Source organism: Wolbachia endosymbiont (group A) of Conops quadrifasciatus (genome assembly GCF_964027015.1).
Lineage (GTDB): Bacteria > Pseudomonadota > Alphaproteobacteria > Rickettsiales > Anaplasmataceae > Wolbachia.
This window is the reverse complement of sequence record NZ_OZ034722.1, coordinates 692,055-1,153,427: the sequence shown is the minus strand read 5'-3', so window position 1 is coordinate 1,153,427 and position 461,373 is coordinate 692,055. Positions and strand designations below refer to the sequence as shown.

General features: G+C 34.9%; 412 protein-coding genes, 14 tRNA genes, 2 other RNA genes, 49 pseudogenes and 1 riboswitch (1 of these 478 cut by a window edge). Of the genes and pseudogenes, 249 read left to right on the top strand and 228 right to left on the bottom strand.

Translation table 11 applies throughout. The features are described 5' to 3' along the window. The 7 genes and pseudogenes from AAGD69_RS06010 to AAGD69_RS05980 all read left to right on the top strand — a co-directional run. Window positions 1-185, top strand: partial view of an SPFH domain-containing protein gene (locus tag AAGD69_RS06010; protein WP_341812655.1) — the final stretch only. Its footprint begins 661 nt before the window's first position; only the last 185 of its 846 coding nucleotides appear in the window; its start codon lies off the left edge, out of view; it ends in the stop codon at window positions 183-185. Between the two features lie 76 nt (window positions 186-261). After that, a riboswitch (TPP riboswitch) is annotated at window positions 262-364 on the top strand. Next, a complete protein-coding gene (locus AAGD69_RS06005; RefSeq protein WP_006280002.1) occupies window positions 353-628 on the top strand; it encodes a SemiSWEET family sugar transporter in 276 nt (91 codons plus the stop codon). It overlaps the preceding riboswitch by 12 nt. Continuing rightward, on the top strand, window positions 609-1,301 hold the full coding sequence (locus tag AAGD69_RS06000; protein ID WP_341812005.1) for a thiamine diphosphokinase: 693 nt from the start codon (window positions 609-611) through the stop codon (window positions 1,299-1,301). The genes AAGD69_RS06005 and AAGD69_RS06000 overlap by 20 nt, the downstream gene beginning before the upstream one ends. 905 nt (window positions 1,302-2,206) lie before the next feature. Further along, window positions 2,207-3,610, top strand: a complete 1,404-nt coding sequence (locus AAGD69_RS05995) for a malonyl-CoA decarboxylase (protein WP_341812004.1) — start codon at window positions 2,207-2,209, stop codon at window positions 3,608-3,610. A 79-nt stretch (window positions 3,611-3,689) separates the two neighbouring features. After that, window positions 3,690-5,486: a translation elongation factor 4 gene (lepA, locus tag AAGD69_RS05990; RefSeq protein ID WP_341812003.1), complete on the top strand. Its 1,797-nt coding sequence runs from the start codon at window positions 3,690-3,692 to the stop codon at window positions 5,484-5,486. Window positions 5,487-6,182: 696 nt separating this feature from the next. Further along, a pseudogene (locus tag AAGD69_RS05985) lies at window positions 6,183-6,734 on the top strand (transposase family protein); the annotation flags it as partial. 517 nt (window positions 6,735-7,251) lie between these two features. Then, window positions 7,252-7,608 (top strand): TrbC/VirB2 family protein, encoded by a 357-nt coding sequence (locus tag AAGD69_RS05980; RefSeq protein ID WP_341812002.1) that lies wholly within the window; start codon window positions 7,252-7,254, stop codon window positions 7,606-7,608. 2 nt (window positions 7,609-7,610) lie between these two features. Here AAGD69_RS05980 and AAGD69_RS05975 read toward each other — a convergent pair whose 3' ends face one another. The 3 genes and pseudogenes from AAGD69_RS05975 to AAGD69_RS05965 all read right to left on the bottom strand — a co-directional run bounded on the left by AAGD69_RS05975 (window position 7,611) and on the right by AAGD69_RS05965 (window position 10,042). Continuing rightward, window positions 7,611-8,609, bottom strand: coding sequence for a pyruvate dehydrogenase complex E1 component subunit beta (locus tag AAGD69_RS05975; RefSeq protein ID WP_341812001.1), 999 nt, complete (start codon window positions 8,607-8,609; stop codon window positions 7,611-7,613). A 262-nt stretch (window positions 8,610-8,871) separates the two neighbouring features. Beyond that, a complete protein-coding gene (locus tag AAGD69_RS05970) occupies window positions 8,872-9,057 on the bottom strand; it encodes an IS630 transposase-related protein (protein ID WP_341812000.1) in 186 nt (61 codons plus the stop codon). Window positions 9,058-9,207: 150 nt separating this feature from the next. Then, window positions 9,208-10,042 (bottom strand): annotated as a pseudogene (locus tag AAGD69_RS05965) (transposase). Between the two features lie 399 nt (window positions 10,043-10,441). Here AAGD69_RS05965 and rnpB point away from each other — a divergent pair. Beyond that, window positions 10,442-10,788, top strand: an RNA gene (gene rnpB, locus AAGD69_RS05960) — RNase P RNA component class A. A gap of 49 nt (window positions 10,789-10,837) precedes the next feature. On the opposite strand, the gene AAGD69_RS05955 is transcribed toward rnpB, so the two are convergent. Further along, on the bottom strand, window positions 10,838-11,608 hold the full coding sequence (locus AAGD69_RS05955) for a response regulator transcription factor (protein WP_096616586.1): 771 nt from the start codon (window positions 11,606-11,608) through the stop codon (window positions 10,838-10,840). Between the two features lie 325 nt (window positions 11,609-11,933). On the opposite strand from AAGD69_RS05955, the gene AAGD69_RS05950 reads away from it, so the two are divergent. From AAGD69_RS05950 to AAGD69_RS05935, 4 genes and pseudogenes are all read left to right on the top strand, one after another. Continuing rightward, the gene (locus AAGD69_RS05950; RefSeq protein WP_341811999.1) at window positions 11,934-12,917 is read left to right on the top strand and encodes an NAD(P)H-dependent glycerol-3-phosphate dehydrogenase; all 984 of its coding nucleotides are present in this window, start codon (window positions 11,934-11,936) and stop codon (window positions 12,915-12,917) included. Between the two features lie 19 nt (window positions 12,918-12,936). Further along, window positions 12,937-13,418: pseudogene (locus AAGD69_RS05945) on the top strand (phosphatidylglycerophosphatase A). Further along, window positions 13,408-14,187: a GNAT family N-acetyltransferase gene (locus AAGD69_RS05940; RefSeq protein ID WP_341811998.1), complete on the top strand. Its 780-nt coding sequence runs from the start codon at window positions 13,408-13,410 to the stop codon at window positions 14,185-14,187. The pseudogene AAGD69_RS05945 and the gene AAGD69_RS05940 overlap by 11 nt, the downstream one beginning before the upstream one ends. A gap of 42 nt (window positions 14,188-14,229) precedes the next feature. Further along, a complete protein-coding gene (locus tag AAGD69_RS05935) occupies window positions 14,230-15,366 on the top strand; it encodes a hypothetical protein (RefSeq protein ID WP_341811997.1) in 1,137 nt (378 codons plus the stop codon). Window positions 15,367-15,369: 3 nt separating this feature from the next. Here AAGD69_RS05935 and AAGD69_RS05930 read toward each other — a convergent pair whose 3' ends face one another. From AAGD69_RS05930 to AAGD69_RS05905, 6 genes are all read right to left on the bottom strand, one after another. Continuing rightward, window positions 15,370-16,158: a succinate dehydrogenase iron-sulfur subunit gene (locus AAGD69_RS05930; protein WP_341811996.1), complete on the bottom strand. Its 789-nt coding sequence runs from the start codon at window positions 16,156-16,158 to the stop codon at window positions 15,370-15,372. Window positions 16,159-16,244: 86 nt separating this feature from the next. Then, a complete protein-coding gene (gene ybeY, locus AAGD69_RS05925; RefSeq protein WP_341811995.1) occupies window positions 16,245-16,697 on the bottom strand; it encodes an rRNA maturation RNase YbeY in 453 nt (150 codons plus the stop codon). Window positions 16,698-16,865: 168 nt separating this feature from the next. Then, window positions 16,866-17,264 (bottom strand): EVE domain-containing protein, encoded by a 399-nt coding sequence (locus tag AAGD69_RS05920; protein WP_164224443.1) that lies wholly within the window; start codon window positions 17,262-17,264, stop codon window positions 16,866-16,868. Next, window positions 17,264-18,460 (bottom strand): cell division protein FtsZ, encoded by a 1,197-nt coding sequence (ftsZ, locus tag AAGD69_RS05915; RefSeq protein WP_341811994.1) that lies wholly within the window; start codon window positions 18,458-18,460, stop codon window positions 17,264-17,266. The genes AAGD69_RS05920 and ftsZ overlap by 1 nt, the downstream gene beginning before the upstream one ends. 238 nt (window positions 18,461-18,698) lie before the next feature. Continuing rightward, window positions 18,699-19,151 (bottom strand): hypothetical protein, encoded by a 453-nt coding sequence (locus AAGD69_RS05910; RefSeq protein ID WP_341811993.1) that lies wholly within the window; start codon window positions 19,149-19,151, stop codon window positions 18,699-18,701. 84 nt (window positions 19,152-19,235) lie between these two features. After that, entirely contained in the window at window positions 19,236-20,066 is an 831-nt protein-coding gene (locus AAGD69_RS05905; RefSeq protein WP_341811992.1) for a YifB family Mg chelatase-like AAA ATPase, read from the bottom strand. An 80-nt stretch (window positions 20,067-20,146) separates the two neighbouring features. Between AAGD69_RS05905 and AAGD69_RS05900 the strand changes: the two are divergent. The 4 genes and pseudogenes from AAGD69_RS05900 to pnp all read left to right on the top strand — a co-directional run bounded on the left by AAGD69_RS05900 (window position 20,147) and on the right by pnp (window position 24,657). Next, window positions 20,147-20,981: pseudogene (locus tag AAGD69_RS05900) on the top strand (transposase). Between the two features lie 167 nt (window positions 20,982-21,148). Beyond that, complete coding sequence (gene truB / locus AAGD69_RS05895; protein WP_341812654.1) at window positions 21,149-22,096, top strand: tRNA pseudouridine(55) synthase TruB; 948 nt, start codon at window positions 21,149-21,151, stop codon at window positions 22,094-22,096. Continuing rightward, window positions 22,097-22,369, top strand: coding sequence for a 30S ribosomal protein S15 (gene rpsO / locus AAGD69_RS05890; RefSeq protein ID WP_006279944.1), 273 nt, complete (start codon window positions 22,097-22,099; stop codon window positions 22,367-22,369). It abuts the gene before it with no gap. A gap of 14 nt (window positions 22,370-22,383) precedes the next feature. Next, window positions 22,384-24,657: a polyribonucleotide nucleotidyltransferase gene (gene pnp / locus AAGD69_RS05885; protein ID WP_341811991.1), complete on the top strand. Its 2,274-nt coding sequence runs from the start codon at window positions 22,384-22,386 to the stop codon at window positions 24,655-24,657. A gap of 192 nt (window positions 24,658-24,849) precedes the next feature. Here the strand turns inward: pnp and rpe are convergent, their stop codons facing one another. Together rpe and AAGD69_RS05875 are read right to left on the bottom strand one after the other, a co-directional pair. Continuing rightward, a complete protein-coding gene (rpe, locus tag AAGD69_RS05880; protein ID WP_341811990.1) occupies window positions 24,850-25,539 on the bottom strand; it encodes a ribulose-phosphate 3-epimerase in 690 nt (229 codons plus the stop codon). Between the two features lie 117 nt (window positions 25,540-25,656). Then, window positions 25,657-26,085: a zinc-ribbon domain-containing protein gene (locus tag AAGD69_RS05875; RefSeq protein WP_264731275.1), complete on the bottom strand. Its 429-nt coding sequence runs from the start codon at window positions 26,083-26,085 to the stop codon at window positions 25,657-25,659. A gap of 73 nt (window positions 26,086-26,158) precedes the next feature. Here AAGD69_RS05875 and dapD point away from each other — a divergent pair, with 73 nt between their 5' ends. From dapD to AAGD69_RS05860, 3 genes and pseudogenes are all read left to right on the top strand, one after another. Beyond that, window positions 26,159-26,995 carry a 2,3,4,5-tetrahydropyridine-2,6-dicarboxylate N-succinyltransferase gene (dapD, locus tag AAGD69_RS05870; protein ID WP_341811989.1) on the top strand — a complete coding sequence of 279 codons (837 nt, stop codon included), beginning with the start codon at window positions 26,159-26,161 and terminating at the stop codon, window positions 26,993-26,995. Window positions 26,996-27,615: 620 nt separating this feature from the next. Further along, window positions 27,616-28,566: pseudogene (locus AAGD69_RS05865) on the top strand (IS481 family transposase). Between the two features lie 95 nt (window positions 28,567-28,661). Further along, entirely contained in the window at window positions 28,662-29,591 is a 930-nt protein-coding gene (locus AAGD69_RS05860; protein ID WP_341811988.1) for an IS110 family transposase, read from the top strand. Between the two features lie 265 nt (window positions 29,592-29,856). Here AAGD69_RS05860 and AAGD69_RS05855 read toward each other — a convergent pair. The 5 genes and pseudogenes from AAGD69_RS05855 to AAGD69_RS05835 all read right to left on the bottom strand — a co-directional run bounded on the left by AAGD69_RS05855 (window position 29,857) and on the right by AAGD69_RS05835 (window position 32,873). After that, a pseudogene (locus tag AAGD69_RS05855) lies at window positions 29,857-30,691 on the bottom strand (transposase). 128 nt (window positions 30,692-30,819) lie between these two features. Then, complete coding sequence (gene fmt, locus AAGD69_RS05850) at window positions 30,820-31,719, bottom strand: methionyl-tRNA formyltransferase (RefSeq protein WP_341811987.1); 900 nt, start codon at window positions 31,717-31,719, stop codon at window positions 30,820-30,822. 19 nt (window positions 31,720-31,738) lie between these two features. After that, entirely contained in the window at window positions 31,739-32,104 is a 366-nt protein-coding gene (rplT, locus tag AAGD69_RS05845; RefSeq protein ID WP_064125369.1) for a 50S ribosomal protein L20, read from the bottom strand. Window positions 32,105-32,124: 20 nt separating this feature from the next. Beyond that, window positions 32,125-32,331: a 50S ribosomal protein L35 gene (rpmI, locus tag AAGD69_RS05840; RefSeq protein ID WP_064125368.1), complete on the bottom strand. Its 207-nt coding sequence runs from the start codon at window positions 32,329-32,331 to the stop codon at window positions 32,125-32,127. A gap of 98 nt (window positions 32,332-32,429) precedes the next feature. Then, window positions 32,430-32,873: a PAS domain-containing protein gene (locus tag AAGD69_RS05835; protein WP_341811986.1), complete on the bottom strand. Its 444-nt coding sequence runs from the start codon at window positions 32,871-32,873 to the stop codon at window positions 32,430-32,432. A gap of 174 nt (window positions 32,874-33,047) precedes the next feature. Here AAGD69_RS05835 and alaS point away from each other — a divergent pair, with 174 nt between their 5' ends. After that, window positions 33,048-35,711 carry an alanine--tRNA ligase gene (gene alaS, locus AAGD69_RS05830; RefSeq protein ID WP_341811985.1) on the top strand — a complete coding sequence of 888 codons (2,664 nt, stop codon included), beginning with the start codon at window positions 33,048-33,050 and terminating at the stop codon, window positions 35,709-35,711. An 868-nt stretch (window positions 35,712-36,579) separates the two neighbouring features. On the opposite strand, the gene gatA is transcribed toward alaS, so the two are convergent. Next, complete coding sequence (gatA, locus tag AAGD69_RS05825; RefSeq protein ID WP_341811984.1) at window positions 36,580-38,049, bottom strand: Asp-tRNA(Asn)/Glu-tRNA(Gln) amidotransferase subunit GatA; 1,470 nt, start codon at window positions 38,047-38,049, stop codon at window positions 36,580-36,582. Between the two features lie 150 nt (window positions 38,050-38,199). Between gatA and AAGD69_RS05820 the strand changes: the two are divergent. The 3 genes and pseudogenes from AAGD69_RS05820 (at window position 38,200) to gpmI (ending at window position 40,640) form a co-directional block, all read left to right on the top strand. Beyond that, window positions 38,200-38,967 (top strand): annotated as a pseudogene (locus tag AAGD69_RS05820) (IS5 family transposase). A gap of 71 nt (window positions 38,968-39,038) precedes the next feature. Then, a tRNA-Asn gene (locus AAGD69_RS05815) sits at window positions 39,039-39,110 on the top strand. Between the two features lie 33 nt (window positions 39,111-39,143). Further along, window positions 39,144-40,640: a 2,3-bisphosphoglycerate-independent phosphoglycerate mutase gene (gene gpmI, locus AAGD69_RS05810; protein ID WP_341811983.1), complete on the top strand. Its 1,497-nt coding sequence runs from the start codon at window positions 39,144-39,146 to the stop codon at window positions 40,638-40,640. Window positions 40,641-40,654: 14 nt separating this feature from the next. Here the strand turns inward: gpmI and AAGD69_RS05805 are convergent, their stop codons facing one another. The 3 genes from AAGD69_RS05805 to fabD are packed head-to-tail and all read right to left on the bottom strand — an operon-like array spanning window position 40,655 to window position 42,446. Then, window positions 40,655-41,155, bottom strand: coding sequence for a hypothetical protein (locus AAGD69_RS05805; protein ID WP_341811982.1), 501 nt, complete (start codon window positions 41,153-41,155; stop codon window positions 40,655-40,657). A 33-nt stretch (window positions 41,156-41,188) separates the two neighbouring features. Continuing rightward, window positions 41,189-41,410 (bottom strand): hypothetical protein, encoded by a 222-nt coding sequence (locus AAGD69_RS05800; protein WP_341811981.1) that lies wholly within the window; start codon window positions 41,408-41,410, stop codon window positions 41,189-41,191. A gap of 52 nt (window positions 41,411-41,462) precedes the next feature. Further along, complete coding sequence (fabD, locus tag AAGD69_RS05795) at window positions 41,463-42,446, bottom strand: ACP S-malonyltransferase (protein ID WP_341811980.1); 984 nt, start codon at window positions 42,444-42,446, stop codon at window positions 41,463-41,465. A 128-nt stretch (window positions 42,447-42,574) separates the two neighbouring features. Here fabD and rpmE point away from each other — a divergent pair, with 128 nt between their 5' ends. The 3 genes from rpmE to AAGD69_RS05780 all read left to right on the top strand — a co-directional run bounded on the left by rpmE (window position 42,575) and on the right by AAGD69_RS05780 (window position 45,163). After that, on the top strand, window positions 42,575-42,787 hold the full coding sequence (gene rpmE, locus AAGD69_RS05790) for a 50S ribosomal protein L31 (protein WP_341811979.1): 213 nt from the start codon (window positions 42,575-42,577) through the stop codon (window positions 42,785-42,787). A 38-nt stretch (window positions 42,788-42,825) separates the two neighbouring features. After that, window positions 42,826-43,620, top strand: a complete 795-nt coding sequence (locus AAGD69_RS05785; protein ID WP_341811978.1) for an NAD kinase — start codon at window positions 42,826-42,828, stop codon at window positions 43,618-43,620. Window positions 43,621-43,711: 91 nt separating this feature from the next. Then, window positions 43,712-45,163 carry a hypothetical protein gene (locus AAGD69_RS05780; protein WP_341811977.1) on the top strand — a complete coding sequence of 484 codons (1,452 nt, stop codon included), beginning with the start codon at window positions 43,712-43,714 and terminating at the stop codon, window positions 45,161-45,163. Between the two features lie 285 nt (window positions 45,164-45,448). Here AAGD69_RS05780 and AAGD69_RS05775 read toward each other — a convergent pair. From AAGD69_RS05775 to AAGD69_RS05765, 3 genes and pseudogenes are all read right to left on the bottom strand, one after another. Continuing rightward, window positions 45,449-46,795 (bottom strand): annotated as a pseudogene (locus AAGD69_RS05775) (IS110 family transposase). Window positions 46,796-47,447: 652 nt separating this feature from the next. Then, complete coding sequence (gene dapF, locus AAGD69_RS05770; RefSeq protein WP_341811976.1) at window positions 47,448-48,236, bottom strand: diaminopimelate epimerase; 789 nt, start codon at window positions 48,234-48,236, stop codon at window positions 47,448-47,450. Then, window positions 48,217-48,804 carry a nitroreductase family protein gene (locus tag AAGD69_RS05765; RefSeq protein WP_253309888.1) on the bottom strand — a complete coding sequence of 196 codons (588 nt, stop codon included), beginning with the start codon at window positions 48,802-48,804 and terminating at the stop codon, window positions 48,217-48,219. The genes dapF and AAGD69_RS05765 overlap by 20 nt, the downstream gene beginning before the upstream one ends. A gap of 85 nt (window positions 48,805-48,889) precedes the next feature. Between AAGD69_RS05765 and AAGD69_RS05760 the strand changes: the two genes are divergently transcribed. The 6 genes from AAGD69_RS05760 to petA all read left to right on the top strand — a co-directional run bounded on the left by AAGD69_RS05760 (window position 48,890) and on the right by petA (window position 55,550). Next, window positions 48,890-49,417, top strand: a complete 528-nt coding sequence (locus AAGD69_RS05760; protein ID WP_341811975.1) for a biotin transporter BioY — start codon at window positions 48,890-48,892, stop codon at window positions 49,415-49,417. After that, window positions 49,414-49,824 carry a DUF1284 domain-containing protein gene (locus AAGD69_RS05755; protein WP_341811974.1) on the top strand — a complete coding sequence of 137 codons (411 nt, stop codon included), beginning with the start codon at window positions 49,414-49,416 and terminating at the stop codon, window positions 49,822-49,824. The genes AAGD69_RS05760 and AAGD69_RS05755 overlap by 4 nt, the downstream gene beginning before the upstream one ends. 1,249 nt (window positions 49,825-51,073) lie before the next feature. After that, complete coding sequence (locus AAGD69_RS05750) at window positions 51,074-51,949, top strand: tetratricopeptide repeat protein (RefSeq protein WP_341811973.1); 876 nt, start codon at window positions 51,074-51,076, stop codon at window positions 51,947-51,949. Between the two features lie 81 nt (window positions 51,950-52,030). Next, window positions 52,031-52,103, top strand: a tRNA-Val gene (locus tag AAGD69_RS05745). Window positions 52,104-52,155: 52 nt separating this feature from the next. Next, window positions 52,156-54,864, top strand: a complete 2,709-nt coding sequence (gyrA, locus tag AAGD69_RS05740) for a DNA gyrase subunit A (protein WP_341811972.1) — start codon at window positions 52,156-52,158, stop codon at window positions 54,862-54,864. Window positions 54,865-54,950: 86 nt separating this feature from the next. Continuing rightward, window positions 54,951-55,550, top strand: a complete 600-nt coding sequence (gene petA, locus AAGD69_RS05735) for a ubiquinol-cytochrome c reductase iron-sulfur subunit (protein ID WP_341811971.1) — start codon at window positions 54,951-54,953, stop codon at window positions 55,548-55,550. Window positions 55,551-55,567: 17 nt separating this feature from the next. On the opposite strand, the gene priA is transcribed toward petA, so the two are convergent. Further along, window positions 55,568-57,571 carry a primosomal protein N' gene (gene priA, locus AAGD69_RS05730; protein ID WP_341811970.1) on the bottom strand — a complete coding sequence of 668 codons (2,004 nt, stop codon included), beginning with the start codon at window positions 57,569-57,571 and terminating at the stop codon, window positions 55,568-55,570. A 108-nt stretch (window positions 57,572-57,679) separates the two neighbouring features. On the opposite strand from priA, the gene AAGD69_RS05725 reads away from it, so the two are divergent. Next, entirely contained in the window at window positions 57,680-59,107 is a 1,428-nt protein-coding gene (locus AAGD69_RS05725) for an ankyrin repeat domain-containing protein (RefSeq protein ID WP_341811969.1), read from the top strand. Window positions 59,108-59,172: 65 nt separating this feature from the next. On the opposite strand, the gene AAGD69_RS05720 is transcribed toward AAGD69_RS05725, so the two are convergent. From AAGD69_RS05720 to AAGD69_RS05680, 10 genes and pseudogenes are all read right to left on the bottom strand, one after another. Next, entirely contained in the window at window positions 59,173-59,574 is a 402-nt protein-coding gene (locus AAGD69_RS05720; protein ID WP_341811968.1) for a transposase, read from the bottom strand. Window positions 59,575-59,670: 96 nt separating this feature from the next. After that, window positions 59,671-59,859: pseudogene (locus AAGD69_RS07020) on the bottom strand (IS630 transposase-related protein); the annotation flags it as partial. 49 nt (window positions 59,860-59,908) lie between these two features. Further along, the gene (locus tag AAGD69_RS05715) at window positions 59,909-60,010 is read right to left on the bottom strand and encodes an IS630 transposase-related protein (RefSeq protein WP_213863610.1); all 102 of its coding nucleotides are present in this window, start codon (window positions 60,008-60,010) and stop codon (window positions 59,909-59,911) included. A 138-nt stretch (window positions 60,011-60,148) separates the two neighbouring features. Continuing rightward, window positions 60,149-60,961 (bottom strand): transposase family protein, encoded by an 813-nt coding sequence (locus AAGD69_RS05710; protein WP_410529842.1) that lies wholly within the window; start codon window positions 60,959-60,961, stop codon window positions 60,149-60,151. 224 nt (window positions 60,962-61,185) lie between these two features. Beyond that, on the bottom strand, window positions 61,186-63,636 hold the full coding sequence (gene leuS, locus AAGD69_RS05705; RefSeq protein ID WP_341811966.1) for a leucine--tRNA ligase: 2,451 nt from the start codon (window positions 63,634-63,636) through the stop codon (window positions 61,186-61,188). A 12-nt stretch (window positions 63,637-63,648) separates the two neighbouring features. Then, window positions 63,649-64,254 (bottom strand): M23 family metallopeptidase, encoded by a 606-nt coding sequence (locus tag AAGD69_RS05700; protein WP_341812653.1) that lies wholly within the window; start codon window positions 64,252-64,254, stop codon window positions 63,649-63,651. A gap of 53 nt (window positions 64,255-64,307) precedes the next feature. Beyond that, the gene (locus tag AAGD69_RS05695; protein ID WP_341811965.1) at window positions 64,308-64,634 is read right to left on the bottom strand and encodes a MerR family transcriptional regulator; all 327 of its coding nucleotides are present in this window, start codon (window positions 64,632-64,634) and stop codon (window positions 64,308-64,310) included. Continuing rightward, window positions 64,634-64,939, bottom strand: coding sequence for an integration host factor subunit alpha (locus AAGD69_RS05690; RefSeq protein ID WP_341811964.1), 306 nt, complete (start codon window positions 64,937-64,939; stop codon window positions 64,634-64,636). Before AAGD69_RS05690 ends, AAGD69_RS05695 begins: the two co-directional genes overlap by 1 nt. Before the next feature lie 60 nt (window positions 64,940-64,999). Beyond that, entirely contained in the window at window positions 65,000-66,094 is a 1,095-nt protein-coding gene (locus AAGD69_RS05685) for an MFS transporter (RefSeq protein ID WP_341811963.1), read from the bottom strand. 562 nt (window positions 66,095-66,656) lie between these two features. After that, window positions 66,657-67,237: pseudogene (locus AAGD69_RS05680) on the bottom strand (winged helix-turn-helix domain-containing protein); the annotation flags it as partial. Between the two features lie 186 nt (window positions 67,238-67,423). Between AAGD69_RS05680 and AAGD69_RS05675 the strand changes: the two are divergent. From AAGD69_RS05675 to AAGD69_RS05665, 3 genes are all read left to right on the top strand, one after another. Then, window positions 67,424-67,600: a hypothetical protein gene (locus AAGD69_RS05675; RefSeq protein ID WP_341811962.1), complete on the top strand. Its 177-nt coding sequence runs from the start codon at window positions 67,424-67,426 to the stop codon at window positions 67,598-67,600. Window positions 67,601-67,676: 76 nt separating this feature from the next. Beyond that, on the top strand, window positions 67,677-68,489 hold the full coding sequence (locus AAGD69_RS05670) for a transposase family protein (protein ID WP_410529841.1): 813 nt from the start codon (window positions 67,677-67,679) through the stop codon (window positions 68,487-68,489). Window positions 68,490-68,532: 43 nt separating this feature from the next. Continuing rightward, window positions 68,533-68,793 carry a hypothetical protein gene (locus AAGD69_RS05665; RefSeq protein WP_341811960.1) on the top strand — a complete coding sequence of 87 codons (261 nt, stop codon included), beginning with the start codon at window positions 68,533-68,535 and terminating at the stop codon, window positions 68,791-68,793. 178 nt (window positions 68,794-68,971) lie between these two features. Here AAGD69_RS05665 and AAGD69_RS05660 read toward each other — a convergent pair whose 3' ends face one another. After that, complete coding sequence (locus AAGD69_RS05660; protein ID WP_341811959.1) at window positions 68,972-69,160, bottom strand: hypothetical protein; 189 nt, start codon at window positions 69,158-69,160, stop codon at window positions 68,972-68,974. Window positions 69,161-69,492: 332 nt separating this feature from the next. Here AAGD69_RS05660 and AAGD69_RS05655 point away from each other — a divergent pair, with 332 nt between their 5' ends. The 4 genes from AAGD69_RS05655 (at window position 69,493) to AAGD69_RS05640 (ending at window position 71,284) form a co-directional block, all read left to right on the top strand. Further along, window positions 69,493-69,729 (top strand): hypothetical protein, encoded by a 237-nt coding sequence (locus AAGD69_RS05655; RefSeq protein ID WP_341811958.1) that lies wholly within the window; start codon window positions 69,493-69,495, stop codon window positions 69,727-69,729. 62 nt (window positions 69,730-69,791) lie between these two features. After that, entirely contained in the window at window positions 69,792-70,043 is a 252-nt protein-coding gene (locus tag AAGD69_RS05650; RefSeq protein ID WP_341811957.1) for a hypothetical protein, read from the top strand. 76 nt (window positions 70,044-70,119) lie between these two features. Beyond that, window positions 70,120-70,932 (top strand): transposase family protein, encoded by an 813-nt coding sequence (locus AAGD69_RS05645; RefSeq protein WP_410529840.1) that lies wholly within the window; start codon window positions 70,120-70,122, stop codon window positions 70,930-70,932. A 43-nt stretch (window positions 70,933-70,975) separates the two neighbouring features. Beyond that, entirely contained in the window at window positions 70,976-71,284 is a 309-nt protein-coding gene (locus AAGD69_RS05640; RefSeq protein WP_341811955.1) for a hypothetical protein, read from the top strand. A 68-nt stretch (window positions 71,285-71,352) separates the two neighbouring features. Here the strand turns inward: AAGD69_RS05640 and AAGD69_RS05635 are convergent. Then, window positions 71,353-72,375, bottom strand: a pseudogene (locus AAGD69_RS05635) (IS110 family transposase). Window positions 72,376-72,566: 191 nt separating this feature from the next. Continuing rightward, window positions 72,567-72,790 (bottom strand): annotated as a pseudogene (locus AAGD69_RS05630) (magnesium chelatase domain-containing protein). A gap of 194 nt (window positions 72,791-72,984) precedes the next feature. On the opposite strand from AAGD69_RS05630, the gene AAGD69_RS05625 reads away from it, so the two are divergent. Together AAGD69_RS05625 and AAGD69_RS05620 are read left to right on the top strand one after the other, a co-directional pair. Beyond that, window positions 72,985-73,824 (top strand): polysaccharide deacetylase family protein, encoded by an 840-nt coding sequence (locus AAGD69_RS05625; RefSeq protein WP_341811954.1) that lies wholly within the window; start codon window positions 72,985-72,987, stop codon window positions 73,822-73,824. Beyond that, complete coding sequence (locus tag AAGD69_RS05620; RefSeq protein WP_341811953.1) at window positions 73,779-75,335, top strand: penicillin-binding transpeptidase domain-containing protein; 1,557 nt, start codon at window positions 73,779-73,781, stop codon at window positions 75,333-75,335. Before AAGD69_RS05625 ends, AAGD69_RS05620 begins: the two co-directional genes overlap by 46 nt. 110 nt (window positions 75,336-75,445) lie before the next feature. Here AAGD69_RS05620 and AAGD69_RS05615 read toward each other — a convergent pair whose 3' ends face one another. The 3 genes from AAGD69_RS05615 to AAGD69_RS05605 all read right to left on the bottom strand — a co-directional run bounded on the left by AAGD69_RS05615 (window position 75,446) and on the right by AAGD69_RS05605 (window position 77,770). Further along, entirely contained in the window at window positions 75,446-76,192 is a 747-nt protein-coding gene (locus AAGD69_RS05615) for a cytochrome c1 (RefSeq protein ID WP_410529839.1), read from the bottom strand. A gap of 14 nt (window positions 76,193-76,206) precedes the next feature. Continuing rightward, on the bottom strand, window positions 76,207-77,430 hold the full coding sequence (locus AAGD69_RS05610) for a cytochrome b/b6 (RefSeq protein WP_341811951.1): 1,224 nt from the start codon (window positions 77,428-77,430) through the stop codon (window positions 76,207-76,209). Window positions 77,431-77,518: 88 nt separating this feature from the next. Further along, window positions 77,519-77,770 (bottom strand): DnaJ domain-containing protein, encoded by a 252-nt coding sequence (locus AAGD69_RS05605; protein WP_264329184.1) that lies wholly within the window; start codon window positions 77,768-77,770, stop codon window positions 77,519-77,521. Between the two features lie 169 nt (window positions 77,771-77,939). Between AAGD69_RS05605 and AAGD69_RS05600 the strand changes: the two genes are divergently transcribed. Both AAGD69_RS05600 and hisS read left to right on the top strand, forming a co-directional pair. Then, a complete protein-coding gene (locus tag AAGD69_RS05600) occupies window positions 77,940-78,512 on the top strand; it encodes a NifU family protein (RefSeq protein ID WP_341811950.1) in 573 nt (190 codons plus the stop codon). After that, window positions 78,509-79,735, top strand: a complete 1,227-nt coding sequence (hisS, locus tag AAGD69_RS05595; protein ID WP_341811949.1) for a histidine--tRNA ligase — start codon at window positions 78,509-78,511, stop codon at window positions 79,733-79,735. Before AAGD69_RS05600 ends, hisS begins: the two co-directional genes overlap by 4 nt. Window positions 79,736-79,755: 20 nt before the next feature. Here the strand turns inward: hisS and surE are convergent, their stop codons facing one another. The 8 genes from surE to rseP form a co-directional block, all read right to left on the bottom strand. Continuing rightward, complete coding sequence (gene surE, locus AAGD69_RS05590) at window positions 79,756-80,508, bottom strand: 5'/3'-nucleotidase SurE (RefSeq protein ID WP_341811948.1); 753 nt, start codon at window positions 80,506-80,508, stop codon at window positions 79,756-79,758. Between the two features lie 1,076 nt (window positions 80,509-81,584). Then, window positions 81,585-82,928 carry a signal recognition particle protein gene (gene ffh / locus AAGD69_RS05585; protein WP_341811947.1) on the bottom strand — a complete coding sequence of 448 codons (1,344 nt, stop codon included), beginning with the start codon at window positions 82,926-82,928 and terminating at the stop codon, window positions 81,585-81,587. Next, the gene (locus AAGD69_RS05580) at window positions 82,913-84,472 is read right to left on the bottom strand and encodes a proton-conducting transporter membrane subunit (protein WP_341811946.1); all 1,560 of its coding nucleotides are present in this window, start codon (window positions 84,470-84,472) and stop codon (window positions 82,913-82,915) included. Before AAGD69_RS05580 ends, ffh begins: the two co-directional genes overlap by 16 nt. Window positions 84,473-84,775: 303 nt before the next feature. After that, complete coding sequence (locus tag AAGD69_RS05575; protein WP_341811945.1) at window positions 84,776-87,745, bottom strand: WPE palindromic element domain-containing protein; 2,970 nt, start codon at window positions 87,743-87,745, stop codon at window positions 84,776-84,778. Between the two features lie 29 nt (window positions 87,746-87,774). Then, window positions 87,775-88,215 carry a 3-hydroxyacyl-ACP dehydratase FabZ gene (gene fabZ, locus AAGD69_RS05570; RefSeq protein WP_253309601.1) on the bottom strand — a complete coding sequence of 147 codons (441 nt, stop codon included), beginning with the start codon at window positions 88,213-88,215 and terminating at the stop codon, window positions 87,775-87,777. 4 nt (window positions 88,216-88,219) lie between these two features. Beyond that, window positions 88,220-88,771, bottom strand: coding sequence for an OmpH family outer membrane protein (locus tag AAGD69_RS05565; RefSeq protein WP_265032882.1), 552 nt, complete (start codon window positions 88,769-88,771; stop codon window positions 88,220-88,222). Then, window positions 88,772-91,108, bottom strand: a complete 2,337-nt coding sequence (gene bamA, locus AAGD69_RS05560; protein WP_341811944.1) for an outer membrane protein assembly factor BamA — start codon at window positions 91,106-91,108, stop codon at window positions 88,772-88,774. Window positions 91,109-91,115: 7 nt separating this feature from the next. After that, on the bottom strand, window positions 91,116-92,234 hold the full coding sequence (gene rseP / locus AAGD69_RS05555) for an RIP metalloprotease RseP (RefSeq protein WP_341811943.1): 1,119 nt from the start codon (window positions 92,232-92,234) through the stop codon (window positions 91,116-91,118). Between the two features lie 100 nt (window positions 92,235-92,334). On the opposite strand from rseP, the gene AAGD69_RS05550 reads away from it, so the two are divergent. Next, a complete protein-coding gene (locus tag AAGD69_RS05550; protein WP_182158663.1) occupies window positions 92,335-92,613 on the top strand; it encodes a succinate dehydrogenase assembly factor 2 in 279 nt (92 codons plus the stop codon). On the opposite strand, the gene AAGD69_RS05545 is transcribed toward AAGD69_RS05550, so the two are convergent. From AAGD69_RS05545 to AAGD69_RS05535, 3 genes are all read right to left on the bottom strand, one after another. Then, a complete protein-coding gene (locus tag AAGD69_RS05545; RefSeq protein ID WP_341811942.1) occupies window positions 92,588-92,914 on the bottom strand; it encodes a cell division protein ZapA in 327 nt (108 codons plus the stop codon). The two genes, AAGD69_RS05550 and AAGD69_RS05545, sit on opposite strands and share 26 nt — an antisense overlap. 72 nt (window positions 92,915-92,986) lie before the next feature. Beyond that, complete coding sequence (locus AAGD69_RS05540; protein ID WP_010963035.1) at window positions 92,987-93,265, bottom strand: HU family DNA-binding protein; 279 nt, start codon at window positions 93,263-93,265, stop codon at window positions 92,987-92,989. A gap of 29 nt (window positions 93,266-93,294) precedes the next feature. Next, the gene (locus AAGD69_RS05535) at window positions 93,295-94,947 is read right to left on the bottom strand and encodes a 30S ribosomal protein S1 (protein WP_341811941.1); all 1,653 of its coding nucleotides are present in this window, start codon (window positions 94,945-94,947) and stop codon (window positions 93,295-93,297) included. A gap of 147 nt (window positions 94,948-95,094) precedes the next feature. Here AAGD69_RS05535 and trmB point away from each other — a divergent pair, with 147 nt between their 5' ends. Together trmB and AAGD69_RS05525 are read left to right on the top strand one after the other, a co-directional pair. Further along, window positions 95,095-95,760 (top strand): tRNA (guanosine(46)-N7)-methyltransferase TrmB, encoded by a 666-nt coding sequence (gene trmB, locus AAGD69_RS05530; RefSeq protein WP_341811940.1) that lies wholly within the window; start codon window positions 95,095-95,097, stop codon window positions 95,758-95,760. 274 nt (window positions 95,761-96,034) lie between these two features. Next, window positions 96,035-96,847: a transposase family protein gene (locus AAGD69_RS05525; RefSeq protein WP_410529838.1), complete on the top strand. Its 813-nt coding sequence runs from the start codon at window positions 96,035-96,037 to the stop codon at window positions 96,845-96,847. 36 nt (window positions 96,848-96,883) lie between these two features. On the opposite strand, the gene AAGD69_RS05520 is transcribed toward AAGD69_RS05525, so the two are convergent. The 8 genes from AAGD69_RS05520 to AAGD69_RS05485 all read right to left on the bottom strand — a co-directional run bounded on the left by AAGD69_RS05520 (window position 96,884) and on the right by AAGD69_RS05485 (window position 101,719). Next, window positions 96,884-97,591: a putative folate metabolism gamma-glutamate ligase gene (locus AAGD69_RS05520; RefSeq protein WP_341811938.1), complete on the bottom strand. Its 708-nt coding sequence runs from the start codon at window positions 97,589-97,591 to the stop codon at window positions 96,884-96,886. A gap of 1 nt (window position 97,592) precedes the next feature. After that, window positions 97,593-98,072, bottom strand: a complete 480-nt coding sequence (locus AAGD69_RS05515; protein ID WP_341811937.1) for a dihydrofolate reductase — start codon at window positions 98,070-98,072, stop codon at window positions 97,593-97,595. Beyond that, on the bottom strand, window positions 98,069-99,367 hold the full coding sequence (folP, locus tag AAGD69_RS05510; protein WP_341811936.1) for a dihydropteroate synthase: 1,299 nt from the start codon (window positions 99,365-99,367) through the stop codon (window positions 98,069-98,071). Before folP ends, AAGD69_RS05515 begins: the two co-directional genes overlap by 4 nt. Then, complete coding sequence (locus tag AAGD69_RS05505) at window positions 99,367-99,597, bottom strand: dihydroneopterin aldolase (protein ID WP_341811935.1); 231 nt, start codon at window positions 99,595-99,597, stop codon at window positions 99,367-99,369. The genes folP and AAGD69_RS05505 overlap by 1 nt, the downstream gene beginning before the upstream one ends. A gap of 195 nt (window positions 99,598-99,792) precedes the next feature. Next, window positions 99,793-100,452, bottom strand: coding sequence for a CADD family putative folate metabolism protein (locus AAGD69_RS05500; protein ID WP_341811934.1), 660 nt, complete (start codon window positions 100,450-100,452; stop codon window positions 99,793-99,795). Window positions 100,453-100,530: 78 nt separating this feature from the next. Beyond that, window positions 100,531-100,607: transfer RNA gene (locus tag AAGD69_RS05495), tRNA-Ile, on the bottom strand. 42 nt (window positions 100,608-100,649) lie between these two features. Continuing rightward, complete coding sequence (trxA, locus tag AAGD69_RS05490) at window positions 100,650-100,973, bottom strand: thioredoxin (RefSeq protein WP_253309585.1); 324 nt, start codon at window positions 100,971-100,973, stop codon at window positions 100,650-100,652. Window positions 100,974-101,098: 125 nt separating this feature from the next. Beyond that, window positions 101,099-101,719 carry a ribonuclease D gene (locus tag AAGD69_RS05485; protein WP_264736005.1) on the bottom strand — a complete coding sequence of 207 codons (621 nt, stop codon included), beginning with the start codon at window positions 101,717-101,719 and terminating at the stop codon, window positions 101,099-101,101. Window positions 101,720-101,899: 180 nt separating this feature from the next. Between AAGD69_RS05485 and AAGD69_RS05480 the strand changes: the two genes are divergently transcribed. Beyond that, window positions 101,900-101,972: transfer RNA gene (locus tag AAGD69_RS05480), tRNA-Gly, on the top strand. Window positions 101,973-101,986: 14 nt separating this feature from the next. Here the strand turns inward: AAGD69_RS05480 and AAGD69_RS05475 are convergent. Beyond that, window positions 101,987-103,000 (bottom strand): annotated as a pseudogene (locus tag AAGD69_RS05475) (IS481 family transposase). A 265-nt stretch (window positions 103,001-103,265) separates the two neighbouring features. Between AAGD69_RS05475 and era the strand changes: the two are divergent. Both era and AAGD69_RS05465 read left to right on the top strand, forming a co-directional pair. Then, a complete protein-coding gene (gene era / locus AAGD69_RS05470; protein WP_341811933.1) occupies window positions 103,266-104,150 on the top strand; it encodes a GTPase Era in 885 nt (294 codons plus the stop codon). Next, on the top strand, window positions 104,143-104,970 hold the full coding sequence (locus tag AAGD69_RS05465) for a 3'-5' exonuclease (RefSeq protein WP_341811932.1): 828 nt from the start codon (window positions 104,143-104,145) through the stop codon (window positions 104,968-104,970). Before era ends, AAGD69_RS05465 begins: the two co-directional genes overlap by 8 nt. 43 nt (window positions 104,971-105,013) lie before the next feature. On the opposite strand, the gene AAGD69_RS05460 is transcribed toward AAGD69_RS05465, so the two are convergent. The 3 genes from AAGD69_RS05460 to AAGD69_RS05450 all read right to left on the bottom strand — a co-directional run bounded on the left by AAGD69_RS05460 (window position 105,014) and on the right by AAGD69_RS05450 (window position 106,159). Then, window positions 105,014-105,343 (bottom strand): hypothetical protein, encoded by a 330-nt coding sequence (locus AAGD69_RS05460; protein WP_341811931.1) that lies wholly within the window; start codon window positions 105,341-105,343, stop codon window positions 105,014-105,016. A 77-nt stretch (window positions 105,344-105,420) separates the two neighbouring features. Next, window positions 105,421-105,867, bottom strand: coding sequence for a lipase family protein (locus AAGD69_RS05455; protein ID WP_341811930.1), 447 nt, complete (start codon window positions 105,865-105,867; stop codon window positions 105,421-105,423). Further along, window positions 105,827-106,159 carry a hypothetical protein gene (locus AAGD69_RS05450; RefSeq protein WP_341811929.1) on the bottom strand — a complete coding sequence of 111 codons (333 nt, stop codon included), beginning with the start codon at window positions 106,157-106,159 and terminating at the stop codon, window positions 105,827-105,829. Before AAGD69_RS05450 ends, AAGD69_RS05455 begins: the two co-directional genes overlap by 41 nt. 609 nt (window positions 106,160-106,768) lie before the next feature. On the opposite strand from AAGD69_RS05450, the gene AAGD69_RS05445 reads away from it, so the two are divergent. The 4 genes from AAGD69_RS05445 (at window position 106,769) to AAGD69_RS05430 (ending at window position 110,231) form a co-directional block, all read left to right on the top strand. Further along, window positions 106,769-108,709: a porin gene (locus AAGD69_RS05445; RefSeq protein ID WP_341811928.1), complete on the top strand. Its 1,941-nt coding sequence runs from the start codon at window positions 106,769-106,771 to the stop codon at window positions 108,707-108,709. A gap of 5 nt (window positions 108,710-108,714) precedes the next feature. Further along, entirely contained in the window at window positions 108,715-109,131 is a 417-nt protein-coding gene (locus AAGD69_RS05440) for a GIY-YIG nuclease family protein (protein ID WP_410529835.1), read from the top strand. A gap of 175 nt (window positions 109,132-109,306) precedes the next feature. Further along, a complete protein-coding gene (locus AAGD69_RS05435) occupies window positions 109,307-110,113 on the top strand; it encodes a DUF2163 domain-containing protein (protein WP_341811927.1) in 807 nt (268 codons plus the stop codon). Window positions 110,114-110,144: 31 nt separating this feature from the next. Beyond that, window positions 110,145-110,231 (top strand) — tRNA-Ser (locus AAGD69_RS05430). Window positions 110,232-110,339: 108 nt separating this feature from the next. Here the strand turns inward: AAGD69_RS05430 and AAGD69_RS05425 are convergent. Then, window positions 110,340-111,596, bottom strand: coding sequence for an SAM-dependent methyltransferase (locus AAGD69_RS05425; RefSeq protein WP_341811926.1), 1,257 nt, complete (start codon window positions 111,594-111,596; stop codon window positions 110,340-110,342). A gap of 101 nt (window positions 111,597-111,697) precedes the next feature. On the opposite strand from AAGD69_RS05425, the gene AAGD69_RS05420 reads away from it, so the two are divergent. Together AAGD69_RS05420 and AAGD69_RS05415 are read left to right on the top strand one after the other, a co-directional pair. Beyond that, window positions 111,698-112,069, top strand: a complete 372-nt coding sequence (locus tag AAGD69_RS05420) for a hypothetical protein (RefSeq protein ID WP_410529834.1) — start codon at window positions 111,698-111,700, stop codon at window positions 112,067-112,069. Further along, window positions 112,070-112,354 carry a DUF2610 domain-containing protein gene (locus tag AAGD69_RS05415; RefSeq protein WP_064125056.1) on the top strand — a complete coding sequence of 95 codons (285 nt, stop codon included), beginning with the start codon at window positions 112,070-112,072 and terminating at the stop codon, window positions 112,352-112,354. A gap of 137 nt (window positions 112,355-112,491) precedes the next feature. Here AAGD69_RS05415 and AAGD69_RS05410 read toward each other — a convergent pair whose 3' ends face one another. Then, complete coding sequence (locus AAGD69_RS05410) at window positions 112,492-112,845, bottom strand: hypothetical protein (protein WP_341811924.1); 354 nt, start codon at window positions 112,843-112,845, stop codon at window positions 112,492-112,494. Here AAGD69_RS05410 and AAGD69_RS05405 point away from each other — a divergent pair. Further along, window positions 112,813-113,647, top strand: a pseudogene (locus tag AAGD69_RS05405) (transposase). The gene AAGD69_RS05410 and the pseudogene AAGD69_RS05405 sit on opposite strands and share 33 nt — an antisense overlap. Window positions 113,648-113,810: 163 nt before the next feature. Continuing rightward, window positions 113,811-114,111 (top strand): annotated as a pseudogene (locus tag AAGD69_RS05400) (IS4 family transposase); the annotation flags it as partial. Window positions 114,112-114,192: 81 nt separating this feature from the next. Here the strand turns inward: AAGD69_RS05400 and fumC are convergent. Then, entirely contained in the window at window positions 114,193-115,587 is a 1,395-nt protein-coding gene (fumC, locus tag AAGD69_RS05395) for a class II fumarate hydratase (RefSeq protein ID WP_341811923.1), read from the bottom strand. Window positions 115,588-115,973: 386 nt separating this feature from the next. Next, window positions 115,974-116,786: a transposase family protein gene (locus tag AAGD69_RS05390; RefSeq protein WP_410529833.1), complete on the bottom strand. Its 813-nt coding sequence runs from the start codon at window positions 116,784-116,786 to the stop codon at window positions 115,974-115,976. Here AAGD69_RS05390 and AAGD69_RS05385 point away from each other — a divergent pair. The 3 genes from AAGD69_RS05385 (at window position 116,775) to AAGD69_RS07015 (ending at window position 117,732) form a co-directional block, all read left to right on the top strand. Next, complete coding sequence (locus AAGD69_RS05385; protein WP_341812672.1) at window positions 116,775-116,978, top strand: hypothetical protein; 204 nt, start codon at window positions 116,775-116,777, stop codon at window positions 116,976-116,978. The two genes, AAGD69_RS05390 and AAGD69_RS05385, sit on opposite strands and share 12 nt — an antisense overlap. Window positions 116,979-117,066: 88 nt before the next feature. Then, on the top strand, window positions 117,067-117,444 hold the full coding sequence (locus AAGD69_RS05380) for an IS3 family transposase (RefSeq protein WP_341811921.1): 378 nt from the start codon (window positions 117,067-117,069) through the stop codon (window positions 117,442-117,444). A 3-nt stretch (window positions 117,445-117,447) separates the two neighbouring features. Continuing rightward, entirely contained in the window at window positions 117,448-117,732 is a 285-nt protein-coding gene (locus AAGD69_RS07015) for a DDE-type integrase/transposase/recombinase (RefSeq protein ID WP_410529831.1), read from the top strand. A 75-nt stretch (window positions 117,733-117,807) separates the two neighbouring features. Here AAGD69_RS07015 and AAGD69_RS05375 read toward each other — a convergent pair whose 3' ends face one another. From AAGD69_RS05375 to ssrA, 10 genes are all read right to left on the bottom strand, one after another. Then, complete coding sequence (locus tag AAGD69_RS05375) at window positions 117,808-118,164, bottom strand: hypothetical protein (protein WP_341811920.1); 357 nt, start codon at window positions 118,162-118,164, stop codon at window positions 117,808-117,810. 111 nt (window positions 118,165-118,275) lie between these two features. Further along, window positions 118,276-119,559 carry a flavodoxin-dependent (E)-4-hydroxy-3-methylbut-2-enyl-diphosphate synthase gene (gene ispG / locus AAGD69_RS05370; protein WP_341811919.1) on the bottom strand — a complete coding sequence of 428 codons (1,284 nt, stop codon included), beginning with the start codon at window positions 119,557-119,559 and terminating at the stop codon, window positions 118,276-118,278. A 25-nt stretch (window positions 119,560-119,584) separates the two neighbouring features. After that, window positions 119,585-120,196 carry a TRP75-related protein gene (locus tag AAGD69_RS05365; RefSeq protein ID WP_341811918.1) on the bottom strand — a complete coding sequence of 204 codons (612 nt, stop codon included), beginning with the start codon at window positions 120,194-120,196 and terminating at the stop codon, window positions 119,585-119,587. 205 nt (window positions 120,197-120,401) lie between these two features. Beyond that, window positions 120,402-120,917 carry a hypothetical protein gene (locus AAGD69_RS05360; RefSeq protein WP_341811917.1) on the bottom strand — a complete coding sequence of 172 codons (516 nt, stop codon included), beginning with the start codon at window positions 120,915-120,917 and terminating at the stop codon, window positions 120,402-120,404. Between the two features lie 148 nt (window positions 120,918-121,065). Beyond that, on the bottom strand, window positions 121,066-123,189 hold the full coding sequence (locus AAGD69_RS05355; RefSeq protein ID WP_341811916.1) for an FtsK/SpoIIIE family DNA translocase: 2,124 nt from the start codon (window positions 123,187-123,189) through the stop codon (window positions 121,066-121,068). After that, window positions 123,190-123,468, bottom strand: a complete 279-nt coding sequence (locus tag AAGD69_RS05350; protein WP_006279515.1) for a YggT family protein — start codon at window positions 123,466-123,468, stop codon at window positions 123,190-123,192. 157 nt (window positions 123,469-123,625) lie between these two features. Beyond that, a complete protein-coding gene (locus AAGD69_RS05345; protein WP_341812651.1) occupies window positions 123,626-123,796 on the bottom strand; it encodes a type II toxin-antitoxin system mRNA interferase toxin, RelE/StbE family in 171 nt (56 codons plus the stop codon). A 94-nt stretch (window positions 123,797-123,890) separates the two neighbouring features. After that, window positions 123,891-124,121 carry a hypothetical protein gene (locus AAGD69_RS05340; RefSeq protein ID WP_341811915.1) on the bottom strand — a complete coding sequence of 77 codons (231 nt, stop codon included), beginning with the start codon at window positions 124,119-124,121 and terminating at the stop codon, window positions 123,891-123,893. Window positions 124,122-124,338: 217 nt separating this feature from the next. Beyond that, a complete protein-coding gene (locus tag AAGD69_RS05335; RefSeq protein ID WP_341811914.1) occupies window positions 124,339-124,764 on the bottom strand; it encodes a ClpXP protease specificity-enhancing factor SspB in 426 nt (141 codons plus the stop codon). A 22-nt stretch (window positions 124,765-124,786) separates the two neighbouring features. Beyond that, window positions 124,787-125,122, bottom strand: a transfer-messenger RNA (tmRNA) gene (gene ssrA / locus AAGD69_RS05330). A gap of 291 nt (window positions 125,123-125,413) precedes the next feature. Here ssrA and AAGD69_RS07010 point away from each other — a divergent pair. Next, a pseudogene (locus AAGD69_RS07010) lies at window positions 125,414-125,556 on the top strand (IS481 family transposase); the annotation flags it as partial. Between the two features lie 206 nt (window positions 125,557-125,762). On the opposite strand, the pseudogene AAGD69_RS05325 reads toward AAGD69_RS07010, so the two are convergent. Further along, window positions 125,763-126,404, bottom strand: a pseudogene (locus tag AAGD69_RS05325) (hypothetical protein). 482 nt (window positions 126,405-126,886) lie between these two features. On the opposite strand from AAGD69_RS05325, the gene AAGD69_RS05320 reads away from it, so the two are divergent. The 6 genes and pseudogenes from AAGD69_RS05320 (at window position 126,887) to AAGD69_RS05300 (ending at window position 129,154) form a co-directional block, all read left to right on the top strand. Then, window positions 126,887-127,054, top strand: a complete 168-nt coding sequence (locus AAGD69_RS05320) for a hypothetical protein (protein ID WP_341811913.1) — start codon at window positions 126,887-126,889, stop codon at window positions 127,052-127,054. Window positions 127,055-127,070: 16 nt separating this feature from the next. Further along, a complete protein-coding gene (locus tag AAGD69_RS05315) occupies window positions 127,071-127,340 on the top strand; it encodes a hypothetical protein (protein ID WP_341811912.1) in 270 nt (89 codons plus the stop codon). Further along, window positions 127,304-127,609 (top strand): hypothetical protein, encoded by a 306-nt coding sequence (locus AAGD69_RS05310; RefSeq protein ID WP_341811911.1) that lies wholly within the window; start codon window positions 127,304-127,306, stop codon window positions 127,607-127,609. Before AAGD69_RS05315 ends, AAGD69_RS05310 begins: the two co-directional genes overlap by 37 nt. A 49-nt stretch (window positions 127,610-127,658) precedes the next feature. After that, a pseudogene (locus AAGD69_RS07005) lies at window positions 127,659-127,847 on the top strand (IS630 transposase-related protein); the annotation flags it as partial. Between the two features lie 96 nt (window positions 127,848-127,943). Continuing rightward, window positions 127,944-128,261 (top strand): transposase, encoded by a 318-nt coding sequence (locus AAGD69_RS05305; RefSeq protein ID WP_341811910.1) that lies wholly within the window; start codon window positions 127,944-127,946, stop codon window positions 128,259-128,261. A gap of 80 nt (window positions 128,262-128,341) precedes the next feature. Beyond that, window positions 128,342-129,154, top strand: a complete 813-nt coding sequence (locus tag AAGD69_RS05300) for a transposase family protein (protein ID WP_410529829.1) — start codon at window positions 128,342-128,344, stop codon at window positions 129,152-129,154. A gap of 90 nt (window positions 129,155-129,244) precedes the next feature. On the opposite strand, the gene hemH is transcribed toward AAGD69_RS05300, so the two are convergent. Both hemH and AAGD69_RS05290 read right to left on the bottom strand, forming a co-directional pair. Next, window positions 129,245-130,192 carry a ferrochelatase gene (gene hemH / locus AAGD69_RS05295; RefSeq protein WP_341811908.1) on the bottom strand — a complete coding sequence of 316 codons (948 nt, stop codon included), beginning with the start codon at window positions 130,190-130,192 and terminating at the stop codon, window positions 129,245-129,247. A gap of 7 nt (window positions 130,193-130,199) precedes the next feature. Continuing rightward, window positions 130,200-131,026, bottom strand: a pseudogene (locus tag AAGD69_RS05290) (hypothetical protein). 113 nt (window positions 131,027-131,139) lie between these two features. Here AAGD69_RS05290 and ndk point away from each other — a divergent pair. Then, window positions 131,140-131,559, top strand: a complete 420-nt coding sequence (gene ndk / locus AAGD69_RS05285; protein WP_341811907.1) for a nucleoside-diphosphate kinase — start codon at window positions 131,140-131,142, stop codon at window positions 131,557-131,559. 179 nt (window positions 131,560-131,738) lie between these two features. Here ndk and AAGD69_RS05280 read toward each other — a convergent pair. The 4 genes and pseudogenes from AAGD69_RS05280 to AAGD69_RS05265 form a co-directional block, all read right to left on the bottom strand. Continuing rightward, a pseudogene (locus AAGD69_RS05280) lies at window positions 131,739-131,876 on the bottom strand (IS5/IS1182 family transposase); the annotation flags it as partial. Window position 131,877: 1 nt separating this feature from the next. After that, window positions 131,878-133,224: pseudogene (locus tag AAGD69_RS05275) on the bottom strand (IS110 family transposase). Window positions 133,225-133,940: 716 nt separating this feature from the next. Continuing rightward, window positions 133,941-134,417, bottom strand: a complete 477-nt coding sequence (locus AAGD69_RS05270) for an RDD family protein (protein ID WP_341811906.1) — start codon at window positions 134,415-134,417, stop codon at window positions 133,941-133,943. Between the two features lie 22 nt (window positions 134,418-134,439). Next, on the bottom strand, window positions 134,440-134,937 hold the full coding sequence (locus tag AAGD69_RS05265; protein WP_341811905.1) for an RDD family protein: 498 nt from the start codon (window positions 134,935-134,937) through the stop codon (window positions 134,440-134,442). A 145-nt stretch (window positions 134,938-135,082) separates the two neighbouring features. Between AAGD69_RS05265 and icd the strand changes: the two genes are divergently transcribed. The 5 genes and pseudogenes from icd to AAGD69_RS05245 all read left to right on the top strand — a co-directional run bounded on the left by icd (window position 135,083) and on the right by AAGD69_RS05245 (window position 138,100). Beyond that, on the top strand, window positions 135,083-136,501 hold the full coding sequence (icd, locus tag AAGD69_RS05260) for an isocitrate dehydrogenase (RefSeq protein ID WP_341811904.1): 1,419 nt from the start codon (window positions 135,083-135,085) through the stop codon (window positions 136,499-136,501). 27 nt (window positions 136,502-136,528) lie between these two features. Continuing rightward, a complete protein-coding gene (nth, locus tag AAGD69_RS05255) occupies window positions 136,529-137,167 on the top strand; it encodes an endonuclease III (RefSeq protein WP_341811903.1) in 639 nt (212 codons plus the stop codon). A 152-nt stretch (window positions 137,168-137,319) separates the two neighbouring features. Next, the gene (locus AAGD69_RS05250; RefSeq protein ID WP_213863610.1) at window positions 137,320-137,421 is read left to right on the top strand and encodes an IS630 transposase-related protein; all 102 of its coding nucleotides are present in this window, start codon (window positions 137,320-137,322) and stop codon (window positions 137,419-137,421) included. Window positions 137,422-137,470: 49 nt separating this feature from the next. Next, window positions 137,471-137,659 (top strand): annotated as a pseudogene (locus AAGD69_RS07000) (IS630 transposase-related protein); the annotation flags it as partial. 96 nt (window positions 137,660-137,755) lie between these two features. Then, a complete protein-coding gene (locus AAGD69_RS05245; protein WP_341811902.1) occupies window positions 137,756-138,100 on the top strand; it encodes a transposase in 345 nt (114 codons plus the stop codon). A 59-nt stretch (window positions 138,101-138,159) separates the two neighbouring features. On the opposite strand, the gene AAGD69_RS05240 is transcribed toward AAGD69_RS05245, so the two are convergent. The 3 genes and pseudogenes from AAGD69_RS05240 to AAGD69_RS05230 form a co-directional block, all read right to left on the bottom strand. Then, a complete protein-coding gene (locus AAGD69_RS05240) occupies window positions 138,160-138,972 on the bottom strand; it encodes a transposase family protein (protein WP_410529824.1) in 813 nt (270 codons plus the stop codon). Window positions 138,973-139,141: 169 nt separating this feature from the next. Next, window positions 139,142-139,604: pseudogene (locus tag AAGD69_RS05235) on the bottom strand (winged helix-turn-helix domain-containing protein); the annotation flags it as partial. Window positions 139,605-139,884: 280 nt separating this feature from the next. Then, a complete protein-coding gene (locus AAGD69_RS05230; RefSeq protein ID WP_341811901.1) occupies window positions 139,885-141,312 on the bottom strand; it encodes a HAMP domain-containing sensor histidine kinase in 1,428 nt (475 codons plus the stop codon). Between the two features lie 65 nt (window positions 141,313-141,377). Here AAGD69_RS05230 and AAGD69_RS05225 point away from each other — a divergent pair, with 65 nt between their 5' ends. Then, window positions 141,378-142,574, top strand: coding sequence for an aspartate aminotransferase family protein (locus AAGD69_RS05225; protein ID WP_341811900.1), 1,197 nt, complete (start codon window positions 141,378-141,380; stop codon window positions 142,572-142,574). Here the strand turns inward: AAGD69_RS05225 and AAGD69_RS05220 are convergent. After that, window positions 142,555-146,253: a DEAD/DEAH box helicase family protein gene (locus AAGD69_RS05220; RefSeq protein ID WP_341811899.1), complete on the bottom strand. Its 3,699-nt coding sequence runs from the start codon at window positions 146,251-146,253 to the stop codon at window positions 142,555-142,557. The two genes, AAGD69_RS05225 and AAGD69_RS05220, sit on opposite strands and share 20 nt — an antisense overlap. 120 nt (window positions 146,254-146,373) lie before the next feature. Here AAGD69_RS05220 and rimM point away from each other — a divergent pair, with 120 nt between their 5' ends. From rimM to AAGD69_RS05205, 3 genes are all read left to right on the top strand, one after another. Then, window positions 146,374-146,880, top strand: a complete 507-nt coding sequence (rimM, locus tag AAGD69_RS05215; protein ID WP_341811898.1) for a ribosome maturation factor RimM — start codon at window positions 146,374-146,376, stop codon at window positions 146,878-146,880. 62 nt (window positions 146,881-146,942) lie between these two features. After that, entirely contained in the window at window positions 146,943-147,509 is a 567-nt protein-coding gene (efp, locus tag AAGD69_RS05210) for an elongation factor P (protein ID WP_341811897.1), read from the top strand. An 8-nt stretch (window positions 147,510-147,517) separates the two neighbouring features. Continuing rightward, on the top strand, window positions 147,518-148,216 hold the full coding sequence (locus AAGD69_RS05205; protein WP_341811896.1) for an inositol monophosphatase family protein: 699 nt from the start codon (window positions 147,518-147,520) through the stop codon (window positions 148,214-148,216). Here AAGD69_RS05205 and hemA read toward each other — a convergent pair. The 3 genes from hemA to htpG all read right to left on the bottom strand — a co-directional run bounded on the left by hemA (window position 148,208) and on the right by htpG (window position 153,869). Then, on the bottom strand, window positions 148,208-149,410 hold the full coding sequence (gene hemA, locus AAGD69_RS05200; RefSeq protein ID WP_341811895.1) for a 5-aminolevulinate synthase: 1,203 nt from the start codon (window positions 149,408-149,410) through the stop codon (window positions 148,208-148,210). The two genes, AAGD69_RS05205 and hemA, sit on opposite strands and share 9 nt — an antisense overlap. 73 nt (window positions 149,411-149,483) lie before the next feature. After that, window positions 149,484-151,925 (bottom strand): hypothetical protein, encoded by a 2,442-nt coding sequence (locus AAGD69_RS05195; protein ID WP_341811894.1) that lies wholly within the window; start codon window positions 151,923-151,925, stop codon window positions 149,484-149,486. Window positions 151,926-151,964: 39 nt separating this feature from the next. Continuing rightward, window positions 151,965-153,869: a molecular chaperone HtpG gene (htpG, locus tag AAGD69_RS05190; protein WP_341811893.1), complete on the bottom strand. Its 1,905-nt coding sequence runs from the start codon at window positions 153,867-153,869 to the stop codon at window positions 151,965-151,967. Window positions 153,870-154,631: 762 nt separating this feature from the next. On the opposite strand from htpG, the pseudogene AAGD69_RS05185 reads away from it, so the two are divergent. From AAGD69_RS05185 to AAGD69_RS05175, 3 pseudogenes are all read left to right on the top strand, one after another. Further along, window positions 154,632-155,978, top strand: a pseudogene (locus AAGD69_RS05185) (IS110 family transposase). A 1-nt stretch (window position 155,979) separates the two neighbouring features. Continuing rightward, window positions 155,980-156,117 (top strand): annotated as a pseudogene (locus tag AAGD69_RS05180) (IS5/IS1182 family transposase); the annotation flags it as partial. Between the two features lie 62 nt (window positions 156,118-156,179). Beyond that, window positions 156,180-156,341 (top strand): annotated as a pseudogene (locus AAGD69_RS05175) (ABC transporter ATP-binding protein); the annotation flags it as partial. A gap of 12 nt (window positions 156,342-156,353) precedes the next feature. On the opposite strand, the gene lon reads toward AAGD69_RS05175, so the two are convergent. The 5 genes from lon to AAGD69_RS05150 form a co-directional block, all read right to left on the bottom strand. Next, on the bottom strand, window positions 156,354-158,807 hold the full coding sequence (gene lon / locus AAGD69_RS05170) for an endopeptidase La (protein WP_341811892.1): 2,454 nt from the start codon (window positions 158,805-158,807) through the stop codon (window positions 156,354-156,356). 15 nt (window positions 158,808-158,822) lie between these two features. After that, on the bottom strand, window positions 158,823-160,100 hold the full coding sequence (clpX, locus tag AAGD69_RS05165) for an ATP-dependent Clp protease ATP-binding subunit ClpX (protein ID WP_341811891.1): 1,278 nt from the start codon (window positions 160,098-160,100) through the stop codon (window positions 158,823-158,825). Further along, window positions 160,100-160,726 (bottom strand): ATP-dependent Clp endopeptidase proteolytic subunit ClpP, encoded by a 627-nt coding sequence (clpP, locus tag AAGD69_RS05160; protein ID WP_341811890.1) that lies wholly within the window; start codon window positions 160,724-160,726, stop codon window positions 160,100-160,102. Before clpP ends, clpX begins: the two co-directional genes overlap by 1 nt. A gap of 11 nt (window positions 160,727-160,737) precedes the next feature. Further along, window positions 160,738-162,072 (bottom strand): trigger factor, encoded by a 1,335-nt coding sequence (gene tig, locus AAGD69_RS05155; RefSeq protein ID WP_341811889.1) that lies wholly within the window; start codon window positions 162,070-162,072, stop codon window positions 160,738-160,740. 158 nt (window positions 162,073-162,230) lie between these two features. Continuing rightward, window positions 162,231-162,312 (bottom strand) — tRNA-Leu (locus AAGD69_RS05150). 140 nt (window positions 162,313-162,452) lie between these two features. Between AAGD69_RS05150 and AAGD69_RS05145 the strand changes: the two genes are divergently transcribed. Together AAGD69_RS05145 and gshB are read left to right on the top strand one after the other, a co-directional pair. Continuing rightward, the gene (locus tag AAGD69_RS05145; RefSeq protein ID WP_341811888.1) at window positions 162,453-163,043 is read left to right on the top strand and encodes a BON domain-containing protein; all 591 of its coding nucleotides are present in this window, start codon (window positions 162,453-162,455) and stop codon (window positions 163,041-163,043) included. 60 nt (window positions 163,044-163,103) lie between these two features. Further along, a complete protein-coding gene (gene gshB / locus AAGD69_RS05140) occupies window positions 163,104-164,033 on the top strand; it encodes a glutathione synthase (RefSeq protein WP_341811887.1) in 930 nt (309 codons plus the stop codon). Here gshB and murG read toward each other — a convergent pair. Further along, window positions 164,018-165,049 carry an undecaprenyldiphospho-muramoylpentapeptide beta-N-acetylglucosaminyltransferase gene (gene murG / locus AAGD69_RS05135; RefSeq protein WP_341811886.1) on the bottom strand — a complete coding sequence of 344 codons (1,032 nt, stop codon included), beginning with the start codon at window positions 165,047-165,049 and terminating at the stop codon, window positions 164,018-164,020. The two genes, gshB and murG, sit on opposite strands and share 16 nt — an antisense overlap. Window positions 165,050-165,118: 69 nt before the next feature. On the opposite strand from murG, the gene AAGD69_RS05130 reads away from it, so the two are divergent. Beyond that, window positions 165,119-165,511 carry a hypothetical protein gene (locus AAGD69_RS05130; RefSeq protein ID WP_341811885.1) on the top strand — a complete coding sequence of 131 codons (393 nt, stop codon included), beginning with the start codon at window positions 165,119-165,121 and terminating at the stop codon, window positions 165,509-165,511. Window position 165,512: 1 nt separating this feature from the next. Here the strand turns inward: AAGD69_RS05130 and lpdA (AAGD69_RS05125) are convergent, their stop codons facing one another. Next, on the bottom strand, window positions 165,513-166,898 hold the full coding sequence (lpdA, locus tag AAGD69_RS05125) for a dihydrolipoyl dehydrogenase (protein ID WP_341811884.1): 1,386 nt from the start codon (window positions 166,896-166,898) through the stop codon (window positions 165,513-165,515). Window positions 166,899-167,423: 525 nt separating this feature from the next. Continuing rightward, window positions 167,424-168,236 (bottom strand): transposase family protein, encoded by an 813-nt coding sequence (locus tag AAGD69_RS05120; protein WP_410529828.1) that lies wholly within the window; start codon window positions 168,234-168,236, stop codon window positions 167,424-167,426. Between the two features lie 104 nt (window positions 168,237-168,340). Between AAGD69_RS05120 and AAGD69_RS05115 the strand changes: the two are divergent. The 14 genes and pseudogenes from AAGD69_RS05115 to AAGD69_RS05050 form a co-directional block, all read left to right on the top strand. Further along, window positions 168,341-168,766 (top strand): annotated as a pseudogene (locus AAGD69_RS05115) (ankyrin repeat domain-containing protein); the annotation flags it as partial. A 59-nt stretch (window positions 168,767-168,825) separates the two neighbouring features. Next, the gene (locus tag AAGD69_RS05110) at window positions 168,826-169,200 is read left to right on the top strand and encodes an ankyrin repeat domain-containing protein (RefSeq protein WP_341811882.1); all 375 of its coding nucleotides are present in this window, start codon (window positions 168,826-168,828) and stop codon (window positions 169,198-169,200) included. Between the two features lie 387 nt (window positions 169,201-169,587). Then, entirely contained in the window at window positions 169,588-170,073 is a 486-nt protein-coding gene (locus AAGD69_RS05105; protein WP_341811881.1) for an ankyrin repeat domain-containing protein, read from the top strand. A 106-nt stretch (window positions 170,074-170,179) separates the two neighbouring features. Next, window positions 170,180-170,992 carry a transposase family protein gene (locus AAGD69_RS05100; protein ID WP_410529827.1) on the top strand — a complete coding sequence of 271 codons (813 nt, stop codon included), beginning with the start codon at window positions 170,180-170,182 and terminating at the stop codon, window positions 170,990-170,992. A 360-nt stretch (window positions 170,993-171,352) separates the two neighbouring features. Continuing rightward, complete coding sequence (locus AAGD69_RS05095; protein ID WP_341811879.1) at window positions 171,353-171,595, top strand: hypothetical protein; 243 nt, start codon at window positions 171,353-171,355, stop codon at window positions 171,593-171,595. After that, window positions 171,504-171,893: pseudogene (locus tag AAGD69_RS05090) on the top strand (recombinase family protein); the annotation flags it as partial. The gene AAGD69_RS05095 and the pseudogene AAGD69_RS05090, both read left to right, overlap by 92 nt. After that, the gene (locus AAGD69_RS05085) at window positions 171,870-173,192 is read left to right on the top strand and encodes a recombinase family protein (RefSeq protein ID WP_341812650.1); all 1,323 of its coding nucleotides are present in this window, start codon (window positions 171,870-171,872) and stop codon (window positions 173,190-173,192) included. The pseudogene AAGD69_RS05090 and the gene AAGD69_RS05085, both read left to right, overlap by 24 nt. A 58-nt stretch (window positions 173,193-173,250) precedes the next feature. Next, the gene (gene dnaE / locus AAGD69_RS05080) at window positions 173,251-176,580 is read left to right on the top strand and encodes a DNA polymerase III subunit alpha (protein WP_341811878.1); all 3,330 of its coding nucleotides are present in this window, start codon (window positions 173,251-173,253) and stop codon (window positions 176,578-176,580) included. A 48-nt stretch (window positions 176,581-176,628) separates the two neighbouring features. Then, window positions 176,629-177,411: a 30S ribosomal protein S6 gene (gene rpsF, locus AAGD69_RS05075; protein ID WP_341811877.1), complete on the top strand. Its 783-nt coding sequence runs from the start codon at window positions 176,629-176,631 to the stop codon at window positions 177,409-177,411. Continuing rightward, window positions 177,411-177,686 (top strand): 30S ribosomal protein S18, encoded by a 276-nt coding sequence (gene rpsR, locus AAGD69_RS05070; RefSeq protein ID WP_250294995.1) that lies wholly within the window; start codon window positions 177,411-177,413, stop codon window positions 177,684-177,686. Before rpsF ends, rpsR begins: the two co-directional genes overlap by 1 nt. Window positions 177,687-177,693: 7 nt before the next feature. After that, window positions 177,694-178,239 (top strand): 50S ribosomal protein L9, encoded by a 546-nt coding sequence (rplI, locus tag AAGD69_RS05065; RefSeq protein WP_341811876.1) that lies wholly within the window; start codon window positions 177,694-177,696, stop codon window positions 178,237-178,239. Between the two features lie 112 nt (window positions 178,240-178,351). Further along, window positions 178,352-179,644 carry an adenylosuccinate lyase gene (gene purB, locus AAGD69_RS05060; protein WP_341811875.1) on the top strand — a complete coding sequence of 431 codons (1,293 nt, stop codon included), beginning with the start codon at window positions 178,352-178,354 and terminating at the stop codon, window positions 179,642-179,644. Further along, window positions 179,644-179,716, top strand: a tRNA-Met gene (locus AAGD69_RS05055). Before purB ends, AAGD69_RS05055 begins: the two co-directional genes overlap by 1 nt. 384 nt (window positions 179,717-180,100) lie before the next feature. After that, window positions 180,101-181,447 (top strand): annotated as a pseudogene (locus AAGD69_RS05050) (IS110 family transposase). 329 nt (window positions 181,448-181,776) lie between these two features. Here the strand turns inward: AAGD69_RS05050 and AAGD69_RS05045 are convergent. Together AAGD69_RS05045 and AAGD69_RS05040 are read right to left on the bottom strand one after the other, a co-directional pair. Then, window positions 181,777-182,652: a hypothetical protein gene (locus AAGD69_RS05045; protein WP_341811874.1), complete on the bottom strand. Its 876-nt coding sequence runs from the start codon at window positions 182,650-182,652 to the stop codon at window positions 181,777-181,779. Between the two features lie 159 nt (window positions 182,653-182,811). Further along, window positions 182,812-183,645, bottom strand: coding sequence for a transposase family protein (locus AAGD69_RS05040; RefSeq protein ID WP_341811873.1), 834 nt, complete (start codon window positions 183,643-183,645; stop codon window positions 182,812-182,814). Window positions 183,646-183,795: 150 nt separating this feature from the next. Here AAGD69_RS05040 and AAGD69_RS05035 point away from each other — a divergent pair. The 4 genes and pseudogenes from AAGD69_RS05035 to AAGD69_RS05020 all read left to right on the top strand — a co-directional run bounded on the left by AAGD69_RS05035 (window position 183,796) and on the right by AAGD69_RS05020 (window position 186,082). Further along, a pseudogene (locus AAGD69_RS05035) lies at window positions 183,796-184,433 on the top strand (HAD family hydrolase). Next, window positions 184,433-184,927: an RDD family protein gene (locus AAGD69_RS05030; RefSeq protein WP_341811872.1), complete on the top strand. Its 495-nt coding sequence runs from the start codon at window positions 184,433-184,435 to the stop codon at window positions 184,925-184,927. Before AAGD69_RS05035 ends, AAGD69_RS05030 begins: the two are co-directional and overlap by 1 nt. A 59-nt stretch (window positions 184,928-184,986) precedes the next feature. Continuing rightward, the gene (bfr, locus tag AAGD69_RS05025; protein ID WP_341811871.1) at window positions 184,987-185,463 is read left to right on the top strand and encodes a bacterioferritin; all 477 of its coding nucleotides are present in this window, start codon (window positions 184,987-184,989) and stop codon (window positions 185,461-185,463) included. A gap of 1 nt (window position 185,464) precedes the next feature. Continuing rightward, window positions 185,465-186,082, top strand: a complete 618-nt coding sequence (locus AAGD69_RS05020) for an SURF1 family protein (protein WP_341811870.1) — start codon at window positions 185,465-185,467, stop codon at window positions 186,080-186,082. A gap of 30 nt (window positions 186,083-186,112) precedes the next feature. On the opposite strand, the gene AAGD69_RS05015 is transcribed toward AAGD69_RS05020, so the two are convergent. Both AAGD69_RS05015 and AAGD69_RS05010 read right to left on the bottom strand, forming a co-directional pair. Beyond that, window positions 186,113-187,831, bottom strand: a complete 1,719-nt coding sequence (locus AAGD69_RS05015; RefSeq protein ID WP_341811869.1) for a monovalent cation:proton antiporter-2 (CPA2) family protein — start codon at window positions 187,829-187,831, stop codon at window positions 186,113-186,115. Between the two features lie 5 nt (window positions 187,832-187,836). Next, entirely contained in the window at window positions 187,837-188,409 is a 573-nt protein-coding gene (locus tag AAGD69_RS05010; protein ID WP_341811868.1) for a thioredoxin family protein, read from the bottom strand. Window positions 188,410-188,511: 102 nt separating this feature from the next. On the opposite strand from AAGD69_RS05010, the gene tmk reads away from it, so the two are divergent. Next, entirely contained in the window at window positions 188,512-189,114 is a 603-nt protein-coding gene (gene tmk / locus AAGD69_RS05005) for a dTMP kinase (RefSeq protein WP_275020069.1), read from the top strand. 25 nt (window positions 189,115-189,139) lie between these two features. On the opposite strand, the gene AAGD69_RS05000 is transcribed toward tmk, so the two are convergent. The 8 genes and pseudogenes from AAGD69_RS05000 to AAGD69_RS04965 form a co-directional block, all read right to left on the bottom strand. Then, window positions 189,140-189,817, bottom strand: a complete 678-nt coding sequence (locus tag AAGD69_RS05000; RefSeq protein ID WP_341811867.1) for a hypothetical protein — start codon at window positions 189,815-189,817, stop codon at window positions 189,140-189,142. Between the two features lie 159 nt (window positions 189,818-189,976). Further along, window positions 189,977-191,809, bottom strand: a complete 1,833-nt coding sequence (gene ftsH, locus AAGD69_RS04995) for an ATP-dependent zinc metalloprotease FtsH (protein ID WP_341811866.1) — start codon at window positions 191,807-191,809, stop codon at window positions 189,977-189,979. A 12-nt stretch (window positions 191,810-191,821) separates the two neighbouring features. Next, window positions 191,822-191,993 (bottom strand): annotated as a pseudogene (locus AAGD69_RS04990) (tRNA(Ile)-lysidine synthetase); the annotation flags it as partial. Between the two features lie 116 nt (window positions 191,994-192,109). Beyond that, window positions 192,110-192,367: a hypothetical protein gene (locus tag AAGD69_RS04985; RefSeq protein WP_341812649.1), complete on the bottom strand. Its 258-nt coding sequence runs from the start codon at window positions 192,365-192,367 to the stop codon at window positions 192,110-192,112. Between the two features lie 90 nt (window positions 192,368-192,457). Continuing rightward, window positions 192,458-192,744, bottom strand: a pseudogene (locus AAGD69_RS04980) (AAA family ATPase); the annotation flags it as partial. A 75-nt stretch (window positions 192,745-192,819) separates the two neighbouring features. After that, window positions 192,820-193,341 (bottom strand): ATP-dependent metallopeptidase FtsH/Yme1/Tma family protein, encoded by a 522-nt coding sequence (locus AAGD69_RS04975; protein ID WP_341811865.1) that lies wholly within the window; start codon window positions 193,339-193,341, stop codon window positions 192,820-192,822. After that, window positions 193,342-194,646, bottom strand: a complete 1,305-nt coding sequence (tilS, locus tag AAGD69_RS04970; protein ID WP_341811864.1) for a tRNA lysidine(34) synthetase TilS — start codon at window positions 194,644-194,646, stop codon at window positions 193,342-193,344. A gap of 142 nt (window positions 194,647-194,788) precedes the next feature. After that, window positions 194,789-195,268, bottom strand: a complete 480-nt coding sequence (locus AAGD69_RS04965; RefSeq protein WP_341812648.1) for an OmpA family protein — start codon at window positions 195,266-195,268, stop codon at window positions 194,789-194,791. A gap of 278 nt (window positions 195,269-195,546) precedes the next feature. Between AAGD69_RS04965 and AAGD69_RS04960 the strand changes: the two genes are divergently transcribed. From AAGD69_RS04960 to AAGD69_RS04915, 9 genes are all read left to right on the top strand, one after another. Beyond that, window positions 195,547-196,986: a carboxypeptidase gene (locus AAGD69_RS04960; RefSeq protein ID WP_341811863.1), complete on the top strand. Its 1,440-nt coding sequence runs from the start codon at window positions 195,547-195,549 to the stop codon at window positions 196,984-196,986. Further along, the gene (locus AAGD69_RS04955) at window positions 196,983-198,059 is read left to right on the top strand and encodes a rod shape-determining protein (RefSeq protein ID WP_253309829.1); all 1,077 of its coding nucleotides are present in this window, start codon (window positions 196,983-196,985) and stop codon (window positions 198,057-198,059) included. Before AAGD69_RS04960 ends, AAGD69_RS04955 begins: the two co-directional genes overlap by 4 nt. Before the next feature lie 318 nt (window positions 198,060-198,377). Next, window positions 198,378-199,490, top strand: a complete 1,113-nt coding sequence (mnmA, locus tag AAGD69_RS04945; protein WP_341811862.1) for a tRNA 2-thiouridine(34) synthase MnmA — start codon at window positions 198,378-198,380, stop codon at window positions 199,488-199,490. Then, window positions 199,481-200,815 carry a hypothetical protein gene (locus tag AAGD69_RS04940; RefSeq protein WP_341811861.1) on the top strand — a complete coding sequence of 445 codons (1,335 nt, stop codon included), beginning with the start codon at window positions 199,481-199,483 and terminating at the stop codon, window positions 200,813-200,815. The genes mnmA and AAGD69_RS04940 overlap by 10 nt, the downstream gene beginning before the upstream one ends. Before the next feature lie 70 nt (window positions 200,816-200,885). Next, on the top strand, window positions 200,886-201,392 hold the full coding sequence (gene ppa / locus AAGD69_RS04935) for an inorganic diphosphatase (RefSeq protein ID WP_341811860.1): 507 nt from the start codon (window positions 200,886-200,888) through the stop codon (window positions 201,390-201,392). Between the two features lie 133 nt (window positions 201,393-201,525). Further along, window positions 201,526-201,616 (top strand) — tRNA-Ser (locus AAGD69_RS04930). A gap of 175 nt (window positions 201,617-201,791) precedes the next feature. After that, a complete protein-coding gene (locus AAGD69_RS04925; protein WP_341811859.1) occupies window positions 201,792-202,937 on the top strand; it encodes a SurA N-terminal domain-containing protein in 1,146 nt (381 codons plus the stop codon). A 95-nt stretch (window positions 202,938-203,032) separates the two neighbouring features. Further along, window positions 203,033-203,653 (top strand): oxidoreductase, encoded by a 621-nt coding sequence (locus tag AAGD69_RS04920; protein WP_341811858.1) that lies wholly within the window; start codon window positions 203,033-203,035, stop codon window positions 203,651-203,653. Then, window positions 203,637-204,188, top strand: a complete 552-nt coding sequence (locus AAGD69_RS04915; protein WP_341811857.1) for a 5-formyltetrahydrofolate cyclo-ligase — start codon at window positions 203,637-203,639, stop codon at window positions 204,186-204,188. Before AAGD69_RS04920 ends, AAGD69_RS04915 begins: the two co-directional genes overlap by 17 nt. 32 nt (window positions 204,189-204,220) lie before the next feature. Here the strand turns inward: AAGD69_RS04915 and AAGD69_RS04910 are convergent, their stop codons facing one another. After that, window positions 204,221-205,225, bottom strand: coding sequence for a hypothetical protein (locus AAGD69_RS04910; protein ID WP_341811856.1), 1,005 nt, complete (start codon window positions 205,223-205,225; stop codon window positions 204,221-204,223). 149 nt (window positions 205,226-205,374) lie between these two features. On the opposite strand from AAGD69_RS04910, the gene elbB reads away from it, so the two are divergent. Further along, the gene (elbB, locus tag AAGD69_RS04905; RefSeq protein ID WP_341811855.1) at window positions 205,375-206,070 is read left to right on the top strand and encodes an isoprenoid biosynthesis glyoxalase ElbB; all 696 of its coding nucleotides are present in this window, start codon (window positions 205,375-205,377) and stop codon (window positions 206,068-206,070) included. A gap of 190 nt (window positions 206,071-206,260) precedes the next feature. Then, window positions 206,261-206,569 (top strand): hypothetical protein, encoded by a 309-nt coding sequence (locus tag AAGD69_RS04900; protein WP_064125016.1) that lies wholly within the window; start codon window positions 206,261-206,263, stop codon window positions 206,567-206,569. A 2-nt stretch (window positions 206,570-206,571) separates the two neighbouring features. Here AAGD69_RS04900 and AAGD69_RS04895 read toward each other — a convergent pair whose 3' ends face one another. Next, the gene (locus AAGD69_RS04895; RefSeq protein WP_341811854.1) at window positions 206,572-208,197 is read right to left on the bottom strand and encodes a penicillin-binding protein 2; all 1,626 of its coding nucleotides are present in this window, start codon (window positions 208,195-208,197) and stop codon (window positions 206,572-206,574) included. A 20-nt stretch (window positions 208,198-208,217) separates the two neighbouring features. Between AAGD69_RS04895 and ispH the strand changes: the two genes are divergently transcribed. Next, the gene (ispH, locus tag AAGD69_RS04890; protein WP_341812646.1) at window positions 208,218-209,147 is read left to right on the top strand and encodes a 4-hydroxy-3-methylbut-2-enyl diphosphate reductase; all 930 of its coding nucleotides are present in this window, start codon (window positions 208,218-208,220) and stop codon (window positions 209,145-209,147) included. Window positions 209,148-209,376: 229 nt separating this feature from the next. Here ispH and AAGD69_RS04885 read toward each other — a convergent pair whose 3' ends face one another. Further along, complete coding sequence (locus tag AAGD69_RS04885; RefSeq protein ID WP_341811853.1) at window positions 209,377-210,354, bottom strand: quinone oxidoreductase; 978 nt, start codon at window positions 210,352-210,354, stop codon at window positions 209,377-209,379. 146 nt (window positions 210,355-210,500) lie between these two features. Here AAGD69_RS04885 and AAGD69_RS04880 point away from each other — a divergent pair, with 146 nt between their 5' ends. Continuing rightward, window positions 210,501-210,893, top strand: a complete 393-nt coding sequence (locus AAGD69_RS04880) for a hypothetical protein (RefSeq protein WP_341811852.1) — start codon at window positions 210,501-210,503, stop codon at window positions 210,891-210,893. A 6-nt stretch (window positions 210,894-210,899) separates the two neighbouring features. Then, a complete protein-coding gene (locus tag AAGD69_RS04875; RefSeq protein ID WP_341811851.1) occupies window positions 210,900-211,241 on the top strand; it encodes a hypothetical protein in 342 nt (113 codons plus the stop codon). A gap of 195 nt (window positions 211,242-211,436) precedes the next feature. On the opposite strand, the gene AAGD69_RS04870 is transcribed toward AAGD69_RS04875, so the two are convergent. From AAGD69_RS04870 to rlmB, 3 genes are all read right to left on the bottom strand, one after another. Beyond that, window positions 211,437-211,973 (bottom strand): cytochrome c oxidase assembly protein, encoded by a 537-nt coding sequence (locus AAGD69_RS04870; protein WP_341811850.1) that lies wholly within the window; start codon window positions 211,971-211,973, stop codon window positions 211,437-211,439. Further along, complete coding sequence (locus AAGD69_RS04865; protein WP_341811849.1) at window positions 211,974-212,696, bottom strand: Bax inhibitor-1/YccA family protein; 723 nt, start codon at window positions 212,694-212,696, stop codon at window positions 211,974-211,976. It abuts the gene before it with no gap. An 80-nt stretch (window positions 212,697-212,776) separates the two neighbouring features. Then, complete coding sequence (rlmB, locus tag AAGD69_RS04860; RefSeq protein ID WP_341811848.1) at window positions 212,777-213,541, bottom strand: 23S rRNA (guanosine(2251)-2'-O)-methyltransferase RlmB; 765 nt, start codon at window positions 213,539-213,541, stop codon at window positions 212,777-212,779. 92 nt (window positions 213,542-213,633) lie between these two features. Here rlmB and AAGD69_RS04855 point away from each other — a divergent pair, with 92 nt between their 5' ends. Both AAGD69_RS04855 and ltrA (AAGD69_RS04850) read left to right on the top strand, forming a co-directional pair. Continuing rightward, window positions 213,634-214,128 carry a Smr/MutS family protein gene (locus tag AAGD69_RS04855; RefSeq protein ID WP_341812645.1) on the top strand — a complete coding sequence of 165 codons (495 nt, stop codon included), beginning with the start codon at window positions 213,634-213,636 and terminating at the stop codon, window positions 214,126-214,128. Between the two features lie 1,499 nt (window positions 214,129-215,627). Continuing rightward, the gene (ltrA, locus tag AAGD69_RS04850; RefSeq protein ID WP_341811720.1) at window positions 215,628-216,929 is read left to right on the top strand and encodes a group II intron reverse transcriptase/maturase; all 1,302 of its coding nucleotides are present in this window, start codon (window positions 215,628-215,630) and stop codon (window positions 216,927-216,929) included. Between the two features lie 324 nt (window positions 216,930-217,253). Here the strand turns inward: ltrA (AAGD69_RS04850) and AAGD69_RS04845 are convergent, their stop codons facing one another. Continuing rightward, window positions 217,254-219,167: an ATP-dependent helicase gene (locus AAGD69_RS04845; protein ID WP_341811847.1), complete on the bottom strand. Its 1,914-nt coding sequence runs from the start codon at window positions 219,165-219,167 to the stop codon at window positions 217,254-217,256. Between the two features lie 337 nt (window positions 219,168-219,504). Between AAGD69_RS04845 and AAGD69_RS04840 the strand changes: the two genes are divergently transcribed. Together AAGD69_RS04840 and AAGD69_RS04835 are read left to right on the top strand one after the other, a co-directional pair. Next, on the top strand, window positions 219,505-220,317 hold the full coding sequence (locus tag AAGD69_RS04840; protein WP_410529825.1) for a transposase family protein: 813 nt from the start codon (window positions 219,505-219,507) through the stop codon (window positions 220,315-220,317). 46 nt (window positions 220,318-220,363) lie between these two features. Beyond that, window positions 220,364-220,861: pseudogene (locus tag AAGD69_RS04835) on the top strand (hypothetical protein); the annotation flags it as partial. 3 nt (window positions 220,862-220,864) lie between these two features. Here the strand turns inward: AAGD69_RS04835 and gshA are convergent. Beyond that, window positions 220,865-222,025 carry a glutamate--cysteine ligase gene (gshA, locus tag AAGD69_RS04830; protein WP_341811845.1) on the bottom strand — a complete coding sequence of 387 codons (1,161 nt, stop codon included), beginning with the start codon at window positions 222,023-222,025 and terminating at the stop codon, window positions 220,865-220,867. A 115-nt stretch (window positions 222,026-222,140) separates the two neighbouring features. Here gshA and hslV point away from each other — a divergent pair, with 115 nt between their 5' ends. After that, window positions 222,141-222,695 (top strand): ATP-dependent protease subunit HslV, encoded by a 555-nt coding sequence (hslV, locus tag AAGD69_RS04825; protein WP_096617344.1) that lies wholly within the window; start codon window positions 222,141-222,143, stop codon window positions 222,693-222,695. 1 nt (window position 222,696) lies between these two features. Continuing rightward, window positions 222,697-224,187: an ATP-dependent protease ATPase subunit HslU gene (gene hslU / locus AAGD69_RS04820; protein ID WP_341811844.1), complete on the top strand. Its 1,491-nt coding sequence runs from the start codon at window positions 222,697-222,699 to the stop codon at window positions 224,185-224,187. 68 nt (window positions 224,188-224,255) lie between these two features. On the opposite strand, the gene AAGD69_RS04815 is transcribed toward hslU, so the two are convergent. Further along, entirely contained in the window at window positions 224,256-225,197 is a 942-nt protein-coding gene (locus AAGD69_RS04815) for an FKBP-type peptidyl-prolyl cis-trans isomerase (RefSeq protein ID WP_341811843.1), read from the bottom strand. Beyond that, complete coding sequence (locus AAGD69_RS04810) at window positions 225,190-225,981, bottom strand: polyprenyl synthetase family protein (protein WP_341811842.1); 792 nt, start codon at window positions 225,979-225,981, stop codon at window positions 225,190-225,192. Before AAGD69_RS04810 ends, AAGD69_RS04815 begins: the two co-directional genes overlap by 8 nt. A 145-nt stretch (window positions 225,982-226,126) precedes the next feature. Here AAGD69_RS04810 and acpP point away from each other — a divergent pair, with 145 nt between their 5' ends. The 4 genes from acpP (at window position 226,127) to thyX (ending at window position 229,933) form a co-directional block, all read left to right on the top strand. Beyond that, window positions 226,127-226,387: an acyl carrier protein gene (gene acpP / locus AAGD69_RS04805; protein ID WP_341811841.1), complete on the top strand. Its 261-nt coding sequence runs from the start codon at window positions 226,127-226,129 to the stop codon at window positions 226,385-226,387. Between the two features lie 13 nt (window positions 226,388-226,400). Further along, complete coding sequence (gene fabF / locus AAGD69_RS04800) at window positions 226,401-227,669, top strand: beta-ketoacyl-ACP synthase II (protein ID WP_341811840.1); 1,269 nt, start codon at window positions 226,401-226,403, stop codon at window positions 227,667-227,669. Between the two features lie 122 nt (window positions 227,670-227,791). Further along, window positions 227,792-229,069: a UDP-N-acetylglucosamine 1-carboxyvinyltransferase gene (gene murA / locus AAGD69_RS04795; RefSeq protein WP_341811839.1), complete on the top strand. Its 1,278-nt coding sequence runs from the start codon at window positions 227,792-227,794 to the stop codon at window positions 229,067-229,069. Between the two features lie 9 nt (window positions 229,070-229,078). Further along, window positions 229,079-229,933 carry an FAD-dependent thymidylate synthase gene (thyX, locus tag AAGD69_RS04790; protein ID WP_341811838.1) on the top strand — a complete coding sequence of 285 codons (855 nt, stop codon included), beginning with the start codon at window positions 229,079-229,081 and terminating at the stop codon, window positions 229,931-229,933. 72 nt (window positions 229,934-230,005) lie between these two features. Here thyX and AAGD69_RS04785 read toward each other — a convergent pair whose 3' ends face one another. Next, window positions 230,006-232,852: an ankyrin repeat domain-containing protein gene (locus AAGD69_RS04785; RefSeq protein WP_341811837.1), complete on the bottom strand. Its 2,847-nt coding sequence runs from the start codon at window positions 232,850-232,852 to the stop codon at window positions 230,006-230,008. A gap of 943 nt (window positions 232,853-233,795) precedes the next feature. On the opposite strand from AAGD69_RS04785, the gene AAGD69_RS04780 reads away from it, so the two are divergent. Further along, entirely contained in the window at window positions 233,796-234,608 is an 813-nt protein-coding gene (locus tag AAGD69_RS04780) for a transposase family protein (protein ID WP_410529824.1), read from the top strand. Between the two features lie 280 nt (window positions 234,609-234,888). Here the strand turns inward: AAGD69_RS04780 and AAGD69_RS04775 are convergent, their stop codons facing one another. The 3 genes from AAGD69_RS04775 to pheS all read right to left on the bottom strand — a co-directional run bounded on the left by AAGD69_RS04775 (window position 234,889) and on the right by pheS (window position 237,761). Continuing rightward, window positions 234,889-235,353 carry a hypothetical protein gene (locus AAGD69_RS04775; RefSeq protein WP_341811835.1) on the bottom strand — a complete coding sequence of 155 codons (465 nt, stop codon included), beginning with the start codon at window positions 235,351-235,353 and terminating at the stop codon, window positions 234,889-234,891. Window positions 235,354-235,424: 71 nt separating this feature from the next. Next, on the bottom strand, window positions 235,425-236,663 hold the full coding sequence (gene glmU, locus AAGD69_RS04770; RefSeq protein ID WP_410529875.1) for a bifunctional UDP-N-acetylglucosamine diphosphorylase/glucosamine-1-phosphate N-acetyltransferase GlmU: 1,239 nt from the start codon (window positions 236,661-236,663) through the stop codon (window positions 235,425-235,427). A gap of 54 nt (window positions 236,664-236,717) precedes the next feature. Next, complete coding sequence (gene pheS / locus AAGD69_RS04765; RefSeq protein ID WP_341811833.1) at window positions 236,718-237,761, bottom strand: phenylalanine--tRNA ligase subunit alpha; 1,044 nt, start codon at window positions 237,759-237,761, stop codon at window positions 236,718-236,720. A 145-nt stretch (window positions 237,762-237,906) separates the two neighbouring features. Between pheS and AAGD69_RS04760 the strand changes: the two are divergent. From AAGD69_RS04760 to AAGD69_RS04750, 3 genes and pseudogenes are all read left to right on the top strand, one after another. Then, window positions 237,907-239,708: pseudogene (locus AAGD69_RS04760) on the top strand (hypothetical protein). Between the two features lie 240 nt (window positions 239,709-239,948). Beyond that, window positions 239,949-240,545 (top strand): riboflavin synthase, encoded by a 597-nt coding sequence (locus tag AAGD69_RS04755; RefSeq protein WP_341811832.1) that lies wholly within the window; start codon window positions 239,949-239,951, stop codon window positions 240,543-240,545. Window positions 240,546-240,602: 57 nt separating this feature from the next. Next, the gene (locus tag AAGD69_RS04750) at window positions 240,603-241,208 is read left to right on the top strand and encodes a CvpA family protein (protein ID WP_341811831.1); all 606 of its coding nucleotides are present in this window, start codon (window positions 240,603-240,605) and stop codon (window positions 241,206-241,208) included. Window positions 241,209-241,258: 50 nt separating this feature from the next. Here AAGD69_RS04750 and uvrC read toward each other — a convergent pair whose 3' ends face one another. From uvrC to secB, 13 genes are all read right to left on the bottom strand, one after another. Continuing rightward, the gene (gene uvrC / locus AAGD69_RS04745; protein WP_341811830.1) at window positions 241,259-243,079 is read right to left on the bottom strand and encodes an excinuclease ABC subunit UvrC; all 1,821 of its coding nucleotides are present in this window, start codon (window positions 243,077-243,079) and stop codon (window positions 241,259-241,261) included. 7 nt (window positions 243,080-243,086) lie between these two features. Beyond that, window positions 243,087-245,180, bottom strand: a complete 2,094-nt coding sequence (glyS, locus tag AAGD69_RS04740; RefSeq protein ID WP_341811829.1) for a glycine--tRNA ligase subunit beta — start codon at window positions 245,178-245,180, stop codon at window positions 243,087-243,089. Between the two features lie 3 nt (window positions 245,181-245,183). Beyond that, window positions 245,184-246,023: a glycine--tRNA ligase subunit alpha gene (locus AAGD69_RS04735; protein WP_341811828.1), complete on the bottom strand. Its 840-nt coding sequence runs from the start codon at window positions 246,021-246,023 to the stop codon at window positions 245,184-245,186. A gap of 44 nt (window positions 246,024-246,067) precedes the next feature. Beyond that, entirely contained in the window at window positions 246,068-246,826 is a 759-nt protein-coding gene (locus tag AAGD69_RS04730) for a phosphatidylglycerophosphatase (RefSeq protein WP_341811827.1), read from the bottom strand. Between the two features lie 137 nt (window positions 246,827-246,963). Beyond that, a complete protein-coding gene (gene hemB, locus AAGD69_RS04725) occupies window positions 246,964-247,968 on the bottom strand; it encodes a porphobilinogen synthase (protein WP_341811826.1) in 1,005 nt (334 codons plus the stop codon). Then, complete coding sequence (gene nuoH / locus AAGD69_RS04720; RefSeq protein WP_341811825.1) at window positions 247,961-248,986, bottom strand: NADH-quinone oxidoreductase subunit NuoH; 1,026 nt, start codon at window positions 248,984-248,986, stop codon at window positions 247,961-247,963. The genes hemB and nuoH overlap by 8 nt, the downstream gene beginning before the upstream one ends. Then, a complete protein-coding gene (nuoG, locus tag AAGD69_RS04715) occupies window positions 248,970-251,018 on the bottom strand; it encodes an NADH-quinone oxidoreductase subunit NuoG (protein ID WP_341811824.1) in 2,049 nt (682 codons plus the stop codon). Before nuoG ends, nuoH begins: the two co-directional genes overlap by 17 nt. A gap of 5 nt (window positions 251,019-251,023) precedes the next feature. Next, the gene (locus AAGD69_RS04710) at window positions 251,024-251,236 is read right to left on the bottom strand and encodes a hypothetical protein (RefSeq protein WP_006279675.1); all 213 of its coding nucleotides are present in this window, start codon (window positions 251,234-251,236) and stop codon (window positions 251,024-251,026) included. 253 nt (window positions 251,237-251,489) lie between these two features. Beyond that, complete coding sequence (locus AAGD69_RS04705) at window positions 251,490-252,953, bottom strand: leucyl aminopeptidase (RefSeq protein ID WP_341811823.1); 1,464 nt, start codon at window positions 252,951-252,953, stop codon at window positions 251,490-251,492. Between the two features lie 136 nt (window positions 252,954-253,089). After that, window positions 253,090-253,740 carry a protocatechuate 3,4-dioxygenase gene (locus AAGD69_RS04700; protein ID WP_341811822.1) on the bottom strand — a complete coding sequence of 217 codons (651 nt, stop codon included), beginning with the start codon at window positions 253,738-253,740 and terminating at the stop codon, window positions 253,090-253,092. Window positions 253,741-253,923: 183 nt separating this feature from the next. Continuing rightward, window positions 253,924-257,064, bottom strand: coding sequence for a bifunctional proline dehydrogenase/L-glutamate gamma-semialdehyde dehydrogenase PutA (gene putA, locus AAGD69_RS04695; protein ID WP_341811821.1), 3,141 nt, complete (start codon window positions 257,062-257,064; stop codon window positions 253,924-253,926). 125 nt (window positions 257,065-257,189) lie between these two features. After that, window positions 257,190-259,781, bottom strand: a complete 2,592-nt coding sequence (gene acnA / locus AAGD69_RS04690) for an aconitate hydratase AcnA (RefSeq protein WP_341811820.1) — start codon at window positions 259,779-259,781, stop codon at window positions 257,190-257,192. 14 nt (window positions 259,782-259,795) lie between these two features. After that, window positions 259,796-260,299, bottom strand: coding sequence for a protein-export chaperone SecB (gene secB, locus AAGD69_RS04685; protein ID WP_341811819.1), 504 nt, complete (start codon window positions 260,297-260,299; stop codon window positions 259,796-259,798). Window positions 260,300-260,463: 164 nt separating this feature from the next. Here secB and AAGD69_RS04680 point away from each other — a divergent pair, with 164 nt between their 5' ends. The 6 genes and pseudogenes from AAGD69_RS04680 to AAGD69_RS04655 all read left to right on the top strand — a co-directional run. After that, entirely contained in the window at window positions 260,464-261,114 is a 651-nt protein-coding gene (locus AAGD69_RS04680) for a Tim44/TimA family putative adaptor protein (protein ID WP_341811818.1), read from the top strand. A gap of 24 nt (window positions 261,115-261,138) precedes the next feature. Beyond that, on the top strand, window positions 261,139-261,834 hold the full coding sequence (gene dnaQ / locus AAGD69_RS04675) for a DNA polymerase III subunit epsilon (RefSeq protein ID WP_253309507.1): 696 nt from the start codon (window positions 261,139-261,141) through the stop codon (window positions 261,832-261,834). A gap of 44 nt (window positions 261,835-261,878) precedes the next feature. After that, the gene (locus tag AAGD69_RS04670) at window positions 261,879-262,487 is read left to right on the top strand and encodes an SCO family protein (RefSeq protein WP_341811817.1); all 609 of its coding nucleotides are present in this window, start codon (window positions 261,879-261,881) and stop codon (window positions 262,485-262,487) included. A gap of 216 nt (window positions 262,488-262,703) precedes the next feature. After that, window positions 262,704-265,091 carry a DNA topoisomerase (ATP-hydrolyzing) subunit B gene (gyrB, locus tag AAGD69_RS04665; RefSeq protein ID WP_341811816.1) on the top strand — a complete coding sequence of 796 codons (2,388 nt, stop codon included), beginning with the start codon at window positions 262,704-262,706 and terminating at the stop codon, window positions 265,089-265,091. A 702-nt stretch (window positions 265,092-265,793) separates the two neighbouring features. Continuing rightward, window positions 265,794-266,606, top strand: coding sequence for a transposase family protein (locus AAGD69_RS04660; RefSeq protein ID WP_410529814.1), 813 nt, complete (start codon window positions 265,794-265,796; stop codon window positions 266,604-266,606). Between the two features lie 61 nt (window positions 266,607-266,667). Next, window positions 266,668-267,227, top strand: a pseudogene (locus tag AAGD69_RS04655) (Rpn family recombination-promoting nuclease/putative transposase); the annotation flags it as partial. 4 nt (window positions 267,228-267,231) lie between these two features. Here AAGD69_RS04655 and AAGD69_RS04650 read toward each other — a convergent pair. The 4 genes from AAGD69_RS04650 to dapE form a co-directional block, all read right to left on the bottom strand. Continuing rightward, window positions 267,232-267,981 carry an alpha/beta hydrolase gene (locus tag AAGD69_RS04650; RefSeq protein ID WP_264735522.1) on the bottom strand — a complete coding sequence of 250 codons (750 nt, stop codon included), beginning with the start codon at window positions 267,979-267,981 and terminating at the stop codon, window positions 267,232-267,234. Window position 267,982: 1 nt separating this feature from the next. Further along, the gene (locus AAGD69_RS04645; RefSeq protein ID WP_341811815.1) at window positions 267,983-268,510 is read right to left on the bottom strand and encodes a cytochrome c family protein; all 528 of its coding nucleotides are present in this window, start codon (window positions 268,508-268,510) and stop codon (window positions 267,983-267,985) included. A 147-nt stretch (window positions 268,511-268,657) separates the two neighbouring features. After that, window positions 268,658-269,470 (bottom strand): transposase family protein, encoded by an 813-nt coding sequence (locus AAGD69_RS04640; protein WP_410529823.1) that lies wholly within the window; start codon window positions 269,468-269,470, stop codon window positions 268,658-268,660. A 672-nt stretch (window positions 269,471-270,142) separates the two neighbouring features. Beyond that, window positions 270,143-271,348 carry a succinyl-diaminopimelate desuccinylase gene (dapE, locus tag AAGD69_RS04635; RefSeq protein WP_341811813.1) on the bottom strand — a complete coding sequence of 402 codons (1,206 nt, stop codon included), beginning with the start codon at window positions 271,346-271,348 and terminating at the stop codon, window positions 270,143-270,145. A gap of 42 nt (window positions 271,349-271,390) precedes the next feature. Here dapE and AAGD69_RS04630 point away from each other — a divergent pair, with 42 nt between their 5' ends. Continuing rightward, complete coding sequence (locus AAGD69_RS04630) at window positions 271,391-272,728, top strand: iron-containing alcohol dehydrogenase (RefSeq protein WP_341811812.1); 1,338 nt, start codon at window positions 271,391-271,393, stop codon at window positions 272,726-272,728. Between the two features lie 84 nt (window positions 272,729-272,812). On the opposite strand, the pseudogene AAGD69_RS04625 reads toward AAGD69_RS04630, so the two are convergent. Further along, window positions 272,813-274,159 (bottom strand): annotated as a pseudogene (locus AAGD69_RS04625) (IS110 family transposase). A 736-nt stretch (window positions 274,160-274,895) separates the two neighbouring features. Between AAGD69_RS04625 and rpsL the strand changes: the two are divergent. The 12 genes from rpsL (at window position 274,896) to AAGD69_RS04565 (ending at window position 290,797) form a co-directional block, all read left to right on the top strand. Further along, complete coding sequence (gene rpsL, locus AAGD69_RS04620; protein WP_006279787.1) at window positions 274,896-275,270, top strand: 30S ribosomal protein S12; 375 nt, start codon at window positions 274,896-274,898, stop codon at window positions 275,268-275,270. A 5-nt stretch (window positions 275,271-275,275) separates the two neighbouring features. Continuing rightward, a complete protein-coding gene (gene rpsG, locus AAGD69_RS04615; protein ID WP_341811811.1) occupies window positions 275,276-275,755 on the top strand; it encodes a 30S ribosomal protein S7 in 480 nt (159 codons plus the stop codon). Between the two features lie 21 nt (window positions 275,756-275,776). Beyond that, window positions 275,777-277,843: an elongation factor G gene (fusA, locus tag AAGD69_RS04610; protein ID WP_341811810.1), complete on the top strand. Its 2,067-nt coding sequence runs from the start codon at window positions 275,777-275,779 to the stop codon at window positions 277,841-277,843. A gap of 11 nt (window positions 277,844-277,854) precedes the next feature. Then, the gene (tuf, locus tag AAGD69_RS04605; protein ID WP_264329094.1) at window positions 277,855-279,027 is read left to right on the top strand and encodes an elongation factor Tu; all 1,173 of its coding nucleotides are present in this window, start codon (window positions 277,855-277,857) and stop codon (window positions 279,025-279,027) included. 13 nt (window positions 279,028-279,040) lie between these two features. Beyond that, window positions 279,041-279,113 (top strand) — tRNA-Trp (locus AAGD69_RS04600). Window positions 279,114-279,132: 19 nt separating this feature from the next. Then, complete coding sequence (gene secE / locus AAGD69_RS04595; RefSeq protein ID WP_205517846.1) at window positions 279,133-279,333, top strand: preprotein translocase subunit SecE; 201 nt, start codon at window positions 279,133-279,135, stop codon at window positions 279,331-279,333. Further along, entirely contained in the window at window positions 279,323-280,159 is an 837-nt protein-coding gene (nusG, locus tag AAGD69_RS04590; protein ID WP_309166466.1) for a transcription termination/antitermination protein NusG, read from the top strand. Before secE ends, nusG begins: the two co-directional genes overlap by 11 nt. A gap of 2 nt (window positions 280,160-280,161) precedes the next feature. Then, a complete protein-coding gene (locus AAGD69_RS04585) occupies window positions 280,162-280,602 on the top strand; it encodes a 50S ribosomal protein L11 (RefSeq protein WP_341811809.1) in 441 nt (146 codons plus the stop codon). Between the two features lie 4 nt (window positions 280,603-280,606). Further along, a complete protein-coding gene (gene rplA, locus AAGD69_RS04580) occupies window positions 280,607-281,260 on the top strand; it encodes a 50S ribosomal protein L1 (RefSeq protein WP_341811808.1) in 654 nt (217 codons plus the stop codon). A gap of 12 nt (window positions 281,261-281,272) precedes the next feature. After that, complete coding sequence (gene rplJ, locus AAGD69_RS04575) at window positions 281,273-281,791, top strand: 50S ribosomal protein L10 (protein ID WP_341811807.1); 519 nt, start codon at window positions 281,273-281,275, stop codon at window positions 281,789-281,791. Window positions 281,792-281,817: 26 nt separating this feature from the next. Then, a complete protein-coding gene (gene rplL / locus AAGD69_RS04570; RefSeq protein WP_341811806.1) occupies window positions 281,818-282,219 on the top strand; it encodes a 50S ribosomal protein L7/L12 in 402 nt (133 codons plus the stop codon). A gap of 58 nt (window positions 282,220-282,277) precedes the next feature. After that, window positions 282,278-290,797 (top strand): DNA-directed RNA polymerase subunit beta/beta', encoded by an 8,520-nt coding sequence (locus AAGD69_RS04565; RefSeq protein WP_341811805.1) that lies wholly within the window; start codon window positions 282,278-282,280, stop codon window positions 290,795-290,797. 6 nt (window positions 290,798-290,803) lie between these two features. On the opposite strand, the gene dusB is transcribed toward AAGD69_RS04565, so the two are convergent. Both dusB and AAGD69_RS04555 read right to left on the bottom strand, forming a co-directional pair. After that, on the bottom strand, window positions 290,804-291,766 hold the full coding sequence (dusB, locus tag AAGD69_RS04560) for a tRNA dihydrouridine synthase DusB (protein ID WP_341811804.1): 963 nt from the start codon (window positions 291,764-291,766) through the stop codon (window positions 290,804-290,806). Window positions 291,767-291,784: 18 nt separating this feature from the next. Continuing rightward, on the bottom strand, window positions 291,785-292,915 hold the full coding sequence (locus tag AAGD69_RS04555) for a Ulp1 family isopeptidase (protein WP_341811803.1): 1,131 nt from the start codon (window positions 292,913-292,915) through the stop codon (window positions 291,785-291,787). A gap of 143 nt (window positions 292,916-293,058) precedes the next feature. Between AAGD69_RS04555 and serS the strand changes: the two genes are divergently transcribed. The 6 genes from serS (at window position 293,059) to AAGD69_RS04525 (ending at window position 299,686) form a co-directional block, all read left to right on the top strand. Beyond that, complete coding sequence (serS, locus tag AAGD69_RS04550; protein WP_341811802.1) at window positions 293,059-294,336, top strand: serine--tRNA ligase; 1,278 nt, start codon at window positions 293,059-293,061, stop codon at window positions 294,334-294,336. Window positions 294,337-294,370: 34 nt separating this feature from the next. Next, on the top strand, window positions 294,371-295,642 hold the full coding sequence (purD, locus tag AAGD69_RS04545; protein ID WP_341811801.1) for a phosphoribosylamine--glycine ligase: 1,272 nt from the start codon (window positions 294,371-294,373) through the stop codon (window positions 295,640-295,642). 756 nt (window positions 295,643-296,398) lie between these two features. Next, window positions 296,399-296,998, top strand: coding sequence for a peroxiredoxin (locus AAGD69_RS04540; protein ID WP_341811800.1), 600 nt, complete (start codon window positions 296,399-296,401; stop codon window positions 296,996-296,998). Further along, window positions 296,985-297,923, top strand: a complete 939-nt coding sequence (gene trxB, locus AAGD69_RS04535; RefSeq protein WP_341811799.1) for a thioredoxin-disulfide reductase — start codon at window positions 296,985-296,987, stop codon at window positions 297,921-297,923. Before AAGD69_RS04540 ends, trxB begins: the two co-directional genes overlap by 14 nt. Window positions 297,924-298,035: 112 nt before the next feature. Further along, window positions 298,036-299,178 (top strand): ankyrin repeat domain-containing protein, encoded by a 1,143-nt coding sequence (locus tag AAGD69_RS04530; RefSeq protein ID WP_341811798.1) that lies wholly within the window; start codon window positions 298,036-298,038, stop codon window positions 299,176-299,178. A gap of 181 nt (window positions 299,179-299,359) precedes the next feature. Then, window positions 299,360-299,686: a hypothetical protein gene (locus AAGD69_RS04525; protein ID WP_341811797.1), complete on the top strand. Its 327-nt coding sequence runs from the start codon at window positions 299,360-299,362 to the stop codon at window positions 299,684-299,686. Here the strand turns inward: AAGD69_RS04525 and AAGD69_RS04520 are convergent. From AAGD69_RS04520 to AAGD69_RS04505, 4 genes are all read right to left on the bottom strand, one after another. Beyond that, window positions 299,683-300,612: a tyrosine recombinase XerC gene (locus tag AAGD69_RS04520; RefSeq protein ID WP_341811796.1), complete on the bottom strand. Its 930-nt coding sequence runs from the start codon at window positions 300,610-300,612 to the stop codon at window positions 299,683-299,685. The genes AAGD69_RS04525 and AAGD69_RS04520 overlap by 4 nt on opposite strands. A 2-nt stretch (window positions 300,613-300,614) precedes the next feature. Beyond that, entirely contained in the window at window positions 300,615-302,003 is a 1,389-nt protein-coding gene (lpdA, locus tag AAGD69_RS04515) for a dihydrolipoyl dehydrogenase (protein WP_341811795.1), read from the bottom strand. Beyond that, window positions 301,996-303,105 carry a PQQ-binding-like beta-propeller repeat protein gene (locus AAGD69_RS04510; protein ID WP_341811794.1) on the bottom strand — a complete coding sequence of 370 codons (1,110 nt, stop codon included), beginning with the start codon at window positions 303,103-303,105 and terminating at the stop codon, window positions 301,996-301,998. The genes lpdA (AAGD69_RS04515) and AAGD69_RS04510 overlap by 8 nt, the downstream gene beginning before the upstream one ends. A 232-nt stretch (window positions 303,106-303,337) precedes the next feature. Further along, window positions 303,338-303,826 carry a transposase gene (locus AAGD69_RS04505; RefSeq protein ID WP_264328448.1) on the bottom strand — a complete coding sequence of 163 codons (489 nt, stop codon included), beginning with the start codon at window positions 303,824-303,826 and terminating at the stop codon, window positions 303,338-303,340. 331 nt (window positions 303,827-304,157) lie between these two features. Between AAGD69_RS04505 and AAGD69_RS04500 the strand changes: the two genes are divergently transcribed. Further along, entirely contained in the window at window positions 304,158-304,970 is an 813-nt protein-coding gene (locus tag AAGD69_RS04500; RefSeq protein ID WP_410529822.1) for a transposase family protein, read from the top strand. 181 nt (window positions 304,971-305,151) lie between these two features. Here the strand turns inward: AAGD69_RS04500 and AAGD69_RS04495 are convergent. Next, window positions 305,152-305,853: pseudogene (locus AAGD69_RS04495) on the bottom strand (transposase family protein); the annotation flags it as partial. Between the two features lie 211 nt (window positions 305,854-306,064). On the opposite strand from AAGD69_RS04495, the gene AAGD69_RS04490 reads away from it, so the two are divergent. The 3 genes from AAGD69_RS04490 to dxr all read left to right on the top strand — a co-directional run bounded on the left by AAGD69_RS04490 (window position 306,065) and on the right by dxr (window position 309,364). Beyond that, on the top strand, window positions 306,065-307,381 hold the full coding sequence (locus tag AAGD69_RS04490; protein ID WP_341811792.1) for a hypothetical protein: 1,317 nt from the start codon (window positions 306,065-306,067) through the stop codon (window positions 307,379-307,381). A 248-nt stretch (window positions 307,382-307,629) separates the two neighbouring features. Beyond that, window positions 307,630-308,127, top strand: coding sequence for a hypothetical protein (locus AAGD69_RS04485; RefSeq protein WP_341811791.1), 498 nt, complete (start codon window positions 307,630-307,632; stop codon window positions 308,125-308,127). Between the two features lie 73 nt (window positions 308,128-308,200). Beyond that, window positions 308,201-309,364, top strand: coding sequence for a 1-deoxy-D-xylulose-5-phosphate reductoisomerase (gene dxr, locus AAGD69_RS04480; protein WP_341811790.1), 1,164 nt, complete (start codon window positions 308,201-308,203; stop codon window positions 309,362-309,364). Window positions 309,365-309,535: 171 nt separating this feature from the next. On the opposite strand, the gene AAGD69_RS06995 is transcribed toward dxr, so the two are convergent. The 5 genes from AAGD69_RS06995 to AAGD69_RS04460 form a co-directional block, all read right to left on the bottom strand. After that, on the bottom strand, window positions 309,536-309,718 hold the full coding sequence (locus AAGD69_RS06995; protein WP_410529874.1) for a transposase: 183 nt from the start codon (window positions 309,716-309,718) through the stop codon (window positions 309,536-309,538). Window positions 309,719-309,850: 132 nt separating this feature from the next. Continuing rightward, on the bottom strand, window positions 309,851-310,156 hold the full coding sequence (locus AAGD69_RS04475; protein ID WP_341811789.1) for a hypothetical protein: 306 nt from the start codon (window positions 310,154-310,156) through the stop codon (window positions 309,851-309,853). A 190-nt stretch (window positions 310,157-310,346) separates the two neighbouring features. Next, window positions 310,347-310,631, bottom strand: coding sequence for a hypothetical protein (locus AAGD69_RS04470; protein WP_341811788.1), 285 nt, complete (start codon window positions 310,629-310,631; stop codon window positions 310,347-310,349). A gap of 6 nt (window positions 310,632-310,637) precedes the next feature. Then, window positions 310,638-311,450 (bottom strand): transposase family protein, encoded by an 813-nt coding sequence (locus AAGD69_RS04465; RefSeq protein ID WP_410529821.1) that lies wholly within the window; start codon window positions 311,448-311,450, stop codon window positions 310,638-310,640. A gap of 63 nt (window positions 311,451-311,513) precedes the next feature. After that, the gene (locus AAGD69_RS04460; RefSeq protein WP_341811786.1) at window positions 311,514-311,795 is read right to left on the bottom strand and encodes a transposase family protein; all 282 of its coding nucleotides are present in this window, start codon (window positions 311,793-311,795) and stop codon (window positions 311,514-311,516) included. A 19-nt stretch (window positions 311,796-311,814) separates the two neighbouring features. Between AAGD69_RS04460 and AAGD69_RS06990 the strand changes: the two genes are divergently transcribed. After that, the gene (locus tag AAGD69_RS06990) at window positions 311,815-312,096 is read left to right on the top strand and encodes a hypothetical protein (protein ID WP_410529873.1); all 282 of its coding nucleotides are present in this window, start codon (window positions 311,815-311,817) and stop codon (window positions 312,094-312,096) included. A gap of 444 nt (window positions 312,097-312,540) precedes the next feature. On the opposite strand, the gene pdxH is transcribed toward AAGD69_RS06990, so the two are convergent. Beyond that, window positions 312,541-313,125 (bottom strand): pyridoxamine 5'-phosphate oxidase, encoded by a 585-nt coding sequence (gene pdxH / locus AAGD69_RS04455; RefSeq protein ID WP_341812644.1) that lies wholly within the window; start codon window positions 313,123-313,125, stop codon window positions 312,541-312,543. 16 nt (window positions 313,126-313,141) lie between these two features. Further along, entirely contained in the window at window positions 313,142-313,957 is an 816-nt protein-coding gene (gene mutM / locus AAGD69_RS04450; protein ID WP_341811785.1) for a bifunctional DNA-formamidopyrimidine glycosylase/DNA-(apurinic or apyrimidinic site) lyase, read from the bottom strand. A gap of 128 nt (window positions 313,958-314,085) precedes the next feature. Here mutM and AAGD69_RS04445 point away from each other — a divergent pair. Then, window positions 314,086-314,158: transfer RNA gene (locus AAGD69_RS04445), tRNA-Thr, on the top strand. A 53-nt stretch (window positions 314,159-314,211) separates the two neighbouring features. Here the strand turns inward: AAGD69_RS04445 and AAGD69_RS04440 are convergent. Together AAGD69_RS04440 and AAGD69_RS04435 are read right to left on the bottom strand one after the other, a co-directional pair. Further along, window positions 314,212-315,738, bottom strand: a complete 1,527-nt coding sequence (locus tag AAGD69_RS04440) for an acyl-CoA carboxylase subunit beta (RefSeq protein WP_341811784.1) — start codon at window positions 315,736-315,738, stop codon at window positions 314,212-314,214. 122 nt (window positions 315,739-315,860) lie between these two features. After that, window positions 315,861-316,736 carry a hypothetical protein gene (locus AAGD69_RS04435; protein WP_341811783.1) on the bottom strand — a complete coding sequence of 292 codons (876 nt, stop codon included), beginning with the start codon at window positions 316,734-316,736 and terminating at the stop codon, window positions 315,861-315,863. 365 nt (window positions 316,737-317,101) lie between these two features. Here AAGD69_RS04435 and der point away from each other — a divergent pair, with 365 nt between their 5' ends. The 8 genes from der (at window position 317,102) to AAGD69_RS04395 (ending at window position 323,295) form a co-directional block, all read left to right on the top strand. Further along, entirely contained in the window at window positions 317,102-318,427 is a 1,326-nt protein-coding gene (gene der, locus AAGD69_RS04430; RefSeq protein ID WP_341811782.1) for a ribosome biogenesis GTPase Der, read from the top strand. Then, the gene (locus AAGD69_RS04425; protein WP_341811781.1) at window positions 318,424-318,954 is read left to right on the top strand and encodes a disulfide bond formation protein B; all 531 of its coding nucleotides are present in this window, start codon (window positions 318,424-318,426) and stop codon (window positions 318,952-318,954) included. Before der ends, AAGD69_RS04425 begins: the two co-directional genes overlap by 4 nt. After that, window positions 318,929-319,471 (top strand): demethoxyubiquinone hydroxylase family protein, encoded by a 543-nt coding sequence (locus AAGD69_RS04420; protein WP_341811780.1) that lies wholly within the window; start codon window positions 318,929-318,931, stop codon window positions 319,469-319,471. The genes AAGD69_RS04425 and AAGD69_RS04420 overlap by 26 nt, the downstream gene beginning before the upstream one ends. Window positions 319,472-319,641: 170 nt before the next feature. Further along, entirely contained in the window at window positions 319,642-320,568 is a 927-nt protein-coding gene (locus AAGD69_RS04415; RefSeq protein ID WP_341811779.1) for a hypothetical protein, read from the top strand. A gap of 29 nt (window positions 320,569-320,597) precedes the next feature. Next, complete coding sequence (locus AAGD69_RS04410; protein ID WP_341811778.1) at window positions 320,598-320,756, top strand: hypothetical protein; 159 nt, start codon at window positions 320,598-320,600, stop codon at window positions 320,754-320,756. 113 nt (window positions 320,757-320,869) lie between these two features. After that, window positions 320,870-322,249, top strand: a complete 1,380-nt coding sequence (locus AAGD69_RS04405) for a hypothetical protein (protein WP_341811777.1) — start codon at window positions 320,870-320,872, stop codon at window positions 322,247-322,249. A 158-nt stretch (window positions 322,250-322,407) separates the two neighbouring features. Next, entirely contained in the window at window positions 322,408-322,566 is a 159-nt protein-coding gene (locus AAGD69_RS04400) for a hypothetical protein (RefSeq protein ID WP_341811776.1), read from the top strand. Between the two features lie 126 nt (window positions 322,567-322,692). Continuing rightward, complete coding sequence (locus AAGD69_RS04395; RefSeq protein ID WP_341811775.1) at window positions 322,693-323,295, top strand: hypothetical protein; 603 nt, start codon at window positions 322,693-322,695, stop codon at window positions 323,293-323,295. A gap of 16 nt (window positions 323,296-323,311) precedes the next feature. Here AAGD69_RS04395 and AAGD69_RS04390 read toward each other — a convergent pair whose 3' ends face one another. The 10 genes and pseudogenes from AAGD69_RS04390 to AAGD69_RS04345 form a co-directional block, all read right to left on the bottom strand. After that, a complete protein-coding gene (locus AAGD69_RS04390) occupies window positions 323,312-324,124 on the bottom strand; it encodes a transposase family protein (protein WP_410529820.1) in 813 nt (270 codons plus the stop codon). 100 nt (window positions 324,125-324,224) lie between these two features. After that, window positions 324,225-324,320 (bottom strand): annotated as a pseudogene (locus tag AAGD69_RS04385) (DUF3168 domain-containing protein); the annotation flags it as partial. Between the two features lie 157 nt (window positions 324,321-324,477). After that, window positions 324,478-325,026, bottom strand: a complete 549-nt coding sequence (locus tag AAGD69_RS04380) for a head-tail connector protein (RefSeq protein ID WP_341811773.1) — start codon at window positions 325,024-325,026, stop codon at window positions 324,478-324,480. A gap of 142 nt (window positions 325,027-325,168) precedes the next feature. After that, window positions 325,169-326,192, bottom strand: a pseudogene (locus tag AAGD69_RS04375) (IS110 family transposase). Between the two features lie 515 nt (window positions 326,193-326,707). Then, window positions 326,708-327,019: a hypothetical protein gene (locus AAGD69_RS04370; protein ID WP_007548422.1), complete on the bottom strand. Its 312-nt coding sequence runs from the start codon at window positions 327,017-327,019 to the stop codon at window positions 326,708-326,710. A 353-nt stretch (window positions 327,020-327,372) separates the two neighbouring features. Then, entirely contained in the window at window positions 327,373-329,055 is a 1,683-nt protein-coding gene (locus AAGD69_RS04365) for an ankyrin repeat domain-containing protein (RefSeq protein ID WP_341811772.1), read from the bottom strand. Between the two features lie 352 nt (window positions 329,056-329,407). Continuing rightward, window positions 329,408-330,754, bottom strand: a pseudogene (locus AAGD69_RS04360) (IS110 family transposase). A 323-nt stretch (window positions 330,755-331,077) separates the two neighbouring features. Further along, on the bottom strand, window positions 331,078-331,590 hold the full coding sequence (locus AAGD69_RS04355; protein WP_341811771.1) for a hypothetical protein: 513 nt from the start codon (window positions 331,588-331,590) through the stop codon (window positions 331,078-331,080). Then, window positions 331,559-332,161 carry a hypothetical protein gene (locus AAGD69_RS04350; RefSeq protein ID WP_341811770.1) on the bottom strand — a complete coding sequence of 201 codons (603 nt, stop codon included), beginning with the start codon at window positions 332,159-332,161 and terminating at the stop codon, window positions 331,559-331,561. The genes AAGD69_RS04355 and AAGD69_RS04350 overlap by 32 nt, the downstream gene beginning before the upstream one ends. Before the next feature lie 45 nt (window positions 332,162-332,206). Then, on the bottom strand, window positions 332,207-332,899 hold the full coding sequence (locus tag AAGD69_RS04345; RefSeq protein WP_341811769.1) for a hypothetical protein: 693 nt from the start codon (window positions 332,897-332,899) through the stop codon (window positions 332,207-332,209). A gap of 357 nt (window positions 332,900-333,256) precedes the next feature. Between AAGD69_RS04345 and AAGD69_RS04340 the strand changes: the two are divergent. Continuing rightward, window positions 333,257-334,603: pseudogene (locus AAGD69_RS04340) on the top strand (IS110 family transposase). 148 nt (window positions 334,604-334,751) lie between these two features. Here the strand turns inward: AAGD69_RS04340 and AAGD69_RS04335 are convergent. Both AAGD69_RS04335 and AAGD69_RS04330 read right to left on the bottom strand, forming a co-directional pair. Further along, window positions 334,752-335,564, bottom strand: coding sequence for a transposase family protein (locus AAGD69_RS04335; protein WP_410529819.1), 813 nt, complete (start codon window positions 335,562-335,564; stop codon window positions 334,752-334,754). Between the two features lie 233 nt (window positions 335,565-335,797). Next, window positions 335,798-335,874, bottom strand: a tRNA-Arg gene (locus AAGD69_RS04330). Window positions 335,875-336,022: 148 nt separating this feature from the next. On the opposite strand from AAGD69_RS04330, the gene AAGD69_RS04325 reads away from it, so the two are divergent. The 5 genes from AAGD69_RS04325 (at window position 336,023) to AAGD69_RS04305 (ending at window position 339,707) form a co-directional block, all read left to right on the top strand. Further along, window positions 336,023-336,751, top strand: a complete 729-nt coding sequence (locus AAGD69_RS04325) for an ABC transporter ATP-binding protein (RefSeq protein WP_341811767.1) — start codon at window positions 336,023-336,025, stop codon at window positions 336,749-336,751. 173 nt (window positions 336,752-336,924) lie between these two features. Next, complete coding sequence (locus AAGD69_RS04320; protein ID WP_006013840.1) at window positions 336,925-337,092, top strand: twin-arginine translocase TatA/TatE family subunit; 168 nt, start codon at window positions 336,925-336,927, stop codon at window positions 337,090-337,092. Window positions 337,093-337,258: 166 nt separating this feature from the next. Then, window positions 337,259-337,915, top strand: coding sequence for an exopolysaccharide biosynthesis protein (locus tag AAGD69_RS04315; protein WP_341811766.1), 657 nt, complete (start codon window positions 337,259-337,261; stop codon window positions 337,913-337,915). Next, entirely contained in the window at window positions 337,908-339,281 is a 1,374-nt protein-coding gene (gene cysS / locus AAGD69_RS04310; protein ID WP_341811765.1) for a cysteine--tRNA ligase, read from the top strand. Before AAGD69_RS04315 ends, cysS begins: the two co-directional genes overlap by 8 nt. A 6-nt stretch (window positions 339,282-339,287) precedes the next feature. Further along, entirely contained in the window at window positions 339,288-339,707 is a 420-nt protein-coding gene (locus tag AAGD69_RS04305) for a DedA family protein (RefSeq protein ID WP_341811764.1), read from the top strand. A gap of 84 nt (window positions 339,708-339,791) precedes the next feature. On the opposite strand, the gene AAGD69_RS04300 is transcribed toward AAGD69_RS04305, so the two are convergent. Then, on the bottom strand, window positions 339,792-341,909 hold the full coding sequence (locus tag AAGD69_RS04300; RefSeq protein WP_341811763.1) for an ankyrin repeat domain-containing protein: 2,118 nt from the start codon (window positions 341,907-341,909) through the stop codon (window positions 339,792-339,794). Between the two features lie 136 nt (window positions 341,910-342,045). Between AAGD69_RS04300 and AAGD69_RS04295 the strand changes: the two genes are divergently transcribed. The 5 genes from AAGD69_RS04295 (at window position 342,046) to ruvC (ending at window position 345,275) form a co-directional block, all read left to right on the top strand. Continuing rightward, window positions 342,046-342,858, top strand: a complete 813-nt coding sequence (locus tag AAGD69_RS04295; RefSeq protein ID WP_410529818.1) for a transposase family protein — start codon at window positions 342,046-342,048, stop codon at window positions 342,856-342,858. A 77-nt stretch (window positions 342,859-342,935) separates the two neighbouring features. Continuing rightward, window positions 342,936-343,088, top strand: a complete 153-nt coding sequence (locus AAGD69_RS04290) for a hypothetical protein (RefSeq protein ID WP_410529817.1) — start codon at window positions 342,936-342,938, stop codon at window positions 343,086-343,088. A gap of 163 nt (window positions 343,089-343,251) precedes the next feature. Next, complete coding sequence (locus AAGD69_RS04285; RefSeq protein WP_341811761.1) at window positions 343,252-343,911, top strand: TenA family transcriptional regulator; 660 nt, start codon at window positions 343,252-343,254, stop codon at window positions 343,909-343,911. A 47-nt stretch (window positions 343,912-343,958) separates the two neighbouring features. Next, window positions 343,959-344,786, top strand: coding sequence for a cytochrome c oxidase subunit 3 (locus AAGD69_RS04280; RefSeq protein WP_341811760.1), 828 nt, complete (start codon window positions 343,959-343,961; stop codon window positions 344,784-344,786). Then, window positions 344,787-345,275: a crossover junction endodeoxyribonuclease RuvC gene (ruvC, locus tag AAGD69_RS04275; protein ID WP_341811759.1), complete on the top strand. Its 489-nt coding sequence runs from the start codon at window positions 344,787-344,789 to the stop codon at window positions 345,273-345,275. 44 nt (window positions 345,276-345,319) lie between these two features. On the opposite strand, the gene ruvX is transcribed toward ruvC, so the two are convergent. Further along, the gene (ruvX, locus tag AAGD69_RS04270; protein WP_253309368.1) at window positions 345,320-345,787 is read right to left on the bottom strand and encodes a Holliday junction resolvase RuvX; all 468 of its coding nucleotides are present in this window, start codon (window positions 345,785-345,787) and stop codon (window positions 345,320-345,322) included. A gap of 374 nt (window positions 345,788-346,161) precedes the next feature. Between ruvX and gatB the strand changes: the two genes are divergently transcribed. The 3 genes from gatB (at window position 346,162) to AAGD69_RS04255 (ending at window position 348,962) form a co-directional block, all read left to right on the top strand. Next, the gene (gene gatB, locus AAGD69_RS04265) at window positions 346,162-347,586 is read left to right on the top strand and encodes an Asp-tRNA(Asn)/Glu-tRNA(Gln) amidotransferase subunit GatB (RefSeq protein ID WP_341811758.1); all 1,425 of its coding nucleotides are present in this window, start codon (window positions 346,162-346,164) and stop codon (window positions 347,584-347,586) included. A 261-nt stretch (window positions 347,587-347,847) separates the two neighbouring features. Beyond that, window positions 347,848-348,582: a hypothetical protein gene (locus AAGD69_RS04260; protein ID WP_341811757.1), complete on the top strand. Its 735-nt coding sequence runs from the start codon at window positions 347,848-347,850 to the stop codon at window positions 348,580-348,582. A gap of 14 nt (window positions 348,583-348,596) precedes the next feature. Then, entirely contained in the window at window positions 348,597-348,962 is a 366-nt protein-coding gene (locus AAGD69_RS04255; protein ID WP_341811756.1) for a hypothetical protein, read from the top strand. Here the strand turns inward: AAGD69_RS04255 and AAGD69_RS04250 are convergent. After that, the gene (locus AAGD69_RS04250) at window positions 348,946-349,758 is read right to left on the bottom strand and encodes a transposase family protein (RefSeq protein WP_410529816.1); all 813 of its coding nucleotides are present in this window, start codon (window positions 349,756-349,758) and stop codon (window positions 348,946-348,948) included. The genes AAGD69_RS04255 and AAGD69_RS04250 overlap by 17 nt on opposite strands. A 209-nt stretch (window positions 349,759-349,967) precedes the next feature. Here AAGD69_RS04250 and rplU point away from each other — a divergent pair, with 209 nt between their 5' ends. The 6 genes and pseudogenes from rplU to AAGD69_RS04220 all read left to right on the top strand — a co-directional run bounded on the left by rplU (window position 349,968) and on the right by AAGD69_RS04220 (window position 354,171). Then, entirely contained in the window at window positions 349,968-350,270 is a 303-nt protein-coding gene (gene rplU, locus AAGD69_RS04245; RefSeq protein ID WP_096617066.1) for a 50S ribosomal protein L21, read from the top strand. A 10-nt stretch (window positions 350,271-350,280) separates the two neighbouring features. After that, complete coding sequence (gene rpmA / locus AAGD69_RS04240; protein ID WP_096617064.1) at window positions 350,281-350,550, top strand: 50S ribosomal protein L27; 270 nt, start codon at window positions 350,281-350,283, stop codon at window positions 350,548-350,550. Window positions 350,551-350,559: 9 nt separating this feature from the next. After that, window positions 350,560-350,636 (top strand) — tRNA-Ile (locus AAGD69_RS04235). Window positions 350,637-350,700: 64 nt separating this feature from the next. Next, the gene (gene metK, locus AAGD69_RS04230; RefSeq protein ID WP_265016733.1) at window positions 350,701-351,873 is read left to right on the top strand and encodes a methionine adenosyltransferase; all 1,173 of its coding nucleotides are present in this window, start codon (window positions 350,701-350,703) and stop codon (window positions 351,871-351,873) included. A 125-nt stretch (window positions 351,874-351,998) separates the two neighbouring features. Beyond that, window positions 351,999-352,604 carry a TenA family transcriptional regulator gene (locus AAGD69_RS04225; RefSeq protein ID WP_341811754.1) on the top strand — a complete coding sequence of 202 codons (606 nt, stop codon included), beginning with the start codon at window positions 351,999-352,001 and terminating at the stop codon, window positions 352,602-352,604. A gap of 220 nt (window positions 352,605-352,824) precedes the next feature. Beyond that, window positions 352,825-354,171, top strand: a pseudogene (locus tag AAGD69_RS04220) (IS110 family transposase). 148 nt (window positions 354,172-354,319) lie between these two features. Here AAGD69_RS04220 and AAGD69_RS04215 read toward each other — a convergent pair. After that, entirely contained in the window at window positions 354,320-355,132 is an 813-nt protein-coding gene (locus tag AAGD69_RS04215) for a transposase family protein (protein WP_410529815.1), read from the bottom strand. 196 nt (window positions 355,133-355,328) lie between these two features. On the opposite strand from AAGD69_RS04215, the gene AAGD69_RS04210 reads away from it, so the two are divergent. Both AAGD69_RS04210 and AAGD69_RS04205 read left to right on the top strand, forming a co-directional pair. Further along, complete coding sequence (locus AAGD69_RS04210; RefSeq protein ID WP_341811752.1) at window positions 355,329-355,622, top strand: hypothetical protein; 294 nt, start codon at window positions 355,329-355,331, stop codon at window positions 355,620-355,622. Between the two features lie 78 nt (window positions 355,623-355,700). Then, on the top strand, window positions 355,701-358,346 hold the full coding sequence (locus tag AAGD69_RS04205; RefSeq protein WP_341811751.1) for a 2-oxoglutarate dehydrogenase E1 component: 2,646 nt from the start codon (window positions 355,701-355,703) through the stop codon (window positions 358,344-358,346). Here AAGD69_RS04205 and AAGD69_RS04200 read toward each other — a convergent pair. The 5 genes from AAGD69_RS04200 to purE form a co-directional block, all read right to left on the bottom strand. Next, complete coding sequence (locus AAGD69_RS04200; protein WP_341811750.1) at window positions 358,339-358,938, bottom strand: TIGR02217 family protein; 600 nt, start codon at window positions 358,936-358,938, stop codon at window positions 358,339-358,341. The genes AAGD69_RS04205 and AAGD69_RS04200 overlap by 8 nt on opposite strands. Before the next feature lie 209 nt (window positions 358,939-359,147). Further along, on the bottom strand, window positions 359,148-359,897 hold the full coding sequence (locus tag AAGD69_RS04195) for a hypothetical protein (protein ID WP_341811749.1): 750 nt from the start codon (window positions 359,895-359,897) through the stop codon (window positions 359,148-359,150). 43 nt (window positions 359,898-359,940) lie between these two features. Beyond that, window positions 359,941-360,753, bottom strand: coding sequence for a transposase family protein (locus AAGD69_RS04190; protein WP_410529809.1), 813 nt, complete (start codon window positions 360,751-360,753; stop codon window positions 359,941-359,943). A 182-nt stretch (window positions 360,754-360,935) separates the two neighbouring features. Next, on the bottom strand, window positions 360,936-362,795 hold the full coding sequence (gene mutL, locus AAGD69_RS04185; RefSeq protein WP_341811748.1) for a DNA mismatch repair endonuclease MutL: 1,860 nt from the start codon (window positions 362,793-362,795) through the stop codon (window positions 360,936-360,938). 7 nt (window positions 362,796-362,802) lie between these two features. After that, a complete protein-coding gene (gene purE, locus AAGD69_RS04180; RefSeq protein ID WP_341811747.1) occupies window positions 362,803-363,294 on the bottom strand; it encodes a 5-(carboxyamino)imidazole ribonucleotide mutase in 492 nt (163 codons plus the stop codon). A gap of 435 nt (window positions 363,295-363,729) precedes the next feature. On the opposite strand from purE, the gene AAGD69_RS04175 reads away from it, so the two are divergent. The 11 genes from AAGD69_RS04175 (at window position 363,730) to AAGD69_RS04125 (ending at window position 370,660) form a co-directional block, all read left to right on the top strand. Beyond that, a complete protein-coding gene (locus AAGD69_RS04175; protein ID WP_253310011.1) occupies window positions 363,730-364,026 on the top strand; it encodes a helix-turn-helix domain-containing protein in 297 nt (98 codons plus the stop codon). A 60-nt stretch (window positions 364,027-364,086) separates the two neighbouring features. Continuing rightward, complete coding sequence (gene rpoZ, locus AAGD69_RS04170) at window positions 364,087-364,503, top strand: DNA-directed RNA polymerase subunit omega (protein WP_253307286.1); 417 nt, start codon at window positions 364,087-364,089, stop codon at window positions 364,501-364,503. A gap of 28 nt (window positions 364,504-364,531) precedes the next feature. Beyond that, window positions 364,532-364,777 (top strand): monovalent cation/H+ antiporter complex subunit F, encoded by a 246-nt coding sequence (locus tag AAGD69_RS04165; protein WP_164224944.1) that lies wholly within the window; start codon window positions 364,532-364,534, stop codon window positions 364,775-364,777. Between the two features lie 6 nt (window positions 364,778-364,783). After that, the gene (mnhG, locus tag AAGD69_RS04160; protein WP_096617042.1) at window positions 364,784-365,071 is read left to right on the top strand and encodes a monovalent cation/H(+) antiporter subunit G; all 288 of its coding nucleotides are present in this window, start codon (window positions 364,784-364,786) and stop codon (window positions 365,069-365,071) included. Window position 365,072: 1 nt separating this feature from the next. After that, complete coding sequence (locus AAGD69_RS04155; RefSeq protein WP_341811746.1) at window positions 365,073-365,600, top strand: DUF4040 domain-containing protein; 528 nt, start codon at window positions 365,073-365,075, stop codon at window positions 365,598-365,600. Then, window positions 365,593-366,012 carry a Na(+)/H(+) antiporter subunit B gene (locus AAGD69_RS04150; protein WP_341811745.1) on the top strand — a complete coding sequence of 140 codons (420 nt, stop codon included), beginning with the start codon at window positions 365,593-365,595 and terminating at the stop codon, window positions 366,010-366,012. The genes AAGD69_RS04155 and AAGD69_RS04150 overlap by 8 nt, the downstream gene beginning before the upstream one ends. Continuing rightward, entirely contained in the window at window positions 366,009-366,335 is a 327-nt protein-coding gene (locus tag AAGD69_RS04145; protein ID WP_253307288.1) for a cation:proton antiporter subunit C, read from the top strand. Before AAGD69_RS04150 ends, AAGD69_RS04145 begins: the two co-directional genes overlap by 4 nt. A 123-nt stretch (window positions 366,336-366,458) precedes the next feature. After that, window positions 366,459-368,375, top strand: coding sequence for an RNA polymerase sigma factor RpoD (gene rpoD / locus AAGD69_RS04140; protein WP_341811744.1), 1,917 nt, complete (start codon window positions 366,459-366,461; stop codon window positions 368,373-368,375). A 207-nt stretch (window positions 368,376-368,582) separates the two neighbouring features. Beyond that, a complete protein-coding gene (locus AAGD69_RS04135) occupies window positions 368,583-368,789 on the top strand; it encodes a hypothetical protein (RefSeq protein ID WP_341811743.1) in 207 nt (68 codons plus the stop codon). A gap of 96 nt (window positions 368,790-368,885) precedes the next feature. Further along, window positions 368,886-369,563, top strand: coding sequence for an SGNH/GDSL hydrolase family protein (locus AAGD69_RS04130; protein WP_341812643.1), 678 nt, complete (start codon window positions 368,886-368,888; stop codon window positions 369,561-369,563). Window positions 369,564-369,847: 284 nt separating this feature from the next. Further along, a complete protein-coding gene (locus AAGD69_RS04125; RefSeq protein WP_410529814.1) occupies window positions 369,848-370,660 on the top strand; it encodes a transposase family protein in 813 nt (270 codons plus the stop codon). A 199-nt stretch (window positions 370,661-370,859) separates the two neighbouring features. Here the strand turns inward: AAGD69_RS04125 and AAGD69_RS04120 are convergent, their stop codons facing one another. Next, on the bottom strand, window positions 370,860-372,260 hold the full coding sequence (locus AAGD69_RS04120; protein ID WP_341811741.1) for a hypothetical protein: 1,401 nt from the start codon (window positions 372,258-372,260) through the stop codon (window positions 370,860-370,862). Window positions 372,261-373,062: 802 nt separating this feature from the next. Between AAGD69_RS04120 and AAGD69_RS04115 the strand changes: the two genes are divergently transcribed. The 3 genes and pseudogenes from AAGD69_RS04115 to AAGD69_RS04105 form a co-directional block, all read left to right on the top strand. Continuing rightward, a complete protein-coding gene (locus AAGD69_RS04115) occupies window positions 373,063-374,088 on the top strand; it encodes an extracellular solute-binding protein (protein ID WP_341811740.1) in 1,026 nt (341 codons plus the stop codon). Between the two features lie 203 nt (window positions 374,089-374,291). Next, window positions 374,292-375,188 (top strand): aspartate carbamoyltransferase catalytic subunit, encoded by an 897-nt coding sequence (locus AAGD69_RS04110; protein WP_341811739.1) that lies wholly within the window; start codon window positions 374,292-374,294, stop codon window positions 375,186-375,188. A gap of 332 nt (window positions 375,189-375,520) precedes the next feature. Next, a pseudogene (locus tag AAGD69_RS04105) lies at window positions 375,521-375,673 on the top strand (IS4 family transposase); the annotation flags it as partial. A 129-nt stretch (window positions 375,674-375,802) separates the two neighbouring features. Here AAGD69_RS04105 and rho read toward each other — a convergent pair. Together rho and AAGD69_RS04095 are read right to left on the bottom strand one after the other, a co-directional pair. After that, on the bottom strand, window positions 375,803-377,206 hold the full coding sequence (gene rho, locus AAGD69_RS04100) for a transcription termination factor Rho (protein ID WP_264328936.1): 1,404 nt from the start codon (window positions 377,204-377,206) through the stop codon (window positions 375,803-375,805). 192 nt (window positions 377,207-377,398) lie between these two features. Next, window positions 377,399-378,007 carry a cell cycle transcriptional regulator TrcR gene (locus AAGD69_RS04095; protein ID WP_341811738.1) on the bottom strand — a complete coding sequence of 203 codons (609 nt, stop codon included), beginning with the start codon at window positions 378,005-378,007 and terminating at the stop codon, window positions 377,399-377,401. 337 nt (window positions 378,008-378,344) lie between these two features. Between AAGD69_RS04095 and AAGD69_RS04090 the strand changes: the two genes are divergently transcribed. From AAGD69_RS04090 to trpS, 5 genes are all read left to right on the top strand, one after another. Next, window positions 378,345-380,153 (top strand): peptidylprolyl isomerase, encoded by a 1,809-nt coding sequence (locus tag AAGD69_RS04090; protein ID WP_341811737.1) that lies wholly within the window; start codon window positions 378,345-378,347, stop codon window positions 380,151-380,153. Between the two features lie 233 nt (window positions 380,154-380,386). Next, window positions 380,387-380,707, top strand: a complete 321-nt coding sequence (gene rpsP, locus AAGD69_RS04085; RefSeq protein ID WP_341811736.1) for a 30S ribosomal protein S16 — start codon at window positions 380,387-380,389, stop codon at window positions 380,705-380,707. Between the two features lie 11 nt (window positions 380,708-380,718). Next, window positions 380,719-381,705: a polyprenyl synthetase family protein gene (locus AAGD69_RS04080; RefSeq protein WP_341811735.1), complete on the top strand. Its 987-nt coding sequence runs from the start codon at window positions 380,719-380,721 to the stop codon at window positions 381,703-381,705. A gap of 61 nt (window positions 381,706-381,766) precedes the next feature. Beyond that, window positions 381,767-382,336: a nucleotide exchange factor GrpE gene (locus AAGD69_RS04075; RefSeq protein ID WP_341811734.1), complete on the top strand. Its 570-nt coding sequence runs from the start codon at window positions 381,767-381,769 to the stop codon at window positions 382,334-382,336. A 17-nt stretch (window positions 382,337-382,353) separates the two neighbouring features. Further along, complete coding sequence (trpS, locus tag AAGD69_RS04070) at window positions 382,354-383,352, top strand: tryptophan--tRNA ligase (RefSeq protein ID WP_341811733.1); 999 nt, start codon at window positions 382,354-382,356, stop codon at window positions 383,350-383,352. A gap of 86 nt (window positions 383,353-383,438) precedes the next feature. Here trpS and AAGD69_RS04065 read toward each other — a convergent pair. Both AAGD69_RS04065 and AAGD69_RS04060 read right to left on the bottom strand, forming a co-directional pair. Continuing rightward, a pseudogene (locus AAGD69_RS04065) lies at window positions 383,439-383,647 on the bottom strand (IS256 family transposase); the annotation flags it as partial. A gap of 10 nt (window positions 383,648-383,657) precedes the next feature. Beyond that, the gene (locus AAGD69_RS04060; RefSeq protein WP_341811732.1) at window positions 383,658-384,173 is read right to left on the bottom strand and encodes a gamma carbonic anhydrase family protein; all 516 of its coding nucleotides are present in this window, start codon (window positions 384,171-384,173) and stop codon (window positions 383,658-383,660) included. A 144-nt stretch (window positions 384,174-384,317) separates the two neighbouring features. Between AAGD69_RS04060 and secG the strand changes: the two genes are divergently transcribed. The 3 genes from secG to AAGD69_RS04045 are packed head-to-tail and all read left to right on the top strand — an operon-like array spanning window position 384,318 to window position 386,700. Next, the gene (secG, locus tag AAGD69_RS04055; protein ID WP_341811731.1) at window positions 384,318-384,638 is read left to right on the top strand and encodes a preprotein translocase subunit SecG; all 321 of its coding nucleotides are present in this window, start codon (window positions 384,318-384,320) and stop codon (window positions 384,636-384,638) included. Further along, window positions 384,638-386,242, top strand: a complete 1,605-nt coding sequence (locus AAGD69_RS04050; RefSeq protein ID WP_341811730.1) for a CTP synthase — start codon at window positions 384,638-384,640, stop codon at window positions 386,240-386,242. Before secG ends, AAGD69_RS04050 begins: the two co-directional genes overlap by 1 nt. A 41-nt stretch (window positions 386,243-386,283) precedes the next feature. Continuing rightward, complete coding sequence (locus AAGD69_RS04045; protein WP_264329048.1) at window positions 386,284-386,700, top strand: nucleoside deaminase; 417 nt, start codon at window positions 386,284-386,286, stop codon at window positions 386,698-386,700. Window positions 386,701-386,730: 30 nt separating this feature from the next. Here AAGD69_RS04045 and AAGD69_RS04040 read toward each other — a convergent pair whose 3' ends face one another. Next, on the bottom strand, window positions 386,731-387,936 hold the full coding sequence (locus AAGD69_RS04040) for an MFS transporter (RefSeq protein WP_410529872.1): 1,206 nt from the start codon (window positions 387,934-387,936) through the stop codon (window positions 386,731-386,733). A 504-nt stretch (window positions 387,937-388,440) separates the two neighbouring features. Next, a complete protein-coding gene (locus tag AAGD69_RS04035; RefSeq protein ID WP_341811728.1) occupies window positions 388,441-389,172 on the bottom strand; it encodes a hypothetical protein in 732 nt (243 codons plus the stop codon). A gap of 273 nt (window positions 389,173-389,445) precedes the next feature. On the opposite strand from AAGD69_RS04035, the gene AAGD69_RS04030 reads away from it, so the two are divergent. From AAGD69_RS04030 to AAGD69_RS04005, 6 genes and pseudogenes are all read left to right on the top strand, one after another. After that, window positions 389,446-392,025 (top strand): valine--tRNA ligase, encoded by a 2,580-nt coding sequence (locus AAGD69_RS04030; protein ID WP_341811727.1) that lies wholly within the window; start codon window positions 389,446-389,448, stop codon window positions 392,023-392,025. A 68-nt stretch (window positions 392,026-392,093) separates the two neighbouring features. Beyond that, window positions 392,094-392,918 carry a hypothetical protein gene (locus AAGD69_RS04025; RefSeq protein ID WP_341811726.1) on the top strand — a complete coding sequence of 275 codons (825 nt, stop codon included), beginning with the start codon at window positions 392,094-392,096 and terminating at the stop codon, window positions 392,916-392,918. Continuing rightward, on the top strand, window positions 392,906-393,469 hold the full coding sequence (locus tag AAGD69_RS04020) for a hypothetical protein (RefSeq protein ID WP_341811725.1): 564 nt from the start codon (window positions 392,906-392,908) through the stop codon (window positions 393,467-393,469). The genes AAGD69_RS04025 and AAGD69_RS04020 overlap by 13 nt, the downstream gene beginning before the upstream one ends. 184 nt (window positions 393,470-393,653) lie before the next feature. Continuing rightward, on the top strand, window positions 393,654-394,919 hold the full coding sequence (locus AAGD69_RS04015; RefSeq protein ID WP_341811724.1) for a hypothetical protein: 1,266 nt from the start codon (window positions 393,654-393,656) through the stop codon (window positions 394,917-394,919). A gap of 74 nt (window positions 394,920-394,993) precedes the next feature. After that, a complete protein-coding gene (pyrF, locus tag AAGD69_RS04010) occupies window positions 394,994-395,665 on the top strand; it encodes an orotidine-5'-phosphate decarboxylase (RefSeq protein WP_341811723.1) in 672 nt (223 codons plus the stop codon). Window positions 395,666-396,172: 507 nt separating this feature from the next. Further along, window positions 396,173-396,484 (top strand): annotated as a pseudogene (locus tag AAGD69_RS04005) (phage major capsid protein); the annotation flags it as partial. Window positions 396,485-396,545: 61 nt separating this feature from the next. Here the strand turns inward: AAGD69_RS04005 and AAGD69_RS04000 are convergent. Beyond that, on the bottom strand, window positions 396,546-397,358 hold the full coding sequence (locus AAGD69_RS04000; RefSeq protein ID WP_410529813.1) for a transposase family protein: 813 nt from the start codon (window positions 397,356-397,358) through the stop codon (window positions 396,546-396,548). Window positions 397,359-397,532: 174 nt separating this feature from the next. Between AAGD69_RS04000 and AAGD69_RS03995 the strand changes: the two are divergent. The 5 genes and pseudogenes from AAGD69_RS03995 to rmuC all read left to right on the top strand — a co-directional run bounded on the left by AAGD69_RS03995 (window position 397,533) and on the right by rmuC (window position 402,879). Next, window positions 397,533-398,348, top strand: a pseudogene (locus AAGD69_RS03995) (phage major capsid protein). Between the two features lie 100 nt (window positions 398,349-398,448). Continuing rightward, entirely contained in the window at window positions 398,449-399,021 is a 573-nt protein-coding gene (locus AAGD69_RS03990) for a hypothetical protein (RefSeq protein ID WP_341811721.1), read from the top strand. Between the two features lie 495 nt (window positions 399,022-399,516). Then, the gene (ltrA, locus tag AAGD69_RS03985; protein WP_341811720.1) at window positions 399,517-400,818 is read left to right on the top strand and encodes a group II intron reverse transcriptase/maturase; all 1,302 of its coding nucleotides are present in this window, start codon (window positions 399,517-399,519) and stop codon (window positions 400,816-400,818) included. 109 nt (window positions 400,819-400,927) lie between these two features. Then, window positions 400,928-401,443 (top strand): hypothetical protein, encoded by a 516-nt coding sequence (locus tag AAGD69_RS03980; RefSeq protein ID WP_341811719.1) that lies wholly within the window; start codon window positions 400,928-400,930, stop codon window positions 401,441-401,443. A 104-nt stretch (window positions 401,444-401,547) separates the two neighbouring features. Continuing rightward, window positions 401,548-402,879 carry a DNA recombination protein RmuC gene (gene rmuC / locus AAGD69_RS03975; protein WP_341811718.1) on the top strand — a complete coding sequence of 444 codons (1,332 nt, stop codon included), beginning with the start codon at window positions 401,548-401,550 and terminating at the stop codon, window positions 402,877-402,879. A gap of 396 nt (window positions 402,880-403,275) precedes the next feature. Here the strand turns inward: rmuC and pstB are convergent, their stop codons facing one another. The 4 genes from pstB to AAGD69_RS03955 are packed head-to-tail and all read right to left on the bottom strand — an operon-like array spanning window position 403,276 to window position 405,842. Further along, window positions 403,276-404,034 carry a phosphate ABC transporter ATP-binding protein PstB gene (pstB, locus tag AAGD69_RS03970; protein WP_341811717.1) on the bottom strand — a complete coding sequence of 253 codons (759 nt, stop codon included), beginning with the start codon at window positions 404,032-404,034 and terminating at the stop codon, window positions 403,276-403,278. Then, a complete protein-coding gene (gene dapB, locus AAGD69_RS03965) occupies window positions 404,031-404,825 on the bottom strand; it encodes a 4-hydroxy-tetrahydrodipicolinate reductase (protein ID WP_341811716.1) in 795 nt (264 codons plus the stop codon). Before dapB ends, pstB begins: the two co-directional genes overlap by 4 nt. Beyond that, a complete protein-coding gene (locus AAGD69_RS03960) occupies window positions 404,822-404,986 on the bottom strand; it encodes a hypothetical protein (protein ID WP_341811715.1) in 165 nt (54 codons plus the stop codon). Before AAGD69_RS03960 ends, dapB begins: the two co-directional genes overlap by 4 nt. Window positions 404,987-405,029: 43 nt before the next feature. Further along, window positions 405,030-405,842, bottom strand: coding sequence for a transposase family protein (locus tag AAGD69_RS03955; protein ID WP_410529809.1), 813 nt, complete (start codon window positions 405,840-405,842; stop codon window positions 405,030-405,032). Between the two features lie 163 nt (window positions 405,843-406,005). On the opposite strand from AAGD69_RS03955, the gene AAGD69_RS03950 reads away from it, so the two are divergent. The 3 genes from AAGD69_RS03950 to AAGD69_RS03940 all read left to right on the top strand — a co-directional run bounded on the left by AAGD69_RS03950 (window position 406,006) and on the right by AAGD69_RS03940 (window position 408,279). After that, complete coding sequence (locus AAGD69_RS03950; protein ID WP_341811714.1) at window positions 406,006-406,572, top strand: hypothetical protein; 567 nt, start codon at window positions 406,006-406,008, stop codon at window positions 406,570-406,572. A 123-nt stretch (window positions 406,573-406,695) separates the two neighbouring features. Then, complete coding sequence (mraY, locus tag AAGD69_RS03945; RefSeq protein ID WP_341811713.1) at window positions 406,696-407,676, top strand: phospho-N-acetylmuramoyl-pentapeptide-transferase; 981 nt, start codon at window positions 406,696-406,698, stop codon at window positions 407,674-407,676. A 6-nt stretch (window positions 407,677-407,682) separates the two neighbouring features. Then, a complete protein-coding gene (locus AAGD69_RS03940) occupies window positions 407,683-408,279 on the top strand; it encodes a ribonuclease HII (RefSeq protein WP_341811712.1) in 597 nt (198 codons plus the stop codon). A gap of 14 nt (window positions 408,280-408,293) precedes the next feature. On the opposite strand, the gene virB9 is transcribed toward AAGD69_RS03940, so the two are convergent. From virB9 to AAGD69_RS03925, 3 genes are all read right to left on the bottom strand, one after another. After that, window positions 408,294-409,079 carry a P-type conjugative transfer protein VirB9 gene (gene virB9, locus AAGD69_RS03935; RefSeq protein WP_341811711.1) on the bottom strand — a complete coding sequence of 262 codons (786 nt, stop codon included), beginning with the start codon at window positions 409,077-409,079 and terminating at the stop codon, window positions 408,294-408,296. 187 nt (window positions 409,080-409,266) lie between these two features. After that, the gene (gene mlaD, locus AAGD69_RS03930; protein WP_341811710.1) at window positions 409,267-409,722 is read right to left on the bottom strand and encodes an outer membrane lipid asymmetry maintenance protein MlaD; all 456 of its coding nucleotides are present in this window, start codon (window positions 409,720-409,722) and stop codon (window positions 409,267-409,269) included. Between the two features lie 2 nt (window positions 409,723-409,724). Next, window positions 409,725-410,039 carry an NADH-ubiquinone oxidoreductase subunit NDUFA12 family protein gene (locus tag AAGD69_RS03925; RefSeq protein ID WP_007548590.1) on the bottom strand — a complete coding sequence of 105 codons (315 nt, stop codon included), beginning with the start codon at window positions 410,037-410,039 and terminating at the stop codon, window positions 409,725-409,727. Window positions 410,040-410,103: 64 nt separating this feature from the next. Here AAGD69_RS03925 and AAGD69_RS03920 point away from each other — a divergent pair, with 64 nt between their 5' ends. Genes AAGD69_RS03920 through purF form a run of 3 tightly spaced genes read left to right on the top strand, consistent with a single transcriptional unit; the run spans window position 410,104 to window position 414,130 of the window. Further along, window positions 410,104-411,570, top strand: a complete 1,467-nt coding sequence (locus tag AAGD69_RS03920; protein ID WP_341811709.1) for a proton-conducting transporter membrane subunit — start codon at window positions 410,104-410,106, stop codon at window positions 411,568-411,570. Window positions 411,571-411,615: 45 nt separating this feature from the next. Next, window positions 411,616-412,719: a rod shape-determining protein RodA gene (gene rodA / locus AAGD69_RS03915; protein WP_341811708.1), complete on the top strand. Its 1,104-nt coding sequence runs from the start codon at window positions 411,616-411,618 to the stop codon at window positions 412,717-412,719. A gap of 25 nt (window positions 412,720-412,744) precedes the next feature. After that, window positions 412,745-414,130, top strand: a complete 1,386-nt coding sequence (purF, locus tag AAGD69_RS03910) for an amidophosphoribosyltransferase (RefSeq protein WP_341811707.1) — start codon at window positions 412,745-412,747, stop codon at window positions 414,128-414,130. Between the two features lie 19 nt (window positions 414,131-414,149). Here the strand turns inward: purF and AAGD69_RS03905 are convergent, their stop codons facing one another. The 6 genes from AAGD69_RS03905 to smpB all read right to left on the bottom strand — a co-directional run bounded on the left by AAGD69_RS03905 (window position 414,150) and on the right by smpB (window position 419,707). After that, window positions 414,150-414,659, bottom strand: a complete 510-nt coding sequence (locus AAGD69_RS03905) for a DNA-3-methyladenine glycosylase (RefSeq protein ID WP_341811706.1) — start codon at window positions 414,657-414,659, stop codon at window positions 414,150-414,152. 56 nt (window positions 414,660-414,715) lie between these two features. Next, window positions 414,716-415,516 carry a hypothetical protein gene (locus AAGD69_RS03900; RefSeq protein ID WP_341811705.1) on the bottom strand — a complete coding sequence of 267 codons (801 nt, stop codon included), beginning with the start codon at window positions 415,514-415,516 and terminating at the stop codon, window positions 414,716-414,718. A gap of 298 nt (window positions 415,517-415,814) precedes the next feature. After that, entirely contained in the window at window positions 415,815-416,795 is a 981-nt protein-coding gene (gene ruvB / locus AAGD69_RS03895; RefSeq protein WP_341811704.1) for a Holliday junction branch migration DNA helicase RuvB, read from the bottom strand. Next, entirely contained in the window at window positions 416,792-417,373 is a 582-nt protein-coding gene (gene ruvA, locus AAGD69_RS03890) for a Holliday junction branch migration protein RuvA (RefSeq protein ID WP_341811703.1), read from the bottom strand. The genes ruvB and ruvA overlap by 4 nt, the downstream gene beginning before the upstream one ends. A gap of 1,086 nt (window positions 417,374-418,459) precedes the next feature. After that, the gene (lgt, locus tag AAGD69_RS03885; protein WP_341811702.1) at window positions 418,460-419,251 is read right to left on the bottom strand and encodes a prolipoprotein diacylglyceryl transferase; all 792 of its coding nucleotides are present in this window, start codon (window positions 419,249-419,251) and stop codon (window positions 418,460-418,462) included. Between the two features lie 6 nt (window positions 419,252-419,257). Beyond that, window positions 419,258-419,707, bottom strand: coding sequence for an SsrA-binding protein SmpB (smpB, locus tag AAGD69_RS03880; protein ID WP_341811701.1), 450 nt, complete (start codon window positions 419,705-419,707; stop codon window positions 419,258-419,260). Window positions 419,708-419,805: 98 nt separating this feature from the next. Between smpB and AAGD69_RS03875 the strand changes: the two genes are divergently transcribed. After that, the gene (locus AAGD69_RS03875; protein ID WP_341811700.1) at window positions 419,806-420,327 is read left to right on the top strand and encodes a Na+/H+ antiporter subunit E; all 522 of its coding nucleotides are present in this window, start codon (window positions 419,806-419,808) and stop codon (window positions 420,325-420,327) included. Here AAGD69_RS03875 and AAGD69_RS03870 read toward each other — a convergent pair. Then, the gene (locus tag AAGD69_RS03870) at window positions 420,320-420,736 is read right to left on the bottom strand and encodes a hypothetical protein (RefSeq protein ID WP_341811699.1); all 417 of its coding nucleotides are present in this window, start codon (window positions 420,734-420,736) and stop codon (window positions 420,320-420,322) included. The genes AAGD69_RS03875 and AAGD69_RS03870 overlap by 8 nt on opposite strands. A 363-nt stretch (window positions 420,737-421,099) precedes the next feature. Next, complete coding sequence (locus AAGD69_RS03865; protein ID WP_410529812.1) at window positions 421,100-421,912, bottom strand: transposase family protein; 813 nt, start codon at window positions 421,910-421,912, stop codon at window positions 421,100-421,102. 239 nt (window positions 421,913-422,151) lie between these two features. On the opposite strand from AAGD69_RS03865, the gene purN reads away from it, so the two are divergent. Next, window positions 422,152-422,718 (top strand): phosphoribosylglycinamide formyltransferase, encoded by a 567-nt coding sequence (purN, locus tag AAGD69_RS03860; protein ID WP_341812642.1) that lies wholly within the window; start codon window positions 422,152-422,154, stop codon window positions 422,716-422,718. Here purN and AAGD69_RS03855 read toward each other — a convergent pair. From AAGD69_RS03855 to ribF, 4 genes are read right to left on the bottom strand one after another with little or no spacing between them, the layout of a single operon-like run. Further along, a complete protein-coding gene (locus tag AAGD69_RS03855; RefSeq protein ID WP_341811698.1) occupies window positions 422,712-424,031 on the bottom strand; it encodes a pitrilysin family protein in 1,320 nt (439 codons plus the stop codon). The genes purN and AAGD69_RS03855 overlap by 7 nt on opposite strands. Then, complete coding sequence (locus AAGD69_RS03850) at window positions 424,018-425,358, bottom strand: pitrilysin family protein (RefSeq protein WP_341811697.1); 1,341 nt, start codon at window positions 425,356-425,358, stop codon at window positions 424,018-424,020. The genes AAGD69_RS03855 and AAGD69_RS03850 overlap by 14 nt, the downstream gene beginning before the upstream one ends. A gap of 29 nt (window positions 425,359-425,387) precedes the next feature. Beyond that, entirely contained in the window at window positions 425,388-425,864 is a 477-nt protein-coding gene (gene lspA / locus AAGD69_RS03845) for a signal peptidase II (RefSeq protein ID WP_341811696.1), read from the bottom strand. Then, entirely contained in the window at window positions 425,861-426,793 is a 933-nt protein-coding gene (gene ribF, locus AAGD69_RS03840) for a riboflavin biosynthesis protein RibF (protein WP_341811695.1), read from the bottom strand. Before ribF ends, lspA begins: the two co-directional genes overlap by 4 nt. 68 nt (window positions 426,794-426,861) lie before the next feature. On the opposite strand from ribF, the gene grxC reads away from it, so the two are divergent. From grxC to AAGD69_RS03825, 3 genes and pseudogenes are all read left to right on the top strand, one after another. Further along, window positions 426,862-427,212 carry a glutaredoxin 3 gene (gene grxC, locus AAGD69_RS03835; protein WP_164224674.1) on the top strand — a complete coding sequence of 117 codons (351 nt, stop codon included), beginning with the start codon at window positions 426,862-426,864 and terminating at the stop codon, window positions 427,210-427,212. Window positions 427,213-427,326: 114 nt separating this feature from the next. Next, entirely contained in the window at window positions 427,327-428,199 is an 873-nt protein-coding gene (locus AAGD69_RS03830; protein WP_341811694.1) for a hypothetical protein, read from the top strand. 175 nt (window positions 428,200-428,374) lie between these two features. Beyond that, window positions 428,375-429,209: pseudogene (locus tag AAGD69_RS03825) on the top strand (transposase family protein). Window positions 429,210-429,959: 750 nt separating this feature from the next. Here AAGD69_RS03825 and AAGD69_RS03820 read toward each other — a convergent pair. From AAGD69_RS03820 to rsfS, 5 genes are all read right to left on the bottom strand, one after another. Continuing rightward, window positions 429,960-430,436 (bottom strand): SWIM zinc finger domain-containing protein, encoded by a 477-nt coding sequence (locus AAGD69_RS03820; protein ID WP_341811693.1) that lies wholly within the window; start codon window positions 430,434-430,436, stop codon window positions 429,960-429,962. 241 nt (window positions 430,437-430,677) lie between these two features. Continuing rightward, window positions 430,678-431,490: a transposase family protein gene (locus AAGD69_RS03815; protein ID WP_410529812.1), complete on the bottom strand. Its 813-nt coding sequence runs from the start codon at window positions 431,488-431,490 to the stop codon at window positions 430,678-430,680. Between the two features lie 202 nt (window positions 431,491-431,692). Beyond that, entirely contained in the window at window positions 431,693-432,253 is a 561-nt protein-coding gene (locus tag AAGD69_RS03810; protein WP_341811691.1) for a hypothetical protein, read from the bottom strand. 54 nt (window positions 432,254-432,307) lie between these two features. Next, window positions 432,308-433,558: a tyrosine--tRNA ligase gene (tyrS, locus tag AAGD69_RS03805; protein WP_341811690.1), complete on the bottom strand. Its 1,251-nt coding sequence runs from the start codon at window positions 433,556-433,558 to the stop codon at window positions 432,308-432,310. Between the two features lie 237 nt (window positions 433,559-433,795). Further along, entirely contained in the window at window positions 433,796-434,122 is a 327-nt protein-coding gene (gene rsfS / locus AAGD69_RS03800; RefSeq protein ID WP_253309997.1) for a ribosome silencing factor, read from the bottom strand. A gap of 181 nt (window positions 434,123-434,303) precedes the next feature. Between rsfS and AAGD69_RS03795 the strand changes: the two genes are divergently transcribed. From AAGD69_RS03795 to AAGD69_RS03785, 3 genes are read left to right on the top strand one after another with little or no spacing between them, the layout of a single operon-like run. Next, a complete protein-coding gene (locus tag AAGD69_RS03795; RefSeq protein WP_341811689.1) occupies window positions 434,304-434,921 on the top strand; it encodes an AAA family ATPase in 618 nt (205 codons plus the stop codon). Between the two features lie 34 nt (window positions 434,922-434,955). Beyond that, window positions 434,956-435,399, top strand: coding sequence for an RNA pyrophosphohydrolase (locus AAGD69_RS03790; protein WP_410529871.1), 444 nt, complete (start codon window positions 434,956-434,958; stop codon window positions 435,397-435,399). A gap of 16 nt (window positions 435,400-435,415) precedes the next feature. Then, window positions 435,416-436,225 (top strand): TatD family hydrolase, encoded by an 810-nt coding sequence (locus tag AAGD69_RS03785; RefSeq protein WP_341812641.1) that lies wholly within the window; start codon window positions 435,416-435,418, stop codon window positions 436,223-436,225. Here the strand turns inward: AAGD69_RS03785 and mdh are convergent. The 6 genes from mdh to AAGD69_RS03755 are packed head-to-tail and all read right to left on the bottom strand — an operon-like array spanning window position 436,200 to window position 439,959. Beyond that, the gene (gene mdh, locus AAGD69_RS03780; RefSeq protein WP_341811687.1) at window positions 436,200-437,162 is read right to left on the bottom strand and encodes a malate dehydrogenase; all 963 of its coding nucleotides are present in this window, start codon (window positions 437,160-437,162) and stop codon (window positions 436,200-436,202) included. The two genes, AAGD69_RS03785 and mdh, sit on opposite strands and share 26 nt — an antisense overlap. A 3-nt stretch (window positions 437,163-437,165) precedes the next feature. Next, a complete protein-coding gene (locus tag AAGD69_RS03775) occupies window positions 437,166-437,738 on the bottom strand; it encodes an NADH-quinone oxidoreductase subunit C (protein ID WP_341811686.1) in 573 nt (190 codons plus the stop codon). After that, entirely contained in the window at window positions 437,731-438,246 is a 516-nt protein-coding gene (locus tag AAGD69_RS03770) for a NuoB/complex I 20 kDa subunit family protein (protein WP_164224545.1), read from the bottom strand. Before AAGD69_RS03770 ends, AAGD69_RS03775 begins: the two co-directional genes overlap by 8 nt. Before the next feature lie 3 nt (window positions 438,247-438,249). Then, window positions 438,250-438,603 (bottom strand): NADH-quinone oxidoreductase subunit A, encoded by a 354-nt coding sequence (locus tag AAGD69_RS03765; protein ID WP_006279576.1) that lies wholly within the window; start codon window positions 438,601-438,603, stop codon window positions 438,250-438,252. 18 nt (window positions 438,604-438,621) lie between these two features. Further along, window positions 438,622-438,990: an HIT domain-containing protein gene (locus AAGD69_RS03760; RefSeq protein WP_341811685.1), complete on the bottom strand. Its 369-nt coding sequence runs from the start codon at window positions 438,988-438,990 to the stop codon at window positions 438,622-438,624. A gap of 3 nt (window positions 438,991-438,993) precedes the next feature. Next, a complete protein-coding gene (locus tag AAGD69_RS03755; protein WP_341811684.1) occupies window positions 438,994-439,959 on the bottom strand; it encodes a hypothetical protein in 966 nt (321 codons plus the stop codon). 179 nt (window positions 439,960-440,138) lie between these two features. Between AAGD69_RS03755 and AAGD69_RS03750 the strand changes: the two genes are divergently transcribed. Together AAGD69_RS03750 and AAGD69_RS03745 are read left to right on the top strand one after the other, a co-directional pair. Further along, window positions 440,139-441,515 carry a UDP-N-acetylmuramoyl-tripeptide--D-alanyl-D-alanine ligase gene (locus tag AAGD69_RS03750; protein ID WP_341811683.1) on the top strand — a complete coding sequence of 459 codons (1,377 nt, stop codon included), beginning with the start codon at window positions 440,139-440,141 and terminating at the stop codon, window positions 441,513-441,515. A gap of 50 nt (window positions 441,516-441,565) precedes the next feature. Then, window positions 441,566-442,516, top strand: a complete 951-nt coding sequence (locus AAGD69_RS03745; protein WP_341811682.1) for a complex I NDUFA9 subunit family protein — start codon at window positions 441,566-441,568, stop codon at window positions 442,514-442,516. Between the two features lie 8 nt (window positions 442,517-442,524). On the opposite strand, the gene AAGD69_RS03740 is transcribed toward AAGD69_RS03745, so the two are convergent. Then, window positions 442,525-442,598 (bottom strand) — tRNA-Arg (locus AAGD69_RS03740). Between the two features lie 823 nt (window positions 442,599-443,421). Here AAGD69_RS03740 and AAGD69_RS03735 point away from each other — a divergent pair. The 5 genes and pseudogenes from AAGD69_RS03735 to AAGD69_RS03715 form a co-directional block, all read left to right on the top strand. Beyond that, a pseudogene (locus tag AAGD69_RS03735) lies at window positions 443,422-443,577 on the top strand (transposase); the annotation flags it as partial. Between the two features lie 119 nt (window positions 443,578-443,696). Then, window positions 443,697-446,360: an ATP-dependent Clp protease ATP-binding subunit gene (locus AAGD69_RS03730; protein ID WP_341811681.1), complete on the top strand. Its 2,664-nt coding sequence runs from the start codon at window positions 443,697-443,699 to the stop codon at window positions 446,358-446,360. A gap of 26 nt (window positions 446,361-446,386) precedes the next feature. Further along, window positions 446,387-451,093, top strand: coding sequence for an NAD-glutamate dehydrogenase (locus AAGD69_RS03725; RefSeq protein ID WP_341811680.1), 4,707 nt, complete (start codon window positions 446,387-446,389; stop codon window positions 451,091-451,093). A 5-nt stretch (window positions 451,094-451,098) separates the two neighbouring features. Further along, window positions 451,099-451,395: a hypothetical protein gene (locus AAGD69_RS03720; protein ID WP_341811679.1), complete on the top strand. Its 297-nt coding sequence runs from the start codon at window positions 451,099-451,101 to the stop codon at window positions 451,393-451,395. Then, complete coding sequence (locus AAGD69_RS03715; RefSeq protein ID WP_341811678.1) at window positions 451,367-452,749, top strand: PleD family two-component system response regulator; 1,383 nt, start codon at window positions 451,367-451,369, stop codon at window positions 452,747-452,749. The genes AAGD69_RS03720 and AAGD69_RS03715 overlap by 29 nt, the downstream gene beginning before the upstream one ends. 144 nt (window positions 452,750-452,893) lie before the next feature. On the opposite strand, the gene recO is transcribed toward AAGD69_RS03715, so the two are convergent. Continuing rightward, a complete protein-coding gene (recO, locus tag AAGD69_RS03710; protein ID WP_341811677.1) occupies window positions 452,894-453,616 on the bottom strand; it encodes a DNA repair protein RecO in 723 nt (240 codons plus the stop codon). A 214-nt stretch (window positions 453,617-453,830) separates the two neighbouring features. Beyond that, window positions 453,831-454,862, bottom strand: a complete 1,032-nt coding sequence (locus tag AAGD69_RS03705) for a YhcG family protein (RefSeq protein ID WP_341811676.1) — start codon at window positions 454,860-454,862, stop codon at window positions 453,831-453,833. A gap of 172 nt (window positions 454,863-455,034) precedes the next feature. Here AAGD69_RS03705 and AAGD69_RS03700 point away from each other — a divergent pair, with 172 nt between their 5' ends. Beyond that, on the top strand, window positions 455,035-455,655 hold the full coding sequence (locus AAGD69_RS03700; RefSeq protein ID WP_341811675.1) for a hypothetical protein: 621 nt from the start codon (window positions 455,035-455,037) through the stop codon (window positions 455,653-455,655). Window positions 455,656-455,754: 99 nt separating this feature from the next. Continuing rightward, complete coding sequence (locus AAGD69_RS03695) at window positions 455,755-456,567, top strand: transposase family protein (protein ID WP_410529811.1); 813 nt, start codon at window positions 455,755-455,757, stop codon at window positions 456,565-456,567. 457 nt (window positions 456,568-457,024) lie between these two features. Here AAGD69_RS03695 and iscX read toward each other — a convergent pair whose 3' ends face one another. The 3 genes from iscX to rpsD form a co-directional block, all read right to left on the bottom strand. Next, entirely contained in the window at window positions 457,025-457,225 is a 201-nt protein-coding gene (gene iscX / locus AAGD69_RS03690) for a Fe-S cluster assembly protein IscX (RefSeq protein WP_341811673.1), read from the bottom strand. 30 nt (window positions 457,226-457,255) lie between these two features. Beyond that, window positions 457,256-457,342 (bottom strand) — tRNA-Leu (locus AAGD69_RS03685). 9 nt (window positions 457,343-457,351) lie between these two features. Then, a complete protein-coding gene (gene rpsD, locus AAGD69_RS03680) occupies window positions 457,352-457,966 on the bottom strand; it encodes a 30S ribosomal protein S4 (protein WP_341811672.1) in 615 nt (204 codons plus the stop codon). Window positions 457,967-458,071: 105 nt separating this feature from the next. Here rpsD and tkt point away from each other — a divergent pair, with 105 nt between their 5' ends. Next, entirely contained in the window at window positions 458,072-460,048 is a 1,977-nt protein-coding gene (gene tkt, locus AAGD69_RS03675) for a transketolase (RefSeq protein WP_341811671.1), read from the top strand. 15 nt (window positions 460,049-460,063) lie between these two features. On the opposite strand, the gene AAGD69_RS03670 is transcribed toward tkt, so the two are convergent. From AAGD69_RS03670 to AAGD69_RS06985, 3 genes and pseudogenes are all read right to left on the bottom strand, one after another. Beyond that, window positions 460,064-460,192, bottom strand: a complete 129-nt coding sequence (locus AAGD69_RS03670; protein ID WP_341811670.1) for a hypothetical protein — start codon at window positions 460,190-460,192, stop codon at window positions 460,064-460,066. Between the two features lie 65 nt (window positions 460,193-460,257). Then, window positions 460,258-461,070, bottom strand: a complete 813-nt coding sequence (locus AAGD69_RS03665) for a transposase family protein (protein WP_410529810.1) — start codon at window positions 461,068-461,070, stop codon at window positions 460,258-460,260. A 101-nt stretch (window positions 461,071-461,171) separates the two neighbouring features. After that, window positions 461,172-461,285 (bottom strand): annotated as a pseudogene (locus tag AAGD69_RS06985) (transposase); the annotation flags it as partial. Window positions 461,286-461,373: the final 88 nt, after the last annotated feature.

The following is a 461,373-nucleotide window of genomic DNA, read 5'->3' as shown; positions in this document are numbered from 1 at the left end:
CTTCGGCAAGAAGGCATATAGTGCAAAATGCAATAGGAATTGTCGAGGAAGTAATAGCTCATTTTGAAAAAAACAAAAGCTTACAATTAGATGGCAAGCAAAAGGTTCAATTGATAAATAATTTGTTTGTTGCCCTAATCTCTGAGCAAGATGCACAACCAACGATTAGTTTGGATAATAATTAGCATAGAAGCCGATTGGGTTTCATGAATGCAAGTCACTGTTAATTTCTTGATTAATAGACTAAATGATGTTATAAATTACACGCATTAGGGGTGCTCTAGAAAAGCTGAGAGTATATAAGGTACAACCCTTTGAACCTGATATTGTTAAAGCAAGCGTAGGAAAATGTATGTATATAAATATTGAAGAATGCTTCGGCTTCATTGCGTTAATTGCATCTCTAATTGGATTATCACCTCAAGTATATAAAGCATATATCACTAAAGTTACTCGTGATGTATCGATGCTAATGTTAGTAAACTATCTTATTTGTTCATTGTCTTGGATTGGCTATGGTCTTTACCAGAGCTCAATTTTTGTGGTGCTTAGCAATATTGCTGGATTAGTGATTAGCATAATATCAATTATTCAAAAATGTTACTACGATGCAAAACCTGCACCATGATCATGTGCTACACTGCAGTACACAACAACAATATCGTTCTATTGTAGTGCTAAATGGAGAAATACCGAGCTCATCGTTTTTTAAACGAGATATACCTATTATTGCTGTAGATGGAGGAGCAAACAAGCTTCTATCAATTGGCGTAAAACCTGATCTTGTAGTAGGAGATTTGGATAGCGTAAATCTGGATTTACGTGCTAATTTGAATACGATATATCTACCTGATCAAGATTATTGCGACTTTTCTAAAGCAATGGCTCACTTAAAAACAGTAAAGTTATTGCCATCAATAGTAACGGGTATTACTGGAGGAGCAATTGATCACATACTACAGAATATTAACATTTTTCTAAGTACGGGCAGTATCTTTTACACACCTTCACCTCCCATGGTAGGTTACACTTTACAAAAAGGTATTACCCATTTTTTTTCTTTGCCAAAAAATACTAAAATATCTTTACTTGGTATACCGAGAGCTCAAATATCAACCAAAGGATTAAAATGGGAACTGCATCTTAGCAACCTTGCTTTTCCAGGAAAGAATTCTTGCTTTAATCGAAGTTTAGGCAATAAGTTATCTATAGAAGTACACAGTGGTATATGTTTGGCGATGGTTTATTTAGAAGCAGTAGATGATGCTGCAAGACATCATGTGCGTCAAGTTAAGAAGTAAATAGACTTCTTGCATAACCCAAACTAAGTAGAAAAAAGGTATCATCCGAGTAGCTGACACTGGTTCCTTTATGACGTGTCATTCCAGTGTCAAGCACTGGAATGACAAGTTCTCGGCAACCCCTACGTCATACCGCCGCGGTATCTCATCCGCTAACACGTAGAGGGATGACGATTCTTCAAATCGTCAAGGTGTCATCCCAGTGCCCTGACTACTTGGATCCAGAAAACTTAACTTTAAATAAGTGGCTGCATAATAAAGACTAGATTCCAGCGTCACGCGCTGGAATGACACCATTTTCGGTCTCTTAAATTGCTTTAGCTACAAACATTAAGAAATTTACCAAACGGAAAAAAAGGCAAAAGAAGCCCCGTGGTGCGAGTTTTGACCCTATAATAATTTAAACTGGCGCTGTAATAATGTGCTAACGCTTAAAATAAGCTCGATTTGGCTGAATGTAGAAAAAATTTAAAAGACATGCAGCCGCTATAATTTTATGTAATCCGCCAAAAAATACCCTGAGTTTTTTACTGAATTTTGTCATTGAGCCTGCAGGTCAAAAACAAGTTTTGAGTCATAAATACCCTTATTATCATAATAAGGGGGCTGGCGGAGTTTGTTAAGGAAGTTTTTTGTTTCTACTGAATGACAGTTGTGGCTTGGGAGGTAGTGCAAGAAGTCTATTGTATTAATGAATTATTAATAATTCATTAATAGTACCTGCTATGTAGCTAAAATTTTCATTTAACTTAAGCTATATGTAGCTAAAATAACTTGGGTTTACCGACGATTTGACAAACGACAAATTCGTCATCACGCTGCTTGTTAGCGGGATCTAGAGATACCGCGGCGGTATGACGTAGGAAAACCTGACTTGCATTAGCCATGTATAATAAAGGAAATCTATGACAAAAGAATCATTGGTAAAAACTGATATAGTGAAAGTTGAAGACAAAAAAGCGGTAAAAAGCTTTTTTAAAATACTAGGTGAAGTGGCAGATGCTGTAAGATCGTGGATTGGTAACATCGGTCCTGATTTAAGCAACAGTCGCGATATCGATAGTTTAGTCTTGAAGATGAACGAGTGCTTAAATCCAAAGGGAGGGAAGGTTTCAGCACGTAAGAATGCTGTATCTCTTGGTAATTTGTACTTAAGCTTATCAGAGAAAGGTAAAATAAAATTTCTGCAAACCCTGGCAGAAAAATTTAGTCTACATAAAGAAGAAATAGATGAGAAAATAAAAGAGTACAAGGAAAATCAAGATCCCAAGTTAAACTATAAATTTGAACAGGATTTAATAAAAATTCTTGAATCACCGCGTTCTAAAATATTGAAGCAATTTATTTCTCTACCAGAAGGCCTCAAGTTTATTGTTGATATGCGTTCTGATATGCTTAAGCTAAAGAACCAATATAGAAGCTTGAATCCACTAGAGAATGAATTAAAAAATATACTCTATACTTGGGTTGATGTTGATCTACTCGATCTTCGTCAAATCACCTGGGATTCACCTGCATCATTGCTAGAAAAACTTATAAAATATGAAGCTGTGCATAAAATTTCCTCTTGGGATGACTTAAAAAATAGACTAGATTCTGATCGTCTCTGTTTTGCTTTCTTTCATTACAAAATACCAAACGAACCTCTAATTTTTGTAGAGGTTGCATTGGTGAATAAGATTGCAGATAGCATTCAACACCTTTTAGATGAATCAGTACCTTCAAGTGATCCAAGTAGTGCAAACACTGCTATATTCTACTCAATATCAAATACTCAAGCAGGGTTATCTGGAATCAGCCTTGGTAATTTTTTGATCAAAAGGGTTGTAGAAAAGCTATCGCAAGAGTTTAAAAGTATAAAAACATACGCAACTCTTTCTCCAATACCTGGCTTTACGAAATGGCTAAAAAACAATCTAAACCAAGATGTCACTTTATTGGGCAAACTAAATATAAAACAATCTAGTGCAGAAATTTTAGAAAGTGCAGAGCAATTAAAAACTAACGTTGAATGTACAAATGAAACTAAACAATGCATGCTTAAACTGTGTACATATTATTTACTAAAAGTGAATAATAGTAATGGAAATGCTTATGATCCGGTGGCACATTTTCATTTAAGCAATGGCGCATCAATAAAACAATTAAACTGGATGGCGGATACTTCTGAAAAGGGTATTAGTCAGTCGGCTGGAATGATGGTGAATTATCTGTATGAGTTGCCTAAAATAGATAACAATCATGAAAACTATATGGTTAATAAAGTGATTTCCTGCTCGAAAAAAGTGTCGTCTATGTTGAAGGAGTAAATAGTCTCTTAATAAATAATTGCCCTCACAACACTTAAAATGTAAAATAGTTTTACTAATTAAGTATAGTAGGCCATAAATGAACAACATAAGAAATTTTGCAATAATAGCACATATAGACCACGGTAAGTCAACGCTTGCTGACCGTTTAATAGAGAAATGTAACGGCCTTGAAGCAAGAGAAATGATCAATCAAATACTCGATTCAATGGATATAGAGCGTGAACGTGGCATTACAATTAAAGCACAGACGGTAAAACTCAATTATAAGGCAAACGACGGTAATCAATATTGCCTAAATCTCATGGACACCCCAGGTCACGTTGACTTTTCTTACGAGGTAAGTCGAAGTCTAGCAGCATGTGAAGGTTCACTTTTAGTGGTAGATAGCAGTCAAGGTGTTGAAGCTCAGACTCTTGCAAATGTATACAAGGCAATTGACAACAATCATGAAATAATAGTTGTACTCAATAAAGTTGATCTCCCTGCTGCAGATCCAGAAAAGGTAAAACTCCAGGTTGAGGAAGTAATTGGCATTGACGCAAGTGAGTCAGTTTTAATATCAGCCAAGACTGGTCTTGGAATAAGGGATGTATTAGAAGCTATAGTGACAAAACTTCCAGCTCCTCAAGGTGATGTGAATGCTCCACTACAGGCAATTTTAGTTGATAGTTGGTATGACACTTATTTGGGAGTAGTAATTTTAGTACGAATTAAAAATGGAGTGCTAAAAAAGGGCATGAAGATTGTTATGATGTCTAATAACTCTACATACCAAGTGGACAATATCGGTATTTTTACTCCTAAAAAAGTAATGACAGGTGAACTCTCAGCAGGTGAAGTTGGTTTTATCACTGCTTCAATGAAGGAAGTTGCAGACTGTAGAGTGGGAGACACTATTACTGAAGAGAAAAGACCGTGCAGCGAGGCATTGCCTGGTTTTAAAGAAGTGCACCCTGTGGTATTTTGTAGTATTTTTCCTAATAAAACGGACGACTTTAAATATTTAAGAGAAGCACTGGAAAAATTGCATTTGAATGATGCAAGTTTTACTTTTGAAGCAGAAACTTCAAATGCGCTAGGCTATGGATTTCGTTGTGGTTTTTTGGGAATGTTGCATCTTGAAGTTATTCAAGAAAGGCTCGAGAGAGAATTTGATTTAGATCTAACAGCAACTGCACCGAGTGTTATATATAAGGTTACAACGCAAGGTGGTGAAGTTCTTAGCATTCATAATCCTAGTGACATGCCAGATCCAACAAAGATTGAAATGGTAGAAGAGCCGTGGATTACTGCAACCATAATGGTTCCTGACCAATATTTAGGTGAGATTCTATCATTATGTGAAGAGAGGAGGGGAGAACAGGAAGATTTATCTTACATTGGTAACACAACAACAGCATTGTTAAGATATAAGTTACCACTGTCTGAAGTTGTTTTTGACTTTTATGATCGATTAAAATCAATTTCCAAGGGGTATGCAAGTTTGGATTGGGAAATTTCCAGCTATCTGGTAAGCCAAATAGATAAATTAAGCTTTTTAATTAATGGAGAGCCCGTAGATGCACTGGCTTGTATCGCTCACAAAAGCAGAGCAGAAAAAAGGGGGCGTGAAATATGCGCACGCTTGAAGGATCTAATACCACGTCAGCAATATAAAATCGCGATTCAAGCGGCAGTGGGAGGGAAAATTATTGCCAGAGAAACGATTAATCCATATAGAAAAGATGTAACAGCTAAACTCTATGGTGGAGATGTAACGCGAAGAATGAAACTACTTGAAAAGCAAAAGAAGGGTAAAAAAAGGTTGCATTCTATAGGGAACGTAAATATTCCACAGAATGCTTTTATTCAAGCTTTGAAGATAAGTAATTGATCTTAAAAGACTTCTTGTATAGTTTTTGGCAACAACCGTTAGAAACGAAAAAACTTACTTGACACCCTCCGCCAGCCCCCTTATTATGATAATAAGGGTATTTATGACTCAAAACTTGTTTTTGACCTGCAGGCTCAATGACAAAATTCAGTAAAAAACTTAGGGTATTTTTTGGCGGATTACATAAAATTATAGCGGCTGCATGTCTTTTAAATTTTTTTTACATTCAGCCAAACCGCGCTTAAACTAAGCGTCAGCACATTATTACAGCGCCAATTTAAAGTATTAGAGAGTCAAAACTTGCACCACGGGAGTTCTTTGCCTTTTTTTTCTCCCTGGTAAATTTCTTAATGTTTGTAGCTAAAGCAATTTAAGAGACCGAAAATGGTGTCATTCCAGCGCGTGACGCTGGAATCTAGTCTTTATTATGCAGCCACTTATTTAAAGTTAAGTTTTCTGGATCCAAGTAGTCAGGGCACTGGGATGACACCTTGACGATTTGAAGAATCGTCATCCCGCTACGTGTTAGCGGATGAGATACCGCGGCGGTATGACGGTTCGCGGCGGGATGACGATAAGCTCGTCATCCCGCTGCTTGTTAGCGGGATCTATAGACCTGCTGCAAAAGGTGATTGAAAAAATAATGTGAGAGAAGTAGAAGAAGAATAAGCAGATTGAGTAAGGTAAAAAAATGAGCAGCCATTACTTGCCAAAAAAGTTACTATAACAAAAGATAGAAGTATAACACCAGAAAAAATACTGAAGATTCTGGCTGATGTTACAGAACAGCAAATACAGAGACCAGAAGATAGTAAAAAACGGAAGAAATCATATTCAGGAAAAAAAAGAACCAACACTATGAAAACTGAGATTGTTATCGAAGAAGGTGGAAGAATTTTATCAGTGTCAAAGTCATATCGTGGTAGAATTAATGATTTTCGCATAAGGAAACAAGAAAAATATTTACCAATCGATAGCATAAAATATGCCGATTCTGGATATCAAGGTTGGCAAAAATTGCAAAGCAATGTTATAATTCCATATAAAAAGTATCGTAAAAAGCCATTAACTCCAGAGCAGAAAGAGCATAATAGAAGATTAGCATCATTTAGAATGAGAGTAGAAAATAAGATCCGTGAGATAAAGATATTTAAGATTATGTCTCATGTTTACCGCAATTTTCAGAAAAAATACAACCTGAGGTTCAATATTATTGCTGGTATTGTGAATCTTAAGCACGCCTTTTAGTTAACCTTGATTTTAGTCACCCTCCTTTCCTTCTTTTTATTGCTTGATTCTCAGCAGGTCTTATGCTAAGAGATACCGCGAATGAATCGCGGTATGACGTAGAGTCAGCGTTAGCCATAACACAACACTTTTATACTCACCAACTCAGTATCCAATCTGGATTCCAGCGTCAAGCACTGGAATGACACCGAAGGGGCTACTCGGATGACACCGTCTTGGATGGAAACCAGTGCCAGCTATTTGCATAACACCCTCCTTTTTCCTGGATCCAAGTAGTCAAGCTACTCGGATGACATCTTTTTTCTTGGTACAATTACTCTTATATCTCAATGTTCGTACAGTTATGTGTCAGCTACTTTCATGACATCGTTGTAACGTTGTACCATATTACAATGTTCGTGCAGTTGTGTGTCAACTACTTTTGTGGCACTGTTTGTTATTCAATCTTTATGCTAGTTTTACTAAAAAATTATAGTATTTTAGGTATAATTGCAATATCTAAATTTAAGGTATAGGGATGAACCCTAGGAAAGTTTTTAATATTCTTTTTATAGTATTATTTATTTCTTTTTCTCATGTTGGGAGTACTGCCGCTGACACTAATGCTGATACAACTGCTCAAGTAATATTTAATATTATTGGCTACGTTTGGGGAATAGGCGGACCGCTTATGACCGTAGTGATAATAGGTGCAGCTTTGCTTGCGATATTTGGTAGAATGCCATGGACAGCTCTTTTTGCACTCGGTATATTTTGTGCTGTATTTTTCGGTGCTAAAACTATTGTGACAAAAGTAATGGGTGGTCTAGGCAGAACTGGAAATACTTCCTTGATGGACCAATGTGGGACAGGAGACACAAAAAAGAACCAATAGGGTTATTTTTTTCTAAAGCAGACCTGATGCACGGCTTCAACTATATCTTCCACTTGCGGTAATGCTTTTTTTTCTAGGTTTGCAGCGTAAGGTAAGGGGATGTCCTTGCCAGTTACGCGCATAACTGGAGCATCAAGGTAGTCAAATCCTTGTTCCATAACAACGGCTGACAGCTCTGCTCCTATTCCTGCAAATGGCCATCCTTCTTCTACACTAACTAACCTATTAGTCTTCTGAATAGAGTTAATAACAGTTTGAGTGTCAAGTGGTCTTAAGGTTCTGAGGTCAATAACTTCAGCTTCTATACCTTTACCTGAAAGTAAATCTGCTGCGTTTAAAGCATCCATTAATTTCAGTGAGAAAGCAGTGATAGTTACATCCTTTCCTTCCCGTATAACAGCAGCCTTGCCTATCTCAAGTAGATAATCTTTATTTGACAGCTCAGAGTCAGAAACTTCATGTTCATGTCCGTAAGCTATTTCGTTTTCTAGAAATATTACCGGACTCAGGTCACGAATTGCAGCTTTAAGCAGACCTCTGCAATCGGAGGCAAAGTAAGGTGCTATCACTTTTAATCCCGGTATATGCGAATACCAAGATGCAAAGCATTGAGAGTGTTGTGCAGCAACTCTTGCTGCAGCACCATTTGGCCCACGAAATACTATGGGGCATCCAAGTTGTCCACCTGACATATAATTTGTTTTTGCTGCAGAATTCACGATTTGGTCGATAGCCTGCATAGAAAAATTAAAAGTCATAAATTCGACAATTGGCTTTAATCCAGCGAATGCTGCTCCAACAGCAAGGCCAGCAAATCCATGTTCGGTAATAGGCGTATCAACCACTCTATTTTCTCCAAACTCTTTCAGTAATCCTTTTGTTACTTTATAGGCACCATCATACTCTGCAACTTCTTCACCGATGATCAACACGTCAGGGTCGTTTTGCATTTCTTCTCTGATCGCTGTGCATAAAGCTTCTCTTACACTTAAGGTTGCCATTTATAAACTTTTATAGACTTTAACTAAGGTAACTATATCAGAATTACTAGGGGTGAGTAAAGCGTACAAATTAAGTTTTATAAACTGACCTTACCCAGATGATATGAATAAGTATTACTTGGTTGAAAGCAAGAGAAGATAATAACTTCTCAGAGTGGATAGGTGGCAGGTTGGTACTTCTTTGAGGCACTTTCTGCTCTTACATGGAGTGTAGGAAGAAGACCTCGTGACCCAGATTAACCACCCCTGCCACCGGTGAGGCTCAGTCACCTTTTTGATAGCCTGAAGATGGCTTTATGTTTCCTGTTTCTTTTTTCCTTTTCCTCCATAAATATATTGTTTTTATATTCAGTTTAAATATTTCACTAATTCTTTTTATCGTCATTGTTTTTTCATCAACTGCTTTGAGAACTCGTTCTCTGAGGTCTTCACTATATGGGCTTGGCATTTTTCATCTCTTTAATATGCCATTATAACCTATTCTATCCTTCAGGTAAACCTTTCTTGGGTTAGGTGTGCCGTAGAGACACAAAGATAAGACCTGCTGCGAATCAAGCAATAAAAAGAAGGAAAGGAGGGTGACTAAAATCAAGATTAACTAAAAGGCGTGCTTAAGATTCACAATACCAGCAATAATATTGAACCTCAGGTTGTATTTTTTCTGAAAATTGCGGTAAACATGAAACATAATCTTAAATATCTTTATCTCACGGATCTTATTTTCTACTCTCATTCTAAATGATGCTAATCTTCTATTATGCTCTTTCTGCTCTGGAGTTAATGGCTTTTTACGATACTTTTTATATGGAATTATAACATTGCTTTGCAATTTTTGCCAACCTTGATATCCAGAATCGGCATATTTTATGCTATCGATTGGTAAATATTTTTCTTGTTTCCTTATGCGAAAATCATTAATTCTACCACGATATGACTTTGACACTGATAAAATTCTTCCACCTTCTTCGATAACAATCTCAGTTTTCATAGTGTTGGTTCTTTTTTTTTCCTGAATATGATTTCTTCCGTTTTTTACTATCTTCTGGTCTCTGTATTTGCTGTTCTGTAACATCAGCCAGAATCTTCAGTATTTTTTCTGGTGTCATACTTCTATCTTTTGTTATAGTAACTTTTTTAGCAAGTAATGGCTCTATTTTCTTCAGTAACCTACATACATTTGCGTTGTGCACATTGAACAGGCACCCTAAAAATCTATGTGTTATGTAAGTGCGATAGTACAAAATTACGCAAAATAACTTATCTTCTAGAGTTGGTAGTTGTGATCTTCTACCATGGCACTTTTTCTGTTTTTCAACTCTTTCCCACCCAGACCTCACTTTTTCCACTACCTTTTCGAACTCCTCTATAGTTAAACCTGTTATACTACGAAAGTTTCTTGGGTGTTTCTTCATGTTATAGTAACTAAAGCTCATTTTTTTACCTTACTCAATCTGCTTATTCTTCTTCTACTTCTCTCACATTATTTTTTCAATCACCTTTTGCAGCAGGTCTAAGGAAGAAATTTTTTTCACCCATAGCAGAACAAGCAGTGATAATAACATATCTATACAAACTACGTATCAATCTGAAACAATGCTAAACAGTATATCAGTAGAAAGTAGTAGTCGAGCAAGAAGTAGCTCGTCGTCTTCAAGCGGTGGACCAGGCTCTTGACTAACTGAAGCGGAGTCTAAAAGTGAAAAAAGCTTATCTTGGGATAGCGATGATGTGCCGGAATATCAACTTTAGCTATTTGTCTGAATGTTTTTAATATGTAGACTGTTAGGAAATTATCTTTTGCTTTTGTGATTTTCATGTTAAAGTATAATTCCTGGGTGAAATAAGTAGCTGCTGTTGTGTGATAAACATAGCAGAGGAAAGTCCGGGCTCCAAGGAAAAATAGTGACGGGTAACGCCCGCCGGAGGCAACTCCAGTTATAGGGCTACAGAAAATTACCGCCTAAAATATTTTAGGTAAGGGTGAAAAGGTGTGGTAAGAGCACACCATGGCAATGGCAATATTGGTAGTCAAGTAACCAACACTAGGAGCAAGATTAAATAGAAGTAGATTTTATGTTTTTCTCATATCTACTCGGGTAAATCGCATGAGGTAAATGGTAACATTTACTCCAGATAAATAGCTACATAAACAGAACCCGGCTTATATTTCACCTAGGCGTCACATGATACGTGCGATATAAGCCATGCTATATTTAAGTGTAGGCATTTCATGCGTTGTCCTTCACTTGTTCTGCTTGATAGCCATCACTACTTTCGCCTACATTAACATTAGAATATTCTTCATCATCAATATACTCTTTCAGAACATACCCTCTGCCCCAAACGGTTTCTATGTGGCTTTTTCCATCATTTGCACTTTCAAGTTTCTTACGTAATTTGCACATGAAAACATCAACTATCTTGTTATCTGAAGGTTCATCCAAGCCATTGTAAAGATGATTTAAGAACATTTCTTTTGTTAGTACTGTTCCTTTACGCAGTGCTAGCAATTCTATCATAGAATACTCTTTATTAGTAAGGTGAACCGTTTTACCTTTCACCTCAACAATCCTGTGATCAAAATTGATATTTATATTACCAATCTTTATCACCGATTCAGGATGGCCTTTAGTACGACGTACTATGGCCTTAATTCGAGCTAATAACTCGCTTTTATGAAATGGCTTGGTTAAGTAATCATCGGCACCATACCCAAGCCCTTTAGCTTTGTGATTGACAGCGGATATACATGAAAGTATTAAGACAGGAACTTTGATTTTTGCACTTCTTAGTCTTAACAATATATCATATCCGTCAATATCACCAGGCAAGTGTATATCTAAAATAACTAGGTCATAGTAATCTCCGTTTGAGGAAACCATATTATTGTTATAATCTTGTGCAGAAGTAACAACGTCACAGAAGTGTCCATCAGAAGTTAAGGCATTAACCACAGTCTTTGCACTTACTTGATCATCTTCGATTAATAATATACGCATATTTTACACCCCATAAATAATTTATAATTTTAGTAATATATATAACTAAGGAAAGTAATAAATCAAATTTTTATTAACAAATGATCAAAATTACACTTATTAATTAATAGTAAATATATTGTTCCAAAGTTATATAAATAGATCTAAAATATAATAGATATACCATGGTAGTAATAATATTTTTAGTAAATATTGAATTAAAGTTACTATTATTAAAAGAATACTTCGGTTAATAAATATTTAACTATTCTATATGTCTGTGTTATATTTTTAATTTACTTATCCTACTGTTTTAAAGTATAAGTAATACTTTCAGGAATATTGTGTGGCAATATCAATTTTAGGTGCTGGTGCATGGGGTACAGCAATCGCAATTTCATTAGGTAGTAAGAAAGATGTGATTTTGTGGACTCGCAATGAAACTACATTTGAATCAATCAACGGAAAAAGAGAAAGTGACAAGCTACCCGGTTGTCGAATTTCTGATAATGTGTCAGTAAAATTGGCTATTGAAGACACAATTAATGCTTCAGTAACAATCCTCGCTGTTCCCACTCAATCTCTGAGGGAGGTATGTCAGCAATTGCATAATTGTAATCTGAAAAAAGATGTAGCAATAATTTTAGCTTGTAAGGGAATAGAAAAGTCTACATTAAAATTACCTAGTGAAATAGTAAATGAAGTTTTACCTAACAATCCTATTGCTATTTTTTCAGGCCCTAGTTTTGCTGTAGAAGTTGCAAGAAAATTACCCTATTCAATGGTTCTTGCATGCCGAAATAACATATTGGGTTCAAAGCTAGTATCAGAACTACAGCAAGAAAATGTTAAATTACGCCTTAGTAGCGATGTTATAGGGATACAGGTTTGTGCAGCGTTAAAGAATGTTTTTGCTATAGCGTGTGGGATTGTTCTGGGTAGTAAACTTGGGTTTAATGCTCATGCAGAATTGATTACGAAAAGTGTAAGCGAAATTAAGGCTTTATACTCAGCAAAAGTTGGTAACGGTAATGTGGATATAAATACACTACTTGGACCGGCATGTCTGGGTGACCTAATTATGACATGCACATCCTTGAATTCAAGAAACCTATCTTTTGGGTTTAAAATAGGTAATAGTGACAATGGCTTTAATGTTCAGCAGATTTTGTCAGAAGGCAAGTTAGTGATTGAAGGTTTTAGCACTGCTGAGCCCATATTTAATTTAGCAAGAAAGCTAAAGATAAAAATGCCTATATGTGAAGCGGTCTATAGATTATTGTATGAAAGCGCCTCTATAGAGGATACTATTTCTGTTCTTGTAAATTAGTTTTGTACTTTGGTGTATTGTGAAATTTTTATATAAATTGATATCAACATGGTGGCTGTCTGGCACAGTAAAAAAAATGCCAGGTACCGTAGGCAGCTTAGCTTCTTATCCAATTGTTCCTGTGATACTGAGTGACAGAATTTTAGGTGCAGCAATTATTTTTTTTTATTTTTGATTGGGCTATGGTCTATAGGCAATTATATAAAACACTACAAGACTTCATGTGATCCAAAAGAGGTAGTAATTGACGAAGTAGTTGGTCAATTGCTGACAATACTTTTAGTTTCGATATTGTTAAGCCAAGAGATGAATTGCTCTTTATTGTTGTTGTGCTTTTTTTCTTTTAGGTTTTTTGATATAATAAAAACGTGGCCTATAAATTTGATCGATAAAAATACCAAAGGTCCTTTAGGTGTTATGCTAGATGACATTATAGCTGCAATTTTAGCCTGTGTTCTTATAGGAGCCTTTTATTGTTTATTGTTGATGTATGCAGGATAAAAAAATTTATTATTCAAGCTTAATTGTTCAAAATTTAAAGGATTATATACTGTACACAGCGAATTTATCTGAGTGGGAAGTACACGATGAATTTGATAACGTTACATTTACAATAAATGGTACTAGTGAGTCATTATTTAATTTTGTGTTCTGTGGAGATCAATGTACCGAGCTTTCTATACAAAAAACTCTAGATTATCTCAGAACAAGAGATATAGAAGCAACATGGGTAATAAATTCACATATGAAAATAAGAGATATTTTAGAAAAGTGTGAAATAAAACACGTTAGCACACTAAAAAAAGCTTTACTTAATATGGAAAATTACTTTTTACCTGCTGATGTTATTCCAAACTTGAGGTTAAATGCTGTAAATGGTAGCGACCTCTTAGAACAGTTAGATTTACACACTTCTAAAATTTTTTATCATGGCGTCGGAATTGTCAGCACATTTTTTTGCGGATTATCAAATTATGATAATAAAAACTCAAGATTAAGATTTTTTCTTGTAACACTAAATAGTGAAATTATTGGGACATGCGGTCTTTATGTTCAAGACAGTGTAGCTGGTTTTTATAGTGATGGAGTTTTACCAATTTACAGGAATCGTGGAATAGGTACCCAAATGGTTTTAGAAAGAATAAAGATAGCTAAACAGCTTGAATGCAAATATATGGTAGCACATTGTATGAAACCTTCTGTAAACCTTTATAAGAGATTGGGCTTTCAGATGTTAGGCAATCTTTACTTATATAACTCTTCAGCATAATTCTGAGCGGTTACAAGTTTTTACATCTGTTTTAGAAGTGCTATGTTTTTTTTGTATGAAGTGGTTTTAATATTGATTCTAATATTATTCTTTCTCTCTTATTCTAAATTAAAAATTAGTAATAAGATTAAGAACTTACAACATCGAAATGTTATCATAAATAATTTAATTGATACTGTGAATGATGGGTTTTATATTTGGGATGCAAAAAAGCGTATAGAAAAGTTCTCTCCCAACTTACTAATTTTGCTTAATACTGTTTTTTACTCATTTAATGAATTTGTGAATTTTTTTGAGCAATCAGAAAGTTTAATTAAAAATTTTGCTGAGGCAAAGGAAATAAATAAATCTTTTACTCTAGATTTAAAGTCAAAAGACAGTGAGGTTTATTGCATATGTTATGGTAGAAGCATAATAGATGATTCTAACAATGTGATTGGTGTGCTGTTATGGATAAGGAATGTCTCAGACTGTAAAATAAAAGCTCACGGACTTGAGCTAGAAAATAGTAAGCTTACACAAGAAGTGGAGAGCTATAAAAATGTTTTCAACTCTTTACCATTTCCAATACTAAAATATAACAAGAATAGAAAGGTAGAATTTTATAATTTGTTTTATGATAAATATGTAGATGGCTCTAAGAAATTTGCTATTACCAGTAGCGCTCATAGAACAAAACCAGGAAGGCATGTCATAACTTACAAGAACGAACCTAAGGTTTTCGATTTTGTTAAAATTCCAATACAAGGTTCTGGTAGCATAGTAATGTATGGGAAAGATGTTAGTGATGCAGAGAAATTATATACTGAATTAAACAGTTATTTAGCTACACAGAAAAATTTGCTTGAGAGGTTGCCGGTTGCTATAGTAATATATAGTAAGAATCAAAAGCTAAAATTTTATAATAATGCTTTCATAAAAACCTTTCAATTTGACCCAAAATTTTTGGCATCTTACCCAACTTATCATGAAGTTATGCTTTACCTCTTCGAATCTAAAAAGCTTTTAGAAAAAGAGGATTTTCAAACTATTAGTAACCAAAGACATGAGTTATTCAAAAAATTATTTGCATCGTATGATGATACGATGCATTTCACGAATGGAAAAGCGTTCAGGGTATTAACAATACCCTACGCTTCGGAAGGTTTGCTGTTCTCTTACGAAGAATGCAAAAGATGATACTTAAACTCCTTCTTTCTCTACCATGAGCTGTTTTACTTTCGCTATTGCTCTTGCTGGATTAAGTCCTTTAGGACAAGTTTTTGTGCAATTCATTATTGTATGACAACGATACAACTTGAATGGGTCGTTTAAAACATCAAGTCTTTCACCTGTCTTATTATCACGGCTGTCAGCAATCCATCTGTAGGCTTGTAATAGTATTGCTGGTCCTAAAAATTTATCACTATTCCACCAGTAGCTTGGGCAACCAGTCGAACAGCAAGCACATAATATACAGTCGGACAAGCCATCTAATTTTTTTCTATCTTCAGGAGATTGAGAGTATTCTTTATTTGGTAGGGCAGGCTTATCTGCTTGTAACCAAGGTTTAATTGATTTGTATTGCTCATAAAATTGGCTCAAGTCCGAGACTAGGTCCTTTATCACATACATGTGAGGTAATGGATATATTTTTACATCACCTTTTATATCGTGTATAGATCTAGTACATGCAAGAGTATTGGTTCCGTCAATATTCATGGCACAAGATCCACATATGCCTTCTCTACAAGAACGTCTGAAAGTTAAAGTCGAATCTATTTCATCCTTTATTTTTATTAATGCATCAAGTACCATAGGGCCACAACTATCCATATCAATAAAAAATGTGTCTATTCTAGGGTTTTTCTCGTAATCAGCAGACCAACGGTAAATTTGAAATCTTCTGATGTTTTTTGCTCTAGCAGGAATAGGATAAATTTTGCCCTTTTGATTAATTTTAGAATTCTTTGGCAAAGAAAACTGAACCATATCACTTACCTTTTATTGTTTATAGCTAAAACCCTTTGTAGATAACATATTTTATTATCATCTACTATATTTTTATTAAATTCCTTTTAAATCGCGCACATATTGTAGCCAAGCGAAGCTAAAATCTCTCTTTCTAGATTTTGCATTATAATTTCTTCATCTTTTTTTTGGTGATCATAACCAAGTAAATGCAATAATCCATGCACTAACATGTGTGCAATGTGAGCAAGAATGGGTATACAATGCTCATGCGATTCTCTTTTTATTGTGTCTATTGAAATTGCTATGTCTCCTAAATCGCACTCATTAGACAATTGTTCACACGGAAATGATAGTACGTTAGTTGGCTTATCCATTTCTCTAAATTTTAAATTAAGTTGATGTAGCAAGTCATCATCAGCCAGAGCTATTGATATATTTGGTTTATAGTGGTCTATTTTTAATTCTTTTAGAGAAGTGTTTATAATATTTAATACAAAACCCTCTGGATCATCTGTAATGCTGCGCCATCTCTCATCAAGAACATTTACTTCTAACATGAGTAACGCACCAGTAAGGGTGTCATGCAAGTAGCTGACACTGGAATCCAGTTTTTATTATCCTTCCTAGCAGAGACTACTTTCAAATCGCAACATTTGTACAGTTGTGTGCGTGACCAGAAAAGGAGAACTATAGATTCCAGTGTCAAGCACTGGGATGACAGGGTATTACACATCACTCATACTTATTATTTCATTCCATTCAATTTCCGAAACTGGGGCAATTGATAAACGTGGTTGTTTTAATATAGCCATATTTTTCAAAAGTGGGTTTTGTTTTATATTATTTAACGTTACTTGGTTATTTAAAGGTTTCAAAAACTTTACATTCACTAATCCGAACTTGGGATCATTAACATGATAATACTCTTTAAATACTTCAACGATTCCAAGTATTGCTTTCTCTTTACCTGTATGATAAAAAAACGCAAGATCGCTTACTTTCATAATTTTCATGTAATTTTGAGCTTGATAATTGCGCACGCCATCCCACTCAACTACCTGCTCCTTTTCCATTTTTTGCCATGAATATTCACTTGGCTCTGACTTGAGTAGCCAAAGTTGCATTATTTTTTTCTTCTTAAATAAGCCGGTATATCATAAACATTGCTGCCCCATTTAGCTCCTTCGCTTACCTGTTCAGCTGGTTTTGTTTCCAGTGTTTTGTCTTGCGTACTTTCACTGTGACTATAGGGCCACTTAAATTTCTCTTTCTCTGAGTCTTCGCTCTGACTTATAGGTGAAGTTTCTGATTTATTATTGCGACCATCAATGCCAGTTGCAAGAACAGAAACTCTAACTCTTCCCTCCATCGCTTGATCAAAAGTAGCACCAAATATTATATTTGCATTTTCATCTACTTCTTCACGAACTCTATTGGCTGCAGCATCAACTTCAAACAGAGTCATATCTCCGCCACCAGTAATGTTAATTAATATTCCTTGCGCACCTTTCATTGATACATTGTCAAGCAATGGATTGGATATTGCAGCTTCCGCAGCACTAATTGCTCTATCTTCTCCTTCTGCCTCTCCGGTGCCAATCATCGCTTTGCCCATCTCGCTCATTACTGTTTCTATATCAGCGAAGTCAAGATTAATAAGCCCTGGCATAACCATCAAGTCAGTTACTCCTCTGATGCCAATATGCAGAACATTATCAGCAAGTTTAAATGCATCAGAAAATGTAGTTTTTTCATTTGCAATTCTAAATAAATTCTGATTTGGAATGACAATAAGTGTATCCACGTATTTTTGCAGTTCTTCAAGTCCAAGCTCTGCAATGCGCATACGGCGCACACCTTCAAAACCGAACGGTTTAGTTACAACTCCAACAGTCAATATCTTTTTTTCTTTTGGCGCTCTATCCTTAACTGCGGCTCTTGCTTCTCTGGCTGCTTTTGCAATTACCGGTGCTGCACCGGTTCCAGTACCACCGCCCATTCCTGCTGTGATGAAAAGCATATGACTATCTTTTATATGCTCCATAATTTCATCGATTGATTCTTCTGCTGCACCTTTGCCAACATCAGGCAAAGCACCAGCACCAAGACCCTTAGTTAAATTAATGCCAAGCTGAATTTTTTTATCACATAACGACTTTTCTAGTGCTTGAGCGTCGGTATTTGCGACAACAAAATTCACTCCTTGCAAATTAGATTGGATCATGTTATTCACAGCATTTCCACCAGCACCACCCACTCCTACAACGGTAATCCTTGGGTGTAATATAGGTAACTCCGGCAGACTAAGATCAATAGACATTTAAATTACTCAAATTTAGCGAATTCACTTGATAGTAAGTTACCGCTTTTTTAATAATATGCAAATACTTTTCACTTCTATAGGTGTAAACAGTAAACGGGATTTGCTTATTCTTAATATTTATACTAATAAGTGCTATTTTATAATTACTAGATTTTTGGATGATATTACTTCAAAAAAATAAAAAATGTTTATAAAAAGGGACAGAAACCTATCCCTTTTTGTTTTGTTGAAGTTATTATATAGTTTTTCCTTCTCCTTTCCATGCTTCAACCGCAACATCTTTTAATTTTAAGGCAACTTGATATGTTCCATAAAGAACAGCAGCTGCAGCAATTGCCATTATGGCACCTGCAACTATCTGACCAGCAACACCTGTTCCGATAAATCCAGGTAATGAAGCAGCTATTGCTTGATTTGTCCCAACAAAGTAGCTGGCAGTCTTAGCAAGAAACCCAGAAGCTTCTGCTGCACTAACAAAGCCTGCTTTCATATGCATTGCTGTAAAGACAACACTTGCCACTGCAACCGGAAATAATGCTGTTCTTAACTTATTATCCTTAATATACTTACCAAACCCACCAGCAGCATCTTTAACTCCCCAGTGTTCATTACCAGCTTGTTTATATCCCCCTGAAATAGCATGAAAAACGCCATCCCCATCTTTATATTCATAATTCGTTAATGTCATAACTCTACTCCTTAAATAGAATATTAAAATTTCATTAAGGCGAGTATACAGTGAAATAAATTATCTGTCAAGTAAACTAATTTTTTAATATACCCTTATTCTGTAATTCAGTGCTTCAGCAATGTGTGCTCTTTTCACTTCTTCACTTTTTGCAAGATCTGCAATGGTTCTTGCAACTTTTAATACACGTGTGTAGCCTCGATTGGAAATATAATTTTCTTTCAGTACGTATTTTAGCAATTCTAACCCTGTCTGATCTGGTTCAGTAAATTTATTAAATGCTTCACCGCTTACTTCTGAATTGCAACGAATATTTAATTCACTATAGCGCTCAGTTTGAACTTTTCTTGCTGCTATCACTCTTTCTCTTATGATTTTAGTACTTTCTCCCTCCACAGAGATTTCAGGAGAGAGTATGCTAACGTTTGGCATTTCAATGCATATGTCTATTCTATCAAGCAATGGTCCTGATATTTTGTTTTTGTAATCTGTGCCACACTTTGGAGCTTTGTTGCACGATCTACTTGCATCACCTAAATAACCGCACCTGCAGGGATTCATTGCAGCTATAAGTTGAAAATTGGCAGGGTAGGTTATGTGAGCATTTGCCCTTGCAACGGTAACTTTTCTATCTTCAAGTGGTTGGCACAGAGAATCAAGCACAAGTCTTGGAAATTCAGGTAGCTCATCAAGGAATAACACGCCATTGTGAGCCATAGTGATTTCTCCAGGTTTTGCATTCTTTCCTCCCCCTATCATTGCTGGCATAGAGCATGAATGATGAGGTTCACGAAAGGGACGAGTTACTTTGAATATTTCATTACCAGTTTTTGTTATGCTGGAAATAATATTAACATCAATCATCTCCTGTTCGGTCAAATCAGGCAGCAATCCTATAAAGCGCTTAGCAAGCATAAGACCTGCTGCAAAAGGTGATTGAAAAAATAATGTGAGAGAAGTAGAAGAAGAATAAGCAGATTGAGTAAGGTAAAAAAATGAGCTTTAGTTACTATAACATGAAGAAACACCCAAGAAACTTTCGTAATATAACAGGTTTAACTATAGAGGAGTTCGAAAAGGTAGTGGAAAAAGTGAGGTCTGGGTGGGAAAGAGTTGAAAAACAGAAAAAGTGCCATGGTAGAAGATCACAACTACCAACTCTAGAAGATAAGTTATTTTGCGTAATTTTGTACTATCGCACTTACATAACACATAGATTTTTAGGGTGCCTGTTCAATGTGCACAACGCAAATGTATGTAGGTTACTGAAGAAAATAGAGCCATTACTTGCTAAAAAAGTTACTATAACAAAAGATAGAAGTATGACACCAGAAAAAATACTGAAGATTCTGGCTGATGTTACAGAACAGCAAATACAGAGACCAGAAGATAGTAAAAAACGGAAGAAATCATATTCAGGAAAAAAAAAGAACCAACACTATGAAAACTGAGATTGTTATCGAAGAAGGTGGAAGAATTTTATCAGTGTCAAAGTCATATCGTGGTAGAATTAATGATTTTCGCATAAGGAAACAAGAAAAATATTTACCAATCGATAGCATAAAATATGCCGATTCTGGATATCAAGGTTGGCAAAAATTGCAAAGCAATGTTATAATTCCATATAAAAAGTATCGTAAAAAGCCATTAACTCCAGAGCAGAAAGAGCATAATAGAAGATTAGCATCATTTAGAATGAGAGTAGAAAATAAGATCCGTGAGATAAAGATATTTAAGATTATGTTTCATGTTTACCGCAATTTTCAGAAAAAATACAACCTGAGGTTCAATATTATTGCTGGTATTGTGAATCTTAAGCACGCCTTTTAGTTAATCTTGATTTTAGTCACCCTCCTTTCCTTCTTTTTATTGCTTGATTCGCAGCAGGTCTTATGTTAATAATGCATGTTGGTCAAGCCATTTTTTACATTATCATTTGAAGTATATATTTCAAGCTGCTTCCTAAACTGTCATCAGCTGTATATAATTCACATATGATACACGGCTGGCTGAATCTTGATAAACCAATAGGAATTAGTTCTGCACAAGCTGTAACCCAAGTTAAAAAGATCTTTGGAATTAAGAAAGCTGGTCATCTGGGAACACTTGATCCTTTAGCTTCAGGTGTGTTGCCAATTGCTCTTGGCGAGGCAACAAAAACTATACCGTATTTATCTTGTGACTTAAAGGCATACGATTTTACAATAAAATGGGGCGAACAAAGAACAACGGATGATTTGGGTGGTGATATCATTAGAACTAGCGATATAAAACCCGAATATAATCAAATAAATTGTGCAATTGAAAATTTTATTGGTGAGATCAAGCAGACTCCTCCTCAATTTTCAGCAATAAAAATCAAAGGAGCAAGGGCGTATAAATTGGCAAGAAGTGGGCAAAAGGTAAATATAAAACCCCGACAAGTCAAAATACATGAGCTGAAATTGATATCTGTGGACACCATAAATAATAGTGCAGATTTTTCTATGATGTGCGGTAGTGGTGTATATGTGAGATCAATTGCTCGGGATCTTGGCATTGCATTAAATTGTTTTGGACACATTACGAAATTAAGAAGAACTATGGTAGGTGACTTTAGAGAAAACGAATCAGTGACAATTGAACAGCTCGCTGAAAGAAACACAATAACTTACTCTCCGATAACAAAAGGTGATACTGGAGTAATAGAAGGTACAGGGAGTAATGCAAAAAGTTTCATCATTCCCATTGAATCGGCTTTAAGATCGATGTTCAAAGTTGAAATTTCCCCAGAAGATGCGGGGAAAATCAGAAAAGGTCAGGAAATTGTATTAAATAACTTGCGTAATTTAAAGAATTATGATATTTGTTGTACGATAGTGGGTAGTGTACCTATTGCAATCTGCAGTTTTATTTATGGTTGTGTGAAACCTATTCGTGTTTTTAATATTTTAAATGAGGTTTAGATGTCGATAACATCCGAAAAGAAAAAGAGTTTGATAAATATATATGCAATTAAAGAAGATGATACAGGTTCATCTTTTGTACAATGTGCAATTTTGACCGAGAGGATCAGTAACTTAACTGAGCATTTTAAAGTGCACAAGCATGACCATCACTCTAAGCGTGGTTTACTTATATTGATAGGTAGAAGACGCAAGCACTTAAATTATATAAAGCGTAAATTTGGTAATGAAGCCTACCAGGAATTAATAGAGAAGTTAGGCATTAGAAAATAATCGAGGAATTTAGTATGTTTAAAATTATAAAAAAATCTATAGAGTGTGGTGGTCGTGCCTTATCTTTAGAAACAGGAAAAATAGCACGCCAAGCTCATGGTTCAGTAGTTGTAAATTACGGTGATACTTCTGTTTTAGTAACTGTTGTAAGTAAAAAGAAGGAAGAAAGCGTTGATTTCCTACCTTTAAATGTGCAGTTTATCGCAAAAAGCTATGCCATGGGTAAGATCCCTGGTGGTTTTTTTAAAAGAGAAGGCAAGCCATCTGATAGAGAAACTTTAATCTCAAGAGTAATAGATAGGAGTGTAAGGCCACTCTTTCCAGAAGGATTTCATGATGAAATTAGTGTGGTGTGTAATCTATTAACTTATGATACAGTCAATCCTCCTGAAGTGCCAGCATTGATTGGTGCTGTTGCAGCTCTTGCGATTTCTGGTGTTCCTTTTCACTTTACTATAGCTGGAGTGATAGTTGGTTGTGATGAAAATAATAACTATATACTCAACCCTTCTGTTCAAGAGATGAAAGCAAGCAGCTTGGATCTGTTTTTGTCTGGTGATGAAAATTCGATTTTAATGGTTGAGTCAGAAGTGAAAGAGCTCTCTGAAGAAAATGTTTTTAATGCAATAAAATTTGGCCATGAACACCTTAAACCTGTCATTAAGCTCATAAAAGAGTTTGCTGATACAGTTAGCAATAAGCCTGAAAGCTTTGCTCCTGTTGATACATCAGATATAACACAAGAGCTCGAAAAATACGGTAAAGATTTTGAAAAAGCATATTCGCAAACAGTAAAACAAGAGCGAGTTCAAGCTCTAGAAGCGGTCAGAGAGAATATATTGAATACTCTTAAAGAGACTGGAAAAGATGAAAAGTTAATTACGTATGCAGTAAAAAACTTTGAAAGATCTTTAGTACGTGAAATAATTAGGAAGAAAGGTGTAAGGATAGACGGTCGTAAGCATGATGAGATACGTCAGATAGAAGTTGAAGTTGATATTCTGTCCAGAACTCACGGTTCTGCGCTGTTTACAAGAGGCAACACTCAGGCATTGGTTGTTACTGCTCTTGGTACTACTCAAGATGAGCAAATTGTGGATGATATTGAAGGAGATAGACGTGAGCATTTCATGCTGCATTATAATTTCCCTCCATTTGCTGTTGGAGAGGCTTCTGCTATACGTGCACCAGGAAGGAGAGAAATCGGTCATGGTAAACTTGCTTGGAAAGCAATTCACCCTGTTTTACCTGATAAATCTGAATTCCCTTATACAATAAGAGTAGTATCTGAAATTATGGAATCTGATGGTTCTTCTTCTATGGCAACAGTTTGCGGGACTTCTCTTGCTTTAATGGATACGGGTGTACCAATAAAGGCCCCTGTTGCTGGAATTGCTATGGGCCTTATTAAAGATAAAGACGAGTATGTAATACTTTCCGATATATTAGGTGATGAAGATTATCTTGGTGATATGGACTTTAAAGTAGCAGGAACTAGTGAAGGAATTACGGCACTGCAAATGGACATGAAAATTCCTGGTATAAGCTTTGAAATTGTTGAAAAATCTTTAGAACAGGCAAAAGCTGGAAGATTACATATTTTAGAAAAAATGAATGCAGTGATTTCAGAACACAGTGATGACGTCAAAGACCATGCACCAAGGATGTTATCATTTTACATAGATAAAGACAAAATTTCTGCAGCTATTGGTGCTAAAGGAAAAAATATACGCAGTGTGTGTGAAAGAAGTAATGCAAAAATTGAAATAAGAGATGATGGTAAAGTTTCTGTTTTTGCCACGAGTGGCACTGAAGCTGAGATTGCAAAGAGTATGATGATTGATTCAATAACAGAACTAGAACAAGGTTCTATAGTTGATGTCAAAGTTGTAAAAATAGAGAAGTCTATTGTAGAGCTTGAATTTCTTAATGGCAGAAAAGGAAAAATGCACATAAGTGAAGTAGCTAATGAACACATAGATTCTATAGAGAGCATACTTAAACAAGATGATACTTTCAAAGCACTAGTAATTGACTTCGAAAAAGGTGGATGTCCAAAGTTGTCAAGACGTCGAGTTGATCAAGAGACGGGAGAGTTTTTTGAAGGTGAGCTTTACAACGAGGAAAGGAAAGATGGTCCAAATGACAGGGATAATTATTACAATAATTCATTTAATAGAAAACCTGGAGGAAGTTACCATAAGAAGCCTTCTCGTCCTCGTTCTGGTTTCAGCAACAGAAATAGGCCGAAATTTGGTAATAATGATTCATCATCAGGCTTTTATTAAGAGTAAACTTCTTGCGTTACCTCTTGTCATCCAAGTAGCTTGACTACTTGGACCAGAGACTTTTTCAAATTGGTAGATAATAGAAATAATTTGTGTTAACTAGCTAAAGATCTTAGGTTTGCCAACATTCCGCTACGTGTTAGCGGCTGAGATACCGCGAATGAATCGCGGTATGACGTATGGCTGCACTAGCTATATAGGATTACCACGATGGATTTTAAGATCATTTACGGCCTTCTTAATATCTTCAGCCTTGAATATCGCCGATCCCGCAACTAAAATATCAGCACCTGCTTTTATTATATCAGCTGCGTTAGAAAAGTTAATTCCACCATCTACTGAAATTTGTGTTTTAAGATTACGCTCCTGTATCATTTTTTTTATAGTAGATATCTTGTTCAACTGTGAATGAATAAATTCCTGCCCTCCAAAGCCAGGGTTGACTGTCATAATCAGCACAATATCTAGCTCATGTATTATGTATTCAAGCACACTTGGGGAAGTTGAAGGAACAATTGAGACTCCAGCTTGAATCGGTTTTTTTGCGTCGTTTACATTTTTGTATGACTTTATCCTTCTTATCAACCTCTCAAGGTGTATCTCTGCTTCTGCATGTACAGTGATAATATCAGCACCAGCATTTATAAAGCTTTCAATGTGGTTACCAGGAGATTTGACCATTAAATGCACATCAAAAGGAAGATTGCTATATTTACGTATTGCAGAGACAACGCTAGGACCAATTGTAATATTTGGAACGAAATTCCCATCCATAACGTCTATGTGTATGTAATCTACACCTAAATCGCTAATTTTTCTTACTTCTTCTCCTAATTTTGCAAAGTCTGCTGAAAGTATAGAAGGTGCAATTTTAATACTCATGAGCTGTTTTTTACTAAAAAATAACTTATTTTTAAAACTCTGTCACCCTAATACTATTTGCATCATTTGAGTAGCTATAGGAACTGGATACCGATATCGGCGATGGTTTATGCCTATTTAACTAGATCTTAAATTAGATAAAAAAAGGTAGTCTTGATAAAACTTATTTACAACAAGTTTTTTTACATTTGGATTTTCTGTTTGTTCTTTTTTGTACCCTAATTTATAGCTTATTGAATCCTTATATGAACTGATCGTTTTGTATGCTTTGTTCATCTCTCTAGGAAAGATGCCATTAGCAATTACGACGCATAACCCTGTAGCTGTTGCAAAAGCTAGAGTGGTAAATGCTAGATTTTGTAAAAAATTCCTTCCACTAATTTTTTTTTCCTGTATATTAGCAGAGTGCGATTTGTTTGACGCTTCTTCTAGATGTTCATGCCATATATGATTGCAGTTCGTACACTTTACCTTTCTTCCAAATGCACCAATTTGCTCAGAAGATACTAAGTAAGTTTTAGTACAACTATTACATTGTATTTTCATAGCACTTATATATAAAGTAGTAACAAGCTCAAATGATACAGAGCTATAAATTTAATATTAATATATATAACAAATGGAAGGTTTGCAACTAAAAAAAACACAAAGTGAGATAGAAAATATTTGGAAAAATAGAGAAAAATTTAATGACTGTAACCTAAAGGAAACAGCAAGAATAGCAATTAAAGAGGTAATTGAGCTCCTTGATAGTGGCAAAATTAGAGTAGCAGAAAAGCTATCAAATGGAGAATGGGTAGTACATAAGTGGATAAAGCAGGCAATATTATTACATTTTCTCACTGAAGAAAACAAAATAATAGACAATACCAATTGCTGGTTTGACAAGATCGGTAACAAATTTAGTGAATGGAATGAGGAGAAATTTCGCCAGTTAAAAATTAGAGCAGTTCCTGGGTGTTTTGTCCGCCGATCCGCTTATATAGGTACAAATGTTGTTCTAATGCCAAGTTTTATCAACGTTGGTGCATATGTTGATTCAGGAACAATGATAGATACCTGGTCAACGATTGGTAGCTGTGCGCAAATAGGAAAAAACTGCCATATTTCCGGTGGAGTAGGAATAGGTGGAGTCCTTGAGCCTATTCAAGCTTCACCTGTCATTATAGAAGATAATTGCTTTATTGGAGCACGTAGCGAGGTAGCCGAGGGTGTGGTAGTGAGAGAAGGATCAGTCCTTGGCATGGGTGTGTTTATTGGAGCATCAACAAAGATTATTGATAGAGAAACTAGCGAGGTATTTTATGGCGAAGTGCCACCTTATTCTGTAGTGGTACCAGGGTCTATTCCATCTAAAAATAACATTTCAACCTATTGTGCAGTTATAGTAAAAAAAGTGGATGAAAAGACGAGATCGAAAACCTCTATAAATGAAATATTGAGATTAATTGTGTGATTAATAGACATTGTCTACGAATCACACAATTTACACAAGACCATATGTCACTTTGACTCTAAGCACTTTGTCAATCTTTATTAACGATATGCTTGATTTATTTACAAATATATGTAATAATCAAATTATATCTTTAACAATCTAAGAAGTAAATATGTCAGGAAACTCAAATGAGAAAAGAAACAAAATATGCGATTTACTACAGTCTGTCTCAGAGAAGTCAATCAGGGAAAGTTGTGATGAGTTTTACTTTTGCCATAATAAGCGTCATTGGTATGATCAGTCCTAATTTTGTGGATCTTTGTACCCTCTATTAGGAGAAAAGTCACCTAATAAGCCCATAATGCTTATTTCAGGTAGTCCAAACTTATCCGATGAACTTAAAGATATGAATGAAGGGATGAGAGATCATGATTGCTGTGAAAAAAGCATAATCTACATTCATAACAGTGGATTGTATATTAAATCAAAGCCGCAAGGCTATAATGAGCAAGGAGTGATACTGTCAATTGGATTGATTGATAGAAATCGTAGGCATCTAAGTACACTCCTAGCTGTACAGTCCCAGAGTGTGATAGTATGATAAAATGTGAGAAAAAAATACCATCAAAGGAGGAATTATGGGACAAGTATTACATGGGTGTGCCAAAACAACAGAGACGATTCGTAGAGCAATACAAAATAGTAAAGAGAGCATAGCAAAACTCTCAAAGTATTATAACCTTAATCCAAAAACTATTATTAAGTGGAGAAAACGCTCATTCACTAAAGACGCTGATATGGGTCCAAAACATCCAAGATCAACTGTTCTAACTTTAGAAGAAGAAGCAATAATCGTCGCATTTCGGAAGCATACACTTCTACCATTAGATGATTGCCTTTATGCCTTGCAGTCTACAATTCCGCACTTAACTCGTTCTAGCCTGCATCGCTGTTTACAAAGACATAACATTAGCAAACTGCCAGATGTTGATGGTGAAGCTAAACCAAAAAAGAAATTTAAGAAATATCCTATAGGCTATTTCCATATTGATATTGCAGAAGTCAGAACAGAGGAGGGAAAACTATATCTATTTGTTGCTATAGATAGAACATCCAAATTCACCTATATTGAGTTACATAAAAGTGCTACAAAACCCATAGCTGCTGAGTTTTTACGTAATTTGATTAAAATTCTACCGTATAAAATCCACACTGTTTTGACAGACAACGGTATACAATTTACCAACCAGAAACGCCATAAATACGCTTTCCAACACATATTTGATAGAGTTTGTGAAGAACATAATATTGAACATCGTCTAACAAAAATCAGCCATCCTTAGACAAATGGGCAAGTTGAACGTATGAACAAAACTTTAAAAAATGCTACTGTTAAAAAATACTACTACCAATCACATCAGCAACTCACAAAGCATCTTTATGACTTTGTCATGGCTTACAATTATGCAAAGAGACTCAAAACTCTTAATGGTCTTACTCCTTTTGAATTTACATGTTCTCAGTGGACAAAATCTCCTGAATTGTTTATACTAAATCCTTACCATCACACTCTGGGACCATACATCTAAAAAATGGAGTACGAACGGTAGGGGGATCTAAAAGATCGAATCACAATCCTGTACAGCATTTACATTATTATTTGATTATATTTATAGGTACAAAAATGGCTAGAACAGTTTTCATTGGTATTGATGTTTCAAAAGAAACACTTGATATCTCAATCGACAATAAACATCAGCGTATAGAAAATGTAGAAAGAGCTATATCTGAGTTTATAAAGTCAAAAATAGTTAACATATTTGTTAGGTTGTGTGTAGTAGAATCAACAGGTGGTTATGAAAAACTTGTCATAAAGTTGTTACGGGAACATAACATAGCTGTTCACAGAGCTCACCCAAATCGGGTATATGCATTTGCAAAAGCCTGCAACCACTTTGCAAAAACAGATAAATTAGATGCAAAATTACTAGAAAAATATGCTGAATTTATCACAAAAAATGACGAGGTAATAGAATACATAGTTTCACAAAAGCAAGAAGAACTAAAAGAGCTAAGAGCAGTTGAGCGCAATCTAAACGATGAAGTTCACGCAAATAAGTGTCGTTTGCATAAGGTTACAGGAAAAGCCAGGGAATATATAGAAAAACAGATAGAATTTGCAAAAAAACAATTAGAGCAAATTAGGCAAGACATAGAAGATATAATAAACTCTGATCCTGATTTGAAGGAAAAAAGCAAACTGCTAACTAGCTATAAAGGTGTTGGACGGAAAACCGCAAGTATCCTACTCATAGAGGTACCTGAACTTGGTAGGTTAGATAATAAGGAAATAGCTTGTCTAGTTGGAGTTGCACCAAAAACTAGTGAAAGTGGAAGGAAAGTGAGCAAGGCCCAAGTCATAGGTGGCAGATTTTATGCTCGAAAAGCATTATACATGTCTGCTGTGGTTGCAATGCGTCATAATAAAAAAATGAAAGTATTTTACCAGCGTTTAGTTGACTCTGGCAAAGTCGCTTTAGTTGCTGTAATGAGAAAAATCATCATTTGTTTAAATGCTATGATAAAAAACAATAATTTTTATCTTGATGTTTAAGACGGTAGATGCCATTTTACTGTTCTCTATCTTTTCCAGAAGGAGAAGAAAATATTATTCATAAATCCTATGGGTGCAACAGGAAAACCTGATCTAAAAAATGAAGGTTACACCTTATACGTTTCGAATACCAAAATTCAAGAAGATTGCTATTCATGCTGACCTATAGCATCTGAAATAGCTAGAATGCTATACTCTAACTATAGACCTGCTGCGAATCAAGCAATAAAAAGAAGGAAAGGAGGGTGACTAAAATCAAGATTAACTAAAAGGCGTGCTTAAGATTCACAATACCAGCAATAATATTGAACCTCAGGTTGTATTTTTTCTGAAAATTGCGGTAAACATGAAACATAATCTTAAATATCTTTATCTCACGGATCTTATTTTCTACTCTCATTCTAAATGATGCTAATCTTCTATTATGCTCTTTCTGCTCTGGAGTTAATGGCTTTTTACGATACTTTTTATATGGAATTATAACATTGCTTTGCAATTTTTGCCAACCTTGATATCCAGAATCGGCATATTTTATGCTATCGATTGGTAAATATTTTTCTTGTTTCCTTATGCGAAAATCATTAATTCTACCACGATATGACTTTGACACTGATAAAATTCTTCCACCTTCTTCGATAACAATCTCAGTTTTCATAGTGTTGGTTCTTTTTTTTTCCTGAATATGATTTCTTCCGTTTTTTACTATCTTCTGGTCTCTGTATTTGCTGTTCTGTAACATCAGCCAGAATCTTCAGTATTTTTTCTGGTGTCATACTTCTATCTTTTGTTATAGTAACTTTTTTAGCAAGTAATGGCTCTATTTTCTTCAGTAACCTACATACATTTGCGTTGTGCACATTGAACAGGCACCCTAAAAATCTATGTGTTATGTAAGTGCGATAGTACAAAATTACGCAAAATAACTTATCTTCTAGAGTTGGTAGTTGTGATCTTCTACCATGGCACTTTTTCTGTTTTTCAACTCTTTCCCACCCAGACCTCACTTTTTCCACTACCTTTTCGAACTCCTCTATAGTTAAACCTGTTATATTACGAAAGTTTCTTGGGTGTTTCTTCATGTTATAGTAACTAAAGCTCATTTTTTTACCTTACTCAATCTGCTTATTCTTCTTCTACTTCTCTCACATTATTTTTTCAATCACCTTTTGCAGCAGGTCTTATGAAAAGGAAATTTAGCTATTACATTTCTACACTAATTTAAAGCAGTCTATTCTATAAATTTTTTTACCATGCTTGATTTTAAGCCACGAATAAAATCTTCAATACTGCAAGGATTTCTCCCTTCCATTTGTACAACTTTAGGAATTAAAGTGCCACCTTTTAAACTTATGTGCATATTATCGTTAACAATCTTACCTTGTTCTGAAGCGAGAGCTTCAAAGTCAGCATCAAGTATCCTGATACGTTTATTCTCTATCTTGATGAACGCTTTTGGGTAAAACGCTTTAACCTTTCTATAAGCAACCTCACAAGCATCACTTGCATAAATTTTATAGTCTTCCACTTTGTCAGCGTAACATGCATCATTATCGTTCTGTTTTAAGGGAACCTGTTTTTCAATTTCGTTTAGCACTTTCAGCAGTAAATCACTGCCTAATTCAGACAATTTATCATGCAATGTCTTGTAGTTATCGTTCTTTTCGATAAGAAATTTTTTTTGTTTTAAAATAGGGCCGGAATCTAATCCTTCATCCAATTGCATAATGCTAACCCCGGTTTCTTGATCTCCTGCTAAAATTGTGTGCTGTATCGGAGCTGCACCACGCCACCTTGGTAGTAATGAAGGATGAATATTAATACAACCATATTTAGGAATATTCAAAATTTTTCTTGGAAGTATCAATCCATACGCAGCAACAACTGCAACGTCTGGTTTGAAATTTCTAAATTTTTCTTGCTCTGCCAAAAACTTTAGAGAGATAGAAGTACATACCTCTATGTTACTTTCTTCAGCGATAACATGTACTGGAGATTTCGTTGGCTTCTGTCCACGTCCTGAAGGTTTTGGAGCCTTGGTGTATACTGCTACCACTTTGCTCTTTGATTTCAGTAACAAGCTCAGAGAATTAACAGCAAATCCTGGTGATCCCATGAAAATAATTCTCATGTTTTCAAGTGTTTTTGCTTTAAGAATTCTCCGCTAATTTACCACTTACAGCTTCTACTAATTTGGCAAAATCATCCTTATAATTAACGGCCATCTCAGCAAGAATTTTTCTATTTAAATCAATGCCGGCAAGTGTAAGACCATGCATAAACCTACCATAAGTAAGCCCATGCTCTCTTGCTGCTGCATTAATACGTATTATCCATAAGCTACGAAAATCACGTTTACGGGTTCTTCTGTCTCTGTAAGCATATTGCAGTGCTTTTTCAACTCTTTGTAATGCAATTCTATAACAGCTTTTTGCACGTCCTCTATAACCCTTTGCCAGTTTCAATATTTTTTTATGACGAGCGTGAGTAGTGACTCCACGTTTTACCCGAGCCATTTTATTTTACCTCCATTTTGTTAAATACCATAAGGCATATAAAGCTTAACTATACGCGAGTCAGATTTACCAAGAATCGTTGTACCGCGCTGATTACGAATATTAGATTTACTTCTCTTTACCATGCCATGCCTTTTGCCTGACTGAGTAGAAATGACTTTACCCTTAGCTGTAAGGTGAAAGCGCTTTTTAACAGAAGATTTGGTTTTTAATTTTATTCTCTTCATATTCCAAATAAATTTACAAACACTACTATTGAGTTCTTTAATAGTAATTAAGCATTAGTATAAATAATTTTATTAAAGAATCAAATTAAAATTGTATATTAAAGGAGTTTAAAAGTAATTACGCCCAATATGTGTGTTATACCTTCTTTATTCCCAAGTGGCAACAATACTTGCCTCATTTTAACACTTTCACTTTCTTCCTCTTCATTGATTGGGCATTTACTCTCTATTACAGCATCAAGTTTATCAATAACTGCATCTATTTTATATAGTCGCAAAAATGGTGCATCAATTGCATACTTATTATCAATGCGCGTCTTTTTCTCAAAACCATAGAATTCAACAGCCTTTTCTCCTGCATTTTCACAAATATAACCTTGATCCTTGACTTCAATGATAAAACAATGCTGCCATGACTCCATTATTTCTGCAGTGTCTATTTCGTGCCTTTCTGGCCAATCTCTGTCTGGTCCTTTTATGTCACTCCAGTGTTGAGTTACCACATTTGCTATTCTTTTTTCTTTGCCTACATAAATTTCCATTCTAATTTCCACATATAAAACACAGATATGAGGTGAATTTATCGTGAATATATTGATTTTTCCTTACCACAAGGTGCATATCACTAGAAGTTCTGAGATCTAGAGAGTGGTGATATTGTAATTGATTTTATTTCCATTGCAGCTTATTATTCATGAATAATCTCAATAAAAATAATGAAGTTAAGTGAAATCAGAGAAAGATTTATAAAATTTTTTTTAAGTAATGACCACGAGCAGGTTTCTTCTTCTCCTTTGATTCCAGAACATGACCCAACGCTCATGTTCACAAATGCTGGTATGGTGCAGTTTAAAAATATTTTTACTGGTGCTCAAAAAACTGAAATGAAACGTGCTGTTTCAAGTCAAAAGTGCCTAAGAGCAGGCGGTAAACACAACGATCTTGAAAATGTTGGCTATACAACTCGGCATCACACATTTTTTGAAATGCTCGGAAATTTTAGCTTCGGTGATTACTTTAAGGAAACTGCGATAGAATTTGCGTGGAAATTTATCACTAAGGAGTTATCTCTTGATAAAAACAGACTATCCATAACCGTCTACCATACTGATGATGAGACGTACGAGATTTGGCGTAAGATAAGTGGCTTTTCAAGTGATAAAATCATAAGAATTACAACGGATGATAACTTTTGGAGTACGGGAAGCACTGGTCCATGCGGTCCATGTTCTGAAATTTTTTATGACCATGGGAGTCCTAATTTACAAGACGACGATAGAATTGTTGAAATCTGGAATCTGGTATTCATGGAGTTTAACAAAGATGAAGAAGGTAATTTACACAAATTGCCAAAAAAATGCATCGATACTGGAATGGGTCTTGAGAGAATAGCTACTGTAATGCAAAATGTCCATAATAACTATGATATTGATCTATTTTCTGCTCTGATCAATAAATCTCAAGAGTACTGTGGAAGAACGGAAAATAAAATAGCGCATAAGATCGTAGCAGATCATCTTCGCGCGGCTGCATTTCTCATCGCAGAAGGAGTGCTTCCTGGAAATGAGGGCAGGAATTACGTATTACGCAGATTAATTAGGAGAGCCGCGCGTTATATCCACCTGCTTGGATATAATGATTCTCTACTCCATCGCATTTTTCCGGCGCTGATAGATAGCACGAGTTCGGCTTATATGGGAGATGTTTATCCTGAATTAGTCAGAGCCAAAAGCTTAATAGAAACGACGTTAAAATCAGAGGAAGAAAACTTTAAAGATACTTTGATGAAAGGTATCAATCTTCTGGAGAAATTCACTACAGATTTAAAATCGGGCGATACTTTACCTGGAGAATCAGCATTTAAGCTATATGACACCTATGGGTTTCCTTTGGATATTACACTTGATGTTTTAAAAGAGAAAAAAATAAATTTTGACCAGAAGGGTTTTGATGATGCAATGGGAGAACAAAAAGAGAGAGCACGTGCTAAATGGGCTGGATCTGGTGAAAAATCTGTTGAGCAAGTATGGTTTGATTTGATCAATAAATTTGGCAAAACAAAATTTGTTGGTTATGAGTTCAATGAAGTAAGTGATGCGAAAATACTAGCTATAGTTTCCTCTAAAAATGAAGTAATTGATTCTGCAAAGGAGGGAGAAAAGATAACCATTATACTTGATAAAACACCTTTTTATGGCGAGTCAGGTGGACAGGTGGGGGATACTGGAAGTTTCATTGTCCCTTCTGTCATCCAAGTAGCGGACACTGGGATCGAGAAAGAAGAAAACACGTGGTCACGCGCTGGAATGACGACAGATCGCATTGCTGGAAGTATGGTTATAGTGGAAAATACCAATAAGATTAATGACCTATGTTTGCACAGATGCATAGTTAAATTCGGCTCAATTTGTAAAGGTGATGTAGTTACAGCAAGCATCGACAAGGAAAGAAGGCAAACCTTAAGAAGAAATCATTCTGCTACGCATCTTCTGCACTTTGCATTGAGGAAAATCTTGGGTGATCATGTCACTCAAAAAGGTTCCCTAGTTGCACCAGATAGACTAAGATTCGACTTCAGCCATAACACTCAAGTGACTCAAGATCAGTTATTCTGGGTAGAGGATATGGTAAACTCTCTAATCAGAGAAAATCTTTCTGCATCTACAAAAATTCAAAGCATGAATCAGGCAATAGACGAAGGAGCCATGGCGTTGTTTGGTGAAAAATATGGTGATCAGGTTAGAGTTGTAAATATTGGAGATTCGAAAGAGCTATGTGGTGGAACGCACGTTGAACATACTGGAGAAATCGGTTTATTTAAGATAGTAACAGAAAGTTCTGTTGCTTTTGGAGTGAGGAGAATTGAAGCTTTAACTGGTCAGGAAGCAATCAATTATGTACGTGATAATGAAATTAACTTAAAAAAAGTTGCAGAATTCGTAAAAGTGCCAGTAAGTGAAATAACAAGCAGATTAAGTGTTTTAAGTCAAGAACACAAAAAATCCGAAACCAAAATAAGAAACCTATATAAAAAGCTTGTGAGTGCAGAGAATATAAAAAGCACTGAAATAAATGGAATAAATTTTATAAGCCACACTTTCACTGATATTCCAGCAAATGTAATAAGAGAGTTTGTTTTGCAGCAACAAAAACCAAAAACGGTAATAGCTTTCACGGCAACAGAAAAAGATAAAACAGTCTTGATTATTAAAGTAAGTAAAGACTTAATCAATAAGATTAGCGCAAAAGAACTAATATCAATAGCAGTTGAAAAGAACTGTGGTGGGAATGCTGAACTTGCACAAACAGGCTATGATAGCAATAAAATAGATGATGCCATTACAGCAATTTATAGCAAAATAACCGCTTCTAAGGACTAATACACTCTACGTCATACCGCCGCGGTATCTCTTAGCCGCTAACAAGTAGCGGTATGACGAGGTTATCGTCATACCGCCACGAACCGTCATACTGCTGCGGTATCTCATCCGCTAACAAGCAGCGGAATGACGGTTGTCATGGTGTCATGAAAGTAGCTGACACTGGTTTCCATCCAAGAGGGTGTCATCCCAGTGTCCAGACTACTTGGATCCAGAAAACTTAACTTTAAATAAGTGGCTGCATAATAAAGACTAGATTCCAGCGTCACGCGCTGGAATGACACCATTTTCGGTCTCTTAAATTGCTTTAGCTACAAACATTAAGAAATCTACCAAACGAAAAAAAAGGCAAAAGAAGCCCCGTGGTGCGAGTTTTGACCCTATAATAATTTAAACTGGTGCTGTAATAATATGCTGACGCTTAGTTTAAGCGCGTTTTGGCTGAATGTAGAAAAAATTTAAAAGACATGCAGCCGCTATAATTTTATGTAATCTGCCAATAAATACCCTGAGTTTTTTACTGAATTTTGTCATTGAGCCTGCAGGTCAAAAACAAGTTTTGAGTCATAAATACCCTTATTGTCATAATAAGGGGGCTGGCGAAGGATGTCAAGCAAGTTTTTTCGTTTAAGCCGTTTCTATAAATCCAGATTTCAGCGTTATGCGCTGGAATGACAACGTAAGGTAAATTTTTCAACATTCCAAAATTACAGAATTTAGTTTGTTTAATTAAGTGTGAACTGTTACACGAAAATTTTGTAAACAGATTAATATGCCCTGTTTTTGCTATTCATCTAAAAATGGAACCATAGAGTACGTTGATGAGCATAAGCAAATTTTAATGCAAAAATTACTATCAGAAAATAGATTATGCAAGAGGTCTAATTATTCTGCCGCAATTTTGCTCTATCACACTTGCCACATTTAATATTCCAGCTTCGTCATAATAATTTCCAATCACTTGCAAGGCAAGTGGTAAACCCTCATTGGAAAGCCCAACAGGAACAGAAATAGCAGGCAATCCTGCAAGACTTGCTGGCACGGTAAACACATCATTGATGCACATAATTAGCGGATCTGGCTTTTCATTTAAGCCAAAAGCTTCTGTTGGAGCAGATGGCACAAGTATGTAATCTATTTTTTCAAACGCTTTTATAAAATCATTTCTGATTAATGCTCTAATGCACTGCGCTTTTTCGTAATATTCATTATAATGACCTGAAGAAAGCGCATAAGCGCCAATTAAAATTCTTCTTTTCACCTCTTTACCAAAACCTTCTGCTCTTGTTAGTGAATACATTTCTTCAAGGGTATCAGCATCAACCCTTAATCCATAACGCACACCATCGTAACGAGCAAGATTGGATGAAGTTTCAGCAGAACAGATTAAATAATAGACCGGTATTGCATATTTAGTATGTGGCAGAGTAATGTCAACAACTTCAGCGCCATTTTCTTTTAAATAGGAAGCAACTCTTTCCCAATTATGAACTATTTCCTCTGAAATTCCATCCATCCTATATTCTTTTGGTATACCAATACACTTACCCTTGACATCACCATTTATAAAGCTAGAAAATTTAGGCACTGGCTTTTCGCTCGATATTGAATCTTTTTTATCATAGCCACAAATTGCTTCCAGCATTAATGCTGAATCAGAGACAGAACGAGTAATGACTCCTGCTTGATCCAGAGAACTCGCAAATGCAATCATACCAAAACGCGAGCATCTTCCATAAGTTGGCTTTATTCCAACTACTCCACAATAAGCTGCTGGTTGGCGTACAGATCCACCGGTGTCGCTTCCTAACGCTCCAGCGCATAAAAATCCAGCAACCGATGCTGCAGATCCACCAGATGATCCACCAGGAACAACTTTTTCCCCATCACTTTTTCTAATCCACACATTTTCAACAGGGCCAAAATAGCTGTTTGTGTTCGCAGAACCCATAGCAAATTCATCCATATTAAGCTTACCGAGCATGGCTGCTCCACTTTTTAAAAGCAAGTCAGACACCGTAGATTCGTAAGTCGGAACGAAATTTTCCAGCATTTTTGAGCATGCTGTTGTTTTTATTCCTTTTGTACAGAATAGATCTTTGATACCAACTGGTATACCCATGAGCGGCGAGATTAAATCATCTTTTTGCCTAGAGAAATGTTCATCTGCAGCTTTAGCAGCTTTCATTGCTATCTCTGGGGTTTTTGTTATAAATGCATTTAATTTCTCATTTTCAACCGCACTGATGTGCGCCTCCACGAGTTCAACAGCGGAAAAACTCCTTTTTTTGAGCCCGTCATGCATTTGTGTAATACTTAACTTTTTTAGTTCATTCATCAATATTTAATTTTTAGCAAGACGTTAATTATAACATGGCACGATAAAAAATCCATACATTTATAGTTACAGCTAGAAATATAGCTAAGAACCTGTACATAATCTCAAGAAAGGAATAAACTAAGAGATAATGTATATAAATTAGGATATATGAGGAGTTTATACCCAAGTAACATAAGTCGGGAAAGATTTGAGATTATTTTACCAGATCTAGAGTCCTGTAGAAAAAAAACAAAACCAAGAAAACTTGATTTGTATGATGTGTTTTGTGGAGTATTATACATCCTGAAAAGCGGTTGTCAGTGGAGGATGCTACCAAAAGAGTTTCCAAAATGGCGCAATTGTTATGATTATTTTAAAAAATGGAGTGAAAAACCAAACGGAAGTAAAGAAAGTGTTTTGGAGCGCGTGTTAAAAAAAATAGTTGCGACAAAACAATGGTCGGAAACAGCTTTTGCATAATTGATGCTCAGAGTGTAAAGAACGCAGATACTGCTGAAGAAAAAGGCTATGACGCTGGTAAAAAAATCTCAGGGCCATATCGCAGTTGATACTCAAGGTTTACCACATGCAATTTATGTAACAACTGCAGGAACAACTGACCGCAGCAGTGCTGTGAGAATGGTCAACAATGCAAAAGAAAACCTTTCTGGAGTTAAAAATATACTGGTTGATGCGGGCTATACAGGAGAGAATTTTGCAACTCAAATAAAAGATATTATTGGTGCAACTGTTGAAGTAATAAAGCGAAGTGAATTGCATTCCTTTGCTGTATTGCCAAAAAGATGGGTTGTTGAGAAATCTTTTGCTTGGTTAGAAAAATGTGGAAGATTGTGGAAAAATTGTGAGCGAAAACTCAATACTAGCCTAAAAATGGTCGTTCTGGCTTTCACTACTTTGCTTCTGAAAAGATTATGAACAGGCTCTTACAAAGTATACAAAAAACGTTTACAATCAACGTTCAACGTGATAAATTAAAGACGGTTTATTCCTCGGTAGCTCAGTGGTAGAGCAGTTGGCTGTTAACCAATTGGTCGCTGGTTCGAATCCGGCCCGGGGAGCTCTTCTCTGTGAAATTCTAGTGTTAATCTTATATGGGCATTAAATTAGTTGTTTTATGCATACTAGATGGCTGGGGAAATGGAGTAGAAAGCAGTAAATATAATGCTATTAGCAACGCAAATCCACCCTGTTGGCAATATATTAGCTCTAATTATCCAAAATGCAGTTTGTCCGCCTGTGGAAATGATGTTGGGTTACCTGGTGGTCAAATAGGTAATTCAGAAGTTGGCCATATGAATATTGGCAGTGGTAGAGTAGTAATGCAAAGCCTTCAGCGCATTAATCAAGAGATTGGAACAATAGAAAACAATGTAAATCTACAAAGTTTTATTAGTAATCTAAAAAGTAAGAACGGAGTATGCCATATAATGGGATTAGTGTCAGATGGCGGTGTTCATTCGCATCAAAAGCATATTTCGACTTTAGCAAATAAAATATCACAGCATGGAATCAAAGTGGTGATACATGCATTTTTAGATGGCAGAGACACATTACCAAATTCAGGAAAAAAATGCATTCAAGAATTTATAAAGAGTATAAAGGGAAATGACATAAGAATTGCTACTGTTTCTGGGCGTTACTATGCTATGGACCGTGATAACAGGTGGGAGAGAACAATTGAAGCTTATGAGGCTATCGCATTTGCAAAGGCACCTCGTCATGATAATGCAGTATCGTTGATTGATGAAAATTATCAAAATAACATAACTGATGAGTTTGTCAGGCCCGCAGTAATAGGTGACTATCAAGGTATAAAACCAGAAGATGGAGTGCTGTTGGCTAACTTTCGTGCTGATCGAATGATACAATTAGCAAGTATTTTGCTTAGTAAAACAAACCATACTGAAATAGTAAAACTCTCTTCAATTTTAAGCATGATGAAATATAAAGAAGATCTCAAAATTCCTTATATTTTTCCTCCTATATCTTTTGCTAACACTTTAGGACAAACAATAGAAGACAATAAATTGCAACAATTACGCATCGCCGAAACCGAAAAATACGCTCATGTGACTTTCTTTTTCAATTGTGGAAAAGAAGAACCTTTCTCTGGTGAAGAAAGAATACTAATTCCCTCACCAAAAGTTCAAACTTATGATTTGCAGCCCGAAATGTCAGCCTTCAAGCTCACAGAAAAGCTTGTAGAAAAAATTCACTCCCAAGAATTCGCACTGATAGTTGTAAATTATGCTAATCCTGATATGGTAGGGCATACAGGTAATATAAAAGCAGCCGAGAAAGCTGTGCTAGCTGTAGATGATTGTCTTGCGAAAGTGCTGAGTGCTGTTAAAAAGTCAAGCAACACTGCATTAATTGTTACTGCAGACCATGGTAATGTGGAATGTATGTTCGATGAAAAAAATAATACACCTCATACAGCACACACTCTAAATAAAGTGCCATTTATTGTGTCTTGCAATAATCTAAAACTAAGAGACGGAAGGTTATCTGATATTGCCCCTACTATTTTACAGCTACTTGGAATTAAGAAACCTGATGAAATGACAGGTAGTTCGTTGATTGTATAGTACACCTTATGCTACTATAACTCTACTGTTAAGGGTTGGTTCGCATTAGGAAACAAAACACTGTGCATAGCAGATAGCATATCTATTTGCTGCTCTAAATGATTATGTTCAGCTTCTACATTAGAGTATCGAATATTGTTTTCTCCTGCATATACAGATAAAGAACCATCATCTTCAACTGCTTTGTTATTTTGCAATACTATATTAAAAATTTCTTTCTGTTTTAAAGCATCAAACCAATTTTCAACTGTCGTATAGAAAAACTCACCCGTTCCGCTTTTTGGACATACTTCTGGATAAATCTTTAGTACATCATGAGAAAGTGGTGGAGAAAAATAGCTTTTGAATGAATAACTAGGAGAGTTATAGTTATTATGTAGAGCAATAATATGATCCTGATTAGGAAGCAAAAAGTCTAAAATTTTTTCCGCAAAGTTTCTAATGATTCTCAAAGCATCTTCTGAAAAATTGCCAAACTCTCTTAAGCTAGCTTCTGCACCTACATCATCAAACATGCGATTGGGATCGAATTCATACCGCTCACCATTTCAGTAAAATTCTACATTGCGTGGGGTACCATCACCATGGGTAATGTACAGCATTCTTCCACCAAACTGCTGGATTATATGCTCGCCAGCTTCTTTTGAAGTCACTTCATTTTGATGCACATTGATAAAATTGATTCCACTTGTATCGCTACTTTTAATAAAAAGCTTAACTGTGGTATCACCTAACGTTAGATCATATTCTTTAGTGTCGATGTTTGACATTTTGCTGCTATCAATAATAAAAGCAAATAAATAGCCCAATTTTTACTTTATGCTAGCTATACGCTTTTACTTTTAAATTCTTTGCTGTCAATATTAATGATTCATTAAAGAAGCCGTCAATATCACCAATATTACCTATACTTTTTGTACTGATAGATTGGTCAATTCTTTTAACTAGATTAGATAAAACTTTATTAGGGCCAATTTCAACAAATTTGTTAATGCCACGGCTTGCCATATACAAAACCATTTCTCTCCATTTCACTCTGCTTATGACTTGTTTAGCAAGTAAAGCTTTTATAACTTTGGGATCATTCTCCTCTTTAGCTGTAACATTTGATATCAAAGGAACTATAGGATGGGTTATTTTAATACCCTCCAAAAATTCCAAAACTTTTTCATCAGCAGGTTTCATAAGAGATGAGTGAAAAGGTCCACTAACCTGTAACTTAACTAATCTCTTGATGTTCAAGTTCTTGAGCAAATCGGGTAATATTTCAAGACCCTCTCTAGTACCACTTATAACTATTTGCCCACCACCGTTATCATTTGCAATTTCACAAACTCTATCAATCTGGACTGATTTTAAAACATCTTCCACTTCGTTTAGCTCCGCTCCAAGCAATGCAACCATTCCCCCTTCACATTTCAAAGAAGCTTCATGCATTGCTTCGCTGCGAACTTTCAGCAGCTTGATTGCAGAATCAAGAGTCAATGCCCCTGCAGCACATAGCGCTGTATATTCACCGACTGAATGCCCACAAACATATTTAACATTATGACCAGAAAAAAGAGATTCACCAAACACATGCTCGATAACACGTAGCGTCGCGATTGACACTGCCATTATAGCTGGCTGAGCGTTTTCTGTAATGGTTAATTCTTCAATAGGACCGTTGAAGATTAAATGAGACAGCTTTCTACCCAATATGCTATCCACTTCATTAAATACTTGTCTTGCAACGGAAAACTCACTATATAAGCTCTTTCCCATTCCTACAAACTGAGAGCCCTGACCAGGGAAAGCAAAAATCATGATAGTTATTATTTATCCCTTATTAAATATACTACTTTATTTATTTTTTGTCAATATTTTAGAATAATGATTGACTTAGCGAATTAAGTTCACTAGAATATTAACTGACTAAAAGTTTATAAGCAACAATGGCAGAAATTGATTATCATAAGGTTACTATAGTCATGACAGATGGTCAAGAGTTTGAAACTCGTTCCACTTATGGAAAGGAAGGTGATAAGATAAAACTTGATAGGGATCCTCTCACTCACCCTGCATGGACTGGAAGTTTGAAAAGCGGGTCAGCAAGTAAAACTAGCAAATTAGCTAAGTTTAACGATAAATATGGAAGCATTTTCTAATTTTCCTCCTCTTTAAGTTTTAGAGAGTTTACTGAAGCATGCATAAATACAAAAATATAGGCTATGTTGCTTCTCAATCACCAAAATCGCAGGAAGTATCTAAACTATTAAAGAAACTTAATTTTATCAATATAACAGAAGAAAATAAGTCCGAAATCGATCTATTGATAGTTGTTGGCGGTGATGGCTTTATGCTACGCACCTTGCATAATTACGTTATAGAAAACAAAGACACACACGTATACGGAGTAAACACTGGCAATGTTGGGTTTTTGATGAATAAATGCTTTAGCCGCAGTGAAGATTTAATTGATCATATAGAGCACGCAACTTCAACTCAGTTAACTTTGCTAAAAATGGAAGCCACAGATACAAGTGGCGAGAGGTATCATTACATAGCAGTAAACGAAGTATACGTTTTTAGAAAAGCAAACCAAATAGTAGAAATGAATATTACTATTAATGATAAGCTAAAAGTAGAAAAATTCAGAGGAGATGGAATAATATTGTCCACCCCTACAGGCAGCACTGCATATAACTTCTCTGCCGGCGGTCCAATTTTACCACTCAATTCAAACTTACTTGCATTAACCTCTATTAATAGCTATGACCCAAGGCATTGGAATGGAGCGTTAATTTCAAATGATAGGGTAGTGCAAATTGACATTAACGACACAAAAAATCGTCCAGCGCTTGTAGTATCAGATTACAAAGAGTTTCATAATATATCACAGATAAAAATACAAAAAGACCATGAGAACACAACCACTCTGCTTTTTGACAAAGACGACTCACTCAATGAAAGAATCTTTGATAGGCAATTTCTATACTAAATTTTTCATAATTATCCGTAAACTGGTATTTACTACATCTTAATAACTATAGCGTAATCAACACAACATAGTAATTAATTTTGGAGCAAATATGCATGGATCAGTAAACACAGATAAGGGTAAAGTCACATTAACTTCCTATATACCAATAGATGAAGATGGCAAAAAAGCTCCACCATCGCCTGGGGAAGCAGAAAAAACTATCTCAGATATGCTGAATATAGCACCACCGATTTTGCCAAAAGCTCCAGGTTTACAAGACAAAGAAGACGAAAATTTGTTTGATCTTAGTACTGAAGTACCACCTCCTTCCCTAGAAGAAACAAAAGGTGAGACTCATGATTGGGCATCACAAACAGCAAGTTTAGGTTTAGGAGGATCATCTGGTAATGAACCAGAAGAACCTATTTGTGCAACTATAAACCCAGATACAAAATCTTCGAAAAAGAGTTTAGATAGTGGAATAGATGATCAAAGCCCAGGAATGAAAAGATCAGTTTCTGAAGGAACAGTATTTGATCCACCTTGGGATAAGAAAGAAAGTGAGAAAAATTTTTATGAAAAATCAAGTCAACACAGCAATAGTTTAGATACGTCTTCAACTACTTTACCATCATATAATAGCCGACAGCCATTAATTCCTGATGAAAAAAGTGATAACAGTACAATAGGTGAAAAAACAAACAGATTCTTGCCAAGAGCAAAATATGCCATGCAGCAGAAGGGCTTTATAATTTTTACTGCCACTGCTATTATACTCAGCACATCTGCAGCTTTAGTATATTTACAAGATAAAGCAAAATTTATTGCATTTTTTACAAACAGCCCAAAATATATCACTATACCAGTTATTGCACTTGCTGCGTTGCTCGCAATTAGTCCAATATTTTTTGCAATAAAACAGTTTAGAAATACTGAAGAACATCATATTCAAAAAGAAGATGCGAATGAAATTTTAGCTGATGTGTTGGAGCATCAGCCAAAAAATAAAGCTATAAAATCTGTAAGACTGGAATATAGCAATGGCACTCATTCAAATTTTGTACTTAATGCTTGGGAAGCTAAAAACAACTTCATTAACATTGACGAAAAAGTAGTTAGTAGAACTAATAAAATAGAATCAGTAATTAACAATAGGCCACTATTTACTGCATTACTGACCGGTGTAGTTGCTGCAAATATAACACTTCCTTTATTGCTGTATGCGGAAGGTGGTGTTAATAATATACAAAAATTTTACCAAAACCCTTTGACTAATAACATAGGATTATCATTACTTATAGGTTCTGGTATACTTGCATTATCAATTATATGTCTTGGCGTGCATTATTATAGAAAAACAAATTGCACTAACCTTATATATTCTCAGGAAAAGATTGACACTGAAAGCGTTAACAAGAAATTCATTGAAGAAATAAAACAAGAAAGAACAGAGGTTCTTGGAGAAAACCACAGTAAAGACGCTAAACGCAACAGCTTAACGCTTGAGCAAGTTGTAGTCCAATCTCATAATTGTAAGGATGTTGTTTATAGTGTCGGTTAATAAAATGCACAACGTAAAACACAATGCCTTATGCTCTTTCTTTGTCATCCCAGCGCGTGACACTTTATAATGATGTCATGAAAGTAGCTGACACTAGAATGACAGCAGTCCTACGTCATACCGTGATTTATTCACGGTATCTCATCCGCTAACAAGCAGCGGGATGACGGTTGTCGTTTAGCTACAAACATTAAGAAATTTACCAAATGAAAAAAAGGTAAAAGAAGCCCCGTAGTTGGCTAGTTACTTACATTATACTTTCAAGTATGGCGTTTTTTTATTCTCCTAAGAAACTCCCTTAACTAGCGCTTCTTGTTGAACTAATATGTAGCCAAATTCCTGTGCTTTTTTGATTAAATTTTTTACAACTCTCTCTTTGTAACGTGTTTCGTAATAGCTCATTCCTTTTTCCACATACTCTTGTCCATATTTCAACATTTGGTAAAAGATGCATGCTAATTTTCTTGCTGTAGAAGTAATTGCTTTTATTGCTCCTAGCCGTTTTTTTAATCTCCTACAATATGCACCCAATGCACTTTTACTATTTCCCACAGCATAAGCAGCCATTCGCAAGGCATTCGTAGCACGATTAATAACTTTACGAGTTTTTGTTCAAAATACTTTTTCTCCTGTAATCTTATTAGCAGGGCTAAGCCCTAACCATGAGGTAAAATGCCTTTCTGATCGCCATTTATTATGATTAATGCCAACTTCCGCAATAATGGTTTGTACAGTTAGTACATCAAATCCAGGAATTTTAGTGAAATCTATACCAGTTACACGATACAATTCCTCACGCAGGGTGAAATTTGGTCTGCCTCTTCTAGACTTATTTTTTTCCTTACCTAACTCTTTACTCTCATCGGACTTCGTCTCTAATGCTTTGTAATAGTTCTCTATACTTTTATCACATTCAATTATTTTTTCTTGAAAAAAATTATATGCTTCATATTCTTGCTTTAATACAAATAAATGTTCTTCTCTATAATCGCCTGTTAATGCTTTTGCTATAGTAGCCTTATCATTCTTCATATTCACACTTCTGAATTCAGCTAGTTTTTTAGGATTCCTTTCACCTTCTACTATTGCTTTAATAATTTGCATTCCTGTGACGCCAGCAATATCGCTTGTCACTTTATGTAAATGAATATTCATTTGTACTAACACCTTTTGCATGCGATTAATATGTTTAGCAGCGTTTTCAATTAAGTTTTTACGTTGCCGAACATAACCACGCAATACACACATTTGATCATCTGGCCTAAATGATCCTTGGATTAACCCATAACTATGTAGTTGTTGAAGCCATTGACAATCCTGAACATCTGACTTTCTTCCAGGTACATTTTTTACATGTCTTGCATTTGCAAGCTTTACTTCAAGTCCATATGATTCAAGTACTTGGAACAAAGTAATCCAGTATACTCCTGTTGACTCCATGGCTACTGTAGTAACTTTACATTTCTTCAGCCATTTTGCTATGTTATGGAGATCCTCTGTAAAGCAGCTAAATTTTTGTATACGCTGTTCATCACTTCCTTCTGGTACACATACATAATGTACATCTGAACCAACATCTATTCCTGCTGCATCAGGATTCATGATCTCTAATTTACTTTTTGCTTTTTTCATAGTAACTCCCTTATTATAATTTGTAATAGGGAAACGCTTCAGCTTGGAACGGTTAGATAATACAATCTCCTAACCGAGGTAGCCTAAAAAACTCCATCAATGATTTGACCGTTCCTCCCAAAACCATGCTAAACGACGGGCACTTATGGCACCAGTGAAAATTTCGGTTATAACTTCAGAGGCGCTTCCTATACAACTATACTTAAAAACTACTAAAAACTTAAATTGAGGAGTTTCTTCCTGGTTTGACAGATTTCTTCTGTTCAGTGCTATACGCTTAATAACCGCGATTCAGCTGCTTTTAAGCCGCAACTAATCTAAATTATAAACGTTAAGAAATTTACTGAGCGGAAAAAAAGGCAAAGAAACCCCAGGGTAGCTAGTATTCAAATTCTCCCTTGTCTATTTGACGTCTTTTACTGTCTTAAACGCTTTATAAGCGCGTTTCGGCTTGTATAGGTAGAAACCTAAAGTTTTATAAAGACATGAGGTGCACATAGTGCAAAAAATTAAGGATGATTTACGCCAAATACATTAAGTTTTTTTGTCATTAATCCACTGCAGAGATTGCGAAGATAAATAAATAGCTTCAGTTTCATGATAAGGGGGCTGGCGGAGTTTGTAAAGTAGTTTTGCATTGTGAAAACAATTATCACAAAAATCCTATATCACCGGTCATGAATACGTTATTTGCCCATTCGATTAATAACTTACCTCCTGGTAAATCTACTGAAGTCTGTTGGGCAGTCAGATATCCACGTAGTGTGGATGCAACAAGTGCTGCACAGGCTGCACTACCGCATGATGCAGTAATGCCTGTACCTCTTTCCCAAACTCTTAAAGCTATTTCTCCAGACTTTTCAACTTGTGCAATACTAATATTAATTTTCTGAGGAAATAGTACGTGATTTTCTAGCTTTGGTCCTAAATTTCGCAATGGTATTTCACTTATGTTATCAACAAAAAAAACTATATGAGGGTTACCAATATTTACTGCAACAGGATCTTTTAGCATTTCAAGCTCTATAGGTAAGTGAAGAGTGTCACACTCAGTAGACAAGGGAATTTCATGCCATTTTAGCAAAGGTTTACCCATGTTAACCTTTATGGATTTATCACCAACTTTAAAACACTCTAAAATGCGTTTGTTTACCAGCTCAATAGTGATATACTCAGTACCTTTTTCTGACATTATCAAATATCCAACACAGCGTGCTGCGTTTCCGCACATTTCAGCTTGACTACCATCAGCATTATAGATATGTATAAAGCAGTCTGCAGCATTAGACATTGTTATAATTATCACTTGATCACAACTGCTTTGATCAGCAATTTGTCTATAGTTCCAGTCTAAATTGTTTGTTGAACGTGAGTCTATGATAACAAAATTATTGCCAGTACCGTGCATCTTGATAAAATTTTTAGGACCTTGGCCACTCATCATAAAAAAATATTTCTTCTATTGGTCTTCTTTTTTTCTTACTTGTTTCAGCGCCCTCTTCTTCGTAACCAACCGCTATCACTGACATTACATTAAAATCATCGGATATGTTGAATCTTTCTACTATTTTATCTCTATCAAATCCACCCATTTGATGAGCCATTAAGTTCACAGATGCAGCCTGTAGCATAAGTGCATAATTTGCTGCACCAGTATCATGACTAGCCCAAAGATTTTCTCCTTTACCTCGTTTACGGAAGTTTTTAGCACTTAAAGATATGATTAACACTTGTGCATCTTTTGCCCATTTTTGATTAGATTCATCAAGACAATTTAGCAGCTTTTCCCATGCGCTTTGATTGTTCTGTTTGTTGCATATCACATATCTCCAAGGTTCATCACCAAAACATGAGGGAGTCAGCCTTACAGCTTCCATTAAAATATCCATGTCTTCCTGAGATATTGCTCTTGTAGTATCGTATGAACGTCCGCTGTGTCTTGCTTTCATCAACGATAATAGATCTTGTTTACTCATCATTTTTAATTTAATAGTGCATAAATAATTCATTGTAGCACAATATGAGCAAAATTTAAATTGCAAAACCTCTTATACACATATATTACATTTAATAAGTTATTTTTATTGGGAAGGTATGTTTATAACACAATCTAGCAGCAGATCAACACTGGCTGAAATATTGTCTTGCGTTTTACTTTTATTCTTGATGGCTCAAATAAGCGTACCATTGCAGCCTGTGCCTATCACATTGCAAACTTTAGGAGTAATGCTTATTGGGCTTAAATTTAACCGCAGAACAGCATTCTATTCTCTGCTTACATATCTATCACTTGGTGCAGCAGGATTTCCTGTTTTTGCGAATTTTTCTGGTGGTTATCACATTTTTCTCGGACCCACAGGTGGATATTTAATTGGCTGTTTAGCTGCTGTTATGGTAATGAGCAAAGTAAATGAATTACTGAACTCTAAATATAAATCATTTGTTTGTAATTCTTTAAGTTGTCTGGCTGGTACAGTTGTAATCTTTATTTGTGGTGTTAGTTGGCTTGCTGTTTACTTGGTTCTGGGACAAGCAATAATGGTGGGTGTTTTACCATTTATCCTTCCTGGTTTGGTAAAAATTTTTCTACTTGTAGCAGCTTTGCAATATTTGAAAAAATGATAAAATTCCGCCCTCATCATTTCATGTGCACCCTCGCGTTTCGGGGATATAGGTATTCTCAGGGTTTTGTAGAAAATTATAAAAAGATAGCAAGCAAAGTAATTAGTGATCCTAATACTCAAATCGAAGTAGTCGGCAATCTTGATAGTATTTGTAGTGCTTGCCCAAACCAGATTAAACAAGGTAAATGCACCACAAAAGCTAAAGTTTTAGAGCTAGATAGAAGGCATATGGGAATTTTAGGAATAAAAATTGGCGAGACTTTAACTTGGAATGAGGCGGTAAAAAAGATTAGAGAGAAAATGTCTTTAAAGAAATTTGATTACGTATGTGAGGGGTGCAACTGGCAGCCATATGGAATATGTAAAAATGCCCTTTTAAATTGTCATTCCTATAAAGGTAGTTGACAAAATGTTAAGATAAATTGAAGCATTTTTGTGGAAATAGACTTCTTGCACTACCTCCCAAGCCACAACTGTCATTCAGTAGAAACAAAAAACTTCCTTGACAAGCTTTGCCAGTCCCCTTATCATAACACTGAAGCTATTTATTTATCTTCGCAATCTCTGCAGTGGATTAATGATAAAAAAACTTAATCTATTTGGCGTAAATCATGCTTAATTTTTTGCACTATGTGCACCTCATGTCTTTATAAAACTTTAGGTTTCTACCTATACAACCCGAAACGCGCTTATAAAGCGTTTAAGGCAGTAAAAGACGTCAAATAGACAAGGGAGAATTTGAATACTAGCTACCCTGGGGTTTCTTTGCCTTTTTTTCCGCTCAGTAAATTTCTTAACGTTTATAATTTAGGTTAGTTGCAAGTTAAAAGCAGCTAAATCGCTCTTAATCAAGCGTTTTAGAATAAAAAAACGCCGATATTTTAGTACATAGTAAATAGCCAACCACCAACGGGGTTTCTTTTGCCTTTTTTTTATTTGGTAAATTTCTTAATGTTTGTAGCTAAAGCAATTTAAGAGACCGAAAATGGTGTCATTCCAGCGCGTGACGCTGGAATCTAGTCTTTATTATGCAGCCACTTATTTAAAGTTAAGTTTTCTGGATCCAAGTAGTCAGGGCACTGGGATGACACCTTGACAATCGTCATCCCGCTACGTGTTAGCGGATGAGATACCGCGGCGGTATGACGTAGGGGTTGCCGAGAACTTGTCATTCCAGTCTGAATCCAGTTTTCTTTACAAATTCACCAAAAGTGCTTCATTCTATAACGCAAAACCCATACTCACCAAACCCAATGCATTACTTGCAATTAAGTTTCTTGGATTCCAGACTAGAATGACACCGTCATAAAAGAACCAGTGTCAGCTACTTGCATGACACCTTCCTGATAGACAATGTTCGTACAGTGTCAGCTACTCAGATAACAGGAAGAAGGTGCTGGGATGACAGGAGAAGAAGGCTACTTAGATGGCAGGGAGGAGCTACTTGAATGACGGTTCTTATCGTCGATAAACTTAGAGCTATAATAACTATTTGCCTTTTTTCTACTTAAGTTTGGGTTATGCAAGAAGTCTAATAGAGTGAAATATGGAAGACAAAAGATAAGTGCATTCTACGCAGCATGTTCGTCCCGCTAATTAATAATATCTTTATTATTGTATGAGATAGGTAATTTAGCATTTATGAATTTGTAATGTGTTACGCATAGCTCAAAGAAATAAGGTTTACTGGTTACACGCTGCAGCCAATGCCACAACACTAGGATCTATGTTTGTCTGCATGTTAATTTGCGTTGTGATTTTATGGAGGTCTTCTGTTACCTATGCTAGTGAAAATTTGGAGATACAGAAGGCCTTTGATAGTGTTGTCAAGCATATAAAAACTGATAAAAAGTATAAAGATCTTGATGTTATTGAGAGAAAAAGTGACAAATTTAATATCAAAATTGCGCAGAATTCTGGCAAGAGTTTTGACATATACTCTACTTTAAAAAAAGCAAAAGATTCCTTTGAGTCAGGAGATAATGAAACAGCTATTTCTCTCCTTAATCAGATCATCACAAAGTTTCCTTATCATAAAAATGCTTTAATTGGATTGGGAAATATTTATTATGCTAATAAAGAATACAAAAAAGCTGTAGAGATTTACACAAAACTGTTAAAAGAATACCCTAGTAACCCTTACATATTAAAAAATTTTCTGACGATAATCTCACAATATGATCCTGATCTGGCGTTGAGTGAAATGTTGAAATTGTATGATATACATAAAAATTATGCTCCTTTATTAGCAAATTTAGGTCTGATTTATATGAAAAAGGAGGATTATGTAAAAGGTAAAGAGTATATGACAACTGCTATTTCCCTTGATGAAAACAATATTTTTTATACCTATAATTTAGCTGTTATTCTAGATAAACTTTCAGATTTTAAAAATGCTACAATATTCTACTTAAAGTTGTTGAACATGGCTACAACTTCGAAAGATGTGAGTGAAAAAATACCTTTATACAAAGTGACAGCAAGACTAAAATTTATAAAACTCCACAGCACGCACCCAAAGATTTCATAAAAGCTTATAGCTTACCTAAATCTAATTTATCGCTATTTTTGTTTACAATAATAATATTGAGCTATAGAATTACATCTAAAGGGGCAATTAGCTCAGCTGGTAGAGCATCTCGTTTACACCGAGGAGGTCGGCAGTTCAAGTCTGTCATTGCCCATTTGTTTAACTGAATGTTAATATTATTAATTACTTCAATCAAAATATAGAAAATGCAGGATAATATAGTACCAATCTCAATAGTAAAAGAGCTGGAAGATTCTTATCTCTCCTACGCAATGAGCGTTATCATAAGCCGGGCTATACCTGACGTGCGAGATGGATTTAAACCTGTTCATAGGCGCATATTATATGCAATGTCAAGGGCTGGATACGATGCTGGTAAGCCATATAAAAAGGCGGCTCGTATAGTAGGGGATGTAATGGGGAAATATCACCCACATGGTGATGCAGCTATTTACGATTCCTTGGTTAGAATGGCCCAAGATTTCTCTCTTCTTTTACCGCTTGTTGATGGACAAGGTAACTTTGGTTCGATAGACGGAGATCCACCCGCTTCGATGCGATATACAGAATCAAGGCTTCACAAAGTGTCGCACTTCCTACTAAATGATATTGACGAAGATACAGTTGATTTTAGGCCAAACTATGATGGAAATGAAACAGAGCCTGTTGTACTGCCTGCAGAATTTCCGAATCTATTGGTAAATGGTGCAAGCGGTGTTGCAGTTGGTATGGCAACCAATATTCCTTCTCACAACCTTGGAGAAATAATAGATGCTTGTATGTTATATATAGATAATCCTGAAGTTACTTTGGATGAGTTACTTGAAGTGATGCCAGGGCCGGATTTCCCAACTGGGGGAACGATTCTTGGAAGGTCTGGAATAAGATCAGCATTTGCAACGGGTCGTGGATCAATTGTTGTGCAAGGCAAGACTCACATGGAAGACCTGCCACAAGGTAGGCAAGCAATAGTGATTGATGAAATACCTTACCAGGTAAATAAAGTAAAATTAATTGAGAAGATAGGTGAGCTTGTAAAAGAAAAAAGAATTGATGGCATAACAGAAATTAGGGATGAGTCTGATAAGTCTGGCATTAGAATAGTAATTGACCTCAGAAGAAATGCTGAAGCAAGTTTTATACTTAATCAAATATTGGGACTAACTCCACTAAGAAGTAGTTTTAGTGTTAACACTTTAGTCCTCAACAACAACAGGCCTGCTTTGATGTCATTAAAAGAAATCATAGCTGCTTTTGTTGATTTTAGAAAAGAAGTATTAATCAGGAGAACAGAATTTCGTCTAAGAAAAACGAGGGAAAAAGCTCATATATATATAGGGCTCTACATTGCGGTCTTGAGCATAGATGAAGTGATAAAAATCATCCGTGGTGCAAAAGATCCTGCGGAAGCAAGTAGAGAACTTTTAAATAAAGAATGGAAAACTTCAGCTGAGATAAACACAATTATTGGATTAATCTCAGACAGCACAAGCTTTTTGAAAGACGGAGTGTATAGATTAACTGAGCTGCAAACGAAAGCTATTCTTGACATGAAATTGCAACGTTTAACAGGCCTTGAAAAAGACAAATTAGAAGCTGAGCTAAGTTCAATGATCAACCTGATAAAAGAATATATCGCTTTTCTTGGCTCAGGAGAGAAGTTGATGAAAGAAATAAAAAACAATCTACAAGAAATAAAGAACAGATTTGCTGTGCCGCGAAAAACTTCAATAGAGGAATCAGATACGGACATTGAAGCTGAAGATCTAATTCCACAAGAGGATATGGTGATAACCGTAACTATGAATGGTTATATCAAGCGTGTGAAGCTTTCTCATTATAGAACTCAGCGTCGTGGTGGAAAAGGAAAGTTAGGACAAGGATTAAAAGAAGAGGATGTAACCACAAAATTATTTGTTGGGAATACCCACACTAGCCTTTTATTCTTTTCTAATATTGGCCGAGTTTATAGATTAAAAGTTTATAAGTTACCTCTTGCAGAGCCAACTGCACGTGGAAGAGCACTTGTTAATATATTCCCGCTTAGCGATGGTGAAACTATAACTAATATAATGCCATTACCAAGTGAAAATGACGAAAATCAAAACATAGTTTTTGCTACTGCTCATGGGAACATAAGGCGCAACTCTTTAGCGGATTTTCACTATATTCCAAGCAATGGAAAAATAGCAATCAAGCTCGATGAAGGAGATAAGTTAATATCAGTTAAAGTATGCAATGAAATTGATCATGTTTTTCTTTCAACAAGATTCGGCAAAAGTATCAGATTTGTTGTAAGTGATGTGCGTCAATTTAAAAGTCGCAATTCAGATGGCGTAAGAGGTATCAAACTTGCAAAGAATGACAGCGTGATATCCATGACCATATTAAATGGGATAGGTGTAGCAACAGAAACAAAAGAACTTTACTTAAAAGTTCCACTTGCAAAAAGACTGGGGACTGCAATTAATAACTCCATTGATTCTAAATTGGAAAAGACTTTGAATGATTTAGGAATAGATAACGAATTGTTCTTAAAACTTGCAGTGAATGAGGAGTTTATATTAACTATTACCGAAAATGGCTTTGGTAAAAGAACTTCTGCGTATGAGTATAGAATAACTAACAGGGGTGGTGTTGGTATCACCAATATTCTTACTACCAACAGAAACGGTAATGTTGTTGCTAGTTTTCCAGTTGAGCAGGGTGATAATATCATGCTTATTACAGATAAAGGAAAGTTAATTCGTATTTCAGTAAATGATATCAGAATTGCAGGACGTAGCACTCAAGGAGTCACTCTGTTTAAAACAGAGAGTAGAGAAAAGGTGGTGTCAGTAGCGAAAATTGAAGATCCTGATTCCACTGAAGATAGTATTTCTGAAGTTGAAAACTCTATCTCTTCTCAACTGTAGTACAGGTTAAACAAAAAGCGCAAGTTTTTGTTGATTAATACGCAGTATTTAATTTAAAATATATACTTATGGCTAAGTAAAGATCAATGGACAAAAATTTAACTAAAAATAAAAAACCACTGGCAAACAAAGAGGATAAAAAAACACCTCCCGTTAAAGATCTTACTAAAAATAAGAGTAGGAGAGATTTTATAACATTAACTACATGCGCTATAGCAGGTATAGGAGCTGCAAGTGGACTTTGGCCACTGGTTAAGTCTATGAATCCTTCTGCTGAAGTTTTAGCAACTTCCACAGTGGAGGTGAATTTGTCTGGAATTCAGGAAGGACACGGAGTAAAAGTAAAGTGGCAAGGTAAGCCAGTATTCATTCGTAGACGCACAAAGCAAGAAATTGAGGCTGCAAGAGATGTGAATGTGAAGAGCTTGAGGGATCCTCAATTAGATGAGCAGAGAGTATACGAAGGAAAAGACGAATGGTTAATTATGCTTGGAATATGTACACATCTTGGGTGTGTGCCGATTGATCACGCTACAAAAGATGGTAACGGTTGGTTCTGCCCTTGCCACGGTTCATATTATGACACATCAGGCCGAGTAATTGGGGGTCCTGCACCAAAAAATATGGTTGTACCTGATTATTTTTTTCCCAGTGAGAATGTTGTGGTAATTGGCAAGAAGGCTTAACGGATACAATAAACTCGTTAAAAAAAACTCACAGGATCAACATCTATTATCACTGCAATACTCGAATTCAAGTTACAATTTTTAATCCAACATTTCAGCTTCTTTTGTATAGATAGACTGTGCTTATTGTGTATTTTTAGCAACACCCTATACCGATACTTATTATTTAAGAAATTTATTGCTGCTTGTGATGGACCAAGAATTTCAAATTCCTTTTTGTCTGCACCTACATTTTTTTCCTGAATACAAGTAGTTGAGCTACTTGGATGACAGAAAAGAGATTTTACTATTTCATTCGCTGCTTTTTGTGTCGCAATCTGATTCTTACCAAAAATTATAAGCGCTATTAATCTGTTAAATGGTGGCATTTTGGCTTCACGTCTTGACTTAAGTTCAATTTCATAAAATGAGTCCCTTTTTTGATGCAGCAATGCTTTTATTATTGAACTTTCAGGGTTGTTGGTTTGCACTATTACCATTCCTTTTTCATTAAACCTTCCTGATCTGCCTGCAACTTGGTGTAATAATTGATACGTCTTTTCCGCTGCTCTTAAATCAGAATTTTCGAGACTCAAATCTGCATTTATTACTCCAACCAAAGTTAATTTGGGGAAATTATGCCCCTTAGCAATTATTTGTGTGCCGATTATAATGTTCACCTCTTCTTTCAGTACCAAGTCAATTACGTTACTAACCGACTTTTGATCGCTGCTTATCATCGCAGTTTTCGCGTTTGGTATTAATTTCACCATTTCTTCAAGTAACCTTTCAATTCCTACGCCATAAAGGGAAAATGACTGTTCACTCTGGCAATCAGAGCATTTTTCTGGGAGTTTTAATTGATAAGAGCAATGATGGCACAAAAGAGCATTTTTTTTCTTGTGATATGTAAGCCAAACAGCACAATTTAAGCAGGAAATTTTATATCCACACTTTTTACAAACTGCCAGTTGTGCATACCCTCGGCGGTTTAAAAAGAGCATAACCTGCTGTTTTTTCTCTATGGTTTGTTTGATGCTTTCAAAAAGCTCAGAGGAGATCCATTGCTTGTTGTTCCTCATATCTACTACTTTAATGAGTGGCAATTCTGCACCACCGAATCGCTTGGTTAGCTTTACATGATTGTAATTCCCGCTTTTAACATGATGAATCGTTTCAAGCAATGGAGTTGCTGATGATAAAATAATCGGAATATTTTCAAATTTGGCTAAGATTATCGCCATATCTCGAGCATTATATATAATTCCCTGTTCTTGTTTAAAAGATGAGTCGTGCTCTTCATCAATGATAATCAATTTTAGGTTTTTATAAGGCAAAAAAAGCGCTGACCGTGCACCAATAATTATCTGCGCATTTCCACTTGCTATATTGAGCCAATTATTCCGGCGAGTTTTTGGAGTGAGCCTTGAGTGCCATTCAACTAAGTTTTTTGATATCTGACCGCGAACACGATTTACCAATTGTGAAGTTAAAACAATTTCAGGCAAGAGGATTAAAATTTGTGCACTGTTTACAGTTTCTACCAATTTTGCAATTGCGGATAAGTAAACTTCCGTTTTTCCAGATCCTGTCTCACCGTCAAGCAAAGTCACTGAATACTCATTCAAACTACTTATTATTTTATCGCTAGCTATCTGCTGTTCAGGGTTTAATTGGCAACTTATTTCACTTATTTCCTGCTTTTGTTCAACACAAACCAATTTATCTATTTGGTTTACTTTTAACATTCCTCCCATTATCACTTTGGCAAGCATACCAATAGGCATTACATTGTATTGTGCAACCCACTCTGCAAATGTGATCAATTTTGGTCTAATATTTGGTAAATCGATTTTTTGCTCAATAAATTTTAATGCTCGACCACTCTTGTCACTATATTTCCAAACTATTCCGATCAAGCGTTTTTTGCCAAATGGCACCACTACGTAATCTCCAACTGAAACTTCAGTATTTTCTTCAACTGCATATGAAAATAACTGATCAATTGGAAGTGGTAGTAATACATCAACTGTTCTTGTCATAGCAGCCTAAGTTTAGCACTGTTTTGAAAATATTCGTTTGATTTTTGTGGATTGATTGGTTGAACTGATATAGCATTATACTAAATTAATTTGATTGTGGGAGTGAGTATGATTCCAAAAACACGTAAAGAGGCATTCAAAGTATTAGGATTGTCAGAGAGTGCAAGCACAGAAGAGATTAAGAAGGCATATCACGAGCTTGCATTGAAATGGCATCCCGACAAATGGTCAGATAAAAGCCAAGAAGAGCAAAAGACAGCAACAGAAAAGTTTAAAGAAATATCAGTAGCATATAAAATATCAATAGGCGAGATGACTGAAGAATTCATTAGCCAACAGCCTAATGATGATTGGATTAACAACTTGGCTGAATATTTTGAAAACAGGGCAAAAGAACTTCGTAGAGAACGCTACGGCTCACATCTAAGTGAAGAAGAGGTTGATTTATTTAAGGCTCTTGATGATAAAGATCTAGCCAAGACAAAAATTTTGTTAGAAAAAGTCAAAAATATCAATTCACAAACCAGACCTTTTGATTTATGGACTGGGAAGTCAATATTGCACTACATTGTAAAAAATTCCTGCAGCAATTTTGAATCAGGTTGGATAGAGCTACTTGAAGAAGTTTTATCAAAGTATAGCGCTAACAATTCAATATCAGCTTACAATAACAGTGTCGAGCTATGCTCACAACTTAACGCAATAGATGTTAATATTTTGATAGAAGGTATTGGCACCCCTTTACATATTGCATGTGATCTAGGTAATCTTGATGTCATAAGTATGCTTCTAAAGCATGGAGCAGATCCTAATACACGTAGTGTATCTGAATATACACCGCTGTATTATGCTCTAAAAGAAAGCAAAAATGATGTTGTTAAGGTACTGTTTGAACACGGTGCTGAAATTGATGTAGATTATGTAGAAGAAAAGTTAATTATCGGCAATATTAAAAAATATAGTCAGAGTACAGTAGAAATGCTTTTACCGTATGCATCTAATAGGCAAAAAAGTAGGATGTTACAATTTATTGCTTACAGTGATAGTGTGGAAACTGATCATGATATTGAAATTGCAAAATTACTATTGAAGGCAGACGCTGACCCTAAATTTTGTGGTCAAGTAGAAAAGGGGGAGTCAAACGCCAGTGCATCATATTGGGCAGACTCAAAAAAGAAAAGTAAGCTTGTAAAATTATTTAATGAACACAAAGAAAAAGCAACTAACAATAACTTACATACAGTGGAAAAGCAAAGTGCTCAGCCACCTATAACAGATAATAAGAATCATCATTCTCCACAAAAACAAGCTTCAGGAATTTCCCCAAGAGTTATAGGCTTAGCATTATTATTTGGTTCTGTAGGAGCTACACTAGTTGTAATAGGAATTATACCTGAGATTATTGCTATCGGAGTAATTGCAACTGCTGTATTATTAGGAATTGCAGGTGCAGCATTAGGTGGTATAGTAGGGTATCTTACAGACATAACAGTAAACAAATGTTGTAATAGTGAAGCTGTTATGAAAGCTGCATAACTAACAACTAATGTCATTCAAATAGCTCGTCTAGGCATGTTTTTTTCTGGATTCTATAGTATTTTCTAAAACGAATGATAAACGTCTAAAATAGTATTACCAACTAAAAGGTGTAAGTCTGTACATTGATGCATTAGAGGTCTGAGGCGACTTTTGATGGTGTGCCAACAATGCTCTATCGGATTTAGATCAGGTGAATATGTTGGAAGATAAAGCAAATGACAGCCAAAAGACTCTATTAATGACTTTGTTTTGGGAGTTTTATGGAATGTAGCATTATCCATAACTATGGTTGTATCACGCTGTAATTGTGGAAGTAATCTTCGCTCTAACCATACATTATTACACCCTCCTTTGAAGGTCATTGGTGCAATAAACTTCTTTTCAATCCATCCACCTATTATACTCACTCTTTCCCGCTTTTTTCCTGGAACATCAGCATATATTTTTCTCCTCTTGGAGCTCATGCATATTCTCGGTATAGTCTATTATCAACTCCTGCTTCATCTATATATAAAATGCTACAGTGGTCTATTTTTGAGACTTTATCGATAAATTGCTGCCTATCTTCTTGATTGCGCTCTTGATAGAATGTGACTTTTTTTTAAGGTTATTTTTAGCTGTTTTAACCTATACCAAATTGCACTTATTCCAAAGCCAAGGTTTTGTTTCATTTCTGCTAGTGTGTGATCTGGGTGTTTTTTAACATAGTCTGCAAGTATTTTTGGGTCTATTTTCCGAATAAAACCAGTACTTTTTACCGCTTTGAGACCTTGGCCAGTAGCTTTCTTTTTTAGCCATCTATATAGTGTCTATCTCAAAAACCTCTGCAACTTCAACCTTTGACTTTCCTTTTTCTACCAAAGACACTGCTTTTTCCCTTAAATCTACACTATATACCATCGCTTCCCCTACTTTAAAAAAATATATTATACCTTTATCATTCGCTTTTGAAAATACTATAAAACAGAAACAAAAGTAGACCTGCTGCGAATCAAGCAATAAAAAGAAGGAAAGGAGGGTGACTAAAATCAAGGTTAACTAAAAGGTGTGCTTAAGATTCACAATACCAGCAATAATATTGAACCTCAGGTCGTATTTTTTCTGAAAATTGCGGTAAATATGAGACATAATCTTAAATATCTTTATCTTACGGATCTTATTTTCTACTCTCATTCTAAATGATGCTAATCTTCTATTATGCTCTTTCTGCTCTGGAGTTAATGGCTTTTTACGATACTTTTTATATGGAATTATAACATTGCTTTGCAATTTTTGCCAACCTTGATATCCAGAATCGGCATATTTTATGCTATCGATTGGTAAATATTTTTCTTGTTTCCTTATGCGAAAATCATTAATTCTACCACGATATGACTTTGACACTGATAAAATTCTTCCACCTTCTTCGATAACAATCTCAGTTTTCATAGTGTTGGTTCTTTTTTTTCCTGAATATGATTTCTTCCGTTTTTTACTATCTTCTGGTCTCTGTATTTGCTGTTCTGTAACATCAGCCAGAATCTTCAGTATTTTTTCTGGTGTCATACTTCTATCTTTTGTTATAGTAACTTTTTTGGCAAGTAATGGCTCTATTTTCTTCAGTAACCTAAATACATTTGCGTTGTGAACATTGAACAGGCACCCTAAAAATCTATGTGTTATGTAAGTGCGATAGTACAAAATTACGCAAAATAACTTATCTTCTAGAGTTGGTAGTTGTGATCTTCTACCATGGCACTTTTTCTGTTTTTCAAGTCTTTCCCACCCAGACCTCACTTTTTCCACTACCTTTTCGAACTCCTCTATAGTTAAACCTGTTATACTACGAAAGTTTCTTGGGTGTTTCTTCATGTTATAGTAACTAAAGCTCATTTTTTTACCTTACTCAATCTGCTTATTCTTCTTCTACTTCTCTCACATTATTTTTTCAATCACCTTTTGCAGCAGGTCTAGTGCTGTTTATTGCAGCTTTTGGGTAATTTAATGGTAAAAATTTTAGAGAGAAATTTTATACACTATCACTGATATTTTCCCTTAAGTTGACGCCATTGCCTGAACAGATACACTCGGATTTTTTATATAACTATATTTACTATCTTATTTGGTACAGCATATACAGTGCGAACTTTGCTTTGATCGATCTTACTGGACACAGAGTCTATCGCTATTTTCTTCAATTCTTCTTGAGGTAAGTTAATTGCTGCCTTTATTGTTGTGCGTAATTTTCCATTGATTTGCACTGCTATAGTTACCGTATCGTCAACTAATAATGATTCATCAGCTTTTGGCCAAGGTTGTATACCTTCACCTCCTATTTCTTGCCATAGGCTTTCAGCTAGATGTGGTATGAATGGTTCGATTACTCTGATTAATATACATATACCTTCATCAATAAGAGATTTTCCAGTTTTTACGTCTATTTCAGCTATTAAATTCGTCATCTCACGAAATTTTGCCACTATACAGTTGAATCTGCAGTTTTCCAAGTCATCTGTAAGTCCGTGTAAGAGTTTATGAATTTTTTTTCTGTACTCTAGAAGTCCACCCGTAATACTTTCATTATCATAGTGTATATTTACAGGTCTCAGCTGCATGACCATACGCCACAATTTATTTACATAACGAGAACAACCTTCCACGCCATCATCGGACCATTCCATATCTTTTTCTGGAGGAGTGTCGGACAACACAAACAAGCGAGCAGTATCAGCACCATACTTTTCTATGATAAAATTTGGATCAACTGTGTTCTTTTTCGACTTGCTCATTTTTTCAACTTTGCCCACTTGAACCTTAGCTCCTTGTACAATCAACTCTTTTGCTTCTGCGGGAAATAGCCTCTTACCATTTTCGTCTTTATAAGTTGCATGGCAGACCATTCCTTGAGTGATTAAAGTAGAGAAAGGCTCTTTAATAGCAAAATAGCCACATTTGGTTAAAGCACGGCAGAAAAATCGTGAGTAAAGCAAATGCAGAATTGCATGTTCTATCCCACCTATATAATAATCAACAGGCATAAAACGATTACATGCATCTTTGTCTATTGATTTATCTTCACTACAGAATGCAGCAAAATACCAGGAAGACTCAAAAAAGGTGTCGAATGTATCAGTTTCACGCTCTGCTTGCTTTCCACATTTTGGGCAATCAACGAACTTCCAAGTTGGGTGCTTATCCAGCGGATTGCCACCACTTGTAAATTCTACATCTGCAGGTAGAACCACAGGAAGGTCTTTTTCTGGCACTTGCACAGTTCCACAATCTTTACAATATATTATAGGTATAGGGCATCCCCAATAACGTTGTCTCGAAATTCCCCAATCATGTAAACGATAGTTTGTTGTTTTCTCACCTATCCCTTTTTCTTTGAGCTTTTTAATGATTACTTCCTTTGCTCTACTTACCGTTAATCCGTTTAAGAACTCAGAGTTAAACATTATCCCATTAACGACCTTCAAGGTCTCTATAGTTTGTGCACCCTCTTCACGAACTACGGGAATAATCGGCAAATCATATTTCTGTGCAAATTCAAAATCACGCTGATCATGTGCAGGGCAACCAAAAATCGCGCCTTCTCCATATTCCATCAACACAAAATTTGCTATGTAAAGCGGCAATTCCTTATCAAGAAATGGATGCTTGACGTTTAATCCGGTGTAAACTCCTATTTTTTCATCATTCTCCCCATTTGTTTTTATGTTATCGATAAAGTCCTGTATTTCTTTATTTTTTAAATCCTGTACAATAGGGTGCTCTGCTGCCACTGCAAAAAAAGAAGCTCCAAATAAAGTATGAGAATAAGTTGTAAAAACCTTCAATTTCTTATTTAAGCCAACTACTTCAAACTCTATAGTTGCTCCTTCAGATTTTCCTATCCAACGCTCCTGCATTGTTTTGACTTTTTCTGGCCAATTTTTCAAACTTTGCAGGCACTTGAGTAAGTCTTCAGCGAAATCAGTAATCTTTAAAAACCATTGGGAAAACTTACGTTTTTCAACAACTGCACCTGATCGCCACCCTTTTCCATCAACCACCTGTTCATTTGCAAGCACTGTTTGGTCCACTGGATCCCAGTTAACCCATGACTCTTTTCGATAGGCAAGCCCATGCTTTAAAAAATCCAGGAAAAATTTTTGTTCGTGTTTGTAGTAATCAGGCTCACATGTGGAGAGTTCACGCTCCCAATTATAAGAAAGACCTATAGATTTCAACTGTGTACGCATATTATCTATATTCTCTTTTGTCCATGTTTCAGGGCTAATATTATTGTCCCTTGCTGCATTTTCAGCTGGTAATCCAAACGCATCCCAGCCAATTGGATGCAAAACCTCAAATCCACGAGCTCTCTTGTAACGCGCTATCACATCCCCTATTGCATAGTTACGTAAGTGCCCCATATGAATTTTACCTGATGGATATGGAAACATCTCCAATACGTAACATTTCTCTTGTTCACTATTCTTGCTTACAGAAAAATCCCATTTATCTTGATAAAATTTTTCAACACTTTTAAAATCATATTTCATATAAATCCAAATTCAATTACAGTTCACATGCATCAAAGGATCAACCGCTTGGCCATTATGCCGTATTGTGAAACACATCTGTGGATCTTTATCTTGTGTGCTTGATTTACCTGCAGATCCAATCACTTGACCTTGCTTTACTTTATCACCAATTTCAACATGTATGTTTTTTAAATAGGAGTACACAGTCATGTAATTATCTTTGTGTTCTACTATAATTAAATTTCCATACCATCTCAGCCCTTTGCCTACATATACCACTTTGCCGGGTGCAGAGGCAACTACATTCGTTCCATTTTGAGCAGCAATTTTTATGCCATCCTTACACATTTCATCAGAAGAGGTAGCTGAAATAACTGTACCTTTAACTGGCATTACAAATTTGCAATTTACCCCCACGTTTTGTGCATTATTGTTATCTTTGTATATCCTGTTTATGATGGCTTTTCTATTTTCTTTTTTTATTAAAGGCTCCCTAATTAAATGGTACTCTCTTGTATATTCCAGCTCTCTTTTTCCGTAAAATTCTTCGCCTTTAAGCAGCACAAGTGCAGGTTTTTGCAGGCCACAGCCTATTAATATTGCTAATAATATAAGAAATGAAGCTATATGCCACATTTTAGATATATCAACTCTCACAAAACTCCAAAATTTTAGCGAGACGTAGTGTTTCACGCCTGTTCGTTACTTTCCTCGTTATTTATTTTACTAGTTAAATAATCCCTCAAATCGGTAAGTTCTTGCAACAAATTCTTTGTGACTTTTATATCATTACCAAATTCTTTTTGCACTCCTTTTATTGTATATCCTTTATCATATAGCATGTATTTTACTTTCTTTATGGCCTCTATACATTTAAGATCATATAGCCTTCTTCCTTTACGCTTTGTAGGCTTAATTTGATGAAATTGACCTTCCCAAAATCTTAAAACATGCTGTTCCAAATGTAGCTCTTCAGCTACTTCCCCAATCGTATAAAATAATTTTTTCTTATTCATTAATTGTTGATTAATTTTTTTATAATTTTTGAAGGCCTAAAAGAAATTGAATTTCTTGCCTGAATCATCACTTTCTCTGATGTATTTGGTATATTTCCTGGTCTTTCCTTCTTTTTCTTAACCAAGAATGTTCCAAATGACGATATTTTTACTATTCCATCCTTTGCCAAGCTTGTCTTTATTTCGTTCAATATATCATCTATTATCGAAGCAGAGTCTTCCTTTGATAATCCTATTTCTTGGTTTATATTTTCAGCTATCGTTGCCTTAGTTACTGTTGTGTCTTTTGTTGTAACGTGATCCATTATTGATAAATATTACAATACGTAAATATAATATAGCAATCGACTCGAGATTCAGCTACTTTATTTTTTAGGGTATGTCTCTTCTGTAGCATAATTTAAAATACTAGCAGCTGCCAACATTACAAATATTGCAAAAAGCGCCATTTGATGATCTGTAAAAAGTGCTAGCATTGACACTATAATTCCGCTGACAATAAACATAAACCCATTGATAATGGATGATGATGTGCTAATGTATTTTCGTTTCACAATCTCGCTGCCGACAGTAAAATTAAGCATATGTCCTCCCGCAAAAAACCCGAACATTAACATACAAAAGTACACAACGTGGACTGTTAAATGGCTGCATAGTAAAATAATAATTGAGACGCCTTGCAATAAAGCAAAAGCAGAAATTACATATTTCCTATTTTTAAATAAGTTTGAGATTCGATCTGCAATTGGAGCACCAACTGCAAGACCAAGCCATAGTATTGCAGTTGCTATACCTGACTCCATTGTATTGAGTTCTGAGTTGCCCAGTAACCTTGGAGCCCACAGGGTGTTAAGTGCTAAAAATGTTCCAAAAGTAATAGCACCCACCACTGAAGTTATCCAGATATCTCTTAATTTTAGCACTGTGAGTACAGAGCACATTACTGTTCTTATAGAGTTTTGTATTGTGCATTCTTCTGAACTGCTTTCTGGAAGTGTGTTTGGACAAAAGAGTGTAAGTACAAATATCAACACACCAAATAGTATTATGCATACAATCATATTCTTCCAATCTGCACCTTCGGCAAGCAAGCTAGAGAACAATATTTGAATTATCAGTGCAGAAAGGCTTGAAATTGTCTGCACTAGTGAAAACATTAGTCCAAATTGAGCAGCGGAAAAACATATGCTACTTGTATGAGCAGCACCAATAAAACCAAATGATGCTCCAGTTGCAATCAACACTTGAGACAAAATCAAATGGGAAAAATTGTCACTATTAATAAGGACAAAAAACCCCAAGATCATAGTTGATAATGAGAAAAAATAAATTTTTTTACTGGAAAAAACATTAAACGTTGCCCCACTAAAAAATTGTAAGATGGCAAAAGTCCAAGTATATGCTGAATTAGCCAGTGCAACTTGCGCGATTGTAAGTCCAAGTTCTTTTTCAAGATTCACACTTATAAAAGTATAAACTATCTGAATATTGCTGAATATAACAACCAAGTTACTGATCAGCCAAATGAACCAAGCCTTAGCTCTGCTTTCCATAAGATTTATTTTTATAAGTAATCTATTAGAAATTTAACACTAAGTCTCTTTTTAAGCTATTGTTTCCTGAATAAGTGCTGGACTTGACTTCCTTTAGCTTTATTGTACAATTAAATAATTTTATTCTAGAGGTTGGTAATATGGCACCACAAGATAAATCTCAATTAAAAAAGTTTGACAATATATTAGCAAGAATAAGTGACACCATTGATTCTGGTAAGGGTGATTCTATTGAGATTTATGATGAAATAAAAAATTAGCTGAGAGAAGAACTTAATAATGTATATGAAGAATGGGAAAGTAGTGAATTTAATCCAAACTTCAGATTCAAATTAGATGATGGTTATGAAGTAGAAACAACTCTACTGCACATTGCCATTCAATGCAGGAAAAGTGCTGCATGTGCACCACTAGTCCAATGCTTGTTAGATCAGGGAGATGATCCCAACGTACAAGATAGTCCTTATAGTAGTTTTACCTTAACCTGTGTCCTAATGCCTTTTTTAAACCACCCGTGTCCAATCTTTGAATGTGTGCCAAACCGCAATTCATCGAAGAAAAACAGCTCTTTTTCAGGATACATGACAATAGTTTCATTAAGATTTTTTTTTAAACTCCTCTTGTTTACTTTTATCTTGTCCGTTATGCACTGGTCTTGGTGTGATATATGAGAATTTCATTCTTTGCATATTACGGTGTACTGTAGACTTGCTAAACCAAACTTTTCCTGAATTCTTATTCTCGTTTCTTTAATGGTAATGTTGGGATTTTCTTGTATCCATGCTTCAACTTGTTCAAGTTGGCTTTGGTTCAATATAGTTTTTCTACGGCGTTGAGGTGGAGCAAATAATTTTTCTTCTCTGCCAAATTTTAGGTCATGCAGTAAGTGCCTTTCTTGAAATGCAACATATTTTTGCTACGGCTGTTATACTATGCTTTTTTGCTGCAATTACAGCATTTAGTTTTTTTGCAACATATGCATTATTTCTTACTTTCTTCAGCATTTCTTTTGCTCACTTTTTCATCCAATAATTTTGATCTTAATGCCATTTAAACCTCGCTATTTTACTTACTCCAGTATGGCTTTTTTTCCATTATTGTCTATCCGTTACTTGTATAGCGGGAATTGGTATTAGGAGATTTATTTGACTTTCTTTTTGGTAGTTCTAAAGCTAATCGCCAATTTGAGGATAATATCGGAGTACAAAAAGAATTGTATGTCGGTACAATAAATTCATGGATAGTCTTGGGGGCTTAGGAAAAGATGGTCCAAGAGGATTTATTAATCAAATAGCATCGCAATATCAAGGCAATCCTTACCAGCAGTTTATTAGCAATCAAATGATTGGCAACCAATTAAGAGCAAGTGGGCTTGATCAATCAAGCTACAGACCTGCTGCAAAAGGTGATTGAAAAAATAATGTGAGAGAAGTAGAAGAAGAATAAGCAGATTGAGTAAGGTAAAAAAATGAGCTTTAGTTACTATAACATGAAGAAACACCCAAGAAACTTTCGTAATATAACAGGTTTAACTATAGAGGAGTTCGAAAAGGTAGTGGAAAAAGTGAGGTCTGGGTGGGAAAGAGTTGAAAAACAGAAAAAGTGCCATGGTAGAAGATCACAACTACCAACTCTAGAAGATAAGTTATTTTGCGTAATTTTGTACTATCGCACTTACATAACACATAGATTTTTAGGGTGCCTGTTCAATGTGCACAACGCAAATGTATGTAGGTTACTGAAGAAAATAGAGCCATTACTTGCCAAAAAAGTTACTATAACAAAAGATAGAAGTATGACACCAGAAAAAATACTGAAGATTCTGGCTGATATTACAGAACAGCAAATACAGAGACCAGAAGATAGTAAAAAACGGAAGAAATCATATTCAGGAAAAAAAAGAACCAACACTATGAAAACTGAGATTGTTATCGAAGAAGGTGGAAGAATTTTATCAGTGTCAAAGTCATATCGTGGTAGAATTAATGATTTTTGCATAAGGAAACAAGAAAAATATTTACCAATCGATAGCATAAAATATGCCGATTCTGGATATCAAGGTTGGCAAAAATTGCAAAGCAATGTTATAATTCCATATAAAAAGTATCGTAAAAAGCCATTAACTCCAGAGCAGAAAGAGCATAATAGAAGATTAGCATCATTTAGAATGAGAGTAGAAAATAAGATCCGTGAGATAAAGATATTTAAGATTATGTCTCATATTTACCGCAATTTTCAGAAAAAATACAACCTGAGGTTCAATATTATTGCTGGTATTGTGAATCTTAAGCACGCCTTTTAGTTAACCTTGATTTTAGTCACCCTCCTTTCCTTCTTTTTATTGCTTGATTCTCAGCAGGTCTTATGGTTTATCTAAAGTTGCAAGTTTAAACTCTGAACTTGCGTCGCGTGGCTTGAATGATTTTATCAGCTCATCTTTAGGAGGGTTGCAAAGTCTTATCGGAGCAAATGGGCTTGGTGCACAAATTGGTCAAAATCTAGGTGGTGGTTACACTTCTTACGGAAAATCTTTAAATGATCGCTGGGTAGCTATGAATCAAATGTTGGGTCATTTTGGTCAGGCTGCGGGTAAGGCTGCAATATAGCCAACTACAACATTTTTTTTAATTTTTCAATAAAGAAAGGAAGGAGTGGTGTATAAAAATATATATATGTTTATAGAGTGTTTTAATCTTTGTAAATATATTCTCTATACTCTATTGCAGTAATTATTACTATACGTTCTAGTTTACTGATCCTATAAACCAAGCGGTAATCACCTGTTCATATTCTACGATATCCTTTAAACTCACCAAGCAAGGGATCTCCTGCTTTCTCAGGAGAAACTGTAAGGCGCTCTTTTACGATTTCTTTTATCCTTGACCATATTGCCTTAGGAAGACTTGGAATATCTTCGTGAACTACATTTTCCTCATAACAGATTAAGTACTTATCCCCAGTTGAAGTCTTCATACCTGATGAATTTTGCATTTCGGGTGTCACATTGGATAGCGAGTTTGACTATCGCTATATCTTCCTCATATTCAATTGCTTCTTGTATAAACCCCTCTGCTAGCTCTTGAACTGATTGGTTTTTCACTTTAGCCAAGCGAGTAAGATCCTTTAAAACTTTTTCGCTAATGTTAATTCCTCAATCTGCCATACGTTTTACCAAATTCTACTACTGTAATTATTTTACAACATTTTTCTGAATTTTTCAATAAGGAAAGTTACTGATATGTAAGAAAAATTTTGTGCACCTGCGTCAACATAGTATATATTACAATTAGCTTAAAGAATGAAGAATGTTAACTCAAGAAGACATCATTTTATGCCGCAAAGACTTTGGTTTTTTTGCATTTCAAGTCATGCTGCGAGTGTTTAATATCAGATTAAATTTAAAGAGAGAGGATGGCAGCAAAAACTATCTGTGGATGCTGTTTAGCAGCATTAATCGCTGGTGTTTGAAAAAGCACACAGTAAATGGTGGAACATACCACCAAGGTGCGCTAAGACAACACTGGGTTTTATATTTCATGTAGCGTTTGCCATCGGCAATAATCCAAGAGCAAAATTTATGTATATCACGCACCAGAGGGATTTGATGCGTGAAAAAATTAATGAACTACATATTGTACTTGAATCTTCATTTTACCGCCTGGTTTTTCCAAACGTGAAAATAGTTGGTCGTAAAAGTACGCGAGTAATAAGGACTAAAGAAGGAGGTTTTGTTAATGGCTTTTCAATATCAGGGCATGTAACAAGTACAGGAGCTGGGGATAGTTCTCTTGATTTTGATGAAGGTCGGAAGTACGGTGGTTACATTATCCTTAGACCTGCTGCAAAAGGTGATTGAAAAAATAATGTGAGAGAAGTAGAAGAAGAATAAGCAGATTGAGTAAGGTAAAAAAATGAGCTTTAGTTACTATAACATGAAGAAGTACCCAAGAAACTTTCGTAATATAACAGGTTTAACTATAGAGGAGTTCGAAAAGGTAGTGGAAAAAGTTAGGTCTGGGTGGAAAAGAGTTGAAAAACAGAAAAAGTGCCATGGTAGAAGATCACAACTACCAACTCTAGAAGATAAGTTATTTTGCGTAATTTTGTACTATCGCACTTACATAACACATAGATTTTTAGGGTGCCTGTTCAATGTGCACAACGCAAATGTATGTAGGTTACTGAAGAAAATAGAGCCATTACTTGCCAAAAAAGTTACTATAACAAAAGATAGAAGTATGACACCAGAAAAAATACTGAAGATTCTGGCTGATGTTACAGAACAGCAAATACAGAGACCAGAAGATAGTAAAAAACGGAAGAAATCATATTCAGGAAAAAAAAGAACCAACACTATGAAAACTGAGATTGTTATCGAAGAAGGTGGAAGAATTTTATCAGTGTCAAAGTCATATCGTGGTAGAATTAATGATTTTCGCATAAGGAAACAAGAAAAATATTTACCAATCGATAGCATAAAATATGCCGATTCTGGATATCAAGGTTGGCAAAAATTGCAAAGCAATGTTATAATTCCATATAAAAAGTATCGTAAAAAGCCATTAACTCCAGAGCAGAAAGAGCATAATAGAAGATTAGCATCATTTAGAATGAGAGTAGAAAATAAGATCCGTGAGATAAAGATATTTAAGATTATGTCTCATATTTACCGCAATTTTCAGAAAAAATACAACCTGAGGTTCAATATTATTGCTGGTATTGTGAATCTTAAGCACGCCTTTTAGTTAACCTTGATTTTAGTCACCCTCCTTTCCTTCTTTTTATTGCTTGATTCGCAGCAGGTCTATTGATGATTTACATGATGCTAGTTGCGCTTATAGTCGGGTATCGCTGATCAGTGCCTGTCAAAAGTTTGAACAATGCATAACTTCAAGCCGTAATACTGCTGATACGCCATTTTTAGTGATTGGTCAAAGGATCAGTGTTTATGACATATTTGGTTATTTAGAGAAAAAATCAGAACGGCAATTTGAGAAAGTCATAATACCTGCAGTACTTGAAGATGGCACGAGTATTGATGAAAACAGACTGCCAATGCAGGAACTTAGGATCAAGGAAAAAGCAGATACCGTCTAGTTAGTCAACAAGAAAATTACAAAATAAGGCAATATTTCATATAAGATTGAAAGTATTTTTTTTAACAATCAGCTAAGTAAACCTTCCTCCAACAGCTTTACCCTGTAGTTTTTGATATGATCTGGATCAAAAGCCTTCTTTGAACCTTAGAACACCAAAAACAATATGGAGTAACTTACGCATCGCAGCTCCCACAATGGCCATATTATGCTTGCCTTTTTCTTTTAATCTCTTGCAAAAAGTCATAATAATAGGATTGTGATTTTTAACTACTATAGCAGGAAAATACATTGCCTTACGTAGTGTTCGTGAACCTGATTTACTTAATCTGGGCTTGCATATACAGAGGAACCTGACGTTATATTTCGTGGTATAGCTCCAGCATATGCTGCCAATTGCCTGGCATTTCTAAAAGCTTTTATGTCAGGAACTTCAGCTAAGATAGCTATTGCTGATTCCTCTCCTATGCCTGAAATAGTTAATAGAAGTTGAAAATTTTCCAACAACTCTTTGTGTTGCTTTAATAGTTCACGTATGGAGTTTTTTATTGTTTCTATTTTTTGAGCTATATTCATTGCAAGGTCTTCCCAAGCATTTGTAACTTCTTTAGGCAGTCTCTCTTTTTTTTCTAAGTGGTTATTTACTAATGTCAATTCATCTTTTAACGCAGCCGAGCAACGATAAAGATGTTTTAATTTTTTTAACTCAGGAGAAGGTGGTGTCCAACGAGTTGGTTCCTATCTTTGTCAGTAATCAGCAATAATTTCCGCATCGGTCTGATCATTCTTTTGTCGTACAAGCTTACTTCTTGCATAAGATCTTATGCAAGAAGGATTTACAACACTTACAAAATGTCCAGCATTGTGTAGAAATTCAGCCAGAGCTTCACTATAACAACCAGTAACTTCCATACAAGCTTTCACTTGCTCTACGTTATGTTTTTGTAGAAAGCTCTGCAGACCTTGAAACCGATTATCATCGTTCTTAAAGCTTCTTTTCCTAGTTTCACGTTTTCCTTTTTTACTTATAAATGAGAGAAAAACATCAAAGCGATCTTTTGATACATCTATTCCCAGAAAGTTGTTGATCATATATAACCCCATACGTTACCATTAAAAATGAAAAGTAAGGCTATTCTTGAGGATATAGAATTAGAACCATTTAGGTCTTTCTACGATACCTTCCAGCCTATACCTTTGAGAAGGGAGCTCTTATCTACTTGACAGATTTTATATCTAAGCCCTATGACAGAGTGCTTCCCTTCTCCATCTAATGCTTAAGCTTAAAACATTAGATGCTTTTTACAAGATACAAGTCCAATGGCGATAGCCAAGTCATAATGACTGCCTTCTTTCAGCAAATCCGCAGTGGAGAGATTAACTGTAATTCTTTTTGGAGGTGTAGTAGATTGATTGAATTTAACGCTGCTCTGATGCGCTCTTTGGATTCCGCAACAGTTTTATACGGCAATCCAACAATATTAAAAGCTGGAATACCATTTGCCATATGAATTTGTGCATTGACATTTACTGTGCTAATTCCCTGAAGCGCAACGGTATTTATATTTGCAATCATAATATATTATATAAAATTATTAATATAATGTATTAAAGAAGTGATGAGGTAAAGGCTACAGCAATTAAAGATGGCTTAACTTAGCAAAAAAGTGCATAGTATCCTATCACTTTGCTGATTATAAAATGTTTATAAGGATAATAACTTTTCTTTTGCTATACTCAAGCGCGGTTTTCTGTGGTGATTGTAATTTTAATTTACCATACTGTGGGCTCAATTGTAATCTGGATCTATCATATAGAAATTTAAGTAATATAAAAAAATTGTTGAATAACGACGATAAGTTTGTTGCGCTTACGTTTGATGATGGGCCTTCCAACAATAGAGTAAACGATATTATTAATGTTCTGGAAAGCTATGAAGCAAAAGCAACGTTTTTTGTGCTTGGTGAACGTATAAATAAAAAAACATATGAGATAGTAAAGAAAATCCATGAAGCAGGTCATGAGTTAGGCAATCACTCTTGGTCGCATAGGAAGTTGACATCACTTTCAAGTAAGGAACAATTGCAAGAATTGGAAAAGACAAATACAGCAATTAAAAATGCAATAAAACAAGATGTAAAATGGTTTCGCCCGCCATATGGATGTCATGACGATAATCTGATTGAAAATACTAATAAATTGGATATGTATTCGATATTATGGACAGTTGATTCGCTAGATTGGCAAGGTGATAAACCAGAAGCTTTAGTTGAAAGAGTTTTAAGTAATGTACATAATGGGGCAGTTATACTGTTTCATGATCACAATAACAGATCAAACACAATTGAAGCTTTACCTCATATTATTAAAATACTAAAAAAATCGGGTTACAAGTTTGTTACCTTAAGTGAGTGGGAGGAAAGGGTTTGTAATACGGTAAAAGCCAGAAGTGTAACAATAAAAGAGGGGGAAAAAGTGCGTTTTGAAGGAATGTTATGTGGACAAAAAACAAAGTCTTTAACCGCAGAGCATTCATATTAGGTAGTATTCAGCTTACCATTTCCGCTATTTTTAGCTATCGGTTATATAATTTACAAATACGAAACAGACAAAAGTACGAAGCACTATCTAATAGTAATAGAATAAGAGTCGCTACTATTATGCCTCAGCGGGGCAAAATTTTAGATAGGAATAGCACTGAACTTGCGGTAAACAAAATTTCGTATGTTGTTCTGTTTGATGGGCAAAAAACTTCTGGTGAGGAGGTCGATTTGCAAACATTATCAGAAGTCGAGTCTAAAATAGCAAGATCGTCAGAAACAAAAGTAACTGCTCTTTATAAACGTTATTACCCGTTTGGTTCAATATGTTCTCATGTAATCGGATATACAAAAAGACAGCAAGGCATAAACGAAGTAGGAATCAGCGGTATTGAATATACATATGATCATATATTGAAAGGCAAGTCAGGAAAATCTGAGCAGGAAATAAATTCTAAAAAACGCGTCATAAAAGAATTATCAAGCATACCACAACAAGACGGACAAGATGTACAGCTAACAATTGATATTAATCTGCAAGAGAAAATCGCAAAGGTATTTAAAGATCACCAAGGCTCCGCAGTGGTAATTGATGTAAGTAACGGAGAAATTTTAGCACTATATAATTCACCTTCTTACGATAATAATCTTTTTGCAAACAGACTATCAAATGAGACTTGGGAAAGCTTGAATGCTCCTTCATTACCACTTGTGAATCGTGCATTGTCGTATCAAATTCCACCTGGTTCAATATTTAAAGTAATAGTTGCGCTTGCGGGTTTAAAAGACGGGATAATAACACCAGAAGAGAAATTCTCGTGTAAGGGCTATATGAAAATAGGTGAGCGGAAATTTCGTTGCCTGAAAAGCAAAGTCCATGGGTATGTATCTTTAAATGAGGCAATGGCATTATCATGCAACACTTACTTTTATAACATAGGAAAAAAAATAAGTGTAGACTCTCTGGTGGAAATGGCCAGAAAATTTGGTATTGGCGGTGGGTCACTGATTGGAACGTTTAAGGAAGAAGCTCCGGGATTGTTGCCCGATAGAGATTGGCGCGCACGAAAACTATATTCGCAGTGGTATTTAGGTGACACTATCAACTTAGTTATAGGACAAGGGTATTTGCTTACAACACCACTGCAGCTTGCAGTTCTTGCAGCGAGGATTGCAACAGGAAAAGAGGTAATTCCCCACATTGAAATGAGTAATACAGTGCAAAATTTCCCTGACATTGATGTAGATTATGAGCATTTTAGCATAATTCGAAAAGCTATGTTTGACGTGGTGAATTCTAACTATAGAAAAGGGCTAAGCGGCATACAAATTGCCGGCAAAACCGGTACACCAGAGATAAACTCTAAGGGTGAAAGTCATAAGTTATTTATCGCTTATGGTCCTTACCATAACCCGCGCTACGCAATCTCTGTGTTTATAGAACACGGCAAAGCTCCGCGCCAAGATGTTGCTATAGCTAATGAAATATTTCAATATATGCTTGAAAGATGATCCCTATGAGTATTAGACTTCTTGCATGACACCTCTGGGCACTGCCGTCATAAAGGAACCAGTGTTAGCTACTTGGATGACAACCATTGTATTTGAGGCAAAATTGACTATCACTTCTTTTTATAGAGCTTGCTCCAAATTCTATTGTTAGTGAATACAAAAAACACTGTTAAAATTATAAAATACGCCACTACTTTTAATCCAAGTTTATGCCGGCGCTCTAATTCTGGCTCTGCTGCCCATTGTAAAAAATTTATCACATCATACGCCATATTTTCAACTGTGGCTTGTCTTGCACCATCATATTCCACCATTCCTGCAGAAAGTGGTGGTGCCATAGCTAACCTGCCTGTTGAAAAGTAAGGGTTGAAGTATAAATCATTTTCATCGTGCTCGCCGTTTTGATAGCCTGTTAACAGTGAATAGACATAATTTGCACCATCATGCCTTGCTTTAATAATTAACGATAAGTCTGGTGGAACTGCACCATTATTGCTTGCTGCAGCTGCTTCTTTTGTATCAAAAGGTGCAATAAAATAATCCGAAGGTACTCCAGGTCTATCGAACATTTCACCCAAATCATTCGGACCATCTTTAACTTGATAAGAAGCTGCAATCTGTTTTATATCTTCTTCAGAAAAACCAACATCTTGCAAATTACGAAATGCTATCCTATTCATTGAATGACAAACAGCACAGACTTCTTTATACACTTTATAGCCTCGTTGAATTGACTCTCTATCGAAAGATCCGGTAATTCCATCAAATTTCCAGTCCATTTTTTTATTTGGTGATGGCTTGAATTCTTCTGCATACACAAAATTAACAAAAAACAATATGCAAAGTATAGCTAACATACTTCTCGTCAGCATTACTTCATCTCCGGCACAGAATCACTTAAGGTTTTTGGTGGTTCTTTTGGCTTTTCATATTTACTAAGCAGTGGTAAAATTATTACAAAATATGCAAAATAATAAAGAGTGGATAGCCTACTCATAGTGATGTAAGGCTCTTTCACCTCTTGTCCTCCAAGCCAGGCAAGAAGTGCAAAATTTATTGCGAAAACCCAAAAATTTTTTTTGAACACTGGGCGATAAGCACCACTTTTAACTTTTGATTTATCAAGCCAAGGTAACAAAAACCAAACTAAAATAGACGCAAACATGGTAAGCACACCAGTAAGTTTATCTGGAATTGAACGTAGCATTGCATAAAAAGGTAAAAAGTACCACTCTGGCACTATATGTACCGGAGTGACCATAGAATCAGCTTCTATATAATTGTCTGGATGTCCAAGATAATTAGGAGCATAGAAAACAAATGCAAACAAAACTACAAAAAACAGACCAAAAGTTATGCAATCCTTGACTATATAATAAGGATAGAGAGGAATGGTATCCTTATCTGATTTTACCTCCACTCCACTTGGGTTACCAGAGCCAAACCTATGCAGAGCTATCACATGAAGCATAGCTAAAGCAATAATAACAAAAGGCAGAAGATAATGCAGAGCGAAAAAACGGTTAAGTGTTGGGTTATCCACTGAAAAACCACCCCATAACCATATAACTATTTTATTGCCAACTAAAGGTATAGCAGAAAATAAATTGGTTATAACTGTTGCACCCCAGAAACTCATTTGTCCCCAAGGCAATACATATCCCATAAAGGCAGTTGCCATCATTGCAAAAAATATAAATATACCAACAAACCACACCATCTCTCGTGGCCTCTTGTAAGATCCGTAATATAACCCACGCATTATATGAACATAGACTACCATAAAGAAGAGCGATGCTCCAACAGCGTGAGTGTAGCGTATTAACCACCCATAATTCACATCTCGCATTATGCGCTCTACACTATTAAACGCATAATCAACATGCGGAGTGTAGTGCATAGCAAGAAATATACCTGTTATTATTTGTAAAATTAGCGCTATACCAGCCAAAGAGCCAAAGTTCCAAACATAATTTAAGTTTTTTGGCACTTGGTAAGAAGCAGTGTGTTTCAAAAAAGAAAATATAGGCAATCTATATTCTATCCACCCTAATATGCCTTTTTCCTCTTCTATCGTTGTTTTTTTTTTCTGCATAACTTAAAGCTTTCTCTATCTTTAACTCGTTTTATTGTAGCAACTTATCCTTTACACACAAATAAAAAGTTTAAAGCGATATTAATTACTACCTCTTCAGCAACCTATCACGTGCCGCATTTAATTTCTGTGCAAAATACTCTGAGCCTCCCTTATCTGGGTGAACTAATTTCATTAAATTTTGATATGCTTTATTAATTTCATTTTGACTTGCCTCAGGATTCAGCCCCAGTATCTTTAATGCTTCATCTTTGGACATGTTATCACCAGTGTAATTTTCAGTATAACTTCTACTGCTATTAAATTCGTTCAAAAACTTACTCAATATAGAGTTCATCATGAAACTTATGTTATTTTTTTTTGTCAGGAAAAGAAAAAATACAACAACGCTAGGCAAGACAAATGTAATTACTATGAATACTAAAAAAAGAAAAAAGATGAATGACATGTATATTTTTTTATCATTTTATGATTAAATAGTAACAATTATAATTGTCATGGTAAATAACATGTTCATCCAGATTGAAGAAACACCAAATCCAAACACACTGAAATTTCTCCCTGGATTTGCAATTCTAAACGAAGGAGAAACGGCTGATTTTTCAAATGCAGATGAAATAAAAAACTCCAAGTTAGCAGCAAATCTTTTTCAAATAGAACATGTGGTAAGAGTGTTTTTTGGTCATGATTTTATTTCAGTAACAAAATTGGGTGGAATTAATTGGGATACATTAAAAGTAGAAATTTTAACTACAATCATGGATCACTTTACTTCAGGTGGAAAAGCACTAGATAAAGAAGGAGTAAATGATAATAATATACCGTATGAAGAATTTTTTGATAAAAATGATATAGAAATTGTAAATAGAATAAAAGAATTGATGGAAAGTTATATCAAACCTGCAGTTGCTCAAGATGGTGGCGATATCAAATTTCATGGCTATAAAGACGGGATAGTTTATGTTGAGTTACAAGGAGCTTGCTCTGGATGCCCAAGTGCTGCAATTACTTTAAAGCAAGGAGTGCAGAATATGCTGAGCTACCACATACCAGAGGTTGCAGGTATAGAGACCACACTATGACTAATCAAACGGTTAGAGGAACAAAAGATCTCCTGTTTGATGAATGGTACAAGTTTAAACACATAGAGCAAACAACAAGCAGAATCTCAAGTCTATATGGCTTTTTGCCTGCTCAAACTCCGATATTTGAATATACGGAAGTTTTCACAAAGACTTTAGGTGATAGCTCAGACATCATCACTAAAGAGATGTACACCTTTAATGATAAAGGGGGAAAGAGCATAACTTTACGTCCTGAGTTCACTGCAGCGATTGTTAGGCTATTAATTGAAAAAAAACTGCAAACGCCGATAAAATTATTTTCAACAGGGCCTGCATTTCGTTACGAAAGACCGCAAAAGGGAAGACAGAGGCAATTTCATCAGATAAATTTTGAGGTTTTTGGTGTAGAAGATTCAAAAGCCGATGTTGAATTGATATCACTCGCTCAGCACTTACTAACTGAATTTAGCATCAATAAAAATGTAAAGCTGGAAATCAACTCTTTAGGTGATAGTGAAACAATAACTAAGTATAGAGAAGCTTTGATCTTATACTTTACAAAGTATCAAAACGATCTATCAGAAGATAGCAAAAATAGGTTGATCAAAAATCCACTCAGAATACTGGATTCTAAGGATGAGAAAGATAAATCAATAATTTCTGATGCGCCTAAAATCAGTGATCACTATACAAAAGAATCTTCATATTTCTTTGACCAGGTGTTAAATGGACTGCAAGCTCTTGGCATACCTTACACTGTAAATAGCAAATTAGTTCGAGGTCTAGACTATTATTGTCACACAGTATTTGAATTTGTCACAGAAGATTTAGGTGCACAAGGGGCAGTTTTTGCCGGTGGAAGATACGATAATCTAGTATCTTCAGTAGGTGGAAAACACACTCCAGCGATAGGATTTGCAGGAGGTATTGAACGCATAATGGAGTTAATCAATTATTCTCCGAAAGAAGAGCGACCTATTTACCTAATTCCGATCGGCAGAGAGGCTGATGAACATGCTCTAACACTTGCGAATGAATTGCGCAGAAATGGTTTATATGTAGTCTACGAATATAGCGGAGCACTTAAAAACCGAATGAAAAAAGCAAATCAAGCAAATGCTAAAGCTGCTTTAATCTTTGGCGATGAAGAATTGAGTAGTAAAACTTTAAAGATTAAAAACATGGATACAGGTGAAGAAAAAATAATTGCTCGCGATAACACAATAGAAAACATCAATTAGGAGCAATGCAAATGTTTTTCTTAGTCAGCTATAGAAGAAAATTCGTCTGCACAAGAATTTTTCATAGCATTCAATGTATCATAATCTGTAAAATCTAATTTTACTGGTGTGATAGTAATAAATCCTTCTTTTATTTTATTTACACTACCACTGCCTGAGTGCTCTCGAGACCAATTTAAGCTAAAAAAGCCATTCGAATTTTCAGTAAAAGTTAAATCCCCATCAATGTTATATTCACCTTGTTCAGCAAATTCTACTCCTTTTACTTTTTCCGTAGCAGGAAAATTTACACTCATCACTATGTTTTTAGGCCAACCAACCTTAACTAGCTTGGCAATAACCTTTGGTGCAAAAACCTTTGTATTGTGCCAGTCTATTTTATCATGATAAACTTGGCTCAGCGCAATAGAAGGTATAGACCTTGCAGCACCTTCCATTACAGCACCAATTGTTCCTGAATAACAAATATCGTCCCCGACATTTGATCCAATATTTACTCCGGACAATATTAAGTCTGGTTTTTTATTCATAACTTTATTTAGCGCAATAATGACACAATCTGCAGGAGTACCAGACACACTAAATTCCCTTTCACTATGTTGGTTTATTCCAATAGATTGTTTCACTGGATAATCAAGAGATCTTGCAGCCCCGCTTCTATCAGTATCTGGTGCCACTATCCATATTTCTGACGCAAAATTCCGTGCAATCTCTTTGAGTAATTCTATTCCTTCACTTCTAAAGCCATCATCGTTTGTTATCAATATTATCATATACAATACTCAGCTATACAGTCCCAAATTATGTAAATCACTGACTGTAAATAAACTCATAAGGCTTTAGGTTTCTTTGCATAACTACGAACTGTAACAAAGAACCTGCTGTAAATCAATAAGAAAAGATTAGGAGTGAAAACAGGTTGGAAAGTATATAGCTAAAGTGGCTTAGGTTTACCTACAATTTGAAAAACAACAAATTCGTCATTCCGCTACTCGTTAGCGGAATCTATGCTGAGATACCGTGGCGGTATGACATAGGTAAACCTTTCTTGGGTTAGGTGTGCCGTAGAGACACAAAGAATGTTCAAGTAAGAGCAAACTAAGTGCAAAAGCTACGCAATAGATGAGGGTGGGCCCCTCGGAGCCGGTTTACAAGAGCAGGCTTCAAACAACCATAAGCTGCTTTGGTAAAGAGCCAAGGTAGTAAGCGTTATGGAAAAGGCGCAATTATGTGTCATGTGTGAAATAGAGAGACGAATGCAAATGAACCACTGATAAAGTGTCGAAAGGAACTAGACGACGTCAAAACCAGGTGTCTAACCTAACCTGGGATAAATCTATCGGGAGCTTGTTTACTGGATAGGTAGCGTCCGGCATAGAGGTGGCGTGAATCTATTTTGGGCTATTGCGTGGAACTGCGGGAACCTGTCGTTTTGATGATAAGGGAGAAATCCAAGGAGCTAAACTCCAAGGGTGAGAGTACCGATGCGGAAAACAGGGGCGCGTAGTAGTGAAGAAGTCTCTGTAATGAAGATGGAGCGAAGGGATTTAGTTTAGTTATTTGTCAACCAGAAATGGGATGAGCAATTGATTAAAACAGAGTCCTTGATTATGCTATAATTAGTAGCAAGGGCCGAATAATGGGAGCTGCGTGAGTCGAGAGGTTCATGCACAGTTCTGCGAGAGGCTGGCGGGGAAGGTCCGCCGGTCTACTCTCCCTATAGTATTTCCTAAAATTAATAATAAATTTCTTGGCTAGCAAGAAGCTGTAAATTTTTTTGCGAGACCTAAGCCACTTTTGATATAGCTAAAGGTTTACTGACAATCGTCTAATTCCACTACCTGCTGACTTACTTTCTGCTTAGCATATCCATCAAATCAGATTCTTTGAGTTTACTATGGTCAACTTTACTGAACTTATTTACCACAGAGCTCATTTGATTATACTGCTTAATCAGAAGATTAACTTCAGTTACACTTGTTCCGGACCCCTGAGAAATTCTAAGTCTTCTTTTGCCATTTAAAATATCTGGATTTTGCCTTTCTTTTTCAGTCATTGAGTTTATGATAGCTATATATTTTTTCACTTTATTGTCATCTGGCACACTGCTACTTAGCTTTTTTGTGAATGAACTAGGAATGAATTTCATTATGTTGCTAATACCATCCATTTTATTGAGAGTTTTTAACATTCCCACTAGGTCGTTTAGGTCGAATTTACCCTTTTTTACTTTCTTTTGTAACTTATCAATTTCTTCCTGACCAACAATCTCAGCAGCTTTTTCAACCAATGAGACAACATCACCCATGCTAAGTATCCTTTTTGCAATTCTATCGGGGTAAAAATCATCGAGGTCACTTAATTTTTCACCACAAGCAATAAATTTAATTGGACAATCGGCGATCATTTTCATAGAAAGAGCAGCACCACCACGTGCATCACCATCAATACGGGTAAGAATAATGCCGGTTACACCTATTGCCTCATTGAATGATTTGGCAATGTTGACCGCATCCTGGCCTATCATTGCGTCGGCTACTAAAATAACTTCTGCAGGTGAAGCTATTTCCTTTACGGCTTTCAACTCATTCATCATATCATTGTCAATATGAAGCCTGCCTGCGGTATCTAGTATTAATACATCACAATTATCGTTCTTTGCTGTTGCCAGTGCCCTTTTTGTAATTGCAATAGGCCCCTCATTTATTACTATAGATAAAGTTTGTACGTCTATTTGTTTACCCAGCACCTCAAGTTGTTTCTGGGCAGCCGGCCTATAAATGTCTAAAGAGGCAAGCATCACTTTTTTCTTTTGCTTTTTTAGCTTTAAAGCAAGCTTTCCTGAGGTAGTTGTTTTACCTGCACCTTGTAAGCCCACCATCATAATCACAGCAGGGGGTTTAACTGCTAGATTTAAGTCACTTTTCTCTGATCCGAGAACTGCAACTAAATTATCCTGCACAATTTTAATTATCATTTGTGCTGGAGAAACACTTTTTATGACTTTTTCCCCAATCACTTTATCTTTAATGTCATTGATGAATTTTTTCGCAACTTCAAGTGAAACGTCAGCTTCAATTAAAGCTATACGTATTTCACGCATGGCAAGATTAAAATCATCTTCAGAAATGATTGACTTTCCTCTCAGTTTACTAAATACAGAATTTAAACTTTCAGTTAACGATTTAAACATAATAGCGTTAGTAGAATACTCATTAAAAAGAGAGAAGAAGCTGAAACAAAACTCACTGAGTTATAATCCAGCACTTCTTTAAGTTTAGTAATATTATTAAAGTATAAACCAGCAAGTGAATTAGTCAAGTTTTGCACTATGCTGGCAAACATTTCTCTAGTTTTAGAGACTAACTGATTGAACAGCAAGACAATATAGGGTATGAAAGCTCTAAAAGTCCAATCAACATCCATTTTAAAATTTATTCTCGGGTAAAATAACTTGCGTAAAGGAATAAACAATAAAGTGGTACATAATAACAAATTAAATTGCGACAAAATATTTTTTGTGTTGTACACAAGATCGAAAATCGAAGATTTATTGTAAATAGGTAAGTAAGGATTGCCAGTGATTACACATATAAATGCTAAAATGATCATAGTCATTTTGCCCCCCCTCTCTGCTAAAGGTTTTGACTTACTTTTTGCAATAAATAAGTAATAAAGAAACTTTAGCCCCACGCTTAAATGAAGCAGCAAATTTAGAACCTTATATAAATTTTTATACCCTTTTAAGGCAACAGTGTTCATTTCAATTTCAGCTGTGATATATGATTTACTGATAAATCCAGCGGTTCCAGGAAATGCAGCCATTGTAAGTATTGCGATTATAGCACACATGCCTTCCACTGACATCAGTTTACCTACTCCATTAAAACTAATTGTTTTTGTTCGTGAAATAATCGAATTGCTGACCACAAACAATAATAATTGATAAACAAGAGAGAAGATTATATGCAGTATCAAAATTGGTATTGCCTTTTCCGAAGGGCTGAGTAAACCTCCTGCAATAATCAGCAAGCCCATTTGTCCTACAATATTATAGCATAAAAATCTACGAATATTTTGCTCAAGAGAAGCAAATATAATGCTGTAAATTGCAGTGATGGCGCCTACAAGCGCTAATATTTCAGTACAATCTTGCCATAGGTTATAAGTGTGTAAAAGCATCACTAAAAAAGAGACTTTAGTGGTAAATAAAGAGAGATATGTAGTGCCATGTAGCGATGCAGCAGGATATGCATCAACAACCCAAAACGAAAAAGGGAAACAAGCGCAGTTTATCAATAAACCTAAAATTATCAGGTTAGTACTTTGCAGTGCCAATCCTGCTGTTAATATAACCCCAACAAAAAAGTGTACACAAGCGTACCTTATTGCAGGTCCACTATCTCTACCGCCAGCTGCGATAGTAAAAAATGCACTGACGGTCATTAATTCACAGAATATTATAACCAATATCATATGTTCAGATAAAACTGCATAAAGTGAACTAATAGTGTAAGCAGCAAAAGATAGCATCTCTGAAAAAGTCAAATTTTGTGCTGGTAGAACAGCTAAAAATGCAGCTGATAAAAAAGATATTAGTATGATACGAAAAGATAAATCAAAATCCAGAATTGGGAGAGACCAATTTACTGCAATGCTCAAATTTTCAGGTAATTTTAGGACTATAACTATTAATACAGTCAGTAGAAGTAACAGTGACGATTTATAAAGTTGCACAATAATTTAAACCAATATGGTTTATGCTATCTCAATATATGAATAAAATCAATTTGCATATTAACCACTAATTAAACTAATTATTATATAATTATATCAGAGTTTAGAGGGTTATAGAGAAACCGGTCAGATTAGGTTTTTAATCTAATCTGACCGATAGCTTTAATAGTGAGGTAAGCTTTAATATAGCATTCTTAATTCACAATGCTACACTAGTGCATAATTTATTTTTAATTTGTGCACGAGCGTTAGTAAATTATTTACTTTTTGAAATAAAATTTGGCATCACTTTAATATCCAGACTTAGTAAACCTCAGTAGGGCTGCCAGTTGGACCCATAAGAATTACTTGTTCACCTTCTTTAAAACATTTACATAAATTAGTGGAACCGCCAGTTTCAAGCACAATAGTGGAAATAATTCCTTTTTTTTTGTCTACTTCAGTGCCGGTTACGGCTATACCTTCCATAGCAAGGTTTGTATTATTGGCTTTTCTGCTATTGGTTTCAAAATTTTGCAACCTAAAGAATTGTCCAGGTTTAAAATTCTTTGCCGCAAGTGGTGCTTTGATCACTATTTCCACAACTTTGTCTGTTAAATATTGAACTTTTATAACCTTTGCAGTGAATTGCTCTTTGATTTTATTGAAAAATTCTTTGTTAGCCAGGTGTTCTGATATTATTCCAGCGCGTGACGCTTTAGTGTACAAATGCTGCAATTTGTAGGTAATTCGCATAGCAGGTGGTGTCATGCAAGTAGCTGACACTGGAATCCAGTTCTGACTATACAACCATCTGGTGTACTCATTCAAAATTAAGTTTTCTGGATCCCAGTGTCTGGGCACTGGAATGACATCTTTTTTGGTGAAAGTTACTCTTACATTACAACATTCATACAATTGTGCATATGACTCCGAGATTCTAGCTGGAGTGGCAGAAATGAAGCTATTAACTCTATTCAAAAGCTGAGAAATGATAGGGTAACCATTCTTAGCGCTTGCCATAGCTTTCACGACGCTGCCGCTATACGAAGGATGAAGATCACCAAAAAAGCTAATTGTTTTATTGCCTTGCTTATATACTAATATTCTGTCTTTATTCTGCATCTTAGGAGAAAATATTGGATCTATTTCTTTTCCTGATGAATTCAAATGAGTAAAATACCCATTGCTTAATTTAAAATGCTTTTTATCTTCTGTTGCAATAACTGTATTTGGCTCAGTACCTGCTGCTATAAAAATAGAACGTGCTTTCATGAATCTGATTTCGCCGGATTTTATGTCTATTAGTTTTATTGATTCAGCATGATTATATTTATCCGTCACAACTTCAACTGGCTCTAAGTTTTCAATAAAGTAAATCCCTTCTGAAAGTGCATTTTGCACCTCTTCGCTATTTAATCGATAACTTGGCGAATCTTTTAGCTCTTTTCTATATACAACTTTCACTCCCCCCAAACTCTGCATTAACTCTAATATTTTTATTTCTTTACTCTCTTTTTTTGCTAACTTTTGCTTTTCTCGGATCAATTGTGCGTGCGATATAAACTCATTCGCAATTTCGCGCTCTTCCTCTGTCCAATCCTTTTCAACACAGTCCTTTCCATACTTATCAACTAATATCTCATAACGAAGAAGAAATTTTTCTGCTTGAATTGGATAATACGCTAAAGCTTCAGTGGCAGTGTCAATCGCAGTAAGCCCCGCACCTATGACAACTATCGGCATACGAACTTGCAGATTTGCTATAGAATCAAATTTAAGAGCGCCAGTCAGTTGTAACGACATAAGAAAGTCAGATGCCATACGCACTCCACGAGCTAGTATATTCTTTATTTTGATCATTCGTTGCTTGCCAGAGCCAAGTGCTAGTGCGATGTGATCAAAACCCAAGTTGAAAGTATCATCAACATTAATCGTGCCACCAAAACGAATGCCCCCATAAAGTGCGAAATTCTCACGTCTTTCCAGCAGTAATCTAATAATCTTTAAGTAATTTTTATCCCACCTAGAAGTAATGCCATATTCTGCCACTCCACCAAACCCACCTGCCGTGCGTTCACTCAATTTTTCGTGTTCAAAATCTTTAATTAGCTGGAAATTATCGATTAAAGGTTCAATCCTTAGTCCATCAATGGCGATAACGTTATGCCCATCATTCAACAAATGATGAGCTAAATTAAAACCAGCAGGACCAAGGCCTACAACTAGAACGTTTTCTCCGGTGTTTTCTCTTGGCAATGAACGCTGAAAATTTAAAGGATTCCAACGGCTGAGCAGAGAATATATTTCAAATCCGTACGGTAAACTAAGCACATCATCCAAAATCCTTGTTTCAATCATTGGCACATTCACGGGTTCTTGTTTCTGATATATGCACGAGTTCATGCAGTCATTGCATATTCTGTGCCCAGTAGCCGCACATAATGGGTTATCTATCATCACAATTGCAAGGCTTGCTATGCTGTAACCTTCGCTTTTCACCAGATTCATTTCTGATATTTTCTGTTCTAGTGGACAGCCATGCAGCTCAACTTTTAGTGGGGACTGTTTAAAAGTATTGTCGTTATTAATTAGCCCCTTTGAGCAGCTGTCCTTATTTTGCTTATGACAGAATATGCAGTAGTGAGCGTTATCTAATGCTTTGTTCAAACTCACCTTTTTGCTTGTTAGATCAAAACCATATCGTCTTTTTACTTCATTTGAATACAGCACTTCAACTTTGTCCACTTCTTTTTTAGAAAATGGAATGAGGTTTTCGTGGTCGATTTTTTTATGAATACTAAATAATATACTCTGTTTATTTTTTACTCTCCACACTGCATATTGTGCCGCAAGTTCTATTTCTTCTTTGTGATTTTCTTTATCTTCAAACCAATTCATCACCTGCTCGGCAAAATTTTTTTCTGTTGTTGGCAAAGTGAGAAAATGACTTAGTTTGTTAGTAATATCTATATTCGCCACATTAATGTATTTCTTCAATGCGTAGCGTTGGACAAATAACCTTTTGCATTTATATATCACAGCAAAGTCATTGTGTTTTTTCTTTAGCTCTTCTATTTCTTTTTCAATGTTGAAAAGTTTTGCAATGAACTCGTCAAATAAATATGAGAGGTCTATTATTAACTGGCTATCACCAATCTGATTTTCCCTTGCTTCAATTAATGAACAAAACAGGCTTTCATCACATGATTTAATATAATTCAAAAATGTCTCATCCAATTTTATTAATCCACTGCGAGTATATAAATTTGAAAATGAGATATTAAGCTGCATTATACATTATGCACACTGTCTTTTGTATATTACGTATTTTGTAGCATAGCTAAAATCGTTGCTTCTGCAACCTTTTCTTCACCAACACACGCAATACACTCAAATTTACATGCACTTAAACGTGCGTTTTTAACATTAGCTTGCAGAATCAGTGTGTCCCCTGGAGTGACTGGCTTTCTGAATTTTGCATTTTCAATAGACATAAAGTAAATAGCTTTGTTTTCTATTGTACCTTGACTTTCTTTACCAAGAACACATATAGCAGATGCTTGAGCTAGAGATTCAATTATCAAGACTCCTGGCATTATTGGATGACCAGGGAAATGACCAATAAAAAATGGCTCATTGAAAGTCACATTTTTGATTGCTTTTATACTTTTACCAGGATCACACTCTATAACCCTATCTACTAAGAGAAACGGATAAGAATGTGGTAGTATTTTTATAATATCACTGATATTAAATTGCATAAGCCTACTCAATGCCTTTTAAAGCAAATTCAGGTATTTCCTTGTTTATATTGTTTAATACCATATCCGATAAATCAACTTCATCCATAGAGTATAAAACTTGGTTCTTTTTTGAAATAAATAGTACCAAATCTATGTTGTCTTTTTCTGCCGTTTTTTTAGCAACTTCTTTTATCTTGTTAAAAACACTCTCTACTGCATCTCTATAACTTTCTTCTAAATACAACATTTTTTTAGCGTAAGCATCTCTAGCATTTACAGTATGCTTATTAAACTGTTCTGTCTTTTCCTTTTTTGCTTCTTCTGACAAAAGTTCAAATTCTTCTTTTGATGGCTTAAGTTTTTCTAACTCACTTTCAAATTCTTGTTGTAATCTAGAATTCTGCTCCTTTATTTGTTGTTGTATGTTTTGCAGAGCAAGAGATTCATTGATAACTTTATCACTATCAATAATGGCAGCCTTTGTGTTCTGAGGTTGATATCCTGCAAACTTATACCCCACAAACAAGGAAATAATTAAGGCAATAACTGATATAAATAACTGTATATATTTCATTCAAATCCCCGCTTCAATAGAAAATTTAACATTTGGTGATGGTATTATATCATAAGATTCCTTTACTAAAGGAAACCCAAAATCTAATCTAAGTCTACCAAAAGGAGAAGGCATTGAAAAGCCAAAACCTGGTGACACTCTTATAAGCTTACTATCATTATATGGATCTTTATATTTCTCATTTTTATCATCTAAGCCAAAAAGTGTTGCATAGTCAACAAATAATGAGCCTTTGATACCAGAATAGTCATATAGTTTTGGTAATGGGAAATCTACTTGCTGTGTTAAATTAAAATAAGTTTTGCCTCCTAACGAGCTTTTATTGTTGTCTATTGCTCTTGGTCCGATACCAGAAAGATCAAACCCTCTAATCTCATTACCCCCTTTAAAAAAGTGCTGGCCAATGTTTAAATCTTCATCGGTATAAGAAAAAATATGACCTGCCGCCATCTTAAAGCGCAGTATTATGCTATCGTCAATTTCACTTAATATAGGATGCGTGTAAAAAGACAAGAACTCAGATTTTAGGAAGTTTACATTCCCTCCCAATCCTGAAATATCCTGACTTATACGCAATAAATATCCTTCTTTTGGAGCATAAAGATTATCCAGTTTATTATATGCCAATGTGTATCCTACTGATGAAATCTGATGTTCACCTCCTTGCCCCTTTATTATATCAGAGATGTCATTGTCTTTTCCACCCTTATTATCCATGTGTATACGGTTATACTTGTAAGAGTAGCGAATGGAATTAGTTAAGTTTTCTATAACTTTGTATGATAATTTTGTTGAAAATCCCATGTCACAACTGTCGAAGCTAGTGTGTGGTTTATCTTGTTTTTCATAAAATACGCTCACACCTAGTGATGTATCAGAATCGTTAAAATTATTTTCAACAACCTCTACATTAGTAGAAAGTGAATATTTATTTTTTTCAAGAGCAAAAGAGAGCTCTTTACCACTACCAAATAAATTACGATCTGTGAAATCAGTTTTTACAAATGCTCCGCCAGGAAAGGACATACCTCCTGCTAAAGATAATGAGGCAGTTCTTTTTTCTTTAACATTTAAGTCAAGATTTACTGCATTGTCATTAACTGCGTAACTATTTACTTTCACTGTTTCAAAAAAATCACTACTCATTAGTTTTTTACGTGATTTTTGAATCTCAGATATATTGTACGCATCACCTTCTGCTATACTTAGCTTACTTCTGATCACCTTATCTAAAGTGCGATCGTTACCATCAATTGTAATTTGATTTATATAAATTTTTTTACCCGGCAGCACTCTGTAGGTCACATCTACAACATTGTCACGTTGTGCATACTCTGGATTAACTTTTGCAAATATATATCCTTTCTCATTTAAATACTTGTTTATTTTTTCTACTGTATTATTAATTTTAACTCTATTAAATATCTTATCGTTTTCCTCTGTTATAAAGTCCAATATTTCTTCTTTTAGGCTTAAATCCTGAATTTCAGTTTCAATATTAACCTCATTATTTCCAAACAAATATTGCTGTCCTTCGTCAATCAAAAAAGTCAATTCTATCTGATTGTTATTATCAACCTCAACAGTCGGTTGAATATTATTTTGAATATATCCCTTAGACGAATAAAAACGATCGAGCAATTCTGTGTTAATCAATAAATATTGTGGTGAATAACGAGTTCCGCCCCTAAACATGGCTCTAAATAACTTACTAAATATGTCATTACTATGCACTTTAATAGCTTGCTCTAGCTCGTTTTCAGAAAAGTTTTTGTTACCTATAAATCTTATATCCTTAATTTTAGAGGTTTTACCTTCTTTTATTTTAAAAATTAGATTGACCCTATTACTATCAAGCTTATTCAGCTCATATGCAACGTTAACACCAACCTTACCGTTATTTCTATAAGTAGTGATTAAATTCATTAAATCGTTTTGCAATTTTGTTTCAGTGAAAATAGTTAGCGATTTTGATTGAATTACATTATTTAGCAGCTCTTTGCTGTTAAATAATTTATTACCCTTTAATATTATCTTGTTAATTAGTGGATTTTCTTGAATTTTTACTACTAAATTTTTTTTATCATCGATATAAGCGTTAACACTAGCAAACAACTTTGTTTTATATAAACCTTTTATAATCGAATCTATATCATCGTCGTCTACATAGCTACCAGGTTCTAACTTTATATAAAACCCTATTGTTTTATTGCTTACTCGCTCATTGCCAATGCATTTGATATCTTTTATCTGTACTTTTTCCTTATTTTCTAAAGCAACAAGTAGAGCGGGAAAGGAGATAAAAATTACTATTAGTATGTAAAATAGCTTTTTCATATTTATTTTAAAAAAGACTCCTAATATCATTCGAAATTGCAATTGCCATCAGCAAGAACAAAATGAAAGCACCAAAGTTAGCCTCATATTTTTGATATTTCAAACTTAAATCTCTACGTATAACTGCTTCTATAATATAACGAAATAAATGCCCACCATCCAGTAGCGGAATTGGTAGCAAGTTAATCGCAGCTAAATTAGCTGAAATAATTGCCATGAGATACACAACCATAATAAATCCTTTTTTGGCTGATTGCCCTGAATATTTTGCAATTTTTATTGGTCCACCTATTTCACTTGCACTTCTCTTACCAACGATAATTTGAAAGATAGCTTTGATCGTTAAGCACATAGTGTGGTAAGTTTCACTTACTGATAAGCTCACAGCCCCAAGAAAAGATGACTGCTTTAATGTATTGACTGAAATAATCCCTATAGTTTCTCTTTCTATTATGTTGCCAAAAACATCTCTACTCTCAATTGTCAATGGAGTCAGGCTAGTTCTACGCTCCTCATTATTTCTGCTATATTTAATTTCTATTCTCGTCTTGGGGTTCGACATTATCACACGTGAAATATCTTCAAAGTATTTTATTTTATGTTCATTGATTTGTGTAATGGTGTCACCTGGTAATAGGCCAGCTTGTTTGGCTGCACTTCCTTCAATTACATCCCTAATCACCGGTGGAGTGCGGTAATAACCTGCCGTGCTAAAAAATATTGTAAAAGCTATAACAGCAAGTATCATATTTGCAAAAGGTCCTGCAAAAACCACTGCTGCTTTTTTATACCGCGGTTTTGTATGAAATGAATACAACTTTTCTTCTTCAGTTAATTCTTTTTGATCAGCTGGGACACTTGCTGCATTAGTATCCCCTAACATTTTAACATAACCACCCAATGGAACAGCGCTTAGTTTCCATCTAGTTCCAGACTTATCGTTAAAACCAAAAATTTCAGGACCAAAACCTATAGAAAAAGATTCAACTTTAACTTTGCATGCTTTGGCAACAACATAATGCCCATATTCATGCACAAACACTATAACAGAAATGATTAAGGCAAATGACAAAAAACAATATATTCCATTGCCAAACTGATGAATGAAATTCGAAATTAACTCCACCTGTGTATTTAGATCTTAAACAAATGTTAAGTATATTAAAACGCGCCTCGCTTGACAAGTATTTAGTTTAACTTTTAAATTAAAAAAAAGTTTAATTGTAATGACAGATACCTCACTACTCAGAAGAAAATTGATGTATAGAAGCTGGCATAGGGGTTGCAAAGAAACCGATATACTTTTAGGGCATTTCGCATTGAAATATCTTGATAAATTTTCCTTGAGCGAACTAATCGAATACGAAAAAATAGTTGATCTTGATGATTACGAATTATATTGTTACATAACTCGTAAGACAAACCTCCCTCCTGGCTTAAATAGTCAGATAGTCAATTTAATTGCTTGCTTTATTGAAGCTAATCCTTTATGCACTCAAGATTAGTGATAATCTTATTTACCTTATCTAGTACCTCAATATAGTCTATTCTTTTCTCGTTTCTATACTTTTCGCGCTCTTGATTTGCTTCATCCAACCGCTTTGTTAATTCTAAAATTTTATCCTCAAGAATTAGCGCTGCAAGTAAGAAATTTAATGCATCCGAACCCTTACCTCCAGTTTTTTGAGATACAGAACCAACTAGCTTGTCAAAACTATTAGCAAGATGTAATAAATGGTTCTTCTTCCCACTTTCGCAAGATATTTTGTATGTGTTATTACGTATAACTATTTCTACTACTTGCATATGGTGCTAAAAATTTCTATCGTACAGTATAAACTCAAACCCCTACTTTCATCTTATTTATGGTATAAATTTTTATTCATTTATCAAATCAGATAATTTTTTACTGCTACGAAAGTATGTTTTAAAGTATTGATTCTTTGTAAACTTCTGTAACATTAAATGGCTTGTTTCTTTCAAGTTATAACTTCTAACTGAAAAAGAACCAAACCCCCTAATTTCAACTCTATTATGATGCTTCAATGTGCTTGAAAGTATCCCAAAAAATCTATCAACTATAGCTGCTATAACAATCTTATCTAAAAAAGGATGTCTTTTTGCTACCCTCGCTATTATATCAGACTTTGTTGCCATTTATATGAAGCCAAAATAAGTAAACCTTATCACTTAGCAGATAATACTATGTTATATTCTTCAACACCCAATACTTCAACTTCTATTTTTTCTGATATAGAGAACTTTTTATTTTCCGGTAAATGCTCTTGATCTATTAGAAGGGTTACATCGTTCTCAACTTCAACGACTAGTCCATTATCTTCTCTCTTACCTACAATAACCTGTATTTTATCGCCTACCTTAACTTTCTTTATCAGTTCTTCAAGAGGATCATACTCTATTTGTTTTATTCCAAGATAAATTCTTGCCCGATTCACGTTAGCCCTTATTACTTTTGCTTCTATTTTATCACCTACATTATACTTCTTTATCTCATCTGAGCTATTTTTAGACCAACTTAAATCTTTCACATATATTATCCCTTCTACGTTCTCATCTATTTCAGAATCATTGAAAGCAACAGATACATATGAGCCGGTATTATTCTTCACTTCACCAGAAACAATAGAACCAGGAGGATATTTATTGATAAATACTTGCCAAGGGTTGTCTACACACCTTTTCATGCTTAAACTCATCCTACTCTTAGCAATGTCAATACTGAGAATTTTTACATATACTTCTTGTCCCCTTGTTACGAGACTACTAACTGGTAAATTACTCTTAACCCAAGTTATTTCTGACGAGTGCACTAAACCTTCAATTCCAGGTCTAAGCTCAACAAACAATCCATAATCTTCTATGCTTGTTACATAACCCTTATGCACACTATCAACTGGATATTTTGACTCTGCATCTTGCCAAGGGCTATCTTCTAGCTGCTTCACACCTAAGGAAATTTTAGCATTTTCCTTATCTATTTTTATAATTTTAACTTTTATAGTCTGGCCACAAGCAAAAACTGCAGATGGATGACTCACTCTACTCCAAGAGATATCTGTAATATGTAGCAATCCATCTATAACTCCCACTACATCTGATTCATGAATACCGATAAATACACCGTAATGAGTGATGCTTTTTATTTTTCCTTCTATTATATCGCCTTCATTTAAAGATTCTAAAAATTTAATTTTTTCACCAGCGTGCAATTTTTCTAACACCAGCTTTCTTGATACTACAATATTACCTTGCTTCTTATCCATTTTAAGCACGATGAACTTTTGTTCAGTTTCAATAAGGTGCTTCGCGTCTTTTACTTGCTTCAAATCCACATGACTCAGCGGTAAAAAAGCGCTTATTCCGTCACCAAGATCAACAATAAAACCACATTTAATTGAGCGTTTAATAACTCCGCTTACTTCAGCTCTTGTAACTGTATCTTCTTCCAACTTATTCCATTTCTCGTCTCTAATTGCTTTTTCACGGCTAAGAACAACATTACCATGATAATCTTCAATTCTTTCCACATAAACTCTAATTTTCGAGCCAATAATGATCTCATCATTACAACCGAGTTCCTTGATCAGAATTCTCCCGTCAGACTTTAAACCAATATCAACCACAACGTCGTTAGGGTTTATTCTTGTAATTACACCTTCTACCACATCTCCTTCTTTAATTTTGTTAACAAAAGAATCTTCAAACAAGACATTATCTTGATCCTCAAATTGGCCTTGACATATCTCTTCTATAAACTTGTTTGATGATAGCTTTCTGATAGTAACCGGTAGATTTACAACTGGATCATTATTATTCATGCAATGTGACCTTTAATTTAAACTTTATTAGAACTCATATATTATATAATATTAATAATTATTGACAAGTAATTTTTCGTTAATTCATTTCGAGAATTGTTTAAGCTATATAAAATATAGTGAGAAAATTATATATGTATCAAGAATATGCTATTTAAGAATAGCAAGTGGATTAGATCGTTCTCCAGAAGGTCCAGGTTAAAAACGGATATTGATGAAATATTGGAAAAATATTCTATTCAAAACAGCAAGGAATCTATAGAGAAGATTGTAAATTCACGAAAAAGAATATGGGTAGAAATAGGCTTTGGCAACGGTGAAAGTATGCTTTACCAGGTGCTCAATGAACCTGATCTATTATTTATAGGATGTGAGCCCTACTTAAAGGGGGTTTCTCGCTTGCTAACAAACATAGAAATACAAAACATAAAAAACATTTTAATATGGACAGAAGATGCAAGAGAATTGATTGCAAATTTTCCTGACAACAGTGTTGAAAGATTCTTTATCCTCTTTCCAGATCCATGGCCAAAAAGAAGTCACAATAAAAGACGATTAATTAATACGGAATTTTTAAATTTATTAGCAAAAAAAATACTTATAACAGGGGAAATATTCATTGCAACCGATCATCAGGACTATGCAGAGTGGATAGCATCACATATAAAGCAGTGTAACTCTTTAATCTATAGGGGAGACGATTTCACAAGTTATACTCTTACAAAATACCACAAAAGAGCGCTCAAAGATCAGCGTAAAGTAAGGTTCTTTAAAGTAAGTGTTATTAATAATTTGCAGACTATGGATCAATAGAGTTTTTGCATATCTCTTTTACGTTAACTATAGATTAAAAATAATAAAAAAAGAGGGAGAAATAGAGTAAATTCCTTTAACTACTTCTCCTTATGAAGAAATAGTAAATTTTTTAAGTTTCTCTTTAACCAACGGGCTCCCATGAGGAGAGGAGAGTAAAGATCTTTTTTCATAAGACCTGCTGCAAAAGATGATTGAAAAAATAATGTGAGAGAAGTAGAAGAAGAATAAGCAGATTGAGTAAGGTAAAAAAATGAGCTTTAGTTACTATAACATGAAGAAACACCCAAGAAACTTTCGTAATATAACAGGTTTAACTATAGAGGAGTTCGAAAAGGTAGTGGAAAAAGTGAGGTCTGGGTGGGAAAGAGTTGAAAAACAGAAAAAGTGCCATGGTAGAAGATCACAACTACCAACTCTAGAAGATAAGTTATTTTGCGTAATTTTGTACTATCGCACTTACATAACACATAGATTTTTAGGGTGCCTGTTCAATGTGCACAACGCAAATGTATGTAGGTTACTGAAGAAAATAGAGCCATTACTTGCCAAAAAAGTTACTATAACAAAAGATAGAAGTATGACACCAGAAAAAATACTGAAGATTCTGGCTGATGTTACAGAACAGCAAATACAGAGACCAGAAGATAGTAAAAAACGGAAGAAATCATATTCAGGAAAAAAAAGAACCAACACTATGAAAACTGAGATTGTTATCGAAGAAGGTGGAAGAATTTTATCAGTGTCAAATTCATATCGTGGTAGAATTAATGATTTTCGCATAAGGAAACAAGAAAAATATTTACCAATCGATAGCATAAAATATGCCGATTCTGGATATCAAGGTTGGCAAAAATTGCAAAGCAATGTTATAATTCCATATAAAAAGTATCGTAAAAAGCCATTAACTCCAGAGCAGAAAGAGCATAATAGAAGATTAGCATCATTTAGAATGAGAGTAGAAAATAAGATCCGTGAGATAAAGATATTTAAGATTATGTCTCATATTTACCGCAATTTTCAGAAAAAATACGACCTGAGGTTCAATATTATTGCTGGTATTGTGAATCTTAAGCACACCTTTTAGTTAACCTTGATTTTAGTCACCCTCCTTTCCTTCTTTTTATTGCTTGATTCGCAGCAGGTCTATAGATATCTTAACACTTTTTTCTTCTTTTGTAGTTGGCGGACGAGTAAGAAAGTGAACCTTTGGTGCACCACTAATTATTGCCATTAGTGTTTGCTCTGCCCCTTCTCCCATAACTAAAACAGCAGATATTGCCAGTGCATCAAGAAGATTGACTTGTGTTACTTGCAGTGATTGATTATAAAGATCTGGCTTGCCTATATAGGAATAAAGTGGTTCAAATCCACACCAACCAAGAGCAACGCCCGTAACCCCACGACGCATAGGTGTTACATTACTATCTGTAATCAAAATACCAAGATGTTTTATGCAGTGTTTTGTCTTGAGATAGTTCCATATTGATAGAGCTGTTTTCTGAACATCCTTTGGGTATAAAATATACATTTCATTACCATTTGGTTCATCAATGCCAGCAGATGGAATTAAGATATTATCTTTAATCGTTAAACAGATACTATGAGGATTGTGGTCCACATCAACAATTGCATCAGCTTCTCTTTTGATTAGCTCTTCTTTAGAACAAGCAGTTTTGCAAACCACTTGTTTTTGACAAATAGAAATGATTTTTGATGTGATAGCAAGAACAACTTCCTCTCTTAGCAACTCTGAAACATAGCAATCAAGAACTTGCTCTAATACTTCTCCACATTCAATGCGGTGGGTATAAATTGCTTCAATATGCATATTAACGTGTTAGCTTGCATATAGTATAGTCTTTTGTTTTGGTAAGAATAGTTTTATTCCATCTATCAAGAAGTGTTAAGTTGAAATATACATCACCTTCATAAGGTCTGTGAATTTCTGTTATGATAAACTCTGAAATTAGATCATACTCCAAAAAAAGGTGCGCTATTTGTGCTACACCAATCATGAAGATTTGAGGGTAACTCCAATTACCTTGGATTGACAAGAACTCTTGCATAGAAGAAACAATAGTGCATTCTATGCCTTTATTAAAACAAGGACTTAATTTGTTACGAAAAAAAACAATAGGCTTTAATATGTTTTGTGGTATTGTTTCAAATGTTTTTCTTCCCATCACAATAACTTGTTTGTCAGTCACTTGACGAAAACGATCTAATTCACTTGGATAATGCCAGGGCAATCCATTATTTATTCCAATCACCCCCTTGGGATCAACAGCCATAATTCCGATAATCTTCATTCCTGTAAAGCAGCTTGAGCTACAAAAAATCGCATGTGATCACGCACATTATGCACTCGAAGGAAATCAACCTTGTTGTGCAATGCAGATGATAAAGCAATTGTTTCTAAATCTCGGTTAAAGACAGGTTCTGTAGAAAAAGAAGAAATAAATGACTTTCTAGAATGACCAACCAGAACTTTGCAGCCAAAACTTCGCAATGCTTCTATATTGCGTAAAAGCCAGATATTCTGATATAGAGATTTTCCAAAACCAATACCAGGATCAATAATTATCGAGCTTTGATCAAAACCTAGGGTAAGTAACCTGCTAATGCTCTTCTCTGACCAATTATTTATGATATCAATTGGGTCAGTGTCGTCTGGAATAATGTTGTCTCTATGTGGTGGTATTGAAAGTGAATGCATAATAACGATGCTGCAACCATTACTAGCAATTGCTTTTAAGGTATTATTATCCAGAGCTTCCTTCTGATCGTTTACCCAGGTAATTTTGTAGTGTTTTAAAACATTCAAAATAACATCTGGCCAGAAACTATCAATGCTAACTTTAATATCGCCAGCTTTCATATAATCGCTAAGATTATCAAGTACTGGCTTTAGACGTGCATACTCTTCCTCTGGGATCTGCATTAAAGATCCAGGTCTTGTTGATTGAGCACCAAGTTCAACTATGCTTGCACCATCTGATAACAGCCGCAGTGCCTGCTTGGTTGCTTGATCTGAATCATAATAAAGACCACCATCTGAAAATGAATCAGGAGTAATATTGACAATACCTACAAGCTCTGGTGAAAGCGTAAAACTCTTTAAAAAACAATCTTGAATGTTAGGGATATCATAAGCAACAGTACCGAACGTCTTGTTGATTATTGGAGTATTATCCATAGGGTTCAGCATTGCCATCAAGTGAAGCAAAAATGGTCTGTTTATCAATTCTGGGTGAGGAATTCTAAGGTAGGGTGTATCGAGCGTTAGATCATCCCATAACAAAATATCCAAATCAATAACGCGAGGTGCCCACTTTTCATAGACCTGCGGACGGCCAATATCACACTCAATTTGTTTTAGACCTTTTAATAGCTCTTCGGGAGAAGAAGAACAACTTCCATAGACAATCATGTTGAGAAATGGCTTATCCCACTCAGGTGGAGCACCGTTTGGTAAAATGGCCTTAGTTTCTAGAATGATCGAAGACTTTAAATCTTTAAAATAGCGTTCCTTTAGTAACTGAGCAGCCCTTTGTAAATGGGAAAAGCGATTTCCTGTATTTGAGCCAATAGAAATATAGATCATTAGTTACCTTCCTGTTCTTGTAATGTATTACAATAAGTAAAGAGAACACCTCCATGCACACCGGAAACGGGTGGTGCAACTTTGTGAGTAGTCACTCTTATGGAAGAAATAATATGTTTTTTTTGCACCAAAAGATTATTAATGGCTCTGTATATATCATGGGTTAAGTGCTCGATTAAATTGAATTGCTTGCTTTGAACGAGAGATTGAATACTCTGAACTACCTCCAAGTAGCATATAGTATCCTCAAGCCGGTCAGTTGTAAGTCCTAAAGGGGGGATTTAAAGGTAAAATCAATATTAACACTAACTAATTGAGAATGAAACTTCTCTTCTGCACTACATCCTAAATGAACCCAAAGCCGCAGGTCAGATATAAGAAGATTAAATTGCATTTTAATATCACTGAGTTTAATCTACTTACAATTAATGACACACACTAGCGTTCATCATCCCGTCAAGAAAACCCCACAAGAGTTTTGCTCCTTTTTTAGCGCCTTGCATGGCTTTCTCTTGCTCTTCTTCGCTTAAGTCTGCAATAAGATTTGCACATTCCTCAGAATGCCATTCATCAGCATGCATATGAACCGTAAAAAATTGAAGAGAACGCTCATCACTTATTGAATAGTGTTTTTTAAAACCTTCAATTTTAGACTTAGAAACCTCTGGAGTTTGACGTTTATAAGCATAAAGTGCACCCAAACCGGAAGCAAAGTCTGATCGTACAATATCAAAGTAACCATCAACTAACTCCTGTGTCTCTTTAATCTGTGCATCCTTATGGAGATCAGACCGTGTTACACCAAGCCCTTCAGCAAAACGTTTCCATAACTCTGGGTGATTTTCATCACCTTGTTCTTCTTCTATCAAATTACCAAGCAAAACCTGCTGCATTTTTAGATCTGGGCACAAAAAATGTATACCACTGATATAACGAGGAAACGCAGCAACGTGGTGATAATATTCTTTAGCATAGGTTTGTAAAGCTTGCAAGCTTAAGCTTCCTGTATTCCATGATTGGTAGAATGGATGATTTAGTAAGTGCAACTCATCTAACTTATTATTAAAAGATTTAGTAAATTCCATTATTTCCTCTATTATATCAACATATAATTCATATACTATAGTTTTCTCATTGTTACGATCATGCTAAGATCAACACAATGGTGGGATTGGTAGGACTCGAACCTACGACCAATTCGTTATGAGCGAACTGCTCTAACCGACTGAGCTACAATCCCTTTTATCAATATTTATAATACACACAAAAGCAAATTTGTCTATTAGCTTATTTCACTATCAACCCAACTTAGCAAATCATTTGTTGCACCAATTTTGCGTGCAATTTCCTTACCATCTTGAAATATGATTAAAGTGGGTATAGATTGCACTCCATACTTACTTGGCACTTCAGTCCCTTCATCTATGTCGAACTTGCAGATCTTAATCTTGCCTTTTCTGTCTTTAGCCAACTGTTCAATACGCGGCATTAGACTTTTACATGGCCCACACCATTCTGCCCAAAAGTCTATCAGAACAAACCCTTTATAGTCAGTGACTTCAGATTTGAAATTTTGATCATTTACTGATATAATGTCATCACTCATAAAATACCTAAACTTAGAACGATTGCTTGTAAAATATAGCGCATCAATCAAAAGTTAATCAACTAAATTCTTCTGAAAAATTGCCCTAAAGTGTCTTGCACAAACAAAAAACTTCTCACAAATGGTTATATCTGATGATTAAAGATATCCACGTTTTCCCAACCCATTAAGTCTAACTCAATGCGAGTAGGAAGAAATTCAAAGCACTTTTGGGCCAATTCTTTTCTATTTTCACGCTCCAACATTAAATCTAGCTTTTCCTTTATCTTATGGAGATACAAAACATCAGATGCAGCATAATTTTTTTGTTTGTCTGTCAAATTTTCATTTCCCCAATCAGAAGATTGCTGTTGCTTATTTAATTTGGTATCAAGTAGTTCTAAGCACAGTTCTTTTAAGCTATGATTATCTGTGTAAGTGCGAACTAACCGTGAAGCTATTTTTGTGCAATAGCACGGAAGTGCCCAAGTTTTCAAGTAATAATGTATTATGCTCAGATCAAATCGCGCGAAGTGAAATATTTTAGTTATATTTTTATCCTCTAATATTTTTCTCAAATTTGGCGCTGTGTAATCGTTCTTAAGTTGAACTAAGTGAACGTTGCCATCATTAAAAGAGAGCTGCACAAGGCATAATCTATCTCTGCTATGAAGTAGCCCCATTGCCTCGGTATCAACAGCTATAGACCTTATATCATCTGGTATTGAACTAGCTGGCAAGTCGTCTTTATATAAAAATATTCCCATAAAGTTAATACATTTTTTGGCACAATTGAAAACCTATGATAATCAAAAATGAGCCTTAAGTATACGAAAAGATCATAGAAGGAACCACGCAAATTTATGGGCTCTCACATTTTTCGTGTACACGGGGTTTACAAATCGCTGTATATGCCTATAATTAAGTAAATTTAGGTTAATTTAACTGCGGGAGTAGCTCAGTTGGTAGAGCGCAACCTTGCCAAGGTTGAGGTCGAGGGTTCGAACCCCTTCTCCCGCTCTTTACTTTCAAAATCATTTCGTCAAAAATCCCTTGACACATTTCGCCAGCCCCCTTATTATATTATGACAATAAGGGGGTATGTATGGTCCCAGAGTGTGATGGTAAGGATTTAGTATAAACAATTCAGGAGATTTTGTCCACTGAGAACATGTAAATTCAAAAGGAGTAAGACCATTAAGAGTTTTGAGTCTCTTTGCATAATTGTAAGCCATGACAAAGTCATAAAGATGCTTTGTGAGTTGCTGATGTGATTGGTAGTAGTATTTTTTAACAGTAGCATTTTTTAAAGTTTTGTTCATACGTTCAACTTGCCCATTTGTCTAAGGATGGCTGATTTTTGTTAGACGATGTTCAATATTATGTTCTTCACAAACTCTATCAAATATGTGTTGGAAAGCGTATTTATGGCGTTTCTGGTTGGTAAATTGTATACCGTTGTCTGTCAAAACAGTGTGGATTTTATACGGTAGAATTTTAATCAAATTACGTAAAAACTCAGCAGCTATGGGTTTTGTAGCACTTTTATGTAACTCAATATAGGTGAATTTGGATGTTCTATCTATAGCAACAAATAGATATAGTTTTCCCTCCTCTGTTCTGACTTCTGCAATATCAATATGGAAATAGCCTATAGGATATTTCTTAAATTTCTTTTTTGGTTTAGCTTCACCATCAACATCTGGCAGTTTGCTAATGTTATGTCTTTGTAAACAGCGATGCAGGCTAGAACGAGTTAAGTGCGGAATTGTAGACTGCAAGGCATAAAGGCAATCATCTAATGGTAGAAGTGTATGCTTCCGAAATGCGACGATTATTGCTTCTTCTTCTAAAGTTAGAACAGTTGATCTTGGATGTTTTGGACCCATATCAGCGTCTTTAGTGAATGAGCGTTTTCTCCACTTAATAATAGTTTTTGGATTAAGGTTATAATACTTTGAGAGTTTTGCTATGCTCTCTTTACTATTTTGTATTGCTCTACGAATCGTCTCTGTTGTTTTGGCACACCCATGTAATACTTGTCCCATAATTCCTCCTTTGATGGTATTTTTTCTCACATTTTATCATACTATCACACTCTGGGACTGTACACCAAGTTCTTATTGTACATTCACCTGGTATGCTCATTTAAAGTTAAGTTTTCTGGATTCCAGTGTCAGCTACTTTCATGACAAGAAGAGGGTGCTGGAATGATACCATTATAGAGTGAACCAGTGTCAGCTACTTGGATGACAGGAGAATGATATCCAAGTCGCTTGACACTGGCATCCAGTTTTCTTTATAATTTCCTTTGTGAAAGAACAAAAGTGCTTATTTGTAACCATAGCTGGCTTACCAAATGCTGGGAAGTCTACATTAATTAACAGCATCATAGGCAAGAAAATTGCAATTGTTACACCCAAAGTGCAAACAACAAGGACGCAAATAAGGGGTATTGCAACATGCAACAACACACAAATTGTCTTTACTGACTCCCCAGGAATTTTCTCAGCAGAAACAAAACTTGAAAAAGCTTTAGTCAAATCTGCATGGTCAGCAATCAAGGGTGATGACATCACTTTGTTACTTGTTGATGTAAGCAATTATTTGAAAAATATAGAAAGAATTAAGACTATATTTACGCGGCTGCAGCGCACAAAAGGCAGATGCATTTTGGTTATCAATAAAACTGATTTGGTAAAAAGGCCAGAACTCAAGATGGCTCATGAACATCTGAATTTGTTTTATAAATTTGAAAAGGTGTTTACGATATCAGCATTAAAGAATGATGGACTTTCTGATTTGATGAATTACTTGTCTGAAGTTGCACCGGTGAGCCCTTGGTTTTATGAAGAAGATCAAATAACCGATTCCTCGACAAATTTTTTATCAGCAGAAATTACGAGAGAAAAATTATTCTTGAACTTGCGTGAAGAATTGCCATACTCTACATCTGTTATAACTGAACAATTTGAGGAAAAAAAAGATAAGAGTTTAGTCATCAAACAGATCATATTCGTGTTGAAAGATAGTCATAAAAAAATAGTCCTAGGGAAAGATGGCAGTAATATTAAAAAAATTAATATCGAAGCACGTGCTGAACTAGAAAAATTATTTGAGTGCAAGGTTCACCTCTTTTTGTTCGTAAAAGTGCGACCTTGGATCGACCGTCCTGAGGAGTATATAGGCAATGCTTAATTCTTTGTTAGTATTTGATATTGAAACTATACCGGATATAAATTCCTGCAAGAATTTGCTGAATATTGATGACAATAGCAGTGTGGAAGAGAAAAGGGATGCATTAACAAAATACCACCTGGAAATAACAAACGGGCAGAACTCTTTTCTGCGTCAGCCCTTCCACCAAATTGTAGTTATTAGTTTTTTACTTTGCAATATAAGCCACCAGAGCGGTTATGAGGTGTTCACACTGCAAGAAATAAGATCTGGAGGCACACTAAATTCCAGTGAAAAGGAGCTAGTGAAAGGATTTTTTAACTACATATCAGAAAAAAAGCCAAGACTAGTTTCGTTCAACGGACGCACTTTTGATATACCAGTGCTGAAGTATCGTGCTATGGTCCATGGCATTCAAGCGGAATATTTTCATAAAGCTGGCGATAAGTGGAATAGCTATAATCAAAGATATAGTAGTGATTGGCATTGTGATTTGCTTGAATCTCTCTCTGATTTTGGAGCTTCTGCGAGAGTAAAAATGAACGAAGTTTGTGCAGCATTTAACCTTCCTGGCAAGATTGGAGTTGATGGGTCACAAGTTATGGGCTTATACGATAGTGGCAAAATACAAGAGATTCGAGATTATTGCGAAACGGATGTAATTAATACTTATTTGATTTACTTAAGGTTCATGCATCATCAGGGAAGGATTACTACTGAAAGCTACAACAAAAGCGTGGAAGAGCTGCTTGTAGAGTGCGAAAAAAAAGAATACCTAAAGAAATTTAAAGAAGAATGGCAAATAACTTGTGGTGGAAATTTTTATATTGAATTTAAATGAATAGATGTTATGGAGCAATCTAATAATTGTTCCATAGTAATAGTTATAAACTCCTTGCAGTAGACAAGTAATTCTCATGTGCTATCTTGCTTTGCACAACTTCTGCTTGTTCAATCTGAATAGATGAGGAATTTTCATGCGCTATCTGCTCAACTTCTACTTGTTCACCCTGAGAAGAATTTTTTAATTTATTATCTTGATATTCCTTTTTTACTTCCTCAAAAAAATTTGTTCCACCGAGAATATAACTTCCTAATTTTGCAGCATAATGTTGAGCATTACCTAAAACTGCAGAGTTAATTTGACTTAATGCCCTAACGGGATAGTAAAAGAGAGATACGTTATTATTTGACTTGAAATCACTTTCATCCATTACTTTAACAGCTTTATGATAACCATCTATTTTATGAAAAGAATATCCTTCCGGTGCTGATATTCTTAATTGTGCACCTACATGAGCATAACCAAAAGACCAGGTGATACTGCTGGCACTGGATCTTGTCTATGTTGAGTTACTCTAATGGTTTTTTCTTGAAGAACGTCATTATAAAATTTACTAGCAGTAAGGTCAAAAACTCTTGGATCACCAAAAGTTGCAACATGAATATCTTCAGCTCTTTCTGTTTTATTAAGACATAAAGCAGCTATCTTAGAAATCGCCCCTCCCATGCTGTGAACTGTAAGATTAATTCTAAAATCTTTGATTTCTGATCCTTGTTTCTCAGCGTGAGATTTTAAAATGCCATAAAGATTAGGCCATGAATCCGTAAATGAGTTATAAAAACCACGATGAATTCTTCCACCTTTAGATAAAAGTTCCGAGGTAGTAAAAGATGCATTTAGATCAGTGATTAGATCATTTAAGCCCCATAAACCATGTTTTAAGCGAAGTACCATGGTAAGCTATTGTTATTTCTTTACCTTTTATGAAAATATGACCAGCATCTTTTTCAAAGCTATTACCAAATGGAATGATTTCATAACTTTCTTTAGTAAGTTCAGCTCTAGTTTTATACATTTTTTCAGGGGATGGAATAATTTCATAACCTTCCGTAGTAACTTCAAATCCAGTTTTGTATACTTCTTCAGCTAAGGTGTTGCATCTTTTTTCACTTAACTTATCGTCGTCATCACCATAGCTTATTTTAGAGAAATTACTCATTTCTAATAATTTCTCTTTATTAAACACTGCAATTTCTACAATACTTTCATCTATCTGGTGAGAAGAAGGTAAAGAATGTATTTCATTTGGGTCGCGAGGGTTTATAAATTCGTAATCTTCAATAATCTCAAATGCATCGTCTTTTTCTATGTTGTTCCCTATTAAAGAAGAGTTTGATTGTTCAGCATTGTCTAACTTTGAGCTTACATCACCTACACTAGTATTTGTGGTAAATCAATTGCGTAAAAAACTAAAATCCATAACTACCTCAATCTACTATCAGCTAAACAATTTATTTAACTATAATGTAGATTGATATTATTGTCAATAGTATTTTTCATAATTTATTTTTTTAACATAGCTATAGTTTCTTTTCCTTTCAATTACTATTGTTAGAATAAAAAAATTTTACTTCCATAGAATAAATAGTAGAGTTATAATGCACTAGCAAGCAAAAAATATTAACCTTTGTGCTAAATTTTGGTTAATATAAACGTTAGGCATATTAAAAAAGTTGTTTTTAAGTTGTTGCACTTTACTTTTGTTTTCGCTATAAGATTGCTTTAAGTTGAATTTTCAACATTTTTATATATTTACATTTAAGACAATGATTTCGAAATTTTTTGGGGGCACTTCATGAAAAAATCTATTTATACTAGAACCGCTCTAGTTTCTTTATTAACTTTATGTTCTTTCAGCAGTTTTGCAGCTGACTTTCCCGATGAGAGTATGAAGGAAATGAAAAAGCAAGAGAGCACAAAAACTTCTGGAAAAACAGAAGTGATGAAAACATCAAATAAAAAACTGAAAGAAAAGATGGACAGAATATGTAATGCTGATCCAAGAAAAAAAGCTGAAGAGCTTAAGAAAAAAGAGGAGCTAAGATTAGCAGCCGAGCAGAAGAAAAAAGAGGAGATCAGGCTAGCAAATGAGAAAAAAGCAAAGCTTATAGAGAATTCAAAAACGAAAGCTCTAAATGCTAAGAATTCTAATATAGAAAAAGGTAAAGTTTCAAAAACTAAGGCTCCTAAAACTAAGAATGCTAAAATTAAAGCTAAAGATGTAAAGAAAGATGTAAAAGTTGTTAACAAAAATACAGAGGAAAAAGTTAAGGCAAATCCTGTTGTTTCAGCTGGTGGAGTTGATATTATCGACACTAATCAAGGGCAAAGTAATTTAAGAATAACTTTTGGCGGTGTTGTTGATGCTCAAGGTTATGGTAAAGCTGGACCAAGTGATGAAGATTATAAACGTTATCACGTTATGCCAGACAAATCTATAGATTATCATCATTTTACTGAGGATACAGCAAAAGGAGCAAATCCAATATTCCCTGAAATAGGAAATATCATTGACTATAGCAATGATATGGGTATGATTGCTGATGCAATATTGCACTTAAGAGCTGAAAACAAAAATGAAGATTTAGGTCTTCTCTATGGTGCTGATGTGCAGTTTCATGTTCCAGTGACCGGAGGTAAGGGAGCTTCACAGGGTGTTTATGCTGCAAAAGGCAGAAGTACACACGTATTTTTAAATTCAAAATATGGTGACGTGAAGCTTGGTTACCAATTTGGTCCTGAGGCTCTGATGAGACTTGATGCAACAAGAATTGCAACTGTTGACGGAGCTGCAGATAGTGACTGGTTCAGAAAAGTGAACTTAGAAGGAAGCGCTGCAAGCTTTCCATTTTATGTAACACCACGTCTTTACACTGAAAGTTTTTCGAGTGAAAGTGAAAGATTCTCTTTCCGCATGGCAGGGAAATATAACAAAGGCTTTATGACTACACTGCCATTTAGAGTTGCTTACTACTCACCAAATTATATGGGCGCAAGGTTTGGTGTTAGCTATTCACCTCGCTATGATAGTAGTTTATTTGTTGTAAAGGATGGTGATGACATAAAACATGTCGGTCCAGACTATGAGCACATAGTAAGTGCTGGCGTATCATATGAATATGACTTTGATAAACACAAGGTGAAAGTTAAAACTTCTGCAGTTGGTGAGTATGGTCAAGCGAAAAAACTAAATAAAGAATATGTGGAGTACAATGACCTTATGGGTGTTAATTTGGGTGTAAGCGCTGATTATAAGATTAATGAAGATCAAGGCGTAAAATTTGCTGCCTCTTTTGCATACTTGGGCAAATCTGGTCAACGGAAGGGTATTAAAAAATTAGTTGGTGATACCTATAAGGAAATTGATGGTAAAGGTACTACTGATGATGACAAGAGAGTGAAAGGGCTGAAAGCTCAATTTGGTGAAGATAGTATAGACACCATGTATTGGACTGTAGGAGCTGGCTATCAATATGAGAATATCTACACAAGTTTGACGTACTTTGGTAGCAGAATGAATGATGGAGATATGCTTCATGATGGTGCACTTGGCGTTCAATATGATCTTTCTCCTGCTTGCAGTAAGAGCAAATTTGTTCCTTACGCAGCTCTCCATTATTTTATGACTAACGAGAAACAAAACGCAGATAATAAGATTACAAAAGTAGGTAGTAACAAAGAGGCACCTTCTAACCAAGGAATTCTCCTTCTTACTGGTGTGAAGTTTTCTTTCTAACCAACATGTACACCACAGTTAATTGTGGTGTATTCTTGTCTGTTGATGTTCAGTGTTTATTTGTCAATCAAATAAACATATGGTGTCCTCTCTCCTGTCATCCCAGTGCGTGGCACTGGGATCTAAGTTATATGCAAAATTATTACGTTTACATACTTGCAAGCAAGAATAATCGAACTTTATATACAGGTATAACATCAAATCTGATTAAACGAATCTGGGAAAATAAGAGTAAAGTTATTTCTGGCTTTACATCAAAATACAATGTACATAAATTAGTTCATTTTGAAGAATTTCAAGATATAAATTCAGCTCTTAATAGAGAAAGACTGTTAAAAAGTTGGAAAAGAAAATGGAAGACTGATTTGATCGAAAAAGAAAATCCAAATTGGGTAGATTTATATGATAACATAGTCAGGTAAAATTAGATCCCAGTGTCATGCACTGGGATGACACCCTATGGTTACTGGAATGACACCCTATGGTTATACTGGGATGACACTCTATAGCTACTCAGATGACGGGAAAAGAACACACTGGCTTATCTACTAGCCGTATAGCTACTTTCAAATTCAATCAATTAAACAGTAGGCCCCTATGCAAACCACACTAAAAAATCATTTAGCTGGAGAATTACTTACCACCGCTACGTGCTGGAAATTAAAGCTCGCAGGTGGAGAGGTAATGGGATTCACTGACTATGATGAAGATTTAAATATTGATAATATACTCTATAAATCTTCAAGTGGATTTACAGCCAGTAGTATAATATTAAACAGCGATTTAAAAACTGATAATCTAGAAATTGAAGGGATATTAAATAGTGTTCATATTAAAGAAAAAGATGTTTTATCAGGAAAGTACGACTTTGCAAATATTGAAATATTTCTTGTGAATTATAAAGACTTGACCCAGGGAACAATGAATCTACATTCAGGAACTTTTGGTAAAGTAACATTAAGTAGTGGAAGATTTATTGTTGAAATTAGAGGGCTCTCAGCAAAGCTTGAGAGAAGCATAGCAGAATTATACTCTCCTGCATGCAGAGCACAATTTTGCGATGATAAATGTAAAGCCGATACTAAAAAATTTAGTAAAATAAGTACAATCACTAAAGTAATAGACGAAAGAAGATTTGAAGACACGAATTTAACTGAGAGTGATGAATATTATAAGCACGGAGTAGTGAAATTCTTTGGCTCAACAGCGTTTGAAGGTATAGTAAAAGAATATAAAAATAGAGTAGTTACATTGTTTACTTCGCCTTCATACCAAATTTTTGCTGGAGATAAATATTCAATACTCGCAGGTTGCGATAAAACATTTCCAACTTGCAGAAGCAAGTTTAACAATACTGTAAATTTTCGTGGTGAACCCTATATACCAGGTTTTTATATTGTTTAGCAGCACAATTTTCAATATTATGAATATGCATGGAAAGGTGGCTGAGTGGTCTAAAGCACACGCTTGGAAAGCGTGCACATATGAAAATATGTCGGGGGTTCGAATCCCCCCTTTTCCGCATATTACTTCTAGAATAGTATAAAACCCGCTATGTCAGCCTCCTTTTACCCCACTTAGGTATGTACCAATATACCTAATTTTGTTACAACATTCCCAATAACATAAATTATGTTAGCAATGCTATCAATAGCATTGCTTTAAAAAGAGTGCCCATATTTTCAGTCAACCTTAAGAATTCACTAAAGATCCTATTCTTTTGTTCATCACTTGCGCTTTTCATTAAAGCCTGGGTTCTTTCTTTTATGCCAAAAAGATATAAAAATTCTCTTTGAGTTAAAATCTCGCAATCTACGTGTTTTAATGAATCTTTTAATGCTTGAAAGTTCACAAGTGCAGTAATATCACTATTACCAACATTCTCAAGAAAATTAGCATACTTATGTTGTTTTATCGATTGCAAAGTGCTCTTATATGCGGGGTATACATAACCGTAATCTATAATCAAAGCAGCTCCTTTATTATTATGTATCTTCTTCTCAAGTTCTTTTAATATTTCAACCCCAGTTGAACATATTTCAACCACTGCACCATTAAAAAGTTTTCCATTTGCCGTTCCAGCGCTTGATGCATAATTGTACGAACGTTGCAATTTACAGGTAATTTGATTAGCAGGTGGTGTCATTCCAGTGAATGACGCTGGAATCCAGTGTTTATTATACAACTGCTCAGTGTGCTCATTTACAATTAAGTTTTCTGGATCCCAGTGTCTGGGCACTGGGATGACATCATTCTTGGTGGGAATTACCCTTGTATCACAACGTTCGTATAGCTGTGTGCTTGATGCTGGAGTCCAGTCTGGTTGAGCAGTTTGCACAATTTTGAGACCGTTACCGCCTTGTTTTGTCACCCTATTTTCATACCACCCCTCATCACGATATACAAACTGATCTATCGGAAGAGCGTCAAAGAACTCATTTGCTAAAAAAATGGTTGGTTGTTCTGGTAGGTTGTCAATATCTTTGTGCCAATTAACACCTAAGCCTTTTAATTTTTCCTTTTGTATCTTCCGTAAAGTAGGGCTTATTTCAACTAAGTGGATCAACATTGAATTAAAAAAGCTGCTGTATTTTTTAGTGACTCTTATTATATCGTGAATGAGTGTTCCTTTGCCTGGCCCAAGTTCAACTAGAGAAAATTTTGATGGCTTTCCTAATTTTTCCCATGTATGCATTATCCAAACTGCAATTACTTCACCAAATAATTGGCTGATCTCAGGTGCAGTAGTAAAATCACCATCCTTACCAAGTGGTAATCTACTCGTATAATAGCCGTATTTTTCATGGTACAAAACGGCATTCATGAAATCACTGATGGATATTGATCCTTGACTTTTGTCAATTAATTCGTGTATATAAGTGAGCATGTTATTAATAAATGTTTAACTATAGCGTACCATAATATAAAATAGTAGAGTATTTATATATATAGTATAAACTTAAGTTTGTGAGTAATAGTGCTTCAGTTATGGACGACAAAAACACCGATTATGTTGCCCTTATACCTCAAGATGATAGTATTGAATACAAATTTGAAGAAGCTGTCAATTTTATAGAAAACAAGGTTATAAATGCTGATGGACTAACTTTAGCGGAAGTGTTTCAAGTGCTAGTTCAAATGCTAGATGGTGATCTAGAATTGGTAAAAAAAGTACTAGCATATGCTAATATTATGGCAAAGTATGGAATGAAGGTAGCAAAAGAGTCGCAATTAAGCAGAGCTGATGTTCGCCGAGCTTTGGAAGGTAAAGAAAGTGTTGTCAATAAACAAGATTTTATAAAGAAACCACCTCTTTCACCTGCTATAAAATCGACCAAAAAGAAAAGTAGAGGTCTTTAGATGGCTGAATCTATAAAAAAATTTACTGTACAATGTGACTTCAAAGGACAAAGTTCACCTTTTGCAATATATATAGGAAATCCAAAAAGTGATGCTCATCCAATTCATCATCAAGATTCCTGGCTTGTAAAAGAACGTGGAGGGAATATCCCTAATAAAGTAAAAGAAAGTCTACAAAAATTATATAAACTATCTCAAGAAAATGGAGTCTCTTTCTCAGAGTTATGTGCGTATGCCATTACTGTGGTTAGTAATAATGATAAAAAAAGCGATAGCAAAAAATAGCAAACTGTCTTACCCAGAAAAATCAGAGAGAAGCTCAGGTTATTTTGGTTCTCAATATCTACTACGTAGATAATGTCCATTGATTATTGATTGCTTCGCAGCTACTTTGCTTTTTATCAAGTGAGCTTGAAAGTCCACTACAGAGGTATATAATCGCTGCAACAGCTAGATAACAAACCGCAACTGCTACCCCCTACTGCTAACATTTCTAAATAAACCGCAATAGTTATCCCTGAAATAACTCCAGCTATTCCTAGTGCAGAAGCAGCTATAGCAGGCAACTTACTCTTTTGCGAACTCTTTGAAGTAACGTTATTTTCATCTTGGTTACTAGACTGCTGACTATTGTTCTGAACATCACCATGTTCTGGTTGGCTACAGACCTGCTGCAAAAGGTGATTGAAAAAATAATGTGAGAGAAGTAGAAGAAGAATAAGCAGATTGAGTAAGGTAAAAAAATGAGCTTTAGTTACTATAACATGAAGAAACACCCAAGAAACTTTCGTAGTATAACAGGTTTAACTATAGAGGAGTTCGAAAAGGTAGTGGAAAAAGTGAGGTCTGGGTGGGAAAGACTTGAAAAACAGAAAAAGTGCCATGGTAGAAGATCACAACTACCAACTCTAAAAGATAAGTTATTTTGCGTAATTTTGTACTATCGCACTTACATAACACATAGATTTTTAGGGTGCCTGTTCAATGTTCACAACGCAAATGTATGTAGGTTACTGAAGAAAATAGAGCCATTACTTGCCAAAAAAGTTACTATAACAAAAGATAGAAGTATAACACCAGAAAAAATACTGAAGATTCTGGCTGATGTTACAGAACAGCAAATACAGAGACCAGAAGATAGTAAAAAACGGAAGAAATCATATTCAGGAAAAAAAAAGAACCAACACTATGAAAACTGAGATTGTTATCGAAGAAGGTGGAAGAATTTTATCAGTGTCAAAGTCATATCGTGGTAGAATTAATGATTTTCGCATAAGGAAACAAGAAAAATATTTACCAATCGATAGCATAAAATATGCCGATTCTGGATATCAAGGTTGGCAAAAATTGCAAAGCAATGTTATAATTCCATATAAAAAGTATCGTAAAAAGCCATTAACTCCAGAGCAGAAAGAGCATAATAGAAGATTAGCATCATTTAGAATGAGAGTAGAAAATAAGATCCGTGAGATAAAGATATTTAAGATTATGTCACATATTTACCGCAATTTTCAGAAAAAATACAACCTGAGGTTCAATATTATTGCTGGTATTGTGAATCTTAAGCACGCCTTTTAGTTAACCTTGATTTTAGTCACCCTCCTTTCCTTCTTTTTATTGCTTGATTCTCAGCAGGTCTATAGAATTCAATAGGATAATTCCTGGTGTGCAGTTCCAGAGTGTGATGGTATGATAAAATATGAGAAAACAATACCATCAAAGGAGGAATTATGGGACCATACACCTAGAGGCTGTATTACAAGAATTTTGAGCGAACTTAGTTATGTGTAATATATTATCGCTTCATATGTGTGATGCACAAGGGCCTTGGAACCCAGATCAAATTACTGAGTATCGTTTAAATTTTTCAGGTTTATTTGGTGTAATGAGGCAGAAACTCTATCAAGTACTTATTGCGCCAAAAAACTTTCAAGCCCTTTTTGATAGAGCAAGCATGCGTGCTAAAGTTAAAATTCGACCAGGGCAGCTACAATAAGGTAGATAAGCCCAAACGCCATCATGTTTTTAGGAGAGTTTGCTAATGGAGGCTCTTAAGTTGACGCCATTGGCTGAACGGATACCTCTTAACTTGACGCGTATGGTTTATTTAACACTCCCAACGGTTACAAATAATTCACCATTTCTTCTGGTTTCACTATCCTTTCAAACTCCTCCTCAGTGAGCAGTTGAAGTTTTGCTGCTGCTTTTTTTAGAGTGATATTTTCTTTATAAGCAAGCTTCGCTATTTTTGCTGCATTGTCATACCCTATATGCGTATTTAATATAGTGACCAACATTAACGACTGATTCAGTAAATCTTTTATCCTCTCTTCATTTGCCTTAATACCAACTACACATTTTTCTGTAAAATTTAAACTTGCATCAGCTAAAAGTCTTATAGACTGCAAAACATTGTAAATTATCACTGGCTTAAACACATTCAATTCAAAATGACCGTTTGAACCACTAATGGTCACAGTAACATGATTTCCCATAACTTGAGTGCACACCATAGTTACTGCTTCACACTGAGTTGGATTCACTTTACCTGGCATAATTGAAGAACCAGGCTCATTTTCCGGTAACATTATTTCCCCAATTCCGCATCTTGGACCAGAACCAAGCAACCTTATATCATTTGCAATTTTCATTAAACTGACTGCTACTGTATTGAGTGTTCCACTGAGCTCAACTAAAGCATCGTTTGCTGCTAGCGCTTCAAATTTATTGCCTGCTGAAGTAAATGGAAGATTAGTAATTTCTGCAACTTTGCTTGAAAAATCTTCAGCAAAACCCTTTTTAGTATTGAGTCCTGTGCCAACCGCAGTGCCACCTTGTGCAAGCTCGTATATACCACTTAAAGTTGATTTTACTCTCTCTATCCCCTTTTTAATCTGGGCTGCATAGCCAGAAAACTCCTGTCCCAGTGTTAGGGGCGTTGCATCTTGTAAGTGAGTACGTCCTACTTTTATTATATTTTTAAATTCCTGAACCTTATTATCCAGCACCTTATGCAATTTTTCAAGATTTGGAATAAGCAAGCAGTTTATTTGCTTTGCTGCTGCTATATGCATTGCTGTTGGAAAGGTGTCATTTGATGACTGACCATAATTCACATGGTCGTTTGGATGTATCGGAGATTTACTACCCAAATTACCACCTAAAATCTCTATTGCGCGATTGCTGATCACTTCATTCATATTCATATTAGTCTGCGTTCCGGATCCGGTTTGCCAAACAAAAAGCGGAAATTCATTATTAAATTTGCCATCTATTACTTCCCTTGCGGCTGCGCAGATTGCGTCCCCTACCTTATTATCTATAGCACCGTGCTTCATGTTAACACGTGCTGCTGCAAGTTTTACTATTGCTAATGCTTTAATCAGAGGCTCTGGCATTTTTTCTGTGCCAATCTTAAAATTTTCTAAAGAACGTTGAGTCTGCGCTCCCCAGTAATGTTCACTTGGTACTTTTACTTCCCCTAAGCTGTCTGATTCTATTCTCGTTTTTCTATCCATATTTTCCTTCTTAGCGTCATGCAAACTGGTTCACTACATAATTTTTCATGTCTACTTCTTGGTTAATTAAATCATACTAGATCCAAGTAGTCAAGTGTGACCTTACCCAGAAAAAGTAGAGAGAAAGTTAAGACGTTTTTGGAGTAAAATAAAACGTTTTTTCAAAATATGGCAAATAGAAGGGAATATACAGCAGGATTCAAATTAGAAGCTGTTAAGCTGGTTAAAGAAACAGAAGTACAAAAATAGCAAAAGATCTAGGCATAGATGGCAGTATGTTAAGTAAATGGGTAAGAAAATATGATGGAAAAATGTCAGAAGCATAAGACCTGCTGCGAATCAAGCAATAAAAAGAAGGAAAGGAGGGTGACTAAAATCAAGGTTAACTAAAAGGCGTGCTTAAGATTCACAATACCAGCAATAATATTGAACCTCAGGTTGTATTTTTTCTGAAAATTGCGGTAAACATGAGACATAATCTTAAATATCTTTATCTCACGGATCTTATTTTCTACTCTCATTCTAAATGATGCTAATCTTCTATTATGCTCTTTCTGCTCTGGAGTTAATGGCTTTTTACGATACTTTTTATATGGAATTATAACATTGCTTTGCAATTTTTGCCAACCTTGATATCCAGAATCGGCATATTTTATGCTATCGATTGGTAAATATTTTTCTTGTTTCCTTATGCGAAAATCATTAATTCTACCACGATATGAATTTGACACTGATAAAATTCTTCCACCTTCTTCGATAACAATCTCAGTTTTCATAGTGTTGGTTCTTTTTTTTCCTGAATATGATTTCTTCCGTTTTTTACTATCTTCTGGTCTCTGTATTTGCTGTTCTGTAACATCAGCCAGAATCTTCAGTATTTTTTCTGGTGTCATACTTCTATCTTTTGTTATAGTAACTTTTTTGGCAAGTAATGGCTCTATTTTCTTCAGTAACCTACATACATTTGCGTTGTGCACATTGAACAGGCACCCTAAAAATCTATGTGTTATGTAAGTGCGATAGTACAAAATTACGCAAAATAACTTATCTTCTAGAGTTGGTAGTTGTGATCTTCTACCATGGCACTTTTTCTGTTTTTCAAGTCTTTCCCACCCAGACCTCACTTTTTCCACTACCTTTTCGAACTCCTCTATAGTTAAACCTGTTATACTACGAAAGTTTCTTGGGTGTTTCTTCATGTTATAGTAACTAAAGCTCATTTTTTTACCTTACTCAATCTGCTTATTCTTCTTCTACTTCTCTCACATTATTTTTTCAATCACCTTTTGCAGCAGGCCTATACGCATTTCCAGGCAAAGGCTCCTTATGAAAAAGAGAGATTTGATTTACAGAAAGAGTTAGCAAAAGTAACAAGAGAAAGAGACATTTAAAAAAAGCCCTGGCCAGTCAAAAAGAGTAAAATATTTTTTCATAAAAGAGCATAGTAAACACTATAAAGTGCAGGAATTATGTAGGATTTTGAATGTATCTGCTAGTTACTACTATAAGTGGACTACAAGGAAAATAAGCAGTAGAGAATCAGCAAATAAAAGCAGATATTCAAAAAAAGCTTCTAAATGTAGATATGGAGCTCCTAAAATTCATGCTGAATTGAAGGCTTTGGGTAAAAGTTGCAACTTGAAAACAGTGCAAATTATTATGCAGAAAAATGGTATTCGGGCTATATTGAGAAGAAAATTTAAAACTAAGAAGCAACAAACGGACAATAGAGTCGTAGCTCTCAATATATTAGACCAAAACTTTATTGTCGATCAACCAAATAAAATATGGGATTACTTATATAAAAACCAAAAAAGGATGGCTATATTTGGCAGGATCTATATTCACACATGGTAGTTAATGAGCAGTTCAATAAATAAACAATTGGTTATTGACTCTTTATTGATGGCCGTTAATAAGCGCAAACCCGATAAAAATCTGCTGTTACATAGCGATCAAGGGTCACAATATACTTCGCAAGGTTATCAATATCTCTTATCCATAAAAAACATTCTAATATTAATTATTGCATTCCTGCACAATTTGATGCATCATTCTCATGACAAAAACGTCTTAACTTTCTCTCCACTTTTTCTGGGTAAGGTCAGTTCAGCTATAGGCAGCAATTTTCTGTATTTACTTTAAATTGAAGAAAGCTCAAATGAAAGATCGTGTTTTGCTAAAAATCACAGAATGCAGTCTAACAGTGAACGGTTACAATTATTTATCACTAGTGCCTAAAGTGATCTCCTTTATCCTCTCATCTGCTAGTATTTTTAATTCCTCACCGTATCTATAATAATTTTGCTTTATAACGTGGTACTCATCAGCAGAAGAAGAATCTAATTTAGGGTAATATTCGTAATCGCAATTTTCTTCGATGTCCTCAATGCTTATAGATGATGCTAAAAGTGGAAATAGAATTAATAGTAAAGTTAGTAGGATTCTTGTACAACTATTACACCACGTCCTGGGTGTCATTCCAGCGTGTGACCAGAGAAAAAAAGATATGGATCCCAGTGTCAAGCACTGGGATGACAGAAGATAGTGCAAGAAATTTCGTAAAAAGCTTTTCATACCAACTATTTAAACTCAATTGTGTTATAAATATATTAATAGCGAAAAAAGAAAAACAAGGTTTAATTTTCTTTTTTATTTGCGATTTATCTATTAATTAACCGTGAAAGGTTATGTGTAATGCTCCTTCACATAATTATCAATAATTGCCTTAAATTCTTCAGAGACATTATCACCTTGTAAAGTTTTGAAATACTTGCCGTCTTTGTAGACTGCTGAAACAGGTTTTTCTCCATATCCAGGCAAGCTGATTCCCAAATTTGCGTGTTTGCTTTCTCCAGGACCATTTACTATGCATCCCATAACAGCAATGTTCATATGCTCTACACCTGGATTTTTTTTCTTCCATATCGGCATATGAGTTTTTATATAGCCATTCACTTCTTCAGTTAATATACGAAAACGATCGCTACTCGTGCGCCCACAACCAGGACATGAATTAATCTGAGGGTTAAAGTGTCGCAAGCCTATAGACTGCAATATTTCCTGACACACCACCACTTCATTAGTACGCGATTCACCAGGACGTTGAGTCAAAGAAGCCCGTATGGTATCTCCAATGCCATTTTGCAATAAATAAGTAAGCCCTGCTGCGGTATTTACCACACCTTTATTGCCCATACCAGCCTCAGTTAAACCCAAATGCAGCGCATAATTGGAAGATTTTGCAAGTGCCATATAAACTAAAATTAAATCTTGTACTTTGCTAACTTTACATGAAATGATTATTTTGTTTGAATTTAGACCAATTTCTTCAGCTTTTTTTGCACTATCAAGAGCAGACATTACAAGTGCTTTGCGCAGTATAACATCAGAAGGCCTTGCATTACTAAGCGAAGAGTTTTCATCCATCAGTTTTTGTAAAAGGTATTTATCAAGACTACCCCAATTTACCCCAATTCTAACAGGAAGATCGTGCATTATTGCATACTCTATCACCCTTTCAAATTTCTCATCACGTTTGTCGCCAAAGCCTATATTGCCTGGATTGATTCTAATTTTACCCAGCATTTTGATGTTGTCTGGATAATCTTGAACTAATTTATCTAGCTCATATTGACCGCAGCCTACCAATATTTTACCGTCAAAACCTTCTTTATTTATCTCTTCTACTATATAAGGTATTGCCCTTGCTACTTCCTCTGAATTCAAAGCAATCCGTACTAACTCTGAACCTGCGCGCGCTAGTTCTGTTATTTCTTTTGCATAATGTTTTGCGCTACTTTTTTTTATATTATCAGAATCTATATGCACACCAAGCGCCATAGATTGTACAACTACAGGATTATTTCCGCCTATCTTTACTTTTCCAACTTCTACAACATGAGTTTTGTGCCTGGAAATTGGCGATAATTCATATGCATCGTCATTCAATATCAGGTCTTTATCTAGCATATTATTAATGGCCAATATTGTGATACTATTTTACTGTGTCAGCTACGCTGCCAAATGAACTTGAACCATTCAAACTATAAGCATTTACGTTATCCAAATTAGCAATAGAATCATGTGAGCACGTTCTTCTTGAAGGAGTTTCTTTTATAGTGATATTTATAGGAGAAACTTTTTTTTCTCGTGTTGAAGTAACTTTCTTCTCTTCTTGTTCATGCTGCTTGCTTTCATACTGGGAAACTGGCTCTTGATCTATAAATACAGCACCCTTTAAACGTGTGATATTAATACCATGCTGATTTATCATAGCGCTCTCTTCATCGTCGACTATGCACGCTTCCATTTCATTTGGCTCATTATCAAGACTAGCAATTTTTCTCTCTTTTAATTTTTTGATTAGATCTTCTTTATTTATAGCTCGATCTTGTGACTTTTTTTTCTTGAGCAATTCCCTACGCTTCTCATACAGTTTATATGACTCAGCAAAATCCTTATCTGTATGAAAGTTTGCACCACCAGGGTTACCAGGAGGTATGTATCTCTTACTGAGCTTAGATTTAGCTTCAGCACTATGCACAGTAAAAAAGCTAGAAACCAAAAACATTAATATAAATAAAACTTTAGAAAAAATCCTAAGCATATGGTGCTATAGTAAATATCGTGTTTTAAAAGATAGCAATTAACAAACTTTAAGTAAACCAGAATCTTTACTAACTTTACAATAATATGTTACAAATATTTTTCTAAAAAGTGATATGTTTGCTATCAAAAAACCTACATAGGCTGAGAGAAGAGTAAGATGTTACAAGTTGCGTAACACCTCCTCAAGAAGAGTGTTATGCAGCTTAGTCTAGAGTGTGTAAGCTATTCTGTTGCGCTTGAGTATCAACTTCATCATTAAGTTTTGTGTCTGGCATATCTTTAGATAAGTCGTTTTTCTTTTCCTTATCAAGCTTAACTCCCTGATGGATGAAGAATGCAACAAAACAAGTTATCGCTGTTACAGCAACAGCAGTGGCTATGGTACAAATTAGTAGTATTTTTTCTTGATCTGCTACTGTTTCTGTGAGTGTTTCCACTTTTTCTTCCACGTCTGCGAGTCTTTCTTGCAAACCGTCTAAATACTTTTGTATACTTTCGAACCGTCCAGCATCGATCTTTTGAGCTGCCTGCAATTCCTCTAACCTGCTAAATGCAATTTGAAGTTGATCAGCATTGATCTGTTGACCTTTTTGCAATTTTTCTAGTGCACTGAATGCCTTTTGAAACTGCTCAGCATCCATCTGTTGAAGTTTTTCTAGTGCTTTTATTGTCGATTCATTAGAACCGAATAACAAATCATGAAGCCAATTTGTTGACATTTTTACCCCCTAATTAATATATTACTATTGTACGTTCTTAGTACTTAAATTAGTATTAAATCAACTGTTATTATGTATTGATCTTTTAATAATTTTGTTTGACTTGCTTTTTGAGGGTGTAGAAACTTAAGTTAAGAAAGAAGCCCTGTTATTCAACCAATATCTCTCTCTTTCCTGAGTAATTTGGAGAGCTGACAATTCCTTCTTTTTCCATTCTTTCAACAATATTTGCAGCTCTGTTATAGCCTATTCTAAGTTGTCGCTGAATGTAACTGGTTGAAACTTTTTGATCTCTTTGAATGATGGCCACTGCTTGATTGTAGAGGTCGTTTTCTTCATCCTCTGCTTCACCTTCTGATTCCACAGAAGAATTTTCATCTTCTTTGGTGATTTCCTCCATATAATTTGGCTCACCTTGCATTTTTAGATGATCAACTATATCTTGCACCTCATTATCACTTACAAATGGGCCGTGAACTCGAATGATCTTACCACCAGAGGCCATATAGAGCATATCACCCATACCGAGCAATTGTTCAGCTCCTTGTTCGCCAAGTATTGTACGGCTATCTATCTTAGAAGTAACAGCAAAACTGATTCTCGTTGGAAAGTTCGCCTTTATCACACCTGTGATCACATCCACAGATGGGCGTTGTGTTGCCATTATGATGTGTATTCCTGCAGCGCGAGCCATCTGAGCTAAACGTTGAATAGAGCACTCTATCTCTTTGCCGGCAACAAGCATCAAATCTGCCATTTCATCCACGATCACTACAATATACGGAAATGTCTCCATCTTGATTGGTATTTTTTCAAACAAAGGTTTGCCTGTTGTTGAGTTAAAGCCAATCTGCACAACGCGCTCCAATTCTATTCCACTATTCATTGCTTCTGTGATTTTTTGGTTATAGTTTATTACATTGCGTACATTTAAATACGACATCATGCGATAGCGATTTTCCATTTCTTTCACTATCCACTTAAGAGCGATAACAGCCTTTTTTGGCTCTGTTACTACTGGTGTCATTAGGTGCGGTATTGCATCATATATTGAAAGCTCAAGCATTTTTGGGTCGATCATTATCATCTTACATTCATCAGGACTTAATCGATAAACGAGCGAAAGAATCATAGTGTTAATCGCAACTGATTTACCCGACCCTGTGGTTCCAGCAACGAGCAAGTGGGGCATTTTAGTCAGATCTGCAATAACTGGTTTTCCACTTATTTCTTTGCCAAGCGCAATTGAGAGATTTAAGTTTGCATTCTGGTATTCTGGTGATTCAAGCAAATCACGCAGCATTACAATTTCTCGTTCCTTGTTCGGCAACTCTATTCCCATAGCATTTTGCCCACGAATTATTGAAATACGTGCAGAGAGTGCACTCATCGAACGTGCAATGTCATCTGCAAGGCCAATTACTCTTGCAGATTTCGTACCAGCTTGTGGTTCAAGTTTGTATAAAGTCACAACCGGCCCATAGCATACACTGATAATTTTTCCTTGCACGCCAAAATCATTCAGGACTTGTTCCAGCAGAGATAAATTTTTATTGCTCTCCATTTCATTCAGCTGCTTTCTCTGCAAAGACTCCTCTGCTTTAGAAAGTAAATGAATGCTTGGAAACTCGAACTCACTGGAAGGTTTAAAAATTTCTTCGGTAGCTTTTTTCTGTCTTTCTTTTGGTTGTTGTTTAGTAGTGATTTTAGTTCTATGTTTTTCTTCTACTACTAATGGTGCAACTGAATATTCAGCAGTTTTATGTGATCTGAAGAATGGAACATTTACAAATAAGCAAGCTATTTTTTTACATAAGAAGAATAGAGAGTAAATTGCTCTCTTCCAACCAACCGATCCTACAAGACCTATTGATGTTACTATCACAAATACATAAAATGGGCAGTTATTAACGAGTGCATTCCCTATTATTCCACTGTGTCTGTACCTTGCAGTGATGCCTAGCGAAAGTTGTGGTAATATAGCACATACCCCTAAATTGATTAATATTAAATAGAGAATTTTCAGCAGTATTTTTGCTGGCCTGAAGATCAACAAGTAAACTATGGCTGTAGCTATTGTAACACTAGTTAATCCAAGAAATTGAACCAATATATCAGCTAAATATGAACCTACTATTCCACCTAAATTTGTCACTTCCTTATTTGTAGCCGTGTTTAAGGAAGGATCTTTATAGTTGTAGCTAAAAACTGATATATATACATATATTAAAAGGGATAGATATATTGCTGATTTTAGATATTTTTTTAACATCTACCTAAAGTAGTAAGCTACTGTATATTTTACAAAGTGAATTGTTATTAGCAATATCATTATAGATAAATCTAATCCATTGAACGGTGGTATATATCTTCTAATAATCTTTAGTGGTGGATATGTCAATTGGTTCAAGATGTGCATTATGCTACTGACAGTTTCATTATATATGTTTACCATATTAAGTTTAACCAGCCAGTTTAAGACAACCCAACATATTAGAATGAAGCTATAAAGATCAAGTAACGTGTTGAGTAGATATATTATTGGATGCATACATATCTATTACACGAAAGATATATAAAAGACAAGTATTTAGGAATTCTACCCTTTTTAAACTCAAAATGTTATTTTTGCTGAACCAAAAAAAACTTCATTTTTTGAGCTGCACCTAAGGTAGGAGGAAGGAGTGCTGTATAAAAATATATATTGTTTATAGCAGTAAGTCTAAAGGCATTTTATTATAGACGTCTTCTCTGTGTCCTGCTGTGGCAACAAACACCTTATGTTTTGCAATATTTACAGTATAAATAACTCGGTAATCACTAACTCTTATTCTTCTATATCCTTTTAGTCTGCCACGTAATGGTTTACCAAATTTAATTGGGTCAGTTGTAAGCCGCTCATTTATCGTTTTTGGAAGATTTAGAAAATCTCTTTCAGTAAAGTTTTTTGAGTAGACAATATCGTATTCCAGTTTATGTCCTTGCCCTTTCAGATAGCACTGTGCTCCAGTCTACATCCTCACATTCCTTAACAGCTTTATATAACGCAATATCTTCTACTTTGCACTCGATTCCTTCTATGACTAACCTTTTTGCTAGTTCTTGAACGGATTCCTTGGTGATTTCAGCTAACTTAGCAAGGTTATGTGAAGTTTTTGGATCGAAGGTTATACTAATTCCTGAATCTGCAATATGTTTTACCAAAGTCTACTAACAATTATACAACATTTTTCTGAATTTTTCAATAAAGAAAGTTGATGATATGTAAGAAAAATTTTGCCACCTGCGTTAATAAACAATTAAAGATTTAGCATATTTGTCTACGATAGTATTCCTCTATTCTATTACTTAAGTTAGACCACTTTTTTCTATTAATATTTTTTGTTTACAAAGATGAGCAATTACTCATCACGCAGTTGATCTATGGATATAATACTATAATACTACCGTTTGATAATTTTTCAGTACATTTTTCACTTTTGTATTCTTTATCAGAATCGATACTGATTTTGTCAAATATTAAAACATCTCCTGAAATTTTATCACGAAACTCACTAATAGCAAAAAACGGTATAGTAATTCGCTCTTGTTTTCCTTGAAAACTCAAACTGACGCTAAATTTATCCTCAGAAACTTTTAAATCATAGAATCGATGATATAATATAATAAGCATTTGAGTGGGGTATGACTTTTTCAAACGATCTGGCATGGTCACACCATTAAAATATGTGAAAAATAATATTTCTAAATGAGGGATAAAACCATTACCTGATATAACATCTAAAGTCTTTTTGATAACTTGAAACTTGGCAGAATTAAGCAATTTTTTGTAATCTGTTTGCTCCATATAACTTCCACATACGTAAATTTTTGGGGAACTTCTGTTACCCGGTGTTCCCTGAACCGTGCTTATAGCAATGAAGTTATAGTGCTTAAATTAAGCAGCTATTGCATCATTGTCTTCAGCAGCAAAATTATCGTTTGCATTTAAATTATGAACTCTTAGCGGTGGTGTCTAACCGAGCAAAACTACCATCTTTACTATGCATGTCGATCCTTATTCGCCCCCATATAAATTAAAAATATGGTGGAGGCGCCGAGTACTGCCCTCGGGTCCAATACACCTATTACAGGGTGATTTTATTGCTATAGTACACAAAATATACATAGCTATTATATAGCAACATTAAATAAATGTCAAGATATTATGACCTTAAGTTGATTTATTGCTAAGACAAAATTAAGATTTCCAGTAAAAAATTCTGTGACCTTACCCAGAAAAAGTGGAGAGAAAGTTAAGAAAGTTTTTTACAAAAAGAATGATGAATCACAATGTTCAGGAATGCAATAATTAATAGCAGAATGCCTACGCTGTTTTTTGTAAAAATTTCTATGTATTCAAATATAGCAGTTCTAGCTTGTTGAACGGAGTGCTTAGGTGTACAGTTCCAAAGTGTGATGGTATGATATATAAGAAATTGCCATCGAAGGAGGAATTATGGTTACACCTTTACAACTTTGTTATGGCTTACAATTACGCAAAAAGACTCAAAACTCTCAAAACCTTATGAATTTATATGTAACCAGTGGACACAAGCATCCTGAATTATTTATACTAAATCCATACCATCACACTTTGGACCTAGTTCCTTATTCATTCTCACAATCCGTGAACGGTTACAAATACTGGAGTTTACCCTTTTTCTTGTTATTTTTTTTATCTATAGTTAGCATTCAAAACCATATTCGAAAAGTATCTCATATATTTCCAGATTTTTTCAATGCTGTTTATTTCATCCTCAACATTGTCTCTACCTTTATGAACTAAGTTACAATTTAGCAGCATTAAAAATTATAACGTATTCCTACCTCCAGAGTTGCATCTGGTATTTGTAATGCTTTTATACCACTTAGTTGCCCGCCTGAAGCAATACCAACTGCACCAACTATCTGTGGAGCAATTTCATAATCAACACCGACCTTCAGTTTATAGGAAATAGAACCCAGTATTCTATCTACTACAGATGCCTCCTCTGCAGCAGCTCCAGTAACCTCACCTGCACTCAGAGTAGTGGTAGCTCCTGGATCTTTAGGTTTTGAATCTTTGCTTTCACCACCTTCACCAAAGCCAAAAGGTATTACTTGTAAGTATCCTCCTAAACCTCCACTGACATATAGTTTAACGGGATCAATATCAAGGTCAGGGTAATAACGATAATTTGCCAATAAGCTAGCCCCTATTTTCCTTGTACCCTTATTAGCAATATCACTCATGTTAGCAAGAACCTCAAGTTCAAACTTAGAGTTTTTGTCATGATGATAACCAAAAACAACGCTAGGTTTCATCACAAAGCCACCACCCCATCCAGCACCAAAGTTTAAACCTGCATAGTACTGATCTTCTGACTGACTTGCACTATTATTAGCTGCACCTGCTAGAGATCAAGTAAGCAACACAGCCAAAACGCATAATCTCTTCATTTTCATATAACTCCTCATACAAAAAAATATATAATGCATAAGTATATATCCTTTATATTAAAAAAGATATAATCACATGTCAAAAAAAGTATACCCACAAAGTAAAGGATGTGCTACTCGGATGTATCCGTTCAGCAGAATGGCAAAATAGGTAGACAAGATAAACCAAAAAATCAAGAAAAAGTGAGTTTACAACAAATGGTGTCATTCCAGTCTGGAATCCAGCTTTTTCATAATCATCAAAACGTTGTATTTTAACATAAAACGGCTACTTTTATGCTTACCAACTTAATAAATTTCCTGGATTGTATATTAAATCAAAGTCGCAAGACTATAATGAGCAAGCTGTTAACTGGATTGATTGGGTGGAATCTTAGTACACTCCTAGCTAGAAAAAATGTAGTACGAACGGTAGGGGATCTAAAAGATCGAATCACAATCCTGTACAGCATTTGCATTATTATTTGATTATATTTATAGGTACAAAAATGGCTAGAACAGTTTTTATGGGTATTGATGTTTCAAAAGAAACACTTGATATCTCAATCAACAATAAACATCAGCGTATAGAAAATGTAGAGACAGCTATATCTGAGTTTATAAAGTCAAAAATGGCTAACGTATTTGTTAAGTTATGTGTAAACAGGAGGTTATGAGAAACTTGTAATAAAGTTGTATAACATAGCTGTTCATAGAGCTCACCCAAATCGGGCATATGCATTTGCAAAAGCCTGCAATCACTTTGCAAAAACCGATAAATTAGATGCAAAACTGTTGGAAAAATATGCTGAATTCATCGCAAAAAACGATGGGGTAAAAGAGTGTATGGTTTCACAAAAGCAAGAAGAATTAAAAGAGCTAAGAGAAATTGAGCGCAATTTAAGCGATATGCAAACAAGTGCCGCTTGCAGAATGCCACAGGAAAAGCCAGAGAATATATAGAAAAACAGATAGAATTTGCAAAAGAGCAATCAGAGCAAATTAGGAAAGATATAGAAGGCATAATAAACTCTGACCCTGATTTGAAGGAAAAAAGCAAACTGCAAACTATAGTATTTTCAAAAGCGAATGATAAAGGTATAATATATTTTTTTAAAGTAGGGGAAGCGATGGTATATAGTGTAGATTTAAGGGAAAAAGCAGTGTCTTTGGTAGAAAAAGGAAAGTCAAAGGTTGAAGTTGCAGAGGTTTTTGAGATAGACACTATATAGATGGCTAAAAAAGAAAGCTACTGGCCAAGGTCTCAAAGCGGTAAAAAGTACTGGTTTTATTCGGAAAATAGACCCAAAAATACTTGCAGACTATGTTAAAAAACACCCAGATCACACACTAGCAGAAATGAAACAAAACCTTGGCTTTGGAATAAGTGCAATTTGGTATAGGTTAAAACAGCTAAAAATAACCTTAAAAAAAAGTCACATTCTATCAAGAGCGCAATCAAGAAGATAGGCAGCAATTTATCGATAAAGTCTCAAAAATAGACCACTGTAGCATTTTATATATAGATGAAGCAGGAGTTGATAATAGACTATACCGAGAATATGCATGAGCTCCAAGAGGAGAAAAATATATGCTGATGTTCCAGGAAAAAAGCGGGAAAGAGTGAGTATAATAGGTGGATGGATTGAAAAGAAGTTTATTGCACCAATGACCTTCAAAGGAGGGTGTAATAATGTATGGTTAGAGCGAAGATTACTTCCACAATTACAGCGTGATACAACCATAGTTATGGATAATGCTACATTCCATAAAACTCCCAAAACAAAGTCATTAATAGAGTCTTTTGGCCGTCATTTGCTTTATCTTCCAACATATTCACCTGATCTAAATCCGATAGAGCATAAGACCTGCTGCAAAAGGTGATTGAAAAAATAATGTGAGAGAAGTAGAAGAAGAATAAGCAGATTGAGTAAGGTAAAAAAATGAGCTTTAGTTACTATAACATGAAGAAACACCCAAGAAACTTTCGTAATATAACAGGTTTAACTATAGAGGAGTTCGAAAAGGTAGTGGAAAAAGTGAGGTCTGGGTGGGAAAGAGTTGAAAAACAGAAAAAGTGCCATGGTAGAAGATCACAACTACCAACTCTAAAAGATAAGTTATTTTGCGTAATTTTGTACTATCGCACTTACATAACACATAGATTTTTAGGGTGCCTGTTCAATGTGCACAACGCAAATGTATGTAGGTTACTGAAGAAAATAGAGCCATTACTTGCCAAAAAAGTTACTATAACAAAAGATAGAAGTATGACACCAGAAAAAATACTGAAGATTCTGGCTGATATTACAGAACAGCAAATACAGAGACCAGAAGATAGTAAAAAACGGAAGAAATCATATTCAGGAAAAAAAAGAACCAACACTATGAAAACTGAGATTGTTATCGAAGAAGGTGGAAGAATTTTATCAGTGTCAAAGTCATATCGTGGTAGAATTAATGATTTTTGCATAAGGAAACAAGAAAAATATTTACCAATCGATAGCATAAAATATGCCGATTCTGGATATCAAGGTTGGCAAAAATTGCAAAGCAATGTTATAATTCCATATAAAAAGTATCGTAAAAAGCCATTAACTCCAGAGCAGAAAGAGCATAATAGAAGATTAGCATCATTTAGAATGAGAGTAGAAAATAAGATCCGTGAGATAAAGATATTTAAGATTATGTCTCATGTTTACCGCAATTTTCAGAAAAAATACAACCTGAGGTTCAATATTATTGCTGGTATTGTGAATCTTAAGCACGCCTTTTAGTTAATCTTGATTTTAGTCACCCTCCTTTCCTTCTTTTTATTGCTTGATTCGCAGCAGGTCTCTTGAAGGAAAGCCCTATAAATCAGGACTTTAAGGGTGATTTATGCATAAATCGGCTAAGCATTTTATAAACAAGGAATCAATACTGAGAGTTGGTACGCGAAAATAATATCCATCCTTGATAATTGCTTTATATTCTATATCAAGTTCAACTAGAGTTTCTGAATGCTCAGAAACAAAAGATATAGGTGATAAAACTACAGGTACACCATCAGCTTTTGTACGTGATAGCTCACTTTCAGTGCTTGGCTCTAGCCATTTTACAGGACCAATCTTACTCTGATAACATATTGACCAATCTAAGTTATTGATAGCTAACTTTTCTACTATTAACTCTACGCTTCTTTCTACCTGTGAAGCGTAAGGGTCGCCTTTTTTAATAACGCTAAGGGGCAAGCTATGAGCTGAAAATAGGACTTTTGGCTTACCAATCCTGCTGGCTAATTTGTAGTACTTGGCTATCAAGTTAGCATGAGCCTCAATAAAGTTTTCATTGTCATAATAATGATGAATTATTTTTGTATTGCATTTTAGGCCATGCTTTTTAGCATTTTTTTGCCAATTTTCGATGGATGACAAAGTTGTGGTAGTTGAATATTGAGGGTATAGTGGCAGCAAAATTACTTCATCAGGATCAAACTGTTTTACACTTTTAACAACTTTGTCAGCAAATGGATGCCAATAGCGCATGCAAATGAATACCTTGTGTACATGGTTTCTATCTTCATTTAATTTTAGTTCTAAAGCATTAGCTTGTGCTTTCGTATTATCCAAAATTGGTGATTTACCTCCAATTTGCTCATATATTTCTTGTGCAGTATTTTCTCGTTTTGCGGATATAAACTTTGCTAAAAGAAACCGAAAAGGGTTTGGTAAACTGATTATTCTTCTGTCATAAAAAAGGTTAAATAAAAAAGGACGGACTGCATTCAGTGAATCAGGTCCACCAAGGTTAAATAAAATGACAGCCTTTTTCATCTACGCACTACTTACAACAAGTTACTTCTGGGGTGCCTATAAAATTAGCTACACACTCATCAAATTTAGTTATAGGCACTAAATTCTCACACTGGCATACAATAAATGGCCTGATCTCTGCAGGTTACTCTTGGTGGATGTGAAGCTCCAATCGAAAAATGTATCGACAAAAAGACTTGGTACCGTTTCAAGAAGTTCAACAGCAGCTAAAGATAGCATTATACAACTTTGCAGGACCTTCAAAAGAACCTTTAGGGGAAAAAGTGAAACTTCAACGAAAAGAGAGGTGCTACTTGTTTCATCCATTGGTCGCCCTGAGTTAGGCGAATTATACTCGGTGTGTTTTCTATTTTGATCAAAGATAGGAAATTTTATAGTATTTTTCTTAAATTCCGCGTCTATTTCTTTTCTACTATGGTTAGTGATTTTTTCCATTAACTTCTCACGCAGATGAAAAGTTCTGACAATAAAACATGTGGCAATCATTAAGGCAGCACATAAAAGTGCGCATTGCATGAGGCTCATACTGCCTAGCATAGCTGGCAGTGCAAAACAAACAAGCGGTGCTATGATTGTCATTTCAAGAAATGGAATAGTGTTTCTTTTCATTGTAAAAGCAGCACCTTTTTTTAGCTCCGTGTATTGATCGTTACTTTTTTCTTGCTTTTGTAGAATATAGCCACACATACCATATTCTAAATAACTTAAAAAAGCCAAATTAAAAGTTAAAAACCCTTTTGTTCCACAAAAAATTGACGATTTCAAGTTATTGACCAATTTTTTAGCAGTAGATTCAGCTTGTTTGGTAGTGTTATTTTTACAACATTTACCCATACAATACCTCCTTGATGGTTTATCCTTAACTATAAATAAAAAACTGCTTTTATCAAATCAAAATTTACAATAAAATAAATCTATAAATATACTATTTTATATAAGGAAATAATATGGCAATTGAGAGAACACTTTCGATATTAAAACCTGATGCAGTAAAAAATAATATTACAGGCAAGATAAATTCATACATTGAAAGCTCTGGGCTCAAAATTATAGCACAAAAAATGATGTTACTGACAAAAAAACAAGCAGAGCTGTTTTATGAAATTCATAAAGATAGGTCTTTTTTTGGGGAATTGGTAGAGTTTATGACTTCTGGTCCTGTGATAGTTCAAGTTTTAGTTGGTGAAAATGCAGTAAGTAAATACAGACAAATCATGGGAGCTACCGATCCAAAGCAGGCAGATAAAGGTACAATCAGGGGTGATTTTGCTGATAACATTAGTGAAAATAGAGTTCACGGCTCGGATAGTCTAGAAAATGCTCGTAAGGAGATAGCTTTCTTTTTTGCTGAACGTGAGTTGGTCTAGTCAACTCAGATTTTCCTATATATAACTAAATTTTCTGGATCCTATGTCAAGCATACATCTGTACGAACGTTGTAATTAACAGGTGGCAAGTGGCGTCATGCAAGTAGCTGACAACATAAGACCTGCTGCGAATCAAGCAATAAAAAGAAGGAAAGGAGGGTGACTAAAATCAAGATTAACTAAAAGGCGTGCTTAAGATTCACAATACCAGCAATAATATTGAACCTCAGGTTGTATTTTTTCTGAAAATTGCGGTAAACATGAGACATAATCTTAAATATCTTTATCTCACGGATCTTATTTTCTACTCTCATTCTCCTAAGAAACTCCCTTAACTAGCGCTTCTTGTTGAACTAATATGTAGCCAAATTCCTGTGCTTTTTTGATTAAATTTTTTACAACTCTCTCTTTGTAACGTGTTTCGTAATAGCTCATTCCTTTTTCCACATACTCTTGTCCATATTTCAACATTTGGTAAAAGATGCATGCTAATTTTCTTGCTGTAGAAGTAATTGCTTTTATTGCTCCTAGCCGTTTTTTTAATCTCCTACAATATGCACCCAATGCACTTTTACTATTTCCCACAGCATAAGCAGCCATTCGCAAGGCATTCGTAGCACGATTAATAACTTTACGAGTTTTTGTTCAAAATACTTTTTCTCCTGTAATCTTATTAGCAGGGCTAAGCCCTAACCATGAGGTAAAATGCCTTTCTGATCGCCATTTATTATGATTAATGCCAACTTCCGCAATAATGGTTTGTACAGTTAGTACATCAAATCCAGGAATTTTAGTGAAATCTATACCAGTTACACGATACAATTCCTCACGCAGGGTGAAATTTGGTCTGCCTCTTCTAGACTTATTTTTTTCCTTACCTAACTCTTTACTCTCATCGGACTTCGTCTCTAATGCTTTGTAATAGTTCTCTATACTTTTATCACATTCAATTATTTTTTCTTGAAAAAAATTATATGCTTCATATTCTTGCTTTAATACAAATAAATGTTCTTCTCTATAATCGCCTGTTAATGCTTTTGCTATAGTAGCCTTATCATTCTTCATATTCACACTTCTGAATTCAGCTAGTTTTTTAGGATTCCTTTCACCTTCTACTATTGCTTTAATAATTTGCATTCCTGTGATGCCAGTAATATCGCTTGTCACTTTATGTAAATGAATATTCATTTGTACTAACACCTTTTGCATGCGATTAATATGTTTAGCAGCGTTTTCAATTAAGTTTTTACGTTGCCGAACATAACCACGCAATACACACATTTGATCATCTGGCCTAAATGATCCTTGGATTAACCCATAACTATGTAGTTGTTGAAGCCATTGACAATCCTGAACATCTGACTTTCTTCCAGGTACATTTTTTACATGTCTTGCATTTGCAAGCTTTACTTCAAGTCCATATGATTCAAGTACTTGGAACAAAGTAATCCAGTATACTCCTGTTGACTCCATGGCTACTGTAGTAACTTTACATTTCTTCAGCCATTTTGCTATGTTATGGAGATCCTCTGTAAAGCAGCTAAATTTTTGTATACGCTGTTCATCACTTCCTTCTGGTACACATACATAATGTACAGCTGAACCAACATCTATTCCTGCTGCATCAGGATTCATGATCTCTAATTTACTTTTTGCTTTTTTCATAGTAACTCCCTTATTATAATTTGTAATAGGGAAACGCTTCAGCTTGGAACGGTTAGATAATACAATCTCCTAACCGAGGTAGCCTAAAAAACTCCATCAATGATTTGACCGTTCCTCCCAAAACCATGCTAAACGACGGGCACTTATGGCACCAGTGAAAATTTCGGTTATAACTTCAGAGGCGCTTCCTATACAACTATACTTAAAAACTACTAAAAACTTAAATTGAGGAGTTTCTTCCTGGTTTGACAGATTTCTTCTGTTCAGTGCTATACGCTTAATAACCGCGATTCAGCTGCTTTTAAGCCGCAACTAATCTAAATTATAAACGTTAAGAAATTTACTGAGCGGAAAAAAAGGCAAAGAAACCCCAGGGTAGCTAGTATTCAAATTCTCCCTTGTCTATTTGACGTCTTTTACTGTCTTAAACGCTTTATAAGCGCGTTTCGGCTTGTATAGGTAGAAACCTAAAGTTTTATAAAGACATGAGGTGCACATAGTGCAAAAAATTAAGGATGATTTACGCCAAATACATTAAGTTTTTTTGTCATTAATCCACTGCAGAGATTGCGAAGATAAATAAATAGCTTCAGTTTCATGATAAGGGGGCTGGCGGAGTTTGTAAAGTAATTTTTTGTAGCTCTCATGGTTTTTGGATTCTAACTAACTTCACGCGCTGGAATAACACCCTTGGTGGTAACAACTAAAGAAAAATATCAACTAGGTTTATAATCTATCACTACCGTGTTTGCAATTTTGTCATGAAAAGCTTGTTTATGTTCATCATCTACTGCACATACTAAAACTAGGATTAGTATAGCTAAAAGTAAAATAGGATTATAAAGCGATATACAGTAAATTATGAAAAAAGCGATGGTTCTTTTTATTGCTTGTATTAGAGTGATCTGCTCAAGTGTATCTTTGTCTCTTACACGCATGCTAAATAACAAGTGCCCTAGAGTGCCGCCAAATTTTACTAGCATGAATATATGAAATATACATGGTATCATTAAAAATAAAGAAAATACAATCGTGGTGATTACAATTATTGCACCCATGATCCCTTGTATTACGTGTGTAAGTGAGAAACCTACCGCCATTAAAGCAAATGGTATTGCGATAAATAAAATACAATCAACTATAAATGCTAGAATACGCCTTGTCATTGTTGAGTAGTTTACGTTTTTATCCATACACTGCCTATAAAGAAAAATATCAACTAGGTTTATAGTCTATTACTACTGTTTTTGCAATTTTATCATAAAAAGTCTGCTTGCGCCGGTCGAATATCGCAAATATTAAAACTAAAATTGGTAAAATTATAAACCACTGAGAAACATAGTGAGTCAGCAAAAAAGAAATAATCAAGAAAAGTGTCTCAGAAATACACCTTATTGCTGCTTGCATAAGAGTAGTATTTTTAAATGTGTCTGCATCTTTGATATACATACCACACAACAGTTGTCCTGGCGTACCTCCCAGTCTTGTTATCATTAATATTTCTAATACTGTACACAGCACTGATGTAAAGATTGTATAAGGAGATGTTAACTGTTCAATTTCGTCAAGAAAATTATTAACCTCATTATTGCCCAACAATGCAATGTATAAGATGAATGAAGGAAAGAAAAATATTATTTGGTCAAGTATTGCTGTTACAGTACGCCTTGTAAACCCTACGTAATTTACTTTAACATTTATTTCAGTATTCATAACCCTACCTATATTTCATAATGTCATTATATACTATAAAAGCACGTTATTAAATAATCGTAAATATACTAATTTGTGCAATACTAGCTACTTGTGTCACTCTATTATTTGAATTAACATTAAATCATTTACAGTTAGGGAAGTTATGTCAACACCAATCACAGTTGCATATGGTGATGGTATCGGACCAGAAATTATGGAAGCGGTGCTGTCGATATTGCGCAAAGCGGAAGCGAAGATCTCAATGGATATTATTGAAATAGGTGAGCGTGTTTATAGTAAGGAATGGTCTCACGGAATTTCTCCAAGTGGTTGGGAATCTATCGAAAGGACAAAGATATTACTCAAATCTCCGACAACCACTCCTCAAGGTAAAGGACACAAAAGCTTGAACGTTGCACTCAGAAAAAATCTAGGGTTATATGCAAACATCAGGCCGTGTATTTCATATCATCCTGTTATAGAAAATAAATTCGATAAGTTTGATATCGTAGTGATACGCGAAAATGAAGAGGACGTTTACACCGGAATAGAGCATAGGCTCACTGGTGATTCTTACCAATGCACTAAAATTATTACTAGATCTGGCTCAGAGAAGATATGCAGATATGCTTTTGAATACGCGAAAAAACACAACAGAAAAAAAGTAACTTGCCTGACTAAAGACAACATAATGAAAATGACTGACGGAACTTTCCATGCAGCGTTTGATCGCATTGCAAAGGAATACCAGGACATAAAGGCAGAACATTATATAGTTGATATTGGAATGGCACGGGTTGCTACAGAACCGGAGAATTTCGATGTTATAGTAACTGAAAATCTATATGGCGACATATTATCAGACATAGTGGCACAAACCTCAGGTTCTGTAGGGCTTGCAGGAAGTAGCAATATAGGTAATGAATATGCGATGTTTGAAGCGGTTCATGGTTCTGCTCCTGATATTGCAGGAAAAAACATAGCTAATCCTTCTGGTCTTTTAAATGCTGCAGTGCATATGCTAATTTACATAGGTCAAGTGGGTACTGCAAAACTAATCTACGATGCATGGCTGAAGACTTTAGGGGATGGAATACACACTGCTGATTTGTATAAGGAGAAAAGAAGTAAACAGAAAGTTGGTACAAAAGAATTTGCAGAAGCTGTTATAGATAATCTAGGAAAGAAACCTGCAACATTACCTGAGCTTATAATTAGCAGTGGTTCAGATAGTAAAATAAATAAAGTACAAGACAATTATGAACAAGATTACAAAGTTAAAAAGCTAGTGGGTAGTGATATAACGCTTGCTTGGGACAAATCCAGCAATTTTGATCAAATAGTAGGATTAAATAATCTGCAAATGATAGCAATATACTCAAAAGGACTGGCAATTTGGCCAAGAAGCTCAAAATCTTCAAGCGATCAAATAACCTGTAGGTTTATCGCAAATAATGAAAAGCAAGCTATTACAAATAGTGATGTAAATAACTTGCTAATCAAACTCGAAGAAAATAGCTTTGACGTGGTGAGAATGGATAAGTTGTATTTATATGATGGGAAAGAGGGGTTCTTTTCTTAATTCTTTAAAAGAGGTGTGATAAATGAAATGGATTCAAAAAAAATAGAACTAATATTTAAAAAGTTTCAACAATCAAATCCTGCGCCAAAAATAGAGCTAAATTATACCAATCATTTTACACTACTAGTTGCGATAGTTTTATCAGCACGGACAACCGATGTAAGCGTTAATAAAATTACAAGAGAACTATTTAATATCGCTGATACGCCAGAAAAGATGCTGAGTTTTGGGCAAAATGAGCTGAGAAAATGCATAAGCAGTATTGGTTTATATAATTCCAAAGCAAAAAACATAATCGGGCTCAGCAAAATATTGATTGAGCGGTACAATAGCGAAGTGCCTACTGATTTCGATGATTTGGTATCTTTACCAGGGGTTGGGAGAAAGAGCGCTAATGTGTTCTTAAATTCAGGACTTGGTATTTCAACATTGGCAGTTGATACTCATGTTTTTAGAGTAAGCAATAGACTTGGACTTGTGAGAGAAAAAGATGTGTTTAAAACAGAGCAATCTCTTTTAAATGTAGTTCCAAAAGAATACCTGCTTTGTGCTCATCACTGGCTAGTTTTGCATGGTAGATATGTTTGCAAAGCGCAAAAGCCTTCGTGTGAAACGTGTATAATTCATGATTTGTGTGAGTTTGAATGCAAAAGGTATAAAGTCTAGCACACTATGACCCCTTTCTTGTCACTCCGATATTCCTTCCTTTTATCATCCGAGTAGCTGACGCTGGGATCCAGGTTGCTCATAAGCAAACTATAGTATTTTCAAAAGCGAATGATAAAGGTATAATATATTTTTTTAAAGTAGGGGAAGCGATGGTATATAGTGTAGATTTAAGGGAAAAAGCAGTGTCTTTGGTAGAAAAAGGAAAGTCAAAGGTTGAAGTTGCAGAGGTTTTTGAGATAGACACTATATAGATGGCTAAAAAAGAAAGCTACTGGCCAAGGTCTCAAAGCGGTAAAAAGTACTGGTTTTATTCGGAAAATAGACCCAAAAATACTTGCAGACTATGTTAAAAAACACCCAGATCACACACTAGCAGAAATGAAACAAAACCTTGGCTTTGGAATAAGTGCAATTTGGTATAGGTTAAAACAGCTAAAAATAACCTTAAAAAAAAGTCACATTCTATCAAGAGCGCAATCAAGAAGATAGGCAGCAATTTATCGATAAAGTCTCAAAAATAGACCACTGTAGCATTTTATATATAGATGAAGCAGGAGTTGATAATAGACTATACCGAGAATATGCATGAGCTCCAAGAGGAGAAAAATATATGCTGATGTTCCAGGAAAAAAGCGGGAAAGAGTGAGTATAATAGGTGGATGGATTGAAAAGAAGTTTATTGCACCAATGACCTTCAAAGGAGGGTGTAATAATGTATGGTTAGAGCGAAGATTACTTCCACAATTACAGCGTGATACAACCATAGTTATGGATAATGCTACATTCCATAAAACTCCCAAAACAAAGTCATTAATAGAGTCTTTTGGCTGTCATTTGCTTTATCTTCCAACATATTCACCTGATCTAAATCCGATAGAGCATTGTTGGCACACCATCAAAAGTCGCCTCAGACCTCTAATGCATCAATAGACCTGCTGAGAATCAAGCAATAAAAAGAAGGAAAGGAGGGTGACTAAAATCAAGGTTAACTAAAAGGCGTGCTTAAGATTCACAATACCAGCAATAATATTGAACCTCAGGTTGTATTTTTTCTGAAAATTGCGGTAAATATGAGACATAATCTTAAATATCTTTATCTCACGGATCTTATTTTCTACTCTCATTCTAAATGATGCTAATCTTCTATTATGCTCTTTCTGCTCTGGAGTTAATGGCTTTTTACGATACTTTTTATATGGAATTATAACATTGCTTTGCAATTTTTGCCAACCTTGATATCCAGAATCGGCATATTTTATGCTATCGATTGGTAAATATTTTTCTTGTTTCCTTATGCGAAAATCATTAATTCTACCACGATATGAATTTGACACTGATAAAATTCTTCCACCTTCTTCGATAACAATCTCAGTTTTCATAGTGTTGGTTCTTTTTTTTCCTGAATATGATTTCTTCCGTTTTTTACTATCTTCTGGTCTCTGTATTTGCTGTTCTGTAACATCAGCCAGAATCTTCAGTATTTTTTCTGGTGTCATACTTCTATCTTTTGTTATAGTAACTTTTTTGGCAAGTAATGGCTCTATTTTCTTCAGTAACCTAAATACATTTGCGTTGTGAACATTGAACAGGCACCCTAAAAATCTATGTGTTATGTAAGTGCGATAGTACAAAATTACGCAAAATAACTTATCTTCTAGAGTTGGTAGTTGTGATCTTCTACCATGGCACTTTTTCTGTTTTTCAACTCTTTTCCACCCAGACCTAACTTTTTCCACTACCTTTTCGAACTCCTCTATAGTTAAACCTGTTATATTACGAAAGTTTCTTGGGTACTTCTTCATGTTATAGTAACTAAAGCTCATTTTTTTACCTTACTCAATCTGCTTATTCTTCTTCTACTTCTCTCACATTATTTTTTCAATCACCTTTTGCAGCAGGTCTAATGTACAGACTTACACCTTTTAGTTGGTAATACCATTTTAGACGTTTATCATTCGTTTTAGAAAATACTATAGTTTCATTAAGATTTTTTTTAAACTCCTCTTGTTTACTTTTATCTTGTCCGTTATGCACTGGTCTTGGTGTGATATATGAGAATTTCATTCTTTGCATATTACGGTGTACTGTAGACTTGCTAAACCAAACTTTTCCTGAATTCTTATTCTCGTTTCTTTAATGGTAATGTTGGGATTTTCTTGTATCCATGCTTCAACTTGTTCAAGTTGGCTTTGGTTCAATATAGTTTTTCTACGGCGTTGAGGTGGAGCAAATAATTTTTCTTCTCTGCCAAATTTTAGGTCATGCAGTAAGTGCCTTTCTTGAAATGCAACATATTTTTGCTACGGCTGTTATACTATGCTTTTTTGCTGCAATTACAGCATTTAGTTTTTTTGCAACATATGCATTATTTCTTACTTTCTTCAGCATTTCTTTTGCTCACTTTTTCATCCAATAATTTTGATCTTAATGCCATTTAAACCTCGCTATTTTACTTACTCCAGTATGGCTTTTTTTCCATTATTGTCTATCCGTTACTTGTATAGCGGGAATTGGTATAACTAATTTACTTATCAACATATCCACTAGCTATAATCTGTATACCGCTACACAGTTAGAAGTATTTTTTGATTTTACAATATAGCTTGAGATTCAATTTTTATAATTTTCTTGTTGACTAGCCAGACGGTATCTACCTTCTCGGCTTGCTGCTTTTGATAAAGTGTGGTTTTCAAGACCATATCAAATAGATCCTATTAAAAATCAATCGAATCTTCACATGTTTGTTCTTCATAAAAGAAGTTCAATGTTATCGTAGTACCAAGTTTTGCTTCACTTTTAATGTCGAAAGTTCCACCCATTAACTCTACTAATTTCTTGCTTAGCGGTAATCCGATGCCCGTACCTTCATTTCTATATCCCGAATCTGCTTGGCCAAAAACAGACATAACTTTATATATATCCTGCTGCATTATTCCTATTCCATTGTCATGAAACTCAATAGTTAATAAGGTTTTTTCTATATTTTCTTTTATCACCATTCTTATTAAACCATCTTTGGGAGTAAACTTGATTGAGTTTGATAATAAATTTATTATAACTTGTTTCATTCTCTTAGGATCTGCAATGACTAATAATTGTTTATTAGTCGTCTCTTTTTTTAAATTAATCCCGGCTTCTTTTAATTTAGGTAATAGCATATTTACGCATGAATCTATTATTTTGTTCAGGTTAAACTTCACTTTTTCTACTGTTAAACTACTTGATTCAGCTTTTGAAAAATCTAACACATCATTAATTAAGGTAAGTAAGTGTGTTCCTGCATTATATATATCGTCTGCATACTCCTTGTATTGAGAGTTATCCATTGAACCTAAAGTTTCATTTTTGATCAACTCCGCAAATCCAATAATAGCATTAAGAGGTGTGCGTAATTCATGTGTAACGCTTGCAAAAAATTTTAGCTTATTTGCATTTTCTTGCTCTAATGCCTCTTTTATCTGCTGTAATTCAATGTTAGTTTTATGTTGCTTGGCTAGCATTTGGGTATTAGAAAAGTGCAAATAGAACATTATTAATATTAAAATTATTAATAATAAGCCCAAAAATGTTAAAAATAGGCCATATGCTATAACATAAGAATTATTGTAGTTTCGAAGAATCTTCAAAAAAAACGACGGTTTAACGCTATTTTCATGGAATATAGGAAAAATAGAAGTTAATGTATTTCCTGTAGTATAAAATATTTCTTGGTTACTTAATAGTTCATCAATTTTATCGTTTGTAAGTAACTGTTCATAATCATAATCTTGAGTGTTAAAATTACTGAATATTATTCTGCTGTTTTGATCATACAGTATTAAGCTGAAATCCTTTACTTTGCTCACTGATTGTAATAATTCAGCACGCAGTTTTACCAGTTGGTTTATGTAGTCAAAATTTTTGTATTTAATGTGATGCTTTTCTATTAGTAAATAATGGTATTTTTTTATTATGCCATTTTCCAGTATACTTTTTAAGTTTACACTTGAATCACGGTAAGAAGAAAGGAAATTACTCCTTAGTAAATAATTACAATATATCACACTGAATAAAATCATAAAGATCGATGAGAGTAATGCAATAACTTTTGTGTATTTGTTTTTCTCCAGCGCAGAAAACATTGATTTACCTAGCTTATACATATCCTTCTTATTGTGAAACAACGGTTTTTATGTTATTAATAATAAAATTTAGCATATAATATTTTATGACAATTTCTCCTATTTTGCCAGTTTATTTGCCTGTTAACATAAATTTTTCTTATGGTAAAGGTATTTACTTGTATGATATTGACGGTAAGCGCTACGTAGATTTTCACTCTGGAATAGCCGTTAGTAGCTTAGGTCACACCAATTCGCGATTAATTAGTGCTCTAAAATTGCAAGGAGAAGAATTATGGCATATATCAAATACCTATAATATACCTGCTGCCAATAATTTTGCAGAAAAATTAATAAACAACAGTTTCGCTGACACTGTATTTTTCTCAAATTCTGGATCAGAGGCAGTAGAATGTGGGCTTAAGATTGCTAGGGTCTATCAAAACGGAAAAGGCAATAAAAACCGTCACAGAATTTTAACATTCCATGGTGCATTTCATGGAAGAACCTTCCTAACTTGTGCTGCAAACGATAAACAGAAATTTTCTGAATTACTGAGTCCCTGTATTGATTGGTGTGATAATATCGAGCCCAATATTGAGAGTGCAAAGAAAGCAATTTCAAGTGGTATAGGCGTTATATTAATAGAACCAATACAAGGGCAAGGTGGTATTAAAGTAATGAATGAAGTCTTTATGAAAGAACTAAGAAAGCTGTGTGATGAAAATGACATATTGTTATTTTTTGATTGCGTACAATGCGGTGCTGGTAGGACAGGAAAATTATTCGCATACGAACATATAGGAGTGGAACCTGATATATGTGCTCTTGCAAAGGGAATAGGAGGAGGCTTTCCGCTAGGGGCTTGTCTTGCAACTGAAAGGGCTGCTAAGTATATGGCGGTCGGTATGCACGGTTCCACTTTTGGTGGCAATCCGCTTGCAACCTCAGTAGGTAATGCTGTGCTTGAAGAATTGCTCAGTCCTGGCTTTTTGAAAAATGTTGAAATTAGAGGTAAGTATTTAAAAAATAAATTAGAAGACTTAGCAAGTAAATTTCCAATAATAGAAGAAGTGAGAGGGAAAGGGTTAATGCTTGGAATAAAGGTGAAAGCAAACAATAAAAAGTTTGCAGAAGAGCTAAGTTATCGCGGCTTGCTTACTGTTGGGGTAACATCAGATAACGTTGTGAGAATTTTACCTCCACTAATTATCACTGAAAAAGAGATTGATGAAGGCATCGAGATTTTGACTCAATATTTATCTGAGAAATCTTCTAGTGAAATCAAGCAAATACACACGTAAGATCTGGCTGTTTACCAACTGTTGTTTGTACCGAAATTATAGTAGTAGCTACTTCATTCATGCATTTTACCTTATCTTGCTCTTTTATCAATGTAAGTCCATTTATATCACTTAGTGAGTCAAACTTTGTTGCATCCTCAAATATAAATGATTGTAAGATGCTTTTTCGAGCCTGGAAGAAAACGCTATTACCAAATGATAATGTCATTTCTGATAAATCCTGTACTAAATCGTTTCTAAAAACGCATTTCGATAATTCCTCTAACAGGATTGGTATTCCAAAAAGAAAAAATGTCCCTTTCACTAAATAGGTCGTTATTCCACATAATAATGCACCACACAAAAATGCTAGCGGTCCAAATGCTATGAAACCGCAAAGTGATGGCAATAGCATAGTATGGCCTAATGATATTTCATATATAAGCTTCGCTGAAACTATAAGTCCGATGAATAGCATAGCTGTACCCAAGACCATCCTTTGTCTAGAATGTTCTTTCCAGTTCTTGCGATACAATTCAGAAAAGTTATTGTTAACTTTTACTTTAAAAATATTATGGTTAGTTTTTAATTTAAATTCTAAACCAAAATTTTCTTCCAACTCTGGAAAAAAACCTCTCAAAAGATTGTCCCGCTCTGAAATTACTCCATGACGCCATTTATGGCAATCTATAACTTCATCAATTACCATACTAATTTGATTATTGATCTTGTATAAATTGCTCATTTTATATGAACATCCACAATAATGCTTTTTTCTAAAGTCTGCGCAGCTTAAATTCTTTAAATCGTACAAAAAGTCTTTAATTTCTTGTGCTATTTTATTAGCATCATCTCTGCAACCTACGGCTTTCAAAACTGTTGCTAAATGCTCATTTTCAATGCGAGAAATCGTTTTATCTAATGCATATATATATTGTTTAGATTGAAAGTATGAGATGATTTTTTCTTTACACCTATCTCCATTGTCTTCGTACAAACTATTTTGTGTAAAACTATCGTCATTTTCTTCGGCAATTTTTAATACATGACCTAATACATTTTTAGCCTTCACACTACTTTCAAAGTAGCAGTTTCTGATTATGTGCACATATGCCTTTGCATCAGCATTTTCAGACTTACCTACATTATACGCTTTAGCTAAAAAGACTAAATAGTCAAATCCTGCCCATAGATAATACATGGACTTTACAATAGCACTTCCCACAGAAAATAGAACTGAGCGTGTGTAAGATAATTTACCGTTGTTTTTAATTCTGTCTTCATATGAACAAAGATATTTTTCTGTGCTTTTTAAAATCTTACGTAAATCTTCTTCTGTCTTTCCTACGTCAAAATCATTTATATCATGTACTTTTTCATACACCTCTTTTATCAAATCCTTTGAAAATTTTTTCAGAGCTGCGTCATCGATATTTCCTAGTGCACCCATGTTTTCGCTAATATAGATCTCTATTTTTTCTCCAAGCTCTATTCCCATTCTATTTTTTATTAGTTTATTGTACCTATCAGTGGCTGGAAATAAAACCTTTTGACAAAAATCCTGCGGTGCGCTTTTTAATTTTGCTAAAACTTTATCTACAAATAACTCAATTTTTTCACCTCCAGCAGCAAAAAACCAAGGTTGCCTGTTAGGATTGTATTCTCTATTTCTTCCCAAATTCTGCAAAGCTTCTGCTGGATTGTTGAACTGACTAGTTGAATCTGTAAATATTGATGCAACATGATTATACTCACTATCGAAACCACGACTTTTTGACTCGTCTATAATTGTTGTCAACGCATATTTAGCTAGTGTATTTAAATCGCCTTGGTCATAATTACAATAGTCAGCTCCATATTTACCTGCGTCATTACGTGTTATTTTAAAAAAAGGTTTATTTGTCTCAATACCCAGATCATTTTTTCCAAGTCCTGCAAAAATACATTTGTTTTTTTCGCAGAAGTAGTTTAGGTTATGTAGTACATCCCCCTGTTGTTCTATGAAACTATGTAACTCCTTGCTTAAGTGCCAGTTATCAACTATTAGACTGCGTTGTTTATCATTGTTTTTACTCAATGCTTTAATTACTGTCTTTATCTGTGGTAAAAGCTCATCCCTAGCGAATTGCTCACTAAAACCTTTTTTCTTTAGAAAATCTGTAATGCTGCTATCATTAGCAGTACTAACCTTATTTTTAATATCTTTTATTAATTTATCTAAATCTTCCCTTCTTTGTTTATCCAAAGCGGTGTTATCGCATTCCACTAAATACGAAAGTGTAAGATCAATCATTGAGTGCATTACTCTGTATTCTAGATACTTAGCAGTATTGCTAAAATCTACCTTGTCTTTCAATTTAGATATCTGTTCTTCCGTTAGACTAGGGTGTTGCTTTTTAACGCAGTTTATAAAGTTTGATTGACGTAATTTGAGTCTGTAATCTTGGTACGACATTCCTTCAGGCTGAAATTCATTATAAACTTCATAACGCGTACCATCTTCATATACCAAATTATTCTTACCTTGCAACGCAAAGCTAAGGTTAATTATGCTATTCACATCATTAACTAGAATAAGAGCATTTTCCCCAACCGGACTTTGTATGTTCCATCTCACAGATTTCAGCAGATCATTAGAGTCAACAAGTTTATTGTAATTAAAAACTTCTTCACATTCTTCAACATATTCATGAGCTGGACTAGATCTTTCCCTAGTGAATAAGCTGCGCACGTTAGCAGCAAACCTAAGGAGCAGTTCTTTTGATTCTACTCCAGTTATTTTGGTCAACGCCCACCAAATTGGCAACATTACTATACTAAGTATAAATATAGAAACTATATAATATAGATTCTCAATTAAAGCGGAATACAGCCAATAATCTGAAGTTAGACCAATTATTGCAGCAACATTACTATTTATAATAGGGAATAATGTAATTAAAGGTATTATGGTAGCAGCAACATTCACCACGAATGCTCGATTGAATTTTTCTCTTTCATTAGTTTTTGCAATAACATTTACTGTTTTGATAGTGTCTGCAATGCAGCGTCTACTTGATCTTGTAGGACTGATAATTTTTCCACATCTGTTTAAGATCCTTTTCTTTGGTGTTGCGGTTAGGTAAGTCGTAGGATATTCCGCATCAAGTTTGCACATATTTTCAAAGGCCTGCTGCTTGTTAATGCTATCTGCTTCATCAACATTAACCCACAATTTAGGCTTTTCACCGTTTTGCTCTTCAAATTTTCGATCATTCTCTTGCTGTAAAAGCAGATCATGTGTTACTATAATTGTTGTAGGTTCAGTGACTTTCAGCGCATCTTTAATTTCTTGCACAGTTTTAGGTGTTTTAACATCTACAGTAAATGCACCATCTATCATTTTCTTAGCTTGTTCAACTAAATTACCATTTGGCACTGCAACTAAATGGTGATATCCTGCTTGAGCTAGCGCATGACTCCACAATCCAATATCATAAGTCTTGCCAAACCCAGTTTCTGCATCAATCATAGTATTACAGTTAGTGATGGAAGAACTTTCTAGATGCTTTAGCATCTCTTCAACAACAGGTTTACGACGTTCTACTATTATAGATTCTTTGTCACTGAAGAGCTTTATAGATTCACCTTGTAGCTTACTATTAACTTCCTTTAAATGAGGGATAAGCTCTTTTATTTGATTAGTAATACATTGACTCATATCTTCCCACTATCAATACAATGTATTCCATAATACATTGTATTGATAGAATTACAACAAACATTTTTAGGTATTTTATGCCTTATAGACAAAAAATCCAACATTAGTTATCATCTTAATATGAACGACAATCTGGTATGCCTCGGAATGATTACTTCTCCTCACGGAATTAAAGGAGCTGTTAAATTAAAAACTTTTACCGAAAAACCTGAAAATATCTCCTTATATGGTGAGCTAATAAGTGGTGATGAGAATTATAAAATAGACTTAGTATCCGTCATAGGTGATAATCTAGTAATAGCTACAATCAGCGGAGTAAATTCCCGTAATGAAGCAGAGCTTTTAAGGAATAAGAAGCTGTATATAGAAAGAAGCAAGCTACCGAAGCTAAATGATGAGAATGAATTTTATCAAAGTGACCTTGTAGATATGGAAGTAAGGCTGGAAAGTAATGAATTATATGGCAATGTAAAATCTGTGTATAATTTCGGCTCAGGGGATATATTAGAAATTTTAGTTATCAGCACAAAAAAATGCATTATGCTGTCTTTTACCAAAGAAATGTTTCCGCACATAAACATGAAGGAGAGGTATATGGTGCTCAATATGCCAGAATTTATTGACTAATAAAGACTTTGATATTTATATAAAGCTATTTATAATTGTAAGATCGAACTGAAAATGTAATTATGGCAGAAAGAGCTAACGATATCAGACCAGGTCAGGTGTTAGAACATAACGGCGGATTATTTTTGGTTGTAGGTATTATGCATACTCAACCTGGTAAAGGTGGTGCATACATACAAGCCGAAATGAAAAACATCAAAACCGGAGCAAAACACTATGAAAGATTTCGCTCTGATGCAACAATCAGAAGGGCAATTTTAGATGAAGAGGAGTATGTTTACCTTTTCACTGAAGGAAACATTGTAAATCTTATGCATCCAAGTAATTACGAGCAAATCACTATAAATTTGGACTTATTGGGAGAAAAAAAGATTTATCTACAGGATAATATGAAAGTTAAAATAGTAACTTATCAAGACAAAATAATTTCTGCGCATGTGCCTGATTATGTTACACTTGCTGTGAAAGAAACAGAGTCTGTTATTAAAGGACAAACTGCTACTACTTCTTATAAGCCTGCAATTTTAGAAAACGGAATGCGCGTTAACGTGCCTCAGTTTATAAAAGAAGAGGATAAAATTGTAATATATACTCCAGATGACAGCTATTATGAAAGAGTGAAAGAGTAAAAGGAAGAATGTCCATCTCATCACCACGAATTAATGTGATGCTTGATTCTGTGCGTAGTGCTTCCAGGCAGCTTATGCGCGATTTTAATGAATTGCAAATTTCTAATGTTAAATCAGCAGACTTCATTAATAAAACTTATTCAAAATCCAAGCAAACCATATACGATTGCTTGCACGACTACAAACGAGACTATGGGTTTATTTCCGAAGATGATACTGACCAAGAAATAAAAGATAACGGTTACACTTGGTTTATTATGCCTATAGAGGGCAGGGAGAACTTTTCTAGTTGCATGGTTTATTTTGCAGTATCAGTCTGTCTCATTCATAAAAATAAAGTTGTGGCAGCTGTAATTGATGCTCCGGCTCTTAGAGAAACTTTTTGGGCAGAAGAAAAGAAAGGTGCTTTTCTTGAGGATTTTAGATCTCGTCATATAAAAATGCGGGTGAAAAGCCGTGAAGGGGGTCTAATAGATGTAAGTGGTAATTTATTAAATAAATTGCTGCCTGGCAATAGTAATGTACGCTCCATCGGTTCAACAATTTTAGGCTTTGCGTACCTTGCAGCAGGAAGGCACAGAGGAGCAGTTTACTCTGGAATTAACAAATATAAAGCCTTGCTCGGTAGACTTTTTCTGCAAGAAAGCGGTGGAAGGTTAACGGAAGACAACGGATTGATTATTGCTGGCGATATTAAATTAGGATAAACAGGCTACAGAGATAGACAACTTTTCGAAAACTTTTACAAGAGATTCTGTTAAATGTTCTATCATTTCATCAGTATGATAAGGTGTAGGGGTAATACGGAAACGCTCAGTTCCTCTTGGCACTGTTGGATAATTTATATGTTGAACGTATATTCCATGCTCATTAAATAATAATTTTGATGCTCCTTTGGATAACTCTGGGTCGCCAATTATTATTGGAATTATATGAGTTTCTGTTGGAATGAAGTTAATTCCTGTATTTCTCAGTGAGTTTTTTACTTTTTCAACGACTTGCTTTTGCTTTTCCCTTTCAATGTTGCTCGATTTTAGGTATTCAACGCTTGCCTTTGCTGCCGCTGCTAAAACAGGCGACATAGCAGTGGTGAAAATAAATCCTGGAGCGGAACTTCTTATTACATCTACCAAGCTCTTTGAAGACGCTATATACCCACCCATCACTCCAAAAGCCTTCGATAGTGTACCTTGAATGACGGTTATTCTATCCATCAGGCCTTCTCTTTCTGCAATTCCGCCACCATGTGAACCATACATGCCAACTGCGTGCACCTCGTCCAAATAGATGATTGCATTATGTTGATCTGCAAGATCGCATATCGCTTCAAGCGGCGCTATATCGCCATCCATTGAATATACGGATTCAAGTGCTATTATCTTTGGTGTTTTTGTGTCTACGGACTTTAACAACTGCTCTAAGTGATCAACATCATTGTGTTTAAATATATGTTTTGGTCTTTTTCCTAATTTTATGCCTTCTATCATTGAAGAATGGTTCTTCTCGTCTGAAAAAATTACTACATTTGGGATAATAGACGATAAAGTGCTAAGTGTAGTCTGGTTAGCAAGGTAGCCACAAGCAAAAGTTAAAGCAGCCTCTTTTTTATGTAAACAAGCTAGGGATTTTTCCAGTTCGACAACCTCTTTTGTTGTACCAGATATATTTCTTGTTCCTCCAGCGCCAACAGATGAATTTTGAATAGCAGCAATAACACTCTCATTCTGTGACATTCCCAAATAGTTATTACTGCACCAAACAATTACTTCCCTATTTCTTTCGTAGTCCATAATGTGAGGGAGCCTACCTGGCAATGACGCAAAGTGCGTAAATTCACGGTAGCGCCCCTCATCTTTTATATCTTTGATTTTATTTAAGAATATTTCTTCGTAGTTTACCAAGTTTTTATTCGCTAATAATTAATATAATTATAATAAATTATTAAATGGTAAACTACAATATTTATTCTTCAACTTACTGTTGTTCAACAAGCTTTCCGTTAGCTACAGGTTCAACATTACTACCCTCAAGTGAACTTGAAGATCTGTTACAGCAATATATGATTACAGCAGCAACTAAACAACAAACTCCAACACCTGCTATTATTCCTGTTGTCAGCAAGCTAACACTAAAAGCAAAATATGCAGCCGTTGCAGCAGCCCCTGCAAGTATTCCAGCTACTGCGAACGTCCATGTAGCTACGGTAGGCCAATTACTCTTTTGCGTATTTTGTGTTGCAGTAATACTTCCATTTCCTCTATTATTAGGCAGCTTGCCATTGGTTTGAGTATCATTCACCTGCTCAGATTTGTTGTTAGCTACTGAAGGTATTAGTGTTGGCTTCAGTGCCGGTGTTGGTTGTGGTGTTGGCGCCGGCGTAAGTGTTGGAATTGGATTCGATGTTGGTGCTAGATTCGGCGTTGGCGCCGGCGTAGGTGTTGGAATTGGATTCGGTTCTTGCTGCCTGGTGGTAGTTTGAGTACCATCTTCTTGTTCAGAGTTTTCGCTAGCTACTGAAGGCACTGGTTCTAGTATTGGTGCTGGTTTTGTATCTTGTTCATCAGTTTTAAACGTAGAATTCTTCTCACTATTTGTGCCATTATCTAAAGGATTATTATCATTCGAAGAACCTAGACCACCTGTTTGTTCTACATATCCAGCAAGTTGACCAGGAGCTTGTTTCTTCTTACTACTATCAACTTCAGTGATTACCTTTGAGCCATCATTTTTACCAACATATAGTTCTCTAAATTGCACTTCTTTTTCTTGTTCATTTTTCTTTTTTTCTTCTTTAGATCGTTTTATTCTCTCTTTACGTTTTTTAGCACTATTTTTACCCATTTTACCCCTCCTATAATCATTACCTATAGCTTCCTCTATTGAAGCCTTTTCATTGTTCATAATATTTTCTCGTCTGTCCACATTTTCTTGTGGTTGTTGACTGCCAGAATTTTCAAGTCCTGGATTTTCTGATTGATTGTTACTTGCTGCAATTGGAATTATATTAGAAACACTTTTGTACTTTGTGGGAATTATAACCTTGTACGGGGTTTGTTGTTTATTCTCTTTATTTCCCTTACAATTATTTGCTGTTACAGATTCCTGCGTTGAAATTTCTGTACTATTTACGGTATTGCTATTTTCTTTGGATAATGCTGTTTTACTACCACTACTTTTCTCATTATTAGATAAACGTGTAATAATAGAGTTCAATACTTTTTCAAGGTTTATAGCCTTATTATAATCTTCATAAGAAATGTAGCCTTGTAACCACTCTGTTATAGCGTATACATTGCTTACAATAGGTGCAGTAGGATAACAGCTCCATGCCTTACCTTGCTCCTTGGTAAAGTTACTTATTATTTCTAATATTTTTTCTACTACTAATAAACCTTCTTCAGGTGGCACACGAGTAACACCAGCTTGAACAACATCTATATAAGTATTCAAGGCATCAACATTTTTATTATCTATTGCTTCTTTCACTAATTTTGCCATATCACCTAAATCATAGACTGAACTTTCAGGAACTATGACAAGCGACAATCCTTCATCACTATTTAAACTTTCTTGATCTATAACAAATGACTTAGGCCCTTCACTAAATGTAGCCTCAAGAGACTCAACAACTGCATTATCAGCATCTTTAAAATACTCATTGATATCATCTAGTAAACTTTTATCTTCGGCTTGATAATTCTTTAATTGCTCGGGAATGGTAAGTGTTACTTTACCTTCTTCATACTCTACCTTACCATTCTGAGATTTAAGCGTGAACTCTGAAATAGAATCAAGCCTGCATATTTCCCTATTTGTATCACGTTCCTTAACAGGCATATTTGGATAATACTGAATATTTAGGTAATCTTGGCTATTACATATAATACTTATCTTTCTATCGTTAGCGTCAGGCAATTTTAGGTTATGCTTAAAAAATATAGGAAAGAGCTGCATGAGCAAAGAGCCGTCATACCCGGCTTGATTGCAATTAGTAATTAACTCTTTCAGTATATGATCACCTGGAACTTCTGCCTCAGCATGCTTAAACATTTCTATTAAAACATGCTTTGCAACTTGGCGTTTATTACTTTGAAGCTCTTGATTATACCTATCACACAACTGGCCAACAAAATCTTTACTTATGGTTTTACCATTGATTATAAAATTCATTCTAGGTAAGTCAATATAAGCTTGCTTGCCAGAATTAGCATCAGCGCTATTCTCATTTGCCTTTACCTTACTGAGCAAAGATTGCGTTAACTTAAATTCTAATCTAGTCGCTCTGTTGGTATTTTGTTCTTCTTCAGCCTCTGAATAATTACCTGAATCCCCAGAATTTTTAATACTTTTAACTTTATTTTCTTTTGTAGCATCTACTGCTGGTGGCATGAGCCCACCAAGTAAACTCCAAGTCATGTTTTCCCCCTACTAAAACAACTTAACCAAAGTATAGCACTAAACAACAATCTTGCCAAGCAAATTATTAACTCTCTTAGCAAACAGACTTACATCATCCATCTCTTCACCTTCCACTATACAAGCTTGGTAAAATAATAAATGAATCATGTCTTCCAATGTTGGGTTTTCACCATTTTCAGCGTGAGATTTCATTATACTTTTTATTACAGGATGTTTAGTGTTAATTTCCAGCACCTTTGGCGTGCGGTAATTTAGCTGCTTTTGTTCACGCAAAAAACGCTCCATGCGAAGATCCATAGCACCTTCATCAACTGCTAGACATACAGGGCTGTCAGTCAGTTTTTTTGAGATTTTCACGCTTTTCACTGAATTGCCAAGAACCTTGGTGAAATATTGCAGTATAGAGTCCGTATTTTCTTCAGTCTTTTCTTCATCTTGCTTATTTTCTTCATCTTTTTTATCTTCTTCTGAAGAGAATTTTTCCAGATCAACATCAGCGCGAGTCACAGACTTGAATTTTTGATCTTTATATTCATGAATTACACTGGTCCAGAAATCATCAACTGGATCAACAAATAGGAGCACTTCTAGTCCTTTACTGACGAATCCCTCAAGTTGCGGACTGTTTTTCACTGAATCGAGGCTATTCCCGGTGAGATAATAGATATGTTCCTGCTCAGGCTTCATTCTGCTTATGTAGTCATCAATACTGACTAATTTCTCATCACCAGTACTATGAAATCTGCAAATCGAGAGCAGGGCCTCTCTCTCATCAGTTGGCATAGCTTCACAAAGACCCTCTTTTAATACTGCACCAAAATTGGTCCAGAATTTTGTATATTCCTCTAAATTCTCTTTTGCCTTTTTACCAAGCTCTGATATCGCGCGTTTAGTTAAGGATTTTCTGATTTGCTCAACAACACGATTATTCTGCAGCGTTTCTCTGCTGATATTAAGAGGCAAGTCCGGTGAATCAACAATACCTTTCAAGAAACGTAAATACTGCGGTATGATCTGTACGTTATCTTCAGTGATAAATACTTTATTTACATATAACTTAACAGAGCAACGTCTATCTGGATGAAATAAATCAAAAGGTTTAATAGAGGGAACATAAAGCAAATTTGTATATTCTATTGCACCTTCATTTTTATTATGCAATATCATCCAAGGCTCCCCGCCAACGTGAGCAACACTGCGGAAAAAATCATTGTGTTCCTCTTGAGTAACATCATTTTTTGGCTTAGTCCAAATTGCAGCCTTACTGTTTAACTTTTCACTTTTTCCTTCTTCATTTATGAATTCAACAGGAAAATTTATGTGATCAGAGTAAGTAGTGACAATGTTTTCAATACGAAATTTATCTAAAAACTCATTCTCTTCAGGATGCATAATGAGTGTAATTTTAGTTCCACGAGAAATTTGATTATCTAGTTTACTTATTGAATACTCTCCATCTCCCTTGGATTTCCAGACCCAAGACTCCTCCTCTCCAGCTTTTCTTGATTCTACTATTACTTCTGATGCAACCATAAAGCTTGAGTAAAAACCAACACCAAACTTCCCAATCAGCTCCACAGCTTGGCTTGAATCCTTGCTATTTTTAATCGCATCTAAGAACTTTTGCGTACCAGAGCTTGCAATTGTACCAAGGTTATCTATTAAATCTTGTCTGTTCATTCCGATGCCATTATCAGTGATATATAGCTCGTTCTTATCTTTATTGGAGCTAATAGTGATTTTCAACTCATCACTTGAATCTAGCAAATTTGAATTAGATTGAGATTCATAGCGCAATTTATCACATGCATCCGATGCATTTGATATTAACTCACGCAGAAAAATGTCCTTATTAGTATAAAGTGAATGAATCACTATATTCAGTACTTTCCCTACTTCAGCGTCAAATTTTAAATTTTCAGTTCCTTGTATGTTATGCATTTTGAGCTCCATTATTTGCCTACTACCCTAATAATCTAAGTATTGCACTGCAATCTTTCAAGGTCACGCACGCCAAAATTAATGTAGCCGCCATATTATGACATCCAATTTATGGGATCTCTTGCATAAAAATTCCCTTACAAACTCCGCCAGCCCCCTTATCATGAAACTGAAGCTATTTATTTATCTTCGCAATCTCTGCAGTGGATTAATGACAAAAAAACTTAATGTATTTGGCGTAAATCATCCTTAATTTTTTGCACTATGTGCACCTCATGTCTTTATAAAACTTTAGGTTTCTACCTATACAAGCCGAAACGCGCTTATAAAGCGTTTAAGACAGTAAAAGACGTCAAATAGACAAGGGAGAATTTGAATACTAGCTACCCTGGGGTTTCTTTGCCTTTTTTTCCGCTCAGTAAATTTCTTAACGTTTATAATTTAGATTAGTTGCGGCTTAAAAGCAGCTGAATCGCGGTTATTAAGCGTATAGCACTGAACAGAAGAAATCTGTCAAACCAGGAAGAAACTCCTCAATTTAAGTTTTTAGTAGTTTTTAAGTATAGTTGTATAGGAAGCGCCTCTGAAGTTATAACCGAAATTTTCACTGGTGCCATAAGTGCCCGTCGTTTAGCATGGTTTTGGGAGGAACGGTCAAATCATTGATGGAGTTTTTTAGGCTACCTCGGTTAGGAGATTGTATTATCTAACCGTTCCAAGCTGAAGCGTTTCCCTATTACAAATTATAATAAGGGAGTTACTATGAAAAAAGCAAAAAGTAAATTAGAGATCATGAATCCTGATGCAGCAGGAATAGATGTTGGTTCAGCTGTACATTATGTATGTGTACCAGAAGGAAGTGATGAACAGCGTATACAAAAATTTAGCTGCTTTACAGAGGATCTCCATAACATAGCAAAATGGCTGAAGAAATGTAAAGTTACTACAGTAGCCATGGAGTCAACAGGAGTATACTGGATTACTTTGTTCCAAGTACTTGAATCATATGGACTTGAAGTAAAGCTTGCAAATGCAAGACATGTAAAAAATGTACCTGGAAGAAAGTCAGATGTTCAGGATTGTCAATGGCTTCAACAACTACATAGTTATGGGTTAATCCAAGGATCATTTAGGCCAGATGATCAAATGTGTGTATTGCGTGGTTATGTTCGGCAACGTAAAAACTTAATTGAAAACGCTGCTAAACATATTAATCGCATGCAAAAGGTGTTAGTACAAATGAATATTCATTTACATAAAGTGACAAGCGATATTACTGGCATCACAGGAATGCAAATTATTAAAGCAATAGTAGAAGGTGAAAGGAATCCTAAAAAACTAGCTGAATTCAGAAGTGTGAATATGAAGAATGATAAGGCTACTATAGCAAAAGCATTAACAGGCGATTATAGAGAAGAACATTTATTTGTATTAAAGCAAGAATATGAAGCATATAATTTTTTTCAAGAAAAAATAATTGAATGTGATAAAAGTATAGAGAACTATTACAAAGCATTAGAGACGAAGTCCGATGAGAGTAAAGAGTTAGGTAAGGAAAAAAATAAGTCTAGAAGAGGCAGACCAAATTTCACCCTGCGTGAGGAATTGTATCGTGTAACTGGTATAGATTTCACTAAAATTCCTGGATTTGATGTACTAACTGTACAAACCATTATTGCGGAAGTTGGCATTAATCATAATAAATGGCGATCAGAAAGGCATTTTACCTCATGGTTAGGGCTTAGCCCTGCTAATAAGATTACAGGAGAAAAAGTATTTTGAACAAAAACTCGTAAAGTTATTAATCGTGCTACGAATGCCTTGCGAATGGCTGCTTATGCTGTGGGAAATAGTAAAAGTGCATTGGGTGCATATTGTAGGAGATTAAAAAAACGGCTAGGAGCAATAAAAGCAATTACTTCTACAGCAAGAAAATTAGCATGCATCTTTTACCAAATGTTGAAATATGGACAAGAGTATGTGGAAAAAGGAATGAGCTATTACGAAACACGTTACAAAGAGAGAGTTGTAAAAAATTTAATCAAAAAAGCACAGGAATTTGGCTACATATTAGTTCAACAAGAAGCGCTAGTTAAGGGAGTTTCTTAGGAGAATGAGAGTAGAAAATAAGATCCGTGAGATAAAGATATTTAAGATTATGTCTCATGTTTACCGCAATTTTCAGAAAAAATACAACCTGAGGTTCAATATTATTGCTGGTATTGTGAATCTTAAGCACGCCTTTTAGTTAATCTTGATTTTAGTCACCCTCCTTTCCTTCTTTTTATTGCTTGATTCGCAGCAGGTCTTACGCTTTTGCATATGGATCGCATTTTAGTGTTTGATCAAGGCAAGATTGTAGAAGATGGCACGCATCAGGAACTTCTTGATAAAAATGGAATGTATAAAACTCTGTGGGATGCACAAGTTGGTGGATTTTTGCCGGACAAAAGAGAAATGGAGATTGTATAATATCTTCTTAATCTAATGCTTCAATGTTTCCGACATAGGAAAAGTATCATCTTTATTTTCTATAGAGGAAGGTATACTATTTTGATTATCATCACCATCAATTGGAGTAGTAGGGTGCATTAAAGCAACTTTCATAACTTCATCAATATTCTTAGCAAAAACTACGTTGATCCCCTCTTTGATGCTTGCAGGAATCTCTTGCATATCTTTCTCATTTTCACTTGGTATAATCACAGTTTTGATTGATCCTCTGAGCGCTGCAAGCAATTTTTCTCTCAAGCCCCCAATAGCTAAAACTCTACCACGCAATGTCACTTCGCCTGTCATAGCAACATTTTTGTTAACTGGTATATTTGTCATAAGAGAAACAATAGACGTACATACCGCGCCGCCAGCAGAAGGGCCATCTTTTGGTACAGCACCCTCAGGTACATGCAAATGTATATCATTATTTTGGAATTTTTCGGGCTTTATACCAAAAAACAAACAATTTGATCGAATATAACTATACGCAGCTTTTATAGATTCTTGCATAACCTCTCCAAGCTTTCCTGTGTATTTTATTTCTCCCTTGCCCGGAATTAGGACTGATTCTATCATCAAAATATCACCACCTGTTTCAGTATAGGCAAGCCCAGTTACTACTCCCACTAAACTCTCATTTTCTGCAATACCAAAGGTATATTTACGTACCCCTAAATAATCTTGTAAATTGTCAACCCCTACGGATATTTTCTTATTTTTATCAGTCAATATTTCTTTAACTGCCTTTCTCATGAGCTTTGCAAGCTCCCTTTCCATACTTCGCACACCACTTTCACGTGTATATAAACGTATCAACTTGTATAACGCCTCATTAGTTATGTCCCATTCCTTCTGATATAAACCATGCTCCTTCTTTAACTTCGGAATAAGGTGGTGTGTAGCAATACTGATTTTTTCATCTTCAGTATACCCGGACAATTGTATAATTTCCATCCTATCACGCAAAGGATGTGGCAAATTTAAGCTGTTTGCCGTAGCTACAAACATTACACTTGAAAGATCAAACTCAACTTCCAAGTAATGATCCGTAAAGTGTTTATTGTGCTCAGTATCTAAAACCTCAAGTAATGCAGATGCAGGATCGCCACGCGAATCAGAACCCATCTTATCTATTTCATCAAGCAGAAAAAGCGGGTTGCATGAATTAGCTTTTTTCATATGTTGAATAATTTTACCAGGCATTGAGCCAATATAAGTTTTCCTATGCCCTCGTATCTCGGACTCATCACGCACACCACCAAGAGCTATGCGAACAAAATCTCTTCCTACTGCTCCTGCCATAGACTTAGCTAAAGAAGTTTTACCAACACCTGGCGGTCCAACCAAGCAAAGTATAGGACCTTTTATCTCTTTTACTCTTTTTAATACTGCTAAAAATTCTATTATCCTATCTTTTACTTTCTCTATGCCATAATGATTTTCATCTAAGATTTTCTTAGCTGCATTTAAGTTAATTTTTGCATCTTTGTACTTTCCCCACGGCAAATCAAGTAACCAATGCAAGTAACTAGATATAACTGTAGCTTCAGGAGAAATGGGATTCATTTTCTTGTATCTCTTCAAATCAGTTATAGCTTTCTCTCTTGCTTCCTGAGAAAGCTTTGTTTCATTTATCTTTTTTTCAAATTCATTGAGTATATTCCCTTCATCACCATTCTCAAATTCGTCTAATTCTTTCTGTATAGCTTTCAATTGCTCGTTAAGGTAGTAAACTTTCTGAGTGCTTTCAACTTGCGATTTAATTGTCTTATATAAACGGTTTTGTGCGTTCAAAATACTTATTTCTCCCTCAATAAAAGCAAAAGCTTTTTTTAAACGCTCTTTTGGGTCATAAGCCTCAAGTATGCTTTGTTTATCCGATACTTTTATATTTAAATGTGAAGCTACCGTGTCTACAAGTTGATCAACTTCTTTGATTTGATCAATGGGGTTAATGGCAACTTCAGGCTGATTTTTCTTGTTTAGCTTACACCAGCTATCGAACGCGTCTATAACAGATCGCCTTAAAGCTTCTAAATCAATATTGTCTTCATCTTCTTTATAATGATTGTCTAACTCTACCCTGGCTTGTAATAAAGTATGAGAGCTAATATATTCTACAACTCTTCCCCTTCTTATCCCCTGGATTATAACTTTTACTGCATTGTCAGGCAATTTTATTAATGGTTGTATAATGTTTGCTAACACACCTACTTTATAAAGATCTTCTGGCTCCGGATTATCAACAGAGCCATCTTTCTGTGCTACAAGAAAAATCTCATTTTGGTGACTACTACTACTTGTTGCATATTCTAGTGCATTAACAGATTTTTCTCTGCCTATGAATAAAGGCACCATTATATTTGGAAAAATTACTACATCTCTTAAAGGTAATACTGGCAATGCAGTAAAACTAGAGCTCACAGCACGTTCAATGTTCATAATATATGCCTCAAATTAATCATTAACCGTTATAACATTGCCATTATTATTATGATTAACCGTTGCTTTTCCTAATTCTACCATTTTCTTAGTGATTACTATAGTGCTACCTTCAAAATCTCCGTTTCCAGCTGTATACATAACGTCAAGCAAAAGTGACTCCAAGATAGCACGTAACATTCTTGCACCTGTTTTATAGCTTATAGCCTTTTTAGCAATAGCTGATATTGCTTCATCTGAAAACTCAAGGTTTACTTTGCTAAACGCAAGCAATGCTTTGTACTGTTTTATTAGTGCATTCCTTGGCTCTGTCAACACATGTATTAAATCTTCATGATCCAACTCATCTAAAACAGCAGTTATTGGAACCCGCCCTACAAATTCGGGTATTAAACCGAATTTGATTAAATCTTCAGGTTGAACATCATGTAAAGCATTCTTTTTCTTTTGCTCTTTAGACTGACTTATATCTGCTCCAAAGCCAACTGACGTTCCCTTTTTTCTCGCTTCAATAATCTTATCGAGGCCTTCAAAAGCTCCTCCACAAATAAATAGTATGTTACTAGTATCCACTTGTATAAACTCTTGTTGTGGGTGTTTTCGCCCTCCTTGTGGCGGAACATAAGCAACTGTACCCTCCATAATCTTAAGCAGAGCTTGCTGGACCCCTTCACCTGAAACGTCACGGGTTATTGAAGTGCTTTCAGATTTTCTTGTAATCTTGTCTATTTCATCTATAAACACTATACCACGCTGTGCTTTTGCAACGTCATAATTTGCAGCTTGTAATAAACGCGACAACACGCTTTCTACATCATCACCCACATAACCTGCCTCAGTTAAAGTTGTCGCATCAGCCATAGCAAATGGCACATCTGAAACTTTAGCAAGTGTTTTGGCTAGCAAAGTCTTACCAGAACCAGTGGGACCAATAAGCATTATATTTGACTTCTCGATTTCAATATCACTTATAGCATGAAATTGTACCATGGATTGACAATGGTTATACATAGCTACAGATAAAACGTGTTGCGCGTGTTCTTGACCTACAACATGCTTGCTGAGAAAATTTTTTATATCCTCAGGTTTCTTTAGTAATAGCTTCATATCAGATATACGATCTGAATTAAAAGATCTATCTTTCTTTTGACTTATTGCTTTATGGGATAATTCTATGCACTCATTACAAATAAACACCTTTAAACCATCCGAGGAGTTAGTAATCAATTTATCTACTTCATCTTGCGCCTTGTCGCAAAAAGAACAGTAGTGTAAATCATTATTGTTATCCATTAACCCACCTTTTGTTTAACTTTAATATTTTCAATTTCAATATCTGTACGCTCAGCTATCACCCTGTCAATTAAGCCAATTTTCCTTGCTTCTTCAGGATCCATGAATTTATCTCTTTCCATCATTCCTTCAATTTTCTTCAGTGAATTTTCAGTATGTTTTTCATAAATTTGATTTAGTTTTTTCTTAACTCGCAAAATTTCATTAGCATGTATCTCTATATCAGTTGCTTGACCATGATAACCACCAGATGGCTGATGTATCATAATTCTTGAATGAGGTAGAGAGTAGCGCTTACCTTTTGTACCAGATGCAAGCAATAAGGAACCCATAGACGCAGCTTGACCTATACATAAAGTTGAAACGTCTGGGTTTATATACTGCATTGTATCGTAGATCGACAAACCAGCAGTTACAACACCACCTGGTGAGTTGATGTACATACAAATGTCTTTATCGGGATTTTCCGATTCTAAAAATAAAAGCTGTGCTACTATTACACTGGCCATGTTGTCCTCAATAGGACCTGTTACGAAAATTATTCTTTCTTTCACTAGTCTTGAATATATGTCATAAGCGCGCTCACCGCGACTAGTTTGTTCAACTACAATTGGTATAAGAGTCATACCTTTTCCTATTAAATATTACCAAACAATTCCTTTAATTCTTTCACAGAAATAATCTGCTCTTCTTTACCAACTTTTTCTATTATATAATCTGTCACTTTATACTCAAGCGCTTGCCCTCTAACTAATTCTTGAAATTGTTTATTTGATTCAAAATGCTTAAGTACTCTGTCAAACGGTACATCCTTACTGACATATTGATTTACAATAACATTCAAAACATCATTTTGAGTTAATGATATTTTATGTTCTGCACTAAATTTCATAAATAACATAGCAAGCTTTACACGTTTTTCAGCTTCTTTACAAGAATTATTTTGAGCACCCAGTTCTCCTTCCATTCTTTGTTGCTCCTGTTTTACTATGTCTGTGGGTAAATCAAAACTATAATTAGCATCCAAATAATCAAATAGCTCCTTTTTAATTAAGAGATTTCTCATTTCGGTGCACTGATCACCAATCATTTTTTTTGCATGACTTATTAGCAAAGAATAATCTTTAAAACCAATACTCCTAGCTATTTCATCATCATTTTCAAAATCTTTGGCAATTTGAATCTCATTAACTCGCACAGAAAAATCAACTTCCTGTCCTGCAAGGGAAATGGCTTGGTAATTTTCAGGAAATTGCAACTTAAAGTCCTTTGTTTCTCCCTTTTTCATACCAGTTAATTGATCTTCAAAACCATTAATAAATGTGCCAGACCCTAAATTAACGGCAAAATTTTTGCTACTTCCACCCTGAAAGAGCTTATTCCTAATCCGCCCTTCAAAATCAATTATCAATTTATCCCCATCTTTCGCTTGATAAGAAGCATCATCAACAGAGGCGAAATTGGGGAACTTTGTTTTAATAGAATCAATAAATTCTTTTATATCTTCCTCTTCAATCTTTGCTTCAATCTTCTTTAAGTTTATTTTGTCAAGATCTATCATCGGTACTTCAGGCATCGACTCAAAAGATAGCTTGTATACAAAATTGCCCTCCTCATTTTCTTTGCCCAGATCTGGTAATGATATAACATCAACCTTAGGATAAATGTGAGACTTGACTTCAATTTTTTTCATCAAATTACTTGAGCAATAATTAATTGTATTATTTATCACATATTCCAAAGCTTCGTTTTTATAATTTGCAACAACAAGGTCATAGGGCATCTTTCCAGCCCTAAATCCAGGTGATTTTGCATTTTCTGCTATCTCTTGCAACCTGGAATTTACCTTTTGTTTTATATAATCACTATCAACTGTGATTTCATACTCATACTTTAGTTTATCTATACTAAGCTCTTTGTAGGTATATACGCTACTTACTTCGACTGTATTTTGAGGTATATTATTAGACATCATAATTCATTTATTAACATTTTAATTCATATCTTAATAGAGTCATTTTACCAGAATTTAAGTTAAACACAATCCTTAAGAACAGGTTTTTATACAAACAAAAGTGTATTCAGTGATTATAAATTTTCCCTTAAAACCTAAGTTACATGACTTTAAAGTGCGGATAGAGGGACTTGAACCCCCACGAGCAAGCTCACCAGGACCTAAACCTGGCACGTCTACCAATTCCGCCATATCCGCAAGAAATTTTCAGTACCCTATTATAGGTATTCCATTAAAAATATTCAAGGTTTAAAGTCTTACTTAATTTATAGTATTTACACAATCAAAAAAGCTTATTAACATTTCTTAATGAAAGCTCTAAATCCTGAAAATCAATAATGAGATTAATAACAAGTTTCTTACTTGCAATTTTTTTGATTACACAAAGTGGTTGCACAACCCTTATAATAGGTGGTGTGGTGGCTACAGCGACAGCAATAACAATGCAGGACAAATCCTTGGGAAATATCATTGATGATACGACTATGGTCATCAGAATTAATAAGGGGCTCTTAAAACATGGGCTATTTTCATCCATAAAAGTTAAAGTAAGTGAAGGAAGAGTATTGCTCATTGGAAGTGTTGACACCCCTGAAAAACAACTTACAGCAGAAAAAATAGCTTGGCAGCAAAAAGAAATTAAAGAAGTGATAAATGAAATAAGAGTAATACCGATTCAAATAGCTTCCATGCTAGACACTACTGTAGATGGCATGATAACAGCGGAAATAAGAACAAGACTTCTGGGGAAAAGAAATATTAAATCAATTAATTATAGCGTTAATACGGTTGATAGAGTTGTTTATTTGATGGGTATAGCCCAAAATAAAGCGGAATTAAAAGCTGTAATATCAATTGCAAGAAAAGTAAAGGGAGTAAAACAAGTTGTAAGTTATGTACGATATAGGTACAGTAAATTACGCCATTAGGCAAAAATCGCCTTCAAATTATAACATTTGTACAGTTGTGACAATAGGTAGAGAACATAAATGAAAGTTGCCTTTCAGATGGATGAAAATATAAATTTTGAAACTGACACTACATTCGTGCTAATAAAGGAAGCACAAAGGAGGAAGCACGAAGTTTTTGTCTATGCTCCTAACAATTTAGCACTAAAGCTAAACCATCCAATTGCTCTTGCTCAGAAAGTCAGCGTTGATGATTTTAGTTTTATCTCTAAAGAGGATGTAGCAATCAACTTGAATGAAATGGACATCATATTTATCAGACAGGATCCACCCTTTGATATGCGCTACATTACAACAACCTATATCTTAGAAAAAACTAGCGCATTGGTAATTAACAATCCAACAGAAATAAGAAATTGTCCTGAAAAATTGATAACTTCATTATTTCCAGAGCTAATTCCGCCGATTTTGATCACTGAAAATATATCGATGATTAGAGATTTCTACTACAACTATCAAGATATTATTCTGAAGCCGTTGTATAGTTATGGAGGAAACGATGTAATAAGAATACGAGATGAAAACAGCATTCAAGTGGTAGTGGATCTCATGACAGCAAAATACGAATGCCCTGTGATTACACAATCATTTTGTAAAAACATAGATAAAGATAAAAGAATATTGCTACTTTATGGTCAACCAATTGGAGTAATGAAACGAGTTCCAAAAATCAGTGGAGAGATCAGAACAAATATGCGACTTGGAGCAAGTTTTGAGCCCGCTCAAATGAACGATAGAGACAATGAAATATGTAACAAAATTGGTCCTGAATTAAAGAAAAGGGGGCTAATATTTGTTGGTATTGATATTATAGATGACTTCCTGCTCGAAATTAACACAACTTCACCCACGGGAGTGGTTTATATCAATAAATTATATAATATATCGCTAGAAAAAGATCTTTGGGATGTGTTTGAAGAAAAAGCAAGCAGCCATCAACTAAACCTGTGAACAATTACCTTAACAAACTCAGTAGTCCCACTCTTTATCCCTGTTTTTTTTGTATTATTGGTCATATCACGCAATTTTTGAGAATTATTTAATAGATCAAATAGTACCTCTGTTAGATTTTTTTTTGCTTCACTATTCTGCTCAACTATTACAGCTGCTCCCGAATCTTCAATATATTTTGCGTTATAAAATTGGTGATTATCTTTTGAGTCAGGGTAAGGAATGTATATAGCAGCGCGCCTAGCAAGAGTGATCTCTGCTATTGAAGTTGCTCCTGCTCTGCTAATTACCAAGTGAGCATTGGCCAATCTATTTTCCATATCATCAAAAAATTCACTCAATTCACAATCGATCTTTTCACTTTTGTATAGACTCTTGACCTTGTTTACATTTTTCTTCGTACATTGCTGCGTCACTCTAATTTTCTTTTTCATTTTAATAGGCAAATTACAAATTACGCTGCTTACTACATCATCAAAAAAATTTGCACCTTGGCTACCTGCTATGACTAATATGTTTAGGGCTTTCTCAGTACTAGAATGGCTCTGTGCTTTTATATCAATAAAATTTCCTGTAAAAATACATTTATTACCTTCTGCATATTTAGTCTCCGGAAAGCTGGTTGCAATTAATTTTGCACTCTTGAAAAAGAATCTATTTACTCTTCCTAAAACTGTATTTTGTTCATGTAAAATTATAGGTATAGAAAGAACCCTTGCTGCAAGAAGAGTTGGAAAAGAAGCATAGCTACCAAAACCAATTACTAATCTTGGCTTCAATTTTCTGATTTTATATATTGTTAGCACACAACTATACATTAATAAAAGGAAAAACTTAAATTTGTTGCCGCTTGGTCTACGTAATGGTAAAATATAGCTTTCTATGTCGATATTTTTATTTGTTTTTTTATCAGTGAATAATATGCAATTGTATCCTTGTGTCTTTAGTGCTTTTGCTAAGGCTATGGCCGGAAAGATATGCCCACCTGTGCCACCTGTTGCTAAAATAATATCCATCTGTAAATAATGAATCCTAGATTGTTAACTGTTATTTAATAATTTGCACGTAGAATTTTATTAAGCTTTATGATAGTTGAGTTAAAAATGCCTGAAACTAATAGCAAAAAAGAACCTAATGAGAAAAATAAATCTCAAGAACAAAGAGAAGGCAGAAGCGGAGGTTTTTTAGAACTGCTAAAAAATATAATAAAAATTCTTTTCAATTCGGTTGTTGACTTACCTCAGCACGAGCAGCATAATAAAATGAAAAGCACTAATCTACAACAAGGTTTGGATACTAAAGGAAAAGACCCAGAAGATCTTCATCCAAAGGCAAAGCTTGAAGTCAAAGAAGCAGCTAAGGGATTGAAAGAAGAGTTACAGAATTCTGATGCTGGTGGTAATCAATCTATTAAAATTAAAGTGCCTAATCAAACTACTACCCAAGACATTGACAACTCTAAAACGATGGAACGTTAGTTCAACTATTTAACGACTCATCATCTGCAGCAAGCACTGATTCGTGTATCATCTCTGAAATGGTTGGATGAGGAAAAATCGTAGATTTTATGTCGAAGTCTGTTCCTTCTAGTTGCTTTGCAAGAGCAAAATTGCTAATTAACTCCGTTACTTCTGCACCTATCATGTGGCTACCCAGAAGTTCGCCTGTCTTTTTGTCTATAATTGTTTTCACTAACCCTTCAGTTTCACTGAGTGCAATAGACTTACCATTAAAGTTAGAGTGAAATTTTCCTATTTTTACATCATACCCACCTTTTATTGCCTGTTCCTCAGTAAGGCCGATGCTCGCTATTTGTGGATGAGAATAAGTGCAATTTGGTATGCATTCTTTTTTTAACGCATGAGCACTTTTACCAGCAATCTTTTCAACGCAGATCAAAGCTTCATGGCTCGCTTTATGTGCTAAACATGGTGGGCCAGCTACATCACCTATTGCATACACATTTGATTCACTAGTTTCATACCATTCATTCATTTCAATAAAACCAGAAGGGCTTAATTTAATTTTTGTATTTTCTAAACCTATATTTTCAATATTTGCTTGAATTCCAACCGCAACAATCACCCTATCAAATTCTTTGCTCTCGCCACTACTTAGTAGCACTTGAGCAGAGTCTTTACTTTTAGTAAGAGCTTTTACGCTACTGTTTGTATATATTTTTATCCCCTGTTTTGTGAATATTTCTTCTGCTAGGCCTGAAATGTCTTTATCCTCCAGCGGCAAAATAGTGCTCTTTATCTCTATGATTGTTACATCAACTCCCAAAGTACTATAAAAACTTGCAAATTCTATTCCAATTGCACCAGACCCTATAATTAGTAGTGATTTTGGTAATTTGCCCGGCATCATAGCATGCTGCGCATTCCATATTAAATCTCCATCTGCCTCTATTTCAGGCAGATTCCGCGCCCTCACTCCTGTTGCTAAAATGATATGCTTGGAAACAATTTCTTGTTCTTCCTTATCGCCAGCAACTTTTATAGTACTATTGCCTGCAAGTTTACCAAAGCCTTGATGAACTTTGATGTTATTTTTTTTCATCAAATATGCAACACCGCTTGACAATTTATCAACAACGTTTCTTGAGTATTTCACTATTGATTGTATATCAAAACTCGCTCCCTTTACTTCTATACCAAACTCTTTTGATCTTTTTATTAGCCTATAAATCTCAGATGCTCTAAGTAGTGATTTTGTTGGTATACATCCCCAATTTAAGCATATACCGCCTAAATTTTTTTCTTTTTCTACAATTGCAGTTTTAAACCCAAGCTGTGCCGACCTAATTGCTGCTATATAACCACCAGGACCGCTACCTATAACCGTAATATCATACTCATTCATCAGTTTTCTTCGTATTCAAAAAGATTATATATAACAGATAGAACCCGTATGATCAATATTCAGGTAGCTGACAACATAGAAACGAAAAAACTTGCTTGACAAACTCCGCCAGTCCCCTTATTATGACAATAAGGGTATTTATAACTCAAAACTTGTTTTTGACCTGCAGGCTCAATGACAAAATTCAGTAAAAAACTTAGGGTATTTTTTGGCGGATTACATAAAATTATAGCGGCTGCATGTCTTTTAAAATTTTTCTACATTCAGCCAAATCGCGCTTAATTTAAGCGTTAGCACATTATTACAGCGCCAGTTTAAATTATCAGAGGGTCAAAACTCGCACCATGGGGCTTCTTTTGCCTTTTTTTTCGTTTAGTAAATTTCTTAAGTATTTATGGCTAAAGTAACTTAAGAGACCGAAAATGGTCAGCGCTCCTTTTTTTGTCATCCCAGTGCCCCTATAGACCTGCTGCGAATCAAGCAATAAAAAGAAGGAAAGGAGGGGGTGACTAAAATCAAGGTTAACTAAAAGGCGTGCTTAAGATTCACAATACCAGCAATAATATTGAACCTCAGGTTGTATTTTTTCTGAAAATTGCGGTAAATATGAGACATAATCTTAAATATCTTTATCTCACGGATCTTATTTTCTACTCTCATTCTAAATGATGCTAATCTTCTATTATGCTCTTTCTGCTCTGGAGTTAATGGCTTTTTACGATACTTTTTATATGGAATTATAACATTGCTTTGCAATTTTTGCCAACCTTGATATCCAGAATCGGCATATTTTATGCTATCGATTGGTAAATATTTTTCTTGTTTCCTTATGCGAAAATCATTAATTCTACCACGATATGAATTTGACACTGATAAAATTCTTCCACCTTCTTCGATAACAATCTCAGTTTTCATAGTGTTGGTTCTTTTTTTTCCTGAATATGATTTCTTCCGTTTTTTACTATCTTCTGGTCTCTGTATTTGCTGTTCTGTAACATCAGCCAGAATCTTCAGTATTTTTTCTGGTGTCATACTTCTATCTTTTGTTATAGTAACTTTTTTGGCAAGTAATGGCTCTATTTTCTTCAGTAACCTAAATACATTTGCGTTGTGAACATTGAACAGGCACCCTAAAAATCTATGTGTTATGTAAGTGCGATAGTACAAAATTACGCAAAATAACTTATCTTCTAGAGTTGGTAGTTGTGATCTTCTACCATGGCACTTTTTCTGTTTTTCAACTCTTTCCCACCCAGACCTCACTTTTTCCACTACCTTTTCGAACTCCTCTATAGTTAAACCTGTTATATTACGAAAGTTTCTTGGGTGTTTCTTCATGTTATAGTAACTAAAGCTCATTTTTTTACCTTACTCAATCTGCTTATTCTTCTTCTACTTCTCTCACATTATTTTTTCAATCACCTTTTGCAGCAGGTCTATAGCACTCTGCATGTAAGCTAGGAGCAGGAATTGCAATAATAAAAGAGCTAGTAAAAGCAGGAGCTGCAGTTAATCAAATGGATAAATATGGTGCAACACCAGTGTATTATATATGGGAGAGTGAAAGGTATTGCCTATGGGATAATGGGGAGAATGAAAAGGCAAGGAAATTCCTGGCAGAACAAGGTGGAATAACAAAAAGTAGAGAAGTGACATGCTATGAAATAGAGGAGTTAGTGGAAAAAATAGCATATATGTTGGATAGAAGCTATTTACCAGAATTAAAAATAATAGAGATAAAAGAAATAAGAAAGAGAGATAAGGGGCTAATAAGGGAAGAGTGTAAAAATTTAGCAAGCAAGATAATGTGCAAAGTGAACGAAATGATTGATGAAGTGGTGGAGGCAGACTTAAGCAAAATGTGGTAAGAAGGGAGCTCAAAAAGATGAGCTTAGTTAAAAAATTTCAAAAAAATTTGAGGTATATTATGTCAAGGAAAGAAGCAAGAGAGGGTTTTGGTAAGCTGCTAGAAATATTAGCAGAGAGCTCGTTTGAAAACATTAATGAAAAAATAGAGAAGGGTTGTATGATATTGCACTACGCGGCGCAATTGTCAGACGAAAGAGCAATAAAGTTATTAATAGAACATGGAGCAGAGATAGATGCTAAAAATGACAGAGGAGAAACACCCCTGCACCTAGCAGCATTTTTAGGAAATAGAAAGAATGTGAAAGCACTGATAGAGAAAGGAGCCGAGGTAAATGCAAAGTCGAACAATAAAGCAGTACCACTACACTTAGCCTGTTTAGCAGGCAGGAAAGGAACAATAGAAGAGTTAATGAAGGCAAGAAGGAGATATTAATGCAATAGATAGGTTTGAGTGTAGCCCACTACACTATGCTAAAGTTTATAAAAGGGTAGCAAGTTTTATAGAAAAGAAAGGTGTGAATATGAAAGAAATACCAGAAATGTACGATAGGGCAAAAGAGGCAATAGAGGAGATAATGGAGAAACGTAAATGAATTACAACTAAAGGAGATAGATGCTATTTTTTAACAAATTAAGTGTATAGATTTATATCTTAATATGATATGCGAAAAAAATGTGTATATTTTGTAAAAAAAAACTTGCTTTTTATGCCAAAACAGCCCTAAGTGAAAAAGTAGCTAGTAAACAAACAAGATTTACTAAGCGCTAAAGTGAGCCAAATTGGAGCCACTTTATATTGCATTAATAGCTGAGGAACGTTATGGTAAAATTTAGTAAGAAAGAAAGAGAAGAATTTAATAAGTCGTGGAAAGAAGTATTAGATAACTCAATAGAAAATATTAATAAAAAAGACACAAAAGGGAGGACGATGTTGCATTATGCAGTAGGGATGCCAGATCCAAAAAAAGTGAGGTTATTAATCAAAAAAGGAGCAGATATAAATGTGGCAGATGCAGGACAATATAGACCACTGCACTTAGCAGTAATGGGGCAACGTGTAGAAAATACAAAAGAGCTGATAAAGGCAGGAGTAGAGGTAAACGCAGTGGAACGAAGTAGCAAATTTGCCGCGTTACACCTGGCATGCATGGTAAGTGAGGTAAAAATAGTAGAAGAGCTAGTAAAAGCCGGAGCAAATATAGAGCAAAAGGATAAATTTGGCAAAACCCCAATGGATTATGCGAGAAATAATAAAGAGATAAAAGAAGTGTTAGAGAACGTAAAAATCGCAAATAAACAGAGGTAGTTCATAAGACCTGCTGCAAAAGGTGATTGAAAAAATAATGTGAGAGAAGTAGAAGAAGAATAAGCAGATTGAGTAAGGTAAAAAAATGAGCTTTAGTTACTATAACATGAAGAAGCACCCAAGAAACTTTCGTAATATAACAGGTTTAACTATAGAGGAGTTCGAAAAGGTAGTGGAAAAAGTGAGGTCTGGGTGGGAAAGAGTTGAAAAACAGAAAAAGTGCCATGGTAGAAGATCACAACTACCAACTCTAAAAGATAAGTTATTTTGCGTAATTTTGTACTATCGCACTTACATAACACATAGATTTTTAGGGTGCCTGTTCAATGTGCACAACGCAAATGTATGTAGGTTACTGAAGAAAATAGAGCCATTACTTGCCAAAAAAGTTACTATAACAAAAGATAGAAGTATGACACCAGAAAAAATACTGAAGATTCTGGCTGATATTACAGAACAGCAAATACAGAGACCAGAAGATAGTAAAAAACGGAAGAAATCATATTCAGGAAAAAAAAGAACCAACACTATGAAAACTGAGATTGTTATCGAAGAAGGTGGAAGAATTTTATCAGTGTCAAATTCATATCGTGGTAGAATTAATGATTTTCGCATAAGGAAACAAGAAAAATATTTACCAATCGATAGCATAAAATATGCCGATTCTGGATATCAAGGTTGGCAAAAATTGCAAAGCAATGTTATAATTCCATATAAAAAGTATCGTAAAAAGCCATTAACTCCAGAGCAGAAAGAGCATAATAGAAGATTAGCATCATTTAGAATGAGAGTAGAAAATAAGATCCGTGAGATAAAGATATTTAAGATTATGTCTCATGTTTACCGCAATTTTCAGAAAAAATACAACCTGAGGTTCAATATTATTGCTGGTATTGTGAATCTTAAGCACGCCTTTTAGTTAACCTTGATTTTAGTCACCCTCCTTTCCTTCTTTTTATTGCTTGATTCGCAGCAGGTCTATAGAAAAAATAAGGGTCGTATCAGCAGCAGGTGTAAAAGAAGAGCTTGTGGATGAGTGATTTTTAAAAATTTAGAAGGGCTGTGGCTAAGAAAGAGGTAATTATGGGAAAAAGGGAAGATTAGAGGGAAAAAGGAGCTTGATGATTTGGGAGAGAGCTTAATTGATGAAAGATAGCGGATGAAGCTATGTGTTTCTAAAATTTTGCATAAAAGCTGAGAGAAATAAAGGTTAACAGTTGCGTCTTTTTCGCAAGAGTAATGGATTTATGGAAAAAGGGAGTAGTAAGGCTCCTGAACTATGAAAACATTTGCAGGAGAAACTATGAGAAAAAGAACATTAACTTGTCGATACGAGCCAGATGAATTAGCGGAACAACATCTAGCAGATGCCTATGAGCTGTTACTAATGTATGCGGTAAAAAGAAACAATGAAAAGGAGATAAAGAAAAATGACAACAGTGGCCTTATATGCAAGAGTTTCATCGAAGAGTCAAGCGCAGAACAATACAATAGAGAGTCAAATTGCCGAGCTCAAGCATAGAATTTCTGCAGACAAGCATGAGTTATTGAATGAGTATGAATTTAAGGATGATGGGCTTAGTGGGTAGAGTTTAGAACGTGAAGGTTTAGATGCATTACGTGATAAAGTAGGAGAAGATCAAATTGATAAAATTTATATTCATTCACCTGACCGATTATCAAGAAAATCTGCACATCAAATGATATTACTTGATGAATTTGAAAAAGCAGTAGTAGAAGTAATATTCTTAAATCATAAGAGTGAAAATAATCCAGAGTCTAAATTGTTATTGGGAATGCAAGGATTAGTAGCAGAATATGAGTGTACAAAGATTATGGAACGTAGTCGTAGGGGAAAACTCCATAGAGCAAAAAAAGGCTGTGTAAGTGTAATTGGCATTGCACCTTTTGGTTATAATCGTATAAAGCATGTAGATAGAGAAAAGACAAAGTTTGAAATAAATGAAGAGGAAGCAAAAATAGTAAAGCAGCTATTCATGTGGGTAGGGCAAGAGAGAATAAGAATAAGGGAAGTGATACGTAGACTAAGAGATAGGTCAATTAGAACAAGAACTGGAAAGAAGGTGTGGTGTCCAATAATAATTTGGAAGGTATTAAGAAATCCAGCATATAAAGGACAAGCAGCGTTTGGTAAATTAAAGAGGGTTGAAAGAAGAGAAAGAAATAAACAAAAGGTTTCTATCTGTCGCACAGATGAGGATAGCTGGATTTATATACCAGTACCAAAAATAGTTGATGAAGGGTTATTTAATAAAGTACAAAAGCAACTGGATGAAAATAGAAAAAGAGCAAGGATGCAGAGAGAGGGAGGAAAAAAGAAATATCTACTACAAGGTCTAGTTGTGTGTCAAAACTGTGGATATGCGTATAGTGGTGCACAATGTGGAGTTGAGGGAAAAAAGTTTGGCTATTATCGCTGTATTAGTACTATACGTATTACTGATGGTAGGGAGAAGTGTACTAATAAATTGGTCCGTACAGATATGTTAGAAACAGCTATATGGGAAAAGGTGAAAAATTTACTAAAAAACCCAGAGATGATAAAAAATGAGTATCAACGTAGAATTGCAGAAAATAAAAATGATGAATCATCAGATAAAAAGTTTGCAAGAAGAGAAAATCAAATAAAACAAGGTATCGAAAAATTAATGGAAGATTATTATAGTCAAGAAAATGAAGGAGATAAAGGATATATAAGTGAGGAAGAATTTAAACAGACAATGAAGAGAATGAAGGAACGCTTAAAAGAGCTAGAAGAAGAGAAAAGGAAGGTAGTTGACCAAAAGGCAATAGAAAAGGGAATGAACCTTATCATCAACAGTATAAAGAGTCTTTATTCCAGTATAAAATTGAACTTAGAACAGCTAGATTGGCAAACTAAGCGTGGCATCATTAAAGCATTAGTAGAACGAATTCAGATTGGTTATGACCAGGTAGAAGTGGCATTTAGGATCGAAGAACCAGCCTATGATGGAGAGATTTTTAATTTGCAACATTGTACTGGACGTCATGATAAGGGGGCTGGCGGAGTTTTTAAAGGAAGTTTTTTGTATCTTAACCTTAGATTTGAGAAATCTTATAGGCTTTTGTTCTCATGAAAATTATGTTCTCATGAGTAAATTAATGTTATCCTTTTTTGTTGATCTAAAGTTTTTTATGTTCATACACTTACGTGTTCATAGTGTTTATTCGCTGCTTGAAAGCTCGATTAAAATTGAGGAGCTGATTAGCTTTTGTTTGCAGAACAAAATGCCAGCGGTTGCAATTACTGATTCAGGCAACTTGTTTGGCTCGCTCGAATTTTCAGAATATGCAGCAAGTAGGGGAATACAGCTAATAATAGGATGCAATATTATAGTTAAACATTCAGAACAAAATTTACCTATATTATTGCTTGCAAAAAATGAGCAAGGGTACACTAATTTAGTCACTTTGGTGAGTGAGTCTTTTAAAAAGCGCAAGAATAACAGCGATATTCCTTACGTTGATTTTGATGAGCTATTGAATTTAAGTATGGGTCTGATCGCTTTAACCGGTGGATGTTTGGCTCAACTATTATTGGGACAAGATAAAGAAACGATTGAAAAACTGCTTTCAGTATTCGATGGTCATTTATATGTTGAATTGCAGCGTCATGGGCTGAATAAAGAGCTAGAGCTTGAAGAAGCTTTAATAGATTTTGCTTATCAGCGCAATGTACCACTGGTTGCAACGAACGATGTGTTTTTTCCAAATAGGTCTGATTATGAGGCTTATGACATATTAACGTGCATATCGGAGGGAAGTTATGCCCTGGAGAATAACAGAAAGAAGTTAACTACCGAGCATTACTTCAAATCTGTGGCAGAAATGGAGGAACTGTTCAGCGACATTCCCGAAGCAATTCATAACACTTTAGTGATAGCTAAGCGGTGCTCTTACATGCCAAGAAGCAGGCAACCTATCTTGCCTAAATTTCCTTGTCGAGAGAATAAAACTGAGAATGAAGAACTGAGGGAGCAGGCAGCTGCAGGATTAGAATTCCGCATTGCGAATGAGACAGATATAGACCTTAAACAATACTACGATCGGCTGAATTACGAACTAAGCGTAATAACTTCGATGAACTACGCTGGCTACTTTTTGATAGTTTCTGATTTCATTCGTTGGAGCAAAGCAAATGGCATTCCAGTTGGTCCAGGAAGAGGCTCTGGTGCTGGATCAATTGTTGCTTGGGGCTTACAGATTACAGACCTTGACCCAATAAAGTTTGGCCTAATATTTGAAAGATTTTTGAATCCTGATCGTGTATCGATGCCTGACTTTGATATCGATTTCTGCCAAGAGAAAAGGGACCTGGTTATTGATTATGTTCAGAAAAAGTACGGTTATGTTGCTCAAATAATCACTTTTGGAAAATTGCAAGCAAGGGCAGTATTACGTGATGTTGGTAGAGTATTGCAAATGCCTTACTCTCAAGTGGATAAAATATCTAAAATGGTTCCATTTAATCCAGTAAATCCTGTAACTTTATCGCAAGCGATAGAGCTTGATCAAAACCTGCAGAAAGAACGAGATAGTGATGAGGTAATTGCAAAGCTTCTTGATATATCACTAAAGCTCGAAGGAATATATCGTCACGTTTCAACTCATGCTGCTGGAATTGTAATATGTGATCAAAAGTTGGAAAATTTTGTTCCTGTGTACTACGATCCAAATTCGGCTCTGCCAATCACTCAATACAGCATGAAATATGTGGAGAAAGCTGGGTTAATAAAATTTGATTTTCTTGGACTTGGTACGCTAACACTAATAGATCATGTATGTCGTTTAATTAATCGTGATGAAAAAAAGATCGATATTTCTTCAGTTCCTTTGAATGATCAAAAAACCTATGAGATGCTCTCTAGCGGTGATTCAATTGGAGTGTTCCAGCTTGAAAGTTCGGGAATGAGAGAAGCTTTAATCAAATTAAAGCCAGATTGTATTGAAGATATTATCGCTTTAATTTCCCTTTATCGTCCAGGACCTATGGATAACATTCCAACTTATGTTGCAAGAAAGCATGGACTTGAAAAGCCAGATTATATTCATCCGTTACTTGAAGGAGTGTTAAAAGAAACATTTGGGGTAATAATCTACCAGGAGCAGGTGATGGAAATAGCCCGTATTCTTTCCGGGTATAGCTTAGCGGAAGCAGATCTGCTGAGACGTGCCATGGGTAAGAAAATTAAGGAAGAGATGGATAAACAACGTGAACTTTTCATCCAAGGGGCAACAAAGAATGGCGTTGATTATGACAGGGCAAGTTATATCTTTGACCTTGTTGCAAAATTTGCTGGTTATGGATTTAATAAATCTCACGCAGCTGCATATGCTGTTATATCTTATCAAACGGCTTACCTTAAAGCTAATTATCCATTAGAATTTTTTACAGCACTAATGAATCTGAATATTGATGATAGAGATAAACTGAATTTATTTTATCATGCAGCAAAGTTTAGTGGCGTTACCATTCTTCCACCTGATATAAACAAGTCTCAAGCTGAATTCTCAATAGAGGGTGAGTGCATACGTTATGGTATTGCTGCCTTTAGGAATGTTGGTTTTTCTATAGCAGAAGGAATAGTGAACACACGTTCAAGCGCTTATAAGGACATATGGGAATTCATTCAAAATTCAGGTCATATAATAAATAAGAGGGCGCTAGAAAGCCTAATTAAGTCCGGGGCATTCGATAGCGTGCATAAGAACAGAAAGCAGCTATATGAGTCAATGGACATGCTGATTTACTTTGCAAATAAAAACAAACAGGATAGGGAATCAAGTCAAGCTGCTTTGTTTGGTAGTCTTGATGTCCTCAAACCGAAATTTGAGAATGTGGAAAATTTTGATGAAGAGGAAAAATTAGAGCATGAGTTATTTTCACTAGGATTTTATTTAACTAATCATCCACTTGAAAAATTTAGAATTCTTCTGGAAAAGTTAAATATTGGGTTTATCGGAGAAAATAGAACAGCAAAAACTGCTGGGGTAATATTAAATGCACGTATGAGAACTTCAGAGCGTGGAAGGTTTGTTATACTCACACTTTCTGATCCCCATAACGTTTCTGAAATAGCATTTTATAATAATGAAATAATAGAAGAAAAAAGAGATTTATTTTCACCAGGAACATTTGTGATAATTGATCTTGAAGCTTCGGAAAATACGACAAGATTAGCAGGCAAGGATATATCTGAGTTTACAAAAGGAATCACTTCTACAATAAAGGAATTAGTTCTCACCACTGAGTGCACGGATTCGCAAAAAGCCGCTATGGAATTAAACACAATATTGAAAGATGAAGGCAGAACCAAAATAATGCTAAAACTTCTTCTCGAAAAACATAAAGTGAGCATCTTATTACCAGGTGCATACTCAATTGCTCCTCAAGTTATTTATGAAATATCTAACTTAAGCTGGATTAAAGGCGTAGAAATTAATACAAATAACTTGCTTATATAAAAAAGCTTTATATAATGAAGTATTTAATCGGTATTAAAGGAATATATAGTGAATCTTTATGAATTTACTTTTATAGCACAACAAGGATTGTTACAGCAAGAAGTAGAGGAGATGGTCCAAGAGCTAGCTATCTTGTTGAAAAATATTAAAACAGATGTTATGTTCCAGCAAATCAGGGATATTCTAAAAAAAGGAAATGACAAGCTTACAAAACAAGAGTTAGAAGTGCGTGCTAAGAACATACAAGAAAGTTTAATTGATTACTCTGATCTCTTGGAAAATTTTGCAAAAATTTTATGGATTGAATTGGAAGAAGATCTTTCAAATTTAAAAGAAGTGAAGTCAAAGGTCGATAAAGAGTTGAAAGATGACCTAAAAGATTTAGGAATAATGCAAGATTTTATAAAATTTCTAGGGGGCAGTGAGCAAATTACTAAAAGTGCGTTTATCCATAATGCAGTAAATGCTTTGAAGAGAAATATTTCAGAACATCTAATAAAGATTTTTCAAGATATTTTGAAAGATTTTAGAATAAACGGTCCAACTCAATCGAGCAAAGCATTGGAAATGCTTTTGGAAAACATTGAAGCATCAGGATTAATCAAGTATGAACATTGGGGTCTTTTGGATTTTGCATATCCAATAAATAAGATGAAGAGCGGTCATTATTGTATAATGTGCATAAGTTCTACTGCAAACATTCTGGATGAATTTGTGCGTAGAATGAAACTTAATGAGAACGTTATTCGCCACTTGTTTGTGCAGGTTGATAAATTTTTTGAAGGTAAATCTTATATGATGAATAAACAAATTGAGGAGCAAAACGCATAATGATGAAAAGACGAAATAGTTTTAATAATTCTTACGTATCTGTAAATAATAGGACTGGCTTTAGGCGTTCTAAAGTTTGCCCTCTTGCTGCGTCTAAAGATGAAGACATAGATTATAAGAATACAGATTTATTATCCAAGTTTACCTCTGACTATGGTAGGATATTACCTAGAAGGTTAACAGGCGTATGTGCAAAAAAACAAAGGAAGTTACGCTTAGCAGTCATAAGGGCACGTTTTTTAGCTCTTGTTCCTTACTGTACTAAAAAAGTTTAGGTAATTTATGTTGATAATTTTAAAGGAAAATATAAGGACTTTAGGTAAGCTTGGTGAAGTTGTCAAAGTTAAACCAGGTTATGCACGTAATTTTCTTTTTCCACAAAGAAAAGCGGTGAAAGCTACCAAGGAAAATTTAACAAAGCTAGAGGAGCAACGTTTATTACTGGAAGAAGAGAATATAAAAAGATTAAATGTAGCAAAAGAGCTTGCATTATCACTACATGATAAGTTTGTGGTATTGATAAAGCAAGCTTCAGAGGATGGTAAAATTTTTGGTTCTATAACAACACGTGAAATTGCGAAAGTTTTACTACAAGAAGGACATGCGATAGATCACCGTAGTTTATCTTTTGGTGGAATAAGCATCAAAAACTTGGGCGAGTACCAAGTAAACATAGAGTTGCATAGTGAAGTAATAGTGCCAGTTACTATATACGTCGTGAAATCCGCAACAGATGCGCATGAATTAAGGCAAGTAAAGTTGCAAAATCATAAGTCTGAGCAACAAGAAGGTGAAGCAGTGGAGCAAGAAGATACAAATAACAAATAGCAGTGAATAAAATATATCAACTATTCCTGTCATTCCAGTGCCTTTTTTTTCTGTCATCCCAGTGCGTGACACTGGGATCTAGCATGTTCAAAGATAAGACGGAGTTCATTTAATGATCCCGCGCTATAGCCAAAAAGAAATGTCTTCCATTTGGGAGGAAAATAATAAATTTAATATATGGCTTAAAATAGAAAAATTAGCGTGTGAAGCTCAAGCAGAGTTAGGAGTGATTCCAAATAGTGTTGCTCAGAAGCTCTCTGGTGCTATTGAATTTGATATTGAACGTATCAACGAAATTGAATCCATTGTAAAACATGATGTTATAGCTTTTCTGACATATGTTGCTGAAAAAGCGGGAGTTGATGTTCGTTATCTCCACTATGGAATGACAAGTTCTGATGTTTTGGATACATGCCTTGCGGTGCAGTTGAAAGAGTCATGTGATATTTTACTCGGGAATCTAAAAAATTTACTTGCAGTATTGAAAAAAAAAGCTGAGGACTATAAAGATATTGTTTGTGTTGGGCGCAGTCATGGAATGCATGCAGAACCAACAACTCTTGGATTAAAATTTGCTAGATTTTATGCTGAATTTAAACGCAATTATCAGAGATTAATTAGCGCACAAAAAGAGATCTCAATTTGTAAAATATCAGGTGCAGTAGGTAATTTTGCAAATGTTGATCCGTTTGTTGAAGAGTATGTAGCGAAAGAAATGGGACTCATACCTGAAACCATATCGTCTCAAGTCATTCCTCGTGATAGACATGCCATGTTCTTTTCGGTTTTGGGAGTGATTGCAAGCTCAATAGAAAATATTGCAATTGAAATTCGTCATTTGCAAAGAACTGAAATCGGCGAAATTTCTGAGCATTTTTCCATTGGGCAGAAGGGAAGCTCTGCTATGCCACACAAATGTAATCCTATTTTAAGTGAAAATCTGACGGGACTCTCACGTTTAATACGCAGTTATGTTTTTCCTGCGTTAGAAAATGTTGCATTGTGGCACGAACGTGATATATCACACTCGTCTGTGGAAAGATGCATTGCTCCTCATGCTTGTATAACAATGGATTTTGCTTTAGTGCGATTAACAGATTTGATAGATAAATTGGTAATCAATAAGGAAAACATTGAAAAGAACTTAAATTCTTCAAAAGGTTTAGTTTTCTCACAGCGTGTATTGCTTGAGTTAGTAAATAGTGGTTTGGCGAGGGAAGAGGCGTATAAAATTGTTCAGAGCAATGCAATGAAAGTGAAACAAAACAACAGTGATTTTCTGGCCGAATTGAAACAAGATAAACCTTTACTTAAGGTTATTAACTCGGAAAAACTTGAATCTTTGTTTGATTTGAAATATTATACAAAGCATGTAGGTCACATATATAGCAAGGTTTTCAATTAGGCTGAGTAGCTCAGTTGGTAGAGCAGGAGGATCATAATCTCTTGGTCGGGGGTTCAAGTCCCTCCTCAGCCACTCGAACTAAACTATGTTTAGCAAGATAGTGCTATTGGTGAAGTAGTGCGACCCAGTGTCAGCTACTTGGAATTGGTTACGTTCAGTTGTATATTCACTTAGGTGTACAGTTTAGCACCGAACAGAAGAAATCTGTCAAACCAGGAAGAAACTCCTCAATTTAAGTTTTTAGTAGTTTTTAAGTATAGTTGTATAGGAAGCGCCTCTGAAGTTATAACCGAAATTTTCACTGGTGCCATAAGTACCCGTCGTTTAGCATGGTTTTGGGAGGAACGGTCAAATCATTGATGGAGTTTTTTAGGCTACCTCGGTTAGGAGATTGTATTATCTAACCGTTCCAAGCTGAAGCGTTTCCCTATTACAAATTATAATAAGGGAGTTACTATGAAAAAAGCAAAAAGTAAATTAGAGATCATGAATCCTGATGCAGCAGGAATAGATGTTGGTTCAGCTGTACATTATGTATGTGTACCAGAAGGAAGTGATGAACAGCGTATACAAAAATTTAGCTGCTTTACAGAGGATCTCCATAACATAGCAAAATGGCTGAAGAAATGTAAAGTTACTACAGTAGCCATGGAGTCAACAGGAGTATACTGGATTACTTTGTTCCAAGTACTTGAATCATATGGACTTGAAGTAAAGCTTGCAAATGCAAGACATGTAAAAAATGTACCTGGAAGAAAGTCAGATGTTCAGGATTGTCAATGGCTTCAACAACTACATAGTTATGGGTTAATCCAAGGATCATTTAGGCCAGATGATCAAATGTGTGTATTGCGTGGTTATGTTCGGCAACGTAAAAACTTAATTGAAAACGCTGCTAAACATATTAATCGCATGCAAAAGGTGTTAGTACAAATGAATATTCATTTACATAAAGTGACAAGCGATATTGCTGGCGTCACAGGAATGCAAATTATTAAAGCAATAGTAGAAGGTGAAAGGAATCCTAAAAAACTAGCTGAATTCAGAAGTGTGAATATGAAGAATGATAAGGCTACTATAGCAAAAGCATTAACAGGCGATTATAGAGAAGAACATTTATTTGTATTAAAGCAAGAATATGAAGCATATAATTTTTTTCAAGAAAAAATAATTGAATGTGATAAAAGTATAGAGAACTATTACAAAGCATTAGAGACGAAGTCCGATGAGAGTAAAGAGTTAGGTAAGGAAAAAAATAAGTCTAGAAGAGGCAGACCAAATTTCACCCTGCGTGAGGAATTGTATCGTGTAACTGGTATAGATTTCACTAAAATTCCTGGATTTGATGTACTAACTGTACAAACCATTATTGCGGAAGTTGGCATTAATCATAATAAATGGCGATCAGAAAGGCATTTTACCTCATGGTTAGGGCTTAGCCCTGCTAATAAGATTACAGGAGAAAAAGTATTTTGAACAAAAACTCGTAAAGTTATTAATCGTGCTACGAATGCCTTGCGAATGGCTGCTTATGCTGTGGGAAATAGTAAAAGTGCATTGGGTGCATATTGTAGGAGATTAAAAAAACGGCTAGGAGCAATAAAAGCAATTACTTCTACAGCAAGAAAATTAGCATGCATCTTTTACCAAATGTTGAAATATGGACAAGAGTATGTGGAAAAAGGAATGAGCTATTACGAAACACGTTACAAAGAGAGAGTTGTAAAAAATTTAATCAAAAAAGCACAGGAATTTGGCTACATATTAGTTCAACAAGAAGCGCTAGTTAAGGGAGTTTCTTAGGAGAATAAAAAAACGCCATACTTGAAAGTATAATGTAAGTAACTAGCCAACTACGGGGCTTCTTTTGCCTTTTTTTTTATTTGGTAAATTTCTTAATGTTTGTAGCTAAAGCAATTTAAGAGACCGAAAATGTTGTCATTCCAGCGCGTGACGCTGGAATCTAGTCTTTATTATGCAGCCACTTATTTAAAGTTAAGTTTTCTGGATCCAAGTAGTCAGGGCACTGGGATGACACCCTGACAATCGTCATCCCGCTGCTTGTTAGCGGTATCTCTAGATCCCGCGGCGGTATGATGGTTCGTGGCGGTATAATGAAGCTTGAAAGCGGATCACCTTTCACGACCTGTATTTACTTCAGGAGTATTAACAGGTGTTATCGTTGGGTTTTCAAGTTGTGTTGCTTGCTCTAAGCCCTTGCTTATACTTTGGTCCTGATTTAAAATTTTATCAAAGTGCTTACTCTTTTGTTGCTCTTCGTTATTTGACGTATCTCTTTGAGCATCTTCTTTTATGCCACGAGCATTTTCCACACTCTTTTCATCCTCACCTAAAAGTTTTTCTAATATTTTCTTAACAAAGCGCTTCAGAAGACTCAAAAACCCTTCTTCTTTTTGATTTTCTTGTGGTTGAGGTGTGTTATCTTTTTTGTCCGGCTCAGTGTTGAGCTTCTCTTTTACAGAACTCTTGCTCACTGAGGGACTAACGATTTGTGAATCGTGCTTTGATTGCTGTGTATCTGTTTGCACAGAAGCTTCAGTAGTCTTTTTTTGTGTATTATGTTCAAGGTCTTTAACTGTTGTTGTAGTTTTTCTTGGAGTGTTAGTCACTTCTTGAAATTCTTTATTATCACGCAACCCTTCAATCCTTGATAGTTGCGTATCTTGCCTAGCTTCTTGCAGTATTGCACCTGATCTACTTCTTTTACTTATACCAAACTCTTTCCTTAACTCTTGTGTTGATCGTCTAAGTTTATCTATTTCTTCGTCGTTCTGTCTTTGTCGTTTTTCAAGTTCTTTGTTTAACTTTGCAATATTTTCCATTTTATTCTCAAGCTCCTTACTTTTTACAGCTTTTAGAGCCTTGGTTCCTTTTGCAATATAATTAACCTTCTCTTCTAATGAGGTGCCTTCTGGAAAAGCACCTGGAGAACGTTCAAAAACATCTTTAAACTTTTTTTCAACACTTTCTTTAGATGTCTGCGCCATACCTGCTACCTATTAAAACATATCATATAACCAGTATATTAGCTAATTATATAAAAAACAGTTAACATAACTTGTGGTAAAGAGTGTTTATCAAGAGCAGACCTGCTGAGAATCAAGCAATAAAAAGAAGGAAAGGAGGGTGACTAAAATCAAGGTTAACTAAAAGGCGTGCTTAAGATTCACAATACCAGCAATAATATTGAACCTCAGGTTGTATTTTTTCTGAAAATTGCGGTAAACATGAGACATAATCTTAAATATCTTTATCTCACGGATCTTATTTTCTACTCTCATTCTAAATGATGCTAATCTTCTATTATGCTCTTTCTGCTCTGGAGTTAATGGCTTTTTACGATACTTTTTATATGGAATTATAACATTGCTTTGCAATTTTTGCCAACCTTGATATCCAGAATCGGCATATTTTATGCTATCGATTGGTAAATATTTTTCTTGTTTCCTTATGCAAAAATCATTAATTCTACCACGATATGACTTTGACACTGATAAAATTCTTCCACCTTCTTCGATAACAATCTCAGTTTTCATAGTGTTGGTTCTTTTTTTTCCTGAATATGATTTCTTCCGTTTTTTACTATCTTCTGGTCTCTGTATTTGCTGTTCTGTAACATCAGCCAGAATCTTCAGTATTTTTTCTGGTGTCATACTTCTATCTTTTGTTATAGTAACTTTTTTGGCAAGTAATGGCTCTATTTTCTTCAGTAACCTAAATACATTTGCGTTGTGAACATTGAACAGGCACCCTAAAAATCTATGTGTTATGTAAGTGCGATAGTACAAAATTACGCAAAATAACTTATCTTCTAGAGTTGGTAGTTGTGATCTTCTACCATGGCACTTTTTCTGTTTTTCAACTCTTTTCCACCCAGACCTAACTTTTTCCACTACCTTTTCGAACTCCTCTATAGTTAAACCTGTTATATTACGAAAGTTTCTTGGGTACTTCTTCATGTTATAGTAACTAAAGCTCATTTTTTTACCTTACTCAATCTGCTTATTCTTCTTCTACTTCTCTCACATTATTTTTTCAATCACCTTTTGCAGCAGGTCTAGCGTTCTATTTATATTTTTTTATTAAAATGCTATTTACTTATTAAGTTGAAATGTATAACCATATAAGAGATGAAGGATAGTCAATTAGCAGTAGTATTCGATTGGGATAATACCTTAGTTGACACTCAAGATAACATTTTTAATGCTATTAAGCATATCATAAACTCAATGGGGTATAGTAATAAAGCTGCCGATAGAAATTCCCATGAGTCGAGAAAGAGCTATATGGTCAATTTATTTGGCGATCAGTGGAAAAAAGCAAATCAGATATATCAACAATATTTAGATGATGCACTATTGCAAAACATTGCTCTGAATCAAGGAGTAGAGAAAATGTTGCAGACACTGAAAAGCCACAATATTTATCTAGCAATAGTAAGTAATAAGAAAAATACTAATTTACGTAAAAAATTTGCCTATTTTAAACTAGATTCTTACTTTGAAAGAGTAGTTGGGTCATGCGATACTGCAGAAGATAAACCATCTGCAACCCCACTGCTATTTGCACTAGAAGAGAGTACGTTACCTATAAATAGAGAAAATGTGTTTTTGTTGGTGATAGCATCACAGATGTTCTGTGTGCACAAAATGCCAATTGTTTACCTATTATATACGGTCAATCAATAAGCGGTTATAAAGATTTGTTATGTTTTCAACATTTTGATAAACTTACAGATTTTATAATAAAGTATTTAGAAGATAGGTAATGACCACTGTTACAGAGATTGCCAGTATACAAAGGCGCTTTTGCGCATATTTAATAGATGTAGCAATTTTATTAATTCCAACTTCATTAATCAGACTATTGTTAAAGAATTTTCCGTTAATTTCACATCTATCATATATGTATGTAGATTGCAGTTACTTCACATATTTTATATCTTCAAAGGCCCAAGCAACTCCTGGTCAGCAATCAATGAACATACATACCATAAGTTTGGACGGTTCTAAAATAGATTTGAGTTTAGCATTTGATAGAAGCATTTCTCAGTTTTTTCTTTTTCTATTAAGGAACATAATAGCTATCCTCATCGAGCTTTTCCAAGAACAAAACGCGTTAGTAAATGCCTTAATCGTACTGGGAGCAATTATAATGCTGCTCACCCTCTATTGGTATCTAGTTGCTTGCTTCTCTAAAAAAAAACAGACATACCACGACATCCTATTTAATACGGTTGTTATCAAAGGAACTATTAAATGAGTTGCTATAACTATCGTTATCATATAAATTATGCTGATAAATTGAACTCAGGGAAGATTATGAATGAAGAGATAGTAAAATGTTTGAATAAATTATTGACCAATGAGCTGACTTCTGTACGCGAGTATCTTTTGCATTTTGCGGTTCTCAAAAACAATGGAATTAATAGACTTGCAGAAAAGGTAAAAAATGAGCTTAACGAAGAACTTGAACATGCGAACAAGTTGGCAGAAAGAATTTTGTTATTTAAAGGAGTCCCAAATTTTCAAGATACAAATGGAATCTCAAAGTATGATGGAAAATTTACAAAAGATACAATACAAAAAATCTTAGAAGCTAATTTGAAATTAGAGGGAAAAGGTATTAAGGATATCAAAGAAACGATTTCTATCGCTGAGAAAGAAAAAGATTTTGTTAGTGTAATGTTATTAGAAGAGATGTTAAAAAATGAAGAAGAGCACTTCCATTGGATTGAGAAGCAGATCGATCTTATTGAACTAATGGGTGTTGAAAACTATTTAAGAACACAAATATAGAGTGTTAAAAAAGATAGTATTTATTTTAATTGTACCTTGTTTGCTCCTTTTTTTATTAGGATTATGGCAAGTATTCAGATTGAACTGGAAGAATAATATTATCAAAAATATGAATCTTCATGTTGTTCATCTGTTGCCCAATAACGACCTTGAAAAATTTAACTATAGGCATGTCAAGATTGGTGGGATTCTAAGTGGCATAGAACTATATGTTTTTGCAGGGCAAAACGGCTATTATGTATTATCTCCTATGCTGATTGCTACTGGACATTATATGTTAGTGAACAAAGGAATAGTTAAAGAAAAAAAAGAGGAAAAAGTAAAAATTAAAAAAGTAGTTGCAGATGGAACTTTATATTGCGATAGCAATAAAAGCAAAAATTGGTTTATCAAGAACGATACTGCTTCGAATACATGGTTTACCCTGAGTACAGAAGAAATTTCCAATGAGTTAGGTATTAAGCTAGAGAAGTGTATATTGTGGCCGAACAATTTTGGCAGCAAATTAGCTATACGGCCAATGAAGCATTTGGAATATGCAATCACTTGGTTTGCACTTTCCTTAACTTGGTTGATTATGTGCGTAATTTACTATAGGCAAAACCTCAATAAAGCTTGAAGCTTTCTGTACATAAAATTAGAGAAGTAGTCATTCATCTTTATCACTACCAAGGTCTTTTAACATACTGTAATTGCCTTTTCTAAATCTACTTTTTAAAGACGTAACTCCACTTTCGCTAATAGCACTGAGGCTCAGTGCAGCTCCACCTAGCTGCAATCCTATCTCAGATGTTTCAGGAATAATTTTACTAGCTCCTAGATCTCTATAAACCTCCACATTACTCAGATCTGGTAAGCGTATTACAATATTTACATGCGGAAAATTTGCAGCAACTAATGAAACAACTTTTTTTATAGTAACTTCATTCTTTATTGAAATAACGAGAGCTTGAGCTCTTTCTATTCCTACTGATTTTAAAATTTCACATCTTGTAACATCTCCAAGATATATAGGAAAACTATCACTTTTTCCTTCTTTGACTATTTTTGATTGAATATCTACAACAACGTAACTTAAATGCTCTGCAGTAAGCATTTTTGTTACCATATACCCCACTCTACCAAATCCAGCAACTATTACATGGTTATAAAGATCTTGTGTATCTGTTTCAACAGCTTCATCATCTAATATTGTTTTCTCAGTGCTAAATGAGTTTGCTATCCAATCTCCAAGCCCCGATAAAAGAGGAGTGAAAGCCATGGTTACTGTAGTTACCATCATAAGTACTTGAGCGATTTCACTTGGTAGCACATTTAGCTCATCTGCTAAGCGAAATAAAATAAACGCAAATTCACCGCCTTGTGAAAGCAGTAACCCAGCTTGTATAGCAGGTGCACTCTTAAACCCAAAAAATCTACACAATATATATATGATAGATGTTTTTAAAACGATAAGGATAATCGATAATAAAGTAATTAGTGGTAACTTATTGAGTAAAAGTTCGGTATTGATAGACATACCAACAGTCATGAAAAATAAGCCAAGAAACAAATCTTTAAATGGCAATACTGCGTGTTCTACTGAGTGTCTGTATTCTGTTTCTGCAACTAACAATCCAGCGACAAATGCACCTAATGCCAACGATAAATGGAATTGCTCAGTAATAAATGCTGCTCCTAATACTATTAAAAGCGTTGTTGATATAAAGACCTCATTGCTTTCCATTTTAGCAATAACCGAAAATAAAGGTCTAAGCAATAATCTACCAGTTATAAATATCAGCACTAATGCAATAGCTGCTTGCACCAATGAACCTGCCAATGAGCTTATCAGGCTGTGCTCAGAATTGCCAGCAAGTAAAGGTACCAATACTATTAATGGTACCACTGCAAAATCTTGCATTAATAGTACTGCTATTGACAACCTACCAACCTGACTTGCTTGAGAACCTTTTTCTTGCAGAACCTGCAACACTATTGCTGTTGAGGATAGCGCAAGCCCACCACCAATAACTGTTGCTATATTCGTATTCACTCCGAAAGCAAGAGCGATGCACCATATTGCTACCATGGTAACTATAACTTGAAGAGAACCGAACCCAAATACATGAATACGCATAGCGATCAGGCGTTCAAATGTCAATTCAAGGCCTATAATGAATAATAGGAAAACTACACCAAATTCTGCAAGATTATCCATTGCTTCAGCTGAGTGTATCAGATTAAATCCATGAGAACCAATAACTGCACCTGCAACGAAGTAACCGAGCACTGGACTAATATTCATTTTCCAGAACGCTATGACTATAAACACAGCAGCAGAAAGTAAAATTATAATATCAAACAAATGCTGAGATCCACTGTGCATGATATTTAACCTGTGGAATTAGACCATTTAATTGAGCAGCCAATACTTGATTTTTGGTCAATTGGAGAATTACCAGTTTCTGCAATAAATTTCATAGCTTGAAATAAGTCACTACTTCCTACTTCATAGCTTTGAACCTTTTCTTTTTTTGTGTCATTAAAACGTCCACGATAGCAAAGGTTTAAATTGGAATTAAAGCCAAAAAAGTCAGGAGTGCAAACAGCCCCGTATTCTTTAGCTATTTTCTGTGTACTATCAATTAAATATGGAAATGTAAACTTATTTTCCTTGGCAAAATTAATCATATTTTCAAAGGAATCTTCTGGATATTCATTTACATCATTTGACATTATTGCAACGGTGTTTACCTGATAATCTTTTTTCAATTGATCAACATCGCTTACCAGATTGCTAATAATTGACTGAACGTAAGGACAGTGATTGCATATAAACATTACAATAAGACCGTTTTTTCCACAACAGTCACTTAATGTATAGTATTTATTATCTGCTCCCAAAAGATTAAAATCTTTTGCAGTAAAACTAAAATCGACTTTAGGAGTATTCAGAGCAACCATAGACTATTATTATACCGTATGTAATTTACGGTCTTATTATTTAAATGTCAAACGGTTTCTATGTATACTGTTTGCATATTCTTTTTTAGTATTATAAAACTTATGTTCATAACTTTCGAAGGAATAGACGGCTCTGGTAAAACAACACAATCTAAGCTACTTGCAAATCATTTTAAGCAAATTCACGGCGAAAATAATGTAGTGTCGACTCGAGAACCAGGTGGCACTGATTTTGCAGAAAAAATAAGAGGAGTGTTGTTAACAAATAATATTGATCCTATTTCTGAACTCTTGCTACTTATCTCGATGAGGCACGAACATATGAAAAAATTAATATTACCAGCTCTTGCAGAAGGGAAAATAGTGATTTGTGATCGGTTTATTGATTCAACCATTGCATACCAAGGATATGGGTTTGGAGTTGATTTAAAACTAATAGAAGATTTGCACAGGTTGGCTGGAGTTAGATATCCAGATATTACATTTATTCTAGATATTGATGTTAAAGTTGGGTTAAGTAGAGCGAAAGACAAGAATAAATATGAAGAAATGGATGTTAATTTTTATAATAAAGTTGGAAAAGGGTTTAAAGAAATCGCCATAAAAGAGCCCGGTAGGTGCCATGTCATCACTGAAATTGAAACAAAAAATGATAATCAAGTACACACTAAGATTATTGATAAAATCACTATTGCAAAGACTTAACTATATTTATTTAACCTCTACTAATTTAAACCGAACCTTTAACTTGTGATAGAAAATTATTAATTTTAGGTAACATTATTTCACATGAATAACTTTTTGTTTGAGTAGCTAAAAAATCCTGTATTTTGTCTGGATCTTCTTCACTTATTATCTTATATGCCCTTGTGAGGTTCATTAATTCACTTCTATTTTTTTTATTACTTACTTCAGTAATAGTAAAAAATTGATCAAAATGGTCTAAGAGGTCTTTATTTTTTATTGAAGACACAATATCATCAATTTCTTTCACATATAATGCAAGTTTGTGTGCTTTACTACGATCTTCAAAACAAAGATTAACAAGCACGTTGCAAAACCTATCTCTCGTAGTACTTCTCACTTCTGCTAATAAGGATTTAATATTTTCTTGGCAATGCACTCTCTTTACTGATTCAGCTGGTTCAACCATACCAAGAACATTCTTTACAAAAGATTTTTCTTCACAATTAAATATGAACATGTAATAACCCATAGATAGAGTAAAGAACAAGAATACGGCTGGGAGCAAAAATGGCACTAGTACATTTTGTGATACAGGAAAGATAAACCAGACAGCAGTTGCTGCTGATACAACAAGAAATAGCCCTAATAAAGTTAATTGCGCTCTTTTTTTATACTTATGATCAATAACTGCATTTACACCAATAGAAGCTACATCAACCATTACTCATACCTCATTAAACAGTAATACTAACTGAATGATAGCATTATCGTGATGAAAATGCAACATTATGAATATTCTAATACAATTTATATTGAAAGTTACAATTCTGAATGTTTTATTGCAGCGTTAGCTGATTAGCATTTTAAGCTAGGGTCAGATCTAATAGAGAGAGGATTTTTTTATTTTCTCATTCTTCTCATTTTCCTCTCTAACAATTTTTTTTCCGCTTAATATGTCCTTTATTTCATCTCCTGTTAAAGTTTCAAACTCCAGTAGATTTTCGGCAATGAGATCTAAGCCTTTCTTATGCTTGGTCAAAATGTCTTTCGCTTTTTCATAGCAAGAAGACACAACTTTCTTCACTTCTTCATCTATAAGTTTTAACGTATCTTCAGAAATTATCTCAGAACCATGCATAGTTTGTTCGCGATTGTGATAGATCGGACCTATTTTGTCGCTCATTCCCCATTTTGTTACCATAGAACGTGATAAATCTGATGCTAGTTTTATATCTGAAGATGCGCCGCTTGTGACTTTATCATAGCCAAAAATTAGCTCTTCTGCCACACGTCCACCCATTGCAACAGTTATATCTGCTAGCATTTTTTCTCTTGTGAGGGACACTCTATCTGTTTCTGGTAGTCTCATAACTAAACCGAGTGCCCTACCGCGTGGAATAATTGTTGCTTTGTGTATAGGATCAGAAGCAGGCATATTAACAGCAATCATCGCATGGCCAGCTTCATGGTATGCAGTCAGTCTCTTTTCCTCTTCTGTCATAATGAGAGATCGCCTTTCCACACCCATCATCACTTTATCACGTGCATATTCGAAATCATCCATGGTAACAATCTTCTTGTTTCTTCTTGCAGCAATAAGCGCAGATTCGTTCACTAAATTTGCTAAATCAGCCCCTGAAAAACCAGGTGTTCCTCTTGCAACTGTTTTCACATTTACATCAGGGGCCATTGATATTTTCTTTATATGCGTATTTAATATTTTCTCGCGCCCATTTATATCGGGTAAAGAAATAGTAATCTGCCGGTCAAAACGACCAGGCCTAAGCAGTGCTGGATCTAAGACATCCGGACGGTTAGTCGCAGCAATTATTATTACGCCCTCATTAGACTCAAAGCCATCCATCTCAACTAATAACTGATTTAATGTTTGTTCTCTTTCGTCATTACCACCACCAAGACCAATGCCACGATGTCTACCCACCGCATCTATCTCATCTATAAAAATTATACAAGGAGCATTTTTCTTGCCTTGATCAAACATATCACGAACACGGCTCGCACCAACACCAACAAACATCTCAACAAAATCAGATCCAGAAATGCTAAAGAATGGCACATTAGCTTCTCCTGCAATTGCACGAGCAAGTAAAGTTTTACCAGTTCCAGGAGAGCCAATTAAAAGGCACCCTTTTGGTATTTTTCCACCTAATATTTGAAATTTTTGCCTTTGTTTAAGGAAATCAACGATTTCTACTAGCTCTTCTTTTGCTTCATCAATTCCGGCAACATCATCAAATGTTACTTTTTTCCCACTAGTCATGAGTCTAGCCCTTGACTTGCCAAAGCTTATAGTTCTGTTGCCCCCCGCTTGTGTTTGTTTAAGAAAGAATAGCAAAAAGCCAATAAAGATAAATGTTGGGACCCATGAGATAAGTAATCCACCAATTGCGCTAATGGCAGAATCTCCAGTTGAAAAGGAGAATCTCACTTTTCTATCATGTAAATTTTTTATTAGGTCGCTATATATAACACCGCTTGAGTTGAAACTTGAACCATCCCTAAACTTGCCCTCAATGCTCTGGTTTTTTATGACAATATTTTCTACATCATTGTCTTCTAGTCTAGTTAAAAATTCCGAAAAAGGTATGGTTGTTTTACTTCTACCTACATTTCCGCTGAACTGAATATAAGCAACTGAAATAAGAACAATAATTACTAACCAGATCAATAAGCCTTCTAAAAATTTTTTCATTTCTATTTCTAACTAAGTACTAATCAAGCTTACCAAATTTTGTTTTATCGTGCTATTAATAATGCATTGAACCTTATCGTCATTGGTATTTTTTTTCGTTATAATTTACATCAGGATAAGCAAGCACCTTTCCATCTTTTTGTACTGTAGGCAAAGAATAGAAAACTTCAGGGCAGCAGTTGTAAACTTGAAAAAGCGGGTAGCTACTGCTCCATGTGCTTTCTTTTATGGGAAAATAGTTGCAAGGTCTAATATATAGGAAAACCTTGTTGGACAAAGTAATTTGTTAATAAGATGACTTTATGTACATTGTTGGAAATTATTCTGCATATTATGCTGGCGAGCTACCGGTTCTGCGCTTACACTATTAAATTCACGATTAAAATCATCCATAGTAATAGTAGGAATAGCGCCTTCATGGCTTCTGTTTATAGCATTATATTTTACTTTTTTTGCCAAATTAGATAAATAAGCTCCTGAATAATCAGAAATGCGGCTTGCAATTTCTTCCAGATTTACGTCTGGTGCTATTTGTATATTCTTTAAGTTGATATTCAATATTTTCTCACGCTCCTTTTCTCCAGGTAGAGAAATATGAATGCACTCACCTAGGCGCCCAGGTCTCAAGAGTGCTTCATCTATATGAGGCAAATGATTTGTTGCACCAATTACTATTACATCTTTTCTAGATTTTATCCCATCCAGTTCACTCAATAACTGAGTGATCATCCGCCTCTCTTCATTATTACTAGCAGAAGTTTCTGAATTATTTCGTCTACTAACGGCATCTATTTCATCTATAAAGAGTATGCAAGGAGAATTTTTCTTAATTTTTCGAAAAGATCACGAATGTAAGCTGGACCAGCACCCATTAATGATTTAGAAAACTCAGACGCTGAAACACTATAACACGGAATATTAACTTCGCCTGCAATTGCATGAATAAGGAGGGTTTTACCATTTCCGGGGGGACCGTATAAAATGTAGCCTGTTGGTATATTACAATTGAATTATTCAAAATTTTTTCTATTTTTTATGAAATTGCAAATTATTTCTAATGATTTCTTTACCTTATCGGAGATTGCAACATCACTAAATTTTAATTTCTCTTCTTCTGTAATTAATTTATCGTCTAAGCTAATGCTAAAATTTTTTTTGTATATCACCCAGCCAAATACTAGCACACCTAGAAATATTATAATGGAAATGCTACCTAAAATGACATCTGCATTTATGGCTTCTGTTGAAAAGAGGATGTAAACCCTTTTGTCGCGTAAAATTTTTATGAGATCATTAGATATAATACTGACTAACTTAAAACTTGATCCATCCTTAAGCTTACCTACAATACTATTTTCATTTATATCTATAACAACACTTTTTATATCGTTACTTTCTAATCTGTCTGAAAATTCTGAAAAAGATATAGTAGTTAGACCTTCACCTTGAAAAAACAGCATATAAATTGCAAAAATGGTAGCAGCAATTGCCAGACATAAGAGAGCAATTTTAAGGAATTTCCACCGAGTCATTTAATTTTCACCTGAAAGAATTGAGCTTATCAGATTTTCGTACAATATGTTAGTAATAATACACTTAACTCCATTATTATCGATTTTCTGATTACTTTGACATGTACTAGGATAAGCAGCAAGCACCTTTCCATCTTTTTGTACTGTAGGCAAAGAGTAGAAAACTTCAGGGCAGCAGTTGTAATCCTTCAGAAATTCAGGAACTTTTTGTGTTTTTTTTAATGGAGCGATGATAACTGAACACTCTTGATTTCCGAGTATTGTGCAGCTAAATCTGTTATCCCATTGAGTAGGTTCATTTAAAGGTAGGTTTACGGTAATTTCTTGTATCTTTGACGATTCTCTAATTATTAAGATATTTTCTCCATATTTTCTTATTTTGCACCCAGAAAGTGTACAGTTAACATTACTATCCTTTTGCAATATTTTATTAAATATTGCAATAAGGCTATTGTACCTTGGTTTATAATGTTTACTGGCAATTGCCATTATAGAGTAAAGAAGAAGCCTCAAGGCTATTTCCTCTGGCAATTGATAAAATTCACTTAGTTTAATTTCAATATAACCAAGATCATGAACATTAACACAGTCATTAAATGCAAGGCGTGTGTAGTGCATCAACGCTTTTGCAGCTCTTTTCATATGAAGGGCTGTGAGGCATATTCGCTCTGTTAAAATCTCTTGATTGTCACTTGCTTTAAGTAAGCTACGGTATAAAGTTCGCCTGTATTTTAAGTTATAGTTGCTTCTATCTTCGATCCATTTTAACCGGTGAAGCTTAGCGTACTTTTCTATTTCACTACGACTAAAATTTAACAATGGCCTAAATATATAAATACCATTTAAGAAAGATTTGTAATCCATTGATGATAATCCATCTACGCCACTACCTCGCTCCAATCTTAATAAGAACGTTTCTGCTTGATCATCTTTGTGATGAGCAACGAGCAAACATTTAACATTATTGTTTTTACACCACTCTGCTAGTAACTTATATCGTGCTTTTCGTGCCTGTAATTGAATATTACCTTTAATATTTTGCTTCTCCCAATTTAATATGAACGATTCCTTTGCTCCAAGTTCTTTTGCATAACTTATAACAAAATCAGCTTCTTTTTGAGACTCTGAACGTAACCCATGATTTACTGTTAATGCTATAGGAAGTGAAAGCTTGTTTTTTTTTGCCCAGTTAGTCATTAAGTGCAGTAAGACTATACTATCTACACCACCTGATACTGCAACTGCGATTTGGTTATAGAAAGCAAAGCTATTAGCTATATTTTGAAATAATAACTCTAATTTCATTATGTTTCTTGATGGCAAGATAGTCTCTACGTCATACAGCGACTTATTTGTGGTATATATAGATCCCGCTAACAAGCAGTGGAATTGCTCTCTTTTGTCATCCCAGTGCTTGACACTGGGATCCAGGTTTTAATGCAAGAAACTATTTCTTTATTCCAGAAAATGAAAATTCCACTCTACGATTTTTAGCATGCTCTTTTTCATATTTAGAATTTCTAGAATCATCTTTTACATTAACCAAAGGCTCAGTTTCACCCTTAGAAGCAGTTTTTATTCTGTTTTCTATGTAGGGTGTACAACTAACCATAAATTTTTTAGCTGCATCTGCCCTTCTAGCGCCTAGCGCAAGATTATATTCATGAGAACCACGGTTGTCAGTATGACCAGTTAAAGTAACCTTCGCGTCAGGGTTATCTTGTAACACCTCCATTACGTCAAGTAATGCATCTGCGCTTACTTCAGTAATACTAGATTCATCATAACCAAAGAAAACTCTTTTATCACCTATCTTCTTAACAACAGAATTCATTTTATTTGTTGTATTTGCTCCTTTTTTTGGGCAAGAACTTACACCAGTAAGTAGTAAACAAAAACAGCACATTATAACCAGTCTACTCCACATTACTAAACCTCCATAAATTTTAAAATAGTGCGTAACTTTAATTTCAGTAGTTAATAATCTCTCCATATTGTAATATAGTCAAGAGAAATAAAATACTAAATACTTTTTCTACACCCTTACAATTAATTTTCTTATAATATGCTGGACTCTGAGTAGAAAAATCCAATAAAGGAATAAAAAGTACAATTTTTTATTGTACTTTAAGCAAATATACTTTTAACTTTATTATTAATCTATTACGATATTAAACAGATGTTTTCTAAAACAATGAACAAATTATGAAATCTTATAAGTTTTTAGAGGAAGTATTATATAGGGTAAAGAATATCGAAAATACGCTAAAAGTACTAAATCAAAGCCAATTGAATATAGAGGACAAAGTTGAACAAATGAGTCTTCTAGAAGAAATCAGACATGAAATTATCTCTCATGACGCAATAAAGGAATCATTAGCAGATGCTCTTGGTAACAAAAAAAGTGCAAATACTCAGCAGCTAAAGTTAATAGAGAGAATACATAAAAGCAACAGTGCTGTTCCTATTGATTTAGTAAAGTCTTTATCCAAAGCTAAGGTTGAATGCCAAAATTTATGGAAACTATCTCATTCTGAAACCAGTAACTTAGAAAAACTAAAAGAACGTTTTACTGATTTAATCACACTCATTCGCGAAGTAGCTTCTATAAAATCGCAGCAATTAAAATGCTCAAAATACGACTCACTGCTTGCTGACTATGACTCTGATATCACAGAAAAGAATATAAGGGAAGTATTCCCCAAGGTAGGCAAATTTTTTAGTGAAAATGTGGATGAAATAATTGAAAAGCAGAAAAAGGATAAGGTTACTAATATACAAAGAGTTGCTACTCAGAAGCAGATTGAACTTGGCTCGTTATGTTTACAGCAAATGGGTATTGCACTAAATGAGATTCGTACTTCTTATTACTACCCTATAGATTATGATGAATCTGATTTTTGTTATGGTTTATTTTCACTTTTACGGCATAGTGGTTATGCGATTTATCAAAAATGTTTAGCGCAAAATTCTATAAGTAGCCCAATTACGAGACATGTTATGTATGAAACTCAAGGGTTATTCATGGAAAGGATGATTGGAACATCCAGAGAATTTATTGAGTTCATTCAACCACACATAAAAGAGAAATTTGCTATAAAAGGCAAAACTAATAGCAGTGTTGAAAATTTGCACTTGGTTTTCAATGAAATAAACCTTTCCTCTTCTTTAAAGAACGCAGATGAATTTAGTCTGTTAGCTCATATTATGTTGAGAACTAGGTTAGAACAGGATATAATAAATGGTACACTGGAAGTTAAGGATCTGCACGATGTGTGGCTGGAAGGTATGAAACACTATAAAATTCCAGTAAAAGCTAAAAATGAGCTGGACACTTATTTTCAAGATGAATATTGGGCAAGCGGTGTTATGGGCTACTTTCCTATAAAAATTATTGCTTTAATTGCTGCTATGCAGATTTTCTCTTTCGTTAAAAAGAATCATTATGAATCATTAAGTGCTATAATAAAAGGAGATTTTAGTTTGCTTATCAGCTGGTTATCTCAAAATATATACAGTGCAAAGTGTGGCCTGGAACTGCTAAAAAAAGTAACAGGCAAGGGTTTAGACGTTGAGTGTGTTACTTACTACCTATCTGAAAAGTATAATTTGTCTCAACAAATGGTTTTCTTGAGTTATATATGAATTTTGTTCGAAAATTGACCGGAAAGTTTTATAGCCTTTTTACTTTCAAAGGTTTGTTTGCTAGCGATATTGCCATAGACCTTGGTACTGCAAACACTTTAGTTTATCAGAAAAATCAGGGAATAGTGCTTGATGAGCCTTCAGTTGTAGCAAGAGTAAAAGAAAAAGGAAGCTACGTTCCTTATGCTTTTGGTAAAAAAGCTAAAATGATGCTTGGAAAAACGCCTGGAGAAATAGAGGCGATAAGGCCCTTAAAGGATGGAGTTATTGCTGATTTTAAAAGTGCGGAAGAAATGCTAAAATATTTCATACGCAGTGCAAACACAAAATTCACTGTTAATAAACCTAATATTATCATATGCGTTCCATCTGGATCCACGCCAGTTGAAAGGCGTGCTATACAAGATGCAGCAGAAAGTGCTGGTGCAAATGAAGTATTTTTGATTGAAGAACCAATGGCTGCAGCAATCGGAGCTGGGCTCCCAGTTACTGAACCTGAGGGTTCTATGATCGTTGATATAGGAGGCGGTACAACTGAAGTTGCAATTATTTCTTTAGGCGGAATTGTTTATTCACGTTCTGCCAGAGTAGGTGGCGATATTATGGATGAAGCAATAAAATCGTATATTCGTGAAAATCATAAGTTATTAATCGGTGAAACAACTGCTGAAAAAATTAAGAAAAACGTAGGTTCAGCCAGTCTGCCAGGTGAAAATAACAAAGAGGGAATGATAATTAAAGGCAGGGATTTAGTGAGTGGCATGCCAAAAGAAATGCTTTTATCAGAATATCAAGTTGCAGAGAGTTTAATAGAGCCTGTACATCAGATAATTTCTGCTATTAGGACTGCACTGGAAAGCACTCCACCTGAACTTTCTTCTGATATAGTCGATAGAGGAATAATTTTATCCGGTGGTGGTGGATTATTGCGTAACTTGGGCAAAGTTATCAGTGAAACAACAAAATTACCAGTTCGTGTTGCAGATGACCCACTTTGTTGTGTTGCCTTGGGTAGTGGAAAAGTGCTTGAAAACATGGATTATTTTGGCCATGTTTTATTCAAGCAAGATTAAATTGTTTTTGAAGGTAGTTTATCGAATTGTTTTGATGGAATTATGTAATATAAATGAGATCCCAGTGTCACGCACCAAGTAATTTGAAGACAACTTCCAGCAGGAAAGGGTGTAATCCCAGTGCCCAGACACTGGGATCCAGGAAACTTGATTACAAATAAATATGCTGTTTTAATGAATTTGCATAAATAGACACTAGATTCCAGTGTCAAGCACTGGAATGACATCATCTACTATGTAAATTGCCCCCAAATCAAAACGTTTGCACAGTTGTATGTTGGAATGACACAAGATTTGCGTTTATAAATTAAGGCGATTATGCTAAAAGAATTTAAAATTGAACCTCTGCTAAAAGATAGAGCTCCGCACCAGACCAAGGCTATTGTTGCAATGTCCGGGGGAGTTGATAGCTCTGTTGCTGCAGCACTGCTATATAACTTTGGGTACCAGGTAATAGGTGTGACTCTTCAACTCTATGGCACCGACGGTAATGCTAACGCAAGAAAAGGTGCATGTTGTGCTGGACAGGATATTTACGACGCTAAGCGCGTGGCTGAAAGTGTTGGCTTTCCTCACTATATTTTAAACTATGAGGAAATATTCAAAAAGGAAGTAATAGAGGATTTTGCGAGTACCTATATGCGTGGGGAAACTCCCATACCATGCGTGAGATGTAACCAAACGGTAAAATTTCGTGATCTATTGCAAGTTACAAAAAATCTTGGTGCGGATGTGCTCGTAACAGGACATTACGTGAGAAGATTAGAAAAAAATGGTGAGGTAAAGTTGTGCAGAAGCATTGATAAAAGTAAAGATCAAAGCTATTTTCTATTTGCTACAACAAAGGAGCAGTTGAAGCTTTTGCGATTTCCACTAGGTGGGTTCTATAAAAGTGATATAAGAAAATTAGCAAAGTATTTCAGCTTACAAATTTCTGAAAAGCCGGACAGTCAAGATATATGCTTTGTTTCCGAAAGCTATAGTAAAACAATAGCTAAATTAGCTCCACAATCTGTACAGAAAGGTAAAATAGTGGATGTTAATGGAAAAGTGCTAGGCGAGCACAGTGGCATAGTAAATTTTACAGTGGGGCAAAGAAAGGGCTTGGGTATCGTACACAATGAACCTCTTTATGTGATAAAAATTAATACAGAAAATAATGAGGTTATAGTAGGTCCGATCAACGCATTAATGCAAAAAAAAATATTGATCAAGGAGTTAAATTGGTTAGAACAACCAAAGGAAGGTATGGAAGTAACTGTGAAGCTGAGATCATCACATGCGGGAAGTTTAGCAACAATACATTCAGCTGACGAAAAAAATAAAGCCTGTGTCATTTTAAACGACGATTACTTTGGCATCAGTCCAGGTCAAGCCTGTGTAGCGTATAAAGATGAGCAAGTAATTGGCGGTGGATGGATATGCTCTTAACTAAAGGCTTTAATGCAGAGTGTAAACGTACAATAATATTTATTGCTATTTTACCATGTATCCTTTATACTATAAGGGTAATTATTATACTACAGGTTTCAGCAATGGTTAAGGAAGTTGAAGAACTAATAAAAATTGTTGGTAAGGGTAATTTATTAGAGACTTTGTTTATTTTTTTAGGTGGCTTTCAACATGCTAACTTAGATCTTAGTATGGAATGCAGAAATCACATAGGTCTTTCTGCATTCATACAGAAGCAAGATGAACAATTAGATTACTATTTTAACTTAAAATTTAGTCTACAAGGGCTGTTTTTAATTTATGCTCAAGCTTATAACATTCTAAGTAAAAACAACAACCTGAATACTAAAGATGTCATAGATAAAATATATGACATTATTAAAGAGTCTGAGTTAAATAGAGATATAAATGAAGTAGTGGATGGAAGAAAATTAGATTTACTTAACATCTTAGCAAATCCAAAGAGAGAGCCAATATTTAAAACAGAAGAAGATTTTGAAAATAAAGTGCTTACTGACGTTAAAAAATTATTAAATGAAAAATCTGATAAAAAATTTTTTTTTAATAAATTTGTTATCGACTGTTACTATTCTATTCATCAAGATATAAAGGTAGATAAAGATGTGGCTTTATTGTTTTCTCTATTATATTCTTTGAGCGGTAGTTATAAAGAACCTTTGTCACCTGACAAAATAGTAAAAAGAGAAGTATTAGAGATATGTGAGAATCAGTTAATAGAGAGCTATATAATGTTCTTAGCTGGCAAACTACACATGATCGGATTATCAAGTAGAGATGGAACCATCAAATATACAATCGACCATGAGAATGTGGATCGGCAAGAGGAAGGCTTGAAAGAGCATTGTAAATTCGAATTATATCCTATAAATACAAAAAACACCCTGGAACAACTGTTAAAAAACCAGAATAGTGATGAATTTGAACAATTAGTAACGAGCCCTGATAATATATACTACTCAATGCCGCAAGAAGAGAATAAATGTAGGCCAAATTTCATTTTCAGCAAGAAAAATCATAAAAACACAGTCTGTAAACTTATTTTGGGTATGTTTGTATTATCTGTTGGGTTATATGTTGCTGATTATTTCCTTATGGAGCAAAAATTGCTCAACTCAATAAAAAATGTTTTGCCACAAGACAACCTTACTAACTTGATAGTTGGTACGGTGCTTACTATTGTAATAGTATATGCTTTATTTCAATTATCACAGAAACCACCACTTTCAACAGTCAATGGAATGACGAATGAAAATTTAGAATCGCTCCATGCAAAACAAGCTTAGAACTACATAAATGTAGCAACTTAAAAGTACATATTGTATAATGCTTATTCTTAAGTTAAGAAGGTAATTTATGGATTTAAGTAAAATAACAGCGGTACCAAATGCGGTGAATGTGGTAATTGAAATAAGTGCAAATGCTGAGCCTGTAAAGTATGAATTTAATAAAGAGCTTGGGTTGTTACAAGTTGACAGATTTTTGTCTACCTCAATGACTTATCCTTGCAATTATGGGTTTATACCAAATACCTACGCAGGTGATGGTGATCCTGTGGATGTTTTGGTGCTAACTCAATTTCCCTTAGCATCTAGTGTTTTAATATCGGTGCGTTCAATAGGCGCATTACTCACTAAAGATGAAAAAGGAGAAGATGAAAAGATATTAGCTGTGCCTGTTTCCAGTGTTGATAGCTATTATGACAATATAAAGGACTATTCTGACTTATCTAAAAATCTATTAGATAAAATTGCTCATTTCTTTTCTCATTATAAAGATCTAGAAAAGGGAAAAACGGTAGCAGTTGGAGAATGGGTTGGTGTAGAAGAAGCAAAGAAAATCATTGAAAAAAGCAGAAATTAGTTTACGTTGATTTAGCCTGGAATTACAGTTATTCGGAAAAATGTTGTTGTTTTTAATGGGTAAATATTGCAATTAAAAGCATTAGACAGGTGGTAGAGGTATTGGTATTATATAATCTTTAGGTTCTAAATTTGGAAGGGTGGCCGAGCGGCTGAAGGCGGCGGTTTGCTAAACCGTTATACGATTGAAAAGTCGTATCGAGGGTTCAAATCCCTCTCCTTCCGTATACTGTTTTAGCACGGTCTGAATTCGCTATATTGGCATGTTTTTAGCCTGTTTAGATATGTACCTGATCTTGTTGCAATGGTTTTTATTTCCGTCTTTGCTTAGATAGCTATTAAAAAGTTGGCTAGCGTTGACTCAGTATTTATTATAGAATTGGTTGTTAACCTTACTTATATGCATAAAATACTAATTTTACTGTCGATAGTGTTGCCACTTAGGTTGCTTGCAACCGAGATTGAAATTGTTGCAGATGTAAATGGTGAGCCAATTTCAAATTTAGATATCGAAAAACGCATCAACTTTATAAATTCATTGTTTGGCACTCAAAGTGTTAATCAAAAAGAAGCAAAACCTCAAATTCTTAGGGAGCTAATAGACGAAATTATCATTATCAATGAAGCGCAGAGGCTGAATATAAAATTGAGCAACGAGGAGTTAGATAATGCTATCATATTATTTTTAACACAAAGTTTTAAACTTAAGGCTAATGAAGTTGATCAATACATAAAAAAGCATAATATAGATCTTAGTATTTTAAGAAAACAAATAAAATGTCAGTTACTATGGAGCAAAATTATTGAAGTAAGAATTGTGCCATTTATTAATATAAGCGATAAAGAAGTAGATGATGTAAAAAGGCAAACAGAAAAGCCGGATTATCTTATCACGTTCCAAGAGTTTATAATTCCTGATCAAAAAGACAAGGATGTTTATGGCATAGCTGAAGATTTAGTAAAAAAATTACGTGATAGTAATAACCCGGAATCTCCAATAAAGATGCGTAAAGCAACAGTTAATTTAAGTCAGCTCAAAGATAAACTTAAGAGCGTTTTAGAAAGACTAGAAACCGGCGATATAGCAGGTCCATTCAGTTTCAGTGAAGGTTACTCTATTATAAAAGTCATAGACAAGGTACAACTTAATTATGCACTGCTGGAAAGCACTTTAAAATTAAAACAGATTGTGGTTGAGGGTTCAGAAAGTTTATTGGATAATTTTAAAGAGCAAAAGGTCAATTGTTTAAATTTTGACAAATTAGCAGATGATTTTAAGTTGCCAAACGCAAAAGAGTTTGAAATAAAAATGCGAGATTTAAATCCTGATTTACAGATTTTATTTAGTAAAACAAGTGTGAATGAAATAGTAGAATTAAGAGAAAATGGCACTGCAAAGTTAATGATGTTGTGTGATATCAAGAGTAATGCAGCGGATATAGAAGCAATTAAACAGCAGATGTACCAACAAAAGATTATGATACAAAGCAACTTGTTATTAGATGATATGCATAAAAATTCAGCTGTCAGTTATCGGTATAGTTGAAGTCAGAGAGTGTCCTTGTCTCTGTCTTTGTGTACGAAAATTACTTTGTTCTATAAAATTTCAAAAAATTTGAACAAATATAGTTAAAATAGCACATGAAGAATATAATGCTAATTGGTGGTGGAGTTGGAAATGCAGTATTATTTTCGATAGGGAAGGCGTGTCTTGAAAATAATAATAAGGTTTTGTACTTTGCTGGCTATAAGAAATTAAGTGATGTATTTAAACGAGCACTGATAGAGCGTGCATCAAATGCAGTAGTTTGGGCATGTGAAGAAGGATTGATAGAAACAAGCAGAGATCAAGATAAGTCCTTTCATGGTAATATAGTTGATGCAATAGTCTCTTATCAACAAGGAAGATTAGGTATTAATTTAAACACTATAGATAAAATTATCACTATTGGTTCTGATAAAATGATGAAAGCTGTGAATGAAGCTAGAAAAACAATTTTAAAGCCATATCTGAAGTTAAGTCACATAGCAATATCGTCAGTTAATTCTCCTATGCAGTGTATGATGAAAGAAATCTGCGCTCAGTGTGTTCAGCAACATATAAATACGGAAACAGGAGAAAGGAGTTTTGTTTATAGTTGCAGTAATCAAGACCAGGATATGGAATTTATTGACTTTGATTTTTTAAGTGAGCGCTTAAAGCAAAATAGTTTACAAGAAAAACTCACTGCGAAATGGATAGATCATGTTCAAAGATATTAAACAGCACAAAAAGGAAATAAGAGAGCAATATAGAGCTATAAGAAAAGATATTGATGAAAGTTATTCCAGTTATGCGGCAAGTTCCCTTATTAATCTCTTTAATCAGAACTTAAGTTACGTTAAAGGCAAAACAATTGCGGCTTACATTCCAATGGATGGGGAAATAAATGTTGTCCCTTTGATGTGTCATTTGCTCTATTTAGGTTATAAAGTAGCAATTCCTGATAAAAATCAGTTGCTAAGATTTGAGGGATGGAACGAAACAAATGAAGATGTAATTCCCAACACAATCATTACTCCTGTTGTTGCTTTTGATGATCATTTTAATAGATTAGGTTTTGGCGGTGGTTGGTATGATACAATGATAAAAAAATTACGGCCGCTTGGAAAAATATTTATAGGTGTAGCCTATGAGAAACAATATTGTAAAGATTTACCTGTAGAAAAACATGATCAAAAATTGGATATTATAATCACTGAGATGTGTGTTAGATGTGGAGGTGGATTGCTCAAAAAAGTGGATAGAAAGGAGTAGATCTCTATTTTTCCCATTCCCTCCCCAAGCCATCAGAGGGTTTTATTTTCTTCTGTACTCGCTTGTTCAGGACTTGGACTATCTATTTGAGAACTTGGCTCCACTTTCTGAGCTTTTTCATTAACCATTTTTTCTACCTCCTCTATTTCATCATTACCAATAGCCATAATTGCAGGTTGAAATTCGCTCATAAAATCTACAAGTTTCTCCATGTCTTCCTCATGAGTACTAGTACCCTTGCTCATAAGATTGTTCAAAAGACCAACCTTATCTTCCCCTATTAACTGTCCTATGGCTGCTAGTTGCTCTTGATTCTGAAGCATTTTTATTATTTTTATTTCATTACTAAGCATTGTTCTTTCTCCTTCATCAGCTTCAAGATTCTTTTCCATTAAATTGCTTATTAACTTTTCAAAATTATTTTCTCTTCTTTGAACCTCAGGTAATTTATCTATTAAATCCTTATATGAACTTTTCACTGCTTTTCCTGCTTCAATCGCTCCTTCTTTTATTTTTTCCTCTGCCTTTCCTATACCTATTCCTACATAACGCGCTCCAATAGCTACAAGCGCTATTAATGTAGCAAGCACAATAAGCGGAGAAAATGCTACTCCCAATACTATTCCGGTAGAAGCTATTCCAATTTTTTTATTTGCAGATGCTGATTTAAAATAATTGACTAGATTGTCCAGCGGACCTTTATTATTATTTATAACATTACTTATTGCTTGCTGATTAACAGATTTTAACGCCTCTTCTATTATTTTTGAGTCAACGTTTTTAGAAGTTAACCCTTTAAGTGCTTCTTCAATGAGTTTTATAAATAATTCTTTATTTACCTCCTTTTGCAAGCCTTGGTCATTAATTGCTAAACCTAAATCTTTGAGGTTCATCCCTCTAACTTGTTCTGATAGGGCTTCAAACAACTTCCCTTTTTCTGCCTGTGGGGACTGTGCAATGCTTTCTATTATATCTGAAATAGCTTTTCTTAGTTCTGGGTAGTCAGTGTCAAAAAACGTACTGTTTGTAGGTGCCATATTCAACTTCATCAACTATAAATATGCCTAATTATATATACTAATTATTAATTATATTATAATAAACATGAGATAATTAATATAATAACCTCTTTCCAAATATAGAATTTGTATTAAAATATCTAGATTATATGAAATTAAGGTACTTTATGGGTGAAAAAAAATTAAAAGCTGCTGTGGTTTTATCAGGATGTGGTCACCTTGACGGTGCAGAGGTAAGAGAAGCGGTTTTAAGTTTGCTTGTGCTTGATCAGCAGGAAGTGGATGTTAAATGCTTTGCACCTGATATCAATATCACACAAGTTATGAATCATAAAACAAAAGAGGCAACAAAAGAAAAAAGGAATGTACTTGTGGAAGCAGCAAGAATCGCAAGAGGCGAAATATATGACTTAAAAGAAGGCAAAGCTGAAAATTTTGACATGCTAGTTGTACCTGGTGGATACGGGGTTGCAAAAAATTTGTCTAACTTAGCTGAAAATAAAGACATGGTGACAGTAATGCCTGAATTTGAAAGATTAGTTTCAGAATTTTTTGTTACAAAAAAGCCGATAGGAGCGATATGCATATCTCCAGCCATCATTGTTTCAATTTTAAGTAGCAAGATAGGTAAAGAAGAAAGTAAGGTTAAGGTAACTATAGGAGATGACAGAGAACAGTTGATAGAGAAGCTTGGTGGTGAACACATAAAGTGTGATACAGGGTTATCAATAGAAGACGAAGAACATAATGTATTTTCCTGTTCTGCTTATATGCGTAGCGACGAAAGTATATACTCTGTATATCAAGGGATAAAGCATATGATTGACAGCATGGTAAAAAAGATTAACAAAAAAACTAAATAGCCATTCCTCTAAGATGTAGTAATTTAGACTTCCTTACACAATTAACTGTTGAATTTTACATTCCTAGCTGTATTATGGTTATATAGCTAAAGTGCTCTAGGTTTACGACTATTACTTGTTAGCGGCGTGGCGTAGGGCTGCACTAGCTATATATATTTAGCTCTTTTTTTATAAACGCAAGGTGTTTTATATGTCAGATCTTTTCTATATTGAAACTACGTGTTGTGTGGACGGTCAGTGTGATGTCTATACAGGGGAAGTGAGTTTTAATGATGTCATGTTAGGCAAGTTCAGTCTAAATTCGTGCAGCGGGAAAGAAGCTATGATAAATCTAGACGTTATTACATTCGATATTAATATCGCTATCGATGGTCAAAATGGAAAGACAATGAAAAGAAATCTTAAAGGTCTTGAATTTGTAACTAAAGATGATGGTTCTTGGTATATTAATAAGGATTTTGGCAATGATAGATTTGAAGTTATAGTAAAGCAATCATAATTTTACATCTCAGGTGTAACATTTAGTATAGGTGCTATTCTATTTATAATGTTCTTTACTATAGGCGCAGCAATTATTCCCCCGGTATGGTGTATCCCTTGAGGTTCATCAATAGCAATTAGCACTATATACCTTGGGTCAAGCATAGTTAGCACTCCTATAAATGACGCTATGTTTGCATCTTTGCTATATTTACCATCTACAACTTTTTCCGCCGATCCAGTCTTTCCCCCTATTGAATATGCCTTTATTTTTGCTTTTCTGCCAGTGCCATCTGTTACTGCTGCGCGTAATAATTTTCTCATTTTCCTGGAAGTTCTTCTTGAGATAATTTGCTCTCCTATACTTCTCTTATTCAACATCAAGGTTGCGTTATGAAATACCCCATTGTTGATTAATGCTGCTGCAGTTTGTGCAAGATGTATAGGAGTTACAGCTATGCCATAACCATAAGATGCTGTTATTAAAGTGTTTTCACTCCATTTATCCGGGATTATCGGTGTAGATTTTTCTGGTATTTCTATTTTCAAAGGAGAAAATAGCTTCATAGCTTTAAAGTATTCTACTTGTTTTTCAATACCTAATTTAACTGCAATTTTTGCTGCACCAATGTTGGATGATTTCACAAATATATCTCGCACAGTGATTTCCGGAATCTTAAATTCATGAAGATCATAAATTTTATATTTCCCAATAGTGATTGGCTTTGACACGTCATATAAATCATCAATTTTTACAACGTTTGCATCAAGCGCTGCGGCTATTGTAAAGAATTTTAATACCGACCCCATCTCATACACCCCAAGACTGGTGCGATTAAACTTTTGTACGTCTTCTGCCTTATTCTGTAGGTTGGGGTTAAAATCAGGCAGACTGACCATTGAGATGACTTCACTATTTCTCACATTTAAAACAATTCCTACTCCGCCGAGTGCCTGATATCTGCTTACAGCTTTAGTTAGCTCTTCATGCACTATGTTTTGCACTCGTGTATCTAAGGATAGTTGAATACCCTGGTAAGGTGTTATTCCAGCGCGTAATGCTGGAATCCACGTATTTTTTTTCTGGACCCCAGTGTCAGCTACTTGGGTAACAGAATGTTGTTTGTTTTTACTTATATATGCCTCAACTCCTGCAATACCGTTACCATCTATGTCAGTGTAACCAAGCACGTGTGAAAATAAATTACTGTGAGGATATATACGTTTTACATCGTTATAGAAGTTTATTCCTGGCACGCCGGCATTTTTTATTGCTAACAGTTCTTTTGGAGTCAAGTGCCGCTTTACCCAAGCAAATTTCTTTTTTGAAGTAAGTACTCTATATGAATTCTCGTATTCAAGATCATTCAAAATAGAACACAGTTGTGCTGCTATACTTTCCGGATTCTTTACTTTGGTTGCATCTGTATATAGTGATGTTGTGGGCACATTTGTTGCTATTACCACTCCATTTCTATCTAAAATATCAGGTTGTTTATATACTGTATTATCTTTTCTAAAATTTTCTGAAGTAGTAGGTTGATCAAATGTTAAAGAGAATATGCGAAAAATAATTATTATATAAAACGTAAATAATGGTACTATAAAACACAGTGAGCGGAGCTTATTTTTAAGTAATGCTTGCATATTTACTTGATTTGACAAAAATGGAAATTATCTTAGCTGAGCCGCGAGGTTTTTGTGCCGGGGTAAAAAGAGCTGTGGACATATTAGCTATTACTTTAGAAAAATACAAAAACAAGTGCCAAGTTTATGTGCTACACGAAATTGTTCACAATAAATATATAGTAGAGGACTTTAAGAGACAAGGAGTGGTTTTTGTGAACAGTATCGAGGAAATTGAAGATAATGGAGGAATACTGATCTTCAGCGCGCACGGAGTATCAAAAAATATAGAAGATAAGGCAAAAAGAAAGGGTATTCAAGTGATTGATGCAACATGTCCTTTAGTCAGCAAAGTGCATAAAGAGGCAAAAAGGTATGAAAACAGTGGTAAAGAATTAATTCTCATTGGGCATGAAAACCATCCAGAAGTTAAGGGAATTAGAGGAAGAGTAAATAATCCTATCATTTTAGTGCAAACTGTGCAGGACGTACGCAATTTAAAAGTTAAAGATCCAGATAATTTATCTTATGTTACACAAACCACGTTAAGCATCGACGATACCCGTGAAATTATTGTTGCCCTGAAGCTCAGGTTTCCAAGCATAACAGGTCCAGATTTAAAGGACATATGCTATGCAACGCAAAACAGACAAAATGCTGTTAAAAAGCTAGCTGAAATTGTAGACATGGTGTTAGTTGTAGGAAGTAAAAATAGCTCAAATTCAAACCGCTTATTAGATCTGTGCACTGCCAGAGGAAAAAGAGCCTACTTAATTGATAATTGCAGCTGTGTGAATAAAAGCTGGTTTCAGGGCGTAGAAAAGATAGGAATCACTGCAGGTGCTTCTGCTCCTGACATATTGGTTGATGAATTAATGGACTACCTAAAAGTAAACCTGAGTGTAAAAATTTCAGTTATGCCAGGTGCTATTATTGAAAATGTTCAGTTTAAAATACCGAATCTGGTTTAAAACACAACTTGTCTACTAAGCTTCTCTTGAAATTACTGGGAGCACACAAACCAGCATCTATAGCTAAGACGTCATACCGCCGCGGCGCTAACAAGTAGCGGGATGACGGTTGTTGGTAAGCCTAAGTCAGTTTAGCTATATGCTTTTAATTTCCCCAAAAGGAGAATTAAATATGTGAAGTTCTAGTTGATATGATTTAATGAATGGTTAGTTTAAATTACTAATTTATTTAAGAGATTTTGATAATATTTAACCCACTCGCTTTTCTATTTTCCATATCGCGATGAGCTTGAATTATTTCATCAAATTTATATTTTTTATTGATCCGTACAGTTAAAAGTTTTTTTCTTATCATCTCGAAGATTTCCATTGTGGTAAGCACTAATGTGAATCTATCATGCTTATAATGGTATATTGAGGTTCCAGTTGCAAATAACGAACGTGAACTAAGTAAAGAAAAACTAATAGGAGCGTTACCTGATATCTGCCCATAGGAAACGTATATGCCGAACCTGCCTAAAGATTCAAAAGAAAGCTTACTTGTAGCGTAACCTATAGGGTCATACACTGCACCTACTCCTCTGTTTTGCGTAATCTCCATAACTTTAGAAACGAAGTCTTTATCATTGTAGTTTATTGCGTATGTGCAGCCACTTTGTAAAGCTATCTTCATTTTTTCATCAGAGCTTACAGAACCTATCACTACACCTTTTTTATCCTTTGCCCATTGGCATATTATTTGTCCTAAACCACCATTAGCCCCATGAACTAGCACGAAAGCACCAGGCCTAACTTTATAAGATTGATTAACTAAATAGTGAGCTGTCATACCTTTAAACAGCACTGCAGCAGCAACTTCATCAGATATGTCATCTGGAATTTTTATCAGATATTTCTGGTGTATAATGCGCTTTTCACAATATGCCCCTGGAGGAGCTGTGCAATATCCAACTCTGTCTCCAACTTTGAATCCATCACTGATTTTTTTACCAAGTTTTTCAATAACCCCAACTGCTTCCACTCCAAGCACTGATGGTAAATTTTTAATTTTGCGTGTACCTTTTCTGTGCTCTAAATCATAACGATTTAAGCCGATATTTGTATGACGTATTAAGACTTCCTCGCCTTTTGGCTCACCTATATTCTTATCTACAAATTCTAATACTTCTGCTCCCCCAGTTTTTTTTATTTGTATAGCTCTAACCATGATGAATGTAAGATAAAAACTTTAATTATGTTATCTAACAATTAATATTTTGCAAAGTTATTGTTTCCACAATTAACAAGCTTGACTTTTTATCAAATATCTCTATATTTTAAATAAACTATTTAAACAATTAGAGAGTATAAATTATGTTAGGTGGAAGAGATAGATATATTAATAGGTATATTGCTCTTTGTAAGATATTTAAGAAAATAAGCAATAATACGAACATATGTAATGTAATAGAGCTAATAAAAGACAAATTAAAAGAAGGCACATTTAATACAAATAAAGAGTATAGTCAAAGCTGCAGTGATTTATTTGAGTTATGGAAAGCTGGAAATTTTGCAATTGACCATGAATTTCGTGTGCAAAATGATGGCAAAGATCCAGATGCCAGAAAACTCTTAGATATAGCTATCAACTCTGAATACCTTAGCGTGGCAGAAGCTTTAGTAAGAGCTGGAGCGGACATTAAGCCAAGAGATGAATTTACCTATCTACATGTAGCTTTTTTCTTATCATCTCCAGAACTTTTTTAGGCTCTCATGGAGAGAAAAATAATCATTACCTCTAGTGAGCAAGCATGTGCCATTTTAGAAGGTTTTACTAACTTTTCCCTCGACCAATTTTCACCAAATAAGAAGAATGCTAAAAGAGCTGAAAGTCAGATAAAATGTGTCAAGATGCTGATTGATTACATATTAGAACAAAATCCTGACAAAAAAATGCCAGATTCTGTAAAAAATAATAAGGAATTGGCTAAGTACTGGGATGCTTGTGAAGTAAATAATGAAGGATGGGAATTGATTGATTTAGCAACACCAAGCACTGAGACACAAGTAGTCAGTGCGCAAAAAGCAAATAAGAGCTCTTGCTCAATTCAATAGATCTGTTGCATAACTATTATTTAAATAACAACGCACTCCTTCTATAGCTGACCCAAGCAACACATCATACCGCCGCGGATAGATTCCGCTAACGGGTAGCGGAATGACGAATTTGTCGTTTTTCAAATTGTCGGTAAATCTAAGTCAGGTTAGCTATAGCTCACGCTGCCTTGGATGACAATAGGAAAAAGTTTGTTACTTAAGCTTAAAAAACGTGTATGATAGCGTTATTTCACTTAAATCTTTTGTATTACTATCAAGCATTATCTCAGGATCTATATAGAAAGATACGGGCATAGCTGCTTTTTGTTTTGGTAGCAACATTTGTTCTTCAAAACAAAAGCATGCAACTTTATTAAAATACTTACCTGCTTTGAAAGGCGTAACGTTATATACTGCCATGCCAAATGAAGGCTGATCAGATAGATTTTTTGTGTAATAAAATGCTAAACTTTGTTCTCCTATGTTTACGTCAACGTAGTTAGTTTCTGATTTAAATTCCCAAGGTAGATCGGACATTATATCAGCATTGAAGTGGACCCTGATTTTTTGGTCAGTTGCACTTATTGTTGCATTAGTTACTTTTCTTGTTGTGCCACCATACCCGGTAGCTTTACAGAAAATGCTATATAGTGGCACCGATGCATATGCAAGACATAGCATCAACACGACTAAAGATATTAAAAAGAAAACTATAGAATTCTTACTACCTTTCCTTAAAAAGGAAAACATCTAGTCCCTATTATTGAACAAGTTAAGTAACCTGAGTAGATTGAGAAATATGTTAATAAAGTTAAAATAAAGATCAGTTGCACCCAGTATTGCCAATTTAGTAGTGGCAACTTCTGAGCCATCATTATATCTATAATAAACGTCTTTGATTCTCTGAGCATCATATGCAGTCATTAAGGTAAAGACTATTACTGATATGAACGATATTGCAAAATAGAGAGGACTGCTTCTAAGGAATAAATTTACTATGAGTGCAATGATTAACCCCAAGACTCCCATCATCAAGAAAGATCCCATACTTGTAAGATCTCTTTTTGTGGTATTACCATATAAAGCCATAGAGCCAAACATGATCGATGTAATGAAAAACGCCCTTGCTATATTTTCTGCAGTGTAAATTACAAAAATATAAGATGAGGAGAGTCCCATTAATACTGAGAAAAGAAAAAATATAGTAACTGTGGACTGAGCACTTAAGTGTTGAAGTTTATAATACATGTAAAACACCAGCGCAAAAGGAGATAGCATTACTACAAATCGCAGCACAGGATTATAATGAATTACCTGAAAAAGACCAGAAAATACCGTTAGAAATGCAACAAACCCTGTAACGCCCAAAGCTAAAGCCATGTAGTTATATACTTTAGTGAGGTAACTTCTGAGCCCAGCGCTATAATAAACGCCCTGAGAGCGGATATCCTGTTCATTTCTCATGTAAGACATAAATATAACTCCTTTTATCGATTATTTAACACATTATAATATAAAACCACATTTCTATCAAGTATTTTTATTATAAACAGCTATGCGCTGGCATTTGTTTTAACATAAATAGAATATAGGCCTATTGCTGCTGCATTTGAAACATTTAAACTGTTAATTGCATTTGACATTGGTATTTTTAAAAGATAATCACAATTTTCTTTAACTAACCTCCGCATTCCTTTCTCTTCAGAACCAAAAATAATTACTCTTTTTTTCTCAAAGCTCTTTATTTCATCTATATTTTCTTTAGCATTGCAATCAAACCCGTAACACCAGTAGCCGACCTTTTTTAAATACTGCATAGTTTTTACTATATTTGTAACGTATATTAGCGGAACAATATCCAATGCTCCACTTGCTGCTTTTGCAATAGATGCATTTTCGCCAGGTGAATGATTATGTGGTAAAACCAATGCGTTGACATTAAAACAAGCTGAAGTTCTTAAAATTGATCCAATATTGTGCGTGTCAGTGACTTGATCTAAAATGACTATAGTAGAGCTGTCGTTTGAGCTTTCAGCTACTTCTTCGATGCTTAAGTTATAAAGAATAGGGGCAACATTTAAAGCAATTCCTTGATGGTTAGCACCTTTAGATAAAACGTCATTAAGTATTTTGTTTTCTACTAATCGAACTTTAATGCCCTTACTATTTACACATTGCCTAATTTCTTTTTCATGTTCTCTATAGAAATTTTCTGTTACTAACAGTTCTATACATCGCCTATTTTTATTCTTCAGTGCTGACGTGCAGGTGTGTTTTCCATACAGCCAAAAATTCTCATTAGTTTTTGACGATTTCATCGTATTATCGAAAATCGGGTTTTTATAGAATAAGCAACATTTTACTATGTTTGGATATTGTTGTAAAATTATACAATTCGATTAATGCGTTTATGTCGGACGATGAGTTGGATTGGCAAAAAAATGTTAAGCCAATAGAATGTGGAAAAGTTACTTTGAAAGTTGATCATAAAGTAAATATAAAGTCTATGGTTGATAAAGGTACCTCCGACTTACAAAGGAATTTTCTTAATACCAATAATGGTAACTCATCATTTTGTCTTGACCAAAACACAAAATCAAAAGTTGATAGGGGTAAATATTTTATAAGCGATAAGCTCGATTTGCACGGCTATAGTATAGAGGATGCTTACTGTAAATTGATAGATTTTATTATCAAAAATTATCGAGCAGGAAATAGATGTTTATTGGTAATTACGGGATACGGCAGTGCAACAAATAAAACAGACACTATAAAGAATAACTTAAATAAGTGGTTAAATGATACTAAAATCCAGCATATGGTTCTATACTACCAGCAAGCTACGAAAAAACATGGTGGTAAAGGGGCTTTTTATGTTTTATTAAGAAGGCTTAGGCCCTATTAGCTGCTTAAGTTTCCTTTTAAGCCTTAATTTTTCTTGTATAGCCATATAAAAACCAGTGTTCGGCAGCGCGTTACGCACAATTGTACAAACATTGTAGCCGTTATTCAAGTAGCTCATAGAAACGGATTAAACGAAAAACTTCCTTAACAAACTCCGCCAGCCCCCTTATTATGATAATAAGGGTATTTATGACTCAAAACTTGTTTTTGACCTGCAGGCTCAATGACAAAATTCAGTAAAAAACTCAGGGTATTTTTTGGCGGATTACATAAAATTATAGCGGCTGCATGTCTTTTAAATTTTTTCTACATTCAGCCAAATCGAGCTTATTTTAAGCGTTAGCACATTATTACAGCGCCAGTTTAAATTATTATAGGGTCAAAACTCGCACCACGGGGCTTCTTTTGCCTTTTTTTCCGTTTGGTAAATTTCTTAATGTTTGTAGCTAAAGCAATTTAAGAGACCGAAAATGGTGTCATTCCAGCGCGTGACGCTGGAATCTAGTCTTTATTATGCAGCCACTTATTTAAAGTTAAGTTTTCTGGATCCAAGTAGTCAGGGCACTGGGATGACACCTTGACGATTTGAAGAATCGTCATCCCTCTACGTGTTAGCGGATGAGATACCGCGGCGGTATGACGTAGGGGTTGCCGAGAACTTGTCATTCCAGTGCTTGACACTGGAATCTAGTTCTTATTGTACATTTACTTGATGTAGAGTTAAGTTTCCTGGATCCCAGTGTCTGGGCACTGGGATGACATCATAGGGGCGCTGGGATGACACCCTGACAATCGTCATTCCGCTACTTGTTAGCGGGATCTAGAGATACCGCGGCGGTATGAAAGCGTTAGCTATACTTTTATACTCACCAACTCAGCATCCAATCAAGTAGTCAAAGCACTCGGATCTGGTGGACTCAAATCACAATGTTCATACAGTTATGCTGTGCCCTATGGTGTGATGTTCTACGAGTATAGCTACTTGGGTGACAGGAGGTAATGCAAGGTGCGCCAAGAAGTGCGTAAGGAACAGTTGGTGAAAATCTAACTCAGGTAAAGCCTAGCCAGCAATCTGGAACGAACTATTATGCTACGTAAGGTAACAAGCGTAGTAGGGCTAATAGAAGGGACAATATAGGATGCAACGAAAGTGAAGGTATTGAGTCCCGAAATTTTTGACGATATGAAGGTTGACGCTCTCTTGCAGGCGGAAGACAAAATAAGTGATAACGAAAAGGCAAGATATCACTTGCTCCATCGGGATCTAAGGCCGTGTCATGTGTTGAGATGGAACTTACGTGAACTTGGGAGATCCTTTGTATTCCCAATAGGGTACTCTAGAACAAGTCAATAAAGGCGAGGACTGGGGAAAGATACGAAGGAAGTCGGACTAACTGATAGTACTCAGAGTGTGGGAAAGCCACATACAAGGGGAAGCGGTTAGCAATATAGTAACTGGTATAGGGATTGCTATACAAATACAACAGAGATTGGAGGAATATGCAAGGAAAACTAGACCAGATAGTAGAAAGAGCGAAGCGAGATAAACGATTGAAATTCACATCGTTAGTGCATCTGATAAATGCAGAGAATCTTGCAGAGTGCTATAAGGAACTAAAACGAAACAAGGCTTGCGGTATAGACCAGGTAACAGTGGAAACTTACGGAGAAAATCTTGAAGAGAAGCTTAGAACTCTAGTGGATAGCATGAAGAAAAAGCAGTATCAACCGCAACCGGTGAAAAGGGTATATATACCAAAAACTGGGAGCAAAGAGAAACGCGGGCTCGGAATACCATCAACAGAAGATAAGTTGGTACAGATAATGTTAAAGAAGATACTAGAAAGTATTTATGAAACAAATTTTCTGGACAACTCTTATGGATTTCAACCAGGAAGAAGCTGTCATCAAGCGGTCAAAACACTGAATAAAGCAGTTATGGACAAACCAATTAATTACATTGTAGAAGTGGATATCAAGAAGTTCTATGATAATATTCAGCATAAATGGCTAATGAGATGTCTGAGAGAGAGGATAACAGACCCCAACTTATTGTGGTTAGTAAAACGGTTTCTCAAGGCAGGAATAGTTGAAGCTGGACATTATGAAGCAACCGAACAAGGTACACCACAAGGCGGTATAGTAAGCCCAATATTAGCTAAAATATACCTACATTATGTATTGGATTTGTGGTTTGAAAAGAAATTTAAACCTAGATCCAGAGTGAGTATGCAGCTAATAAGGTTTTGCGACGATTTTGTAGTGTGCTGCGAAAAGGAAGAAGATGCGAAAGAGTTCTTGGAATTGCTGAAACAAAGATTAAGAAAATTTGGATTGGAAATATCTGAAAACAAAACAAGAATAGTAAAGTTTGGCAAGAGAGAATGGTATCAAGCAGAAAGAGAGAAACGAAGAAAGAATAGCTTCAAATTTCTTGGATTTACCCATTATTGTGGAAAGAGTCGTAATGGTAGACTAATGATAAAACAGAAAACTGTAAAAACAAGTCTAGCCAGAAAGATTAAAGAAATCAAAGAATGGATGAAGAGAATTCGAAATCACGATCGTCTTAAAGAATGGTGGCAGAAACTCAAAACTAAACTAACAGGACACTATAGCTATTTCGGAATTAGCGGAAATTATCGATGTTTAAGTCAATTCTATCGATCGATAACAAGGCTAGCATTTAAGTGGATAAACCGACGTAGTCAAAAGAGAAGTATGAAGTGGGAGCAATTCAACCATTACTTACTAGTCAATCCACTACCAAAGCCAAAAATACACTATTCTTTATATACATGAGAGCGAATGCTATGAATGCTATTATTGTGGAGCCGTGTGCGGGAAAGCTGCATGCAAGGTTCTTGTGGGGAAGTTATAAGAACAAAACTCAAACAAGAGGTATAGGACTATGACTTCTACCGAACAAAATATTAATAATTATACACTATTATTAACAATTATTCAACCATATTTTTGAAGATAGCTAGTTTCTGTATTTATTTTAAATTGAAGAAAGCTCAAATGAAAGATCGTGCTTTGCTAAAAATCACAGAATGCAGTCTGGTTACACATATAGTTGAAGTAATTCAGATTTGTAAGATATGTTTATCTGCAGTTATAGCTTCAACAGTAGGCGTTACTCTTGATTACCTCAACATTTTCTCTTGGTAATTCTTTAATGAACCGAGAAGTGCGCATCGGTTGCCACTGGTTGTTAATTTCCCTCCTATCTGCACATGAAATGATTAACCTTTCCTTTGCCCTGGTTATGCCAACATATGCAAGTCTCCTTTCTTCTTCTAAAGCTTTACCACTTTTATCTTCAAAAGATCTTTGATGAGGAAATAATCCCTCTTCCCAACCAGGTAGAAACACGCACGGGAATTCAAGTCCTTTGGCTGCATGAAGAGTCATAACATATACGGTGTCATCGTTATTCATATTATCCACTTCCATCACTAGACTTATATGCTCCAAGAAAGTTGTGGCATTATCGAAATTTTTTAAAGATGAGATTAGCTCCTTGACATTTTCTATTCGTGCTAAGCCTGTTACCTCCTCATTTTCAAGCATTTCAATATACCCTGATTGGTTTGATACGATTTTAACGAATTCATGCAGTGGTTTTACGCTTACTATTTCTTCCCAAGCTTTAATTTTATTTAAAAAATCATTTAGTGAGAGTTTAATTCTTTCGGTTACTTGATTACTATTAACTAATATTTTTGCTGCCTCAAAAAAAGAAATTTTGTTATCCTGAGCAGTCGTGTATATTTTCTTTAGAGTTGTAGCTCCTATGCTTCTTTTTGGCCGATTTACGATCCTTTCGAAAGCTAAGTCATCGTTATTGTTTGTAACGAGTCTTAAATATGCAATTATATCCCTGACTTCCTGACGTTCGTAGAATTTTACGCCACTTATAATCTTGTAGAGAATTGAATATTTTATAAAATACTCTTCGAGAACTCTAGTTTGAAAAGTGGCCCTTACCAGCACTGCAATGTCACTAAATCTGTGTTTATTGCGCTTTAATATCTGTTCGCTTATGAACCTTGCTTCAGCTTTTCCGTCCCACAATTTTATTAGATTTACCTTTTCCCCTTCAACGTTTGTTGTCCACAATTTTTTTTCTAAGCGAGTCTTATTGTGATTGATAACATATGACGCAGTTGCAAGTATGTGGGATGTTGACCTGTAGTTACACTCTAGTTTAACGGTTCTTGCATTTTTAAAATCATCGGAGAACTTCAAAATATTTTCAACTTCTGCACCACGCCAACTATATATCGACTGGTCATCATCTCCTACACAGCAAATATTTGAATTCTCTTTTGCAAGGTATTTTAGCCAAAGATATTGTATTGCATTTGTATCTTGATACTCATCTACCATGACATACTTAAACTTCTTTTGGTAGTAGGACAGAACTTCGGTCTTTTGATTAAAGAGTTGTATGTTATATAGCAATAAGTCACCAAAATCGACAGAGTTAAGGAATTTTAACCTTTCCTGATACTGGTGATAGACTTTGAGTGCAGTTACGTACACTGGCCTAAATGATTGAATATCTTCCACTTCAGATGGCAATAAGCACTTCTCTTTCCATTGCTGAATAATATTCATAATGGTCTTACATTTTTCTGATAGGTAATCAGGGCTGATTTCATTCATGATGTTTTTTATTACCTGTAATTGGTCATCCATACCAATAATTGTAAAATTGGGGTTTAAGCCTACAATTTCTGCATGCAGGCGCAAAATTTTTGCTGCAATTGCATGGAAAGTGCCAAGCCATGGTATGTTTGTGCCCGTTAGCTCAAGTACCCTTGATACCATCTCATTTGCTGCTTTATTTGTAAATGTAACTGCTAATATCTCATCAGAATAAGCGTGACCGTTTCTAATTATGTGTGCTATTCTTGAAGTAATCGTTCTTGTTTTTCCGGTTCCGGCTCCTGCCAGTATCAAAACTGGTCCATCTATGTTAGTTACAGCTGATTGTTGTTCTGGATTTAGCAGTGAGAGATAATCGTTCATTTGCAGCCCTATAGATTATAACTTCGTAAAGTTAAACCTATGATCAAAAGATTGTAAAGGTTTTATTGAATAGAACAGTTAAAGAATGTCCTAGGTGTATGGTCCCACCATACCAATTTATTGTACTAATTCTAGTATAACCTGCCGGGACAATCTATTTCAGTTCCAATACCTTACATTATAAGGATACAAGTCAATAATTGACAATCACTGAGATACAGGCTAAAATGTTTATATAGATCTGCTGCAAAAGGTGATTGAAAAAATAATGTGAGAGAAGTAGAAGAAGAATAAGCAGATTGAGTAAGGTAAAAAAATGAGCTTTAGTTACTATAACATGAAGAAACACCCAAGAAACTTTCGTAATATAACAGGTTTAACTATAGAGGAGTTCGAAAAGGTAGTGGAAAAAGTTAGGTCTGGGTGGGAAAGAGTTGAAAAACAGAAAAAGTGCCATGGTAGAAGATCACAACTACCAACTCTAGAAGATAAGTTATTTTGCGTAATTTTGTACTATCGCACTTACATAACACATAGATTTTTAGGGTGCCTGTTCAATGTGCACAACGCAAATGTATGTAGGTTACTGAAGAAAATAGAGCCATTACTTGCCAAAAAAGTTACTATAACAAAAGATAGAAGTATGACACCAGAAAAAATACTGAAGATTCTGGCTGATGTTACAGAACAGCAAATACAGAGACCAGAAGATAGTAAAAAACGGAAGAAATCATATTCAGGAAAAAAAAGAACCAACACTATGAAAACTGAGATTGTTATCGAAGAAGGTGGAAGAATTTTATCAGTGTCAAAGTCATATCGTGGTAGAATTAATGATTTTTGCATAAGGAAACAAGAAAAATATTTACCAATCGATAGCATAAAATATGCCGATTCTGGATATCAAGGTTGGCAAAAATTGCAAAGCAATGTTATAATTCCATATAAAAAGTATCGTAAAAAGCCATTAACTCCAGAGCAGAAAGAGCATAATAGAAGATTAGCATCATTTAGAATGAGAGTAGAAAATAAGATCCGTGAGATAAAGATATTTAAGATTATGTCTCATGTTTACCGCAATTTTCAGAAAAAATACAACCTGAGGTTCAATATTATTGCTGGTATTGTGAATCTTAAGCACGCCTTTTAGTTAACCTTGATTTTAGTCACCCTCCTTTCCTTCTTTTTATTGCTTGATTCTCAGCAGGTCTATAGAAGCATTGATGATGTTGAAAGTCATCCATTTTTTTACTAGGGGTAATGTAGACGTAATAAGTCACATTCACTTAACATCAACGATCCTATTTCTGTTTATTTCGGAACCTATAAGCTACTATTATTCATGGAGAAAATACCTAGATAATAAGGATCCTGAAAAGTCTGCTAAGTGTAAGAAGGACCTTATTATCAGCACATTAACTTTGTCATTAGGTTTGTTAAACTTCATATTAAAAAGAATGGAGACTGCAACCATACCAATAAACTTAGGTAATGGTATAATCTATAATTTCAACTTAAGCGTAACAGTTAGCATAATATATAGTGCAGTATTTCTGGCAGTTCAGCTTGACAAATTGTTTCAACAACCTGTCAATGATGATCCTTCCACTGAACTTGATAATGCTGGCCATAACCATATTCAGCCCGGTAATGATGGTAATGATCTGCCCGATGGCAACGCTGTGGGAATGTAAGGGTTAGAGGTGAAAAGATTTTATTTCTACTGCCAACGCTAGTACTGCTAATTTGCCAACAATACTCCAAAGTGACAGAATTTTACCTTCCACAACCTGGCTAACATCATGAAACTCACAGTCAGTGACATTCAAGCTAGAATATACATCTTTCCTGCTATTACATCGGTATAAGTAACATGTTGGAGTATCTCCTATATAGTATATTAGCGGTTCTGCAGAACTGCTTTTAAATATGTCAATGGTTGGTACACCTTCTTGTATAATAACGCTATTGATTGCTATTCCTTCTTTTATCTTTTTCATTTTATGACGCTTTTTTTTATTGAGATTTAATATTTCCTCTCCACTTGTTGCTGTTATAATGCCCATCCCATATGTGCCATTGCTTGCTTTGATAAAAACGTAAGGTTGTGTTTTTATTTCATATTCCTCATATTTTTTTTGCACTAGAGATAATATTTGGTCAACTTTAGTCGCTACTGCTCCTAGTGATGAATCATCATTAAAGTCAACTCCATTACAGCTTTCTGTAAGCACAGAAATAAGCCATGGGTCCATTTTAAATTCGCTACAAAATTCGGACGCTAATTCTTGATAGATTTCAAAATACTTAAATTTCTGTCTGCTATGCCAACCGTATAGTGGGCTTGGTACTATATCTTGCTTTACGTCTTTTAGCGTGTCTGGAATGTGGCTCGTCATATCACGATTCAGTATAATAACATCAGGCACAAATCCTGAAGTTGTCTTTAGCAGAGAGTCTTCTTTCACGATAGTTTCATATGATTCTATTAAATTATATGCTTCGTTGTGAAAGAGGCCAATTCTAGTTTCAAAACCTGCGAGCTGCAGTACTTTCTCTATAACAAATACGTTTTCTATATACATTTTATTTCGTGTGTAATTCTCCGGTATTATAAGAGTCTTTTTATATTGTTTTGTTTCAAAATAACTTTTTATTAGTTTTGCTGCTGTTGCTCTTGATGTCTCACTTAGATTGTTGAACCCTGCAGGAAATAAATTAGCGTCCACTGGGGCAATTTTGTAGCTGGAGTTTCTAAGATCTATAGAGCTATAAAATGGCAATGTAAGGCCGTTAAATTTTGCCTCAAACCAATTATTTATACTTTTTTCCAAACCTGGGTGAATTATGTTTTGCATCTACACTTTAAATGTTATAAGGAAGGTATTATATTATAAGCTATAATTAAACATATTTAGCAAATTTGACTAAAGATTAAAGTGTAATGAGATTCTTATTTAAAGTAATAGAAAAATGATTCAACACGATAACAATAAAATGTATGGAACTACTATACTGTCAATTAGAAAAGATAAAAGCGTAGTAGTAATAGGTGATGGACAGGTTTCACTGGGCCACACTGTTATAAAATCCGGAGCAAAAAAAGTTAGGCGTCTTTCTGGTGATTCTGTAATTGCCGGTTTTGCTGGAGCAACAGCCGATGCATTTACTCTCTTTGAAAGACTAGAATCTAAACTTGACAAGCACCCAGGGCAATTAATGAGAGCATGTGTTGAACTTGCAAAAGACTGGAGAATGGATAAATATCTAAGAAAATTAGAGGCTATGATGATTGTTGCAGATAAATCTATTTCATTAGTAATTACGGGAACAGGTGATGTTCTTGAACCTGAAGATGGAATCGCAGCTATTGGCTCTGGGGGAAATTTTGCTCTATCTGCAGCAAGAGCTTTAATTGACATTAAAGGAATATCAATAGAAGAGATTGCAAAAAAGGCTATGAAGATAGCTGGCGATATATGTGTTTATACAAATCATAATGTAGTTATTGAAAAGATAGAGGAGTGATATGTCTTCCAAGCAAAAAACTTTGTGCACTAATTTTTCCAATCAGCCTATAACCCTTTCAGAAGGGCGGCCTTGTAGTAGTGACACCTATGATGAAAAAAATGACCTCTATAAAGATACTAAGAGTGGTTTTGATTCAAATGACAGCGATATTCAAGTTAATGACAGTACTCAAGTTTTGTTAGATGACCTGTCACCACAGAAGATAGTTAAAGAATTAGATAGATTCATAATCGGACAGGATGATGCAAAGCGTGCTGTTGCTATTGCGCTCAGAAATCGTTGGCGTCGCAATCAGGTTCCATTTCCATTGCGTGATGAAATCATACCTAAGAATATATTGATGATCGGTCATACAGGGGTTGGTAAAACTGAAATAGCTCGCCGCTTAGCAAAACTTGCCGGTGCACCGTTCATAAAAATTGAGGCAACGAAGTTTACTGAAATAGGATACGTTGGACGTGACGTTGATTCGATAATACGCGATTTAGTTGATGCAGCAATAGTTTTAGTTAAAGAGAAAGCCCGTAAAGCCTTAGCTAACAAGGCTTTAATTTTAGCTGAGAAAACAATAGTAAACTCTATGGTAGGCGAAAATGCAACTGAAGAGAGTAAAAAAATTTTTAGAGAAAGGTTGAGGAATAAAGAGTTTGAGGACGGAGAAGTTTCTATTAACGTCAGAGAGAGCAAGAGTATGTTACCTACTTTCGATATACCAGGCATGCCAGGTGGGCAAGTTGGTGTGATGAATGTAACAGAAATAGTGGGCAAGATGTTTAACGGGAGCAAAAAAACAAAAACTATTACGGTGAAGGTAAAAGAAGCGCGTGAAATATTAATTAATGAAGAAAGTGAAAGGCTAATGGATGAAGATAAGATAATCAAAGAAGCCATTGATCTTGTTAGTAATGACGGTATAGTATTTTTGGATGAAATAGACAAAATTGCAGCGCGTACAGAAGTAAAAGGTGAAGTAAACAGAGAAGGAGTGCAACGCGATCTGTTACCACTACTTGAAGGAACAACTGTTACAACTAAGTATGGCCATGTAAAAACAGACTATATATTATTTATTGCATCTGGTGCTTTTCATCAGTCTAAACCATCTGACCTCTTACCGGAATTACAGGGCAGATTACCGATAAGGGTAGAACTTAAGGCACTTACTCAAGAGGATTTAATAAGAATATTAAAGGAACCAGAATCTAGTTTGTTAAAGCAGTACATAGCTTTAATGAAAACAGAAAATGTGACGCTTGAGTTCACTTATGATGGTATAAAAACCATAGCTGAAATAGCGTTTACAGTTAATAGGCAAGTGGAAAATATAGGCGCAAGAAGGCTTCACACTATCATGGAGAAGCTTTTAGATGAAATAAGTTTCATTGCTTCTGAGAAAAATAGCGAAAAATTCATTATAGACAGCAAGTATGTAAAAGATAAACTTGAGTTAATTTCGAAGCAGCTTGATTTGTCTAAGTTTATACTTTAGGAAAAACAAAAAGCCTACTTTAAGTAGTATAGATAGTGTTCAGAAGGTCAGCCAGTAAACCTAAAATTTCAGCTATATTCTTTAGGCTGTTTTTCAACAGTAGAATGGTGTGCTGCGACCTCTTGCTTAATATCTAAGCTTAAGTCAATTATTGAGATATTTTCTTCATCATAATCTATGTCTTTTATTAACATATCGTCAGTAATAGTCAAAAAGTCAGGCGGAGAAAGAATAGTTCTTTTATTACCAGCTCTCATTCCCACAACTCCAAGCTCTATAGCAAGTGGTATTTTTTTATCGCCAACCCTAAATTGCACTGTTTGATCTTTGACTATATATTCCCCATTATGCTCCTTTACGCTATATTTAACTGATATCTCATCACCGCACCTTACTTGTTTTCCAGTCTTGTTAATTAAGTCATTAAAAACCATCAGATTATTCACTGAGTCGGGATATTTATCCTTTACTTTGATCAGTTTGACGTAATAAGAATTAAAATTCATTTTGTTATCATTGGCAATAGTAACTACACGCTCTCCGCCTTCTTTCATACCTATCACCCCTAAACCCACTTCTTTTAGGTCATCTTGACCTATTTTCAAAGTAACATCAGAAACTTTGCTAGGGAGTGTTGCTGAGTTATTATTAGAAATTTTATATATTTGCAATAGGACTTCCATGCCACAGAAAGCCTTGCTGCCACTGCCTTCAGTAATTTCATAAAAATTTATCGAATCTTCTTCCTTTTGCTGCGTCATTTCTTCTAAATATTCTGTTAGCCCATGCTTTTCAATATAGCGGTCGAGTGCTGATTCAAGTATTGGCTTCACTAGATAATGTGCTATTGTCTGTATCAAACCACCATGCGTGGCACTTATCTCATAAAGCTTGTCCTTTTTTCCCAGTTTACCTTTGTTTATATAGACAATAGTAAACATAAAAGCAGAGGTTAAAGTGAGAATCATTACTATGGAAATAAGCATTTGTAATATAATTTTTCTAACCATCTTTCTTTACTTGATTCAATAAATCATATAAATAATTAGTATCCCCTGAAAGCGCACTCAAATTATCCAAGCCTTGTTTAAAGAGGGCGTCTATATAGTCCTCTACTTCACTTTTACCAAGTACAGACATTAGATTATTTGTTTTATCTTGTTCGTAATCTTCAATATCATCCTTAGCTTGAAAGATAAGCCCTAGGTTTATCCCGTAGTTATATAACGCTTTACGTTGCTTATCTGTAGCATCCCCTATTATAGCACCTATTTCACATGAAGCTGCAAATAGTTTTGCGGTTTTCATCAAATGAATTTCTTTTATTTTGTTAAAATCTGTACCAATATCTAAAATCTGTCCTCCTACCATTCCCCTAATTCCTATTGCCTGAGAAAGAACTTTCATGATTTCACAGCATTTCTCATTTAACGAAGATAATACCTCAAAAGCCAGAGTAAGTAGTGCATCTCCGGCAAGCACTGCTGTTGCTTCATCAAATTTTTTATGGCAGCTTAGCTGGCTTCTGCGAGTATCACTGTTGTCCATGCACGGTAAATCATCGTGAATTAGAGAGTAAGCATGAACAAATTCAATTGCTGCAGCAACTGATATTACTTTTTTAGCTTCCGCGTTAAACACTCGCGATGAAGCTACGACTAAAAAGGAGCGTATATGTTTTGCAGGAGCAAGGAGTATATAACGCATAGCTGATATAAGCTTATTCTCGCTATTTTCTGGTAAAAGTTTATTTACTTCTACAATAAGCAAATTTTTTGTTGTTTCGTCTAGCATTTTTGAATTGTTAATTGTTTAGCACGTAACGCTAGCCAGCTAGGGCAGTAGAAAACTTTGCTGTAGTTTACCAGTTATAAAAGATATTGCAAACATAAAAATTTTTTATAACATCAAAGAATAGGTTATTTTTTTGGTAAGAAATGTGAATAGCGAACTAGCAAAGAGCACTAGAGAAGACATAGAAGAGAAAGTGAAAAAGATTATACTAGAGCACATTAGTAAGGATGTAGAGAAATTCAACAGCTCTTCAAAGCTTTCGGAGCATGGTGCAGACAGTTTAGATGCAGTTGAAATCATCATGGCAGCAGAAGAAGAGTTCGGAATAGAAATTCCAGATGAAGACGCACAAAAAATGGAAACTATGGAGCAAATAGTTGAGTACATTAATAGTAAAAAAGGCTAATAGTTAGTGTTAAATGAGCAGAAGAGTAGTAGTCACTGGTGTTGGTTTAATCACTCCACTAGCGGCAGATCTTGACAACACTTGGTCAAGGCTGATAAAAGGCGAGTCTGGCATAAAAGCAATCAATACAGATAGATTTGACTCTTCTGATCTTGCTTGCAAGGTTGCAGGGCAGGTGCCTGTGCAATCCGATAACATTGAGAATTACTTTAATCCTGTAGGTTATATTTTTGAAAAAGATCTAAAAAGAACGGATCGTTTTATTCATTACGGCATTGCAGCAGCGATTCAAGCTGTGGAAGATTCATCTTTAGAAGATTCAAAAGTAGATAGAGAACGTGTTGGCGTAACTATTGGCTCTGGTATAGGTGGTCTTCCGTCAATTCAGGAAAATGTTATTACCATGCAGGAAAAAGGGCCCAGACGTGTCAGTCCATTTTTTGTCCCTGCAAGTCTAATAAATTTGATATCTGGCCATATTTCTATTAAATACGAATTTACAGGTCCAAACGATTCAGCAGTAACCGCATGTGCAACAGGTGCGCATGCAATCATAAATTCAGCAAGAACTATAAAACTTGGTGAAGCGGATATTATGATTGCAGGTGGAGCAGAAAGTGCACTTTGTAGAGTTGGAATTGCAGGTTTTGCGTCTATGAAGGCATTATCAACTAAATTCAATGATAAACCGGAAGAAGCTTCAAGGCCATGGGATGCAGAACGCGATGGTTTTGTGATGGGTGAAGGAGCAGGTATATTGGTGCTGGAGGAATACGAACATGCAAAAAAAAGGGGGGCAAAAATACATGCTGAACTGGTTGGGTACGGACTCACAGGAGATGCGCACCACATTACAGCACCACATCCAGAAGGAAGAGGCGCATTTAAGGCAATGCAGCTTGCCTTAAAAAGTGCGCAAATTAATCCAAATCAAGTAGGATATATCAATGCACATGGAACTTCAACGCCACTTGGAGATAAAATTGAAGTAATAGCAATGAAACAGTTATTTGGTGACTACGTTTATAAAATACCTATTTCTTCAACTAAATCTTCTATAGGACATTTACTTGGTGCTGCAGGGAGCGTTGAAGCAATATTCAGTATTCTTGCGTTAAATAATGGAATTATTCCGCCAACCTTAAATTTACATAAACCTTCAGAAGGATGTGATTTAAATTTTGTACCGTTTAAAGCTCAGGAGCATAAAATTCAATATGCACTTTCTAATTCGTTTGGTTTTGGTGGCACTAATGCATCGCTCATCTTTGGACAAGTGTAATCAATTTTGCTGCTGAATAGCTAAAATGTACGAACATTATGATCTGTGATAGCTATATTATCTGTAATTTGCCTTTTACTGTCGATTTACTATACTTATTTGGTAAGATCTAGCTTAATTAAATGAACAAAATATTAGTAAGTAGTAACCATAAACCTCTGGTCGGAAAAATCAAGATTAATGGCTCAAAAAATGCTGTTTTACCAATAATGGCAGCAAGTCTATTGAGTAGCTTCTCGGTAATTTTACATAATGTACCTGATTTAATTGATGTGCATCTAATGTCTAAGCTGCTTGAGAGTCTTGGAGCGAAAGTGAATTTTATACGCAATAAAGATTATAAAGCAAATCATACTTTGGAAATTGATTGCAGTAATATCAATAATCACGTAATTTCACACGAAACTGCAAGTAAGCTGCGAGCATCTCTTTTAATGCTAGGTCCAATTCTCAGTAGATTTGGTAAAATCACAACAGTCTTTCCTGGTGGATGCAATATCGGAAAGCGTCCCGTTGATATGCATATCAAAGCATTAGAAGAAATGGGAGCTAAAATTGAAGTTGAAGGCTGTAATATAATTGCAACAGTGAAAGGAAAGCTACAAGGAAAAGAAGTTATACTTGAGAAAACAAGCGTTGGTACAACAGAAAATGTAATAATGGCAGCAACACTTGCAGAAGGAGTGACAATAATAAACAATGCTGCAACGGAGCCGGAAGTTCTTGATTTAATAGAGTTCCTAAAGAAAATGGGTGCTAATATTGAGATTAGTGATACAAGGATCACAATAACAGGAGTTGAAGAATTAAATGGATGTGTTTATAAAATAATACCAGATCGCATAGAAGCAGGCACCTATGCACTAGCTGCTATAATAACCGGTGGTAAGTTGGAGTTAGAAGGAATAAGTCTATATGATATAAGATGTATTGTGAATGAATTGAAGGCTATAGGGGCTAATGTTGAAATATATAATGAGGGGGTTATGATTTCCAGAAAAACTTGCTCTATTAGGTCTGCTAACATTGCAACAGATCCATACCCTAACTTTCCCAGTGATATGCAACCACAACTGATGTCTGCAATGTGCATCGCTGATGGGATATCAGTAATTGAAGAGAACATTTTTGAAAACAGATTTGCACATGCAGATGAATTGAGAAAGTTAGGCGCTAATATCAGCATCGAGAAAAGCAAAGCTACTATAAGTGGAATAAAAAGCTTATCTGGAGCTAATCTGTGTGCCACTGACTTAAGGTCAACAGCAGCTTTGGTACTTGCTTCTTTGGTAGCTGGTGGAGAAACTACAATAAATAATTCGCATCATTTATGGAGAGGATATGAAGCAATGCACGAAAAACTCAATTCATGTGGAGCTGATATTTCCATTTCATCTTGAGGATATTTTATGAATGAAGCAACTAAACGAACTACAGTAAAAGAAATAGATGAAATCTTATATGAAGAACATAAGGTATTAGACCATGGATTTATTCGAGTAGTGGATTATATGGGCTCTGATAGCGCTATAGTTCAAGCTGCTCGTGTTTCTTATGGCAAGGGAACAAAACAGATAAGTCAGGATGAAGCACTTATAAAGTATTTAATGAGACATCATCATACAACTCCATTTGAAATGTGTGAAATTAAGTTTCACGTGAAACTTCCAATTTTTGTTGCAAGGCAATGGGTAAGGCATAGAACTGCAAATGTGAATGAATATTCGGCAAGATATTCAATACTTGACAATGAATTTTATATACCAAAACCAGAACAGATTGCAAAACAATCTGATAATAATAAACAAGGTAGCGGTGAAGCTTTTGATCCGGATACCTCAAAGGAAATAATAGATTCTCTAACAAATGACTCTAATTTAGTATATTCTCATTATGAGAAATTTATTGAGCAGGGGCTTGCAAGAGAAATTGCCCGAACTAATCTAACGCTTAATTACTATACGCAATTTTATTGGAAAATAGATCTGCATAACCTCTTTCATTTTTTGAAGCTTAGAGCTGATAAGCACTCCCAATATGAAATTAGAGTCTATGCAGAAGTTATGCTGGATATAATAAAGAAGTGGGTTCCACTGGCCTATAATGCCTTTGTTGAATATTGCTTAGAGTCAGCTTGTATTTCAAGAGCTGGTTTAGAAACAATTCGCAAATTAATTAAAGGGAAAAACGTTACTAGAGAAGAAACTAACATTGGTAAAAGAGAATGGGATGAGCTGATGTCCATACTTGATAAACAATCTTAAAGATAAAGGCATACGCGTCAATCTCCTCTGTCAGTTAACTCTCGTTCACCAAATTGAATCTTGCTTTTTACATCACATTAACTCATCACTTTTATAGAACATCTCATTAAAATCATCCAAAGTTCCAAAATCTTTATTTTGAACAAATAGATGACCATCTGTTATGTATGCCTTAGGCAGGGTAAATGGTTTATCATAATGCTGCGATGCTGGCCTAACAATTTCATTATATAAAACCATTACTTGCTCGTAGTTATATCCATCACCAGCATGATATTTACCACGTACGGTATCATAAAAATTCTTTATATCATCATATGTCACTTGCAGCTTCACCTCATACTTTCCCACTTCAAGAGGACTTCCTGTCCTTATTTTTAAGGGATGTTGTGCATTTGCAATACTGTTAGAATCTTCTGCTTCACTATCAGAATTTTTATCCATATTTTCTATCACACTTGCCATAACAGTTTCTTGTTCGTCTTCTATTGGTTTTGCTTGTTTTTCAATTTTATTATTGCTACTGTCAGTTTCCACAGTGACTTTTCTTGTTTCCATATCTTTTTGAGCTTTCTCATTACTTTGCTTGCGTATTTCATCTTCATGCAATTTCTCCTGCAGAGCTTTTTTCGTATCAGCATAATCATCACGATTGCTTTGCAAAGCTGGTTGATCTTCAACATAACTGCTGCTATCATCCGCTTGCATTTGATCTATATAGTTAGATTCTTCTTCCTGTATAGTGTTTTTTGTAACTCCCTTAAGGTAATCAAGCATATCTTTTCCAGTCTTTTCCCAACTTGCAGCATCTGCATATTTTCTACCATTATTGATTACATCCTTTAATATTCTTCTATCATCTATCCATTGTTCAGCATGCTCAAATAGCGTCCATTCTTCATTACCACGAATATCAACATCAGCTCCATTCTCTATCAGGTACTTTACTTTGTCCAATTGCCCATGCCTTACTGCATGAATAAGTGGTGTCCAGCCTTCACTATCTCGAACCTCAATATTTGCATTATTCTTTATTAAATATTCTAATATCTCTTGATTTCCTAAATTAACAGCAAAGTGTAAAGGTGCTAAACCGTAACTATCTTTAACATTAACATCTGCACCATGCTCTATTAGGTAATTTGCTACCTCTATATTTTTCATGCTCATGGCAAAATGTAATGGAGATTTACCAGAACTAATATCTCGAGTATTAATATCTACATTGTGATCTATTAAGTATTTAGCTATCTCTGTATGTTTGAGTTCAATAGCATAATGTAGTAGTGTTTGAGCAGAGGTGTTTTTGACATTAAGATCTGCACCATGTTGAGCTAAATATTCCACCATATCCAGGTCATCTAGCTTAACAAAATGGAATATTGGATTACGTACATTAATATCTGCACCATTGTCCACAAGATATTTTACTAAAGCTGTGTTCTTTATAGCATAGTCGAGCGGCCTGAGATTGTGAGCATCTGGAATATTAGAATTTGCACCATGTTCCACTAAGTATTCAACTATTTCCATGTTTCCCGATTTTATGGCATAGTGCAAAGGTGTCTTAAAACAAGAGTAATCAGTTCCTTCGTAATAAATATCTTGAGAATTGAGATTTGCACCTTGATCGATAAGATATTTTGCTATTTCTGTATTTCCTGATTTAATAGCATGATGTAGCGGTGTTTGTCCGGCTTTATCTTTCGCGTCAATATTTGCGCTATGTTCTACAAGTTCGATAACTTCATTCAAATTCCCTGATAAAGAAGCGGAGTGCAAACGCGTCGCACCGGTTACCTCGTTTGTTTCATTTATGTTTCCTATAGTATCTTCTGCATTATCTTCATCAACTGCCCTTTTCTTTCTAGATTTGACTTCACTTTTCACTGTAACTTCTTCGTTCATAGGTTGATCACTAAACATAACTTCTGCATCTATCTGGTTACTATCTTTCTCCAACTCATTAGATAATTTTTCAGATAGCTGATCACCACTCAAATATGGTTCCTTTGAATATTTAGCGTAATTATAGGGATCAGTGCTGTCTGCTGAATAAAACCCACTTTCAAAGTCTGAGTAGAAGCTTTGATTGAGCGCGAAAAATAAATTTTCATAATCAAGTAGCATGTCATAATCAGAGCTAACACAATGCAAGAATTCACTATCTTCATAATCTGCTATATAGAATTTTTCGGAATCAAGGGTAATTTCATTTGTCCCCTTACCTTCTGCAGTAAACTGTAGAACTACTGCTGAACGCCCGTTACCTACGTCATTACCTTTTACCACTTTAAACAAGGTAATTTCACCTTTTTCTATGAACTCCTTTAATTTCTCATTCTTTTGATCTAATTCTTCTTCTGCTTGTCTTTTCTCTCTTATCAATTTCTCCTCTTTTTCAGTAGTTCCATTTTGCAACTGTAAAAATATCTCTTGTGTGGTTAAGCTATTTGTGTTGCTGAAAAAATTATCTAACATATTTGATGCAATTGGTGACAATTCACCGTGATCATCAAATACTTTTTCCTTTGCCTTATCATAGTGATTTGGGTTATAAATTGCATAAAGAGGATAAAAGCCATAATCTGCTATTGACGCCCTATCAGATGATAGTTCCATTGAGAATCCATAGTGATTAAGTGGAAGATTGGAAGTTAAATATCTACCGTTATCATCCCTAACGTATAGCTCACTTCTACCATTGTGCTCACTATATTTATTGTAGTAGATATAAAAACTTTCATGGTTAAGATTGAAGTGATCATCTAGGTTATCGAATTGAATTGTACTACCAAGCTTCTCACGCAAAAGATTTTTGCTTTCATCTGTAAGCCTCATACGTGCAGAAAAGTAGTATCGATCTATAGGTTCGCCTTTTTCTATCTCAAAGTTCAAAGTAATCTTGTCGTTGACCATTGGTAGCCTCCAAACATTATGTAAATCTATTCATTATTTTATTTATCAATCATACGGTGTGTACTATGAAAAATGTGTTAAGTATTAAGATTTTTTTTCTGTATCTAGGTAAGGTAACAGTAATCTGTCATTTCAGCGCGTGAAGCTGGAATCCAGCTTTTTAAGTTATGAGAGCTACGAAAACTTACTTTACAAACTCCGCCAGCCCCCTTATCATGAAACTGAAGCTATTTATTTATCTTCGCAATCTCTGCAGTGGATTAATGACAAAAAAACTTAATGTATTTGGCGTAAATCATCCTTAATTTTTTGCACTATGTGCACCTCATGTCTTTATAAAACTTTAGGTTTCTACCTATACAAGCCGAAACGCGCTTATAAAGCGTTTAAGACAGTAAAAGACGTCAAATAGACAAGGGAGAATTTGAATACTAGCTACCCTGGGGTTTCTTTGCCTTTTTTTCCGCTCAGTAAATTTCTTAACGTTTATAATTTAGATTAGTTGCGGCTTAAAAGCAGCTGAATCGCGGTTATTAAGCGTATAGCACTGAACAGAAGAAATCTGTCAAACCAGGAAGAAACTCCTCAATTTAAGTTTTTAGTAGTTTTTAAGTATAGTTGTATAGGAAGCGCCTCTGAAGTTATAACCGAAATTTTCACTGGTGCCATAAGTGCCCGTCGTTTAGCATGGTTTTGGGAGGAACGGTCAAATCATTGATGGAGTTTTTTAGGCTACCTCGGTTAGGAGATTGTATTATCTAACCGTTCCAAGCTGAAGCGTTTCCCTATTACAAATTATAATAAGGGAGTTACTATGAAAAAAGCAAAAAGTAAATTAGAGATAGACCTGCTGCAAAAGGTGATTGAAAAAATAATGTGAGAGAAGTAGAAGAAGAATAAGCAGATTGAGTAAGGTAAAAAAATGAGCTTTAGTTACTATAACATGAAGAAGTACCCAAGAAACTTTCGTAATATAACAGGTTTAACTATAGAGGAGTTCGAAAAGGTAGTGGAAAAAGTTAGGTCTGGGTGGAAAAGAGTTGAAAAACAGAAAAAGTGCCATGGTAGAAGATCACAACTACCAACTCTAGAAGATAAGTTATTTTGCGTAATTTTGTACTATCGCACTTACATAACACATAGATTTTTAGGGTGCCTGTTCAATGTGCACAACGCAAATGTATTTAGGTTACTGAAGAAAATAGAGCCATTACTTGCCAAAAAAGTTACTATAACAAAAGATAGAAGTATGACACCAGAAAAAATACTGAAGATTCTGGCTGATGTTACAGAACAGCAAATACAGAGACCAGAAGATAGTAAAAAACGGAAGAAATCATATTCAGGAAAAAAAAGAACCAACACTATGAAAACTGAGATTGTTATCGAAGAAGGTGGAAGAATTTTATCAGTGTCAAATTCATATCGTGGTAGAATTAATGATTTTCGCATAAGGAAACAAGAAAAATATTTACCAATCGATAGCATAAAATATGCCGATTCTGGATATCAAGGTTGGCAAAAATTGCAAAGCAATGTTATAATTCCATATAAAAAGTATCGTAAAAAGCCATTAACTCCAGAGCAGAAAGAGCATAATAGAAGATTAGCATCATTTAGAATGAGAGTAGAAAATAAGATCCGTGAGATAAAGATATTTAAGATTATGTCTCATATTTACCGCAATTTTCAGAAAAAATACAACCTGAGGTTCAATATTATTGCTGGTATTGTGAATCTTAAGCACGCCTTTTAGTTAACCTTGATTTTAGTCACCCTCCTTTCCTTCTTTTTATTGCTTGATTCTCAGCAGGTCTTATCTTTTTTCACCTTGTTATCTGCTTTTTCTCAGACAATAATTAATTCTCAAAAAATCTTGTTTTGAACAGAAGCAAAACTTGATCATTTTTAATCTCCCTCACTTTGCTTTTGCGGCAGGTCTCTAATTAAAACTCCATAATATGGCTTATTAATTATCTAGCAAAATTCAGCTTCAATTTGAAAAAAGTACAACCTGTTGCTATTCAGCTGGGGTTTTATAAGTTATAATTTATTCCAAGCTCAAATCCATGATTATAATCTTCAAATGCTTTCAATAGACTATAACCAGCAAAAGCACTTGTCCTTGAAGAAAGCGGAAGGTCCAGACCAGAGCTTATTTTATATGAGAAACCAAATTCTAACTTACTCAAATCGATAGCAGCATCTATACCAACATTGACATACGGAGTGATATCCGTGTTTGTAAACTCGTAATGATAACGTAAATTTGCTAAAATTCCTCCTTGCAGTCTATATTTAAAAATATTTGCAACTGAAATCATAGGCTCAACTGAAATTTTTACGCTGTTTGTGTAGTGATAACCGATACTATTACTAAAATTGCCAGAACTGTATGACGGAGAAGTATAGATCCTATCTCTAACCCAATCAACTCCAAAACATGGTACTGACAAAGAAACAGCAGGCAATATAGCTACTAAGGTAAGTAATTTTTTCATTTTTACCCTCCAAATATTGATATACGCATATATACAAATATAAGCATTAAAAATAATATAATTACAGCGAATTACTTTATTCTCTTAATCACCTGCTTTTCTCTTGCTATTGCAAGGCTTTTTTCTGGTACATCTTCCACTATAACACTACCTGCCGCAATTACAGAGTCATCATGAACATTAAGCGGTGCAATGAGTGAGCTATTGGCACCAATAAAGCAATTGCTTCCTATGTTCGTTTTATGTTTCTTTTTCCCATCATAATTACAAACAATAGTGCCTGCTCCTATATTACTCCTCTGCCCTACTTTAGCATTTCCTATATAACTTAAGTGTTTTATTCTAGTGTTTTGACCAACTTCACTTGTTTTCACTTCCACAAAATTTCCTATTTTTGCCTTATTACCAATTGTTGTGTTTCCGCATATTCTGGTAAATGGACCGACCTCAGCATTACTTTTAATTAAGCAGTTTTTTAAATGCGAAAATGGCAGTATTTTTGCACCAGACTCTATTTTCACTCCAGTACCGAAAAAAACATATGGGTAAATAACTGAATCTCTGGCAATTTGCGTATCAAGAGAAAAGAAAACAGTCTCTGGAGCAACAAGCGTTACTCCAGAGTTGGTAAAAAATTTTCTTTTGTTTTCTTGAAAGTAAAATTCAGCTTTTATAAGGTCATTTCTGTTATTTATTCCCGTTGCCTCTTCTCCACCGGTAATAACGTAACCGACATTTAAATTACTCTTCACTGCAATGGAAACTATATCGGTCAAATAATATTCATGAGTTGAGCTATTGCACTCTATTTTCTCCACCAATTTACGTAAATTCTTTGCACATGCAACCATTATTCCAGCATTTGCAAGAAACTCTTCATGATTATTTTTATCACTCTTTGCTTCTACGATTTCTCTTAAGGAACCATTCTCAATAATTAACCTACCGTATTCTTTATTGCTTGTCCTAAAACCTAAGCAAACTAGAGCCTTGCCTTCTAAGCAACTAACCATTTTAGTTATTGTGCTGCTTTTTATGAGTGGGGTATCTCCATACTGCACAATAATTATGCTCGAATCTGGCAATTCTTTCAGGTTTCTCATCGCAGTTTTAACTGCATCTCCCGTGCCAAGTGTTAATTCTTGTGTAATTAACTGTATATCCTTAAAGCACTTTAGTCTTTCAATTAAAGGCAGATCAACTACAACAGCAATATTTTCAGGATTTAACTGTTTTGCATTGTAAACGACATGCTGGAGCATGGAAAAACTGCCTATTTTGTGTAGGACCTTAGGCAAATCTGAATTCATCCGCCTGCCATGCCCTGCAGCAAGTATAACGAACGTATGAGTTTTACTTATCACTTATCTTAAAGATGAAAAATGAAAACCGTAATGATCAAGCCAGCTGATTTTGTTGTCATAAAAGCTCCTTAAGTCGCTAATTTGATATTTTAGCATTGCAAGCCTTTCTATACCAATGCCAAACGCAAAACCGCTGTATTTAGTGTGATCTATTCCAACATTTTGAAATACATTTGGATGCGTCATACCGCATCCCAGTACTTCTATCCATTTACTACCTTTATAACTTATGTCCACTTCTGCAGAAGGCTCGGTAAAAGGGAAAAAACTATTACGAAAACGTATCTTCAGCCCTTTATCTCCAAAAAACTTATTAAGGAAGTGATGAATAGTAAATTTTAACTGACCCATATTGACATTCTCATTGACATATAACCCCTCTATTTGATGGAACATAGGGGTGTGAGTTGCATCAAAGTCGTTTCTGTATACTCTACCAGGAGATACGATTTTAATCGGAAAAGTTTTCGCTTTTTCCATAGTTCTGATCTCCACAGATGAGGTATGAGTGCGCAGCACCATTCTTTTGTCGTTTATTTTATTCTTTAAGTAGAAGGTATCTTGCTCCTCCCGCGCAGGGTGGTGACTTGGAGTATTCAGTGCATCAAATACATGAAATTCATCTTCAATGTCAGGGCCATCAACTGCTTTAAAACCCATATGTGCAAAAATAAGCTTTACTTCATTTAGAACCTTACTGAGTGGATGGACCTTGCCCATTTTTTCTGGCCTCGCAGGCAACGTGATATCAACTACCTCGTTCTGCAATTTAAAGTTAACTTCTTCGGCTTTTAGTATATTTTCCTTATTCATTATAAGCTGATCTAGCTTATTACGTAAAACGTTGATAACTTCGCCTAAATTGCGCTTTTTTCCTGCGTCTTCTATCTCTTTTAAGTTGTCAAAATAAGCTTTAATTACACCCTTTTTTCCCAAATATGATAGCCTGACTTTTTCTAAATCTTGTAAAGAAGAAGCATTCTCAATTTCAGAGACCGCTTTATCTTCAAGTGAAGGTATTTCATTCAGTAGCTCTTTATTCATCTTAGAAACGCTGGCTTAAACTTTAATTATAGTAAAATCTTGAATAGCATCAACAATCTAAAAACTGTCCCATTTTAATTATTAATTTATTGACCAATTAGTTTTTTTTATCTACCTTTGCGTTGATGAATTTGCTGTATCAACCATGCACAACAGTGACACTGAAACTGATAATAAGTACAAAATAGAGGATTTACCTAAGTTCTTTAAGGAAAGATCCAAAAACATAAGTAAAGCATTTTCTAGCAAAATAATTAAGATCAGTACCATTCGCTCGAGAAGTATTGAAAGTAATATACAAGAATTTTCATTTGAGCTAACAGCAACAGGTAAAGACATCTTTAATACAAGACCATTTCAAATAAAATCTTTAATTGATTTTTTTAAAATCTGCCTTTCTCGGGAAAAAAAATTTTACAGTCAACATAAAAGTACCAAAAGAAAGCAGTGAATTATATAATAACTACTGTAAAACTAATAGTGATAAAACTGTAGAAGAATTCGTAAATAATGCTCTGCCTCAAATCCTTCTGCAAGGAATAACAATAATACTACAAACAAATGTTAAAGACATTAACTTAGATAATTTGCACCAAATAGGGTCATTTTTAAATGAAAAGCTAAAACATGCAGAAAAAACTGAAAATGAGGAACAGAGTCAAGTTACACTACAAGTAAAAGAAGCAGAAAATAAAGACAGACAAGAACAGAGTGAAACTAAGCAAAAAAATGCACAAAATAGATAAATTGTACCATTTACAGGCTCGTTTGGCTTTAACGTAGCAAGCAAAGTAAATTGTAGAGCTCCAGTGGTTACTGCTGCAATAAAAGCTAATATACCAAAATATAGAATCTTCCTTCCCTTATCCAATTTTTTTAATGATGTAATAAGGTTATCCCTTTTAAGAACACCAAAACCTTCTATACAGAGCAACAATATACCATTTGGTGTCATTCCAGCGCTTGACGCTGGAATCCAGAAAAAAAAAGAAAAATGGACCCCAGTATCAGCTACTTGGATGACAAGTAGTATAGGAAATCCAATACCTCAAGAAGCAGAACAGAATGTAGGTCAAACTACTTCGCACACAGAGTATTTTAAGGCTAACAGAAAAAAGAAGTCAAAGAAGCAGACCAAAGAACTATCAGAGAAAGAAAAACAATTAGCCATAAAACAAGCACAAAATGATGCTAGAGTAGCTATGTTAGATAACCAGATTGAGCGCAGGGGAAAAAAACTCGATGAAATATTTATTGAAGTGATGAATGGATACAAAAATCAAGATCCAGAAACATTTCGCAATGTTTTTAACTCAATATTCAATATTGTTTATTTTCAAGATAAACAATTACATGAAATATTAGAGTCAGATGAGATATCAGAAGTATTAGAAATACCACAACCAGCTGGCAAGTCTTCTTTTCAAAAAGAGTATTTACATAAGCAAGTATATAAAAAGTTGCAGTCTCCATTCTTTTTAAAAAGAGCAATTGCTCAAATTAGTTTCAGGTGTTTATATACAACAACCTCCTACGCAACATGAAAATACTCCTCATAAATCTACAAACCCTTTACCAATAAATAAATCTAAAGATCCTTCACCAGCAACAAATGAAGCTAAAACTCTACCACCTACTAACATTACACTCAAATCACCGTTAAAAACTGTATTTTCCTCAAAAAAGGCTTATTTTTGTCTATTTATAATAGTAGCATCTGCATCAACACTTTGCTTATGGCATTTTCCATTAGGAAAAGTGTCAATGTTAAAAGGATTAGTGCCACCAGAAAAAAGAGAAAATATTGGGTTAGCATTGAACATAGGGTTACCAACATTGATTACATTATGTGTTTTGAGTTTAGCTTACTTTATATATTCTAAATATTCTATAGAATCTGTTAAGCAAGTAAGTGAAAACAATCCCCTTTCTCGCGCCTATAGCTAGTGCAGGTTCAGTTTTCCTACGTCATACCGCCGCGGATAGATCCCGCTAACAAGCAGCGGGATGACAGCAGCCCTACGTCATACCGTCACGGTATCTCACATAGATCCCACTAACAAGCAGCGGAATGACGAATTTGTCGTTTTTTAAATCGTTGGTAAACCAGAATTACTTTAGCTATAACAAAATAGAAATAAGTTGTTGTAAAAAATTTTTCATGGTAAAATTACTTATTTTCACCATATGTTTAAAGGAATTATCACGGATATCGGGACTATAACTGATACTACCACTCACTCCAACTTTGATCAAATTTTCCATATCAAAACACAAAATTTACCCTCTATAAACAAAGGAGATTCAATAGCTTGCTCTGGTGTGTGTTTAACTGTTGTTGATATAATGAGCGATATATTTACAGTTCAAACGTCTCAAGAAACTATGAAGGTTTCTAACTTAAATACGTGGAAGATAGGCAAAAAAATAAATCTCGAACAAGCAATGAGATTAAGTGATAAGATCGATGGCCACCTAGTTCAGGGTCATATTGATGGGATAGTAAAAATTTTAACAATTGAGCGAAATTTAGATTCTCATGAAATCAAACTATCGTGCCCACAAGAATTAATTAAATTTGTTGCAAAAAAAGGCTCCGTTACACTAGACGGGGTTTCCCTCACAGTGAATTCAGTTATTAATCAGGAATTTACAGTAAATATCACTCCCTATACATGGGAAAATACAACTTTTCAGTACAACAAAATAAATGATTATCTGAATTTAGAAATTGACATTATCGCTAGGTATTTAGATCAATTGATGCAGCATAAATACAATTAATTTTACAACCTTGTTATTTACAACTATTATATCTTGAAAACCATATAGATATAAAATATGCTTTTCGATAGCCTAATTATCTTCATTGTTGTTCTATGCGTAATAATCTCGGTAACTAGAGGTTTTATAAAAGAGCTATGCGCACTAATGTTTCTATTTTTATCAATTTTTCTGACAGCTAATCACTATGATTTTTTCACTCCAAATTATAGTAAATATTTTGATTCTAAAGTTATACTAAACATACTTTCTACAATCTCTGTATTTATTATACTTAATCTTATATTCATGATAATAAACAACTGGCTAATGTACATATTATCACCCATAAGGTTGGGGTTTATCGATAGAGTTACTGGAATCTTTCTCGGAGTGCTTAAAGGAATATTGCTCTCTTATGTATTATTTTTTGCTGTGCACTTATATTGCTACACAGTATATGACAAAAAAGAATATGGCAAAAAAGAGGAACATTCTGAAATAAAAGCAGAAGACATATTGCCTAATTGGATAATAAATTCACACTCTTATCAGGCTTTATTTGTGACAGCAGAAGAAGTAATTGACATGTATGTACCAAAGTCGTTGATACTAAAAATAAAAGAGATTGGTGGAGAAATGGTTGATCAAGAAAAACCCAAAAACAATAAAAAAGAAGAGTAAATATTTATTTATAAATATGTTCATTGGGAGTATTCAAAAAGCCATATGTGTCAGGTTAAGAGCACTCCTCTCTTATAATTCACGTATTTAAGAATGACTTCTGCTAAACCTTTACTAATTCCATGTACGTTTTGAATTTCAGCCAGAGAAGCTTTGCTTATATTTTTCACTGAACCAAAATAAGACATCAACGCCTTTTTCCTTTTGTTGTCAATGCCGGGTATTTTGCTTAATTGTGAAACTATAAACTGTTTATCGCGTTTTTTTCTATGTGAAGTTATCGCAAAACGGTGGGCTTCATTACGCAGCAATTGTAAGTAAAGCATGACTTTGCTGTCATTTGCCAGACTGAATTCTTCCCTGCCCAGCATATAAAATGTTTCATTTCCTGCGTTACGATCAGGACCTTTTGCCATACAAGCAAAAGGAACGTTTATATTCAATACTTCCAGTACATTCTGTACTATGGAAACATGTCCTGGTCCACCATCAATCAGTAAAAAATCAGGTATTATGCCTTTTATATTGCCGGAGAAACGTCTGGTTAGCACTTCCCTCATCATTTTATAGTCATCGCCTGAAAATTTTTCCTTTATAGTAAATTTTCTGTACTCACTTTTTAAAAAACCCTCCTGCCCTGCAACAACCATTACACCAATTTGTTGATTTCCAAATATATGGCTATTGTCATAAACCTCAATACGCTTTGGAATGTTTGGTAACAAGAAGGTTTTGCTAAGCTCCTCAAGCTTTTCTAGGTTATTTCTATAATCGATAAGCTTCTGCTCTAAGCTATGCTGAGAGTTATCATAAACAAATTTCAATAAATCACGCTCTTTTTTATTCTTTGCATGCAGAACTTTTACTGGCTTTTGGGCAACCTTATATAGTGTTTGTTCTATAATTTCCTTATCCACAATAGAATCTGGAACGTAAATTTGTATTGGAGGTATGTTAGCTGAATTATAAAAATTGACCAAAAAGGTGGATAAAATTTCATCATTTGAGTGATCACCACAGTTCTCGGCAAAGTAAGGAGTGCTGCCGTAGTTGTCTTTATTTCTGAACGATAACACACTAATACATGCTAGATCCTCTTCACGTACAATACTGAAGAAATCTGCATCTTTTTCAAAAGAAAAATCCGTGTGCTGTATTTGAATTTGCTCAAGAAACTTTACCCGATCTCTATATATAGCAGCAAGCTCATAGTTTTCTTCACTGCTGCACTTTCTCATTGTGAAAAGTAACTGTTCTTTCACTTCCTTATTTCCTCCAAGCAATGTATTTCGTGCCTGTTTTACTGATTGGCAGTAGTCGTCTTTTGTGATTTTGTTTATGCATGGTGCTGAGCAGCGCTTAATTTGATATTCAATACATGGTCTTTTTGTTGAGGAAAAGTATTGATCTGAACATACTCTTAGGAGAAAAGCTTTTTGCAATGACAATATAGTTTGCTTAACAGCAGCGGCAGATGTAAAGGGACCATAATAATGAAACTCATTCTTCTTAAATTTGCCTCTATATTTTGCTATTCTTGGATAATCGTGCTTGGAAATTGTTATATAAGGATAAAATTTTCCATCCCTGAGCACAATATTATAAAGTGGTTTCAATGATTTTATTAACTGTGCTTCAAGAAGCAGTGCTTCGATTTCATTCTCAGTGATGAATATTTCAACCTTAACAACCTGTGAGAGCATAACTCTAATTCGTTCAGAAAGGTTTTCGAATTTAAGGTAGTCAGATAATCTCGATTTCAAGTTTTTTGCTTTACCAATGTATAAAACTTTATCCTTATCTCCAATCATCTTATACACACCACAAGACTGCGGAGATAATTTTATCTGTTCTTTATATTGCTTGAACATTTATCCATTACTTGACTTGTATGAGGTTAAAATCTGCTACTAAATGAAAGATGGAAACAACACTTGCAAGCAAAGACAATCTATTTCTCCTTAGCTTATTAGAATTGCAGTTGATCTTTACACTATCCATAAATTTATTGATAAATGGAGTAAGGCAAGTAAGCTTATCAAGCGCTGCATTAAAGTGGTTATTTTTTATCGCTTGTTTTATGTTTTTACAAGCAGTTATAGCACAATTTGATAGCGCAATTTCTTCATTTTCAATCAAAAATCTCTTACCGTAAGATGCACTATAAGTAGTGCCATCACTTTTCCTTACTTTGCTCATCATATTACTAACTCTTTTGTAAGTGCTTAGAATTTGTTCACCTTCTGGCGTACTAAGATAACGATCCAATATAACAGTTTGCTTTTCTGCTGTCAGCAGATCATTAATATCGATTTTATATAGTATTGAATCTACGACATCTTGCCTTATATCTCTATTTTTTAAAATAACCTTGAATCTTTCTAAGCAGAATCTAAATACTAGTTCTGAAATTTGTTTTCTATTTGGCTTATCAGCTGACGTTGTATTTTCATTAAATAGAAGCCTTGAATATAAAGATACTGACTTATCTATCAATAGCCTAATTGGAATATGCAAATTATTTTCAAGTATTATTCTAATTATACCAATTGTCATTCTCCGCAAACCAAACTGATCATACGAACCAGAGATTTTCTCACCTGCTGCAATTAAACCAACTAAGCTATCCACTTTGTCTGCAATTGACACAGCAATTGCTGAAGGGGATTTAGGACACTCCTGCTCTGGCCCGATTGGCTTATAGTGTTCAGTTATAGCTTCCACTATTTCTCTATCTTCTTGAAAATAAGAAGCATAATATCCACCCATTACTCCTTGTAATTCTGGAAACTCTCTTACTATCGATGTTGCCAAATCAGCTTTTGCCAAATATGCAGCACGTTCAACTTTTATCAGCGAAGCATGTGGAATAAATATAGCTATATACTTTGACAGAGCCGTAATACGCTTCACCTTTTCCCCCACGCTGCCAAGAAAAGCATGAAATAATATCGAACCCAATTTTTTGACATAATGATCCAGATCTTCCTTTTTGTCCTGAGATATCAAAAATTGTGCATCAGCAAGACGTGCTTCTAATATTCTTTCGTGTCCTTTAACAACTTCACCATTGTTGACGTTGACAACAGTGACAAAGTGTGAAATTCTCTTTCCATTACTTAAAGCAAGGTATTTTTGCTGCGTATTAATTATACTAAGAATTACTTCCTTCGGTAATCCAAATGACTTTTCTTGATTCACTTCACCAAACAGTACGATTGGCCACTCTATAAGCCCTGTCAATTCATTTAATAAATAATCATTTTTCTCAAGTTGTAAATTCTGCTCTTTTGTGAATTTATTAATCTGATCTAGTATAAATTGCTTTCTTTTGTCCAGCTGGAGAATTACGCTGTTTTTTTCTAGCAATTCAAAATAGTCTTTAGGTGCTTTAATAGTTAACGTCGCATCACTTGAGAGAAATCGATGGCCATATGTTGTGTTAGATGCTGTGATCCCTGCAAAAGACACAGGTATTATTTCGTCATTTAAAATGCATAAAATGTTTTTAATTGGCCTAACCCACCTTTCTTTTCCTTCGCCCCATCTCATGCTCTTCAACCAAGAAAAGTTTTTGAGCATTTCCTCCAGTTGATTTTTGAGGAATTCTCTGATGTTAAATGAGCAGCTTTCTCTTTTAATGAAGTAAAAATCCTCATTATTTACTTTTCGAACGAGCAAATCTTCTTCATTTTTCTGATATTTTCTTAAAAAACCTTCGATAGCACTTTTTGGTGCGTTAATGTTTGGTCCCTTAACTTCGTTATTGGAATCCTTCAGCTCCAAAGCATTTATGTTGTCAACAAATAGGGTAATGCGACGTGCCGTTACAAAAACCTCCATTGATCTAAATTTTACATTATTTTTGTTAAAAACATTGGCAATACAGCTCTTAACTTGAGTTGCAGCTACATTCTGCATTCTCGGTGGTATTTCTTCTGAAAGGCACTCAAATAACAACTGCAACGACATACGCTATTTACTCATGTACAATTCGCAACATTTTTTTGTCAGCTCTCTAACTCTACCAATATGCGCTGTACGTTCATTGACACCAAGCACACCTCTTGCATCAAGCAGATTAAGTAGGTGACTAGTTTTAATACATTGGTCATAAGCTGCCATTGGTAGCTCCTTTTCAATAAGGAACTTACATAATTTTTCCGTATCTTCAAATTGCTGCTGTACCACTTTAGTATCATAATAATCTAACGCTAGATAAGAAAATTCATATTCTCTTTGTTTAAAAATATCTCCGTAAGTTACACCGTTATCGTTCCAAGTTATATCGTAAACATTATCTACACCTTGTATGCACATTGCTAAACGTTCCAACCCATATGCCACCTCACCAGGAATCATTTTGCAGTCAACCCCTCCAACTTGCTGTATATAAGTAAGCTGTGTTACTTCCATTCCATTGCATGTAACTTCCCATCCAAGTCCTGATGCACCAACACTTGGGTTTTCCCAATCATCTTCAACAAACTTAATATCATATTTTTCTGTAGATATGCCAAGAGCTTTTAAGCTATCTAAATAGACGTTTTGTAAATTATTACCAGATGGCTTTATTATAACTTGATATTGGTGATGTTGATACAAGCGATTAGGATTATCACTATAGCGTCCATCTGCTGGCCTAATTACTGGTTGTAGATATGCAATTTTTGTCGGTTTTGTATCAATTGCAGACATAATTGTTGCAGGATGTAATGTACCAGCACCAACTTCAGATGTGTATGGGTGAAGTATAACGCACCCTTCACCAGCCCAAAAATCTTGCAACTCTTTTATTATACTTTGTAAATTCACACAAATTGCACACTTTTTATACTAAATATATAAATAAATAAGTACTATTCAATATTTATTTTTTTTGCAGCACTATTTAAATAATCACCTAAAACTGCTGAACTTTCCCTCACATACTGAATTATGCTCTTATTTAGGACAATTGCATCATGCATAGTTAAATCGCAGAATATAAATGCTGTTAAATACAGTAAAATCACCGCATAAAATGTGTGAAAAATCCCCTCAAATGTAATTGACATTGCATTATTATAGCTGAGTTGTATTGAACTTATTGGCCATGGTTTTATCACTTCTACGACATTAAAAAATACGTAAGGTATCATAAGAAAAAAGAAAAAGTGCATAAAATCATTAAACCAAAATGGGCATTGAAACATCTGCTTACATATACTCCCATAGAGTTTACTTATAGTATAATAAATTGACATTATTGCTGGCATTGAAAGTGCTACAGTCAATACTTGCCCTGACGCTATTTGTATTACTATGTCTTCACCACTGTTTGCTGAAGGGTCCTGAGCATGAAAAATAAATATTCCAATTAATTGCATTACTAACATAACTATTGCCAATTTTGTAAAAACAGCAGCTACAACTATTCCTGAATTTGGCATTTTATATAGTAAATATTCGTCTCCATATGTAAAAATCAATATAACATCGACAATAAATAATATTAAAAAAGAAGACCAATAGTTCTGCCAACCTGGTAAATATCCTATTCCCAAAAAAGAGCTTAATGTTTTGGCAGGAAAAACCTTACCTAGCATCTTTCCCAAAAATTCAAAAAAAATCCCCATGCTCTAAGTAACACTTGGTTTATATTATTTATAATACTGTATTGTAACGGACTTATCAATAACTTAAAACATGTATTGGAAAATTTTAGGTAATATGCAGCAACAGTAGAAGAACATGCGCCAAAAATTTAGTAATTTTATAGGGCTTGTGCACTTAAATTTTTTGCAATATCAAGTGCAGCGTAAGTGAATATTGCACTTGCACCCGCACGTTTTAAACCAATCAAAGATTCATAAATCACCTTGTCATAATCTAGCCAGCCATTATTTGCAGCAGCTTTTATCATTGCGTACTCACCGCTTACTTGGTAAGCAAAAATCGGAAAATTAAACTTATCACTTGCTGTTTTGATAATATCCAAATATGGCATACCTGGTTTAATCATAATAAAATCTGCACCTTCATTTATATCCATTTCAATTTCGCACATTGCTTCGTGCGCATTTTTATAATCCATTTGATAACCACTTTTGTCTATAGAATGTGATAGCCCACATGAACCAACGACTTGCCTGAATGGAGCATAGAAGCTAGAGCAATATTTCACCGCATAAGATAATATTAATACGTCTTGAAAGTTATTATCATCTAATGATTTTCTGATTCTTCCTATTCTACCATCCATCATATCAGAAGGAGCAACTATATCACATCCTGCCTTCGCTAAAGCAAGTGCTTGCTTACACAGTACTGATATAGTTTCATCGTTTTCTACATCCATCTGATTATCTTTTAAAATGCCGTCATGGCCATGAATAGTGTATGGATCCAGTGCAACGTCTGCAATAATACCAATTTCAGGTACCTTTAATTTTACAGCACGGATTGCTTTGCAGATTAAGTTGTCAGAATTATATGCTCCCTCAGCGTTTTCAGATTTTAGTTTACTATCAACTACAGGAAAAATTGCAACAGCATTAATTCCTAAATCTTTAGCTTCCTTAACTATAGACACTAATCCATCTATTGAATAACACTTTACGCCTGGTAAGCCAGAAATTGGTTCAGTTGTTTCTTCTCTGTCGTGAACAAACAGTGGAAGAACCAGATCATTTACTGATAAACTATTTTCACTTGTTAAATTGCGAACCCATTTGCTCGAGCGCCTGCGCCTTAATCTTGTATTTGGAAAATTAAACATTGGACCCAGGTAAATTCCCAGTAAAGAGCAACACTCCTGAAATGAGTACCACCCAAAGCACCGATATTGGCAGAAACACTTTCCAACCAAGGCGCATTAGCTGATCATATCGATAACGAGGTATTGTTGCTCTAATCCAAATAAATACGAACAAAAGTATAACTATCTTCAAAACGAACCAAATCAAACCTGGAATTTTGTAAAGTAAACTGAACTCCAGCGGCGGATACCATCCTCCTAGAAAGAATATCGTCATCATAGCACTTGCTAGAATCATATTTGCATATTCTCCAAGAAAAAAGAGGGCAAAAGGCATGGATGAATATTCAACGTTATATCCAGAGACAAGCTCTGCTTCAGCTTCTGGTAAATCAAATGGGTGACGATTAGTTTCTGCAAGCAAAGAAATAAAAAATATTATTCCTATAGGCATTAGTAGCAAATCAACCCAAAATGGCATATTGTGTTTCGCTACCACCACCTCTCCAAGGTTCAACGTACCAGTTGTAACAACAACTGTAGCAACTATTAAGCCTATTGAAACTTCATATGAAATCATCTGAGCAGCCGACCGTATAGCGCCAAGAAATGCATAATTAGAATTGCTTGACCAGCCTGCAATAATTACGCCGTATACTCCCAGCGACGATATAGCTAGCACATAAAGCACTCCAACATTAATATTTGCTATAACCTTAGGAATCACTACTTGCTGGCCATTTTCTACAATTACTTCAGCACCAAACGGTATAACTGCCCAGGCAATTAATGCCAAGATAAAGGTAAGCATTGGAGCCATAATGAACAGTATGGTGCTCGCTCTAAATGGTATTATCGGCTCTTTAATCAGTAGCTTAATAGCATCTGCAAATGGCTGCAATAGCCCAAAAGGTCCAACTACACTTGGGCCGTGTCTCAGTTGAATTGCACCAATAACCTTACGCTCAAAGTATACCAAGTACGCAACTGAAAGTAGTAGCGGTACTAAAATAAATAAAATATTAACTAGCGTGTTCATAAAAAGCTTTAGTACAATCTGCCATTATTTTTGAAGCGCGACTTATTGAATCCGTCATATAAAAATTACACTCCTTAAAAGTGAAAGGTGTATTACTTAAGCTTATCCCATCATTGCTAATTGGCACCCATGTGTTTTTTACCACTTGATCGGCATTTCTAAACTGTGGACCGATAGTATCTAATTTTTTTCTAACATCAAATAAACTATCATACGGTAAAGAAAGGTCTAAATATTGTGAAAGATTTTTAATAATTAACCAATCCTCCTTTGCTTCACCTGGAGGAAATACAGCTAAATTTGTTCTTTGCACTCGACCTTCAGTATTTACATAAGTTGCATATTTTTCTGTATATGCAGCACCAGGCAAGATAACATCTGCCACATGTGCACCCTTATCACCGTGATGACCTTGATAAATTACAAATGTATTTTCTAATTTTGATGTATCAATTTCATCTGCACCAAGAAGATAAATGACTTCTATCTCGCCACCTTCTGTATGCTCCAGTATTTGATTAGTGTCTTTTCCACCTTTTTCAGGAACAAACCCAACGTCCAGACCACCAACTCTTGCTGCAGCTTTATGCAGCATATTAAAGCCATTCCAGTTGTTTCTGACCATGTTAAATTTTTCTGCAATTTTGCCAGCTAGAATTAGAATTGATTCAGAATCATCTCTTATTAATGCATCTTGACCAATGATCAGCATAGGGTTTTGGGCGGCTACCAGCAGCTCACAGAACTTATGATTTCCATTTGCTATTTTACTCAAAACATCAGGATTATCGCCCAATTTCTCAACATGATACAAATATTCAATTTTAGGACCAACACTTGCAATAGGAAAGTTGCCCTGTAAATATCTCTTTCTCAATCTTACATTAATGATCGGTGCTTCTATCCTTGGATTTGTATTTATAAGCAGACACAAATCTGCATTCTCTATACCCTGGGTAGTGGTATTGAACACATAAGATCCGCGATTACTTGGTATAAGCTTTGCACCATCTTGCCTGCAGTCTATATTCCCCGAGCCAAGCTTCTGCATCACTTCTTTGAGTAGAAGCATAGACTCACAATCTGCTAAATCACCTGCAATTGCAGCTATTTTATTTGATTTTGTATTCTTTAATTTCTTTGCAGCAATAGTTAATGCTTCATTCCAATCAACTGGGGCTAATTTACCATCTTTTTTTACATAAGGTTGATCAAGACGCTGAACTTTTAGTCCATCATAGGCAAAGCGGGTTTTATCTGATATCCATTCTTCATTTACCTCTTCGCTCAGTCTTGGTAATATTCGCATAACTTCCAGGCCACGATAATCAACTCTAATGCTACTTCCCACAGCATCTAGCACATCTATAGTCTCACAATGTGATAGCTCCCATGGACGCGCTGTAAAGGAGTAAGGCTTTGAAGTTAAAGCCCCTACCGGGCAGAGATCTATGATATTTCCAGATAATTCAGAACTAATATGCCTTTTTATGTAAGTGCTAATCTCTACATTTTCTCCCCTTCCGATTCCTCCAAGTTCATTTGTACCTGCAACATCAGACAAAAATCTAACACACCGAGTGCAATGAATGCATCGATTCATCGCAGTCTCAATCAGTGGTCCGAAGTGTTTTTTTTGCACAGCCCTCTTATGCTCATCAAGTCTGCTGGTTCCTTTGCCATAAGCCATCGTGATATCTTGCAAATCGCATTCACCACCTTGATCGCAAATTGGGCAATCAAGCGGGTGGTTAATTAGCAAAAACTCAAGCACACCTTCACGTGCTTTTTTAACCTTAGGGGTATCAGTGTGAATAACCATCCCTTCTGCAACTGGCATTGCACAAGAAGCTAATGGTTTTGGAGGCCCACCCTCAACTTCAACTAAACACATTCTGCAGTTACCAGCAATTGCTAAACGCTCATGATAACAAAAACGTGGAATTTCAACGCCCACGACTTCACAAGCTTGAATTATAGTAAGCCCATGCTCTACTTCACATTCCTTAGAATTAATAGTAACTTTAACCACAACTATTATACAGCTTCCCACTTTATAGGATTGCCGCTTACCTCATCTTCAACCAGATTGCCGTTGTCATATTGAGCAGACATATAATTCATGCGCGAGTCACGATCTATATATCTAACAGGTTTTACCGGTTTATCTTTATACATTTTTTGCTCGGCCTTCTTACGCTGAGTAGGGTTATTTTTACTAGCTGTCTTTGCTTTCCCACCTGCTGCCATATAAACTCCTAAAAACTTTTCATTCTATTTTAACACTTAAGTATATAGCGTCAATATTTAATAACTTTAAAATTTCAATAGATCTCTTATTATAATCGTTGTTTAAATAAAAAGTTACTCCTTGATATCATTCCAGTGCTTGACCAGAAAAAAAGAAATATGCATCAGCTACTTTCATGACACTACTTGCTGCGCCTCGAAAATAAACGTTCATGTAGCTGTGAGTCAAGCCATAAATCCAGTATAAAGACCTTTAATCATTGACTTCGTAGTACTTTTCAACCAACTTATTAAGTAACCTTACACCAAAACCTACTGCTCCTCTTGGACAAATATCATTACCTTTTTCGTGCCAAGCAGTGCCTGCGATATCTAAATGTGCCCAGCAAGTTTCATTCACAAAACGCTGTAAAAACTGTGCAGCCATTATGCTATCTCCACCAGAACCTGCAGGAGCGATGTTTTGAACATCAGCAATCGGTGAATCAATAATTTTGTCATAAGTTTCATTCATAGGAAAACGCCATAACTTCTCACTTACTTCATTTCCTGCATCAATCAGACGGTTTGCTAATTCATCATTATTTGAAAAAAGACCAGCATATTCGTTATTTCCAAGTGCAACCACTATAGCACCAGTTAAAGTTGCAAGATCAATCATAAATTTTGGTGAGAATCTGTCTTGCGTATACCATAAAGCATCTGCAAGTATGAGCCTTCCTTCTGCATCGGTGTTCAACACTTCTATCGTCTGTCCAGACATTGAAGTTACTACATCACTCGGCCTTTGAGCATTACCACCCACTGCATTCTCTGCAAGTGCAACCACGCCGATTGCATTTACTTTTGCTTTTCGTCCTGCTAAAGCATGCATCACCCCAACTACAGCAGCAGAGCCTGCCATGTCATATTTCATTGACTCCATACCACGTGAAGGTTTGAGTGATACTCCACCAGTGTCAAACGTTATACCTTTACCAACAAAAACTATTGGCTTTTGTTCTTTAGAAGCCCCATTCCATTTTATCACTACTAATTTTGGTTCTTTACTACTTCCTTGTGCGACTCCAAGCAAGGCTCCCATTTTTTTCTCTTCCATCTGCTTTTTATCAAGCACTTCGATTTCAAGGCCAAGCTTAGTAAGCTCTTTTTTTATATGATCAGCATAGGATTCTGGATATAGAATGTTAGGAGGCTCTGTTATAAAAGAGCGCGCAAGGAATATACTCTCACCTTCTTGCCTTGAGTGCTCAAATGATCTTTCAGCATTACTTAATTGCTCATCTTTTACTAATACGGTAATTTCCTCTACCTCTGTAATTTTCTCATCCTTTTTAGTTTTATACTTATCAAACTTAAAATTACGCAGAAACGCACCATATGCAACATTTGCTGCACTACCTTCGATTAAAACCGCTGCTTTCTTAATTTTTAATCTGCTTAGCTCACAATATATTTTACCACCAATATTTAATTCTTTATTTTCATTCCATTCATCCTTCTTACCAAGTCCAACAACTACAACGTTTTTTCCTTCTGGTAAAATGGTAGAAGAAAATTCACCAAAGCTTCCATTAAAATCGCTAAATTGCTTTATATTATCTATGATCTGTTTTCCTTGCAAAACTCCGCCATCATTTACGGTTTCGTTGTCCTCAAATAAACCCATTACTATTGTTTTAAAATCGGGCGAAATTTTAGAAATTGTTATTTTCATTGCTGGCATCTCCGTTGCAAATAATTGTAAACTGTACATAAAACATAGCAAAAACATCAGTAAGATATTTTTCATATACATCCTAAGTACAATAACACTCAAGTTTACTATGGACTCCCTTACATGCAAGGGTTTTTTATCTTTTATTAGAGAACTTATTATATCCGCCCAAGGTAATGTTAAACGTATAGGTTTTTATGACCTGATCACTGTAAGTAAATGGTGTTATGAGAAGGCTTGCAAGCCCGTTACTAACAAAATCTTCAAGAACAGGATCAGCACAATTATCGCAATTATGGTCAGCAAAAAACATTTGCGTTGTGAATTCTGGAAAATCTGGATGTTGAACTAGAAAGTTGATATGTGGAGCTCTATCACCAATTTTACCAGGTGCTATCGTAATAAAATTATAATAGCCAAGATTATTCACTACAAACCTTCCTGATCCAGCAAAATTTGGATCGAGTTGATTATCCTCTATATTCTCATCGTAATGGTTCACGCCGCGTGAATTCGCGTGCCATATAGAAACTACAGCATTTTGTATTGGTAAACAGTTTATATCAGTAATTCTACCCACTATGTGTATTAATTCTCCTGTTGCACTATTTGGAGAACCAGGTTTTCTTCTTAAATTGTTTGAAGAGCTAAAATTTTTTGGCCTTGCATCAAGGTCATATATTTCTGGAGTTTCAATGCAGTTGAGCAAAACAGGATCAGCTGCAAATAGCGGCAAACTGAATACCGTTTGTACTAAAAGCGCCAATAAGATATTTTTCACATTCATTTCATTTATAATGCTTTTATTCAGATTATAGCAGCTTTTTTCTTTTGTTTAAAGATAAGACTTCCTTTGGAGCCGCTTTATTTCAGTGCATGAGCTGGTCCTTTTCGGATCTTAGCGCTGTGTACATAACTGCACGAACGTCTAGCTTAGGGGTAAGATAGGAGAAAAATTAGGGCCCGCAAATTAATCCAAACACATAAGTGTAGTGTTACCACCGAATGCTGTAGTGTTAACACTTACAACTTTTTCTGTAGAAAAACGCTGTAAATAATGAGGACCACCAGCTTTTGGCCCAGTGCCAGATAGTCCTCTACCACCAAATGGTTGTATCCCAACTGCTGCACCTATCTGGTTACGGTTGATGTAGACATTTCCAACTGATATTTTTTTGCTTATTAAATCGATCTGATTTTGTATACGGCTCTGCAAAGAAAATGTAAGCCCATATCCTGTATTGTTTATATCACTTATAACTTCATTTAATTGTGACTTGTTAAAACGTATGATATGCAAAATAGGACCAAATACTTCTTGCTTTAATTGCGAAATTTTTTGTATCTCATAAATATATGGAGGAAAGAAATAACCATTATGAGAATTTGTATCCATGGGTACTTTAAATAACAGATTTGAATCTTCGTCCTCTGACATTTTTTGCATATGTTGAGTTAGCATATCGATAGATGCTTTGTCAATTATTGGACCAATATCAGTACTAAGTTGTATTGGGTCACCAATCTTGAGTTCTTGCGCTGCACCACATATCATTTTTATCTGCTTCTCTGCTATGTCCTCTTGAATAAACAGCACTCTAAGTGCAGAACAGAGTTGGCCGGCACTGCGAAACGCAGAAAGTACAACATCTGTAGTCACTTGCTCTAAGAGAGCGGAGCTATCAACAATCATAGCATTGAGCCCTCCTGTTTCAGCAATAAGCGGTACAATAGGACCATCCCTATCCGCAAGCATTTTATTAATTATTTGAGCAGTTTGTGTTGAGCCAGTAAAAGCTACTCCAGCAATTCTATTGTCTGGAACTAATATTTTGCTTAAATATCCACCATCCCCAGGAATGAGGTGTAACACATTTTTTGGTATCCCAGCTTCATGTAGTATCTTAACAGCTTCGTAGGCAATAATCGGCGTTTGCTCTGCCGGTTTTGCCAGCACCGCATTACCTGCTGCAAGTGCAGCTGAAACCTGCCCAATGAAGATAGCAAGTGGAAAATTCCATGGTGATATACACAGGAAAACTCCTCTGCCTTCAAAAAAGATGAAGTTATCTTCACCCGTTGGACCTGGCAATTTTTTCCAGTCGATCAGTTCATTTTTTGCTATCGTTGCGTAGTAACGTAAGAAATCCACTGCCTCTCTTACTTCCGCTATTGCATCAGATAAAATTTTTCCTGCTTCTACGATCAGAATGTAAATCAACTCTTTCATCCTTTCTTCAAGCAAATCTGCAGCTTTTTCAAGGCATTTAGCGCGCTTTTCTGCTGAAACATTCTGCCATTCAGTAAAAGCATTATGTGCTATTTCAAGAGCGTTTAAAACTTGAGCACTTGGTGTATTTGACACTTCTCCAATTACATTTTCTAAATGTGCAGGATTCACCATTTCAGTAAATTTGGCATCATCAAAAAGTGACTGTCCGTCAATTATCGGCCCAACTTGCCATTTTCTTTCACTAAAGCTCTTTATATCATCTGCAAATTGTGAGACTATCACCGAGTCACTAATATCTATTCCCAAAGAATTTTTTCTTTCTGGTCCCAAAATATCTTGTGGTAACGGAATGCCTGGATGAGGTTCATAATTAAAATTTATAGCTTTTTCCAGTGGATCTGAAATTAACTCATCAATTTTAACGTTAGAATCATTTATTTGATTAACAAATGAACTATTAGCTCCATTTTCAAGAAGGCATCTTATAAGATAAGGCAACAAGTCACTATGTTCCCCAACGGGTGCGTAGACATGACAGCTAACATTTGTTGCAAGCTCTGACATTGCATAATCATATAAGTCTTTTGCCATTCCATGTAAGCGTTGAAATTCAAATCCAGGGTGGTTTTTATCAGCAAGTTCCATGATAGAAGCAAAAGTATAGGCGTTATGAGTTCCAAAGCATGGGTAAAAGCTGTTTGGTTTACTCAAAAGTTTCTGTGCGCACGCGAGGTAAGATACGTCAGTATAGCTTTTTCTTGTAAATACTGAGTAATCATTTAATCCCAATTCTTGCGTACGCTTGATTTCTGAATCCCAATATGCACCTTTTACAAGTCTGACCATAATTTTATGATTTGATCGAATAGCAACATCCTCTACAAAGTCAAGAACAGACAAAGCACGTTTTTGATATGCTTGTACAGCCAAGCCAAGCCCTTCCCACTCAGAAAGTGATTCATCAAGCCGTAATTGTTCAAACAAGATTAAGGACATTTCAAGCCTTTCTGTTTCTTCTGCATCTATGCATAATGAAATGTTGTATTTTTTTGCTTCATGACAAAGCTCTAGCAGTTTAGCTCTCAACTCTTCAGCTATATTATCGAATTGACCAAATTCATAACGTGGATGTAACGCAGACAATTTGATTGAAATTCCATGCGATTTAAAACAATCATTTATTTCAGTGGATTCACCTATAGCTTTTATTGAGTGCATGTATGAATTAAAATACTCTTCTGCATCTTCAGCTGTGTGAGCAGCTTCGCCAAGCATATCAAAAGAGTATAAAAACTTACTATTGTCATCTAGTTTTGCATACCTTAAAGCTTCTTCTATGGTTTCTCCAACAACAAAATGATTACCAAGCATAGACATTGCTTGTTTTACTGCTTTGCGAATGATCGGTTCTCCTAAATTCTTAAGTAACTTAGAAATTGCGTAATAGAACTTCGAATCGCCTTCATTATCTCTCAATATACTGCTACCTATCATCAAGCTCCATGTGGAAGCATTGACAAACAACGAAGAAGAGTGCCCTAAATATTTATTCCATTCCTGATTGGCAATTTTATCTTTGATTATTTCGTCTATTGTATAATCATCTGGTATTCTAAGTAGCGATTCAGCAAGGCATATCAATGCTATTCCTTCATCATTGGAAAGCGAGTATTGCTGCATAAAGGAATCTACAATACTTAATTTATTGTGTTTGATTTTTTCAATAACTTGTTTTGCAATATTATAAATTCTACTTTTTGAATCAGATGAAAGCTCTGCTTTTTCTACAAGATAACGTATATAATTCTTTTCATCAGTACGATAAAATCCTTGTAAACGTTTTCTCAATTCGTTAGGTTCTTGTATAGAGGTAATCATAATTATCTATAAAACACCTTTACTATATGTAAGGTAAAATTATATCATAACTTCGCGTAGAATAAATTATTATTTATAAAAGAGCCAGGGCTGGCTAAAAGAAGTCTAGTACTTACTTAACTTTACTAAGTCAAGAGAAGTATGTAGCTCAATACTCCACCATCCATCAAGTATTTAACCTCAGTTGCAGTTTGTACACAGCATTTGAGTTGAATTGATTGTTCAGAATTATCCTTTCTTTTGATGATACATTCTAAATTTCCACTTGGCACTATTTCACCTTTTATGCTTATTATCTCACTACCATCAAATATCTTTCTGGTTATTCCATTTTGGAATATAAGTGGAAGAACACCCATGCCGACCAAGTTGGATCTATGTATACGCTCAAAGCTTTCTGCAATTACAACTTTAATCCCCAACAATAAAGTACCTTTTGCTGCCCAATCCCTACTTGAACCTGTGCCATACTCCTTTCCTGCCACAATGATGAGAGGAACATTACTTTCTTTGTAGCGCATTGCTGCATCAAAAATCGACATAGTTTCTTGAGAAGGAATATATTTTGTATAGCCGCCTTCGATGCTTACCATTTCATTTTTTATTCTAATGTTAGCAAAAGTCCCACGCATCATTACATTGTGGTTACCACGACGAGACCCATACGAATTAAAGTCCTGTGGCTCAATTCCAAGATTTTTTAAATATATACCTGCAGGACTACTTGAGGCAATATTTCCAGCAGGGGAAATGTGATCAGTGGTTACGCTATCGCCAAACATTGCCAATATTTGTGCACCTTTTATATCGATTGTTTTATCTTTATTATTTTTAGGTGATAAATTATCAAAATAGGGCGGATCTTGTATGTAAGTGCTGTTTGCATCCCAATTATAGATTTCACTTTTTTCACACTTTATCTTTCGCCAATGTTCATCACCAGAAAAAACATCCTTATACTTTTGTATAAACATCTCACGTGTTACCATATTTTTAACACAATCTTCGATTTCATTGTTTGTTGGCCATATATCTTTGAGATAGACATCATTTCCATTCTTATCTTTGCATATTGAATCTTTTGTCAAATCAGTTTGCACAGTACCAGCAAGTGCATATGCAACAACAAGTGGCGGAGATGCCAAGTAATTAGCTTTGACTAACGGATGAATTCTTCCTTCAAAGTTACGATTACCAGATAAAACTGCAGCAACAGTTAAATTTTTGTTTTTAATGCCATCTTCTATATCTTTATTAAGTGGACCAGAATTCCCAATGCAAGTTGTGCAACCATATCCAACTAGATTAAAACCCAAAGCATTTAGATCTACCTGCAATCCAGACTTTTCTAAATATTCTGTTACAACTTGTGACCCTGGAGCAAGAGAAGTTTTAACCCAAGGCTTTGATTTTAATCCAAGTTTAATTGCATTACGAGCTACAAGACCTGCAGCAATCATTACACTTGGATTTGAGGTGTTAGTGCAGCTTGTTATTGCTGCAATAACTACACTTCCATCTTGAAGCTTATCACTTTCCTTTGATTCGTTAACTGAAAATGATTTAGAAAAAGACTCTGCCACTTGTGAAAGAAAAACCTTATCTTGTGGTCTTTTGGGACCAGCCATTACTGGCTTCACGCTTGATAAATCAAGCTCTAGTGTGTCAAAAAATGCTAACTCATTATTGCCACGCCACAATCCTTGCTCTTTCGCATAAGCCTCAACTAGCTTTTTTGGCCTTCCGGTTAAGCTTAAATAATCTAGCGTTTTCTGATCAATTGGAAAAAATCCACAAGTTGCGCCATACTCTGGGGCCATGTTTGCTATAGTTGCCCTATCTGCCAAAGATAAATAATCTAAACCATCACCATAAAATTCTACAAACTTACCAACAACACCCTTTGTTCTTAGGATATTGGTAACCGTCAGCACTAAATCAGTCGCAGTTACTCCTTCCGGCAGTCTGCCAATTAATTTAAATCCAACTACTTCTGGAATCACCATACTAATTGGTTGACCAAGCATCACAGACTCAGCTTCTATGCCTCCAACACCCCAACCAAGGACTGATAACCCGTTAACCATCGTAGTATGGCTATCCGTACCAACCAAAGTATCAGGATACAAAACCCCATCCTTATTACATACAACTTGCGCTAAATACTCAAGATTCACTTGGTGGCAAATCCCTGTTCCAGGCGGTACTACTCTAAAATTTGTGAAGGATGATTCTCCCCACTTTAAGAATTGATATCTCTCCAAATTTCTTTTTACTTCTAGCTCAACATTCTTACTGAATGCGGAAACACTTCCATAACTATCTACTTGAACAGAATGGTCGATCACAAGATCAACTGGCACAGACGGATTTATGCTGCTTGGATCGCCTCCATTTTTCTTGACATAACTCCGCATAGAAGCTAAATCGACGACAGCAGGAACTCCTGTAAAATCTTGCATCAACACCCTTGCTGGCTTATAGCTAATTTCATGATTAGCGTGTTTATTAACGCAACTTGCTAGTATTTTTATATCATCCAGCTTTACGTTTACTCCATCTTCATTGCGCAATAAATTTTCAAGCAGAACCTTAAGTGAGCAGGGCAATTTAGTTACATCTATTCCTAAAAATTCACTAGCACTACTTAGGCTAAAATAGTTGTATGACTTCCCGTCAATGTTTAAAGTCGTTTTTGCGTTTAAAGAATTATTCATCAGGTTACATCATATTAGTTAAAATTGGAATTACTACCGTTACTTCTTTGTTGTTGACTTTGCTGCTCGTACATAGTTTCAAAATCTATAGGATCTAGCATTAGTGGGGGAAATCCACCACTGCTTGTAACTCTTGCAATTATTTCTCTTGCAAAAGGGAAAAGAAAAGTAGGTCCGCCAATAAATAAACCTTGTCTTACCTCTTCCTCACTCAACTCTTTAAAATTTTCTATTGAAAAAATGCCACAATATTTTGTCTCACAAATGAAAGCTACGCCATCTTTTATACCTTCATCTTTTATCGTTGCTCTGACTTCTATATGTAAAGTAATTTCATGGAAAGATTTTTCTTCATTTACTCCTTCTTTGTTTTCCATTCCTTCTAATTTCGCTGAATTGATATTAACCATTACATTAATATCGGGAGCTTTATTTGAAGAAAGGAATGGCGAATGCGGATTCTCAAACGATAGATCTTTAACATATTGACCGTGAATTCTCATTTTTTGTTGTGGCATTTCTTATGTCTCCTTTAATTAAGTTGAGATATTTAATACTTTCTTATATAATATATTCATTTATAAACGAATAGCAAACCTGATTATAAGTTGATATGAAAAACATATTTTCATTAATAATTAATAATGTTCGGATACTTTATATGCCAAGGAGTTGATTTACTATGATAGAGCTTGTAATATATACTTTATTAGCGGCGTTCATTTTTTCACGTTTGTATAATTCTTTAGGAAGGTCAGCCAATCTCAATCTAAAAAAGCTAACTAGTGTGTTGGATGTAAGCCGAAGTAAAGAAGATGTAGTAGAAAACATTGAGGATTACATTGATAGCAACGATGAAAATTCAATAAAAGTTACTTATGAACAAATATTAAAAAAAAACAAAGATTTTTCTATTTCCCACTTTATAGAAGGTTCAAGCATAGCTTTTGAATTAATAATAAAATATTTCAATCAAGGAAATCTGTTCCAGTTAAAATCTCTCTTGGATAAAGATTTATACAACAACTTCGTAGAGAAGATTAAACATCGTAAAGAGGTGTACGAATCTATAATTGTTTCTGTCGTTTCAAAAAAGATTTTAGAAATAAAGCTAGTAAAAAATGTAGTGTTTATTGCAGTATATTTCCTTTCAGAGCAAATTAACTTTATTAAAGATAGCTCAGAAAATATAATATCAGGTAGTGCATCCACCATTAATAAAGTTGAGGATGTATGGCAATTCAAAAAAAATGTTAATTCATCAGACCCAAGCTGGTTGCTTGTTTCTATTAACTATAAAAAGACAAATAACGATAAGACAAATGACAAGTAAGATTAGTTTTATTTAGAGTTAACCATGGAAAGCAAGCTGCGCGAAATAGTACTTGACACTGAAACGACAGGTCTTGACACTGGATCTGGTCATCGAATTATTGAAATAGGGTGTGTGGAATTAATTAATCGTATTCCAACAGGTAAAGTGCTCCATCGGTACCTTAACCCAGAAAGAGATATACCTTATCACTCGTTTAAGATTCACGGTATTAGTGAAGAATTTTTAGAAGATAAACCATTATTTTCAGATGTTGCACTTGAATTTCTTGACTTTATATCTAATGATATTTTGGTAATTCACAACGCTGAATTCGATGTTAAGTTCCTTAACATGGAGTTAAGCAAACTGAATGCTGGGTTAATTTCCTCAGATAGAGTGCTAGATACATTACCTCTTGCGAGGAAAAAATTCGTAGGATCACCTGCTTCTTTGAATGCATTATGTAAGCGTTTTGATATATCGCTAGAGAATAGAGAATTGCACGGAGCACTAGTTGATGCTCAATTGCTTGCAAAGGTATATGTTGAACTTACAGGAGGGTTACAAACCTTTCTGTTTGATAATGAATGCAATCAGGACAGTAACTCTACATTCGTTCAGCATAAAGTGCGTAATCTAACTCCCAGAGAACATTCACCAAATAGTGAAGAAATTGATGAACATAAGAAACTGTTAGACAAAATTAACAATACACTTTGGGATAAATATATTGAATAGGTTAACCAATAAAGATACAATTTGATTTTACTGAGAGCATTCTAATGGTAAGGTTTATAAGATTGTTATCTAATGTGCTAGCAGCATTAGCAGTTGTTTTTTTAGGTTATTGTTATTTCACTAAAAAAGGCATATTTGCCCCAGCAGCGATTCACAACGCGGAAGTTAAGATAGGCGGAGATTTTTCTTTAATTAATCAGGACGGACAGATTCTGCGCAGTAGTGATTTTAAAGATAAATACATGATGATTTTCTTTGGATTTTCCTCATGTAAAAGAATTTGTCCTATGAACCTTGGGATAATTTCAGAAACACTTGCAAAGTTAGATGAGAAAACTAACAACAAGCTACAAACATTCTTCATCACAGTTGATCCTGAGCGCGATAGCACGGAAAGACTTAAAGAATTTCAGCAGAAATTTGACCATAGAATACAAATGTTAACTGGTGAAAGAGAAAAAATAGACGAAGTAGTTGCGAAATATAAAGTATATGCAAGCAAAGTAGACGGAGAAGAAGAAATCAACCATTCTTCGATAATATATCTTATTGGCCCTGGAGGAAAATATGTTACACACTTTGCAGCTGATTTAAATTCAGACGAAAGTCAATCTGATAAGATTTTGGCTGAGATAAGAAAATACGTAAACTGAATTATAGATTTTTCTGTTAATTAGTCGAGCACGCAACTGCATGAGCATTATAATTTAATCTCCACCGGGAAGACGCATTGGAATGACACTATTTGCTGTCTTCAAAAATAAGCATTCGTAAAGTTGTGCTTTTAACATGGGTTATCAGTTTAAAAATGTTGCTAACTAGTATATCTGAATGTAACATCAATTAACGTGTATAAATGAAGCAATCTAATGGAAAATAGTTATAATGCCGATGCAATAAAAATCTTAAGGGGTCTTGATGCTGTAAGGAAACGTCCAGGTATGTACATTGGTGACACTGACGATGGATCTGGCTTGCACCACATGGTATATGAGGTTGTTGACAACGCAATAGATGAATCTTTAGCTGGATATTGTGATAAAATTGAAGTTAGCATAAATAAAGATGGTTCAGTATCTGTAACTGATAATGGTCGTGGCATTCCAACTGACCTTCATGAAGAAGAAGGAATATCAGCAGCAGAGGTAATAATGACTCAACTCCATGCTGGTGGTAAATTTGACAGTAATACCTATAAAGTTTCTGGGGGATTACATGGTGTTGGAATCTCAGTTGTGAATGCATTATCAAGCTGGTTGGAATTAACTATTTGGCGCAATAAGAAAGAACACTTTATGCGCTTTGAAGATGGTGAGTCTATTGAACCTTTAAAGGTAGTCAACGAAAATACAAACAAAAGAGGAACTAAAGTCACATTCATGCCATCAACAGAGACTTTTAATGGCATTAATTTCAGTTACTCAACGCTTGAAAGTCGTATAAGAGAATTAGCATTTTTAAATTCAAATATCGACATTACTTTACGTGATCTGCGCAATGAACCATATACAGAATCTCATTTCAATCAGAGCAATCAATCTAAAGACAATTTTGGTACAGCGAATTTTGTGCGGTACTTAGATAAGAATAAGACACATGTAACTAAAATTGCCAGTATGAAAGGAGATGCAGAAGATCTTGGCATCAGCTTGGAAATATCGATGGAATGGAATGATTCCTACTATGAACATATGTTATGCTTCACGAATAATATAAGGCAACGAGATGGTGGTACGCATTTGGCAGGATTTAGATCCGCTTTAACCAGATGTATCAATAACTATGCAACTAATGAAGGGTTTTTAAAGAAAGCAAAAGTAAATTTAACTGGAGAGGATGTTAGAGAAGGTTTAACTTGTGTTTTATCTCTCAAGATGCCTGATCCTAAGTTTTCTTCACAAACAAAAGATAAACTAGTTAGTTCTGAAGCGCGTACAGTTGTGGAGAGCATAGTTTCTGATAAATTGAGCACAATCCTTGAAACTGATCCCAAATTGGCAGCAAGTATAGTAGAAAGAGCAATCAGATCAGCAAAAGGAAGAGAAGCCGCAAGAAAAGCACGAGAGTTAGTTAAAAGCAAAAACAATATTGATATTGCAACTCTGCCAGGAAAGCTTGCTGATTGCCAGGAAAAAGCCCCTGAGTTATCGGAATTATTTATAGTAGAGGGTAATTCAGCAGGTGGTACTGCAAAGCAGGGGCGTAATCGTAAAACACAAGCAGTGCTTGCATTAAGAGGAAAAATTCTAAACGTAGAACGTGTAAGTTTAGATCGTATTTTTTCATCTGTAGAAATAGGCTCTTTAATTACTGCAATTGGTGCTGGAATAGGGAGTGAACACTTCAATATTGAAAAAGCTAGATATCATAAAATTATCATCATGACAGATGCAGATGTTGATGGTTCACATATAAGAACTTTGATTCTAACTTTCTTTTTTAGACATATGCGTGAAGTTATTGAAAAAGGCTACTTATACATAGCACAGCCACCCCTTTATAAAGTTACAAAGAATGCTAAAGACACTTATATTAAAGATAACGAAACTTTTGAAGAGTATATAATAAACTCAGCAGTTAAAAGATTAACACTAAGTGGTACAGCTACAGAATTTAACGACTTGCGCCTTATTTTGAATAAATGCGTTAGCATTTCTAATATTAGCAAAAATTATGATAGAGAAATACCACAAAATCTCTTAGAGTCATTGCTAATTTTAAGCAAAAAGAATGCTCTATCATCGGCTGATGAGATATTAAAGTATTTAAAATTAATGTACAGTGAATATACTTGGGAAGTAGAAATAAAAGATGAAGAAAAAGAAATTCACATCTCTAAATTATTTCAAGGATTGGCAGACAAATATATATTTGCATTTAGTATGCTTGAAGGTAAAGATATGCAAAACATATTAAGTTTGCTTGATGGTATAAGTAATTTATTTAATGGTGATTCATTTTTAAAGTCACAAGAAACTGAAATAAAAATCACTTCTCCAAGTACGCTTGCAAAAATAATAATGGACTATGGTAAAAAAGGTTTAACTCTGCAGAGATTTAAAGGTCTTGGTGAAATGAATGCTGATCAGCTATGGGATACTACGTTAAATCCTGAGGCTAGAACTTTATTGAAGGTTGAAATAAAAGATTGTGAAGAAGCTGATTCCATATTTTCAATATTAATGGGTGATATAGTTGAACCACGCCGTGATTTTATTAATAGCAATGCACTCAACGTGCATGATGTTGATATTTGAACTTTTAGCAAAATGTACGAACGTTAAGGGTTTAAGCAAAAACTGTGTCATTCAAGTAGCTGATACTGGAACCTTATCGTCATGCCACCGCAGAATAATTAACCGTCATACCGCCGCGGTATCTCTTAGCCGCTAACAAGCAGCGGGATGACGAGGTTATCGTCATCCCGCCACGAACCGTCATACCGCCGCAGTATCTCATCCGCTAACACGTAGCGGGATGACGGTTGTCAGGCTAGTACCTTCTCCTGTCATCCCAGTCTGGAATCCAGTTTTTGATCGCAAGTGTTTCATTTTAACTAAAGCCTACACTCACCAAATCCAATGCATTTACTTGCAGTTAAGTTTTCTGGATTCCAGTGTCAAGCACTGGAATGACAAGGCTATAGGTTGCAAGCGAGACGTCATACCGCCGCGGTATCTCTAGATCCCGCTAACAAGCAGCGGGATGACGGTTGTCATGGTGTCATGAAAGTAGCTGACACTGGTTTCCATCCAAGAGGGTGTCATCCCAGTGCCCAGACACTGGGATCCAGAAAACTTAACTCTACACCAAGTAAATGTACAATAAGAACTAGATTCCAGACTGGAATGACATCATAAGACCTGCTGCAAAAGGTGATTGAAAAAATAATGTGAGAGAAGTAGAAGAAGAATAAGCAGATTGAGTAAGGTAAAAAAATGAGCTTTAGTTACTATAACATGAAGAAACACCCAAGAAACTTTCGTAATATAACAGGTTTAACTATAGAGGAGTTCGAAAAGGTAGTGGAAAAAGTTAGGTCTGGGTGGGAAAGAGTTGAAAAACAGAAAAAGTGCCATGGTAGAAGATCACAACTACCAACTCTAGAAGATAAGTTATTTTGCGTAATTTTGTACTATCGCACTTACATAACACATAGATTTTTAGGGTGCCTGTTCAATGTTCACAACGCAAATGTATGTAGGTTACTGAAGAAAATAGAGCCATTACTTGCCAAAAAAGTTACTATAACAAAAGATAGAAGTATGACACCAGAAAAAATACTGAAGATTCTGGCTGATGTTACAGAACAGCAAATACAGAGACCAGAAGATAGTAAAAAACGGAAGAAATCATATTCAGGAAAAAAAAGAACCAACACTATGAAAACTGAGATTGTTATCGAAGAAGGTGGAAGAATTTTATCAGTGTCAAATTCATATCGTGGTAGAATTAATGATTTTCGCATAAGGAAACAAGAAAAATATTTACCAATCGATAGCATAAAATATGCCGATTCTGGATATCAAGGTTGGCAAAAATTGCAAAGCAATGTTATAATTCCATATAAAAAGTATCGTAAAAAGCCATTAACTCCAGAGCAGAAAGAGCATAATAGAAGATTAGCATCATTTAGAATGAGAGTAGAAAATAAGATCCGTGAGATAAAGATATTTAAGATTATGTCTCATGTTTACCGCAATTTTCAGAAAAAATACAACCTGAGGTTCAATATTATCGCTGGTATTGTGAATCTTAAGCACGCCTTTTAGTTAACCTTGATTTTAGTCACCCTCCTTTCCTTCTTTTTATTGCTTGATTCGCAGCAGGTCTATTTATTTAAAGAAAGTCTTCTTTATTGCTATATCAAATTGTAACTTACTTCCTGAAGAAGTTGATTATATCTCTACTCATAATATACGTGATATAAAAACTAACGGATATTACTTAAAAGATTTTCAATTTATCTTTATAGAATTGCCCAAATTTTCAAAAAGTAAAGTAGAGCAGTTAGAAACTGTATAGTAGAAAGGTGGTGTTTCTTTTTTAAATACGCAGAAGAAACAACAAAAGAGGACTTAAAAGAGATAGCAGAAAAAGCGCCAATAATAAAGCTAGCATATGATGAATTAGACAAGTTTCGTTGGAACGAAAAAGATTTAGTAGCTTACGAAGAAAGAATAATGGATCTACGGAAAGAAGAAGCCATTCTTGAATACAGACTTGATCTTGCTGAAGAGAAAGGTATACAAAAAGGTATAGAGAAAGGGAAAATTGAAGGGAAAATTGAAGTCGCAAAAGCAATGCTGGCTAATAATGTTGATGTCAACACTATTGTCAAGTTTACTGGCCTTTCTATTAGTGAGATTGAAGAATTAAGTGGAAATCTGTGAACGGTTACCTATATGTTTTTGCTGGCAAAAATTCTCTAATGGTCTTAAATAAAACTTTCAGTGAGTGATTGTCAGACATGTTGTGCTCTGCTGATTTCATCAAGTATACTTCAACATCGGTTGACTTAATTTTTTCAGCTAAATTCAATGAAGTTTGATAAGGAACATCTTTATCATTAATGCTATGCAATAAGCGCACAGGACAGTTTATATCTATTGCTTCTCTGTTTAAAAGAAGGTTCTTTCTGCCATCTTCGATCAAATTTTTAGTTATTTTGTATGTACAATGCTCTGAAGTAAAATCTATTACACCTTTAGAACCTAGTTCTTCTTTTTGCTTGCCTGACAATTGCTTGAATATCAAATCTTCAGTAAAATCAGGAGCAGACGATATGCCGATTAATGCTGCAATTTTTTCTGGAAATTGAAGGGCAATGAGCAGCATCAGCCATCCTCCCATACTTGAACCTATAATTATTTGTTTATCACTAGTTAATTCACTTATCACTTTAGCACAATTTTCTTGCCAATCACTTATCGTGTAATCAATAAAATCACCACTTGAATGACCATGACCAAAATAATCAAATAGCACAAGTGCTATATCGTTTTCTTGGCAAAATTTGTAAATAGCAGTTGCTTTAGTTCCATCCATATTAGATGCAAATCCACCGAAAAAAACTACAGAAGCTTTCTTTCCTTGTAGCTTTCGATATGCTATGTGACCATTATTTCCATCATTACAATAATCCATACTACTTTGGCAAAGTAACCGGGTTATCACTCAATTGACGCAAATAACTAACTAGATCTGCAATTTCTTGTGGATTGGAAATACCTGCAAATGCCATACGCGTACCTTTTATATAGGCTTTTGGGTTCTTTAAGAAAGCAAATAGCTCCTCATACCCCCATTTTCCACCTCTTTCAAGCACTGCTTTTGAGTAATTGAATGAGTTACCAAGATGAGCCTTTTTGTTTCCAACTACGTTCCATAAGTTTGGTCCTACTTTATTCATTCCACCTTTCTCAAAACTATGGCAGGCTATACATTTCTTCGCTGCTGACTTGCCTTTTTCAAAGCTAGCATTCTGCATGAGCGCTCCAATATCGAGCGCCACTTGCTCGATTTTTTGCTGGGACTCATTGTTACCAGCAGCTACTATCGTTTGGTGTTCAATCTTATATTCCTCTGGACTATACAGCATATCAACTACGTTGCTGACTATCATAATGATTAGCCCAGAAAGTAAAATCGATGCTGCAATCTTATTAAGCTCCATAGTTAATTTTTATCAATTAATGTTGCTTAAATTATGCAAATATTTTCGCAAATAGCAACCAATTACCTTGAAGCTCGCTAAAGATGAGACCTGCTGAGAATCAAGCAATAAAAAGAAGGAAAGGAGGGCGACTAAAATCAAGGTTAACTAAAAGGCGTGCTTAAGATTCACAATACCAGCAATAATATTGAACCTCAGGTTGTATTTTTTCTGAAAATTGCGGTAAACATGAGACATAATCTTAAATATCTTTATCTCACGGATCTTATTTTCTACTCTCATTCTAAATGATGCTAATCTTCTATTATGCTCTTTCTGCTCTGGAGTTAATGGCTTTTTACGATACTTTTTATATGGAATTATAACATTGCTTTGCAATTTTTGCCAACCTTGATATCCAGAATCGGCATATTTTATGCTATCGATTGGTAAATATTTTTCTTGTTTCCTTATGCGAAAATCATTAATTCTACCACGATATGACTTTGACACTGATAAAATTCTTCCACCTTCTTCGATAACAATCTCAGTTTTCATAGTGTTGGTTCTTTTTTTTCCTGAATATGATTTCTTCCGTTTTTTACTATCTTCTGGTCTCTGTATTTGCTGTTCTGTAACATCAGTCAGAATCTTCAGTATTTTTTCTGGTGTCATACTTCTATCTTTTGTTATAGTAACTTTTTTGGCAAGTAATGGCTCTATTTTCTTCAGTAACCTACATACATTTGCGTTGTGCACATTGAACAGGCACCCTAAAAATCTATGTGTTATGTAAGTGCGATAGTACAAAATTATGCAAAATAACTTATCTTCTAGAGTTGGTAGTTGTGATCTTCTACCATGGCACTTTTTCTGTTTTTCAAGTCTTTCCCACCCAGACCTCACTTTTTCCACTACCTTTTCGAACTCCTCTATAGTTAAACCTGTTATATTACGAAAGTTTCTTGGGTGTTTCTTCATGTTATAGTAACTAAAGCTCATTTTTTTACCTTACTCAATCTGCTTATTCTTCTTCTACTTCTCTCACATTATTTTTTCAATCACCTTTTGCAGCAGGTCTATGAGAGTCTCTAGCTACAAATATTAAGAAATTTACCAAATAAAAAAAAAGGCAAAAGAAACCCTGGGGTTATTATCCGCTTTAAAATATTGGCGTTTTTTATGTTTTAAACGCTTGACAAGCGAAATTCAGCTGCTTTTAATTGCAACTAACCTACGCTGCAAATGTTTAAGAAATTTACTAAGCAGAAAAAAAGACAAAGAATCTCCGAGTTAGCTAGTCTTTTACTATCTCTGTCGAGTATTGGCATTTTTTGATGTCTTGTAACGCTTTATAAGCGCGTTCAGCTTATTTAGATAAAAATCTAGATGTAGATGAAGTTTTGTAAAGACATACAGTATTTATATACTGCAAAAAATTAAACATAAGACGCCGATACATTAAGTAAGCCTTACCTTTTAATCTGCAGATTGGCGAAAGCAAATACAATAGCTTCAGTTTCATGATAAGGGGACTGGAGGAGTTTGTTAAGTGGTTTTTGTAGCTCTCATAGTTTTTGGATTCTAACGTCACACGCTGGAATGATACTAGTTGTTACTCAAACAACAGTTATGCAAGAGATCTAATTACATCTAAGCTAACAATGGACCACTAGATATATTACTAACTACGTTGACCTGATTCAATATTTTATTAGTGAGATTGAAATAATTTTCTATAAATTCCTTATATATAGCTGTTAATTTGTATATATCATTTACTAATACGCATTCGTTTATCTGATGTGCGGTTTTGTTGATTATACCAAATTCAATCACTGGACAAACATCTTTGATAAACGCAGCGTCAGATGTGCCACCACTTGTGCTCAGCACAGCATCAATACTGGTAACTTTATTTATCGCATCAAGCATAATATCAGTATTTCTATCAGGAGTAGAGAGGAAAACGTCCCTGCTGCTATGCATAGAAAGTTTATAATCGTTAGTTACACTGGAGCATATTTCATCAATCAGCTTATATAAGCCGTCAGGTGTTTGTGTATCGTTATATCGAATGTTAAAACGTGTAGTTGCTGAACTAGGTATTAGATTGCTAGTATTATTTCCAACATCGATAGTAGTAACTTCGCAATGTGAAGGCTGAAAATATTTATTACCATGATCAAAAGTAGTATTTTTTACCTTACTCAATATCGATATTACCTTATATATTGGATTATCTGCTAGGTCTGGGTAGGCAACGTGTCCTTGTTTTCCATGGCAAATTAATTCAAATGTTACAGAACCTCTTCTGCCTATTTTTATGGTATCACCTAATTTCTCACTACTGGTTGGTTCGGCAACTACACAAAAATCTATCTTTTTTTGCTTACTTTTCATCCATTCCAAAACTGCCTTTGTTCCATATTCTTCCGTGCTTTCTTCAGCACTGGTAATCAATGCACTTATCGAACCATTAAATTGAAACTTTTCTGCAATTAAATTTGCCATAGCAGCAATAAATGCAGCTATTCCGCTTTTCATATCAGATGCTCCTCTTCCATATAGCATTCCATCTCTAACTTCTGGATTAAATGGACCAAATGCCCAATCTTTTAACTGACCCGGTGGTACAACATCAACATGCCCAGCAAAGCACAAATTTGGTACTCCATTTATATATTTCGCATAAAGATTTTTAACTTTAGTTCCATCATCACCAAATTCTAAAATCTCACAGTCAAAGCCACTTTTCTTGAAGATTGTTGCTATATGCTCTATTGCCCCGCCGTCCCTTGGTGTTATACTCTCAAAAGAGATCAATTTCTTAGTTAGCTCTACAGGGTCAATTTTCATGTCAATCTTAAAATACTTATATTGCTATATTGTAAACACTCTATGCACTATTTAAAACAAATATTACATCAAGCCGAACAAACTTTTCTAAGGGAAGTAATAACAGATTACCACCTTGCTGATGATATCTATAAAATATGTACACGACACGGAAATGACATCTTTCTAGTTGCAGATGAAAATACAGCAAAACTTTTAAACAAAAACGTATTTAATAAAATTTCTCACTTAATTATCCCGAGCAATACCATTAGGCCTCTTGCAAAACCTCATATCATTTCGGATGCTCCCTACATTTTATCATCCCAGTCCTCCGAGACTGGGATCCAGGAAAAAAAATCAGCGTTACGCGCTGGAATGACACCAACCATGGGTACTAATCTTTCACTTGCCTCTCTTGAAACCATAAATCTAGTTAGAAACAAAGCAAAAGACAGTGACTTAATAGTTGCATTTGGTAGCGGCACCGTTAACGACATCTGCAAATATGCAAGCTACCTCGAGAAAAAAGATTATATATCGTTTCCAACAGCTGCTTCCATGAATGGATATACATCCGCAAATGCTTCAATATTAGTAAATGGATACAAAAAATCGTTCAAAGCACATCTTCCAAGAGCGATATATATAGATATAGACATACTTACCAATGCACCACTGTGCCTCACATTAAGCGGATTTGCAGATTTCATTTGCCGTTCGACAGTTCAGGCTGACTGGCTACTATCTCATTTGTTGCTTGGCACAGAATACAATGAATTACCTTTTACACTTGTTCGCGATTTGGAGCAAGTTTTGCTAAGAGAGTATACGGCGCTTACTAAAAGAAGTAGAAAAGTGGTCCTATTACTTATGGAAGTTCTACTAATTTCAGGACTTGGAATGGTAATATCAAAAGGCAGCTATTCTGCAAGCCAAGGAGAGCATATGATAGCTCACGCAATGGAAATGGTAACAAGAGATCATTCCTCACTACATGGCGAAAAAATTGCTGTTACGACGATTACCATGGCTAATTTGCAGGAAAAGATATTATCAATACAAAACCCGATTATCAACCCGACCACTTTAGATGTAAAACGTATAACTCAGTGCTTTGATAATATCGAATTTGTAAGAACTTTTGAACAGAAGCAAATTATGCAGCAAAAAATCCAAGAGATTATTTGTAAAGAATGGACTAATATTTCCAATTTAATTAAGCAAAATTTACTACCTGCAAAATACCTGCAAAAAATATTTGAAGATCTATCAATTCCACACTTACCAGAGCACCTCAGTTGGAATAAAGAACAATATTGTAAAGTGGTCGATCTTGCGTTTGCAACAAGAGATAGATTCACCTTTCTTGACTTAGCTAATTGCATAGAAGAAAGTTAAGTTTTGTAGTGAAATTCTGTCATTTAAAGAGATCATAGGCCAAAAGCTAAACCCTTTTCACAATCTCTTATCCATTTTCCTCTCCTAAGAAACTCCCTTAACTAGCGCTTCTTGTTGAACTAATATGTAGCCAAATTCCTGTGCTTTTTTGATTAAATTTTTTACAACTCTCTCTTTGTAACGTGTTTCGTAATAGCTCATTCCTTTTTCCACATACTCTTGTCCATATTTCAACATTTGGTAAAAGATGCATGCTAATTTTCTTGCTGTAGAAGTAATTGCTTTTATTGCTCCTAGCCGTTTTTTTAATCTCCTACAATATGCACCCAATGCACTTTTACTATTTCCCACAGCATAAGCAGCCATTCGCAAGGCATTCGTAGCACGATTAATAACTTTACGAGTTTTTGTTCAAAATACTTTTTCTCCTGTAATCTTATTAGCAGGGCTAAGCCCTAACCATGAGGTAAAATGCCTTTCTGATCGCCATTTATTATGATTAATGCCAACTTCCGCAATAATGGTTTGTACAGTTAGTACATCAAATCCAGGAATTTTAGTGAAATCTATACCAGTTACACGATACAATTCCTCACGCAGGGTGAAATTTGGTCTGCCTCTTCTAGACTTATTTTTTTCCTTACCTAACTCTTTACTCTCATCGGACTTCGTCTCTAATGCTTTGTAATAGTTCTCTATACTTTTATCACATTCAATTATTTTTTCTTGAAAAAAATTATATGCTTCATATTCTTGCTTTAATACAAATAAATGTTCTTCTCTATAATCGCCTGTTAATGCTTTTGCTATAGTAGCCTTATCATTCTTCATATTCACACTTCTGAATTCAGCTAGTTTTTTAGGATTCCTTTCACCTTCTACTATTGCTTTAATAATTTGCATTCCTGTGACGCCAGTAATATCGCTTGTCACTTTATGTAAATGAATATTCATTTGTACTAACACCTTTTGCATGCGATTAATATGTTTAGCAGCGTTTTCAATTAAGTTTTTACGTTGCCGAACATAACCACGCAATACACACATTTGATCATCTGGCCTAAATGATCCTTGGATTAACCCATAACTATGTAGTTGTTGAAGCCATTGACAATCCTGAACATCTGACTTTCTTCCAGGTACATTTTTTACATGTCTTGCATTTGCAAGCTTTACTTCAAGTCCATATGATTCAAGTACTTGGAACAAAGTAATCCAGTATACTCCTGTTGACTCCATGGCTACTGTAGTAACTTTACATTTCTTCAGCCATTTTGCTATGTTATGGAGATCCTCTGTAAAGCAGCTAAATTTTTGTATACGCTGTTCATCACTTCCTTCTGGTACACATACATAATGTACAGCTGAACCAACATCTATTCCTGCTGCATCAGGATTCATGATCTCTAATTTACTTTTTGCTTTTTTCATAGTAACTCCCTTATTATAATTTGTAATAGGGAAACGCTTCAGCTTGGAACGGTTAGATAATACAATCTCCTAACCGAGGTAGCCTAAAAAACTCCATCAATGATTTGACCGTTCCTCCCAAAACCATGCTAAACGACGGGTACTTATGGCACCAGTGAAAATTTCGGTTATAACTTCAGAGGCGCTTCCTATACAACTATACTTAAAAACTACTAAAAACTTAAATTGAGGAGTTTCTTCCTGGTTTGACAGATTTCTTCTGTTCGGTGCTATACGAAAAAAAGGCAAAAGAAGCCTCATGGTGCGAGTTTTGACCCTATAATAATTTAAACTGGCGCTGTAATAATGTGCTAACGCTTAAAATAAGCTCGATTTGGCTGAATGTAGAAAAAATTTAAAAGACATGCAGCCGCTATAATTTTATGTAATTCGCTAAAAAATACCCTAAGTTTTTTATTGAATTTTGTCATTGAACCTGCAGGTCAAAAACAAGTTTTGAGTCATAAATACCCTTATTTTCATAGTAAGGGGGCTGGCGGAGTTTGTCAAGGAAGTTTTTCGTTTCTACTGAATGACAATTGTGGCTTGGGAGGTAGTGCAAGAAGTCTACTGATGGCTTTCAAAGCAGTTGAGCTTAATTATTAGAGTAGTAATGTTTATTTTTATATTGACTATTGAGGTTTATTATTTTATAACTAAAAACTTAGTTATTTTAATGAGCTTGAGTTTATAACATATGCCTACGATAAATCAATTAATACGTAAAGGTAGATTAGGATTGACCCATAAGAAAAAGGTACCAGCTTTGGGAGAAAGCAACCCTCAAAGGAGGGGTGTTTGCACTAAGGTGTATACTACAACTCCTAGGAAGCCTAACTCAGCACTCCGTAAAGTAGCCAGAGTAAAAATTAGTGGGTATGGTGAAGTGACAGCTTATATACCTGGTGAAGGTCATAATTTACAAGAGCATTCTGTTGTTTTGATACGTGGTGGGCGGGTTAAAGATTTGCCAGGTGTGCGTTATCACATAATAAGAGGTGCCCTTGATCTGCGTGGTGTGCAAAATCGAAAGAAAGCTCGTTCAAAATATGGTGTAAAGAAATCTGGTTAAAGTTTATGGCTCGTCGGAATAAAGCAAAAAAAAGAGAAATAAGTCCTGATTCGCATTATGGCAGTGTTTTACTGATGCGTTTCATTAATACAATCATGAAATGTGGTAAAAAATCTACTGCAGAAAAGATTATCTATGACGCTTTGTCTTTAGCTGAAAAGAAAATAGGCGAAGGTGGGTTATCAATTTTTGAAACAGCGGTAGGAAATGTTACTCCTTCTATAGAAGTGCGTTCTCGACGCGTTGGTGGTGCAACTTATCAAGTGCCTGTTGAAGTTCGACAAGATAGAGCGATTTCTTTAGCGTTAAGGTGGATTGCTAAAGCAACTTCTGCTGCTCGAAAAAAGAGTGGAAAAACCACTGTTGATTGTTTACAATCTGAAATACTGGATGCTTATAATAAACGCGGTGGTGCGTTTAAGATGTGCGAAGAAAAATATAAAATGGCTGAGGCTAATAAGGCATTTTCTCATCTTCGTTTTTAATGTTAGCTAATTAATTGTGATATGGAAATTGGGATATCTAAATACAGAAATATAGGAATAATGGCTCACATAGATGCTGGTAAGACTACCACAACAGAGCGTATTTTATTTTATACTGGTAAGCAAAATAGAATTGGTGAAGTGCACGATGGGGTAGCTTCTATGGATTGGATGGAGCAGGAAAAAGAGCGTGGTATTACAATCACATCTGCTGCAACAACATGTTTTTGGAATGATCATAGGGTCAATATAATAGACACTCCAGGTCACGTTGATTTCACTATTGAAGTTGAGAGATCTTTAAGGGTTTTGGATGGTGCAGTTGCTGTATTTGATGGAGTTGCTGGAGTTGAACCTCAATCTGAAACAGTTTGGCGTCAAGCTGATAAATATAGCGTTCCTCGTATCTGCTTTGTTAATAAGATGGATAGAATAGGGGCAAATTTTTATCAATGTGTTGATATGATAAAGACGAAGCTTGGTGCAGCACCTTTAGTCATTCAGTTGCCAATAGGAAGTGAGAAAGATTTTAAAGGTATAATTGACCTTATTTCTATGAAAGCCATTATATGGCAAGAAGAAACGTTGGGTGCTAAATTTTCTTATGAAGATATTCCTTCTGATTTGCTTGACAAGGCTCAAGAATATCGAAATCTTTTATTAGATGCTGCAGCTGAGATGGATGATGAAGCGATGAATACTTACTTTGAGTCTAATGATCTGCCAGTAGATTTACTGAAAAAATGCGTGAGAAATGGAACCATCAAAGGAAAATTTGTTCCTGTATTATGTGGATCAGCTTTTAAAAATAAAGGCGTACAACCACTTTTAGATGGTGTGGTTGGCTTTTTACCTTCTCCTATTGATGTTGATGTAATTGTTGGAACTGATCCTAAAGATTCAGAAAAGAAAATTGAGATCAAACCTTCAGAAAAAGAGAAATTCGTTGCTCTTGCGTTTAAAGTGATGACGGATAAGTTTGTAGGCAGCTTGACGTTTATTCGTATTTATTCCGGTAAGTTAAAATCCAAATCCGCTGTGTTAAATGCGGGAAAAAATGAGACTGAAGGAATTGGCAGAATGCTGCTTATGCATGCAAATAACAGAGAAGATATAAACGAAGCTAAAGTTGGCGATATAGTTGCCTTAGTTGGATTAAAGAGAACAATTACTGGTGACACTTTATGTTCACCTGATTTTCCTATATTATTAGAGCGTATGGAGTTTCCTGAGCCTGTTATTGAAATTGCTGTGGAACCTAAAACTACTTCAGATCAGGAAAAATTAGGTGTTGCTTTAAATAGATTGGTTGCAGAAGATCCTTCTTTAAGAATGTCAGTAAATGCGGAGAGTGGACAGACTATATTGAAAGGCATGGGTGAGCTGCATCTTGAGATTATTGTTGATAGAATGAAGCGCGAGTTTAACGTTGAAGCTAACGTCGGTGCGCCTCAAGTTGCATATCGTGAAACTATCACTAAATCTGTTGAAATTGATTATACTCATAAAAAACAGTCCGGCGGTGCTGGCCAATTTGCAAAAGTAAAGATTATATTTGAACCTCTTGAGCCTGGTTCTGGGTTTCAATTTGAAAGTAAAATTGTAGGTGGTGCAATTCCAAAAGAATATATTCCTGGTGTACAAAATGGTTTAGAGTTGATAAAAGAAGGAGGCATGATCTCTGGTTTTCCGGTTATTGATTTTAAGGCTACCCTTATTGATGGTGCTTTCCACGAAGTTGATTCTAGTCCTTTAGCTTTTGAACTTGCTGCTAAAGGTGCTTTTAAAGAGATGGCAAATAAAGCTGGTCCAAAAATGTTAGAACCTATAATGAAAGTTGAAATCATTACGCCTGAAGAGTATATGGGCGATATCATGGGCGATGTAAATAGCAGAAGGGGGCAAGTTTCAAGTATGGAAACGCATAATAGTAGCACTATAATTCTTGCTTTCGTACCTCTTACGAATATGTTTGGTTATATAAATGTTTTGCGTTCTATATCTCAGGGAAGAGCTCAGTATAGTATGCATTTTTCTTATTATGAACAAGTACCACAATATGTGGTTGATGAGTTAAAGTATAATTAAGGGTAATAATTATGACAGCAGTAGTGGAAGCATTTGGAAAGCCGCATGTAAATGTGGGAACAATAGGACATGTGGATCATGGGAAGACAACGTTAACAGCGGCGATAACAAAGCATTATGGAAATTTTGTAGCGTATGATCAGATAGATAAGGCGCCAGAAGAAAGGAAAAGGGGGATAACGATAGCAACAGCGCATGTTGAGTATCAGACGGAAAAAAGGCATTATGCACACGTTGATTGTCCTGGACATGCTGACTATGTAAAGAACATGATAGTAGGTGCAGCACAGATGGATGCGGCGATATTGGTAGTGTCGGGGGTTGATGGGCCAATGCCACAAACGAGAGAGCATATATTGCTAGCGAAGCAGGTAGGTGTTGGATATATCGTGGTATATATAAATAAAGCTGATGTTGCTGATGCTGATATGATAGATTTGGTAGAAATGGAAGTGAGGGAATTGCTGAATAAATACGGATTTCCAGGGGATGAAGTGCCTGTGGTAGTGGGGTCTGCATTGAAAGCGCTGGAGGATGACAGTAGCGAATATGGAAAGAAATCAATAGATAAATTGATGGAAAAGTTAGATGAGTATGTGGCGGTTCCACCAAGGCCTGTGGATTTACCATTTTTATTGCCAATCGAGGATGTATTTTCGATATCGGGGCGAGGAACGGTGGTAACAGGAAGGATAGAGAAGGGAGAGATAAAGACGGGAGAAGAGATAGAGATAATAGGTCTGAAAGCGACGCAAAAGACGATATGCACAGGTGTAGAAATGTTTAAGAAGTTGCTGGATAAGGGAAGTGCAGGACTCAATGTAGGAATATTGTTAAGAGGAACAAAAAGAGAAGAAGTGGAGAGAGGGCAAGTATTAGCAAAACCGGGGACGATAACGCCGCATAGAAAGTTTAGGGCGGAGGTTTATATATTAAAGAAAGAGGAAGGAGGAAGGCATACACCATTTTTTGCGAATTACCAGCCACAGTTTTATTTAAGGACAACGGATGTAACTGGGAGCATAAAATTGCTAGATGGGAAGGAGATGGTAATGCCAGGAGATAATGTGAGTGTAGAAGTAGAATTGCAAGTACCGATAGCAATGGATAAGGGATTGCGTTTTGCGATAAGAGAAGGCGGTAGAACTGTTGGTTCTGGTGTTGTTTCTGAAATTTTGGAGTGAGAGTTTGGGTTATAGGAGTGTAGCTCAATTGGTAGAGCGCTGGTCTCCAAAACCAGAGGTTGTAGGTTCAATTCCTATCGCTCCTGCATTAATGTTGTGGTGAAAATGTTAAAAAGTTTGTGTGTTTTTTTCTATGATATAAAGCAAGAAATACGAAGAATTGCTTGGGTAAAGAAACAGGAGGTGTTGTCATCTCTATTTGTTGTGATGATTGTTATATTATGCTTTTCGATTTTCTTCTGTTTTGTGGATTTTATGTCTCTTTACGTAATTAAGGCTTTATTTGGAATTATTTATGGAATGTGAATATAAATGGTATATCATTAGAGTTGATTATGGATATGAGCAAAATATACGCGAATTGGTAAGTAATGCTGTTTATTTCAAGGAAGTGTTTATTCCTTATCAAACGGTATGTAATTCAAAGTCTGATATAAAAGAGTTATGTGAAGTGTATGTATATATGCATCTATGTGATGAAAGCAAAAATATTTTGAATCAAACGCCTGGATTCTGCAGTGGCGAATCTGGTGATTTTGAGATGATTTCAGATGATGAGATAAGTTTAAAGTGTAAAGAATTTAATAGATATAAATGGTATATCTTGAGAGTTGCTTCCAATTGTGAAGAGAAAGTGCGCCAACATATATTGGAAAATTCTATGAGATTGAGTGTTAATGGTTACTTTAAGGAAGTTTTTATTCCATATGAAGAGCTAAGTGAAGTAGAGTTGAAATCTAAGAAAATTGCTACACGAAGGAAATGCTTTCCTGGTTATGTCTTTTTATACGTGAATTTATGCGATGAAGTATTGAATTTTATCAATAATATACCAAAATCTCTTAAGGTTTATGGGTTTTTGAAAAATGGTAATATTCCAAAGGTGATTTTGGACGATGAGATTCACTCAATGTGTAATGCACTTTATAATGCTCAAGAGACAAAGAAGTTAGGTTATGGTTATGAAAAAGGTGAAAAAGTGAAAATTAATGATGGTCTTTTTCAAAATTTTACTGGTAAGGTAAATATGGTAAACGATGAGAAAAAAATTATTAATGTGGAAGTATCAATTTTAGGTAAGCCGACAATAATAGAGCTTGATCTGGCTCAAGTAGAGAAAATAGAGGATTAATTATGAGTGTTATAGTTGCTAAGATTAACTTACTTATGGAAGCTGGGAAAGCAATTCCAGGACCGAAAATTGCTTCAGTACTTGGTCCACGTGGTATACCTGTTCCTAAGTTTTGTGAAGCTTTTAATAAAGTTACTAGCGCTGCTAACGCTAATTATAAAGTAGGCGATTTAGTAACAGTGCGAATTTCCATAAAGGATGATCGCTCTCATGATTTTACTGTCAGCAGTCCACCTGTGGCTTATTTACTTAAGCAGGAGGCTAAATTAAGTAAAAGTTCTGGTAATCCTGGTAAAGAATTAGTGGCTAAATTACCTATGTCTGCTATAATTAAAGTGGCAAAGTGCAAGATGGTTGATATGAAAGTGGATAATGAAGATTCAGCAGTGAAAATGGTTGTAGGCACTGCAAAATCTATGGGTATAGAAGTTGTGGAAGGTTAGGTAAATGAATACATATAATGATAATCCTAAGCAGTGTTTGAAGAAGATTATTGAGTCTGCTTCAGCAAAATTTAATGAATCAGTTGATATTGCAGTCAATTTAGGCGTAGATTCACGTAAATCTGAAGAGCAGGTACGTGGTACAGTAGTTTTGCCTAAAGGTATCGGGAAGAATATTAAAGTAGCTGTTTTCGCTCAAGATAAACATTTATTAGAAGCTGAAAAAGCTGGTGCTGATATTGCAGGAGGAGAGGATTTAGTTGAAGAAATAAAAAAAGGTAGAAAATTAGATGTTGATTGGTGCATTACTACTCCTGATTTTATGGCAAAAATCACTCCTATTGCAAAAGTATTGGGTGCTAAAGGGCTGATGCCTAACCCTAAATTTGGTACTGTGACTTCTAACATTGCAGAAGCTATTAAAACCATTAAGTCTGGTCAGATAAAATTTAGAACAGATAAAGATGGTGTTATTCATGGTAAATTAGGAAATATTAAATTTGATATTGATGACTTGCTAGAAAATTTAAAAGCCTTTCTTAAAGTAATTAAAGATAATAAACCTATTTCTGCGAAAGGAATTTACTTTAAGGGTGTTTTTTTAAATTCAACTATGGGTGAAGCTTATAAGATAAGCAAAGTGGAAGATATAATTTAAGGGAGTGATACCGTGAAGCGTAAAAATAAGGATGAATTTATACAGAGCACAATAAACGTATTTGTAAATAATGATTTCTTGATATTAGTAAATTTTAAATCTATAAATGCTAATGATTCATTAACTCTGAGGAATAGCCTGAAGTCTATAGAAGGTGGGGTATTAGTAGTTAAAAACACTCTAGCACGCTTGGCTTTGGAAAGGACTGGTAAATTTTCTTATTTATCAGGCAAATTTTCTGGTTCTGTTGCTATTATATACTCTAGTGGCATAGTAGAAGCTGCAAAGTTAATAGTTGATTTTATTAATGCTAACAAAGAAAAAATGTCTGTGATTTGCGCGGCTCATATAAATGAATTGTTAACAGTGGAAGATGTTAATAAACTGGCTAAGTTGCCTTCTCTGGATGAATTGCGTGTTAAAATTATGCGTTTAATATCTTATGATATTCCTGCTCGATTGGCGTTGTCTATTAATTCATCTTCTATAAGGCTTATGAGAGTTTTGGATTATTATAGTTCTAAAAAATAAATTTGTTGTTAAGTAAGGTGGTAATTATGAGTAATGTAACAAGTGATTTGGTTGATAAAATATTATCTTTAAACCTATTAGAGGCTTCTGAACTTGTAAAAGTTCTAGAAGAGAAAATAGGGTTGCCTGCTGGTTCTTTTCTTGGTGGAGCTGTTGGTGCTGGGGCGCCTATTAGTGATAATGCTGCTTCTCCTGCTGCTCAAGGAAAAGCTGAGTATAAAGTTGTGATTAAAGAAATTGATGCGAGTAAAAAAATAGGAGTTATTAAAGCTGTGAGAGAAGTTAATTCTACATTGGGTTTAAAAGAAGCAAAAGAGTTGGTTGAATCTTTACCTAAAGATTTAACTGCTAATGTTCCTAAAGACGAAGCAGAAAAAATCAAGCAAAAACTTATTGAAGCAGGAGCAACTAAAGTGGAGCTTGAATAATATTTAATGTATTAATTTTATATTGATATAGCTCTTTTAATTAGTTTGGGGTATTTTAATGGTTGATTCTTCTTATATGTACGCTTCTGGTGCTTTTGTTCCTAGAGTTTCTTATTCTAGGTCGATTGATTTAAAAGATTCTTTATTGGATTTGGTTAAGGTTCAAAAAGAATCGTATGATTCATTTGCTCCTAAGAATAAGGGTAATGAAAGACTTGAAGTTATCTTTCATACAATCTTTCCAATAAATGATCCTTCGCGTAGGGCTACTATTGAGTTTATAAGTTGTAGGGTAGATGATCCTAAGTATGATGAATCTGAGTGTATAAAGCGTGGTGTAACTTTTTCTGCTCAGGTTATTGCTTCTATACGTCTTGTTGTTATGCAGGATGGTATTTCTCTTGATGAATATAAATCGATTAAAGAGAGTGGAGATCATTCTAAACTTGCAACCGTTGTAAAATCTATAGAAGAGCAGGAAGTCCACTTTTGTGGGTTGCCTATGATGACTGATAAGGGCACTTTCATCATTAATGGTGTAGAAAAAGTTATTGTCTCACAAATGCATAGGTCTCCTGGTGTATTTTTTGATAGCGATAAGGGAAAAACTTACAATTCTGGTAAATTGATCTATTCTGCTAGAATTATTCCTTATAGGGGTTCTTGGCTTGATATTGAATTTGATGTTAAAGACCATTTGTATTTTCGTGTTGATAGAAAAAGAAAATTGCCAATCTCAGTTTTGTTAAAGGCATTAGGTCTATCAAATAATGATATACTCGATAGATTTTATGAGAAAATAAAGTATGTAAAACATAAAGATGGTTGGAAAGTGCCTTTTGTTCCTGATAAATTTAAAGGAGTGAGGTTGCCTTTCGACTTAATGGATATTGAAGGTAATGTGCTGCTTAAAGCTAACGTTCGTATTACCTCAAGACTAGCTAAAAAACTATATGATAATGAATTGAAAGAGTATCTGGTTCCTTTTAATTCTATATGTGGTTTATTCCTCGCAGAAGATTTAATGGATAGTGCTAGCTCTACGAAAATTTTATCTGCTGGTGAATCTATAAAGCTGGAAGACATAAAGAAGCTTGAGTTATTGTCTGTGGATGAAATATCAGTATTGAACATAGATAATGTATCTGTTGGACCTTATATATTAAATACGCTTTTCTTAGACGAAAACATGTCTTATCAGGATGCGCTATATGAAATATATAGAGTTTTGCGTCCTGGTGAAGTTCCTGTTTTAGAGATAGTAGAGGAGTTTTTCCGTAATCTTTTCTTCAGTCCGGAATATTATGATTTGTCTAACATTGGTAGGTTGAAGCTTAACTCTTACCTTGGATTAAATTATGATGAGGATTTAACTGTTTTAACGTATGAAGATATTATTGAAATTGTAAAAAAAATAGTATTGTTACGTGACGGTCAAGGATCTGTAGATGATATTGATCATTTAGGAAACAGAAGAGTAAGATCAGTTGGAGAGTTTATAGAAAATCAATTTAGAACTGGGTTGTTGAAATTGGAACGCGTAATAGTTGATTCTATGTCCACTTCTAGTTTAGATAAAGTTTCTCCATCTGATTTTATTAATCCAAAAGTGTTAACTAATGTCTTAAGAGATTTCTTCAATTCTTCTCAATTATCTCAATTTATGGATCAGACTAATCCGTTATCTGAAATAACACATAAAAGAAGGTTGTCCGCGTTAGGTCCTGGCGGTTTAACAAGAGAACGGGCAGGATTTGAAGTGCGTGATGTTCATCCAACTCATTATGGAAGAATTTGCCCTATTGAGACTCCTGAAGGGCAAAATATAGGGTTAATCAACAGTTTAGCTATATACGCGCGTATTAATAAATATGGTTTCATTGAAAGTCCTTATAGGAAAGTAGTTAATAGGGTTGTTACTGATCAAATTGAGTATCTGTCTGCCATAGATGAAGGTTTATATTATATAGCTGATACCAGCGCAAAGCTCGATGAAAATAATTGCTTTGTTGATGATATGCTATACTGTAGATATGCTAGTAGTTTCATTATGGTAAGTAGTGATCAGGTGAGTTACATTGACGTATCTCCTAAGCAGGTAATATCAGTTGCGGCTTCCTTGATTCCATTTTTAGAAAATGATGATGCTAATAGAGCATTAATGGGCTCAAATATGCAACGTCAGGCCGTACCTTTATTGAAGCCTACCGCTCCTCTGGTTGCTACTGGTATGGAGTCTTTTGTAGCTTCTGGCTCTGGTGCTGTAGTTTTAGCAAAACGCGATGGCATAGTTGATAGTTCTGATAGTAACTCTATAGTTATACGTGCTTTTGATAAAGAAAGGGTTAACTACTTGGACGTAGATATTTATCATCTAAGGAAATTTCAGCGTTCTAACCATAATACTTGTATTAATCAAAGACCGCTAGTGTGCGTAGGTGATTATGTTAAAAAGGGTGATGTAATAGCTGATGGTCCTGCAATTAACAGTGGTGAATTGGCGCTTGGTAAAAATTTGCTAGTCGCTTTTATGTCTTGGCAAGGTTATAATTTTGAAGACTCTATTATTATTTCTAGTGAAGTTGTTAAAAAAGATCTCTTTACTTCTATTCATATAGAAGAATTTGACTGTGTTGTACATGATACCCCTTTAGGATCAGAAAAAATAACTCGTGCTATACCTGGTGTTAATGAAGAAAATCTATATCACTTGGATGATAGTGGTATAGTGAAAATTGGTACAAGAGTTGGTCCAGGCTATATTCTGGTAGGTAAAGTTACACCTAAACCTTCTCTTTCATTGCCTCCTGAAACGAAGTTATTAATGACAATTTTTGGTGAAAAGTCATTCGATTGTGCGGATTCCTCTTTATATACATCTCCAGATGTTGAAGGGACAGTAATTGATGTACAAGTCTTTACACGCAGGGGGGTTGAAGAAAATGAAAGGGCATTACTCATTAAACAAAAAGAGGTAAATGACTTTGAGGAAGAGCGAGATTATATAATCAATGTTACTAGTGAATATTTCTATGATGAACTGAAGAAACTTCTTATTAATTCTGGTTCTCAAGATCAAGAAAAATTTGACTCTATTGAACGTGAGCAATGGTGGGGTATAGGATTAAAAAACCAATCCATTTCTGAGCAAGTTAAGAGCTTAAAAAAAGATTTTGATGAAAAAGTATCACATGCAATAGCACAGTTTAAGCGAAAAGTAGAAAAATTACATGAAGGTTATGACCTGCCTCAAGGTGTGTCGATGTCAGTAAAAGTTTTCATTGCTGTGAAACATAGTCTGCAACCAGGGGATAAAATGGCTGGTAGACATGGGAATAAAGGTGTGATCTCTCGAGTTGTGCCAGTGGAAGATATGCCTTATTTGGAAGATGGTACTCCTGTTGATGTTATTCTTAACCCTCTTGGTGTTCCTTCACGAATGAATGTAGGGCAAATACTGGAAACGCATGTAGGTTGGGCTTGTAGAAAATTAGGGGAAAGGGTAAGTAATATTCTCGATGAGATCAATAAAATCAAAAGTGCTTTTTGCAAGGGAATTAGGTCCCTTAACGATGATAATTTTACACAATTTGCAGTAGCATACCTTGACAATAAAAAAATTGAAAATATTGATGATGATGAAATAATGGCTTCTGTTTTAAATACACCTAATAAGAATGCACTAAATGACGAGTTGAATGCATTAATAGAGAACTATTTGAACTCTTGTAAAAGTTCATACAGCAATTTACGTAATTTCCTGATTGAGGTTTATAGCTATGGTAGTAACGTATCTATCTGTAATGATATTCGTAATATTAGTGATAATAATCTCATTGAATTTGCACGTAAATTACGTGATGGCGTTCCTGTTGCTGCACCTGTATTTGAGGGTCCAAAAGATGAACAAATAGCAAAATTATTTGAACTTGCTGGTTTGGATAACTCTGGACAAGCTGTATTATATGACGGTTGCAGTGGTGAAAAATTCGACCGCAAGGTTACAGTTGGTTACATGTACATGCTTAAGTTGCACCACTTGGTTGATGGTAAAATTCATGCGCGTTCAGTAGGGCCTTATAGTTTGGTTACTCAACAACCTCTAGGAGGAAAATCTCATTTTGGTGGTCAGCGTTTTGGTGAAATGGAATGTTGGGCATTACAAGCCTATGGTGCTGCTTATACTTTGCAGGAAATGTTAACTGTGAAGTCTGATGATATTAATGGTAGAGTTAAGATTTACGAATCGATAATAAAAGGTGACAGTAATTTTGAATGTGGAATTCCTGAATCCTTTAATGTGATGATAAAAGAACTACGTTCTTTATGTTTAAATGTAGATTTAAAGCAAAATGATGTAGTGATTGAAGATATATCTCACACTAACATTGCACAACCTTTTAATGAGGTTAGCATATCGATTGCTAGCCCTGAAAGTATTAAGCGTATATCTTGTGGTGAGATAGAAGATGTTTCAACTGCAAATTATCGTACGTTCAAAGTTGAGAAAGGTGGATTATTTTGCCCTAAGGTTTTTGGCCCTGTCAATGACGATGAATGTTTATGTGGAAAATACAAAAAAAGAAGACACAGAGGTCGCATATGTGAAAAATGCGGAGTAGAAGTTACATCTTCTAAAGTAAGAAGAGAAAGGATGGGTCATATAGAGCTTGCATCTCCTGTTGCTCATATATGGTTTTTGAAATCGCTTCCTTCAAGAATTGGAGCATTATTGGATATGTCTCTCAGAGATATTGAGAATATTTTATATAGCGATAATTATATCGTGATAGATCCTCTTGTTTCGCCTTTTGAAAAAGGTGAGATTATTAGTGAAAAAGCTTATAATGAAGCTAAAGATAGCTATGGGATCGATAGTTTTGTAGCTATGCAAGGTGTTGAAGCTATAAGGGAGTTGCTAACGCGCCTTGATTTACATGAAATTAGGAAGGATTTAAGACTAGAATTAGAGTCTGTTGCTTCTGAGATAAGAAGAAAGAAAATTATAAAGAGATTGCGTATTATTGAAAACTTCATTAAATCTGGAAATAGGCCTGAGTGGATGATACTTACAACTATACCTATTTTACCACCTGATTTGCGTCCTTTGGTATCGCTTGAAAGTGGTCGTCCTGCAGTTTCTGATCTGAATCATCATTATAGGACTATTATTAATAGAAATAACAGGTTGAGGAAATTGTTGAGCTTAAATCCTCCTGAGATTATGATTCGTAATGAAAAAAGGATGTTACAAGAAGCAGTTGATTCTCTTTTTGATAATAGTCGTCGTAATACTTTGGTAAACAAAGCTGGTGCTGTTGGATATAAAAAGTCCATTAGTGATATGTTAAAAGGAAAACAGGGTCGTTTTCGCCAGAACCTCTTAGGAAAAAGGGTAGACTACTCTGGACGTTCTGTAATAGTTGTTGGTCCAACTTTGAAACTAAATCAGTGTGGATTACCAAAAAGAATGGCTCTTGAACTATTCAAACCTTTTGTTTACTCAAAGCTTAAGATGTATGGTATGGCTCCAACTATTAAGTTTGCTAGTAAGTTGATAAGAGCAGAAAAACCAGAAGTTTGGGATATGCTTGAAGAGGTAATAAAAGAGCATCCTGTTTTGTTGAATAGAGCGCCTACGCTACATAGACTTGGTATTCAGGCTTTTGAGCCAATCCTTATTGAAGGCAAAGCAATACAGCTTCATCCGCTTGTCTGTACAGCGTTTAATGCTGATTTTGATGGTGACCAAATGGCAGTGCATGTGCCAATTTCATTGGAAGCTCAGCTTGAAGCTAGGGTGTTGATGATGTCCACTAATAACGTTTTAAGTCCTTCTAATGGCAGACCGATTATAGTTCCTAGTAAAGATATAGTACTTGGTATATATTATCTGACTTTACAAGAACCTAAGGAAGATAATTTACCATCTTTTGGTGCTTTTTGTGAAGTTGAGCATTCTTTGAGTGATGGTACTTTACATATTCATTCTAGTATAAAGTATAGGATGGAGTATATTAATAGCAGCGGTGAAACTCACTATAAAACTGTTTGTACAACTCCTGGCCGTTTAATATTATGGCAAACTTTTCCTAAGCATGAGAATCTAGGCTTCGATCTAATAAATCAGATATTAACAGTCAAGGAAATAACTGGTATAGTTGATTTAGTATATCGTAACTGTGGTCAAAGTGCTACAGTGGCATTTTCTGATAAATTAATGGTACTTGGCTTTGAGTATGCCACATTTTCTGGTGTTTCTTTTGGTCGTTGTGATCTGGTTATACCTGAAACTAAAGCTACACATGTTGATCACGCGAGGGGTGAAATTAAGAAATTCTCTATGCAATATCAAGATGGGCTAATAACTAGAAGTGAGAGGTATAACAAGGTTATAGATGAATGGTCTAAGTGTACGGATATGATAGCTAATGATATGTTAAAAGCAATATCTATATATGATGGAAATAGTAAGTACAACTCAGTGTATATGATGGTTAACTCTGGTGCAAGGGGTTCTACTTCACAGATGAAACAGCTAGCAGGAATGCGAGGGCTCATGACCAAACCTTCTGGTGAGATTATAGAAACACCTATAATTTCTAATTTCCGTGAAGGATTGAACGTATTTGAATACTTTAATTCTACTCACGGTGCGCGTAAAGGTTTAGCTGACACTGCGCTTAAAACTGCAAACTCTGGATACTTAACTCGTCGTTTAGTTGATGTGTCTCAAAATTGCATAGTTACAAAGCATGACTGTAAAACAAAAAATGGTCTTGTTGTGAGAGCTACAGTTGAAGGAAGTACTATAGTTGCATCTCTAGAGAGTGTTGTGCTGGGTAGAACATCTGCAAATGGTATATATAACCCAGTGACAAAAGAATTATTAGTAAAAGCAGGGGAATTAATTGATGAGGATAAAGTAAAGCAAATCAGCATTGCAGGTCTTGATGCTGTAAAAATTAGATCGCCTTTAACTTGTGAAATAAGTCCTGGTGTGTGTTCTTTGTGTTATGGAAGAGACCTTGCAGCTGGTAAAATTGTTTCAATAGGTGAAGCAGTTGGTGTTATAGCTGCTCAATCTGTTGGAGAGCCAGGTACTCAGTTAACGATGCGTACTTTCCATATAGGTGGGGTAATGACTAGAGGCGTTGAATCCTCAAATATTATAGCTTCTATTAGTGCTAAAATAAAGTTAAACAATAGTAATATAATTATAGATAGAAACGGAAATAAAATTGTGATAAGCCGTTCCTGTGAAGTCGTGTTGGTTGATAGCCTTGGTAGTGAGAAGTTGAAGCATAGTGTACCTTACGGTGCTAAACTTTATGTGGATGAGAGTGGGTCAGTAAAAATTGGCGATAAAGTTGCGGAATGGGATCCTTATACATTGCCTATTATCACGGAGAAGACTGGTACAGTGTCTTATCAGGACTTAAAAGATGGAATTTCGATCACTGAAGTGATGGATGAATCTACAGGAATATCAAGCAAAGTAGTAAAAGACTGGAAATTGCATTCTGGTGGAGCTAGTTTACGTCCTCGTATTGTGCTGCTTGACGATAATGGTGAAGTAATGACACTCGCAAGTGGCGTTGAAGCATGTTATTTTATACCAATTGGTGCAGTGCTCAATGTACAAAATGGCCAGAAGGTTCATGCAGGTGATGTTATTACAAGAACACCAAGAGAGTCAGTGAAAACTCGTGATATTACTGGTGGTTTACCGAGGGTTATAGAGTTATTTGAAGCACGTCGTCCTAAAGAGCATGCTATTGTTAGTGAGATAGATGGCTATGTAGCGTTTTCTGAAAAAGACCGTAGAGGAAAACGCAGTATATTAATTAAACCTGTAGATGAACAAATTTCTCCAGTTGAATATTTGGTATCAAGAAGTAAGCATGTAATAGTCAATGAAGGTGATTTTGTACGTAAAGGTAATCTATTGATGGATGGTGACCCTGATCTCCATGATATTTTACGTGTGCTTGGGTTAGAAGCTTTAGCGCACTATATGATTTCTGAAATACAGCAAGTTTATAGATTGCAGGGTGTTCGTATAGACAACAAGCATTTAGAGGTGATCTTAAAACAAATGCTACAAAAAGTGGAAATTACTGATCCTGGTGATACTATGTACTTGGTTGGCGAAAGCATTGACAAGCTGGAAGTTGATAGGGAAAATGATGCTATGAGTAACTCTGGCAAACGGCCTGCTCATTATCTTCCTATTCTGCAGGGGATTACTAGGGCAAGTCTTGAAACTAGCTCCTTTATTTCTGCTGCCTCTTTCCAAGAGACAACAAAAGTACTTACAGAAGCAGCATTCTGCGGAAAGAGTGATCCTTTAAGTGGATTAAAAGAAAATGTTATAGTAGGAAGATTAATTCCTGCTGGTACAGGTTTGATTATGAATAAGATCAGAGCACTTTCACTTTGTGATAATATAGATAAATATGAAAAATATTTTGATATTGAAACTTATGACGAGAAATGGTTTATGGATAATAATTGTCATTTACACTCTGGTGAGGAAGAGAGCGTGGTAGCATCACATTATGATCAGTCGAATTGAGTACAGCTAGTGTGTCTCTTGACCAAAAAAGCCAATAATATTTTCTTTCACTTCTGTCCTATCTGTCATGTTATTTACTCTCATGCGAAATTCAGATGAGCTTTGAAGCCCGCTACTGTACCAACCTATGTGTTTGCGGGCCATCTTTATTCCTGTGTCATTTCCATAGTACTCAAGAATATTGTCGTAATGCTCGAGTATGATGCTTAATCTCTCTGAAGCTGTTGGCTCAGAAGTTTCGCTTCCATTCAGAAAATTCATTGCTTGATTAATCAGCCAAGGTTTACCGTAGGCACCACGACCTATCATCACTCCTTCTGCTCCGGATTCTTTAAGAGCACTTTGAATATCACTCAAGTTTTTAATATCGCCATTTACTATAACTGGAATTTTCACTTGTTCTTTAACATTTCTAACGAATTTCCAATCTGCTTGACCGTTATAGAGCTGCGCTCTTGTCCTTCCATGCACAGTAATCATTTTTGCTCCTAAATCCTCGGCAATTTTCGCAAGTCTCGGTGCATTGCGATTTTCATCGTTCCATCCAGTGCGCATTTTCACCGTAACTGGCACATTCACTGCTTTGACTACGGCCTCAATTATCTCAGCGGCTTTTTTCTCATCACGCATTAGCGCTGATCCTGCATAACCGTTTACAACTTTTTTAACAGGACAACCGAAATTTATATCTATTATTTTTGCACCCATATCCTCATTTAGTTTTGCAGCTTCTGCCATTACATCCGGCTCGCATCCAGCAAGCTGCACAGCAGTTAATTCATCGACTTTTGCTTTTTGCAGACTCTGACGAGTTTGCATAATCATAGCTCTGCTTGCAATCATCTCTGAAACTAACAAACTTGCACCTAGCTTCTTTACAATACTTCTAAACGGATAATCAGTTACCCCTGACATTGGAGCTAAAATAACTGAAGAATCAATCGTCAAACTTCCTATTTGGAGGGGCATAAGGTTAATGGTAATCCTTCATTGTAAACTATATAGCAACCTCTGAGCTGTATTCTGCACCCTTGAGGTAAGAGAGGTGTCCGTTCCTGGTGGAAGATCGTATAAAAGCTCGTTTTCTAGATCTTCCTTCCATTTTTCATCTTCCATAAGCGCTTTTGTAAACTCTCTTCTTTTCTTTTGCAATTGTTCTGGATTAGGCTTGTATTCCGATAACTCTGCGTCAATTTCATCAAATGATTTACCTTCGTTGAGCATTTGCGTAATCCTATGAGCGTTTTCCAATGCAAATATTCCACAATTATGCCAGTCACTTTGCTGCTTAACTTTGGAGCTAGCTATGTCTAGTGACCATTCTTCCTTTGACAGTTCTCCTTTGAAAATATTTAGCACATTATTTGGCAATTGATTACCAAATGAGTCACAGTAATAAGCTCTAAATTTCTTATCACCTGCATCAGGTTTAATAACCAAAGCTGTCCAATGATTGCCATTGATATGAAAAACTGATGTAAATATCAATGTATTATTCTGTTTTAATTTGTCTCTGTAATCCTGAAGGCATTTTTCTGTGAATTTACTCATACCATTAGAATAGCCAGGGGCAAGAAAATAGATATTATTATCACTATGTTCACTTTGTAAGTACCCATACACAACTCTTGCAATATGTTCAATGTCACTATTAGTTAACAAATGATCATAATGTTTTCTATTTGTTTGATGCACAAGAGTGTCCAAATTTTCATGAAACTTTTTACCACCCAAACCACTATCCAAAGAGCTTCTACGACTACTGTTCCTTGAATCGGGTTCACTGCCTGGTAAAATACCACTATCTCCATCTTGAGTTTTTTGCTCACCTTGACCTGCTCCTTTTCCATTAATATAGTTCTTTGCTAAGTAAAATAAAGGTTCAACAACCATTTTGTATGCTACTGTAAGAATTATTCCCATTAAAACCCAAACTACGGGGTTAGAGATGAGCATAGCAAGTGGAAAGGTCAATAGAGGGAATCCTATTATCAACCCCAAATAGCCAACAGCAAATGTGGCTGCTAGGCATACACAAGTAGCGTAGATAACGAATTTTCCACCAGCAAAGTAAGTGCTCTCTTTAAATTGATTATATTTTTCTATAATGCCTGACATACTACATCCTATGAACGCTAAGTTAATTAAATTTTAACAAATTCTAACAAAAAAATCAACCATAATAATTTTAGTAGTATGAGAAAATATTGAATATTAAGAGCTTTTGAAGTACAGTAATAATGTTAGTAATAGCACAATATATGCACGATATAGAATATATACGCAAAAACCCTGAAGGATTTGAAAAGGCAATGAAAAGCACGGGGATAAGAGAGTTTACTGCAAAAGAGATATTAGAAATTGATCACGAGAAAAGGTCATTAACCACTAAATTGCAAGATTTAAATAGGCAGCGCAATGAAATCACAGAGGAAATAAAGAAGCTTAAAATGAGTAAGAGCCCTTGTGAAGAGCAAATAGAGTTGTCAAAAGACATCACGAATGAGATAGAGGCAATTAGCTTAAAAGAACAAGCAGAAAAGGATAAGTTAGTGAATATTTTATCTAACTTGCCGAATATTCCTGCGCAAGATGTGCCAATAGGCGCAGATGAGAACTCTAATTTAGAGGTGAGAAGATATGGAGGAAAAAGACAGTTTGATTTTGTACCAGAATCTCATTATGAACTCGGAGAAAAATTAGGTTTAATGGACTTCGAACAAGCGGCGAAAATTTCCGGATCAAGATTTGCGATATTAAAAGGACAGTTAGCTAAGCTTGGACGAGCGCTAATAAATTTTATGCTTGAAATGCATGTTAATGAATTTGGCTATACTGAGGTGTACCACCCAGCTTTGGTGAAAAACGAAGCTATGTATAATGTTGGTCAGCTACCGAAATTTTCTGACGATTCGTATTTAACTACCGACGAATTGAGGTTGATTCCCACAAGTGAAGTGTTTTTAACAAATTTGGTTGCTGATAAAATAGTAGAGGAAAAAGAACTGCCTATTCGTTTTACTGCGTATTCAGAGTGTTTTCGTAAAGAAGCAGGCAGCGCAGGGCGAGACACGAGAGGCATGATAAGGCAACACCAATTTGGTAAAGTGGAGTTGGTGAGTATTACAACTGAAGACCAATCAAATGATGAACTTGAGCGCATGACGAGTGTTGTTGAAGAGATATTAAAAAAACTAGAATTACCGTATAGAGTAATGCTACTGTGTAGTGGTGATATGGGTTTTGCTGCACAAAGGACTTATGACATAGAGGTATGGTTACCTGAGCAAAATAAATATAGAGAAATATCAAGCTGCTCAAATTGTGGTGCATTTCAAGCAAGAAGGATGAACGCTAAATACTCTTCAGAAACTGATAAAAAGATAAAAAAATATGTTCACACTTTAAACGGCTCAGCTTTAGCTATAGGAAGAACGATTGTTGCCATAATGGAGAATTATCAAAATTCTGACGGGTCGATTGCAATACCAAACGTGTTGCAAAAATACATGAGTAATGATACTGTTATAAGCAAATAATAATTTTGACATATAGAAAAGCGAGGAAATAAAGATGAAGGTTCTGGTTATAGGTTCTGGTGGACGTGAGCACGCTCTACTTTGGGCTCTAAAAAAATCTCCTATCTTGACTGAGTTATATGTAACTCCTGGTTGCCAAGCTATGAAAGATCTTGGGTATCTTGTGGATGTAAATATTCAAAATTCAGTGGATGTTACACAATTTTGCAAGAGAGAAAATATAGAGTTGGTTGTTATTGGTCCAGAACAACCAATAATTGATGGGCTTGCTGATGATTTAGTTGCAGAGGGAATAAATGTTTTTGCTCCGAGTCAAGCAGCTGCAAAACTTGAGGGATCAAAGTCTTTCACCAAAGGACTATGCAAGCGATATGGCATACCAACTGCCAAGTACGAGTGTTTTGTTGATGAAGGATTAGCTAAAGATTTTGTACGTAGCAATAAAATAAAGTTTCCACTTGTAGTGAAAGCAAATGGAATTGCGGCAGGGAAAGGCGTGATGATATGTTGCGCAGAAAACGAAGCTTTTTCAGCAATAGATTCAATGCTAGTGGAGAAAGAATTTGGTGAATCAGGTGAAGAAATAATCATAGAAGAATTTTTAATTGGAGAAGAAGTAAGCTTTTTTGCTCTTGTTGATGGGTTGAAAGTAGTAACTCTTGGGTGCGCAAAAGATTATAAGAGAGTGAATGAAAATAATGAAGGCCAAAATACTGGGGGTATGGGATCGTACTCATCACCTTCAATTATAAGTAAGGACATGGAGCAAAAAATCATCCAAAAAATAATATACCCTACAGCTCAAGCATTGGTTAACATGGGTACGCCTTATAAGGGAGTACTCTTTGCTGGTTTAATGATTTGCAGAGATGGCCCAAAACTTCTCGAGTATAACGTTAGATTCGGTGATCCAGAAACGCAATCTATATTACCTAGATTTGATTCAAATTGCGATTTATTAAAATTGATGTTGTCAACTGTAGAAGGAAAGTTAAATGCCAAAATGGTGGAGCTTAGTAACAAAGCTACAGTTTGTGTAGTTGTTGCAAGTAAAGGTTATCCAAATGATTACCAAAAGGGAGAAGTAATTAAGGGGTTAGATAAAATTGAAAACATTCCTGGTATATTGGTCTTTCATGCTGGTACTAAATTGGATGAAAGTGGTAACTTAGTTTCCGATGGTGGAAGAGTACTAAATATAGTAGCAAAAGGGAACACTGTAGAAGAAGCTAAAAGTAAAGTGTACTCAGCATTAAATTTTTTAGAGTGGCCAGGGGGCTTCTTCAGGTATGATATTGGTGGTTAATGCTAGCTGTCGATTAGCAGGTAGCTCACAGAAACGAAAAAACTTACTTGACACATTTTGCCATCCTCCTTACCACGGTATAAGAGTATTTCTGACTCAAAACTTGTTTTTGATCTGCGCAGATTTAATGACAAAATTCAGTAAAAAGCTCGGGATATTTTTTGGCGGATTACATAAAATTATAGCGGCTGCATGTCTTTTAAATTTTTTCTACATTCAGCCAAAACGCGCTTCATTTGAGCGTTAGCACATTATTATAGCGCCAATTTAAATTATTAAAGGGTCAAAACTCGCCACTAGGGGATTTTTTTGCCTTTTTTTTCGCTTGGTAAATTTCTTAAATATTTATAGCTAAACGACAACCGTCATCCCTATAAAGGTCTAGTAATTCGTCATTCCGCTGCTTGTTAGCGGGATCTAGAGATACCGCGAATGAATCGCGGTATGACGGTTAAGTAGGGTTTCATTTCAGTCTGGAATCCAGTTTTCCATATAATCCATCGGAAATGTTGTAACCACTTTCTATGCTAGTTTGCTTGTGAGCAAGCAAACTTTCCTGAATCCCAGTGTCTGGGCACTGGAATGACATCATAGGGGCGCTGGGATGACACCGTCATAAAGTGAAACTAGATTGTATCTTATCGGTAAAAAAGAAGAGCTATTTTAGGAAGTTTTTATAGGGCTAAAACTAAAGAAAACTTGCATATAAGTTCATCAAGTGTAAAATTAGAGTTGTTTTAAAAGAATAGGTCAATTATGAATCTTGTAACAAAATCTGCTATCGATTTTACTGCTTCAGCTGTTCTCTCTGACGGAGAAATTGTTGATGATTTCTGTCTGAGTAAGCACATAAAAAATAAGTATGCTGTCCTTTTTTTCTATCCACTTGATTTTACTTTTGTTTGCCCAACTGAATTGATATCGCTCAATAATAGAATAAATGAGTTTGCAAAGCGTGGTATTGAAGTGATAGGAATAAGTGTAGATTCAAAATTTTCACATTATAAATGGCGAAACACTCCAGTTAATGATGGTGGTATTGGAGAGGTTAGCTACACTTTAGTGTCTGATATCAAAAAGTCTATATCAAGAGACTATGGGGTCTTATATGATGACTCAATTGCGCTGAGAGCAACTTTTGTTATTGATGATAAATTTATTGTACGTCATCAATCGATAAATGATTTGCCCTTAGGGCGTAATATCGATGAATTCGTTAGAATCATTGATGCAATTAAACATAATGAGGAGCATGGTGAAGTATGTCCAGCAGGGTGGAAAAAAGGTAAGCCAGCAATGCAGGCAAGCGATGAAGGAGTAGCTGATTATCTAAACTCATACAGTGAAGAATTATAGATTTAGTACAAAAGTTCTTATTATTGGATCTGGAGCAGCGGGTTATGCTGCTGCTATATATGCAGCACGTGCAAACTTAGAGCCAATTGTAGTAACGGGAATGCAGCCTGGTGGTCAGCTTACAATCACTACAGATGTTGAAAACTATCCTGGTTTTGTTTCAATACAGGGTCCAGAACTAATGGAGCAGATGAGGTTGCATGCAGAACAGGTTGGAGCAAAAATAATAGATGATGAGATAAAAAGCGTTGAACAACTTGAGGATTCTAACAAGTATAGATTTAGATCTTCTGGTAATATCAATGACTGCTACTCAGATGCAATTATAATTGCATCTGGTGCGCAAGCGAAGTGGCTTGGTTTGGAGAGTGAAAAGGAATTTCAAGGTTACGGAGTTTCAGCTTGTGCAACTTGTGATGGTGCATTTTTTAGGAATAAAGTTGTAGCTGTGGTTGGTGGTGGAAACACTGCTGTTGAAGAGGCGATATTTTTAACTCGGTTTGCCAAAGAAGTTATACTAATACACAGGCGTGATAAATTGAGAGCGGAAAAAGTAATGCAAGATAGACTCTTTAAAAATGATAGGATAAAAATAATGTGGAACCATACTGTAGAGCAGATTTTTGGAGAAGAAAATCCGAAAAAAGTTACTGGTATTATAGTTAAATCAACGGAAGCTCAAGAGTTAGAAGTGGATGGAGTGTTCATTGCAATTGGGCATGCACCAAATACAGGTATTTTTAAAGGCTTTGTTGAAATGGATGAACAGGGTTACATAATTACAAAACCTGGAACAACTTTAACTAGTAAAGCAGGAGTATTTGCTGCAGGTGATGTTCAAGATAAGGTATATCGCCAGGCAGTAGTTGCAGCAGGAACAGGGTGCATGGCTGCACTTGATGCAGAGAAGTTTTTAGAGTCGTAGTTAATTCTAGGATTTTGAATAAATCGCTTGCAATTTTCCTTTTCTTTTACATAATTACATTAGTAAATTATTAGATAGGTTTAGTATGTCTTGGGAAAGAAGTAGAGTAGGTATGACTGGATCAGAAAGAACCCAAGAGTCACTTAATACGCCAACAGAAAAGTTATTTAAAGCTATTGATGATAAAAACCTAGAAGCTTTTAAACAAGCTCTGGCAGAGGGTGCGGATGTTAATGCGTTTGATGCGGGATATACACCATTAATGACTATTATCATGAGAGGTGATGGTAAGCCTATATGCTTAAGAATGATGATGTTGCTTTTACAGCACCAGAATTTAAATGTTAATATCCAAGAAACTAAAGAACGCAATACAGCTCTACATCTAGCCTTTTGCATGGGAAATAGGAATTTTATACGGATGTTACTTAGACATCCTAAATTAGATATAGATGTTAAAAATAGTTATTTAGTTATTAAACCTGAATACCAACAACTCCCTGAAGAACGTCTTCGTGATTCTCATAAAGAGCGTTTCTTTCATACTCCTGAAGAATATATTAGAAAAATTGGAGAAGCACAGGATAAAGACTTTTCGCACCTTACGGTAGAAATACAAAAAGCCCAAAGAGGAGAACAATTATTAAATGCTCTTTCTGATGGAAATATTAACCAGGCGAAGGCGCTGCTTGAGAAAAAGTTTACTAGGCAAGACCTCATTCACATGGGTATTTCACCAGGGTTTGTTAAACAAATGTTTGAGAAACAAGAGTTTGTTGAACAAATGCTTAACCCTAATATCCAAAATGGAGAAATAGAAACACCCCTTAGCTTAATTATCAAATCATGTTTACAAGGAATAACACAAGATAACAAAGAAGTATTGACTAAACTTTTAAAACATAAAGACCTAGATTTTAGTCAAATAAAGCCAATACAAGCTATAGAGCAAAATTCACGGTTGAAGAAAATAATTGAACAAGCTATTACAGAGCGATTAACTAATACTATTAATAGAAAAGATCTAGAGGATGTAAAAGAATTGGTAGAGGATAATTGCTTCATGAGTCGTTCCGTTGTTGTTGCTGCATGGAGAAATGTTAATAATCCAATCGAGTCTATTGTAAATTATCTAAATGAAAAATTTCCTGCAAATACATTACAACCTTTGGCAAGTACGAATGATATACCGGTAGGTTCTGAGCAAGTTATACAAGAACTTAAAGGTGAACTTGAAAGAACGAGAGCTGGATAGGGTCGTACGCTAAAGAACGAGAGGCATTAACAAAATTTCACAGTTAGAAAAAGATTTAAGGCGGGAAAAATCGGCTCAAAAAACAAAAATCAATGATCTAAATAGTGAAGTAACTCGACTTAATAGAATTGTGTGTGGAAGAGCAAACGACACTGTCGAAATTTCACAATTAGAAAGAGATTTGAAACAAGTAAGGGAAGAAAGAGATAGGCTTTCATCAGAAAATAGACTGCTCCGTACTAAAAGTCTGAGTAATAAAAACGAAAAATCTTCACAAGCAATTTCTCCTGGTAAAAAACAAAGCAACTATGCTTATGCATTTTTTATATTGCTTGGAGTATATGCTGTTGGTGCATGTTTAGTAATAGAATATTCTCCAGAGATGAGTGCTTTCTTTGCAGCAGTTGCAATGGTTCTTCTTTTAGTAGGATGTTATAGTTTATATAAAGCAAACACAGTACTTAATGATGTTAAAAGCACTCAGCTTAGTGATTTAGAACGAAATTAAGGTTTTGATTTCTTCTCCAGGCCCTGCTGAAAATTTTTATACATATTAAAAACATCTTGATAATTGAGGTGAGTGTAAACTTGAGTGGTCTCAAGGCTTGAATGGCCAAGCAGTTGTTGTATTGATCTTATGTCAATATCTTCCTGAAGCAAATGAGTAGCAAAACTATGACGAAATGCATGTGGAGATAAGATTTCTGGCAGATTTAATATTCTCCTTATTTTCTGCAAACGATTAGCCACATAAGTTCTTCCCAATTTTTTTCCTCTTACTCCCAAAAAAAGATATTGTGTTTCATTATTAATGCCAAGATAAGGACAGGCTTTTACATATTCCTGTATACACTTTTTTACTACCGCAAGAATGAATACCTGCCTTTGTTTATCTCCCTTACCTGTTACTATTAAACTTTCATTGTTAATATCACTAACCCTAAGGTTCAACGCTTCACTGATTCTTAAGCCTGTACCATATAGCAGGACGATAATTGCAATTTCTCTTTTTACCACCCAAGGTTCGCTCAAGTCAGATAATTTCATTTCTTTCACCAAAGTTTTGATATCAGGTATTGATAATGCTTTGGGCAGAGTTCTTCTCTGAATTGGCCTTGATAAGGAAAATACAGCTTCATTGTCTATATTGTAGTTGTTTTTTATGTACTTGAAAAAATTTCTGATTACTGACAATGCACGAGCGTTAGATCTTGCATTCACACCTCTTGCGTAACGAGAGGTAAGCCAACTTCTTAACTCAGGTACGCTCAATTTTTCCAAAGTGCCGACATTTACTTCTCCACCAATGTGAGTATTTAGGAAACTTATAAGATCCTTCAAGTCCCTCATGTATGACTCTAAAGTGTTTGGTGAATAAGATCTGTTGCACCTCAGCCACTCATACCATTTTTCAATGATTGAACCGAGGTCCACAATTATTTTTTAAAGAAAGCATCGATGCACGCATCTCGAAAGGCTTCATTTATATCAGGATGAGAGTGACAAATTCTGTATATATCCTCTGCTGCTGCGCCATATGCCATTGCAACCGCTGCTTCGTTGATTAGCGTATCAGCGTATGCTCCTATGATATGCACACCTAGTATTGTATCTGCTCTTCTACAAGTCAGCACTTTCACGAATCCTTCAGCATCATCAGTGATTTTTGCTCTGCCGTTTGCAGCAAATTGACATTTACCAACTTTGTACTTATAGCCAGCATTTTTGAGTTCCTCTTCGGCTTTACCGATCGAAGAAACCGCAGGGTGAGTGTAAATGACAGATGGCATAATTTCATAATCAACGTGAGGTGACTGTCCTGCTATTATCTCTGCAACTGCCACTCCTTCTTCCTCTGCTTTATGAGCAAGCATTGCTCCACCAATCACATCACCAATAGCAAATATTCCTTTCACATTAGTTTCATATCTGTTGTTAACTTGAACGAAACCGCGATTATCTTTTTCTATTTTTTCATCAATACCAAGACCATCAGTACATGGTTTGCGTCCTGCTGCCACCAATACCTTATCCGCCTCTATAGTGTTTGTTTGATTATCTTTTACAGAGCAAACTTTCACACTCAAAGAGTTACTACTTTGTTTTATTCCCTCAACTTTAGTGCTAAGTAAAAATTTTATTCCTTGTTTTTGTAGACTAGAAAGTAGAGACTTACTTAATTCTCCATCCATTGCTGCAGCGATCCTGTCAAAAAATTCTACTACAGTGACTTCAGACCCTAGCCTCCTCCATACAGAAGACATTTCAATCCCTATTGCCCCGGCTCCGATTACGACAAGTTTTTTTGGTACTTCAGTTAAAGACAATGCACCAGTTGATGAAATAATACTTTTCTCATCGATATTAATTCCTGGCAAAGAAATAACGTCAGAACCGGTTGCAATTACTATATTTTTTGTCTTCAGCACCTTATCTTCAACTGAAACTTCAAGATTACCTTGGTTAAAAGAAGTAATTTTCCCAAGTCCATTGATTTTAGTGATTTTGTGAAGGTTAAACAGATATTCTATACCTTTTCCAAGTTCCTGAACTCTGGCGTCCTTATAGCCTAGCATTTCTTTTAAATCGAAACTTGCATCCTTAATTTTTATGCCAAGCTTCAACAGATCATTTTTCGTGTGAGCATACTGATAGGAAGAATGAAGTAGTGCTTTGGAAGGTATGCACCCAACTCGCAAGCATGTACCACCAAAAATGCTATTTTTATCTATGCAGGCAACTTTCAATCCAAGTTTTGCAGCAGCGATAGCACACTTATAACCGCCTGGACCACCACCTATAACAATCAGGTCATAATCAATCATAAAGAACAAACCTATTTTCTAAAGAATAAACACCATTTCCCTCAGTTGTTACATATATTTTATCGTGAGTAAACACTGGAGTGTGAAACACATTACCAGGTACTTTGACTACCTTTCCTGCACTTTCAGATCCAGGAAAAGCAAGCATTGAACCTTTATTGCTTGTCACCCACAGTGTATGGGCATGCACAATTGGAGCAAACAATTGCGTATTTTCTATTAAATCAGATGCCCAGACTGTTTCTCCATTTTTTATATCCAGGCCGATTATTTTATTATCTTCAGTTACTATAAAAATTCTTCCGCCTTCTTTTTGTTTCTCTGCAGGAATAAGAGGACTATAATATGACTCAATGTCTGATACACTTTTTACTTGCAGTGACTTTGACCACAAAATATTTCCTGATTTCACGTCAATACCATAAATATAAGAATTGTTTGTAGCTATTAAAGTATCATCAAGCACTCTCGGTGTAGTAGTTACATCTGTGAGCTGTGTATCCAAAAGGTTTGTAGCCAATTTTTGGCTCCACAATTTTTTACCGTCTTCATTAAAAGCTATTAACTCACCATTTGAAAATGGTGCTATTATTTTATCGTTAGAAATTGTTGGCGATATGGAATACAAACCTCGAACCTCATTGATACCATTTTGATAAGCCCAAACGGAGCTGCCATCTTTTATATCAAACACGTACAGATAATTATCAATAGTCAATACTACCAATTTATTATTTATTACTGCTGCTTTCCCTCTTACTGGAGCTCTCAATTCTTTTTCCCACTCAATCTTGCCAGTTTTTGCATCTATTGCGTGTAAAGTGTTATCCACTATAAAGAAAACATTTTTTTCATAATGCGATAGGCTCATGTTACCAATTTTTTTCCTATGTGAGAGGTGTAATTTCCAATTCATAGCCTTTGAGTTATCAATATCAAAGGAATATAAAGCGCCGTGCTTATCTGATAAAATAACGCTATCTTCTCTAAGCACTGGAGCTATATATCCTTGAGATAGTTTTTTATCCACTAGACTTATTCGCTCGCTTGCTATTGTGTAACTGCTACACAATAACATTATTATAACAATTATTACTTTCATTACTTAGTTGAGAACAAGATTTATTAATATACATACTAGAAATCTTAATCACAATGAAAATGTTCTTGTTGTACGTTGAAACATTGATTTATGAACAGAATATTATATTATTATGTAAAACCATACTCTTAGAGGTAATACACCTCATCCACTATGCGGAAACGTGCATAGCTGTATGAACATTGAGATATAAAAGTAATTTATACCAAGAAGAAAGATGGCATCTACCGTCTTAAACATCAAGATAAAAATTATTGTTTTTTATCATAGCATTTAAACAAATGATGATTTTTCTCATTACAGCAACTAAAGCGACTTTGCCAGAGTCAACTAAACGCTGGTAAAATACTTTCATTTTTTTATTATGACGCATTGCAACCACAGCAGACATGTATAATGCTTTTCGAGCATAAAATCTGCCACCTATGACTTGGGCCTTGCTCACTTTCCTTCCACTTTCACTAGTTTTTGGTGCAACTCCAACTAGACAAGCTATTTCCTTATTATCTAACCTACCAAGTTCAGGTACCTCTATGAGTAGGATACTTGCGGTTTTCCGTCCAACACCTTTATAGCTAGTTAGCAGTTTGCTTTTTTCCTTCAAATCAGGATCAGAGTTTATTATATCTTCTATGTCTTGCCTAATTTGCTCTAATTGTTTTTTTGCAAATTCTATCTGTTTTTCTATATATTCCCTGGCTTTTCCTGTAACCTTATGCAAACGACACTTATTTGCGTGAACTTCATCGTTTAGATTGCGCTCAACTGCTCTTAGCTCTTTTAGTTCTTCTTGCTTTTGTGAAACTATGTATTCTATTACCTCGTCATTTTTTGTGATAAATTCAGCATATTTTTCTAGTAATTTTGCATCTAATTTATCTGTTTTTGCAAAGTGGTTGCAGGCTTTTGCAAATGCATATACCCGATTTGGATGAGCTCTGTGAACAGCTATAGACCTGCTGCAAAAGGTGATTGAAAAAATAATGTGAGAGAAGTAGAAGAAGAATAAGCAGATTGAGTAAGGTAAAAAAATGAGCTTTAGTTACTATAACATGAAGAAGCACCCAAGAAACTTTCGTAATATAACAGGTTTAACTATAGAGGAGTTCGAAAAGGTAGTGGAAAAAGTTAGGTCTGGGTGGGAAAGACTTGAAAAACAGAAAAAGTGCCATGGTAGAAGATCACAACTACCAACTCTAAAAGATAAGTTATTTTGCGTAATTTTGTACTATCGCACTTACATAACACATAGATTTTTAGGGTGCCTGTTCAATGTGCACAACGCAAATGTATGTAGGTTACTGAAGAAAATAGAGCCATTACTTGCCAAAAAAGTTACTATAACAAAAGATAGAAGTATGACACCAGAAAAAATACTGAAGATTCTGGCTGATATTACAGAACAGCAAATACAGAGACCAGAAGATAGTAAAAAACGGAAGAAATCATATTCAGGAAAAAAAAGAACCAACACTATGAAAACTGAGATTGTTATCGAAGAAGGTGGAAGAATTTTATCAGTGTCAAAGTCATATCGTGGTAGAATTAATGATTTTTGCATAAGGAAACAAGAAAAATATTTACCAATCGATAGCATAAAATATGCCGATTCTGGATATCAAGGTTGGCAAAAATTGCAAAGCAATGTTATAATTCCATATAAAAAGTATCGTAAAAAGCCATTAACTCCAGAGCAGAAAGAGCATAATAGAAGATTAGCATCATTTAGAATGAGAGTAGAAAATAAGATCCGTGAGATAAAGATATTTAAGATTATGTCTCATGTTTACCGCAATTTTCAGAAAAAATACAACCTGAGGTTCAATATTATTGCTGGTATTGTGAATCTTAAGCACGCCTTTTAGTTAACCTTGATTTTAGTCACCCTCCTTTCCTTCTTTTTATTGCTTGATTCTCAGCAGGTCTTATGCTAAACGACGGGCACTTATGGCACCAGTGAAAATTTCGGTTATAACTTCAGAGGCGCTTCCTATACAACTATACTTAAAAACTACTAAAAACTTAAATTGAGGAGTTTCTTCCTGGTTTGACAGATTTCTTCTGTTCGGTGCTAAATGATGCTAATCTTCTATTATGCTCTTTCTGCTCTGGAGTTAATGGCTTTTTACGATACTTTTTATATGGAATTATAACATTGCTTTGCAATTTTTGCCAACCTTGATATCCAGAATCGGCATATTTTATGCTATCGATTGGTAAATATTTTTCTTGTTTCCTTATGCAAAAATCATTAATTCTACCACGATATGACTTTGACACTGATAAAATTCTTCCACCTTCTTCGATAACAATCTCAGTTTTCATAGTGTTGGTTCTTTTTTTTCCTGAATATGATTTCTTCCGTTTTTTACTATCTTCTGGTCTCTGTATTTGCTGTTCTGTAATATCAGCCAGAATCTTCAGTATTTTTTCTGGTGTCATACTTCTATCTTTTGTTATAGTAACTTTTTTGGCAAGTAATGGCTCTATTTTCTTCAGTAACCTACATACATTTGCGTTGTGCACATTGAACAGGCACCCTAAAAATCTATGTGTTATGTAAGTGCGATAGTACAAAATTACGCAAAATAACTTATCTTTTAGAGTTGGTAGTTGTGATCTTCTACCATGGCACTTTTTCTGTTTTTCAAGTCTTTCCCACCCAGACCTAACTTTTTCCACTACCTTTTCGAACTCCTCTATAGTTAAACCTGTTATATTACGAAAGTTTCTTGGGTGTTTCTTCATGTTATAGTAACTAAAGCTCATTTTTTTACCTTACTCAATCTGCTTATTCTTCTTCTACTTCTCTCACATTATTTTTTCAATCACCTTTTGCAGCAGGTCTATTGATAATTTACCTTCTAACTTAGGCGGACAATCTAGTTTAATGCTAATAATCAAACATTTTTTGCGTAAAGAGATGAGTGAACGCGAGTTTGATAATCTCACTTCAATGTTGGAAAATAAAAATGTGATTGATAATTTAAAACATATTGATGATATTAACAATGTTCTGCCACATACATTAGAATGCAATGGCTATAGTACTTTTTTGGGATTAAGGGAAATTTTTGATCTTAAAACAACAGCTTCTGATATAAGTAATCTGCACCTGCTGTTAACAAACAATAGGTTGTTTTATAGGTTCAGGGGCATCCCCATTAGAGTCCTTAGAAAAATCTGCAGTACCGAGCTATATGAAAACTGTGCAAATGTTGACGAAGTTTTAGCATTCTTTGATTGCTTGGATGATAAAAGTAAAAATAAAAACATTTTAGATAATCTAATAGTTGCTTTTGAAAAAGATCCCGAAGCAACTCATGCACTTTTAAATAGTAAATTATTCAATTCTCGGAATGAAGTACTACGGGTGCTTTCAGATGAAAAATTTGATGGTAATAAGGTAAGAGAAATATTGAATCGTATTAACTTGTGGTGGACATTGCAAGAAAATGATATGGTTTTCGATATAAATGAAGATACAGAAAGCAAGCTTCTTTGCGTCTTTAATTCGTTGTACATAGAAATTGCTTGTCGCATACAGACAAATTATGTTTCGTACAATGAAATTGACCAGCAGAAAAAAAGAGCTTTTTTCGAGAATGTTAATTTATTTCGATTTTTGCTCGGAGAAGTCATGAAATCCAGGTATGAATTTGTATTTCCCGTTATAAAAGATACTAAAATTAAGCATTTGGCTGATGGCTGGTTTATCTTAAAAGTAAAAGGTAAACTAAGTCACTACCTTTCTAACTTACTTATTTTCGAAGGGAACCTGTTTTCAGATGTAAGTAACATATTTAGATCACAGGTAATAAGCATCCTTTTTTTTCCGTTATTTAAATTTGAAGAAGGTCTGCATACCACTCTAGAAGAACGGTGGGAAAAAATATGGAAAAGAAAGTTCACAGAGCTTTTTGTAACACAGAAGTATGAGCAAATTACACCGGAATCTTTAGCAAAAATTCAAGATTTAACAATAAAAGACTTATCAGCAATACCAGAAACTGAAGAGATAGAAGAATTTTTAAGAAAAAAAGGAATAACAAATTCAGATGATCTGTCTTTACTAGCAAAATTGATAGAGGACGGTATTCATATTGTAAATACAATTGGGGAGAGGATAAGTCTCAAGAAAGACATGATACAAACAATTTGTGATGCATTTGCAGACTCTTCAAACTTTTTCCCAAAATGCACACCACCGTCCCTTCTTGATTTATGCAAGACAAATATAATTAAAAGCTCATTAACTGAACAAATAAGCTGCTAGGCAAGTTTAGGGATTTATTTTAAAACTTTTGGCATTCGGCGGAAGTATTTTTTGATGTTTTACCACAACGTTTTTGTTAAAATCTGTCATCTGGAAAATGATAGTTTTTCAAATTGTCGGTAAATCTAAGTCAGTTTAGCTATATATAGGATGACAGAAATTACTTGTATTAGCTATATTCAAAAGCTCTATTGATATTTTGCAATATTTGTGATAAAATAATAGCTTAAGGTTGAGAGTAAAAACTTATGGGTGAAGCTCAAGGTCCAAATATTGCAGAATGGCAAGCGCAGCAGCAACACCAAGAAGCCGCTGGTGAGAAAAGTGGTTTTGGTCTTGGTCATAGTGACTCTGTTTCAACAGTCGTGGATGGAATGAAATGGTTGTTCAACTTTCATGAAGGGGCGATTGCTGCTTATAATAATGTGTTTGAAAGTTTGGTAAGTGGCAGTAGTTTAGTAACACTGTTTGGAAAATCAGGTAATATGTTTGGCATAAAATTTCTTGAAGGCCTTGCAGAATATTTTTCAGGTGGAGGTGGGGAAGATATGCCATCAGAAGGAATGGATATGGCTCATGGTGATGAGGGACCTCACTCAGATGATTACCCTCATGCCAATAATGAAATGGCTCATAATGCTGATGGTTTGCAAGACATGCATGATGCAGGTGATCATCATGGTCAATCTTTTTCACCTGGTCCTTCACCATCTTTTGGCAATGATCACGGGCATGAACTTGGTTAAACGCTTAAAAACTGCTGAATAGTATGCGAGAAGGCCTAATAAGAAAAGTTGCTATTGTTATGAGTTTGTCTTAGTGAAAAAGGTTTCAGTTTTAGGATCAACAGGAAGCATTGGAAAAAAGACTGTAGATTTGCTTTCAAAGAGAAAAGAAGAATACCAAGTGGAAGCACTAAGTGCCCATTCAGACTTTGCTCTACTGGCACACCAAGCAAAACTGCTGAATGCAAAATATGTTGCTATCTCTGATGAAAGGTTTTACAAAGATTTAAAAGAAAGTCTACTTGGTACAGATGTAAAAATAGCAATTGGCGCTACAAATATTGCTACCATACCTGTTGATCTCTCAGTTGTTGCAATAGTTGGCATTGCAGGCCTTGGGCCAGTTATGGAGGTTATAGAAAGCGGTACCAAAGTCATTGCATTAGCAAACAAAGAAAGCATTATTTGCGGTGGAAAGTTATTACTCAAAAAAGCTAAAGAAAAAAACGTACAAATAATCCCTATCGACTCTGAACACAACGCAATTTTTCAAGTTTTGCAAAATGACGACAAATGCGTAGAAAAGATCATACTTACTGTTTCTGGTGGACCATTCTTAAACTATAGTTCTGAGCAATTAAGAAATATCACGGTAGATCAGGCGCTTAGTCACCCCACTTGGAATATGGGAAGGAAAATCTCAGTTGATAGTGCAACAATGATGAATAAGGCACTAGAGATAATAGAAGCACATAACTTGTTTAACATCAGCCCGGACAAAATTGAAGCAATAGTGCATCCTGAGTCAATAGTACATGGAATTGTAACTTATAAGGATGGGTTCAACTTTGCTGTGCTTGCAGAAACTGACATGGCAATTCCTATTTCATATGCTTTGTCTTGGCCGGAAAGATCAGCTTTAAATCGTAAATTAGATTTAACAAAGCAAGGAAAATTGACCTTTCAAGAACCAGAACATAAGCGTTTTCCTGCGCTAAAGCTTAGCATGGCAGTGTTAAACTCTTCTGCTCCACAAACAAACAGTATTATGCTCAATGCTGCAAATGAAATAGCTGTTAATGAATTTTTGAAGTCACGAATTGGCTTTTTAAAAATAGTAGAGGTAGTGGAATCAACAATGGAAAGTTTTGATAGTTACACTGATATTAATTCACTATCTGATATAATAAATATTGATTGTGAAAGTCGTATTATTGCTAATAAAATTGTTGAAAGTAAAGTTGTTGCGTATAGCTAGAGTAATGTAACCAGACTGCATTCTGTGATTTTAGCAAAACACGATCTTTCATTTGAGCTTTCTTCAATTTAAAATAAATACAGAAACTAGCTATCTTCAAAAATATGGTTGAATAATTGTGTGTATAATTATTAATATTTTCAAGCATTTTTGCCATGGCTCTTTCTATAGCTAACCCAAGAAAGGGTTACCTGAATACTGAAAAACAAAATCAATACCAGAATTGATATCAGGCCAAAAGCTTGGCAGCGCTTTTTTTAAGGCATGCTTGATGGCAAACCAGAACTTCTCAATTGGATTTAAATCAGACGAGTATGGCGGCAAAAATAAAACTTTACATCCAACACTTTCTATTAATTCTTTTGTCTTGTCAGACTTATGAAAACTCGCATTGTCAAACCTAGCCAGGTTTTAATATTGGCATAAGCCTATTTTCAACATACGCTTCAAAAAGCTCACTGTTGCAATATCCCTCATGGTGCCTCTTCACTTAGGGCTCCAATTATTTCTTCCTTTGTATCCTGGTTTCTCTGCAAATAGCCCTTTTCCTCTTCGAGACCATCCATATTCATAAAATTCGTTGTCTTCTATACCTGATTCATCTATGAATACTAAATTTTCTTCATTTATTTCTGCTACCTTTTGTATGACTTCCTTTCGTTTTCCTTCATCCCTTTCCTGGTAGAGAAAAGTTTTTTTATACATATAGTTCACTTTTTTAAGGTAGTTATATACTTTGTCTTTGCACATATTGCCAAATTTTTCAATTATCTTTTCAACTCTGATTTTCATCTAGAAATTCGACAAAGCTATCTAAGTCTTTAATTTTATGACTATGCCCCTTTTGATAGCCTGAAGATGGTTTTATGCTTCCTGTTTCTTTTCTTCTTTTCCTCCACCAATATATTGTTTTTCTATCAATTTTGAACATCTTGCTTAAGCTGTACAATTTTAGCTTGAGAAAGACCAGTAAATTCAGCTATTAAGTCAACAGATACACAGCTTTAAGTAAGTTTTTTGCAACTTCGATTTTTCCTTCAATCTTTCCTTCGATTTTTCCATCATCAAATTTTTGTTCAAAGATACCTTCCTCTTTTTGCAGAATATCCATTCTGTCTTCATACACTGCCAGATCCTTTTCCAGCCAATGATACTTGTCTAATTCGTCATATGCTTGCTTTATTATCGGTGCCTCTTTTGCAATCTTTTCTAAGACCTGCTGAGAATCAAGCAATAAAAAGAAGGAAAGGAGGGTGACTAAAATCAAGGTTAACTAAAAGGCGTGCTTAAGATTCACAATACCAGCAATAATATTGAACCTCAGGTTGTATTTTTTCTGAAAATTGCGGTAAACATGAGACATAATCTTAAATATCTTTATCTCACGGATCTTATTTTCTACTCTCATTCTAAATGATGCTAATCTTCTATTATGCTCTTTCTGCTCTGGAGTTAATGGCTTTTTACGATACTTTTTATATGGAATTATAACATTGCTTTGCAATTTTTGCCAACCTTGATATCCAGAATCGGCATATTTTATGCTATCGATTGGTAAATATTTTTCTTGTTTCCTTATGCGAAAATCATTAATTCTACCACGATATGAATTTGACACTGATAAAATTCTTCCACCTTCTTCGATAACAATCTCAGTTTTCATAGTGTTGGTTCTTTTTTTTCCTGAATATGATTTCTTCCGTTTTTTACTATCTTCTGGTCTCTGTATTTGCTGTTCTGTAACATCAGCCAGAATCTTCAGTATTTTTTCTGGTGTCATACTTCTATCTTTTGTTATAGTAACTTTTTTGGCAAGTAATGGCTCTATTTTCTTCAGTAACCTAAATACATTTGCGTTGTGAACATTGAACAGGCACCCTAAAAATCTATGTGTTATGTAAGTGCGATAGTACAAAATTACGCAAAATAACTTATCTTCTAGAGTTGGTAGTTGTGATCTTCTACCATGGCACTTTTTCTGTTTTTCAACTCTTTCCCACCCAGACCTAACTTTTTCCACTACCTTTTCGAACTCCTCTATAGTTAAACCTGTTATATTACGAAAGTTTCTTGGGTGCTTCTTCATGTTATAGTAACTAAAGCTCATTTTTTTACCTTACTCAATCTGCTTATTCTTCTTCTACTTCTCTCACATTATTTTTTCAATCACCTTTTGCAGCAGGTCTCTACATACATTTGCGTTGTGCACATTGAACAGGCACCCTAAAAATCTATGTGTTATGTAAGTGCGATAGTACAAAATTACGCAAAATAACTTATCTTCTAGAGTTGGTAGTTGTGATCTTCTACCATGGCACTTTTTCTGTTTTTCAACTCTTTCCCACCCAGACCTCACTTTTTCCACTACCTTTTCGAACTCCTCTATAGTTAAACCTGTTATATTACGAAAGTTTCTTGGGTGTTTCTTCATGTTATAGTAACTAAAGCTCATTTTTTTACCTTACTCAATCTGCTTATTCTTCTTCTACTTCTCTCACATTATTTTTTCAATCACCTTTTGCAGCAGGTCTTTTGCTATTTATGAAGGAATAGAGCTAAAAGAAATATATAAATTAACGCCGCAAGACCTTGAACCATATTATATTACATGGGAAAAGAAATGGCATGATACTGGTGGTAAAGACATCAATAATCCCAAAATTCCTTTAAAATACGTCAGAGATAAAGGTAAGCTTCTTTATCATTGTGATGAAAGAGTATGTGACGTCTGAATCGCCACTAACTTCCTCCATCCCAGGTTGATTTTAAATTGTCCAGAATGCTGTATTATTTAAAATCCTAACATTTAACTCTTTTTTTGATAAACTTATTTATTGGCTGTTTATTAAAATTTTCACTTTAAAATTTAACCTCACCAAAAGTATAAGAAGCCTGTCCAATGAAAAATTTGCAGTCCTTAACCTTCTATAGCTAACCCAAGAAAGGTTTCCCTACGTCATACCGCGATTCATTCGCGGTATAGATTCCGCTAACAAGTAGCGGAATGACGAATTTGTTGTTTTTCAAATTATCGGTAAACCTAAGCCACTTTAGCTATAAAATTATAAGTTATTGATATTTTTGCTCTTTTTTATCCTTAATCCAGAATTCGGATTAGTAGGGTGTCATCCAATTCTCAATGGTAAATTAAGAGGAGTCTGCAATAACGAATGTAGCTAGGGATATAATTGTTCCACTTTCCAATTGCTTTCCCAAATAAGGGTGTACCTAAATCTGATGTGTCTCCTATATTCACCTTCTTGCCAAAATTCAATTACTTTTGGGATTACACAAAATCCCACCCAAAAGTCAGGACGAGAAACTTGTGTATTGTAAAATTCTTTCTCCTTCAATTTTATAGCTTGCTCAAAATCTTGCCAATCTTTCAGAATGCTCGATTGTTTTGAGCACCATGCGCTAATTTGACTATCGCGCGCTCGAGAAGAGAAGTATTTGTCAGTTCTTTCATCGTTTAGAAGTTTAACATCTCCTTCAATTCGTACTTGCCTAGCAAATTCTATCCAATGAAACACTAACGCAGCTTTGGGGTTCTCAGTCAATTCTTTCCCTTTTTTACTGTTTACGTTAGTGAAAAACACAAAACCTTCTTTACTATATTCCTTTAGTAATACTACTCTTGCAGATGGAATACAGTCTTTGCTACAAGTTGCTAGCGTCATTGCAGTTGATGAAGAATTAAGTACTGCTTTATACCACTTTGAAAACAAATCAAACGGATCTTTTTCAGGTGAGAATGTCATATCTAAAAATAAAATCTTAATTCTGGCACGTATTGCAAAAATAAGTGCTACGGCCATTTTGTCGTATAAGTGTTATGATATTGTTGCAGATCTTGCAAGGTTTTTGAACTTTACCATATACGTAAAAGTTATTTTGAAAGTATCCAGCAGATCCAGATGGCTGTGCATAATCTTTCAGTGTTGAACCGCCTGCAGCAATTGCATCACTCAGAGTATTTTTTATTTCAGCAGCAAGTTTTTCGCACTCTCTATAGGTCAAGTCTTTTGCTGACCTGAGTGGTGATATGCGGGCTCTAAACAAACTTTCAGAAGCATATATATTGCCTACGCCAACTATTAATTTATTATCCATTAATGCTGATTTGATATTCACTTTTTTGTTTTTCAGCAACTCCTGTAAATAGTCTCCACTGAATTCATCCGTGAGGGGCTCTATTCCAAAACCATCAAAAAAATTTATTTCTTGTTCTTTGCTTAAAATAATAACTAATCCAAATCTTCTTGGATCATTAAAGATTATTGAAGTATTGTCGGAAAATAAAAATACCACGTGATCGTGCTTATTCCGCACTTGATCGTGGTCAGCATATATAAGCTTTCCGCTCATGCCAAGATGTATGATTACAGCCATACTACCATCTGTATTCCAGATCGTATACTTACCTCTACGCTTGATGTTGCGTATGACTTTGCCCTTTAGCATATCATCAATATTTTTTGTTATTGGGGCACGTAAATTCCAATTATTAACTATAACATTACTAATTTGCTTGTTTTTGATTTTATCAAGCAAAAAGTTAGAGATTACTTCTACTTCTGGTAGTTCTGGCATCTTGTCTACTCTGTTGCTGCTTTTTTCTTTTCAAAATATTTTGCTTTAAAGCTTTCGCTAATCTTTTTTTCTCCTCTTCTTTTTCCTTATTCCTTTTTGTATTATTCATTATCATAATATATAAACTTGCCGTTGTAGCTCAGGTGGTAGAGTACGTCATTGGTAATGACGAGGTCCCAAGTTCGAGTCTTGGTAACGGCACACTGATTACACTTATAATATTGCATAACTTGCAAGCAAGGCTTAAAAGAAAGTTACAGAGGTAGGTTATCATGCTTTTTCCATATCCTTTCTACTTTCTTGTTTTTGAGTAGCTCTAATGCTTTGTGAAAGTGATGCCTTGTTTTACTTGGCACTATAATGTCATCAATGTATCCATGTGATGCAGCAAAAAATGGATTAGCAAATTTCTCTTTATATTCTTTGATTAACGTTTGCTGGTCTTTTTCATGCCTAAATATAATTTCAACTGCACTTTCAGGGCCCATTACAGCTATTTCAGCAGTCGGCCAAGCATAATTTATGTCACCTTTTAAATGTTTCGAGTTCATAACGATATATGCACCACCATAAGCTTTTCTAGTGATAAGGCTAATTTTCGGCACAGTCACTTCAGCGTAAGCGTAAAGCAGTTTCGCTCCGTGTTGTATTATATTATTGTATTCTTGGTTTGTACCAGGTAAAAACCCCGGAACATCAATAAGTGTGATAATCGGAATGTTAAATGCGTCACAAAACCTTACAAATCTTGCAGCTTTTCTTGAAGAATCAATATCCAAACATCCTGCAAGGTGCATAGGTTGATTTGCAACAATACCAACAGTATTTCCTCCAATCCTACTAAAACCAATTATAATATTACGAGCAAAATCAGGTTTTAGTTCAAAGAATTTCTTCTCATCGCACACCTTTTCAATAAGTTCATATATATCATAAGGAGTATTAGGATTGCTAGGAATCAGAGTATTTAAAGATTCATCAATATCATTAACTGAATCACAGGTTGATTTAGGTTTCGGTGATTCTTGATTATTTGCTGGTAAGAAAGTAAAGAATTCACGCATTTTTAGCAGCATTTCAACATCATTATTGAATGCAAAATCCGCTACTCCTGTTTTGCTTGTATGAATTTTTGCTCCACCAAGGTCTTCGAAACTTACATCTTCGTAGGTAACCTTTTTTACTACATCTGGCCCGGTTATAAACATATATGAACTGTTTTTCACCATGAAAGTAAAGTCAGTTAATGCTGGGGAATAAACTGCACCACCTGCACATGGACCCATGATTAAAGAGATTTGTGGTATAACACCCGATGCATTTACGTTTCTTTGAAAGATTTCTCCATAACCAGCAAGGGAATTTACTCCCTCCTGAATTCTGGCTCCACCAGAGTCATTTAGTCCGATAATTGGAACCCTGGCATTAATTGCCATATCCATAATTTTGCATATTTTTTTTGCATGTGACGCACCAAGTGACCCACCAAAGACAGTAAAATCTTGCGAGTAAACGAAAACTTTTCTGCCATAAATAGTACCATGACCAATCACTACTCCATCACCTAAAAAATTAGCATTTTGCATGCCAAAATCAGCTGCGTGATGCTTCACGAATTTATCGTATTCCTCAAACGAATTTTCATCGAGTAATACACTGAGCCTTTCTCTAGCAGTTAATTTCCCTTTTTCGTGTTGTTTATTGATTCTGTTAGAACCGCCTCCTTTTTCAGCTTCTAGTGCTTTGGTTTTTAGATTTTCTAGTATTTCAAAGTCTTGCATACAATAAAGTAGTTTTCAAATTAGTTGTAGACTTTATTAAGTTTACAAACCCTATTAACTATACACATACACTATTGCTATATGCAACAGTGTATGTACATGTTAACAATTAAAACTTTAACCTAAAGATGATAATTACAGTGAGCGCACTTGAATGCACTCACTTCTTCCAGAACACTAAATGGCTCACTTTGTTTTCCGTTTTTCTCTTCGACAAAACTTTTGGCTCTACCAATGATCTTTTCTATACGTGGTTGCTTTTTTAGAGTTTCATAATGTTTTAAGAAAACTTCACAACTTTTATCATCCATATGCACCATTATTATGCCAAAATTTAATGCGTTGTTTTCAGGTTCATGAGCTTTTTTAGAGAATAAAGACATCTCGAGCTTCTCATTACCAAGTTTAAAAGTCATTTTTATTCTACCTTTCATATCATGATATTGCCCATTTCGTATCCGAATTATATTATCTCCTTCTCCCATTCGCAATGCACCATATTCTAAATCCTTAAATTCCGTAGAATTCATAAACTTTGCAGGAGTGATCACACTTTCTTCTGGACATTTTACACAATAAAATTTATTATCTCTTTCTACTATAATTCCTTCTTTTTTGTCATTTTTAATACTGTCACACACAGCTTTCTCTAGGCTCAATAAGTAGCTGTTACGCTTTTCTTCTAGAGCCGAATCTATTGGTATATTGTTGCGACACAAGTCCAAGATTTCTTTACTCACATACGTTCCTGTTGAAATTAAATCAGTTATCTTTGAGCAAAAAGAATCCAACTTTTCTTTTTCACTATTTTCAAGGCTTAAATTTTGTCTTTTGATTAGGTCTATATTTTTTATCAAGTGCCCTATCAGTGATATTTCTTTTGCTGCTCGTTCTTTTTCTTCATTAGATAGTATACCATGCACCAAACCATACGGCATACCAAACATAATTTGGTCCTGATATGAAAGCTTTACAATTTCTAGTAATTCGTCAACCATTTTTCCCGCAGTCTGACTATCAGAAAGCACTTTATATTTTTCTTCTATATTTTCTACTTGCTTTAGGATCTTTTTCCGCTTCTCTCTCTCAGTTTGTTTATATAATGTCCTACTTAATAAGAATTCATCCGTCTTTTCTGGATGCTTTATATCTTTATATGAACGCTTTTGTGACCCTTATTGTTCTAATTTTCCATTACCTACACTTTCTATTTGCTCTAGCCCTAACATAACTCCTTCATTTCACATAATAAAGTTAAGATAAAATATCTTGACTTGAGAATATTGATATAACCTACAAAGTCAATAGTTAAATTGAAAAGTTTCGGTTATAATTTACTTCATATAGAACATGCCCTTGAATTATGCTAAAAATCGCTATAGTAGGCCTACCAAATGCTGGAAAATCGACCCTTTTTAATAGATTGGTGGGAAGAAAAGCAGCGGTGGTGAGTAATATTCCAGGAGTGACAAGGGATAGACGTGAGGGAATAGGGAGAATTAGCGATTTGGAGTTTAAAGTTATAGATACAGGAGGATGGAACGACCAAACTAATTTTTCACTACAAGTTATTGAACAAATAGAATTTTCTCTATCCAATTCAAACATCATTTTCTTTCTTGTTGATGCAAAAGTGCAAAATGAGCGAAACAAAGAATTTGCAAAGTGGCTAAAGAGAAAAATGAATAAACCTGTAATTCTCATAGCAAATAAATGTGAGAGTCATAAATCCGAAAATGTTGATTATTTGCAGTTTTTTGATTTTCTTGGCCCGGTATACATCTCTGCCGAACATAATCTTGGTATGGTTGATCTTTATGATGTATTAGCTGGTGTTATTGAAAATTTGAACGAAAACACTGATCTATTGGGCAGTGAGTCCAGTAAACTTAGAATTGCAATCATCGGTCGCCCAAATGTCGGAAAATCAACTTTTTTAAACAGCCTACTTACAGAAAACAGAGTAATAGTGAATTCAGAGCCAGGCACCACACGTGATTCTGTAGATATTGTATATGATCATAATGGGGAGCTAATTACTCTTATTGATACTGCAGGAATCCGCAGAAAGGCGAATGTTATAGATGACTTAGAATCAAGATTTGTTGAAAAAAGCTTAGAATCAATCAAGCGCTCTCATGTGGTAGTTTTAATGCTAGACTCCCTAGTTGGTATTGAGCAGCAGGATTTATCAATTGGTGAAGCTGCAATTAAGCGAGGGAAAGGGATTATTGTTGTTTTAAATAAGTGGGATTTAATAGGTAAGGATGACAGAAGTAAGTTAATAAAATTTGTCAAACAACAGGAAGTGACTCGGTTATTCTTGGAAGTGCCATCTGTAACAATTTCTGCATTGAAAGGCATGCGCTGCGGCGATGTGATAGATAAGTGTCTTGAAGTGAGTGAATCCTTGAACAAGAAGGTCAGCACTGCAAAACTGAATAAGTGGCTAATTGATGCTTTAGATAGGCACTCTCACCCGCTTGTAAAAGGCAAAGCAGTTAAAATGAAGTATATCGCTCAAATTGGTACTAAACCTCCAGCTTTTTCTTTGATATGTAACATACCTGAAAGTGTTGATGAAAGTTATAAACGCTATTTAATTAATGATATTAGAAAAAATTTCTTCGTAGATGGTGTGCCAGTCAGATTACTTTTGAAAAAAAATAAAAATCCCTATGCAAAATGAATACTCTACTTTATACTTTCAGGGGTCTTTATAATAATTTACTTAAAGTCGTGTGTAATAACTCCAGAATTCCTACAATCTTTCTGCTATCAAGTGCTTTTGCTCTAATTTTTGCATATGTGCTAGAATATTTTTTCAACATGCTGCCATGCAAGTTATGTACATACGAGCGGGTAGTTTACTATGTTGCAGGGTTACTTGCAGTAGTATGCATGCTTAAAGACAACAAAATTCTAATCTATGCAATGTTTTGCAGCTACCTCATAGGTGCAGTAATATCTTTTTATCATGTAGGTCTTGAACTCCACTTATTTCATGATGTTTTAGGTTGTACAGAGCAAGCAAGTGGTAACGTTAGTATAGAAGAGCTCAGAAATAATCTACTAAATCCTAATTACTCTCCATCTTGTGACAGACCTCATTACATTCTAGGTGTTTCCTTAGCAACATGGAATTTAATTTATCTCATAGCAGCTCTGTTCGTATCAGGTAAGGTGTATTGTGGAGAAAGAAAGAAATCTAAATAATTTAAGGTGCAGCAACAATCAGTTCTTGCAACAGGCAATTAGAGTAAATCATGCTGGGGAATATGGAGCTATTTGCATTTATTCTGGTCAAAAATTTATTCTTAAAAAATCTTCTATAATCAATGAAATAATTGAAATGGAAGAGCAGGAAAAAAAGCATTTTCACTATTTTAATGAGAAAATCAAAGAGCAAAAAGTTCGTCCTACTGTTTTGTTGCCAGTTTGGCGTGTTTTAGGAGTGTCACTTGGCGTTGCAACTGCCATTATGGGCAAAAAAGCTGCTATGGCTTGCACTGCTGCAGTTGAAGAAGTTATAGGGGAGCACTACAAAGAGCAAGTTTCACATTTAGAAGATGGGGAATTAAGAGAAACTATAAGTAAATTCCGCGATGAGGAGCTAGAACACAGAGATATTGCAATTCAGTACAATGCTGAAAGCGCATTTGGCTACAACATTTTATCTTCATTCATAAAAACAGGCTGCAAAACTGCTATTTACTTGTCCAAGTTAATTTAATTAAGCAGCTTTCTTAAAGTGTTTTTAATGTTATGATGACAACAGAAACCAGGAAGAAATTCAAGTGTAACAATTATTTTATAACTATATTTACATATCACCATTATTAATCAATAATTAGTGTTTGTAAACTAACTACATTTAAAGTATAGACCGCAAAGGAGGCAAAAGTGCGTTCTAATTTAGAACCAGGAGATACTGCTTGTGATGGTAGAAGTAAGCTCGTAGCTGTCAAAATAAATAACGAAGAAAGAATTAACTTACCCTTCACATCTTACGTTTTCGATAGGGATCATTTTGTCATATCTAACTTTAGACACAATCCGATGAACAGCGTACTAACCAATTTATCTCAAGGACTACAATTAAAACTAGAAAAAGCAGGAGGTGATTATAAGCTAGCTTTGGTTAATGATTCAGGTCAATATTATCACTTTTATTACCATGATCCAAACACTGTAAAAATTGCTACTTTCGATTCCATACCTAGCAATTTCATAGAATATCGAGATCAGGAGTACATTTACTCTTATACTGAGGAATGTTCAATCAACCTTGTACCGTTAATAAAGAGTAAGGTCCTGATAGATCCAAAAGATATAATGAGTAGTGAAGACATAAATCTTATTTTAAAAGAACTTGAAAGTTCACCTGATAAAAGGCTTAGAATAAGCGCTGGAGAAAATTTTTTAATATCGCACAATTACAAGAGTGTCAAAATATATAATCCCTCTAATAATTCTATAGGAATATTGAACAATATTGCTGCTAGTTCTAATGATGAAAAGCTGCTGTTATCCTCTAGAAATGCTACTTTTGTAACAGATGAGTCTGACACTGGGCTTAAAAGAACTAACCCCCGCTTTAGAATAAAAAGATTAAATAACGACAATTATGTTGGATGTATATTAAGTGAATATGGTAAATGTGCGAGATTTTATGCTCTGACACCTGAGAGCTTTGAACAAGACGAGCATCTTCACTTAGATTACTATGATGACTATGAGGATGACTCACCAAGTCATTCCTCACACCCTTATTACTACTATTTACATGGTCTGGAGGTTAGCATGAATCATAAAAAATTAAAGATTTAGAAAAGAAAATTGAGAATCTACAGCTACGTATGGAGTCAGTGGTAGCAATGCCTGGACCTCCTGGGCCAAGAGGTTTGCCAGGTCAAAGAGGCGAACTAGGACCACGTGGTCTTGATGGGCTGCCAGGCATACCTGGAGAAAAAGGAGAAAAGGGCCAAGAAGGCGGGTTTATGCAGTCTCAGAACTAAAAGGAAAGCCAGGTCCCAAAGGGCTGAGAGGTTGGAAAGGTCAGAAGGGAGAGCCAGGTCTACAAGGGTATCCAGGTCCCAAGGGGGATCAAGGTCATCCAGGTCTAAACGGGTTGCCTGGAGAGAAAGGTGACAAGGGTGATCAAGGTTATTTGGGTTACGGCTATCCAAGCCAAAAGGGTGAGCCAGTTGCACCTGGCTCACCAGGACTAGATGGAATGCCTGGAGGACCAAAAGGTAAAAAAGGAGAAGCTGGTGGCCCACAAGGTCCAAAAGGAGAAAAGGGAATGCCAGGGTTGAGTATAACGAGTCCAAAAGGAGATCGTGGAGAACCGGGATTGAAAGGCTCAAAGGGGGATATAGGGCCACAAGGCCCAAGTGGAGCAAAGGGAGAGAAAGGTAATGAAGGTAGTAGTGGTCCTAAAGGGCTGAGAGGTTGGAAAGGTGAATCTGGTTTGCAAGGTAAAGAAGGAGCGCAAGGTAAAGCTGGTAAAGATGGAACCCCGGGTTCTAAAGGAGCAGATGGAGCTCCTGGTCTTAGAGGTCCAGTAGGTCCAAGAGGCTTTAATGGTACGCAAGGTGTACAAGGAGAAAAAGGTGATCAAGGTGCAAAGGGAGAAGTTAGTTTGCAAGGCCCTAAAGGTAATAAAGGTGAAATTGGAGTACCAGGTGCAGATGGACTAAAAGGAGAAGCTGGCCCTAAAGGCAACATAGGTAAAAAAGGAAATACTGGATTGCCAGGAATGCCTGGAATAAAAGGTGACCAAGGAGACACAGGTCCAGTAGGTCCTCAAGGTCTGTTAGGTCCTAAAGGTGAACTTGGAATTGTGGGAGCACCAGGAGCAAATGGATTACCAGGAATGCCTGGAATTCGTGGTCTAAAGGGAGAAAGAGGTGATATTGGATTGCCAGGAATGGATGGAATAGGTGCTGCAGTTGCTGATCAGTTTCTGCGCAAGATGAATCAAACAAAAATTGAAATTCAGAATGCTCAGAAAGCAGCAGAGGTAGCTAAAACCGCTTCTGAAAAATCTGCCAAAGAAGCTCAAGACGCTGAAGGTAATGTTACAAAACTACACGATAAAACAGTGAATTTAACAAAAAGAGCTGAAACTTTTAAGAATAAAGTAGTGCAATTGCAACGAGACACAGAGGCTTTGCATCAAGACACAAAGGAATTCTACAGTAAAGCAAGAGATATATTTTGTAAGACAAACCCTGCAGACCAAATCTGTACTACACGTAGAAAGAAGAGGGAAACTAAAAATTTAAACAATCCAGTGACAAGTGGAGTAGGTAGACCAACTTCATTTATATCTCAAGTAATAAATTTCTTTTATCCTTTTGTAAAACAAGATGAATATAAAATAGAGAATAAAATACAAGAGCTTAATCAAGTGGCAAAAATAATAGATGCAGCAGATATTGCTATAAAATTTGAAAAATTATCAGAAGAAACAGCTTCAAACTGCGGCATACCAAAAAAAGCTTAAATTTTAATCCAGTAAAACTACAGTCAACCATTCTAGATAGGTCATTATTTAATGATGAAAGTCGTAACGAGCTGTTAAAACTCTTATATTTATCTGCAAAAAAATCATGTCCAAATTACAAACAAACTGATAGATTTTTGGCTACTTTCAAAGATCGTATGGAAAGAACATTAGAAAACAATGAGCAACAAAGGGGGTTTGTTAATATTGAGAAAACAGCAACAGATAACGAGCAGCCAAGGAGTTTTATGAGCGATGTCACTCCTCCAAGTAGTTTCAAGGCGATTGATCTGAAGGCTGTTAATTGTTTAAGGTAATAGTATGGGAAATACATTTAGAATAGATAATAAAGATCCGCTTTATAAAAAGTTGATTAAACTTCCTACCACATATTACAGAGAAATGGCAATGGGTATACTATCTATTCACACAATAATGGTACGGTGGAAATAGAGAATACTGATAATTTAAAATTAAAGTGGGAAAACAATAATATAGTTTTATATGAAGGGAACTCACCTCTGAAAGTAAAAAAAGGTAACAAAGAACAGACCCTTATTATAGAACAAGAGGACATTATAGGTGAAAATAAGGATGATATTATAAAAGAGCTTAGATTAGGAGAGGAAGTATTAATGTCACATAAATACATAAAAGACAGTACAAGTTCTGGTGTAGGTTTATCATTTTATAGCTATGAGAAAGGTGAGTTAACCGGAGTACTAAACTTCATCAATTTTAATGATGAAGATGATCCAGTACTACAGAAGATCAAAGGAGAAAATGGTGGACTTTATTTTACAATAAAAGATGACAATATCTATATATCAGACAAAAATGGAAAGTGTCTTCCAGTGTGTGAAGATGGCAGCTGCTATAAGTATCAATACACAAAAGATGAATGTGATGTATCAACAATAATAGGCAATTTAACCGAGACTAACAACGAAAAGCAGAAATTCACTTTGCAAAAAGGGGAAGAGTTATCGGATAACATCTATAGACCTGCTGCGAATCAAGCAATAAAAAGAAGGAAAGGAGGGTGACTAAAATCAAGATTAACTAAAAGGCGTGCTTAAGATTCACAATACCAGCAATAATATTGAACCTCAGGTTGTATTTTTTCTGAAAATTGCGGTAAACATGAGACATAATCTTAAATATCTTTATCTCACGGATCTTATTTTCTACTCTCATTCTAAATGATGCTAATCTTCTATTATGCTCTTTCTGCTCTGGAGTTAATGGCTTTTTACGATACTTTTTATATGGAATTATAACATTGCTTTGCAATTTTTGCCAACCTTGATATCCAGAATCGGCATATTTTATGCTATCGATTGGTAAATATTTTTCTTGTTTCCTTATGCGAAAATTATTAATTCTACCACGATATGACTTTGACACTGATAAAATTCTTCCACCTTCTTCGATAACAATCTCAGTTTTCATAGTGTTGGTTCTTTTTTTTCCTGAATATGATTTCTTCCGTTTTTTACTATCTTCTGGTCTCTGTATTTGCTGTTCTGTAACATCAGCCAGAATCTTCAGTATTTTTTCTGGTGTCATACTTCTATCTTTTGTTATAGTAACTTTTTTGGCAAGTAATGGCTCTATTTTCTTCAGTAACCTACATACATTTGCGTTGTGCACATTGAACAGGCACCCTAAAAATCTATGTGTTATGTAAGTGCGATAGTACAAAATTACGCAAAATAACTTATCTTCTAGAGTTGGTAGTTGTGATCTTCTACCATGGCACTTTTTCTGTTTTTCAACTCTTTTCCACCCAGACCTAACTTTTTCCACTACCTTTTCGAACTCCTCTATAGTTAAACCTGTTATATTACGAAAGTTTCTTGGGTGTTTCTTCATGTTATAGTAACTAAAGCTCATTTTTTTACCTTACTCAATCTGCTTATTCTTCTTCTACTTCTCTCACATTATTTTTTCAATCACCTTTTGCAGCAGGTCTATAAATGTTAGTAACATATTTCCTTAAATCAGAGTTTGCTTTTGGTGCTGCATAAATACTATTGTACAACTCGTTTATAGCTTGAATTTTTTCCATGATTAATCCTCGTAAAGATATATAGCTAAAACATAAGCAGTGATACAAACTCGTCATCCCGCTACTTGTTAGCGGGATCTATGCTAAGAGATACCGCGAATGAATCGCGGTATGACGTTGGCAAGTCTTATTTACTTTAGCTATATTTCATCCTTATCTACAAAACAACCTTTGGTTCACGAAATGGAGAATACACCTTCTTCACTTCAGATAAATGGCTACTTACCCCCGATTCACGATCTTTGTAAATAGCAGAAACATGCTGCATAATACATAGTTTTATCTGCTCAGGAATATTGTCATAGCCAGCCTCGTATACAACATCAACTCTTATTGCATTCAAATAATTGAAAAACTCAACGTAGCCCCCTACATCACTAAAATAATACTTAAGTGTTCTCTTCTCTTGACCTTTAGACATCATTGCAGTAGCCAATACTATCTTACTCACAGGGCCATAGCTTAAATAGATCCTACGAGGTACATAATCTTCATATGAAACTTGCCATGTTTGTTTCACCAGTGAATTTTCCATATGCCACTCAGCATAATCAGTTGCCATAAAAATTAGATCTGAAATCAACTTATCATCTTGATCATTCTCAATGCGTAAAAAAGATTTAACCTCTTCTAAAGTAACTGGAAAAGATTCAGGCTTAGATTTACGTTGCACATGTATTTTTGGTGAAGTAGATCTTGTTGACATGATAACCCTCCTTATAAATGTATTTTTGTCATTCTAACGCTCCTTATTTTGTCATCCAAGTAGATACCGTCTAGTTAGTCAACAAGAAAATTACAAAATAAGGCAATATTTCATATAAGATTGAAAGTATTTTTTTTAACAATCAGCTAAGTAAACCTTCCTCCAACAGCTTTGCCCTGTAGTTTTTGATATGATCTGGATCAAAAGCCTTCTTTGAACCTTAGAACACCAAAAACAATATGGAGTAACTTACGCATCGCAGCTCCCACAATGGCCATATTATGCTTGCCTTTTTCTTTTAATCTCTTGCAAAAAGTCATAATAATAGGATTGTGATTTTTAACTACTATAGCAGGAAAATACATTGCCTTACGTAGTGTTCGTGAACCTGATTTACTTAATCTGGGCTTGGCATATACAGAGGAACCTGACGTTATATTTCGTGGTATAGCTCCAGCATATGCTGCCAATTGCCTGGCATTTCTAAAAGCTTTTATGTCAGGAACTTCAGCTAAGATAGCTATTGCTGATTCCTCTCCTATGCCTGAAATAGTTAATAGAAGTTGAAAATTTTCCAACAACTCTTTGTGTTGCTTTAATAGTTCACGTATGGAGTTTTTTATTGTTTCTATTTTTTGAGCTATATTCATTGCAAGGTCTTCCCAAGCATTTGTAACTTCTTTAGGCAGTCTCTCTTTTTTTTCTAAGTGGTTATTTACTAATGTCAATTCATCTTTTAACGCAGCCGAGCAACGATAAAGATGTTTTAATTTTTTTAACTCAGGAGAAGGTGGTGTCCAACGAGTTGGTTCCTGTCTTTGTCAGTAATCAGCAATAATTTCCGCATCGGTCTGATCATTCTTTTGTCGTACAAGCTTACTTCTTGCATAAGATCTTATGCAAGAAGGATTTACAACACTTACAAAATGTCCAGCATTGTGTAGAAATTCAGCCAGAGCTTCACTATAACAACCAGTAACTTCCATACAAGCTTTCACTTGCTCTACGTTATGTTTTTGTAGAAAGCTCTGCAGACCTTGAAACCGATTATCATCGTTCTTAAAGCTTCTTTTCCTAGTTTCACGTTTTCCTTTTTTACTTATAAATGAGAGAAAAACATCAAAGCGATCTTTTGATACATCTATTCCCAGAAAGTTGTTGATCATATATAACCCCATACGTTACCATTAAAAATGAAAAGTAAGGCTATTCTTGAGGATATAGAATTAGAACCATTTAGGTCTTTCTACGATACCTTCCAGCCTATACCTTTGAGAAGGGAGCTCTTATCTACTTGACAGATTTTATATCTAAGCCCTATGACAGAGTGCTTCCCTTCTCCATCTAATGCTTAAGCTTAAAACATTAGATGCTTTTTACAAGATACAAGCTCTGTACCAACATTGTCTACCAGATCCAAGTGGCTGACACTGGTTTCTTTATGATTGCAGTGCTTGACACTGGAATCCAGCCTTTCACTGTCAAAGATGTTATTTTTAATATAAGGTTAGTCACTTTCGTGCTCACCAACTTAATCTCTAATCAAAATTTCTGGATCCAAGTAGTTAGGGCACTGGGATGACATCTTTGTGTTTGAGGCAAAACCGGCTATAATATTTCTTCGCAAACAAATGTTCGTACAGAGCTACTTTCATGACACAACGATTATGCTATAAATTCTTTATCGTATGAATATATTAAGAAGAGAACGTATTAAAGCTGTTTCTCCTTTTTTATTGATAAAATTTGAACTTATAGCATATTCAACTAGGCTGGATTTTAGTAGATTAACATTTTGAGAATGAATATTATTGAAGATGGAATTTAACTCTTTAGCAAGCAGACTGCGAAATTTTTGCACACTGTCATATGCGATATTTTCAAGTTCATGTGCAAATTTATCTTGAGCTATAGTTGTTATATCTTCAATTTCCTTATTAAACTCCTCTAGCTTTTTTTCGTTATTTTTAAAATTTTTCGTAAAAGTTTTCATATCAATTAAACTCAACTACTATTATGATTATAATGATAATGAAAAACTACCGAAGTAAAAAATTCACACTACTGTGTAACTTGCAAATACTTTTTACTAGTCATGCACTAGAGCTATAGGTGTCATCCAAGTACCCCCTTCCCGTCATCTGATTAGCCTCCTTTTCCTGTCATCCCAGTGCGTGACACTGGGATCCAGAATTTTGATTGGACACTGGGTTGGTAAGCATAAAAGTGTTATGTTAAAACACAACGTTCTTGATGAGATTACAGCAAGGCTGGATTCCAGTGTCAGCTACTTGCATCTGCAAATTGCAATGTTCGTACAACTGTGGGTGCTGTACAAATCAAGTTTTACAAACGCCGTTGTGCTGAACCTTGAATATCCACTTCTTTCAATTCAGTGGTAGGTTTTGGTTCAGCGATGGGTTTTGATATTGTGTATGTAATGCCACCGGCTATCAGTGCAGATATCACAGAAGCTGCAACTATTAATAGAGCAGACAATCCGGAAGCAATACTAAGAGCAGCACCTACTACTAACATAGCTGCAAGGCTCGCATAGGCAACTTTTGGGGAAAATTGTCTTTTTCCTGCTTTTTCTAGCGACACTTCATTTGTTTTAGTTTTTGTTTTGCCTAATTCACCCTTAAGTGTTGTGTTTTCATTTTTCAGATTTTTTATTTCTTGTCTTAGTGATTCATTCTCTTTATTGAATTGTTTCAACTTAGTCTCATGTCCAGCTATGCAACTTTTTGATTCTTCTAGTTCCTTTTGCGCTTTTTCTAATGGTACTTCATTTGTTTTAGTTTTTGTTTTGCCTAATTCACCCTTAAGTGTTGTGTTTTCATTTTTCAGATTTTTTATTTCTTGTCTTAGTGATTCATTCTCTTTATTGAATTTTTTCAACTTAGTCTCATGTTCAGTTAAATCATTAGAATGCTGATTTTTTATTTTTTCTAACTCACCCTTAAGCTTTGTGTTTTCATTTCCTAGATCTTGTATTTTTTGTTTTAGTGATTCATTCTTTTTCTGCTTATCCTTTAGTTCAACATGTAATTTTTTGAGCTTAACTTGAAGTTTTTTAACCTTTTCTACTTCTTCTTGAGCTTCCGTTGCATTGTGTGTTTTGGAATGGGAAGAGGCACTAGATACAACCTCAGATAGCTGACCACACATACTGTTTAGTCTATTTTCATCTTGTGCATCAATGTCTTCTCTATCTTCTAATATAAATTGGCTTAAAGCTTCAGATTTATCTGCATCAAAACATATTCCACTGTTGTCACTACTACTTTTATTTAAAAAGGTCTGTTCACCACTATGTACAGTATAGTGCTGTTCTATGGGCTTCTTATTATTGGCAAATCTTTGTTCTACCTCTTGCAACTTTTGCTCCACAGCATCTCTTTTAGCCTGTTCTCTTTCTAATGTATCATCTACTTTGTCTGTATTGTTTCCATTATTGTTCTCTTTCAGACGTTCTTCAAATACTCGCACTCTTTTCATTACTGATGCTTTCGTATTCTCATTATCTCTTGTCAAAGTTGCTCTCTCTAACATTTCTATTATAGCATTTTTACCTTTTACATCGCCGACAATATCCCTTGGAGTTTGGCCTTGACTATCTTTTAGTGAAGGATTTGCGTTAGCACCTAATAAAAGCTGAACTATCTCTTGATGACCATGAAAAGCAGCAATGTGCAAAGCAGTGAATTTAGAATTAACATCACCAGACATTTGTTCATCAACTTTTGCTTTCTTTTCTAGTAGGAGTTTTACTATTGGTACACTGTTACATTCCACAGCAAGATGTAACAACATACAATTTACAGTTTTGTTTGAATCTAATATTTTGTTTGAATCTAATATAATGAATATCTTGTCTATCTTCAAATTGTTATAAGTGCTATATGTTTCTGGGTTTACACCTTTTAGCTCACTCCCTATTCTTTCAAGCAAATTATCCTTATTCAAGCCTTCACTCTCACTCACATTGCGTATTATTTCAAAAAACTTTTCCTTTTCTATTACCATAACCTTTCCTTTCAATTTATTTATTATTGCTGAACAGTCTCACAAAAAAGTTAAGTTTGTCGAAATTCCATGTTTGATCTAAAAATTAGTCATAAACATTTTCTTGTCTATCATCCAAATAGCTGACACTGGTTTGCTCTATAGTGCTATCACAGCAGTCCTACGTCATACTGCCGCGGTATCTCTAGATCCCGCTAACACGTAGCGGGATACTTAACCTTTACAGGGATGACGGTTGTCGTTTAGCCATAAATATTTAAGAAATTTACCAAATAAAAAAAAAGGCAAAAGAAGCCCCGTGGTTGGCTAGTTACTTACATTATACTTTCAAGTATGGCGTTTTTTTATTCTCCTAAGAAACTCCCTTAACTAGCGCTTCTTGTTGAACTAATATGTAGCCAAATTCCTGTGCTTTTTTGATTAAATTTTTTACAACTCTCTCTTTGTAACGTGTTTCGTAATAGCTCATTCCTTTTTCCACATACTCTTGTCCATATTTCAACATTTGGTAAAAGATGCATGCTAATTTTCTTGCTGTAGAAGTAATTGCTTTTATTGCTCCTAGCCGTTTTTTTAATCTCCTACAATATGCACCCAATGCACTTTTACTATTTCCCACAGCATAAGCAGCCATTCGCAAGGCATTCGTAGCACGATTAATAACTTTACGAGTTTTTGTTCAAAATACTTTTTCTCCTGTAATCTTATTAGCAGGGCTAAGCCCTAACCATGAGGTAAAATGCCTTTCTGATCGCCATTTATTATGATTAATGCCAACTTCCGCAATAATGGTTTGTACAGTTAGTACATCAAATCCAGGAATTTTAGTGAAATCTATACCAGTTACACGATACAATTCCTCACGCAGGGTGAAATTTGGTCTGCCTCTTCTAGACTTATTTTTTTCCTTACCTAACTCTTTACTCTCATCGGACTTCGTCTCTAATGCTTTGTAATAGTTCTCTATACTTTTATCACATTCAATTATTTTTTCTTGAAAAAAATTATATGCTTCATATTCTTGCTTTAATACAAATAAATGTTCTTCTCTATAATCGCCTGTTAATGCTTTTGCTATAGTAGCCTTATCATTCTTCATATTCACACTTCTGAATTCAGCTAGTTTTTTAGGATTCCTTTCACCTTCTACTATTGCTTTAATAATTTGCATTCCTGTGACGCCAGCAATATCGCTTGTCACTTTATGTAAATGAATATTCATTTGTACTAACACCTTTTGCATGCGATTAATATGTTTAGCAGCGTTTTCAATTAAGTTTTTACGTTGCCGAACATAACCACGCAATACACACATTTGATCATCTGGCCTAAATGATCCTTGGATTAACCCATAACTATGTAGTTGTTGAAGCCATTGACAATCCTGAACATCTGACTTTCTTCCAGGTACATTTTTTACATGTCTTGCATTTGCAAGCTTTACTTCAAGTCCATATGATTCAAGTACTTGGAACAAAGTAATCCAGTATACTCCTGTTGACTCCATGGCTACTGTAGTAACTTTACATTTCTTCAGCCATTTTGCTATGTTATGGAGATCCTCTGTAAAGCAGCTAAATTTTTGTATACGCTGTTCATCACTTCCTTCTGGTACACATACATAATGTACAGCTGAACCAACATCTATTCCTGCTGCATCAGGATTCATGATCTCTAATTTACTTTTTGCTTTTTTCATAGTAACTCCCTTATTATAATTTGTAATAGGGAAACGCTTCAGCTTGGAACGGTTAGATAATACAATCTCCTAACCGAGGTAGCCTAAAAAACTCCATCAATGATTTGACCGTTCCTCCCAAAACCATGCTAAACGACGGGTACTTATGGCACCAGTGAAAATTTCGGTTATAACTTCAGAGGCGCTTCCTATACAACTATACTTAAAAACTACTAAAAACTTAAATTGAGGAGTTTCTTCCTGGTTTGACAGATTTCTTCTGTTCGGTGCTATACGTAGAATTCGGTGCTTGCATTTGCAGTTGTTTTACTCTTTCCTCTATCTCAGTTTTTTCTTTTTCTACCGTCCTTTTCTCTCTCTGCTACATCCCTTGCTTGTACTACCCTCATTACTATACTGATCTTTAGTCTATCAATATTCTGGTCATTACATTCTGGTACATTCTCTCTTGACTCTTCCTCTTCCTTCTCTCTTTCAACAAAACTTCTGCTTAATTTCTCAAACTCATTTGCAAGTCCTGATAATCTTTCAAAGTCAGGCTCCTTTACTTCTCTTCTTAAGTTTTTGTACTCTCTACAGAGACTCTTAAATTTTGTTGTATAACCTTCGTTTAAAACCAGAAAAGTATACTGGCACTCTAAAAACTTTTGTATATCCTTATTTTGTTTTATTCTTTTTCTTGATATGTCTTGATCATCTGCTTCATCATATAGTAAATCAATAGCTTTCTTTTCTGCTCTTTCCATTTCAACTTTTGCCTCTGCTGCTCTCTTACCTTCACTCAATCTATTTTTCTTTACCTGATCATCTATATTTTTTTTGAAAAAGTTCCACATTAACTTGATGCTGTTCTGCTGTTGCCTTTCTTATTTTATACTCATCTTGTTGATCAGCTATGTACTTTTTACGATTGCCAATAAAATTCTCCGCAAGTTCTCTAAATGACAACATTCTTTTTTGTGAATCATGTCGAGTTTTATATACGCTGTTAAACAACGTTCCATTCACCTGAAACACCCATATATACTTAGAGTCTTTCTTAATATCTTCTATTACTCGATAGAACAACTCATCATCTCCTGTAGCAACGCTTTTACGCAAAGCCTCTTCACACATTTCAATACTCTTTTTCTCTCTTTTTATGTAAGATACCCAATAAGAAGGATTAAACGCCTTTGTTACAGAAGATTTTTCTCCAGGCTTCTTTCTTAATTTATCTTTATAATCAATTAACTTATCTGCTAATGATTGAAATTCATTATCAACCGAAGACAACAGCAATCTTTCCAGTTCTTCACGCTTTGATTTATCCAGCTTTTTTAGTTGCTCTTCAAGTTTTTCGCGAAATGATAAATTCCTTTGACTATCGATACTATCATGAATAAAGTTTTTGCACTCAACAAACATTTTTATCTCTTGGTACTGTCTATAATAAGCAGGGTGAAGAAGCCATTACATGAAACTAAATTCTAGTTCTCCCTCCAATTCACATAACCTTTCTACATTTTCTTGTTTTCCAAAAACTTTACTAACTATATCCTTTTTCGCCTTCTTTACTATTTCAACATACTTGTTCAGACTCTCTTCCATATTCCCTAAGATGTCATCAGTAACAGAAACAGGAAAGGCTTCTTTTATTTCTTCTAACTCTAATAAAGGTAACTTATCGTATAGTGTGCTTGAGTCATTTTTCCCTAGCTCTGTGAACTTTATAGATAGCATATCCTTATACAGCCGTTCAATTTCTGAAAAACCAAGATCCGTTGGTAAAGATAGTTTATCTTGAAATTCTCCTCCATTGCATACTGCCAGCAACTCTAAGTCTTTTTTCTTACTGTCTCTTTCCCTATGATTTGCTGCTCTTTCTGCTATTTCATTCAACATCTCTTGCTCTACTGCAGCAAGAAGAGATACATGCATATTGTCCACTATGTACTGCAAACCTCTTTCTACATCATCACTCAGATTATTTTGTACAATTGACTTCTTTACGATCACCTCATCTGCTCTACTAATAATTCTATGATTTACTGCCTCATAATTCATTCTTCCTCTGTAGTCATCAATATCAATACATCTCATATAGGACAACAACGATTCTTTTACTCCAAGGCTAGTAGGTAAAATTTTAAGATAATCTTCCACTAACTTATTTATTACCCTTCTAACTGCTTCTTTGTTAAAGGAAGTACCTAGCTTGCTTTTTGCACTATTGATTTTATCTTCCGTATAGCACCGAACAGAAGAAATCTGTCAAACCAGGAAGAAACTCCTCAATTTAAGTTTTTAGTAGTTTTTAAGTATAGTTGTATAGGAAGCGCCTCTGAAGTTATAACCGAAATTTTCACTGGTGCCATAAGTACCCGTCGTTTAGCATGGTTTTGGGAGGAACGGTCAAATCATTGATGGAGTTTTTTAGGCTACCTCGGTTAGGAGATTGTATTATCTAACCGTTCCAAGCTGAAGCGTTTCCCTATTACAAATTATAATAAGGGAGTTACTATGAAAAAAGCAAAAAGTAAATTAGAGATCATGAATCCTGATGCAGCAGGAATAGATGTTGGTTCAGCTGTACATTATGTATGTGTACCAGAAGGAAGTGATGAACAGCGTATACAAAAATTTAGCTGCTTTACAGAGGATCTCCATAACATAGCAAAATGGCTGAAGAAATGTAAAGTTACTACAGTAGCCATGGAGTCAACAGGAGTATACTGGATTACTTTGTTCCAAGTACTTGAATCATATGGACTTGAAGTAAAGCTTGCAAATGCAAGACATGTAAAAAATGTACCTGGAAGAAAGTCAGATGTTCAGGATTGTCAATGGCTTCAACAACTACATAGTTATGGGTTAATCCAAGGATCATTTAGGCCAGATGATCAAATGTGTGTATTGCGTGGTTATGTTCGGCAACGTAAAAACTTAATTGAAAACGCTGCTAAACATATTAATCGCATGCAAAAGGTGTTAGTACAAATGAATATTCATTTACATAAAGTGACAAGCGATATTGCTGGCGTCACAGGAATGCAAATTATTAAAGCAATAGTAGAAGGTGAAAGGAATCCTAAAAAACTAGCTGAATTCAGAAGTGTGAATATGAAGAATGATAAGGCTACTATAGCAAAAGCATTAACAGGCGATTATAGAGAAGAACATTTATTTGTATTAAAGCAAGAATATGAAGCATATAATTTTTTTCAAGAAAAAATAATTGAATGTGATAAAAGTATAGAGAACTATTACAAAGCATTAGAGACGAAGTCCGATGAGAGTAAAGAGTTAGGTAAGGAAAAAAATAAGTCTAGAAGAGGCAGACCAAATTTCACCCTGCGTGAGGAATTGTATCGTGTAACTGGTATAGATTTCACTAAAATTCCTGGATTTGATGTACTAACTGTACAAACCATTATTGCGGAAGTTGGCATTAATCATAATAAATGGCGATCAGAAAGGCATTTTACCTCATGGTTAGGGCTTAGCCCTGCTAATAAGATTACAGGAGAAAAAGTATTTTGAACAAAAACTCGTAAAGTTATTAATCGTGCTACGAATGCCTTGCGAATGGCTGCTTATGCTGTGGGAAATAGTAAAAGTGCATTGGGTGCATATTGTAGGAGATTAAAAAAACGGCTAGGAGCAATAAAAGCAATTACTTCTACAGCAAGAAAATTAGCATGCATCTTTTACCAAATGTTGAAATATGGACAAGAGTATGTGGAAAAAGGAATGAGCTATTACGAAACACGTTACAAAGAGAGAGTTGTAAAAAATTTAATCAAAAAAGCACAGGAATTTGGCTACATATTAGTTCAACAAGAAGCGCTAGTTAAGGGAGTTTCTTAGGAGTAAATTTCTTAAATATTTATAACTAAACGACAACCGTCATCCCTGTAAAGGTCAAGTATCCCGCTACGTGTTAGCGGGATCTATAGACCTGCTGAGAATCAAGCAATAAAAAGAAGGAAAGGAGGGTGACTAAAATCAAGATTAACTAAAAGGCGTGCTTAAGATTCACAATACCAGCAATAATATTGAACCTCAGGTTGTATTTTTTCTGAAAATTGCGGTAAACATGAGACATAATCTTAAATATCTTTATCTCACGGATCTTATTTTCTACTCTCATTCTAAATGATGCTAATCTTCTATTATGCTCTTTCTGCTCTGGAGTTAATGGCTTTTTACGATACTTTTTATATGGAATTATAACATTGCTTTGCAATTTTTGCCAACCTTGATATCCAGAATCGGCATATTTTATGCTATCGATTGGTAAATATTTTTCTTGTTTCCTTATGCGAAAATCATTAATTCTACCACGATATGAATTTGACACTGATAAAATTCTTCCACCTTCTTCGATAACAATCTCAGTTTTCATAGTGTTGGTTCTTTTTTTTCCTGAATATGATTTCTTCCGTTTTTTACTATCTTCTGGTCTCTGTATTTGCTGTTCTGTAACATCAGCCAGAATCTTCAGTATTTTTTCTGGTGTCATACTTCTATCTTTTGTTATAGTAACTTTTTTGGCAAGTAATGGCTCTATTTTCTTCAGTAACCTACATACATTTGCGTTGTGCACATTGAACAGGCACCCTAAAAATCTATGTGTTATGTAAGTGCGATAGTACAAAATTACGCAAAATAACTTATCTTTTAGAGTTGGTAGTTGTGATCTTCTACCATGGCACTTTTTCTGTTTTTCAAGTCTTTCCCACCCAGACCTCACTTTTTCCACTACCTTTTCGAACTCCTCTATAGTTAAACCTGTTATATTACGAAAGTTTCTTGGGTGTTTCTTCATGTTATAGTAACTAAAGCTCATTTTTTTACCTTACTCAATCTGCTTATTCTTCTTCTACTTCTCTCACATTATTTTTTCAATCACCTTTTGCAGCAGGTCTTATGCTAAGAGATACCGCGAATGAATCGCGGTATGACGTAGGGGTTGCCAAGAACTTGTCATTCCAGTGCTTGAAACTGGAATAGGTGTGTGTATTTGTGAAAAAAAATCTCCATGAAATTTGTGAAGCAATGTGGTGGGACTAGTGCGATTCGAACGCACGACCTTCGGATTAGGAGTCCAACGCTCTATCCTGCTGAGCTATAGTCCCGTGTTTCCTACCATTTATGTAAAGTTATAGCAAAAAATCTTTCTCTTTTCTAGATTTCTTGCATAACCAATTTATGACGACAAGAAACATTTCTGTACTTCTTGAATATAATGCTATTATATTTAATAACATGGTTTAAGTAAGATTAATGCTAGTTAACAACATTGGTTATTTCTATAACAATCAAGACGACTTTGCTTTAAGCAATATAAACATTAAAGTAAAAAAAGGAAGTGTTGCATGTTTATTGGGGCATTCTGGCTGTGGCAAGTCAACAATTTTGAAATTAATTGCAGGGATAGAAAATCCAAAATCTGGAACTATTTTTATAAATGATAGGTTAGTTGCAAGCAATAAGGCATCAGTCGCTATAGAGCATAGAAATATCGGATTGATTTTTCAGCATTCTGCATTATTTCCTCACAAAACAGTAGTAGAAAATATAACCTTTGCTATCCGCAGCTCTTCCAAGAGAGAAAAGCACCTAATTGCATTGGAAATCTTGAAGTTACTCAATATAGAAAAATATGAAAATATGTACCCTAACGCCTTATCTGGAGGACAGCAACAATTAGTTGCAATAGCAAGAGTGATGGCACAAAACCCTGATGTTGTGTTGTTAGATGAACCATTTTCTAATTTGGATATACTGCTCAAATGCCGAATAAGACAACATATATTGTCCCTTTTTAGAAGTAAAAATATCCCTGTGCTAATGGTAACTCATGACCCGCAAGAAGCATTGAAAGTTGCAGATTTTATCTACGTAATGAAAAATGGTAAAATTATTCAATCAGGAGTTTCTAGCGATATATACCATAGGCCTAAAGATGATACGCTAGCAAAGTTTTTTAGTGAGCTCTCCTCTCCTCTATAGTTAAGCGAAAAGTTTCCACTTATTCGCTGCAAGAAAACAATCTAGTTTGGAATTGTTATAAAATAATTAAAAAACCTTGATTTATAATTAAATAAAGGTGATATAATCTATGTGTTACTTGACTTCAGTCAAGTTTTAATATTTAAAGGTCAATATTTTAAATGGAGGTGAAAATGAGTTTAGGACCATGGCAATTGTTTCTAGTCTTAATAATAATTTTAGTTCTGTTTGGTGCAGGTAGATTACCGCAAGTTATGGGTGATTTAGGAAAAGGCATCAAAAACCTTAAACAGGAGCTTAAGGACTCAGAAAAATTATCGTCTAATGAACCAGATCGTTAGCGTCCTCATACTTCGTGACATGCACCTTAGTGCATGTCATCTGTTTAAAAACTTAGTCAGGTTAAAAAATGAAAGAGATGAAGTGTTGGTATGAAATAAATAACAAATATTGAAATACAGCAACAACTATGTTAGCTTAGGAGGAATATTTTATTAAAGGATAATTGTGGAAAAAAGTGAGAAACTAACTAAAGATAAAAAACTAGCTTCTGATATTCTAAAAGAGGTTGCAGATACCAATAACAATGATAGCGATAAAGTAACTTTGTTTGACATTAAAACAGCTTTGCATGAGCGCGGTTTTGGTATTTTAATAATCATCTTCTCCTTGCCGCTATCGGTGCCTATACCGGTTCCACCTGGTTATACAACTATTCTTTCTATACCTTTAATCTTATTCTCACTGCAGCTTCTATTTGGATTTGATTCTCCTTGGATGCCGCATTGGTTGGAAAGAAGGTCTTTTCAGCGTTCAACACTAGCTCTTGTGGTGGAAAAAACTTCTCCAGCATTAAAAAAAATAGAAAAGTTCATGAAACCAAGAATGTCTTTTATTTTTTATGGGCCTGGCGAAAAAATTTTAGCTTTTATAATGTTGCTTTGTGCATTATCAATAGCTCTTCCATTACCTCTTACCAACTTTATTCCTGCAATTGGTACGACTCTTATTTCACTTGGTATTATGAGTAAAGATGGGTTTCTATCCATATTGGGAGTTTTAATATCATTGTGTGGACTATTGCTTACTCTTGTTGTAGTAGTCAAAGGGCCACAACTTATCATTGGGGCATTTTCTTTTCTCAAAAGCTTCGTATATGGTTAGGCTTTACAACACCTTAATAAAAAAAAAGGAACTTTTTACACCAATCGATAAAGATCATGTGAAAATGTATGTTTGCGGACCAACAGTATATGACACAGCACATATAGGCAATGCACGGTCTGTTGTTGTGTATGATGTGTTATTTCAGCTACTTAAGTTTTTTTATGGCAAAGTTACCTATGTGCGTAACATAACCGACATTGATGATAAGATAATTAATGCAGCAAGCGAGAAAAATAGCAACATAGAAAGTATAACCACATATTACATTAAAGCTTTTCATGATGATATGGAAAGCATAAATTGTAAAGAGCCAACACACGAGCCAAAAGCAACGGAAAACGTAGATTATATTATAGAATTAATTGAACATTTACTGCAATCAGGCCACGCTTACGAATCTGACAAACACGTGTATTTTAATATAGAATCTTACCATGAATATGGTGCTTTATCAGGAAAAAAAACTGATGAATTGGTTCCGGGTAGCAGAGTTGAAGTTAATGAAAATAAAAAGCACCCTGGAGATTTTGTACTGTGGAAGCCTGCAAGTGATATTGACTACAAACTTTCAAGTTATTGGGATAGCCCATGGGGAGAGGGCAGGCCTGGATGGCATATAGAATGCTCAGCAATGTCATATGCTTATCTTGGCAAAGATTTTGATATTCATGGTGGCGGTATAGATTTACAATTTCCTCACCATGAAAATGAAATTGCACAGAGTAAGTCTTCATTTGCTGGATCAATGTTTGCAAAATACTGGATACATAACGGCTTTCTTACAGTAAATGAAGAAAAAATGAGCAAGTCCTTATTTAATATAGTCAAAGTAAGAGATTTGCTAGATAGTGGAATAAAGGGTGAAGTAATACGCTATGCACTGCTCAAAACTCACTACAGAAAACCACTTGATTGGACAGAAAACGTTATTTCTGATTCACAGGAAACCTTAAATAAATTTTATCGGTTATTACGTGGTTTAGATACAACGAATATTGATGAAAGTAACGCAGAGATTTCTAAAGATTTTATAGACGCTTTAAAAAACGACTTAAACATTCCTGAAGCTCTAGCTATACTGCATGAAATGGCTGGAAAAATCAACAAAATGAGTAATGAAAGTGAAAAGCTTAAATTAACTGAGAGTTTTGTTAAGAGTGCCAGATTTATTGGTCTTCTTGAGTCAAGTTATGAAAAGTGGTTTGCTGTAGATGTAAATCATCAAGAAATAGAAAGGTTGATAGACTTAAGAAAAATTGCAAAAAAAAATAAAAATTACGATACTGCAGACAAAATAAGGGATCAGTTGAAACAAATGGGGATTACAATTTCTGACAATGAAGATGGTACAACAACTTGGTAAACTTATATGGAAGATTACTTTCTGCTGTTTAAAGACAGCCTATTATCATCGTTAATCTTGCCTATACACCAAGGCTTTATGTTTGAAGCTATGCTGTACTTTAGATCACATCACAATCTACTACTGATGTTGTTTTTTGGAGTACTAGGATCAAGCCTTGGTGGAACAGTTAATTGGTACTTAGGTAGAATAACAATCTCTATACGAAAATCATACCACAAATTAGAAAACGAATATACAATGCCAAAAGTTACAAAAAATTTGCTAATTTTTGCAACTTTATTACTTTCGTGGGTGCCAGCACTTGGAAGTGTGATTCAAATTTTATCAGGTTATTTCAAGTTAAACCTTTATATCCTTGCCCCTTTAAACATTCTATCTAATTTCTTCTATTTGTTATATCTAATACTTACTTTTGGCGTATAACAGCTATAGTACTACAGCTATTCAAGCCCACTTCTGTCATCCTACGGCCTGACAGAAGCGGAGCTATAAATTAAATGCAAAATTTCAGTAGTCATAGGATGCACCATGAGCTAAAAGCAATTCCACAAGCTCCTGGTGATTATTATTAGCAGCATAATGCAATGCTGTTCTTCCTTCATTATTTTTGGTGTTAATGTCTGCGTTGTGTTTTAGTAGCACCTTAGCTATATCAACATTTCCCGTCATAGCAGCTAAGCACAATGTAGTGCCTCCATACCTGCTTTTAGCATTAACCTCAGCACCTTTACCAACGAGACACTTTACCGCATCCAACACTCCGCTACATACGGCTAGGTGCAACGGAGTGTCATTAGACCAACTTTTAGCATTAATCTCAGCACTTTTATTAATTAAATATCTCACTATATCCAACTGGCCGTTATAAGCAGCCCAATGTAACAAAGTCCAGTCATATCTGTTTTTAGCATTAACATCAGCACCCTTGCCAACGAAGTATTTTATCACATTTAATTTCCCATTCTGGACGGCTTTATGTAACGGAATATTGCCATCTCCATCCTCAGTATTAAGGTCAGCACCTTTACTAATAAGGTACCTCATTATCTCCAATCTTCCATTTTCAGCAGCAATATGTAACATAGCTCTACCATTTTTGTCTTTAACATTAATGTTAGCACCTTTGCTGACTAGGTACTTTACTATATCAAAATTTTCATGCCCAATAGCCAAGTATAACGGAGTCCAACCATATAAATCTTCAGTATCAACATTAGCACCCTTATCCACACAGCATTTTACTATGTCCAACTCTCCATTCCGAGCAGCCCAGTATAACGGTGTTCGGTAAAAATAGTCCCTAGCATCAATATCAGCACCTTTATCGACTAGGTGCTCTACTACCTCAAAACTTCCACATAAAGCAGCTATGTGTAAAGGAGTACCGTTAAAAAATATTCCTTTACACATAGTACTAATGTTAGCACCCTTGTTGATGAGATATTTTACCATGTTCAATCCTCCACTTTTGGCAGCCAAATGCAATGGGGTCCTATCATACTTGTCTTGAGCATTAATGACTTCATAAAGCTCATCTGGATGTTTATCTTCCATATGTATTAAAATGCACTTAACTGCCCCACAACTACCATTCTCAGCAAGCGAATGTAATGGTGTATATTTTTGTCTATCATAACCTGAGTTAAAGTAAAAATCATCAATCACCCTACTGTGCTTACTTGCATGTTCCCAAATAGATGCAACATGAATAAAATTATCTATTGCTAAATCACTGCCGTTTATCAATTCCAGAACTTTTCTTAAGGTATCTTCTTCTCTGCCTTTCTCTTGTAATTTTAATCTTGTTACTTCCTGTACTAGCCTGTGGATATTTACTACTCCTTCCCTTAATTTAATCATTGAATATCGATTAAGTAACTCAACAGCATTCCAAAGCTTTTCCTTATCATCTGTTATTAATTTTGAAAAAATTTCTTTGATGCGTATATTGTCAGGAGCAAGATAGGCCATTATTTCAAGAATGCTTAATGCTTCAAAGCCATATTCCTTGCATATATATGTCATCGTAATGTTCCAAGTTGTTAAAATTGTTTTAGTATAACGATCTTCATTTTCATAAACTCCTTTCTTAAGCAATTCACCTGCATTTTGTTGATACTCTTTTAAGTAATCACTTATTTTAAATCTCTTATCACCCCTTAATCTTGATTCCTCATTTCGATCTTGAATATATACAACTGCTTGTCCTAAAGCTAATGGAAAATATTGTAATTCTCTTGTTAGCTCTTCTATTTCCCTATCCTGTAAATTGTTCTCTATGTTCAAAGCTTTTCTAACAAATTCTAAAACTTCTACTTCACCAAACTCATCTAATTGTATTACTTTTATATCACCTTCTCCTCTCACATTCCACTTACAGTCACGAGAAGTAATTAAAACATAAGGTTTTTTATGCCTAGGATGTAAAGATGAAGGTAAAAACCTTTTAATACCTTTATATTCCTCAGCATTATCAAAAATGAACAGGCTTCTCCTTCCCCTTCTTGCAAAAAAAGCATATATTTCTTCAACAATAGCTTCTATCGTTTTGTCCCTTCCGTGCTTATCTTTGGGAGGAATGCCTAATCTATCATCCCCAGCTAACCTCAAGAAAGAATTTTTCATATCTTCAAAGTTTTCAGCGTTTATCCATATAACATAAGACCTGCTGCAAAAGGTGATTGAAAAAATAATGTGAGAGAAGTAGAAGAAGAATAAGCAGATTGAGTAAGGTAAAAAAATGAGCTTTAGTTACTATAACATGAAGAAACACCCAAGAAACTTTCGTAATATAACAGGTTTAACTATAGAGGAGTTCGAAAAGGTAGTGGAAAAAGTGAGGTCTGGGTGGGAAAGAGTTGAAAAACAGAAAAAGTGCCATGGTAGAAGATCACAACTACCAACTCTAGAAGATAAGTTATTTTGCATAATTTTGTACTATCGCACTTACATAACACATAGATTTTTAGGGTGCCTGTTCAATGTTCACAACGCAAATGTATGTAGGTTACTGAAGAAAATAGAGCCATTACTTGCCAAAAAAGTTACTATAACAAAAGATAGAAGTATGACACCAGAAAAAATACTGAAGATTCTGGCTGATATTACAGAACAGCAAATACAGAGACCAGAAGATAGTAAAAAACGGAAGAAATCATATTCAGGAAAAAAAAGAACCAACACTATGAAAACTGAGATTGTTATCGAAGAAGGTGGAAGAATTTTATCAGTGTCAAATTCATATCGTGGTAGAATTAATGATTTTCGCATAAGGAAACAAGAAAAATATTTACCAATCGATAGCATAAAATATGCCGATTCTGGATATCAAGGTTGGCAAAAATTGCAAAGCAATGTTATAATTCCATATAAAAAGTATCGTAAAAAGCCATTAACTCCAGAGCAGAAAGAGCATAATAGAAGATTAGCATCATTTAGAATGAGAGTAGAAAATAAGATCCGTGAGATAAAGATATTTAAGATTATGTCTCATGTTTACCGCAATTTTCAGAAAAAATACAACCTGAGGTTCAATATTATTGCTGGTATTGTGAATCTTAAGCACGCCTTTTAGTTAATCTTGATTTTAGTCACCCTCCTTTCCTTCTTTTTATTGCTTGATTCGCAGCAGGTCTATGCATCTTTTACCAAATGTTGAAATATGGACAAGAGTATGTGGAAAAAGGAATGAGCTATTACGAAACACGTTACAAAGAGAGAGTTGTAAAAAATTTAATCAAAAAAGCACAGGAATTTGGCTACATATTAGTTCAACAAGAAGAGCTAATTAAGGGAGTTTCTTAGGAGAGAATCTAGTAATAAGGAGAAGAAAAAGATGCTCGAGTTTTTCGTAACGGATTAGAACTTGAGGTAATATTCTGGGATGAGATGTATTACTCTAATATATCTAGCAAAGAATATTAGCAGCGGATTATTTACGTTGACTTGATCTTTATCGGTAACTACAGTGTTCAGTGGCATAATTAGGAGCTGTTACGGGTCAAATCTTTTAAAGGATATAATTGAGCATCCTTTTAATGTTAAGTTGGCGAATAACACCCTAAATATAGAGAACTTCAAATTCTATGCTCAACAAAAGACGTTGCCCTTAGGTGATTATATTCGTACCACCTTAATTACTTCATCCAGAATGGAAGATTATAGTAGTATTATCTCGTTTACTGAAGTAGCCCAAAGAGCAGTGACTGTTAATAGAGTGCTATATGACTACTACTTTACTATGTACAGTATAAGTCGTGGAAAGAAATCTCTTGAGTGTTTTAATTTCACTAATTTTCTTTTATCCATCTCGTATAGTAATACCTATGAGGCTATGACGGTTTTGTATTCTTGCATGTTTATATACAAGACTGTCGTTGATAACATGAAAAATAGATTCAAGAAAAATAATAGATATAGGGATTGGTTTTATTTTTGTTACAGTGATTCAGTAAAGTCTGGATGCATTATTTTGGAAAATATTATTGATGGATATTGCAGCAGAGCAAGAGAAAATGAAAAGAGCAAAATGCTTGAGTTGTTTAGAATAACTGCACAATTTGTGTTAGATTTTTTGAATGGTGCATATAATTTTTCAAGATTCAATCAATTTCCTAAGGAACATTGACAATTTTAAGCTAATTTGTATCATTAGTAAGTATTTTTTAAAATGCTATGAAAAGTAAAGAACATGATTTTCATTTAGTGGACCCAAGTCCTTGGCCAATTGCTATATCAGCAGCAATTCTTATTCTTGCACTTGGATTAGTTGGCGCGCTTCATAAACAAATTTTCGGAATGTTTGGTTTAGTTTTAGGCATCTTCGCGGTATCAGGGGTGCTGTTCTACTGGTGGAGAGATGTAATAAGGGAGGCAATTTATGATAAATGTCATACTGCCATTGTAAAACATGGACTCAAATTTGCAATGTACTTATTTATTCTCTCGGAGGTCGTATTTTTTATAGTGTTCTTTTGTTCATTCTTTAAAGCCTGGCTTGATCCAGTTTTTTTATTTGAGGCGTTTTCTCCTGCAAAAAAAGTTGAATGGCCTCCTGAGGGAATTTTGCCACCTGATCCGTGGTCACTACCATTCATGAATACATTAATATTATTGCTTTCTGGTACAACAATTACTTGGGCAAATCACTCTTTACTTGAAAATGATAAAAAGAGCATGATTAAAATGCTGTCCATAACTATATTGCTTGGGGGTTTTTTTATAATAGTGCAAGCAATAGAGTATCATGAAGCGAGTTTTTCTCTACAAGAAACAGGAGAAAAGCTTATTTATACATCCAATTTTTATATGATTACCGGTTTTCACTGCGCACACGTTATAATAGGAATAATATTTTTATCAGTGTGTTTATTTAGAGCGCGGAAAGGCCAGTTTACACCTCAGGACCATTTGTGCTTTGAGTTTGCCTCCTGGTATTGGCACTTTGTAGATGTAGTCTGGATGTTTTTATTTTTGTTTGTCTATTGGTTAAGCGTTTATTAAGTGGTTAAAATAATAGGTCTAGATCCAGGGATAAGCAAGACTGGTTGGGCCATTATCAGCCTGAACGAGAAAAATAATATTGAATTTTTGGGCGGCGGTACCATATCAACTGATGGTAAATTGGGTACAGGTGAACGCTTACATATAATTTTTGAAAAATTAAAGAAAGTAATATTTCAATATTCTCCGAATGAAGCTGCAGTAGAAAAAATTTTTGTTAATAAAAATCCTAAATCTTCACTAACTTTAGGATATGCAAGAGGGGTTGTAATTTTAGCGTTAAAAATAACAAAGCTAACTATGAATGAATATGATGCAAACTATATAAAAAAAAGCATTACCGGAAATGGCCATGCTGATAAGGATCAGATTATATTTATGGTGAAGCAAATAGTTAAAAATTTGAGTATAAAATGTCACCATGCTGCTGATGCTCTTGCTGTAGCAATTTGTCATGCTTATACGAAAGGTTCTTGTTTTGTTGAGTAACTTTTATATGAGATTCAGTTTGAAGATTTCCAGATCTGAAAAAACTATTTGATTGTATTTATCTTGTCTAACGTTCGTTGCAAAATAATACATGCGGAGATTTTATCATCTATTTTTTTCGATTTTGTGATTGATATTCCAGTGATTTTTAGTGTATGAGTTGCGATAGATGTTGAGAAGCTTTCGTCTTGTAAGTATATATGTACTTTATATTTTTTTATTATTTTATTTGCGAATTGGATTATGGTTTTACACCATTTAGTTTCTTGCTCGTCCATTTTTAATGGTAGTCCTATTACCATTGATCCAGCTTCATTTTCTTTGAATATTCTATGCAGATAACCTAAATCTTTGCTCATATTTTTCCTATAATATACACTATGAGCTGTGGCTATAAGCTGTGTTTTATCGCTAAATGCTATGCCTATTTGCTTTTCTCCCATGTCAAGGCACATTATGCGCTTATCTTTTGGAATAGACTTTAGAAACTCATCTGGATTTCTATGTAGCATCTATTAGACTTCCTTTAAAGTGACCTTACCCAGAAAAAGTAGAGAGAAAGTCAAGAAAATTTTTTACAAAAAGAATAATGAATCAAATTGCTCAGGAATGCAATAATTAATAGCAGAATGTCTACGCTGTTTAATACACAGCTTCTAATTAAAACTCAACTGTATATTCTCTTCTTTTTGTCATTACTACTCCTTTTGAAAAAACATTTTTATTATAAAAAAACGCCTTTTCTTTCTCTTCACTTTTTCTGGGTAAGGTCATATTTTAATTACTATAGGTTAAAAAGTTAAGACAAAAAATAAAAATGTGGGTTTTGTTTTGACTTTTTGTGTTAATTTTGCAGAATATTAAGATTATCATTTAAATAAAATACATGACGAAAGAGGATTGGGAAGCGGTAATTGGGCTTGAGGTGCACGCTCAAGTTTCTTCTAATACGAAGCTATTTTCTAGCTCATCAACGGAGTTTGGTGCTGAGCATAACACTCAAGTTTCTCTAGTTGATGCGGCAATGCCAGGTACGCTGCCAATACTAAATTATTACTGCATAGAGCAAGCAATACGCACCGGTCTTGCACTTTCTGCAGAAATTAATAAGTGTTCTTACTTTGATCGGAAAAATTATTTTTATCCTGATTTACCGCAAGGTTATCAGATAACCCAGTTTTTTGAGCCAATAGTTAAAAATGGTAGAGTATTTATCAACGACAATGAAAAGGAAATAAGAATTGCGAGAATTCATTTAGAGCAAGACGCAGGAAAGAGCGTTCATGAGGAAAGCAAAACTTATGTGGATTTAAATCGTGCAGGAGTTGCTTTAATGGAAATTGTTTCAGAACCAGATCTCCGTTCATCTGCAGAAGCTGCAGAATGCATAAAAAAATTGAGGCAGATTTTGCGTTACACTGGTTCGTGTGATGGTGATATGGAAAAGGGATCACTTCGTTGTGATGCAAATGTTTCTGTCCGCCTAAAAGGCAGTAATACATTTGGCACTCGTTGTGAAATAAAAAATCTGAACTCGATACGTTATATTGTGCAAGCTATAGACTATGAAATACAAAGACAAATTGAAATTTTAGAAAGTGGAGAAGAAATAAGTCAAGATACCTTATTATTTGATGTCGCTTTGGGAAAAACAAAAGTGATGAGAAGCAAAGAGGATGCAAGCGACTATAGATACTTCCCTGAGCCTGATTTATTACCTGTTGAGGTAAGCCAGGAGAAAATTGATTTAATTCAATCATCTTTGCCCGAGTTGCCAGATCAAAAAAAGCTGCGATACATTGAGGAATTAGGTATCAATGAATACGATGCAAACGTCATTACTTCCGATAAGGCGATTGCTGATTACTTTGAGGAATTGATAAAAAAACATGATTCAAAGCTCGCAGTCACCTGGTTAACTGTAGAGCTTTTCGGTCGTTTAAATAAAGCAAATATTGATATTGTGAGCTCTCCAATCAAAGCAAATGCTTTGTCAGAACTCTTAGATTTTATCGTTGATGGAACAATCTCTGCTAAACTTGGCAAACAAGTATTCGATAGTATGTTTGAAACTGGCAAACCTGCATCTCTCATCATAGAAGAGCAGGACCTAAAGCAAATAACCGATAAAGGTCAAATATCCGAAGTTATCGACACAATCATTAATAGCAACCAAGATAAAGTTCAAGAATACAAAAGCGGTAAAACAAGATTATACGGATTCTTTGTCGGCGAAGTCATGAAATCCACTAAGGGAAAAGCCAGCCCTGATGTTGTGAATTCAATTTTGAGTGAAAGATTAAGTAATTAGTCACATTTTTTTATTTACATAACAGCACATCTCGTAGATATTCCAAGGTCTTTGTTACGATATCTGTATATCATGACATATAACTTTTTTACCATTTGTTGGTACTATTTTTAAAATTACGTGAGGCTGAGGATGTCTGAAACTTATCCTGCTTGGGGAAGAAAGCGGTCTCTTTATGGTGATATCTATCAACTAAAGTAGGTAATGCTGCTTCTCAAATGTGCAGTAGATAGAGGATATTCTTTCCGTTTGGCCACAGAAATGGAATCAGCTGCGGGTTTTGATGATATTGTTTTTAAGGATGAGCAAAATAAAAAAATACGTAAGTTTATACAAATCAAACATAAGCAAAATGAATGCGAAAAAATCGGTGTAGGCAAATTGCTTTCAAAAGATAAAAGTGGTGAATTTAGCTTGGCAAAATATTTTGTTCCCTACCTAAAGATTAAAAATAATCAAGATTTTGCAGATGGTGACCTAGAGGACTTTATTATCTGTACTAATATCGGTTTCGATCTAGCTCAAAGTACAACACAAAATACAATAAAAAAGTTGAAAGTAAAAACTTCGGGACCAAACAAGGGAATAGAAATTGCAGTTGAAGTAATAAGCACTAGTGATATTTTTTTTAAATACGGCGGTACGAGATACAAGTTCTCTTGTACTCACGATAACATGATTTCAATAGTGCAACCGGCATTTAAGAGTGCTGTAAAAGAAGCAATAGAAGAATTGGAAAAGGAGATAAAAGAACTTCAAGGTAAATCAGATCAAAACTCAAAAAGAAAATTGGAAAGAAATCAGGTATGGCAACGTGAGTTTGAGCGAATGACAAATGAAGGCAGGTTAGAAGAGAATATAAGGGAATTTTTTGATAAATTAGTATTTGCAGTAAATCAACCTAACGAGATAAAACTAGCGGAAATCATTGAGAATGAGTTAGGCAAAGAATTTAATAATATCGAAAAAAGAACGTTTATGGTCGCTTTCTGGTAGAAGTTCTGGATTGGATGAAAGCAAGAGAGGGAAAGTTTCTATCACATGAAGAAATAAATGAGTTTTCTGAAAAAATAAGAGAGGAAATTTTAGGAGCGATTTGGTTTGGCATAATAGAGCCAGTGGCATCTTTTACTGGTAGAAGTAGTGAATTAAAAGCCTTACATGACGCACTACAAAGGAGCACGGGTAGGCAAGAGGTGATATCGCAGGTTGCTACTATTAGTGGTCTTGGAGGAGTGGGAAAAAGTGAGTTAGCTAGGAAATATGCTTACAAGTATAGAAAGTATTATGGTGGCAATAGACCTGCTGAGAATCAAGCAATAAAAAGAAGGAAAGGAGGGCGACTAAAATCAAGGTTAACTAAAAGGCGTGCTTAAGATTCACAATACCAGCAATAATATTGAACCTCAGGTTGTATTTTTTCTGAAAATTGCGGTAAACATGAGACATAATCTTAAATATCTTTATCTCACGGATCTTATTTTCTACTCTCATTCTAAATGATGCTAATCTTCTATTATGCTCTTTCTGCTCTGGAGTTAATGGCTTTTTACGATACTTTTTATATGGAATTATAACATTGCTTTGCAATTTTTGCCAACCTTGATATCCAGAATCGGCATATTTTATGCTATCGATTGGTAAATATTTTTCTTGTTTCCTTATGCGAAAATCATTAATTCTACCACGATATGAATTTGACACTGATAAAATTCTTCCACCTTCTTCGATAACAATCTCAGTTTTCATAGTGTTGGTTCTTTTTTTTCCTGAATATGATTTCTTCCGTTTTTTACTATCTTCTGGTCTCTGTATTTGCTGTTCTGTAACATCAGCCAGAATCTTCAGTATTTTTTCTGGTGTCATACTTCTATCTTTTGTTATAGTAACTTTTTTGGCAAGTAATGGCTCTATTTTCTTCAGTAACCTAAATACATTTGCGTTGTGAACATTGAACAGGCACCCTAAAAATCTATGTGTTATGTAAGTGCGATAGTACAAAATTATGCAAAATAACTTATCTTCTAGAGTTGGTAGTTGTGATCTTCTACCATGGCACTTTTTCTGTTTTTCAAGTCTTTCCCACCCAGACCTCACTTTTTCCACTACCTTTTCGAACTCCTCTATAGTTAAACCTGTTATATTACGAAAGTTTCTTGGGTGTTTCTTCATGTTATAGTAACTAAAGCTCATTTTTTTACCTTACTCAATCTGCTTATTCTTCTTCTACTTCTCTCACATTATTTTTTCAATCACCTTTTGCAGCAGGTCTATAGAAGTATTTAAGTAGCTCAGAAGGAGCATTAAGTCATGTTTTTTATATTGACAGCATATATGACATCGTTTACGATTAAAGTTAATAACAATAATTTATATTTATCATGTTTGCAGTAATTGAGACTGGTGGAAAACAATATTTAGTAAAAGAAGGCAGTATAATAAAAGTAGAGAAGTTAGAAGTTGAAGAAAAAAAAGAGGTAGAAATCAATAAGGTGATTTGTATTTCAAATAATGGCTTATCTTATTCATCTAATGCTACTGTTAAAGCTGAAGTATTGGAGCAGTGTAGAGGAGAAAAAATTATAATCTTTAAGAAGAAAAGAAGAAAAAATTACCGTAGAAAGACTGGTCATAGGCAGTATATAACTGTTCTTCGTATCAATGAAATTAATCTTCAAAAGTAAGAGGTAAGATATGGCAACTAAAAAATCAGGTGGTAGTTCCTGTAATGGTAGAGATTCAGCAGGTCGTAGGTTAGGAATAAAGAAGAATGGGAAGGTTATTCCTGGTAACATAATTGTGCGCCAAAGAGGCACAAAATTCCATCCTGGGAAGAATGTTGGTATAGGTAAAGATCATACGATTTTTGCCAAAGTAGAAGGCTGGGTCAGCTTTAGAAGGTCAGCAAATAAAAAGACTTTTATTGATATCTTGCCTACAGATAATATGAAAGCTTCAGCTTGAATAAATCAGGGGTCTGTAGCTCAGGTGGTTAGAGCGCACGCCTGATAAGCGTGAGGTCGGAGGTTCAACTCTTCCCAGGCCCACCATTTAGTAATTACTAACTATGTTTTTTATAGCGGTTTTGGTATTGTATAAGCAGAAACCTAAAGCATGAGTTTATATAAAAATTTAGTAACCAGTGAGTCAGTGGCGGCTGGTCATCCAGATAAAGTAGCAGATCAAATTTCAGATGCAATACTTGATGAATACCTTTTCACTGATCCTTTTGCGCGAGCTGCAATAGAGACTTTAGTCACCAAAGATAACGTTATTATAGCTGGGGAAGTATTCGGACCTAACATCAAAAATAGCAGGATTGAAAGTATTGTACGGAATACAATAAAAGATATTGGTTATGAGCATGATGGTTTCCACTGGAGAAAAGTGAAGGTAAATATACTGCTGCATGAGCAATCAAATGACATTGCAATAGGGTTGGATCAAGGTGCTGGGGATCAGGGCATAATGTATGGCTATGCAACAACAGAGACAGAAAACCTTATGCCAGCACCCATTTTTTATGCACACTCAATTCTGAAAAATATCATGAGCGCAGTTAAAGAAGCAAAGCTTGGTCCGGATGCAAAATCACAAATCACTTTGGCATATGAGAATAACCTCCCGGTACGTGCTGAAAGTATTATTGTCTCAATACAGCACCCTGAGGATTTGGATCAATCAAAAGTAAAAGAAATAATTTATCCTTACATAGTTTCATCTTTACCTAAAGGGTGGATATGTCCTGAGGAAAATCTCTTAGTAAATCCAACTGGTAGATTTGTTATTGGTGGACCGGTTAGTGATTGTGGATTAACCGGACGAAAAATTATGGTTGATACCTATGGAGGTTATATTCCACACGGTGGAGGGGCATTTTCCGGAAAAGATGCAACCAAAGTTGATAGATCTGCAGCTTATATGGCAAGATACCTTGCTAAAAATATTGTCTTTGCAGGGTTAGCTGAACGTTGTCTTGTGCAGCTTTCTTATGCAATTGGTGTATCAAAACCTACTTCATTCTATATTGATACATTTGGTACGAATGCGGTGGAGGAAAGAGTAATTAAAGAGTTTATCGAGAATAGTATAGATTTATCAACAAAAGGCATAATCAAGCATTTATCGCTTAATCGCCCTATATATAAACGTACAGCCTGTTATGGACATTTTGGTAAAGAGTCAGAAAATGACGGTGGATTTTCTTGGGAAAGCATGAACTTGTCTGCTGATCTTTGTAGAGAATTCAATATAGAAGGTAATAGTAAAATTTCTTTAGATTGCTAAAATTTTTGATTTACAGCCTCATATTTATATACTAGCTTATTGTTGAAGTATAATTGCTTTTTCATAATAATTATACCATATTAGTGATAATTATTATATTCAGTTTTTATTGTGAGGCTCATAAAATGTATAACGTAATAGAAGAAGAATTCTGTAGCATAGCTATAAAAGAATCATCTGATCTTATTGATAGAATAGAAGAACATCCTTTTTATGTTGAATTGATGAATGGCAAATTAAGTTATAAGAAGTTCAAGTTCTACGTTCAACAGACTTTTTTATGCTTAGTGGATTGCACTCGTGCTTTTTTAATTATTGCAGCTAGAGCTAATGATATTGAAATAATGGATAAATTAACCTTTATAGCTCGTAAAATATTCAGTATGCGAAGTCTATGTGAGGAGCAGTTTACAGAATGTAACTCATCTGATAATCACAAAAGATCGAAATCTAGTTCTGCCTTTATTGATTTCTTCATGCGTGCTGCATACCATAATTCAGTAGCTGAAGGCTTAGCAGCTTCTTATCCATGTTTTGGTATGTGTCAGATCACCTTTCAACATACGGTAAAAGATAGCATTCCTTCAAGCAATAAGTATAAAAAATGGATTAATCTCTATAATACTAATATAGTGGATAACACAGCTGATGCTATAACTGAGATTGTGAATAAGCTGTATAGCACCGAACAGAAGAAATCTGTCAAACCAGGAAGAAACTCCTCAATTTAAGTTTTTAGTAGTTTTTAAGTATAGTTGTATAGGAAGCGCCTCTGAAGTTATAACCGAAATTTTCACTGGTGCCATAAGTACCCGTCGTTTAGCATGGTTTTGGGAGGAACGGTCAAATCATTGATGGAGTTTTTTAGGCTACCTCGGTTAGGAGATTGTATTATCTAACCGTTCCAAGCTGAAGCGTTTCCCTATTACAAATTATAATAAGGGAGTTACTATGAAAAAAGCAAAAAGTAAATTAGAGATCATGAATCCTGATGCAGCAGGAATAGATGTTGGTTCAGCTGTACATTATGTATGTGTACCAGAAGGAAGTGATGAACAGCGTATACAAAAATTTAGCTGCTTTACAGAGGATCTCCATAACATAGCAAAATGGCTGAAGAAATGTAAAGTTACTACAGTAGCCATGGAGTCAACAGGAGTATACTGGATTACTTTGTTCCAAGTACTTGAATCATATGGACTTGAAGTAAAGCTTGCAAATGCAAGACATGTAAAAAATGTACCTGGAAGAAAGTCAGATGTTCAGGATTGTCAATGGCTTCAACAACTACATAGTTATGGGTTAATCCAAGGATCATTTAGGCCAGATGATCAAATGTGTGTATTGCGTGGTTATGTTCGGCAACGTAAAAACTTAATTGAAAACGCTGCTAAACATATTAATCGCATGCAAAAGGTGTTAGTACAAATGAATATTCATTTACATAAAGTGACAAGCGATATTACTGGCGTCACAGGAATGCAAATTATTAAAGCAATAGTAGAAGGTGAAAGGAATCCTAAAAAACTAGCTGAATTCAGAAGTGTGAATATGAAGAATGATAAGGCTACTATAGCAAAAGCATTAACAGGCGATTATAGAGAAGAACATTTATTTGTATTAAAGCAAGAATATGAAGCATATAATTTTTTTCAAGAAAAAATAATTGAATGTGATAAAAGTATAGAGAACTATTACAAAGCATTAGAGACGAAGTCCGATGAGAGTAAAGAGTTAGGTAAGGAAAAAAATAAGTCTAGAAGAGGCAGACCAAATTTCACCCTGCGTGAGGAATTGTATCGTGTAACTGGTATAGATTTCACTAAAATTCCTGGATTTGATGTACTAACTGTACAAACCATTATTGCGGAAGTTGGCATTAATCATAATAAATGGCGATCAGAAAGGCATTTTACCTCATGGTTAGGGCTTAGCCCTGCTAATAAGATTACAGGAGAAAAAGTATTTTGAACAAAAACTCGTAAAGTTATTAATCGTGCTACGAATGCCTTGCGAATGGCTGCTTATGCTGTGGGAAATAGTAAAAGTGCATTGGGTGCATATTGTAGGAGATTAAAAAAACGGCTAGGAGCAATAAAAGCAATTACTTCTACAGCAAGAAAATTAGCATGCATCTTTTACCAAATGTTGAAATATGGACAAGAGTATGTGGAAAAAGGAATGAGCTATTACGAAACACGTTACAAAGAGAGAGTTGTAAAAAATTTAATCAAAAAAGCACAGGAATTTGGCTACATATTAGTTCAACAAGAAGCGCTAGTTAAGGGAGTTTCTTAGGAGTAAATTTCTTAAATATTTATAACTAAACGACAACCGTCATCCCTGTAAAGGTCAAGTATCCCGCTACGTGTTAGCGGGATCTATAGACCTGCTGAGAATCAAGCAATAAAAAGAAGGAAAGGAGGGTGACTAAAATCAAGATTAACTAAAAGGCGTGCTTAAGATTCACAATACCAGCAATAATATTGAACCTCAGGTTGTATTTTTTCTGAAAATTGCGGTAAACATGAGACATAATCTTAAATATCTTTATCTCACGGATCTTATTTTCTACTCTCATTCTAAATGATGCTAATCTTCTATTATGCTCTTTCTGCTCTGGAGTTAATGGCTTTTTACGATACTTTTTATATGGAATTATAACATTGCTTTGCAATTTTTGCCAACCTTGATATCCAGAATCGGCATATTTTATGCTATCGATTGGTAAATATTTTTCTTGTTTCCTTATGCGAAAATCATTAATTCTACCACGATATGAATTTGACACTGATAAAATTCTTCCACCTTCTTCGATAACAATCTCAGTTTTCATAGTGTTGGTTCTTTTTTTTCCTGAATATGATTTCTTCCGTTTTTTACTATCTTCTGGTCTCTGTATTTGCTGTTCTGTAATATCAGCCAGAATCTTCAGTATTTTTTCTGGTGTCATACTTCTATCTTTTGTTATAGTAACTTTTTTGGCAAGTAATGGCTCTATTTTCTTCAGTAACCTACATACATTTGCGTTGTGAACATTGAACAGGCACCCTAAAAATCTATGTGTTATGTAAGTGCGATAGTACAAAATTACGCAAAATAACTTATCTTTTAGAGTTGGTAGTTGTGATCTTCTACCATGGCACTTTTTCTGTTTTTCAAGTCTTTCCCACCCAGACCTCACTTTTTCCACTACCTTTTCGAACTCCTCTATAGTTAAACCTGTTATATTACGAAAGTTTCTTGGGTGTTTCTTCATGTTATAGTAACTAAAGCTCATTTTTTTACCTTACTCAATCTGCTTATTCTTCTTCTACTTCTCTCACATTATTTTTTCAATCACCTTTTGCAGCAGGTCTATAGAACGCACTCCATATTTTACTAATAATGGTATAATAAATTGCATTAAGACACTTGTTTTGCCATACGGTAGCGATGATAAAGTTAAAAGGTTGATGGCTGAGTATGGTGGAGTTGATAAACGTTATCTCATTAGCCAAGCAGGACTTGCTTGTTGTTGCTTGATAGTAGCTTCTGCTACTTTGTTTAGCATAGCATCTCCTTGGTGCTATGTACCAACAGCAGTGTTTGCACTTGCTGCATGTTTTTTCATTAAAAATGCTGTATATGCTGCATTTTTCGCAAAAACAAAAGAACCTTCTCCTGATTTTGATGAAGTTAATGCTGAACAAGTAACAAATAGCCAAGGACAAGGTGCTGCTGGTAGCTCTCGGAACGTCTCAGCTTAACTTATAAAGGTCAAAAAAAGTTCTTTTTTAAAAAACTTAAGTTATACTTATAAGTATTTGATACTTTTTATAGTGATTATGTCGAGTTTAAGCTGCCTTTATGGTGATAATGCAGAATTTGTGGAAGAAATGTATAGCCGTTATCTGCAGGGCGATAAATCAATCGGGGAAGATTGGTATAGAATTTTTTCAAGCAATTTAGAAATTAACAAAGCGAAGCCCTGCAATGCAACTAAGGTGGATGATTCAGTTTCTAGTTTGGCAAATTTTTTCAGGTCTTACGGTCATTTTTTTGCGGATCTTAATCCGTTATCACCCCATGTGAATAAGGAAGTAGATTATCAGAAATATTCGAATCTCTCTCCTACGGGTGACACTAGAATCTACAGAGATATTTACTGCAAGAATATCGGTTTTGAATTTATGCATATCTCCTCTTATGAGGAGAGAATATGGCTGCAGGAAAAGGTCGAAAATCAAACCTATACGCTGAGTTTACAAGATAAAAAGGAAATCCTGAGGCACTTGATCGAATCTGAGATGTTCGAGCAATTTCTCCATATGAAATTTCCTGGATATAAACGTTTTTCTATCGAAGGTGGGGAATCAGCTATCGTTGCAATTGAAAAAATCATTAGTGATTCTGCAGCTTTTAGTATTGAAGAAATAGTCCTTGGCATGGCTCACCGCGGACGGCTCAATGTTCTAACCAAAGTTATGGGCAAAGAATATGCAGCAATGCTATCTGAATTTCAAGGCAATCTCGCACACCCAAGTGGTCTTGAGGTGTCCGGTGATGTCAAATATCATCTTGGTTACTCTTCTGATCGAGCACTTGCTGGTGGTAAAAAAATACACTTAAGTTTATGTCCTAACCCATCTCACCTTGAGGCGGTAAATCCGGTTTTGGCTGGAAGAATAAGAGCAAAACAGAATATAAGGTCTGTGCTTGGCATATCAATTCATGGTGATGCGGCTTTCATCGGTCAAGGTCTCGTTGCCGAGACCTTGAGCCTAAGCAACATTGAAGGTTATAAAGTGGGTGGTATTGTGCACATTATTATAAACAATCAAGTTGGTTTTACTGCTAACCCATGCTGCGCACGATCCTCTTTTTATTGCACTGACATAGCAAAATCAATAGAAGCTCCGGTTTTCCATGTGAATGGAGATAACCCGGAAGCTGTGAGTTTTGCTGCAAGTCTGGCGATGGAATATAGGCAGAAATTCAAAAAGGACGTAGTGATTGATATAATATGCTACCGCAAATACGGCCATAATGAAGGCGATGAACCGAATTTCACTCAGCCACTTATGTATAAGCTGATATCAAAACATAAAACTCCTGGAACATTGTATGAAGAAAAATTGACTGCAGAGAAAGTATTAAGTGGTGATGAGGTAAATAAATTGCGCAGTGAGTTCAGGGCAAAATTAGATAAAAGTCTTGCTGAATCAGTGACTTACACTCCAAAAAAAGCTGACTGGTTCGGTGGAGTATGGTCAAAATTAAGAAGAGCAAAGCTGAACGATTTGAGCGAATACTACACGGATTCTGGTGTTCCGCCAGATGAGTTGAAAAAATTGGGTGTGCATATAAATAGCAATATTCCAAGTAGCTTTAACATTAACAATAAGGTTAGAAAAATACTCGATGGAAGAATAGACAGCATAAATTCTGGTAGCAATATAGACTGGGCAACTGCCGAAAGTCTTGCATTTGCGTCACTGCTTACAGAAGGAATAGGAGTGCGTTTATCAGGACAAGATTCTGGTCGTGGGACTTTCTCGCACCGTCATTCAAGGCTTGTTGATCAGGCAACAGAAGAAGCGTTTATTCCGCTAAACAATATAAATGAAAAGCAAGCTCACTTTGAGGTCATAGATAGCGCTTTATCAGAGTATGCTGTAATGGGCTTTGAATATGGATATAGTCTTGATTCTCCGTATTCACTGGTGCTCTGGGAAGGACAATTTGGTGATTTTGCAAATGGTGCACAAATTATGATCGACCAGTTTATCGCATCTGCAGAAACAAAGTGGTTGCGATCAAGCGGTCTAGTTCTATTGTTGCCCCACGGTTATGAAGGGCAAGGACCTGAGCATAGCTCCGCACGCATAGAGAGATTTTTGCAACTCTGCGCAGAGGATAATATGCAGGTAGTTAATTGTTCCACTCCGGCAAATTACTTCCATATCTTACGCAGACAAATGCATAGAGACTTTCGTAAGCCTTTAGTAGTGTTTACACCTAAATCACTATTGCGTCATAAAAGAGCAGTTTCTAACCTATCTGACTTTGAAGGAAAATTCCTCACGGTAATTCCAGAATGTAGAACAGGTTTAGTTTCAAATAATGAAATACGTAAAGTTGTAATATGCAGTGGTAAAGTTTATTACGATATAATTGAAATGCTTGAAACACAAAAAATAAACGATATAGCAGTGATACGTTTAGAACAATTCTATCCGTTTCCGGCCGATAAATTAAGCAGCGAACTTGAAAAGTACAAGAACGCTGAAATTATATGGTGTCAAGAAGAACCAAAAAATATGGGGGGATGGTTTTTTGTCAACCCATTGATAGACGAGGTGTTATCTGACCTCAATATTCAAGCAAAAAGACCTAAGTGTATCGCAAGACCTGCTGCTGCATCTCCTGCATGTGGTTATGCTAGTGTTCACACTCAGCAACAGGAGGAAATTTTAAAGCAGCTTAATTAAACTTCACCTCTACTAGTGGAATGTTATTCCAGCTATTGCTTCCATAGTCATCAATAGAAGCGTTTAAGTAATCTGTATCAAAGCGCACGGGCACATCAAATTCGAAGCTCGCAGTGATTATCGCATCTTTTACTGGTGGCTTCATAAATGTTATTTCTCCCGTTGAATAATTTACTGAATATTCACTCTCTTCTTTACCATTTAAATAAATCTTTACTGTCCCATGTACTGGCTTTTTGATCATGTGTATATGCTTATCTTCCCCATTTACATAAGTTTTGATTAGCTGAAAAGTCGTTTTTTTGTTATCTCCTATACCAATCTTTTGATTAATGGCTATAAAATCTGACCAATCCTTAAAACGAAACCCTATTGCTTTACCTTTTCGTGCATGAAAAAATGTTATTAGTTCTGTTAGCTGCTCGTTTGATCTGATCCCGTAAGCTATGTTGTATCTAGTGCGTGCATGAGACCAATTGATGTTGCGCTGTTCACAACCGTTATGAGTTGTTACAACGTCAGTGGAAAATTCCGGTCCTCCAGTGGAACCATAAGATATATTTTCTGGAAATCTAATTTCTGTGAATGACATATGTCCTCCTATGAAAGTAAAATTGAGGTGGTGTAGAAAAAACAGGAAAGATCTTAAATTTTTAAGGTTGCTTTATTAATAAGACCGTGCATTTTTAATCCTATTTCTTCTAGAAAAGTAAGGGTACTATTTTCTTCTAACTCACTTTTCAGTTCGTTAATGTTCTTATGACTCTGCGTTAATTGATATACACAAACACATGCAGCGACTCAAGCAATTCCAGCAAGACATGCAAAAGGAATTGCTTGAGTAATGATAGCAGCTATAGCAGATGCTGTGAATACTATAGCAGCTATCACAGCAACTATGCCATAAACAGCTTCTTTCTTGTAATTATTAATTAATTTTTTTTGTATTTCTTTTTGTTGTGTTTTTTGTTCTTGCTGATGAGAGGAAGGGATTTCTTTATCTGTGTGAATTTGTAAAACCGGCGCACTAGTGTTGGTATTAATTATTTCTTGTTGTACTTTTTGCTCTGATTGATTAGAAGTAGGAACTCTTTTATCTGTGCCAAGAATTTCTTCACTAGAGACTTGTTGACTTTCTTTTTGTTCTTGTTGATCAGAAAGAGAAACTCTTTTATCTGTGCTAAGAATTTCTTCACTAGAGACTGGTTGATTTCTTCTCATATCTTCAGAAATTTTACTAAAGACTTGTTGACTTTCTTCTGTATTTTTAAAAGCTTTACTGTGTATTTCTTCTACCGTTGCTTCATGATTTTGTGAAATTTGTGAATTGCTTTTATCAATACTTCTATCAGTTCTTTCTTTTAGTGGTTTCTGATCTGGTTGATCAGAGGGAGGAACTTCTTTACTTGCGCCAAGAATTTCTTCACTAGAGACTGGTTGACTTTCTGTTATATCAGAAGGTATTCCGCTAAGAAGTGGCACAAAATGCCTCATGTAATTCACTACTCCTACAGTTTTTTTGCTATTATCTATAGATCTGCTGAGAATCAAGCAATAAAAAGAAGGAAAGGAGGGTGACTAAAATCAAGGTTAACTAAAAGGCGTGCTTAAGATTCACAATACCAGCAATAATATTGAACCTCAGGTCGTATTTTTTCTGAAAATTGCGGTAAATATGAGACATAATCTTAAATATCTTTATCTCACGGATCTTATTTTCTACTCTCATTCTAAATGATGCTAATCTTCTATTATGCTCTTTCTGCTCTGGAGTTAATGGCTTTTTACGATACTTTTTATATGGAATTATAACATTGCTTTGCAATTTTTGCCAACCTTGATATCCAGAATCGGCATATTTTATGCTATCGATTGGTAAATATTTTTCTTGTTTCCTTATGCGAAAATCATTAATTCTACCACGATATGAATTTGACACTGATAAAATTCTTCCACCTTCTTCGATAACAATCTCAGTTTTCATAGTGTTGGTTCTTTTTTTTCCTGAATATGATTTCTTCCGTTTTTTACTATCTTCTGGTCTCTGTATTTGCTGTTCTGTAACATCAGCCAGAATCTTCAGTATTTTTTCTGGTGTCATACTTCTATCTTTTGTTATAGTAACTTTTTTGGCAAGTAATGGCTCTATTTTCTTCAGTAACCTAAATACATTTGCGTTGTGAACATTGAACAGGCACCCTAAAAATCTATGTGTTATGTAAGTGCGATAGTACAAAATTACGCAAAATAACTTATCTTCTAGAGTTGGTAGTTGTGATCTTCTACCATGGCACTTTTTCTGTTTTTCAAGTCTTTCCCACCCAGACCTCACTTTTTCCACTACCTTTTCGAACTCCTCTATAGTTAAACCTGTTATATTACGAAAGTTTCTTGGGTGTTTCTTCATGTTATAGTAACTAAAGCTCATTTTTTTACCTTACTCAATCTGCTTATTCTTCTTCTACTTCTCTCACATTATTTTTTCAATCACCTTTTGCAGCAGGTCTAAGGAAGTTTTTTTGTTTAATCCGTTTCTATGAGCTACTTGGATGACGAGGAAAGAGCACTTACATATTTATGGCAACCTCATTACCTGCGCTCAAACAGTTTTTCAATATCACTCAATTTCATTTCTATATAAGTTGGTCTTCCGTGGTTGCATTGCCCGGAATATGGAGTTTTTTCCATTTGTCTTAACAACTCATTCATCTCCTCTAACCTCATTTTCCTGCCTGCTCTAATTGATCCATGACAAGCGATAGTAGCCAATATCTTGTTCACTTTGTCTTCTACTGGCAATGTATCTTCTATTTCCGTTAATCTACCCACTATATTAATTAGCATCTCTTTCACATCTATTGCTCCCAAAATTGCAGGGATTTCTTTTACTATCACTTTATTCTCTGATTTGGTTTCAATATCAAAACCCATTTCAAATAACTTATCTTTATAGATTTCAATCATCTCCATTCCAGCTTGATTTTTGATTTCAACCGTTTCAGGAAGAAGTAGTTTTTGTCTTTTTATACTTGATTTTTGTTTTAGGCATTCATATACTAATCTCTCGTGGGCTGCATGCTGATCAACTATAATCAATTTGTCTCTTACCTCGGCAATAATGTAAGTATTATAGACCTGACAGCGTGCAAACCCGAGCGGGTGGCTCTCTATCAAATCAACTTGCTCTAACACCTTTTTTTCTAGAACCATAATTTCCGCTTGTGATGGGGATTTCTGTATGCCGGTATAATCAAACGATTTTGACTGTTCTGATAAGCCTTTTGCTTTTTCATTTGGAGAAGCAAATTCTTTTATTAGTTGATTTTCAAAAGGACTTGGCCTTCTTTCATAAAATTCATTTTGAACATCAGATTTATCAAAAGAATCTGATAATGAACTTTTCAAAAAACCCTCTATTGTATTAGTAGTTTTCTGGTCACTAGCTGAAATGACATCAAAGGTGCCTATCCTTCTTGACAACGCTTTGATTAATCCTCTTGTCACTATCTCATATATGAGCTTCTTATTCTGAAACCTTACTTCTGACTTATTTGGATGCACATTTACATCTACTTGATCATAAGGTATCTCTAAATGTAACGCTGCAAAAGGATACCTATCGCTTGGAATAAAATCATGATATGCATACCTAACCGCACCAATAAGTAAATTATCTTTAATTGGCCTTCCATTAATAAATGTATAGATCTGAGTTGACTTACCACGATTGACGGTTGGCTTACAGATGTGTCCCGTAAGTTTGATGCCGTCTTCTTCTTCATTGACCTCCAAAGAATTGCCCTGAAATTCTTCTTCTACTTCACACAATCTATGAAATAACGAAGTCTGCTTAGCGTATTTTAAGAGCTTTTTATTACCTGAAGTGAGAGTAAACCCTATATGATAGTTAATCATTGCTAGGTTGTTTACAATATCAACAATGCTTTGAGTTTCTGCTCTTTCGGTTTTTAGAAATTTTAGTCTATTTGGGGTAGCGAAAAACAAATCTCGCACTTCAATATGTGTCCCTTGTGATAAAGAGTAAGGAGTTAGCTCCCCCATCTTTTCTCCACCCTCATAACTTATAGACCATGCTTCACTTGCTCCGCTTGCTTTAGACGATAATTTTATCCTACTTACTGCTGCTATTGAAGGCAGAGCTTCTCCTCTAAAGCCAAGATGCTTGATTTCTATCAACTCACTATCGCTCAATTTTGAAGTAGCATGGCGCATAAACGCAAGTTCTAAATCGTTTTTTTCTACTCCGTTACCATCATCTGTCACAATAATAAGGTTACGCCCACCACTTTCTATTTTGATCTCTATTTCTAAACTTCCAGCATCTATTGCATTTTCCACTAATTCCTTTACTACACTTGCTGGCCTTTCTATCACCTCCCCCGCTGCTATACGGTTTATGGTTTTTGTGTCTAAAAGAATTATTGCCATAGATTTATTATGAAACTGGTTTTTCTTTTACTTCTTTGGTCTGTCTCTCTCTCCACTTTTTTAACCTACCTGCAATTTCACTGTTTGAAATTGACAATATAGATACGGCGGTAATGGCAGCATTATATGCTCCATTTTCTCCTATAGACATGGTTGCAACTGGAACACCCTTTGGCATTTGAACTATAGAGAGTAGACTGTCCAGCCCATTTAATTGTTTACTATGCACAGGAACGCCGATAACTGGTAAACAAGTTAATGACGCAACCATACCAGGTAAATGAGCTGCACCTCCTGCAGCAGCTATAATAACCTTAAAACCTTCTTCTTGTGCAGATTTAGCAAAATTGAAGAGCCTTTCTGGTGTTCTATGTGCAGATATTATGAATATGTCATGTGAAACTTCTAATGCTTTTAGCATATCGACGGTATGGACCATAGTGGTGTAATCTGACTCACTTCCCATAATAACAGCAACATCTTTTTTTATTTTTGTCATATTCAACACAATTTTACTTACTAACTAAATAGTGTTCCAGCTAAAAAGCAACAAATATTTAAGTTATATTATAAATATAATATATAGAATTCTCGTTAAAATAGAAATTTTAAAAATTTAAATAAATATCTATGTTAAGATATAGAGATATAAACTTCTTATGTAAGATAAATTTATAAAATAATTATTTTTGTATTTCAAGCTTTGTAATTTTAGCTTGTTCTTTCTGTAAATGATTTTTTCAGATAGGCTGATGGTAAAATGGTAATTTAAAATTACTAGAAATTTGATTGAAATATTAATATACAATCAACTTAAAGTTTTAAATTTGATATCATATAATTATTGACAAGTTATATGATATTAATATCTTGGTACATTAAATATTATGTTATAATGTTTAATAAAGTTAATTGATATGTGAGTGTAAGAATTATGGAAATAATATCGTTAAATAACTTAGACAGTGCGGCAATAAAAACAAAGTTGCTTTATATAATAAATAAAATTATAGAAAAAAATGCTTGGACTCAGGCTTTTGCAGCTGAGAAACTTGGTATTGATCAGCCAAAGGTATCACAAATTAAAAATGGTAAAATAGATGGTTTTTCTTTAGAGCGATTGTTAGGATTTCTAAAAAAACTTGATCATGAAATAACAATCACGATGACAGAAAGCCAAGAAATAAAATCTGAGGCAGAAAAAGTAAAACATGAAGTTGAATCGCAATAGATACAAAGTTGACAACTTGTTTTTTGTGATATAGTATAAAACTTATTAAGGTAGTATCTTATGGCTGAGTCTATTGTAGAAAAGTGTACAGAACAGGTAAGTAACCGTTTCAAATTGGTTCTATTGGCAAGTCAAAGAACACATGATTTAAATACAGGAGCAAGTAATCCAGTTCAAACAGTTCAGTTTAAAGACCATAAAAACACCATAGTTTCCTTATATGAAATAGCAGAAAAACAGGTGGATACTCATGAGCTATTTAACCTTTTGGTAGGTAGATGCAAGGAGTACATGAAAGGAAATATGAATAATGTTTACAGCAGTAATACAAGTAAGCTAGCGAATTTATTAAATTTTTCTGATGGTCAATTTAACACAGATCTTGATGCAAGTCAAGAAAGCCAAGATTATGAAGTGGATGGTGAAATAGATGATGAAATAAATGATCAAGATGGCGATGAAGAAGTATCCGTTTAGAAATCTACTGAAGTTACATAGTCTTTAAATGCTTCACATTGCTATCTATACACTGTTGTTCTGTATGAGTGTAATGTTGTGCCGCATAGTGTCTAAGTCAAGTGATGTGTACAATAAGGTTTTAGCGTTCAATAATTTCTCAACGCAAGTAGTTGTACTCATAACAGCAATATCAATCATTCTGAATAATTTTTTTTTAATTGATATAGCATTGTTGTATGCTAGCGTTAGCTTTATATCAACTATAGCACTAATGAGATTAATGTTGTTTTAATAATTTATGATAGGATCCGTTCTTATATTTTTAGGCATTTGTTCAGTAATCATTTCAAGTGTGGGAGTAATTAGATTTCCTGATTTCTATACTAGGTTACATGCAGCAGGTATTACAGATTCTAGCGGTGCAACGCTATTGTTAATTGGTTTTGCTTTGCAGAATGGATTTTCAATCAATACTGTTAAAATAATATTATTAATTCTTATAATATGGGTAGCTAGCTCAACTAATGGCTATATTTTAGCGCGCACTTATTATAAAGTTAAGAAAAAAACTGTTAAAGAAGGTTAAGGTGTTAGAAATATTAAATGTAGTGCTACTTTTGTTGTTACTAATAGTTACGGTTTTTATAGTCTTCTCGCGACATTTAGTCGTAAGTGCTGTTCTAATGTGTGTATTTAGTTCACTTATTGCGCTTATATACTTAATTATGAATGCACCTGATGTTGCAATTACTGAAGCTTCTGTTGGTGCGGGGCTCAGTACGATTTTTACGTTTGCAGCACTCTCCTTGATAAAGAATCATAAAGTAAATCTATCTCATAACCCTATAACGCTTTTTTTTATGTTATTTCTGGCTGTATGTTTGTCATATTTTATGATTCAATTGCCAGATTTTGGCAGCCACAATGCTCCGATCCACTTGCATGTTGCTCCTTATTATGTGGAAAATACCGAAAAAGCTACCGGTATTCCTAATATAGTGACAGCTGTTTTGGCAAGCTTTCGTGGTTATGACACGTTTGGAGAAACTATAGTAGTTTTTACTGCTGCGCTTTGTATAACGTTGATATTAAAAGAAGAAAAAGAAAATGATTAAAGATCCGATATTAAATGCAGTAACATTTTTGATGATACCTTTTATCATTTTATTTGGTTTATACATACAATTTCACGGCGATTACACTCCGGGTGGAGGTTTTCAAGCAGGAATAATTATTGCCTCCGGGATAATATTATATTCAATGCTATTTGGTGTATCTACAACTCTAAAAGCAATACCTTATTCTGTGATTAGATTGACTAACGTGTTAGGTATTTTAATTTATGGAGGAACGGGCGTTGCAACAACTTTACTTGGCAAAAATTTTTTATCTTATGATATCTTGTCAGCCAATAATAGAACCGGTCAAAAATTGGGTATTTTTTTGGTGGAATTAGGTGTAGCATTTACTGTCTGCTCCTCTATGTTAATTATATATATGAATTTTACTCGTAGGAAAAAACAATGACTTTATATAATTATACGATTATTATTGTATTAATGGTGCTAGGTTTATATATTATTATAAACGATAAAAATTTAATCAAGAAAATGATAGGGGTAAGCGTCTTCCAAGCATCTGTTTTGTTGTTTTACATATCTCTAGGATATATAAAAAGTTCTTTGCCTCCTATATTGGTTTCAAATTTTTATTCATATAGCAATCCTATACCTCATGTTTTAATGCTTACTGCTATAGTGGTTGGAATTGCAACATTTTCAGTTGGATTGTCCATAGCAGTAAAAATGGAAGAAAAGTATGGAACAATTGATCAAGACAAGTGTACATAAATTAACAGTATCTTAAACTATATGAAGTAACAAATAGCCACAAGTTAAAAGTAAAATTATAGACTTGCTCGTTGTAAGTTTATTTGTTAATAAGAAATAAAATTATAAACTATAAAGGTAATGATGTCAACTATTAATGATGCAGAAGATAAGAAAAAAATTATCAGAGATCTTGTAACTAAAAGTATAAAAAAAGGTGGTTTTGTCACCTTTGATGATATAAATGATAAATTATCAGATGAAAATTTTTCGTCTGATTTTATAGATGATGCTATATCTTTATTGCAGGATTCCGGAATTAATGTGCTTGAAAGTAGCGAAGATGAAGAAGATATTCCTTCCAACAGTGATGATAGTAAACTTGATGATGATGACACATCGCCAAATGTTACTGCAACTTTAGTACAAAATGATGATCCAGTGAGGATTTATTTACAAGACATTAGCTCTGTAAAGCTTTTGTCAAGGGCAGATGAAATCGAGATAGCAAGAAAAATTGAATCTGAAAAGCATAACATGTTACGTGCAATAATTGAAACATCAGTAACATTAAAGGTGATAAAAGTATGGCGTGATGATTTAAGTAGTGGAGCTCTCTTACTGAGAGAAATTATAGATCTGGATGCAATTTATAACTCTGACTTTAATGTGGTACCCAAAGAAGAGAGTGAAGAAAGTGCTGAAGATGTTGAGGATTCTGAGGATGTTTCTGAAGATGCTGAGTACTGTAGTGATGATGAGAAAGACGGTGATAATGAAGATATAAATTCAGCGAATTTAAATGTTTCTATTCTTGAAATGGAAAGTGACTTATTGCCAAAGGTCATAGTTGCATTGGATGAGATAATTACTTTAACAAATGAAGCATTGGTATTAAGAAAAAATTCTAAAGATTCCTCTGATGAACTAGAGAATTTATATAGTCAAATATGGTATATAGCATTACAAATTAAGTTAAGTGATGCTGCTGTTGCCAGAATTACACAAGAACTTTATAAGATAAATAGATCCATCACGCTTGAAGAGGCTAATCTTATTGCTGAGGCTAGAAAATACGATATCGATAGAGAAAGTTTCTATAAAGTTTATGATGACGTGCTTTTAAAGCACGAATTGAAAAAGATAAGTCTTTTAAAGATCAATGAAAATCAGTCCTCTTTTACAGGTGAATTAAAAAACAAATTTTTAAGGTTTATAGACGATAACTCTGAACATATAGCTAGTACTTTGAACGGTATTAAGCAGCATATACAGGAAGATAACGTGCAAGAATTTAAGGAGCTAATTAGGAGAATACAAAAACACGAACGAGAAGTCTCTGAAGCAAAGCAAGAGATGATTAAGGCTAACTTAAGGCTAGTAGTTTCCATTGCTAAGAAGTATTCAAAAAGAGGCCTTGATCTGCTTGATTTGATACAAGAAGGCAGTATTGGTCTTATGAAGGCCGTGGATAAGTTTGATTACAAACGTGGATATAAATTTTCAACTTATGGCACTTGGTGGGTAAGACAATCAATCACTAGGGCAATACCTGAGCAGTCTAAAGTAGTTAGAATACCAGTTCATATGGTAGAAATTATCAGTAAAATCAACAGAGCATTAAGAAAAATGAATCATGAGATGGGAAGAGAGCCGACGTTAGAGGAATTAAGTATAGAACTGACAATGCCACTGGAAAGAATACGCAAAGTTATGAAAATAGCAAGGGACCCAGTAAGTCTTGAAGCTCCAACAGGAAAGGATGATAGTAGTACCTTCGGTGATTGTATAGAAGATAAGCGAGTCTCCAGACCAGAGGATGCTGCAATACTTGCTGACTTGCGTGGCATTACAACCAATATTCTTGCAACTTTGACACCAAAGGAAGAAAGAATTCTAAGAATGCGTTTTGGCCTTGGTAAAGATGGGAAGGAGCATACCTTAGAAGAAGTAGGAAAAATTTTTAATGTAACACGTGAGAGAATTAGGCAAATAGAGGCAAAAGCACTGCGCAAGTTGAAACATCCAAGCCGCGCTAGAAAACTTAGAGGGTTCTTTTAAGTATACGTGTCAAGTTAAGAAGAAGCTGATTTTGCCCGGAAAAAGTGGAGAAAAAGTCAGAGCGTTTTTAAAATAAAACGTTTTTTCAAAAAGGTATGATATGAAGGAAATGCACAATAAAGTTTAAAATGGGGGTTGTAAAAAAGTTGCACCGCTATTTTTTTTTATGAATCTAATGAAACAACATGCTAATCTACGGTAAATATTATGACAAACAAAAATGACAATTCTAATTCAAAGTATAGAAATTTTTATGTTCTGGGTGATAGTTTATCCGATAATGGCGCAATCATTGGAATTTTAAATAACTTATCCTTTGCAAAAAGCGTAAAGTTTGATGACCCTTTTTATCAAGGAGGATCTTTTAGCAATGGCCCTACTGCTGTTGAATATGTAGCAAAATATTTAGATTGAGACGAATTTAAACCTGGGTGGAGTTATTCATTTTTTGGTAGATACCACGAACAGCAAGGTTAAAACTATGCAGTTTCATGTGCAACAGCGTCTGAAATTTTTGACCCTATTTTTTCTTATTTCTTCAATAAATTTCGTTTAGCTAACCAGCTAGATGCGGTAATGAAACATCATCCAGATATAGGTAAAGAAGATTTATTTTGTATCATAATCGGCGGAAATGATGTTATGGTTGCCACTGCTTATGACGATACTAAAGCGGAAGAAGTGTTGGAACAAGCAGTGAGTGAAATATGTAATGCACTTAAGGTTCTAAATGAACATGGTGTTAAGCATGTAGTTGTTGCAAACGCACCTGAAGTTGGCTCAATACCAGCTTTTAATAGAGATGAAGAAGCAAGGGAACTAGCTACGAAGCTCACAGAGAGTTTCAATGCAAAATTGGCTAATGGCTTAGATTATATGAAGAAAAGTACAAATCTTGAAATAAAAGCATTTGATCTTAACTCTAAAATGAAAAGTATGCTTAGCGAATACAAGAGCAAAGGTTTAAATTGTCAAGATGCATGCACATCGAACATTGCAGACCAAATTGGGGGATTTAAAGAAAATATAAAAATACTCTTAAAGTTGATATTTAAAGGGGAACTTGACGTTCACTATAACCCTGGGTGTAGCGAAGAAACACTAAAGGATTATTTCTTTTTTGATTATTTCCATCCAACTGCAGAACTTCATCATGAAGTTGGTAATGAAGTGTATGAGTTGATTTGACACAGTTTTTTGAACATATCCTTTTAAATAGTAACCAGACTGCATTCTGTGATTTTTAGCAAAACACGATCTTTCATTTGAGCTTTCTTCAATTTAAAATAAATACAGAAAATTGCTGCCTATAGCTAACCCAAGAAAGGTTTTCCTACGTCATACCGCGAATAAATCGCGGTATCTTGGCATAAGACCTGCTGCAAAAGGTGATTGAAAAAATAATGTGAGAGAAGTAGAAGAAGAATAAGCAGATTGAGTAAGGTAAAAAAATGAGCTTTAGTTACTATAACATGAAGAAACACCCAAGAAACTTTCGTAATATAACAGGTTTAACTATAGAGGAGTTCGAAAAGGTAGTGGAAAAAGTGAGGTCTGGGTGGGAAAGAGTTGAAAAACAGAAAAAGTGCCATGGTAGAAGATCACAACTACCAACTCTAGAAGATAAGTTATTTTGCGTAATTTTGTACTATCGCACTTACATAACACATAGATTTTTAGGGTGCCTGTTCAATGTGCACAACGCAAATGTATGTAGGTTACTGAAGAAAATAGAGCCATTACTTGCCAAAAAAGTTACTATAACAAAAGATAGAAGTATGACACCAGAAAAAATACTGAAGATTCTGGCTGATGTTACAGAACAGCAAATACAGAGACCAGAAGATAGTAAAAAACGGAAGAAATCATATTCAGGAAAAAAAAGAACCAACACTATGAAAACTGAGATTGTTATCGAAGAAGGTGGAAGAATTTTATCAGTGTCAAATTCATATCGTGGTAGAATTAATGATTTTCGCATAAGGAAACAAGAAAAATATTTACCAATCGATAGCATAAAATATGCCGATTCTGGATATCAAGGTTGGCAAAAATTGCAAAGCAATGTTATAATTCCATATAAAAAGTATCGTAAAAAGCCATTAACTCCAGAGCAGAAAGAGCATAATAGAAGATTAGCATCATTTAGAATGAGAGTAGAAAATAAGATCCGTGAGATAAAGATATTTAAGATTATGTCTCATGTTTACCGCAATTTTCAGAAAAAATACAACCTGAGGTTCAATATTATTGCTGGTATTGTGAATCTTAAGCACGCCTTTTAGTTAACCTTGATTTTAGTCACCCTCCTTTCCTTCTTTTTATTGCTTGATTCGCAGCAGGTCTATAGATTCCGCTAACTAGTAGCGGAATGACGGTTTTTCAAATTGTCGGTAAATCTAAGTTAGTTTAGCTATAATTTCCTAAGTTTGCTCACAATCTCTTGACTTGACCATATGTTTTTTTAAACATCCCCAAATGTTACTATCTTCCTCCTTTTCCTTTCTCAATTTGTGCAACCATTTCCTTAACACTTACTTGTGTGGAAGGAGGATTTTTGCTGACATGAGATTTTGGATCAGATTTTGCTGTTATGTGTTTCGTTGCAGATCTTTTATTCTCTGTTAGAAATGAATGAGATTGTTTTTTCTTCACACCGATATCCGCTTGTGCTGCTGGGGTAGTTTTGCTTTCAGCAAGCCGTACATTAGCATTTCCTTTTGCTTGATTTTGCTCAAATTTTTCTTTTAATGCCTTTACTTTACTGCCCATCTCGCGATTAGCTCCTCCTTTCATAGTAGCTGCTGCTACTTTTGGTATCGCCTTACCAGCAGCTTTTTGTGCTGATTTCCTATTGTCTTGATTTTCAGATTTTAGTGGTACTGTAGGTTTACTTTCAGCTGATTTTTTAAGAATTACTTCTACTACTTTTGGCTCTGTGCTTACTTTTTGATCAGCACGGCTTAGATTTTTAGGCTTTGGCGGTACTGCAGGTTTATCTTTGACTACCACTTTCGATTCTTGTCTAACTTCTTGACCAGTAGTAAACATTTTTTTTGGCACTTGCGGTGCTCTTGGTGGTTTTGGTAGTACGAGGGATTGAGGTTGTTGTTTCTGCTTACGTTCTCTTTTTGCTTCTATATGTTCTTTAGAAACTGTTGCATAAATTGGCTCTTCTTTGGGCGATTTTGAACTCTGCGAATTTTCTATTAAAATTTTACTCTTCTTCTCTTGATAATTTGATATGTCTTCATATTCATGCTCTTCATTTAATGAACTTCCATAGCCTAAATCTTCTCTCTGCTCATATAAAGGATTTTCCTTTTGCTTTTTCTCTTGATAATTTGATATGTCTTCATATTCATGCTCTTCATTTAATGAACTTCCATAGCCTGAATCTTCTGCTTGTAGCTCATATAAAGGATTTTCTTCTTGCTTTGACGCTGTTCTATCCTCTAAGTTCACTCCATACAATCTATGTTCCTCCTGATTTTTTTTACTTTGCTCTAAATCTGAAATTTTCTTTAAAACATTTAGGTATTCGAATGTTATTTGTTCAGCAAGACTGGGCAATTTATCATTAGCAAAATTTCTTATATCGTTATCCTGAATTGAATCATCTTTTCCTAAGATTTTATTAAATGTTTCCTTGAATATTCCAAAAAAACCTGATGGCTTTTTGTTCACCGGTTCTATATAATTATTCAAGTCACTACATATAACAAACTTAGCTACATCTTCTGCCTTATCTGTAAAACTCTCTAATGTCTGGGATAAATCTCTCACTGTTTTATTATATTGTTCACCAATATTTTTCAGCTTTATAGCTTCTATCAAGGAGTCGAGATTTTTTTTATAGTTCTCACTTTTAAATGGATCATTCATACTAATTACAGCTCATTATTTATTAAAATATAGATCTAAAATATTAAGATCTAGTAAATATTACTTTTGTAATTCATGTAGAACTATAGCTATAATAAGTAAGATTTCCCTACGTCATACCGCCGCGGTATCTCCAGATCCCGCTAACAAGTAGCGGGATACTTGACCTTTACAGGGATGACGGTTGTCGTTTAGCCATAAATATTTAAGAAATTTACTAAACGAAAAAAAAGGCAAAAGAAGCCCCGACTAATATCTATTTTAAAACATTGGCGTTTTTTATGTTTTAAACGTTTAATAACCGCCACTCAGTTGCTTTTTATTGCAACTAACCTTTAGTCATAAATGTTTAAGAAATTTACTAAGCAGAAAAAAAGGCAAAAGAAACCCCGTGTTAGCTAGTTGTCACTCTCTAATCCTGCAAATTGGCGTACTATACTGTCTTAAACGCTTTATAAGCGCGTTTCAGCTTATATAGGTAAAAACCTAGAAATGTTGTGAAGAGATAAGGTGCACATAGTGCAAAAAATTAAAAATAAGACGCCAACTACGTTGTTTTTTTGCTGTTTAATCTGCACAGATGAAGATAATTGAATACCTTCAGTTTCATGATAAGAGGCTGGCGAAGTTTGTCAAGTAGGTTTTATGGCCTAGCGTCACGCGCTGGAATGACAATTTCGATTATTTCATACATTGACTTCGGTAAATCCAAATTATATTAGCTACATCTAACGAATTTTACACTTGCTAAGATTGCGCTATTTGAGTATCTTTAACTGAAAGAAGTTATTTTTTATCCAATATGAAAAAAGCCTTTATATTCACATCCTTAATAGCAGTTGTATTAATAGTCATTACTTTTTTGTATAAAAACAGCGGAACTGACAATTCACAAGTAGTGAATGTCTATTCATCGCGCAAAGAAGAATTAGTACGTACTTTATTTGATGAATTTACAAAAAATACAGGCATTAAAGTACGTTACATCATTGATGATTATTCTCAGCTACTTTCACGTATGGAAAATGGTGGTGAAGCTGACTTATTTTTAACTGCAGATGCAGTAAATTTGATTTTAGCAAAAAAAAGAGGGCTTTTGTCTCAAGTGGATTCAAAGGTTTTAAAAAGTGCTATACCTGCAAAATTTAGAGATAGTGAAGATTATTGGTTTGGTCTCACAAAAAGAACTAGGATATTGGTTTACAATAAAGAGTCAGTAGACCCTAAGGACTTAAGTACTTATGAAGATTTAGCAAACGAAAAATGGAAAGGAAAAATATTAGTGCGTTCTTCCACAAGTCCATATAACCGATCGTTAATTGCTTTTATGATTGCAAATAATGGTTTTGAAAAGACGAAAGAATGGGTAAGCGGAATTGTGGGTAATATGGCAAGAAAACCAAGTGGTGGTGATACTGATCAAATTTATGCCGTAGCAGCTGGTGAGGGAGATGTTGCAATAGTAAATAGTTATTACTTTGCAAGAATTCTTTTATCAGAAAATAAAAAGAATGTTATAGACAAGCTAGGGGCTTTTTTTCCTAATCGCAATGATCACGGCGTAATGCTAAACATCAGTGGTGCAGCAGTAACAAAAAACGCAAAAAACAGGGAAAATGCTATAGTCTTATTGGAATTTTTAGTAAGCAAGCAGGCTCAAGAGTTATATGCTAAGAAAAACCAAGAATACCCTGTTATTGAAGGCGTTGAAACTTCCGATATACTAAAGTCTTGGGGAAATTATCCACAAAGTGATTTACCTCTAAGTAAACTTGAGAAGCATCTTTTTGAGGCTGTTATGATAGCGGATGAGTGTAAGTGGAAGTAATCCCCAGTGCAACTGAACACTGGGATGAAAGATTTATGCTAATGTACCTTACTCTTGACTCGCTGAACTTTTTCTTCCTTCTAACTTAATTTTTACTTTACTATCTTTTTCTGTTCTTTCACCAAAACAATTGCTGCACAAGAGGTCTATTGAAAAACAATAATAAGAAAGTAGAATAGGTTCAAGTAGTTGAAAAGGAAACTATGCACAAGAGAAGGAATTTGTTAAACATCTCAGACCTTACAGTCGATGATGTAGAAAATATAACTAAGTTGGCTAACCAGTACCTTAAAAAAGAAGCTGCAAATAGTCATATCTTGGAAAATAAGACAGTAATAAATTTATTCTTTGAAGATTCAACGCGTACACTTGCGTCTTTTGAAATAGCAACAAAAAGCCTTGGAGCAAATGTTGTAACTTTGCCAATAAGATCTTCTTCTATTAACAAGGGAGAAGATCTAAAAGACATGATCAAAACATTAAATGCAATGAATCCTGACTATATAATAATCAGGCAAAAAAATAACGGTATTGTTAATATGCTGGCTAAGAATGTTAGCTGCTCGCTAATCAACGCAGGCGATGGAAGCAGTGAACACCCAACTCAAGCTCTTGCAGATTATCTTGTAATCAGCAGTAATAAAAAGCAAATAAAGGATCTCAAAGTTGTGATATGTGGAGATATTCTGCACAGCAGAGTTGCAAGGTCAAATATAAGGTTGCTAAAAATGTTTGGAGCAGAAATAAGCTTGGTCGCACCACCAACTTTGATTTGTAAGCATTTTCCTGAAGTAGATTCAGTCCATTATTCATTAATTGAAGGTATAAAGGATGCTGATGTAATCATGCTTTTAAGACTGCAGAAAGAGCGCATGAATAATAGTTGTTTTGTTCCTTCAGAGAAAGAATATTTTCATTTGTATGGACTTGATTCACAAAAGCTATCATACGCAAAACCAGATGCGATTGTTATGCACCCAGGGCCAATAAATAGAGGGATTGAGATTAGCAGCGATGTAGCAGATTGTGTTATTTTACAGCAAGTAGAATTTGGATTGGCAATACGTAAGGCAGTGCTGCACTATTATAGGCCTTGTTAATATTAAAAGATGCTACACAACTAATGCGAAAGAAGGGTTTTTTCATGAAATGACGAGGCTTGTAAATGGTTTGAGAATGGCCATTAAGATGTTAAGGCCGAGGATATGGTGTGGAAGTTTTTACGAAAGCCTGAAGTCAATCAACAACCTTGCAGAACGGCAAATTAGACGGCTATCGTAAAAACAGCTTTTTCACCTGGTTGGAACGTGGGGAAAGGTTCGTGGAAGAATGTTGTCGATATTTTTGACATCACGTCTCAATGGCCAAAATCCCTTCCAAAAGTTACGACTGCTTAGTTCTTTATTCATTCTCACAATCCGTGAACGGTTACTTGTTTTTAGCGTTAAGCAGCAAAATTAATAATTTGAGAATTTTCCTGAAAAAACTTACCACAAACTGGTCACAATTTTCTGTGAAAGACAGATATAGAAAGACTAGAGTATCCACCTTAAGTTCATTGAATTTTCTTACCTTTGCTTCTTAACTTGACGCGTATAGTTTATTTAACGCTCCCTAAGTTCGCCATTGCCTGAACAAATACAATTATTTTAACTATAAAAGCGATAAAATCTTTTACTTTTTGCTCAGCATATCCATCATAACTGGCTTACTTTTAGTGATTCATGGAGTTAAAAAAGTCAGCATTGCTCTTTGTTAAAAGTAGTTTGTCACGTAAAAATTCCATTGCTTCAACAGATCCCATAGGATTGAGTATTCTACGCAACACCCATATTTTATTTAGTATAGCCTTATCAACTAATAGCTCTTCCTTTCTTGTTCCGGATTTTGTAATGTCAATAGCTGGAAATATACGTTTATCAGAAAGTTTTCTATCAAGTATAATCTCAGCGTTTCCTGTACCTTTAAACTCTTCAAAAATAACCTCATCCATTTTTGAACCAGTGTCTATAAGAGCTGTAGCGATGATTGTCAAAGAACCACCATTTTCAATATTACGAGCCGCTCCAAAAAAACGCTTGGGTCTCTGCAGTGCATTTGAATCCACACCACCAGTTAGAACTTTCCCAGACGAAGGAATAACAGCGTTATAAGCACGTGCAAGTCTAGTAATATTGTCAAGTAGGATTACCACATCTTTTTTATGCTCAACCATTCTTTTAGCTTTTTCTATTACTATTTCAGCAAGCTGTACGTGACGGTAAGCAGGCTCATCAAACGTAGAACTCACTACCTCACCTTTTACAGAACGTATCATATCTGTTACTTCTTCAGGTCTTTCATCTATAAGTAACACTATTAATTCTATTTCAGGGTGATTTATAGCTATAGAATTAGCCATTTGCTGAAGCAATACAGTTTTTCCTGTGCGAGGTGGAGCAACTACTAACGCTCTTTGCCCTTTTCCAAGAGGAGCTACTATATCTATAGCACGCATGCTTAAGCCTTTTTTATCATCACCACTATTACACTCAAGTACTATGCTTTCCTCAGGATAAAGAGGAAGCAAATTATCAAAATGGACGTACTTTCTTAATTCACTGACTTCAGTAGAGTTTATACTTTGAACCTTAGTTAAAGTAAAATATCTTTCTTTATCACCAGGTGGCCTTATTTCTCCACATGCCATATCTCCTGTACGTAAATTAAACTTCTTTATTTGCCCGTTAGAAATATAAACATCATCGGTACTTGGAGCATAATTTGCACTTGCTGAACGTAAGAAACCGAAACCATCAGGCAATATTTCCACTATTCCACTCCCTGTGGTTATGCCTCCTTCTTCGCTCATTTTCTTCATTAAACTGAATATCATTTCCTGCTTTAGCATTCTACCATTGCTTTTACCGTTAGTTGAAATTTTTCTTTCTTCAGCTAACTCTAACAATTCTTCTGCTGTTTTCTCTTTTAATTCGCTCAGATCTAATGTTTTTCTGTTTTTCTCAGTACCTTCATTGACCATCTGTTTTACTGTATCGTTATTGTGAATTTGCTCACTTTTTTCAGGTTGAGCTGTAACCTTTCCTTTTGCCAAAACATCTTCATTGATTGTTGTCATAATCCTCCAAAAATTTTAATTGATGCTTACTGACCTAAAATGTGACTATAAGATAATAAATTAGGCTGAGCTAGTTTTAGTGCGTATTAAGCTTAATTATTATTAAACCCCGTACTTTACTTACATTATACTAATAAACACTAGCAAGTCAAGTTAATTTAATGTTAACAAAGCACAAAAATTTGAGGATTTTCAATAGCTATTCTTTATATTTTTTAACCTTTCTTGCTTCTCTTCTTCTACTTTTGCTTTTTCCACTTCTGCTTCTAAATTTTCTTGACTACATAAGCCAAGTAGTACAGGATCTTGGGGTTTTATATTTTGCATGTTATGATGAAATCCATCTCTTACCTGCTCAACTGTGTAATTTGTTGTACTAATTAATTTAGCTATAACGTTATTATCCAAGATAGGAAATTTTTTTACTAAATAATAAATCGCATCAGGTTTATCTCTACGCTTTGCCGTAGAGGCAAAGCCAAGAATGCTACCAATCGCTTTACTCCTTTTTTTTATATTTTTTATAATCAAATTTGGTACACGGTTTGAATTTTTTTTGCAATCATCGATTTCTTTTTCAGTAATTACCCCAGAAATAATAGGGTTATATTTTTCAACTTCTATTTCCTCATCAGCTATGTCTTGTACTTCTTCAAGGGCCAACCTACAGCATTGTGCTATTTGATTAAAAGTTAAACCAGTGTTGTCTACTAACCAAGCAGCTATTTGCATTAGAAACTGTTTATTTCTATCGTTATTGCCCTTAGAAGATTCTATTGACATCAAAAAAGCATCTCCCATTTAAAGTATCCCTTACTGTTATACAGAACTAAAATATAAGCTATTAAAACTAAAAAAGCATTAATTTTGTCATTCAATGACTTTTTGTTTGTCACTTCCCACCTCTTAAGTTAATTAAATGCGCTTACGTTTAAGCATATTTCAAACGATTCAAAAAAATATTTTCCCTTCTTAAGGTATAGTATAACTCAGTCAAACATATGTTTCTATTTAAGAAAAGAGTTAAATTTTAAGTTAATATGTTGTAATATTATATATATTTGCTAGTAAAGCAACAGGTTTACAAGAATTAAATTATCACTATTCTATAATTAACCATTAATTAACTGAGTTTAAAATGAACGTTAAAAATTTTTTCACTAAAGTAACCGTTGTCCTTTTAGCTTGCTTATTAGTCTTCATGGGAATTGGCAACCTTTTATCAGGTGATGATGAAAAAGAAGAGGTAGCTAGGGTTGGAAAAGAAGTTATAACGTCAGATGAGTATAAATCACTATATCAAAATTATGAAAAGCAAATTTCTGGATCTGATGCGAGTAGAGAACAAGTAAAAAAGCTGAAATATGATTTGCTTAACGCACTTATAGAGCAAAAACTATTGTTTAACCTAATTAGTGAGCTGGGGTTGACAGTTGGAGAAGAGTCTATAAAAAACCATATTAAAAATACCAAATACTTTCAAAATGATAAAGGCGAATTTAACAAAAATAAATTCCATGAAATGCTAAATGACCTGCATATAACAGAGAAAGAGTATATAGCAAAGTTAGAGAAAGTTCTGCCTGCAATGATGTTCATGACTTCGTTATTTAAAGATAATTATCCGGTCACTTTTGGCGAGAGAGTTGATGAGCAGATATACAAAAGTCGCTACCAAACTAGAATGGTTGATATTGTTAAAATAACTGAAGATGCAGTTACAAACATTCCTGAACCAGATGATCAAGCCTTACTTGATTTGTACGAAAGAAATAAATCCCATTTTTATTATCCTGAGTATCGAACTGCGCAATATATTTCCCTAGGCCAAAAGTATTTTGAAGATCAAATCAAGATCTCAGATGAAGAAGTTGATGGTATAATAGAACAACAGGAACTAAAAGATCAAAGAGATGTATTCAATGTAATATTTTCTACCAAAGAAGAAGCTGAGACAGCAAGAAGAGCATTTGAGGAGGGTAAAACAAGCTTTGAACAGATAGTAGGAGAGTTTGGCAAAGCAAAACTTGAGGAAACTAGAGTAAATAATATAACTAAGGATTTTTTACCAGAAGACCTGAGGGAAAAGGTATTTGCTCTCAAAGTAGGTGAAGTAAGTGAAGTTTTAGCAAGCAGTTTTGGTTGGCATATAATAAAAGTGGAAAGTGTGCATCAAACCTCTGATGAAGACTTAGTTGATTTAAAAAAAGACATAAAGTCAGTTCTAACTAACCAAAAGTCTTTTGAAAGAGTCAATGATTTCATAAACCAAGTGAACTATAAGATATACAATGGTTCAGAAATTGAAGAAATATTGAGTGAATATAATTTACCTATACAAACTATTGGTCCAGTAGATGCGAGTGGAAAAGATCAAAGCGGTAATAACGTAGGAGATTCTAGTGATTTGATTTCTTTCATTTTTTCGCGAGAAAAGGATCAGAAAGGTTATTTCAAGGGCGTTGGGGACGCTGTTGTTAGTGTAAAAATCATTGATATCGTTCCACCCAAATTGCAAAGTTTTGAAGAAGGCAGGGCATTAGCGGTAGAGCTTTGGTGTAGTGAGTTTATAAAACAAAGAATGTTTAAAATTGGGCAAGAGGTTGCAGTTCAACTAAGAGAAAAAACAGATTTGGAAGAAATTCAAGGTGTGGAATTAGTTAAAGGTCAGCAGATGCACCGCAATGAAGTGGATCAACAAAACTACCCCTTTTCTTTTGTAGAAGAGATTTTCAATATGAAAACAACTGGTTCAGTTACAGACCCTATTCAATACAATAATGAAATTATAATAGGTGTTCTAAAAGAAATGCATTCATCAAATGGTAAATTAAACACGCTTGACACCGGAAAACGTGTGATGATATCGCTAAAAGAGCAATTAATTAGCTATCTGGAATCAAAGTATAAAGTCGAAGTTAATCACGCTATACTTGATGATATATAGCCAGATAAGAATTAAATCCTTATAAGAACCTGTTTTACCTCAAACGCATCCAGTGCTCCGAACTTGGACCCAGAAACTTACTAAGTGGCTGCATGATGCAAACTAGATTCCAGTGCCCGGTGCTGGAATGACACCCTGGTAATTATATTATAAGGTGTAAAAGTTGTATAATTCATTTGACTTAAAACGGCTCATTGTATAAAATTGTGACTAATATATGAATAAAGGTTAACATGGCAGTTAAAATAAGGTTGGCAAGGTTTGGCGCAAAGAAACGCCCTTTTTATAGGATAGTTGTGGCTGATTCACGAGCACCAAGAGATGGGCGTTTTATTGAGAAAATAGGACAATATGATCCAATGTTACCAAAAGACAATAAAAATCGTGTTGTGGTGAAGGCTGATAGATTAAAACATTGGCTAAGAGTAGGCGCGCAAGCAACTGAAAGAGTACTATGGTTCATTAAAAAAGGCATAGTAACTTTAGAAACAGAACCAAAGAGAACAGAAAAGAAGAAAGTAGAGAACGAGAAAGCACAGGGACAAGAAGCATAAGTCTCTTTAAAATGCTAAATACTGATTTAATAAATAATGGTAAATTATACGATGTCGTATCTTCTGATTTATCAGCTATGAAGGACTTTATCTTCAAAAATGTCAATGGTGAAGGTGCTAAGCTTGCTACTGATATTATATCTCATCTTGTTAGTTCAGGTGGAAAAAAAATAAGGCCTAAACTAGTTTTTATTATATGTAAAATGCTAAACTATTCTGGGGAGGATAGGATAAACGTTGCTGCATCGGTAGAGTTTATACACAATGCTACTTTACTTCATGATGATGTGCTCGATGAAAGTGAGGCACGCCATGGAGTTAAAACAGCGAATAAGATTTGGGGGAATAAATCAAGCATTTTAGTTGGTGATCTATTGTTGACTCTAGCATTTAGATGGCTTATAGAGTGTGGAAATTTAAATATTCTCTCTATTTTATCTAAAGCATCGCATTTACTTGTGAAGGGTGAAATAAAGCAGATGACAACACGTTTTGACCCCCACACAGTCAGGGAAAATTATTTTGATATCATTGGAGAAAAGACAGCATCTTTATTTTCTGCATGCTGTGAAGCTGCATCTACAGTATCTGGTGCAACAAATGACGAAACAGAGAGGCTAAAGAATTTTGGTTTTAATTTTGGTATGGCATTTCAAATAGTTGATGATATGCTCGATTATACTGCTAATCAAGGCACTTCTGGAAAACAAGTCGGAAAAGACTTTTTCGAAGGTAAAGTCACCTTACCTGCTATTATAGCATACGAAAAGGGCAGTCCAGCAGAGCAAAAATTCTGGGAAAAATGCTTTTCTTCAGCTAGACACAATTTTGACCAAGCATTACACTATATTAATCACCATAATGCCATTCAGCTTTCTATGGAAAAAGCTAGACACTACATTAATATGGCACAAAATGATATTAGTACTTTTTCTGATTCTTTTTATAAAACTACTTTAATTGACTTTTTAAATGCGAGCATAGAAAGACGAATGTAGCTGGCGCTTGATATTTTCGAATTAATTGCTATATATTTATTAGATTCTTAAGGGTAATAATATGTCAGATAGCAGTAAAGAGAAAAAGAAGAAGTTTGCTGATATGGTAAGTAGGCAGAAAGGTGACGACCAACAAAGTGATAACCATAAGCAAACTGATGATTTAAATGAAGATCTCAATACATTAAAAGAACGTGCAGCTCAGCTTGAAGATCATTTACGCCGTGCTGTTGCAGATAATGAAAACGTCAAACGTATAATGCAAAAGCAAATTAGCAATGCAAGTGACTATGCAGTCACAAAATTTGCACGTGATATGATCGACTCGTGCGACAATTTAAAAAAAGTAATGGAAATTTTGAAAGACGGTGATCCTGTTCATGAGGGGATTAAAGTAGCTTATCAAAAAATTATAAATGATCTAAAAAAACATGGAATAGAGGAAGTAGATCCACTTGGTGAGCTTTTTGATAGTAATTTACACCAAGCTGTTGTGGAAAGAGAAGACAATGAAAAAGAGCCTGGCACCATTGTAGAAGTACTACAAACTGGTTATACTATCAAAAATAGGTTGCTCCGTCCTGCAATGGTTATTCTTTCTAAGAAATCTGCTGATTGTGGAAGCGATTAGCATGAGGTAAATGTATAATGACAAGTATTGTCTTTTCAGGTATCCAGCCAAGTGGCGTACTACATTTAGGTAATTATCTTGGTGCAATCAAACAGTGGATAGACTTACAGGATAAATACAAATCTCTTTTTTGTATTGTCGACCTACATGCAATCACAGCAAATAAGCTTCCCGCAAGTGAATTAAAAAGTAATATTTTCAAAACAGCAGCAGCTTATATTGCATGTGGAATAGATCCAGAAAAGTCCATTATTTTTAATCAGTCCACGGTTAGTGGTCATGCAGAACTGGGCTGGCTGCTTGGGTGCTATACACCAATTGGTTGGCTTAATCGCATGACTCAATTTAAAGATAAAGCTGGCGGCGATAGACAAAAAGCCTCTCTTGGATTATATAGTTATCCAGTACTTATGGCTGCAGATATATTGTTGTATCAAACTAAATACGTTCCTGTTGGTGATGATCAAAAACAGCATTTGGAGCTTGCACGTGATATTGCATCAGCTTTTAACAATCATTATAAGCTGGATCATTTCATCGTACCTGAAATCTTAACTTTGGATTGCACATCAAGGATAATGAGCTTAAGAGATGGCACAAGCAAGATGAGTAAATCTGACCCTTCAGAACATTCGTGCATTAACCTTGATGATACGGATGATTTAATTGTCAAAAAAATAGAAAAAGCAAAAACAGATTCAATTCTAGGCTTTGATTTTGCTACTTTAGAGTGCCGACCAGAAATAAGCAATTTGATAAACATTTATTCACTGCTTAGTAATTTAAATGTGGAAAAAGTGTGTGAAGAAGTGAACAAACATGACATGAAACACTTCAAAAAAGAGTTAGCTGATTTAATTATCAGTGTTATGTCACCCATACGTGAGGGGATGAATGATCTTTTAAAAGACCAATTCCATTTACATGAAATATTAAAAAAAGGTACAAAGAAAGCAGCAGAAATTGCAACCCATAATATAAAAGAAATCAAGGATATTATTGGATTTGCTCAATAGACCTCTTACATAACCTAAGGAATCAATTCAAAATTGTAAAAACAGGCAATAAGGAAATGTTCAAAAAAGTGTGTCAAACCGCATTTTTAACTCAACTCAATTTTCAATCTACCAGGAAAGAAAATATCAAGTTGAGATATAGTTAAAGCCCAATTAGGATAGTCCAATTTTGCTCTGCCTTTTTTATAGCACAATATACCTGTTTGTACAAGCTAGTAAATGAGCCCTTAGTTTTAGTGAATTTTCTAATCTGTCTATGCAGTCCCTCAATAGGGTTGGTAGTATAAATTAGCCTCACGCGAACTTTAATTTTTATATTCTTTCATTAGCATAATATAATTTTGTGCTGATTGTGTAATATGTTTAATTTCTTCATTTGACATTTTTTTGAAGAATTTTGCTGGCCTACCAGCCCATATTTCCCCACTTTTTATTACTTTTCCATGTGTCACTAGTGAGCCAGCAGCTACCATAGCTTCAGACTCCACAACTGCATGGTCCATCACGGTAGAGCCCATACCAATAAACGCTTTATCATGCACCGTGCATGCATGCAACATACAAAAATGTCCCACTGTTACCATGCTGCCAATAATTGTGTCACCACCTGGGTTTCTATCCACATGAATTACCGTTCCATCTTGAATATTTGTTCCATTACCTATTTTTATTGATTCAACGTCCCCTCTGACCACACAATTAAACCAGATGCTTGCATCTCTTCCTATTTCAACCTTGCCTATGATATGCGAACCACCTGCGATGAAAGCACTTTCGTCTATTTTTGGTTCATAATCTTTGTATTTTAAAATGTGATGCATATTAAGCCCAAAGTCTTATGTATATGTTAATCAAAATAAGGTAGGCAGTAAATACATACTTAGATTTCAAGTTACTTGGGTGACAGATGTTCTTGACTTACGTGCTTTGTACTGCTAAGATTTTTATTTTCAGCCCTATCTATAATGTCAGTAGCGGTATTAAGTATATTTCAAATAATATTGGTTGTTGTGTTAGTAATTTTAATGCTCTTGCAGCTGCCTGGGAGTAGTTCGTTAAGTGGTTTTAGTAATGTACAACAGGGAGTCAATTCGATGATTCCGGTGAAATCTTCTGAAAACCCGCTCAGCAGAATAACGGCTATTGTTGCTGGATTGTTTATTATAAACACATTGCTATTGTCAGGATTATATTCAAAAGACGTACATAAAAAATCGATTGCAGAGAAAATTATATTAGAAAAAAAGCAAGAAAGTGAACCTACTTCTGTTCCATTTGAAAATTAATGAAGGAAGCTAAATTTATCTTTGTCACAGGTGGAGTTGTTTCATCGCTTGGTAAAGGCTTAGTTGCTTCAAGCGTTGGTGCGCTTCTTCAAGCTTACGGTTTTAAGATCCGTATCAGAAAACTTGACCCGTATCTCAACATTGATCCTGGGACAATGAACCCAACTCAGCACGGAGAGGTGTTTGTTACCGAGGATGGTGCTGAAACTGATTTGGATCTTGGGCATTATGAGCGTTTTACTGGAATTAAAGCAACAAAAGATGATAATATAACAACTGGTAAGATATATCATGAGTTGTTGAAGAAAGAGAGGCGTGGTGATTATCTGGGCAAAACTGTGCAAGTCATTCCTCATGTGACAGATTTAATCAAATCGTTCATTTTTAATGGTACGGAAGGTTTAGATTTTGTAATATGTGAAATAGGCGGAACTGTAGGTGACATTGAAAGCCAACCATTTTTGGAGGCTATACGCCAAGTTAACTACACATTAGGAAAACAAAGAGTTATCCTTATTCACTTAACTTTAATACCATATCTTACCGCAGCGCAAGAATTAAAGACAAAACCAACGCAGCATTCAGTTCGAGAGTTAAATTCCGCGGGGTTACAACCAGATATTATATTATGCCGCAGTGAGAAAGAAATTTTCGATAATCAGAGAGAGAAAATAGCTAAGCTTTGCAATGTTTCTTTGTCCAATGTGATACCTGCTCCTGATGTGAGTCATATATATGAGTTACCGGTGTTGTATAGCCAATGTGGGCTTGATACGCAAATTTTGGAGCACTTTCATTTAAGTGAGCCAAAACCAAGCTTGATTGAATGGGATCAAATAGTGCATTCCATAAGGCACCCAACACAGGAAGTTACTGTGTCTATAGTGGGAAAATACACCGAATTCCCTGATGCGTATAAATCACTAGTTGAAGCATTAAATCATGGTGCAATTAGTAATAAAGTCAAAGTAAAGATAAATTGGGTTAACTCAAGAGAGAAGGAAGAAAAACCTATAAATGAAAAGCTTATAGGGGAGAAGTTACAGAATTCTCATGCAATTCTTGTCCCAGGGGGGTTTGGTGATGACGGAGTAGAGGGTAAAATATTAGCAATAAATTATGCCCGTACAAATAATATCCCATTTTTCGGAATTTGCCTTGGTATGCAGCTTGCAATTATTGAGTTTGCTCGTAATGTTGTTAAGCTTGAAGATGCACACTCTGAAGAATTTTATAACTGTAAACATCCAATCGTTAAGTTAGCTGGCGATCAAGATGACGATCTTGGTGGAACCATGAGACTTGGGGCATACAAATGTAATATAAATGCAAGCTCTAAAATGATGGATGCATATAGTAACACTACTATTTCAGAGAGACACAGGCATAGATACATAATCAATTCAGATTATAAAGATGATTTGGAAAAAAATGGGCTGCTATGCAGTGGCATATCAGAAGATGGAACATGTATAGAGGTAGTGGAGTTAGAGAGTCATCCGTGGTTTATTGGTGTGCAGTTTCATCCAGAGTTTCAATCAAAGCCGTTTTCTCCTCATCCTCTTTTTGTATCATTTATTAAGGCAGCAGTTAATAAAATTTAAAAAAAGAAGATTAGCAAAGGAAAGTGTTCAAGTATCAATATATGGAGCTTGCCATAGAGCAAGCCAAACTTGCTCAGAAAGATGATGAGGTTCCCATAGGTGCTGTAATAGTTAGTGGAAGCAATGTTGTTTCTTCTGCACACAATATATCCAATGATCCAACTGCACATGCAGAGATGTTAGCGATCAAGCAGGCATGTGAGTTGCTCTCAACTTCAACGCTTTATGATTCTGACATATACGTAACATTAGAACCATGTCCGATGTGTGCTCAAGCTATTTCCTTTGCCAGGATTAAACGATTGTACTTTGGAGCTTATAATCCAAAAGGTGGAGGAATTGAAAATGGTGCTAAGATATTTCAATTTTGCAGCCATATACCTGAAGTTTATGGTGGGATATTAGAAACAGAATGCTCTTTTTTGTTAAAGGATTTTTTTGAGAAACTGAGAACCTAACTTAGGTTACGGTATAAATTTAAGAGAAAACTAAGACCAATCACATTTTTTATCTTGCGGTTTTATTTGCAATATTGCTACCACACTGATCAACAAGCAGAAGACTATATAAAGCCCAGCAGCAAGGTTTGTTTGAGGAAATGTTACAGTCAACCAAATACAAACCATAGGAGTAAATCCTCCATGTAAGGCATAAGAGATGTTGCGTGATAAGCTCACACCACTAAATCTAACATTGGTGGGAAAGAGTTCAGATGCAACTATTCCTATGGGAACTATACCTCTTTCTATTATAGAAAGAGCCATTACACTAAGCATAATTATAAGGTAATTTTTGTAGTAATATGCAATAGATAACGCAGGACAACATAGTGCCATTGTAATTGCTATAAATAAGATTGCAGTGCGCTCTTTTCCAACTTTATCAGCCAACATTCCAAACGCTATTGAAGATATCGGCATTAATACACTGGTTATAATGAGCACAATTTCGTTGATATATGTCGTTACATACACATCCACTGATGCTATTTCCTTTGCGAGTGTTCGAAGAAATATGGTAAATCCAACAGCAACATTAACAGGTACAGATATTAAAATAGCAAGTATAAGAGCTCTCTTATGGCGCTTTATAAGCTCTATTATTGGCAAATCAGGTAAATTTCTTTGTTTTCGATTTTTTTCATATGCTGGAGTTTCTCCCAATGTGTATATGCTATACGCGCTAATTAATCCTAAAATAGCTGAGAAAATAAATGGCAATTTCCAACCCCAGGTACAAAAATCAGTAGTTTTTTTGCAGATAATTACTATCACCGCAGAAAGCAAGATACCAATGGAACGACCAAAGCCCATTATTCCAAAATACATCCCTAAGTTTTCTTTCCTACTGGATAAATGCTCTATAAGATAAACAGAACTTCCTTGTTCACCACCAAGTGCAATTCCTTGTGTTATATGGATTGCAAGAAGCAATATAGTAGAAATGATACCTACTTGATTGTGACTTGGAATAAATGCAATAAGACTTGATGGTATCGATATTAGCAAGATAGTAATTATTAATGCTATCCTTCTTCCATACCTGTCACCAATGTGACCAAATATGAATGCACCAAGTGGCCTTACAATTGCGCCTAGCCCTACAATTCCAAATAATTGCAGTATGTTACTGTAGACATCTTTTGCAAAACAAAACTCTCTGCTGATTATGTTAATCAAATCAATAAAGAGCATGTAGTCATACCATATTGCGATTCTGCAGAGTATGGTTGATATCAACACCTTTGTTTGCACTAAATTCAATTCGTAAATGTTTGCTTATTGTATTCTGGCTGCTTTTTGGGATTTTGCAACCTAAGGTGTGGGTTGACTTTTTTATTATGGTATGCGATAATTGAGATTGTTAAAATTTAGGTATTCACTGACCGTTCTTGTTATACACACCAGAATAATAAGCTACTGATATTCTCCATCTTTTTTATCTTTAATCCATCATAGCTAGCGATGCAACAAAGCCATTCCAGTGTCCGCTACTCAAATGACATGGTGAGGCGTCATCCCGCTAACAAGTAGCGGGATGACGATTGTCAGGGTTTCATCCTAGTAGTGTGACACTGGTTCACTCTATAATGATGTCATCCCAGCGCCCTCTTCTTGTTATCCGAGTAACTGACACTGGTTCCTTTATGACGGTGTCATCCCAGTGCCTTTGTTACTTCTCTTTGTTATTTCCCTTTGTTACTTGCTTTTCCCATTCTCATTTACTTCTTGTGCTTTCGCTCCATTCACTTGAGTACTAGGTAATGCTGCATATGTTATACTACCAACTACGAGTGCAGATACTACTGCTATACCAATCATTACTAACATATCTAATCTCACTGTACGTTCAAGTGCAGTAAATGCTATCAGTCCAGCAGCAAGACCCATACCAACAGTAGCGGTATACTTCGCTCCATTGACTTGTTTTGTTTTGTTTTTAGCTTCTAGTTCTTTATTTTTCTCCTTTAACTGCTCAGCTTCATCCTTTTGATCTTTTAAGTCTGTTTTTAACTTTTCATCCTCAGTATTTAGTTGTGCTATTTCCTGATTTTTAGTTTTTAATTGCTCATTTAAGCTTTTAACTTCGGTATTTTTAGCGCTTAAGCCTGGCTCTAACTGCTCAAGCTTGCTTACTTTTTGTTTTATTTCATCTGATAGTTCACCTTTAGCTTTATTTTTGAAATCATCTTGAGCTTTTAGTTCATTTTTAGCTTCAGTTTTTAGCTCTTCAGTTTTAAGTTCATCTTTTGCAGCCGTTATTGTTGCTTGATCAGCTTTGAGCTGAGTTTTCACTTCCTCTGTTAACTGAGTTTTTAGAGCAGCTTTTACTTCATCCTTGTTTCTTATTTCAACTTCTTTGTCTCCTTGTACATCTTTGTTTAGATTAGAACCATTATCTATGCTACTTATTAAATTATTAGACTTCATATTAAACCTCAATATATATAATTAACATTACATAATACCTTTAGAACCTAAGGTCAAGTAATATTTTTATCATAGCATAGAAAATTTATGTTTGTAAACAAAAAATTTTGGCGTAAAATTGCTATATTTACTCAATTGTGCTATAGCTAAAGTAATTTAGGTTTACCGACAATCGTCATCACGCTGCTTGTTAGCGGGGTCTATGCTAAGAGATACCGCGAATGAATCGCGGTATGACGTTGCTAGTTTGAAGTTTAAAATTGGGAAATATTTATGTTAAAAGAAAAATACGGCTTTAAAGAAATTGAAGACAAATACAACATATTATGGGAAGGTAGTAAAGTTTATAAATGGAATGGTGAAAAGGATAACACTTTCACTATAGACACACCTCCACCAACAATATCGGGTAAATTGCATATCGGCCATATATTTAGCTATTGCCACACAGACTTTATTGCAAGGTTTCAGCGCATGCTGGGAAAAGATGTGTGTTATCCAATTGGGTTTGATGATAACGGGCTTCCTACCGAAAGATTGGTTGAGCAGACCTATAAAACCCGTGCAAAAGAAGTTGGCAGAGAAAAATTTATAGAGATGTGCCATGAGGTTATTGAAAAATCAAAGCAAGAATTTAAGGAACTATTTAAATCGGTAGGCATTAGTTATGACTGGAGTTTGGAATATCACATGATCAGCAAGGAAGCTGTGACACTTTCTCAAATGTCATTCATTGATCTATATAATAAGGGATATGCGTATAGAAAAATGCAGCCTATCCTTTGGGATCCGGTTGATAAAACCGCAATTGCGCAAGCAGAAATAGAAGATAAAGTTTTTGAGTCATCCTTAAATACGATAGTTTTCTCTACTCACGAAAATGAGCAGATCAATATTGCAACTACGCGACCTGAGTTACTTCCCGCATGTGTTGCAGTGTTTTGCCACCCAGAGGATGCGCGCTACACCCATCTTATTGGCAAAACAGCCGTGATACCGATAACAGAGACAAAAGTTCCAATAATAGCTGATGATAAGGTTAAAGTAGATAAAGGCACTGGGCTTGTTATGTGTTCTACATTCGGTGATGAGCTCGACCTATATTGGCAGCAAAAGCATAATCTGCCGATGAAAATTATCATCGATCAGGATGGGAGGATGAACCTGCAAGATATTCACTCCAGTGTCATTCCAACATACAATAAGGAAATAGAAGAATGGATCCCAGTGTCACGCACTGGGATGACAGGAGAAAGGGCTACTCAGATGACAAAAGAAGACGTCATTCCACCACACCCCGGCGTCATTCCAGCGCGTGACGCTGGAATCTACAATGAAATCAATGGATTGAAAGTTACAGCAGCAAGAAAGAGGATGATTGAAATCTTGAGTGGAAAAGGACTTTTGATAGAAAGCACTAGCATTTCTCATTCTGTTAAGTGCGCAGAAAGGTCTGGTGCATCACTTGAGATATTGCCTACTTATCAATGGTTTATCAAGACCTTAGAGCAAAAAGCTCAAGTATTAGATAAAGTAAAAGAATGCAATTGGCATCCAAGCAATATGCGTAAACGCATGGAAGTGTGGATAGAAGGGCTAAATTGGGACTGGTGCATTTCAAGACAGCGCTATTTTGGTGTGCCATTTCCAGCGTGGTATTCCAAACGTAAGGGAGAAGAAGGTAAAATTATTCTAGCTGAGATAAAGGACCTACCTATAGATCCACTCAAAGATTTGCCAAAAGGTTATAGCAAAGAAGAGGTTATTCCAGATCAAGATGTAATGGATACCTGGGCCACAAGTTCAATTACTCCTCAACTAAGTGCACTGGCAGTAAACAGTGAGTTTAGCTTACCAAATCATCGCTATAATACAATATTTCCTGCAGATCTGCGCAGCCAGAGCCATGAGATAATAAGAACTTGGGCTTTTTATACGATTTTGAAAGCACATTATCATGCAGATTCTTTACCTTGGAAAAACATTATGATCAGCGGTTGGTGTTTAGCCGATGATAAGAAAAAGATGAGTAAATCAAAAGGTAACATCATCACTCCTTATTTAATACTTGAAACTTATGGAGCTGATGTAGTACGCTATTGGGCAGCGAGCTCAAGGCTTGGAGTTGATACAGTCTACTCTGAAAATATATTTAAAATTGGCAAGCGCCTAGTTACAAAACTTTGGAACGCTAGCAAGTTTGTTTCCATGTTCATGGAAAAGCATCAAGTAATGAGCATAAATTCTGCTCACGAAACAATAGATAAGTGGATATTGTCTAAGTTATACAAAGTTATAGAAAGAGCAACGAATAACCTATTACAGTTTGAATACTGCAAAGCTTTGGGCGTAATAGAGGAATTTTTTTGGAAGGATTTTTGTGATAACTACTTGGAATTAGTAAAAAAACGCGCGTACGGAAGCAGTGAAGCAACCTTAAGTGCAAAACAAAGCTTGGCGTATGTGTTAAATGTTATTTTGCGGTTGTTTGCACCTTTTTTGCCTTACATTACAGAAGAGATATACCACCAGTTGTATAGTTATAATTCTGTACACAATCAAAGTAATTGGCCGAGCAAAGAAGAGCTTATCTACGATAAATATTCAGAGGAAATGGGAGACAATTGCATGCAGATATTAAACATTATTAGAAAGATAAAAGCAGATAATAATGTATCAGTTAAGCATTTGATAAAGAAATTAGTGATAAAAGCAGATCTACGAGAGGACAAATTGAATCAATCCGCGCAGAATGACCTACAAGCAGTTTGCAATGCGGAAATGATAGAGTGGATGCAGTCTGAGCTTGAAACTGAAGACGGGAAATACATAGTGAATATAGACTTATACTGATTTTTATAGCTTTATTTCCTTTGATATCCATGCTATTATAATCATTATTAGTTGTGAGGATGAGGGATTTGTATAGTAAAACCAATGCACCATATCTTATAGCTGGTGCTTTTGCTACTTTGGTATTGCTTGCATCTGGGACACTTGCTGTTGCTCCTTATGTTGCATTCTTATCTCCAATTGCAGCCTTTAATGTAGCTCTTCCTGTTGCCTTGAGTTTATCTATACTATCTACTTTGATACTCGCACTTTCATGCAAGATGATTAGTAATAATAAGAAAATAGAGGTTGAGAAAAATAAATTTGCTGAAAAAGAGCAAGAGTTAGAAAGCGTAAAACAACAATTTGAGAGTAAGGTACAAGAGTTAGAAAATAAAATAGCTTTAGGAAAAGAAGCTGCAAGCAAAGAAGTGGAGGAATTGAATAATCAACTAAATAGATTAACTCGAGAAAAGCAGGGTTTAGACGATAGAGTAAAAGAATTGAATAAGAAAGTAAGTCAGTTAGAATGTGAAAAGAAAAATTCTCTTCATTATACTGAAGAGTTACGTGATGAAAATACGAGACTAAATGAAAAAAAAGGTAATTTACAAGGTGAATTATGTGAGATGGAGAACAAACTGAGCAACTTAGAACATGAATACAATGACTTATCTTGTAAATTAAAAGAGAAGGTTTCTTCTCTAAATCATCAATTAACTATGTTAGAAAAAGAAAAGATACAATTAGAAACAGAATTAAGAAAAAAAGTAGAAGAATTAGTAGTGCAGTTAAGAAAAGAAAAAGGCGAAACTTCTTCTCTACAAACTGAATTAAAGAGTGCAAAGGAAAAGGAAGAAGAAATACTATCGACAAAAAAGTTAAGTGAACTAAAAAAAAAATGTACCAACTAGCTGTAGATTTAGAACAAAAAGAAAAACTATGCAAGGAATTAGAAGAGGAAAAAACTAAAAATCTTGATAAGATCGGAGAATTAAATAAACTTTTGGATCAAGAAAGAAAAAGAAATGAAAAGTTGCGCGATAATAACATTAAGTTGAAAAGTAGCGAAAAAGATTTGGATGACGAATGCAGTAAATTAAGAAGACGTAATTCTGATTTGGAAAGAAAAGTTAAACGTCTGCAAGCAGTAATTGGGCAGGAAGACAAGCCTAGTCATTCCATTTCTTCAGATATAAGCAGTGAACATTCATCAGAATTTGAAGGAACAGGTGAAAATAAGCTCGCTAATGGACTAACTTTCCCGAAACCACTTTTTCCTCGCACATTCACACCAAGAAGATATTCTAGAAAATCTCTATCTCCTAAAAAGGAAGATGAGGATGAGAATCAAGAAAATTCAGAGCAACTAAATCACGAAAATCCTAATACGAGTACCGACAGCCCTAATTTATCGCTTTTTAGAGATGCAACAAATAATTCCTATCACACCTTAACGATGTAAGTGCAGGGACCTCCACAGATAAGAGAATTTTAATAAATATATACAAGACTGCTGAAGTTTTGTTCATGAGGGGAGGGGAGTAATGAGCAATTTGTTTAACAAAGCTAACACATTTTATTTTGTAGCTAGTTCCTTAGCTACTCTTACGTTACTTACATCTTTAGCGCTTACTGTAACTTCTAATGTGCTTCTTCATCTAATTCTTGCTTTAGCTACATTATCTGTTTTGGTGCTTGCACTTTCGTATAAAATAATTAGTAATAATAAGAAACTGGAAGTTGAGAGAAATAAATTCGCTCAGAAAGAGCAAGAGTTAGAAAAGAAAATAACTCTAGGAAAGGAAGCTGAAGAAGCTGCAAACAAAGAAGTGGGAAAATTAAAGAATCAATCACATGAATTAACTCGAGAAAAGCAAAATTTAGACAAGAGAGCAAAAAAATTGGATCAGAAAGTAAATGAGTCAGAAGTTGAGAGAGAATCTCTTCTTAAAGAAAAAGAATCTTTAGAGAAAAGATTAGAAACAGCAAAGAATCGTACGTTTGAAATAGACAATGAATTGGACAAAACAAAAGAGGAAATAGATAAGCTTGTTGCACGAGAAGAAGAATTACATCTTAAAATCTCGCGTTTATGTGAACAGTTACAAGAAAAAGAAGAACGTATAACAGAATTGAAAGGGAAAATAGACAATAATCAATGCAAAGAATTAGAAAATAAAAAATTTAATGAGGAAGTAGAAAAATTACGTAAAGAAATAAGGGAGTTATACGAGAAAGAAGACAAATTTTATAAAGAAAGAGATATATTACGTAAGAAAGAAGACACACTTTATAAAGAAAGAGATATATTATATGAGGAAGAAAAAAAGTTGCATACAAAATTAGATGACCTAAAATGTGAAATCAGAAAAATCAATAAAGAAAAGGAAAATTTATCTCAAGAATTAAAAGAGAAATTTGAAGAGTTAGATGAAGCAAATGGTTTAATTGAAAATCAGTCTTTTGAGTTAGACGAGATAAGAAAAGATTATGATAATAAGGTAAAATGGTTACAAAATTCACTTCGGGAGCAAGCTACTAAAATAGAACAACTTGAAGAAGGTTTTTTGAAAGAGAAGAAAGAACAAGTAAATTTTATGCAACTGTTGATAAGCTGTATAACAGACCAAATAGAAGGACCAACAGGAGATAATGATGAAAAAGCAATATTAAACACGACTCAAATATTAAAGTTTGTGTTACAAAAAGAAATTGCACGACTTTTGTCAGACAAAACGCCTGCTTCTTCGCTGGAAGATCTTGTATATGCATCATTTCCAGGTGAAACATCTTTTCCTTTACATGCAGGAGATCCTGGATATGAGTCTGAGAAAGATTCTGGATATGGATTACCTAACAGTTGTTTATCCACCCCGACTATTACCAATTCCACTGTGAGCAGAGCGTTGTAAACGCAGTCAATTCCGGAATTTAGAACTTGAAAATACAACAATTAGTCTTATTATAAAAAAAATTGTACAAGATAATGAACCCAATAATATGCGCACTGGATACACAAGACTTAAATAAGGCTATTTCTCTAGCTAATACTCTGCGTGGTAAAGTTGGCATGGTAAAGCTGGGATTAGAATTTTTTGCTGCTCATGGTCTCTCTGGAGTGCAAGAAGTTGCAAAATGCAATGTACCAATTTTTTTAGATCTGAAATTGCATGACATTCCAAACACTGTAGCTAAAACAGTTGAAGTAATAAAAGTTCTGAGCATTGAAATGTTAACTCTGCACATTAGCGGTGGAACAAAAATGCTTGAAGAAGCGCTAAGTGTGGTGCAAGGTACAAAAATAAAGCTGATTGGAGTAACAATGCTAACTAGTATGAACAATGAGGATTTAAACGAGCTTGGAGTAGCAAGAGAGGTAAAATCACAGGTAATTTTGCTTGCAAAGCTTGCAAAAAAGATTGGACTCCATGGAATAGTCTGTTCTGCATTGGAAGCTCAAGAAGTGCGCCGAGAATGCGGTGAAGACTTGAAAATTATTACTCCAGGAATTCGTATAGATCCAGGTCATGACGACCAAAAAAGAACAGCAACACCAAGAGAAGCAATAAATTTAGGAGCTGATTATATCGTCATTGGCAGACCCATTACAAAAACTGCAAGTAGTACAGAATTAATATTGAAATCCCTTACTAATTGAAGCAGATAAAAAAAAGTGCTTGACACAAAAAAACGAACGTTATATAGTGTTATTATCTTTTATTTTATCTCGCCTAATTTAATTACTGAATTAAGCTTACAGTACTAAGCGTGGTACAAAGTGCCACGCTATTTTCCTGTTTACATTTTCAACAGATAAAAAATGATGCCATTCCAGCGCGTGGCGTTGGAACCCAGTTTTCCATCCAAGACGGTGTCATCCGAGTAGTCCCTTCGGTGTCATTCCAATCTGGAATCCAGCTTTCCATATCAAAAATGTTTATTTTCCAGCTACTTTTATACTTATTAATTAGTGTGCTTTCTTATAATTAAAATTCCTGGATTCCAGACTGGAATGACATCATCTGTTGTGTGGCACCTTAACAAAAACAAATGTTCGTATAGTTATACCATTTGCTGTCTTCAAATTACAACATAGTTGCCTGCAGAATTCAAAAGAAGTCTAATGCTAACTAATTTTCCATTTTCATTTTCAAAGGAGGCTATTATGTCACTTACCGATATCGCTCACCGTATTAATGAACTCGCTTCATCATGGGAGCAATTTAAATTAATAAATGATCGTAAATTGAAAGAAATTGAGAGCAAAGGGCGTGCTGATTCTGCAGCGATTGAGCAGCTATGCAAGGTAAATAATGCCATTGATAGTTGCAAAGAGCGTTTAGACTTGATCGAAACTGCAGCTCAACGTCCAGAAGTAAATACAGATTTTAGCACAAGCGATAAATATTTTTCTGATTATATCCGCAAGGGAATAGAAAGCGGTTTATCACACAAAACCCTCAGTGGAGATGATAATAGACCTGCTGCGAATCAAGCAATAAAAAGAAGGAAAGGAGGGTGACTAAAATCAAGGTTAACTAAAAGGCGTGCTTAAGATTCACAATACCAGCAATAATATTGAACCTCAGGTTGTATTTTTTCTGAAAATTGCGGTAAACATGAGACATAATCTTAAATATCTTTATCTCACGGATCTTATTTTCTACTCTCATTCTAAATAATGCTAATCTTCTATTATGCTCTTTCTGCTCTGGAGTTAATGGCTTTTTACGATACTTTTTATATGGAATTATAACATTGCTTTGCAATTTTTGCCAACCTTGATATCCAGAATCGGCATATTTTATGCTATCGATTGGTAAATATTTTTCTTGTTTCCTTATGCGAAAATCATTAATTCTACCACGATATGACTTTGACACTGATAAAATTCTTCCACCTTCTTCGATAACAATCTCAGTTTTCATAGTGTTGGTTCTTTTTTTTCCTGAATATGATTTCTTCCGTTTTTTACTATCTTCTGGTCTCTGTATTTGCTGTTCTGTAACATCAGCCAGAATCTTCAGTATTTTTTCTGGTGTCATACTTCTATCTTTTGTTATAGTAACTTTTTTGGCAAGTAATGGCTCTATTTTCTTCAGTAACCTAAATACATTTGCGTTGTGCACATTGAACAGGTACCCTAAAAATCTATGTGTTATGTAAGTGCGATAGTACAAAATTACGCAAAATAACTTATCTTCTAGAGTTGGTAGTTGTGATCTTCTACCATGGCACTTTTTCTGTTTTTCAAGTCTTTCCCACCCAGACCTAACTTTTTCCACTACCTTTTCGAACTCCTCTATAGTTAAACCTGTTATATTACGAAAGTTTCTTGGGTGTTTCTTCATGTTATAGTAACTAAAGCTCATTTTTTTACCTTACTCAATCTGCTTATTCTTCTTCTACTTCTCTCACATTATTTTTTCAATCACCTTTTGCAGCAGGTCTAATGATATCGGAGGGTATCTAGTTACTCCGCTATTGTAAAACGCATAAACAAGCGCGTAACTGATTCGTCCCCAATGCGACAAATATGCTTCAGTCAAAGAATTTCTACTGAAACATTGGATTACATTATAGAAGATTTTGACCGTGCCGGTGCAGGTTGGAGCAGTGAAACAGTAGATGATGAGGACGATGGCAATAAATCTAAGTATGATTTTGCAAAAGATACGGACACGCCTAAAATCCAAAAGATTTCTATCACGACTTACGAGTTATATGCTCAACCACAGATATCATAAAAGTTACTCGATGATGCGTTTGTCGATGTTGAGAGTTGGCTGGTAGAAAAGATTGCCGAGACTTTTAGTAAGGAAGAAAGCGAAGCCTTCATTAAGGGTGAGGGTACTTTTCAACCCAAAGGAATTTTAACTTATGAAAATGGAAACAGTTATAATAAAATAGAGCAAGTTAAAACTGAAAAATTAGATAGTGATTCAATAATGATGTTGTATTACTCTCTGGACGAATATTATTCCAAAAATGCGTCATTTTTGATTAACAGGAGTACGTTGAAGAACATTAGGCTGCTAAAATCTCAAGAGGGCCAATATCTCTGGCAACCAAGTTTGTCGCTTGAAGCTCCAGATACCTTAATGGGAATACTAGTATATCAATCTGCCGATATGCCACCGGTGCCAAACAATCAGCTACCGGTAATTGCGATTGCAGATTTCAAACAAGCTTATAAGATTGTAGATAACAGAGGAATGAGAATATTACGAGACCCTTATACGAATAAACCTTATGTGAGGTTTTTTGTCACTAAGCGTGTCGGCGGAGAGGTTGTAAACACCAGTGCTATTAAATTGTTGAAAGTTGCGAGCAAGTACTAAAAACTTCCGCAGCACCAGCTTCAAAACCTTTTTTAAGTGGATTGCTGATCATACAGGAATTTCATGGATTGCAAGAAAAATTTCATCAGGTTGGAAGTGGTTGTTTGGTGGTAAAGCAAATGCTACTCAACAAAATACATCACAGCAAGAGAAGTCTTCAGGCAATGAGAGACAGGAACCTGCTCAAGCACAATCAAAAGGTACTACAACACCAAAAACTCTAGATGATGAAGTTAATCCTGATCAATCAATACCACCAGCAGCGCCAGATGAACCTCAAGGACCTGTAATTAATACATCTGAAACAGATGCTAAGGAGCTACCAGAAAATTTTCCGACACCTAATCCCAAAAATGCTGATAGTGATGTACTAAAAGAAGCATCAAATGAAAACTACCTTAAAGTTGGTGGTAAAGGTTTGTTATTAGTTCTAACTTCAGAACAGTTTGCAAAATGCAAGGATTATAAAGATAGTCAAAGTACAAGTCCAGGTGGACTTCTTATGTATATAAAGTGTGGTGAAAATGAATATCGCATTACTGGTACTAATAATGATAATCTTCCTAATACTATATGTATAAAATCAATACTAAAGAAAAGTAAAGATGGTAAGTATGCAAATGGCAATATAGTGCTTGTTGAAGAAGAGATTAAGCATGTGAAAAAAATGTAAGGTGCGCCAAGAAGTGCGTAAGGAACAGTTGGTGAAAATCTAACTCAGGTAAAGCCTAGCCAGCAATCTGGAACGAACTATTATGCTACGTAAGGTAACAAGTGTAGTAGGGCTAATAGAACGGACAATATAGGATGCAACGAAAGTAAAGGTATTGAGTCCCGAAATTTTTGACGATATGGAGGTTGACGCTCTCTTGCAGGCGGAAGACAAAATAAGTGATAACGAAAAGGCAAGATATCACTTGCTCCATCGGGATCTAAGGCCGTGTCATGTGTTGAGATGGAACTTACGTGAACTTGGGAGATCCTTTGTATTCCCAATAGGGTACTCTAGAACAAGTCAATAAAGGCGAGGACTGGGGAAAGATACGAAGGAAGTCGGACTAACTGATAGTACTCAGAGTGTGGGAAAGCCACATACAAGGGGAAGCGGTTAGCAATATAGTAACTGGTATAAGGATTGCTATACAAATACAACAGAGATTGGAGGAATATGCAAGGAAAACTAGACCAGATAGTAGAAAGAGCGAAGCGAGATAAACGATTGAAATTCACATCGTTAGTGCATCTGATAAATGCAGAGAATCTTGCAGAGTGCTATAAGGAACTAAAACGAAACAAGGCTTGCGGTATAGACCAGGTAACAGTGGAAACTTACGGAGAAAATCTTGAAGAGAAGCTTAGAACTCTAGTGGATAGCATGAAGAAAAAGCAGTATCAACCGCAACCGGTGAAAAGGGTATATATACCAAAAACTGGGAGCAAAGAGAAACGCGGGCTCGGAATACCATCAACAGAAGATAAGTTGGTACAGATAATGTTAAAGAAGATACTAGAAAGTATTTATGAAACAAATTTTCTGGACAACTCTTATGGATTTCAACCAGGAAGAAGCTGTCATCAAGCGGTCAAAACACTGAATAAAGCAGTTATGGACAAACCAATTAATTACATTGTAGAAGTGGATATCAAGAAGTTCTATGATAATATTCAGCATAAATGGCTAATGAGATGTCTGAGAGAGAGGATAACAGACCCCAACTTATTGTGGTTAGTAAAACGGTTTCTCAAGGCAGGAATAGTTGAAGCTGGACATTATGAAGCAACCGAACAAGGTACACCACAAGGCGGTATAGTAAGCCCAATATTAGCTAAAATATACCTACATTATGTATTGGATTTGTGGTTTGAAAAGAAATTTAAACCTAGATCCAGAGTGAGTATGCAGCTAATAAGGTTTTGCGACGATTTTGTAGTGTGCTGCGAAAAGGAAGAAGATGCGAAAGAGTTCTTGGAATTGCTGAAACAAAGATTAAGAAAATTTGGATTGGAAATATCTGAAAACAAAACAAGAATAGTAAAGTTTGGCAAGAGAGAATGGTATCAAGCAGAAAGAGAGAAACGAAGAAAGAATAGCTTCAAATTTCTTGGATTTACCCATTATTGTGGAAAGAGTCGTAATGGTAGACTAATGATAAAACAGAAAACTGTAAAAACAAGTCTAGCCAGAAAGATTAAAGAAATCAAAGAATGGATGAAGAGAATTCGAAATCACGATCGTCTTAAAGAATGGTGGCAGAAACTCAAAACTAAACTAACAGGACACTATAGCTATTTCGGAATTAGCGGAAATTATCGATGTTTAAGTCAATTCTATCGATCGATAACAAGGCTAGCATTTAAGTGGATAAACCGACGTAGTCAAAAGAGAAGTATGAAGTGGGAGCAATTCAACCATTACTTACTAGTCAATCCACTACCAAAGCCAAAAATACACTATTCTTTATATACATGAGAGCGAATGCTATGAATGCTATTATTGTGGAGCCGTGTGCGGGAAAGCTGCATGCAAGGTTCTTGTGGGGAAGTTATAAGAACAAAACTCAAACAAGAGGTATAGGACTATGACTTCTACCGAACAATTAAATAATGATGGAGTGGTTAAAGTAGATAGTATATCTAACAGGGCATTCGAAGCTCCAACGTTGGAACAACCTAAGCCTAATACTACTGGTAATAACGTAACACAACAAACGGTTAACAATGAGGGAGTGGCTACTGAACCAAAGAAGTTTTTTGATGCAGAAGATGATGGAGTTACACAACCAAGATCATTAACTACTGACCCAGCAGTAGAACAATCAACTCCTGTCTCCTTGTCTAAAGCTCCTACTAATGGTACGCTACCAAAAGTAGTAAGTCCTAGTGAAATTAAAAATGGTAGCAACAATGGTGTTGTTGTGCTGTATCAAATGCCACATGATGAAAGGAGACTGAGCACTTCTCGAGAATTATACGACTATTTGCTAAGAGCAAGTTTGGTAAAAGAAATGCTGTTTTGCAAGGTGGTACCGAACTCATTATTTACTCAACCAATAGCAGAACAAGCTACTGGTACTGATCTATTAGTTAATGCATAATCATTGTAGAAACCCTTCAAAAGGAGCACCTCTTTAGGTGCTCTTTTTTTCTTTCTTATACACACAAAAATCATATAGAATTGTAAACACAGTTTTTTATTCTGATGCTTTTCAATTCTATAGCTCTGGTTGTTTCTCTATTACTATTTTTCTACATTATCGTAAAAAAACTGAGCGAAAAGAAAGCAAACCTTGAGGGTAATTTATGTAAATTAGAGCAAGAACTTCAAGAAAAAAAGCAAAGTTTGCTTACAAAGAATGAAGAAATAGTTGATTTAAGGGTCAAAAGAGCAGAACTTGAAGTAACTCTGCAAAAAGAACGTGAGGAAAAGAAAAAGGAAATAGAATTACTAACAAAAGCAGAGGAGAGATTAACAAACACTTTTAAAGTGCTCTCTCTTGATGCTTTGCAGACAAATAACAATAATTTTCTGAACTTAGCGAAGGAAGTAATCGATAGTAAATTAAAAGAAACGGAAAGTGATTTCAAAAAAAGACAAGCAACGATCAACGAAGTTGTAACTCCAATAAAAGAAAAATTAGAAAAATTCGATAATGAAATACGTGAGCTGGAAAAAGAGAGGGTAGGGGCCTATGAAGGTTTAAAGGAGCAAATTGGAGCGCTGATGAACCAAACTTCTAGCCTTGCTAATGCCTTGAGAAAGCCCCACATTAGAGGAAAATGGGGTGAAATGCAGTTAAAGAGAGTGGTAGAAATGGCGGGAATGATTGAATATTGCGATTTTTTTACTCAGCCGTCAGTGGTTGATAAAAACGAGGATAATTTATTGCGTCCTGATTTAATAATCAAGATGCCATCTGGAAAGCAAATAATAATAGATGCTAAAGTGCCGCTTGATTCTTACATGGATGCTATATCACAAAATGATTTGCAAATACAAAAGGAGAAATTAAAGAATCATTCCCTGGCAATAAAAAAACACATAAATGACTTGGGTAAAAAGGAGTATTGGAATCAATTTGAAAATACGCCAGAACTTGTGGTGCTTTTCTTAACAGGGGAGGGGGTTTTTAGCGCAGCACTGGAATATGAGCCTGCTTTGATAGAGATTGGAGTGGAAAAAAAAGTGATCATTGCAACACCGATCACTCTAATTGCGTTGCTGAGAGCAATAGCATATGGATGGAAGCAAGAGATGATAGCTGAAAATGCAAAGAAAATCAGTGAACTAGGTCATATTTTATATGAGCGCATTTGCACAATGGGCGAAAACTTTGATAATTTGCGCAGGAGCTTAAAAAGTGCTGTCGATCATTATAATAAAACTGCTGGTTCGCTTGAAGCAAGGGTGTTTCCTGCTGCCCGAGAATTCAATAAGCTTGGTATACATGCAAAAAATAAAAGTTTAAGTGCTGCAAAGGAATTAGAGTCCTTACCGCGCAGTTTACATACTGGGGAATTGAAAGTAGATTAGACTTCTATTGCACTAGCAAACAAAGAAAGTATTGTTTGTGGCGGAAAATTATTACTTAAATATTTCTCACTCAAGTTTCACTTTAGATCTATAGCTAGTGCAAGTCAGTACGTCATACCGCGGCGGTATCTCTATAGCTAACCCAAGAAAGGTTTCCCTACGTCATACCGCGATTCATTCGCGGTATCTCATCCGCTAACTAGTAGCGGAATGACGAATTTGTTGTTTTTCAAATTGTAGGTAAACCTAAGCCACTTTAGCTATAGATCCGGCTAACAAGCAGCGGGATGACGGTTGTCGGTAAATTTAAGTCAGTTTAGCTATACCATGCTGAACGACAGATACGGCATACGGATACATTTTTTAAAGTAGCCAGGCTACTTTGATGACAGAAATTTAATGATCCAGGATATACTCCTTTGTTAAGGGAGATAGAGCATTTTCGAATATTTCTTGAGTGCTTCCAGACTCAACAATTCTGCCATTATGAAAGAAAATTACACTATCAGATAACTTTTTAGCTTGCTTCATTGAATGAGTTACCATAATTATAGTAAACCTTAATTTCAGCTCTTGTATAAGATTTTCGATTGCATTGGTTGCCATTGGATCAAGAGCGGAGCACGGTTCATCCATTAATAAAATAGTTGGCTTCACTGCAATTGCGCGAGCGATGCATAGCCTCTGTTGTTGGCCACCGGATAAATCGAGTGCACTATCTTGCAATCTGTCTTTTAATTCTTCCCATAAGCCAACTTTAGTTAAACTATTTTCCACCATCTCATTCAATTTTTGCTTATCCTTCACCATACCATGCAGTTTTGGCCCATAAGCAACATTGTCATATATTGATTTTGGAAAAGGATTTGGCTTTTGAAATACCATGCCAACTTTTGCTCTGAGTAGCACAACATCCATATCGCGTGAATATATATCACCCAGCCCATCGATATCTAATTCACCAACAGTTTTGCATCCAGGTACATAGTCATTCATACGATTAAAACAACGCAAAAATGTTGATTTACCGCACCCGGATGGTCCGATAAAAGTAGTAACTTTTCTTTTATAAATATTCAAATTTATATCGAATAAAACTTGCTTAGAGCCATACCAGAGATTTAAATCTTTAACAGAGGCACGTGTATTGCTCATATCACATCCTGCATTGAATAGAGCCCCGGAATTTCTCTTTTATTTTCATATAGCCATACTGCTGCTTGAACAGCTCCTCTAGCAAATGTTGTGCGATCAATTGCTTTGTGGTTTAGTTCTATCCGTTCATCAGAATTAACAAACATCACGCTGTGATCTCCTATTACTCCACCTCCACGAGATACTGCAAAACCTATTCCCCCCTTTTTTCTTATGTTTGAATCACTATGTGAATATTGATTGGACTGAAAATCCACTTTTGAAGCGTTAGCAATTTTTTTGCCAAGTTCTATAGCTGTTCCAGATGGTGAATCCTTTTTTAAGTTATGATGCATTTCCCAAATCTCAACGTCATATTCATTACCTAAAAGCTCAGCAGCTTTTTTTACCAATTTCAGCAACACATTAACCCCAACACTCATATTTGCTGACCATAATATTGGAACTTCAGCAGCATACTCTTTTAAATCGACACCTTCTATTCCAGTTGTGCCACTAACTAGCGGTGTTTTAAATTTTACAGCTGCTTTAAGGCAGTCTAACATACATTCTTTAGTTGTAAAATCTATTACAACGTCAGATGACTCAAATATGCCACTAATAGAACTTGTAACTTCAATTCCTAGATTGGAACCGCAGCCTATAATTGGTCCAATATCTAAGCCTATGTACTTACCGCCTGAACGGGCAACAGCACCTGCTATTTCCACTTCGGCATTTGTAATTAATTCATTGAGTATTTTCTTGCCCATTCTGCCTAAGCAGCCTATTACTCCAACTCTGATTTTCATAAAGCTTTTTGTGTTATATTAGGCCTTTTTTTAAGCTCTGTCACTTCTGATCTATATTCTATAGCTGACCCAAGCAACATGTCATGCAGTTGCGGATAGATTCCGCTAACTAGTAGCGGAATGACGATTGTCGGTGAACCTAAAGACCTGCTGAGAATCAAGCAATAAAAAGAAGGAAAGGAGGGTGACTAAAATCAAGGTTAACTAAAAGGCGTGCTTAAGATTCACAATACCAGCAATAATATTGAACCTCAGGTCGTATTTTTTCTGAAAATTGCGGTAAATATGAGACATAATCTTAAATATCTTTATCTCACGGATCTTATTTTCTACTCTCATTCTAAATGATGCTAATCTTCTATTATGCTCTTTCTGCTCTGGAGTTAATGGCTTTTTACGATACTTTTTATATGGAATTATAACATTGCTTTGCAATTTTTGCCAACCTTGATATCCAGAATCGGCATATTTTATGCTATCGATTGGTAAATATTTTTCTTGTTTCCTTATGCGAAAATCATTAATTCTACCACGATATGAATTTGACACTGATAAAATTCTTCCACCTTCTTCGATAACAATCTCAGTTTTCATAGTGTTGGTTCTTTTTTTTCCTGAATATGATTTCTTCCGTTTTTTACTATCTTCTGGTCTCTGTATTTGCTGTTCTGTAACATCAGCCAGAATCTTCAGTATTTTTTCTGGTGTCATACTTCTATCTTTTGTTATAGTAACTTTTTTGGCAAGTAATGGCTCTATTTTCTTCAGTAACCTAAATACATTTGCGTTGTGAACATTGAACAGGCACCCTAAAAATCTATGTGTTATGTAAGTGCGATAGTACAAAATTACGCAAAATAACTTATCTTCTAGAGTTGGTAGTTGTGATCTTCTACCATGGCACTTTTTCTGTTTTTCAAGTCTTTCCCACCCAGACCTCACTTTTTCCACTACCTTTTCGAACTCCTCTATAGTTAAACCTGTTATATTACGAAAGTTTCTTGGGTGTTTCTTCATGTTATAGTAACTAAAGCTCATTTTTTTACCTTACTCAATCTGCTTATTCTTCTTCTACTTCTCTCACATTATTTTTTCAATCACCTTTTGCAGCAGGTCTTATGAAGCAAATGTTGCCTTGAATGATAAGCCCATAGCTACTTTACCAAAAATAGGTTACTACATGCTCGATGATCAATTGATTATGCGTAATCATGTTACACAAGAGAAGGTAGTTATCCCAAGAGATTTTCACTATTTAAAAGTTATTAAATTTAATGATGATTATAAATTAACGTTTTATAATTTTTTAGGTAATGAATTCTTTGAATACAAAAAATACGATCCCCAGTATTCGAACGTTTCAGATGAATATAAATTCATCAGTTTAAATTGTGCGAAAAAAGAATGTAATCCGAATCTTTGGGAATTATTTAGTCATCGACCATCGTTTTTTATTACAGAAGAATCTCCTGAACCAGGCTCTCCAGGTCACTATTCAGTTGCCGTGTTCGAATTCATAAGTGGTAAAAAAGGTAGGAAAATGGCTACATTAATTGATGAATTTGGCTCTTTCAATAAAGAGGGTAAGTTTCAGTATTGTGATTACCATACAAAAGCAGAGTATGGTGTTTATGATTCTTCTGAGATTAATCTAAAAGAAATGTATAAATGGACAGATGCAAATAGCGAATTTTGTTTTGCAGAAGATGACAATATAACTCTTCATACTATTCCAGAGTTATTGTAATTATACGCACCAAATTAGGAAAGAATGAAGTGAAAAAGGAATAATATGGTCAGGCTATAGGATGACAGAAGTTGGCTTTATTAGCTATAGGTGGTATGATACTTAGTCAATTTAAGTAAGCAGATGATCTTAGCTACAAAAGTATTTTTTACCTCATTTGTTTTTGGATTTATTCTTTTTCCCTATTTTATAAAGCTTCTAAAAAAAATAAGTAAAGATGGGCAACCAATTAGATCATGTGGACCAGAAAGTCATTTAATAACAAAAAAGAATGTACCACCTATGGGCGGAATAATAATACTGATTTCTTCTTTATTACCAATTTTACTCTGGGCTCAGTTAACACCAGAAATCTTGCTGCTGATATTGATAACTCTATTTTTTGCTCTACTTGGATTTATTGATGATTATTTAAAATTGAAGACAAATCACTATCGAGGTTTAAGTGCAAAAACCAAAATACTTATTCAGTTTATTGTAACTCTGGTTAGTATGTCTATACTTAAGCTATACTCTGCTGAAGGTTTTACAAAAATGTCCCTATTTAAAGGAGTAATAATCGACTTTGGCTGTCTATATGTTCCATTCGCTGCATTTGTAATTGTCGGCTCTGCTAATGCTGTGAATCTCACAGATGGTTTGGATGGCCTTGCTGCAACTCAAGTCATCACTTCCTTTGCTTTTTTTGGGCTAATTGCATATATAACTCAAGCAGATATGAATATTACTTTATTCTGCATTGCATTTATAGGAGCTATTTTAAGTTTTTTGTGGTTTAACACACATCCAGCAAAAATATTTATGGGTGATGTTGGTAGCTTGTCGGTAGGCGCAGCTTTAGGGTTAACTAGTGTCCTAATTAAAAGAGAAATGCTTTTTGCCGTTATTGGAATAATCTTTGTAATAGAGACTCTATCTGTGATTATTCAGATATCATATTTTAAATATACAAAGTTTAAATATGGAGAAGGAAAAAGAGTTTTTCTTATGGCACCAATACATCATCACTTTGAAAAGAAGGGATGGTCAGAAAATGTAATCGTTATGAAATTTTGGATAATTTCTATTATCTGTTCAGTTTTTACTATAACTTTCTTATTATAAAAACCTATGAAATACCCAGACTTTACATTAGAAAATAAATTATCAGGAGTGATAGCAGGAGTGGATGAAGTGGGAAGAGGTCCGCTAGCTGGTCCAGTAATATCCGCAGCCGTAGTGTTTATTGATAGAAATACAATTATTGATGGAATCAACGACTCGAAAAAGTTGACTCCTCAATGTAGGCAAGTCCTATATGAAAAAATAACATCCGTTGCAAAATTTGGTATAGGAATGGCAAGCGTAGAAGAAATAAATTCATACAATATCTTGCAAGCAACAAAACTTTCAATGAAACGTGCGTTGATAGACCTGGACCTAGAATTAGATTATGTGCTAGTTGATGGTAATCAACCACCTGAAGTGAAATGGCAAGTGAAATCCATAGTAAATGGTGATAATTTGAGTACATCAATTGCAGCAGCTTCAATCGTTGCAAAAGTTACGAGAGATCGGCTTATGCAAGAATTGCACAATAAGTATCCTGAATATAATTGGTATAAAAATAAAGGATATGGGACAAAAGAGCACCTTAACGCTATTGGCCTTTATGGAATTACAGAACATCATAGAAAAAACTTTGCACCCATATCTCGGGCATTATAGCCTTTAGATAGTAATCACTTACCTTTTTTGAAAGGCATGTTTTCATTAAATAGGCAAACTGTACTTGATCCATTCCTTAAGGTAAACACTGAACTCACCCTTTCGATTATCAGGTAGTTGTCAGCTGTACGGAAGTTTACTAAAGACTCATACCCTGCAGAATCAACCATAAAAACTGCCGGGAAATCAGAGTTTGTTTTATTGAATTGTAAATATGTAAATTTTCCGTCATCAAAAACCTTAATTGGTATTATTGACTGACTGCCTTTAACGTGCGAGATGGAATAATTAAAATTTAAGCCCTTCTTTACAACTTCAATGTCGTTTATATCAGGAATAATGGTATGACTAGCTTGTTCGAAGATATCGCCGTTATTTGTTGTGTAAATCTCATCACTGCTAAATAATGGATAAAGAAACCTTACTTCATATGCTAATTTTGGATCATCTAGTCCAGTTGCTTCTTCAGCATGAAGTTCAAAGTAATAAACTCTTTTATTGGTAATTATAGTTGCATTAGTATCGGCAATATCATCTATAGGCTTAATAAACAATCTGTTACCTTGAGGAAGGAGTTGCCAACCAGTTGAATCACCCATTGAAAGGTTTTGTATTACCTCCCCTGGTTCAAACAATATGCTGGATTGATAACCATAAAAACCCGTATACTTATGTATAGCTTGTGGGTTATAATTTATTACCTTTATGTGATTATCTCCAGCTATTGAACGTGGCTCCTGTTTTGCAAGTGCATCATTACCACAAAAAAACAACAGTACGGCAAACAGTAAACCAATCATAATATCAAAATAAATTAATCTTCATTTTATCATTGATAGACATGCACTGCAACTGTTAAGCTGTACTATAAACCCCAATTATAGGTTAGCAAGGGGTAGAAAAGGCAAGAAATAAGGCAAACTCCTTAAATACTTTAGAACTACAGGAGGCTTCACCTGAACGGATATACTTGGAATCCTGCCATTTTCACTTCGTAAACATACCAAGAATTCTGTCCATTATTCCACCCATATTTGCTTCAGCTTGAGTATACTCTATTTTACCACCGTGTAAGATTAGTTTAATATCTGATCCAGGTGATATATTAACAAATTTACTGCCAACAACTCCACTGCTAGTGATCAGAGCTGAGCTATCAACTGGCAACTTTATATCTCGGCTTACGCACATATCGATTCGTGCTATGTAGGTAGCTTTGTCAAGTGACACACCAGTTATGCTTCCAACGTCCACACCAGAGATCTTGACACTATCACCAACTTCTATACCGTTAGCGTTAGCAAAAAGACCATATATTTTATAGCAATCCTTATAGTTTTTCTTTATGTAAGATAGCTTATCAATAGCAAAGAAAATCAGAAAAATAGTGAAAACTAATACAAATAATCCAGCGGTTATTTCAAGTATATTTGACCTTCGCATCTTTAGTTATCAGGACTCCAGCTTTTATAGTAATTTTTCACTTTTTGGTTTGGATAGTATGCATCTTTTGTACCCGTTAAATTAGGAGTATGTTTTACTTTTCTTTTTTTATTATTAACTGGTACTACATTATCAGTATAGTGAAGCCATATATGCCATTCCGGAGGCACTGTTGTAGGTTCAGAAACACTGCTATACATAACCCACCTTTTCCCTTTACTTGATTCATAGTAAGAATTTCCATTTTCATCTCTTCCTACAAATTTATCTTCTCTTCGTAATAGGCGTTTTATTGCGTTACAAATTTTAGATAACATAAGAGTATTAAAACAAAAAGTATTATATATACTAATACTTTAACGATATATTAACAACAATTTAATGCAATTACCAATTTTACAAGTTATTATACCAATAATTGCATCAATGTTTTGCTTTCTTACCAAGAAACACAAGGTATCTTGGTTTATTTCTTTTATTGCAACAACAATCACTCTTATCATTTCATCAATACTACTCATAAAAACATATAGAGGCGAGATTATAACTTATCAACTTGGAAATTGGGCTCCTCCGCATGGAATAGAGTTAAGAATCGACGTGTTAAACTCCTTGATTCTAACTTTGGTGAATTTTATAGCGCTGATTAGCGTGCTTTATAGCTTTTATATTAACGAAAAAGAAATTAGCAAAAACAAAATCACTGGTTTTTACTCTCTATTTCTACTGTGCTTAAGCGGACTGCTCGGGATTCTAGTAACAAACGACATATTCAATCTTTATGTTTTTTTGGAAATTTCATCTCTTTCTTCTTATGTATTAGTTTCAATGGGAAGGGATAAAAAAGCCTTGGTTGCAGCATTTAAATATCTAATTAGTGGTACTATAGGGGCAACGTTTTACTTGTTTGGTGTTGGGCTTTTGTACTCCATGACAGGAACGCTCAATATGTCTGACATGGCTGAAAGAATAGTTCCATTATACGATAACAACATCATAAAACTTGGCACATTGTTCATTTTTGTTGGTCTCTCAATTAAAATGGCACTGTTTCCATTAAGCAGGTGGCTGATTAATGCATATAGTGAGGCGCCAAGTTTCATTAGCATATTCTTTTCAGGCACAGTGACAAAAGTGATGATATATGTTTTCATTAGGATCTTCTATACTGTTTTCCATCAGAATTTCTTCTTATTTAAACCATCACTAAGCAACGTGATAATTATCCTCGCACTTTGCGCTGTTATATTTGGGTCAATATCTGCAATAACTGCAAAAGATATAAGAAGACTGCTTGCTAATTCTAGTGTCAGCCAAATTGGTTATATAATTTTAGTACTGAGTTTTAACTCAAAAACAGGTGTATTTGCAGCAATTCTTCACATAGTAAACCACAGCATAATAAAAACATCTTTATTCATGGCTGCAGGATGTATTTCTTACAAATTTGATACAACAAAAATAGAGAATTTATCGGGACTCAAGAAATCAATGCCTTATACAGCACTTGCGTTTACTCTACTTAGTTTAGCATTAGTCGGTGTGCCGCTAACAAATGGCTTTGTAAGCAAATGGTATATAATGAAAGCAGTTATAGAATCTCGCGCGTGGATTTCCCTGATAGCTTTTGCTGCCGGTTCTTTTCTTGCACTAATATACATGTGGAAGATGGTAGAGAAAATGTATTTTGAAAATAGTGCAGCATCAAGCGCTGGAATGACACCGGACAAAATTAATGATGTGCCATTTCCTATGCTTTTCTGTCTATTGTTTATGGCAGCTTTAACAATAGTAACTGGAATATATAGCACTCCAATTCGGTTAGTAGTTGAGAAGTTGGTTTTTTGATTTTTATCTTTGTTTCATATTTTACTATACTTTAAGGTTATAAGTGTGGATAGGCTGAAGAAGATTCATTGGTTATTAGTCATTAACGTGATAGTGCTGTTTTGCGTTGGCATTGCTGTTCAATACTCTTCTGCTGGAGGAAAGTGGGTACCATTTGCAATTCACCAAATAGTCATATTTTCCTTATTTTTCCTACTCGCTATAGCTATGTCATTCATAGAGCTAGATTTTTATTTGAAGCACGCCTACTTTTTTTATATAGCAGCAGCGATTTCGCTATTAGCAGTAAATTTTTTTGGCTCGCACATAATGGGTGCGACGAGGTGGATAAGAATTGGGTCAATTAGTTTGCAACCATCAGAATTTGCAAAAGTAGGCTTAATACTTGCGCTTGCTCGTTATTTTGATAAGCAAAGTGTGTATAAAATGATGGAATTTAAAAGATTGCTTAAGGCGGTAATAATTATTTTCTTGCCTGTATTCTTGGTGTTAAAGCAACCTAATTTAGGCACAGCTGTGATAATGTTGTTTATAGGAGCATCAATTATATTCACAGCAGTAATAAAAAGAGCTCATTTAGTAATTTGTGGGACGCTTGGCATTTTTGCAGTACCGGCTATTTGGCCTTTTTTACGTCCTTATCACAAGCAAAGGATATTGTCGTTTTTGGATTCATCAGTGGATCCACTTGGAATAGGTTATAATGCGCAGCAATCTCAGATAGCTATTGGTTCAGGAGGTTTGCTTGGTAAGGGCTTTGTTAACGGAAGTCAAACTCAACTTGGATTTTTGCCGGAGAAACGTACGGATTTTGCTTTTGCAGTGCTGAGTGAGGAGTGGGGCTTTTTAGGTAGCATGGATTTAATTTTGCTTTATACCTCATTACTTGGCATAATTTTCTCTATCGCTTATAGGTCGAAAAATTATTTTTCTAAGTTAGTATCTATCGGGATTTTTGCTTTTTTTGGCGCTCATTTTTTTATAAACATTGGAATGTCAATAGGCCTCTTGCCTGTGATAGGCGATCCACTGCCATTTCTTTCCTATGGAGGAAGTACAACTGCTGCAAGCTTGATATGCATAGGATTATTGCTGGCAATAAAAGCAGATGAACAAAAAAATGCTTGTATTTTACCTATGCTAAAGTAAAATTAAACTTTACTTAATAGTTTTTATGCTAGATGAAATGCGTGAGGAGTGTGGGGTATTTGGCATAAGTTGCAACCAAAGTGCTGCTTTTAACTCTATACTTGCTCTCCACGCTTTGCAGCATAGAGGTCAAGAGTCTTTTGGCGTAGTAACCAGTAACAACGATAAGCTGCACTCTTATCACTTTCAAGGTCAAGTGAGCAGCGTATTTGATGATATAGATGAAATAAAGAAATCCTTACCTGGAGATTGTGCAATAGGTCATGTTCGATACTCAACAAGTGGTAGTAAATTTGGAGTGCAGCCCATGTTTGGCAAAAGTGGCAAATTTGGGGATTTTGCCATAGCACATAATGGTAATTTAATTAATATTTCTCCGATACGCGAACAATTAATTAAACAAGAGTGCGTTTTTCAGTCAGATATTGATACAGAAGTAGTAGTGCATCTGACAGCAAGCGGTGAAAAAGATAGCTTTTTAGAGAGTTTTATATATGCATTAAAGCAAATACAAGGTGCTTATTCTTTTGTGGCAATCAATCAAGAAGTAGTTATTGGAGTACGTGATCCATCTGGAATCAGGCCTCTTGTTTTAGGAAAGTTAAACGGTTCTTACGTTCTTGCATCTGAAACTTGTGCTCTTGATATAATAAATGCAGAGTTTGTTAGAGAAATAGAACCAGGCGAATTAGTTACCATCAGTTCGGATAGTAAGCTAGCCTCAATGTTTACTTTCCCACAGCAAAAATCAAGTTTTTGTATTTTTGAATACGTTTACTTTTCGAGACCAGACAGCATAATGGAGAATAGGTCCATATATGATATAAGAAAAGAAATAGGAAGAATACTTGCAGAAGAGAGCCCACCAAAAAACAATGTAAATATGGTTGTACCAATACCTGATTCTGGAATACCTGCAGCTATTGGATATGCAAAGCATTCAGGATTACCTATGGAACTGGGGATAATTCGTAATCATTACATAGGAAGAACTTTTATACAACCAACCGCTGAAGTACGTAAAGTTAGAATAAAATTAAAATTCAATGCTAATAAGAACACTTTGAAAGGTAAAAACATAATTTTAATAGATGATAGTATAGTGCGTGGTAGTACGTTAACAAATATAATAGTTATGCTAAAGGATGCAGGAGTAAAAGAGATTCACCTCAAAATTTCAAGCCCACCAATTAAGCATTCTTGTTTTTATGGAATAGATACGCCAGAGTGCAAAGATTTAATTGCTGCAAATAAATCTGTAGAGGAAATTAAGGAAGTTATAGGAGTAGATAGTCTAGCCTTCTTGAGTATTGATGGACTATATCAGGCTGTTAAAGGAGAGGTGCGTAACAATGCTACACCACAATATTGCGATGCTTGTTTCACTGGTGATTATCCGATTGGCAAATAGTCTACGCAAGATCTTAAGTTTAGAAAATCTTAAACCGCCAAAATTTCTCTTGGCCTTTACTAATTCCGATTCTCGGAGTGCAAATATAATCTGGTTTGAGGTGAGATTCATAAACACAAAATTTGTGGCTTATAGTAAGGTCTTGCTTATTATGTTCTTTTGTAATGTTTAATCTTTTGCACAATATTCCTGGCCCACTTAAATTTGCCTCAAGCGGTTCAATAAGCTTTAATCCCCGTATTAACACTGCTGCTGGGAACCCTTCTGCCTCTGTTACAATATTTAGACAATAGTACATCCCATATATAAAATATATATACGAAAACCCCGGCATACCAAACATTACTGAGGTTCGGTTAGTATAACCCTTAGCTGCATGACAAGCTGGGTCATTCATTCCTATATAGGCTTCAACTTCGGTTATTATTCCACTAAAGTTAGAAAATTTGAGGACTTTTCCCAATAACTCTCCAGCTACAGGTAAGGTCGGCCGCTCGTAGAAATTTCTTGGCAGTATTACATTGCTCATTGTAAAAGTATAAGTTACTTACAAATGCAAGCAACTTATACTGAACTTTCAATATTTTATCTATTTTGAGCAGCAGAAACTTGATGCTTTTGTGATGCGTCGCTCAAGTCTTCTACATTTGTTGAAAGCTGCTCCAAAAATTTTACTTCTTCAGAGCTTTGTTGTAATTGTGTTTGTGGCAATTGTGATGCTAATGCTTCATGTAAAGACTTTGGTTCACGTCTCTTGCCTACTTTTACTTCTTTGTTTGCACGTAACTGTTCTTCAGTAACACCGTTGCTTTCAAGGAGCTTTACACCATTCTTATCGTCAATATTAATTTTAATTTTACATTCTTTTCCATCAACATACCACTTTAAAGTCATTTCATATAATCCACTAATTATTTCATAAACTCTTTCCCCTTTATCATTAATATAGCAACATGCCCCTCTCTTTTTTTCCTGATTAGAATGACAAAATGTAATTATTTTTACATTGTACTTTTTACATATATTACCACTCAGAAGTTTAGCTATATCTACTCCTTCTTTACTAACATTCAACACAACTCTCACGGAAGGGTAAACAACATTCCCTTCCCTTTTGCCTTCTTTTATCATTATGGACCTTATGGTATTATTTTTCATACCTTCAGATATCTCTGATTTAATTTGGTCAGCAATTTTGCCTACAATCTCTTTGCCGTGATACTGAGATTCTCCTTTCTTTGGAGAAAAAGGTTTTTGGTTTGTGGTATTGGTAGAAGGGTTGTTCTGTAATGCAAAGAACTTATTCCATTCTTCATCGCTTTCTAACTCGACATATTTACGCTTATTCTTGTCTGGTGTTGATTTAGGTATATCCTGAGTGCTCAAATCGCTAGGAAGTCCTTTTGTTTTATCGGAATTACCGCTCTCCTTTGCTTTTTACTTAGAAGGGTAAGATGCTCTTCTGGCTTTTTCTTATCCGGTTTTAAGTTGTATCATCAGAAAGAAGTCCCTCCACCATAGGCACATAAGGAGTTTTAACTTTATCCTCATTGTGGAAAAATAGAATAGTTTTTAGGAATTCTTTAACCTTACCTAAAATATACCCTCCATTATTCTTAATGTATAAATGTTAGCATATAGATACCACGCCAATTAGTCAATATAAATTATGATGGCAAAGTTTTTAATGTTGAAAGCTCAAATACTCCTTTGCTTGATCGGTTAGAACGCGTCCTCTTGGTGTGCGCTTTACAAAACTAATTTTGATTAAATAAGGTTCTACTGTTTCTTCAATATTGCCAACATCTTCGGATAGCGCAATAGATATGGTGTCAATTCCAACAGGTCCTGAGGTGTTGAATAAAAATCTTAGATAATGCATATCAAGTTTATTGAGTCCCATTTTGTCTACACCCAATTTTAGCAATACAGAATCAGCGACTTCATAAGTGATTTTTTTATCATCTTTCACTTCAACAAAATCCCTTATTCTTCTGAGTAATCTCAAAGCAATTCTTGGAGTGCCACGTGCACGGCAGGCAATTTCCCGTGCTGCATTTTCTTCAATTTCAGTAGAAAGAACTCTTGCGCCTCTTTTTATAATATTAACCAGTTCTTCAAAAGAATAAAACTCAAGATGCAAGGGAATGCCAAAACGATCTCTGAATGGCGCAGAAAGTAATCCAAGCCGTGTAGTTGCTCCGATTAACGTAAATGGTGGTAGATCTATCCTTAAAGTGCGAGTAGATGGACCTTCACCTACTAATATGTCCAAGCAAAAATCTTCCATAGCAGTATATAAAACTTCTTCGATGCTGCGATTTAATCTATGGATTTCGTCGATAAATAGAACATCTTTTGCATTTAAAGTGGTAAGCACTGCAGCCAAGTCCCCAGCTTTACTAAGTAAAGGACCAGAAGTTGCGCGGAAGCTGACCCTTAATTCTTTAGAAACAATTTGTGCTAAAGTTGTTTTGCCAAGTCCTGGGGGACCATACAATAAAACGTGATCTAAAGCTTCAGTTCTCGTCTTTGCAGCATTTATAAACACTTTTAAATTTTGTATTAAGTCTTTTTGTCCGACAAAATCATCAAGTTGCTCAGGCCTGATGTTGATATTGCGCGCATCTTCAGTATATTCTTTACCGCACGATATTGATTTCATAATGTTGAGAGCTCCTTAAGCGCCATGCGAATAATATCCTTGGTGTCCAGATTTGACGATTCGTCTTGTATTTTTTTTATCGTATCATAAGCTTTCATTTTTTCATACCCAAGATTGATCAATGCTGAAAGGGCATCTTCATTGATTGGATGAAAATTATTGTTATTTATTTCTAATTTACTCACTTTGCCACTTAATTCAGTGATGATTCGATTTATGAGTTTCAGGCCAAGTCCACTCATCTTGAGTGCTACTTTATCTTCATTCATAATTGCCAAAAACAGCTGTTCTGGAGTTAATTTACTCAAAATTGACATTGCAGTTTTATAGCTAATACCGCTTACTTTAACAAGCAACCTCAAGCACTGCTGTTCTTCTTTGCTTATAAAACCATATAGCTGAGCGACATTTTCTCTGTTATTTGCATAGGTTTCGATAAGTAATTTAACTCTACTTCCGATGGAACATGCATTTAAAGTTTTGGCTGAGAGATACACCATATAGCCAACATCATTCACATTCAGGATTATGTGATCACTGCGCACTTCATCAACTATTCCGCTTAGATTTCCTATCATTTTTAGCACTGTATAGGGTTCAGTTTAAATACTCCTGGATCTTAGGTCAAGCAAACGAACATTATAACAGAGAGCCAAGTAGCTTATAGAAACGAAAAACTTCCTTGACACATTTTGCCAACATTTGCCGCTTCAAGTCTGTCTGCTATGACTTTTATATACTGATAATCATTATACTCACACCCCGGCACCACCGTTTGAAAGCACAGTTCAATGAATTTTAGAAAGTTTATTTTGTCCATGATATAATGTTGAAAGATGTCATCCGAGTAGCTGATACTGGGATCCAGGAAACTTAATTGCAAGTAATGCATTGGGTTTGGTGAGTATAAAAGTGTTGTGTTATGGCTAACGCTGGCTAGGTTTTCTGCGTCATACAGCCGCGGTATCTCAGCAGATTCCGCTAACGAGTAGCGGAATGACGAGTTTATCGTCATGCCACCACGAACCGTCATACCGCCGCGGTATCTCTAGATCCCGCTAACAAGTAGCGGGATGACGATTCTTCAAATCGTCAAGGTGTCATCCCAGTGCCCAGACTACTTGGATCCAGGAAACTTAACTTTAAATAAGTGGCTGCATAATAAAGACTAGATTCCAGCGTCACGCGCTGGAATGACACCATTTTCGGTCTCTTAAATTGCTTTAGCTACAAACATTAAGAAATTTACCAAATAAAAAAAAGGCAAAGAACTCCCGTTGTGCGAGTTTTGACTTTCTAATACTTTAAATTGGCGCTGTAATAATGTGCTGACGCTTAGTTTAAGCGCGGTTTAGCTGAATGTAGAAAAAATTTAAAAGACATGCAGCCGCTATAATTTTATGTAATCCGCCAAAAAATACCCTGAGTTTTTTACTGAATTTTGTCATTGAGCCTGCAGGTCAAAAACAAGTTTTGAGTCATAAATACCCTTATTGTCATAATAAGGGGGCTGGCGGAGTTTGTCAAGCAAGTTTTATGGCCTAGCGTCACACGCTGGAATGACACCGGATCTCACATTCATTCTACTGCAACGCAGAAAATTCGTACAATTGTGCATGATGTAGGGTTTCTGGCTACATTTTTCTATTAAACTCACCTTTCCTCTATGTAACAGATTTCGTATTAAATTTTAAATTTAATGCGCCTAGATATACAAGCATTCCTAGCAAAACCACAGGTATAGAAAGCAACTGCCCCATAGTTAAATCAAGCCACAAATAGCCAATTTGATAGTCTGGTTCGCGAAAAAACTCAACGAAAAAACGTGCTATTCCATACCACATAACTGCAATACCAGTTAATGCACCGTGATACAGTCTTATTCTAGTCAAGAAAAACAGTAAATTTGCAACTGCAAAAAGTAGCAGTCCTTCAAAAAGTGCCTCATAAAGTTGGCTTGGATGACGCAGCAAATTATCACCACTTTCTGGAAATACCATACCCCATGGCATAGTTGTAACTCTGCCAAATAACTCTCCGTTTATAAAATTGCCTATGCGACCTAAAAATAAACCTATGGGAACTCCACAAGAAACTAGGTCCAGTGCATAAAATATAGGAATGTTATGTCTTTTACACGAAATTATTACTGCAAGCAAAACTCCTATAGCACCACCATGAAATGACATTCCTCCTTCCCAGGTCTTCAATATCTCGATAGAGTTGCTTATATAAAGAACTGGATCATATATCAATACGTAGCCAAGTCTACCTCCAAGGATAATGCCTACAATAGTGGATGTTAATAACGAATCGTAAAAATTCTTAGTAAATATTTTTTGGTCGTCTAGCTTGTGTAAATACCAATATGCAGACACTATACCCAAAACGTAAGCTAAGGAATACCAATATATAGAAACAGGACCGATGCTGAAAATTACTGGATTTAAAGACATATTTTGCTATAAATTATTCTTAGACAATCTACTTTTTTCACGATCCCACTCTCTCTGTTTTATGGTTGCTCTCTTATCGTAGAGTTTTTTTCCTTTTACAATGGCAATTTTAGTTTTTGCAAATCCTTTATCATTAAAATAGATCGAAAGCGGCACAACAGTTATCCCAGCGGTTTTGATTTGACCAATTAGTTTGTTTATCTCTTTTTTATGTAAAAGCAGTTTACGTTCCCTTTTTGGTTTATGATTTTTTCGGTTTGCAGCTTTATATTCTGCAATATGCATATTGTGCAGCCATATTTCGTTATTCTTTTCGATAACGTAGGCGTCGGAAATATTTACTTTTCTTTCTCTTAGCGATTTAACTTCACTGCTTAATAAGACCGTACCCGCTTCAAATTCTTCTAAGATGAAATATTCAAACCTTGCCTTCCTATTTTCTGCAATAACTTCCATATCTAAAGATATCTTTAAGCTTCAATATATTACAGAGTTTTTGACTTAATTCATAATATATCTTTCCTTAAAAAATCATTTAAGTTATACTGCAAACCATGAACATTAGGCAAAAAATCAAGTTTTTTTCTCGATCATTTGTAATTTTATTTTCTCTATGGACTGTATTGTCTGGTTATTTTGAGCCATTTTTTATTTTTTGTGGAGTGTTTTCCTCTATATTCACATTATTTATCTTTAGAAGGTTGATAAACGCTGAAAGAGCTCTTAGCCAGATTTTAAATGGTACGAGTAGACTGTCGTTTTATAAGTTAGTAAGTTATATACCATGGTTAATGTACCAAATCATTTTATCAAGTGTTTATGTAACAAAAAAGGTGCTACGACTCAAATCTAAGCTTGAGCCAATCATTATCCTAAGAAAATGCAAAGGGCATAATGATGAAAGCATTGCGTTATTTGCCAATTCGGTTACAATCACTCCTGGAACTTTAACTATCAATGTTGAAAGTAAGCAGAAAACATATTTCTCTACCATGTATCTGATAGATAAAGATCTTGAAAGCGGCATTTCTGAAATAGAAAATAAAATCTTAAAAATACTACGTTCAGTTAAGTAATTGCTTTAAATAAGTTAACAGCATCCTTATATTCCCTTACAAGACTTTCAAGCATCTCTTTTGGAAGGCTATTGTTAACAATAGAACATAAATAATTATATAAATCTTCTAACCTTAGTATGTTATTTCTCTTCTTGCTGTTGAATTTATACGGAAAAATACCTTCCATAACTTCAATAGTAGTAGCCTTGTTTAAAAATACATTTTCACTTGTCATGCTTATTCTTGCTAAAACAGTGTTAATTTCAGGTTCGTCATTTGTATAAAAATCTGATAGCTGAGTTATTCTAATAACGTATAAAGTTACTATTTTTGATAAGCAATTATCAGCATATTCACAATTTTTTATTACCTCCCACTGAGTAACCTGAGATTTACCTATTTTTGCATTGTTCGGTAATTTACTCATTCAACTTTCTCCATTTAATCCAGTAGATAGATTATACTAATACTTTGTTAAATAAATGATAACGCAATCATAAAAATATATATTCATAACGGCATGTTATGTAAAATAGTACGATATCCAAACATTAAAGTTGATTTAGGCTGGTTTATATTGGGCACCTCTTATTTCTGCATTACCTAAGCAAGCTAAGCTGTAAAATGACAGTTGGACATCAGCTCATAACAGGAGCACTCTGAAATATAGCTAACCCAAGAAAGGTTTCCCCACGTCATACCGCGATTCATTCGCGGTATCTCAACATAAGACCTGCTGAGAATCAAGCAATAAAAAGAAGGAAAGGAGGGTGACTAAAATCAAGGTTAACTAAAAGGCGTGCTTAAGATTCACAATACCAGCAATAATATTGAACCTCAGGTTGTATTTTTTCTGAAAATTGCGGTAAACATGAGACATAATCTTAAATATCTTTATCTCACGGATCTTATTTTCTACTCTCATTCTAAATGATGCTAATCTTCTATTATGCTCTTTCTGCTCTGGAGTTAATGGCTTTTTACGATACTTTTTATATGGAATTATAACATTGCTTTGCAATTTTTGCCAACCTTGATATCCAGAATCGGCATATTTTATGCTATCGATTGGTAAATATTTTTCTTGTTTCCTTATGCGAAAATCATTAATTCTACCACGATATGAATTTGACACTGATAAAATTCTTCCACCTTCTTCGATAACAATCTCAGTTTTCATAGTGTTGGTTCTTTTTTTTCCTGAATATGATTTCTTCCGTTTTTTACTATCTTCTGGTCTCTGTATTTGCTGTTCTGTAACATCAGCCAGAATCTTCAGTATTTTTTCTGGTGTCATACTTCTATCTTTTGTTATAGTAACTTTTTTGGCAAGTAATGGCTCTATTTTCTTCAGTAACCTAAATACATTTGCGTTGTGAACATTGAACAGGCACCCTAAAAATCTATGTGTTATGTAAGTGCGATAGTACAAAATTACGCAAAATAACTTATCTTCTAGAGTTGGTAGTTGTGATCTTCTACCATGGCACTTTTTCTGTTTTTCAAGTCTTTCCCACCCAGACCTCACTTTTTCCACTACCTTTTCGAACTCCTCTATAGTTAAACCTGTTATATTACGAAAGTTTCTTGGGTGTTTCTTCATGTTATAGTAACTAAAGCTCATTTTTTTACCTTACTCAATCTGCTTATTCTTCTTCTACTTCTCTCACATTATTTTTTCAATCACCTTTTGCAGCAGGTCTATAGATTCCGCTAACGAGTAGCGGAATGACGAATTTGTTGTTTTTCAAATCGTTGGTAAACCTAAGTCACTTTAGCTATAGATTTACTTTTTGAGTTATTTTGTTAACATTAATTATTACACCAAATCAATTGCACAAAATGAAAAAGGTGAAACTTGGGATACTAATTTCAGGCAGGGGATCAAATATGCAGGCCTTGATAGAGGCATGTCAAAATCGTAATTTTCCTGCAGAAGTTGTGTGCGCTATCACAAATAATAGCGAAACTGCTGGACTAAAAATAGCAGAACAAGCAGGAGTGCCAGCTTTTATTGTTAGAGATAAACCACTTGATGCTGATAAAATTCACGAAATATTTGTTCAACATAAGGTTGATTTAATTTGCCTTGCAGGGTTTATGAGAATCCTGCAAGCTAATTTTCTCAGTAAATGGAATAACAAGGTGATAAATATTCATCCCTCTCTACTTCCGTCCTTTAAGGGCCTAAATGCTCAAGAGCAAGCTCTAAAAGCAGGAGTAAAAATCGCAGGCTGTACTGTACATTACGTCACTCCTGAAATTGATGCTGGAGCCATAATTGCTCAAGTTGCTGTGCCAGTGTTACCAGCTGATGATATTCAAAGCCTCTCAGAACGCATTCTAGCTGAGGAGCATAAGTGTTATGTAGAAGCAGTAAGATCAATAGCAGAAAGTATTAATTATTGACCTTGAGTGTTTTTTCCAACTTCAACAAAAAATAAATTTTCGGGTTCCAGTAAAGAACTTGCCAGTTCGTTTACTTTCTCTGATTTAACGTCATTAATGATATTCGCATAATTATTTATACGGTTAACATCACGATCATTTATTTGCATATCATCAAGCAGCATTGCTGTATTTGTGTTATTGGACAGGAAAATGACAAAATTATTTACCATACCAATTTTTGCATCCTTGAACAATTGTTCGTCAATTCCCTCCTTTTTTATTCTGCTAAATGTATCTTTTACTTTTGATATAGCTTTGCCAGCAGTAGAACTATCAGTATTAATACTTCCAGCTATAATGTTCCCATGTTTATTGGAAATAATATTTGTATAAACACCATAAGTAATACCCAAATTTTGTCTCAATTCTTTCATTAATATTGAATTTAGCCCCATGCCGCCAAGTGCATTAATTAAGACGCTTGCGTTATAATAATTAGGATCTTCATAAGTTATACCTTTTTGAGCAAAAAGTATCACACTCTGTGGTATATCCATAAAAATATTCTTACTTTCTGCAGAACCAAAATCATTTTTCACAGGTACTTTTCTAACTTTTGATCTTTTTGACGGCAATTTAGATAAATATTTATCTAACAACGTAATAATTTCTTCTTTTTTTGCACAACCAGCAACACTGATAACTATGTTATCTTTAGCAAAATTACGCTTTATGTATGTTAAAACATCGTCCCTAGTAATGCTCATTATAGTGTCAAGAGTACCGTACACACTTTTTGAGTAAGGGTGTTTTTTAAACAATAACGTATTCAATTCTTCTTCAGCAATAAAAAAAGGATTTTTTTCAAGATTATTAAAATCAACTTTGGCTTTCTCGAAAACTCTATTCAACCCTTCAGAGTCAACTTTAGGACGTATTATAGCGTCGCTTAGTAACGAAATTGCATCCTCTAGATTCTCAGACAAAGTATTTAATGAAACCCTAAATGCTTCTAAACCAGCAATAAAATTTAAACTAATCCCTTTATCTTCAAGTTTTTTCGCAAAATCTCTGGCATCATTTTTTCCTGCCCCTTCTTGAATTATAAGAGAAGTAAACCAACCTAGTCCCTGTTTTTCCGAATTTTCATACACATAACCTGCATCTTTGAATGAGATATTTATCGAAACTTTTGGTAAGTCATAGTTTTCAACAAATAGAAACTTAAATCCTTTACGGGTAGTGACCTCCTCTATATTTAAGTTACCACTTGCTTGTAAATTAAAGCCTAGACAGAAAAAAAGTAGAAATACAAGTTTACTTATCTTCATTATTACCTCCTTTTGGTAGCAAACGACCGACTAATTTATTAGCAGAAAAAATAGCACGGATTTTATTATTTACATCCTCTAGATTGACATCATTGATTTTGCTATATGAAATATCTATTTCATCAAGTGGAATACCAAGTGCGAGGCGTGGCACATAAAACATTGCTATATGAGTTAAGTCAGATAGATTATCAAACTGTGCTACTTTGTATCTATATTTCGAGCTTTGCAACTCCTCATCCGTTATTCCTTTAGGCATGAAGTTATTAATAGCATTTTCTAATTCTCTTTCAACAGTGCCTAAATTAACCCCGCTTTTTGGAATGACCTGAATATCAATATAGCCATCACTAAAAGTTAAACTATTGTAATAAGCAGATACTGATACTGCCACATCTTTATCTAAAACCAAATCTTTATACAGTTTGCTGGATTTGCCTCCACCTAAAATGTCAACCGCTAAATGAGCAGCAGAGGTTTCACTTGTGTGCTTAAATAAAGAAACACGATAACGAAAATATAAAACTGGTTCTTTTACTTCAGTGCTCTCTAAAATCACCGATAAACCTGCATTATGCACTGGATCCTGATTTGGGTAATGTCTCATTACAGGCTTAGCTTTAATTTCGCCATATTTTTCTTCTGCTAATTTCACTACTTCATCAAGTTCCACATCACCCACAATCAGTAATATTGCATTGCCGGGGTGATAATAGTTATCATGAAACCTCGTGATGTCATCCTGATTGTAAGTTGTGATATCGCTCTCCCAGCCAATAACAGACCTGCCATAGCCAGTACGGTAAAATGCACTATCCATTTCTTCCCACAACAAGCTGTTAGGATGATTATCAAATCTCATCTTCCTCTCTTCCAGTACAATGTTTTTTTCTCTTTCTATTTTATCTTGGGTAACATTAAAATTGCCCATTCTGTCTGCTTCAACTTCCATTGCCAGTGGTAAGTCATTTTTAAGGACTAATTCGTAGTAACAGGTATATTCCTTAGTAGTAAACGCATTAAACTGGGCCCCAATGCTACTCATAGTGGCTTCTATATCTGTGAACTTCCCTGTAGTTTCAAACATTAAATGTTCAAAGTAGTGAGCCAATCCTGCTTTGCCAATTGGATCATCCATTCCCCCAACTTTGTATATTACTGCATGTAAAACGGCTGGAATCCGATGATTAGGAACAACATAGACATCTAGTCCGTTACTGAGTTTAGCATGTTTTATGTCGTGCTCTATGCTTAAAGCCTTCAAAGAAATTGGGTAAGTAAAAAAGAGTGCAGGTAGTATAAGAAAACTAAAAAACTTATGAAGCATTATTTCGACCTAATATAAAAACAATTATTTTATTCCTCATTTTGTTTAGAAATAAACATATCGTATATATACCACTTATATAACAATGTAAACATTCCACAAACTATAGATAAATCCGCTAAATTAAAAGCTGGCCAATACCAATCATCAATATGAAAATATATGAAATCATATACAGCTCCCCAATAAATCCTATCAACTACGTTTCCGATTGCTCCACCAATCATCAGAGAAAACCCAAGGTAAGTTGACTGATCATCAGACTTGTATATCAAGTATGCAAGTATACCAATTATTAGTATTGAAAATGCTGAAAAAAAGAAACCGCCATGCGGTAAAGTGCTACACATTCCAAAACTAATGCCTGAATTCCAAACTTCAACTAGCTTTATAAAGCTAGCGATCTCAATTGATTCTCCCTCATCAATCAATGAGTTTATGTACAATTTGCTCGTTTGGTCAATCAATACTATAATTAATATAACAATTAAGCATAACTTTTTCATAAATTTGCCTTTAACCTATAAATTTTAAGTATATCATAATTTATCTGTTTTGTTAGTTCCTCAATACTATGGAATTTTTTTTCTGACCTTATGAATTTTAAAAGTTGTATATTAACTTTATGATTATATACGTCTTCATCAAAATCGAATATGTGCATTTCTATTATAGGCTTTTTCAGATCCTTAAATGTAGGTCTCATACCAATATTGACTACTCCATATAACCAGTTTGGGTTATTATAAGAAAACATCACTTTAGCGTAATATGTACCAAATTTTGGTTTTATCATGCAATCTTCTATAGGAATATTTATGGTTGGGAATCCTATTTCTCTACCTCTACACGCACCCTTTATCACAACACCAGAAACTTGATAAGGTCTACCAAGTAATTTATTAGCAATGTCTATTTCACCTTTCTGTACATACTCTCTGATTGAAGAAGAAGAGCAAATTTTGCCGTCAATTATTAATGGCTCTAATTTAGTCAAAGAGTATCCATATGTTTCAGAATATTTCTCTAGAGTTAATATATCACCCAATCGTTTATGACCAAAAGTGCAATTTTCTCCGACAATTATGTGTTTAGCGCCATATTTATCTATTAAAATCTCACTGATAAAGTCATCGCAGCTAACCTCAGAAAAACCTCTACTAAAATTAATAATATACAAGTAATCTATACCATAGCTGCTGATTAGTTCCTTTTTTTGTTCTTGGTCTATTAACCTAAAATTGTTTCTACCAAATAAAACAGTTGATGGGTGAGGCTCAAAAGTTAAAACTGCAGAGGGTAATCCTCTTTCTTGTGCTACCTTCTTTAGAGTGGAAATTGCAAGTTCATGTCCTAAATGAATGCCATCGAAATTTCCGAAGGTTAGTGCTATATTATTTTCTATCCCTTGCTCACAATTATAAATAATTTTCATACAATTTGATGTTTTTACATGTTTCTTATATATAATAACTATATTTTAGCAAGCTACGGAGATAAATTGTGAAAAATACTAAAGGAAAAGTTATAATATATGTAAAGCATCACTGCCCATTCTGCAAAAAAGCAAAAGAGTTACTGGATAAAAAAGGTGTGAAATATGAAGAAATCGATGTGCTCAAAAACTCAGATCTATTTAACGACATAAAATCAAAGTATAACGTTAGAACAGTTCCACAGATCTTTATTAACGATAAGCACATTGGGGGGTGTGACAAATTGATGGATCTTGAAAAAGAAGGAAAGTTGGATGATATGCTAAATAATAATGACAATCACACTGATGTCACAACCTACACAAACAGCAATGATGAATGTGGAGAGTGTGTTATACCACATGATGATTTTATGTAACTTTTTATCTTGTTTTGTCGTGTAATACGTAAATGAAAACTAGTATGCTCACTTTAAACAATTCTTAATGAATTAAAAATACAATTCATTTAGTGAGTTTTTTTAGTGGGAAAAATGACAAAAAATATTTCAATTATTAGCAGAAACTTAATTAGTATCGAATTAGTTAACAAACAAGATTTAGAGAATTTCATCAAGATTTTCACAGTGCTTGATAAACATATAGCAGCTAAAACACTTTTTACAGAAGAAGTGAGAATAGAGTATAAACAGCACAACGGCAAAGAAGTTGTTGAATTGCTAAAAGATACAGACTTTACATATCATGAGGTTGAAAATGTATTGAACCACCTGAGTAAACATGGAATGAAGGTGCCCAGCAGTGTTATAGCACACACCCTTTTTGCTGCATACAATCACGCACTTGAATCTAAGAATGTAGCATTTTCTTTTTCTGAAGGCTCTCCACAATTTAACATCAGAGTGAGTAAGAACATCTTCATAATAACTCCTATGAGTGAAGAGAATTTGGGATTGAATTCACAAAGTAGCAAGGCATTAATAGAGTCGTTACAGAGCGAAAAAAATATTTATGATTGTATAGTAGAAGAAAATACCATTAAAGTTATAGTGCATTCTGAAATACATCAAGCTATAAATTTGATTATAAAATCACTGATAAAGTCTCGCCTTTTAGCAAAAGAGGAAGAAGGAAAATTCAAAGAGAAATTAAGACAACTTGCCTTTAAGGATCAAGCTTTTGTTGAGTATTCCAGTATCAAAACCATCAGTAGGTATCCACATAATCATCCTCTGAGAAAGCATGAAAGTATTACTAAGGACATAGAAAATATTTTATGTGATTTCATAACAAATGAGAATAGCGAGTTTGCTATAGAGCGGTTAAATAAGCTGAGCTCAGAAGTTTCTCCGGATACTCCAAGAATTATCACTAAAACTATAGATAAACTTGTTAAATTTCATTAAGGTATACGAGAGCCAATAGACTTCTTGTATTACCTTCTGTCATCCAAGTAGCCAAGCTACTTGGTTCTTTTTTTGGGTTCCAGCACTATGTACATAAGACCTGCTGCAAAAGGTGATTGAAAAAATAATGTGAGAGAAGTAGAAGAAGAATAAGCAGATTGAGTAAGGTAAAAAAATGAGCTTTAGTTACTATAACATGAAGAAACACCCAAGAAACTTTCGTAATATAACAGGTTTAACTATAGAGGAGTTCGAAAAGGTAGTGGAAAAAGTGAGGTCTGGGTGGGAAAGACTTGAAAAACAGAAAAAGTGCCATGGTAGAAGATCACAACTACCAACTCTAGAAGATAAGTTATTTTGCGTAATTTTGTACTATCGCACTTACATAACACATAGATTTTTAGGGTGCCTGTTCAATGTTCACAACGCAAATGTATTTAGGTTACTGAAGAAAATAGAGCCATTACTTGCCAAAAAAGTTACTATAACAAAAGATAGAAGTATGACACCAGAAAAAATACTGAAGATTCTGGCTGATGTTACAGAACAGCAAATACAGAGACCAGAAGATAGTAAAAAACGGAAGAAATCATATTCAGGAAAAAAAAAGAACCAACACTATGAAAACTGAGATTGTTATCGAAGAAGGTGGAAGAATTTTATCAGTGTCAAATTCATATCGTGGTAGAATTAATGATTTTCGCATAAGGAAACAAGAAAAATATTTACCAATCGATAGCATAAAATATGCCGATTCTGGATATCAAGGTTGGCAAAAATTGCAAAGCAATGTTATAATTCCATATAAAAAGTATCGTAAAAAGCCATTAACTCCAGAGCAGAAAGAGCATAATAGAAGATTAGCATCATTTAGAATGAGAGTAGAAAATAAGATCCGTGAGATAAAGATATTTAAGATTATGTCTCATGTTTACCGCAATTTTCAGAAAAAATACAACCTGAGGTTCAATATTATTGCTGGTATTGTGAATCTTAAGCACGCCTTTTAGTTAACCTTGATTTTAGTCACCCTCCTTTCCTTCTTTTTATTGCTTGATTCTCAGCAGGTCTATAGCTGTACAAACATTGTAGCCGTTATTCAAGTAGCCCGCAGAAACGAAAAAACTTCCTTTACAAACTCCGCCAGCCCCCTTATTATGACAATAAGGGTATTTATGACTCAAAACTTGTTTTTGACCTGCAGGCTCAATGACAAAATTCAGTAAAAAACTCAGGGTATTTTTGGGCGGATTACATAAAATTATAGCGGCTGCATGTCTTTTAAATTTTTTCTACATTCAGCCAAATCGAGCTTATTTTAAGCGTTAGCACATTATTACAGCGCCAGTTTAAATTATTATAGGGTCAAAACTCGCACCACGGGGCTTCTTTTGCCTTTTTTTTATTTGGTAAATTTCTTAATGTTTGTAGCTAAAGCAATTTAAGAGACCGAAAATGGTGTCATTTCAGCGCGTGACGCTGGAATCTAGTCTTTATTATGCAGCCACTTATTTAAAGTTAAGTTTTCTGGATCCAAGTAGTCAGGGCACTGGGATGACACCTTGACAATCGTCATCCCGCTACGTGTTAGCGGATGAGATACCGCGAATGAATTGCGGTATGACGGTCTGCGGCAGTATGACGGTTCGCGGTGGCATGACAATAACCTCGTCATTCTTCTACTCGTTAGCGCCGCGGCGGTATGATGTCTTCCTTGGATCAGCTATAGATTACCTGATCTCACCATCTTTCCAATCACTTTATACATAATTCTCGAATTTTGAAAACTTACTTTGAGTGAATTGCTCATATTCTTCATCCTCTAGTTCTTCAAAAATTTCTGGATGTTGGTCACCTAGACGAACAATTATTGAAATGAGCTCTTTGTTTGTTTTTTTAAGTAAAAACCTTTCAAGGAGAGTTTGTTCATCAACATATCCCGGGCACATAGATGATCGATACTCCTTTCTGTCAAGATCAATCAAAGCAAAACCCGTTGCAGCCATATGCTTGCACGGACCATAATACACAAATGCAGGACAGGAACACTTTCCACTAAGGAATGGACCATCGTATTCTAGTTTTACCCGATATACACTTGATCCAACTACCTCTGATTTAGCGTGAGATTTGTTGATAGATACGTTCCGTACTTTTCCTTTGTTGAAATAATCTCTTCCGCTAGAGAGGTAAGATTCTTTAAGAAGATTTTTGATATCTTTATAATATAATCTCATTTTTGCCTCCTTATTTCATATATAAAGCCCTCAATTTTCTAATATATCCTTTCTTCCATAAAAATTTATTAACCCACCACGACTGTTATATGGCCCTGCGTACAATTTTATAGTGCTATAGCTAACTCAAGAAAGGTTTCCCTACGTCATACCGCGATTCATTCGTGGTATCTCAGCATAAGACCTGCTGAGAATCAAGCAATAAAAAGAAGGAAAGGAGGGTGACTAAAATCAAGGTTAACTAAAAGGCGTGCTTAAGATTCACAATACCAGCAATAATATTGAACCTCAGGTTGTATTTTTTCTGAAAATTGCGGTAAACATGAGACATAATCTTAAATATCTTTATCTCACGGATCTTATTTTCTACTCTCATTCTAAATGATGCTAATCTTCTATTATGCTCTTTCTGCTCTGGAGTTAATGGCTTTTTACGATACTTTTTATATGGAATTATAACATTGCTTTGCAATTTTTGCCAACCTTGATATCCAGAATCGGCATATTTTATGCTATCGATTGGTAAATATTTTTCTTGTTTCCTTATGCGAAAATCATTAATTCTACCACGATATGAATTTGACACTGATAAAATTCTTCCACCTTCTTCGATAACAATCTCAGTTTTCATAGTGTTGGTTCTTTTTTTTCCTGAATATGATTTCTTCCGTTTTTTACTATCTTCTGGTCTCTGTATTTGCTGTTCTGTAACATCAGCCAGAATCTTCAGTATTTTTTCTGGTGTCATACTTCTATCTTTTGTTATAGTAACTTTTTTGGCAAGTAATGGCTCTATTTTCTTCAGTAACCTAAATACATTTGCGTTGTGAACATTGAACAGGCACCCTAAAAATCTATGTGTTATGTAAGTGCGATAGTACAAAATTACGCAAAATAACTTATCTTCTAGAGTTGGTAGTTGTGATCTTCTACCATGGCACTTTTTCTGTTTTTCAAGTCTTTCCCACCCAGACCTAACTTTTTCCACTACCTTTTCGAACTCCTCTATAGTTAAACCTGTTATATTACGAAAGTTTCTTGGGTGTTTCTTCATGTTATAGTAACTAAAGCTCATTTTTTTACCTTACTCAATCTGCTTATTCTTCTTCTACTTCTCTCACATTATTTTTTCAATCACCTTTTGCAGCAGGTCTATAGATTCCGCTAACGAGTAGCGGAATGACGAATTTGTTGTTTTTCAAATTGTAGGTAAACCTAAGCCACTTTAGCTATATATAATAGAATTTCGCTTTCTACTATCTTTCCAATCGCTTTATACATAATTCTCGAATTTTGAAAATTTGCTCCATGTTGTACGGTATATTTGGGTTATTGATCAACCAGTTCTCAATAAATTGTTTATGCTTTTCTACTTTGTAGTTTCCAAGATGTTCGGGCTCAATTTTCTCTTCCTCTGTCAGTTCTAGTGAGGCACTATTTTCTGGAAAAGTTATATCAATAATTCGATTTTTATAACGAAGGTAGCAGTGCATTTCCGGAATTTGCAACAAGTTATACTCATTTAGAACTGCAGAAATTTTTGGAGTGTTTACTTTACTCATCATAAAAACTGCTATGTATAACGTCATAGCAACTTCGCACTCAAAACTTAACTCATATATAAGTGCATGCTTTGTGCTGCATGTACCACATTTCTCACTAATTACCGATAAATAATCTATACGATTGTTATTACGTCCGTAAGGCAGTTTATGTACATATTTTAATGCTTCACGAAATGTAGTAATACCCAGAGTTAAAAAGAGATTTGATATAGGCTTATGATTAGATAAATATATTTGATTTAAGTCATTCATATCATCATTATCTAATTTCTCACTTGTATAAAATTTGTTTTCTTACTTCGAGACCTAATCTACCACGACTTTTACATGGCGTTTCTTTCCTGCAGATAATTTTATAAATGACTGACCTTTAAAGCTCTCAGAATTTATTATGTAGTTAACATTGTTTATAATATTATCATTAACTTTGCACCCATTGCCCTGTATTAAACGCTTTGCAGCGCCTTTTGAAGGTTCAAAACCGGTGTCATGCAGTAGGTTTACTAAGGATATGCCGCTTGCAACTTGCTCTTTTTTTATGATGTAATCAGGAAGTAGTGAACTGTCTTCATTTTCAAAAGCAGAGACTGCAGCAGATCGTGCAAGTTCTGCTTCTTTATTACCATGACATATTTTTGTCACTTCTGTTGCTAAAACTTTTTTTGCTTCATTTATTTCCTGATCTTTTAAGGATTCTAACTTTTTGATCTCATCAATTGACACATCAGTGAGCAATCTCAAAAAACGTCCAACATCTTGATCATCAACGTTGCGAAAATATTGCCAGTAGTCGTAAGGCTTTAGCATATTATCATCAAGCCACACTGCTCCACTTTCAGTTTTGCCCATTTTTACCCCTTGAGCATTCAATAAAAGAGGGGCAGTAAGGCCAAACAGCTCAGGTAAATTCAACTTTTTTCCAAGCTCAATTCCGTTTACTATATTTCCCCACTGGTCTGACCCTCCAATCTGCAGACGACAGCCATGCTTTTTATTCAACTCAACAAAATCATAAGCCTGCAATAGCATGTAATTAAATTCCAGAAAGCTTAAGGTTTGCTCTCTATCCAGCCTGGTTTTCACACTATCAAAACTTAGCATACGATTTACAGAAAAATAAGCTCCTATATCACGCAAAAAATCTATGTATTTTATATTATCCAACCAATCTGCGTTATTTACTATCATTGCACCAGTCTTGCTGTCATTAAAAGACACCATTTTCTCTAATATTCTCCTTATGCTGGATGTATTTTGATTGATGTTCTCTACGGGCAAGATGCTTCTTGCTTTATCTTTGAAGGATGGGTCACCAATTTTTGTTGTGCCACCTCCAAGTAAGACTATCGGCTTATAACCAAATTTCTGCAGGTGACGGAGCATCATAATCTGAATTAGGTGACCAGCATGAAGACTTGGTGCTGTGCAATCAAACCCAATGTATGCGACTATATGATTATTTTCGGATAATAGCTGATCTAACCCTTCAATATTTGTACATTGGTATAGGCACCTTCTTTCTTGGATAAAATTTAAAAACTCGGACTTGTGTTTCATTTTATAAACCCCAGTCTATCCTGTAATTAATGCCGAAGGTAACCCTAATAGAGAAGCCATTGCCCAGACACTGGGATCCAGAAAACTTAATTATAAACAAGCACACTATACAACGTTTTCGATGAAATTGCATGAAAAACTGGATTCCAGTGTCAAGCACTGGAATGACACCACCTGTGCAGGAGTTGCCTTCAAAATTACAACGTTTGTGCAGTTGTGCACCAGCTATCCAGGCAATCAGTTCCATAACTCTTCTATTTTATAATACTCCCTTACTTCTGACCTGAATATGTGAACCATTATGCCTTGAAAATTCAAAATCACCCAATTGCCTTCATCCATACCTTCTACATCTATTTTATCATGTCGCTCGAGACTTTTTATTACGTGTTCAGCTAACGCTTTCACATGGCGACTTGAATCACCAGATGCAATAATCATATATTTTGCAATAATGGTTCTATTCTGCACATCGAGAGTAACTATATCGTGACCTTTATTTTGATCTATTATACTTACAATCATGCTTTTTATTGATTCTGTATCACTGGATACATTAGTCATCATCTTAAATTATTTAATTTACTTATAATTATACACTCAAAATCTCTAAATATGAACTATTTTCAACGCGACTGTTCGTTAAAAAGGTATTATCTGCATCTATTTTATCATCATGTTTTTAGCATGTACAATGTATATACTTTTATATATAATTGAAAATAGCTTTCTACTAGTATTCATTATGGGCAAGACTCTCATTTACTTAATCGGCTTTCCAGGCAGTGGTAAGTTTACTACTGCAAAGGAACTGTGTAAAATCATTGATGCAGTAATAGTAAGCAATAATCTATTCAATAATATTATATTTGATATTGTTAAATTGCAGGATGCTGAAGTTCCAGATGAACTATGGGAAAAAATTTTTGCAGTTAGGGAAAATGTATTAGCAATACTAGAAAAACACTATATAAAATCAAAACATTATATATTTACAAATGAATTGATAGAGGGTGACCCCTATGATCAGAGAATATACAACTCTGTGGTAAATTTAAGTAAAAAAATGGATATGGAAATTCTTCCTGTAGTGTTACATTGTAATGACGAAGAACTAGCAAGGCGTATTCACTCAAAGGAGAGATGCCGGAAAAATAAAATTATTGATTCGGATTTTGTTATGAAAAGAATTGAAGGGAAAAGGCTATTTATACCGGAAGGTACACTTGAAATTGATAACTCAAACTTAAGTGCAAAGGGAGTTGCAAAGAAAATTGTTGAAGAGATGAAGGAAGAAAAAAATGGAAAATTAATTAAAACTTCTGTAACAAATCATTTAAAAACAGAGCGTACTCGTGGTTGAGCAGAAAGATAAGTATCGTCCTTGTGTTGGCATAATGCTATTTAACAGACAAGGACATGCCTTTATTGGAAAACGCTTTGATAGCGACTCTTACTGGCAGATGCCACAAGGAGGTATTGATGATGGTGAGGAACTGGAACAAGCAGCGTTACGTGAGTTGCTAGAGGAAGTTGGTACTAATAAAGTAAAGGTTATAACTAAAAGCAAGGATTGGATATACTACAACTTGCCTGAAGAAGTTATACCAAAGTGCTGGAATGGGAAATATTCTGGTCAAAAGCAAAGGTGGTTCTTAATGAAATTTTATGGAGAGGATAAGGATATTGATATTAATTATACTGATCATCCAGAGTTCAAAGAGTGGCGTTGGCAAAGTATAGATGATTTAGTAGCCAATGCTATATCATTTAAAAAAGAAGTTTATAAGACAGTGATAGAAGAGTTTTCTTCTACAATCAAAGCCTCTATTATTGAGTAAAATTTATAATAAGCTCATGATAGTAGATTCTCATTGCCACTTGATTTATTTTTCTGATGATGAAATACCAAAAGTAATTTCAAGGGCAGAGCAAAATGGTGTAAAAATTTTGCATAACATATGCGTAAGCATTGATTATATCCCTAAATTATTAAAAATTTCTTCATCCTACGATCAAGTCTACTTCTCTGTTGGTATACATCCACTTGATGCTGCTATAGAAAACGGTGAGTGTATACATGCTGATGAATTAGTTGAATTTACTAAGAATCAAAAGGTAATTAGTATCGGTGAAACCGGGTTAGATTTTTATAAATCTAACAACAAAGACAATCAGAAAAAAAGTTTTGCATCACACATAGAAGCAGCAAGAATAACTGGGTTGCCCTTAGTTATTCACACTAGAAATGCTGATGATGAGATGATTGATATATTAAAATCAGAAATGAAAACTGGCACTTTTGGTGGAGTAATGCACTGTTTTGCTTCCTCTAAAGAACTTGTTTATCAATCTATGGATTTAGGGTTATATATTTCATTTTCTGGAATTATTACTTTTAAAAATGCGAGCTTACTCAGAGGAATTGCACAAAATGTACCACGCGAGCGTGTTTTAGTCGAAACTGATGCACCATATCTATCACCTGAGCCTTATAGGGGAAAAAAGAACGAACCAGCAATGGTAAAATATGTTGTGGATTGTTTGGCAGAGTTATGGAATGAGTCACCCGACAAAGTAGCAGAAATAACCACAAGCAACTTTTTTAGGCTGTTTACGAAACTTGAGCTACAAGGAAATTCTATAAAACCATTGATTTGCTTATGAGCCTAAATAGTTCTTTCACTGCATTCACAGATTTATTGAACATTTCTCGTTCACTATTATCCATCTTAACTTCTAGGACCTTTTCAACTCCATTTTTTCCAATAATTACAGGAACACCAATAAACAAATCTTTTACACCATATTCACCATTAAGGTAAGCAGCACATGGTAATATACGCCTTTTATCTTTTAAATAGGACTCTAACATGCATATAGCTGAAGATGCAGGAGCGTAGTATGCAGATCCAGACTTAAGCAGATCAACTATTTCTTTACCGCCATTGCGAGTGCGTTCAACTATTTCATCAACTTTTTTCTGCGTAATGAGACCCATATCGATAACTTGGGTAAGTGGAATGCCAGCGATAGAAGTGCAATTAATGAGTGGTACCATAGTGTCACCATGTCCTCCAAGCACAAAAGCAGATATATCTTCAACTGAAATATTTAATTCACTTGCAAGAAAATAACGGAAACGGGAAGAATCAAGCACTCCTGCCATTCCAACAACCATATTAGCTGGAAGGTTTGAAAATTTATGCACCACTGAAACCATGGCATCCAAAGGGTTGGTAACCACTATTACAAACGCATTTGGAGAATACTTCTTAATATTTTCACCAACCTCCTTCATTACTTTAGCATTGGTTTGCAGGAGGTCATCCCTGCTCATTCCAGGTTTTCTAGCAATGCCTGCTGTTATGATGATTGCATCAGAATTTTCTATATCTTTGTATTGATTAGTTCCAGTTAAACCAGAATTAAATCCATCAATAGGGGATGATTCTGCTATGTCGAGTGCTTTACCTTGCGGTATTCCATCACTAATATCAAGTAAAACAACATTGCCGAGTTCCCTTAGTGCAATCATATGGGCAAGAGTTCCACCGATATTTCCTGCACCGATTAAAGATATTTTTTTTCTTTGTACTGTCATTTGCTACTCCTTTGTATTTACTTTTATGGTTTTACCTTCCCAAGGCGATAGGCTATCAAGCATACGAAAATCTTGCGGCAAATCTATAGGATTATATACAACCTTTTTTGCCTCTATATCGTATCTTACTTCCTCATAACCAGTGAGAGGGAAATCTTTTAACATTGGATGACCTTTGAATCCATAGTCTGTTAGAATCCTACGCAAATCAGGGTGATCAGAGAATTCTATTCCATACATATCAAACACTTCACGCTCAAACCACGAAGCTGTGCTAAATACCTTTGCTATGCTTGGAGGCATATCGCCCTCACATAATTGAAGTTTTATGTGTACTCTAATATTATACACAATGCTGAGTAAATTGTACACTAACTCAAAGCGCTTTTCTCGATCTGGATAGTCAACCCCAAAAATATCAACTAATAGTTCAAACCTACACTTTTCATCATCACGTAGAAAGGATAGGTGCTTTTCAATTTCATCTAAAGTTGAATATATTACAATAATGCCATCATCTTTTTGAATGCACTCACACTTGGTCTTTTTTTGTATATGCCTTGCAGTTTTACCCATGCTTTATATTCTGAGTTCGTTTTATTTTGTTTTGTAGGCATAGCATTCCATATAGCAACGCCTCAGCGGTTGGTGGGCATCCAGGGACATACACGTCAACTGGCACAATTCTATCACAGCCTCGGACTACTGAATAAGAGTAATGGTAATAACCACCACCATTTGCACAACTTCCCATAGAAATAACATACTTCGGGTCTGCCATTTGATCATAAACCTTGCGCAATGCTGCTGCCATTTTATTAGTTAGTGTGCCAGCAACAATCATCACATCTGATTGACGTGGGCTTGCACGAAACATTATGCCATATCTATCAAGATCATAACGGCTGGATGCAGTATGCATCATCTCAACTGCGCAACATGCAAGACCAAATGTCATTGGCCACAATGAACCAGACCTTGCCCAATTCATTACATAATCTATTAAATCACCAAATTTAGTAACAAGAAACCCTTCTTTTTTATAACGACCCCAGTCATCATTAGATAGAATTTGATTTGTCATAAACTACTCCCACTCTAATGCACCTTTACACCATTCATAGATAAAACCTATAGTGAGTATTGCAAGAAATACCATCATAGACCAAAATCCACCATAGCTTATCTTAGATAAAGAAACAGCCCAAGGAAAAAGAAAAGCAATTTCTAAGTCAAATATTATAAATAATATTGAAACTAGGTAAAATTTAATGTCAAAATTTTTTCTTGCACTGGATAGTGGGTTGAAGCCACACTCATATGTGGAAAGTTTTTCACCATCTGGCTTACTCACTGCAAGAAACATAGGCAATATACCTAAAGCAAAAGATACTACAATTGATACGCAGATAAAGATTACTATGGTTAGATATTCGCTCATTTAACAAAACATATAACACTATGAGTTTACATGCTTTCCTAACTTTTTACCACCTAAAATATGCACGTGAAAGTGTGGTACAACCTGCTCTCCATTTTCACCGTAGTTAGTGACTAATCTATATCCTGTTTTTTCTAAATTATATTTATGTGCTATTTCTCTGACAATTTTGAAAAAATTTACTATCTCCTCTTCAGAAGCTTTTAGAATAAAATCATCGTATGAAATATATTGATTTTTTGGTATAACTAAAATGTGAACTGGTGCGTCAGGGTGCTTATCACGAAAAGCTAGTACATTTTCATTTTCATGTACCTTCTCACAAGGTAACTCACCTCTTAATATTTGAGCAAAGATATTATTGCTATCATAAACTTCATTGTTCATATTTTAAGAGCGACCTTTCCCTCTTCCTTTATTTCTTTCTACATCAGGCGTAGATAGTGGTTTTATTACTTCACCAGAGGTATCTTCAAAATTCAAAAAAGTACTTCCCAATCCTTCTGCTTGCTCTTTGATATCTCCTTCTGATAACTGCATATTTTCTATAGGAAAAATAGTTTCTTTACTTTTACCAAAAGGAAACTCGTTAGGATTAGTAATGTTAAAAGATTTTACTAATTCATCTGTACTTGTAACAGTTTCTGAAGACTGCCCTGGTGACTTTCCAGTTTGTGCTGGCCTTAGAGTTTCTGATGGTTTGTTCTGGTTATCATATTCTCGATACAATTTTTCTGCAATACCATTCAGCAATTTTAAGTCTGTATGAATTTTAAATTCTCCACCAGTAATTCCTGCCAGCTTCTTAAGGTCTTCGTCAACTTTATTAGCAATTCCTTTAAGAACAAGCTCTTTTATTTCTTTCTCGCTCTTGCCTTTATTATCAGGATTAGTTTTAATAGTGTTAGCTATTTCCTCAACGTTAATTTCAATTACAATTTTGTTTTCTTCTCTAAAAATAGTTACATTCGGTAAACCTACTTTTATTTTACCCAATTGTTCATCGTTCAAATAAGGTATATCTCCCGTCAGAGTCCTTGACGCTAAAAAAGCTACCTTTCCTTTCCCTTTCTTTTGCTCTGTTATTTCTACACCAAGATTCTCACTAGCTTGTGTGGTTTTTATAGGTGGATCATATTTTTCAAGCTCGCTGCCAATAACATAGCGCCAGCCATTTTTTATGTCGTGCCACATTTCGCCCCGAGACTTAAACCAGTTTTTTGGCTGTATAGGATATATTATACCCCAAAATAGAGCTTTTGCACCTCTACCCAGAAAACTTCCTACTCCCAAAGCTGTATTACCAACTTTAGCTAGTATAGAAGTAGATTCTTCATTTTGGTCGTCTTTTGGCATACATACCTCCAAGGTACTTTCTACAACTAAATACATTTTAATTATAGACGAAAAAATTTAAACTTCTATATCCATTATAAGATAGAATTATAGGGATTGCAACAATTATTTATACATTGTCTAAAACATGTGGTATTTGCTACTTTATTCAATTTACTTTAAAGAGTACTCTCTAAATTATGTTTAAATGGAACACAAATAATATCATTGATGCAACTGGCGGAAGAGGCGTAAATGGTTGTAATTGGACACATAGCTCAAATATTTCAACGGACACAAGAAGCATAAAAAAAGGTGATTTATTTATTGCACTCAAGGGAAAGAATTTTGATGGCCATAATTTTTTGCATGAAGCGTTTTTAAAAGGGGCTGCCGCTGCAATAGTAAGTGAGGGTAAATATAAAAATTTCCCTCTCATTATTGTACAAGATACCCTGAAAGCTTTGCACGATATGGCATCATACTATATTAGAAATATTCTTGTTAATGCTAAAGTTATTGCAATTACAGGCAGTGTCGGGAAAACCACTACAAAGGATATGCTGCACACTGTTTTATCGCAATATGGAGTGTCCCATGCAAACGAAGGTAACTTAAATAATAATATAGGATTGCCTTTGACAATTCTAAAAGCTCCAAAAAACTGCCAGTACTTAATCCTTGAAATGGGAATGAATAAAGCTGTTGAAATAAAAGAATTATCAAAGATTAGTAATCCAAATATTGCAGTTATTACCAACATCGAACCTGCACATACTGAAAATTTTTCATCACTATTTGACGTTACACAAGCGAAGTTAGAAATTCTATATGGTATGAAAAGTAATGGTACTTTGGTCTTAAACAGAGATAATAAATATTATGATTATCTCTCATCACATGCCAATAGAAATGTAATAAGCTTCGGTAAAGATAAAAATGCTGAAGTTTGTTTGTTGGACCTAATAAGAAATGATGACGGGCTAAATTTAAAAATCAGGCTGAGTGATAATCAAACTATAAACTGTAATTTACGTGTGCAAGGTGAGCATTTTGCTTATTCGCTACTTGTTGTTGCAGCAGTTGTGCAGAGCCTCGGACTTGATTTATTAAAATTACCACTTGCACTTAAGAATTTTAGTGTAACGAAAGGTAGAGGCAATATTCATAAGGTCAAATACAATAAAAAATATATACATTTAATTGATGACTCCTATAACGCCAGCCCTGCTTCGATGAAAACTGCAATAAAAACTTTGAGTACATATTCTAATCAGAGAAAAGTAGCTTTGCTTGGTGATATGTTGGAACTTGGTGATAAAAGCATAGAATTTCATACAGATTTGGTTAAGATTGTTACAGAAAATAATATAGATAAAATTTATACAGTTGGTAAATTTATGTTAGAATTGCATGAGCTTTTGCCAGATAATATAAGAGGCGCGCATTTTAATGATTCTAATCAATTGAAAAGTGATTTAGCTAACATTATTCAGAATAATGACGCAATTTTAGTTAAAGGCTCACGAAGAATGAAAATGGATCTTATTGTACGGGAATTCATAATAGAATATTAAGCAAAATCATTGTATTAATTTACAGTAACAAATTATTAGGAACTTTAATCGTGACAAAACGTGTAATTATTTTTGGTGGAACGGGGTTTATAGGGAAACACATCGTAAGACGCTTGGCAGCAGAAGGATATTTAATAAAGATATTCACTCGTAATCAGGAAAAAGCTGCTTGTTTAAAATTGTGTGGCAATTTGGGAGAAATATCAATATTTAAAGGCGATTTTTTTGATGAAAAATCAGTTCTAGAGGGTATGGAAGAATGTGATGTAGCCATAAACTTAGTGGGAATATTATATGAAGCAAAAAAGCACGATTTTTACGCTGTTCACGTTAAAATAGCTGAAAGGATAGCAAAAGCTGCAAAAATGAAAAATGTACCTATGATGATACATTTTTCCGCTATGGGAATAGAAAATAGCAAGTTATCAAAATATGCCAAAAGTAAATTGGAAGGTGAAAAAGCTGTAACTTCAGCATTTCAAGAAGCAATAATAATTAGGCCAAGCCTTGTATTTGGTAAAGAAGATAACTTCTTTAATAAATTTGCAAGATTAGCAACTGTTCTTCCTTTTTTGCCGCTAATTGGCAATGGAACGACTAAATTTCAGCCAATATGTGTAACAGACTTAGCTGAAGTGGTATATCGTATTATCAGTTTTAATAAGCAAGATAAGAAAATTTATAACATGGGTGGACCAAAGGTTTACTCTTTCAAAAGCTTATTGAAGTTTATTCTGAATGTTACTAACAGAAAGTGTTTGTTGATCAATGTATCTTTTCCAATGGCAAAGTTAATAGCTTTCTTTTTAGAAAATAAAATTATTTCTATGCTGCTAAAACCAATAACCAGAGATACGAACCCTGTGCTTACTCAAGATCAGGTGAAAGTTATGATGAATAGCTCAATCGAAAAGTCAGCTGACCTTGAAACAATGAAGGTTCGACCATTAGCAATTGAAAATGTGGTGCCAGAATACTTGAAGATTTATAGAAAGTATTGATAGAAGAGTGTGCCCGGTAGGATTCGAACCTACGACCCACAGCTTAGAAGGCTGTTGCTCTATCCAGCTGAGCTACGGGCACACAATATATATAAAATGCTTCTTAGTACAAGTGAAGTCAAGTATTTCGTGTGAATATGATGTTTGTGGTAATATCTTACAACACCTTGTCATTGCAGTTGTGTGTCACGCGCTGCCGAAATTGGATGCGAGAAGTCCATTTATTTTAGAAATATTATATAGAAAGTTGCTTGACAAACTCCGCCAGCCCCCTTATTATGATAATAAGGGTATTTATGACTCAAAACTTGTTTTTGACCTGCAGGCTCAATGACAAAATTCAGTAAAAAACTCAGGGTATTTTTTGGCGGATTACGTAAAATTATAGCGGCTGCATGTCTTTTAAATTTTTTCTACATTCAGCCAAATCGAGCTTATTTTAAGCGTTAGCACATTATTACAGCGCCAGTTTAAATTATTATAGGGTCAAAACTCGCACCACGGGGCTTCTTTTGCCTTTTTTTCCGTTTGGTAAATTTCTTAATGTTTGTAGCTAAAGCAATTTAAGAAACCGAAAATGGTGTTATTCCAGCGCGTGACGCTGGAATCTAGTCTTTATTATGCAGCCACTTATTTAAAGTTAAGTTTTCTGGATCCAAGTAGTCAGGGCACTGGGATGACACCTTGACAATCGTCATCCCGCTACGTGTTAGCGGATGAGATACCGCGAATGAATCGCGGTATGACGGTCTGCGGCAGTATGACGTAGGACTGCTGTCATTCCAGTGCTTGACACTGGAATCCAGCTTCTATGCAACCTCATCAAAAACATTCATTTAGTATAAGATCAGCTACTTTCCATGCTAGTTTGCTTATAAACAAGCAAACTTTTCTGGATCCCAGTGACCTTTGTTGTATTGCCAAAGAGATGGGTCGTTGAGCGCTCTTTTGCTTGGTTGGAAAAGTGTAGGCGGTTGTGGAAAAATTGCGAACGTAAACTCAATACCAGCTTGCAAATGATTGTCCTTTCCTTCATTTCTCTCCTATTACGAAGATTTTAAACAGGTTCTTAAGAAAGTTTTAAATTTTTGCAGACCATACCTAACAATAAGCAACTTTAAGTTTAAATTTATGAAATTAGTTGTTATATACATCAGCAAATACGAATTTAACTGGTGTTATGGACTTAAATAAATTTACCGAAAAAGCAAAAAGTCTAATTCAAAGTGCTCAGATGAAAGCGTTGGGAGCTGGGCATCAGATTTTTATGCCTGAGCATTTACTCAAAGTGATGCTTGAGGATGAATTAGGTTTAGTTCAGGATTTGATAAACGCTTGTGGTGGAAATGTGCAAAGTATTTCTGATGCTGTGGATAGCGCAATAAAAAAGTTTCCAGTAGTTGAAGGTCCAGGAAGTGGTGGACTTCAACTTTCAAGAGAAATAGCAAAAGTTTTTGAAGATTCAATTGGTATTGCTCGGAGGAATAAAGATTCGTTTGTTGCCGTTGAGCGTTTACTGCAGGGCCTCACTGCACAAAAAGATGATACTGTAGGCAAAATTCTGGCAGAGAATGGTGTGACTCCACAAAAACTGAACTCAGTTATTGCAGAAATGAGAAAAGGCAGCAGTGCGGACTCGCCACACAGTGAGGAAAAATTAAACGCGGCAAAGAAATATACAAAAGATGTTACAGAGCTTGCTATGCAAGGAAAGCTTGATCCTGTAATTGGTCGTGATGAAGAGATCAGAAGAACTATGCAGGTATCACTGAGGCGGACAAAAAATAATCCAGTGCTGATAGGTGAACCTGGTGTTGGAAAAACTGCAATAGTCGAGGGGATTGCAAACAGAATTGTTGCAAACGATGTGCCACTTGGTTTGCGTGATGCAAAGGTTTTAGCTTTGGATCTTGGTGCATTAATCGCTGGAACGAAGTTTAGAGGAGAATTTGAAGAAAGGTTAAAAGCAGTGATTAATGAAATTTCAAAAACAGAGGGAAAAGTTATCTTGTTTATAGATGAGCTTCATACTTTAGTTGGAGCAGGAGCAATAAGTGGTGCAATGGATGCCTCGAATCTGCTGAAGCCTGCTCTTGCGCGTGGAGAAATTCGCTGTATAGGAGCCACAACTTTAGATGAATATCGTGAACATATAGAAAAAGATCCTGCACTTGCACGGCGTTTCCAGCCTGTGTTTATCTCTCAACCAACTGAAACTGATACCATTTCAATACTCAGGGGTTTGAAGGAAAGATATGAAGTGCATCATGGTATAAGAATTACAGACGGTGCAATAATTGCTGCTGCAACGTTGTCCAATAGATATATAACAGATAGGTTTTTACCTGATAAAGCAATTGATTTGATTGATGAAGCAGCAAGTAGGGTGAGAATTGAAATGGATAGCAAGCCTGAAGTTATTGATGAACTTGAGAGAAAGGTTATACAGCTAAAGATTGAAGCAGAAGCTCTAAAAAAAGAAAGTGATGAAAATTCTAAACAGCGTTTAAAAAAGATAAATGAAGAGATCGAAAATCTAAACAGTAAATTTGCTGACTTGAACAGCAAATGGCAGATGGAAAAGAATAAAATAGCTAGAATACAAGAAACAGTTGAAAAATTAGATAACGCCAGAAAAGAGCTGGAATTGGCTCAGCGGAGTGGAAATTTAGGAAAAGCAGGAGAGCTGATGTATGGTGTGATCCCTCAGCTTGAGAATGAATTAAAAAATCAGGAAAAGGTTACTGATAGTTTCTTAAAGAAAGAAGTGACTGGAGATGATATTGCAAACATTGTTTCAAAGTGGACAGGAATTCCAGTTGATAACATGATGCACAGCGAAAAGGAAAAACTTCTTAACATGGAGAATGAAATAGGAAGAAGAGTAATAGGGCAAAAAGGCGCGATAGAAGCAATAAGTAATGCAGTTAGGCGCTCTCGCTCTGGTGTGCAAGATACTAATCGACCTTTCGGTTCATTTTTATTCTTAGGCCCAACCGGGGTTGGAAAAACAGAACTGGCAAAAGCCCTTGCTGAATTTCTGTTTGACGATCAATCAGCGCTTTTGCGTTTTGATATGTCAGAATATATGGAAAAACATTCTGTTTCAAAGCTAATTGGTGCGCCTCCAGGGTATATTGGCTATGAGCAAGGTGGCAGATTAACCGAAGCAGTAAGAAGAAGGCCATATCAGGTTATTCTGTTTGATGAAATAGAGAAGGCAAATCCAGATATATTTAATCTATTGCTGCAAATCTTGGATGAGGGTAGACTCACTGATAGTCATGGCAAATTAGTTGATTTTCGCAACACCATACTGATCTTAACTTCTAACCTTGGTGCAGAGATAATGCTTAAGGGAGTTACAGAAAATGAGACTCTACCTACTGTCATCCAAGTAGCTGACACTGGGATCCAGATGCAGATTCCAGCGTCACACGCTGGAATGACATCGGAAGGAGGAGTTGCTAACTCTGTAAAAAGCGAAGTGATGCAAATAGTTAAATCAGCATTTCGTCCAGAATTTTTAAACAGGCTGGATGAAATTATTATATTCCACAGTTTAACCAGAGATGACATCTATAAAATTATAGATGTTCAATTTTCTTATTTACAAAAAACACTTGCTAAGCGTAAACTGAGTATAAGTTTGTCGCAGGAAGCTAAAGAACTAATAGCACAAACTGGCTATGACCCTGAATATGGAGCAAGGCCCCTAAAAAGGGTTATACAAGAGTGTATTCAAAATAATTTAGCTAAATTAGTTTTATCAGGGGAAGTAGTAGAAAATGATGAGCTAATAGTGTACGCTCTTGATAATGAAATCTTAGTTAAAAAGGTTTAAGTTCACTGTGTATTTTTGTTAAAAAAATGTGTATAGATCATAATGTTGACACTGAGTCTTTATTTGAGTTAGTTGATCAAGAAAATCAGCAAAATAAAGAAAAAATTAAAAAATTTATTAAGTATTTTTATAGTTTTGTTTATAAAAGCGACCTAAAAGCCAACGATAAGTTTTTGCTATATATTGTAAACGATGCTTACAATTTTGTTTCTCAAAAAGAGAAAGATGAAAGTAAGTTAGTAGTAAGCAATATAGATGATATACCAGGAATAGAAGGCGATTTTACCACGATTAAGATAACAAACGATGATATGCCATTTTTGGTTGATTCTGTTATTGCAACTATTAAATCGCACAATTTAACCATATGCTATTACAGCAACAGCATAATTAACATTAAAAGAAAAGATGGCCTAATAGATGAGATTTACTCTTTGGAAGAAAGCAATGGAGTCAAAGAGTCAGTTATATATGTAATTATCAAAGGTATAAGTGACAGTTTTGTTGATACATTAAAAGAATCTCTACAAAAAACGCTGAAAGCAGTTAATTGCGTTGTGAAAGATTGGCACTTAATGCTCAAGAAACTTGATGAAGCAAAAAGTCTTCTTTTTGCCATCGAGCAGCCAGCATCGAACGCTGGAGTGACACCAGGAAAAGATTTTTTAGATTGGCTAAAAAATAATAATTTTGTATTTCTAGGTTATCAAGAATATATTGCTGGTAAAGATGAAAAACTCGTCTGTGATAGCAAAAAGGACCTTGGCCTGATAAGAGTAGGTCAAAGTATGTTGATTCCTTCTGCAAACCTTGATTCCCTATACATATTGAGATCAGATCTAATCTCAATAGTCCATCGGCGTACATACATGAATTGTATAGGAGTAAAAGAATTTGATGACCAGGGTAATGTAGTAAAGGAACGGCGTTTTTTCGGGCTATTTACTTCTGTAGCGGAGGTCCAAGATATTCGAACTATTCCAATAATAAGAGATAAAGTTAAAGTTATAGAAAAAAATGCAGGGTTTGTAACCGGGGGCCACAATAACAAAGCTTTAATTTCTATTTTACAAGCATTCTCTTGTGATGAATTATTCCAATCAAATGAAGACGAATTATTTAAAATTTGCATTTCGATCATGTCTCTTGCGATTAGGCCAAGGGTCAGATTATTTTTAAGAAGAGTAAGGGATTTTATTAGTTGCACAGTGCTGATACCAATGCGTTATGCTAGCGCTAGGCTAATGTTCAAGATACGTGACATATTGAAGGATGAGACAAGTGCAGAAAGTTCAGATATTTATAACAATCACATTATCAATGAATATGATTTGATGAAATTGCATGTAGTGCTAAAGACCAAAAATGCTAGTGTTCCTGATGACGAAGTTTTGCGTATCGAAAACAAATTAAGGAACATTACGGAAAAGTGGGAAGATCGTTTTATAGACAATTTATATAATACTTTTAGTACTGTTGAGGATATATTCATCCGTTATTGCAAGGCATTTCCAATAAGCTATCAAGAGAGTTTCGAACCTCATGACGCATATTACGATATGAAAAAATTGGAGATAGTGAGGAAAAAAGGAGTTAGCGAGGTCGATTTAAGACTTACTTGTGATAATCTTAATTATCAATTAAAGGTTTACACTTCGAGCAATGGAGGTCTTGAATTATCGAAGATATTAAGAATTACTAAGAATTTGGGAGCTAAGATTCTATCTCATAATGGCTATTACATAGAAATTAACGGCGGAATATGGATACACCATTTTGTGTTGTCAAGAGTCGATGAATTAATAGACAACATTACTCTAAAAGAGCAATTTGAAATAACACTTGCGAAAGTGTTTAGAAAGGAAATTAAAAATGATTATTTCAATAGTTTGATCATTATTGCTGGACTGGAGTGGAAAGAAGTGCTTCTGGTTAGAGCGTTAAGTGCTTACCTAAAGCAGACGTCATTTAACTACAATCCAGAATATATCCAAAAGGTAGTCTCAGAGTATCCAAAAATAGTAAAGTATTTGATACAACTATTTCATGCAAGATTTGATCCTAACATAGACATTGATAGAGCAGAAACCACGGACATTTTCATAGAAAAAATTGAGGAACTTCTAAAAGAGATCAGCAATGTTTCACATGATTACGTTTTGCGCTCGATATTTAACTTGATAATGGCTATTTTAAGGACCAGTTATTATCAAGACGATAAACCATATTTATCTACAAAATTTGACTCAAATAAAATAAATGGTTTGCCTGATCCTCGTCCATATCGTGAATTGTATGTTTATTCAAATCTTTTTGAGGGAATACATCTAAGAGGAGGGAAATTGGCCCGTGGTGGCTTAAGGTGGTCAGATAGGACGGAAGATTTTCGCACTGAAGTTTTGGGGCTCATGAAAGCTCAGATGACAAAAAATGCGGTTATTGTACCTGTTGGCGCAAAGGGTGGGTTTGTAATTAAGCAAGTTTATAAAGACAAAGATATTTTAAGGGAGAAAGGTGTTGAATGCTATAAGAGTTTTATCAGGGGAATGCTTGACATTACTGATAATGTAGTTAATGGCAAAATAATTCTACCAGAGAATGTGATTAGGTATGATGAGGATGATCCATACTTGGTAGTTGCAGCAGATAAAGGCACTGCTTCTTTTTCTGACTATGCAAACCAAATAGCCTCTGAATACAATTTTTGGCTTGGCGATGCATTTGCATCTGGTGGATCAGCAGGTTATGATCACAAAAAAATGGGTATTACAGCCAGAGGTGCATGGATTGCAGCGCAGAGGCATTTTTGGAAAATGAATAAGGATATTCACCAAGATGCAACTGTTATTGGAATTGGAGATATGGCTGGCGACTTATTTGGAAATGGTATGCTGCTTTCAAAAAATATACATTTAATCGGCGCATTTAACCATATGCATATTTTTATTGATCCAAATCCTAGTGCAGAAAAGAGTTTCACAGAGCGTAAACGTCTCTTTGAGTTACCATTTTCAACTTGGATGGATTATAACAAAGATTTGATTTCTAAGGGTGGAGGAGTATTTGAGCGTAGCAGCAAGCAAGTAAACATTTCTCAAGAAATAAAAAAATGCTTTGATATAACAGAAGATATGCTACCTCCAAGTGATTTGATTAGATATCTACTCAAAGCAGAAGTGGACTTCATATGGAATGGAGGAATTGGCACGTTTGTTAAGGCAAAGAGTGAAAATCATAGCATGGTCGGTGACAAAGCAAACGATGAGTTAAGAGTAAATGGTAAAGATATTAGAGCTTCTATGTTTATAGAAGGCGGAAATTTGGGATGCACACAGCTTGGAAGAATAGAATATGCTGAAAGAGGTGGATATATCAATGCAGATTTTGTTGATAATTCAGCCGGAGTGATATGTTCGGACCTTGAAGTTAACATCAAGATTGCATTTGTTTCAGCTATGAAAGCAGGGGGTGTTTCTTTAGAAAAAAGGAATGAAATACTGGCAAGTATGGTGGACGAAGTTGCATCCAAAGTGCTTGAGAACCACAACAGAATTGAAACAAAAGCATTACTTCTTGAGTGTTTGCAAGCTAAAGAGAGATTGGAGCAGCACAACAGGTTACTGCTCAGTTTAGAAAAATCTGGGCTGTTAAACCGAAGCGTAGAATTTCTTCCAACTGAAGAAGAGATAGCAAGGATGTTAACTGGTGCAGAAGGTTTCAGTTCTCCTCAGCTTTCTATTCTAATGTCTTATGCTAGAACGGCAATAAAAAATGAAATTATACATTCCGATCTGCCTGAAAAAGATCTTATATCTAATGACTACTTGCTAGGTTATTTTCCTAAAAAGATGATAACAAAGTTTAAGGATTTCATATTAAAACACCAACTTCGTAGAGAAATTATCTCTACTTGCATTGCAAATGATGTAGTGAATAGAATGGGCTGTATATTCATCAATAATTTGGCTGAGAACACTGGAATTAAGGTACAAGAAGCGGTTAACATATATATTGTTGTTAACCACCTGTATGATTTAAACAGCCTGTGGCAGAAAATTGATGAATTGGATGGAAAAATTGATGTTAACTCATACTTACAAATAGTGAGGAAAGTGCAGAAATTTATTGGCAGAGTATCGTTTTGGTTAGTGAAAAATCTTGGCAAGCTTAGCTTTGTAGAGTTGAATGATGTTACAAAATTTAAAGATGCAATTGAAACTTTAGGCCAGAACTTAACTGATGTTTTAGATGAACACCTATTAAAGGTCTATAGCCATGGATCAACTTCTTTAGTAGAACTTAATATAAATAAAGATCTAGCAAAAAAAGTTGCTGATCTATGCGTTCTTGCTTATGCACTGGACATTATATCTGTTGCTGAACAGACATCTTTGTCCATTCTTGATGCTGGTAAAATATACTTTGAGTTAAAGTCGCTGTTAAGATTCGATCTGATTAGAACAATTGCCATCAAGATGAAAAGCCTCTCTTCTTATTGGAATCGCAGCTTAGTTAATGATTTATTGGACGATTTAAGCAATTACCATCACAAGCTAGCTGTTAAAGTCATAAAAGCTACTGATAACCCCGAAGATAAGGTTCAAACCTGGGCTTGTAATGATAAGGACTACATAAAACGTTATAACAGTTTTTTAGATGAGATAGTTGCTTCTAAACTTGATTTAAGCAAATTAATATTTATAATCAGGAGGATTAAAGTACTTGCTTCATAGGAAAAATGTTTAATATAGGTCTTTCAGAAATTTTGGTCGTTGCTTTAGTGAGCATAATTGTTCTTGATAGAAATAAGGTGCCTGTATTTATTGATCTTATTAGGAATACATATAAGTATCTTATGATTATAAAATCAAAAGCTAGGAGGTTATTGAAAAACGCAGGAATTGAAGACTTATATAAAGAGTGTAATACTGAGAAAGTAAATTACATAGTTGGTAAAAATGGTAAGCTTTATCCTACTTACGATATAGATAATACATCCAAAGATAATGACAGCAAAGATCCTAGTAGTAGATGATGTACTATGTAATGTTAAGCTTTTAGAAGCTCGACTAAAAGCAGAGTACTATACGGTTATCGTGGCCTATGATGGTGAGGAAGCCATGGATTTAGTAGCAAAACAGCAGCCCGATATTATATTACTCGATATTATGATGCCAAAAATGAATGGCTTTGAAGTTTGTAAGGAGCTAAAGAATGATCCCTTGACAACCCATATTCCAATAATTATGGTAACTGCGCTGCATGACGCTCATGATAGAGTACAGGGCATTAATGCTGGTGCAGATGATTTTCTGACTAAACCAATAGACGAAACTGCTTTATCTGCAAGGATCAAGTCTCTCACGCGCTTAAAAATGATTATAGATGAATTGCGTTTAAGAGGAGAAACCAACGCTGAGATTGGCGGAGTAGCAGGAAACAGTATTATGGATTATTCTAATCAGATTTTTGATGCTAACATACTTGTTGTAGATGAAGATGTCTTTCAAGCAGAGCAGATATATAATATACTAAAGCACCGCTTTAGGTCAATTAAAATACTGAGTGATCCAACGGAGGAATTAAAAGTTGGTATTAAGAATAATTACGACCTGATCATTTCTGATATGCAGTTTTCAAAAACTGACGGCCTGCGTTTGTGTTCTGAGTTTCGTAGTAAAGTAGAAACACGCTATACACCAATTCTGATTCTTTCTGAGGATTATGATAAAAACAATTTAGTAAAAGCACTTGATGTAGGTGCTAATGATTATTTAACAGTACCTTTGGATGAGGGTGAGTTAATAGCAAGGGTTAATTCGCAAGTAAAACGCAAAAGATATCAAGATGCCTTGAGAATGAATTTATTTAATAATGCGGAAATGTCTATAAAGGACCCATTAACTAACTGTTATAATAGAAGATATTTTGATGCACACTTAAGAAACATTGTTAAGGACTCTGTGGAAAAGGATAGAAGGTTGTCTCTTATGATACTTGATATAGACTATTTTAAGATGGTGAATGACAGTTTTGGGCATAGTGCTGGAGATGAACTTTTAAAGCAAGTACAGAAAAGAATTTCTGAAAATATCAGAGTGACAGATTTACTAGCTAGGTTTGGTGGTGAGGAGTTTGTTGTTGTAATGCCAGATACCAATGTATCAGATGCGTATACTATTGCGGAGAGAATACGAAAAATTATTGCTAAAGAACCTTTTATACTTGCGGATAAAAATACAACCCATAACATAACTGTGAGCATTGGAATTGCAGAAATGCAAGGATCTGACCTTGACGATATAAAAAAATTTATAGTACGTGCTGACAAATATTTATATAAGGCAAAAAACAGTGGTAGAAATAGAGTGGTTACTGGCTATAGCTAAAGTGGCTTAAGTTTACCGACAACCGTCATTCCGCTACTCGTTAGCGGAATCTATGCTGAGATACCGCGAATGAATCGCGGTATGACGTGTTGCTTGGGTTAGCTATAGATTTCTGAAATGATTTCAAAAAAATGATAACTAAGGTTAAAGCGACAACATGAGGTTTCTCAGCTCTGGAAATTTCATGTTTAACTGCAAAAATAGATACTTATTTAAAAAATATCCTGTGACTTTCAGTCCTAACTGAAATTCTTGGAATGAGTAGCTGTTTTGTAGGTTATTATTGTATACATCATGCAACATTTGTGGAAAAGGTAGGAGTTTATCTGCATAATAATCTCCTGCTTTTTTTGACACTGCTCTACCAGTTTTTGGAGAAATAAATTGTAAGTTTTCCTTAACACCTGTTACAGCACATTTGGATAAGTCTAACTTGAATCCCAATTGCGTAAGAAGCAGAAGCTCTAAGTTAAGATAATGGCTTTGCCAAGACTGATTGTTGTGTTTAATTACATCGATGAAATATCGAAAATTGTCATACAGCACGGCACAGGGTTCACTTTCTGGAAGCACTTTTTCTAAAATAGAGGAGAAAGAGACAATAGTAATGCTTTTTAACCTATCTTGAAAGAAATGATGGAATGGAGATTCGATTAATTCGCACTTTAAAAAACCTAGATTTTCAGGTAACTTAGCACTCCATTCTGCATGTAATAGATTACTTATCTGAAACTTATAATTGCTATTGTTTATTAGCTTAATTAATCCCCTGCGCTTTCCATGATTTTTTGTAAACAGAGAAAGAATTAAGTTTTTATCGCCGTATTTTTTAGCAGCTATAATGATGCCTTCATCTTTCCACCTCATTTAGAGTATATTGACCGTATGATATTATAGGATAGTACACCTAGAGCTTGTAATCCATAAAAATCACTTACTCTGTTACTGTTTGCTTCCAAAGTTTCAAGGCTATGAGAGAGTAAGTTATTGGCTGCCACTCTTCTTCCTGAGCCTGATGCATTTCACACTGAGCTTTTGGTTTTTAGTTTGCTAAATAATTGTTTGAATGATTTTAGTAACATTACTTTTCCTCATCTGAAATTTTGGATAATTCAGCTTCTAATTCTTCTATCGTCGGTAAAGCTGTTTTTATGTTCTCTGGTAGATTTTCAGTTATTCGGTATTCTGCAAGACCTATTGGCTTTGTCATGTCTCGCAGTGTATATTCAGCCAGTACATTATTTTTTGATTTACATAAAATTAATCCTATAGATGGCTGGTCTGTTGAGTGTTTTAGCAAATTATCCACTGCAGAAAGATAAAAATTCATTTTTCCAGCGTATTCTGGTTTGAATTTATTATCTTTCAACTCAATCACTATAAAGCAACGTAATTTTAAATGGTAGAATAATAAATCAATATAAAAGTCTTCATCTCCAACATCTAAATGAAATTGTCTGCCAACAAAAGCAAATCCTTCAACGAGTTCTAACAGAAATTTTTCCATATGTCCTACGAGTCCTTTTTCTACTTCTCTTTCATGAGCATCCTTACCTATACTTAAAAAATCAAAAATATACGGATCTTTTAATGTATAATGTGCTAAATCTGATTGAGAGGATGGTAATTTTTCTTTAAAGTTAGTAATAGCTTTCCCTTGACGTTTATGTAGTCCAAGCTCTATCTGCATAACCATAATGTTACGTGACCAGCCATGTTCAATAGCTTTTTTTACATAAAATAATCTTATTTCATGACTTTCTATTTTTTCCAAAAGAGTGATATTGTGATACCAAGTTAATTGTGCAAGAGGCTCCTGCACAAATTCAACATCAGGATATTCTTCGGCAAACTTACGCATATACTTCAGATTTCTCGTGCTAAAGCCTTTCATTTCTGGAAATGTACTTCTCAAATCCTTACTTAATTGATCAATTACCTTAGCTCCCCAGGCATGTTCTTTTTGGCGTTTTAGGATCTCTGTACCAATATGGTGGTAAAGCAAAATAAGCTTACTATTTACTGCAAGTGCTGCTTTATAACGACTAGTAGCGATATGTTCTTTCAACTGCTCTAAAAATTCTGTATATTCTTTTGCTATAATTTTTGTCATACGGTTCCTTTTAATCCATTATACAATTCCTTTGTCTGTCGAGAAGACAATCTTTCGCTTCCCTGCAACTTTGAAGGGATTCCTTATTTACTTCAAACTCGTCCATCAACTAAAATATATTGACTTTATGTGCAATATTAGCTTTAAACCAGTAAAACAAACTGCTTAACATATGCGTTTTTTCTATTCTAATTACATTCTTTTTTTATCTTTATGTTGTTTTCTGCTTTTTTCGTTACCTTCAACAAAAGCCCAAACGAATGATACGTCAGTTGTTCCTATACCACAAAGGAAAAAAGAAACAGTTGAGCACACTGTTGTAGCACAACCGAGGCAAATTATCGAAATGCAAGAAGAAGTCATTATTAACGAGGGTAAAGAATTCATTCCAGTTCCAAAAAGAAAAAAAAGTGTAGGGAAGAAACTAAGAAGGGATGTTAGAGAGGCAAAAAATGAAATAGGAAACGAAAAAAGCGTTGAGAATAAAAAGGATGAATTAGTTGTAACAGAAATTATTAACTCTATAAGAGACAAACTTACAAAATGCTGGAGCATTCCTGAAAGCATAGCTTACAAAGAAAATTTTAATATAAAAATTAACTTATTATTATCCAGTCAAGGCGAGATAATTATGGCCGATGTAGCAGACAGTGATTCCTATCGAAATAATCCACTTTTCAGGTCGATAGCAGATAATGCAATGCGTGCAGTATATAAATGTAGCCCATTGACTGGCTTGCCTACTCAGCACCACCACATTTGGCGTGAAGTAACACTAGACTTTATTCTATAAGACCTGCTGCAAAAGGTGATTGAAAAAATAATGTGAGAGAAGTAGAAGAAGAATAAGCAGATTGAGTAAGGTAAAAAAATGAGCTTTAGTTACTATAACATGAAGAAACACCCAAGAAACTTTCGTAATATAACAGGTTTAACTATAGAGGAGTTCGAAAAGGTAGTGGAAAAAGTTAGGTCTGGGTGGGAAAGAGTTGAAAAACAGAAAAAGTGCCATGGTAGAAGATCACAACTACCAACTCTAGAAGATAAGTTATTTTGCGTAATTTTGTACTATCGCACTTACATAACACATAGATTTTTAGGGTACCTGTTCAATGTTCACAACGCAAATGTATTTAGGTTACTGAAGAAAATAGAGCCATTACTTGCCAAAAAAGTTACTATAACAAAAGATAGAAGTATGACACCAGAAAAAATACTGAAGATTCTGGCTGATGTTACAGAACAGCAAATACAGAGACCAGAAGATAGTAAAAAACGGAAGAAATCATATTCAGGAAAAAAAAGAACCAACACTATGAAAACTGAGATTGTTATCGAAGAAGGTGGAAGAATTTTATCAGTGTCAAATTCATATCGTGGTAGAATTAATGATTTTCGCATAAGGAAACAAGAAAAATATTTACCAATCGATAGCATAAAATATGCCGATTCTGGATATCAAGGTTGGCAAAAATTGCAAAGCAATGTTATAATTCCATATAAAAAGTATCGTAAAAAGCCATTAACTCCAGAGCAGAAAGAGCATAATAGAAGATTAGCATCATTTAGAATGAGAGTAGAAAATAAGATCCGTAAGATAAAGATATTTAAGATTATGTCTCATATTTACCGCAATTTTCAGAAAAAATACAACCTGAGGTTCAATATTATTGCTGGTATTGTGAATCTTAAGCACACCTTTTAGTTAACCTTGATTTTAGTCACCCTCCTTTCCTTCTTTTTATTGCTTGATTCGCAGCAGGTCTATAGATCAAAAATTTCTGCACTCCAGTGCTACGTGCTGGAATGCAGCTCTACCCTCTAGCCTCACACCGTAAAAGCAGTATTTTTATGTAAAACTTATCTCAACGTAGCACTTATCAAGTAAATCGTAATCACGTTCCATTCAAAAATTTTTGTTTTGCCTCATAATTAACCTTCTAGTTGTTTTTAATTATAATTGGTTAAATTATTATTAACCTGAGTGAATTTTAAATTAGACTTAAAAAGTACAGTATTGTCTAAAATGAATGATATACAGTTTCCGAATTTTAAATACCTTCTCTTTTGTTGTCATTCCAGTACTTGATACTGGGATCCATTTTTCTTTTTTTTCTGGATTCCAGCGTCACGCGCTAACTTTTAATAGCGATAGTTATTTCTTATTTGTAAGATCTTTCCTCAATCCAAGCTGCTTGAATGGCTTCTAGTATTTTTTCATTACAGCGTTTTTCATCATCATCAAATTCCTCTAAACTCAAGACCTTTTTTTTAAGCTCAGTGAATCTGATATTAATTATATTCTCATCTGGAAATTTTTCCTCTAGAGCTTCTACAATATCTTCTATATCAAGCCATTTCATACTTTTTTGTATTTATCTGCTAAGTTAAATTGGTGCCCATGGGGAGACTTGAACTCCCAAGGTCGCAAAACCCACGGATTTTAAGTCCGCTGCGTCTACCGATTCCGCCACACGGGCTTTTTTTATCTATCTAGAGTAAAACTCTACTACTAAATTGACTTCCATGTCTGCTGAATAAGGAACCTCAGAATATTGAGGTGACCTCAAATACTTCACTGAATGCTCTTTACTATCTGTCTCTAAATAATCCGGAGCCTTGCGCTCTTGTTTTTGTTCAGCCTCTACTACTACAGGGATTTTTGCTGCCCTTTCTCTTATTTTTATTATATCACCTGGTTTCACTCGATAACTCGATATGTTGACCACCTTATCATTAACTGTAACGTGCTTATGAGATATGAGCTGCTTCGCTGCATAAATTGTTGGCACAAGACTAGAGTGGTATAAAACAGAACTGAGCCTTGATTCTAAAATACCGATAAAATTATCAGCCGTATAACCCCTTCTGTTATAAGCATCTAAAAATGTACGTCTGAGCTGCTTACTTGAAATCGCATAGTAAAACTTAAATTTCTTATGCGCAGCAAACTGCTTACCAAAGTCGGATAACTTCTTGAATCCAAGAATACCATGTTGACCTGGAGGGTATTTCCTTTTGTTTGCTGGGTCTTTAGCTCTACCCCATAAATTTACACCAAGTCTACGGCTAATCCTATACTTTCTAATGATAACAGTTGTCATATAAAAACTCTCACGATTTAACTTTAGATTATTAAGGATTTTAGCACTCAGTGTCAACTTGTTTTTGCTGGTATAATCTTTTACACTTTATTTTTAAGTTTTTCTATGAATCATCTACCTTTGGAATCTATGGCAAACGCCATCCGTTTTTTATCAATTGATGCAGTACAAAAAGCAAACTCTGGACACCCAGGTATGCCACTTGGCATGGCAGATGTTGCAACTGTTTTGTTTGCTAAATATCTGAATCATAATCCTGATGATTCTAAATGGTTCAATAGAGATCGCTTTGTTTTATCAAACGGTCATGGGTCAATGTTACTATATTCAATATTATATTTGACAGGTTATATTAGTATAGATGAGCTAAAAAACTTTAGGCAAATGGGATCCAAGACCCCAGGTCATCCAGAGTTTGGCTTGACTTCCGGGGTAGAAGCAACAACAGGCCCGCTCGGTCAGGGGTTTGCCGCTGCTGTTGGCATGGCACTTGCTGAATCAATCCTTAAAAAGCAATTCAGAATCAATCACTACACTTACGTAATGCTAGGGGATGGCTGTCTTATGGAAGGAATAAGCCATGAAGCAGCATCACTTGCTGGGCATCTTAAATTAAATAAATTAATAGCCCTTTTTGATGATAATGATATCTCTATAGATGGTGCTACTTGCCTTTCCTGCTCTGATGATGTAGAGAAACGCTTCTTAGCGTATGGATGGAATGTTGACAAAATTGATGGCCATGATTGTGATGCCATATCCCTTGCAATAGAGCAAGCAAAAAAGTCTGATAAACCTACAATGATCTGCTGCAAAACTATTATCGGAAAATTTTCAAGCCGTGCTGGCACATTCTCTGCTCACAGTGGTGCTTTTTCGGAGGAAGATATAAAAAAGATGAGAGAGAAATTAAACTGGAATTACGAACCATTTCATGTACTAGAAGATGTGAAAAACGCCTGGAAGAAAACTGTTGAGAGAGCAAAACAAAATTACAATTCATTGTCATTCCAGTGCTTGACCAGTGAAAATGAGGAATTACAAAGAAGACTCAATAAGCGTTTGCCGGATAATATCGCTGGTGTTTTAGCTGACCTGAAGAAACAAATATGTGAGCTAATGCCAAACGAAGCTACACGTTCTTCTTTCGGCATGGTAATGGAACTTTTAACACAACATATGCCGGAATTAATCGGCGGTTCTGCTGATCTTACTGGGTCAAATTGCACTAAATATAAGCACATGCAGGTAATAGATAGTAATAATTATAGTGGTTCTTATGTCCACTATGGAGTGAGAGAATACGCTATGGCAGCATGTATGAATGGTATGGCACTTCACGGCGCGATTCTTCCTTATGGTGGCACTTTTTTGGTATTTTCCGACTACTGTCGTCCTGCTATACGTCTTTCAGCTTTGATGAAACAGCAGGTTATCTATGTGATGACTCATGACTCAATTGGAGTGGGAGAAGATGGCCCAACTCACCAACCAATAGAGCATTTAGCTTCTTTGCGTGCTATACCAAATCTATATGTTTTTAGGCCAGCCGATGCAGTTGAAACTCTAGAGTGTGTTAGCATTGCACTCGAAAAAAAAGAGTCACCTGCACTGTTTGCGCTCTCAAGGCAAAATGTCAATTACATGCGCAAACTCTATTCTGATATCGATCAATCTGCTAATCTATCGAAGTTTGGTGCATATGTTTTGTGTGAATGTTCAAAAGAATTAAAAGTGACAATATTTGCTACGGGGTCCGAGGTTGAAATTGCAGTTGAAGCAAAGGAGAAATTGCAGGAAAAAGACATAGGTACAAGGGTTGTTTCTATGCCATGCTGGAGGCTTTTTGATGAGCAAAGTGATGAATATAAAGCGGCGATATTAAATAATGACAGCATCAAAGTTGCAATTGAAGCTGGAAGTGAAATGGGTTGGCATAAATATATAGGTTCAAACGGTATATTTATTGGCATGAAAAGCTTCGGAGAATCAGCACCTTATAAAACACTCTATGAGCATTTTAATATCAGTGCAGATCATGTGGTAAAATGTGTGTGTGAGAAACTGATTTATATTCAGTAGACCTCTTGCATTACTCTACATATCCGTGTTCGTTGGACTATAATGACCACCACTATTATCTTCTTCGTCTAATGAATCGGATCTAAGTAGAGAAACATTAGCATCGGTTTGTAATGTAGATTCATCAGTGTCAGACCCAAACAACCATAGATCTGCTGAGAATCAAGCAATAAAAAGAAGGAAAGGAGGGTGACTAAAATCAAGGTTAACTAAAAGGCGTGCTTAAGATTCACAATACCAGCAATAATATTGAACCTCAGGTTGTATTTTTTCTGAAAATTGCGGTAAACATGAGACATAATCTTAAATATCTTTATCTCACGGATCTTATTTTCTACTCTCATTCTAAATGATGCTAATCTTCTATTATGCTCTTTCTGCTCTGGAGTTAATGGCTTTTTACGATACTTTTTATATGGAATTATAACATTGCTTTGCAATTTTTGCCAACCTTGATATCCAGAATCGGCATATTTTATGCTATCGATTGGTAAATATTTTTCTTGTTTCCTTATGCGAAAATTATTAATTCTACCACGATATGACTTTGACACTGATAAAATTCTTCCACCTTCTTCGATAACAATCTCAGTTTTCATAGTGTTGGTTCTTTTTTTTCCTGAATATGATTTCTTCCGTTTTTTACTATCTTCTGGTCTCTGTATTTGCTGTTCTGTAACATCAGCCAGAATCTTCAGTATTTTTTCTGGTGTCATACTTCTATCTTTTGTTATAGTAACTTTTTTGGCAAGTAATGGCTCTATTTTCTTCAGTAACCTAAATACATTTGCGTTGTGAACATTGAACAGGCACCCTAAAAATCTATGTGTTATGTAAGTGCGATAGTACAAAATTACGCAAAATAACTTATCTTCTAGAGTTGGTAGTTGTGATCTTCTACCATGGCACTTTTTCTGTTTTTCAAGTCTTTCCCACCCAGACCTAACTTTTTCCACTACCTTTTCGAACTCCTCTATAGTTAAACCTGTTATATTATGAAAGTTTCTTGGGTGTTTCTTCATGTTATAGTAACTAAAGCTCATTTTTTTACCTTACTCAATCTGCTTATTCTTCTTCTACTTCTCTCACATTATTTTTTCAATCACCTTTTGCAGCAGGTCTCTTTTTCAGTAGCAAGATCAAGTCTGTATTCAAGAATGGCTTCTTCTTTGCGTAGATCCATTATTCTTTCTTCGTAAGCTACTAAATCTTTTTCGTTCCAACGAAACTTATTAACATATACATTAACTATAATCTGTATACCGCTACACAGGATATGAATAGGAAGTACTTTTTGATTTTACAATACAGCTTGAGATTCAATT

Excerpts from the sequence above, each read along its gene's own strand:
- murA (WP_341811839.1), top strand. The coding sequence starts at position 227,792 with ATGAACAAAATATTAGTAAGTAGTAACCATAAACCTCTGGTCGGAAAA.
- AAGD69_RS04785 (WP_341811837.1), bottom strand. The coding sequence starts at position 232,852 with ATGGTCAACGACAAGATTACTTTGAACTTTGAGATAGAAAAAGGCGAA.
- ltrA (WP_341811720.1), top strand. The coding sequence starts at position 399,517 with ATGCAAGGAAAACTAGACCAGATAGTAGAAAGAGCGAAGCGAGATAAA.
- rpoZ (WP_253307286.1), top strand. The coding sequence starts at position 364,087 with ATGGCTGAGTCTATTGTAGAAAAGTGTACAGAACAGGTAAGTAACCGT.
- AAGD69_RS05360 (WP_341811917.1), bottom strand. The coding sequence starts at position 120,917 with ATGTCAACAAATTGGCTTCATGATTTGTTATTCGGTTCTAATGAATCG.
- AAGD69_RS04030 (WP_341811727.1), top strand. The coding sequence starts at position 389,446 with ATGTTAAAAGAAAAATACGGCTTTAAAGAAATTGAAGACAAATACAAC.
- AAGD69_RS05655 (WP_341811958.1), top strand. The coding sequence starts at position 69,493 with ATGTTAACTCAAGAAGACATCATTTTATGCCGCAAAGACTTTGGTTTT.
- AAGD69_RS03875 (WP_341811700.1), top strand. The coding sequence starts at position 419,806 with ATGAACATTAGGCAAAAAATCAAGTTTTTTTCTCGATCATTTGTAATT.
- tig (WP_341811889.1), bottom strand. The coding sequence starts at position 162,072 with ATGTCTAATAATATACCTCAAAATACAGTCGAAGTAAGTAGCGTATAT.
- AAGD69_RS03790 (WP_410529871.1), top strand. The coding sequence starts at position 434,956 with ATGCTATTTAACAGACAAGGACATGCCTTTATTGGAAAACGCTTTGAT.
- mutM (WP_341811785.1), bottom strand. The coding sequence starts at position 313,957 with ATGCCAGAACTACCAGAAGTAGAAGTAATCTCTAACTTTTTGCTTGAT.
- ribF (WP_341811695.1), bottom strand. The coding sequence starts at position 426,793 with ATGAAAATTATTTATAATTGTGAGCAAGGGATAGAAAATAATATAGCA.
- AAGD69_RS04120 (WP_341811741.1), bottom strand. The coding sequence starts at position 372,260 with ATGAATGATCCATTTAAAAGTGAGAACTATAAAAAAAATCTCGACTCC.
- mdh (WP_341811687.1), bottom strand. The coding sequence starts at position 437,162 with ATGACAGTACAAAGAAAAAAAATATCTTTAATCGGTGCAGGAAATATC.
- lpdA (WP_341811795.1), bottom strand. The coding sequence starts at position 302,003 with ATGATTGATTATGACCTGATTGTTATAGGTGGTGGTCCAGGCGGTTAT.
- AAGD69_RS05455 (WP_341811930.1), bottom strand. The coding sequence starts at position 105,867 with ATGGTACTTCGCTTAAAACATGGTTTATGGGGCTTAAATGATCTAATC.
- AAGD69_RS05565 (WP_265032882.1), bottom strand. The coding sequence starts at position 88,771 with ATGAAATATATACAGTTATTTATATCAGTTATTGCCTTAATTATTTCC.
- gyrB (WP_341811816.1), top strand. The coding sequence starts at position 262,704 with ATGGAAAATAGTTATAATGCCGATGCAATAAAAATCTTAAGGGGTCTT.
- AAGD69_RS04810 (WP_341811842.1), bottom strand. The coding sequence starts at position 225,981 with ATGCTAGACGAAACAACAAAAAATTTGCTTATTGTAGAAGTAAATAAA.
- pyrF (WP_341811723.1), top strand. The coding sequence starts at position 394,994 with ATGAACCCAATAATATGCGCACTGGATACACAAGACTTAAATAAGGCT.
- elbB (WP_341811855.1), top strand. The coding sequence starts at position 205,375 with ATGGGTGAAAAAAAATTAAAAGCTGCTGTGGTTTTATCAGGATGTGGT.
- murG (WP_341811886.1), bottom strand. The coding sequence starts at position 165,049 with ATGGATATTATTTTAGCAACAGGTGGCACAGGTGGGCATATCTTTCCG.
- ruvX (WP_253309368.1), bottom strand. The coding sequence starts at position 345,787 with ATGCTACATAGAAATCCAGATGAGTTTCTAAAGTCTATTCCAAAAGAT.
- AAGD69_RS04335 (WP_410529819.1), bottom strand. The coding sequence starts at position 335,564 with ATGAAGAAACACCCAAGAAACTTTCGTAATATAACAGGTTTAACTATA.
- AAGD69_RS04650 (WP_264735522.1), bottom strand. The coding sequence starts at position 267,981 with ATGGATTATTGTAATGATGGAAATAATGGTCACATAGCATATCGAAAG.
- AAGD69_RS05240 (WP_410529824.1), bottom strand. The coding sequence starts at position 138,972 with ATGAAGAAGTACCCAAGAAACTTTCGTAATATAACAGGTTTAACTATA.
- AAGD69_RS05970 (WP_341812000.1), bottom strand. The coding sequence starts at position 9,057 with ATGCCAAGCCCATATAGTGAAGACCTCAGAGAACGAGTTCTCAAAGCA.
- AAGD69_RS04895 (WP_341811854.1), bottom strand. The coding sequence starts at position 208,197 with ATGCAAGCATTACTTAAAAATAAGCTCCGCTCACTGTGTTTTATAGTA.
- AAGD69_RS04870 (WP_341811850.1), bottom strand. The coding sequence starts at position 211,973 with ATGTTTTCCTTTTTAAGGAAAGGTAGTAAGAATTCTATAGTTTTCTTT.
- nth (WP_341811903.1), top strand. The coding sequence starts at position 136,529 with ATGGATTCAAAAAAAATAGAACTAATATTTAAAAAGTTTCAACAATCA.
- rpsL (WP_006279787.1), top strand. The coding sequence starts at position 274,896 with ATGCCTACGATAAATCAATTAATACGTAAAGGTAGATTAGGATTGACC.
- AAGD69_RS05245 (WP_341811902.1), top strand. The coding sequence starts at position 137,756 with ATGAGCTCCAAGAGGAGAAAAATATATGCTGATGTTCCAGGAAAAAAG.
- AAGD69_RS05195 (WP_341811894.1), bottom strand. The coding sequence starts at position 151,925 with ATGACTTGGAGTTTACTTGGTGGGCTCATGCCACCAGCAGTAGATGCT.
- AAGD69_RS04060 (WP_341811732.1), bottom strand. The coding sequence starts at position 384,173 with ATGCATCACATTTTAAAATACAAAGATTATGAACCAAAAATAGACGAA.
- AAGD69_RS03705 (WP_341811676.1), bottom strand. The coding sequence starts at position 454,862 with ATGACAAAAATTATAGCAAAAGAATATACAGAATTTTTAGAGCAGTTG.
- AAGD69_RS04300 (WP_341811763.1), bottom strand. The coding sequence starts at position 341,909 with ATGAAAAATTCTTTCTTGAGGTTAGCTGGGGATGATAGATTAGGCATT.
- secE (WP_205517846.1), top strand. The coding sequence starts at position 279,133 with ATGTTAAAAAGTTTGTGTGTTTTTTTCTATGATATAAAGCAAGAAATA.
- AAGD69_RS04815 (WP_341811843.1), bottom strand. The coding sequence starts at position 225,197 with ATGGTTAGAAAAATTATATTACAAATGCTTATTTCCATAGTAATGATT.
- AAGD69_RS03905 (WP_341811706.1), bottom strand. The coding sequence starts at position 414,659 with ATGAGCAATGTAATACTGCCAAGAAATTTCTACGAGCGGCCGACCTTA.
- AAGD69_RS04115 (WP_341811740.1), top strand. The coding sequence starts at position 373,063 with ATGAAAAAAGCCTTTATATTCACATCCTTAATAGCAGTTGTATTAATA.
- AAGD69_RS04365 (WP_341811772.1), bottom strand. The coding sequence starts at position 329,055 with ATGGTAATAGAAAAGGAAAAGTTTTTTGAAATAATACGCAATGTGAGT.
- AAGD69_RS05550 (WP_182158663.1), top strand. The coding sequence starts at position 92,335 with ATGACAGATACCTCACTACTCAGAAGAAAATTGATGTATAGAAGCTGG.
- AAGD69_RS04475 (WP_341811789.1), bottom strand. The coding sequence starts at position 310,156 with ATGAAAATCAGAGTTGAAAAGATAATTGAAAAATTTGGCAATATGTGC.
- nusG (WP_309166466.1), top strand. The coding sequence starts at position 279,323 with ATGGAATGTGAATATAAATGGTATATCATTAGAGTTGATTATGGATAT.
- folP (WP_341811936.1), bottom strand. The coding sequence starts at position 99,367 with ATGATCTATATTTCTATTGGCTCAAATACAGGAAATCGCTTTTCCCAT.
- AAGD69_RS04565 (WP_341811805.1), top strand. The coding sequence starts at position 282,278 with ATGGTTGATTCTTCTTATATGTACGCTTCTGGTGCTTTTGTTCCTAGA.
- AAGD69_RS04200 (WP_341811750.1), bottom strand. The coding sequence starts at position 358,938 with ATGTCATTCACAGAAATTAGATTTCCAGAAAATATATCTTATGGTTCC.
- AAGD69_RS05420 (WP_410529834.1), top strand. The coding sequence starts at position 111,698 with ATGGACGACAAAAACACCGATTATGTTGCCCTTATACCTCAAGATGAT.
- dapB (WP_341811716.1), bottom strand. The coding sequence starts at position 404,825 with ATGAAAATCAGAGTTGGAGTAATAGGCTGCTTAGGCAGAATGGGCAAG.
- AAGD69_RS05605 (WP_264329184.1), bottom strand. The coding sequence starts at position 77,770 with ATGATGAACTCTATATTGAGTAAGTTTTTGAACGAATTTAATAGCAGT.
- cysS (WP_341811765.1), top strand. The coding sequence starts at position 337,908 with ATGGTTAGGCTTTACAACACCTTAATAAAAAAAAAGGAACTTTTTACA.
- rpoD (WP_341811744.1), top strand. The coding sequence starts at position 366,459 with ATGTCAACTATTAATGATGCAGAAGATAAGAAAAAAATTATCAGAGAT.
- AAGD69_RS04095 (WP_341811738.1), bottom strand. The coding sequence starts at position 378,007 with ATGGGAGATGCTTTTTTGATGTCAATAGAATCTTCTAAGGGCAATAAC.
- ppa (WP_341811860.1), top strand. The coding sequence starts at position 200,886 with ATGGATTTAAGTAAAATAACAGCGGTACCAAATGCGGTGAATGTGGTA.
- AAGD69_RS05105 (WP_341811881.1), top strand. The coding sequence starts at position 169,588 with ATGGTAAAATTTAGTAAGAAAGAAAGAGAAGAATTTAATAAGTCGTGG.
- smpB (WP_341811701.1), bottom strand. The coding sequence starts at position 419,707 with ATGGAAGTTATTGCAGAAAATAGGAAGGCAAGGTTTGAATATTTCATC.
- AAGD69_RS04215 (WP_410529815.1), bottom strand. The coding sequence starts at position 355,132 with ATGAAGAAACACCCAAGAAACTTTCGTAATATAACAGGTTTAACTATA.
- secG (WP_341811731.1), top strand. The coding sequence starts at position 384,318 with ATGTCAGTAGCGGTATTAAGTATATTTCAAATAATATTGGTTGTTGTG.
- AAGD69_RS04915 (WP_341811857.1), top strand. The coding sequence starts at position 203,637 with ATGTTCAAAGATATTAAACAGCACAAAAAGGAAATAAGAGAGCAATAT.
- gyrA (WP_341811972.1), top strand. The coding sequence starts at position 52,156 with ATGCAGGATAATATAGTACCAATCTCAATAGTAAAAGAGCTGGAAGAT.
- gatB (WP_341811758.1), top strand. The coding sequence starts at position 346,162 with ATGACGAAAGAGGATTGGGAAGCGGTAATTGGGCTTGAGGTGCACGCT.
- AAGD69_RS04755 (WP_341811832.1), top strand. The coding sequence starts at position 239,949 with ATGTTTAAAGGAATTATCACGGATATCGGGACTATAACTGATACTACC.
- AAGD69_RS04540 (WP_341811800.1), top strand. The coding sequence starts at position 296,399 with ATGAATCTTGTAACAAAATCTGCTATCGATTTTACTGCTTCAGCTGTT.
- surE (WP_341811948.1), bottom strand. The coding sequence starts at position 80,508 with ATGATAATATTGATAACAAACGATGATGGCTTTAGAAGTGAAGGAATA.
- fabZ (WP_253309601.1), bottom strand. The coding sequence starts at position 88,215 with ATGCAATTTAATATCAGTGATATTATAAAAATACTACCACATTCTTAT.
- gshB (WP_341811887.1), top strand. The coding sequence starts at position 163,104 with ATGAAAGTTGCCTTTCAGATGGATGAAAATATAAATTTTGAAACTGAC.
- AAGD69_RS05440 (WP_410529835.1), top strand. The coding sequence starts at position 108,715 with ATGTACACCACAGTTAATTGTGGTGTATTCTTGTCTGTTGATGTTCAG.
- AAGD69_RS05905 (WP_341811992.1), bottom strand. The coding sequence starts at position 20,066 with ATGCTTGCTAAGCGCTTTATAGGATTGCTGCCTGATTTGACCGAACAG.
- AAGD69_RS03870 (WP_341811699.1), bottom strand. The coding sequence starts at position 420,736 with ATGAGTAAATTACCGAACAATGCAAAAATAGGTAAATCTCAGGTTACT.
- AAGD69_RS05445 (WP_341811928.1), top strand. The coding sequence starts at position 106,769 with ATGAAAAAATCTATTTATACTAGAACCGCTCTAGTTTCTTTATTAACT.
- ffh (WP_341811947.1), bottom strand. The coding sequence starts at position 82,928 with ATGTTTAAATCGTTAACTGAAAGTTTAAATTCTGTATTTAGTAAACTG.
- AAGD69_RS05425 (WP_341811926.1), bottom strand. The coding sequence starts at position 111,596 with ATGCTCACTTATATACACGAATTAATTGACAAAAGTCAAGGATCAATA.
- ltrA (WP_341811720.1), top strand. The coding sequence starts at position 215,628 with ATGCAAGGAAAACTAGACCAGATAGTAGAAAGAGCGAAGCGAGATAAA.
- AAGD69_RS05610 (WP_341811951.1), bottom strand. The coding sequence starts at position 77,430 with ATGCAGAAAAAAAAAACAACGATAGAAGAGGAAAAAGGCATATTAGGG.
- AAGD69_RS03665 (WP_410529810.1), bottom strand. The coding sequence starts at position 461,070 with ATGAAGAAACACCCAAGAAACTTTCATAATATAACAGGTTTAACTATA.
- AAGD69_RS04705 (WP_341811823.1), bottom strand. The coding sequence starts at position 252,953 with ATGAAAATAACAATTTCTAAAATTTCGCCCGATTTTAAAACAATAGTA.
- AAGD69_RS05720 (WP_341811968.1), bottom strand. The coding sequence starts at position 59,574 with ATGAGCTCCAAGAGGAGAAAAATATATGCTGATGTTCCAGGAAAAAAG.
- glmU (WP_410529875.1), bottom strand. The coding sequence starts at position 236,663 with ATGAATTCAGATTTGCCTAAGGTCCTACACAAAATAGGCAGTTTTTCC.
- AAGD69_RS05785 (WP_341811978.1), top strand. The coding sequence starts at position 42,826 with ATGCATAAATACAAAAATATAGGCTATGTTGCTTCTCAATCACCAAAA.
- mnhG (WP_096617042.1), top strand. The coding sequence starts at position 364,784 with ATGATAGGATCCGTTCTTATATTTTTAGGCATTTGTTCAGTAATCATT.
- AAGD69_RS04090 (WP_341811737.1), top strand. The coding sequence starts at position 378,345 with ATGAACGTTAAAAATTTTTTCACTAAAGTAACCGTTGTCCTTTTAGCT.
- AAGD69_RS03955 (WP_410529809.1), bottom strand. The coding sequence starts at position 405,842 with ATGAAGAAACACCCAAGAAACTTTCGTAATATAACAGGTTTAACTATA.
- pdxH (WP_341812644.1), bottom strand. The coding sequence starts at position 313,125 with ATGACATTCTCACCTGAAAAAGATCCGTTTGATTTGTTTTCAAAGTGG.
- AAGD69_RS04435 (WP_341811783.1), bottom strand. The coding sequence starts at position 316,736 with ATGGTTGACGAATTACTAGAAATTGTAAAGCTTTCATATCAGGACCAA.
- AAGD69_RS04680 (WP_341811818.1), top strand. The coding sequence starts at position 260,464 with ATGATAGAGCTTGTAATATATACTTTATTAGCGGCGTTCATTTTTTCA.
- AAGD69_RS05030 (WP_341811872.1), top strand. The coding sequence starts at position 184,433 with ATGACCACTGTTACAGAGATTGCCAGTATACAAAGGCGCTTTTGCGCA.
- AAGD69_RS04020 (WP_341811725.1), top strand. The coding sequence starts at position 392,906 with ATGTACCAACTAGCTGTAGATTTAGAACAAAAAGAAAAACTATGCAAG.
- rpsO (WP_006279944.1), top strand. The coding sequence starts at position 22,097 with ATGTCGATAACATCCGAAAAGAAAAAGAGTTTGATAAATATATATGCA.
- AAGD69_RS04465 (WP_410529821.1), bottom strand. The coding sequence starts at position 311,450 with ATGAAGAAGCACCCAAGAAACTTTCGTAATATAACAGGTTTAACTATA.
- AAGD69_RS04380 (WP_341811773.1), bottom strand. The coding sequence starts at position 325,026 with ATGTCAACAAGATCTACTTCACCAAAAATACATGTGCAACGTAAATCT.
- AAGD69_RS04370 (WP_007548422.1), bottom strand. The coding sequence starts at position 327,019 with ATGAAAACTTTTACGAAAAATTTTAAAAATAACGAAAAAAAGCTAGAG.
- AAGD69_RS04780 (WP_410529824.1), top strand. The coding sequence starts at position 233,796 with ATGAAGAAGTACCCAAGAAACTTTCGTAATATAACAGGTTTAACTATA.
- ispG (WP_341811919.1), bottom strand. The coding sequence starts at position 119,559 with ATGCTAGATAAAGACCTGATATTGAATGACGATGCATATGAATTATCG.
- AAGD69_RS04260 (WP_341811757.1), top strand. The coding sequence starts at position 347,848 with ATGGAATCAGCTGCGGGTTTTGATGATATTGTTTTTAAGGATGAGCAA.
- rho (WP_264328936.1), bottom strand. The coding sequence starts at position 377,206 with ATGACAACAATCAATGAAGATGTTTTGGCAAAAGGAAAGGTTACAGCT.
- AAGD69_RS05320 (WP_341811913.1), top strand. The coding sequence starts at position 126,887 with ATGGCTAGAACAGTTTTTATGGGTATTGATGTTTCAAAAGAAACACTT.
- AAGD69_RS05040 (WP_341811873.1), bottom strand. The coding sequence starts at position 183,645 with ATGAGCTTTAGTTACTATAACATGAAGAAGTACCCAAGAAACTTTCGT.
- AAGD69_RS05875 (WP_264731275.1), bottom strand. The coding sequence starts at position 26,085 with ATGAAAATACAATGTAATAGTTGTACTAAAACTTACTTAGTATCTTCT.
- AAGD69_RS03715 (WP_341811678.1), top strand. The coding sequence starts at position 451,367 with ATGACAGCAAAGATCCTAGTAGTAGATGATGTACTATGTAATGTTAAG.
- rplU (WP_096617066.1), top strand. The coding sequence starts at position 349,968 with ATGTTTGCAGTAATTGAGACTGGTGGAAAACAATATTTAGTAAAAGAA.
- AAGD69_RS03760 (WP_341811685.1), bottom strand. The coding sequence starts at position 438,990 with ATGAACAATGAAGTTTATGATAGCAATAATATCTTTGCTCAAATATTA.
- AAGD69_RS05515 (WP_341811937.1), bottom strand. The coding sequence starts at position 98,072 with ATGAAGATTATCGGAATTATGGCTGTTGATCCCAAGGGGGTGATTGGA.
- hslU (WP_341811844.1), top strand. The coding sequence starts at position 222,697 with ATGTCTTCCAAGCAAAAAACTTTGTGCACTAATTTTTCCAATCAGCCT.
- rpsP (WP_341811736.1), top strand. The coding sequence starts at position 380,387 with ATGGCAGTTAAAATAAGGTTGGCAAGGTTTGGCGCAAAGAAACGCCCT.
- tilS (WP_341811864.1), bottom strand. The coding sequence starts at position 194,646 with ATGAAATTAGAGTTATTATTTCAAAATATAGCTAATAGCTTTGCTTTC.
- AAGD69_RS05015 (WP_341811869.1), bottom strand. The coding sequence starts at position 187,831 with ATGCACAGTGGATCTCAGCATTTGTTTGATATTATAATTTTACTTTCT.
- purB (WP_341811875.1), top strand. The coding sequence starts at position 178,352 with ATGATCCCGCGCTATAGCCAAAAAGAAATGTCTTCCATTTGGGAGGAA.
- efp (WP_341811897.1), top strand. The coding sequence starts at position 146,943 with ATGGCAGAAAGAGCTAACGATATCAGACCAGGTCAGGTGTTAGAACAT.
- rpsD (WP_341811672.1), bottom strand. The coding sequence starts at position 457,966 with ATGACAACTGTTATCATTAGAAAGTATAGGATTAGCCGTAGACTTGGT.
- AAGD69_RS05085 (WP_341812650.1), top strand. The coding sequence starts at position 171,870 with ATGCAAGGATTAGTAGCAGAATATGAGTGTACAAAGATTATGGAACGT.
- AAGD69_RS05305 (WP_341811910.1), top strand. The coding sequence starts at position 127,944 with ATGAGCTCCAAGAGGAGAAAAATATATGCTGATGTTCCAGGAAAAAAG.
- rplT (WP_064125369.1), bottom strand. The coding sequence starts at position 32,104 with ATGGCTCGGGTAAAACGTGGAGTCACTACTCACGCTCGTCATAAAAAA.
- der (WP_341811782.1), top strand. The coding sequence starts at position 317,102 with ATGCTAAAAATCGCTATAGTAGGCCTACCAAATGCTGGAAAATCGACC.
- AAGD69_RS05100 (WP_410529827.1), top strand. The coding sequence starts at position 170,180 with ATGAAGAAGCACCCAAGAAACTTTCGTAATATAACAGGTTTAACTATA.
- AAGD69_RS03755 (WP_341811684.1), bottom strand. The coding sequence starts at position 439,959 with ATGCCAAAAGACGACCAAAATGAAGAATCTACTTCTATACTAGCTAAA.
- AAGD69_RS04925 (WP_341811859.1), top strand. The coding sequence starts at position 201,792 with ATGCATAAAATACTAATTTTACTGTCGATAGTGTTGCCACTTAGGTTG.
- trmB (WP_341811940.1), top strand. The coding sequence starts at position 95,095 with ATGCTATTTAAGAATAGCAAGTGGATTAGATCGTTCTCCAGAAGGTCC.
- AAGD69_RS05435 (WP_341811927.1), top strand. The coding sequence starts at position 109,307 with ATGCAAACCACACTAAAAAATCATTTAGCTGGAGAATTACTTACCACC.
- AAGD69_RS05700 (WP_341812653.1), bottom strand. The coding sequence starts at position 64,254 with ATGTGGCATATAGCTTCATTTCTTATATTATTAGCAATATTAATAGGC.
- rpsG (WP_341811811.1), top strand. The coding sequence starts at position 275,276 with ATGGCTCGTCGGAATAAAGCAAAAAAAAGAGAAATAAGTCCTGATTCG.
- AAGD69_RS04965 (WP_341812648.1), bottom strand. The coding sequence starts at position 195,268 with ATGTGGAGTAGACTGGTTATAATGTGCTGTTTTTGTTTACTACTTACT.
- virB9 (WP_341811711.1), bottom strand. The coding sequence starts at position 409,079 with ATGATTGGTTTACTGTTTGCCGTACTGTTGTTTTTTTGTGGTAATGAT.
- AAGD69_RS04250 (WP_410529816.1), bottom strand. The coding sequence starts at position 349,758 with ATGAAGAAACACCCAAGAAACTTTCGTAATATAACAGGTTTAACTATA.
- nuoH (WP_341811825.1), bottom strand. The coding sequence starts at position 248,986 with ATGAACACGCTAGTTAATATTTTATTTATTTTAGTACCGCTACTACTT.
- AAGD69_RS03830 (WP_341811694.1), top strand. The coding sequence starts at position 427,327 with ATGACAAAAAATATTTCAATTATTAGCAGAAACTTAATTAGTATCGAA.
- rplI (WP_341811876.1), top strand. The coding sequence starts at position 177,694 with ATGTTGATAATTTTAAAGGAAAATATAAGGACTTTAGGTAAGCTTGGT.
- AAGD69_RS05940 (WP_341811998.1), top strand. The coding sequence starts at position 13,408 with ATGCAGGATAAAAAAATTTATTATTCAAGCTTAATTGTTCAAAATTTA.
- AAGD69_RS04845 (WP_341811847.1), bottom strand. The coding sequence starts at position 219,167 with ATGAACGATTATCTCTCACTGCTAAATCCAGAACAACAATCAGCTGTA.
- AAGD69_RS03720 (WP_341811679.1), top strand. The coding sequence starts at position 451,099 with ATGTTTAATATAGGTCTTTCAGAAATTTTGGTCGTTGCTTTAGTGAGC.
- AAGD69_RS05460 (WP_341811931.1), bottom strand. The coding sequence starts at position 105,343 with ATGGATGAAAGTGATTTCAAGTCAAATAATAACGTATCTCTCTTTTAC.
- AAGD69_RS04775 (WP_341811835.1), bottom strand. The coding sequence starts at position 235,353 with ATGAAAAAATTACTTACCTTAGTAGCTATATTGCCTGCTGTTTCTTTG.
- lepA (WP_341812003.1), top strand. The coding sequence starts at position 3,690 with ATGAACAACATAAGAAATTTTGCAATAATAGCACATATAGACCACGGT.
- tyrS (WP_341811690.1), bottom strand. The coding sequence starts at position 433,558 with ATGAAACACAAGTCCGAGTTTTTAAATTTTATCCAAGAAAGAAGGTGC.
- AAGD69_RS05725 (WP_341811969.1), top strand. The coding sequence starts at position 57,680 with ATGATTCCAAAAACACGTAAAGAGGCATTCAAAGTATTAGGATTGTCA.
- gpmI (WP_341811983.1), top strand. The coding sequence starts at position 39,144 with ATGGGCATTAAATTAGTTGTTTTATGCATACTAGATGGCTGGGGAAAT.
- tkt (WP_341811671.1), top strand. The coding sequence starts at position 458,072 with ATGAATCATCTACCTTTGGAATCTATGGCAAACGCCATCCGTTTTTTA.
- AAGD69_RS04045 (WP_264329048.1), top strand. The coding sequence starts at position 386,284 with ATGGAGCTTGCCATAGAGCAAGCCAAACTTGCTCAGAAAGATGATGAG.
- AAGD69_RS05860 (WP_341811988.1), top strand. The coding sequence starts at position 28,662 with ATGGCTAGAACAGTTTTCATTGGTATTGATGTTTCAAAAGAAACACTT.
- gshA (WP_341811845.1), bottom strand. The coding sequence starts at position 222,025 with ATGCAAAACATAATTCACCCAGGTTTGGAAAAAAGTATAAATAATTGG.
- trpS (WP_341811733.1), top strand. The coding sequence starts at position 382,354 with ATGACAAGTATTGTCTTTTCAGGTATCCAGCCAAGTGGCGTACTACAT.
- AAGD69_RS03795 (WP_341811689.1), top strand. The coding sequence starts at position 434,304 with ATGGGCAAGACTCTCATTTACTTAATCGGCTTTCCAGGCAGTGGTAAG.
- AAGD69_RS04390 (WP_410529820.1), bottom strand. The coding sequence starts at position 324,124 with ATGAAGAAACACCCAAGAAACTTTCGTAATATAACAGGTTTAACTATA.
- AAGD69_RS05205 (WP_341811896.1), top strand. The coding sequence starts at position 147,518 with ATGTCCATCTCATCACCACGAATTAATGTGATGCTTGATTCTGTGCGT.
- pnp (WP_341811991.1), top strand. The coding sequence starts at position 22,384 with ATGTTTAAAATTATAAAAAAATCTATAGAGTGTGGTGGTCGTGCCTTA.
- AAGD69_RS03785 (WP_341812641.1), top strand. The coding sequence starts at position 435,416 with ATGATAGTAGATTCTCATTGCCACTTGATTTATTTTTCTGATGATGAA.
- fusA (WP_341811810.1), top strand. The coding sequence starts at position 275,777 with ATGGAAATTGGGATATCTAAATACAGAAATATAGGAATAATGGCTCAC.
- AAGD69_RS05780 (WP_341811977.1), top strand. The coding sequence starts at position 43,712 with ATGCATGGATCAGTAAACACAGATAAGGGTAAAGTCACATTAACTTCC.
- AAGD69_RS04175 (WP_253310011.1), top strand. The coding sequence starts at position 363,730 with ATGGAAATAATATCGTTAAATAACTTAGACAGTGCGGCAATAAAAACA.
- AAGD69_RS04325 (WP_341811767.1), top strand. The coding sequence starts at position 336,023 with ATGCTAGTTAACAACATTGGTTATTTCTATAACAATCAAGACGACTTT.
- AAGD69_RS05145 (WP_341811888.1), top strand. The coding sequence starts at position 162,453 with ATGAGATTAATAACAAGTTTCTTACTTGCAATTTTTTTGATTACACAA.
- AAGD69_RS05390 (WP_410529833.1), bottom strand. The coding sequence starts at position 116,786 with ATGAAGAAACACCCAAGAAACTTTCGTAGTATAACAGGTTTAACTATA.
- AAGD69_RS04150 (WP_341811745.1), top strand. The coding sequence starts at position 365,593 with ATGATTAAAGATCCGATATTAAATGCAGTAACATTTTTGATGATACCT.
- AAGD69_RS03730 (WP_341811681.1), top strand. The coding sequence starts at position 443,697 with ATGGACTTAAATAAATTTACCGAAAAAGCAAAAAGTCTAATTCAAAGT.
- AAGD69_RS05625 (WP_341811954.1), top strand. The coding sequence starts at position 72,985 with ATGTTTATAAGGATAATAACTTTTCTTTTGCTATACTCAAGCGCGGTT.
- fumC (WP_341811923.1), bottom strand. The coding sequence starts at position 115,587 with ATGGATAGAAAAACGAGAATAGAATCAGACAGCTTAGGGGAAGTAAAA.
- hemH (WP_341811908.1), bottom strand. The coding sequence starts at position 130,192 with ATGAAAAAGGCTGTCATTTTATTTAACCTTGGTGGACCTGATTCACTG.
- acnA (WP_341811820.1), bottom strand. The coding sequence starts at position 259,781 with ATGAATAATTCTTTAAACGCAAAAACGACTTTAAACATTGACGGGAAG.
- mlaD (WP_341811710.1), bottom strand. The coding sequence starts at position 409,722 with ATGCGAAGGTCAAATATACTTGAAATAACCGCTGGATTATTTGTATTA.
- AAGD69_RS05095 (WP_341811879.1), top strand. The coding sequence starts at position 171,353 with ATGAAAACATTTGCAGGAGAAACTATGAGAAAAAGAACATTAACTTGT.
- AAGD69_RS05600 (WP_341811950.1), top strand. The coding sequence starts at position 77,940 with ATGTTCATCCAGATTGAAGAAACACCAAATCCAAACACACTGAAATTT.
- AAGD69_RS04955 (WP_253309829.1), top strand. The coding sequence starts at position 196,983 with ATGAATTTTGTTCGAAAATTGACCGGAAAGTTTTATAGCCTTTTTACT.
- AAGD69_RS05910 (WP_341811993.1), bottom strand. The coding sequence starts at position 19,151 with ATGACATTAACGAATTATGAATATAAAGATGGGGATGGCGTTTTTCAT.
- hemB (WP_341811826.1), bottom strand. The coding sequence starts at position 247,968 with ATGTTTAATTTTCCAAATACAAGATTAAGGCGCAGGCGCTCGAGCAAA.
- AAGD69_RS03820 (WP_341811693.1), bottom strand. The coding sequence starts at position 430,436 with ATGAGATTATATTATAAAGATATCAAAAATCTTCTTAAAGAATCTTAC.
- AAGD69_RS05000 (WP_341811867.1), bottom strand. The coding sequence starts at position 189,817 with ATGGTTGATGTAGCTTCTATTGGTGTAAATGCAGTTATTGATCATAAG.
- htpG (WP_341811893.1), bottom strand. The coding sequence starts at position 153,869 with ATGCATAACATACAAGGAACTGAAAATTTAAAATTTGACGCTGAAGTA.
- AAGD69_RS04210 (WP_341811752.1), top strand. The coding sequence starts at position 355,329 with ATGGCTGAGTATGGTGGAGTTGATAAACGTTATCTCATTAGCCAAGCA.
- fmt (WP_341811987.1), bottom strand. The coding sequence starts at position 31,719 with ATGAGAATTATTTTCATGGGATCACCAGGATTTGCTGTTAATTCTCTG.
- AAGD69_RS04645 (WP_341811815.1), bottom strand. The coding sequence starts at position 268,510 with ATGGAGCTTAATAAGATTGCAGCATCGATTTTACTTTCTGGGCTAATC.
- AAGD69_RS05250 (WP_213863610.1), top strand. The coding sequence starts at position 137,320 with ATGGTATATAGTGTAGATTTAAGGGAAAAAGCAGTGTCTTTGGTAGAA.
- AAGD69_RS05220 (WP_341811899.1), bottom strand. The coding sequence starts at position 146,253 with ATGAGTCAATGTATTACTAATCAAATAAAAGAGCTTATCCCTCATTTA.
- ybeY (WP_341811995.1), bottom strand. The coding sequence starts at position 16,697 with ATGTTAGAAGTAAATGTTCTTGATGAGAGATGGCGCAGCATTACAGAT.
- rpe (WP_341811990.1), bottom strand. The coding sequence starts at position 25,539 with ATGAGTATTAAAATTGCACCTTCTATACTTTCAGCAGACTTTGCAAAA.
- AAGD69_RS05270 (WP_341811906.1), bottom strand. The coding sequence starts at position 134,417 with ATGGATAAAAACGTAAACTACTCAACAATGACAAGGCGTATTCTAGCA.
- AAGD69_RS04960 (WP_341811863.1), top strand. The coding sequence starts at position 195,547 with ATGAAATCTTATAAGTTTTTAGAGGAAGTATTATATAGGGTAAAGAAT.
- purE (WP_341811747.1), bottom strand. The coding sequence starts at position 363,294 with ATGACAAAAATAAAAAAAGATGTTGCTGTTATTATGGGAAGTGAGTCA.
- AAGD69_RS05465 (WP_341811932.1), top strand. The coding sequence starts at position 104,143 with ATGCTTAATTCTTTGTTAGTATTTGATATTGAAACTATACCGGATATA.
- iscX (WP_341811673.1), bottom strand. The coding sequence starts at position 457,225 with ATGAAATGGCTTGATATAGAAGATATTGTAGAAGCTCTAGAGGAAAAA.
- AAGD69_RS04670 (WP_341811817.1), top strand. The coding sequence starts at position 261,879 with ATGGTAAGGTTTATAAGATTGTTATCTAATGTGCTAGCAGCATTAGCA.
- AAGD69_RS05620 (WP_341811953.1), top strand. The coding sequence starts at position 73,779 with ATGTGGACAAAAAACAAAGTCTTTAACCGCAGAGCATTCATATTAGGT.
- AAGD69_RS04640 (WP_410529823.1), bottom strand. The coding sequence starts at position 269,470 with ATGAAGAAACACCCAAGAAACTTTCGTAATATAACAGGTTTAACTATA.
- AAGD69_RS05615 (WP_410529839.1), bottom strand. The coding sequence starts at position 76,192 with ATGTTAGCTATACTTTGCATATTGTTTTTTGTTAATTTTGTGTATGCA.
- AAGD69_RS03810 (WP_341811691.1), bottom strand. The coding sequence starts at position 432,253 with ATGAATGACTTAAATCAAATATATTTATCTAATCATAAGCCTATATCA.
- AAGD69_RS05760 (WP_341811975.1), top strand. The coding sequence starts at position 48,890 with ATGTTTATAACACAATCTAGCAGCAGATCAACACTGGCTGAAATATTG.
- AAGD69_RS05955 (WP_096616586.1), bottom strand. The coding sequence starts at position 11,608 with ATGCGTATATTATTAATCGAAGATGATCAAGTAAGTGCAAAGACTGTG.
- AAGD69_RS04355 (WP_341811771.1), bottom strand. The coding sequence starts at position 331,590 with ATGTGGAACTTTTTCAAAAAAAATATAGATGATCAGGTAAAGAAAAAT.
- AAGD69_RS05975 (WP_341812001.1), bottom strand. The coding sequence starts at position 8,609 with ATGGCAACCTTAAGTGTAAGAGAAGCTTTATGCACAGCGATCAGAGAA.
- AAGD69_RS04585 (WP_341811809.1), top strand. The coding sequence starts at position 280,162 with ATGAGTGTTATAGTTGCTAAGATTAACTTACTTATGGAAGCTGGGAAA.
- ftsZ (WP_341811994.1), bottom strand. The coding sequence starts at position 18,460 with ATGTCTATTGATCTTAGTCTGCCGGAGTTACCTATATTACACCCAAGG.
- bamA (WP_341811944.1), bottom strand. The coding sequence starts at position 91,108 with ATGAAAAAGCTATTTTACATACTAATAGTAATTTTTATCTCCTTTCCC.
- ispH (WP_341812646.1), top strand. The coding sequence starts at position 208,218 with ATGGAAATTATCTTAGCTGAGCCGCGAGGTTTTTGTGCCGGGGTAAAA.
- dapD (WP_341811989.1), top strand. The coding sequence starts at position 26,159 with ATGGAAGGTTTGCAACTAAAAAAAACACAAAGTGAGATAGAAAATATT.
- lgt (WP_341811702.1), bottom strand. The coding sequence starts at position 419,251 with ATGTCTTTAAATCCAGTAATTTTCAGCATCGGTCCTGTTTCTATATAT.
- rpmA (WP_096617064.1), top strand. The coding sequence starts at position 350,281 with ATGGCAACTAAAAAATCAGGTGGTAGTTCCTGTAATGGTAGAGATTCA.
- AAGD69_RS04305 (WP_341811764.1), top strand. The coding sequence starts at position 339,288 with ATGGAAGATTACTTTCTGCTGTTTAAAGACAGCCTATTATCATCGTTA.
- AAGD69_RS04440 (WP_341811784.1), bottom strand. The coding sequence starts at position 315,738 with ATGCAAGACTTTGAAATACTAGAAAATCTAAAAACCAAAGCACTAGAA.
- rsfS (WP_253309997.1), bottom strand. The coding sequence starts at position 434,122 with ATGACTAATGTATCCAGTGATACAGAATCAATAAAAAGCATGATTGTA.
- AAGD69_RS04425 (WP_341811781.1), top strand. The coding sequence starts at position 318,424 with ATGAATACTCTACTTTATACTTTCAGGGGTCTTTATAATAATTTACTT.
- alaS (WP_341811985.1), top strand. The coding sequence starts at position 33,048 with ATGAAGTTAAGTGAAATCAGAGAAAGATTTATAAAATTTTTTTTAAGT.
- mutL (WP_341811748.1), bottom strand. The coding sequence starts at position 362,795 with ATGGCAATAATTCTTTTAGACACAAAAACCATAAACCGTATAGCAGCG.
- recO (WP_341811677.1), bottom strand. The coding sequence starts at position 453,616 with ATGAGGTGGAAAGATGAAGGCATCATTATAGCTGCTAAAAAATACGGC.
- tmk (WP_275020069.1), top strand. The coding sequence starts at position 188,512 with ATGTTCATAACTTTCGAAGGAATAGACGGCTCTGGTAAAACAACACAA.
- dnaE (WP_341811878.1), top strand. The coding sequence starts at position 173,251 with ATGTTCATACACTTACGTGTTCATAGTGTTTATTCGCTGCTTGAAAGC.
- hisS (WP_341811949.1), top strand. The coding sequence starts at position 78,509 with ATGACTAATCAAACGGTTAGAGGAACAAAAGATCTCCTGTTTGATGAA.
- dapF (WP_341811976.1), bottom strand. The coding sequence starts at position 48,236 with ATGAGTGGCCAAGGTCCTAAAAATTTTATCAAGATGCACGGTACTGGC.
- AAGD69_RS04350 (WP_341811770.1), bottom strand. The coding sequence starts at position 332,161 with ATGTTTGTTGAGTGCAAAAACTTTATTCATGATAGTATCGATAGTCAA.
- AAGD69_RS04660 (WP_410529814.1), top strand. The coding sequence starts at position 265,794 with ATGAAGAAACACCCAAGAAACTTTCGTAATATAACAGGTTTAACTATA.
- rmuC (WP_341811718.1), top strand. The coding sequence starts at position 401,548 with ATGCTTTTCAATTCTATAGCTCTGGTTGTTTCTCTATTACTATTTTTC.
- AAGD69_RS03775 (WP_341811686.1), bottom strand. The coding sequence starts at position 437,738 with ATGGGTAAAACTGCAAGGCATATACAAAAAAAGACCAAGTGTGAGTGC.
- AAGD69_RS04255 (WP_341811756.1), top strand. The coding sequence starts at position 348,597 with ATGAAAGCAAGAGAGGGAAAGTTTCTATCACATGAAGAAATAAATGAG.
- glyS (WP_341811829.1), bottom strand. The coding sequence starts at position 245,180 with ATGTCGTTGCAGTTGTTATTTGAGTGCCTTTCAGAAGAAATACCACCG.
- AAGD69_RS04630 (WP_341811812.1), top strand. The coding sequence starts at position 271,391 with ATGCACTATTTAAAACAAATATTACATCAAGCCGAACAAACTTTTCTA.
- AAGD69_RS04865 (WP_341811849.1), bottom strand. The coding sequence starts at position 212,696 with ATGTCTTACATGAGAAATGAACAGGATATCCGCTCTCAGGGCGTTTAT.
- AAGD69_RS05805 (WP_341811982.1), bottom strand. The coding sequence starts at position 41,155 with ATGTTTGATGATGTAGGTGCAGAAGCTAGCTTAAGAGAGTTTGGCAAT.
- AAGD69_RS05415 (WP_064125056.1), top strand. The coding sequence starts at position 112,070 with ATGGCTGAATCTATAAAAAAATTTACTGTACAATGTGACTTCAAAGGA.
- AAGD69_RS06000 (WP_341812005.1), top strand. The coding sequence starts at position 609 with ATGCAAAACCTGCACCATGATCATGTGCTACACTGCAGTACACAACAA.
- rplA (WP_341811808.1), top strand. The coding sequence starts at position 280,607 with ATGAATACATATAATGATAATCCTAAGCAGTGTTTGAAGAAGATTATT.
- gatA (WP_341811984.1), bottom strand. The coding sequence starts at position 38,049 with ATGAATGAACTAAAAAAGTTAAGTATTACACAAATGCATGACGGGCTC.
- AAGD69_RS05230 (WP_341811901.1), bottom strand. The coding sequence starts at position 141,312 with ATGTATAAGCTAGGTAAATCAATGTTTTCTGCGCTGGAGAAAAACAAA.
- hslV (WP_096617344.1), top strand. The coding sequence starts at position 222,141 with ATGATTCAACACGATAACAATAAAATGTATGGAACTACTATACTGTCA.
- AAGD69_RS04910 (WP_341811856.1), bottom strand. The coding sequence starts at position 205,225 with ATGGCACCTACAAACAGTACGTTTTTTGACACTGACTACCCAGAACTA.
- AAGD69_RS05485 (WP_264736005.1), bottom strand. The coding sequence starts at position 101,719 with ATGGGAATATTTTTATATAAAGACGACTTGCCAGCTAGTTCAATACCA.
- AAGD69_RS04975 (WP_341811865.1), bottom strand. The coding sequence starts at position 193,341 with ATGACTCGGTGGAAATTCCTTAAAATTGCTCTCTTATGTCTGGCAATT.
- AAGD69_RS04730 (WP_341811827.1), bottom strand. The coding sequence starts at position 246,826 with ATGGGGATTTTTTTTGAATTTTTGGGAAAGATGCTAGGTAAGGTTTTT.
- AAGD69_RS04400 (WP_341811776.1), top strand. The coding sequence starts at position 322,408 with ATGGAAAGAACATTAGAAAACAATGAGCAACAAAGGGGGTTTGTTAAT.
- dapE (WP_341811813.1), bottom strand. The coding sequence starts at position 271,348 with ATGAAAATTGACCCTGTAGAGCTAACTAAGAAATTGATCTCTTTTGAG.
- AAGD69_RS04165 (WP_164224944.1), top strand. The coding sequence starts at position 364,532 with ATGCTTCACATTGCTATCTATACACTGTTGTTCTGTATGAGTGTAATG.
- petA (WP_341811971.1), top strand. The coding sequence starts at position 54,951 with ATGGACAAAAATTTAACTAAAAATAAAAAACCACTGGCAAACAAAGAG.
- serS (WP_341811802.1), top strand. The coding sequence starts at position 293,059 with ATGCACGATATAGAATATATACGCAAAAACCCTGAAGGATTTGAAAAG.
- AAGD69_RS05645 (WP_410529840.1), top strand. The coding sequence starts at position 70,120 with ATGAAGAAGTACCCAAGAAACTTTCGTAATATAACAGGTTTAACTATA.
- AAGD69_RS05660 (WP_341811959.1), bottom strand. The coding sequence starts at position 69,160 with ATGAAGACTTCAACTGGGGATAAGTACTTAATCTGTTATGAGGAAAAT.
- AAGD69_RS04075 (WP_341811734.1), top strand. The coding sequence starts at position 381,767 with ATGTCAGATAGCAGTAAAGAGAAAAAGAAGAAGTTTGCTGATATGGTA.
- AAGD69_RS05525 (WP_410529838.1), top strand. The coding sequence starts at position 96,035 with ATGAAGAAACACCCAAGAAACTTTCGTAATATAACAGGTTTAACTATA.
- AAGD69_RS05520 (WP_341811938.1), bottom strand. The coding sequence starts at position 97,591 with ATGCATATTGAAGCAATTTATACCCACCGCATTGAATGTGGAGAAGTA.
- AAGD69_RS04530 (WP_341811798.1), top strand. The coding sequence starts at position 298,036 with ATGACTGGATCAGAAAGAACCCAAGAGTCACTTAATACGCCAACAGAA.
- AAGD69_RS04700 (WP_341811822.1), bottom strand. The coding sequence starts at position 253,740 with ATGAATGTGAAAAATATCTTATTGGCGCTTTTAGTACAAACGGTATTC.
- ndk (WP_341811907.1), top strand. The coding sequence starts at position 131,140 with ATGGCAATTGAGAGAACACTTTCGATATTAAAACCTGATGCAGTAAAA.
- AAGD69_RS05535 (WP_341811941.1), bottom strand. The coding sequence starts at position 94,947 with ATGAATAATAATGATCCAGTTGTAAATCTACCGGTTACTATCAGAAAG.
- putA (WP_341811821.1), bottom strand. The coding sequence starts at position 257,064 with ATGATTACCTCTATACAAGAACCTAACGAATTGAGAAAACGTTTACAA.
- AAGD69_RS03770 (WP_164224545.1), bottom strand. The coding sequence starts at position 438,246 with ATGACAAATCAAATTCTATCTAATGATGACTGGGGTCGTTATAAAAAA.
- AAGD69_RS03925 (WP_007548590.1), bottom strand. The coding sequence starts at position 410,039 with ATGTTATCTAAAATTTGTAACGCAATAAAACGCCTATTACGAAGAGAA.
- pstB (WP_341811717.1), bottom strand. The coding sequence starts at position 404,034 with ATGAGCAATACACGTGCCTCTGTTAAAGATTTAAATCTCTGGTATGGC.
- AAGD69_RS04840 (WP_410529825.1), top strand. The coding sequence starts at position 219,505 with ATGAAGAAACACCCAAGAAACTTTCGTAATATAACAGGTTTAACTATA.
- purF (WP_341811707.1), top strand. The coding sequence starts at position 412,745 with ATGCTAGATGAAATGCGTGAGGAGTGTGGGGTATTTGGCATAAGTTGC.
- AAGD69_RS03865 (WP_410529812.1), bottom strand. The coding sequence starts at position 421,912 with ATGAAGAAACACCCAAGAAACTTTCGTAATATAACAGGTTTAACTATA.
- AAGD69_RS04295 (WP_410529818.1), top strand. The coding sequence starts at position 342,046 with ATGAAGAAACACCCAAGAAACTTTCGTAATATAACAGGTTTAACTATA.
- mraY (WP_341811713.1), top strand. The coding sequence starts at position 406,696 with ATGATCTTAGCTACAAAAGTATTTTTTACCTCATTTGTTTTTGGATTT.
- trxA (WP_253309585.1), bottom strand. The coding sequence starts at position 100,973 with ATGAGTGATGACATTATATCAGTAAATGATCAAAATTTCAAATCTGAA.
- AAGD69_RS04080 (WP_341811735.1), top strand. The coding sequence starts at position 380,719 with ATGCTAAATACTGATTTAATAAATAATGGTAAATTATACGATGTCGTA.
- AAGD69_RS05265 (WP_341811905.1), bottom strand. The coding sequence starts at position 134,937 with ATGAATACTGAAATAAATGTTAAAGTAAATTACGTAGGGTTTACAAGG.
- AAGD69_RS05500 (WP_341811934.1), bottom strand. The coding sequence starts at position 100,452 with ATGGAATTTACTAAATCTTTTAATAATAAGTTAGATGAGTTGCACTTA.
- AAGD69_RS05800 (WP_341811981.1), bottom strand. The coding sequence starts at position 41,410 with ATGTCAAACATCGACACTAAAGAATATGATCTAACGTTAGGTGATACC.
- lon (WP_341811892.1), bottom strand. The coding sequence starts at position 158,807 with ATGAACATTGAACGTGCTGTGAGCTCTAGTTTTACTGCATTGCCAGTA.
- thyX (WP_341811838.1), top strand. The coding sequence starts at position 229,079 with ATGAATGAAGCAACTAAACGAACTACAGTAAAAGAAATAGATGAAATC.
- AAGD69_RS04225 (WP_341811754.1), top strand. The coding sequence starts at position 351,999 with ATGTATAACGTAATAGAAGAAGAATTCTGTAGCATAGCTATAAAAGAA.
- leuS (WP_341811966.1), bottom strand. The coding sequence starts at position 63,636 with ATGAAATATGATTTTAAAAGTGTTGAAAAATTTTATCAAGATAAATGG.
- AAGD69_RS05045 (WP_341811874.1), bottom strand. The coding sequence starts at position 182,652 with ATGGCGCAGACATCTAAAGAAAGTGTTGAAAAAAAGTTTAAAGATGTT.
- AAGD69_RS03750 (WP_341811683.1), top strand. The coding sequence starts at position 440,139 with ATGTTTAAATGGAACACAAATAATATCATTGATGCAACTGGCGGAAGA.
- AAGD69_RS04855 (WP_341812645.1), top strand. The coding sequence starts at position 213,634 with ATGTCGGACGATGAGTTGGATTGGCAAAAAAATGTTAAGCCAATAGAA.
- clpP (WP_341811890.1), bottom strand. The coding sequence starts at position 160,726 with ATGACTCTTATACCAATTGTAGTTGAACAAACTAGTCGCGGTGAGCGC.
- AAGD69_RS05110 (WP_341811882.1), top strand. The coding sequence starts at position 168,826 with ATGTCAAGGAAAGAAGCAAGAGAGGGTTTTGGTAAGCTGCTAGAAATA.
- AAGD69_RS04040 (WP_410529872.1), bottom strand. The coding sequence starts at position 387,936 with ATGCTCTTTATTGATTTGATTAACATAATCAGCAGAGAGTTTTGTTTT.
- AAGD69_RS03695 (WP_410529811.1), top strand. The coding sequence starts at position 455,755 with ATGAAGAAACACCCAAGAAACTTTCGTAATATAACAGGTTTAACTATA.
- AAGD69_RS04555 (WP_341811803.1), bottom strand. The coding sequence starts at position 292,915 with ATGTCAGGCATTATAGAAAAATATAATCAATTTAAAGAGAGCACTTAC.
- AAGD69_RS05225 (WP_341811900.1), top strand. The coding sequence starts at position 141,378 with ATGACAATTTCTCCTATTTTGCCAGTTTATTTGCCTGTTAACATAAAT.
- AAGD69_RS05835 (WP_341811986.1), bottom strand. The coding sequence starts at position 32,873 with ATGGAAATTTATGTAGGCAAAGAAAAAAGAATAGCAAATGTGGTAACT.
- AAGD69_RS05755 (WP_341811974.1), top strand. The coding sequence starts at position 49,414 with ATGATAAAATTCCGCCCTCATCATTTCATGTGCACCCTCGCGTTTCGG.
- AAGD69_RS04880 (WP_341811852.1), top strand. The coding sequence starts at position 210,501 with ATGTTAGGTGGAAGAGATAGATATATTAATAGGTATATTGCTCTTTGT.
- AAGD69_RS05715 (WP_213863610.1), bottom strand. The coding sequence starts at position 60,010 with ATGGTATATAGTGTAGATTTAAGGGAAAAAGCAGTGTCTTTGGTAGAA.
- tuf (WP_264329094.1), top strand. The coding sequence starts at position 277,855 with ATGACAGCAGTAGTGGAAGCATTTGGAAAGCCGCATGTAAATGTGGGA.
- AAGD69_RS05375 (WP_341811920.1), bottom strand. The coding sequence starts at position 118,164 with ATGAAAAGCTTTTTACGAAATTTCTTGCACTATCTTCTGTCATCCCAG.
- AAGD69_RS05650 (WP_341811957.1), top strand. The coding sequence starts at position 69,792 with ATGCGTGAAAAAATTAATGAACTACATATTGTACTTGAATCTTCATTT.
- fabF (WP_341811840.1), top strand. The coding sequence starts at position 226,401 with ATGAGCAGAAGAGTAGTAGTCACTGGTGTTGGTTTAATCACTCCACTA.
- AAGD69_RS03920 (WP_341811709.1), top strand. The coding sequence starts at position 410,104 with ATGCAATTACCAATTTTACAAGTTATTATACCAATAATTGCATCAATG.
- AAGD69_RS04145 (WP_253307288.1), top strand. The coding sequence starts at position 366,009 with ATGACTTTATATAATTATACGATTATTATTGTATTAATGGTGCTAGGT.
- AAGD69_RS04290 (WP_410529817.1), top strand. The coding sequence starts at position 342,936 with ATGTTGAAATATGGACAAGAGTATGTGGAAAAAGGAATGAGCTATTAC.
- AAGD69_RS04500 (WP_410529822.1), top strand. The coding sequence starts at position 304,158 with ATGAAGAAGCACCCAAGAAACTTTCGTAATATAACAGGTTTAACTATA.
- AAGD69_RS03725 (WP_341811680.1), top strand. The coding sequence starts at position 446,387 with ATGTGTATAGATCATAATGTTGACACTGAGTCTTTATTTGAGTTAGTT.
- AAGD69_RS05575 (WP_341811945.1), bottom strand. The coding sequence starts at position 87,745 with ATGCAGCTTAATATCTCATTTTCAAATTTATATACTCGCAGTGGATTA.
- AAGD69_RS03855 (WP_341811698.1), bottom strand. The coding sequence starts at position 424,031 with ATGAAGATAAGTAAACTTGTATTTCTACTTTTTTTCTGTCTAGGCTTT.
- AAGD69_RS06005 (WP_006280002.1), top strand. The coding sequence starts at position 353 with ATGTATATAAATATTGAAGAATGCTTCGGCTTCATTGCGTTAATTGCA.
- AAGD69_RS03850 (WP_341811697.1), bottom strand. The coding sequence starts at position 425,358 with ATGCTTCATAAGTTTTTTAGTTTTCTTATACTACCTGCACTCTTTTTT.
- icd (WP_341811904.1), top strand. The coding sequence starts at position 135,083 with ATGTCAACACCAATCACAGTTGCATATGGTGATGGTATCGGACCAGAA.
- AAGD69_RS05010 (WP_341811868.1), bottom strand. The coding sequence starts at position 188,409 with ATGGTTGCTCTGAATACTCCTAAAGTCGATTTTAGTTTTACTGCAAAA.
- AAGD69_RS04000 (WP_410529813.1), bottom strand. The coding sequence starts at position 397,358 with ATGAAGAAACACCCAAGAAACTTTCGTAATATAACAGGTTTAACTATA.
- AAGD69_RS03700 (WP_341811675.1), top strand. The coding sequence starts at position 455,035 with ATGCGTTTTTTCTATTCTAATTACATTCTTTTTTTATCTTTATGTTGT.
- AAGD69_RS05335 (WP_341811914.1), bottom strand. The coding sequence starts at position 124,764 with ATGGAGCAAACAGATTACAAAAAATTGCTTAATTCTGCCAAGTTTCAA.
- ruvB (WP_341811704.1), bottom strand. The coding sequence starts at position 416,795 with ATGAAATCAATATCGTGCGGTAAAGAATATACTGAAGATGCGCGCAAT.
- AAGD69_RS05710 (WP_410529842.1), bottom strand. The coding sequence starts at position 60,961 with ATGAAGAAACACCCAAGAAACTTTCGTAGTATAACAGGTTTAACTATA.
- AAGD69_RS04190 (WP_410529809.1), bottom strand. The coding sequence starts at position 360,753 with ATGAAGAAACACCCAAGAAACTTTCGTAATATAACAGGTTTAACTATA.
- AAGD69_RS05540 (WP_010963035.1), bottom strand. The coding sequence starts at position 93,265 with ATGGCAACAAAGTCTGATATAATAGCGAGGGTAGCAAAAAGACATCCT.
- AAGD69_RS04510 (WP_341811794.1), bottom strand. The coding sequence starts at position 303,105 with ATGAAAGTAATAATTGTTATAATAATGTTATTGTGTAGCAGTTACACA.
- AAGD69_RS04940 (WP_341811861.1), top strand. The coding sequence starts at position 199,481 with ATGCTCTTAACTAAAGGCTTTAATGCAGAGTGTAAACGTACAATAATA.
- AAGD69_RS04875 (WP_341811851.1), top strand. The coding sequence starts at position 210,900 with ATGGAGAGAAAAATAATCATTACCTCTAGTGAGCAAGCATGTGCCATT.
- AAGD69_RS04460 (WP_341811786.1), bottom strand. The coding sequence starts at position 311,795 with ATGAAGAAACACCCAAGAAACTTTCGTAATATAACAGGTTTAACTATA.
- AAGD69_RS04135 (WP_341811743.1), top strand. The coding sequence starts at position 368,583 with ATGACAAACAAAAATGACAATTCTAATTCAAAGTATAGAAATTTTTAT.
- ruvA (WP_341811703.1), bottom strand. The coding sequence starts at position 417,373 with ATGATAGGAAATCTAAGCGGAATAGTTGATGAAGTGCGCAGTGATCAC.
- rpmI (WP_064125368.1), bottom strand. The coding sequence starts at position 32,331 with ATGAAGAGAATAAAATTAAAAACCAAATCTTCTGTTAAAAAGCGCTTT.
- AAGD69_RS04205 (WP_341811751.1), top strand. The coding sequence starts at position 355,701 with ATGTCGAGTTTAAGCTGCCTTTATGGTGATAATGCAGAATTTGTGGAA.
- metK (WP_265016733.1), top strand. The coding sequence starts at position 350,701 with ATGAGTTTATATAAAAATTTAGTAACCAGTGAGTCAGTGGCGGCTGGT.
- AAGD69_RS05690 (WP_341811964.1), bottom strand. The coding sequence starts at position 64,939 with ATGGATCACGTTACAACAAAAGACACAACAGTAACTAAGGCAACGATA.
- AAGD69_RS05675 (WP_341811962.1), top strand. The coding sequence starts at position 67,424 with ATGGATAGTCTTGGGGGCTTAGGAAAAGATGGTCCAAGAGGATTTATT.
- AAGD69_RS05355 (WP_341811916.1), bottom strand. The coding sequence starts at position 123,189 with ATGTTAAAAAAATATCTAAAATCAGCAATATATCTATCCCTTTTAATA.
- ftsH (WP_341811866.1), bottom strand. The coding sequence starts at position 191,809 with ATGAAAAAATTTTTAGAAGGCTTATTGATCTGGTTAGTAATTATTGTT.
- AAGD69_RS04750 (WP_341811831.1), top strand. The coding sequence starts at position 240,603 with ATGCTTTTCGATAGCCTAATTATCTTCATTGTTGTTCTATGCGTAATA.
- AAGD69_RS05130 (WP_341811885.1), top strand. The coding sequence starts at position 165,119 with ATGATAGTTGAGTTAAAAATGCCTGAAACTAATAGCAAAAAAGAACCT.
- secB (WP_341811819.1), bottom strand. The coding sequence starts at position 260,299 with ATGCCACAACAAAAAATGAGAATTCACGGTCAATATGTTAAAGATCTA.
- fabD (WP_341811980.1), bottom strand. The coding sequence starts at position 42,446 with ATGATTTTTGCTTTCCCTGGTCAGGGCTCTCAGTTTGTAGGAATGGGA.
- lspA (WP_341811696.1), bottom strand. The coding sequence starts at position 425,864 with ATGAAAAAGTTATGCTTAATTGTTATATTAATTATAGTATTGATTGAC.
- AAGD69_RS03980 (WP_341811719.1), top strand. The coding sequence starts at position 400,928 with ATGACTTCTACCGAACAATTAAATAATGATGGAGTGGTTAAAGTAGAT.
- AAGD69_RS04885 (WP_341811853.1), bottom strand. The coding sequence starts at position 210,354 with ATGGTTAGAGCTATACAAATAAAAAAAACTGGGGGAGCAGAAGTATTA.
- AAGD69_RS05300 (WP_410529829.1), top strand. The coding sequence starts at position 128,342 with ATGAAGAAACACCCAAGAAACTTTCGTAATATAACAGGTTTAACTATA.
- AAGD69_RS05930 (WP_341811996.1), bottom strand. The coding sequence starts at position 16,158 with ATGGTTCAGTTTTCTTTGCCAAAGAATTCTAAAATTAATCAAAAGGGC.
- AAGD69_RS05995 (WP_341812004.1), top strand. The coding sequence starts at position 2,207 with ATGACAAAAGAATCATTGGTAAAAACTGATATAGTGAAAGTTGAAGAC.
- AAGD69_RS04280 (WP_341811760.1), top strand. The coding sequence starts at position 343,959 with ATGAAAAGTAAAGAACATGATTTTCATTTAGTGGACCCAAGTCCTTGG.
- rpsR (WP_250294995.1), top strand. The coding sequence starts at position 177,411 with ATGATGAAAAGACGAAATAGTTTTAATAATTCTTACGTATCTGTAAAT.
- AAGD69_RS04050 (WP_341811730.1), top strand. The coding sequence starts at position 384,638 with ATGAAGGAAGCTAAATTTATCTTTGTCACAGGTGGAGTTGTTTCATCG.
- priA (WP_341811970.1), bottom strand. The coding sequence starts at position 57,571 with ATGACAAGAACAGTTGATGTATTACTACCACTTCCAATTGATCAGTTA.
- AAGD69_RS04900 (WP_064125016.1), top strand. The coding sequence starts at position 206,261 with ATGTCAGATCTTTTCTATATTGAAACTACGTGTTGTGTGGACGGTCAG.
- AAGD69_RS04035 (WP_341811728.1), bottom strand. The coding sequence starts at position 389,172 with ATGAAGTCTAATAATTTAATAAGTAGCATAGATAATGGTTCTAATCTA.
- uvrC (WP_341811830.1), bottom strand. The coding sequence starts at position 243,079 with ATGTTCAAGCAATATAAAGAACAGATAAAATTATCTCCGCAGTCTTGT.
- AAGD69_RS05350 (WP_006279515.1), bottom strand. The coding sequence starts at position 123,468 with ATGCATCCAATAATATATCTACTCAACACGTTACTTGATCTTTATAGC.
- rimM (WP_341811898.1), top strand. The coding sequence starts at position 146,374 with ATGAACGACAATCTGGTATGCCTCGGAATGATTACTTCTCCTCACGGA.
- AAGD69_RS05695 (WP_341811965.1), bottom strand. The coding sequence starts at position 64,634 with ATGAATAAGAAAAAATTATTTTATACGATTGGGGAAGTAGCTGAAGAG.
- AAGD69_RS04710 (WP_006279675.1), bottom strand. The coding sequence starts at position 251,236 with ATGGCAGCAGGTGGGAAAGCAAAGACAGCTAGTAAAAATAACCCTACT.
- AAGD69_RS05670 (WP_410529841.1), top strand. The coding sequence starts at position 67,677 with ATGAAGAAACACCCAAGAAACTTTCGTAATATAACAGGTTTAACTATA.
- AAGD69_RS05120 (WP_410529828.1), bottom strand. The coding sequence starts at position 168,236 with ATGAAGAAACACCCAAGAAACTTTCGTAATATAACAGGTTTAACTATA.
- AAGD69_RS05920 (WP_164224443.1), bottom strand. The coding sequence starts at position 17,264 with ATGCAACTTTGGCTACTCAAGTCAGAGCCAAGTGAATATTCATGGCAA.
- AAGD69_RS05545 (WP_341811942.1), bottom strand. The coding sequence starts at position 92,914 with ATGCAAGTAGTAGAAATAGTTATACGTAATAACACATACAAAATATCT.
- rplL (WP_341811806.1), top strand. The coding sequence starts at position 281,818 with ATGAGTAATGTAACAAGTGATTTGGTTGATAAAATATTATCTTTAAAC.
- bfr (WP_341811871.1), top strand. The coding sequence starts at position 184,987 with ATGAATGAAGAGATAGTAAAATGTTTGAATAAATTATTGACCAATGAG.
- AAGD69_RS07015 (WP_410529831.1), top strand. The coding sequence starts at position 117,448 with ATGAGCAGTTCAATAAATAAACAATTGGTTATTGACTCTTTATTGATG.
- AAGD69_RS04485 (WP_341811791.1), top strand. The coding sequence starts at position 307,630 with ATGGGTGAAGCTCAAGGTCCAAATATTGCAGAATGGCAAGCGCAGCAG.
- dusB (WP_341811804.1), bottom strand. The coding sequence starts at position 291,766 with ATGCCCCTCCAAATAGGAAGTTTGACGATTGATTCTTCAGTTATTTTA.
- AAGD69_RS04125 (WP_410529814.1), top strand. The coding sequence starts at position 369,848 with ATGAAGAAACACCCAAGAAACTTTCGTAATATAACAGGTTTAACTATA.
- clpX (WP_341811891.1), bottom strand. The coding sequence starts at position 160,100 with ATGGATAACAATAATGATTTACACTACTGTTCTTTTTGCGACAAGGCG.
- mnmA (WP_341811862.1), top strand. The coding sequence starts at position 198,378 with ATGCTAAAAGAATTTAAAATTGAACCTCTGCTAAAAGATAGAGCTCCG.
- pheS (WP_341811833.1), bottom strand. The coding sequence starts at position 237,761 with ATGAATAAAGAGCTACTGAATGAAATACCTTCACTTGAAGATAAAGCG.
- AAGD69_RS05980 (WP_341812002.1), top strand. The coding sequence starts at position 7,252 with ATGAACCCTAGGAAAGTTTTTAATATTCTTTTTATAGTATTATTTATT.
- AAGD69_RS04320 (WP_006013840.1), top strand. The coding sequence starts at position 336,925 with ATGAGTTTAGGACCATGGCAATTGTTTCTAGTCTTAATAATAATTTTA.
- rpmE (WP_341811979.1), top strand. The coding sequence starts at position 42,575 with ATGGCAGAAATTGATTATCATAAGGTTACTATAGTCATGACAGATGGT.
- AAGD69_RS03815 (WP_410529812.1), bottom strand. The coding sequence starts at position 431,490 with ATGAAGAAACACCCAAGAAACTTTCGTAATATAACAGGTTTAACTATA.
- AAGD69_RS05935 (WP_341811997.1), top strand. The coding sequence starts at position 14,230 with ATGTTTTTTTTGTATGAAGTGGTTTTAATATTGATTCTAATATTATTC.
- rlmB (WP_341811848.1), bottom strand. The coding sequence starts at position 213,541 with ATGAAATCGTCAAAAACTAATGAGAATTTTTGGCTGTATGGAAAACAC.
- AAGD69_RS03765 (WP_006279576.1), bottom strand. The coding sequence starts at position 438,603 with ATGAGCGAATATCTAACCATAGTAATCTTTATCTGCGTATCAATTGTA.
- AAGD69_RS05765 (WP_253309888.1), bottom strand. The coding sequence starts at position 48,804 with ATGAATTATTTATGCACTATTAAATTAAAAATGATGAGTAAACAAGAT.
- lpdA (WP_341811884.1), bottom strand. The coding sequence starts at position 166,898 with ATGAATGAGTATGATATTACGGTTATAGGTAGCGGTCCTGGTGGTTAT.
- purN (WP_341812642.1), top strand. The coding sequence starts at position 422,152 with ATGAAAAAGGTGAAACTTGGGATACTAATTTCAGGCAGGGGATCAAAT.
- AAGD69_RS03940 (WP_341811712.1), top strand. The coding sequence starts at position 407,683 with ATGAAATACCCAGACTTTACATTAGAAAATAAATTATCAGGAGTGATA.
- AAGD69_RS04410 (WP_341811778.1), top strand. The coding sequence starts at position 320,598 with ATGGAGTCAGTGGTAGCAATGCCTGGACCTCCTGGGCCAAGAGGTTTG.
- AAGD69_RS04920 (WP_341811858.1), top strand. The coding sequence starts at position 203,033 with ATGAAGAATATAATGCTAATTGGTGGTGGAGTTGGAAATGCAGTATTA.
- dnaQ (WP_253309507.1), top strand. The coding sequence starts at position 261,139 with ATGGAAAGCAAGCTGCGCGAAATAGTACTTGACACTGAAACGACAGGT.
- AAGD69_RS05365 (WP_341811918.1), bottom strand. The coding sequence starts at position 120,196 with ATGCTTAGGATTTTTTCTAAAGTTTTATTTATATTAATGTTTTTGGTT.
- purD (WP_341811801.1), top strand. The coding sequence starts at position 294,371 with ATGAAGGTTCTGGTTATAGGTTCTGGTGGACGTGAGCACGCTCTACTT.
- AAGD69_RS03950 (WP_341811714.1), top strand. The coding sequence starts at position 406,006 with ATGCTCGATGATCAATTGATTATGCGTAATCATGTTACACAAGAGAAG.
- AAGD69_RS04110 (WP_341811739.1), top strand. The coding sequence starts at position 374,292 with ATGCACAAGAGAAGGAATTTGTTAAACATCTCAGACCTTACAGTCGAT.